The organism is Sphingopyxis sp. OPL5 (genome assembly GCF_003797775.2).
GTDB lineage: Bacteria > Pseudomonadota > Alphaproteobacteria > Sphingomonadales > Sphingomonadaceae > Sphingopyxis.
Genome location: NZ_CP060725.1, coordinates 2520861 through 2968116, shown reverse-complemented (window position 1 = coordinate 2968116; position 447256 = coordinate 2520861). Strand labels below are relative to the sequence as shown.

Genomic DNA, 447256 nt, shown 5'->3' with positions numbered 1-447256 from the left:
AGCGGTACGAAACGAATTGCCGTTCGGAGGGCAAGACCCCCGGCAACTGCTGACGCGCCTTAGCCGACGAACGCGCGTTCGATCACGAAATCGCCCGGCGCGGCGTTCGAGCCTTCCCTGAAGCCCAGCGCTTCGAAGCGCGCCTGTAGGTCGCGGATCATCGCCATGCTGCCGCACATCATGATGCGGTCGCTGGACGGGTCGAACGCCGCCGGTCCGGTCAGCGGATGGCTGAACAGCGCGCCATCGTCGATCAGCGCGTCGATGCGCCCCGTGGTACGGAACGGCTCGCGCGTCACCGTCGGCAGATAATGGAATTGCAGCAACGCCTGATCCTGCACCAGCGGATCGCCGGCGAGCTGGCTTTCGAGGTCGTCGCGGAACGCGAGGTCGCCGACCTGACGCACGCAATGGACCAACACGATCTCGTTGAACCGCTCATAAATGTCGGGATCGCGCGCGAGGCTGAGGAAGGGGGCGAGGCCGGTGCCGGTCGACAGCAGGAACAGGCGGCGACCGGGGGTCAGCGCGTCGGCGACCAGCGTGCCCGTCGGCTTGCGCCCGAGATAGACGGGGTCGCCGGGCCGGATCGACTGGAGGCGCGAGGTCAGCGGGCCGTCCGGCACCTTGATCGACAGGAATTCCAGTTCGTCGGCCCAGGCGGGACTGGCGATCGAGTAAGCGCGCAGCAGCGGCCGCCCCTCGCCACCCGGCAGGCCGATCATCACGAACTCGCCCGAACGGAAACGAAAGCTCGACGGGCGGGTGATCGTGAAGCTGAACAGGTGGTCGTTCCAATGGCGGACGCTGCGCACCGCTTCGACGGTCAGCGAGGCGGAGGGGGCCAGCTTGGCCGCGGCGGCGATACGGTCGCTCATCACTTGGATTCCTGATGTGTCTTGGGGGGTGGGGCGGAAAGCGGCGACAGGTCGAAACCCGCCGCACCGAGCGCGGCGACCGCGCTGGTCATGGCCCTGGCGATCGGCGCGGCAACATCGGGCGCGACCAGCAACGTCAAAGTGACGCGCAGCCGCACCGCGTCACCACGCGCGGCGTCGCGCCACAGCCCGATGAGAATGGCCTCATCCTCAGCAATCCGGCCGCAGGCCATCGGCGCGAGCGTCAGGCCTGCGCGTCCGTCGCTCGCCAGCATAGCCATCGCGACGTGGAAATCGGGCAGCGCCATTCTGGCATTCATCCCCGAAAAACCGCGGTGCAGTGCGCGTGGCGGGCATTTGCCCCGCTCCGCCGCCCCGACCCAGCCGCGCATCGCCCACAACAGGAAGCGGCCGCCGTTGCACAGGCTGTCCACGGGGCGGTCGACAAAGGCGTACATAAACTCTCCGGCGCTGGCGATGCACCGGCTCTATATGGTATTGCGAGTCATTTGCAATAAACTTCTTCTACGCGGCACCTTCGCCAACATCCGCCCGCCATCAACACCCCCTTTGCCTTGTGGCGCCAGCCTTGCTATCGCGCCGCGACCATGGCGAATTCGACCGACGATCCCGATAGCAACGCACCCGTTCCCGGAATGACTGACACGCCCTTCGACAGCGCGCTGTCGGAGCGCTACCTCGTCTATGCGTTGTCGACGATCACCGCGCGCTCGCTGCCCGACCTGCGCGACGGGCTGAAGCCCGTCCACCGCCGGCTGCTGTGGGCGATGCGCGCGATGCGGCTCGACCCGTCGCAGGGCTACAAGAAATCGGCGCGCGTCGTCGGCGACGTCATCGGCAAATTCCATCCGCACGGCGACACCGCGGTCTATGACGCGATGGTCCGCCTCGCGCAGGATTTCTCGCTGCGCTATCCGCTCGTCGACGGCCAGGGCAATTTCGGCAATATCGACGGCGATAATGCCGCGGCCTATCGTTACACCGAAGCGCGGCTGACCCGCGTCGCCGTCGACCTGATGCAGGGCCTCGACGAGGGCACCGTCGATTTCAAGCCGACCTATAATGGCGAAGATGAAGAGCCCGAGATCATGCCGGGGCTGTTCCCGAACCTGCTCGCCAATGGCGCGAGCGGGATCGCGGTCGGCATGGCGACGAACATCCCGCCGCACAACGCAGCCGAGGTGATCGACGCGGCGCTGGTGCTGATCGAGAACCCGCGCGCCGAGCTGACCGAACTGCTCGACCATGTGAAGGGCCCCGACTTCCCGACCGGCGGCATCGTCGTCGACAGCCCCGAAACGATCGCGCAGGCCTATGCCACCGGCCGCGGCGGTTTTCGCGTCCGCGCCCGCTTTTCGACCGGTAAGGCCGAGAGCGGCTGGGAACACACGGGGATCGAGAAACAGGCGGGCGGCACCTGGCAGCTCGTCATCAGCGAAATTCCCTATGGCGTCGCCAAGGGCAAGCTGATCGAGCAGATCGCGCAGCTGATCGCCGACAAGAAGCTGCCGATCCTCGAGGACGTCCGCGACGAAAGTGCCGAGGACCTGCGCATCGTCCTCGTCCCCAAGAGCCGCAACGTCGACCCCGATGTGCTGAAGGAAAGCCTGTACCGGCTGACCGATCTCGAAAGCCGCTTCGCGCTCAACCTCAACGTGCTCGACGCGACGCGCACGCCCAAGGTGATGGGGCTGCACCAACTGCTCACCGAATGGCTGCAGCACCAGATCGTCGTGCTCGTCCGCCGCGCGCAGCATCGCATCGCGAAGATCGACGACCGGCTCGAACTGGTCGCGGGCTACATCATCGCCTTTTTGAACCTCGACCGGATCATCGAGATCATCCGCACCGAGGACGAGCCCAAGCCGGTGATGATCGCCGAATTCATCCTGACCGACCGGCAGGCCGAGGCGATCCTCAACATGCGGCTGCGTTCGCTGCGCCGCCTTGAGGAAATGGAGCTGAAACGCGAACAGGCGGATTTGACCGCCGAGCGCGAGGAGCTGACGAAGCTGGTCGAGAGTCCGGCGCGGCAGAAGACGCGGCTGCGCAAGGACCTGGAGAAATTGCGCGCCGTCTATGGCCTCGACACCCTGCTCGGCGCGCGGCGCACGACGATCGCCGAGGCGGCGCCGGCGCGCGATATCCCGCTCGACGCGATGATCGAGAAGGAACCGGTGACAGTCATCCTGTCGAAGCGCGGCTGGATCCGCGCCCAGCGCGCGCATGTCGCGGCCGACCAGTGGGGCGAGTTCAAGTTCAAGGAAGGCGACGAACTCGCCTTTGCGGTCCATGCGCAGACCACCGACAAATTGCTGATCGCGGCGAGCGACGGGCGTTTCTATACCATCGGCGCCGACAAATTGCCCGGCGGGCGCGGCTTCGGCGAGCCGCTGCGGCTGATGGTCGATATCGATCCCGACGCGCGCATCGTCGCGCTGATCCCGGCGAGCGCCGACGGCCGGCTGCTGCTCGCCTCGACCAGCGGGCACGGTTTCGTCGCGCAAATGGGCGAGATCATCGCCGAGACGCGCAAGGGCCGAAACGTCGTCAACCTCAAACCCAAGGCGCAACTCGGCGTCGTGCGGCCGATCGGCGCGGGTGACGACAGCGTCGCGGTGGTCGGCGAGAACCGCAAGCTCGTCGTCTTCCCGCTCGCCGAAGTGCCGGTGATGGCGCGCGGCCAGGGCGTGATGCTGCAACGCTATCGCGACGGCGGGCTGTCCGACGCGGTCGCCTTTGCCTTTGCCGACGGTTTGAGCTGGGCGATGGGCGGCGATACGGGGCGCACGCGCACCGAAACCGACCTGGCGCCGTGGCGGGTAGCGCGCGGCGCGGCGGGGCGGATGCCGCCCACCGGCTTCCCACGGAACAATCGTTTCGGCTGATCGCTTTTCGATGTAGCCGTAAATAGCTTCTTTACCCCCCGCCCCATAGTGTTTGAGCAATGGGGAAAGGTCGCACAAAACCCTCTTTTATGCCTATCGATCGAACCGGCGAGGACCGGCCCCTTCTGTTCGTCGGCTGGATCGACGCATTACCGGTGCCGGCGGCGCTGATCCGGCCGCTCGCGCGCGGCAATTTTCGCCTGCACGCGAGCAACGCCGCCTTCGACCGACTCGCCCTCTCACCCGCCGGTGCGAACGCGCCGATCGAGTTGCGCCGCGCGATCGAACGCGCCGAACAGGCCCCTGATGATACGCAGGAATTTTCCTGCCAGCTGGGCGAGGGCCCGGCGGCGCGCGACCTGCGTGGATCGATCGGGCCGCTGTCGGAAGAATGCGGCGACGACAATCTGTTCCTGCTGACGCTGATCGACCGCACCCAGGAAATGATGACCGAGCGCAATCTGCGCCGCGAGCTGGTGTCGGACAGCCTGACCGGCCTGCCCAACCGCGCCGGATTCGAGGAACTGGTCGAACAGCGAATCGCCGCCGATGGCGAATCGGACCATGCCATCCTGCTGCTGGACCTGGCGCGGTTCAGCCGCATCAACGAACATATCGGGCCGCTGGCGGGCGACGAACTGATCATCACCGTCGCACGTCGGCTGAAGTCGAGCCTGCGCAGCGGCGACATATTGGCGCGCACCGGCGGCGACGAATTCGCCATCTCGTCGCGCATCGCGGGCGGCCGCGCCGATGTGCGCGAGATCGCGCGCCGCATTCGCGGCTGTTTCGATCACCCGTTTCGCATCGGCGAGCTGAAGGTCAGCGTCGACTGCGCGCTCGGCTGCACGATTCAGCCCGCGGCGGACACCGATGTCGCCGACCAGATCCGCCACGCCCAGATCGCCCTGAAGCGCGCCAAGCAGACCGACCGCATCGAGATTTACGAGCCCGAGGCGGCGATGCTGTCCGACAATCGGTTCGGCCTGGAAACCGCCTTGCGCAGTGCGATCGAGGAGGATCGGCTCCACCTCGCCTTCCAGCCGCTGATCGAGCTGGCAACGGGCAAGGTTTCGGGGTTCGAGGCGCTCGCGCGCTGGGACAATGCCGGCAGCCGTTCGATATCGCCGACCGAATTCATCCCCATCGCCGAGGATTCGGGGCTGATCGTCCCGCTCGGCCAATGGGCGATCGCCAAGGCGGCAAGCACCATCGCCGAATGGGATGCCAAGAATGGCGGCGCGCCGGTCGATTGCTATTTTTCCGTCAATGTCTCGGCGATCCAGCTGGTGCGCGACGATGTCGCCGCGGCGGTGCGCCAGGCCCTGGCGTCCAACGGGATCGGCGGCGAGCGGCTGATGATCGAGCTGACCGAAAGCGCGATCATCGGCGATCCCGACCTCGCGCTGTCGGTCCTGAGCGAACTCAAGGCGCTGTCGACGCGCGTCGCGATGGACGATTTCGGCACCGGCTATTCGAACCTCGCTTATCTCCAGCGATTGCCGCTCGACGTGCTCAAGATCGACCGCAGCTTCGTCGAGCATATGGTCGAGGACCGCGACAAAGTCGCCATCGTCCGCACGATCCAGAGCCTGGCCGAAGCGCTGGGCATGAAGACGACCGCCGAAGGAGTCGAGACCGCCGACCAGGCGCGGCTGCTGTCGGCGCTCGGTTGCGATTTCGGGCAGGGCTTCCTGTTCGCGCACCCGATGGTCGCCGACACCGCCTTCGATTATTGGCGTCAGTCGCTAACGCGCCCGATCTTCTGATCGAGCAACGCGGCGACGCGCGCCGCATCGGGGAAATCCTCGGCGACCCATGCCGCTTCGACCGCTTTCAACAGCGCCGCGACTTCGGGTCCGACGGTGACACCCCGCGCGACGATCTCGCCGCCCTTGAGCGGGAGGGTCGGAACGGTCCAGCCCGCCAGCGATTGTGCGGCATCCGCCGCCTCGTCGGATCCCGCGGCAAGCAGATAAGCGTCGGTCGCAGCTTCGATGCCGATCTTGTGCGCAAGCTGGCGCGGGGGCGGCAGCGCGGCAGCGCGATGCGCGGCGAGCGCGGAGAGATGTTTCCGCTGGCGCGACGAGAGGCGGAGTCGGCTCGCGACATCCTCGGCGGTCGGTGCGTCCGGCGGGAGCAAGGCGGAAAGGCGGCGGAATGCCGAAGGGGCCGCGCCGGCAGTGGCTTCATTGGCGAGCAGGCGGTCGAGCGTCGCGGCGAAATCGGGAGCGAGTTCGGGCAGGATCACCCCGAACATGCCGTCGGCCGCCATCTGGCCGACGATGGCGCGCGGATCGGGGAGGCCCAATATCTTGGTGAGTTCGTCGGCGACGCGTTCGCGCGACAGGCTTTTCAGCGACTGGCGCGCGGCGATCACCGCCGCATGGCTGTCGGGGTCGAGTTCGCCCTGTCCGAAGCGCGCCGCGAAGCGGTAGAAGCGCAATATCCGCAAATGATCCTCGGCGATGCGCGTGGCGGCGTCGCCGATGAAGCGGATGCGTCCCGCGTCGAGGTCGGCCAGACCGCCGAAATAATCGTCGACCGCACCGGTCAGCGGGTCGGCATAGAGCGCATTGATCGTGAAATCGCGCCGCGCCGCATCGTCCCGCCAGTCGTCGGCGAAGGCGACCGTCGCGCGGCGGCCGTCGGTCGCGACGTCGCGGCGCAGCGTCGTGATCTCGTGCCGTTCGTGGCTGGCGATCGCGGTGACGGTGCCGTGCGCAATGCCAGTGGGCACGACCTTGATCCCCGCCTTTTCGAGCCGCTGCATGACCTGGTCGGGCATCAGCGGGGTCGCAAGGTCGATGTCGGCGACGGGCAGGCCGAGCAGCGTGTCGCGCACCGCGCCGCCGACGAGCTTCACCGCGCCGCCGCGCGCGACCAGCGCGGTCACGATGCGCCGCAGCCCCTCGCCATGGCGCCATTCGGCGTCGGGCAGCACGGTCATCGGTGCCAGTCCGCCGGCATCCGCCGCGCGAGGTTGATGATGATGCCCGCCGTCACGCCCCAGATCCGCCGTCCCTGCCACATCATGTCATAATAATGCCGATCATGGCCCTGCCAATGCGCATGGTGGAGCGCGTAATTTTCGGGGTCGAACAGGATATCGATCGGCACCTCGAACCAGTCCTCGACCTCGTCGGGATTGGGATCGAGCGGCAGGTCGGGCGGGATTACGCCGAGCACCGGGGTGATATGATAACCGCTGCCCGACCGATAGGCGTCGCAGGTGCCAGCGATCGTCACGTCGCGTCGGTTGAGTCCGATTTCCTCCTCTGCTTCGCGCAGCGCAGCGTCGACCGCGTCGACGTCGCCGGGATCGATCTTGCCGCCCGGAAAGGCGACCTGCCCCGCGTGGCTGCGCAGCCATTGCGGGCGCTGGGTCAGGATGATGCCGGGTTCGGGGCGGTCGGTGAAGGCAATGAGCACCGCGGCATCGCGCAGCGTCGGCGTACCGAGATAGGTTTCGTCCTCATCCTCGCCGGGGAGCAGATTGTCGAGCGCGGCGCGCAGCTTGTCGGAGAGCATCAGGCGGCCACCAGCGCGAAGCGCGCGCCATTCGACCAGATCGCGGGTGGATCGTCGCCCTCGACGAGCGCGAGGTCGGCGATCTCATAATAAAGCGCGCGATCGACGCGTGCTTCGAGGCCATTGCCGAGGGCGCCGCGAACGTGGAGGCGCGGGTCGGGATTGTCGGGGTCGGTGCCGAAGCTCAAGGGATGGTCGGGACCCGCCATCACCAGGTCGTCGGTGTCGAGGCGGAAGACCAGCTTGCGGTCCTTGCCAGCGCCTTCGCTCTTCATCTCGACCGCGCGGAAGGGCATGTCCTCGACCGCGATGACGAGCTTTTCGGCGGGCGTGACGAGGACGTGGCTGCCGTCGGGTTCGCGGCGCAGGATCGTCGAGAAAAGCCTGATCATCGCGGGGCGGTTGATGCGTCCGCCCTCATGATACCAGCTGCCGTCGGTGCGGATTTCCATCGCGCTGTCGCCGCTGCGCTCGGGGTGCCATTGCTCGACCGGCGGCAATTTGCGCGCCGCGAGCAGTTCGGCCGCCTCGGTCAGCGACAGCTGCGCGAAATCCTTGGGGAGCGATGGCGCGGGGGTTACCATGGCGCCCCAACCTTCGCGGGAAAAAGCGGCGAAAAACCGCGCAACTTCATTCGCGATGCGCGTTCGGGATAGCGAAGGGCCGACAGGAGCACCGGCACGAAAACCCCGGAAAACTGCGCAACTTCATTCACGATGCGCGTTCCGGGGCGATCTCCCGCAAAAGACGTCAGGGGCCGACCGCGTTTCACCGCCATGGTCCCCGGCTTTCGCCGGCGAGCCGCGCGAAGCCGATTCAGAGAAATGGCGGAAAACTGCGCAACTTCATTCGCAAATCGCGGTCGAGAGGGGAGGCAGGGAATCATCGAAAAAACGCTAAGCGAGCGGGATAATGTAGGACAGCGTTTTTTGCGCCTAGCGCGGGCCGATCATCCCTGCGCCGGTCGGCAGGCCGTGCCCGTTCACCGCGCGCGCGAGCAGGCGACGCTTTTCATAGGGGCCTGGCAAATCCCACGCCCCGGTCGCATCGGCGGTGAAGCCGAAGAAGCGGCCGTAATATTCGGGGTCGCCGATCATCATCAGTCCGCTGTCGGCTTCGGTCTCCGCCGCCTCCAGCATATGGGCCATCAGCGTACGGCCATGACCGGTGCGCTGGAGGTCGGGGCGCACCGCGACGGGGCCGACCATGACGAGCGGGGTCGCGGCGCCAACGGCGTCGACATGCGCGACGGGCCAGCACTGGATCGTGCCGACCAGCGCGCCATCCTCGACCGCCGCGAAGCTCAAAGCCGGCACCGCATCCATGCCCTGACGGATGCGATAGGCGGTTCGTCCAAAGCGGTCCGCCCCGAATGCGGCGTCGAGGATATCCTCGACCGCCGACGGTGCAATATCCGACAATGGAAGTAACTCGACCAACGTGCGCCCTTTCGCTAATGCGGCGGCGCTTTAGGGTCCGGGGTCGGCGATGGAAAGCCGAATGTCGCCCCGGCCGAACAGGAATTTCTTGTGACCGATACATTGTGGCTGGAGGTGGACGGGCTGACCGTCCAGGTGCTGACCGGCATTTATTCCGAAGAAACCCATTTGCCGCAGCCGCTGCGTATTTCGGTGCGCGCCAAGCTGGCGATGGCCGATCATTATGATCCGACGACGCCGCTCAGCCGGTCGAAGAACTATATGCACCTGAAATTCGCGGCGACCGAGGGGCTGCCCAAGGATGTGCATTTCGTGCTGATCGAAAGCGTCGCCGACCATATCATCGACACCCTGTTCCTGCAGGACGACAAGGTCGAGGCGGTCGAGGTCAAGATCGTCAAGCTGGCGATCGCCGAGGAAGGCGAACAGATCGGCATCACGATGCGGCGAACCCGGCCGGGTTTGGGCAAATGACGCAAAAGCTGGCGCTGGTGACGGGTGGCATCCACCGCGTCGGCGCCGCGATTTCGGCGCGGCTGGCGCGTGAAGGCTATGCGCTGGCGCTGCACAAGCGCACCGCTGCGGAGGCCGACCCGGTGCTGGCCGAGGCGCTGACCGAGACGGGAGCGGTGAGCCACCGCTTCGCCGCCGACCTGTCCGATCCGGCTGCGGTCGATGCGCTGGTGCCGGCGGTGATCGAGAAATTCGGCCGCGCGCCCGACCTGCTGGTCAACAATGCGGCGCATTTCGCCGAGGGCGAATGGACCGACCTGTCGGCGGCGGCGCTCGCCGCGATGATGCAGGTCAATCTGTCCGCGCCGGTGATGCTCGCCAAGGCGCTCGTCGCCGCGAGCGAAGGGCGGCGCCCCGCGATCGTCAACATCGTCGACCAGCGCGTCGTCCACCCGGTGCCCGACCAGATCGCGTACAGCCTGTCGAAATCGGCCTTGTGGCAGGCGACGGCGACGCTGGCGGTCGCGTTCGGCGGCCGCGCACGCGTCAACGCGGTGGCGCCGGGACTGACGATGGCGACCGGCGATTATTCGGCGCCGCAGGTCGAGCGGCTCGGCAAACGCATGCCGCTCGGCGCGCTGCCGACGCCGGGGCAGATTGCCGATGCGGTGATGTATCTTGCGCGCGCCGAGGCGGTGACGGGGCAGACGATCTTCGTCGACGGCGGCGCGCATCTGGCGCCGATGGCGCGCGATTTTGTCGCACTGGAGCGGGATTGATATCCCCTATGTCGTCATCCCGGACTTGATCCGGGATCCCGCTTTTTGACGGCATCGACCGGTTTCGATCTCAAGCGGGACCCCGGATCAAGTCCGGGGTGACGATGAAGAGGAACGCTGCCAATCCCGCTCAATAAATATGCACCGCCTTGGTGACCAGATAGCCATCAAGCCCTTCGGGGCCGCTCTCGCTGCCGAAGCCCGATTGCTTGATGCCGCCGAACGGCATGTCGAGGGTCGAGATGACGAAGCTGTTCACCCCGACCATGCCGCTTTCGATGCTGTCGACGATGCGGTTGATGCGGCGGCCATTTTCAGTGAAGGCGAAGGCGGCAAGGCCGAAGGGCAGCCGGTTCGCCTGCTCCAGCGCCTCTTCCTCGGTTCCGAACGGGCGGATCAATGCCATCGGGCCAAAAGGTTCGATGTTCATTGCATCGGCCTCGACCGGGACGTCGGCGATCGCGGTCGGCTGGAAGAAATAGCCGTTGCCGGTCGCCTCGCCGCCGGCGATGACGCGCGCGCCCTTCGCCCTGGCGTCGGCGACCAAAGCCTCCAGCGCGGGCACGCGGCGCGCGTTGGCGAGCGGGCCCATTTGCGTATCGGCGTCGAGACCGCTGCCGATCTTCACCTTCGCGGTGCGCTCGGCGAAACCCTTGACGAAGGCGTCGTAAATGCCCTGCTGGACATAGAAGCGCGTCGGCGAAATGCACACCTGTCCGGCGTTGCGGAATTTCTGCCACACGACCTTGTCGAGCGTCGCCTCGAGATCGCAATCGTCGAAGATCAGCACCGGCGCGTGGCCGCCGAGTTCCATGGTGATACGCTGAACATTGTCCGCGGCAAGCTTCATCAGATGTTTTCCGACCGCGGTCGAACCGGTGAAGCTGACCTTGCGGATCACGGGGCTGGCCAGCAGGTGCCGGCTGATCATGTCGGGATCGCCATAAACGAGCTGGACGGCATCGCCGGGGATGCCGGCATCGATCAGGCAGCGCATGATCGCGCTGGTGCAGCCCGGGGTTTCCTCGGGCGCCTTGGCGATCACGACGCAACCCGCGGCGAGCGCGGGGGCGATCTTCTTGACCATCAGATTGACCGGGAAATTCCACGGGCTGAAACCCGCGACGGGGCCGATCGGATGCCTGGTAACCATCGCGCGCTGTCCGGCCGGACGCTGCAGCACGCGGCCTTCGATGCGCTTGCCCTGTTCGGCGAAATAGGCGAGCAGCCCCGCCGCCGACAGCACTTCGCCCCGCGCCTCGGCGATCGGCTTGCCCTGTTCGAGCGTCAGCAGTGTGGCGATATGGTCGACGCGTTCGCGGATGATCCCGGCCGCCTTGTGCATCAGCGCGGCGCGCTCGTCGGGGGTCTTGGCGCGCCAGCTCGGCCAGCCGCGGTCGGCGGCGGCGAGCGCTTCGTCGAGGTCGGCGGCGGTCGCCACCGGCAGCTCGGCGATCGTGCCCGCGGTCGCGGGGTTATAGACCGGCCGCGCTTCGCGCCCCTCGCCGCTTCGCCAGGCACCGGCAATGAAAAGCTGAAGGTCGGCGTCGTAGGTGGCGGTGTCGGTCATGGGGGACTTTCTAACTATTCCGTTCGCATCGAGCGAAGTCGAGATGCCTCTCGCGCTGCGCCGGCGTGTCTCGACTTCGCTCGACACGAACGGGATGGGGGTTGGTCAGATGCGCCCCATATAGGCCGCCTCAGCGATAGTTAAAGCTGATGCTGATGCGTTCGCCCTTGCCCGTGTGCGGCATGACCTCGTGGCGCAGCCAGCTTTCCCACAGGAAGACGCGCCCCGCCGCCGGTTCGGCGTAGACGAAGGGCAACAGATGCTCGGGCGCATCGTCGGTGCGGCCGGGGGCGGCCATCAGCATCGCGAGACGCGGATCCTCGAGCTTGAGCGCGCCCGATCCCGGCGGGACCGCGACGTAAAAGGTCCCCGACACGATGCTGTGCGGGTGGATATGGCCGCTGTGGGTGCCGCCGGGTTTCAGGATATTGACCCACAGGCTGTCGAGTTTGAGCGGCTTGGCGAGGTCGAAATGCGCCGCTTTGGCGAAGGCTTTGACCTCCTTGTCGAGCAGTTTTTTCAGGTCATGAAAAGCCGGATCGCGCTCGGGCAGGTCGCCGAGGCTCGCGTAGCTGGTGTAGCCCCTATAGCCATGGTCGCGGCTCCAGCGCCGCCCCGCGCCGTCCTCTTCGGCGAACAGCCGGCTGCTTCCCTCCAGCTCTTCGAGCAGGTCCGCCGAACCGATGTCGGCTTCGTAGAAAATACTGGCGAAGAGCGAACGAACGGGCATGATGCGCGCAAAGCACAGCAGCAAAGCACACGCAAGGGAGACGAGGATGGCCGAGTTTGAATTGATCGCGAGCGGATTGCGCTTTCCCGAGGCGCCGGTCGTGATGGACGACGGCAGCGTCATCGTCGTCGAGATCGAGCGCGGATGCATCACGCGCTGCTGGCCCGGCGACAGGAAGGAAGTGATCGCAACCCCCGGCGGCGGTCCCAACGGCCTCGCGATCGGTCCCGATGGCAAGCTATATTGCTGCAACAACGGCGGCTTCAACTATGTCGAATCGAACGGCTATCTGGCGCCGCACGGCATCGCGAGCGACTATTCGGGCGGCCGGATCGAACGCATCGACATCGACACCGGCGCGGTCGAGATATTGTACAAATCGGGCGACAACGGGGTCGTGCTGCGCGGCCCCAACGACATCATGTTCGATGCGCATGGCGGCTTCTGGTTCACCGACCATGGCAAGATCGATTACAGCAAGCGGAGCCACGACATCGTCGGCATCTTTTACGCCAAGGCCGACGGCAGCTTTATCGAAGAGGTCATCTTCCCGTCGAACAACCCCAATGGCGTCGGCCTGTCGCCCGACGGCAGCATACTCTATGCTGCCGAAACCTACACCTGCCGCCTGATGAAGTTCAACATCGTCGCGCCGGGCAAGGTCGCCGCCGACGCGGGGCCGGGCGGCCCCGGCATCCCGCTCTATCGCCCCGCCGGCTATAAATTCTTCGACAGCCTCGCGATGGAGGCGTCGGGCAACATCTGCGTAGCGACGATCGGCGAATGCGGGATTTCGGTGGTGTCGCCGGCGGGCGAGCTGGTCGAATTCGTCGCGACCGACGACATTTTCACCACCAATATTGCGTTCGGCGGACCCGACCGGCAGGATGCCTATCTGACGCTGTCGGGCAGCGGACGGCTGGTGAAGACCCGCTGGGCGCGGCCGGGGCTGCAGCTGCAATATTAGGGCCAGAAGCGGGAAACGCATGCACGAGGAAACCCACGCGGTCACGCGGATCGGCTGGCTGCGCGCCGCGATCCTCGGTGCCAATGACGGGATAGTGTCGACCGCCAGCCTGATCGCCGGGGTCGCGGCGGCGGGCGCCTCGGCCTCGTCGATCCTCGTCACCGGCACCGCGGGGCTCGTCGCGGGCGCGATGTCGATGGCGGCGGGCGAATATGTGTCGGTGAGTTCGCAGGGCGATGCCGAGAAAGCCGACGTCGAGCTCGAAAAGCGCCACCTTGCCGCCGATCCCGAGTTCGAGCTGGAGGAGTTGACGCAAATCTACGAGCAGCGCGGTCTCGACCGCGCGCTCGCGCAACAGGTCGCGGCGCAACTGACCGCGCACGACGCGCTCGACACGCATCTGCGCGACGAACTCGGCATGTCGCGCGAGATGGCGGCGCGGCCGATCCAGGCGGCGGCCGCCTCCGCCGCGAGCTTTACCGTCGGCGCCGCGCTGCCGCTGGCGACCGTATTTTTCGACCGCGGCGCATCGCTTCCGTGGACTGTCTCGGCGGCGTCACTGCTCTTCCTCGCGCTGCTCGGCGCATTGGGCGCCCGGGCGGGCAATGCGCCGATGCTGCGCCCGGTGGTCCGCGTCACCTTCTGGGGCGCGATGGCGATGGCGGCGACGATCGCGATCGGGTCGCTGTTCGGCGCGGTGGCGGCCTAACGCGCGAGCAGCCACTCGCGCAGCGCGACCGCATTGTTCCGCTCCTCGCTCTTCGCGGCATAGAGCAATGTCACGGGACCCGCCTTCGCGGCGGCATCGAGGGTGAACAGCGCCGCTTTCACCGCCTCGTCGTCGCCGTCGAGCTCGGCAAAATAGCCATGGCGGAACGCATCCCACGCCTCATCCGAATCGGCGGTCGCATGATGAAAGCGTTCGCGCAGATCGTCGCTGGGCGACAGCGGCTTCAGCCAGGCGGCGAGCGCGGCCTTCTCCTTCGACACCCCGCGCGGCCACAGCCGATCGACGAGGAAGCGGAGGCCGTCGCCCGGCCCGACCGGTTCGTAAATGCGTTTCACCGCGATTGTCAGGGGCGCTGTCATCTGTATGACTATCGACCATCCCGCGTTCGCGGGCAAGCAGCCGGAGGGGTCCGCACATGAATGAAACCGGATGGGCGATCGACATCGATCGCGACGATATTGCGCGTGCCGCGCTTGTGGCCGATCCGACCGCACCGCTGGCGCCGGGACAGGTCCGCGTGCGCGTCGACAGCTATGCGATGACCGCGAACAACATCACCTATGCGGTGTTCGGCAAGCCCGCCGGGCTGTTCGGCAACGACCAGGGCTATTGGGATTTCTTTGCCGAGCGAGACACGCCGGGCCGCCTGCCGGTGTGGGGATTCGCGACCGTCACCGAGAGCGCCGCCGACGGCATCGCGGTCGGCGAGACTTTCTATGGCTATTATCCGATGGCGAGCCATGCCGTGCTCAATGTCGGCAACGCCGGTCCCGGCGGCTTCACCGACGTGACGCCGCGCCGCACCACCCTGCCCCCGATCTATAACCAGTATCAGCGGATCGGCGCGCTGCCAGACTATCGCGCCGCGGACCATGATTATTGGCCGGTGTTCCGCCCGCTGTTCCTGACCGGCTGGTTGATCGCCGACCAGTTCGAGGATGAGGGCGACTATGGCGTGCAGCAGATCCTGATCGCGAGCGCGTCGAGCAAGACCGCGATCGGCCTCGGCTTTTCGCTCGCGCAGCGCGGCGGGCATCGCCCCGAAACGATCGGGCTGACCAGCGCCGCCAATGTCGACGCTCTCGCCGCGCAAGGCATCTACGACCGCGTGATCAGCTATGACCAGATCATGACGCTCAACGCCGCGACGCCCGCCGCGCTCGTCGACATGGCGGGCAATGGCGCGGTGACGCGCGTCGTGCACAGCCATTTCGGCGGCCAGTTGCAGGCGTCGATCATCGTCGGCAAGTCGCACTGGGACGCGCAGGCCGATGTCGAGGGGCTGCCCGGCCCCGAACGCCAGGGATTCTTCGCCCCCGGCCGCAGCCAGAAACGCATCGCCGACTGGGGCGGTCCGGCGTTCGGGCGGAAGATCGCCGAAGCCTGGCTGGCGTTCATGGACGTCGCACCGCGACTCGCGACGATCGACAAGCGCCACGGCGGCGAAGCGGCGCTTGCCGCCTATCGCGAAATGCTGTCGGGCGACGCCGACCCGAAGGCGGGCATCCTGGTCTTGCCCGCCTGATCCGATCCGCGGCTCCGCCCGTCGATTGGCGGTGCGGGGCCGCCGCTTTTCGTGTATGAAAAGGCCCCCGCCGTCGCGGGGCCAGAACAGAAACGCCGGTCGCTGCAACGGGCGTCTTTCGAAATTCGTCGCTCGCCAAGTCCGAACAATCCCGATCATGGGGGATGGAGGGCGACATGGGTAGTTTTCTCGAAGATCTGGCGCTGAAGGCGATCACCGCGGTGGCCGGCCGCAGCGGAGTCAATGAATTCCTGATCGACAAGCTGGTCGACGGCGCGCGCAACCGCCCGCATCCGTGGAGCACGCGCTATGATTATATCTGCTGGGACGGGCTGACCGACCGCAGTTACAATGCGCGGCTGCTGCCGGCGAACCGTTATCCCGATGCCGAAGCGATGCGCAGCCGGCGACCGCCCGAAAACAGCGTCGCGGCGCTGTTCGCTCCCGGCCCGCAAGGCCAGCGCCCCTGCGCCAAATCGACCTGCCTGTTTCCGGCCTTTGCCCAATATCTGACCGACGGCTTTATCCGCACCCAGTTGTCGAACGACGACGCGCTGACCAACCGGCGGCGCACGACGAGCAATCACGAGATCGACCTGAGCGCGCTCTATGGCCGTACCCGGCGCCAGACCGATGTGTTGCGGCTGCGCAGCGAAACCGCGGGGCACAAGGGCCGGCTCAAGACCCAGACGGTCGGCGGCGAGGAGTGGCCGCCCTTCCTCTATCGCGACGACGGCAGCATCGACCCGCATTTCCTGGCCGACGACGGCAGCCAGATTCTCGACCCGCCGCTCGGACTCGATCATGCCACGCCCGAAGGGAAAAAATCGCTGTTCGCGGTGGGCGGCGACCGCGCCAATGCCTCGCCGCAGGTGACGATGGTCAACACGCTGTTCCTGCGCGAACATAACCGGCTGGCGGCGATGCTCGACGCACAGAACCCCGGCTGGGACGACGAGCGCGTGTTCCAGATCGCGCGCAACATCCTGATCTTCATGTTCATCAAGATCGTGGTCGAGGAATATATCAACCACATCAACACATCGGCCTTCCGCTTTCGCGCCGATCCGGAGGTCGCGTGGGAAGCCGACTGGAATCGCCCCAATTGGATGACCGCCGAGTTCAGCCTGCTCTATCGCTGGCATTCGCTGGTGCCCGAAAACCTCGTCTGGGACGGCGCGACGCTGCCGGGTGCCGGCCTGTTGCTCGACAACCGGCTGGTGCTGCGCGACGGGCTGGCGACCTCGTTCGCCGAGATTTCGGCGAACAACGCCATGCAGATCGGGCTCCACAATTCGGCGAGCTTCCTGATCCGGGCCGAGACCAAGGCGGTCGAACAGGCACGCGTAAACCATATCGACGGCTATAACGCCTATCGCGCCGCGATGGGGCTCGACCGGGCCGAAAGCTTTCGCGACATCGTCGGCAAGAGCAAGAATGCCGCCGAGGATGCGCGCCGCAAGGCCCTCGCGAGCGAGCTGGAGGCGCTTTACGGGACGCCCGACAATGTCGAATTCTATGTCGGCCTGTTCGCCGAGCCGGTGGGTCACAATGGCCCGCTGCCCGACCTGATCCTGGCGATGGTGGCGATGGACGCCTTTTCGCAGGCGCTGACCAACCCGCTGCTCAGCCGCCATGTCTATGGCGATCCGGCGAACCGCGAACTGGCCTTTACCGCCAAGGGACTCGAAGCGATCGAGGCGACCCGCACGCTGCGCGACATATTGACGCGCAACGCCCGCGGGCTCGGCGAGCGCTTCGTCGGAATGACGCGGCGCGACTGGCGGCGCGACTGAGGCGAGCGATCGGCGAATGGCGGTTTGACGCGGCGGGCAAATTTCGCTCTAGCCGCGCCATGTCCATCACCACCGTCATCTTCGACTTCGGCGGCGTCATCACCGCGTCCCCCTTTGAGGCTTTCAACCGGCTCGAGGCCGAGCGCGGGCTGCCGCACGATTTCGTGCGGCGGGTCAATGCGGCCAACCCCGACGACAATGCCTGGGCGAAGTTCGAGCGCGCCGAAATCGACGCCGCGACCTTCGACACGATGTTCGCGGACGAGGCCCGCGCGCTGGGGCATGAATTGGAAGGCAGCGCGGTGCTAGCGGTCATCGCGGGGGCGGTGCGGCCCGACATGGTGACGGCGCTCGACACGCTGAAGGCGAAGGGCTTTCGCATCGGGTGCATCACCAACAACGTCCCCGGCGGCAAGATGGGGATCAAGGGCGCCGGCATGACGCGCAGCGAGCAAGCCGCGCAGGAAGTCGCGCGCATCATGGCGCGCTTCGAGCATGTCATCGAATCGAGCAAGGCCGGCGTGCGCAAACCCGACCCCGCCATCTATCTGATGATGTGCGAAACGCTGGGCGTCGAACCCGGCGAATGCGTCTATCTCGACGACCTCGGCATCAACTGCAAACCGGCGGCGGCGCTCGGCATGCACGCGATCAAGGTGACGAGCGGCGAACAGGCGCTCGCCGACCTGTCAGCGGTGCTGGGGATCGCGCTGCCCTGACGCGTCAGTGGGCGAGCAGCAGCGCGATGCGCCCGCTCGTCACCAGATAGCGCGTCACCCCGCCGAACAGCGTCTCGCGCAGCCGGCTGCGGCCGAAGGCGCCCATGACGATCAGCCCCGCCCCCATGTCGAGCGCGGCACCCTCGAGCCTCTCTTCGACCGACAGCGTCCCGCGCGGGATGACCCGCGCCCCGGCATGGATGTCGTGGCGCGAGAGATAGGCGAGCGCATCGGTCGCGGGCAGCCTTCCGTCATCTTCGCCGACGCCAACCAGTTCGACCCGCCGTCCGGCGAGCAGCGGGAGCGCGGCGCGCAGCGCGTGCGCCGCCTCGGGACTGCCGTTCCAGGCGACCATCGCGGGCGCATCGAGATCGAGCGTCGCCGCGTCGCGCGGCAGCGCCAGCACCGGCGCGCTGATCGCCAGCGCAAGGTCGCCGGCGAGCAGGCCAGGTTCCTTCCAGCGATCGTGCCCGGCGCCCGGCAGGCTGACGATCGCGAGGTCGGCGAAGGTCGCCGCCGCCGCGAGCGACGCCGCGATATCGCCGTCGGCGGCGGCGATGTCCCACGGCACATCTTCCTTCGCCAGCCGCGCCGACAGCGCCGCGTCGAGCGCGGCATCGTCGAGCTGCGCCTTCGCCATCGCCTCGGTGGCGAGATAGGTACCGCCGAACGGATCGACCGCGATGAATTGCTGGAACGGCGTCGCGATCATCAGCGTGACATGCGCGCGCTGTCGCCGCGCGATGGCGAGTGCGGTCTGCAACCGCCCTTCATTCGCGCTATCATGATCGGCGTGGACGAGAATCGAACGCATCGGGACCTCCTGTGCTGATGGGGTCCCTCTTGGCGTCAGCCGGATGCCCCATCATTGACCGGGGTCAAATTTGCGCCGGCGATGCGCAATTGCGCCGCTTCGTCGAAAATGCGAGTCAGCACCGGCTCGGTATCGGCGACGCGCATCGCGACCTGGAATTCGACCGGCGCGAGCGCGGGCAGCCCCGCGAGTTCGACCAGCGCCCCCTCGGCCATCGCGCCGCGCACCATCGGTTCGGGAAAGATGCCAACGCCGCCGCCCGCCCGCGCGATGTCGATCATCATCCGCGCATTGTTGCAGAGGTTGAGCGATTTCTGTGCGATGCGCGACGACCGGATCGCCTCGCGCATCCGGCCGTGGATCGGCGAATGGCTGGCAAGCGACCAGACGGGCACCAAGGCGCCTTCACGCCCTTCGGCAAAGGCCGCGGCGGTGGCGGGACTCGCCAGCCAGACCAGCGCGACCTCGCCGATCGGCCGCGTCTTGAGCGCCGGATGCGCGACCGGCCCGGCGGCGAAGGCGATGTCGGTGCGCCCGGTGAGCAATTGCTGGATCAGGTTCGCGGTGAGGTCGATCTCGATCTCCAGCCCGACCCCCGGCATCTGGTCCTTGAGTGCCGCGACGAAGGGCGGCAGGCAGCTTGCCGCCGCGATCTCGCCCGCGCCGATCCGCACCACCCCGCTCGCCTCGGCAAAACCGCCCGAGCCGAGCAACGCGCGCTGCATGTCGCGCAGCAGCGGATCGCAATCGCGCACCAGCTTGCGCCCCGCCGCGGTCAGCGACATGCCGCGCCCGTCGCGCCGGAACAGGGTGGCCCCCATCCGCTGCTCCAGCTCGCGCATGCGCGCCGACACCGCCGGCTGGGTCGTGTTCAGACGCTCGGCCGCCGCCGAAAAGGTTCCCAGCCGGTCGATCCACAGCAGGGTTTCGAGATGGTAGAGCGAGATGCGACTGATAGACATCATTTATGCATAGCGGAAAATTAGAATAATTAGAATTGATGGATCAAATGCGCCAATGTCGGCGCCGATCACCCATCAAGGAGGCTGTTTCATGGGGAACAAGCGCTATTCCGACGCCGCCGCCGCACTCGAAGGACTGCTCTTCGACGGCATGCAGATTTGTGCGGGCGGCTTCGGCCTTTGCGGCATTCCCGAACGGCTGATCGACGCGATCCGCGACGCGGGCACCAAAGACCTGACGATCGCCAGCAACAACGCCGGCATCGACGGCGAAGGGCTCGGCAAGCTGCTGCGCACCAGGCAGGTCCGGAAGATGATCAGCAGCTATGTCGGCGAGAACAAGGAGTTCGAGCGGCAATATCTGGCCGGCGAACTCGAAGTCGAATTCTGTCCGCAGGGCACGCTCGCCGAACGCTGCCGCGCGGGCGGCGCGGGCATCCCCGGCTTCTACACCAAGACCGGCGTCGGCACGCTCGTCGCCGAGGGCAAGGAAGTGAAGAATTTCGACGGTCAGGACTATATCCTCGAACGCGGTATCTTTGCCGACCTCGCGATCATCAAGGGATGGAAGGCCGACGAGAGCGGCAACCTCATCTTCCGCAAGACCGCGCGCAACTTCAACCAGCCAATGGCGACCGCGGCGAAAATCTGCGTCGCCGAGGTCGAAGAGATCGTGCCGACCGGCAGCCTCGACCCCGACGCGATCCACCTGCCCGGCATCTATGTGAAGCGGATGATCGTCGGCGCGCCGTACGACAAGAAGATCGAGTTCCGCACCGTTCGTCCGCGCGAGACGGCGTGATGTTTGGCAAACGAAATGATCAACCCGCTGGCGCGATAGATTTGGCGGGTGCGGATCTCAAAGACGCAATCGAAGTCATTCGAGCATTCCTGCCGGGGCAGGAACAGATTGTTGGCGGGATTTACATTGACCCTCCCGCGTCATTGCAACCCTTTGGTTTCGGAATTTTGTTGGCGGATTTGGTCCATCACGCTGCCAATGCCTATGCCTACAAATTTGATTTGGACGCCGACCAAGTCCGGTATGCAATCTCCAGCGGTCTGCACGCCGAGTTGGCTTCGCCGACGGAAAACGTGAAGCAAGTGACTCCGGAGACGGACCAGTGAAAATGGGTGCGATCCTTTGCTCGCTGCTCCTTGCTGGCTGTGCGAGCGCTCCGGCAGGGGTGACGACGGCTCCGGCGCCCCCGGCGCCAGCCGAAGCGGCCAAGCCGCCGGTCGCGCTGCAATATCTTTATGGCTCGCCCGAGGCAGCGGTTGCGGTGCGTGCGACCAATGCGCGGATCGCCGACTATGGCGTGGAACGGATCAAGCAGCGGCCGAAGGACAGCGTCGTCCTTGCGCCCGGCGCGGGCGTCGATGCCCCGGCGTTCGAGCCGTGCGGCGACAAACCCTTTGCCGCGGTGTTCGACGCCGACGAGACGTTGATCTGGAACCTGGGGCCGATGCGCCATTTCGCCGAGACGGGCACCAGCTTCGACCCGAAGGTCTGGGACCAGTGGGAAAAGAGCGGCGCGGGCAAGGCGGTGGCGATGCCGGGCACGGTCGAGATGGTGAACGCCCTGCGCGCCGCGGGAATCACCGTGATCGCCAACACAAACCGCAGCGCCGCCAATGCCAAGGGCAGCGCGGATACGCTGCGTGCCGCCGGGCTTGGCGCGTTCAAGCATGGCGAGACCTTGTTCCTGATGGGCGACGACGCCGGCGGATCGAGCAAGGATGGCCGCCGCGCGGCGATCGCGGCGAAATATTGCGTCATCATCCTCGGCGGCGACCAGCTCGGCGACTTCAGCCAGCAGTTCAACGCCAAGGACCTGCCCGCCGGGCAGCGCATGGCGCTCGCGACCAGCGCGGGCGCCACCGCACTCTGGGACAAGGGCTGGTTCCTTTTTCCCAACCCCGTCTATGGCCCCTGGGAAAAACTGGGCTGGGACGACGCCTTCCCCTCCGACAAGAAATGGGAGCCGAAATAATGGCCTGGACGCGTGATGATATGGCGGCGCGCGCCGCGAAGGAACTGCAGGACGGCTATTACGTCAACCTGGGGATCGGCATCCCGACTTTGGTTGCGAACCATATCCCAGCGGGGATGACGGTGACGCTGCAGTCGGAGAATGGCATGCTCGGCATCGGGCCCTTCCCGCTGGAAGGCGACGAGGACGCCGACCTGATCAACGCGGGCAAGCAGACGATCAGCGAGCTGCCGCAAACGGCCTATTTCAGTTCGGCCGACAGTTTCGCGATGATCCGCGGCGGGCATATCGACCTGACCGTGCTCGGCGCGATGGAAATCGCCGAAAATGGCGACATCGCCAACTGGATGATCCCGGGCAAGATGATCAAGGGCATGGGCGGCGCGATGGACCTCGTCGCCGGGGTCAAGAAGATCATCGTCGTGATGGAACACAATGCCAAGGACGGCAGCCCCAAGTTCATCCCGGCCTGTACCCTGCCGCTGACCGGACAGAATGTCGTCGACATGATCATCACCGACCTCGCGGTGTTCAAACGCGACGACCATGACAGCCCGTTCCGGCTGATCGAACTCGCGCCGGGGGTGACGGCCGAGGACGTCGCCGAAAAGACGACGGCGCATTATATTGCATGATGTCGCGGCGGGTCCCGGCTCTGCCTGGCTGATCGTCGGCGGGTGGCTGTCGGTTCTGGCCGCGCTGCTGCACATCACCTGCATCTTCGGCGGCCCCGACTGGTATCGGTTCTTCGGCGCCGGCGAGGGCATGGCGCGCGCCGCCGCGCGCGGCGACTGGACGCCGACGCTGATCACGCTGGGGATTGCCGCCGTGCTGATGGTCTGGGCCGCCTATGCTTTTTCGGGCGCCGGGTCGCTTCCGCGCCTGCCGCTGCTGCGGACGGGGCTGATCGTCATCACCGGCATCTACCTGCTGCGCGGGCTGGTCTTTGTGCCCCTCCACCTGTGGCGGCCGCAGCATAGCGACAGTTTCGCGATCTGGTCTTCGCTGATCGTGATGGTCTATGGCGCGGTTTACGCGGTCGGGACGTTCAAGGCCTGGCGCCATCTGGCACCGTGAGCCGCTGCGGGGGTGACGGCGGGGGAAGTCGCCGCTAAGACGACAGCCAAATATAAGGTCGCCATTCAGTCACGAGTCCATGAAGCGCTTTTTCCTTGTTCTGATAGCCCTCGCCGTGCTCGGCTCGGCGGGCTGGTTTGGCCTTGGTGCCTCTGGTGGCAGCCACACGCTTGCCAGCATCCCGATCCCGATGGCAGCCCCTGAGAACCTGCCCGACACGCCGGCGGAATGGCGCGGGCGGATCGACTATCGCGCGCTCGACAAGCAATTGACCGAGCTGGCGCAGCGGCCCGAAATGGCCGGGCTGGCGGTGGCGGTGGTCGAAGACGGCAAGCTGAGCTTCGTGCGCGCCTATGGCGTCGCCGACCGCTCGACCGGCGCGCCGGCCACGCTGCAGACCCTGTTCCGCTGGGCCTCGGTTTCCAAGACCGCGACGGGCGCGATGGCCGCCGCGATGGCCCGCGACGGCCGGATCGATCTGGACCGTCCGGTCGGCGCTTCGCACGCATCGCTGCGCCTGCCCGGCGGCGCCGAAGCGCGGATCACGCTCGCCGATGTGCTGGCGCAGCGCACCGGCCTCACCAAAAACGCCTATGACGAGAAACTGGAAGAAGGGCAGGACCCGGCATTGCTGCGCGCCAGCCTTGCCACAGCGCCGCTGCAATGCGAACCCGGCACCTGCCACACCTATCAGAACATCGCCTTCGATACCGCGAGCGAGATATTGGGGCGCGCTGCGGACAAGCCGTTCGGCAAGGCGGTCGAGGACCGGTTTTTCCTGCCCCTCGGCATGGTCAGCGCGGGTTACGGGATGGCGCGGCTGACCGGCGCGAAGGATTGGGCGAGGCCGCATGGCAACGGCCATGTCCGGCCGGTCAAGGAGGCCTATTGGCGCGTTCCCGCCGCCGCGGGGGTCGAGAGCGATATCGTCGATTTCGCCACATGGATGCAGGCGATGATGGGTGCCCGCCCCGAGGTGCTGCCGGCCGCAACGTTGCAGATCGCCCACCGCCCGCGCGTCGGCACCGCGCGGCTCTATGGCGGCGCCCTGCGTCAGGCCACGAATGAGGCATCCTATGGCCTCGGCTGGCGGAACTTCACCTATGAGGGCCACCGGCTCGAAGGCCATTCGGGGGCGGTCTCGGGTTATCGCGCGACGATGATCTTCGAACCGGCGACGCGGACGGGCGTCGTGGCGCTGTGGAACAGCGATTTCGGTTTCCCCTTCCGCATCCCCTTCGCAGCGATCGACAGCTATCACAAGCGCGCGGGCGCCAACTGGCTCGACCTCAGCGAACTGCCCCAACAGGGCGGCGCCGCGGCCAAGGCACGCCCGATTGCCGAGGAAACAAAGGGATAATCGTCCCGAACCGGCAGGGCAATCGAGGGCTGGCGGCGCCTCTGGCACCGCGCTAGGACTATGGTCTTGGGCGCCGAATCATCCTTGACCGCGCAACGCCACACCGCCGTCGGCACCGATGCCAGGCGGCCCCCCTTTCACATCTGGCTGGTCAAGCCGACGCGCTACGACGACGACGGCTATCCGCTGCAATGGTGGCGGTCGATCATCCCATCGAACTCGCTCGCCTGCCTGACCGGGATCATCGAGGATGCGCTGGCACGCGGCGTGCTCGCGGACCGCGAGGTGCGCATCGAGGTGGTCGACGAGATCCACAGCAAGGTCGACGCCGCGAAGATCGCCCGCTCGATCCGCCGCGCCGGGGGCGGGTTTGTCGGGCTGGTCGGGGTGCAGTCGAACCAGTTCCCCCGCGCGCTCGACCTCGCGCGCGACTTCCGGTCGGGCGGGGTGCAGGTCGCGATCGGCGGCTTCCATGTCTCAGGCTGCCTGTCGATGCTGAAGGCGATGCCGCCCGAACTGGTCGAGGCGCAGGACCTCGGCGTCTCCTTCTTCGCCGGCGAGGCCGAGGAGGGCCGGATCGACGAGGTGCTGGTCGATGCCGCAAACGGTGCGATGAAGCCCGTCTATAACTGGCTCGGCAAGACCCCGCATCTCGAGGGCGCGCCGCTGCCGCTCCTCCCCAAGGCGCAGGTCGACCGCAACATCAATCGTTACGCCAGCTTCGACCTCGGCCGCGGCTGCCCGTTCGAATGCAGTTTCTGCACCATCATCAACGTGCAGGGGCGCAAGAGCCGGTTCCGCACCCCCGACGACCTTGAGGCGATCGTCCGCGCCAACGCCGCGCAGGGCGTGTCGCGCTTCTTTCTGACCGACGATAATTTCGCGCGCAATCGTCACTGGGAGCCTTTGCTCGATCGGCTGATCGCCTTGCAGGACGAAGGACTGGGCGTCCGCATGGCGATCCAGGTCGACACCCTCGCGCACCGCATCGACGGCTTCATCGACAAATGCGTCGCCGCGGGCGCCGACCAGATTTTCATCGGGCTGGAAAATATCAATCCCGACAATCTGGAGGCCGCGAAGAAGCGCCAGAACCGCGTCGAGGAATATCGCGAGATGTTCCTCGCGTGGAAACGCCACCCGGTGGTGATCACCTGCGGCTATATCATCGGTTTCCCGAACGACAGCTATGCGTCGGTGATGCACGATATCGAGATGCTCAAGGAAGAGCTTCCCGTCGACACGCTCTATCTGAATTACCTGACCCCGCTGCCGGGCAGCGAGGACCATCGCCGTCTGGTCGACACCGGCGCATGGATGGACCCCGATCTCAACAAATATGACCTCAACCACCGCGTCACCCACCATCCGACGATGAGCGACGAGGAATGGGAGCGCGCCTATCGCGACGCGCACCGCAGCTTTTACAGCTGGGATCATATGGAGCGCATATTGCGCCGCATGGCCGCGCTCGGTTCGAACAAGAAAAAGACGACGGTCAACCGCCTGCTTGCCTATCGCGAGGCGGTGCGGCTGGAGGGCGTCGCCAAGCTTGAGTCGGGCTATGTGCGGATCAAGCGGCGGACCCAGCGGCGTCCCGGCCTGCCGCGCGAAAATGTCTTTGCCTTCTGGACCGGCTATGGCGCGCACCTGGTCCACGCGCTCGGCGGCAGCCTGGTCACCTATGCGAGGCTTTACCGGATGATGCGGCGGATCGTCACCGATCCCGACCGCTTCGCCTATCGCGACCGCGCGATCAGCGCCGATACCGGCGACGGTGCCTCGCCGCTAATCGCCGACACCCGCGCCACCGATCATTCGCAACGCCGCACCGCGCGCGCCAAAGCCGCCTGACATGCGCGTCCTGCTCACCGGATCGACCGGCTGGCTTGGCCGCTATCTGGCGCCGATGCTGCGCGGCGCGGGGCATCAAGTCGTCGGCCTCGACATCGTCCCCGGCGACGACACCCAGATCGTCGGCACCGTCGCCGACCGCGCGCTGGTCGACCGGATCTTCGCGGACCACGGCATCGAGGCGGTCATTCACGCCGGGGCGCTGCACAAGCCCGATATCGTGCGATACCCGCGCCAGGCGTTTGTCGATGTCAACGTCAGCGGCACACTGAACCTGATCGAGGCCGCGGTTGCGGCAGGCAACGACCGGTTCCTCTTCACGTCGACCACTTCGCTGATGGTGCGCGCCGATGTGCGCGACGGCGCCGGCGCGGCGGGCGCGTGGTGGATGGACGAGGATTTCGCACCGGTCGAACCGCGCAACATCTATGGCATCACCAAGCTTGCCGCCGAACAGGCGTGCCGGCTGGTCCACCGCGAGCACGGTATCGCCGCCCTGATCCTGCGCACCGGGCGCTTCTTTCCCGAGGATGACGACACGCTCGCGGTGCCGGGCGGCCTCAACCTCAAGGCGAACGAGTTGCTCAACCGCCGCCTGACCGTCGAGGATGCCGCCGCCGCGCATCTTGTCGCGCTCGAACGTGCGCCCGCTATCGGCTGCGACACCTTCATCCTGTCAGCGCCGCCGCCCTTCGCCCGCGACGAGGCCGCGGACCTCGCCCGCGATGCACGCGCGGTGATCGCGCGCCACCATCCACAGGCCGAAGCGCTCTATGCCGCGCGCGGCTGGGTGCTGCCCGAGCGGATCGACCGCGTCTACGACCCGTCGCGCGCCGAGCGGCGGCTGGGCTGGCGGGCGAGCACCGATTTCGGCAGCGTGCTGGCGGCGCTCGCCGACGGGGCGCCGCTGCCCTTTGCCCACGACCCCCATTACACCTCGCCGATCGTCGCGCAGCGCCGCCACCGGCGCGCGGACGATCTTTGCACCAACTGACGTGTGGGGTCCCAAATCCGCACGACCGAAAAGCGCAGCGCGGCTGTTCGCAATTCGATGGTGCTGCGGCGATTCCTTCGCTAGCAACGCGGTCCATTGTGCCATGCAGAAACGGCGGGAGTTAGGGCGGGATGACAGCGTCGCAGGCCGATGAACGCAAAGCCGTCAACTATTACCATGGTCTCGACACGATCCGCCTCATCTGTGCGGCGGTCGTTGCGATCGGCCACCATTATTCCAATTTCCAGATCTTTGAATCCGAGCGTTATAATCGCCTGATTTCATCGGGATGGGACATATTGTGGAACGGGCCCGCCGCGGTCATCGTGTTCTTCATCATCTCGGGCTTCGTCATCCACGCCCCCTATCACCAGGGGAAGAGCTTCAGCACCGGCGAGTTCTACGTCAAACGGTCGATCCGCATCGTGCTGCCGTCGATCGCCTTCATGATCGCCTTCGTGTTTCCCGATATCGGCCAGATCACCGAGGTGAGCTGGAAGGCGACGGTGCTGTGGAGCCTGATCTGCGAGCTGATCTATTATTTCCTCTATCCGTTGCTCGTCCGCTTCAACGGCCGGATGCATATCCCGCTCGCCATCTCGTGCGTCGTCACCATCCTGATCTATTATGTCTACGCCGATGTCTTCGTCGACAACCGCAATTATCGCGCGCTCGGCTATGGCACCTTCCTCGTGGGCTTTCCCTGCTGGCTCGCGGGTTGCTGGCTGGCGGAGAATCTGCATCGCTTCGGCCGGCTTTCGGCGCTGTGGATCAACGCGACGCGCGTCGGCATCTTCGCGATGGCGGTCGTCTTCAAGCTCGCGAAGACGCAGTTGGTCGGTTTCGGCCTCTTCACCTCCTCGGCCTTCATCCTCAACATCTTCGCGATCTTCGCGACCTTCTGGCTCGGCTTCGAACTGGTGCGGATGCTCGACCGGTCGGGCCCCGCCCCATTCGACCGCATGGGCCGCGCCACCTTCAGCCTCTACCTTGTCCATCCGGTCGCGATGCGACTGTTCGAGGGCGGCGACCATGGCGTCGTGTCGCTGCTGCTCTATCTGGTGGTGACCGGCGTCATGACCTATGTCTTTTTCCTGCTGTGCGAACGCCCGAGCCACCGGCTCGCGCATAAGCTCGGCAACCGGCTGGTCGGCCGCGCGCCGACCGAACGGCAGACCGCGGGCACCGCGGCCGCCGGCGACTGAACGACGGAACCCGACATGAGCGACTATTGCCTGATCACCGCCAACCGCAACTATTCGAGCTGGTCGCTGCGGCCGTGGATGCTGATGCGGGGGCTCGGCATCGTCTTCGAGGACCGGATCGAGCCTTTCGCGCAGCCGGTCAATTACGACGCCTTTCGCAGCTTTTCGCCGACCGGACAGGTTCCGGCGCTGCTCCACGAGGGGCGGACGATCTACGACTCGCTGGGCATCGCGCTCTATCTCGCCGACCGGCACGACGCGGTGTGGCCGGCGGATCCCGATGCACGCGCCTGGGCGCAGTGCGCGGCGGCCGAAATGCACAGCGGCTTTGCGGCGCTGCGTAACGATTGCACGATGAACGTCGGCGTGCGCGTGACCCCGAAGCCGATGTCGGACGCGCTGAAAGCCAATGTCACGCGCATCCGCGAAGTGTTCGAACAGGGGCTCGCCCGCTTCGGCGGACCATGGCTCGCGGGGTCGCAATTTTCGGCGGTCGATGCCTTTTTCGCGCCGGTCGCCTTTCGAATCCGCACCTATGGCCTCGACGTCGGCGCCGGACAGGCGTGGGTGGACCATATCCTCGCCCATCCTGCGATGCGCGACTGGGAAGAACAGGCGCTCGCCGAAAGCTGGCGCGAGGAAAGCCATGAGGAGGAACTGGCGGCGGCGGGGTCGATCATCGCCGATTATCGCACCGCCTAGTCGGCCAGCGCCTCGCGGACGACCGCGATCCCGGCCTCACGCTGCACCTTGAGTTCTGCCTTGAGCTTCGCCGGGTCGCGCGCGAAGACGAAGCCGAAGCTGACCCCGCCTTCCTTGCCGATCGTCGCGTGGTGGAGCTTGTGCGCCTGCACCAAGCGCTTGGCATAGCCACGGCGCGGAACCCAGCGGAAAGTGCGCTGGTGGACAAGCCCGTCGTGAACGAGCGTGTAGATGATGCCATAGAAAAGCACGCCGAGGCCGATCCACGTCCCCGGCTCCCACGCCGAGCCGCCCATGATCATCGGGCTGCCCGCCGCGAACATCGATATGCTGAGCGCGGCGCCGAAGAGCGCGAACAGGTCATTCTTTTCGAGCAATTTATCATGCGGTTCGTGATGGTCGCGGTGCCAGGCCCAGCCGAAACCGTGCATGATATATTTGTGGCTGGCCCAGGCGACGCCCTCCATCGCCACGACGGTGGCAAGGACGAGCATGAGGATGGCGAGCGGCGACATGGCGCGATCATAGGCCGATTATGCCAGCCACACCATCATCTCCTCGTCACCCCGGACTTGATCCGGGGTCCCGCTTGTCCACGTCGCAAAGCGGGATGCCGGATCAAGTCCGGCATGACGAAGGGAGAATCAGAGCGCACGACCGAAAATTGCGTTTTGGATCGCCACTCGCTTGCATTGTTGTCCGGGGGGCTTAAGTGAACCGCATGACTCGGCCCCGCACCCTCTATGAGAAAATCTGGGACGCGCATGTCGTCGAACAGCGCCCCGATGGTACCGCCCTGATCTTCATCGACCGTCACCTCGTCCATGAAGTCACCAGCCCGCAGGCCTTCGCGGGGCTACGCGCGAGCGGCCGCGCGGTGCGTCGCCCCGACCTGACGCTGGCGGTGCCCGATCACAACCTGCCTACCACGGCACGGCTCGACGCAGCGGGCCACAGGCTGCCGATCGCCGACGCCGAAAGCGCCGCGCAGCTCGCGGCGCTCGAAAAGAACGCGCCCGAATATGGCATCCGCTATATCGACGCGACCGCACCCGAGCAGGGCATCGTCCATGTCGTAGGGCCCGAACAGGGATTCTCGCTGCCCGGCACGACGATCGTCTGCGGCGACAGCCACACCGCCTGCCACGGCGGCATCGGCGCGCTGGCATTCGGCATCGGGACGAGCGAGGTCGAGCATGTGCTCGCGACGCAGACGCTGCTGCTGCAACCGGCGAAAACGATGGAAGTGCGCGTCGAGGGTGAGGTCGGCCCTGGCATCAGCGCCAAGGACATCATCCTCCACATCACCGGCACCATCGGCGCCGCGGGCGGCACCGGCCATGTCATCGAATATACCGGCAGCGCGATCCGCGCGCTGAGCATCGAGGGGCGGCTGACGGTCAGCAATATGGCGATCGAGGGCGGCGCGCGCGCCGGGCTGATCGCGCCCGACGAGGTTACCTTCGAATATCTGAAGGGCCGCCCCTATGCACCCAAGGGCGCCGACTGGGACGCGGCGGTCGAATATTGGAAGAGCCTCGCGACCGATGCGGGAGCGACCTACGACAAGGTCGTGGTGATCGACGCCGCCGACATCGCGCCGAGCGTGACCTGGGGCACCAGCCCCGAGGATGTCGTGCCGATCACCGGGGTCGTCCCCGACCCCGCGAGCTTCGCCGATCCGTCGAAGCAGGCGGCAGCGGCGAAATCGCTCGCCTATATGGGCCTCACCCCCGGCACGCGGATGCAGGATGTGCCGGTCGAAAATATCTTCATCGGCAGCTGCACCAACAGCCGCATCGAGGACATGCGCGCCGCCGCGGCGGTGATCAAGGGCCGCAAGAAGGCCGACAATGTCAAATGGGCGATCGTCGTCCCCGGTTCGGGGCTGGTGAAGGCGCAGGCCGAGGCCGAGGGACTCGACCGCATCTTCACCGACGCGGGGCTCGAGTGGCGCGAACCCGGCTGTTCGGCGTGCCTCGCGATGAACCCCGACAAGGTGCCCGCGGGCGAGCGCTGCGCCAGCACGAGCAACCGCAATTTCGTCGGCCGCCAGGGTCCGGGCAGCCGCACCCACCTCGTCAGCCCCGCGATGGCGGCGGCGGCGGCGGTGACCGGCAAGCTCACCGATGTGCGGGAACTGATGGCATGACCCCGCTGAACGAGGTCGATGGCCGCGCGATTCCGTTCGGGCTGAAGAATGTCGATACCGACGTCATCATCCCCGCGCACTGGCTGAAGGGCACGACGCGCGAGGGCATGGGCCGCGGCGCGTTCGAGGCGATCCGCAAGGACCCCGACAACCTTTTCGACAGCGCCGAATATAAAGGCGCGCCGATCCTGATCGCGGGCGACAATTTCGGCTGCGGGTCGAGCCGCGAACATGCGGCATGGGCATTGGGCGACCTTGGCATTCGCGTCGTGATCGCGCCGTCCTACTCGGACATCTTCTCGGGCAATGCGGTGAAGAATGGCATCCTCCCCGTCGTGCTGCCGCAGGCGGCGATCGACCGGTTGATGGAGGTCGCGCTGACCGATCCGGTGCATGTCGACCTCGAAAACCAGACGGTGACGACCCAGTTTCAGGACCGCTTCGCCTTCGAGATCGACCCGTTCCGCAAGATGTGCCTGCTCGAAGGGCTCGACGAGATTTCGATCACCGAAAAGAGCGACGCCGCGATCGGCGACTATGAGAAAAAACTGGCGCAGGACCGGCCCTGGCTGCAACCTTCGCTGTAACACCCCTGTGAGGAGAAGATGATGAAGGCTCTCTTGTCGACCGCCACCGGCGGCCCCGAAACGCTGGCCATCGGCGAACTGCCGCGCCCGAGTGCCGGTGCCGGCCAGATCGTGATCGACGTGAAGGCCTGTGCGGTCAACTTCCCCGACGTATTGATCATCGAGGACAAATATCAGTTCAAGCCCGAACGCCCCTTTGCGCCAGGCGGCGAGGTCGCAGGACTCGTGGCCGAGGTCGGCGAGGGCGTGACCGACTTCAAGGTCGGCGACCGCGTGATCGCGGGCTGCGGTAACGGCGGCATGGCCGAGGCGATCGCGGTTTCGGTGCATAATGTCTATCATTTGCCCGACGGGCATGACTTCGCCGAAGGGGCCTCGCTGCTGATGACCTATGGCACCAGCATCCATGCGCTGGTCGATCGCGGGCATATCAAGGAAGGCGACACCTTGCTCGTCCTCGGCGCCTCGGGCGGGGTCGGCATCGCGGCGGTGGAACTGGGCAAGGCGTTCGGCGCGCGCGTCGTCGCGGGGGTGTCGAGCGAGGACAAGGCCGAGATCGCACGGGCCGCCGGCGCCGACGAAGTCGTCGTCTATGGCCGCCAGCCGTTCGACAAGGACCAGTCGAAGGACCTCGCGAACAAGTTCAAGGAGGCCGTGGGGCCGAACGGTGCGAACCTCGTCTATGACGCGGTCGGCGGCGACTATGCCGAACCCGCGCTGCGCTCGATCGCGTGGGAAGGCCGCTATCTCGTCGTCGGTTTCCCTGCGGGTATCCCGCGCCTGCCGCTCAACCTCACGCTGCTCAAGAGCTGCGACGTCGCCGGCGTCTTCTGGGGCGCCTTCGTCGCACGCGAACCCGTGCGCAACCGCGGCAATATCGCGCGGCTGTTCGCGCTATGGGCGCAGGGCAAGATCAAGCCGCGGGTCACCGGCACCTATGCCCTTGCCGACGGCGGCAAGGCGATCGCCAAGCTTGGCGACCGCAGCGCGGTCGGCAAGCTGGTCGTGACCATCTGAAATATCGCCCCGAGCCGGCGCTGACCGAAGCGCTGCGTGCGCTGGCGGCGAGCGGACGGCTTGCGGTGCGCGTCACCCCCGGCGCGAGCCGCGACACGGTGACGATCGCGGACGACACCGTGCACCTGCGCGTCACCGCGCCGCCCGCCGATGGCGCCGCGAACGCAGCGGTGCTGCGACTGCTCGCCGCCGCGCTCGACGTCGCGCCGCGCAACCTGTCACTGCTGCGCGGCGCGAGCGCCCGGATCAAGCTGATCGGGATCGCGCCGGACTGATCGCGATCGATTTTTTGCGGGTTAACGCTTTGTCAGTGGCTCCCGGCTATTGAGCAGGGTGTGACACTAGCGCTTCGAGCGCGTTAGACAGGGCAGGGAAGATGGCGACTCGCCGTTCGATCGGGGAAGATACCGCTGCGGGCATCGCGAATATTTCGCGCACCCGCCGCGCGCAGCTTGTTGCCGAGTTCGAAGGCGATCTGGGCATCGATTACAAAGCCCGCGCCAAAGCGATCGCCGACGCGCACCGCTGGCAGGTGATCAAGACGATCATCGTGTGGACGATCGCGCTGATGTTCTTCCTGATCGCGTGCCAGAAACTCTGGATCATGGGCCAGGCGGTCGACGAACCCTTCTCCGACCTTAATTTCTTCCATGGGTGGTTTGGGGGATAGCCTCGGCGCGCGAAAATGGCGCCGCTGGACGCTGTTACCAAAATTTGGTACCATCGCCGCATGGCAGCGAAAAACACCTCGGTCGCCTTGGGCGAACCTTTCATCGAATTCGCCCGCAACAAGGTCGAATCGGGCGAGTTCGCGACGACCAGCGAGGTCGTGCGCGAGGCGATGCGGCGTTATATCGCTTATGACGACGGGGTCGCGGCGTTGCGGCGCGAGATACAGAAGGGCATCGATAGCGGACCGGCCCGCCCCTTCGATTGGGACGCCTTCATGGAGCGGAAGTTCGGCCCCGCAAGCGATGCGTAGCATCGTCGTCCGCCCCGAGGCGGAAGTCGACATCGAAGACATCGCGGATCACACCATCGCACAATGGGGCGCCGACCAAGCCCGCCACTATCTCGGCGATCTCCGCCGAACCATCGAGCGCCTTGCGGTGGATGGATTACGACGCCCGGAAGAAGCGGACGTCTTTCCGGGCCTGAGACGAGCGCGGAGCGGGCACCATTTCATATTCTATCTGATCGACGACGAGCGGGTCGATGTGATCAGGGTGTTGCATGAGCGGCGGGATGTGATGCGGCAATTGCAAGGTTGAGCGCGAGGCAGACCATCAAGCGAAGGGGTCCGAAACATCCTCCTTTCGGGCCTCCACCTGCGGATTGTCTCCATAAGAAATATGCCGCGATCGATGCTCATGAACTCGCGCAGCCGCGATGCCTTCAGGCGACGCGACCATTTCCAAAGGTCGCCGCATGAGTCGGACCAGGCAGCATGAGTATAAAGCGTTTCCAGATGCTCGGCGACGTGCTCGATCGACGAAACATCATAACGATCTTGTCACCATCAACGGCGGGGTTGCTGCCCTTCCAACGAACGACCCACCGCTTCTGGCACTTGCTCAATAAACCCGCGCCTTCGGCTTGATATATTCGGCGTCGTCGGTGAGCGTATATTCGTGGACCGGGCGGTAGTCGAGGCGGACGCCGCCGCCCTTGCCGCCCCAGCCGTCGAACCAGCTGATGCTGTGCTTCATCCAGTTCGGATCGTCGCGGTTCGGGAAATCCTCGTGCGCGTGGGCGCCGCGGCTTTCCTTGCGGTTGAACGCCGAATGCATCGTCACCGTCGCCTGGCTGATCAGATTGTCGAGCTCGAGCGTTTCGATGAGGTCGGTGTTCCAGATCAGGCTGCGGTCGGTGACGCCGATGTCGTTCATCCGCTGATAGGTCTTGGCGAGCTTGTCCTTGCCCTCGGCCATCAGTTCGTCGGTGCGGAACACCGCGGCGTGCATCGACATCGCGCGCTGCATTTCGTCGCGGACGACCGCGGTCGGCGAGCCGCCATTGGCGTTGCGGAAATGATCGAGACGGCCGAGCGCGAGGTCGGCGCTGTCCTTGGGCAGCGCGGCCTGCGCGGCGCCGGGCTTGATGATGTCGCGCAGCCGGTGGCCGGTGGCGCGGCCGAACACGACAAGGTCGATCAGGCTGTTCGAGCCGAGGCGGTTCGCGCCGTGGACCGACACGCACGCCGCTTCGCCGACCGCGAACAGGCCGGGGACCACGGTATCGGGATTGCCGTCCTTCAGCGTCACGACTTCGCCATGATAGTTACAGGGAATGCCGCCCATATTGTAATGGACCGTCGGCACGACCGGCAGCGGCTGGCGGGTCAGGTCGACGCCGGCGAAAATCTTGCCGCTCTCGGTAATCCCGGGCAGGCGCTCGGCGAGCACCGCGGGATCGATATGGTCGAGGTGCAGGTAGATATGGTCCTTGTGCGGACCGACGCCGCGGCCTTCGCGGATTTCGAGCGCCATCGAACGCGACACGACGTCGCGCGACGCGAGGTCCTTCGCGGAAGGGGCATAGCGTTCCATGAAACGCTCGCCTTCGCTGTTGGTGAGGTACCCGCCCTCGCCGCGTGCGCCTTCGGTGATCAGCACGCCGGCGCCATAGATGCCGGTCGGGTGGAACTGGACAAATTCCATGTCCTGCAATGGCAGGCCGGCGCGCAGCACCATGCCGCCACCGTCGCCGGTGCAGGTGTGCGCCGAGGTCGCGGTGAAATAGGCGCGGCCATAGCCGCCGGTCGCGAGCACGACGGCCTGCGAGCGGAAGCGGTGGATGCTGCCATCCTCCATGCACAGCGCGATCACGCCGCGGCACACGCCGTCTTCCATGATCAGGTCGAGCGCGAAATATTCGACGAAGAAGTCAGCGTCATATTTCAGCGACTGCTGATAGAGCGCGTGGAGCATTGCATGGCCGGTGCGGTCGGCCGCGGCGCAGGTGCGTTGCACCGGCGGGCCTTCGCCCATATTCTGCATATGGCCGCCGAACGGGCGCTGGTAGATGGTGCCGTCCTGGTTGCGCGAGAAGGGCACGCCGGCGTGCTCGAGTTCGTAGACCGCCTGCGGCGCTTCGCGAACCATATATTCGATCGCGTCCTGGTCACCCAGCCAGTCGGACCCCTTGACGGTGTCGTACATGTGCCAGGTCCAGTGGTCGGGCGAATTGTTGCCGAGGCTGGCGGCGATGCCGCCCTGCGCCGCGACGGTGTGGCTGCGCGTCGGGAACACCTTGGTGATGCAGGCGGTCTTGAGTCCCGCCTCGGCGCTGCCCATCGTGGCGCGCAGGCCCGACCCGCCGGCGCCGACGACGACGGTGTCATAGATATGGTCGATGATCTTGTAAGCTTCGGTCATGTCACATGCCCCCCGGGCCGAGCGCCATGGGCGCCAGTGCGATGCGGGCGATCGTGAAGATCCCGAATGCGGCGCCGCCGATGGCGTAGAAATTGAGCGCGACGAGCGCGAGCAGACGCGTCGCTTCGCCGTGGACATAGTCCTCGATCAGCACCTGCAGCCCGAGGCGCAGATGGACGAAGATGCTGACCACGAGCAGGATGAGCGCGAGCGCGACCATCGGCTGTGACGCCCAGCGATGCACCGCGGCGAAATCGCCGAGGTTCAGGCGCAGGAGCGAGACGACGAGGAAGCCGACGAGCAGCAGATTGCCGAGCGCGGTCAACCGCGCCTGCAGCCAGTGGTGCGAACCATGCTGGGCCGAGCCGAGGCCGCGAACCTTGCCGAGATGCGTGCCGTTGCCCATCAGAGTGCGCTCCCCAATATATAGAGCCAGGTCGCGGCGGTCGCGAAGACGCCCGCAGCGATCACCACGGTCGACCACAGCTTGTTGGTCTTGAGTTCATAACCCGCACCGGCGTCGAGGACGAAGTGGCGGAGGCCCGAAAACATATGCTGGAAAAAGGCCCAGGTCAGCCCGACCAGCACGACCTTGCCCAGGATGTTGGTGATCGTGTGGAAGATGCCGGCATCGGGGTTGGGGTCGTGCCAGACGCAGGCGACGAACGCCGCATAGGCCTCGGGCCCCGCCGCGATGGCGTAGAGCCACCAGAGGAACATGCTCGCGCCGACGATCGCCAACCCGTCCCCGCTCGCGCGGTGGAGGATCGAGACCGTCATCGCGGGTCCCCATTTATAAACCTGCAAATGCGGCGAGAGCGGCCTGCCGCTCGGTTCGTTGCCAGCCATATCAGCCCCGTTTCTGACTCTAATCGGTCGATGGGCGCCGGTTTAGCGCCATGGCCGCGATATGCAATTGCTTAGGAGCCTTTGTTGCACGGCGCGGGAATATTTGCGACCCGGCCGCCGTTAGAGCCGGAGAAACGGTGATCGGCAAGGGCAAAAAGGGGCCGATGTTCATCCAATCGCCAGCCCGCTCCGACGATTGACCGGAATCGAGCCATGTCAGGCAAAACCCGTCTGAGCACCCTTTGTGTCGAGCAAAGTCGGGACATCCATCTGCAGCGCACGACCTCGGGGTGTCTCGACTTCGCTCGACACGAACGGGAATGGGAGATGGCCCTCTCCCAACCCGGCAGCAGAAGTCATATCTGAAGCTTGTTCAGCCCCGCCTAAAGGAGGGCGCCTTACTTGATCTTCCCGCGGTTGGCGTAGAGCAGCGCGGCGAGCACCGCCGCCGAGCCGATGCCGATGCCGGCCGCGGCTGCGGCGGTTTTCCAGCCGGCCTTCTTGCCGGTTCCTGTCGCTTCCTTGTCGGCGGCCTCGGTCGCCTCGGCGGCTTCCTTTTGCGCCTGAAGTTCGCGGGCGGCGCGCAGGACTTCGTTTTCGCTTTCTTCGCCGGTGCCGGTTTCGGGGAGGTCTTCGCTGGGGGTCATTTTAGTCTCAAGTCCTTGTTGTCACAGCAGTGCCTGCTCCACAGGCACATAGTCCGTCCCGACCGCTTCGGCTACGGCTTCGAACGTCACCTTACCATTCCAGACGTTGAGTCCCTGCGCAAGATGCACGTCGCGTTTCAGCGCCTCTTTCCAGCCCAGGTCGGCGATGCGCAGCGCGTGCGGCAAGGTGACGTTGTTGAGCGCATAGGTGCTGGTGCGCGCGACCGCGCCGGGCATGTTGGCGACCGCATAATGGACGATGCCGTCGACGACATAGGTCGGGTCGGCGTGGGTCGTCGCATGGCTGGTTTCGAAGCAGCCGCCCTGGTCGATCGCGACGTCGACGAGCACCGAACCCGGGCGCATCGTGCCGAGCATGTCGCGGGTGACCAACTTAGGAGCCTCGGCGCCGGGGATCAGCACCGCGCCGATGACAAGGTCGGCCTCGGCGACGCATTCGGCGAGGTTGGCGCGATTCGAGAAGCGCGTCTTGGCACGCGCCTCGAAAAAGGTGCCGACGCGTTCGAGTACTTCGGGATCGCGATCGAGGATGGTGACGTCGGCGCCGAGCCCCGCCGCCATCTGCGCCGCGTTGAAGCCGACGACGCCGCCGCCGATGATGCAGACCTTGCCCGGCGCCACACCCGGCACGCCGCCGAGCAGCACGCCGCGGCCGCCGTGCGCCTTTTCGAGCGCGGTCGCGCCGGCCTGGATCGACATCCGGCCCGCGACCTGGCTCATCGGTTTCAGCAGCGGCAGGCCGCCGTGCGGGCTGGTGACGGTTTCGTAGGCGATGCACACCGCGCCCGACGCCATCAGGTCGCGCGTCTGGTCGGGGTCGGGGGCGAGATGGAGATAGGTGTAAAGGATCTGCCCGGGGCGGAGCATCGCGCGCTCGACGGGCTGGGGCTCCTTGACCTTCACGACCATGTCGCAGGTCGCGAAGATTTCCTCGGCGGTCTGGACGATCTCGGCACCCGCCTCGACATAATAGCGGTCGTGCGCGCCGATGCCTTCGCCGGCGCCGGTCTGCACGAGCACGCGGTGACCGTGGACGTGGAGCTCGCGCGCGCTTTCTGGGGTCAGGCCGACGCGATATTCGTGATTCTTGATTTCCTTGGGGGTGCCGATGATCATGCGTCGCTCTCCAATGCCGGGTGGCCGCCGATCGCCCCTCGCGTTGCCGACGACTCTCTGCCGCCGATATAGCAGCTTCGCCGCGCGAGGTGCTTGCATATCATGGTCCATTCCCCGACAAGCGCGCACAAATTGTGCGCGAAATCGCCTTGGAGCGCTTTATGTTGGATCGGATCGACCGCAAGCTTCTCGACCTGCTGCAGCGACAGGGGCCGCGTCCCGCGGTCGAGCTCGGCGAAAGCGTCGGCCTGTCGGCGTCGGCGTGCCACCGCCGCATCCGCGCGCTCGAGAGCGACGGGATCATCGCCGGCTATGCCGCGCGGCTCGACCCCGACAAGATCGGCCTCGGGCTCGACGTCTTCGTCGACATCAGCCTGACCTCGCAGAGCGAGGAAGCGCTGACCGCGTTCGAGAGCGCGGTGAAGAGCTTCGACGAGATCCTGGAGTGCCAATTGCTGTCGGGTGCATCGGATTACCGGCTGCGCGTCGCGGCGCGCAATGTCGCCGACTTCGACCGGCTGCACCGCCATTGCCTATCGCGGCTGCCCGGCGTCGCCGCGATGCACAGTGCCTTCGCGCTGCGCACGATCAAGGCGTTCGAGGGCTATCCGGTGCGCGGCGAGGGCTGACGCGCATTTTTTTCGCAGCGCTGGTTAACGCCGAATTTACCCCTTCCCCACATAGATCGGTCATGATTTTCGCCGGTGACAGCGGACGGCAGCGCCGCGCGCCACGAACGATGTGAGGGAAGCAGGATCATGGTGAAGGAAAATCCGATTCATAAGCAGCAGATTGATCCGATCCTGATGTCGGATCGCTTCCCCTTCTATGATCTCGATGGCCAACTGGCGACCGATGGCGCCGAAATCGCGGCGATCGTCACCGGGCACGAGCCCGAGATGGCGCGCGCTTACTGGGATGCCTTCAACGGCCTGTCGCTCGTCGAACGCAAGGTCGAGGGCGACCTGCTGACCAGCTATATCGCCGGCAGCGCGAAACATATGCGCGAGAAATATGCCCATGCCGACGGCCAGGCCGCGGCGACAATCGCGTGCCAGAACACCCATATGGCGCTGCGCGTCGGGGTGCCGCTGGCATCGGTCCTGTCGTGCATCGGCGAGAGCCAGCGGCTGGCCTATCATTATGTGGTCGAGGCCTGCGCCGGCGATGCCGCGCGGCTGACCCGGCTGTGCGCGGCGATCAACCGGCTCGCGCTGCTCGAATTCGACATCATGGAAACCTATGCCGAGAAGCTGAACCGCGCGGTCATTTCGGGCGAGCGATTGGCGCTGGCCGGCGATTTCGACCAGTCGATCGCCTCGCTGGTCCAGGAAACCGACGGCGTGCGCCGCGAACTCGCCAGGCAGGCAGCCTCGGCCGACCATGCCGCCAAGGGCATGATCGCCAAGACGAGCGAAGTCGCCGCGGCATCCGAACAATCGGCGATCGCGATGCGCGAAGCCGCCTCGACCGCCGCGGGGCTGATCCGCGCGATCGAGGATGCGCGCAGCGAGGTCGAAGCCAGCTCGCACGTCGCGATCCGCGCCTCCGAACAGGCGGGCGAAGCCGTCGCCATGTCCGAAGCGCTGTCGCACCACGCCGAATCGATCGAATCGATCCTCGGCCTGATCCGCGAGATCGCGGGCCAGACCAATTTGCTCGCGCTCAACGCCACGATCGAGGCGGCGCGCGCGGGCGAATCGGGTCGCGGCTTTGCCGTCGTCGCGCAGGAGGTGAAAAGCCTCGCCAACGAAACCGCGCGCGCGACCGACGATATCGCCGGCAAGATCACGGCGATCCAGCAGGCGACCAGGGGTTCGGTCGCCGCCAACCAGTCGATCCAGGCGACGATCGTCGAGGTCCAGCATTCGGCGCAGCGTATCCGCGACGCGATGGACGCGCAGGCGCAGACGGTCACCTCGATCACCGCCGCGGTCGACGAAACCGCGCTCGCCGCCGATTCGATGTCGTCGACGATCGCCAGCATCCGCAACGATTCGGGCATGGTCGCGGGCGAAATCAGCGTGCTGAGCGACGAATTCGCCAAGATGGGCGAGCGGCTGCAGTCGCTCGAACAGGCCGCGAGCGAGTTCAGCCGCCGCGTTGCCTGACCGGCATACCGACCCCATGCTTGGCAAGGTGACGGGGTCCGCTTAAGGGCGGGCCATGCAAACCCATATCCTGATCAGCGGCGCGAGCCGCGGCATCGGCGCCGCGATCGCCGAAGCGCTGGTTTCCGACACGGCCAAGGTCGTCGCGCTGTCGAGCGCCGACGGCGATCTTGCCGACCCCGACGTGCCGGGGCACATCTGGACCCGCGCGCTTGCAGAGCTCGATGGCCGCATCGACGTGCTGATCAACAACGCCGGCGTGTTCGAGGCGAACCCCATCGACGCCGACGAAACCGACTGGCTCGCCAACTGGAACCGCACGCAGCAGATCAACCTGACCGCGAGCGCCTTATTCTGCCGTTTGGCGGTGCTGCACTGGAAGCAGCGGAAGTCCGAGGGCCGCATCGTCAATATCGCGAGCCGCGCCGCGCATCGTGGCGACAGCCCTGCGCATTGGCATTATGCCGCGTCGAAGGCGGGCATGATCGCGATGACAAAAACGATCGCGCGCGCTTATGCGAAGGAGAATATCCTCGCCTTCGCCATCTGTCCCGGCTTCACGATGACCGGCATGGCCGAGGAGTATCTGGAGAGCCGCGGCGGCGACAAATTGCTTGCCGACATTCCGCTCGGCCGCGTCGCGATGCCCGAGGAAGTCGGCGAAATGGCGCGCTGGTGCGCGATCGACGCGCCCGCATCGATGACCGGCGCGGTGCTCGACGTGAACGGAGCCAGCTATGTCCGCTAGAATCGCCATCCTCGCCGCGCTGGCGCTCGCCGGCTGCACGCCGCAGCGAACCCCTGCCCCCGCCGCGCCCGCTCCGACCGGCAAGGCGCTCGCGACCGCGTGCGAAGGACGCGACGGGTGGAGCGACGCCGCCCCCCCCGCGAAGATTTTCGGCAACACCTATTATGTCGGCACCTGCGGCATCACTGCGCTGCTGATCGCGACCCCCGACGGGCTGGTGCTGATCGACGGTGCGACCGCGGAGGCCGCACCGGGCATCCTCGCCAATATCCGCGCGCTCGGCTTCGACCCCAAGAACGTCCGCACTCTGCTCGCGAGCCACGAGCATCTCGACCATGTCGGCGGGTTGAAGGCGCTGCAGGATGCGACCGGCGCCGCGGTGCTGGCGCGGCACGAGGCGGTGGCGACGCTGACCAGCGGCGAGCCCGAGGCGATCGATCCGCAGCGTGGTGCGATCCCGCCCTTCGCCGGGGTCAAGGTATCGCGCGAGCTCAAGGATGGCGAGCGCCTGCCGATCGGCGACATCAGCCTGACGATCCACGCGACGCCGGGGCATACGCCGGGCAGCACAAGCTGGACCTGGCGCGCGTGCGAGGCGGGCGATTGCCGGACGATCGCCTATGTCGATAGCCTGAGCGCGGTGTCCGCCGACGATTATCGCTTTTCGGACCACCCCGACTATGTTGCGATGCTGCGCGCGACCTTTGCCAAGGTGCCGACTTTGCCGTGCGACCTGCTGATCACTCCGCATCCGTCGGCGAGCAACCTCTTCGATCGACTCGCGGGCGAGGCCCCGCTGGTCGACGCGAGTGCGTGCAAGACCTATGCCGAGGGCGCCGCAAAGCGGCTCGACGACCGGCTGGCGAAGGAAGCCGCGGCGAAATGAGCTGGATCGTCTCGCTCCCCTGCACCCGCGCCGAGGCCGAGGCGCTGTCGGGCGACATTCCCGAACTCGACACGCGGCCCGATGCCCCCGTCGTGGTGACGCGCGAGATCGACGAGGATGCCGGGCAGTGGCAACTCGACGCCTATATGGACGAACGGCCGGACGCAGCGCTGGTCGAATTGCTGCAGTTGCTGGCGCCGAGCGCCAAAGGCGCGAAGCCGGTGATCGAGGAACTGCCCGACGAGGACTGGGTCACCCTCTCGCAACAAGGACTCGAGCCCGTGCAGGCGGGACGATTCTTCGTCCACACCAGCAGCTTTGCCGACCGCGTGCCACCGGGCAGTACATCCTTCCTGATCGACGCGAGCCAGGCGTTCGGCACCGGCGGGCACGACACCACCGCGGGTTGCCTCGCGATGCTCGACCTTATGGCGCGGGAGGGTGTCGTGCCGCGCAACATCGCCGATATCGGCACCGGCACCGGCCTGCTCGCCTTTGCCGCCATGGCGCTGTGGCCGCGCGCACGGACGATCGCATCGGACATCGATCCGGCGAGCATCTTCGTCACCAAAGACAATGCCGGCATCAACGGCGTGCCGCTCGGCCGCGGCGGCGGGCGGCTGGCGGTCGCGGTCGCGCCGGGGACCGACCATCCCGCGATCAGGCATCGCGCGCCCTATGACCTCGTCATCGCGAACATCCTCGCGGGGCCGCTGATCACCCTCGCCCCCGATATCGCGAGCGTCACCGCGCCGGGCGGCCATGCGATCCTTGCCGGGCTGATCGCGCGGCAGATGGAGCCGGTGCTGACCGCCTATCGCGCGCAAGGATTTCGCCTCGCCGCGCGCGGCGGCAGCGCCGAATGGCCGTGCCTGCTGCTGGTCAAGCGCCGCCGTTACGGCTGGCGGCGCAAGGAGCGCGCCTTTCACCGCGCGAGCCCGTCGGACGCGAGTTTCGGGAGCTGGTAAGTCAGGTGCTGGAAATTCTCCGGTAATTTGCTAGGCTTGGCACCGCGTCACCGGGAGACCTGCCATGAGCCTGATCGCCGCCCTCGCCCTGCTTGCCGCCGCCGGCAGCGATCCCGACCCTATCGTCGTGACGGGAACCCCGATCACCGCAGCCGAGGAACGGAAACGCGCCGCCGAATTTGTGCGCCGCGCCGGTGTGGCCCGGCTCGAGCCGGTCGCGCGGTGGATCATGCCGATATGTCCGCGCACGGTCGGCGTCGATGACGCGGTCGCGGCGATCGTCGACAAGCGGATCCGTGCGGTCGCGGCATCGGCGGGCGCGCCCGTCGCATCCGGTGCGTGCGTCCCCAACATCGCCGTCATTTTCACCGACGACGGCGAGGGCCTGACCCGCGCGATCTTCGCCAAATCACCGCGACAGGCCGCGGCGCTGTCGCCCGTCGTCCGCGAACGGCTGGTCGAGGGCGATGGCGCGATCCGCTGGTGGTACAGCACCCGCGACGAGAGCCGCGACGGAATGCCCGCGGCGTCCGGGGTGGTGCGGCAATATAACAGCAGCATCGTCAGCACTCAGGTCGTGCGTGCGCTGCGGTCGGCGACGGTAATCATCGATGCCGAAAAGGCCGACGGGACCCTGCTCGACTCGGTCGCGTCCTATGCGGCGATGGTCGCGCTCGCCGAATTGAGCAGCAGGCCGCCGCCGCCCGAGGATTCGATCATGGCGCTGTTCGACGGCGAGGCGGGGCGCCGCGAATTATCGGACAACGACGCCGCGCTGCTGCGCGGCATTTACAGCCTGCCGCCCGACCGCGAAGCCTTTCAGCATCGCCGCCGGCTGGTATCGGAGGTCCGCAAGGACCGGGATTGAGGTCAGCCGCTCTTGGCGAGCGCATAGTCCTGCGTGCCGCGCGTGATCACTTCGTCGCCGGGCAGGATGTCGGCGATCGCGATCGGCGGCAGCGCGTCGTTCGCGGCATAGAGCGGCGCGAAGTCGGTGTTCACCGTCGTATCGAGCAGCTGGTCGAGGCTGTCGATGACGAAATAATTCTGCTGGAAATCGTCGATCCGGTAATCGGTGCGCATGACGCGGGCGAGGTCGAAGCCGATGCGGTTCGGGCTGTCCGAGTCGAGCGCGAAGACGCTTTCGGCGTAGCTCGACACGATGCCGGCGCCATAGATGCGCAGGCCCCCCGCTTCGCGGATCAACCCGAATTCGACGGTATACCAGTAAAGCCGCGCAAGCTGTTTGAGCGCGTCGAATTTCAGGCTGCGCAGCCCGCCCTCGCCATAAGCGACCATATAGTCGGCGAATATCGGGTCGGCGAGCATCGGGACATGGCCGAACACGTCGTGGAAGACGTCGGGTTCCTCCAGATAGTCGAGCTGCTGCGGGGTGCGGATGAAATTGCCCGCGGGGAAGCGGCGGTTCGCGAGGTGGTCGAAAAACACCTCGTCGGGGACGAGCCCCGGCACCGCGACGACCCGCCACCCCGTCGCCGCCATCAGCCGCGCGTTGAGTTCGCGATAGTCGGGGATGCCCGGTTTTTCGAGCCGCAGCACGTCGATGCCGCGCAGGAAGGCTTCGGACGCGCGGCCGGGCAGCATCGCCGACTGGCGCGCAAAAAGCCGGTCCCACATCGCATGTTCGTCGGCGGTGAAGGCGTCCCAGTTCTGAGCAATCGTCCAGTCGGCCGCAGCGCCGGGCGGCGGGGTTTCATGGACGTGGGTGAAGCCGTCTTTCATGGGACACGCCTAGCAGGAAAAGGTTTCAAATGAAACCGTCTCCGTCGAGCCGCAGCAGGCGGATATGGCCATAGCCGCGTTCGACCTGCCCGGCGCTCGCCAATATACGCAGCGCCGCGCCCAACGTCACGCGCGACACGCCGAGCAGGTCGGCGAGCTGCTGCTGGGTCGCGGTGATCCGATCGCCGCCGGCGCTGTCGGCCGCCATCGCACGCAGCATCGCGAGCAACCGATCGGGGGTCGACAGCCGCCGTTCGGAATCGATGATGTCGAGCGTCGACGCTAGCTGCCGCGACAGACTGCGCAGCAGCAGCTCGGCCCAGCCGACGTCGGCGGCCATCAATTGCCGCAGCAACGGCCGGTCGACCGCGACGAGCCGCGCGCTGCCGCTGGCGAGCGCGTCGACCTGTCGCGGCACACCGGTAAAAAAGGCCAGTTCGCCGAACATGTCGCCGCGCCCCATCACCCCGAAATGGGTGAAACCACCGTCCTCGGCAAAGCGGCCGATCGTCACATGTCCGTCGACGACCGCCCAAAAGGCGTCGCCCGGATCGCCTTGATGCTGGACGAACTGGCCGTCGGCAAAATCGCGCACGCGCGCACTTGCGATCAGCTGAACCAGCTCGTGCGGCGACAGGGTCGATCGCTCGGCCATCGCAAAATGATAAGTTCTTTGCATTCCGGGTCGCGACACTGTGGCAAGGTCGGCGCCATGGCAAGCAACGACTTGCCGATGGCCATGGGAGTGCCGCGACATGCAGCTGACAAGCGCCCAATCGAGTCTGGTCGTGATGGCGATCTATCTGAGCTTCGCGCTGCTCGAACTCGCCTGCACCCGATTGTTCGCCAAGGACGAACAGACGCGCCACGACGGCATCCTCGAAGTCGTCAGCACCCTGATGCTGCTGGTGGTGACGCAGCCGCTGATCCTGTTCACGGTCGGTGCGATCGGCCAGGCGCTGGTCCCACAGTACGCCAATGCGCTGGCGGGCATTCCCTTCCTCGCCGCGCTCGCGCTGTTCCTCGTCTTCGAGGATATGATGCAATATTGGTGGCACCGTGCGAGCCACAGCTTTTCCTGGCTCTACAACCTCCATCGCGCCCACCATAATGCGCGCTATATGAGCGTCCGGCTCGTCTATCGGAACAACATCCTCTATTATGCGATGATGCCGAGTATCTGGTTCGCGGGGATTCTGGTCTATCTTGGACTCGGCTGGTTCTATGCCGGCTATCTGGTCGTCAAGATGGCCGTGATCATCGGCGCGCACAGCGATTTCGCGTGGGACAGGCCGCTGTACCGGATCAAGGCGCTGTCGCCGCTGATGTGGGTCGTCGAGCGCGTCATCAGCACTCCGGCGACGCATCACGCCCACCACGGCCGCCACCTCAGCGACGGCGCGGTCCATTATAAGGGAAATTTCGGCAATTTGCTGTTCTTCTGGGACGTGCTGTTCGGCACCGCCAAGATCACCCGCAGCTATCCCGTCAGCTATGGCGTCGAAAACCTGCCCCCGGCGACGCTGGGCCAGCAACTGCTGTGGCCGATCTTTCCCGAGAACAAGGATATGGACGCCGATATCCCGGGCGCAGTGCCCCGGTCAGCCATTCCGCAGGTCGCGGCGGGCTGACCGGAGGTACCAAGCGGCGTGTCAGAAGCGCGCGCGGATGCCCGCCGACACGGCGCGCCGTTCGACGGGATAATAGATCGCCGACGTCGGCGTCACGACAATCGCCGCGCTGATGTCGCCGATCGCCTTTTTGCCGGTGACATTGCGGACATCGACAAAGGCATCGATGCCCTCGGCCACCCGCGCGCCGCCGGTGAAGCCGAGCAGCGCATAGCCGGGCGTGCGCACCAGGTTGCGGTAATCGGCGAAGGGGCCGTCGGGAACCCATTCGAGGTTCGGCGCGATATGCAGCGCGTCGGTGCCAACCCGCAGTTCGGCGCGATAGACATGGTTCGGGACCACCGGCAGGCGATTGTTCGCGAACTGGCTGTCGCCCCGAAAACGAAAGTCGCTGTAATTATAGATTTGCCGCAGCCGCAGCCATGGTGCGGGGTTGAGGTCGAGCGACGCCTCAATCCCCTGATGCAGCGTGCGGCCGGCGTTGAAGGTCGCGGCGGGGATGTCGCTGCCGGTCGCGAACTGCAGCATTTCGCCCGTCAGCGTCGCGCGGTAGGCGGCGATGTCCCACGCCGCGAAACCGATCGTGCCGCGCGTGCCGACTTCCGCGGTCCAGGCGCGTTGCGGGCGGATGTCGGACACGACGGCGCTTGTCGGCGGGGATCCGACCGTCTGGAAAACCTCGCCGAAGCCCGGGAATTCGGCCGAGCGGCTGTAGTTGGCGAAGACCTGGATGTGATCGGCGGGTTCGAAGAGCAGACCGAGTTTCGGCGAGAAGGCGTCGAAGTCGATCCGCCCGGCGGTCGCGGCGGTCGCCGAAAAATCGACCCGCCGCGCACGCCAGCCGTCGGCATAGACGCCGCCCGCAACAATCGTCAGCGTCTCCACCGGCCGCACGCGCAGCTCGCCATAGAGGGTTGCGGTCTGTGCCTTCTGGTCGGCGTCGAAGGTCAGCGCACCGCGCCGGCCGCCATTGTTGACGAACTGGCGGGCATCGGTGCGGCCACGCCGGATTTCGCCGCCGAGGGTGACCTCGACCGGCCCCGTCGCATAGTCGAGCCGCGCAAAGCCGCCGATATCGGTCGATTTCTGGTCGATGAGCTGGAAGATCGGGTGATGCAGCGACTTGGCGTTGACGAAGCCGCCGACGTCGAGCTTCACCGCGCCGAAATCTAGGCTGGTGCGGTTCTGGAGCCGCAGCGAGTCGATATCGCGGCCCTGATCGCCCGCGACGGCGCCCGCATTCGCCTTGCCCGGGGTGGTCAGCGCCTCGGCCTTCGTCAGCGCGCCGGGGAGTTGCTGGTTGATATTGTTGATGCTGGCATAGAAGCGCGTGCTCACGACGCGGCTCAGTTTCAACCCGACATTGCCCTGAAAGCGCAGACTGCGCCGCTTTGCATGGTCGCGGTCGCCATCCGAGGTGTCGGCGCTGATCGCGCCCCATGCGTCAACGCGCTCGCTGGCGACGCCCGCCGAGACGAGCCCGCGCACGCTGTCGAAGCTGCCGACATCGCCGCGCAGGTAAATCCCTTCGGCGGTGCGCCCGGTCGGGGTCACGCCATTGACCGCGCCGCCGAGCGTGCCCGAGCCGAAGCGCAGCGCGTTGGCGCCGCGATAGACCTCGAGATGGTCGAAGAAGATCGGTTCGAGTTCCTGGAAATCGCCATTGTCGTCGGCGAGGTTGATCGGCACCCCGTCCTGCAGCAGCGTCAGCCCGCGCATGTGGAAGCCGCGCGACAGCCCCGAGCCGCGGATCGAAATCCGTACCTCCTGCCCGTAACGCGGCTGGAGATAGACGCCCGGCGAGAAGGCGAGCGTGTCGCGCAGCGACATGATCGATTTGTCCGCATAGTCCCGATGCGTGACGACGTCGACGCCGCCGGGGGTGCGCGCGGCGCGTGCTTCGGCATCGTCGGTCAGTTCGGGTGCTGTGACGATGATCGTCTGGTCTTCGCCCGCCTCTTCGGCATGGCTGGCGGCGGGGACGAGCGAGAGGACGAGCGCCAGCAACGGCGCCGCCCGATGGGTACGGCTGTTCATGAAATTTCCTTCGCTTGGGATACAGGCACGCGCCGCGCCGCGCGGGATGCGCGGACGGCAATTCAGGCTGGATCAGACGAAGGCGGGTGGTCCGGTGCTCGGCGGCAGCGGCGAGGCGATGCCGGGGGCAAAGCCGAGCGACGGGATCGCGACGGGCGACGGCTCGAGCGCGACCGGCGCGGTCGGCAGCGCGGGTTCGGCGGGGACGATCGGTGCCACCGCGAGCGCGCCCCATGGGCAATGCTGCTGCGGCTCGCCGTCATGGCCGGCGATTTTCTCGATCGGGATCGTCATCGTCGCGCCCGGATTGGCCGGGTCCGAACAGACGCGCACGGTGATCGTCCCCGACGCGTCGGTCTCGATCATCCAGCCCGGCGCGACGATGATGCGCGCGGCGAGCGCGAGCAGCAGCGGCAGCAGGAGAAGGATGCCCGGACGGCGAAAGGCGGCGAGGAGGCCCATGCGGCGGGCCTTATGGCGACCGCTGTGCAGTGACAAGTGGCCTCGCATTATCAAGCGCGTCATTGCGAGCGGAGCGAGGCAATCCAGAGCAGTTGCCGCTCACTCGGGATTGCTTCGCTTCGCTCGCAATGACGAAGATTTATTCGGCCGGCGTCTCGTCGGTCTTCTTGCCCGTGCGCGTCCACGGGTAGAGCAGTTGGCCCCAATAGTTTTTCGGCACATCCTCGGGGATGCCGTAGTTTTCGGGCCAGCGGTCCTTGGGCAGATGAAAGGTGCCGAACAGCTTGTCGATCCACGGGAAATGGATCGCGAAATTGACGTCGAACGCTTCGCGTTCGAGCCCATGGTGCCAGTGGTGGAAGCGCGGGGTCGCGATCCAGTGTCCAACCCGGTTGAAATTGCCGCCGACATTGGCGTGGAGCAGCGAGGACCAGACATAGACGAAGCCGATATAGGCCTGCATCACCGACGGCGAGAAACCGAGGGTGAACAAAGGCAGCGAGGTGATCGCGCGGAGCAGGATGATCTCGATGAAATGCATCCGCGATCCCGCGAGCCAGTCCATCGACTTCGCGCTGTGGTGGACGGCGTGGAAGCCCCAGAGGAAGGGGTAGCGGTGGAAGGTGCGGTGGAAGAAATATTGCACCACATCCGACGCGATCAGCACGATGACGAATTGCACGATCCACGGCAGCGACGCGACCCCGGCGCGGAAGGCGTCCCAGCTGTTCGTATGCTCGTTGACGAACTGCTGCGGCGCGAGCGCGAGGAAGCCGAGCACCTGCACGAACATCGTGCTGACCAGATAGTAGAAGAGGTCCTCGCGCCATTCGGTGCGGAACAGGCGCTGCGCGCGGCGATGCGGGAAGGCGCGTTCGAGCGGCGCGAACATGAAGCCGGTGATCAGCAGGTTGACGACGAAGAAGTCGAGCCCGAAGAAAATCCCCCAGTCGCGCGTCTCGGCGGGCTGGACATTGGCGCCGCCGATCAGCGCGGCGGCGAGCGCGATCATCAACGCGGTGGCGCCGAGCACCTTGCGCGGGCGGAGCAACAGGCTGAGCAGCGCGAGGCCGTAGCTCGCAAGCAGGATCAGGTGGACGACCCCGCGAAACCCGCCCCAATTTTTGACGATCGCCAGTTCGGGGGTGGCGAACCAGTCGGGAAAACGCAGCGCGATCACCAAGCCGAATCCGACGACCGCGAACAGCAGCGCGAAAAAGCCCGACAGCCACCCGCTGCCGAACCGTCGCACTTCGGTATGCGATTCGAGATCGCGCATCAGGGCGTTCAGATAATCACGTTTGGCCATGTTTCCCCCTCACGGCATTTGGGCCGCGCCGTCTGTGATGCCGCGCACCGGTTGATATCGCCCTAATCTTCGTCATCCCGGGCTTGACCCGGGACCCGCCTTTTTCTTCAAGACAGGCAGGCCCCGGATCAAGTCCGGGGTGACGAGGGTGGAAATGTCGCTCAACCCGCCGCCGCGACGATCGTCGCCCAGTCGGCCTCGTCGATCACGCGGATGCCGAGCGCCGCCGCCTGCTTGAGTTTCGATCCCGCGCCGGGGCCCGCGACGACGAGGTCGGTCTTGGCGCTGACGCTGCCTGCCGCCTTGGCGCCGAGCGCTTCGGCCTGCGCCTTCGCTTCGTCGCGGCTCATCGTCTCCAGCTTGCCCGTGAAGACGATTGTCATGCCCGACACCTCGCTCTCGCGCGTCTCGACGATGTAGGGCGGGGGCGACACTTCGCCGAGCAGGTCGTCCCACAGGTCGCGGTTGTGCGATTCGTGGAAAAAATCGCCCAGCGCTTCGGCGACCGCGGGACCGATGCCGTCGGCGCGGACTTCAAGGATCGCCTTGATCGCCTCGAGCTTGCGGGTGCCATATTTGCCGTCGGATTCACCCTCGCCCTGCGGGTTCGCGTCGAGCCAGCCGTGCAATTCGGCGGCCTTTTCGGGCAGGCGCGCGATGTCGCCGAGCCCCTTGAGCAGGTCGCGCGCGGTCACCGCGCCGACGTGACGGATGCCGAGGCCGAAGAGCAATCGCGCCGCGTCGGGCTGCCGCTTCGCCTCGATCGCGGCGAAAAGATTGTCGACCGACTTTTCCTTCCACCCCTCGCGGGTGAGCAGTTCGTCGCGGTGGGCCTTCAACCGAAAAATATCCGCCGGCCCCTTGTCGAGCCAGCCGAGGTCGAGAAATTCCTGGATGCTTTTTTCTCCCAGCCCCTCGATATCGAGCGCGCCGCGGCTGACGAAATGGCGCAGGCGCTCGAACTTCTGCGCGTTGCAGATGAGGCCGCCGGTGCAGCGCACATCGACCTCGCCCTCCTCGGCGACCGCTTCGCTGCCGCAGACCGGGCAATGGTCTGGGAAGATATACGCGGCGCGCTCTTCGGCGCGGGTGAGGTTCTCGACGACCTGCGGGATCACGTCGCCGGCGCGCTGGATGACGACGCGGTCGCCGGGGCGCACGCCCAATCGGCCGATCTCGTCGCGGTTGTGGAGCGTGACGTTCGACACGACGACACCGCCGACGGTGACCGGCACCAGCCGCCCGACCGGGGTCAGCTTGCCGGTGCGCCCGACCTGGATGTCGATGGCTTCAAGCGTCGTCTGCGCGCGTTCGGCGGGGAATTTATGCGCGATCGCCCAGCGCGGCGCCTTCGCGACGAACCCGAGGCGGCCCTGCCAGTCGAGCCGGTCGACCTTGTAGACGACGCCGTCGATATCATAGGGCAGTTCGGCGCGCTGGCGTTCGATATCGCGATAGTGGGCAAGCACGCCCTCGACGCCGTCGAAGCGTTTCAACAAGGGCGACACCGGGACACCCCAGCTTTCGATGAGCCGCATCATGTCGAATTGCGTGGCGGCGGGCACGGCACTGACCTCGCCCCAGCCGTGCGCGAGGAAGCGCAGCGGGCGCGAGGCGGTAACGCTCGCATCCTTCTGGCGCAGCGACCCCGCGGCGGCGTTGCGCGGGTTGGCGAATTGGCGGACGGTGGCGGGGTCGAACGCGACCTCGCGCTGCGCGGCGAGCGCCTGGCCTTCTTCCATCAGCCGCGCGTTGAGCGCGGCAAAGTCGGTCTTGGCCATATAGACCTCGCCGCGAATCTCGAAGACGTCGGGGACGTCGCCGTTCAGTTGCTGCGGGATATCTCCGATCGTGGCCACATTGGGCGTAACATCCTCGCCGACGCGGCCATCGCCGCGCGTTGCCGCCTGCACCAGCTGGCCCTGTTCGTAGCGCAGCGAACAGGACAGGCCGTCGATCTTGTCCTCAGCGGTCAGCGCGATCGTCTCGCCTTCGCCGAGGTTGAGGAAGCGCCGCACCCGCGCCGCGAACTCGGCGACATCCTCGCCGCTGAACGCATTGTCGAGGCTCATCATGCGCTGGGCATGGGTGACCTTGGCGAGCGGCGACGCCTCGACCGCGGCGCCGACCTGGTTGTTCGGGCTGTCGGCGCGGACCAGATGCGGGAAGGCGGCTTCGAGTTCGGTGTTGCGGCGGACCAGCGCATCATACTCGGCGTCCGAAATCTCGGGCGCATCCTCGGCATGATAGCGTTTGCCATGATAGGCGATCGTCTTTGCCAACCGCATCAGTTCGTTGGCGGCATCGGCTTCGGTCAGCGATTCCATCTCGGTCATGCGCGGCTATTTGCCACCGGCTTGAACTCGGCGCGAGTGCCAAATCCCGCGATCAGCGGGCGGCCCTTTTTGATCGCTTCCTGCACCGCGGGCAGCGCGAGCGACGCGGCATGCGCATCCTTGTCGGTCCAGAGTTCGACGATCCAGATCGCGTCGGGGTTGGCGCTGTCCTCGCCGATCAGATAGGCGATGTTGCCCGGCATGGCACCGGTCCCCTCGGACAGGATCGCGGCGAGCGCCGCGCGCTGGCCGGGCTGCGCGATCATCTGGCCGATCAGGCCATATTGCGGGTCGGCTTCTTCCATCATGGCCTCCAGGGCGCGCAGCTTCGTGATCGGCAACAGCGCCGCCGCCGTGGCGGCGAGCGCGATGAGATGCTGGCGCCGGTTCACCGCGAGATCGCCAGCACATGGATTTTGCGGCGAATGCGGAAACCCAGCGATTCATAGAGCCCGATCGCGCCCGCATTGTCCGCATAGCTGTGGAGGAAGGGCGTCTCGCCCCGCGCGACCATCGCGCGCATGACATGGCCGATCAGCGCGCGCGCCAGCCCGCGCCCGCGGCAATCCTCCCACGTCGACACGCCGCTGACCTCCGCCATGCCAGGCAAGAGGATGCGCTGGCCCGCCATCGCGAGCAGGCGGCCATTCTCGCGCACTCCGAAGAAGGGGCCATAGAGATGCGTCTTCGGCCCCCATGGCCCGGGTTTGGCATGGTCGGCGAGCGCGGCCATTTCAGGAGCGTCGTCGTCACCGAGCGCGATGATCGACGGTTCGTTTTCGCGCCGGGCGGGCGGCGGGCCTTCGGCGACCATCTGCGTCAGGACGGCGCGCTTCACTTCGCGCGTGCCGGGGGGCAGCGGCCAGGGCTCACCCTCGACGATCCACAATTCCTCGCCGACGGGACAGTGCGCGGCGAGCGCCGCCTGCGCTTCGGCCCCGGTGTCGGCGGCGATGCCGAACACGCCATAGCCGCGGTCGATTCGTACCGCCGAACCGGGATCGCCCTCGGCCAGATGCGCCTGGCGGCCGGTGAGCATGCTCCAGACGGGGCGGTCGAGGGGGTGGGCGACGGTCATTCGGCGTCGTCGGGCCAATATTCGCGCGTCACGACAATCTCGCCGACGATGGCGGCGTTGAAATTGTCCAGATCCTCGGCAGGAATCCAATATTCCTGATGCGCGCGGCCACCGGCTTCCTCGACTCGATATTGGTCGAGATAGGATTTGCGCACCTCGAACCGCGTCACATAACCGCTGCCGCTCGCGCGGACATTCCAGTCGCGCGCGATCTTGATCGCATAATCCTCGGTGGTCACCGGATAGAAGATCGGCTGTTCGGGCAGTCGCGGCGGAAAGGCGCGCATGCCGCTGTCGCGGATCAGCGCGAGTTCCTTGGGGCCAACGGGACGCCAGAGGGTGGTGGTGGGTTCGGTCATCGATCGATTCCATATTCTTCGCTCAGGTCGAGCAGGAAATGACCAAAAAGAGCGGAGCGGGAAACGTCTATCAATAATACCAGATAGCGCTCATTCCGTTCGGTCTCGATCAACACTTGGTCCACGCGACCCGAGGCGTCGCGATAAATCGAATGGATGTTACCAACGCGTTCGAGCGACGTTTCGGCGGCAACCACTTCGTCGATGTAGTGGTCGATTTCCGGCAAATGGGTAGCATCGTCGAGCAGGCGCATCGGCGCTTTAAAACAGGCGTCGAACTGCGCGCGTGTCAGTGCTCGCACAGCCATTACACCACCTCCAGCAACCGCTCAGCCTGCGCCCGCGCTTCGTCGGTGACCTCGGCCCCTGACAGCATCCGTGCGATTTCTTCACGGCGTTCGGCTTCGTCGAGCGCGCGGACGCCGGTGCGCGTCACCGTGCCCTCGCTCGATTTCGCGATCAGGAAATGCGCCGCGCCCTTTGCCGCGACCTGCGGCGAGTGCGTGACCGCGAGCAGTTGCTTGCCGGCACCCGCTAGCCTTGCCAGCCGCTCGCCGATCGCGCTTGCCACCGCGCCGCCGACGCCGCGGTCGATTTCGTCGAAGATGATCGTGTCGGCGCCGCCTTCCTCCGCCAGCGCGACCTTGAGCGCGAGGATGAAGCGCGAGAGTTCGCCGCCGCTCGCGATCTTGATCAAGGGCGCGAAGGGTGCGCCGGGGTTGGTCGAGATCAGGAACTCCACGCGGTCCATGCCCTCCGCGCCCCAGCGTTCGGCGGGCAGGCGCTCGACCAGCGTCTGGAAGCGCGCGGCATCGAGCTTGAGCGGCACCAGTTCGCCCGCGACCGCCTTGTCGAGCCGCGCCGCCGCCTTGCTGCGCGCGTCGGACAGCGCGGTCGCGGCATGGGTGTAGGCCGCGGCTTTCGCCGCAACCTCGGCCTCGAGCCTCGCGAGGCCCTCGCTGCCGCCCTCGATCGCGTCGAGCCGTGCTGCGAGGTCGCCCGCGAGGGTGGCCAGTTCGTCGGGCTGGACATGATGTTTGCGCGCCATCGCGCGCAGTTCGAACAATCGCGTTTCGGTCTCTTCGAGCCGGGCCGGGTCATATTCGAGCGCGCGTGCCGCCTCGATCAGCCGCTGCTCGGCCTCGTCGGCCTCGATGATCGCGCGGTCGAGCCCGGCGAGCGCCTCGGCGAGCAGCGGATGGTCACCCGCGAGCCGGTCGAGCCGACGCGCCGCGGCGCGCAATTGCGCGGGGCCGCTATCGCTGCCCTCGAACGCCGCCATGATCGCGCCCATATCGCCAGCGATCCGCTCGCCCTTCTGCATCGCGCTGCGCGCTTCGGCGAGTTCGGCTTCCTCGCCCGGTTGCGGCGCCAAGGTCGCGAGTTCGGCGACGCAGTGGGTCAGCCAGTCGCGATCGCGCTCGGCCTCGTCGAGCGACGCGCGGGCGGCTGCGAGACGCATTTCGGCGCTGCGCCATTCGCCATGCGCCGCAGCGACCGCCGCGCTGTCGCAGCGACCATAGGTATCGAGCAGCGCGCGGTGCCCCGCCGGCGCCAGCAGGCCGCGATCGTCGTGCTGGCCGTGGATTTCGACCAGATGCGCCCCGACTTCGCGCAGCAGCGCCGCCGAGCAGGGCTGGTCGTTGAGAAAGGCGCGGCTGCCGCCATCGGCGCGCAGCGTGCGGCGGACGAGCAAGGGTTCGCCGGGTTCGATCCCGATATCGTTTGCGGCGAGCAGCGCGGCAAGCGGGGTGCCGGGTGCCGGCGCGGCAAAGCTCGCGGTTACCTGGGCCTTGTCGCTGCCCTGGCGGACCAGCGCGCTGTCGGCGCGCGCGCCGAGCGCGAGCCCGAGCGCATCGAGCAGGATCGACTTGCCCGCCCCGGTCTCGCCGGTGAGCACGCCGAGCCCGGCCGCGAAATCGAGGTCGAGCCGTTCGATCAGGACGATATTCGCGATGGACAGGGCCGTCAGCATGACCCGCCCTTACATCAGAACAAAAAGCGAATCCACGCCCCGCGCGTTACGCGGAAGGCGCATTCTTCTGCATCAGCTGATACGCGCGCTCATACCATTTGCTGCCCGGGTAGTTGGCGCCGAGCACCGCGGCCGACTTCTTCGCCTCCGACGGCACGCCCAAGGCGAGATAGCATTCGGTCAGGCGATAGAGCGCCTCGGGGGTGTGACTCGTCGACTGGAACTTTTCGGTCACTTCGCGGAAGCGGATCGACGCGGCGAGCCAGTTCGAGCTGCGCTGATAGAAACGGCCGATTTCCATTTCCTTGCCCGCAAGGTGGTCCTGCACCAGATCGACCTTGAGCCGCGCGTCGGCGGCGTAGCGGCTGTCAGGATAGCGCCGGATCACTTCGCCCAAGGCGGCGAGCGCCTGCTGGGTGATCTTCTGGTCGCGGGTGACGTCGCTGATCTGCTCATAGTAGCTGAGCCCGATCAGATAATAGGCATAGGGCGCGTCCTTGTTGCCCGGATGGATCGACAGGAATCGTTGCGAAGCCTCGATCGCCGGCGCATATTCGCGGTCCATATAATAGCTGAACGAGCTCATCAGCTGTGCGCGGCGCGCCCAAGGCGAATAGGGATGCTGGCGCTCGACCTCGTCGAACAGCGCGGCGGCGAGGCCATATTGGTTCCGGTCGAGCCGGTCCTGCGCCGCGCGGTACAGCGTGTTGACGTCGCGCGCGACATAACGCGTGTCCTTTTTGACGCCGCTGCCCCCGGCACAAGCGGCCAGCAGGGGGGTGATCACAAGGGCGGCGGCGAGCAGGCGCGTCGAGGCGCGCAGGGTGGGACGCTGAGTCATGGGCGCGGTATAGCCACAGCGCGGATGAACGCAAAATAAATGATGGGGGTGTCGGCGCGGAATTACGGCGCTTTGACCACGCAACCCGCCGGCGCGTTCGCGGGCGCCGGAACGCGGCGTGCGGTCTTGATCGTCACCATCGGGTCGAGCATCTGGCCCTGCATCACCCCCTCGCCCGCGGTCGGCGAGACCGGCGCGGCGAAAATCTTCTCCGCGACATCGGCGCCAGCAACGACTTCGCCGAACACCGCGAAGCCCGCGCCGTCGCCGCCAGGCGCATCGGCGTCGAAACCCTTGATGTCGCCGAGCAGCAGGAAGAAGTCGCTGGTCGCGTCGCCGGGGTAGAGCCGCGCCATCGACAGCGCGCCCTTGCAATTGGTGAGTCCGGTCGTCGTCGTCGGCTCGTGCGCGATCGGCGCGAAGTTGGTGCGCGGGTCCCCGCGGTTGCCCGCCTGGACCAGTTGGTTCGCCGGACCCCAGTTGCGCGTTGCACGATAGAATTTGAAACCGTCCATGCGCTTGCCGTCGACATAGCGCAGGAAATTGCCCGAGGTGATCGGCGCGCGCTTGTCCTCGAGCCGCACGACGATCGTGCCGAGGTCGGTGGTAAGTGCGACAAAGGGGCGCGTATCGACCTCGACCAGCGGCGCGGCCGGGCCGGCGATGGGCGGAATCGGCGGCGGCAATTGCGTCGTCTGGGGCGGGACCGGGGCGGCCTGGGCCGCAAGCGCGAGCGCCGGAAGGATCATCGTCAGCATCGCGCCAGCATAAGCGAAAAACCATCACGCTGGCGACCCCCTTCGCAACGGCGGGTGGTGCGCGGATCAACATATAAAGAAATCTTTATATGCGTATTGACAGCTCGCCGGTCGGAGCTATTCTAGGCTGGTCGAGGTTCCCCGCGTCCGGCAGGACATGGGGCTAAGACGGGAAGCCGGTGCGCCTTTCGGGGCAAGGCCGGCGCTGCCCCCGCAACTGTAAGCGGTGAGCGGTGGTCGATACGTGTCACTGGTTCGGCAAGGAACCGGGAAGGCCAGACCCCCGCGTCGATCCGTGAGCCAGGAGACCTGCCTCGTCAGATAACGTCCTCCGGCGGGGTGTCCGGTCTGGTCGCATGCATGGCTGCGCCCGGGCTTGTCCTGCCGGACGCATCGGCCGTTGCTTGTGGTCCGGCCCGTCCCTTGCCCAACGCAAGGTTTGAAGACATGGCCATCACCGTCGCCACGCTCGGTTTCCCCCGCATCGGCCCGCGCCGCGAACTGAAATTCCTGCTCGAAGGCTATTGGGCGGGCAAGAAGGATGAAGAGGAATTGCGCGAAGGCGCCGCCGCGCTGCGCGCCGCGACCTGGGCGCGCCAGCGCGCGCTCGGCGCCGATGTCCTGCCCTCGGGCGATTTCTCGCTCTACGACCATGTGCTCGACACCTCGGCGATGGTCGGCGCGATTCCGGCGCGATACCGATGGGACGGCGCCGCGGTCGGCCTCGACACCTATTTCGCGATGGCGCGCGGCACGCAGGGCGGCGCCGGCCATCAAGGCTGCACCCACAGCCTCGACGCGACCGCGCAGGAAATGACCAAATGGTTCGACACCAACTATCATTATATGGTGCCCGAACTCGAAGCGGGGCAGGTCTTTCGACTGTCGTCGACACGGCTGGTCGATGAGTTTCTCGAGGCCAAGGCGCTCGGCTATCACACCCGCCCGGTGCTGCTGGGTCCGGTCAGTTACCTGATGCTGGCGAAGGGGCGCGGGGTCGAGCCGCTGTCGCTGCTCCCCGCCCTGCTCCCCGTCTATGCGGAAATCCTGACCGCGCTTGCCGATGCCGGCGCCGACTGGGTCCAGATCGACGAACCCTGCCTCGTCCTCGACCTCGATCATGCGCAACATGCCGCCTTCGCCGACGCCTATGCGCGGCTGGCGGGCGCCGGGGTCAAGCTGATGCTCACCACCTATTTCGGCGGCCTCGGCGAGAATCTCGGGCTCGTCGCGGGACTGCCGGTCGACGGCGTGCACATCGACCTCGTCCGCGCGCCCGAACAGCTTGGCGCGATCTGCGCCCGCGTGCCGAAGGCGATGCTGCTGTCGCTGGGGGTGATCGACGGACGCAATATCTGGCGCGCCGATCTCGATACGATCCTGGCGCGCATCGCGCCGATCGCCGCGACGCGCGATATCATCGTCGCGCCGTCCTGCTCGCTGCTCCACACGCCCGTGGACCTCGCGCTCGAAAAGCGGCTCGATCCCGAAATCGCGCAATGGCTGGCCTTTGCGGTGCAGAAGATCGGCGAGCTGGCGACGATCGCCAGGGCGCTCAACGAAGGCGAGGACACAGTGGCCGACGCGCTTGCCGCTGCGCGTGCCGCCGCCGGGAGGCGCCGCAGTTCGCCGCGCATCCACGACCCGGCGGTACAGGAACGCATGGCGGCGATCGACGCGGCGATGGTCGAGCGTCGCTCGCCCTTCGCCGACCGCCGCGCGTTGCAGCGCGACCGGCTCGCCCTGCCCGCCTTTCCGACGACGACGATCGGCTCCTTCCCGCAGACCCCCGAGGTTCGCAAGGCGCGATCGGCGCATAGCAAGGGCGAGATCGACGATGCCGCCTATGCCCAATATCTGCGCCTCGAAACGCGCGCCGCGATCAAGTGGCAGGAGGAAATCGGGATCGACGTGCTGGTCCATGGCGAATTCGAGCGCAACGACATGGTGCAATATTTCGGCGAGCAGCTGGCGGGATTCGCCTTCACCCAGAGTGGCTGGGTGCAAAGCTATGGCTCGCGCTGCGTGCGGCCGCCGATCCTCTATGGCGATGTGTCGCGCCCGGCGCCGATGACGGTCGAATGGTGGCGCTATGCGCAGGACCAGACCGACCGGCCGATGAAGGGCATGCTGACCGGTCCGGTGACGATCCTGAACTGGTCGTTCGTGCGCGACGACCAGCCGCGCGCGGTGAGCTGCCGCCAGATCGCGCTCGCGATCCGCGACGAGGTGCTCGACCTCGAGCGCGCAGGCGCGGCAGTGATCCAGATCGACGAAGCAGCCCTTCGCGAAGGGCTGCCGCTGCGCCGCGGCGAATGGCAAGCCTATCTCGACTGGGCGGTCGAGGCGTTCCGCCTGTCGGCGTCGGGGGTCGCCGACGACACCCAGATCCACACCCATATGTGCTATTCGGAGTTCAACGACATCATCGCGTCGATCGGCGCGATGGACGCCGACGTCATCTCGATCGAGACCGCGCGCTCGCAGATGGAGCTGCTCGACGTCTTCGCCGACTATGCCTATCCAAACGAGATCGGCCCGGGTGTCTATGACATTCATTCGCCGCGCACCCCCGCCGAGGGCGAGATGACGCAATTGCTGAAACTCGCGAGCCAGCGTCTGCCCGCCGAGCAGATCTGGGTGAACCCCGATTGCGGGCTCAAGACGCGCAAATGGGACGAGGTGCGCCCCGCCCTCATCGCGATGGTCGCCGCGGCGCAGCGGCTGCGCGTCAAGGGGGCCTATGATGCAGCCTGATGGTTCCCCTGCGGTGCGCGTCACCGCGATGCCCGCCAACGCCAATGTCTATGGCGATATCTTCGGCGGCTGGTTGATGGCGCAGATGGATCTCGCCGCCTCCTCGGTCGCGTCGCACCATGCGCGCGGCCGGGCGGTGACGATCGCGGTGGAGGGCATGACCTTCCACCGCCCCGTCTTCGTCGGCGACGAGGTGTCGGTCTATGCCCGGCTGCTGAAGGTCGGGCGCACGTCGATGCAGGTCGCGGTCGAAGCCTGGGCACGCGACCGGCATTCGGACGAGGCGAACAAGGTCACCGAGGCCAATTTCGCCTTTGTCGCCATGGGTCCCGACCGGCGGCCGCGCGCCGTGGCACCGCTCGGCTGAAGGCCGTGCCATTCTATATTCAACCAATGGGTTGACAATTGGGATCTGCGAATCATATTTAACCACATGGTTGAACATGATTCGCAGACTCTCGACACGATCTTTCACGCGCTCGGCGACGCGACGCGGCGCGCGATGCTGGGCGAACTCGCCACGGGCGAGCGCTCGGTCGGCGAACTCGCCGAACCCTTCGCCATGTCGCTCGCCGCGGCGTCGAAGCATATCAAGGTGCTCGAAGCCGCGGGGCTGATCTGCCGCGAGGTGCGCGGGCGGACGCATATGTGCAGCCTCGATCCGGCGCCGCTGATGAGTGCCGACCAGTGGCTCGGCATCTATCGCCGCTTCTGGACCAGCCAGCTCGATACTTTGGAAGCGCTGCTGCGCGCCGAAGATGCCGCCTCGCCCCCGCCGAAGAAACCCCTCCCCGGGAAAGAAGGAGACTGACGATGACCGACATGCTTGCCGACGCCCCCTATGGCGTGCTCACCGAACCCGCGACGCTGACGGTCGTGCGCGTCCTGCCCGGTCCGATCGAGCGCGTCTGGTCCTACATCATCGATGGCGCGCTGCGCCGCCAATGGCTTGCGGCGGGCGCTATGGAGGAAAAGGTCGGCGCGCCGGTGACGCTGACCTGGCGCAACGACGAGCTGACCGATCCGCCGGGCGAGCGGCCCGAGGGCATGGGCGCCGAGCACAGCATGACGTGCGAGGTGATCGAGATCGACCCGCCGCGCAAGCTGGTCATCAGCTGGGGCAGCACCGGCGGGGTGACCTTCACCCTCTCCGAAAAGGGCGACGAGGTGCTGCTGACTTTGGTCCACAAGCGCGTCGAGGACCCGGCGGTGCTGCTCAACGTCAGCGCCGGCTGGCACGCGCATGTCGACGTGCTGGAGGCAAAGCTGCGCGGCACGGCGGCGAAACCGCATTGGGACAATTGGGCCCAGTTGCGCACCGCTTATGCCGAGCGCTTCGCGCGCTGATCCCCACGTTCGCGAGATCGGAACGGGGCCGCCGCGTGCGGCCCCTTTTCTTCTGGCTATCCGTGCCGCCGATCCATATCGACGATGGAGCAACGGATAAGGGTCGATGATGAAGCGCAAATGGAAGATCATTTCGGCCGTCGTCGGCGCCCTGGTCGTGGTCGGCGGCGGCGGTTTTGCCTATATGCTCACCCGCGCACCGTCGCCCGCCAAGATCGCCGACGCCGGCCCGACCGGGCAGCGGATCAATGCGAACGGCATCTTCGCCAACTATTATCCCGCCGCCGGGGCGGTTCCGCACCCCGCGATCCTGTTGCTCGGTGGGTCCGAGGGCGGGCTGGGCAAGGACATGCAGGCGGCGGCGTTGCTGCTTCAGGCGCAAGGCTTCAGCACGCTCCAGCTTGCCTATCACAACGCGCCGGGCAAGCCCGCGAAGCTCAAGAATATCCCGCTCGAGGATTTCACGCGCGGTCTCGACTGGCTCAAGAAACAGCCCGGGGTCGATGCGTCGCGGCTGGGCATTATCGGCTATTCGAAGGGTGCCGAGGCGGGACTGCTCGTCGCGGCGCGCACCCCGGGCATCCGCGCCGCGGTGCTCGGCATGCCGTCGAGCGTCGTGTGGGACGGGATGTCGGGGGAAAATTACCTGCTCGGCTCATTCAGTTCGTCGTGGAGCGCCAACGGCAAACCCCTCCCCCACCTTGCCTATAAGGGCCAGCCCGATGCGCGCGGGCTGATGCCGGTGTTCGAGAACGGCCTGAAGGAGCTGGACAAGAATCCCGCCGCGATCATCCCGGTCGAGAATTTCAAGGGCAAGCTGATGCTGGTCTGCGGCGAGGCCGAGAAATTATGGCCGAGCTGCCCGATGACCGACCAGATCGTCGCGCGCGCGGCGAAGGCGGGCGGACCGCAGACCGTCGTGCTGCGCTACAAGGATGCCGGGCACGGCGTGATGGGGGCGCCCTTCACGGACGACGCCGCACGTGCGAACTGGAGCCAGATGGGCGGGTCCAAGGAGGGCAATGCCGCGGCGCGCGCGGACAGCTGGCCGAAGATCGTCGCGTTCCTGAAAACCGAACTCGGGGTGGCCGCGCCGGCGCAATAAGCGCATCAGGCAGCCCATTCGGCCGGGTCGGTCTCGTCACCGATCAGCGCGAGGCCGTGCGCGATGGAAGTCAGTTCGCCGCCGGTCGCGATGCGCTCGGCGCCGAAGCGGCGGTCGAAGATCGCGCGGATCGCGGGGATCAGCGACGAGCCCCCGGTGAGAAAGATGCGATCGACGGCGGCGGGTTCGACGCCCGCCTTGGCAAGCGCGCTATCCATCGCGGCTTCGATGCTGCGGAGGTCGCCCGCGATCCAGCTTTCGAAATCGGCGCGGCGGATCGCGGCGGTGATATCGACGCCGCCGCCCGCGAAATGAAACTCGGCCTCGTCCGCGCTCGACAGCGCGCGCTTGACCCGGCCCACCGCGTCGTAGAGCGGAAAGCCCTGCTCATGCTCGATCAGCGCGATCATCCGTTCGATCCGGTCGGGTTCGAGCGCGTCGCGCTGCAGGCGGCGCAGTTCGTCGATCGTGCGGCGGTTGCGCATCAGCGCGAGGCGCGACCAGTCGGCAAAGTCGGAGAAATAACCGCCGGGGATGTCGAGGATCTTGTCGAACGAACGATAATGGCTGCCCTTGCCGAGCAAAGGCAGCACCAGCCGGTCGACGATATGGCGGTCGAACCGGTCGCCGGCGATCGCGACCCCCGACGAGGCGAGCGGCACACAGCGCCGCGGCGCGCCCGGCTCCGCGATGCGGACGATCGAAAAGTCGGTGGTGCCGCCGCCGAAGTCGGCGACGAGGATCGTCGCGGGTTCGGTCAGCCGCGACGCATAGCTGTGCGCGGCGCCGAGCGGTTCGTGGACGTAGAAAAGCTCGACGCCGAACTCGGCGAGCATCGCGTCGTAGCGCTGGCGCGCGAGCGCCGGGTCGGCCCGGGCACCGGCATATTCGACCGGGCGGCCGACGATGACGCGGCGTGGTCGGTCGGCGAGCGCGCCTCCGGCATGGGCGACGAGCCGCTGGAGGAACAGCCGCCCCATATCCTCGAAGCGAAAGGGCTTGCCCCAGATCAGCGCGCGTTCGAACAAAGGACTTGCCGCGACGCTCTTGAACGACTGAACGAAGCGGCTGTCGAGCGGCGACTGGAGATATTCGGCGATCGCCCACGGCCCCGCCTCGGATGCGACCCCCTGCCAGGCGCGCTCTTCCTCCCAGAAACAGAGCGCCGAGCGGAACACGGGGCCGGTCGCTTCCTCGCCCGCAAAATCGACGAGCCGCGAACCACCCTGTCCGTCGGCGAGCGCGACGACGGTGTTGGTCGTCCCGAAATCGAGGCCGAGCGCGGTCGCGGCCATATTGCTGTCCATGATCTATCCTGTGCAGGGTCGGGGATGTCGCAAGGGGCGGCGCCTATTGCACAGGCGGCCGGGTGGGGCAAGCTGCCGGCGTTCGCCGCTTCGGCGATTGAAAGGCCAAGCGCACCAGCATCGCGCGAGCGCGCGCCAGCTGTCGGGAACCTACAATTCTGCCAAGCGGAACAATGACAAGCGGGCGCCATCTTTTGAGGGAGTTTGTGCAATGATGCTTGGGGTTCTGCGTTCGATGATGCGAATGGCCGCGATACTGGTCCTGGCGGGATCGCCCGTGCTGGCCTCCGCCGCCGACAAGGCGGCGGGGTGGCGCAATTGGGCCGACCGCGGCGAACGCATCGTCGCGGCGATCGGCGCGGTAAACCCCGGGCAGCTCGATGGCGCTTGCGACGGGGTGACGGGGACGGTGATCGGCCAGGGATTCCAATTCCCCTATTGGGGCCAGCAGCTGATCGGTGTGTGCCGCGTTTATCGCAGCCTGTTCAGCCACCTGAAGGACAATAGCACGACCCGCAGCGCCAAGAAGAGCGAGTGCAAGGAGCTGAAACAGGTGCGCGGCAATCTGGCCAAGGCCACCGATGTCGCCGAGGAGCCCCGCGCCCTGCCCGTCGCGCAGGAACTCGTCGTGCTGATCGAAGCGATGCAGGATGTATATTGCACCTGACGATCGGCGCTGCGAACCGACGCGACCGGCAAGAAAAAGGGGCCGCTCTCGCGGCCCCTTTCCTTGTTCCTGTTCCGAAGAGCTTAGTCCTTCAGGAAGTCGGGCACATGACCCTGATCTTCCGGACCTTCGCTGCGTTCGCGGCGCGGGCCCCGATCGCTGCGACCTTCGCCGCCGCCGTCGCGGCGCGGGCCGCGGTCGCGACCGCCGCCACCGTCGCGGCGCGGGCCGCGATCGCCACGGTCGCCGCCGTCACGGCGCGGACCACGATCGCCGCGGGGCTCGCGGGGTTCGCGCGCCGGGCGGGTATCTTCGAGCTCGGCGCCGGTTTCCTGGTCGACAACGCGCATCGACAGGCGAACCTTGCCGCGCTGGTCGATCTCGAGGACCTTGACCTTGACTTCCTGGCCTTCGCTGAGGACGTCCGAGACCTTCTCGACGCGCTCGTTGGCGATTTCGCTGACGTGGACGAGACCGTCCTTGCCGCCCATGAAATTCACGAACGCCCCGAAATCGACGAGGTTGACGACCTTGCCGTCATAGATCTTGCCGACTTCGGCTTCCTCGACGATGCCGCTGATCCACTTGCGGGCCGCCTCGATCTGGTCGAGGTCGCTCGACGAGATCTTGATCAGGCCTTCGTCGTCGATGTCGACCTTGGCCCCGGTGGTCGCGACGATCTCGCGGATCACCTTGCCGCCGGTGCCGATGATGTCGCGGATCTTCGACTTGTCGATCTGCATCGTTTCGATGCGCGGGGCGTGCGCCGACAGTTCGCTGCGGGTTTCGCCGAGCGCCTTGGCCATTTCACCGAGGATGTGTGCGCGGCCTTCCTTGGCCTGGTTCAGCGCGGCTTCGAAGATGTCGCGGGTGATGCCCGCGATCTTGATGTCCATCTGCATCGTGGTGATGCCTTCGGACGTGCCCGCGACCTTGAAGTCCATGTCGCCGAGGTGATCTTCGTCGCCGAGGATGTCCGACAGGATCGCATAGTCCTTGCCTTCGAGGATCAGGCCCATCGCGATGCCCGAGACGGGGCGCTTGATCGGCACGCCGGCGTCCATCATCGCGAGCGAACCACCACACACCGATGCCATCGACGACGAGCCGTTCGACTCGGTGATGTCGCTGGTGATGCGGATCGTGTACGGGAACTCGTCCTTCGTCGGCAACACCGCGTGCAGCGCACGCCAGGCGAGCTTGCCATGGCCGATGTCGCGGCGGCTGGGCGCCCCGAAACGACCGACTTCGCCGACCGAATAGGGCGGGAAGTTATAGTGCAGCATGAAGTTCGAGTAGGACAGGCCGTTGAGCCCGTCGATCATCTGCTCGCTTTCCTTGGTGCCCAGGGTGCAGGTCGCGATCGTCTGCGTCTCGCCGCGGGTGAACAGCGCCGAACCATGTGCGCGGGGCAGGAAGTGCGTTTCGGCGAGGATGGGACGAATCTGCGTCGTCGTGCGGCCGTCGATGCGCTTGCCGTCCTTGAGAATGGCGCCGCGAACGATCTCGGCTTCGAGCTTCTTCATCAGCTTGCCGGCAGCCATCTGGTCCTGCGGCGCGGCGTCGGCGAAGGCGGCCTTGGCGGCGGCGCGGGCTTCGTTCAGCGCGTTCGAGCGGGCCGATTTGTCGGTCAGCTTGTACGCAGCGGCGATGTCCTTGCCGATCAGCTTCTTCAGCTTGTCCTTGGCGGCCGACAGGTCGGCCTGCTCGGCCATGTCCCAGGGATCCTTGGCAGCCTGTTCGGCGAGCTTGACGATCGCCTTGACGACTTCCTTGCACGCGTCGTGCGCGAACAGGACGGCACCGAGCATGACCTCTTCCGACAGCTCATTCGCTTCGGATTCGACCATCATCACCGCGTCGTAGGTGGCGGCGACGACGAGATCGAGATCGCCGGCGGCAACCTGTTCGTCAGTCGGGTTCAGAATATATTCGCCATCGACATAACCGACGCGCGCGGCGCCGATTGGGCCCATGAAGGGCACGCCCGAAATGGTGAGGGCGGCCGACGCGGCGACCATCGCTAGGATATCGGGCTCGTTGTGGCCGTCATAGCTCAGAACCTGCGCAATGACGTTGATCTCGTTATAGAAACCTTCGGGGAACAGCGGACGGATCGGACGATCGGTCAAACGCGAAACCAGGGTTTCCTTTTCGGTCGCACCGCGTTCGCGCTTGAAGAAGCCGCCGGGAATGCGGCCCGCGCCCGAATATTTTTCCTGATAATGGACGGTGAGCGGGAAGAAATCCTGCCCTTCCTTGACCGTCTTGGCAGCGGTGACCGCGCACAGGACGACGGTTTCGCCGAGCGTCGCGACAACCGCGCCGTCGGCCTGACGGGCAACCTTGCCCGTTTCGAGGGTCAGCGTTTCACCGCCCCACTCGATCGATACTTTTTTCACGTCAAACATGTGATTTCCTTTGCCCGCCGGGCCCTATGCCGGGCGGGGCCTCTGTTCCGGGCAATCCGGCCCGGGGCGGTGCGGGGCGCTTTTATGCCCCAATGGCGGTCCCGCCGGATGCGGGAGCGGCCCAGTGGCGTCGCGCATTTTTGCGGACAGCCAATATGACAGCGGCCCCGGAAATCCGGGGCCGCCAGAAACTCTTATTTACGCAAGCCGAGCTTGGCGATGATCGCCTGATAGCGGGCCTCGTCCTTCTTCTTCAGATAGTCGAGGAGGCTGCGGCGCTTGTTGACCATCATCAGCAGCCCGCGGCGGCTGTGATTGTCCTTGTGGTTCGCCTTGAAGTGACCGGTCAGGTTGTTGATGCGGTCGGTCAGGATCGCGACCTGGACTTCCGGCGACCCGGTATCGCCCTTGGTGCGGGCATTGTCGTTGATGACTTCGGTTTTACGCTCGGCGGTAATCGACATATATCTGTTCCTCGAACATCATGGCTTAAAGATTGAAGCCGCGCACGACCTTCAGCGTTCCCGCCAAAGCCTCGATCAGGGCGATCGGACGATTGTCGTCGTCGCGTCCCCAATAGAGCCCGTCGTCCGTAGCTACCCCGGTCCAGACACGACCCTGACGGATCGCCCCTGCCGCTTCCGGGGAAAGGTTCAGAGCCGGGATGTCGACCAGCCCTGCCTCGAGCGGCAGAATGACTTCTGATTGCGCGGCGCCTTGGCCGAACGCGTTCAATTTGTCCAGCGAAATCGCCTGTTCCAGATCGAACGGTCCGGCCTTGGTGCGGCGGAGCATCGTAACGTGGCCGACGGTGCCGACCGCATGTGCGATATCGCGCGCCAGGCTGCGGATATAGGTGCCCTTGGAGACATGCGCGGTGAGGGTGATTTCTTTAAGCCGCGCTCCCCCGTCATCGTCACCCCGGACTTGATCCGGGGTCCATGCTTCCGTCGCCGCAATGGATGCCGGATCATGTCCGGCATGACGAAGGGAATAGATCGTAACGCCCCGCGCCTTCATCTCGACCGCTTCGCCCTTGCGCGCCAGGTCATACGACCGCTGGCCGTCGATCTTGATCGCGCTGTACGCTGGCGGCACCTGTTCGATCGGGCCGGTGAAGCGCGGCAGCACCGCTTCCACTTCGACCAAAGTCGGCCGCACGTCGCTCGTCGCGACGACTTCGCCCTCGGCATCGAGGCCATCGGTCTGAACGCCGAAGCGGATCGTAAAGTCGTAAATCTTGCTCGCGTCGAGCATCCGCCCGCACAGCTTGGTCGCCTCGCCGAGCGCGATCGGAAGCACGCCGGTCGCGAGCGGGTCGAGCGTCCCGCCATGGCCGACCTTGACCTTGCCCAGCCCCGCCTCGCGGCACACGCGCTTGACCGCGCCGACCGCCTGCGTCGAGCCGAGCCCCAGGGGTTTGTCGAGGATGATCCAGCCGTTCATCGCCGCGCTCTATGGCGCGGCGCCGCCAGCGTCAATTTGACTCGGCGGCTTTCGCGGCGGCCTTCGCTTCCTTGGCCAGCTTCAACCGCTGCTTGCGCGGCAGCGGCTTTTCGGCGGTGACGAAGGAGGTGAAAGCGCAGCGCTGGCCGTTGACGATGATCGCGCCGAACTTGTCGAGCCGTGCGGTGCCGCGCGTGTCGATCGCGATCGCCTGAACGAAATCCAAATCGGGGCAATAACCGGTGAGCTTGGCATAATACCAGTCGCGGCGCTGGTCCTCGATCCAGATGCCGTCGTCGCCGTCGGCCTCGAAATTGCGGACGGTGCCATAAGCGGGAAAGGCGATGCTGGCCTCGACGCCGATTTCGCGCGGCGCCTCCGGCTCGGCGGCCGCCGCTGCCGAAAGGGGGAGCAGCAAGGCGGCCAGGGAGAGTGCGAGTTTCTGTTTCATGATGGCATCCCCCTACCAGGCCGAGTCTGAACCGGTGCTGACCCTAGCGCACCACCCACTCATCCGCGAGCAGCGACCAGAGCGCGGTGTCGCGCACATATCCGGTCCAGGTGATGCGTTCCGAGCGCAGCGTGCCCTCCTTGGTGCAGCCCAGTTTCGCCACGGCGGCCTGGCTGCGCGTGTTGCGCTCGTCGATGCGGAACTCGATGCGGCGGATGCCGACCGCGAAGGCATGGTCGAGCATCAACTGCTTCACCCGCCCGTTGAAGCCGGTGCCGCGCGCATCCGGATGGATATAGGAGTTGCCGACCTCGACCGTCTGCGCGGACATATCGGGGCGCAGCCAGGCGGTCATGCCGATGAGCCTGTCGCCGTCGAAGATCGCATAGGGCATGCGGCCGCCCTTGCCGATCAGCGTATCGAAGCTCGCATCGAAATGACCGGGGCCGAAGCTCGACGAATAGATCGGCCAGATATCGGCATCGGCGGCGCAGGCTATGCGCAGCGCGTCTCGATGCGCCTCGGCCAGCTTGACGAGTTTGAGGTCGCCATCGGCGAGTTCGACATAGAGGCGGTCAAGCATCGGCCAGCGCCGCCGCGGCCTCGCGCCGTTTCGCCATGAAATGGCGCCGGCACATCGCGACATAGCGGTCGTTGCCGCCGATCTCGGTCTGCGCGCCCGCGACCACCGCGCGGCCCGCCTCATCGACGCGCAGGTTCATCGTCGCCTTACGCCCGCATTCGCACACCGCCTTCAGCTCGACGAGCGCGTCGGCAATGCCGAGCAGGGCGGCAGACCCGGGGAAGAGCTCGGCCGAAAAATCGGTGCGCAGGCCGTAGCAGAGGATCGGGATATTGGCCTCGTCGGCGAGCGTCGCGAGCTGGAACACCTGCGCCTTGGTCAGGAATTGCGCCTCGTCGACGAGAACGCAGGCGAGCGGGCGCTGGCGGTTCTCGGACAGCACCGCGGCGGCGATGTCGCTGTCGGGGTCGAATTTATGCGCCTCGGCCATCAAGCCGATGCGGCTCGTCACCTGCCCCGCGCCGTACCGGTCGTCGAGCGCCGCGGTCCACAGCATCGTTTCCATGCCGCGCTCGCGATAGTTGAAATCCGCCTGCAACAGCGTCGTCGATTTGCCGGCGTTCATGCTTGCATAGTAGAAATAGAGCTTGGCCATGGCGCCCAATAGCGCGGGCGCCGGCCTTGTACCAGTTGTCAGGGTCTAAAGCGCGAGCCGCCAATGCTCGCTCTGTTCGGGCTTGCCGAATTCGTCGTGGGTCTCGACCTTTTCGATGACGAAACCAAGATCCGTATAGATGGCGCGCGCCGGAGCGAGGACCGTGTGCGTCCAGAGCACCAGTTCGGCATAGCCCGCGCCGCGCGCGAAAGCGATGCAGCGCCCGACGAGATCGCGGCCGAGACCATGGCCGCGCGCCGCGGCGTCGACATAGAGCAGGCGCAGCCGCGCCACGCTGTCCGACTCGGCGACGAGGAAGACGCTGCCGAGCAGTTCGCCATGCCGTTCGGCGACCCAGCATTGTTCGCGGCCGGCCTGAAAATCGCGAACGAAGCGGCTCGTGATCTCACCGACCAGCACCTCCATCGCATCGCCCCATCCATAGGCGTGGCGATAATAGACCGCCTGTTGCGCGGTGATCAGGCCCATGTCGCCCGGTCGCCACAGGCGGACGGTCGGCGGCGGCAGCGGCGTACCCGCCAGCCGTGCCTCGATCCATGCCAGTCGCTCGGCAAGCCCGGCCTGCTCGTCGCGCGACAGATGCGCGAGCGTTGCCGATGTCGACGCGGCGGTGGTGCGATCGAGGTCCGAAAACAGCACCTCGCCCGCGGCGGTCAGCCGGATCGGATGCTCACGCGCGTCGACACCGCGCGTCCGCGCGATCCAGCCCTGCTGGGCAAATCGGCGCAGGATGCGGCTGAGATAGCCGGGGTCGACCGACAGCGTCTCGACGATCCGCTTCGAGACGATCGGCTGCCCCGTCGCGATTTCATAGAGGATGCGCGCCTCGATCAGCGACAGCTCGCTGCCCATATAGCCGGGGCCAAGCACCCCGGCGAAGCGCGTGTAGAAGCGGTTGAAACGGCGCAGCGCGGCTGTGGCGGCGTCGGGTGCCGGCGCCTGATCGTCCGGCTGGGGAAGGTTGACCGATGGCATGGCGATTCGATGCGCCAGTTATTTGACGATGTCAACTAAATGGCGCGGACCACCCGCTTGACTCCCCCCGCCCCCCTGCCATGCTGCGCACAATTAACGCAGCACAATCAGTGGGGAGAGCTGCCGATGCGCCTGATGCCGATCAGCGATGCGATGTTTCTGGTGGGGGAAAGCCGGGAGATGCCGATGCACATCGGCGGCATCAACCTTTACACCCTGCCCGACGATGTCGACGAGACCGACTGGCTGAACGAACAGCTTGCGCTGCTCCGCCAGTCCGAAGGTCTGCGGCGGCCGTTCAGCGAAGTCTTGAAGCTGACCGCGCTCGGCCAATATGGGCCGATCCGGCTCGAACCCGACCGCGACATCGACATGCATTACCATGTCCGCGCCTCGGCGCTGCCCAAGCCCGGCCGCTATCGCGAGATGTTCGAGCTCGCCTCGCGGCTCCATTCGGGGCTGCTCGACCGCACGCGGCCGCTGTGGGAAATTACGCTGATCTCGGGCCTGCCCAACCGGCAGATCGCGACCTTCAAGAAAATCCACCACGCGCTGATGGACGGCGCGGCGAGCATCCATTTCTATAATTCGATGCTGTCGCCCGACCCCAAGGAACGGCGCACCGCCTCGCCGCTCTCGGTCGAGGCCTATGAAGCCTATAAGCGCAAATTCCCGCAGCCAAAAAAGGCGCAGCGCCCCAGCCTGACCGACATCGCGGCGATCGGCGATTTCCTGAAGGAGCAATGGGGCAACAGCGTCGGGGTGACCAAGGCGCTCAACCAATATGTCGCGGCGATGGTGGGGCTCGGCGGCGAAGGACTCGTCACGCCCTTCGCCGGGGTGCCCCGCACCAGCTTCAACCGCAACATCACCGGTGCGCGCCGCTTCGTCGCGCAGAGCTGGTCGCTCGAACGCGTACGGCGGGTCGGCAAGGCCTATGACGGCACGATCAACGACGCGGTGCTCGGCATGTGCGCGGGCGCGATGCGCAAATATCTCCAGTCGCTGAACGAGCTGCCCGACAAGCCGCTGAAAGCCATGGCGCCGGTGTCGATCCGGCCCAAGGACGATATCGATTCGGGCAATTCGGTGGCGTCGGTAACCGCCAACCTCGCGACGCATATCGACGACCCGGCGACGCGCATGGCGGCGATCCAGGAATCGATGAATTCGGCGAAGGCGCAGCTGCGCGCGATGACCGCGTCGCAGATCCAGCTCTATACCGCGATCACCAGCTTTCCGATGATGCTCACCGCGCTGACCCGCACCGCCGACAAATTCCCGGCCTATTCGGTGACGATCTCCAACGTCCCCGGCCCGCGCGAGCAGATGTACTGGAACGGCGCGCGCCTCGACGGCATGTACCCCGCGAGCATCCCCGTCGACGGCATGGCGATGAACATCACCCAGGTGTCGAATTTCGAGAATATCGACTTCGGCATCACCGCGTGCCGGCGCAGCGTGCCGCACGCGCAGCGGATGATCGATTATCTGGAGGAAGCGCTGGTCGAGCTGGAGGCGGCGGCGGGGATCAAGAAGGGGAAATAGTCCTTAATCGCGTCGATAGCTCTGCATCGGCTACCAGCGCTCCGCCACAATGATCGCGGAAAAAACGAGCGACGACCGTGGTCAGTTCGGTGCTGGTGGAATTTATCGAAAAGGTCAGCGGGACCTCACCGATCGCTTCGACAATGAAACGCTGGTCAGACTCGGGACGTGTGGCATGATACCAATATCGCCACTCGGACATCGGCTCGACCTCATCCCAATCGCCATCGGAATCGGTGCCTTGCGACTGCGCCCATAGACCCCGATTGAGAATCTCCAGCAACTTGTCGGTCTCTTGAGTAGGACGGGGGCCGGGTCCGACCAGCAGCAATTCCCACAAAGTCTCGCCACCAATTTCGTTGGATTGGGGCGTAGGGATTGTGGTCATTCGGCGCCCCTGTCCTCCAAATCCCGTGCCACCTTCGGATCGCGCAGCAATTTTTCGATATGACTCGCCTCGTCGAAGCTTTCGTCGCTCAGGAATTTCAGCTTCGCGGCATATTTCATGCGCATCTTTTCGGCGACGCTCTTTTGCAGCCAGGCGGTGTTGGTGCGCAGCGCCTTGAGCACCGCCTCCTCTTCCTTGCCGAGCAAAGATTTGATGAACACCGTCGCGTGGCGCAGGTCGGGCGACATGCGGACTTCGGTGACGCTCACCGGATGCCGGGTGAGCACATCGTCATGGACGTCGCCGCGCGCGAGGATTTCGCTGAGCAGGTGGCGCACCTGTTCGCCGACGCGCAGCGCGCGGACCGAGGGGCCTTTGTCCTTTTCGGTCTTCATCGCCTAACCCTTTGCCTCTTCGTCCAGTTTCGCGACGATCCGTGCGATCGAGCGCATGTTACGCGCGGTGCCTTTGCATCCCAAGCGCCTTTCGATGAAAACCCCGGTCAGCTTGCTGTCGGCGACGCCGTCGCCATAATCGAGGAACAGCATGCGCTTGCCGAGCGCCAGTTTCTCGCCCCCGCGGCCAAGATGATCGCCGACCAGCTGCTCGAACTGCGCCGTGGTCGGCTGGTCGGTCAGGAACATCGTATGGACGAACTTGTCCTCGTTCGTGCCCGCGAACGGATTGTCCGAAATCGCCGACGCCAGCTCGTCCCGGTCGCGCACGAGCACCGCGCTCGTCATGTCGAAGCGGTCGTCGACCATCAGGCCAAGCTTTTCCTCAAGCCCGCGCGTCGGCCGCGCATCATGGTCGAACAGCACATTGCCGCTCGCCACGACGGTCTCGACATTGCTGAAGCCCTCGGCCTCGAACGCCGAGCGCAGGTCGACCATCTTCAGCCGGTTGCCGCCGACGTTGATGCTGCCGAACAAGGCGACGTAACGAGCGATATCGAGAGCCTCACACAAGGAAATAGGGATGCACGGCCTGCCAAAGACCGTGCCCCGCCGCCACAAACACCACGCTCAGCGCCGCGCCGAGAGGAAGGCACCCGAACAAGCAGCCGTCGCCGAGGCATCCGAGAGCCTCGCGCTCCCACCCCGCCTCGTCGCCGTCCTGCTGGTCCGCGCCTTCCCCGGCCATGCCACCTCGCCGTTACAGCGTCCGTTCGCGCATCTCGACTTCGAACACTTCGAGGTTGTCGCCGGCCTTGATGTCGTTGGTATCCGACAGCACGACACCGCATTCCAGACCGGCGCGCACTTCGGCGACGTCGTCCTTGAAGCGGCGGAGCGACGCGATGGTCGTTGCCGAGACGATGACGTCGGCGCGCGTGAGGCGTGCGTGCAGCCCCTTGCGGATGACACCTTCGAGCACGAGCAGACCCGCAGCCTTGTCGCGCTTGCCGGCCGGGAAGACGTCTTTGACCTCGGCACGCCCGACGACGGTTTCGATCCGCTCCGGACCCAGCTCGCCCGCCATTTCCTTCCGGATCTCGTCGGTCAGGTGATAGATGACGTCGTGATAGAGGAAGCGCACTTTTTCGCGCTTCGCGATCTCGCGCGCCTTGGCGTTCGGACGGACGTTGAAGCCGATGATCGGCGCCTTGGTCGCCGCCGCCAGCGTCACGTCGCTTTCGGTGATGGCGCCAGCACCCGAATGGAGCACGCGGACGCGGATCTCGTCGGTCGACAGCTTGTTGAGCGCATTGACGATCGCCTCGACGCTGCCCTGCACATCGCCTTTGATGACCACCGGATACTGGATGACATTGGTCTTGTCGGCCAGCGCCTCGAACATGCCCTCGAGGCTGACCGGTGCCTGAACGGTACGCTTGCGGGTCGCCTGTTCCTGGCGATAGGCCGCGACTTCGCGCGCGCGCGCCTCGTTCTCGACGACGGTGAGGATGTCGCCCGCCATCGGCACACCGCCGAGGCCGAGCACCTCGACCGGCATCGACGGACCGGCGGTCTTGATCTGCTGCCCCTTGTCGTCGATCAGCGCGCGAACGCGGCCGCTTTCGGCACCGCAGACGAAGATGTCGCCGACCTTGAGCGTGCCGCGGCGAACGAGGATCGTCGCCACCGGACCGCGGCCCTTGTCGAGCTTGGCCTCGATCACCGTGCCTTCGGCGGCGCGGTCGGGATTGGCCTTGAGCTCCATGATCTCGGCCTGCACCGCGATCGCTTCGAGCAATTTGTCGAGGCCGGTCTTCTTGAGCGCCGACACTTCGACATTCTGCACGTCGCCGCCCATTTCCTCGACCACCAGCTCATGTTCGAGCAGGCGTTCGCGGACGCGTTGCGGGTTGGCGCCTTCCTTGTCGACCTTGTTGATCGCGACGATGATCGGCACGCCGGCCGCCTTCGCATGCTTGATCGCCTCGATCGACTGGGGCTTGAGCCCGTCGTCGGCGGCGACCACCAGGATGACGATATCGGTGACGTTCGCGCCGCGCTGGCGCATTTCGGTGAACGCCTCGTGACCCGGTGTGTCGAGGAAGGTCACCAGGCTGCCGTCGGGGGTCTTCACCTGATAGGCGCCGATATGCTGGGTGATGCCGCCGGCTTCGCCGGCCTGCACATTGGCGCCGCGCAGCGCGTCGAGCAGCGAGGTCTTGCCGTGATCGACATGGCCCATGATCGTGACGACCGGTGCGCGCGGCTTCAGATGATCGGCATCGTCGACATCCTCGTCGTGGCGGATGTCGATATCGCCTTCGCTGACGCGCGTGATCTCGTGCCCGAATTCGGTGACGAGCAGTTCGGCGGTGTCCTGGTCGATCGTGTCGGTACTGGCCGACGGGACGCCCATCTTGAACAGCGCCTTGATCAGGTCGCTGGTCTTTTCGGCCATGCGGTTGGCCAGTTCGGCGACCGTGATGCTTTCGGGCACGACGACTTCGCGGACCTGCTTCTCGCGCGGACCCGACGAGGTGGTGTGCGAGCGCTTTTCCTTTTCGCGGGCGCGCTTCAGCGCCGCGAGGCTGCGCGCGCGGGCGCCCTCGTCGTCGTTCAGCGCGCGGGTGACGGTCAGCTTGCCCGACTGGCGGCGGTTGTCGGCGCCGCGGTTCGCCTTGGGTTCGGGGCGCTTGGGTTCGGGACGCTTCGGCGCCTCGACCGGGGTGAAGCGGCGCGGCGCGGGGGCCGCGCTCGGCGCGGCGCGGGGGGCCGGCGCAGATGCCGGTGCCGGTGCCGGTGCCGCGTCGGCTTCCTCGGCCTTGGCGACGGGCGCTTCCACGGCGGGTGCCGCTTCGACCGCAGGCGCGGCGACGGGTTCGGCCACCGGCGCTTCGGCGCGGGCCTTTTGTTCCTCGGCGGCGCGGACGCGCGCGGCCTCTTCGCGGCGGCGCGTTTCTTCCTGCGAATTCATGCGCGCCTCTTCGGCCTCGCGCAGCAGCTGCGCCTGGCGCTCCTGGCGCGACATCAGGCTGTCATTCTCGCTCGCACGCTTCGGCGCGGGGGGAACTGGCGCAGGGGCCGGCGCAGGGGCGGGCGCAGGCGCCGGAGCGGCCTGAACCTCTTCGACCACCGGCTCGGGCGCGGCTTCGCCGGGACGACCGAGCACGCGGCGACGCTTCACCTCGACCACCACCGTATTGCGGCGGCCGTGGCTGAATTGCTGCTGCACCTGTCCGGCCTCGACCGTCCGCTTCAGCCCCAGGGGCTTGCGGGTAAGGGTCGGTTTGTCCTGTTCGTCACTCATCGAAAACCATCATTCCTTCAAAACGCGTCCGAAGCGGCAGTGCCATCTGGCCCCGCCCCAATTTCTGCCCCATCGTCGGACGACGGGTTGTGCGGGTCGGAATCGCGGTTGGCCGCGTCCCTACTCCATCCTGTGAAAAACTGCCAGCGGCTCAAATGCGCAAGCACACGCGCCGCGGCGCGGGCATCGGTTATCGCCAGATGCACCGCATTCTCGCGCCCCAATGCCATAGATAGGGTGCCGCGGTCCACCGGCAAGACCCGTCCCTCGCGGCCCGAGCCCTCATCGTCCTCGCCGACCCGCCACGCCTGCGCCAGTTTCTTGCGCCCGTCCTCGCCCGCATCGCTGGCATGGAGGAGCAGGCGAACCTGGCCCTTGCGTGCCGCGGTTTCGATCTTTTCATTGCCGCTCAGCAAGGTGCCCGAGCGCGATTCGAGCCCCAGCCGGTCGAGCGTCGCGCGTTCGAGCTGCGCCGCGATGCGTGCGCCGAGGTCGTCGGGGATGGTGAACTGGCCCTCGTGCAACGCACGCGCGAGCCCGCTTTTCAGCTTGCCCTTCGCCTGCGCCGCTTCGAGCTCGGCACGGGTGACGCCGATCCACGCGCCGCGGCCCGGCGCCTTGCCATGGACGTCGGGCGCGATGCTGCCGTCGGGACCGAGCGCGAGGCGCACGAGTTTCTCCGCCGGCGAAACCTCGCCGGTGATGACGCAGCGCCGCTCGGGCACATGCTGGCCGCGCCGACCAGCGCGGTCTGGTTCGCTCAGTTGATCATTGTGCGGGGTCCGCATCAGCGGCCTCCCCGGTTGCGGGTTCGTCTTCGAACCAGTGCGCGCGCGCCGCCATGATGATCTCGTTGCCCTGCTCTTCGGACAGGCCATATTCGCCGAGCACGCCGCCCTTGTCCTCGGTGCGCTCGCGCGCCGGACCGCGGCGATTGTCCTGACGCTTCTTGGCGATCAGTTCGTCGGTGGCGAGGTCGGCGAGGTCGTCGAGCGTCTTGATCCCGGCCTTGCCGAGCACGACGAGCATCGCTTCGGTCAGGTGCGGGATTTCGGCGAGATCGTCCTCGACACCCAAGCCGCGGCGTTCCTGGCGCGCGGCCTCTTCGCGGCGCTCAAGCGCTTCGGTGGCGCGGCTCTGCAGTTCCTGGCCGAGTTCGTCGTCGAAACCTTCGATGCTCGCCAGCTCGTCGAGCGACACATAGGCCACTTCCTCGAGCTCGCCGAAGCCTTCGGCGACGAGCAGCTGCGCGAGCGTTTCGTCGACGTCGAGCTCTTCCTGGAACATCGTCGAGCGTTCGACGAATTCGCGCTGGCGCTTTTCGCTCGCGTCGGCCTCGGTCATGATGTCGATCTGGCTGCCGGTCAGCTGGCTGGCGAGACGGACGTTCTGGCCGCGGCGGCCGATGGCGAGCGACAGCTGGTCGTCGGGAACGACGACTTCGATGCGGCCGTCGTCCTCGTCGATCACGACGCGCTGCACCGTCGCGGGCTGGAGCGCGTTGACGACGAAGGTCGCGGTGTCTTCGGACCAGGGGATGATGTCGATCTTTTCGCCCTGCATTTCCTGGACGACCGCCTGGACGCGGCTGCCCTTCATACCGACGCAGGCGCCGACGGGATCGATCGAGCCGTCATAGCTGATCACACCGATCTTGGCGCGCGAGCCCGGGTCACGGGCAGCGGCCTTGATCTCGATGATGCCATCGTAGATTTCGGGAACTTCCTGCGCGAACAGCTTTTTCATGAAGTCGGGGTGTGCGCGGCTGAGGAAAATCTGCGGGCCGCGGTTTTCGCGGCGCACCGACAGGATCAGCGCCCGAACGCGATCGCCGACGCGCATCAGTTCGCGCGGGATCTGCTGGTCGCGGCGGATGACACCTTCGGCGCGGCCGAGGTTGACGACGATGTGGCCGAATTCGACCGACTTGACGACGCCGGTGATCAGCTCGCTGGCGCGGTCCTTGAACTCTTCATACTGGCGTTCGCGGTCGGCTTCGCGGACCTTCTGGAAGATCACCTGCTTCGCCGACTGGGCGTCGATGCGGCCCAGATCGACTGCGGGCAGCGGGTCGACGATGAAGTCGCCGAGCTGGGCGTCCTTCTGCAGCTTCTGCCCGGCGGTGAGATCGACCTGCTTGAAATAATCCTCGACGGTCTCGACGACCTCGACGACGCGCCACAAACGAAGATCGCCGGTCTGGACGTCGAGCTTGGCGCGGATGTCGTTCTCGGCGCCGTAGCGGGCGCGCGCAGCGCGCTGGATCGCTTCCTCGATCGCCTCGATGACGATGCCCTTGTCGATCATCTTCTCGCTGGCCACCGAATTGGCAATGGCGAGCAGCTCGGCGCGGTTGGCGGAAATGGCAGTGGCCATCAGTCCTGTCCTTCTTCTTCCAGTTCGTCCGCGCCGTCGAGCGACAGCGGGATGGTTGCGGCAATCAATTTGTCGGTGAGGACGAGCTTCGCCGTGTCGATCGCGTCGAACGGCAGCTTGTGCTCGACCTCTTCCTTGTCGACGATGGTGACGAGGTCATCGCCATCGATCCCGGCGAGCAGCCCGTTGAAACGCTGACGCCCGTTCAATTTTTCCTTGAGCGTGACCTTCGCCTCATGCCCCGCCCAGTCGGCGAAGTCGCTGTGGCGGGTCAGCGGCCGGTCGATGCCGGGCGACGACACTTCGAGGCGGTACGCCACCTCGATCGGGTCCTTGCCCGCTTCCTCGAGCGCGTCGAGCTGGGCCGAGATGCGGCGCGACAATTCGGCGCAATCCTCGATCGTCAGCTGGCGCGTCTCCGGCCGTTCGGCCATCACCTGCAGCGTCGGATCGCTCTCGCCGCCAAAAAAGGCGACGCGCACCAGCGCAAGGCCGAGCGCTTCGGCTTCGGGGGCGATGATCGCATTGAGAACGTCGAGATCGGCCAAGCGGGTCTTTCAAAACGGTTGGGCGGAAAACCATGCGGGAATAGCCGCCGCGGCCCGCGGCCCCGACGTCCCAACTGGCTAACCATGTCAAGAAGTAGGGCGCATATAGGCGGTGCGGGGGATTCGGGCAAGGGGGAATGCCGCCGGCTGTGGAGGCCCGGAGCCAACCCCGCATCGCCATACCAAATGGCGGCGCCCATCAACGCCTTCCCCCCTTGCCTTTTCGTAATTCCACCCAGCGACCGCGGCCCTTTTGGTACCGCCATTTTCATACCATTTTTCCGCGACTTCCTATGTCGCAAGCTGTTATGCTAACGACATGCAAGCCCAAAACGCCAGCTCGCCCGCGCCCCGGCCCTTTGCCGACCTGATCGATGGAGCCAGCGATTTCGGGCCGCTTCCGCCCAAAGCCAACCCGATGTCGGGGGTCTATATGGGGCGGGAAATCGTGATGACCCAATTGTGGACCGGGCATAGCTTTCTCGCGTCGACCCGCGACATGATCGTCACGCCCAACATCCTCCACTTCGGGATGGTCGAACCGCACAACAGCCGACTGCTCGTTTCCTTGATCCAGCCCGGCGACGTCGTCGTCGACGTCGGGGCGAACACCGGTTTTTATTCGGTACTCGGCGCGTGGCGCGCGCAGCCGGGTGGCCAGCTCTGGGCGTTCGAGCCAAATCCGACCGCCTATGCGCTGATGTCCGACAATCTGCACAACAATGGTTTTGGCGGTATCGCCCGCCGCCATCGCATCGCGCTATCGAATCGTCAGGGGGAGGCGATGCTGCGTGTCTTTCCGGGCTATGAGGCGACCTCGACGATCCGCGACATCTCCTCGGCCTTTGTCGAACATACCGAACGCGAAACGGGACGCGCCTCGCACGAAGTCGCGGTGCCGGTCGACACGCTCGACGCGGTCATGCACGGCTGCCCCGGGATCGATTTCATGAAAATGGACGCCGAGGGTCATGAACCCGAAATCATCGACGGCGCGCGCGAGATATTGGCGCGGTCGAAAAATCTGAAGATGCTGATGGAGTTCGTGCCCCCGATCCTGGACGCGGAAAAGGCGCGGGCAATGCTGAGAACGCTTCGCGAATTGGGGCTGATCATCTACCGGCTCGACACCGATGCGAATCTGACGCGATACGACGATGACGACGCGTTGATGGCAATCGATTTTTCGGATCTGGTCGTCGTCAGGCCCTGATCACGTCCGGTCAGCCCTCTGTTTCCACCACGATATGCGGCCACTGCCCCGCGAGCCGTTCGGCCCAGCGCTCATAAGGCCAGGGAATGACCTCAGCATCGAACCAGAACAACCGTTCGCCCTCGAGATCATAAAGCGACACCGCGTCATCGCTCTCGTCCTGCCGCACGATGCGGATCTTGCCGATGCGCGAGGGGTGGATGCGCCCTTCGTCGCCACCCGACGCGCCAACCCGTCCCTGCCACCAAACAAGATCGCCGGTCGCGGGATCGACGAAGCTGCCACGGCTCGGGTTGGCGAGCATGTTGAGCGCGGCGCCGAGTCCGACCAGCGCCCCGAAACCCTGCGCCAGCGGCACCAGCCAGGGCGCGCACTCGCGGCCGTCCGCGCTGCAGTTATCCGCCTGATCGATCGCCGACCCCGCCCAGAAAAAGGCGAGGCCGAAGGCGAGCAGCAGCCACATGCGGTAGTCGGTTCGCGCGCTGCGCCGATAGCTGGGAATGGCGGTGCCGGTCATGGCGATGCCATAGCCCGCCGGCGTCAACGACCGCCTAACGGCCGGCAGCATTTCCCTTTTGGATGACGCTTGCTAAAAAACCGCGAGCGCGGCGAACGGAGGCTCCTATGACGGCGGCAAACAAACTCGAAGGCCAGTGCCTGTGCGGCGCGGTGACGGTGCGGATGACGCCGCCCGAACCGCATGTCGATGCCTGTCACTGCGGCATGTGCCGGCGCTGGGGCGGCAGCGCCCTGCTGTCGTTGCGCATGGTCACCGACCCCGAGATCGAGGGGGCCGAGCATATCGGCCGCTATGCCTCCTCCGAATGGGCCGAGCGCGGCTTTTGTCGCCAATGCGGGACGCACCTGTTCTTTTTCTATAAGCCGAAAGCGAGCTATTCCTTCACCGCGGGGTTGTTCGGCGGCGCCGATGGCTTTGCCATGGTCGAAGAAATCTTCATCGACGAAAAACCCGCCTATTATGCGTTCACCGGGACGCGCGAACGGCTGACCGGAGCCGAGGTTATGGCGAAATTCGGGGTCGGCGAAAGCTGACCGGCGGCACGGCACCGCACCGCCCGGGGCATAAGCATGCGATACAATCCTGTCCCCGTGCGGGACACCCTCGGCGCCGCGCAACATTTTGTTCGCACCTCGCGGCATAAGACAGGCTGCCGGACCCCGCGCGAATCGGTCGCGAAGGGGGGCACGAGACGCATTTGACGCATGAAGCCCGAATTCAACCTCTCGGCGCGATCGCCCTGGCTCGACCCGGCGCGCGACGCCGCGCCGCGTGGACCCCGGCGACGCTGGTGGATCGGCCTCGCCTTTGCCAGCCTGCTCGCCTGCTTCGCGCTCGTCGCGACGACGGGGCAGCTGCGCGCCTATGTCCCCGGCCCCTATAGCGTCAGCGTCCCGCTGACTTTCAAAGTCTACGACCCCACTCGCTGGGCGATCATGAACGCCGGGGACTATGAGGACGCGCTAAAACTCGACCCGACGCTTCCCGATCCGGGCAGCGTCGGATGGGCCGACGCGACCGCAACCCCCGGGGTCGATCCCGCGACGCTGCGCCAGGAGGCCTTCGTCGGACCGCCCGCCAAACCCTATGTGTTTCGCGGCGTCACCGCGCTCGACCGCGAACGCGCCCATTATTGCCTGACCTCGGCGATCTATTACGAAGCCGCGTCCGAAAGCGACGACGGTATGCGCGGGGTCGCGCAGGTCATCGTCAACCGCGCCCGCCATCCGAGCTTTCCCAACACGATCTGCGGCGTCGTGTTCCAGGGATCGCAGCGCGCCGGGGTGTGTCAGTTCACCTTCAGTTGCGACGGCGCGATGGCGCGCGCGCCGAGCCGCGACAACTGGCTGCGCGCCAGCCGCATCGCGGCGGCGGCGCTCGGCGGCTATGTCTTTCCCGGCGTCGGCCTCGCAACCCATTATCACACCCAGGCGATCTGGCCGCGCTGGGGCAAGAGCCTGGTGATGACCAACATTGTCGGCGCGCATATCTTCCACCGCTGGCGCGGCCGCTGGGGCATGCCCGACGCCTTTCGCGCGCCGTATCTCGGCCGCGAGCCGGTGCCCGGCCCCTATCTGCCGGTCGCCCAGCAGCTCGCGATCCTGAAGGGCCAGGGCGCCGCGCCGACGGGCCTGCTTCCCGAAGGCAGCGGCACGCTCGCGCCGTTGCCCAACGTCGCCCCCGCGCCGACGCCGCAGGCGATGGCGCAAGGCGAACGCGCGATCGGTACCCCGGTGGCGACACCTGCCGCGCCCGCGAAAACCTATGCAGACCCGCGGCTCAACCAGTCGGGACAGGTCCGCGAGGAATATAACAAGAGCGGAGAGTGGATTCGCTGACCCGTTCGGCCTAGCCTGCCCCCATCACCGACAGGGAGGTTTGTCATGGGACATGTGAAGGGCATCGGCGGGCTGTTTTTCCGGTCGAACGACCCGGTCGCGCTCAAGACCTGGTATCGCGAGCGTCTGGGCATCGGCGGCGGTTGCAGCGCCGACGAGAGCGTCGCGCCCAACGAATGGGTGTGGAACGTCGCGGCAGGGCCGCTCGTCTTCGAACCCTTCAAGGCCGACAGCGACTATTTCCCAGCCGACCGGCAGCATATGATCAACCTGCGCGTCGACAACCTCGACGCCGTGCTCGCCCCGTTTCGCGCCGCGGGCGACGAGGTGATCACCAAACCCGAATGGGATGACCCGAGCCTCGGCCGCTTTGCGCGCGTTTTCGATCCCGAAGGCAATCCGATCGAATTGTGGGAACCCGCGGTGGCGTAAGCGGCATCGACCAACAAAGCCTCGTCATTGCGAGGAGCCGAAGGCGACGCGGCAATCCAGAGTCGCGTAACCCGCCCTGGATTGCTTCGCTTCGCTCGCAATGACGATGCTTGGAAGCTTATCGTCCCTGGCTGCGCCAGCGCTTGACGACGCGCTCGAGAATCTCGGCCTCGCCGCCGGTCTCGCGCCATAGTTTCGAGAAGAGCGGATCGCTCGACGCCGGGCGCTTGTCCTCTTCGAGCGTGTCGAGATAGACGCGGATCGGGATCGAGACGCCTTCGCCGCAGATGATGCATTCGCGGTTGCGCAGCGCGGGGATCGAATCGATGAAGCCGCGCGCGCCTTCGGGCATTGCCGCCTTGACGAAATGCTGGTCGCGTTCGTTGTTGAGGCGCATCGAGATGATCGTGCCGCACTGCGACAGCACGCCTTCGGCCAGATCCGACGGGCGCTGGGTGATCAGGCCCAGCGAGACGCCATATTTGCGGCCTTCCTTGGCGATGCGTTCGAGGATCTTGCGCACCGCCTGGCCCTGGCCGACGTCCTTGGCGGGAATATAACGATGCGCCTCTTCGCAGACGAGCAGGATCGGGCGTTGCGGCTCGCCGCGCGACCAGATCGCATAGTCGAAGGTCAGGCGCGACAGCACCGCGACGACGACGGCGGTGATGTCCGAGGGGACCCCCGACACGTCGATGATCGAAATCGGCCGGCCGTCCGACGGCAGGCGAAAAATCTTGCCGATGAAATTGGCCATCGTGTCGGCGACGAGCATGCCCGAGAACATGAAATTATAACGCGGGTCGGCACGCATTTCCTCGATCTTGCCCTTGATCCGCATGAAGGGCGCGCTCGACGACGCCTTGTCGAGCCGGCCCATCTCGTTCTGCAATATGTTGAGCAGGTCGGACAACAGATAGGGGATCGGCGAATCGACGGTGAGCTTGGTCATGCCCTCGGCCAGCCGGTTCTTCTGCCGCGCCATCAGCAGGCACTTGGCGAGCACATCGCAGTCGCCCTGGCGATCGCGGCCCTCGCTGGTGACGAACACCTCGCAATGTTCTTCGAAGTTCATCAGCCAATAGGGCATGGCGAGATTGTCGACGTCGAACAGCGCGCCGGTGTTCTTGAACGCCGCCGAATATTCGCCGTGCGGGTCGATCATCACGATATGGCCCTGCGGCGATTGTTCGCAAATCTTGTGGAGGATCAGCGCGGCGCTGGTCGATTTGCCGGTGCCGGTCGATCCCAGCAGCGCGAAATGCTTGCCCAGCATCGCGTCGACATAGAGCGACCCGCGAATATCCTTGGTCGGATAGACGGTTCCGATCTCGACATGCGCGCGGTCGTCGGCGGCGTAGATCTGCTTGAGGTCGGCGCTGGTCGCCGCATAGGCTTGGCTGCCGGGAATCGGATAGCGGGTGACGCCGCGGCGGAAATTGTGGATGCGGCCGGTCAGCTTTTCTTCGTCGCCTTCCCCCAGAAAGTCGATCGAGGCAAGGATCAGCCCTTCGCTGCGCTCGTGCAATTGCTGGTCGCGGATGCTGGCGAGCAGCCAGACATTGCCGACGCGAACCTTGATCTGCGCGCCGACCTGGCCCGCCATGGCGACCGCCGGATCGCCCGAATCCGACAGACGCTGCAGCGCCCCTACGTCGAGCAGGATGCGCGAAGCGGAGCCCGAAATATCGATGACTTCGCCGACCAACAGGTCGTCGCGATGGTGTACTGCCGCCGGGTTGACCGGCGCTGCGGTCGCAACGCCACCGGCGAGCCGGACGTGCTGCGCCGGCGCAGCCTCCCCGGCCTTGTACCCGCCACCTTGCATATCCATCAAAACTGCCCCGCCTGTGTCGTTTCGTGACCCCGGACACCGGTATCGCAGCTGATGGTAAAGAAAGCGCTTATGATCGGCGAAATCGAGGGGCTAGCGCCGCTTGAAGGCTGCCGACGCCGCATAGCCGAGAAGCAGCGACAGCGCGACCGCGGCCAGCCCATAGAGAAAGCCATGGCGCTGCGCCGCAAGCGCGACGAAGCGTTCGAAACCCGCCTTGCGGATCTCGACGTTGCGCGACGCGACCGCGAGTACGCGCCCCTTGCTGATCAGGAAGGTTTCGGCGCGATAGGTTCCGACCGGCACCCGCGCCGGCACCGGAATGCGCGCGCGGTACAACACGCCTTCGCTGATTTCGACCGCCGCCGGATTCTCGTAAAAAAGCCCGAGACGGCGATAAAGGTCGATCAGCCCGTTTTCGAAACGCTCGAGCTTGGCAGCCTCCGAAAAGCCCGTCGGCGACATCGACAGGTTGGTAAGGCCGAGCTCGAAGATTGCCGCAGTGCGCTCGTCGACCAGCTGATCGATCGGCCGCGACGAGCCGATCGCGTAGAAGCCGGGCGAGGTACGCAGGCGGATGCTGTTCGCATTGACCCAGATGCCCGCGACGCGTTTCTTTTCGCGCAGGACGATCGGGCGCACCGGCCCCTTCAGCACGACCACGATGTCGGCGCGGTCGTCGGGCAGGCGCTGGCCGGGATAGAGGATCGCGCCGAACAGCAGCAATTCCTCGCCGGTGAAGCTGTACTGGATGTCGATCGCGCGGCTCGACACGTCGGGGACAAGACGCGGATCGTCGGCGCGCGCCGGGCCGGTCGCGAAGAAGGTCGCAGCCAGCAACAGCAGGAAGGCGCAGACGCGGGTCACTGGACCGTGTAGATTTCTTCGGGGCGGATGAAGAGGTCGACCGCCATGCGCAGCGCGACGAGCAGCACGATCACCGCGAGCGCCATGCGCAGATATTCGGGCTTCACCTTTTGCGCGAAACGCGCGCCGACCTGCGCCCCGGTGACGCTGCCGATCAGCAGCAGCCCGGCGAGCACGATGTCGACCGCGCCGGTGGTCATCGCATGGACCATCGTCGTCGCGATCGTCACGAACAATATCTGGAACAGCGAGGTGCCGACGACGACCTGCGTCCCCATGCCGAGCAGAAAAATCATCGCCGGGACCATGATGAAGCCGCCGCCGACCCCGAGCAGCATCGTCAGCACGCCGACCGCCATCCCGAGCAGCAGCGGCGCGAGCGGCGAAATATAAAGACCCGAGCGATAGAAGCGCCAGCGCAGCGGCAGGTTGGCGACCATCGGATGGTGGCGCCGCTTGCGCGCCGGGGCCGGCACCCCCGCCTTCATCGCCCGCAGCGCCCCCCACGCCTCGCGCGCCATGAACGACCCGACCGAGCCGAGCAGCGCCACGTAAAGAATGTTGATCGTCGTATCGATCTGCCCCCACGCGGTCAGCAGTTCGAACAGCGCCGCACCGATCAGCGAGCCGATCAGCCCGCCCGCGACGAGCACCGCGCCCATGCGCAGGTCGACCCCGTCGCGCTCGAGATGCGCGAGCGCACCCGACACGCTGGCGCCGGTCACCTGCGTCGCCGCCGATGCCGCCGCGACCGTCGGCGGAATGCCATAGAAGATCAGCAGCGGCGTGGTCAGGAAACCGCCGCCGACGCCGAACATGCCCGACAGGAAACCCACCCCGCCGCCGAGCAGAATGATGACCAGCGCATTGACCGACAAATTGGCGACAGGAAGGTAGAGATCCATGGGCCCCGAATGCGAAAATGCGCCCCGGACGGAGCGGCTGCGCCGACCCTAGACCAGTTTCATGCCGTGGGGAATCGCCGCGGCGCGGAAAATCGGGAAAAATCAGAAGTCGGCGGCGAGCGTCAGCGCAAGGCCGCTGTCGGGCTTTGCATCGCCCGCGACGCGCTGTCGCCAGTCGAGCGCGAGGCGGCTGCCCTCGCCGACTTCGGGCAGGCGCAGCGTCAGCCGCGGGCCGACATCGACCCGCCCCGCGCCCGGCTGTACCGACCCCGCCGCGAGCGCGCCGAGATGCAGGCTGGCCTGCGGGTTCCGGGCGATTTCGCGGTCGACGACGACCGCCGCATCGGCAAAACCGTCGCGCCGCCGTGCCCCGACGATTCCGGCCTGCCCATAGGCTTCGAGCCGGAAACGCCGCGGCAAGGCGACATCGCCGACCCCGCCGCTGACCATCGCCGCGAGCGCGGTGCGCCCGCCGCTTCCCGCCGCGACACGCTGCTCGATCGCGACATCGAGCGGCAGGTGCCGGGCCGGAGCGAAAGCGAGGCCGAAGGCGAGTTCGCGCTGGCGCGTTTCGGCGAGCGCGAGCGTCGCGCGGCCATAGGCGCGCACGCGCCCGCTGTCGCCGAAACCAAAAGCGAGCCGCGCGCCGGCTTGGCTGCCGCCGAGCTGGCTCGCCGCGGCGATGCCGCCGGGCGGCGCATCGCCCGACCCGCTGCGCATATAGGCCCAGCTGCCGAGCGACCAGCCGGCAAGCTGACGCTGCATCCAGAAGGGCTGGCCGCGGCCGGGCGGCGCGGCACGCGCCGGCAGCGGCGCGGTCACCCACGCCGATGCACCCACCGGAAAGGCGGCGGCCGAGGCGCCGCCGACTTGCGGCGGCAGCAATCGCGCCATCAGCGCGAGCCGCAGATTGTGCCGATCGCCGCCACTCCATTCGCCGCTGGCCGCGTCGGCATCCGCGACCGGGGTTTGCGGCAGCGGGCGCGACATCCGCTCTTTCTCCCGTCCGCCCGCAGCGATCATCGAAGCCGGCACGGCGCGGGGCGTCGCTTCGGCGGTCGCCCATGGTGCAGGCACGGCCTCGCCCGCCCATGGCGGAGGCGGCATCCCGGGTGGCGGCGACGGGATCGCTGGGTTCCAGTGCGCCATCACCCGCACCAGCGTCCAGCCGCCGAGCAGGAGCAACAGGAAACGCAGCGACCGCGCGTCGCGGCGCGTGTGGCGGGCGATGATGACGCCCGTCACCCGCTGCGCCCCGGTGGCAGCGCCGGAACCGGCAGCGCGTCGCGCTCGCCATGCGGTGTCTTGTCCCATACCAACCGCCCCGACCGGAGCATGCGCCAATAGACCGCGACCGCGCGCCGCGCCGCGAGCATCGCGACGATGTTGGCGACAAAGGCGCGCGGGATCGACCGCAGCCCCTGCCGCCAGCCATAGGCGCGCGCCGCGAAATGGCCGCGCATGCCCAACCGCCAGAGCAGCAATGTCGCCGACAGGCCCATCAGATATTGCAGCATCGCCCCCGGCGGACGCGCCTGCCAGCCGAACAGCGCATGGCCGATCCAGCCCGCCGCGCCGACGACCAGCGCGGCATAGGAGGCGAGCAGGACAAGCGCCGCGAGCGGAGCGCGGCGATCGCGCCACAGCATCCAGCGGGCACGCCAGCCGCCGTCCTGCGGCCCCGCCCAGCCGAGATGGTCCCATCCCGCGAGCGCGATCCCCGCGATCCAGCGCGATTTCTGGCGCACCGCGGTCTCGATCGTTTCGGGGAAAGCGCCGCGCGACACGATCCAGTCGCCCGCGTCGTCGATGGCCGCGACGAACGCGGTGCCAAGGCCATAGGTGCCCACGAGGATCCCGACCTCATAATCCTCGGTCAGGCTGTCGGCGCGAAAGGGCTGACCGCCGCGGGTGATCGACAACAGGGTCAGCGCGTGGCGCGTCAGCGCGCAACCAACCCCGGCCGAGGGCAGCGGCGCACCGATCCGCGTGCGCAGCGCCAGATCCTTGCCGTGCGCCTCGGCGAATTCGTCGGCATAGTGGCCCGCGACCCATTGCTGCCCGAGTCCGAGCAGGGGCAGCACCGGAATCTGCACCATCGCATGGCGCGTCAGTTCGGCGCGGTAGAGCGCGAGCTCGCCGCGGTGGACGATATCCTCGGCGTCGTGGAGCACGATGCCCGCGAACCATATGCCCTCGACCCGCTCGTCGCTGCCCATCGCCGCCCACAACCGGTTCAGGTTGTCGCCCTTGGTCGTCGGCCCTTCGGCATCGCCGATCACCAGCCGGAGGCGCGGGTCGCCCGCGACCAGCGGCGACACCGCGAACAGCGTCGCCGCATCGTTGGGATAACAGCCGAGATAGATGCGGAAATCCTCGCCCTGCCAAGCGGCGAGCGTCCGCCGGATCATCGCGGGCAGCACCTTCGCCTCGTCCCAGGCCGGAACGAAGATCGCGAGCGGCCCCGCGAGTGGCGCCTGCGGCCGATGATCGCGCAGATAGCGCGGCGCGGCATCGCGGTCGCGGGTGACGAACCACAATATGTCGAAGAACAGATCGTCGAAACCGATGACCAATATGCCGACCGACGCGAACAGCATCAGTTCGTGGCTGGCCAGCGCGACCAGCATTTCCAGCCCTGCGGTCGACAGCCCCATATGCCCCGCCCCCCTGTGGCGTCAGGCGCCACAAGCATCTGGAACTAGTCAAAAACACGCGGCGGGTAAAGGGTGACGCGACCGCCATCGCACGCTAGGAGAGGCCCCTCCAATCCACCGAAGAAGCCGCTCTCACCCTATGACCCGCCGCTCGACACGTACCTCCGCCCTGCGCGATTTCCTCGAAAGCGAGAGCGCGGGCGGGATGTTGCTGATCTTCGCGGCGGCGCTGGCGATGCTGATCGCCAATTCGGCCTTCGGCGAGACATATTCCCACGCGATCCATGCGGTGACCGGCCCCGTGCTGTCCGACAAGCTCGGCCCGATGACGGTCCATCTGTGGATCAACGACGGGCTGATGGCGATCTTCTTCCTGCTCGTCGGGCTCGAGATCAAGCGCGAGTTCGTCGACGGCCGGCTCGCCAGCTGGGACCGGCGGCGGTTGCCCTTCATCGCCGCGGCGGCGGGCATGGCGGTGCCGGCGCTGCTCTACATGGCCTTTGCCGGCGGCACGCCGGGCCTCGCGCAAGGCTGGGCGATCCCGGCGGCGACCGACATCGCCTTCGCGATCGGCGTGCTCGCGCTGCTCGGCAAGCGCGCGCCGACCTCGCTCAAGCTGTTCCTCGTCACCGTCGCGATCGTCGACGACATGGGCGCGGTCGCGATCATCGCGCTTTTCTATACCGCCAAGATCAACCTCGTCGCACTCGCGGCGGCGGGAGCGGTCTTCGCCCTGATGTTCGTCTGCAACCGGATGGGGATCAAAAGCCTGCTCGTCTATCTGCTGCTGTTCGTGCTGCTCTGGTACGCGATGCTGCTCTCGGGCGTGCATGCGACGATCGCCGGCGTCCTAGCCGCGATGGCGATCCCGTTCGAGCGGACGCCCGGGGCCCCCGACAGCGCGACCTCGCCGCTCCATCGCCTCGAACATGCGTTGCACCCGTGGGTCGCCTTCGCGATCGTGCCCTTTTTCGGCTTCGCCAATGCCGGGGTAGATATCTCGGGCCTCACCGCCGAACAGATTTTCGCTCCGCTCCCACTTGGGATCGCCGCAGGGCTGTTTTTGGGCAAACAGATCGGCATCTTCGGCAGCGTCTGGCTGGCCGTGAAATTCGGCATCGCCGGCAAGCTGCGCGGCGCGACCTGGCTGCAAATCTATGGCGTGTCCTTGCTGTGCGGTATCGGCTTCACGATGAGCCTGTTCATCGGCGGCCTCGCCTTCCCCGGCGATGCGCTGCTCATCGAGGAAGCCAAGATCGGCATATTGATGGGTTCGCTGGTTGCCGCGCTCGCCGGTTATGCGGTACTGCGCTTCGCGCCGCTGCACCCGCAGCATGGCGCGGTCGAAGCCAGCTGCGATGACGAAATCGTCGGCGACGGCGACGTCCGCGATACCTCGGAGCCGATTTCCGCATGATGCACCGCCTGCGCTTACCTCTGGCCGTCATGCTGACCGCCTCGACGCTGTCGGGCTGCTATGCGCTCGACCCCGAGATGAAGCGCACGGTCGAGGCACGCAAGACGCAGGACAGCCCCGCCGGCCCGGAGCGCAACCCCGCGCTGCCCGACACTGCTGCGAAAGCCCCGGTGCCGGAAGCAGCGGTGCCCGAAGTCGACGTGCGCCGGGTCGAGGTCGTGCGCGGCATGACCGCGCTGCCGCCGCCTTCGGGCGCGCCGGCCGCCCGGCCCGACGCCAATGGCGAAGAACGGGCGACGATCATTCCGGGCCTCACCGCCCTGCCGCCGCCGTCGGGATCGGCACCCGGGCTGCCCGCATCACCCGACCTGCCCCCGCCGCCCGCGCCCGCCGCCGATTGGCCGGTGCGCTCGGCCGCCACGGTCGACCCCGCCGCCGCGACGCTCGCGGGTCAGACGGTCGACGCCATCGCCACCGCCTATGTCTCGCTCAGCCTCGAAATCGGCACGCACGAGAAAGGCTATATCGACGCCTATTATGGCCCGCAGAGCCTGCTCGACGCATCGACCGCGGCGCCCCGCGACCAGAAGGCGCTGCTCGTCTCGACCCGCCAGCTGATCGCCAAGCTCGAAGAGATCGCACCCGACCTGTCCGACCCGATCGAGCGCCAGCGCCGCGCCTTCCTCGCGGCGCAGCTCCGCGCCGCCGAGACGCGGCTGATGATGATGGGCGGCGCACGTTTCTCCTTTGCCGAAGAGGCCGAGCGCCTGTTCGGGGTGCGCCCGGTTCTGAAGCCGCTCAAAAGCTATGACGCGGCGCTCGCCACGGTCGATGCGCTGGTTCCCGGCGAAGGCGCGCTGGCGACGCGGGTCGAGGCCTATCTCGACCGCTTCACCATCCCCAAGGACAGGTTGCAGGGGGTGTTCGAGGCCGCCATCGCGCGCTGCCGCGGTCGCACCGTCGCGCATGTCGCGCTGGCGCCGGGCGACAGTTTCGAATTGCAGTTCGTCACCGGCAAAAGCTGGAGCGGCTATAATTATTACCAGGGCGGCTATCACAGCATCATCCAGGTCAACACCGACCTGCCGATCCGCCTGTCGCGCGCGCTCGACCTCGGTTGCCACGAGGGTTACCCCGGCCATCACCTCCTCAACATGAAGCTCGAGGAGCAGATGGTGAAAGGGCGCGGCTGGATCGAGTATAGCGTGTATCCGCTGTACAGCCCGCAGAGCCTGATCGCCGAGGGCACCGCGAACTACGGCATCGATCTCGCCTTCCCCGGCCAGACGCGCCCCGACACCGAGCGTGACGTTCTGATGCCGCTCGCGGGCATCGAGCCGCCGTCGGACGACCGCTATTGGCAATTGCTCGACGCGATGAAGGCGCTGACCGGGGCGCGGCTGACGATCGCCCAGCAATATCTCGACGGCGTCATCGACCGCGCCACGGCGGTCCAGCTCACCGAAAAATATCTGCTCGTCTCGCCGGCGCGCGCCGAACAGTCGGTCAGCTTCACCGACCAATATCGCAGCTATGTGATCAACTATGGCCTCGGCGAGGAAATCGTCCGCGCCTATATCGAGCGCGGCGACCCCGACCGCGACGAAATCTGGCGCCGCTTCGCGCTGATCATCGGCGAGCCGACCCTGCCCTCGGACCTGCTGGCACGATGAAGCGCGCGGCGCCCTTGCTGTGGCTCGGCCAGTCGGGTTCGCCGCGACGTCCCCCGGCGGGGGTCGCGCCGCGCGGCTGAACACCTTCGGCGCGCCACGACGCGCGCCGTCCGTTCCTCCGTGCCATTTTCGCAAGGGATCAGCCCATGCTCGACAAGACCGAAACCCACCGCCGCATCGAAACCCCCGACATGAAAGATTATGGGGTCTATCTCGCGGTCGACCGCCTGCTGCTCTGCCAGAAACCGCTCGCCCAACTTTGCACCCCCGACGAATTGCAGTTCCAGATCGTCCACCAGGTCGAGGAATTGTGGATGAAGCTGATGGCCTTCACCCTCACCGAGATCGACGGCCATATGGCCGCAGGCGAGACGATGCGCGTGCTCAGCCTGTTCGACCGGGTCAATCGCATCATGCGGATGATGACCGACCAGCTGTCGCTGCTCGAGACGATGAGTCCCTTCGACTATCAGTCGATCCGCCTCCAGCTCGGCAACGGGTCAGGGCAGGAAAGCCCGGGTTTCCAGCTGCTCCTCACGTTGCCACAGCCGTTATGGGCGCGCTACAAGGCCGCCTATCTCGACCCGACGGGCCGCAGCATCGCCGACGTCTACGACACCGGCTACAAGCACGACGAAGCCTATATGGTCGCCGAGGCGCTGGTCGAGTTCGACGAATTGTTCCAGCTGTTCCGCGCCCATCACATCACCCTGATCCACCGTTCGATCGGCATGGGGTCGAAGTCGCTGAAAGGCCGTCCGGTCGAACTGCTCAACGCCGGCGCGCGCCACCGTTTCTTCCCCGAGCTCTGGGACATCCGCGCCGAGATGACCGACCGCTGGGGCGCCGAATATGGCGTCAAGCGCGACAGCATCAGCGGCGGCGCGGCGGGGCACGGGAGCGGGCTGTGACGCCCGCGCTGCTTCAGCCCGCGGTCGCGGCGCGCTTCCACCTGCCGTCCGGCAGCGTCTATCTCAAAAGCCATAGCGTCGGTTGCCAGCCGCGCGCCGCAGCCGACGCGCTGCAGGCGCGGCTGCTCCATCCGTGGCGCGAGACCGGCGAGGCCTGGCCCGACTGGCTCGCCGCGATCGACGACTGGCGCGCCGCGCTTGGCGGCCTGATCGGCGTCGAGGCACGCGACCTGTGCCCGGCGACCAACGTCAGCGCCGCGCTGTCGCGTTACCTGTCGGCGCTTGGACAGGCCACCGACCGCCGCACGATCCTGCTCGCACCGAGCGCCTTTCCGACGATCGGCTATGTCGCGAGCGGGCTGGCGGCGGCGGGCTGGACGACGCGCTACCTGCCCGTCGATACCGATGTGCGCGACCCGGCGAGCTGGACCGCAGCGCTCGACGACAGCGTCGCGCTCGTCGTCGCGATGCATGTCAGTTCGAACAGCGGCGCGCTGACCGATATCGCGGCGGTGGCGCGCGCCGCCAAGGCCGCCGGCGCGCGCTGCGTCGCCGACTGCGCGCAGTCGGTCGGCATCGTCCCTGTGAACCCCGCTGCATGGGGCGCCGATGCCGTGATCGGCACCAGCGTCAAATGGTTGTGCGGCGGTCCCGGCGCGGCTTGGCTGTGGGTTGCCCCGCACGACCGGACGGCGCTCGACCCGATGGAGCGCGGCTGGTGGAGCCACGAAAATCCCTTCGAGATGGACATCGCCGACTTTCGCTACGCCCCCGACGCCCGGCGCTGGTGGGGCGGCACCCCCGATGTCGCGCCGTTCATCCTGTCGACGGCGGGGATCGGCGAGATCGCGGCGATCGGCGTCGATGCGATCGGCGCGCACAATCGCACGCTGCAAGCAATGCTGCGCGACGCGCTGGAACCGAAGACCCCCGGGTGGAGCTGGCCCGAAGGCGCTGTCGGCGGGACGCTCTGCATCGATACCGGCACCGACCAGCCGCGCGTTGCCGAGGCGCTCGACCGGCACGATCTTCGCGCCGATTTCCGCGGCACGATCCTGCGTCTGTCGTTCCATGCCTATAATGGCGTCGCCGATGTGGAGCGGACGCTCGCCGCGCTCGGCTAGATATCGACGACAATCTTGCCGAAATGCGCGTTGGCGATCTGGTGGCGGAAGGCGTCGCCGAGCCGTTCCAGCGGGAAATGATCGCTGATCACCGGCCGGATGCCATTCGCCTCGACGCCGTCGATCATCGCGAGTTGCTGCGCGCGGCTGCCGACGGTCAGCCCTTGCACCCGCAAATTCTTGCCCATCAGCAGCGCGGTCTGCACCGGTCCGGCGATGCCGGCCAGCACGCCGATCAGCGCGACATGGCCGCCGACGCGCGCCGCGACCATCGACTGGTCGAGCGTACCCGCGCCGCCGATTTCGACCACCGTGTCGACCCCGCGCCCACCGGTCAGCTCGAGCGCCTTCGCGCCCCATTTCGGCTCTTCCTTGTAGTTGATCAGTTCGTCGGCGCCGAGCACTTTCAACTTGTCGAGCTTCGCATCGGACGAGCTGGTCGCGATCACCTTCGCGCCCGCCGCCTTGGCGAATTGCAGCGCGAACACCGACACCCCGCCGCTGCCCTGGATCAGCACGGTCGAGCCCGGCCGGGTCGCCCCGTCGACGAACAGCGCGCGCCATGCGGTGAGGCCCGCGCAGGTCAGCGTCGCCGCCTCGGCCGCCGACCAGCCCTGCGGCACGCGGGTGAACCAGTGCTGCGGGGTCACCACCACCTCGCGCGCATAACCGTCGATGCCGTCGCCCGGCACTTTGGTAAAGGCACCCGCAGGCGGTGCGCCGTCGGTCCATTCGGGGAAGAAGAGCGATACGACCGGGTCGCCGACCCGATAGTCGGTCACGCCCTCACCCACCGCCTCGACCGTCCCTGCGCCATCGGACATCGGGATGCGCCCGGCGGCGGTCGGGATCATCCCGGCGACGACGGCAAAGTCGTGGAAGTTCAGCGACGATGCCGCCAGCCGGACGCGGATCTCGCCCGGACCCGGATCGCCCGGATCGGGGAGGGTGGCGACCGCCAGACTGTCGAGCGACGCGGGCGCGCCGAGGCGCATGGCCTTCACCATGAAGTATCTCCTGAAAAGCGGCTCCGCCGCGCTATTTCTGAAAGCAGCCGTAGCTCGCCGTACCGCTGCCGAGCGCGTCGGCGATCCGCACCGAGCAATCCCATTCCTCCGGCGCCGCGCCCTCGGCCTGGATCGTCGCCTTGCCTTCGAAGCTGCCATCGGCCTGCGCGCTGAGGTCGGCCTTGAGCACCTTTTCGCCGACGGCCGCCTTGCGCTTGGTCAGATAGGCCTCGGCATCCTTGGCGGTCGGCGCCTTGTTGGCGGGCGCGGCATCACCGCCGCACGCGGAGAGCAGCAGCGCGGCGGCGAGCGCCGCGCCTGCCCCGATCGACGCGCGCCTCATTCGGCGGCCATCGCCAGTTCGACGCGCTGCGGTCCGCGGATCACGCCGCCAGGGGTCGGCCCCTGCATCGCGCCGTCGCGGAAGGTCACTTCGCCCGACTTGATCGTCGCGACATAGCCGTCGGCCTTTTGCAGCAGGCGCTTGCCGCCCGCGGGCAGGTCGAAAGCAAGCCAGGGCTTGCCCAGCTTGATCGCGTCCATGTCGATGATGTTGAGGTCGGCGAGATAGCCCGGCGCGAGCACCCCGCGATCCTCCAGCCCGTACAGCACCGCGGTGTCGCGGCACTGACGCTTGATCGCATGTTCCAGCCCGATGCGGTTGCCGTTGCGGTCGCGCACCCAATGCTGGAGCATGAAGGTCGGCGACGCCGCGTCGCAGATCGTCCCGCAATGCGCGCCGCCATCGGACAGGCTGTTCACCGTGTCGCCGGCCGCCTGCAGGTCCTCGAGAAAATTGAGGTTGCCGTCACGGTAGTTCAAAATCGGGAAATAGATGAAGCCCTTGCCATCGTCCTTCATCAGCAGGTCATAGGCATATTCGGACGGCGTCACGCCCGCCGCAGCAGCGCGATGCGCGATGCTTTCGTCCATCCGCGGCTCATAGTTGAAATCGGGGTCCATCTCGAAATGGACCGGCCAGCCCTCGGCGACGACCTTCAGAAAGTCGAGGATATCGCTTTCGGGCCAGATATTGGCTTCCTGCGTCATGCGGGTGCGGAACGCGGGGTCCTTCAGATGCGCGAGCTGCTGCTCCCACGGCAGGTCGATGATTTCGTTCCACGCCGGCTTGAAGCGGAACGGATGCACGGTACCCTGCCACGCCATGATGACGCCATTGCCGCGCAGCGCGATCTGCGCGACGATGTTCGCGCCGGTCGCGTTCTGCTTGCGCATCTCCTCGATCTGCTCCTCGAGCGGCAGTTCCTTGGCGATCGACTGGAGCGCGGCGAAGGTCACCGGCAACCCGGTTTCGCGGCTGAGGTCGCCCATCCACTGAAACTCGTTCCACTCGCGCTTCATGTCGCTCGCCATCTCGAACACGCCATACCCGACGCGCCCCATCGCGCGGCCGATCGCGACCAGTTCCTCGGCCGTCGCGGTGGTGCCAGGGACGAGTTCGCCGTCGATCGACTTGTGGAGCACGGTGCGGCTGGTCGAAAAGCCGAGCGCGCCGGCGCGCACGCCTTCCTCGACGATCCGCGACATTTCGGCGATGTCCGCCTCGGTCGGGATCGCGCCGGGCTTTTCGCGGTCGCCGAGCACATAGGCGCGCACCGCGCCGTGCGGAACGTGGCACGCGACGTCGACGGTGCGCGGCAGCTTTTCGAGCGCGTCCATATATTCGGGGAAGGTCTCCCAATCCCACGACATGCCTTCGGCGAGCGCGGTGCCCGGAATATCCTCGACGCCTTCCATCAGCGAGATCAGCCATTCGTGGCGGTCGGGCTTGGCGGGGGCGAAGCCGACGCCGCAATTGCCCATCACGACCGTGGTGACGCCGTGCCAGCTCGACGGCGCCATTTCGGCGTCCCAGGTCGCCTGCCCGTCATAATGGGTGTGAACATCGACGAAGCCCGGGGTGACGACCTTGCCGGCGGCGTCGATTTCCTCGCGCCCCTTGCCCAGATTCTCGCCCACCGCGACGATCCGGTCGCCGTCGATCGCGATGTCCGCGACAAAGGCGTCGCCGCCCGTTCCATCGACGACGGTGCCGCCGCGAATCACCAGATCATGCATGTCCACTCTCCCGATTTTTTCGTTTCAGGGAGAAACCTATCACGGATATTCGATATGCCAAGGCCTCGCGACCGGAGGACAATCAGCCGGGCGGCACATCGCGAAGGAAGGGTGAAAGCAGCTGCCGGTCCCAGCGGTCGGCATCGCGATCATGCGTGGGTCCCAGTCCCAGCGTCTCGACGCGTTCGACATGGGGATCGCGCCAGGTGCCGAAGAGGCGATCCCAGACGGTAAAGAGCGAGCCATAATTGCTGTCGGTCTGCACTTGCCGACTGCTGTGATGGATCAGGTGGACAGCGGGGGTCGCGAACAGCCAGGTGGCGGCGCGCCAGACACGCCCCTCGGCACGAATATTGGCGTGCTCGGCGATACCCGCGACGAGAAGCACGAGTTCAGCGATCGCGACCGCCGTCGGCGGCAGCGCGAACAGCCAGATCGCCGGCAGCGCGCACAGGAACGACACGAACTGCTCGACCGGATGATGGCGGAACCCCGTCGTCGCATCGACCCCGGTGTCGCTGTGATGGACGCGATGCAGCCGCCACAGCCAGCCGATGCGGTGCGAGGCGCGGTGCGCCCAATAGGCCGACAGGCTGCGCAGCAACACCGTCACAAGCAGCGCGAGCGCGAGCGGCGCGGACGGTAGCGGCAGGGGCGCCGTCCCTTCCCGTCCGGCCCATGCGGCAAAGGCGATCAGGCTGACCGGCACGAGCGCGGCGAGCAACAGGCCGAGGATACCGAGCAGCAAATTGGTCGCCGGGCGCCGCAACCCCGCCCCCGCATCGTCGCGCGTGCCGAACAGCGCCTCGGCGCAGGCATCCGCAACGAAAGCGCCGGCCATCGAAAAGGGCGCCCACGCCATCACCTCCCGTGCGAATATCTGCTCCATCGTGCCAAGCGGTAAAGCCGCTTGCCGCCGTGGCAAGCGCTCGCTACGATTCCGGCACGACGTTATTTTTCCGAGGGGCTTCGATCATGCGCGCATTGGCCGTCACCATTCTTCTTGCAATCCCGACCGCCGCCTTTGCCGGCGTTGCCCCGACCCCCGGCCCCGAAGCCGGCGTCGGTGCCGCAGCGATGGCGGCCGTCGCCGCAGGCTATCTGTTCCTGAAGCGCCGTCGCAGCCGCTAAACCGGCGATGACCGCAGCGGCAGCGGTTTCGCCGCGACGGATCGAGCGCAGTGTCGTTTTCGCCGCCGCGCTGCTGATCGTCATCGCATCGGCGCTGAGCACGCGCATCGGCGCGGCGGTCGCGCATCGCGGCCTCGTCCCGTCGCTTTTCGAATTGTTCGGCGTCAGCGCGATCGTCTGGTTCGCCGCCTTCGCGATATGCGCGATCGCGCGCGACGATGATGGCCGATCGGCCTGGCGGCGCGGCGACGCGCCGGTCCTCGCCGCGATGGTCGGCGCGGCGCTGCTGCCGCTCCCTGCGCTCGGCGCGGCGGCGGTCTTTGGCGCAGGCGCATGGCTGGCGCTGCGCTCCGAACCGGCATCGGGCGCGCGGCGGATCGGACTGGTTGCACTGGCTCTCAGCGCCCATCTGCTCTGGGGTCCGCTGATCCTGAAGCTGCTCGGCAGCGAGTTGCTCGCCTTCGATGCGCAAATCGCCGCGCTGTTCGCGGGCGGCAATGCCGACGGCAACATCTTCGGCCAGGCGGGATCTCAGGCTTTCACGGTCGGCCAGAACTGCTCGTCGCTGACCAATCTCTCGCTCGCCGGGGTGCTCGCGGTGACGCTGGCGCAATTGTTCGAACTGCGCTTCGATCGCCGTCTCGTCATCGCCACGCTGATCGCGATGCTCGGCACGATCGTCGTCAACGGCATCCGCCTCGCGACGATCGCACGCCATCCCAACCTCTACGATTATCTGCACGGCGGCGCGGGGATGATGTTGTTCGGCTGGGCCTCGCTGCTCGTCACCGCCGCGATCGTCGGCACCGCCGTCGCGCGTCACCCCGATTTTGCGGCGCGCTGATCGCATCCTGATCGGCGCGGCGCTGCTCGCCGTGGCGCTTGTCACGGCGAAATTGCTGTGGCTGCCGCGCAACGTCTATCCCGACCGCGAACGGCTGGCGGCGGCGATCGAGACGCGGCTCGCCACGGCGGGCCTGACGAGCAGCCGGCCGTGGGAAGCGGCACCCTTTCGTATTCGTGCCGCCGGCGGCGCCTGTACGATGATCGTCCAGCAACTCGACGTCGAGGCGGCGGAAAAGAGCATTTTCGCCGAACGCGCACGCACCATCGGTCCGGTGCGCTATCTATATGGCGATGGCGTGCGGACCGACTTCCCGCGCACCGGCACGGTGCTGCGCGACCAATATCAGCGGCAGGCGGCGCGGCTCGGCCTGTCGGTCGCGATCGACCCGATCATCGGCGTCGCCGCGTCGCCCGGCTGTCCAGATCCGGCGGCGCTGCTCGCGGGCCTCAAGCTCCAGCCGCGCGCCGGACCGCCCGCGCTGCCCTGACCGATTTCGCGCGCCAGCACCCCGGCGAGCCGTTAGAGTCGCGCGATACCAGCAAGGAGTCGATGCCATGAACCGCAAGCTCGCCGCCCCCTTCGCCCTCGCCCTGCTGCTCGCGGGATGCACCGCCGACGGCGCCGCGCCGCCGCCCACCGCCAATTATGCCGCGGCGCTTGCCGACCCCGCCCGCCCCGCGACCGATCGCGAGCGCGACGCGGCGCGCAAACCCGCCGAACTGCTTGCCTTCGCCCAGATCGCGCCGGGCGAGGCGGTCGGCGACTATGTGATGGGCGGCGGGTATGTCACGCGACTGCTCGCCGCCGCGGTCGGCCCCGAGGGCAAGGTCTATGCCTTCCAGCCCGCCGAATTCATCGCCTTCAAGAAACAGTATGGCGACGATCAGGCGGCGGTCGACGCCGCCTATGCCAATGTCGACGCGGTCGGCGGGGCGTTCGCCGCGCCCGCCTTTCCGGTGCCGCTCGACACGATCATCACGGTGCAGAATTTCCACGACCTCTACCTCAAACCCTTCCCCGAAGGGACCGGTGCCAGGGCGAGCGCGGCGCTGTTCGCGGCGCTCAAGCCGGGCGGGACGCTCGTCGTCGTCGATCACAGCGCCGCCGACGGCAGCGGCACGACCTTGTCCGACAGCCTGCACCGGATCGACCAGGCCGCGGTGGTCGAAGCATTGACCCGGGCGGGTTTCAGGCTTGATGCGACGAGCGACATCTATAAACGCCCCGAGGATCCGCGCACCACGAACGTCTTCGACCCCGCCATTCGCGGCAAGACCGACCAGTTCGCGCTACGCTTCCGCAAACCGAAATAGGGACCAACATGGCCGACGATGATTATGTCTATGACGAAGCGAGCGGCGAATGGATGTCCGCAAGCGATATCGCGGCGCGCGATGCTGCCGCATCGGCAGGTCCCGAGGTGCGCGACGCGGTCGGCAATCTGCTCACCGACGGTGACAGCGTGGCGCTGATCAAGGATTTGACGGTCAAAGGCGCGGGCCAGACGCTCAAGGTCGGCACGGTGATCAAGTCGATCCGCCTGACCGGCGACGCGCAGGAAATCGACTGCCGCCACGACGGCATCAAGGGGCTGGTGCTGCGCGCGGAGTTCGTTCGCAAGCGCTGACGCGTCAGTGCTGCGACGGCGGCTTTTCGGCGCTCCAGTTCGGCCGCGCCGCATCCATGCCCGCGACGACCTTGTCCCAATAGGCCTCGGTCCGCCCCTGGAATTTCATGTCGAACGCATCGACGGTGCGGAACTCGAGCACCTCGACCCCCTCGGGTCCGGGCTTGTAGGTATAGGGGACGTCGCGCCCGACGAAGAAGCCGTCGCCCGCGCCCAGCTCCTCGGTCCCGAGTTTGAGCGATCCGGCGATGATATAATAGAGGCAGTCGGCGTCGTGGCTGTGCAGCGGCAGCGCGAAGCCGCTTTTGAACCAGGCATAGGTCAGGCTCATGTGCGGCAGCGCGAACAGCACCTTGGTGACATTGCCCTCGCCCACCCCGGCCGCGACCCAGCGGCCGATGCCCGCCTCGACGATCGGGGTCAGCCCCGCGAGCGTCATCTTTTCGGTCTCATTGAGGTCGGGGGCATCGATGCCCCGATATACGCGGAACGGCGCTGCTTCCGGCTTGCGATCGGCCTCGGCCATGGCTCTCTCCTCTTCCCGTTTCGATTTGCGACGTATCATGCCGCAACGGGAGGAGGAGAGTCCATAGCCCGGTCAGATTTTGCCCAGCGTTTCCCGGCGCGGTCCGAGATAGCCGAACAGATAGGCGCCGACCTTGCGCATCTGGATTTCCTCGGCGCCCTCGGTGATCCGGTAGCGGCGGTGGTGGCGATAGATATGCTCGAACGGTTTGTGGCGCGAATAGCCGATGCCGCCATGCACCTGCATCGCGCGGTCGGCGGCTTCGCAGCACAGGCGGTTCGCCCAGTAATTGCACATGCTGACTTTGTCGGACAGGTTCCGCTCGATTTCCTTGTGCGGCATATTGTCCATGTCCCACGCGGTCTTGCGGATCAGCAGGCGCAGCATTTCGGCCTGCGTCGCCAGTTCGACGAGCGGGAACTGGATCGCCTGGTTCTTCGCCAGCGCCTCGCCGAACGGCTTGCGCTCGCGCGCGTAGCGCACGCTTTCCTCGATGCAGAAGACCGCCGCACCCAGCGACGATGCTGCCTGCCGGATACGGTTCTGGTGGACGAAGCTCTGCGCGATCGACAGCCCGCCGCCGACGGGGCCGAGCCGCGCGCTGTCGGGGACCCACACATCGGTGAAGGTCATGCGCGGGTGGTCGGTCGGCATGTTGAAGGTCCACATATATTCATCGACCGTCATCCCCGGGGTGCCGGTGGGCACCAGCAGGCAGGAGATGCCTTTCGCGTCGCCGTCCTCACCGTCGGTGCGGCAGAAGGTCGCGCAGTGGGTTGCGACATGCATGCCGGTGATCCACATCTTGCGCCCGTTGATCAGCCAGCCCTCGACCCCGTCGCGGGTCTCGCGCACCGCGCGGGTTTCCATATGCGTCGCGTCCGACCCGTGATCGGGTTCGGTCAGGCCGAAGGCAGTGCGGCGCTTGCCTTCGAACCCGCCGAGGATGAACTCCTGCTTCTGCTCCTCGCTCGTCGCGAATTGCTCGAACATCTGGACGAAGGGGAAATTGCCGACGATGCTGTGCTCGTTCTGCAGGTCGTTGTGGAGACCGAGGCCCTTCGCGGCGAAATGCTCGCGGATCACCGCCATCCACAGGTTCGACCCGTCCTTGCCGCCGTACTTCTTCGGCGCCGAAAAGCGCCAGTGGCCCGCGGCATCGGCCTTGCGCGTGGCCGCCTTCAGCAATTGTTCCCAGTCGTGGCGCGGCAGGCCCTGATTGTCCCAGTCGGTGCGCGCATGTTCACGGCGATGGTCGAAGAAACGGATATTGTCGTCGGCGAGTTCGAGCGGCTTGATCTCGGCCTCGATGAAGGCGTCGAGTTCGTCCAGATAGGCCTGCAAATCGGCCGGTACGGCAAAATCCATCTTGTTTCTCCCATGGCTGTCACCTCCGCCTTGCCAGCGTTCGGCGCGCGGCAAAAGGGCAATATGCTTCGTTAGCTAATCTTTTGGTCGCGCGACGGCGCGTCAATCTCCACCTCCGCCGCAACCGCTGCCGCATCCACTGTCGCCGCCGCAGCTGCTGCCGCAGCTGCCGCTCGAATTGGAGCCCTCGGGCGAGTTGTGCGGGTTGCGCAGCGCGTAGAAGGCGGCAAGTTCCGATCCGGCGAGGACACCGGTGCCGAACAGCGCGACGGCGAGGTCGCTTTCGCGCCGCGTCGGTGCGCGCCGCAGCCGTTGATGCTCGCGGCGCGCGTCCTTGACCGCCGCGCGGCCGGCGCGCGTCTGGTCGCTGACGAAGCGCCAGCGGATCGCCAGCGGGATCAGCGTCAGCAGCATCAGCAGCGACAGCACGAAAAGCGGGCCGCCCCGCGCGATGTCGGCGAGCAGTCGGATCGCGCCGAACAGCAACAGCACCGCATAGGGCGCGATCGCCAGCAGCCGCAGGCGACGGTGCTCGTCGGGATCGAGCAGCAGGCCTGCGGATTCGAGCCGGCGACGCAGGGCGACCGCTTCGGGCTGCAACGCCGCAACGATATGGTCCCAGCCGAACGGCGAGCGCAGCGCGAGGATCGCGCGCTCGGCGCCCGAGGACGCCGCCCCGTCCGCCGTGCGGAAAATCTTGCCCTCGACCGCGATCGCACCCGACGCGACGGCGCGCGTCGCGACGGTGTCGGCAAAGCGCGCCTCGCGGCCGGCAAGATAGGCGAGGCTGTCGGGGTAGCGCAGTCGCTGCACCCGGCCCGCAGGACGAAGCAGCCGCGGCAGCAGCCAGGCGACCGGTCCGACGATCATCAACAACAGGAAATATATGCCGATAAAGGCCAGCGGGTCCCAATCGAGCGGATTCATCTCCGGCGCATCCTCATCCCCATGCCCACAGCGCGACCCCGGCCAGCGCTATCACAGCCGCGGCGGTGGCGCCAAGGCGAAGGGTGCGGCGCGGCACGATCCACACATCGGCGAGCGCGACGCGACGCGCGTGCGGGTCGACATGAAAGCGCCGCCACGCCGAGGGCCAGATTTTTTCGGGCGGAAGGGTGCCGAACAGCCGCTCATAGCTCGCCAGTGTTTCGGCGTAATAATGGGCATAACGCCCGCCTTCCTCGGCGCCGCCGCTGGTCGGGCCATGGTGGAGCGGCGCCGCCAACACCTGACCGCACAAGCGATCCCAATAGTCGCGGCTATAGGTAAGGTGCAGGTGCCACGCCTGGTCGACCGCGTCGGACGGCACGACCATATGGCCCGCGGTCATGGCGAGGAACAGGAAGCGGCGATATTCGTCCATCACCGTTTCGGAAAAAGCGGCGGACCAGCCATTTTCCCGGGCCAGCCGAGCCTCGAAGGTCAGGGCGGCGTCGGCGGGACCGACGCGATACTCGCGAAGGGCAATCCAGAGCGGATGCTCTGTGGCGATCATCCGCCCCAGAGGTTGCGCGCCGCGCCGAGCGCGGCATATTTGGGGCTGTCGACCGCGCATTTGTCGATCGCTGCGCGTCGCAACTTCGCAAGCAGGCCGGGTTCGGCGAGCGTCGTCGTCCCCGCCATCAAGGCGGCGGACAAGGCCGCATCCTCGGCGCGCGTCCCGGCATCGAGGTCGCGCATCACGATGCCCAGCGCGTTCATCGCGACGACCGCTTCAAACTTGGCATGGCCCTCGGCGCGCGGCTTGATCGCACCCTCGATCCAGTCGCGCACCGCCTGCACGATTTCGCGGTTGGTCGGCTCGCCCGCCGGTGCGGCGGCGGCGGGCGGCGATGCCGGCAGCGCGCGCGCGCGTTCGGCCTCGGGCGCTTCCTCTTCGAGCAGGAGCACGAGGTCGAGTTCCTGTTCGGCGGTGCGCCGCCCGACGACGACGCGCTCGACCGTGGTGTCGGCACCGCTGCGCCAGGCCTGCCCCATCTGCAGGCAGCCGAGTGCCCACCACAACGTCCGATAGACCAGCCAGAAGCGAAAGCGGGTGCGGTCGACGGGGGTGCCGCCCGCGGCTTCATAGGCCGCGAAATATTCCTCGAGGCTGCCGACCCCGAAGGCGGGGTTTTCGAGCCCGCCGAAACGCCACACGGTCATGCAGCCGAAAGCGAGGTCCTCGTGCGCGTCGCCGCGATGCGCGAGTTCCCAGTCGAGTACGACCGCCAGCCCGTCGGCATCGACCATGATATTGCCCATGCGATAGTCGGCATGGACGAGCACCGGCGGCGCCGGTTCGGGCAGATGATCCTCGCACCATTTGATCGCGAGCGCGATTCCCGGGCGGTCGCCGCCATAGGTCAGGAAGCGCGCCTTCAATTCGGCGAGCGCCGCGGCGGTGTCCATATGCGGGATCGCGTCGGGAATGGTTTCGGCGGGGATCGCATGGATGCGCGCGAGTTCGCGCCCCAGGTCGGCGACGAGCGATGGCGGCGGGCTCGCGAGAATCTTCGCCGGGTTCACCTCGGCGATCACGCGCTTCATCACATAGCCGGTGCCCATGCCGTCGCCGTCCGCCAGCACGCCGACGACTTCGGGCGCCTTCACCCCGGCGGCATGCGCGGCCATCACCAGCGCCGCTTCGGTGACATGGCCATAGGGCCGGTCGGCCATATATTCGGCCGATGGCGCGCGGCGCAGCACATAGGGTTCGCCCGCGAAATCGAACGCCCAGCTTTCCATATTCGCGCCCCCCGACAGGCGGCCGAGGCCCGAGAGCGTTCCGGGGCCGACGGCGCGGGTCATGAAAGCGGCGAGCAGGGTGTCGAGATCGGTCATTACTTTCCGATGCTAAGCTTTTCGGATCATCGCAAGCCGTTTTCGGCTTTCAACGAACGAAGTGCGCCTACACGGGCGGTCAGAACTGGAACTGGACCGCGTTGACATAATAGGACGCCAGCGGCTGCCCGTCCTTGTCGAGCGCTGGCTCAAAGCGCGCACGGCGCATCACGCCCTTGCACACCGCATCGTCGAATGGCTTGCCGTTGGTCGAGCGCTGGATATGGCAAGCGGTGGGAACCCCATCGGCACCGACCGACAGCCGGAAACGCACAAGACCCGGTTGGCCCTTCGCGAGCATGGCGGGTGGATAGTCGTTGCTGTTCAACCATTTTCCCGGCGATCCGACCGGCATCGCCGACCGCGACCGTTCGCGGTGCCGCGCCGCGTCGATTCCCCAATGCTCGAGCAGCTCGTCGGTGCAGCTGTTCATCGCGGTAAAGGCGGCTTTCATCGGCCCCGTCTTCAACCGCACCGGCTGGCGCAGCGGCCGTCCGATCAGCAGGCTGGCCGCCGCGGCCTTGTCGGCCTCGCTGATGGGTCCCGCCGAATCGGGATAATAACCATGCTTGGCGGCAAAACGGCCGTCGTCGGTCGAATAGGGGCGGATCCGGATGTTGCCGCTGAAAATCCAGGCCGGCATATCGTCGCCAACCGTCCCCGGGAAAAACTGGAGCTTCTGCTCGCCCAGCTCGCCGAATGCGATCGACGCTTCGTCCTTGCCGCCTGGCCCGTCGAGAATCGCCCCCGCCAGCGTCAACCGAAAGCCGTCGCCCGGCTCGCCCTGTTCCATCGACAGGATGACCCGCTGCTTGCCCTCGCCGAAAAAACGCGCCAGCCGACAATAGTCATCGGCATAGTGAACATTCCACGGGGTCGTCGGCGCGAGTTCGACCGGCGCCTTCTCGGCGGCCATCGACGGCGCCGCCACGATCAGCGAGGCAAGGCCCGCCATTCCCATCCTGCTTCCCATGGCGCGATGCTACACCGCTGTTTTGGCGCGCGCAATCCGGCGGCGGACCTTAACGCCGCAAGCGGCCCTTCGTCCGCCGGTCGTGCCATTTCGCCGCGAAGTGCAGCCCCCACGCCAGCGGCACCGCGGCGAGGAACCAGCCCCATTGGATGCTCTCGATCATCGTGTCGCCGCCTAGATGCCCGAACATCGCGAGCAGGATCACCGGCGCGATGACGACATAGACCCCGATCTGATACCAGTTATGGCCGCTCGCGATATTCTGCGGATCGATCGGCAGCGGCGCCCGCGCCGCGACCGCCGCCTCGATGGCGTCGCGCCGCTCGCGCCAGCCGCCGATATAATCCCACGCCTCGATCCCGATCGTGCCGGCCTCGACGATGAAGATCGCGAGGCCGATCGCGGGGCCATGAAAGCGCGGCTCGATCGCGAGCAGATCGAGCAGCCAGCCGCCAAGGAAGACCACCGTCAGCAACCCACCGACCGCCCATAGCGCCTGGAACGGCAGCCCCGCGATCATCGCATCGATATGCGTCTCGAGATCGGCGCGCCAGCGCGCGACCTCTTCGGCCTTCACCCCGCGCACCCGCCCGTCGCGCCCGCGATAGGCAGGACCCATCGCGGTCTCGACGAACCAGCGGTCGAAGCGGCGCAGTTCGCCGTCGCGGATCTGCCGCTGCTGATAGTCGCTCGTGAATGCCATGCATCGCCCTCCGCATGCCGCCTTAGCCAAATGCGGTTACCACCCCGATAACAGGCGCTTGACCTTTGCCCGGCGATGGCGAACATCGGGCCATGCGATCTATGCTCCTCACAATATTCGCCGCATCCGCTCTGACCGTCACGGGCACCGCCACCGCGGCGCCAGCGATGTGGCAGCCAGCCGGACCGGCGCGGCTCGACCAGCAGCCGACGCAATGCACGCTGTCGCGCGAATTCACGGTCGGCGAGGAACGGTTGCTCGTCCAGTTCCAGACGACCTTCTCGCTCGCGACCTATCGGGTCACGCTCGCCAGCGCGACGGCGCTGCGCGACACCCGCCCCGGAAAGGTCGAGCTGGCGCTGGCGGGATCGGACGCCGCACGCGAATTCGATGCGCAAACCGGCACCGTACCGAACCGGAAAGAACGCTTGCTACAATGGTACGCGCATGACTTTTACCTGCCGCCGCTTGTAAAGGATGACCAGAATTTCCGGTTTTCAAGCGGCAGGTTCGACGCCGAACTGAGTTGGTCGGGGGCGGGTGAGGCCTTTCGCCAACTCGGCGGCTGCCATGACGCAATCCTCGCGCAGGCGGGCGTCGATACGTCGACCGTGCGCGCAGCGCCCGTGTCGGCAAAGCCCGCAAACGTACCGGGCTACTGGGCAACAAACGCAGACTATCCTTCATCGGCCATGCGCGCGCGGGAGGAAGGCGAGGTCGGCTTCCTCGTCACGATCGGAACCGACGGGAATGTCAGCGAGTGCCGCGTGGCGAGCAGCAGCGGTTTTGCCAATCTCGACGACGGCACTTGCCCGCTCATCCGGCGACGCGCCAAATTCGAGCCCGCGCGCGACGCAGCGGGCGCGCCGGTGACCGGCTATTACCTCGGCCGCATCATGTGGAAAATTCCGCAGTAGAGGGCGTCACCCCGCGCGTTCGCGCCCGCGCTCCATCACCGCGATCCGCCGCGCCTCGACTTCGTCGGCGCTGACGCTGCGGTTCGCCGCCGACGAGCGCTCCTGCTCGAGCGCCATCGCCGCGCCGAAGGGCAGCGCATAGCCGTCGTCGATCAACGCCTTATAGGCGCGCACCATCGCCGGGTCTGCGCTCGCGATATCGCGCGCCAATGCCTGCGCGGCGGGCAGCAGGTCGTCGGGCGCGACCACCCGATTGACGAGGCCCCAAGCGCAGGCTGTCTCGGCATCGAGGAAATTGCCGGTCAGCGACAATTCCTTCGCGCGGCCAATGCCGATCAGCCGCGACAATTTCTGCGACAGCCCCCAGCCGGGCATCACCCCGACCCGCGCATGGGTGTCCGCGAAGCGCGCGTTGGTCGATGCAATGCGGATGTCGCACGCCAGCGCGACTTCGAACCCGCCGGTGATCGCGACCCCGTTGATCGCGCCGATCACCGGCTGCGGGCACAGCTCGATCGCCTTGACCGGATTCTCGTCGGCACCCGTCGCGTTGGCGGCGCCGAGGTTGCTCGTGTCGGCGCCCAATTCCTTGAGATCGAGCCCCGCAGTGAACGCGCGTGTCCCCGCCCCGGTCAACACGATCGCGCGGATGCTGTCGTCGCCGGCAACCTCGCGCATCGCGGCGGCGAGGTCGGCGCGCAGCGCCTTCGACAGCGCGTTCATCGCTTCGGGGCGGTTGAGGGTGACGGTGGCGACACCGTCGTCGCGAGTGATGAGGACGAGGGACATCAGGCTATTTCTCCATAGGATGCGTAATCCTCTACATGGACATTCGGCCGACGAAAGCTGGTAAAACTCATGCTCGCCGACAAATCGAGCGCCTCGACCTGATGCCACCAGCCGACGGGCAGGAAGATCGATTCGCCGGGTCCGATGATCGTTTCCAGCACCGGCGGCGTATCGGCATCGCCCGCCCCGGCGGGCAACGGCTCGTTGGCCCAGTCGGAGAAGCAGTGGCGGCTGTTCTTCATCCGCGCAAAGGCCCAGGGCGGCGCCATCCGCACGCGCTTGCGGCCCAGCACCTGCACCAGCAGATTGTTGGTGAGGTCGTGGTGCCAGGGGGTGAGCGTGCCCCGGGGGCCGAGCCAGAAAAACCCGTCGCGGGTCCGACCGGTATCGAGCAGTTCGATCGGCGCCAAATCGTCCCACAACGGCCCGAGCGCCGCGGCGTTGGTGCCGCTGTTGTAGGCGGTCAGATAGATGTCGTTGCTCGCCTCGTCCTTGCGCAGCCAGTCGACGAATTCGCCGAAGCGTAGGAGGCGCCGATGGTCGTCCTTGGCGAGTTCGTAATCGGGGTCACGCTCGCGCTCGACCTGCGCCTCGACCACCGCATCGCCCGCGAGCGCCGCAAAATGGTCGAGCGACCAGCGCGTCAACGCCGGCCAATGGTTGATCAGTCCGGTCAGCTTCGCGGGACGCCCTGCCTCATAATGGTAGCGATAGAAGAAATCGGGGTCGGGCGCGGCGAGCGTATCGAGGACGAAACCGCCCTCCCCCTCGCGCGCCAGCCGTTCCTGGTTCGCGAACAGCCAGCCCTGCTTCGCCATCCGCGCGGCTTGCCGCCGCAGCATCGCCGCCATCGGATCCTTGCCGAGCCGGTCGATTTCATATTTCGCCGATGCCGCCGACACCCCTGCGCCGACGAGCCGCGCCTGCAGCGCAGCATCATCGTCGCCGGCGGCGAGACCTTCGGCGAGCAACGCGCGCTTGTCGGATTGGGGCATGGCAGAATCTCCTTGGGTCCGCTCAACGTCATCTCGATGACAAAAGGATGACGATAACGCCGATCCTCCCTGTGGCGCAGCCATGGGGAGGTGGCAGCGCGAAGCGCTGACGGAGGGGCTATGGCGCGACGTTGCTGGCCCCTCCACCATTCGCTTCGCGAACGGTCCCCCTCCCCATCGCTACGCGACTGGGAGGATCGCTCTCAGTCGCCCATGGGCCCCTTGTAAGCCGGCCCATAGACCGCCGCGCGGAAATCGCGATGCAGCGTTCCGTCATAGGGCAAAGTCTGGACGAAGAAGACCGCGGTCAGCTTGTTCGCCGGATCGACCCAGAACAAGGTCGAGGCCATGCCGTCCCAGAAAAATTCTCCCGCCGCGCCGCGGCTTTCCTCGGCGGTCAGTGGCTGGCCCTTGCGGACGGCAAAGTCGAAGCCGAACCCGACATTGCCTTTGCTCGGCAACCACGAGCGCTCCTTGATCGCCGGGTCGAGTTGGTCGCTCGCCATCAGCCTGACGGTCGAAGGTTTGAGGATGCGCACGCCATCCAGTTCGCCGCCATTGAGCAGCATGCGCGCGAAACGCTGGTAATCGTCGAGCGTCGAGGCGAGGCCGAAGCCGCCGGGGGTCAGTTTGTGATCGCGAAAGTTCAGCACCTGCGCGGTCGCCGCATCTTGCTGCACCATCTTGCCGTCGCGCTTCTCGTACATGGCGGCAAAGCGCGGCAGTCGCGTGTCGGGCTGGCGCCAGGCGGTCTCGGTCATCTTCAGCGGTTCGAAGATATGGGTGCGGACATAGTCGGCGAAACGCTGGCCCGAGAGCTTCTCGACCAGCGCCGCCTGCACATCGACCGCGATACTATACTCCCACTGGCTGCCCGGCTGGTACAGCAAAGGCACGGTCGCAAGGCGGCGGTTCGCCTCGGAGAGGTCGATGTCGAGCGCGAGCGGCGCGGCGGCGACATAGGCGTCGTGCGCAGGAGTCGGTCCCGCGCCATAGGCGAAGCCCGCAGTGTGGCGGAGGACGTCGCGCACCGTGATCGGCCGTTCGGTGGCAACATAGCGCGGCTGCCCCGCATCGTCCTTGCCCGCATAGACGCGCATGCTCGCATATTCGGGCAGATATTTGGACAGCGGGTCATCGAGGCGGACCTTGCCCGCCTCCCATAGCTGCATCAACGCGACGCCCGTCACCGGCTTGGTCATCGAATAGATTTGCGCGATCGTGTCGCGACGCATCGGGCGGTTCGCGGCGCGGTCGGCCATGCCGGCGGTGCCGAAATAGACCTCGCGCCCGTCCTGCCAGATCAGCGCCGAGACGCCGCCCGCACGGTCGCTGGCGATCATCCGCTGGAGCGCCGCGTCGATCCGCGCCTTGTCGATGCTTAGCGATGGGGTCGCGGTCCGCGCCTGTGCGGGCAATATGGCGGGCGGCAGCGCGACCGCTGCCGCAGCCAGAGCCAGTGCTATTCGCGCGGTCCGCATGAAGCCATCTCCCACGGCCCTTCCTGGCGGGCCTTAGGCTCCGTCTATCGGATTGAACCGCGTTCGTCAGCACGCGCCGCGGTTGAATAGGTCTGCAAGCCGATCAGGGCGCCGCCGCCGGCTCTTCGGGCGTTTCGGCCTCGGTCAGCGCACCATTCTGGATCAGCCATTGCGGGTGTCCCGCCTGCACCGACGCCATGATGCGGTCGATCGCGGCGGCGACCTGTTCGCCTTCGGCCTCGCGGTCGCGCGCGACGACGACGCGGCGCGCCTGTGCGTCGATCAGCACCCGGTCGCGCGGCACCAGCTCGCCGACGGTCAGCCCGGCCAGAATGTTGCGGCTGTCATCCTCGCGCTGCTCGAGTGCCGAAAGGCGGCGGTTGAGCTGTTCCTCGACCTGCGCCGCGGCATTGCTCTGCTGCCGGATCTGGACGATGCTGACGCGCACGTCACGTTTCAGCTTGGCGCGCACCTTCCGTGCGAGGTCGCTGTCGAGCTGCGACGCATAGCGGTCGACAAGGACCACACCGTCGACGGCGACCGCGTCATCCTCGATCCGCACGTTCAGGCTGTCGACCCGGTCGTCCTTTGCCAGCAGGCCGCCAAGCTCGCTCTGCACGGCATTGCGCGCGCCGATCTCGCGGACGATCGAGTTGAGCGACAGCGCCAGCGGGATCGACAAAACCCCGAGCGCCCCGACGATACCGACGACCTGCATCGCCGTATGCTGCCGCGTCAGCGACGGACCGAAATGGTTGAGGCGGGCGACGATCGTCGCGGCGAAGGCGATGGCCAGCGTGTTGGTCAGGAAAAGCAGCGACGCGCCGAGCGCGAAATCCATTCGTCCGGTGACCAGTCCGAACGCGACCGTCGACAGCGGCGGCACCAGCGCAGTCGCGATCGCGACGCCCACCATCACCCCCGACAGCTTGCGCATGATCGCATAGACGCCGGCGATACCGCCAACGACCGCGACGCCGAGGTCGAGCAGCGTCGGCTGGGTCCGCGCCCGCAGTTCGGGCGTAACGTCGGCGATCGGCGAGACCCAGATGATCAGCGCCGCGACAAGGATCGCCACCGCCATGCCCGCCGCGAGCGTGACCAGCGAGCGTTTGATCAAATGGCTTTCGATCGTCGCCAGGCCAAAGCCGAGGCCCATGATCGGCCCCATCAGCGGCGACACGAGCATCGCGCCGATGACCACGGCGGTCGAACTTTGCAGCAGGCCAAGCGTCGCGATCGCGGCAGCGAGGATGATCAGGAGCAGGAATTTCTTGTCGAGCCGTGCGTCGCGCGCGACGCTCGCCAGAATCAACGAGCGGTCGAGGGCGTCGTCGCCCCCGACCGCTTCGTCATTCGCGTCATTCCGCGTTGCCCGTCGGCCGCCCGCGTTGAAGGGGGCATCGCCGAGACCGGGCACGCCGGGATGATCGCCGGTCATCGTCAGATCTTGCCGGTCAGCTCCGGAACGGCGCTGAACAGGTCGGCGACGAGGCCGAAGTCGGCGACCTGGAAGATCGGGGCGTCTTCGTCCTTGTTGATCGCGACGATCGTCTTCGAATCCTTCATGCCGGCGAGATGCTGGATCGCGCCCGAGATGCCGATCGCGAAATAGACCTGCGGCGCGACGATCTTGCCGGTCTGGCCGACCTGATAGTCGTTGGGGACATAGCCCGCATCGACCGCGGCGCGGCTGGCGCCGAGCGCGGCGCCGAGCTTGTCGGCGAGCGGCACGATGACTTCCTGATATTTCTCGCTCGAACCGAGCGCGCGGCCGCCCGACACGATGATCTTCGCCGAGGTCAGTTCGGGACGATCCTGCTTGGCAATCTCGGCGCCCACGAAGCTCGAGAGGCCGGCGTCGCCGCCGCTACCCACGGCTTCGATGGTGCCCGAGCCGCCCGAGGTCGCGGCCTTTTCGAACGCGGTGCCGCGAACGGTGAGGACCAGCTTGGCGTCCGAGCTTTCGACGGTCGCGATCGCGTTGCCGGCGTAGATCGGGCGGGTGAAGGTGTTCTCGCCCTCGACCGACAGGATTTCGCTGATCTGCATCACGTCGAGCAGCGCAGCGACGCGCGGTGCGACATTCTTGCCGGTCGTCGTTGCGGGCGCGAGGAACGCGTCATGGCTTGCCATCAGTTCGGCAACCAGCGGTGCGATATTTTCGGGCAGATTGTGTCCGAAGGCGGCGTTGTCGGCGACATGCACCTTGCCAACGCCGGCGATCTGCGCGGCTTCCTTGGCGACGCCATCGACGCCGCTACCGGCGACCAGCAGATGGACTTCGCCAAGCTTCGATGCGGCAGTGATCACCGCGAGCGTGGCGTCCTTTACCGACGAACCGTCATGTTCGACCCAAACGAGCGTTTTCATGAGTGCACTCCCATGGCTTTCAACTTGGCAACCAGTTCATCGACATCGGCGACCTTGACGCCGGCCGAGCGAACCGGCGGCTCCGAAACCTTGACGACCTTGACGCGCGGCGTCGTGTCGACGCCGTAATCGGCCGGGGTCTTGGTATCGAGCGGCTTCGACTTCGCCTTCATGATGTTCGGCAGCGAGGCATAACGCGGCTCGTTGAGGCGAAGATCGGTGGTGACGATGGCGGGAAGCTTGAGCTTCACCGTCTCGAGGCCGCCGTCGACTTCGCGGGTCACGTTGACGCTGTCGCCGTCGACATTGACCGCGCTGGCGAACGTGCCCTGCGCCCAGCCGGTGAGCGCTGCGAGCATCTGGCCGGTCTGGTTGTTGTCGTCGTCGATTGCCTGCTTGCCAAGGATGACAAGGCCGGGCTGCTCCGCGTCGGCGATGCCCTTCAGGATCTTGGCGATCGCGAGCGGCTCGACCGCATCGTCGGTCTGCACCAGGATCGCGCGATCGGCGCCCATCGCCAGCGCGGTGCGCAGCGTTTCCTGCGCCTTCTGCGGGCCGACGGAAACCGCGACGATCTCGGTCGCGACGCCCTTTTCCTTCAGGCGGATCGCTTCTTCGACCCCGATCTCGTCGAACGGGTTCATCGACATTTTGACATTCGCCAGGTCAACGCCGGTGCCGTCGGACTTGACCCGCGGCTTGACGTTATAATCGAGCACCCGCTTCACGGGGACGAGGATTTTCATGGCTTTTAAAGCTCCTCTCAAAAATTGTGCACTGCGCCATAATTGGCGTTTACGTAAACGTCAACCGGCAGTCCCGCACCCCCTCTTCGTGGAGGGGGTGCGGGTTCTCACGCGACCCGCCGAACCTCGGCGACGATCTTCTGTGCCGCATCGCCCAGATCGTTGGCCGCGACGATCGGCAGCCCCGAGTTGGCCAGGATGTCCTTGCCTTCCTGGACGTTCGTGCCTTCGAGGCGGACGACCAGCGGCACCGACAGATTCACTTCCTTCGCCGCCGCGACGATGCCGTCGGCGATGATGTCGCACTTCATGATGCCGCCGAAGATGTTGACGAGGATGCCCTTCACGGCGGGGTCCTTGAGGATGATCTTGAACGCCGCGGTGACCTTTTCCTTGCTCGCGCCGCCGCCGACGTCGAGGAAGTTGGCGGGGAATTCGCCGTTGAGCTTGATGATGTCCATCGTCGACATCGCGAGGCCGGCGCCATTGACCATGCAGCCGATGTTGCCGTCGAGCTTGATGTAGGCGAGGTCATATTCCGACGCCTCGACCTCGGCCGGGTCTTCCTCGGTCAGGTCGCGCAGCTCGGCGAGGTCCTTGTGGCGGAACATCGCATTGCCGTCGAACGCGACCTTGGCATCGAGGACGAGCAGTTCGTCGCCATTCGCGCCTTCGCACACCGCGAGCGGGTTGATTTCGATCTGCTCGGCGTCGGTCGCGAGGAAGGCGTCATAAAGCCCGGCGAGCACTTTCGCGGCCTGCTTGGCGAGGTCGCCCGACAGCCCAAGCGCCGCGGCGACGCTGCGGCCGTGGTGCGGCTGCAGGCCCGTGGCGGGGTCGATGGTGATGGTGTGGATCTTTTCCGGCGTGTCGTGCGCGACGGTTTCGATGTCCATGCCGCCCTCAGTCGAGGCAACGACCGCGACGCGGCTCGAGCCACGATCGACGAGCAAAGCGAGGTAGAATTCCTGCTTAATGTCGGCGCCGTCAGTGATGTAGAGGCGGTTGACCTGCTTGCCGGCTTCACCGGTCTGGATCGTCACCAGCGTGTTGCCGAGCATGTCTTTCGCATGCGCTTCGACCTCTTCGATCGTCTTGGCGAGACGGACGCCGCCCTTCGCGTCGGGGCCGAGTTCCTTGAACTTGCCCTTGCCGCGGCCGCCCGCGTGGATCTGCGATTTCACGACATAGAGCGGCCCGGGAAGCTGCTTCGCAGCGGCGACGGCTTCTTCAACACTCATCGCGGCGATGCCCTTGGGGATGGCGACGCCAAATTTTGCGAGCAGTTCTTTCGCCTGATATTCGTGGATGTTCATGAGGTCTGCCGGGCCTTTCGAGTCTGGGGCGGGGAGAATTGGCGCCGCCTAAGCACAAGTTCGCAGGCAAGGCTACCCCCGGGGCGACAAGAGATTCTTTCCGCTGGGCCGAGCAAACCTACCCTTCGTCATCCTGGCGCAGGCCGGGATGGCGATCGCGGTTCAGCCAAAAGCGCACACCGCCGCCGAACTCGTCGTCACCGCCAATATCTCGGCATCCTTGAGCGCGCGGACCTTGTGCAGGAATTGATTGAGCGACAGGTCGCTGGCATTCTTGTCCTTGAGGCTGGCGAGCGAGCCGATCCGTCGCAGTTGCACCAGCGACAGCCGGTCGACCATGCGTTCGGCCATGCATCCGGCGACGCGCTGCGACAGGCCGGCATCGACGAGTCCCGTGCGCAGCCGGGTCTCGGGGGTCGCGCAACCCGTCAGCGTCAGCGCCACCAGCACCGGACCCAGCAACAGCTTTTTCATCGCTCTATCTTCCATGAAATTCAGCGACCGCGCGCGACACCGCCTGCATCGTCGCCATTCGCGCCGGGATCGGCGACGTCGCCTCGCCCATCATCACCACGATCGCATAACGGGTGCCGTCGGGGGCAGTCGCGATGCCGATGTCGTTATACCCCACGGTCATGCCCTTGTAATCCTGGCCGGTACCGGTCTTGTGGAGGAAGGTCCAGCCAGCGGGCAGTCCGGCCTTCAAGCGCTGCGGCCCGCTCTTGGTGCGGCTCATCACGCCCAGCATATATTGGGTCGATTCGGGCGACAGCAAAGTGCCGCGCGCCAGCCGGGTGAGCGCGCCTGCAATCGCAACGGGGCTCGCCCCGTCGGGCGGATTGGCGCGATAGGCGTCCATCGCCGCCTTGCGCGTCGCCTCGGGCAAGGCCGCGCGTGCGGTCTGGAAATTGCGCGCGTTCGAATAGCTTTGCTGCCATTTGAGGCCCGCAGTGCCGGCCTGCAGCAGTCGCTCGCCGGGACCGAAGCGGATCGCGCCGAGATCCTTCTTGTCGATGAAGCGCCGGATCGCGTCGGGACCACCGACGGTGCGCAGCAGGCTGTCGTTCGCGGTGTTGTCGCTGTGGGTGATCGCGGTTTCGATGAGGTCGCGGACGGTCATCGTCACCGCCCCCTGCGACTGGACGCGCGCCGCGATCGGCTGGTGAAAGACGGTGAGATCCTCGGGGCCGATACGAACCTTCTGGTCGAGGCTGAGCCGGCCGTTGTCGACCGCGTCGAGGACGGTCAGCGTGACCCAGAATTTCGATACGCTCTGCTGTGGAAACAGTTCGGCGCCGCGCTGGGCGAGCGTCCATTCACCGTCGATCCGCTGCACCGCGATTCCGGTCTTGCCGGGAAAGGCTTTCCAGATCTGGAAGATTCGGTCGTCGAGACCCGCCGGTGCACGGCGGAAGCCCGGGTCAGCGGGAAGCTGCGGCGTCGGCGTCGAACTGCGCACCGGCGGCCCGATCGGCACGCTGACCGCGCCCGGGGGATTTTTGGTCGGCGGCACCGCGCGCGGCGTTGGCACCACGGCAGCACTGCTGACGCAACCCGCGAGCACCATGGCTCCCATCAGAACCGCGAACGCCGCCTTGCCCGAAAAATCGACTTTCATTCAAACCCCGAAGCGACTGCGACCGTCATTCTATCCCGGCCTTTTTGGCCGGTTTCACCCGTCCCGCACCGGGTGTGCGGCGACCAGCGGTTTGCGACGAACGATTCCTTGCGCACGATGAGCGGCGGAACCTTTCGCCGGATCAGGGGGCCGGGGTGGCCCGCACGAGATTGGGATAGAGTCGCTTGAACGCCGCGAGCTTCGGGGCGTCCCAGCGGACGATGTAGCCGTTCGACGGATTCCGCTTCATGAAATCCTGATGACCGGCCTCGGCGCGATAGAAGGTCTTGTAGGTCTCGACCGGCACGACGATCGGCTTGGCGAAAAATTTGCCCTTGCCGATCTGCGACAGATAGGCGGTCGCGACCTGGCGCTGGGTCGCGTCCATCGGCACGATCGCGGCGCGATATTGGGTCCCCGTGTCGGGACCCTGGCGATTCTTGAGCGTCGGGTCGGCGACGACCGAAAACAGCACGCGCAGCAGGGTGCCATAGCTCACCTGCGTGGGGTCATAGACGATCCGTACCGCCTCGGCATGGCCCGACTTGCCGTCGTGGGTCAGCTCATATTTCGCGGTCGCGGCGCTGCCGCCATGATAGCCCGATTCGACCGAGACGACGCCCTTGACGTTCGAAAACACGCCCTCGACGCCCCAGAAGCAGCCGCCGGCGAGCACCGCGGTCGCGCGCTTCGCCTTGACCGCCGGATCGACCGCCGCCGCGGGCAGCTTGACCACCGTCTCCGCCTGCGCCGGCCAGACATGGGTGAAGATGACGACCCCCGCCAGCGCTACGATGACATGGCGGGCGAAATTCATCCGGATCGGTTTCACAGCGTCATCGCGAGCGCCGGCTGCTGCATCATCACGAGCAGCCCGCCGATGGCGAAGCCTGCGAGCATGGTCGGAAACCAGTCGGAGCGAATCATGGAGAGCATCGGTTTGTCCTGTCATATCTATCGTTCGTGGCCGAAGCCTTGTTGGTTACACCGAACGATATGACGCGCCCCGAGCCGTCGTGCAGTGACGTGGGTCACCTTTAGGCGGCAGGCCTTACTTTCCGGTGAACCGGCTGGTTGTCCGGGGTTCAGAAACAGCTGCCCCTCCCGCCTGCGGGAGGGGAGCAAAATCAGCTCAGCGCCGCGCACGCCTGCTGGATGCGCACGCAGGCCTCCTTCAGCACCGCTTCCGACGTCGCATAGGACACGCGGAACGCCGGCGACAGACCAAACGCGCCGCCGTGCACCGCCGCGACCTTGGCGCTGTCGAGGAAATAGTCGATCAGCGCCTCGTCGGTGTCGATCAGCTTGCCGTCGGGGGTCTTCTTTCCGATGCAGCCGCTCGCGTCGGGATAGACGTAAAAGGCGCCGTCGGGCGTCGGGCAGTTGAGGCCGGGCGCGTCGTTGAGCATCGCGACCACCATGTCGCGGCGCTTGCGGAACGCGGCGTTGCGGTCGTCGAGGAACTGCTGCGGCCCGCCGAGCGCGGCGGCGGCGGCGGCCTGCGCGATCGAGCAGGGATTCGACGTCGATTGCGACTGCAGCTTGGCCATCGCCTTGATGATCCACGCCGGACCGGCGGCATAGCCGATGCGCCAGCCGGTCATCGCATAGGCCTTGGAACAGCCGTTCACGGTCAGGATGCGGTCGGCGAGATCGGGGCAACGCTGCGCGAAGGTGGTGAAGGCGAAGTCGGCGTACCAGACATGCTCGTACATATCGTCGGTCATCACCATGACATGCGGGTGGCGACGGATCACCTCGCCGAGCGCGTCGAGTTCCTCGCCCGAATAGGCGGCGCCCGACGGGTTCGACGGCGAGTTGAACATCACCCAGCGCGTCTTTTTGGTGATCGCCTTGTCGAGCTGCTGCGGGGTGATCTTATAGTTTTGTGCCGCCGTTCCTTCGACGATTACCGGCGTGCCGCCGCAGAAGGCGACGATGTCGGGATAGCTGACCCAATAGGGCGCGGGGATGATCACCTCGTCGCCCGGATCGACCGTCGCGACGAGCGCGTTGAACAGGGTGTGCTTGCCGCCGACGTTGACCGAAATCTGGTCGAGTCCGAAATCGAGGCCGTTGTCGCGGCGGAACTTGCCGCGGATCGCGTCCTTCAGCGCGACGGTGCCGTCGACGAGCGTATATTTGGTCTGGCCGCCCCGGATCGCCTCGATCGCGGCTTCCTTGACGAAATCGGGCGTGTCGAAATCGGGTTCGCCGGCGCTGAGGCCGATGACGTCGACGCCCTCCGCTTTCAGCTTGGTCACCCGCGCGGTCATCGCGAGCGTCGCCGAAGGCTGGATACGGCCGAGCGCGGCCGAGACATGGGGCGGAAAGGTCGACATGGAAAGCGTCCCCTGATTGGCACTGGAAGCGAGCGATTTGGCAGAAAATTGCGCGGGGCCGCGCCTAAAGCTTCCGCCCGCAAATCGCAAGGCGATGCGGGGATAATTTACCTATGCAGGCCTAAACTGCGCCCGTCATCCCGGCGACTGGGTTTGAGTCCCGTCGGCGAGCCGCGCCGGGATCAGCCCGCGCAAGCTGTTGCCGATGAAGAAACCATCGGCGAGGTCGGCGAGGCGCAGATGCGATTCGACCGCGCGCCCTTTCTCGATCAGCTCAGCGCGCAGCACCCCGGGCAACAGCCCGAGCGACAGTGGCGGGGTGAGCAGTTGGCCGGCACGCTCGACGAAGATGCTGCTCCAGCTGCCCTCGGTGACGAAGCCAGGTTCGTCGACGAATACCACTTCCGCCGTTCCGGCCTCGCTGCGCGCGGCGTCGAAGGCGGCGCGCAGGCTGGTCTTGTGGACGAGGCGGAAATCGTCGGCAGCCATCGGCGCCGGCCGCACCGCGACGGGGACTGGCAGTTCGGCGAGGCGCGGCAGCGGCGACACCTCGACCGCGAGCGCGCCCGACGGCGCCAGCCGCATCCGCACTCGCGCCGCGCTGCGCAGGCGGAAAGTCGCCGATTGCAGGACGTTGCGCGCGCCGTGCCGGTCGAAGGTAAAACCGAGCATGGCGGCGCTCGCTTTCATCCGCGCCAGATGCCCCTCAAGCCGCTGCACCCCCTCGACAGGATCGAAAAGCATCGTTTCGATCAGGTCGAAACTTTCGCGCGCTGCCCCCACAAATTCCCCCTTGGCCAGACACTCCCGCCATTCCTCCGACGGCAGGCTGTCGGCGACGATGCCCGATCCCAGTCCCAGCGTGGCGCGAATCGGCCCATCCTGCAAGCCGGATAGCGGCAGACAGGGGGCCGGAAACACAAGCGTGCGGATCGCGACGTTGAACGCCGCGTCACCGCCGGGCTCGATGAAGCCGATCGAGCCGGTATAAAGCCCGCGCGGGCTCGCCTCCAGTTCGTCGATGACCTCCATCGCGCGCACCTTCGGCGCGCCCGTGATCGATCCGCACGGGAAGGCGGCGCGCAGCACGTCGACCGCGCCCTTGTCGGCGGGCAAGGTCGCGGTGACGTCGGACACCAATTGGTGGATCGTCGGAAAGCTTTCGACGCGAAACAGGTCGGGCACCGCGACCGACCCCGGCCGCGCGACGCGCGACAGGTCGTTGCGGATCAGGTCGACGATCATCAGGTTTTCGGCGCGCTGCTTGGGATCGGTGGCAAGCAGTCGCGCCGCCGCCCCGTCGGCCTCGGCATCGGCCAGCCGCGCCGCCGTCCCCTTCATCGGCCGCGCGATCGCCTCGCGTCCGCGCAAGCCGAAGAACAGCTCGGGCGACAGCGACGCGATCGCCTGTTCGCCGGTCCAGATGAAGCCGCCATAGCCCGCCCGTGCCGTCCGCCGCAGCCGCGCATAGACCGCGAGCGGATTGCCGATGACCGGCACCGCGGCCCGAAAGGTCAGGTTCGCCTGATAGATGTCGCCGGCGCGGATATAGGCCAGCACCGCTTCGACCGCGGCCTCGTAACCGGCGCGCGCGATTCCCGGTTCGACCGCGCCGATCCAGCTCGCCGCCGGATCGGGCAACCGCGCCGACACGGCATCGGCGTCGATCCGCTCGACCCGCTCGAACAGGCCGAACCAGCCGAGCGGCGTGCCGTCGCCTGCGGGCGCACCGCCGCGCCACGCCGGCGCCAGCCCCTTGCCGCCTTCATAGGCGAGATAGCCCGCGACATGCAGACCGCGCGCCGCCGCCGCCTCGACCGCGTCGAGCAGCGCGGGGATTTCGGCGGCGCCGTCGGCGTGCAAAATCTCGACCGGATCGGCGAACAGCCGCGCCGCCACGGCATCCTCGACGCGCGCATCGTCGAGCAGGACGAAGGGCGCGCATCCCGGGCCGGGGAGCGGCAAGGCGGCGGCGTCGGTCATCTCCGACCCGGCGGGTCGCCCCCGCCGTCCGCCACGATCAGCGGTCGCGCTTCATGCGGATGGTGCGGCCGCCATCGATCGTCGCGAAATAGCTGCCCATCGTCGCGGTCTTGATCTTGACCTTCTGCCCCGGCTTCGGCTGGCGCGGCAGCTTGGTGGTGTCGATCTGCACCCACACCGCATCGTCCTCCATCACCAGCGTATATTTGCCCGACCGGTCGATGCTCGCCGAACGGATCGTCGTTTCGACTTCCCTGATCTCGTCCTCGTCGCCGCCGAAAATCCCGCCGAGCTTGGGGAAGGAGAAGCCGAACAGCCCGCGCCGCGTCTTCTTGGCGGTCTCGCGGTCGGTGAAGGTGATTTCTTTCGCCTGGTCGGCCGCCGACAGTTCGCCGACCTCGCGGTCGAAACAGGCAAGGCGCGCGGCGGCGTCGCCGATGTCGCGGCACGCGTAAAGTTCCTGAATCTGCGTCGGAAGCGGCGGCGGCGCCTTGTCCTTGGCGACGGCCGGAACCGCCATGACGGTCGCGATAATGGCGAGCGGCGCGATCAGCCGGAAAGACGGATGCAGCATCGAAACCCCCTGAAATATGGCGTGCGGACGATATCGCCCCTGCCTAGCCGCCGCGCCGCCGCGCCGCAAGCTGGCCCTGTTGCGACACTGGCTTGCTTACCCTAGTGTCAGGAAGCTTCCCCCCGAGCAAAAGGATCTGGCATAGAGATGGATAGCGGTTTTTCCTGGTCGACGAATTACAACCACCCCACGCCCTGGGACCAGGATTTCCCGCCGCTCTCGCTCCCCGACATGCTCGCCGCAAGCATCGCGAAGCGCCGCGATGCGCCGATGCTCGATTTCATGGGACGCCATTTCAGCTACAACGAGGTCGCGCACGGGGTCGCCCGCGTCGCCAGGGGCCTGCAGGAACGCGGCATCGGCAAGGGCACGCGCATCGGCCTCTTCCTCCCCAACGTCCCGCATTATGTCGCGGCCTATTATGGCGCACTCGCCGCCGGGGCGACGGTGGTCAATTTCTCGCCGCTCTACACCGCGACTGAACTCGAGGCGCAGGTCGAGGATTCGGGTACCGAAATCCTCTTTACGATGAGCGCGACCGCGCTGCTGCCGACCGCCTTGAAGGTGCTCGACGGATCGAGCCTGAAACAGTTGATCGTCGGGTCGGTCGCTGGCGGATTGCCCGGCGCCAAGTCGCTGCTCTACCGGATGCTGCGCCGCAAGGAGGTCTCGGCGCTGCCCGACGACAGCCGCGTCACCCGCTTCTCGGCGCTGGTCGCCAATGACGGCCATTACGAACCCGCAACGATCGATCCCGAAACCGACGTCGCGCTGATCCAGTACACCGGCGGCACCACCGGCACGCCGAAGGGCGCGATGCTGACCCACCAGAATCTCACCGCCAACGCGCGGCAGGTCAACAGCATCGACCCCGATCACGACGCCGACGACCGCATCCTCGGCGTCCTCCCCTTCTTCCATGTCTTCGCCAACACCTGCGTCCTCAACCGCACGGTGCTCAACGGCGGCATGATCGCGATGCTGCCGCGTTTCGATGCCAAACAGGCGCTGGAGGCGATCACCCGCACAAAAACGACCGCGCTGCCCGGCGTGCCGACGATGTATCAGGCGCTGCTCGACCATCCCGACCTCGCGAAGACCGACTTCTCCAGCCTGCGCGTCTGCATTTCGGGGGGGGCGCCGATGCCCGCCGAGCTCCGCGAGAAATTCGTCGCCGCCACGGGCGCTTCGCTGGTCGAGGGCTATGGCCTCACCGAAAGTTCGGGCGTCGTCTCGACCAACCCCTATGCCGGCCCGGTCAAGGCGGGGACGATCGGCCAGCCGCTGCCCGCGACGCACATCCGTCTCGTCGACAAGGAAGACCCTATGAAGGACGCCCCGGCGGGCGAACCGGGGGAACTGGTCGTCAAGGGCCCGCAGATCATGCGCGGCTATTGGAACCGCGCCGACGCCGATGGCGACAGCTTCACCGAAGACGGCTGGCTGCGCACCGGCGACGTCGCGGTGATCGACGAAGACGGCTATGTCCGGATCGTCGACCGACTGAAGGACATGATCGCGGTCGGCGGCTTCAAGGTCTACCCCAGCGTCATCGAGGCGCATCTCTATGAACATCCCGCGGTCAAGGAAGCGATCGTCCTCGGCGTCCCCGACGCCTATCGCGGCGAGGCGCCCAAGGCGTTCGTGACGCTCGAGGACGGCTTCGACGTCTCGGGCGAAGCGCTCGCCGCCTGGCTCAACCCGCAGCTCGGCAAGCATGAGCGGGTGAACGCGGTCGAGGTGCGGCTGAATTTGCCCAAGACGATGATCGGGAAGCTCGATCGCAAGGCCTTGCGGGCGGAAGAGGGAGGCTGATCTCGCTCTCCCTCTTCTTCGTCACCCCCGCGAAGGCGGGGGTCCAGCTTCTTCAGGGAGCCCGCGAATGGCCAAAGGTGGTTACGTCTACATCATGGCCAATCGCTACCGCGGTACGACCTATATCGGTGTCACTGCTTACCTTCCCCATCGCGTTATGCAGCATCGCGACGACAAAGGTGCCGAACATTGTCGTCTCTATGGCGTGAAACGGCTCGTCTATATGGAAAGGCACGAAGACATCCGTGATGCCATCCGGCGCGAGAAGGCGATGAAGAAATGGAATCGCGACTGGAAGTTTCGCCTCATCGAGGAAAGCAATCCAGATTGGCTCGACCTGTTCGACACCCTCAACGGCTGAAAAAGCTGGACCCCCGCCTTCGCGGGGGTGACGAAGTTGAGGCGAGCGGCGACTTGTGACAATGAGACATTGTAACCTTTGTCATGATATGCCATATCCACCATCGCAATTGCCCCAACGGAGAATCGGGTGACCCACGTCGCCAGCCACGACCATGCCACGACGCGCCTCGGCGCGCTGGTTCGGGCTGCGCGCGATTCGAAGCCGCTGACCTCGCTGTCGGGCGACCAGCTGGCGATGGGCCTGTCGGGGCTGTGCCTCGTCCACTGCCTCGCGACGACGGTCTTTTTCGCCTCGATCGCCTCGGTCGGCGGGGTGATGTTCGACAATCACCTGTTCCACGAAGTCGGCCTCGTCGTCGCGATCGGCTTCGCGCTGATCACGCTCGTCTCGGGTGTGCTCAGCCATGGCTATATGATGCCCTTCGCGGTCGGCAGTTTCGGGCTGGGCATGATGGGCGGCGCGCTGTCGCGGCCGCATGACGGCAGCGAAGTGCTGGCGACGATGATCGGCGTCGCGATCGTCGCGCTCGGCCACGACCTCAACCGGCGGGCGCGGCACTAGCGCGCCGAAACGGACCGGTCCGCCGCTTGCGGCACCCCTGCAAAGAGCCTACATTGTGCCCAGTTAGGCAGATTGGCGCGCGCCATTTCGGCCACGCGCATAAGGAAACGCCGATGGGCAAGCATGATCATCCGCACGTCGAGGCCAGTGGCGCCTCGCTCGCCAGTGCCGCGCAGACCGCGCTCGAGGCTGCGGGCGAAGCCTGGACCGACATGCGCGCGCAGATTTTTGACGCCGTCGCCGAGATCGGCAAGCCCGCCAGCGCCTATGAAATCGCCGACATCGTGTCGAAGAACCGCGGCAAGCGCGTCGCGCCGAACAGCGTCTATCGCATCCTCGACCTGTTCGTGGCGAACAACCTCGTCCGCCGGGTCGAAAGCGCCAATGCCTTTGTCGCCAACAGCCATCCCGGTTGCCTCCACGACTGCATCTTCCTGATCTGCGACAGCTGCGGGTCCGCCGTTCATATCGACAACGACAAATTGTCCGACGGCGTCCGCGCCGCCGCCGACGCGACCGGCTTTGCCGCCGAACGCCCGGTGATCGAAGTGCGCGGCAAATGCGCCGAGTGCCAATAGGGCGCCCCGATCGCACCCCGCCGGACCCGTAAATGGCTGGCGGGGGGCTCCATCGCTGGATCGAGGCGCAGCGCACGCGCCCGCCCGCCCCGACCCGCTGGTGGGTGCTGACCGTCGCGATGGGGGCCGCCATGCTCCTGTTCGGCCTTCACCTCGGGCGGGTCTTCCCGGCCGATGCCGCGGCGATCCACCCCGGCTATGGCGCGCCGGTCATCGCCTTCGAATTCGCACGCGGCGAGGCCGATCTGTTCGCGGTCTTCGGCACCAGCGCTGATCCGTTGCAGGTCGCCCGCCTCGCCGCGATGCGCGCGGGCAACGAGCAGGACTATCTGTTCATGCTGCTCTACGCCGCCTTCCTCGGTTGCGGCTGCTTCGCCTTGTGGCGCGAACTCAGGCTGCGCTGGCTGCTCGCCGCGACCCTACTCCCGATCGTCGCCGCGCTCTGCGACGCTTACGAGAATTGGCTGCTGTTCGACATCCAGGCGGCCTTCACGCTGGGCGATTATTCGCCCGCCATGGCCAGCCTGCCCTGGCCGGTCGCGGCCAAATTCCTCGCGCTCACCCTGACCAATGTCGCGATCGGCTATGCCATGGTGCAGATGGGGCGATGGTGGCAGTTCGCCGGCACGCTTGTCCTGATCCCCTGCCTCGCCACGATCATGGCGCTGATCGCCCCCGCCGGCTTTGGCTGGACGCTGACCGCGGTGATCGGCGCCGGCTGGTTCGCGCTGCTCGTCATGGCGGCGATCGGCGCGTGGTATGCGCTGGTTCGCCGCGAGCCGCTGGTCAATTTCGATCCCGAAACCCCGCACCGCCGCGCCGCCGATCGCGACGAACCCGAAATTTCGCTGGCGCCCGGCAAGCGCCGCCATTTCGGGCGCCGAAAGGAAGATATTTAGGGTCCGTACTCCCTTACAGCACCGTCGAGGTTTGAGGCAAAATGGCCCACTGCGAGGAGAGAAGGCGAAGACATATGTCAATATTTCGAGACTTCTCGACGAAGCAATGGGCCATTTTGGTCAAATCCCTTCGGGACGTCCAAATGGCTTCCATCTCGAACCGAAAGCCGCTTGGAAAGGCAACCAGCCTTCCCGGCGCACCTTTCGGTCCGACCTGTTCGCCATTTGGGCGCCTCGACGGTGCTGTAAGGGAGTACGGACCCTTAGCCTCTTTTCGTCGCGGCGCGGCGGGTCTAGGGACACGGGCGAATCCTGACACAGGGCAAAGGGGACTGCACCCATGAACACCGTCATCATCCGCGAGGACGACCTCGTCGAAACCATCGCCGACGCGCTCCAGTACATCAGCTATTTCCACCCGATGGACTATATCCGCGCATTGGGCGCCGCCTATGAGCGCGAGGTCTCGCCCGCCGCGAAGGACGCGATGGCGCAGATCCTGTCGAACAGCCGCATGTGCGCCGAAGGGCATCGGCCGATCTGCCAGGACACCGGCATCGTCACCGTGTTCATCAAATGGGGCATGGACTGCCGCCTCGACTCGCCCCGCAGCCTGCAGCAGGTCGTCGATGAGGGCGTGCGCCGCGCCTATCTCCACCCCGAAAACAAGCTGCGCGCCTCGATCCTCGCCGACCCGGCGTTCAGCCGCGTCAACACCAAGGACAACACGCCCTCGGTGCTCAATGTCGAAATGGTCCCCGGCGCCAAGGTCGTGATCGACGTCGCCGCGAAGGGCGGCGGCAGCGAGAACAAGTCCAAGTTCAAGATGCTGAACCCGTCCGACAGCATCGTCGACTGGGTGCTCGAAATGGTGCCCCAGATGGGCGCCGGCTGGTGCCCGCCGGGCATGCTCGGCATCGGCATCGGCGGCACCGCCGAAAAGGCGATGCTGCTCGCCAAGCAGTCGCTGATGGACCCGATCGATATGACCGAGCTGCTCGCGCGCGGTCCGTCGAACCCGACCGAGGAACTGCGCATCGAGCTGTATGAAAAGGTCAATGCGCTCGGCATCGGCGCGCAGGGCCTCGGCGGCCTCGCCACCGTGCTCGACGTCAAGATCGCCGACTGGCCGACCCACGCCGCGTCGAAGCCGGTGGCGATGATCCCCAACTGCGCCGCGACGCGCCACGCGCACGTCACCCTCGACGGCAGCGGCCCCGCCTATCTCGAAAAGCCGGTGCTCGCCGATTATCCACAGATCGACTGGAAACCCGACCAGGCGGCGATCCGCGTCGACCTTGACAATCTCACGCCCGAAGTCGTCGCGAGCTGGAAGCAGGGCGACCGCCTGCTCCTCAACGGCAAGATGCTCACCGGCCGCGACGCCGCGCACAAGCGCATCGCCGAGATGCTCGCCAAGGGCGAAGAGCTGCCCGTCGCGTTCAAGGACCGCGTCATCTATTATGTCGGCCCGGTCGATCCGGTCGGCGAGGAAATCGTCGGCCCCGCAGGTCCCACCACCGCGACGCGCATGGACAAGTTCATGGACATGATGCTCGATCAGGGCCTGCTCGCCTGCGTCGGCAAGGCCGAACGCGGCCCCGCCGCGACGCAGGCGATCGCGAAGCACAAGAGCGCCTATCTGATGGCGGTCGGCGGCGCCGCCTATCTCGTCGCGCGCGCGATCAAGGGCAGCAAGGTCGTCGGCTTCGCCGACCTCGGCATGGAGGCGATCTACGAATTCGAGGTGCAGGACTTCCCGGTCACCGTCGCGGTCGACAGCGAGGGCCAGAACGTCCACGTCAACGCCCCGGCGCTGTGGCAAAGGCGAATCAAGGACGAAGGGTTGCTGGAGAAGGCATAAGGTCCAGCGGCCATGAGCCGCTTCCCGATCTGGTTCACCGTCGCCATCGGCGGCGCGGCGCTGTTCTTCCTCGCCGTACCCTTCGGCCCCGGCACCAGCACCGGCGCGCGAGCGTTTTTCTCGATTCTGATGGGCGGCCTCATCACCGGCGGCGCGGCGGTGATCCTGTCATTCCTCCGCGACCTCGCCGGCCTGGCCCGTCGCCGCGCTGCACCGCAGCCGCCGATCGTGCCGCGCGCGCCGCCGCCCGACCTCTCGCCCGCGCGCAAGGTGGCGGTGCGCAAGACCGTGGTGGTCCTGGCCGAACATGGCGTCTTTGCTCCGGAGGTGCCCGATCCCGCGCTCTTCTTTCCCGGCGTCGCCGACATGGACGAGAGCGTGAAGCCCGACACCATCCTCGCTGCGCTGGGTGAGCTCGGCCATTATCATCCCGGCACCGACCCCGCGCGCTTCATGGCCAATCTCGCGATGCTCGATTCGAAGACCGAGCAGGATTCAGCCTATCTGCGCGGACAGATCGCCGACCTCGACCGGCTCGCGGGCGGCGCGTTGCAAATCGCCGATGTCGCCATCGACGCCGTCTGGCCGCCGGCCGAGAGGATCATGCCCGTCCGCATCGCCCTGACCGTGAACGGCGCGCCGCTTACCATCGCTTATGACGGCGACGTCAAATATGCGAGCAGCCACATCCAGCACGCCCTCGCGCTGCACCTCGATGCCGCCAAGGTCGGCCGCCGCTTCGCCTGGTTGTGGACCGATCAGGGCGCATGGATCGCGGCCCTGCCCGATGGCGCGGTCGACAAGCTCAATGCCGCGCTCAAGCTGAAACCGCAGAGCCGCTGCGTCTGGGAATGGGTGAGCGACGCCAAACCCTTTGCGGCGGGCACCGCGCCCTAGTCGCGGCGCTTCACTGCCGCGCCGCTTTCGATCACCATTTGCACGTCCATCGCTTCGTCGCCTTCCTCGCGCGGCGCATAATCGGCGAACGCCGCATAGGCCTCGGCCCAGCGCTCCTCCATCCGCACGACATTATAGGGGTGGCTAACGAGATAGAATTGCCCCGCCTCCATCTGCGGCACGATCCGCGCCGCAAAGGCATCGGCCTCCATCGCGGGCTCGGCATGGCGCGTCATGTCGGACTTGACCCAGCCGGGGATGATCACGCCGACCTCGATCGCGGACGACACCTCGTTCCGCAGCATATCCATCAGCCCCAGCACCGCATGCTTGCTCGCGACATAGGCCCCGCCCTTCACGCGCACCGCGTTGAACAGCGCATTTTCTGACGCGGTGGCATAAATCCCGGCCGGAAGCCCGTCGGCCTGAAAACGGCGCCCGAAGCTGCGGATACAGTTCCACGCCCCCCAGAAATTGACCTCGAACAAGGCGCGCGCCGCCGCCGGATCGCAATCGATCACCGATGCACGCGGCCCGCCGACCCCGGCGTTGGCGATGATCGCATCGGCGCGGCCATGCGCCGCCCAGGCGAAGTCGGCGAGCGCCTCGACCGAAGCTGCATCGGTCACGTCGCCGACGAAGGCACGCGCATCGATGCCGAGCGCCGCCAGCGCCGCCACGGCCTCGGCCAGCTTCGCCTCGCGCGGTTCGCACAATATCAGCTTCGCCCCCGTGACCCCGAGCCGCTTCGCCAGTGCAAAACCGATCCCCGTCGCGCCGCCGGTGATCACGACGCATTTGCCAGCAAAATCCATCGCTCGGCCCTCCCTTGCGGATCAGGCTAGGCTCGCCCCGCGCCGATCGTCAATCGCCAGCTTGCCTTCCACGCCAGTTCGTCCAGACTTGCCCGGGGCCAAACCGCATAGGGGACGCAGCATGGATTTCCGCACCTTCGACCGCTTGAACCGCCGCGACGTGATTCGCGGCACCGCGATGCTCGGCGCCGGCGCCATGCTGATGCGCCCGCTGCCGTCGCTCGCCGCGACCGGCCCGATGGCCGAGATCCGTAAGGCGGCGGAGGCGGGCAAGGAAGCCTCGATCAAGCGGCTGCGCGACTGGATCGCGCTGCCCTCGATCGCCGCCGAGAACCGCAACATGCCCGAGGGCGCGGCCTATATGGCCGAGCTCGCGCGCGACGCGGGCTTCACCAATGTCGAGATCGTGCCCACCGACGGCCATCCCGGGGTCTTCGGCACGATCGACGTCGGCGCCAAACGCACCCTCGGCATCTATTTCATGTATGACGTCAAACAGTTCGATCCCGCCGAATGGTCGTCGCCGCCGCTCGAGGGCAAGTTCGTCGCCAAGGAAGGCCTCGGAACCGCGATCGTCGGGCGCGGCGCGACCAACCAGAAGGGCCCGGAATCGGCCTTCCTCGCCGCGCTCCACGCGATCCGCGCCGCCAAGGCGACGCTGCCGGTCAACATCGTGCTGATCTGCGAGGGCGAGGAAGAGATCGGCTCGCCGCATTTCCGCCAGGTCGCGACCAAGCCCAATGTCCTTGCCGCGCTCAAGAAATGCGACGGCATCTTCATCCCCTTCCCGTCGCAGGACAAGACCGGCGCGGTCGACGTCAACCTGGGATCGAAGGGGATCATCGAACTCGAACTGGTCGCGAGCGGCGAGAAATGGGGCCGCGGCCCGAAGGGCGACGTGCATAGCAGCCTCAAGGCGATGATCGACTCGCCCGCCTGGCGGCTGGTGCAGGCGCTGCAAACGCTGGTCACTCCCGACGGCAACACCCCCGCGATCGAAGGCTGGTTCGAAAATGTCCGCCCGCTCACCGACCGCGAAAAGACGCTGATCCGCGAAGCCGCGAAGACCGCCGACGAAGCCGCCGACAAAAAGGCGCTGGGGGTCAATGTCTGGATCGACAACCTCAAATATGACGACGCGCTGATCCGCCTAGCGCAGGAACCGACGGTCAATATCGAGGGGCTGGTCGCGGGTTACACCGGCCCCGGCGGCAAGACCGTGCTGCCCGGCCGCGCGGTCGCCAAGCTCGACCTGCGCCTCGTCCCCAACCAGACGCGCGCCGAGGCCGAAAAGAAGCTGCGCGCGCATCTCGACAAACATGGCTTCACCGACGTCGAGATGAACGTGTCGGGCGGTTACGACCCCACCGAGGTCGCCGAGGACAGCCGCCTCATCCGCACCGAGCTCGCGACCTACAAAAAACTCGGCATCGCGACCAACATCAACGCGCGGCTCGCGGGCAGCTGGCCCGGCGCGACCTTCACCGCGCCGCCGGTGTCGATCCCGGCGGGCCATTTCGGCACCGGCCACGGTGGCGGCGCGCACGCGCCGAACGAATATTATCTGATCGATTCGACCAACCCCAAGGTCGCGGGGCTGGTCGATGCGACGATGGGCTTCGCCGAGTTCCTCTACACCCTCGCCGCCATCAAATAGGGAGGGGCAAATGACCGACCTCAACGGCGTCGCGCACGTCATCCTGACCGCAGGCGACTTCGCCCGCTCGACGGCTTTCTGGCGCGACGTCATCACCTATCTCGATCTCAAGATCGTACTCGACAGCGACGCGATGCTCTATGGCGTCGGCGGGCGCACCGCGATCGGCATCCGCACCGGCAGCCCCGAGAACGCCGGCAAGCGCTTCGACCAGGGCGCACCGGGGCTGCACCACGCCTGCTTCCGCCTGCGCGACCGCGCCGCGGTCGATGCGATCCATGAATTCCTCAAGAATCGCAGCGACATCGTCTTGGTCCACGGCCCGCAGGAGGAACCCTGGGCGCCCGGCTATTATTCGATCCTGTTCGAGGATCCCGACGGCATCCGCATCGAGTTCAACCATGTGCCGGGGGTCGGGTTGCTGGCGGAGGGCGAGACGATCGGCGGGGCGGAGGTGTTCGACTAGCTGGCCGTTCTCGCTCTTCGTCATTGCGAGGAGCAAAGCGACGCGGCAATCCAGCGTGGGCGGAATCCGCCCTGGATTGCTTCGCTTCGCTCGCAATGACGCTGATCTAAAACCCGTACACCAACGTGAATCGCGTCTGCGTATCGACGCTCTCCACCCCCGGCGGCGGGCTCGAATCGATCTGTGCCGAATAGGCGATCCGTGCCGACAATTTTCCGCTCAGCTTGGCGTTGAGCGAGGTCAGCGAACTGGTCGAGCTGTTTGCCTCGCCGACGACGGTCGAGGCGACCTGCGTCAGCCGCAGCGTCGGTGACAATTGCCAGCCGAAGTCGAGTCCGGCGAGCGCGGTCAGTTCATTGTCGATGTCGCCGCGCACGAAATCGGTGCGTCGCCATGCCGGCCCGCCCTTCAGGCTGAGTGCCACCGACTTGCTGTCGATCAGCTTGTAACCGAGCCCGCCCGACAGGTTCCAGCGGCTGTCATAGCCGAGGATGCGATCCTTCTCCCAGCGCCCCAGCCCATAGACGAAACCGCGGTCGCTCAGGCGATATTGCGGCTCGACCTCGCCGAGATAACGTTCGATCGAGGTTCGGCCGTTGGTGCGCTGATAATCGGCCTGCAACCGCAATTTGTGCGTCCAGTCGATCCCCTTGCGCGCCAGCGCCAGCCCCGCGCTCAGCCCCGCCGATTTGGTGTTGCCAGTGCTCAGCGATCCGCCGATCTGCCCCTCGCCCTTCCAGTTTTCCCAGAATTTCGCCGCCGCCAATTTGGCGCGCACCGCCGCCGCCGCTTCGTCCTTCAGCCGTTGCCGCTCGGCGCGATAGGCGACGACCCGCGCGTCGATTTCCGCCGCGTCGTCGGGATTGGCCGCTTTCGCCAGCTTGGCGACGGCTTCGACATCGGCGTCCTTGCCGCTCGCGATGGCCGCGGTCAGCATGTCGCTCACCGGATCGGGCGGCACCACCGCGGGGTTCGCGCTCCGGTAATAGGCGATCAGCGCGTCGATCTCGCCCCGGCTGCCCGGATTGGTCCTGCGGGCGAGCCTGACCACCGCTTCGACATCGCTGTCCTCGCCGCTCGCGAAGGCGGCGTCGATCATCGCGCGCACCGCATCGGGCAAGGGCGGGTCGGGGTCCATGAGCATCAGCGGGAGCGGTTCGACCAGCAACGGGTCGGCGAGCGCCGGGTCGGGCTGGAGCGGCATCGCGGGATCCTGTGCCGCATGCGCGGGCGGAATCGCAAGGGCGAGCGGCAGGCAAAGCGCGGCCAGTCGGGGGAGAGAGGTCACCGAAGACGTCCTTCGCTTGGGGGCAGAAGCCGGGTTCGTTCGACCGATCGCGCGGGCCTGCGCACGTTCGATGGCGCCCTATAACCCGAAAGTCGCTGGCATTTCCACCCCGGCTGTCCCATTTGCAAACCTATGTGGATCGCGATCATCGCCATTTTCGGCGCCGGCATCGGCAATTTCGCGATGCACCGCGCGTTCATGGAAAGCGACGACCCGCTGGTGCAGGAGATGCTCCGGCCGTTCACCGACAAGGTCGGCCCGAATATCACCTATGTCTTCGAGTTCCTGCTGCTCGTCGGCGCGATGGCGATCGCGACGCGCAACTGGTTCACCGGGCTTCTGCTCTACGGCCTCTACACCATCTTCAACGCGATGGCGTTCAGCTGGGTGATGCACCGGCCGAAATAGGCGCGGTCCACGCCGGCCCGACGATCGGCAGGCCCTGCGCCCGCAGCCGGTCGAGCACCCCGTCGGGTTCGGCGAGCACCAGCAACGGCACCACCGCCAGCGTCACGCCGGGCTTCGCCGCCGCATCATTGATCGCGCCGACCCACTGCTGGCGCAGCGCCGGGCCGAAGCCGTCGTTGGTCCATGGCCAGCAGCGCCCGAGCGCCCTTTCGAGCGGGTTGGCCATCACCGCCGGCACGTCGAACTCGGTCCACGCCTGCCCGCGCGCGGCGACGATATCGCCGCCGGCCTCGGTCGCCGTCATCGCCGCGTCGAGGCAGGGGATATGCGTTTCGGGAGCCGCCGCGAACAGATTGTCGAGCATGTCCTCGCCGCGCATCTCGCCCACCGGCTGCGCCGGAATGTCGGCGCGGTTCGCCGCCTTGCGGACGATATCGGACGCGTCGTCGGCCGTGTCGCGGTTGAAGGCGAGCCGCTTCGCGAGCAGATCGAACGCGGTCATCAGGAAATTCTTCTGCGCATAATCCTGATCGAACCGCGCCTCGAGCGCCCGCAGCCGCGCGATCTGATGCACGTCGAGATAGTCTGCGGCGACGCGATCCTTGGGCAATTTGGTCAGTCCGCCACCCTTGAAGATCAGCCGCAATATGTCGCCCGGCGACACCTTCGCCTTGGTCCCCAGGATGACCCGCTGCGCGCGCTCGGTCGCGCCCTCCAGTCGCTCGGGACGCCATGGCGTCGCTTTCGGCACGTTGCGGATTTCGCCGACCAGGATCACCGCGCCCGTCGGCGTCTTGATCGTCCACATCGGGGCGCCCGACCGGCGCGCGGTGACGACGATCTCGTCGGTGGTTTCGCCTGTCGCGGTTGGGGCGGCGGCGGGCTCGGTCGCCATTACATGCGGCGTCGTCGCCGCCAGCAGCGCGGCGATCAGAACGCCGCGCGCGGTCACGCGACGCCGTGGTACCACCACACCCCGTCGCGATCCTCACGCCGGACGCGCCCTTCGACCTCGAGCCGCTTCAGATGCGCGAGCGCCTCGCCGGTCGCCATGCCCAGCTGATCCGGGCCGATCGGGCGGTTGAACAGCAGCGGGAAGGACTCCACCGCGCGCATCGGCGCCTTCGCGATCGCCTCGGCCAGATTATAGAGCCGCATGCGATGCTCGTCGCGCAGCGCCATCAGCCGGACGTGCAATCCCTTGAACGGTTCGCCATGCGCGGGGCAGGTCAGGACGTCGCCGGGCACCGTCGCGATCAGCTTGTCGATCGAATCGAGCCATTCGCCCAGCGGATCGGCACCGGGTTCGGTGATATTGATCGACACGTTCGAACTGATCCGCGGCAGCACCTGGTCGCCCGACACCAGCACGCCCTCGCGCTCGTTCCACAGGCACGCATGTTCGGGGCTATGCCCCGACCCGACAACGACGCGCCACTGGTGTGCGCCCATGTCGAGGACATCGCCGTCCTTGATCCGCTGGTAGCTGCGCGGCAGCGGATAGACCATCAGGCCGAAGCGGCCCCAGCCCTCGCTCTTCTGCCGCTCGATCGCCGCCTCGTCCCAACCGGCGGCGCGCGACTGCGCCAGCGCCTCGTCGGGCGCCGTGTCGCTGGTGTCGCCAACGATCATTCGCGCGGTCAGCATTTCGCCGCGCGTCATCCACAGCTGGACGCCCTTCTTCTTCGCGATCCAGCCGGCAAGGCCGATATGGTCGGGGTGCAGGTGGGTGCCGATAACGCGGGTGATCCGCGTGTCGGCAAGCGCGCCAGCATAAAGCGCCTTCCACGCGTCCGAACAGATGGTCAAGCAGACGCCGGTGTCGACCACCGCGACGCCATCCTCCCCGTCACTGGCAGCATCGTCGAGCAGCCAGCTGTTGATATGGCCGAGCGAGCCGGGCATCGGGATGCGTGCCCAGCGGATTCCCGGCGCGATGCGGATCGTCTCGCCCACCCCCGGTGCGGCGTCGCCCCAGGGATAGGTCAACCCGGCGCGGCTCGTCGCGGTGAAACTGTCGTCCTGGGTCAGCGAGGCATCCGGCGAACCGCTGGCCGCCGGAATACCCTCTTCGTCACTGACCGACGCCACGCCTTATGCCGCCGTTTCGTCGTTCGCGGCGGCAAGCGCGGCTTCGCTGGCTTCCTCGGCGGCGCGCAGTTCGTTCGCGGCGATGCGCTCGGCGCGCAGTTCCTCGAGCAGCGCCTCGCGGTCGCCCTCGAAACGATTGTCGGTCGGCGCGGCGATACCGGCCTTCTTCGCAGCCTTGGCGACCAGCGCGTCGAGTTCACGCTGCGAACAGAGGCCGAGCGTCACCGGGTCCTTGGCGACGATGTTCGCGCTGTTCCAGTGGCTGCGGTCGCGGATCGCGCCGATCGTGTTGCGGGTGGTGCCGATCAGCTTGCCGATCGCGCCGTCCGAAACCTCGGGATGGTTCTTCAGGATCCACGCGATGCCGTCGGGCTTGTCCTGGCGCTTGCTGACCGGGGTGTAGCGCGGGCCGCGGGTGCGGCGGATCGTGTCCTGCGCCTGCTTGCTCATCTTGAGCTTGTAGTTCGGGTCGTTCTGACCCTTTTCGATCTCGTCCATCGACAGTTCGTGCGCGCGAACCGGATCGCGACCGGTATATTTGGTCGCCGCGGTCTCGTCGGCGATCGCCTGCACTTCGAGGATGTGGATGCCGCAATAATCGGCGATCTGGACGAAGGTGAGGCCGGTGTTGTCGACCAGCCAGGCGGCGGTCGCATGCGGCATCAACGGGGTGGCGTCGGGGTTGACCATGACTGCTCTCCAAAAGCGCAAATAATAAGGGCCGCCCCTCGCGGGGCGGCCGGACATTGGCAGCGGCTATATGCCGGTTTCGAAAAAGGGGCAAGTGCGGGGATTGGCGGGGCAGATGTCGGACTTGGAGCGGTTTCCAGACCACTCTCCATTTCCGTTCGTGTCGAACGGGATTTATCCGCAACCGTCCGATACGGCCTTCCCACTAATCCCCCATCGCCACGAAACCCGGCTCGCCCTCGACCCGCGCGATCCACGCCTGCACCCCCGGATAGTCCGCCAGTGCGAAAAACCCGCTGTCCTCTGCGACATGGGTGTAGGCATAAAGCGCGATATCGGCGAGCGTCAGTCCCGCGCCAACCAGCCAGTCGCGCCCCGCCAGATACTCGTCCATCAACGCCAACGCCGCCGCCCCCGCTTCCTGCTTCACCGGCACCAATGCCCGCTGCACATCGCTCAAATTCGCTTCGCCGATCCATTTCATCCAGAAGCGCAGCGTCGCGACATTGGGCTCGTGATTATATTGCTCCCAGAACATCCAGTGCAGCATGTCGGCGCGCGCGAAGCGATCGTGCGGCACCAGATGTGTGCCGTCGGCGAGCCAGAAACAGGCGGCATTGCTTTCGGGCAGGAATTTGTCGCCGATCTGCAGCACCGGGATGCGCCCGTTCGGGTTGACCTTCGCGAGAAACGCAGGCGTCCGCGTCTCGCCGGCGATGATGTCATATTCGCGCCGTTCGATCGGATAGGCGAGCAGCGCCGCGGTCAGCCGGATCTTGTAGCAATTGCCGCTCGCCGCATATTCGTGAAGGATCGGTCTCTCGCTCATAATGCCCCCAAGGCTCTTTCCGCGCGGCTAACTGGCCTGGCGCGCCGGTATCTGGATCAGGTTGACAAAGGACATCGCCACCGCGCCGTGCTGGTTGGTCACGGTCATCAACATGGTCAGGACCCCTCGATCGGGTTTGCTGTCGGACCGGCGAACATCGATGATTTCGCGCCGGATCGACAGCAGATCGCCCGGCCGCACCGCGCTCCGCCACTGCAGGTCGTCGACCTTGAGGCCGAGCAGCGGCGTGTCGCCGAAGGGCGCCGAATCGACGAATTCGCGCATCACGACCGCAGCGACATGCCAGCCGCTGGCGATCAGGCCGCCAAAGCGTCCCCTGGCCGCTGCCTCGGCATCGACATGCATCGGCTGCGGGTCATATTCGCGGGCGAAGCGGATGATGTCCGCCTCGGTCATCTCGATCGGACCGCCAGTCCAGACCTGCCCGATTTCAAGGTCTTCGAGAAAGAGCGAATGCGCAGCCAAAATCACCTCCGGAACCGATGCCCCCGCACCCGGAACGCCCGGTGATGGCTCTCGTCGCCTATGTCAACCACAGGCGCGGCGGCCTCATTCGACCGTCAGCACGATCTTCCCGACATGCGCGCCCGCCTGCATCCGCGCGTGCGCCGCGGCGGCTTCGGTGAGCGGGAAGGTGTGGTCCATCGCGGGCTTCCACGCGCCCTCCGCCAGGCGCGGCCACAATGTGCGGTGGATTTCGTCGGCCAGCGCCGCCTTGAAGTCGGCGCTGCGCGCGCGCAGCGTCGATCCGGTCATCGTCAGGCGGCGGCGCATCATCTGGCTGATGTCGATCTCGACCTTCGCCCCGCGCTGGAAAGCGATGGTGACATGGCGCCCGTCGTCGGCGAGGCATTCGAGATTACGCGGCACATAGTCGCCGCCGACCATGTCGAGCACGGCGTTGACGCCCTTGCCGTCGGTGAATGCCTTGACCGCCGCGACATAGTCGTCGTTCGAATAATCGACCGCGAGGGTCGCGCCGAGCGCGGTCGCCGCGGCGCATTTGTCGGCGCTGCCGCAGGTCACGATCACCTTGATGCCGAACAATTTACACAGCCCGATCGCGGTGGTGCCGATGCCGCTGGTGCCGCCATGGACCAGCACCGTCTCGCCCTCCATCACCCAGGCGCGTTCGAACAGATTGTGCCACACGGTGAACACCGTTTCGGGCAGCGCCGCGGCCTCGGCCATCGAAAAGCCGTTCGGCACCGGCAAACAGCTGCCCGCCGGCGCGGTGCAATATTCGGCATAGCCGCCGCCCGCGATCAGCGCGCACACCGCCTGCCCCAGCTGTTCAGGGTCGCCCCCCGGCCCAACCGCGACGATCGTCCCCGCGACCTCCAGCCCCGGCAGGTCCGATGCCCCCGGCGGCGGCGGATAAAAGCCCATGCGCTGCAGCACGTCGGGGCGGTTGACCCCCGCTGCGGCGACGCGGATCAGCACCTCGCCCGGTCCCGGTCGCGGCACGGGGCGCGTTTCGGGCACCAAAACTTCGGGGCCGCCCGGCGCGCTTATCGCGATGGCGGTCATGCTTTCCGGCACGCTGGTCACGTCTTGGTCCCCCTGCTTCCCACAGGCGCGCCTTATTGACAGCGCGGGGCGGCGGGTCAACAACTTCGCCGCCGATCAACAGCATGAGGACAAAAGGATCCGGGCGATGGACGACGACAACGAACCCCGCCGCCGCGACGATGTGCTGGCGGCGCTGACCAAGCAGCCGCTCGACCCCTTGTCGGTCGACGAACTGAACGACCGCATCGTCGTCTTGCAGGAAGAGATCGAACGGACGCGCGCGCGGATCAGCTTTGCGACGAGCCACAAGCTGAGCGCCGACGCCTTGTTCAAGAAAAGCTAGCCGCGCGGCCCGGACTCCCTCCATAAGGCGCCATGGATTTCAACGACCAGCTGACCCGCTATTTCGGCACCGCCGACCTTGCGGCGATCCACCCCGAGGCGCTCGCCGCGGGCACCGAACGCATGCGCGTCGATTTCGGCCTCGAAACCAACCCCGGCCGCCGCTTTGCCTTGTGGGCGTTGATGCACATGCTCGGCGTCGCGCCCGACCTCGATATCGCGTTCAAGGACGCGGCCGAGCGCGATCTGGCCCGCGATTTCATGGATATGGTCGACCGGGCGGGTGAGGATGACGGCTGACGACCGGTTGCGGGCATAAATCCTCCCTGCGGCGAAGCCGTGGGGAGGGGGACCGCCGCGAATTGGTGGTGGAGGGGCCGCGGCCGCGCGCCAGTCTTTGACGGCGTCGGCCCCTCCGTCAGCCCTTCGGGCTGCCACCTCCCCATCGCTGCGCGACAGGGAGGATCGGCAAGGTCCGCTTCCCACCCCAATCCCCAACGCGTTAACCATATTCCAACCCCGATCTGCGCAAATTCATGCCACCGACCGCTTTTCCCTTGCAGGCTGGCGGCGGCGTCGCCACCTTGTGCCTATCGGGCGGGCCTCTCCCCGGCTTGTCCCCAAGGAGATAAGCCTATGCCGTCCTTTTCGGAGAGCCTCGAAAAGACCCTGCACAATGCGCTGAAGGCGGCTTCCGAGCGCCATCACGAATATGCGACGCTCGAGCATCTGCTCTACGCGCTGATCGACGACGATCATGCCGCCGAAGTGATGCGCGCCTGCGGCGTCGCGCTCGACGACCTGCAATCGGCGGTCGTCCATTATCTCGACACCGAACTCGACAGCCTGAAGGTCGAAGGACACAGCGACCCGTCGCCGACGAGCGGATTCCAGCGCGTCGTCCAGCGCGCGATCCTGCACGTCCAGTCGTCGGGCAAGGATGAGGTGACCGGCGCCAACGTCCTCGTCGCGCTCTTCTCCGAACGCGAAAGCTATGCCGTCTATTTCCTGCAGCAGCAGGACCTGACGCGCCTCGACGCGGTCTCCTACCTCAGCCACGGCGTCGGCAAGGGCGGCAAGCCCTCGCCGCAGGCCGAGCCCGAGGAAAAGGAAGAGACGAAGGACAAGGCCGACGCCAAGAACAAAAAAGAGACCGCGCTCGACCAGTTCACCGTCAACCTCAACGAAAAGGCCAAGGTCGGCAAGGTCGATCCGCTGATCGGCCGCACCGCCGAGGTCGATCGCACGATCCAGATCCTCTGCCGCCGCAGCAAGAACAACCCGCTTTATGTGGGTGACCCCGGCGTCGGCAAGACCGCGATCGCCGAAGGTCTCGCGCGCAAGATCATCGAAGGCGACGTGCCCGAGGTGCTGCTGCCCGCGGTCATCTATTCGCTCGACATGGGCGCCTTGCTCGCGGGCACGCGTTATCGCGGCGATTTCGAGGAACGGCTGAAACAGGTCGTGACCGAACTCGAAGGGCTGCCGCACGCGATCCTGTTCATCGACGAGATCCACACGGTGATCGGCGCCGGCGCGACCAGCGGTGGCGCGATGGATGCGTCGAACCTCTTGAAACCCGCACTGTCGGGTGGCGTCATCCGCTGCATCGGCTCGACGACCTACAAGGAATTCCGCAATCATTTCGAAAAGGATCGCGCGCTGCTGCGCCGCTTCCAGAAGATCGACGTGATCGAGCCGAGCCTCGAGGACACCAAGAAAATCCTCGCCGGTCTGCGCAGCGCGTTCGAGACGCATCATCAGGTGCGCTATACGCAGGATGCGATCAACGCCGCGGTCGACCTGTCGGCGCGCTACATCAATGATCGCAAATTGCCCGACAAGGCGATCGACGTGATCGACGAGGTGGGCGCGATGCAGATGCTCGTCGCCCCGTCGAAGCGCAAGAAAACGATCACCGCCAAGGAGATCGAGGCCGTGATCGCGACGATGGCGCGCATCCCGCCCAAGTCGGTGTCGACCGACGACAAGGCGACGCTCGCCAGCCTCGAAACCGACCTGAAGCGCGTCGTGTTCGGCCAGAACACCGCGATCGAAGTGCTGTCGTCGGCGATCAAGCTCAGCCGTGCGGGGCTGCGCGATCCCGAGAAGCCGATCGGCAACTATCTCTTCTCGGGGCCGACCGGCGTCGGCAAGACCGAGGTCGCGAAGCAGCTTGCGTCGATCATGGGCATCCCGCTCCAGCGTTTCGACATGTCCGAATATATGGAACGCCATTCGGTCAGCCGCCTGATCGGTGCGCCTCCGGGCTATGTCGGTTATGATCAGGGCGGGCTGCTCACCGATGCGATCGACCAGAATCCGCATTGCGTGCTGCTGCTCGACGAGATCGAAAAGGCGCACCCCGACCTGTTCAACATCTTGCTGCAGGTGATGGACCATGGCCGCCTGACCGACCACCACGGCAAGACGGTCGACTTCCGCAACGTCATCCTGATCATGACGACCAATGCGGGGGCCAGCGACATGGCGCGCGAGGGCATCGGTTTCGGCGCGTTCACGCGTGAGGATGTGCAGGAGGAAGCGGTGAAGAATCTCTTCACCCCCGAATTCCGCAACCGCCTCGATGCGATCGTGCCGTTCGGCTATCTGCCGCCCGAAGTGGTCGCGCGCGTCGTCGACAAGTTCATCCTCCAGCTCGAAATGCAGCTCGCCGACCGCAACGTCCATATCCAGCTCGACGAGGCCGCGCGCGAATGGCTGACCGGCAAGGGCTATGACAAGCTGTACGGCGCCCGCCCGATGGGCCGCCTGATCCAGGAAAAGATCAAGCAGCCGCTGGCCGAGGAATTGCTGTTCGGCAAGCTCGTCCATGGCGGCGAGGTCAAGGTGAAGATGAAGACCGGCGACGATGCCAAGGTCGGCAACCCGCTGACCTTCGAAATCGTCTCGGCGCCCCCCAAGGCGGGCAAGGGCAAGGCGAAGGCTCCCAAGGCCGACGCTGCGAAAAAGACGGCTGAATGATAGCAGCGGGGCGCGTGCGGCAGCGCAGGCGCCCCGTTCTGCTTGCAGGACTGCTATTGTCGACAATATGGGCCGCGTGGTGGCTGTGGCCGCGCGAGCCAGGCGTCGATTTCCGTTTCGAAACAGAAGCTTTGACGTCGATGGAATTCGATTTCAATGGCACGCTCACCGGCGAACCAACGGAAATTCCGGTCTATAAGGACGGTCGTTTCTATTCGGCAAAGGGCACGGCGATTACCGCGCGAGACGTCGTCCGTTATGAACCGGGAATTCGCGGCGCGATTGGTCCCAGCTATTTCGCGCCGTTTCGCATGGCTTCCGGTACTACCCGGGCCGATTTCACACGTGCAGTTCGCGCCATCTGGTCGGTTTGTGGAGCCGCTATTTCAGCTGTCCCCTCTGGCGAAGACGAAACTTTCCTGATCCGTCGAAATGAGCACGCGAAGGACTGCGCCCAGATAATCGGCTCCCCTTCGCCCGCGCGATAGCGACGCGCGTTAAACGGATCGCAACCCCCTGCTGCTATGCCCGCCGCTCCTGACAATGGGGGACCGGGGCAGACGATGACGACACAATTGCAGCAATGGCTGGGCGAAGCGAATATGCTCCGCGAATTCGACCGCTGGTTCGACAGCGTGATGCGCAGCGGCAATTTCGACGAGCTCGACGCCTTCCTGACCGAAGAACTGCTCGCGCATGTCCATCCGATCACCTCGCTCTGCCTCGCGCGGCCGCTGTCGGCGGTGCGGGTCACCGGCTGGGACGAACTCGCCGCCGATGTGCTGCGCGACGAGGAACGCCACGCCGCCGCCGGCCCCGTCACCGCGATCGGTGTCGACCTGTCGGCGCACTGCGAACCCGACGACGACGCCTGGCCGCTCGAAGTCAATTTCTACGACGATGAGGCCTTTCCGTTCGGCGACGGCGACCTTACTGACATCAACGCCGCCGCCGCCGACACCAGCACGCCCTGGCAGGGCGAGTTTCGCGACATCGTCAACAGCCTGACCGTCGTCGGGCTCGGCCGCATCTATCGCGCGATCTCGGCCAATGCCCCCGGCCGCATCCCCTTCGGCGAACCCGCGCCGGTCGATGTCGTCGCCGACCGACTCGGCCGCTATTTCATCACCCTGCGCTTCCATCAGGCGCTCGTCCGCGACGCGACGAACGAGGGCCTGCCCCGCCCGATGGTGCTGCTCGGCGGCGCGCACGACGTCGATCCCTGGTATGAAGCCGGCTATTGGTGCGAAACCGCGCACGCCGGCAACGACAAGATCGCCTCGATCCTCGACGCGCGCGACGAGGCGAACCGGGCGCGCTTCCAGGCCGAAACCGAAATGAAAATCGCCGAATGGCGCGACCGTCGCAACGTGATCACGCGCCGCCAGCTGCGCGCCGACAAGCAGCAGGCGTTCATCGACCTCAGCATCGCGCAGGACGCGGTGTTCCACAGCATCACCGGCCTCGGCGACGGCCGCCCGTCGCACGAACTGTCGGACCATGAATATGAGATGCTGCTCTATGCCTGGCAGCGCCAGCGCGCCGAAAAGATCGGCGACGACCCCGACGCGATCGCAATTCCGGAAGCACCGCGCGGCGGACTGTTCGGGCTGTTCAGCCGGGCGTCCTGAGGCCTTCCGTGCAAGGACCTTGAAATCGCAGCGCCGCGTTGTTATAACGACCGTATGAACACGCCGCTCAAAATTACCAAGGTCGGCAACAGCGCCGCAGTCATCCTGCCGAAGGAGCTACTCGCTCGACTGGGCGCAGCGCAGGGCGACATGCTGTCGGTGCGTGATACCGAACGCGGTATCGAACTCGCACCCTTCGACGTCGATTTCGAGGAAGAGATGGCGGTGGCACGTGAAGTCATGGCGCGCCGCAAGCGTGCACTACGCGAACTGGCAAAGTAGGCGAGATCCATGAACTGGAAGTGGGTGTCGCTGGAGGCTGCTCTGGCGGCGCACCAGGAACAGATCGCCGAACATGGCGGCGGCATCGGGGTCCGCGATGCGACGCTGCTGGAAAGCGCCATGGCAAGGCCGCAAAATCTTGCCGTCTATGAGACACCGGATTTGGCGGCCCTTGCCGCGGCCTATGCCTTCGGAATTGCGCGAAACCATCCTTTTGTCGATGGCAACAAGCGAACGGCCGCAGTCGTCAGCGAAACCTTTGTGATACGCAACGGCGGTTGGCTCGATGTCACCGACGCCGAGCTGGTTGTGACGTTTCTCGCGCTCGCTGCGGGCGAGCTTGCCGAGGACGAGCTGGTCGGCTGGTTTCGTGACCATCTCGTCAAAGCCTGAGCCGTCCACCCTCTCGCTTTTTCTGCCCTCCGCGCTTATATCACCCTCATGTACGACTATGTCTCCGTGACCACCCGCGAGCCCGGCGCGCCCACCCCGGTGCGCGACGGCACGATCAAGCTGCACGACGCGGCGGGCTTCGACGGGATGCGCAAGGCGGGGCGGCTGTCGGCTGAAATCCTCGACGCGCTCGTCCCCTTCGTCCAGCCGGGTGTGACCACGGCCGAGATCGACGACCTCGTTCGCACGATGATGCTCGACGGTGGCGGTATTCCGGCGACGCTCGGATACCGCGGCTTCACCCACAGCTGCTGCACCAGCATCAACCATGTCGTGTGTCACGGCATCCCCGACGACAAGCCGGTGCGCGATGGCGACATCGTCAACATCGACGTCACCAGCATCATCGACGGCTGGCACGGCGACACCAGCCGCATGTATCTGGTCGGCGATGTCCCGATCAAGGCCAAGCGCCTCGTCGAGGTCACCTATGAATGCCTTATGCTCGGCATCGAGCAGGCGAAGCCCGGCAACCGCATGGGCGACGTCGCGCATGCGATCCAGACCCACGCCGAGAAACACCGCTATTCGGTCGTCCGCGACTTCTGCGGCCATGGCCTCGGCCAGATGTTCCACGACGCGCCCGAAGTCGTCCACGCCGGCCGCCCCGGCACCGGGCCGGAACTGCGCCCCGGCATGTTCTTCACCATCGAACCGATGATCAACACCGGCAAATTTGCGGTCAAGATGCTCGCCGACGGCTGGACCGCGGTGACCCGCGACCGCTCGCTTTCGGCGCAGTTCGAACATAGCATCGGCATCACCGAGACGGGGTGCGAGATTTTCACCGCGAGTCCGACGGGCCTCAACGCCCCGCCTTGGCAGTAAACCGCTAAGCTGTTCCCCGGCGAAGGCCGGGGTCCAGAGCGTTACAAGGCAACGCCGGCCCCATTTCGCTCTGGACCCCGGCCTTCGCCGGGGAACACCCTCCCGACCGGCTCAGTTGCCCCACCCCCTCCGCCCCCATTTTCCCGCTTGCACGCTACGCCCTTCGGGCGCAGTCTTGACGTTAACGTCAAGCATAGGCGTCGAACGGGAGAGCATGGGATGGCAAAACGGGTCTTTTCGGTCGCGCTGCTGGGCGGCGCGCTGCTGGCATTGGCGGCATGCAACGCATCAAAGAATGAGAGCGCAAGCGGCGGCGGATCACTCGACGCGGCGGAACAGGCCAGCGAGACCCTGCTCAAGACCGGCGGCAATGGCGACGACTGGGGCGCGATCGGTTTCAGCTACGACGAACAGCGCTTCAGCCCGCTCACCGACATCAACGACAAGAATGTCGGCCAGCTCGGCGTCGCCTGGACCGCCGATCTCGACGATGCGCGCGGGCAGGAGGCGACCCCGGTCGTCGTCGACGGCACCCTCTATGTCAGCCACGCCTGGTCGAAGGTCAGCGCATGGGACGCCGCGACCGGCAAGCTGCTGTGGAAATTCGACCCCAAGGTTCCCGGCGAACGCGCGGTTTCGGCCTGCTGCGACGTCGTCAACCGCGGCGTCGCCGTCTGGGGCGACAAGCTGTTCGTCGGCGCGCTCGACGGCCGCCTGATCGCGCTCGACCGCAAGACCGGCAAGGAACTATGGTCGACGCAGACCTTCGACACGTCAAAGCCTTACACCATCACCGGCGCCCCTCGCGTCGTGAAGGACATGGTACTGATCGGCAACGGCGGCGCCGAATTCGGGGTGCGCGGCTATGTCACCGCCTATGACGCCGACACCGGCAAGGAACGCTGGCGCTTCTACACCGCACCGAACCCCGAGAAGAAGGCGGACGGCGCGGTCAGCGACGACATTTTCGCGAGCAAGGCCAACGCGACCTGGTCCGACAAGGGCGAGTGGAAGGTGTCGGGCGGCGGCGGCACCGTGTGGGACGCGATCGTCTACGACAAGGATCTCGACCAGATCTACCTCGGCGTCGGCAACGGCAATCCATGGAACCACGGCGAGCGTTCGAACGGCGAAGGCGACAACTGGTTCCTGTCCTCGGTCGTCGCGCTCGACGCGTCGACCGGCAAATATAAATGGCATTATCAGGAAACCCCGGCCGAGACGTGGGATTATACCGCGACCCAGCCGATCATCCTCGCCGAGCAGGCGGTGGGCGGCAAGCCGACCAAGGTGTTGTACCATGCGCCGAAGAACGGCTTTTTCTTCACCATCGACCGCACGAGCGGCAAACTGATCGATGCCAAGCCTTTCGTCGACGGGATCAACTGGGCGACCGGCTACGACATGGCGACGGGCCGCCCGATCGAGAATCCCGAGGCGCGCTTCTACAAGACCGGCAAGCCCTTCATCGCGATCCCCGGGGCGCTCGGCGCGCACAACTGGCACCCGATGAGCTACAACCCGGCGACGGGTCTCGTCTACATCCCGGCGCAGCAGATTCCGCAGGGCTATCTCCAGGACATGGACGAGCTCGACAAGCGCAAGGTGCTCGGCTTCAACGTCGGCACCTCGCTCAACAAGACGATGCTGCCCGACGACAAGGCCGCCTTCCGCGCCGCCATCGCCGCGACCACCGGCCGCCTCGTCGCCTTCGACCCGCGCACCGGCAAGGTCGCCTGGGCGGTCGATTATCCGGCGGCGTGGAACGGCGGCACGATGACCACCGCGGGCAACCTCGTCTTCCAGGGCACCAGCACCGGCCGCTTCCGCGCCTACACCGCCGACACCGGCAAGCAGTTGCTCGACCTCGACATGCAGTCGGGGATCGTCAGCGCGCCTTCGACCTTCCGCGTCGGCGGCGTCCAATATGTGGCGTTCATGACCAGCAAGGGCGGCGCCTTCCCGCTCGTCGCCGGGGTTGCCGGGGGCGTCACGCGCAAGGTGCCGAACATCCCGCGCCTCGTCGTCATGAAAATCGGCGGCACCGCAAAGCTCCCCGCCCTGCCCGCAACGGCGGCGCTCGCCTGGAACCCGCCGGCGCAGTTCGGCACCGCGGCGCAGGTCGCGGCGGGCAAGGCGCATTTCGGGCGCTATTGCATGGTCTGCCACGGCGACAGCGCGATCGGCAACGGCTTCACCCCCGACCTGCGCGTCTCGGGCCTGCTGGGCAATGCCGATGCCTGGAAGGGCGTGATCATCGACGGGGCGCTCAAGGACAACGGCATGGTCAGCTTCGCCAAGGTGCTCACGCCGCAAGATGCCGAGGCGATCCGCGCCTATGTCGTCGACCGCTCGATCTGGACCAAGGCCAACATCGCCGACACCGCGGCGCCGATGGGACGCTGATAGACCATTCCTCCCTGTGGCGCAGCCATGGGGAGGGGGACCGCCGCGAAGCGGTGGTGGAGGGGCGGCGCGGGTGCGTCATTGCCCCTCCGTCAGCGGCTGCGCCACTGCCACCTCCCCATCGCTACGCGACGGGGAGGATCAAAATGCAGATCTGCCGCTTTTTTAGGCAGCAAGATTGCGCCGCTGCCCACCCCTTGGGCAGCGGCGCAATATGCTTTCAAAATTCTTGGTGAAACCCTGCGATTCGCCAATTGGCACGGCTTTTGATTGGTGCAAGATGGCGGGACACCGCACCGACTCGACGGCGAACCGGACAGGCCGACCTGATCCGGCTCGATGCGCAAGGGGCGGCGGCCAGCCCAAAGGGGGACGAGAAGCGTGAAGAAGATTGAGGCGATCATCAAGCCGTTCAAGCTCGACGAAGTGAAGGAAGCGCTGCACGAAGTCGGTGTCAGCGGCATCACCGTCACCGAGGCCAAGGGCTTCGGTCGGCAAAAGGGTCACACCGAGTTGTATCGCGGTGCCGAATATGTCGTCGACTTTCTGCCCAAGGTGAAGCTCGAAGTCATCGTCGAGGACTCGATGGCCGAACGCGTGGTGGAGGCGATCGCAGCCGCCGCGCAGACCGGCCGCATCGGCGATGGCAAGATCTTCGTCATCCCGGTCGAAACCGCGCTGCGGATCCGCACCGGCGAACGCAACGAGGACGCGCTCTAAATTCTCCGCACTTTTCGAAAACCCGAAAACCCCCGGCACGCCGGACCATTTCGCAAGAAGGAAGCATAGACGATGGCTACGAAGCCCAAGGATATCATCGCGCGGATCAAGGAAAACGACATCGAGTGGGTCGACCTGCGCTTCACCGACCCCAAGGGCAAGTGGCAGCACCTCACCATGGTCGCCTCGGTCCTCGGCGAGGACGAACTCGAAGACGGGCTGATGTTCGACGGCTCGTCGATCGAAGGCTGGAAGGCGATCAACGAATCCGACATGATCCTGATGCCCGACCTCGACGCGGTCTATGACGATCCCTTTTCGGCGACCCCGATGCTCGTGATCTTCTGCGACATCGTCGAGCCGTCGACCGGCGAAGGCTATGCCCGCGACCCGCGCACCACCGCGAAGCGCGCCGAGGCCTATGTCGCCTCGACCGGCATCGGCGACACCGTCTATGTCGGCCCCGAAGCCGAATTCTTCATGTTCGACGACGTCCGTTTCGAAACCGGCTACAACAAGTCGGGCTTCGAGATCGACGACATCGAACTGCCGACCAACACCGGCCGCAGCTATGAAGGCGGCAACCTCGGCCACCGTCCGCGCGCCAAGGGCGGCTATTTCCCCGTCGCGCCGGTCGACAGCGCCGTCGACATCCGCGCCGAGATGGTCTCGACCATGCTCGAACTCGGCCTGCCGTGCGACAAGCACCACCATGAGGTCGCCGCGGCGCAGCACGAACTCGGCCTGACCTTCGGCACGCTGACCGAAACCGCCGACCGCATGCAGATTTACAAATATGTCGTCCACCAGGTCGCCCATGCCTATGGCAAGACCGCGACCTTCATGCCCAAGCCGATCAAGGACGACAACGGCAGCGGCATGCACACCCACATCTCGATCTGGGAAAAGGGCAAGCCGCTCTTCGCCGGCAACGGCTATGCGGGCCTCAGCGACATGTGCCTCTATTTCATCGGCGGCGTCGTCAAGCATGCCAAGGCCTTGAACGCCTTCACCAACCCGACGACGAACAGCTACAAGCGCCTCGTCCCCGGCTTCGAAGCCCCGGTGCTGCTCGCTTATTCGAGCCGCAACCGTTCGGCCTCGTGCCGCATCCCCTATGGTGCCGGCGCCAAGTCGAAGCGCGTCGAATTCCGCTTCCCCGACGCGATGGCGAACCCCTATCTCTGCTATTCGGCGCTGCTGATGGCGGGCCTCGACGGCATCCAGAACAAGATCCACCCGGGCGACCCGATGGACAAGAACCTGTACGACCTGCCGCCCGAGGAACTGGCCGAAGTCCCGACCGTCTGCGGAAGCTTGCGCGAAGCGCTCGACGCGCTGCTCGCCGACCATGACTTCCTGCTCAAGGGCGACGTCTTCACCAAGGACCAGATCGAAGCCTATGTCGAACTGAAGTGGGACGAGGTCTATCGCGTCGAACAGACCCCGAGCCCGGTCGAGTTCGACATGTACTACAGCGCCTGATCCACGCGATCAGCGTTGCCAAGGGGGGCGCCCGGTTCGGGGGGACCGGGCGCCCTTATTGTTCGTGGTGCGAGCGGCGCAACGGAGAATGTCGGCGTTGGGGTGGGAAGCGGACATTGCAGCTTTCTTACTTTGTCATCCCCGCGAAAGCGGGGACCCAGAGCGTCCGTTAGCTGGCCCATCCCTGGCTTCCCGCTTTGGCGGGAATGACAATGTGCGAGATGAGGCAGCAATCGATCGCTCGCTACCGTTCCAAAAGGGCCAAGCCGACAGCCCCGACCTTATTTGGTTCACCTAAAGGCGCAAAGGCACGAAGAGGCTGGCCCGCGGCCGCCCGCTCCCCGAAATCCTATTTCGTCACGCAACCCGCCCTACCCCCTTTCCTAATTTACCCCGCCATGCTTCAAACTGGCAGATGACCGACCCGACTCGCCCAACCACCATTCTCGAGGGCACTATCCTCGCCTTCGCCCCCGTGCCGCAGCAGCGGCGCCGCGCCGATGGCTGGACCCCGCTGACGCAGGAACGCTTCATCCGCGCGCTCGAGGCGATGGGGTCCATCGGCGCCGCCGCGAAAGCCGTCGGGATGAGCCGCCGTTCGGCCTATAAATTGCGTGATCGCGACGGTGCCGACGGCTTCGCGCACGCCTGGGACCAGGCGCTCGATCTCGGGCGCGGGCGGATGTTCGACTATGCGATGGACCGCGCGCTGAACGGCATCACCACGGTACGCATCCTACGCGGCGGCGCCGTCGATGTGACCGGCGGCCCCGACATGGCGCTCGTCCACGCCGCGCTGCGCGAACCCGCCGCGCCCGTTAAGGGCACAAAGGGCACAGAATGAAGCCGCCGACCGGGGGCCTTTGTGACCTTAAGGAGGCGCAGAGTTCATCCCGCCGTTTCTTTTCCCGCCGCCCGTCATTGCAAAGACATTGGTAACCGCCATGATCCAAGCTAGATGAACGCGATCAGGGGGAGTATTGTTCGTGCGTTCGATTGCCGTTTTTCTTGCTGGGACCTGTCTGGCGCTCGCCGCGCCCGCTTTCGCGGCGGACGCGCCGCTCTATTCGGCGCCCGCCGAATGGGTGGTGCAAAACGGCGGACCGTTGCCCGCGGGCGATGCCGCGACGCCCTGGCTGCTCAGCGACCAACAGATATTGATCGAGGCCGACAAGCGCTCGACCTTCAGCGACCATGCCTTTCGCATCCAGTCGGCCGACGCGCTGCGCAACTGGAATGACCTGCAGTTCGTCTGGCACCCCGACCGCGACGACCTGATCGTCCACAGGCTCCAGATCGTGCGTGGCGGCGCGACGATCGACCTGCTCGCGCAGGGCCTCAAGCTCACTGTGCTGCGCCGCGAAAAGGATTTCGAGCAGAAGACGATCGACGGGCTGCTCACCGGCACCGCGGCGATCGAGGATCTGCGCGTCGGCGACATCGTCCGGTTTTCGGCGACGATCGTCGAGCGCAGCGACGTGCTGGCCGGCAACAGCGAGGCGATGGTCGACGTCGAGGCGAAGCCGGCGTCGATCGCGCAAGGGTCGGTGCGCGTACTGTGGCCGCAGGGCCTGCCGATCAAATGGAAGGCGTTCGGCAAGGGCATCGCCCCGGTCGAACAGGACCAGGGCGGCTATCATAGCCTCACCCAGACGCAGCCGGTGATCAAGCAGGACGAGATGCCCGAGGATGCACCGCTGCGCTTCAAGCGGCCGCCGGGCCTCGAATTTTCGACCTTCGCAACGTGGAACGACCTGTCGCGTACCACCGCGCCGCTCTATGCGACAAAGGGCACGATCAAGGAGGGCGGCACGCTCGCCGCCGAGATCGACAAGATCGCCCGGGCGAACCGCGACCCGAAGGCGCGCACCGCCGCCGCGCTCGCTTTCGTCCAGAACGAAATCCGCTATCTCTACAACGGCCTCGCCAACGGCAATTATGTGCCGCAGACACCCGAGCAGACCTGGACGCTGCGATACGGCGACTGCAAGGCCAAGACGCTGCTCCTGCTCGCGGTTCTCGACCGGCTCGGCATCGACGCGCAGCCCGCGTTCGTCAGTTCGCAGCACGGCAACCTCCTGCCCACCCGCCTGCCCGCGCTCGGCGTCTTCGACCATGTCGTCGTGCAGGCGCGGATCGACGGCACCGACTATTGGCTCGACGGCACGACCGCGGGCATCCATATCGACGACCTCGCCGACGTGCCGCCCTTCGGCTACGTCCTGCCGGTCGCGGCGGCGGGGCACGACCTGCTGCCCTTGCCTGTGCGGAAACCGGCGCGGCCCGATTTTTCGTTGAGCCTGACCTATGACCAGTCGGCGGGCCTCGCCTTTCCGCCGCTTTTCGACCTCTCCTTCACGATGCGCGGCGAACTCGCGGCGCGGATCGGCGGCATGAAGGATCAGACGACGCCGGAACAACTGCGCGGCCTCACCCGGCGGGCGCTCGGCAGCTTCATCGAGGGCGGTACGATCCATACCCGGTCGATCGAATTCGACGAGGCACGGGGGATCGCGACCATCCGCGCGTCGGGCATCGGCAGCCAGCCATGGTCGCGCGACGAGCCGCGCGCCTATGTCAATCTCGACGGGCTGATCGCCGATTTCGAGATCAAGGCCGACCGCACCCGCGCCGCGTGGCGCGACATTCCGCTCGCCGGGGCCGCGCCGAGCCTCATCGTGCAGAAACTCACGCTAAAGCTGCCGCCGCGCCCCGGCTATACGATCGAAGGCGATACCGCCGCCGACCTGACGATCGCCGGCATCGGCATGCGGCGCGAGGCGAAGCTGGCCGGCAACCGGCTCGATCAGACCGAGACGATCTGGAACAGCGGTGCCGAGATCGCGGCGAACCAATTGCCCGCCGCACGCGCGCAGGTCGCCGCCGCCAAGCAGCGCGAATTCATCCTCCGCGCCCCCGCAGGCTTCCCTTCGCCCGCCGAGGAAATCGCCGCCGCCAAGAAGGACAAGCGCCTCGGGCCGCTGCTCGCCGCCTATCAAAAGGCGATCGACGACGATCCCGACGCGGTCGCCGGCTATCTGAATCGCGCCACCTTCAACATCGACATTTTCGAACCGCGCGCCGCGCTGGCCGACCTTGACGAGGCGATCCGGCGCGAGGGCGACGCGAGTGCCTATCTCAGCCGCTCGAGCGTTCATTTCCAGCTCGGCGAATTCGAAAAGGCGCTCGTCGACGTCGACGAGGCGCTGGCACTCGACCCGGCGTCCGAAGACGCGCTGGGGTGGAAGGTGGCGACTTTGGGGGAGATGGAGCGCTTTGACGAAGCGATCGCGCTCGCCGATGATCAGATGTCGCTCGCCAAGGACAAGCGCGGCTGGACGACGACCAAGGCCGACCTGCTCGGCAAGGCGGGCCGCGCCGAAGAGGGGATATCGCTGCTCACCGCCGCGCTCGCCGACCGGCCCGGCGATTCGAGCCTGCTCAACCAGATGTGCTGGCTCAAGGGCACGCGGTCGATCCAGCTCGACACCGCGCTCAAGGATTGCACACGTGCGATCGAACTCACCGACACGCCGGCATCGGTGCTCGATAGCCGTGCGATGGTCTTCTATCGCCTCGGGCGGATGGAGGAGGCGCGCGCCGACCTCGATGCCGCGCTCAAGATCAGCCCCGACCTGCCCGCCTCGCTGTTCATGCGCGCGATTGTCCGGCTGCGGGATAACGACCGCGAAGGCGCGCAGGCCGACCTCGCGCTGGCCCGGCTACAGCATGGGCGGATCGATGCCGAATATGCGGGCTACGGGATCAAGCCCTGACCGGCCTATCGGACCATCATCCCCCGCCGCCCGATCGCGACGAACGATCCGAGCAACAGCGCGGCGGCGGGTATGGTCACCACGTCGACCGACGTCAGCCGCACGCCGAGACCCAGGAAATCGGCGGCGCCCCACAGCGACAGGACGATCCAGCTCAGATAAAAGGCCCAGGATGCACCCTCGAGCCCGAGTTGACGGCCGAGTTCGTCGAACCGGTCGCGCCACAGCCAGCTGACCAGCGCGCCGCCCGCCAGCATCAGCGCCAGCACCGCGAAGGCGACGCCGGCGGGGACGAGGCCGGCCGCGAAATCGGGGCCGCGGGCGACCGCGAGCAGCACCAGCGTCGCGCCGAGCAGCGCCATGACGATGGTCGAAAAGAGCAGGTTGGTGCGATCGTCGCGCAGCTCGTCGGCATCGGCGACATTGAGCACTTTGGCCCCGGCGCGCGGCGCCGCGACGCCGAACCCCACCATCGCCGCCATCAGCAAATAGACGAGCCCGACCCCGGCGAGCGCGATTCGCGACGGCCCCATCGCGTCGAGCAGGTCGGTGCCAGCCAGCGCCAGCGCGCCCGACATCGCCGCCGCGCCGACCAGCGCGCCCATCGCCGTGCTCATGGCCGTCTTGCGCCACTTGCCGCGTCCATCCTTTGCCAGGGCCATCGTCATCATTCCTTCTCCGGCGTCCAGTGATCGATAAACAACACCCGCACCTCGACCCCGAACAGGGTCGCCATGCGCAGCGCGAGCGGCAGGCTGGGGTCATATTTGTCGGTCTCGACCGCGTTGATCGTCTGCCGCGAAACCTGCAGCCGGCGTGCCAGCTCGCCCTGGCTCCACCCCGCCGCTTCGCGATGATCGCGCACCCGATTTTCCAACGACCATCCTCTCGCCTGTCAAGAGCTCTTTACAGTCGCAGACCTCCACCTGTCAAATACTCTTTACAGGCTCCGCTTACGCTTTCCTAACCCGCGGCTGCTACAGCGGGCGCACGAGGGGCAGGGGCACAGTCCATGATGCGGAATTTCACGGTGATCGCGGCGATGCTGCTGCTTGCGGGCTGCGGCAAGGCGCTCGAGCTGGTCAATCAGACGCGAGTCGTCGCGGCGCCGCGCGAAGAAGTGTTCAAGAAGATGTTCGGCGACGGCACCAACACCGGGCTGCCGCTGGTCACCAATGGCGGTTCGACCAAGCTCTACGAGCTGGTGGTCGAAAAGGGCGATCCCGAATGGTCGGCGGTCGTCCCCAAGCAGCGCCCCGACGCCTATAAGATCAAATATGCGGTCGCGATGGAAATCCCACGCGAAATGCACATCATCTACAGCATCGACGACGGTGCCGTGACCACCGGCCTCAAATTCACCCTCGAGGAACTGGCGCCCGACAAGACGCGCGTCGTCTTCCACGTCGACGATCTCGCCGGCCACGATACCGAGGGCCTCGCGGTCAACACCGCAAAGCTGCACGCGATCGCCTATGAAGCGCTGAAAAAGCTCAAGGATTTCGACGAGGTCAAGGAGCCCGCCTGACGCGGACTTGCGGCGCGGGACATCGCACGCCACTATGCGGCTCCCCCCTCAGGAGCCTCCTTCATGAAATCCTTGCCGCTTGCCGCCTTCCTCGCCGCGTCGCTCGTGCTCGCCCCTGCGGCACAGGCGAAATTGTCGAAGGCCGAAGCGGCCATGGCGAAGACGGTCACCGCCGAGCAGGAACGCTCGATCACGTTGCTCGAAAAGCTCGTCAACCAGAACAGCGGCTCGTTGAACCTCGAGGGGGTCGAGAAGGTCGCGGTGATGATGCGCGCCGAGCTCGAACCCTTGGGCTTCACCGTCGTCTGGAAACCGACCCCGGAAACCAAACGCGCCGGCCACCTTATCGCGGTGCACAAGGGCAAGCCCGACGCCAAGCGCCTGCTGCTCATCGCGCATCTCGACACCGTGTTCGAACCCGATTCGCCCTTCCAGAAATTCACCCACAAGGGCGATATGGGCGAGGGCCCCGGCGCGGGCGACGACAAGGGCGGCATGGTCGTCATCGTCGCGGCGTTGCGCGCGATGAAGGCGGCGGGGACACTCAAGGACGCCAATATCGAAATCCATATGACCGGCGACGAGGAAGACGCCGGCGACCCGATCGAGAAAGCGCGCGCCGACCTGATCGAGGCGGGCAAGCGCAGCGACGTCGCGCTCGATTTCGAAGGCCTCGTCCGCGACAATGGCGCCGACATGGGCTCGGTCGCGCGGCGCTCTTCCGAAAGCTGGACCGTCACCGCGACCGGCAAGTCGGCGCACAGCTCGGGCATTTTCAGCGCCGCGGCGGGCGACGGCGCCATCTACGAACTCACGCGCATCATCGCACGCTTCCGCACCGAGCTTCCCGAACCGAACCTCACTTTCAACGTCGGCTTGATCGCGGGCGGGCAGGACGCGACCCTCGACGCGGGCGGCATTCGCGCCGCCGTCAGCGGCAAGACCAATATCATCGCGCCGATCGCCATCGCGCGCGGCGACCTGCGCACCCTGTCGGGCGAACAGGCGGCGCGGGTGAAAGCGAAGATGGCGGCGATCGTCGCGCAGCATGCCCCCGGCACCGGCGCAACGCTCGCCTTCGACCCCGGCGGCTATCCGCCGATGGCGCCGACCGACGGCAACCGCGCGCTGCTGACCAAACTCAACGGGGTGAACCGCGACCTCGGCCTCGCCGAAATGGCGGCGCTCGATCCGCTGAAGCGCGGCGCCGGCGACATCAGCTTCGTCGCCGCCGATGTCGATGGGCTCGCGGGCCTCGGCCCCTATTCGACCGGCGACCATGCCCCCGGCGAAGCGGTCGACCTGCCGAGCATCGAGCGGCAGGCGACCCGCGCCGCGATCCTGATGTCGCGCCTCGCCGCCGAAAAGCGCTGACCGCGCCAAATTTAGCGCCAGACCGCGCTTGATTCATTCGCCGCCGTCATTAGGTAGCAATCCGATACGTATCCGGAACCGCCGATGGGAGAGAGAAAATGAGCAACTTCGAAACGCACCTGAAACAAAATTACATCGGCGGCCAGTGGGTCGATAGCCAGGGCGGCAAGGAACATCAGGTCATCAGCCCTTCGACCGAGGAAGCCACGACGACGATCGTGCTCGGCACCGCCGCCGACGTCGACGCCGCGGTCGAAGCTGCGAAAAAGGCCTTCGTAAGCTTCTCGCAGACCAGCCGCGAGGAACGGCTCGAGCTGCTGAACCGCATCGTCGAGGAATATAAGAAGCGCATCCCCGATCTCGCCAAGTCGATGGCCGCCGAAATGGGCGCGCCGGTCAGCTTCGCCGCCGCCGCACAGGCGCCCGCCGGGCTCGGCGGCTTCCTCGGCACCATCGCGGCGCTCAAGGACTTCCAGTTCAAGGAACAGCATGGCGCCAACACCGTCGTCTATGAACCGATGGGCGTCGTCGGCATGATCACGCCGTGGAACTGGCCGCTCAACCAGATCGCGCTGAAGGTCGCGCCCGCGCTCGCCGGCGGCAATTGCATGGTGCTCAAGCCCTCGGAAGAATGCCCGGGCAACGCGACCATCTTCGCCGAAATCCTCGACGCTGCGGGCGTGCCCCCGGGCGTGTTCAACCTCGTGCAGGGTGACGGCCCGACCGTCGGCAACGCGATCTCGTCGCACCCCGGCATCGAAATGGTCAGCTTCACCGGCTCGACCCGCGCCGGCATCCTCGTGGCGAAGGCAGCCGCCGACACGGTCAAGCGCGTCCATCAGGAACTCGGCGGCAAGTCGCCGAACCTCGTCCTGCCCGACGCCGACCTCGCCGCCGTGCTGCCCCCGACGGTGCAGGGCGTGCTGATCAACACCGGCCAGAGCTGCATCGCCCCGACTCGCATCCTCGTCCAGAAGGAGCGCGAGGCCGAAGCGATCGGGGTCATCAAGGCGATGTTCGACGGCACCTCGGTCGGCGATCCGATGACCGAAGGCGGTCACATCGGCCCCGTCGTCAACAAGGCGCAATTCGACAAGATCCAGGGCCTGATCCAGTCGGCGATCGACGAGGGCGCGACGCTCGAAACCGGTGGCACCGGCCTGCCCGCCAACGTCAACCGCGGCTATTATATCAAGCCCACCGTCTTCTCGGGCGTCACCCCGAACATGCGCATCGCCAACGAGGAAGTGTTCGGCCCCGTCGCCACCGTCATGGCCTATGACACGCTCGACGAAGCGATCGCGGTCGCCAACGACACCGAATATGGCCTGTCCGCGGTGATCTCGGGCGACCCGGCGCAGGCCGCCGACGTCGCCCCGAAACTGCGCGCCGGCATGGTCGCGGTGAACAATTGGGGCCCCGCGCCGGGCGCGCCGTTCGGCGGTTACAAGGCGTCGGGCAACGGCCGCGAAGGCGGGCTGTTCGGCCTCAAGGATTTCATGGAAATCAAGGCGATCAGCGGCATTCCGGCGTAAGTCGAAAAAATCCTCCCTGCGGCGAAGCCGTGGGGAGGGGGGACCGCCGCGAAGCGGTGGTGGAGGGGCCAGCGACGCCCGCGCCAAGGCCCCTCCGTCAGCCGCTACGCGACTGCCACCTCCCCATCGCTTCGCGACAGGGAGGATTGAAGACCCCTCCCTGTCAGGGAGGGGTTTTTCTTTGCCTCCCGGAAAGCTACACGCACCCCCATCATGACCAGCCGCTCTCCGCTCGCCCCCGCCGCCTTTCCCGCGCTCCCCGACATCGCCGGCGTCACCCTTCGCGTCGCGCGCGCGCAGTACAAGAATTGGGACCGCTGCGACCTCACTTATGTCGAACTCACGCCGGGCACGACCGTCGCGGGCGTCTTCACGCGCAATGTCTGCTGCTCGTCCGAAGTCGAACTCGGCCGCGAACAGGTCAAGGATGGTTCGGCCCGCGCCCTTATCGTCAACGCCGGCAACAGCAACGCCTTCACCGGCTATCGCGGGCGCGAGGCGGTTGAACAGATCATGGGCCAAGTCGCCGACCATCTCGGCTGCGCACCGACCGACGTCTTCGTCAGCTCGACCGGCGTCATCGGCGTCCCGCTCCCCAAGGACAAGGCGCGCACCGGGGTCGCGGCCGCGCTCACCGCCGAACCCTGTTCGTGGGAAGACGCCGCCGAGACCATCGGCACAACCGACACCTTCGCCAAGGGATCGGCCGCGAGCGCGGTGATCGGCGAGCGCACCGTGCAGGTCGCGGGTATCGTCAAGGGATCAGGCATGATCGCCCCCGACATGGCGACGATGCTCGGTTACATCTTCACCGACGCCGCGGTCGCGCCGTCGCTGCTGCAGGCGATGCTGAGCGAGGCGACCGGCCCCAGCTTCAACAGCATCACCGTCGACAGCGACACCTCGACCAGCGACACCGTGCTGCTCTTCGCCACCGGCCAGGCGGGCAACGCCCCGCTCGAATCGTGGGACGACACCGGCGCCGACGCGCTCTACGCGGCGATCCGACAGGTTTCACTCGACCTCGCGCACCAGGTCGTGCGCGACGGCGAGGGCGCATCGAAATTCATCGAGATCGAGGTCAGCGGCGCGGTCGACGATCACAGCGCCAAGCGCGTCGCGCTCGCCATCGCCAACTCACCGCTCGTGAAGACCGCGATCGCGGGCGAGGACGCCAACTGGGGCCGCGTCGTGATGGCGGTGGGCAAGGCCGGTGAACCCGCCGACCGCGACCGGCTCGCGATCCGCTTCGGCGACCATTGGGTTGCGAAACAGGGCCTGCCCGTCGACGGCTATGACGAAGCGCCCGTCGCGGCACATCTCAAAGGCCTCGAAGTCCGCATCGGCGCCGACCTCGGCCTCGGCGACGGCCGCGCGACCGTATGGACCTGCGACCTGACGCACGGCTATATCAGCATCAACGCCGACTACCGGAGCTGAGCCGATGCTGACGATCTGGGGCCGCCTCAGCTCCCACAATGTAAAGAAGGTCGCCTGGTTCGCGGTCGAGCTCGGCATCGACTTTATCCGCCATGATGTTGGCGGGCAGTTCGGCATGGATGCCGCCTATCGCGCCAAAAACCCCAATGCCCTGATCCCGACGATCGAAGACGGCGACGTCACCCTGTGGGAATCGAACGCGATCCTGCGCTACCTCGCGGCAAAGTATGGCGGGACGCGCTTCTGGCCGGCCGATCCTGCCGCCCGCGCGGTGGGCGACAAATGGATGGACTGGCAGATCGGCTATGCCGACGCCCAGCGCGACGCCTTCTTCAATCTTGTCCGCCGCACGCCTGTCGAGCGTGACGCCGCAGCCATTGCCGCAAGCGCCGCTCGCTGCGCGAAACAGATGGCGATATTGGAGGATGCGCTGGCGCGGTCGCCTTGGCTGTCAGGCGACGACTTCGGCGTCGGCGACATTCCGATGGGCGTCTACACCCACACCTGGTTTTCGCTCGCCATCGAGCGGCCCTCGCTACCGCATGTCGAGGACTGGTACGCGCGCATCAGGGAACGCCCGGGCTATGCCGAACAGGTGATGATTCCGCTGACCTGAATATCAATAAACCCGTTCGCATCGAGCGAAGTCGAGACGTCGGGAGGACGTGTGCCCCCGATGGGCATCTCGACTTCGCTCGATGCGAACGGGTTGAAAGATTGCGCTCTTACAGCGCGCTTTCGAGCCAGCCCTTGAGGGCGCTCTTCGGCGCCGCGCCGACCTTCGTGTCGGCGATCTCGCCATTCTTGAACAGGATCATCGTCGGGATGCCGCGCACGCCATATTTGCCCGGCGCATCGGGATGATCGTCGATGTTGAGCTTGGCGATCACCACCTTGCCCGCGAGTTCGTCCGAAATTTCTTCGAGCGAAGGGCCGATCATCTTGCACGGGCCGCACCATTCGGCCCAGAAATCGACGAGCACGGGGGTGTCGCTGTCGAGGACGTCGGCCTGGAAGCTCGCGTCGGTAATCGCTTTGGTACCCATCTAAGGTCTCCTGAAAATCTGCTTGGTCCCAAGCTAGGCAGTCGGCGCGTCCGGCTCAAGTCCTCAACCCGGCAAATTCGCCTTGGTTGCCAGCAAGCCCGGCTTGTGTGGCGCCAGCACCGCATCGTCGAGCGAGATCAGCGTCGGCCCCGCGGTGTAGAGCAAGGCCGCCGCAACCCGCCGCCCAGGGAAGATCACCGCGAGCGCATCGCGATAGGCCGCCATCTGCCGAAGGTACGCCGGCGCGACCTCGCCCGCCGACGCCGGCACATGCCGCCCGGTCTTGTAATCGACCACCGTCACCAGATCGCCCGTCACCAGCAGCCGGTCGACGATCCCCGCCACCACCGCTCCGTCGACCACCGCCGACAGCGGCACTTCGGCGAGCGACCCGGGGCCGAAGGTCGCGGCATGCGCCGGATCCTCGATCACCGCCAGCACCTCGTCGATCAGCGCCTCATGCGCCGCCGCATCGAGGTCGGGCGCTTGCACCCCCAGCCAGTGCAGCGCCGCCGCGCGCCGCCGCGCCGGGGCGACCGGCGGCAATCGCTCGAACAGCGAATGGAGCAATAGCCCGCGCGACACAGCATCGGCGCGCGCCGTCCCCTGCGGCGGCACCGCGACATCGTCGTCGCCCAGCGCCGACGGCGCCAGCGGTCGCGGCGGCCGCGCCTCATCGGGGGCGGGTCGCTGCGCCCAGTCGGGAACGACCACCGGCGCGACGACCGGCCCCTTCGCCTTCGCCGGGCGCGCCCATTTCTTCGCCTGCACCGCATGGACGCGCTTCTGCCCCCAGCGCGGCCCGGCATCCTCCCAGCCGAGCCCCATGCCCTCCATCACCGCATCGACCGCGCCGTGCCAATTGTTATCGGGCAGCGTCCGATCGGCGGTCTTGGTGATGCCCGTGACGACCAGCAATTCTTCAGCGCGCGTCATCGCGACATAGAGCAGCCGCCAATGCTCCTGCAGCTCGGCACGCGCCTTCGCATCATGCGCCTCGGCGACCTTGCCGTAACGCTCCTCCTTGCCGAGCGCGAAGGCCGGCAATTTGTCCCAGCCGTTCAGCGACAGGTCGAAGCTCAGCCGTTTCGACGCCGGATCGTCGGTCGCATCGGCAAGGATGACGATCGGCGCCTGCAACCCCTTCGACCCGTGGACGGTCATCACGCGCACGACGTCGCTGCGCGCCTCGGTCTGCCGCTTGATGTCGGCGGTGCTCGCGTCGATCCGCGTCAGGAAGCCGAGCAGCGACGGCACCTCGAGCCGCTCAAAGGCCAGCGCCTGCGCGAGCAGTTCGTCGATCGGGTCGCGCGCCTCGCGCCCCAGCCGCGCATAGAGTTTGCGCCGCCCGTCGATCGGCCCCGACAGGACGCGATCGAGGAAGCGGAAGGGCGTGGTGAAATCGGCCATGCCGAGCAGCTCGCCAAGCGCCGTCATCGTTTCTGCCGGAACCTCGTCGCGGCGGTCCCGCAAGGCCGCCCATACAGACGACGTCCGCCCATGGGCAAAACCGAACAAGGCCTCCTGCGACCAGCCGAACAAAGGCGAGACGAGCAAAGCCGAAAGGTTGAGGTCGTCGAGCGGCTGTACCGCAAAGCGCATCGCCGCGAGCAGGTCCTGCACGGCGAGCGGCTGGGTCAGCGCGAAGCGGTCGACGCCCGCGACCGGCACATGGCGCGACTGGAGCCGCGCGACGATCCGCGCCGCAAGGTCGCGGCGCCGCCGCACGAGGATCAGCACATCGCCCGGCGCGACGCTGCGCCCGTCCTTGCCGTTGGCGATCCAGTCCTGCACCTCGTCGGCGATCGCGCGCGACAGCCGCAGGCTCGCGGGATCGCTCGCTGCGGCGAGGCTGTCGGCGCTCGGCGCGCCTTCGCCGTCCTCACTCTCGGCCTCGACCGCCTCCTCCTCGTCGGCGATATCGAGCGCCTTGCCCACCGGCAGCGGCTGCCACAGCTCGACCCGCCCCGGATGCGCACTCTTGAAAGGCAGCGGCTGTTTTTCACCGCTGTCGAGCCCCATCAATTCGGTCGCGCCTGCTGCGATCCATTGGTCCACCACGTCGAGCACGGCGGGACTCGATCGGTAATTGGTGACCAGATCAACACCTTTGAAGGGCCGCTCGCCCTCAGCCGCGCGCTGACTGAAGCGCAGCCGCGCCGCCTCGAACGCCGCGGGCTCGGTGCCCTGGAAACCAAAAATCGCCTGCTTGCGGTCGCCGACGGTGAACATCGTGCGGACTCGTTCGTCCTTCGCGCCCTGCCCGGCAAAAAATTCCTCGGCCAATGACAGGATGATCGCCCACTGCCGCGCATTGGTGTCCTGCGCCTCGTCGACCAAAATATGGTCGGTACGCTGGTCGAGCTTGAACCGCACCCAGTCGCCGAAATCGCCGCGCCCGAGCAGGTGCAGCGCGATGCCGATCAGATCGTCGAAATCGGCGAGCCCCGCTGCGCGCTTGGCGAGCGCATAGGCCTCGGCAAAGCGGCTCCCCAAATCCCACGCCGCGGTGAGGTCGTCGGCGACCGCCATCGCCGCCGCAGTCGCGACCAGCGCATCGACCGCCCCGACGATCCGCGTCGCGGCGCCGAGGCAATCGTGCATCTTGCCCGTTTCCTTGGCGAAGTCGGCGCGCAGGTCGCCGGTGCCGGTGACAAAGCAGCCGCGCAGCGCGACAAGCATCGCGCCGCGCGTCGCCACATCGACGCGCGACCAGTCGCCCATCAGTTCGGCGCGCGCCTCGCCGGTCTTGGTGCCCCATCCCCGCCCGCTTGCGGCGACCGCCGCGATATCGGCATCGGCAACCAGCCCGTGCTCGAGCGCCGCAATCTGAAAGGCCGCCGGATCGCCCTGCGGCAGCCCCAGCGCGTCGCGCACATCGCCCGCCTTCGGGGACAGGCGCGGCTGGTTGGCGGCACCGAAACTGCCCGCGCAGCGCACCAGAAAAGCGATCGCGGCATCCTGGCCCATCCGCCGCGCCAGCATCGCCGCTACGCCGCGCATCGCATCGCCATCGCCATCCTTCTGCCCGAGCAATTTGCCCAGCACCTCGCGCTGCAACGCGCTCGCCTCGCTATCCTCCAGCGGACGGAACCCCGGCAGGACTTTCGCTTCCAATGGAAAGTTCGCAAGCAGGGTCTGGCAGAAACTGTGGATCGTCTGGACCCGGATCGCGCCGCCGGGGCTGTCGATCACCGTTGCGAACAAGGAGCGCGCGCGATCGATGATCCCCGCCGCGTCCCAATCGGCGCCCAATGCGCGCAGGTCGAGCCGCAAATCGCCGTCGTCCATGCGCACCCACAGGGCCAGCCGCTCGTGGATGCGGTGCGCCATTTCGGCGGCCCCCGCCTTGGTGAAGGTGATGCACAGGATCGCCTCGGGCGACACGCCGCCAAGCATCAGCCGCAGCACCCGCGCCGACAGCACCTGCGTCTTGCCCGTGCCCGCCGAGGCGCCGAGCCAGACATGATCGTCGGGGTTCGCGGCGGCGCTCTGGCCGGGATCGAGATCGAACAGCCGCGTCATGCCGCGCCCCCGTCGTCGCGCCCGAACCACTCGTCGCGCCGCATCAGCTGATCGAAATCGCTGTACCGCTTCGCGGCATCGCCGGGAACGAAGGGTTCGGCGCCGAGCAGGAAGCGTGTCGTCAGGTCGGCGAGCGCTTCGGCCGCGCGTTCGACAGCTTCTTCGGCACTCTTCAGCTCGCGCCGCGAACCATGCGTCGCCGACACCTTGCCCTCTTCGCCCTTCGCGCGGTCGCGCTTCAGGCTCCAATATTCAAGGGCTCCGACCGGCGCCGCGTCGAGTCCGTCGGCCTGCCCCGCCTCGGCGATCAGCCCGAGCAGGCCGAGCTGGTTGTCGAGCCCCGCCGCCGCCGCGGTGCCCGACGGCGCCGAACCGCTCTTATAATCGACAATCGCGAGGCTGCCGTCGGCGAGCTGGTCGATGCGGTCGGCCTTGCCGTGCAGCCGGATGCCATCGACGACCATCGCGCCCTTGACCTCGCTCGCGACCGGCCAGCGCGCCTCTCGCTCGGCCCACACCCGCTCCGCCGCCCAGCGCAGCGACGGCAGGATGCGCGGCAACCAGAAGGCGCGCGCCAGCGCATCGAGCGCCGGGTCGGCAGCGAGCGCCGCGAGCTCCGCCTCCAGCGCGGCCTCGGTCATCCCGGCGCGCTGCCAATCCTCGAGCAGCTTGTGCACCCGTGTCCCGAACCATTTGGCGTCGGGGCCCTGGCTCAGCGGATCGAGCGCGCTCAGCCGCAGGATCTTCGCCGCGTAAAAGGCGAAGGGATCGTGCGCGAGCTGGTCGACCCCGGTGACGCTGATCTTGTCGGGCCGCGCCTCGGGCGGCGGCACGACCGCGGGGCGCGGCGCGGGGTGCGGATCGCCCGGCGGGACATCGAGCAGCGCGGTCAGCGCCGTCACCACTTGCCCGCCGATTTGCGCGGCGGGCAATTCGCCCGCGAGCGCGCTCAGCCGCAGCCAGAAGCGCGAGGCGACCGCCGGGTCGCCGCCGCTGCGCTGCGCCCGCGTCACCACCACCTTGCGCGCTGCCAGCGCCCCGGCGAAATCGTGCGCCGCCATGCCCTGCTGCCGCTCGGGCGCCGCGAGGCCGAGCAGGCGGCGGATGCCCGGCGCGAGCCAGGGATCGGGGCTCAGCGCCTGTGGCCAGCGCCCTTCGTCGAGGCCGCCGAGGATCATCACATCGGCGCGCTGCAACCGCGCCTCAAGCAGCCCCCAGATGAACAGCCGCGGATGCCCGCCATAAGGCGGCCTTACGCTTTCGCCGCCGAGCAGGTCGGCCAGCATCGCGGGAAAATCGCCCGGCATGACGAGCGCCGGCCCGGCGCCCTTTGCCAGTGCCCAACGGTCGAACAGGTCGGCAAGCTGCCGCCCCGCCGGACCCGCCCACACCGCGTCGCCGGTCAGCCAGCCGAGCGCCGCCTGCAGCGCCGCGAGCAGGGTCGTCGGCGGTACCGCGGTTCCGGCGCTGAGCGGCGCAAGATGCGTGCCCAGCCCCGCGACCAGCTCGCCCCACCAGTCGTGCAACGCCGCCGCCGCGCCATGGGCGCGCGCCTTGCTGTCGGCGGTGAGCAGCGCGAGGCGTAGCGACACGCCGTCCCAGCCCGGGGTCAGCCCCGGCTCGCGCAGCAGCAGGTCGAGTCGCCGGACCTGGTCGAGCCACGCCAGCCGCGCCTCGCCCTTGCGCACCAGCGGGTGGCCGAGCACCGTGAGCAGCCGCACGGGGTCGAAGCGCGCCGCCAGCTCGGCGAGCCCGAGCAGCAAGGTTCCCGGCGGCAGCTTCGCCAGCGGCCGCCCCGCGCTGTCGTCGACCGCAATGTCCCAGCGCGCCAGCGCGCTCGCGACGCGTTCGGCCAGCGCGCGGTCGGGGGTGACCAGCGCCGCGGTGCGCCCCGGCGTCTCGACCGCGGCGCGCATCATCAGCGCGATGCCCTGTGCCTCCTGCCCGTCGTCGGCGAACACCGCGCCCGACAGCCCAGCGATCTCGGCGCCAAGGTCGGTCTTGTCCTGCCAGCGCGCGGTGTAGGCGGCGGGCGCGAAGAGCAAGGACACGAAACCGGCGCGCGCCTCGGGTCCGTCGAACGCCGACACGCCCTCCCACGTCCGCACCTCGCCGCGCGCAACGCCCATGCGCCCGAGCAGCAGTTTCAGATGATATTGCGGATGCGTCTCCAGCGGCCGCGCCGGATTGTCGGGGTCGGCGGCGACCGGCCCCAGCGCTTCCCATTCTTCCTCCGCCATGCCGAGGTCGAGCCCCGGCAGCACGACCATGCCGCGCTCCATGTCGGCGACGGTGCGGAGCAGCCGGACGATCGCCGGCGCGGCGGTGGTGATCCCCGCCGCGACGACGAAGCGCGCCGGCAGCGCGACGCGCCAGCCGTGGCTGACCCGGTCGAGCAGGCGGTTGCGCCGCTCGGCGCGGTCGATCATCCCCGCGCGCTTGAGTTCGGCGGGCCAATGCTCGACGAGCAGCCGCAGCCGCGCCCACGACGCCTGCCAATGCTGCGCGAGGTCGCCGAGCACCGCCGCGATCTCGCCCAGCCGCGCAGGCGCGACCTCCTCATAATGAAGCTGGTCGATCACCCGCCCCAGCCCTTCGGCGAGCTGGAACGCCGCCGCGCCGGTGATCGCCTCCTCGCCCGCCGGCTGGTGCTTCTCGATCAGCGCCGCGAGCATCAGTCGCCGTCGCAGCGGGTCGATCGCGGGCGGCAGGATCCCGCTCTCGTCGATCGGGTCGAGCGCCAGCGCAACCTCTTCGTCGAGGTCGGCATCGCCGATCACGACAAGCCGCGGCATCAGCAGGCCTTGCCCGCCCGCGCGCACGAACGCCGCCTGCACCGCGCTGCGCGCGCGATTGCTCGGCAGCAGGACCAACCCCTCGGCGAGACCCAGCGCTCCATCGGCGAAACGCGCGATCAGCCCGGCGGCGAGCGCATCGGCGAACGCCCGGTGGACCGGGATCGAGAAGATGGTGGGCTTGGCATCAGCCATCAGAGTCAAAACCCGTCATTGCGCGCGCAGCGAAGCAATCCAGAGCGGTTTATGCAACTCTGGATTGCTTCGCCGTGCGCGCTATGACGAAAGCGGGAACGGACGGTGGTCAAACCTCCGTCAGCGCGGCTTCGGTCGGCGCGATGCTCGCCGGAGTGCCGACGTCGAACCATCGGCCCATGTGCGACAGCCCGAACAGCCGCCCCGCCGCGATCGCGCGGTCCCAGAAGATGTTGGTCGAAAACGGCCCCGCGGGCGCATCGACGAGCAGCCGCCGCGACACCAGTTGGATGCCGGTATAGACGAAGGGCGCAATCCGCGCCGGCCTGCGCCGCGACAGCATGCCATTGGGGTCCATATGGAAATCACCGCGCCCGCCATGCCCGGTCGCGCTCGCCTGCGGGATCACCAGCAACAGCGCGTCCATCCGCGCCTCGTCCCAGTGGCGCGCGAGCTGCGCGATGCTGTCCTGCGGCCCGTCGGTCCAGATATTGTCGCTGTTGACGATCAGGATCGGGTCGCCGGTCAGTTGCGGCAGCGCCTTCATCATGCCGCCGCCGGTTTCGAGCAGCCGGTCGCGCTCGTTCGAAATCGCGATGGTGAAGGGACGCTTCTGCGCCGCGAGATGCGCTTCGAGGGCGTCGGCTAGATAATGGACGTTGACCACTACGTGGGGAATCCCGGCGGCCTCGATCCGGTCGAGGCTATGGTCGATCAGCGGCTTGCCGGCGACACGGACCAGCGGCTTGGGCCGGGTGGCGGTGAGCGGACGCATGCGTTTGCCCAGCCCCGCCGCCATCACCATCGCGCTCTCGATTTTCGTGGTCATGCCTCGAATTCTTCCCACGCCGCCGCGCGCTTGTCGGCGGGGATATTCTCGTCGAACCATGCCCGCACCGGGGCGAGCGCCGGGTGCGCGAGGTCGCGTTCGAGCAGACCCCACATGCGCGGCTGGAACTGGCGATACCCCGGCTTGCCGTCGCGTTTCCACAGCCGCACGAACACCCCCAGGATGCGCGTGTTGCGCTGCGCGGCGAGCGCCCAATAACCATGCTCGATGTCGGTCCCGGTCGCCCCTTGATAGCGCGCGAGCATCGCCGCCTCGACCGCCGGGGTCACGTCGCGCCGCGCATCCTCGAGCACCGAGGCCAGATCATAGGCCGGATGGCCGATCAGCGCGTCCTGGAAATCGAGCAGGCCGTAATGCGCGACGCCCGTCTGTCCGGCGACGAGCATGATATTCTCGGCATGGAAATCGCGCAGCACGGTAACGCGCGGCAGCCCGTCCTTCTCGACCGGCAGCAGCGCGGCTTCCCACGCCGCGCGAAACGCGTCGCGATCGACGTCGATGTCCAGCGCCGGACAATACCAGTCGGCGAACAGCATGACCTCGTCGATCCATTGATCGAGCCCATGCACCGGCAGGCCCGCCATCGGCGGTTGCGCGTGCAAATGGACGAGCAAATCGGTCACCCCGGCATAATGCGCCATCTCGTCCTGCGGCGCTGCGTCGATCGTCTCGCGCAGCCGGACGTCGCCGAAATCCTCGATCAGCAGCAATCCCTGCTCCAGATCGCGCGCGATGATCGTCGGCGCATTCAACCCCTGCTCACACAGATATTCGGCGATCGCGATGAACGGGCGCGAGTCTTCCTGTTGTGGCGGCGCGTCCATCAGCACCGCCTGACGGCCTTCGCCGACGACGCGGAAATAGCGCCGGAACGACGCATCGCCAGCAAGCGGCAATATCTGCGCGTCGCCCCAGCCATGCGCGGCGAGGAAGGCGGGCGCATGGGGGGGCGGAATCATCGGAGCGGCCATCGGCTCCCCCAAGACGTCGGCACCGCGGCTGTCAAGACGCGCGCGTCGCCGCTTCCGGAAATCGTCAGTGCCAGCGCACCGGCCCAGCCCGTTTGGCCCAGCCGGTCGGGCCATTCGATCAGCAACGCGCCGTCATGAACATAGTCGTCGAGGCCGAGTTCGATCAGCTCGTCCTCGTCCTCGATCCGGTAGAGATCGACATGCGCGATCGGCAAGTCGACCTCGGGCGGCGCATAGGGCTGGACGATCGCAAAGGTCGGGCTCGGCGCCTCGCCAGCCAGCCCGCGCGCCTTGAGCATCGCGCGCGCCAGCGTCGTCTTGCCCGCGCCGAGATCGCCCGACAACAGCACGACGTCGCCGGGGATCAGCGCCAATCCGATCGCCGCACCGATCCGCTCGGCTTCGGCGAGGCTGTAGTCGGTACGGAAGCTCATGCGCCGCGCGGCAGACTTACGCGGACCAGCGTCCCCTGGCCCTTTTCGCTCACCACCTCCATCGTGCCGCCGTGCGCGGCGACGAGTTGGCGGGCGAGCGCGAGGCCGATGCCGCCGCTCTGGGTCCCCGCCTGCTGGCCCTTGGTCACCGCGGCGACCGCATCGGGCATGCCGGGGCCATTGTCGGACACGATGATATCGACGCCCCTGGCATCGCCGTCGGCGTGGAGCAGCACGCGTCCGCCCTTCTTGCGGCTCGGCGCGGTATAGCGGACCGCGTTGTCGAGCAGCCCTGCGACGAGCCGCGACAGCCGCGCGGCGTCGCCTTCGATGCTGCCGAGCGCCGCCGAGATATTGCCGACCAGTTCGACCCCTTCGGCCGCGGCAAAGGGTTTGGCCTCCGCCAGCGCCCCACCGAGCAGCGCCGCGACGTCGACCGGCGCGCGCTCGACCGCGAGCGTGCCCGCCTCGCCCTGCGCAAGGTCGAGCACATTGTCGATCTGGCGCCCGAGAACGCCAACCGATTCCATGATCGCATCGACATAGGCCTGCTGCCCTTCGGCGAGCTTGCCGGCATAACCCGCCTGCAACATCTCGCCAAAGCCGCCGATCGAGGTCAGCGGCGTGCGCAGCTCGTAACTCATCCGCGACAGGAAGGCGGTCTTGACCTTGTCGGCGGCCTCGAGCGCTTCATTGCGTTCGCGCAGCGCCGATTCCATCTTCCGGTTGTCGCTGACGTCGAGCATGATCAGCAAGGCATTGCCGTCGGGCAGCGGGATCGCGGCGAAGTCGAAATGGCGCCCGTCCTTGAACCGGATCTCACCGACGCGCTGCGTCCGCTCCAGCGTCGCGGCACGGATCACCTCCTGCACGATGCTGATCTGGTTCGGCTTGGCCAGCCGGTCGGCGAGCCCGCCCATCAGCGTATCGACGCGCGGATGCGCCGCCAGCGTCGGCTCGTCGACCCCCCACAGGCGGCGGAATCGTTGGTTCCACAGGTGCAGCCGCCCGTCGGGGGCGAACACCGCCACCGCCTCGAACAGATTGTCGAAGGTCGCGGTGCGCACGCGCAGCAAGGTGTCACGCGCCCCGGCGAGCTGGACCTGCTCGGTGCGGTCCTCGGCGATCAGCAACAACCCGCCGTCGGGGGTCGGCTGGGCGACGACGCGCAGATGCGTCCCGTCGCGCAGCAGCCACTCCTCCTCACTCGCCTCCGCCTGCGCGAACCAGTCGACATGCGCCTGCCGCCATTCGGGATAATCGCGCACCTCGGGGGTCCGCCCGGCGTCGCGCCAGGCGTCGAGCAGCCGCGCGAGGGCCGGCGTTTCGGCGATCGCGTCGGCGTCGAGGTCGAACATGCGGCGGAACGGCTGGTTCGCGAAGATCAGGCCCTGGTCGGGGCCGAACTGCGCGACCGCCGCCGACAACCGGTCGAGCAATTCGCGCTGCGTCTCGGCAAAGCGGCGGTGCGCGCCGCGCTCGCTCTCCAGTTCCTGTACGTCGATCGCATAGCCCGCGACCCCGATCGGCTTGCCGCCCGCCGGGGTCAGCGGCACGTCGACGACGCGCATGATCCGCCGCTCGCCCGCGATCGTCACCGGCACGGTGCGCATTTGCGCCGCCCCGGCGGTACGCGCCGCCTGCGCCGCTTCGCCCGCGCTTACCCCGGCGACGGGTTCGAGCAGTTCGATCCCCTGGTCGATCACGACATCGGCGCTCTTCGCCTCGACCGCATTCACATAGGCCTGGTTGACCAGCGCCAGTTCGAGCCGCGGGTCGCGGAACCACATCGGAAAGGGCGCGACCTCGATCAGCCCCGACAGCGCCTCGAAGGCCGCCATCGCCTCGTCGCGTTCGGACTTGAGCGCGATCTGCGACGACAGGCTTTCGGTCGCATCATCGAGCCACAGCAGCACGCTGCCCGACCCGCCGATCGCCGCCGGAGCCGGACCGCCATGGACCAGAATCGTGCGCGAGCCGCCTTGCGGGCGCAGGCTCATCGTGAAGGGTTTGGCGCCGCGCTGCGCGCCGAGGATCGCCTGCCGCAGCGCGTCATGGTCGGGGGTTTCGAGGCCCGCGCCCAGCCCGCACAATTCGTCGAAATTGCGGGGGCCGCGTTCGAGCCCCAGCCAGCGGCCGAGCCGCTCGCTCGCCTCGATGCGCCAGTCGCCGCGCACGACGACGGGCAGATAGGGTGAAGCTTCGATCAGGCTCGCCAGCCGCTCGGTCTGCGCCGCGGCAAAGGCCGATCGCCGCTGCATCGCCAGCCCGCGCCCCGCCGCCCAGATGCCGAGCAGCAGCCACAGCGCCGCGAAGCCGCCGAGCGCGAACGTCAGGGTCGGGGACAGCGCGCCGCTCATCCTCCGTCACGCTCCCGCTTTTCCGCCACCGACGCCCTTGCCATGATAGCCAGCCCTAAAGGCGATGGGTGCATGTTTCAATCGCATGTCACAGCGGAACGGCGCGTCCCACCTTCCGATGGGCGCGCCGTCCACAGTTTTCGTCTCATCACGTCGTCATTGCGAGCGGAGCGAAGCGATCCAGGGCGGTTACCGCCCACTCTGGATTGCCGCGTCGCCCCCGGCTCCTCGCAATGACGAGGATTGCCCGAACGGCAGGGCGCATGCCCCGTCTTCGATCAATAGCGATAATGATCGGGCTTGAACGGACCTTCGACCGGCACGCCGATATAGTCGGCCTGCTTCTGGCTCAGCTGGCTGAGCTTCACGCCCAGCTTTTCGAGGTGCAGCGCCGCGACCTTTTCGTCGAGATGCTTGGGCAGGACATAGACGTCGTTCTTATACTGCTCGCTGCGCGTCCACAGTTCGATCTGCGCCAGCGTCTGGTTGGTGAAGCTCGCCGACATCACGAACGACGGGTGGCCGGTCGCATTGCCGAGGTTCACGAGGCGCCCCTTCGACAGGATGATGATCTGCTTGCCGTCGGGGAATTCGACGAGGTCGACCTGCGGCTTGACTTCGGTCCACTTGTAGTTGGCGAGCGCCGCGATCTGGATCTCGCTGTCGAAGTGGCCGATGTTGCAGACGATCGCCATATTCTTCATGCCCGCCATATGCTCGGCGGTGATGACGTCGGCGTTGCCGGTCGCGGTGACGAAGATGTCCGAACGCTTGACGGCTTCGTCCATCGTCACGACCTCGAAACCTTCCATCGCCGCCTGCAGCGCGCAGATCGGGTCGATTTCGGTGACGAGGACGCGCGCGCCGCCGTTGCGGAGCGACTGCGCCGAGCCCTTGCCGACGTCGCCGAAGCCGGCGACGGTGGCGACCTTGCCCGCGAGCATCACGTCGGTGCCGCGACGGATCGCGTCGACCAGCGATTCCTTGCAGCCATAGAGGTTGTCGAACTTCGACTTGGTGACGCTGTCGTTGACGTTGATCGCGGGGAAGGGCAGCTCGCCCTTCTTGGCGATGTGGTACAGGCGGTGGACGCCGGTCGTCGTTTCTTCCGACACGCCCTTGATCGCCTTGACCGTCTTCGTCAGGTAGCCCGGGTTGGCGGCAACGAACGCCTTCAGCGCGCGCTGCATTTCAATCTCTTCTTCATTCTCCGGCGCCGGCATCGCCTGCCCGGCTTCGAGCTTCGCGCCCCACAGCGCGAACATCGTGGCGTCGCCGCCATCGTCGAGGATCAGATTGCAGGTCGTGCCGTCTTCCACGCCCCAGTCGAAGATGCGGCCGACATAGTCCCAATAGTCGGCGAGGCTTTCGCCTTTCACCGCGAACACCGGCACGCCCGACGCGGCGATCGCGGCGGCGGCATGGTCCTGGGTCGAGAAGATGTTGCACGTCGCCCAGCGGACCTCGGCGCCGAGCGCGGTCAGCGTCTCGATCAGCACTGCGGTCTGGATCGTCATGTGCAGCGACCCGACGATTTTCGCACCCTTCAGCGGCTGCGACGCACCGAATTCGCTGCGCAGCGCCATCAGGCCCGGCATTTCGGTTTCGGCGATGTTGATTTCCTTGCGCCCGAAATCGGCAAGTTCGATGTCGGCGACCACATAGTCACGGGTGTCGGCGGCGAGAGTGGCCATGGGTATTTCTCCTGTCAGATGGGGTGCGCCCGCTCGCAAACGACCGCGTAATTATGTTGCGCGCCCTAGCCCAAAGCGCCGCCCGGATCAAATATAAACTTTTCTTTATATCGCAAGTCCGGGGCCATCCACCGGCGACGTGCGGACGCGAATCAGGACGCGCGGAATCGCACAGCCTCGCGAAAAAAATTTCGACCGGCGCAATTGTGACAATCGGCCTGCCGTTCGTGTGACAGCGAGTCGCAACACCCAAGATTCTGAAAATCCTGACTTATAATGCGCCTCGCGATAAGCTTAATCTGCTTTTGTGACAGCTATGTTACAAATGGCTGAAAATATTGACTTTTGTGCGAAGCAGGCAGAAAATCACCCCAAGTTACGGGGAGATATAAAGATGAAAAAAATTCTGCTGCCGCTCGTCGCTCTTGCTTTCGCGACCCCTGCCACCGCCCAGTCGATCATCGTCGTCACCGGCCCGCAGGCCGATTCGCAAATCCTGCCGGTGGCCTATGCCGAACTCAAGGCCGGCGACAATCGCGCCGCGGTCGCCAAGCTGACCGGCGAAACGACGCTCGATGCGCGCGACCCATCGCGGCTGATCAATCTTGGCACCGCTTATGCTCGTCTGGGTCGCACCGCAGACGCCGCGACCGCCTATAGCGCGGCGATCGACAGCCCGATCCGTTACGATCTGGAACTCGCCAACGGCCGCTATGTCGATTCGCGCTGGGCCGCCCGCACCGCGCTCGCCAATCTCAACGAAGGGCGCCCGCTGCTCGCGCTGGCACGCTGAAACAAATCCGTCGCCCCCGCGAAGGCGGGGGCCGCTGGCAGCCTTGTGCAATGCCGATAGCGGCCCCCGCCTTCGCGGGGGCGACGCGTTTTGGGAACGTCTCGCTTACGCCTCGCCGCCCTCGGTCGTCAGCAGGCGCGCATCGATCCCGGCCTCCGCAAAGGCCGCCTGCCAGCGCTTTTCGGGCGGCGTGTCGAACAGCAAGGCGTCGCTGCCCGGCGTCACATGCCAGCCGTGGCGCACCATCTCGTCCTCGAGCTGGCCGCCCGCCCATCCGGCATAGCCCAGCGCGACCAGCCAGCGCGACGGGCCGCGGCCTTCGCCGATCGCGCGCAAAATGTCGTGCGAGCTCGATATCGTCCAGCGCCCCGCGACCTCGATGGCGCCCTCGCCGCCCCAGTCCTTGCTGTGCAGAACGAAACCGCGCGACTGTTCCACCGGGCCGCCGAGGAACACCGGCTGGTCGAGCGGGTCGCCATCGTGCGCGATCTCGAGCTGGTCGAGCACCGCGCCCACCGTCATGCCCGCGATCGGGTCCGATATGCCGATACCCATCGCGCCCTCTTCGTCATGGCTGATCATCGCGATCACCATATGCTCGAAGCGGGGGTCGCCGATGCCGGGCAGCGCGAGGAGCAGCTGGCCGGTGAACCAGGGGGGAGCCGTTTCCATGACCGCACCATGCCCGCCCGCGTCGGCCCGGTCCAGCGCGCGCGTGAATTTATCCGCCGCGCTTGACTCGGGCCGGTCGCCACCCAATGTCTGCGCTCCCGATTCCCCCCGCTGAGAGGACGAAAACATGACGATCCAGACCGGAGACAAGCTGCCCGAAACGACGCTGGTCAAGGTGACCGAAGGCGGACCCGAACGGGTCAGCACCGCCGATTATTTCAAGGGCCGCAAGGTCGCGCTCTTCTCGGTACCCGGCGCCTTCACCCCGACCTGTTCGGCCAAGCACCTGCCGGGCTTCGTCGAAAAGGCCGAGGAACTGAAGGCCAAGGGCATCGACGAGATCGTCTGCACCGCGGTCAACGACGCCTTCGTCATGGGCGCCTGGGGCAAGAATGGCGACGCCGGCGGCTCGGTCACCATGCTCGCCGACGGCAATGGCGATTTCGCCGAAGCGGTCGGCCTCACCATGGACGGCCAGGCCTTTGGCATGGGCAAGCGCGGCCAGCGCTTCTCGATGATCGTCAACGACGGCGTCGTCGAACAGCTCAACGTCGAAGCCCCCGGCGAATTCAAGGTGTCGAGCGCCGACCATATGCTCGAGCAGCTCTGAGAAAATACGGGAGGGCGGCCTGTTCGCGGGCCGCCCCTTCCCTTTTGTCACATTTTCGTGCAACAGCGTCGCGATGACATCCTCATCGCAAAACCAGAACATCGCCGATCCCGCCGCCCTCGTCGAAGGGATCATCGCCGAGCTCCAGGACAAGTTCCGCACCTCGGTCTCCAATCTCAAATCGGCGATCGCCGCCTATGTCCGCGACGGCACGCTGCCGCCGGCCGATGCCGCCGCGACCGGGCTGTTCGACTATCCGGCGCTCCGCCTCGTCACGACCGGCGAACAGCGCGAGGGGCAGACCGCGCATAATCTGGCCTTCGGCCAGTTCGAGCGCGCGGGCGAGTTCGTCACCACGGTCACCCGCCCCGACCTGTTCGCCGATTATCTGCGCGACCAGCTCAACCTGCTCGTCCGCCATTATGACGTAGAGTTGTCGGTGACGCGCACCGGGCAGCAAATCCCCTTTCCCTATGTGCTCGACGCCAGCGACGGGTCGGACATGGGGCGCGTCACCCCGCTCGAACTCGCACGTCACTTCCCGACCACCGAGCTCGCCGACATCGGCGACGAGCTTGCCGACGGGCTGTTCGGCAGCGACCCCGCGGCGCCGCAGGCGCTCGCGCTGTTCGACGCGCTGCGCACCGACTTCTCCCTCGCGCGCCTCCGCCATTACACCGGCACCGCGCCCGAGCATTTCCAGCGCTACATCCTGTTCACCAACTACCACCGCTATGTCGACGAGTTCGTCTCCTGGGCGGGGGCGCAGGTCGGCCAGGGCCGCTACACCGCGCTCGCCGGCGCCGCGGGCCTCTATGTCGACCAGCCCGGGGTCAACGCGAGCGCGCTCGTCGCCGACAGCGCCTGGCGCCGGCACCAGATGCCCGCCTATCATCTCATCGCCCCGGACGGCGGCGGCATCACCCTCGTCAACATCGGCGTCGGCCCGTCGAACGCCAAGACGATCTGCGACCATCTCGCGGTGCTGCGCCCCGAGGCCTGGCTGATGATCGGCCATTGCGGCGGGCTGCGCCCCAGCCAGCGCATCGGCGACTATGTCCTCGCCCACGCCTATCTGCGCGACGATCATATCCTCGACGCGGTCCTGCCCCCCGAAATCCCGATTCCGCCGATCGCCGAAGTGCAACAGGCGCTCGCCAGCGCCGCCGAAGCCGTATCCGGCACCAGCGGCGCCGACCTGAAAAAACGCATGCGCACCGGCACTGTCGTCACCACCGACGACCGCAACTGGGAGCTGCGCTACACCGACAGCGCGCTGCGCTTCTCGCAGTCGCGCGCGATTGGTATCGACATGGAAAGCGCGACGATCGCGGCGCAGGGCTACCGCTTCCGCGTCCCCTATGGCACCCTGCTCTGCGTCAGCGACAAGCCGCTCCACGGCGAGCTCAAGCTGCCCGGCCAGGCGAACCGCTTCTATGAAGAAGCGATCGCCGCGCATCTCCAGATCGGTATCCGCGCCTGCGAGACGATGCGCGACGAGGGCGCCAAGCTCCACAGCCGCAAACTCCGCGCCTTCAACGAACCGCCCTTCCGGTGAGCGCGGCGCCGAACCGCTCACGCTCGGTCGCCGGCCGCGTCGCGATCGTCACCGGCGCCGCGAGCGGTATGGGCCGCGCCACCGCGCTGCTGCTCGCGAGCGAAGGCGCCAAGGTCGCGGTCACCGACCTCGATCTCGCCGCGTGCGAGGCGGTGGCGGCCGAGGCGGGCGGGAACGCCAAAGCCTTCGCGCTCGACGTGTCCAATGGCGACGCGATCAGGACCGTCGTCGCCGACATCGCCGCGCATTTCGGCGGCATCGACATTCTCATCAACAATGCCGGCATCTCGGCCTTCTGCCCGCTCGATGCCGACGATTATGACGGTATCTGGCACCGCGCCGTGGCGATCCTGCTCACCGCGCACCAGCGCATGGTTCGCGCCGCACTGCCCTTCCTCCGCCAAAGCGACGCCGCGCGTATCGTCAACATCGCCTCGACCGAGGGCCTGGGCGCGACACCCGGCGATACGCCCTATGTCGCCGCCAAGACGGGTGTCACCGGGCTGACGCGCGGCCTCGCGGTCGATCTTGGCAAGGAGGGCATCACGGTCAACTGCATCTGCCCGGGCCCGATCCACACCGGCATGACCGACACGGTGGCCGAAGCCGACAAGCTGGTCTTCGCCAAACGCCGCACCGCGCTGCGTCGGTACGGCGACCCCGAGGAAGTCGCGCATATGACGCTCAGCCTCGTCCTCCCCGCCGCCAGCTACATCACCGGCGCGGTGATCCCGGTCGACGGCGGGCTGATGGCACGCAATGCGTGACAGTCGGCTTTGGAGCAGAAAGCGGACCTTGCCCTCGGCCTTTCAGAGGAAAGGATGGCGCAGCTTGCTCCACAAGGCAGGTTAGCGGAAGAAGCAGTTCATCCCCGCGAACAGCGCGTCGATCTTCGCCGCTTCGCCGGGCGCGGCGAACATACCGCCAATGCTGTCCTGACCCTCGCCAAGGGTGAACTCCTCGCCAAGCGTGCTGTCCTCGATCGCGACGAGCTTGACCGACTCTGCGGCCTTGGCGCGGGTGGTGCCGATGGCGATGCCGCTCATCGTCGAATATAGGTCGGCGCCGGGTTCGTTACCGAGGAACCAGCCGACGAACTTGCCGTCCTGGAAATTGAGGGTCATCGCGTCGTAGCGGGTGAACTCCATCGTGCCGGCGCCGCATTCCTCGTTGGTGCTGCGGTCGTCGAGGGTACCCGCGACGCGCGCCAGTGCTTCTTCGGCCTGCGCGCGTGGCGCACCGAAGGCGAGCAGGCTGGTCTTGCCATTATTCTTGTCGATGAAGCGCAGGCCCTCTCCATCGAGACTGATCGCGGTGGTCGCAGCGTTCGGCCCATCGGCCTTTGCCTCGGGGACCGCAGGCGCGACGGGGTCGGCATCCACCGGCGCCTTGTCGGCGGCGGGCTTGCACGCGGCGAGCATGCCGATCATGACGAGGGTGCTGACGTTGCGCATCGCTCAATTCCTGCCGCGGGAGGGGGTGACGAGAACCAGTATCGCACCGAGGGTGGCGAGCGCCATATCCTTTTGCGCGTCCCAGATGTCGCCCTGTTGCCCGTTGTATCGATCAGCGGTCGCGCCCGCCGCGACGATGGTGAGCAGCCATTCGAACATTTCGTAGAGGCACGAGATGGCGAGCACCCAGCCAAGCACGGCGAGGATGGCACCGCGCGGGGTCAGTCCGCCCCAGCGGCGGGCGATCTCGGCGACGGGGACGACCGACAGCGCGCCGAAGGCGAAATGGACGAGGCGGTCATAATGGTTGCGAGTCCAGCCGAAGGCGTCCGACAGGGTGGTGCCGGTGAGCGCGCGCGCCCAATCGTCATAGGGGACGTTGCTGTAGGCATAGCGGCCGCCGAGGGTGTGGAGCGCGAGGAAGGCGATGATGCAGGCGAACGCCGCGGTCGACAGTGGCCAGCGGCGGAGCAGCGAGGGCGAGGCGAGCAGGAAGACCAGCGTCGGGATATGCTGGAGCAGCGCGACCTCGGGATAGGGCTGCGCGATCTGGGCAAGGAGGAGCAGCGCGGCGAGAAGGGCCAGGAGCTGTTTCTGGGCGCGCGGGAGGGTAGTGATCATCCCCTTATCCGTTCGCATCGAGCGAAGTCGAGATGCCCATCGTTCGTGCGCGCCTGCGGCGTGTCTCGACTTCGCTCGACACGAACGGAAACTGGTGGGTGGGCCTGGGCCCCATCACCAGCGCAGCGACATGCAGCTGAGGCCCGCGTCGATGCGTGCGATCTGGGTCGTCGGAAGCGGACGGATCGCGTGACCGCGCGCGGCGAGCAGCGCGTGGGTGGCGGTCCAGCGATCGCCGACGAGAATGGTGTCGTTGATGCGGAGAAGGTTCGCCGCCGCCTCCTCGCCCGGCGGGGTCACGACGACCTCCAGTCCCGCGAATTGCGGGCAGTCGGCGAGCGCGGGGACGGCGAGGATGGTACCCGCGTCGATCAGCGAGCAGCCGGTCTTGAAATGCAGGACGCCGGGCGGGGTGTCGGCGATTTCGGCGCTGTAGCCGAGGTCGGCGAGAAGCGTCGCCAGTTCCTCGGCGCCCGCGCGGTTGGTGCGCGCCGAGAGGCCGATGACGACGCGGTCGGCGAGGCGGAGCACGTCGCCGCCATCGACATGACCGGCGGTCATGGAGAGGCGTCGGGGATGATGCGCGGCGAGCGCGTCGCCAATAAACGCGACCTCGCCCGCGCGGGTGGCCGCACCGGGGCGGAGCAGGATCGCGCCCTCGGGGAAGGTCAGCGCGACATCCTCGACGAACAGGGCATCGGGGAAGGCGTCGAGCGCGGGCAGGATGGTGACGGCGAGGCCGAGATCCCGGAGCGTCGCGACATAGGCTTCATGTTCCGCAGCAAGCGCCGGAAAGTCCGGGTCGGGCCCGCCGTCGGCACGGATGCCGTGGATCGCCGAGGGGGCGGGGGTGCGGACAATGGCGTGGGTGAAGCGATAAGGGGTGGTCATGGCAGCGGCATAGCCCGAACGCTTTGCGGTCGGCAATGCGATCCTCCCTGTGGCGAAGCGATGGGGAGGTGGCAGCGCGAAGCGCTGACGGAGGGGCCGACGCCGTCAGGCGTCGTGCAAGGTTTCGGCCCCTCCACCACCGCTTCGCGGCGGTCCCCCTCCCCATCGCTTCGCGACAGGGAGGATTAGGCTCAGCCCTTTTTCAGGTGACGGCGCCCGAGCAGTTCGGCGATCTGCACCGCGTTCAGCGCGGCGCCCTTGCGCAAATTATCGCTGACGCACCAGAGATTCAGGCCGTTATCCAACGTCGGATCATCGCGGACGCGGCTGACGAAGGTCGCGAAGTCGCCGACGCATTCGACGGGGGTGATATAGCCGCCGTCCTCGCGCTTGTCGTGAAGGACGACGCCGGGGGCTTCGCGCAGGATGCGCTGGGCATCCTCGGCCGACAGCTCATTCTCCATCTCGATGTTGATCGCCTCGCTGTGGCCGACGAACACCGGCACGCGGACGCAGGTCGCCGTCACCTTGATCTTGGGATCGAGAATCTTCTTGGTCTCGACGACCATCTTCCACTCTTCCTTGGTCTGGCCGTCGTCGAGGAAGCTGTCGATGTGCGGGATGACGTTGAAGGCGATCTGCTTGGTGAACTTCTGGATGTCCTTTTCGTCGCCGACGAAGATCTGGCGCGTCTGGTTCCACAGTTCGTCCATGCCCGCCTTGCCTGCGCCCGATACCGATTGATAGGTCGAGACGACGACGCGCTTGATGGTGGCGGCATCGTGGAGCGGCTTGAGCGCGACGACCATCTGCGCAGTCGAGCAGTTCGGGTTCGCGATGATGTTGCGCTTGGTATAGCCGTCGATCGCGTCCGGATTCACCTCGGGCACGATCAGCGGCACGTCGGGGTCCATGCGATAGAGCGACGAGTTGTCGATCACGACGCAGCCCGCCGCCGCCGCCTTCGGCGCGTGGACCTTGGTCGCGTCGCTGCCGATCGCGAAGATCGCCATGTCCCAGCCGGCCCAGTCGAAATTGTCGATATTCTGGCATTTGGCGGTCTTGCCGGTATCGCCAAGTTCGATGTCGAGGCCCTGACTGCGCGACGAGGCAACCAGCGCCAGTTCGTCGATCGGGAATTCGCGTTCGAACAGGATGGCGAGCACCTCACGCCCGACATTGCCCGTCGCGCCCGCGACAACGATACGATAACCCATGAAAACACTCCTCAGCGTAAAACTCGAAATATGGTCAGACCTTCCAGCGGAAATGGCCGGTCAGCGGGTGGTCGAACAAGGCATCCTCTTCGCGGGCGCCGCGTCCGATATTGTGGATGATCAGCGGGCGGCCCGCTGCGTTAGTTCGGTCGGAAACGACGCCGGTGTGCGGAAAGCGCCCGCCAGTCATCGCGGTAAAGATATCGCCCGGCCGCCAGCCGGCGGGATCGGTCGAGACGGGCAGCCGCGCGCGCTGGCGCGTCCAAAAGGTCGCGAGGTTCGGCACGCGGCGGTGGTCGATGTTGCGGTCGGGACGGCGCAGCCCCCAGTTTTTCGGATAGGCCCCGAAGTCGGCCTTCATGTCGGCGTTTACAAGGGCCTGCAGATCGACCCCCAGCGCGTCGCGATAGGCGCGGATCAGGACGTCGGTGCACACGCCCTTGGCGCGCGCCACGTCGCCGTTCGGGAAGGGCAGCACGGTGTAAGCGGGGTCATAGGCGAGCGTCACGCCAACCTGCTTGCGGGCGGCAGCAACCAGCCGCTCGGCGGTGGTCGCCGCCAGCGCCCCGCCCGACAGTCCGAAAGCGCCAAAGCACAGCCCCGCGCCGATAAGAGCGCGCCGTGAAGGCTGAAAGGACGCGGACTGCTGCATGAATTTGCGTTGCCCAAATGAAAAACGACCGGCTCTGCGCTTTGGCGGAACCGGTCGTTTTGGAAAGCTGTTTTCGCTTGGGGTTGGGAAAGTCTCCCTTAGCCCTCGCTGGCTTCCGGCCGGTAATCGCGGCGCTCCGCAATACGCGCCGATTTGCCGGTGCGGCCACGAAGATAGTAAAGCTTCGCACGACGCACGGCACCCTTGCGGATGACGGTAATGCTGTCGATGTTGGGCGAATAGAGCGGGAACACGCGCTCGACACCCTCGCCGAACGACATTTTGCGCACGGTGAAGTTGGAGCCCATGCCCTTGTTCGAGCGTGCGATGCACACGCCTTCGAAATTCTGGACGCGGGTGCGTTCGCCTTCGACCACCTTGACGCCGACTTTCAGCGTGTCGCCGGGACGGAAGGTCGGAATGGTCTTTGCCGCCTTGGCAATTTCTTCGGCTTCGATCGTCTGGATGAGGTTCATGCCTCTATTCCTTCTTCTTCTGCCGCGCGCCAGAGGCAGGTCGGTCCCGAGCATCGACATGACGCTCCCAAAGGTCCGGCCTGCGTAACCGTGTGTGATCCTCCGCCTGTTGTTTCCGCCAGGCGGCGATCTTCGCATGATCCCCCGATCGCAGCACTTCGGGGATCGTGCGCCCTTCCCATTCGACAGGTCGGGTATAGTGGGGGTATTCGAGCAAACCGTTCTCGAACGATTCGTCGTCCCCACTGGAAGTCGCGCCCATTACGCCGGGAATCAGGCGAATGCAAGCGTCGAGCAAAAGCAGCGCCCCCATCTCGCCGCCCGACAATATGATGTCCCCCATCGACACCTGTTCGATCGGGCGCGCGTCGAAGATGCGCTCGTCGAATCCCTCGAACCGCCCGCACAGGATGATCGCGCCGGGACCCGCCGCGAGGCTGCGCACCCGCGCCTGGGTGACCGGTGCGCCGCGCGGGGTCATCGCAAGGATCGGCAGGCCCGGGTTCGCCGCCACCGCATGGTCGAGCGCGGCGGCCAATATGTCGGCCTTCAGCACCATGCCGGCGCCGCCACCCGACGGCGTATCGTCGACGGTGCGGTGCCTGTCGGTCGCGAAGTCGCGGATCTGGACGGGCGCACACGACCACACCCCGGCCTCAAGCGCGCGACCCGCCATGCTGTGCCCGAGCGGGCCGGGGAACATGTCGGGATAGAGGGTCAGGGGGACGGCGGCGAAGGTCATGGCAACGGCTGCCATAGCGCCTCGGGCAGCAGGTGGCGATCCATCTCCATCTCTTCGTGCAGCCATTCGCGGAAGCGTTCGATCTTGCGCACCCCGACGCGGTTGTCGCGGTGGACGAGAAAGTTGGCGCCGCCGGGCTGGTAGAGCGTGTCGAACGGCGCGACCATGCGGCCGCTGGCGAGTTCGAGTTGCCACAGCAGCGGGGTCATCAGCGCGATGCCATAGCCGCCCTGCACCGCGCTCGCCTCCTGCAACTGGCTGTCGAGTTCGATACCGCGGCGTTCCTGCGGCGGGGTGCCGACCCCGGCGGCGGCGAGCCAGCCCGCCCACCACGGATCGTTGGGGGCGAGGCGATCGACGCGGAGCAGGTCTTCGGGCGCCGCGATCGCGTTGGCGTCGCGAAACGCCGGCGAGCAGATCGGCGTCACATGGCTTCGGAACAGAAAGTCGGCGCGTAGCCCCGGCCAGGCGCCGCCGCCGACGCGGATCGCGACATCGACGTTCGAAGCGTCGAAATCGACCATTTCGTTGGTCATCGACATACGGACCGCGAGATCGGGGTGGCGAAGCTGGAAGCGGCCGATGCGCGCGCTGAGCCAGGTGCCGCCGAAGGTCGTCGCGGCGCTGATCGTCAGCACCTCGGCCTCGTCGTCATCCAAAGCGGCGAAGGCGTCGCCCATCGCGGCGAAGGCGCCCGAGACAGCGGGGAGCAGCCGCTGCCCTGTTTCGGACAGCCGCACCCGCCCCTTTTCACGCACGAACAGCGCGCGGCCGAGACGGTCCTCCAATTGGCGGACCTGATAGCTGACCGCGGCCTGCGTCATTCCCAGTTCCTCTGCTGCGCGCGAGAAGTTCTGCAGACGACCGGCGGCTTCGAAGGTGCGGACGGCGGCGAGGGGCGGCAGCTTGGGCATCGCGCTACATAAGGTGCCCTTATGAGATGATGCAAAGCTTTTGTTGGCGACGGAGCGGCCAAAGGCGCATCTGGAGAACATCGAAACACAGGAGACGAACGATGCAGGACGAACTCTGGATGCGGAACTGGAACGACGCGCAGCCGCGTTTCAGCGCCGATATCGATCGCGGCTTTGCTTCGCTGGCAGGCGCGATCGCGCGGCTGCGCCGGCGCCGCGACGACCGCACCGCGAGCCTTCGCGCCCGGATCGGGATCGGCTGACGATCCTGTTCACCAGGCCATGCCCATGAACGCGCCCGGTGGTCCCTCGCCGGGCGCGTTCATGGGCATGGATGGTAGCGGGCGGCTGCCGTCGTAGCGCTCGCAACCCCGTCCCCTCCCTCCGCAAACCACCAAAATCCAACCCTCCGTTAACCAAAAATCAGCGGCTTGACGCCTAATTTCCTCCCACTCGGACCAGGGGGACAAGATGGCGCGATGGGCGCGGGCGTTGACGATGGGCGCGGTGCTGTTGGGCGCCGCGGTGCCCGCGCACGCGCAGTCCTCGTTCGCCGACGCGACGGTGATGACTTGGGACGGGGTGTTGACCGGCATCTTCCTCGGGCTGCTGCTCTTCTCACTCGCCTATAATGCCGCTTTCTATGCGCTGCTGCGCGAGCGGTTTCTGATCTGGCAGAGCGTTCGCGCCTTTGCCTATTTCGCGCTAGCGATCGGGCTGTCACCGCTGGCGATGGGAGGCTTTTTCACCCCCGACAGCTTTGCGCGGCAGGTGTGGATCACTTTGTTCTTCGATCTGGGCGTCGCGGTATCGGGGCCGTTCCTGCGCGCCTATCTGGAGCCGGGGACGATCCCGAAGCGGCTCTATCGGCTGCTGGGATGGCCGCCCTTCCTGATCCTGCTGACGACCCCGGTGACGGTGATGGCCGATCCGCCGGGGCTGTACTTCACGCTGCGCAGCCTGTTTCTGGTGACGATGCTGACGATCGGCGTCACGACGGTGGCGATCGCGCTGCTGCGCGGCAGCCGCACGGCGCGGTATCAAGCGGCGGCGTGGAGCGGCATCGGCGGCGTTTACGGCGTCAGCCTGTTCCACGATATCGTGCTGCAGACACCGTTCGAATCCTTCCTGTTCCTGCTGTTTCCCGCTTTGGGGTTGGAAGTGATGCTCACCGCGCTCGGCATTCTCGACCGGCTGATCCGTCTGCGCCGCGAACGAACGGAAGCGCAGGCCCAGGCCGAAGCGATGCGCGTCATCGCGCACACCGACCCGCTGACCGGTCTGCCCAACCGCCGCGCGATCGAGGAAAGTTACGGACAGGAGACGCCGGTCGCGATCGCGATCGTCGACCTCGACCATTTCAAGGCGATCAACGACCGCCACGGCCATGACGTCGGCGACCGGGTGATCTTTGCCGCCGGGGTCGCACTGGGATCGGGTAGCGCGATGGCGGCGCGGATCGGCGGCGAGGAATTCGCGCTGCTATTCCGCTGCGAGGCGAGCGCGGTCGCGGGCGAGGCCGAGCGGCTGCGCCAGCGCGTCGGCGCCTATATCGCGCAGATGGTGCCGACGCTGAAACGGCCGGTGACCGCATCGATGGGCCTTGTCCATATCGCGCGCGAGACGAGTTTCGGCGCGGCGATGAAGTCGGCCGACATCAACCTGTACGCCGCCAAGGAAAGCGGGCGCGACCGGGTCGTGTTCATCGAGGCGGCCTAACCGGACGTCATTCCGAACGCCGGGCCGCGAATTGGAGCGCCGCGAGAGTCAGCAAGACGACCAGCGCCGCCGCGCCAATCGCGATCTTCTGGAACAGCAACGGATCGGGATCGTCGTTTGCGCCCGCGCTGCCAAGGAGAGCATTTGTGAAGAAGATGGCAGGGGCAACGCCCGTCAGCATGCCGGCCAGCCAGACCAGCGGCGGCGACAACCGGCGCAGCAGCCACCAACTCACGACCGCCCCGGCGATCGGGACCAACACGACAAAGGTCAGGATGAAGATCATGGGTGGTCGCCGGGCACGACCCGCAGACGCCACGCCTGGATCATGACCGGGCTGGTCGGGGCGAGGAGCAGGGTGCCGTCGAGTTTGCCCTTTTCGCAATTGAGGCGGAAAGCGGTCGACATCGCGCCCAGCGGCGCGAGCGGTTCGGCGGTCGGACAAGCGCCGACCTGATCCTTCAACTTCGCCAGTTCGGCGGTCCAGTTGTCGGCCGAGCGGTCGAGCAGGAAATTCATCGCGAGCTTGCCGTCCAGCGGTTTCAAACTGCCCGCGTCATAGGCAGCGCGCGTCGCGGCGAACATGTCGGCGACCGCGGGCGACACCGGTGTGTCGCGGCGGACGAGCAGTCCCGCCTTGTCCATCGCCACGGCCGTGTCCCACGCCGGACCCGACGGGCCAGCATAGGTGCGGTTGGCGAGCGCGAAAACCCCCGTGCCGGTGTCAGGCATCAGCATCACATGGCTGCCATAGCCGGGATAGCCACCGCCGTGCGCGAGCGTGAGGCCAAGGTCGCAGTCCTGCGCGACGCGCCAGCCCATGCCATAGGCGAGGCTTTGCTTGCACGCGTCGGCGCCGCTCGCGCCGATGCGATTGACGACCGAAGTGAAGTTCGATCCCTGCGCGATTTCGCGCACCGTCGACCGCCTGACTGGGCCGGTGTCGGGATCGTCGCGCGCGGGCCAGGCCGAGAGCAGGAAGGCGACCCATTTGGCATAATCATTGGCGCTGACCTGCAAGCCGCCCATGGCGTTGAAGGCACCATCGACCATTTCGGGTTCGGGCGCCCATGCGTCATTCTCCCAGCGATAGCCGAGCGCATATTTGTCCTTCGGCGCATGGGGCGCGTCGAAACCGCTCGCGGTCATGCCGAGCGGGGTCAGGATCGTTTTGCGGACATAGTCGGTATAGGCCATGCCCGAGGCCTTGGCCACGATGCGGCCGAGCAGCGCATAGCCGAAGTTCGAATATTCATGTTGGCTCTGCGGCGCACGGCTGAACGGCACGCCCGCGGCGATCATCTTGGTGAATTCGGCTTGCGGCAGCACCTGCTGGCGGTCACCCCAGGGATCGTCGGTGACGAAACCACCGACATGCTGGAGCAGGTCGCGGATCCGGATGCGCGGGCTGTCCTTCGTCGGATAGGTCCAGCCCTTCATCTGGGGCACATAGGTTTCGGCGAGGTCGTCGAGGCGGAGTTTGCCATCGTCGCGCAATTTCAGGATCGACAGCGCGGTGAACGCCTTGGTCATCGAGGCGATGCGAAACAGGCTGTCGGGGGTGACCGGGCGCCGCGCGTCGAGATCCTGCACGCCGAGGCCCTTCACATAGACGAGCTTGCCGTTCTGGACGACGCCATAGACGAGCCCGGGAATGTGGGCGTCGGTCTGAAACGTCGCAAAGCGCGCGTCGATGTCGGGAGCGAGTTGCTCGAGGGTCTTTGGGGCGGGGTCCTGTGCGGCGGCGGGCGACGCCACCGCGAACAGGGCGGCAAGGGCGATTCGCGATCTCGAACGCATGGCAGTCTCCCCCGTTTGTCGCGCCAAGCTTGCTTCAATCTCGCTTAAAGTCACAAAAGCCCCGCATGCAGCGCATGATTTTGTGCCCTTTGTGCCCTTAAGCGGGCGGTGCCGAAGGTTGCCGCGAACCGCGTTCCGACACGGCAAAAGCACCGAAAACGACGCTCGCACAGCGCGATAATGTAGGAAAGCGCAAAATGCGCCGCCGGGCCTATTCGACGAAGGCGGCGTCGACGGTCACGTTATCGGCATCCCATGCGGGCACCGCCCGCGCGTTCATCGGGACCATGAAGCGCTGCGGCTTCTTGCCTGCCTCAGCGGGCTTCTCGATCTCGAGAATGTCGCCGGCACCGAAATTATCGACCGCGACGACGGTGCCGATCGCGGCGCCGTCGGTCGAGACGCACGGCAGGCCGATGAGGTCATGATGGTAATATTCGCCCTCACCCAGCGGCGGCAGCGCCGAACGCGCGACCGTCAGCAACGTGCCACGCAGCGCTTCGGCGCCGCTGCGGTCGGTGACCTCGGCAAACATCGCGACCGCGCCCTGATTGGCAGGACGGATCGATTTCAGGGTCAGGATGCGCTCGCCTGCGCTGAAGGCGGAAAAGGCGCGGAGGGTCTCCGCGCCTTCGCCGAACAGTTTGAGCCGCACCTCGCCCCGCACCCCATGCGCGCCGGCAATGGCGGCGAGGGTGACGGGGCGGTTCGCGTCAGCCAAGATCAGGCCTTGGCTTCTTCTTCGCCGGCTTCTTCTGCGGGCGCTTCCTCAGCGACCGGAGCAGCCGGAGCTTCTTCGGCCGGTCCGCCTTCGGCGGCCTGTTCGGCCATCGCGGCGGCATCGTCGGCGGTCGCGTCGGCGGGGACATCTTCGGCCACCGCGTCGGCGACGGCTTCGGCGGTCGCTTCGCTCTTCACCGAACCGGTCGCGTCCGATTCAGCAGCCTCGGGAGCGGCGGCTTCTTCAGCGGCGGGCGCTTCTTCAGCAACCGGGGCGGCTTCTTCGACGACTTCGGGCTCGGGAGCCGGAGCAGCAGCAGCGGCGGCGGCTGCTTCCTCGGCGTCAGCGATCTTCTGAGCCTTTTCCTCGGCGCGTTCCTTGGCCTTTTCGCCCGGGACCGCCTTGTTCGGATTGTTGCGCGCGGCGCGTTCCTGGACACCCGCGGCGTCGAGGAAGCGGGCGACGCGGTCGCTCGGCTGGGCGCCGACGCTCAGCCAATGCTTGGCGCGCTCGGCGTCAAGCTTGACGCGCTCGGGATTGTCCTTGGCGAGCAGCGGGTTGTAGCTGCCGATGCGCTCGATGAAGCGGCCGTCGCGCGGCGCGCGCGAATCGGCGACGACGATCTTGTAATAGGGGCGCTTCTTGGAGCCGCCGCGCGACAGGCGAATGGAGGTAGCCATGATGTAATTCCTTCTTTCTGATTCAAATTCGGTTGTCGGTTAAAATCACTTCTTCTTGTTCATGAGATTGGCGAGTTCGGGCGGGATCGCCCCGCCGCCGAGGCCGGGCAGGCCGCCGAGGCCACCGCCTCCACCCCCCATGCCGCCACCGCCCATGCCCGGGATGCCGCCCTTGCCGAACAGCGCGCCGAGGCCTTTCAGCCCGCCCATCTTGCGGATCTTCTTCATCGCGGTCGCCATTTCCTGGTGCATCTTGAGCACCTTGTTGACCATCTGGACATTGGTGCCCGAGCCGTTGGCGATGCGGATCTTGCGCTTCGCGGTCAGGATTTCCGGCTTCGCGCGCTCCTTGGGGGTCATCGAGCCCATGATCGCGTCGAAGTGGATGAGCATCTTGTCGTCGGCGCCGCCCTGCGCCATCGCGACCTGCGCCTTCTTGATCCCCGGGATCATCCCGGCGAGCGCGCCGAGGCCGCCCATGCGGCGCATCTGATTGAGCTGGGTCCGTAGGTCGTTGAGGTCGAAGACGCCCTTGGCCATCTTCGCCGCCATCGCCTCGGCCTCTTCGGCCTGGATCGTTTCGGCGGCGCGCTCGACGAGGCTGACGACGTCGCCCATGCCGAGGATGCGGCCGGCGATGCGCGAGGGCTGGAAGAGTTCGAGCCCGTCGAGTTTCTCACCCGTACCCGCGAATTTGATCGGCTTGCCGGTGACCGCGCGCATAGAGAGCGCGGCACCGCCGCGCGCGTCGCCGTCCATACGGGTCAAGACGACGCCGGTAAGCGGCACCTGATCGGTGAAGCGCTGCGCGACCTGCACCGCATCCTGCCCGGTCAGGCTGTCGACGACGAGCAGGGTTTCAGCTGGATTGGCGGTGCGCGACACCGCCTGCATCTCGTCCATCAGCTGCTGATCGACATGGAGGCGGCCCGCCGTATCGAGCATCAGCACGTCGAAACCCTGAAGCTTCGCGGCCTGCAGCGCGCGTTGCGCGATCTCGACCGGCTGCTGCCCCGCGACGATCGGCAGCGTTGCGACGTCGATCTGGGCGCCGAGGACGGCGAGCTGTTCCTGCGCGGCAGGGCGATTGACGTCGAGCGACGCCATCAACACCTTCTTGCGCTCTTTTTCCTTGAGGCGCTTCGCGATCTTCGCGGTCGTCGTCGTCTTACCCGAACCCTGGAGGCCGACCATCATGATGACCGCGGGCGGCGTGACCGCAAGGTCGAGCTCGGCGGTTTCGGAGCCGAGCATTTCGGTCAGCGCGTCGCTGACGATCTTGACCACCTGCTGGCCCGGGGTGACCGAACGCAGGACATTGTGACCGATCGCGAGGTCGGTGACCTGGTCGACGAAGCTGCGCACGACGGGCAGCGCGACGTCGGCCTCGAGCAGGGCGATTCGCACTTCGCGCATCGCGGCGCGCACGTCGGCCTCGGTCAGCGCACCGCGACCGCGGAGCTTTCCGAAAACATCGCCAAGCCGGTTGCTCAGACTATCGAACACAGCCAAAATCCTTGCTACGACGCCCGCAACGCAAAACACGCCGGTGAGCGAAACCTCGCCAACCAGCGGTATCCGTGGACAGGTTTTCCGTCGCGGATGTCGTGTATGCCCCGCCGCAAAATGCGGTGGAACGGGGCGCCCTTACGGGAAAGGGCGGGGAAAGGCAAGTCAGCTCCTCCCTGTGGCGAAGCCATGCCGAGGATTGGAATGACCCACACTTAACGCAAATTTCACCGCTTGGGGCGCAAAAGACCGGCTGTCTGTGGGGAAATGCGAATATGGCGACGGCCGCTGCGCCCAAACAACCCGACCGCGCCGACGGCGCGAAGCGCGACGTCGTCGCGGGCGGCATCGTCGTCGCCGCGATCATCCTGTTCGTCGGCACCGGCAGCAGCGTCATGCAATCGGTCGTTCGCGCTCTGTCGGGCATCGGCGGCGGCGCCGACCAGGTGCTCGCCGCGACCTTGATCCTCAACATCGCGCTGATCCTGTTCGGCTGGCGCCGCTACAACGACCTGCACCGCGAGATCCGCGAACGCACCGAGGCCGAGCAGCGCGCCCGCTATCTGGCCGACACCGATCCGCTGACCAATTTCCTCAACCGCCGCGCGATGCTCGAACAGGGGCAGGCGCTGGTCGTCGAGGCCGCGGGCGAGCAGCGCCATGTCGCGCTGTTCCTGCTCGACCTCGACCATTTCAAGACGGTCAACGACATCCATGGCCACGCCGCGGGCGACCGCCTGTTGCAGGTCGCCGCCGAACGCATCGCCAGCGTGCTGCCGCCGAGCGCGCTGATGGCGCGGCTGGGCGGTGACGAGTTCGTCGCGATGCTGATGTTCGATCCGGCGGGCAAGGCGCATATCGAGGCGCTGGCGGCGCAGCTCGTCACCGTGCTCGAAGAACCGGTGATCCACGATGCGCAGCAGATCCGCATCGGCGCGTCGATCGGGCTCGCGCTCGCGACCGAGGCGAGCGCGACGATGGATACGCTGGTCCGTCAGGCCGACATCGCCATGTATCATTGCAAGGACGAGGGACGGAACCGCTTCTGCTGGTTCGAGGCCGGCATGGAAATGGCGGTACAGGTCCGCAACCAGATCGAGACCGGCATCCGCAGCGGCATGCCGCGCGACGAATTCGTGCCCTTTTTCGAGCCGCAGGTCGACATCGCGACGGGCCGCCTGGTCGGATTCGAGATGCTGATGCGCTGGGATTCACCCGAACATGGCATGATCGAGCCCGACCGCTTCATCCCGGTCGCCGAGGACAGCGGGCTGATCGGCGAGCTGTCGTTGCGGGTCGTGCGCCACGCGATGGAGATCGCCAAGGGGTGGGACCCGTCGATCACGCTGGCGGTCAATATCTCGCCGCAGCAATTGAAGGACCCCTGGTTCAGCCAGAAGCTGACCAAGCTGCTGGTCGAGACGGGATTCCCCGCGAGCCAGCTCGAGGTCGAGATCACCGAAAGCTCGTTGTTCGAGAATCTGCCGCTGGTGCGCTCGATCGTCACCAGCCTCAAGAACCAGGGCGTGTCGCTGAGCCTCGACGATTTCGGGACCGGCTACAGCTCGCTGTCGCACCTGCGCGCGCTGCCGTTCGACCGGATCAAGATCGACCGCAGCTTCATCGCCGCGATGCAGGGCAGCCCCGATGCGCAGGCGATCGTCGTCGCGATCGTCCGGCTGGGCGAAAGCCTGGCGATGCCGATCACCGCCGAGGGGGTCGAGGACGAGGCGACCGCGATCGAACTGACCCGGCTCGGCTGCGCCAAGGCGCAGGGCTGGCATTATGGCAAGCCGGTGTCGGCAGCGGAAACGGCGAAGCTGCTCGCCGACCGCGGCCTGCTGCGTTCGCCGCTGGTGCCCGAACAGGATGGCGCGAGCGAAGACGAGCGGCGGAAGTCGGCGTAACGCCTCCATCACTCCAATCGTCATTGCGAGGAGCCGACGGCGACGCGGCAATCCAGAGTTGCGCAAGGGCGCCGTGGATTGCTTCGCTCCGCTCGCAATGACAAGGCTTTGGAATAGTCCCGCCTCGCTAGACTTCACGCCCCTGCCGCCTTACATGCGCGGGATATGGCGGATCGCTTCACCAAGATGCACGGACTGGGCAACGACTTTGTCGTGATCGACGCGCGCGCGGCGCCCGTCGCGATGACCCCGGCGCGCGCGCATGCGATCGCCGACCGGCGCCACGGCATCGGGTGCGACCAGCTGATCCTGCTCGAACCGTCGACCCATGCCGACGTGAGGATGCGCATCTTCAATGCCGACGGCGGCGAGGTCGAGGCATGCGGCAATGCGACGCGCTGTGTCGCGACGCTGATCGGCCAACCCGCGGTGATCGAGACCCTGGGTGGCATGCTGCGCGTGACGCCGGCTGACGGCGGCGCCGAGGTGGTGCTGGGCGAACCCGAATTCGACTGGGAGCATATCCCGCTGGCGATGCCGATGGACACGCGCGACATGCCGGTGGCGTGGGACGAGCTGGAGCATGGCGCGGCGGTCAATGTCGGCAACCCGCACATCGTCTTTTTCGTGCCCGAGGCCGATGCGGTGGACCTGGGCGAGCTGGGGCCGCGGATCGAGACCGATCCGCTGTTCCCCGAGCGCGTCAACGTCAATGTCGCGAGCCTCGACGGTCCCGACCGGCTGCAACTGCGCGTGTGGGAGCGCGGCGTCGGGCTGACGCAGGCGTGCGGCACCGGCGCGTGCGCGACCGCGGTCGCGGCGATCCGTGCGGGCAAGGTGAAATCGCCGGTGACGGTGTCGCTGCCCGGCGGCGACCTGATCATCCGCTGGGCGCCGGGCGAGCCGATCGTGATGAGCGGCGCCGCGACGCGGGTGTTCGAGGGCGAGACCGACTGGGCGCAGTTCGGATGAGCGTTGCGGTGTTGGGCGGCGGGCTTGACGTCGTCAATTTCGGGTGCCGGCTGAACATCGCCGAAGGCGAGGCGGTGCGCGCGGCGGCGACGGCGGCCGGCGCGCGCGATACGATCATCTTCAACAGCTGCGCGGTCACCGACGAAGCGGTGCGGCAGGCGCGCCAGGCGGTGCGGCGCGCGCTGCGCGAGCGGCCCGAGGCGAATGTGGTGGTGACCGGTTGCGCGGCGGAGCTGGAAGGCGAACGCTTTGCGGCACTGGGTGCGCGGGTGGTGCGCAACGACGCCAAGGGGTTGACCGAGAGCTATGGCGCCGGGGCGCCGGTCGCGCGCAGCAAGAGCTATTCCCCTGCCCTGTCGGGTGCCGACCATGCCCGCGCCTTTCTGGGCGTGCAGACGGGCTGTTCGCACAGCTGCACCTTTTGCGCGACGGTGATCGCGCGCGGAACCGCGCGGTCGGCGAACGTCGATGCCGTGGTCGAAAGCGCGAGCCTCGCGCTGGCGCGCGGGCAACGCGAGATCGTGCTGACCGGTGTCGATCTGGCGAGCTATGGCGACGACAGCGGCACCACGCTCGCCGCGCTGATCAAGGCGTTGCTGGCGCTGCCGATCGAACGGCTGCGGCTGTCGTCGCTCGACCCGAACCGGATCGACGATGCGCTGTTCGCGCTGCTGGCCGGCGAAACGCGGCTGATGCCGCACGTCCATCTGTCGCTGCAGGCAGGCGACGACATGGTGCTGACGCGGATGAAGCGGCGGCATCGGCGGGCCGAGGTCGTCGACCTCGTCGCGCGGCTCAAGGCGGCGCGACCGGAGATTGCGATCGGCGCCGACCTGATCGCGGGCTTCCCGACCGAGGATGACGCGATGTTCGCGAACAGCCTGGCGCTGATCGACGAATGCGACATCGTCTTTGGCCATATCTTTCCCTATAGCGCGCGCGCCGGGACCCCCGCCGCGCGGATGCCGCAGGTTGGACGGACCGTGGCACGCGAACGGGCGGCGATACTGCGCGAAGCCAATGCGCGGCGGCGGCATGACTGGATGGACGGACTGACAGGAATGAGGACGAATATGCTGGTCGAACGCGACGGGCGGAGCGGCCATGGCGAGAATTTTGCGGGGCTGATGCTGGACGCTGACGCGATGCCGGGGAGCATCGTGCCGGTGCGGATCGGCGCGCGCGACGGCGACCGGCTGACGGCGGAGCTGGCAGCATGAGCGGCGCGAGCTGGAGCGAGCGGCTGTTCGGCGGGCTCAAGCGCACGTCGGAGAAGCTGGGCGAAAATCTGGCGGGGCTGACCGGCAAGGCGCGGCTCGACGAGGACGATCTCGACCGCATAGAAGAGGCGCTGATCACCGCCGACCTGGGGCCCGCGATGGCGGGGCGGATCCGCGAGCGGCTGGCGGCGCGACGCGATGCGGTGGCGAGCGGGACCGAGGAGTTGCGCCGTATCGTCGCCGAGGAAATCGCCGCAGTGCTGCGCCCGGTCGCCGAACCGCTGGAGATCGACGCCTTTCCGCGCCCGCAGGTCATATTGGTGATCGGGGTCAACGGGTCGGGCAAGACCACCACCATCGCCAAGCTGGCGCATCTGTTCCAGGAACAGGATTATGGCGTGATGCTGGTCGCCGGCGACACCTTCCGCGCCGCCGCGATCGGCCAATTGAAGGTCTGGGCCGAACGCTTGGGCGTGCCGATCATGGCGGGTTCCGAGGGCGGCGACGCCGCGGGGATCGTGTTCGACGCGGTGAAGCAGGCGACCGCGACGGGTATCGACGTTTTGATCGTCGACACCGCCGGGCGATTACAGAACAAGCGCGAGCTGATGGACGAACTCGAGAAGATCAAGCGCGTGCTCGGCCGGCTGAACCCCGCGGCGCCGCACGATGTCGTGCTGGTACTCGATGCGACGACGGGGCAGAATGCGCTGGCGCAGATCGATGTGTTCCGCGAGGTCGCGGGGGTCACCGGCCTCGTCATGACCAAGCTCGACGGCACCGCGCGCGGCGGCGTGCTCGTCGCCGCGGCCGAGCGCCACGGGCTTCCCATTCACGCGATCGGCATCGGCGAAACCATCGACGATCTTCGTCCGTTCGATGCCGACGAGATCGCGGGCATCATTGCAGGAAATATCAGATGAGCGACACGCTCGAGCAACTGCCGACCGGCCCCGCGGCCATTCCCGCGCCGCCACCCGCCAAGCATGGCTGGCTCAATTTCGTGATCGACTTTGCCCCGCTGCTGATCTTCTTCGCGGTCTACAAGCTGAGTTCGGGCGGCACCGGCGCCTTTGCCGCGACCACGGCGGCGATCAAGGGCACCGTCGCCTTCATGATCGCGATCGTCGCCGCGATGATCATATCGAAGTGGAAGCTGGGCAAGATTTCGCCGATGCTGTGGCTGTCGAGCATCCTCGTCATCGGTTTCGGCGCACTGACCGTCTATTTCCACGACGAAAGCTTCATCGTGATGAAGCCGACGATCATCTATGGCGCCTTCGCCGCGCTGCTGCTCGGCGGTTATTTCGCGGGCAAGCCGATGCTCAAATATCTGCTCCAGTCGGCGCTCGACGGGATCACCGAGCGCGGCTGGATGCTGCTGTCGCGAAACTGGGGGCTGTTCTTCCTCGCCCTCGGCGTCGCCAATCACATCATGTATGTGCTGATCCAGCGGGGCCAGTTCAGCTTCGACACATGGCTGACGATCAAGGTGTGGGGGATCACCGCCCTCTCCTTCCTGTTCACGCTGACCCAGTTGCCAGTGATGATCAAGAACGGCCTCGCGCTGCCCGAGGAAGCGGCGACGGATAAGGACTGACCAGCCAATCCTCCCTGTGGCGCAGCCATGGGGAGGTGGCAGCGGCGTAGCCGCTGACGGAGGGGCTATGGCGCAAGGTTGCCCGCCCCTCCACCCCTCGCTTCGCGAGCGGCCCCCTCCCCATCGCTTCGCGACAGGGAGGATCCTATGCAGCAAGCTTGAGCCTTGCCCCCGTCGCTGGCATAGCCTTGCCCGGGCACCGGGTCGCGCCGCGCCTCATAACAAGCGAGGGGGACTTTCATGGACAAATTTTTCGCTAATCTGCACGCCGTGCTGGGCGCGGGCCTGGTGCTCGCGATCATCCTGATGCTCGGCCTCAACGGCCAGAATTTCGAGGACGGCATCGCCGCGGGCAATGCGATCATGCGCTGGCTGCATACCTTCTTCGGCGTGCTGTGGATCGGGCTGCTCTATTATTTCAACTTCGTCCAGATCCCGACGATGCCCAAGATTCCGGCCGAACTGAAGCCCGGCGTGTCGAAGCATATCGCGCCGGCCGCACTGTTCTGGTTCCGCTGGGCAGCCGCCGCGACGGTGGTGCTGGGCCTCGCGATCGCGGGTCACGCCAAATATCTCGTTCCCGCGCTGACGCTGCAGGATCCGTACAAGCTGATCGGCGTCGGCATGTGGCTCGGCCTGATCATGGCGTTCAACGTCTGGTTCCTGATCTGGCCGAACCAGAAGAAGGCGCTGGGCATCGTCGCGGCCGACGATGCGACCAAGGCGGCCTCGGCGAAGACCGCGATGATCTTTTCGCGGACCAACACCCTGCTGTCGATCCCGATGCTCTATGCGATGGTGAACTTCAGCTGATCTTGATCCCCCTCCCGTTTGCGGGAGGGGAGTTTCAGGTTGATCAGCCCCCGGCTGATCAAGGATGTGCCGGGGGCACATCCGACCTGATACTGGGAGGGCATGTCGAGGGCCGTGGGCTTGTGCGAAACAGGCCCTCCCCCGACCCCTCCCGCAAGCGGGAGGGGAGATTATTCGCCCTCGACCGCCGCCTTGTGCATGCGGCCGTTGAGCACATAATGCGCGACGCCGGCCTGCATGCCCGCGGCCTGTTCGTCGCCGATCTCGCGCACGCGGCGCGCGGGCGAACCCGCCCACAGTTCGCGGCCGGGGATTTCCTTATTCTCGGTGAGTAGCGCCCCCGCGGCAAGCATCGCATCGCTGCCGATCCGGCAACCATTCATCACCGTCGCTTTCAGCCCGACGAAAGCCCGGTCTGCCAGCACGCAGCCATGGACCATCGCGAGATGGCCGATCAGAACATCCTCGCCGATGATCGTCGGATAGCCTTCCGGGCGGTGCGGCATCGGGCCATCGCAATGGACGACGGTCCCGTCCTGGATGTTCGAGCGCGCGCCGACGACGATATGGCTGACATCGGCGCGCAGCACGCAATTATACCAGATGCTGACGTCGGGGCCGATCGTCACGTCGCCGATGATCCGGCAACCGGGCGCGATGAAGGCGCTGGGGTCGATCCGCGGCGTCTTGCCGTTGACCGTGATGATGCTGATGTCGGTTCGAGTCATTCGCTGCGGCCTCCGATGATATTCTTCCAGATCAGGATCGGCAGAGTCGAGGCATAATCATCGGTCCATCGCGCAAATCCCTCGCGTGCCTCGAGCGGTACCCAGACGCCGTTGTCGAACGCTTTTTCGCGCGGACGGATGCCCCCGGTCAACTGCACCATCCGCTGCGGCGTCGCGGTAAAGGCGACCCAGTTCGACCCCGTGAGCGCGCTCGTCGGATCGTCCTGCCCGGCGGTATCCATGCGAATCGCGGCGGTCCACCCGCGCGCCTTGGCTTCAGCCGCGAGCACGGGTTCCAGATCGAAGAACCGGTTCGAGATATGGATGAGCAGCACCCCGTCGGGCTTGAGCGCGCGGGCATAAATGCCGATCGCTTCCTCGGTCAGCAGATGGAGGGGGATCGCATCCGACGAGAAGGCGTCGATCACAAGGATATCGAACTGCGCCGGGGGCCGTTTTTCGATCTGCAGTCGCGCGTCGCCGATGACGATCGGCGTGTCGCCCGCGCATTTCGAAAGGAAGGTGAATTTCGACGGGTCGCGCGCGATGTCGACCATCACCGGGTCGATCTCGAAGATCGTCCATTGCTGGCCGGGCTTGCGATAGCAGGACAGCGTGCCCGCCCCCAGCCCGACGATGCCGACCGCGGCATCGGGGCCGGCAAGTTCGCTGGCCTTGTCGAGCGTCAGCCCGACCCCCGACTGATGGCCATAGTAAGTGGTGGGTTCGATCTCGCGTCCGGGCTGTGTGTTCTGAAGCCCGTGCAGCGTGGTGCCGTGCGCAAGGCGCCGCTGATGATTTTGCGGGTCGTCGGTGACCGTATAGACGCCGAAATAACTGCGCGTCCGCATGCCATGCTCGCCCTTTTCGAGCGTATCGACCCCGCCGACCCCCAACATCAACAGCGCGAGCGCGGTGACATAGGCCCAGCGCCAGCCGATGACGAGCAGGCCGATGAGCAGGATCAGCCCCGCCCAAAGGCCATTGCTGCCCTGGAAGGTGCCATCCCAGCCCTGCGCCAGATTCCAGCAGGCGAAGGCGGCGACGAGCAGCATGGCGATGACGAAGGGCAAAGGCCTCCGGACCTTCAGCCACTCGTTCCACGGCAGGAAGGCGGGCAGCGGCAGCAAGGCGGCCGCCGCGAGCACCAGCAAGGGATGTTCATAGACCCAGTCGAACAGCAACGGCGCAAACAGCGCCGCAAAGAGGCCGCCGACCACGCCGCCCGCCGACATGACGAGATAGAAGAGCGTCAGATGCTGCGGCGCGGGACGCAGATGGTGGAGATAGTCATGGAGCGCGGTGGCGACGACGAACAGCATGACGAGGCTCATCAGCGCGACGAGCATCGACCCGCCGCCGGTGCTGAGCAGCGCCTGTCCGCCCGCGATCAGCAGCACCGCGGGCGCGAGCACGCGGAAGGTCTGCTTGAGGGGATCGGCGTTGGAAAAGGCGACCACGAAGCTGAGCAGATAGAGGCCGAGCGGCAGCACCCACAGCAAGGGCATGGCGACGATGTCGGTGGTGAGGTGCGTCGTCGTCGACAGCATCAACCCCGACGGTACGGCGGCAATGAGCAGCCAGTGGAGCTGGCGCCGCAGCGTCGGGCGCGGTTCGTCGGCGACGGGCGCGGTATCGGCGGCCGCGACCGCATGGCTGCGCCAGCGCGCCGCCCCAGCGGCAGCGACGAGCCCGACAAGCAGTGCATAGCCGGCGGTCCAGCCCCAGCTTTGCGCCGCGAGCGGCAGATTGGGTTCGACGAGCGCGGGATAGGAGATCAGCCCCGCAAAGCTGCCGAGGTTCGAGGCGGCGTAGAGATAATAGGGATCGCCCGCACGGGTGTCCGCGGCGAACCACCGCTGGATCAGCGGTGCCTGCGCCGAGACCGCGAAAAACACCGGGCCGATCGAGGCGAGCAGCAAGAGCGGCACCCACAGCGCCTCTTGCCCCGGCGCCGGCGGCGCGATGGCGGCGATGCCGATCGGCAGCCACAGCGCGGCGAGCAGCAGCAGCGCGACATGGATCATCGCCTGGCGCCGCACCTGGAAGCGACCGAGCCAATGCGCATAGGCATAGCCGCCGAGCAGCAGCGCCTGATAGACCAGCATCGCGCTGTTCCACACCGCCGGGGCACCGCCCAATTTGGGCAGCACCATGCGCGCGACCATCGGCTGAACCTGGAAGAGAAGGAAGCTGCCGACCAGGATGGTCAGCACAAAAAGCCAGCGCCGCGGTGTTGCCGTCATTATCGGGTCGGTCCCTTGTTCAAACGGAAAGGCTCAGTCGGAAAGGCCCAGGCGGAGCGGATCATGCGCCAAGCAGTCTCGCCGCGTGGAGCGCATGATAGGTCAGGATGCCCGAGGCGCCGGCGCGGCGAAAGGCGAGCAGGGTTTCGAGGACGAGCGCGTCGCGGTCGCCCGCGCCCGCCGCCGCCGCCGCCTCGATCATCGCATATTCGCCCGACACCTGATAGGCGAAGACGGGCACTTCGAAGCGCTGCTTCACCGCGCGGACGATATCGAGATAGGGCAGGCCGGGCTTGACCATGACGCTGTCGGCGCCCTCGGCAAGGTCCATTTCGACCTCACGCAGCGCCTCTTCGGCGTTGGCGGGATCCATCTGATAGCCCTTTTTGTCGCCCTTCAAGAGGCCGCGCGAGCCGACCGCGTCGCGGAAGGGGCCATAGAAGGCCGAGGCATATTTGGCGGCATAGCTCATGATCTGGACATGGCCGAAACCCTCGCCCTCGAGGGCGGCGCGGATCGCGCCGATGCGGCCGTCCATCATGTCGCTGGGCGCGATGATGTCGGCACCGGCGCGTGCCTGGTTCAGCGCCTGGCCGACGAGCACGTTAACCGTCTCGTCGTTGAGGACGCGGCCGTCATCGTCGACCAGCCCGTCCTGCCCATGGCTGGTGTAAGGATCGAGCGCGACGTCGGTCAGCACGCCGATGGCGTCGCCATGCGCCGCCTTGATCGCGCGCACCGCGCGGCACATGAGATTGTCGGGATTGAGCGCCTCGGCGCCATCCTCGCTGCGCCGATCGGCCTCGGTATAGGGAAAGAGCGCGAGGCACGGGATGCCGGCGGCGATCGCCTCGCCCGCGCGTTCGACGATCAGGTCGACCGACCAGCGCGACACGCCGGGCAGGCTGGCGATCGGTTCCTCGACGTCCTCGCCGGCGCAAACGAACAGCGGCCAGATGAGGTTGGCGGGGGTGAGGTGATTTTCGCGCACCATGGCGCGGCTCCATGCGGTGCGGCGGGTCCGGCGCAGGCGGAGGTCGGGAAAGGCGGCGCGAGTCATGGCGCGTGCATAGCGGGGTGATGGCACAGGGCCAATGGATATTGGCTATTTAGGCCCCTCCCCTTCGGGGGGAGGGGTAAGCTGGTCAGATGCCGCCGCCGACGCGTTTCGATGCAACGTCGGACAGGCTCCCGAGCTTCGGCGCTTCGGCCTGCTTCGCTGCCACCGGGGTCAGCGCGGCGCCCGGAGTCACCGCGGTGAGCTGGCGGATACGGGCGCGGAAGTCGGCGAGCGCCTTGCCCTCGAGCTGCGCGCGGGTGACGAAGCTGGCGGTCGCGGGGTTCACCGCGACGCCGTTGCGATAGACTTCGAAATGGAGGTGCGGGCCGGTCGAGAGGCCGGTCGAACCGATATAGCCGATCACCTGGCCGCGATTGACGCGCTGGCCGGGGCGGACCGCGATGCGGCTCATATGGCCGTAACCGGTCCCGACGCCGCCGCCATGGCTGAGCTTGACGAAATTGCCGAAGCCGCCATGGCGTCCGGCGATCGAGACCACGCCGTCGCTGACCGCATAGATGGGGGCGCCATAGCCGCCGCCGAAATCGACACCGCTGTGCATACGCTTGTAACCGAGGATCGGGTGGCGGCGCATGCCGAAGCCCGAGGTCTGGCGGCCGTTGGTCGGGCGGACCATACCGCCGCGCGTCTCGCCGGCGCCCGATGCCTCGAACCATTGCACCCGGCCGTCGACATTCCATTCGATCATCGACAGCTTCTGCTTTCCGCCGCGCACGAGTCCGGCATAGAGCAATTTGCCGACTTCGCTCTCGCCGGTTTCGGCGCGGCGATAGTCGACGATGATGTCATATTCGTCGCCGGCACGGACATCGCTGGCGACCGAAATCTGTTTGCCGATGACGCGGAGATAGGCCTGGATCGCCTCGGGCGGGGCGCCGGCGGCGCGCGCCGAGCGATAGAGGCTGTCACCGACGCGGCCGCGGATGCGCAGCGGCGTCGCGTCGACCGCGATCGGAATGCGGCGCATGACGAGGCGGCCATCGACGCGCTCCATCTCGATACGCAGGTCGAAGCGTGCACGCATCGCGAGCGCGTCGACCGGGCGCGGCATGGTGCGCGCGGCGCGGCGGCCGAGGATCAGGTCGATGCGCGTGCCCGGTGCGATGTCGGCGAGCGGCACCGCGCCCGACACCTGGCTCGCGAGCGCCTGCGCATCGGCGCTGCCAACGCCCGAGCGTTCGAGCAGGCGCGCGAAGCTGTCGCCGCTGCCCAGCGTGGCGGTGAGTTCGATTTGCGGCCGTTCGGGGGTCTGGGTGAGCGGGCGGACGGCGTCGGTCGCCGCCATGTGCCGCCCGGTGTCGCCGCCGAGCGCGAGCGGTACGATCATCTGCGCCCGGGCTTCGTTGAAATCGGCGGCGGCGAGCGCCGGGGCGCCGCCGGCCTGCAGCGGCTGGATGCCGGGAAAGGTCGAAATGGCGGCGGCGCACAGCGCGGTCAGCGTCGCGAGCCCGCGCCACCATGTCCGCGACCCGATATCGTCGCCGAGGTCGGGCGCGAGGTCGAGATTGGCGAGCCGGTCGCGCCAGCCTTCATGCCATTTGAGGTCGGGGGCGGGGTCGACGACGCCGTTGCGTCCGAAGGATATCGCCTGCGTCATCGACAGCGCGGCGGCATTGCCGGTCATGCCCGCGATGGGTTCGTGACGCTGGAACAAGACTGCAACCCCCACTCGGATCGCCGCTCCCGCCTCCCGCGCGAACGCCGCCGATGTTGTTTCCGACTGCTCGTCTGTAAAGAAAGGTCGTTAAAGTCAATTTAATGGGCCGGGGCACGAAAGCGCTTGCGGCGAGCCGTGGCCGAGGTGGGATATGACGTGAAACAAAAGAAAATGACCTTTCACGGCGCCATCCGTCGATCCGCTGTTGCACCGCAACGCGGGCCATGCCAGCTTGGCCATTAAGAAAATGTCGTCTCCCGCATCCAGCCCGGTCAAGGCCGTCCTTGGCCCCACCAACACCGGCAAAACCCATTTGGCGGTCGAGCGCCTGACCGCCCATTCGAGCGGCATGATCGGCTTTCCGCTTCGCCTGCTGGCGCGCGAGGTTTACGATCGCGTCGTCCACATCAAGGGGCCGAAGCAGGTCGCGCTGGTCACCGGCGAAGAGCGGATCATGCCGCCCGACGCGCGCTACCTGCTCGGCACGATGGAAGCGCTGCCCATCGAGCGCGACGTCGCCTTCGTCGGGATCGACGAGGCGCAACTTGGCGCCGACCCCGAACGCGGCCACGTCTTCACCGACCGGATGCTCCGCGCCCGCGGCCGCGAGGAGACGATGATCCTGGGGTCGGCGAGCATCCATGGCCTCGTCCGCGACCTGGTGCCCGAGGCCGAGATCATCACCCGGCCGCGTTTTTCGACCTTGAGCTATGCCGGGACGTGCAAGCTGTCGCGGCTGCCCAAACGCTCGGCGGTCGTCGCCTTCTCGGCCGAGGAGGTTTATGCGATCGCCGAAATGCTGCGCCGTTTTTCGGGCGGCGCCGCAGTGGTGATGGGGGCGCTGTCCCCGCGCACCCGCAACGCGCAGGTCGAGATGTTCCAGGCCGGCGAGGTCGATTACCTCGTCGCGACCGACGCGATCGGCATGGGGCTGAACCTCGACGTCCAGCATGTCGCCTTTGCGAGCCTGCAGAAATTCGACGGGCGGCGGCTGCGGCGGCTGACGGTGTCGGAAATGGCGCAGATCGCCGGACGCGCCGGGCGGCACCAGCAGGACGGGACATTCGGGACCGTCGGCCTGCCGCAGGGCGGCTTCACCCCCGAGGAGATCCACGCGATCGAGGGGCATCATTTCCCGCCGCTGCAGAGCGTCTACTGGCGCGAGCCCAACCCGGGCTATGCGACGCTCGACCAGTTGCTCGCCGACCTCGCGCAGCCGCCGTCGCACCCCCGCCTGCGCGCGGCGCCCGAGGCGGTCGACCTGGCGGTGCTCAAACATCTGGCGGGAGACATGGAGGTCCGCGCGCGCGGCGGCGACTTCGATGTGGTGGCGCGATTGTGGGATGCGTGCGGACTGCCCGATTTCGAGCAGCTCGGCGCCGAGCATCATAGCCGCACCGTGTTCAAGCTGTGGCAGTGGCGGACCAACGGCGACGGGATGATCGACCCCGACTGGTTCGCGAAGAAGCTGGCACGGCTCGACATCGTCGAGGGCGACATCGACCAGCTCGCGAGCCGGATCGCGGCGGTGCGCACGCTCTGTTTCATCGCCCAGCGCGGCGACTGGATCGCCGATGCGGCGGGCTGGACCGCGCAGACGCAAGTGCTCGAGACGCGGCTGTCCGACGCGCTGCACGCCGCCCTAGCGCAGCGCTTCGTCGACCGGCGGCTCGCGCTGCTGATCCGCGATGCAGGGCAGCGCCACGCCGCGCTGCCGGTCGCGGTCGGCGCCGACGGCACCGTTGCGGTCGACGGCGAGGCGATCGGGACACTGAAAGGGTTTCAGTTCAAGGTCGATGCGCAGGCGCGTGCGAGCGACCATCGGCTGCTGCTCGCGGCGGCGGAAAAGCATCTGCGCGCCGAGATGGCGCGGCGGGCGACCGCGCTCGCCGAGGGCGAGGATGCGGCGCTGGCGCTGGTCAGCGTGGCGGGCGAGACGCCGCAAATCGCCTGGCACGGCGATGTCGTCGCGACGCTCGCCAAGGGGCCGACTTTGGTCCAGCCGGCGATCCTGATCGAACCGGCGTTGCGCCGGCTCGAAGTGCCGCAGGTGCAGGCGATCGTCGAGCGATTGCAGCGCTTCGTCGCGGCGCAGCTCGCACGCCACGCCGGCCCGCTTGCGGCGATGGGCGAAGCCGCCGGCGACCTGTTCACCCCGCCGCGCACGCGCGCGCTGTTGGCGGCGCTTGTGGATGGTGGCGGCTTTGTTGCGCGCACGGGCGTCGACGAGCAACTCGCCGCGATGAGCACCGAGGAACGCCCGTTGCTGCGCAAGATCGGGCTGACGATCGGCTCGCTCGATCTGTTCCACCCCTTGCTGCTGAAACCCGAGGCGGTGCGCTGGCGCGCCGCCTTGCTCGCCGCGCAGCAGGGTGGGCGCCTGCCCGTGCTGCCGCCGCATGGCGCGGTGTGGCAGAAGGACGGCCCCGTCGTCGGGCTCGGCATCGCGGGGTTCCGCCGCTGCGGCGAAGGCTGGCTGCGCATCGACATGGCCGAGCGGCTGGCGCGCCAGGCGCACGCGGCGCGATTGCAGGCCGAGGCCAAGCCGCCGGCACCGATCGCCGGTGGCGACGAGCATGACGAGAATCATGGCGGACACGAGGTCGCGTCGGCCCCGCCGCCCGCCGGCTTCGCGATCGACCCGGCGCTGGCGACCTCGCTGGGACTCGACACCGGCGCGCGGCGCGGGCTGCTCCAGGCCTTCGGCTTTCGCAGTGTCGGCGAGCCCGAACTCGACCGCTGGCGCTGGTCGGGACATCGCGGCCGCGACAAGAAGCCGCGCCGCAAGCAAGGCCGGCGCCCGCACCCGGCGCGGCCCGACGCGGCGGCGAAGACCGGCCAGCCCGTCGTGGCGCCCGCCAAGCCGCGCAAGGACAAGCGGCACAAGACGGGCAAACCGGGCGGCGCGCCGCCGCCCCCGCCGCCACGGCCGGATCGCCCCGACCGCCCGGCACGACGCGGACCGTCACCGCACAGCCCCTTCGCGGGCCTCGCCGCGATGCTGGCGGATGCGCGGAAGGATTGAATGACCCACCCGAGCGCCACGGGGAGCATCCGGCTCGACAAGCTGCTCTGGTATCTGCGCCTGGCGCGTTCACGCAGTCTGGCGCAAGCGATCGTCGCGGCGGGGCATATACGGCTCGACGGGCGGCGCGTGACGCGCGCCTCGTGCCCGGTCCACGCGGGGCAGGTCCTGGTGCTGCCGGTCGGCGAGCGGATCGAGGTGGTCCGCCTGCTCGCCCTCCCCGACCGCCGCGGCCCCGCATCCGAGGCGCAAGCCTGCTATGTGCGGCTGGGCAGCGACACGTCGGCCATCGGCAACTAATCTATCGACGCGACCAGAAAAGCTGTGCCGTCAAACGGCGGCGGCGCGCCTATCGAGTGAGAGTGATTCGCAACTACCCGAAAGCGTTGACGCGTCGCCGCCGCGCGGCATAGGAGGCGGGGAATCGCAACAAACAGGCGGCGCGATGCCGCCGACCGAGGGAGCCAACCCATGACCTATGTCGTCACCGACGCCTGCATCCGGTGCAAATATATGGACTGCGTCGAGGTGTGCCCCGTCGACTGCTTCTACGAAGGCGAGAATATGCTCGTCATCAACCCGAACGAGTGCATCGACTGCGGCGTGTGCGAACCCGAATGTCCCGCCGAAGCGATCCTGCCCGACACCGAGAGCGGGCTGGAAAAATGGCTGGAAATCAACACCAAGTTCAGCGCCGAATGGCCGAACATCACGGTCAAGAAGGACAGCCCCGCCGACGCCGACGAGTATAAGGGCGTCGAAGGCAAGTTCGAGAAGCTCTTCTCCGCCGAACCCGGCGAAGGCGACTGATTGCGATCCGGGGCGGCACGATGTCCGCCCCTTTTGCCCCCTTGAAACCGTCCTGCTTGGCGCCGATGTAAGGCAGCGGAGGGGCCAGCCCGTCGATTCCTGACGCGGCATCCCGAATAACGAAGGACGAATTTTCCATGATCGACCCGCTCGCCGCCCTGGTTCCCGTCGTCGTCGAGCAGACGAGCCGCGGCGAACGCAGCTTCGACATTTTCTCGCGCCTGCTGCGCGAACGGATCATCTTCGTCACCGGCGAGGTCGAGGATCAGATGGCCTCGCTGATCACCGCCCAGCTGTTGTTCCTCGAATCGGAAAATCCGAAGAAGGACATCTATATGTACATCAACTCGCCGGGCGGTGTGGTCACGGCGGGCATGGCGATTCACGACACGATGCAATATATCCGGCCGCGCGTCGGCACCGTGTGCGTCGGTCAGGCCGCATCGATGGGGAGCTTTCTGCTCGCTGCGGGCGAACCCGGCATGCGCGTCGCGCTGACCAACGCCCGCGTCATGATCCACCAGCCTTCGGGCGGGGCCCGCGGCATGGCGTCGGACATCGAGATCCAGGCCCGCGAGATCCTGCGCATCCGCAAGCGGATGAACGACCTGTATGTGAAGTACACCGGCAAGTCTTTGAAAGACATTGAAAAGGCGATGGACCGCGACACGTTCCTCGAGGCCGAAGAGGCCAAGGAATTCGGCCTCGTCGACCAGGTGTTCGACCGCCGTCCCGGCGCCCCGGGCGACGACGCGCCCAAGGAAGTGAGCGAAGGGCCGACGCCCTGAAATGACACAGGCGAACGGGCGGCAAGGACGTGGTAACCGCGTTTCTTGACGCCCCGTTCGCCGCCAGTCGCTAGCCGGGACATTGTGCCAATGTCACCCAATTGCCATATTGTAATTGGGTTGGCGGGGGCTAGGATGATCGGCGGCGCCTCCAGCGGGGGCGGCGCCAGCATGGGTTTTGCGGCGTTTCGCACGACCCCAAAAGGAATTTTATGACCAAGCTCTCTGGCTCCGACAGCAAGAGCACCCTCTATTGCTCCTTCTGCGGCAAATCGCAGCATGAAGTGCGCAAGCTGATCGCCGGGCCGACCGTCTTCATCTGCGACGAATGCGTCGAGCTGTGCAACGACATCATCCGCGAGGAGATCAAGGGCGGTGTCGCCGCGCGCAAGGACGGCGCGGTGCCGACCCCGCTCGAAATCTGTCAGCATCTCGACAATTATGTCATCGGCCAGAACACCGCCAAGCGCGTGCTGTCGGTCGCGGTGCACAATCACTACAAGCGCCTCGCCAACTCGGGCCGCGGCGACGAGGTCGAACTGGCGAAGTCGAATATCCTGCTCGTCGGTCCGACCGGCAGCGGCAAGACCCTGCTCGCACAGACGCTCGCGCGCTTCCTCGACGTGCCCTTCACCATGGCCGACGCGACGACGCTGACCGAGGCCGGCTACGTCGGCGAGGATGTCGAGAATATCATTCTCAAGCTGCTCCAGTCGTCCGACTATAATGTCGAAAAGGCGCAGCGCGGCATCGTCTATATCGACGAGATCGACAAGATCAGCCGCAAGGCCGAGAATCCCTCGATCACCCGCGACGTGTCGGGCGAAGGCGTGCAGCAGGCGCTGCTCAAGCTGATGGAAGGCACGACCGCGTCGGTGCCGCCGCAGGGCGGACGCAAGCATCCGCAGCAGGAATTCTTGCAGGTCGACACGACGAACATATTGTTCATCGCGGGCGGCGCGTTCAGCGGGCTTGAAAAGATCATCGGCGACCGCCTGCAGGGCAAGTCGATCGGTTTCGGCGCGCATGTCGCCGGCCCCGACGAGCGCCGCATGGGCGAAGTGCTGAAGAATATCGAACCCGAGGATCTGCTGAAATTCGGCCTGATCCCTGAATTTGTTGGCCGCCTGCCCGTCATCGCGACGCTCGAGGATCTCGACATCGACGCGCTGGTCAAGATTTTGGGCGAGCCCAAGAATGCGCTGGTGAAGCAGTATCGCAAGCTGTTCGACCTCGAAGAGGTCGTGCTGACCTTCACCGACGACGCGCTGGTCGCGGTCGCCAAAAAGGCGATCGAACGCAAGACCGGCGCGCGCGGGCTGCGCTCGATCGTCGAGGCGATCCTGCTCGACACGATGTTCGACCTGCCCGACCTGACCGACGTGGTCGAGATCGTCGTCGACAAGGATGTCGTCGAGGGCCGCAAAGACCCCGTGCGCGTCTATGCCGACAAGGCGAAAGAGGCCGGCGACGCCGCCTGAGTCGCGGCGCGCGCCGGATCGGCGCGCGCCGACGATGTTGCATTGCAGCAACAGTCATCCGGAAAAACGCACCGCGGCTTGTGGATAAGTCGGCGGGCGCAACGCAAATTCGCGCTTTTTCGTTGCCACGCCCCGCGGCCCGCCGCGCGCGGCTTGCACTGTCACATTTGCTGTCACAATCGTGCCACATGCGGGCTTCAGGGGCGCTCGCAGGTTGAGGCGCGCCCCAAGATCGTGCGCCTGCCGAATGCACACCAAAGGGGACTTTCATGAAACTTCGTTATTCGATCGCCGCTAGCCTGATGGCTATGAGCGTGGCGACCGTCGTCGCCGCGCCTGCGCAGGCGCAGCAGATCACGACCGGCATCCAGGGCCAGGTCAGCGACGACAACGGCGCGCCGGTCAGCGGCGCGACGGTCGTCATCACCGACACCCGCACCGGCGCCGCGCGCACCATCGTCGCCGGTTCGGACGGCCGCTTCACCGCAAGCGGCCTCGTCACCGGCGGACCTTACTCGGTTTCGGCCAATGCCGATGGCTTTGAAGGCCAGTCGCTGAGCGAAATCTATACCACCCTGCAGGGCAACACCGACCTTCGGTTCCAGCTGGCATCGGGCGGCGGCGAGATCGTCGTCACCGGCACCCGCGTCCGCGTGACCCAACTCGCGGTCGGCCCGGGCACCAGCTTCACCACCGAAGTCCTGCAAAGCGCGCCGTCGTTCAACCGCGACATCCGCGACATCATCCGCCTCGATCCGCGCGTCAGCCTCGACCGCGATGACGGCGGCTCGGGCCAGGATCGCGTCTCGTGCCTCGGTGGCAACGACCGCGGCAACGCCTTCACCGTCGACGGCATCAGCCAGGGCGACATCTACGGCCTGAACGACACCGGCTTCTCGTCGCGTTCGTCGACCCCGATCCCCTATGACGCGGTTCGCGAAACGCAGGTCCAGTTCGCCCCGTTCGACGTCGATTACGGCCAGTTCACCGGCTGCGCGATCAACGTCGTCACCAAGTCGGGTACCAACGACTATAAATTCGGCGGCTTCTTCGAATATTCCGACAACGGCATGCGTGGCGATTCACTGCCCGGCATCCCCAAGGTTGCACCGGTCAAGCCCGAGAAGCGCTGGGGCGCCTGGCTCGGCGGCCCGATCATCAAGGATCGCCTGTTCTTCTTCGGCGCCTATGAGCATCAGGAAGCCGGCCAGTCGCAGGACGATGGTCCGACCGGCGCGGGCTACGCCAATCCGCAGACCGGCATCTCGCTCGATCAGTTCAACGCCATCTCGGATGTCCTCAGCGACGTCTATGGCATCGAGACCGGCCCGCTGGTCACCAACCGCCCGTACAAGAACGATCGCTATTTCGGTCGCCTCGACTGGCAGATCAACGACAACCATCGTCTCGAGCTGACCTATCAGCGCCTCGAGGAAGGCTCGACCCGCCCCGACGACCTGTTCACCGGCTCGTCGCCGCAGGCGATCGGCCTGAACACCTTCTATACCAGCGGTACCAAGTCGAACTATTATTCGGGACGCCTCTATTCGCAGTGGACCGACGAATTCTCGACCGAACTGCGCTATTCGCGCTCGGAAGTCCGTGATCGCCAGGATCCGGTCGGCGGCGGCGAAGCCCAATCGGGCAGCCCGATCCCGCGCATCATCGTCGGCATCGACAATGCCACCGGCACCGATGGCACCATTCTTGCCGGACCCGGCAACTCGCGTTCGGCGAACGACCTGCGCACCAACATCGACCAGTATCGCGCCGTTGCGAAGCTGGTGACCGGCGCGCACACGCTGAAGGTCGGGGCCGAACTCAACCGCGCCGACCTGTTCAACCTGTTCGTCCAGAATGCGACGGGCACGCTGGTGTTCCGCAACATCGACGACCTGCGTGCAGGCCTGCTCTCGCCGGGCGTCCGCCCTGCCGGCGCAAACCCGCTCTGCACGACCGCAACGACCTCGACCACCCCGGTCAACGTGGTCAACGGCTGTACCTTCGGGGCGTTCGGCAACTTCTCGGCCACCGGCGACGTCAACGACGCCGCCGCCCAGTTCACGCGCAGCAACTATTCGATCTTCGCGCAGGACGAATGGGAGATCAGCAGCCAGCTCAACGCCGTGCTCGGCGTGCGCATGGACTGGTACGACGGCGGCCGCCCGGCGCTGAACCCCGTGTTCCAGCAGCGGTACGGCATCCCCAACAACACCAGCTTCAGCAACCTGCCGCCGGTAATCATGCCGCGCCTCGCGCTGACCTATGACTTCGACGATTTCGCGGTGTTCGGCCGGCCGAAGCTGACCGGCGGCGTCGGCATCTTCTCGGGCGGCGACCCGGTCGTTTGGTTCGGCAACGCCTTCCAGAACGATGGCCGCGGCTTCGCGACCGGCACGACGGCCGATACGGCGTGCGGCCTCGCGCCGGGCCAGCAGCTCGACGTGGTCGTCAACGGCCAGTTCACCGGCGTCCCGACCTGCTTCCAGTCGTCGGCCTCGGCAAGCGCCGCGCGCGGTCTGGGCGACACCCAGTCGATCAACCCGAACATCAAGATGCCGACGGTGCTGCGCGCCAACATCGGCTTCACGTCGGAACTGAACCTTGCCCCCTCGGGCTTCTTCAGCGGCTGGAACCTGACGCTCGACTATATCTACAGCAAGTATCGCAATCCGTTCACCATCGTCGACCTGTCGCAGACGGTTAACCCGGCGCTCGGTATCAACGGCTACACGATCGACGGTCGCCCGCTCTATCGCGCGATTGACCCGAACGTCGCGGGCTGTACCGCGAAGCTCGTTGGCCTGAACCCGGGCCCCGTATATCAGAACGTCAACGCAGTCTGCTTCAACACCAGCCGCGACGACGAACTGATGCTGACCAACGCGGGCAGTTTCCGCAGCCATATCGCGTCGTTCATCCTGCAGAAGACCTTCGACGGCGGGCTGTTCACCGAGAACGGCAGTGTCGATTTCAACTTCGGCTACAGCTACACCGACTCGCAGGATCGGCGGAACATGTACAACTCGACGGCCGGGTCGAACTATGACCTGACCGCCGCGTTCGACCGCCAGAACCCCGCCGCATCGCGTGGCTTTTTCAACAGCAAGCACAATATCTCGACGCGCCTCGCGTTCCGCGAAGAATTCTTCGACGATCTGTCGACGCGCTTCGCGATCAGCTTCGTTGCGCGTTCGGGCCGTCCGTACAGCCTGACCTTCGGCGGCAGCGGTCTGTTCAACGACGCGGACTCGGGTTCTAACAACTCGCTGATCTATCTGCCGACGGGGATCAACGATCCGAACATCGCGCCGCAGGTCAGCAGCCCGACCGGAGCCTATGTCAGCGGATCGCGCAACTCGGCGGTTCAGGAACTGGTCGACCTTGCGAGCGGGCTCGGCTGCGCGAAGAAGTATCTCGGCAAGACGATCTCGCGGAACACTTGTTCGAACGACTGGTATTTCGACATGGACCTGTCCTTCTCGCAGGAAATCCCCGGTCCGGGTCGCCTGTTCGGCAAGAACGACAAGCTGAAGCTCTACGCCACGATGGACAACTTCCTGAACTTCCTCGACAACGGCTGGAACGTCCAGCATCGCCGGAACTTCTCGGGTCTGCAGGACATCGCCACGGTCAGCAGCATCGACTCGCAGGGCCGTTACGTTATCACCGGCGCCAACGGGGCGGCGGATTTCGCGGCCGACAACGGCATCAACGTGTCGTCGTCGGTGTGGCGCCTGAAGGTTGGCGTGTCGTACGAATTCTAATCGTACGACAAAAGGGGAAAAGATCGGGGCGCGGGAGGAAACTCCCGCGCCCTTTTCTTTGGGTGCTTTGCGGTGGGGAGAGGCCGATCGGCCATTTCCGTTCCCCGGCGAAGGCCGGGGCCCAGAGCGGTGGAAAGGCGGCGTTGCATTATCACGCCCTGGACCCCGGCCTTCGCCGGGGAACGGGTCGGATAGGTCCGCCCTCGCCCGCTACGGCTCGCTCAGGCGCCGGCGAGGCGGCGGGCGGTGTCCTGGACGAGCGCGATCATGTTGGGGACGCCCTGGGTGCGGTTCGACGACAGCTGGCGCGTCAGGTCGAAGGGGGCGAGCGCGGCGGTGACGTCCATCGCGGCGACCTCGCTCGCCGGCCGGTCCTGCACCGCGGCAAGGACAAGCGCGACGATACCCTTGGTGATCGCGGCATTGCTGTCGGCAAGGAAGTGGAGGCGGCCGTCGTCAGAGGGCACGGGGTAGACCCAGACGCTTGCCGAGCAGCCGCGCACCAGCGTGGCGTCGGTCTTGAGCGCATCGGGCATCGCCTCGAGGGTGCGGCCGAGGTCGATCAGCAGGCGATAGCGATCGTCGCCGTCGAGAAAGTCATATTCTTCGAAAATATCGTCGAGGCTGCGCATGGCGGCGGCCCTGACAGATTTGGGGAGGTCTGGGAAGGGTGCTTCCCGTCGCCCCCGCGAAGGCGGGGGCCGCAATCGGGCTTGCGCTACCTCTCCACCGGCCGTGTCGGGAGGCACGTGACTCCCGGCACCCTTCGCGGGGGCGACGGATCGTTAGAGATCCACGCCCGCGGCGATCGCTTCCAATTTGCGCAGCCGTTCCTTGAGGTCGGCGATCTCGATCCGCGATCCGGCGTGCGGGACATGCGCGTCCTGCGCCATCGGAGCGTGGCCGGCGGCGAGTTCCTCGCGCTTGAGCTGGATCCAGTCGCGCCAGCCGCGCAGCGCCACGATGCTGACGATGGTCAGGGCGGTGAGCGCAACCGCCGCAGCGGTGAGGTCGGGGGTGATGAAGGCCATGAGCTTGGCTCCTTTATCGGCGATCGGTGTTCTGGCGATCAGATTTGCGAGCGGTCGCGCAGCCGTTCGATTTCCTCGTCGAGGGTGGCGGCGCGATTGTTGTCGGTGGCGATGCGTTCGAGCACCTGGATGCGGTCCTTGAGGGTGCGAATCTCGGCCTGCAGCGCCTTGGTCTCGGCATCGTCCTTGGCGGGCGCGCCGACGAAATATTCATTGCCCCGGTTGTCGCGGCGGATGCCGTGCTTGGCGCGAATGATGCTGCCGATCGTCACGATGAGGACGATGCCGATAACCATTTCAAAGGGGTTCATGGGGGGATCCTTTCGAATATTTTTTAGTTGAGCGGCGCGTCGCGCAGCTTTTCGATTTCGTCCGAGACATCGACGCCCTTGTCGGTGACGATGCGCTCGAGGACGCGAACCCGCTGTTCCAGCCGTTCGGTGTGCGCGGCATATTGCGCCGCCTTTTCAGCCGTCTCGCTGGTGATCGCCTGGAGCTGGCGTTCCTTGAACTTCAGGTGGCGCTCATAGGCGGCAAAACCGATCCCGAAGATCACCGGCAGCCCGACGACGATGAAGAAGAAACCCAGGACAAATCCGCCGCTCATCGTTCAACTCCTCAATTCGCGGGGCGCCGCAGCGCCTCGATCTCGCTCGCCAGCCGGCCGCTCTCGTCGGTGACGATGCGCTCGATCACCGCGAGCCGGTCCTTGACCGAACCCAGTTCGGCGCGGAGTTGGGCATTTTCCTGGCTGACCAGTTTGATGCGTTCCATCGCCTCGTCGCCGGTCTTGGGATAGACCGCCTTGCCCCAGCTATTCTCGAGCGGATACCCGTTCTTGACGCGGAGCCAGGTGGTGAAGACCCAGCCGCCGACCGTCGTGATGCCGATGATGGCGGCGACGGGGGCGATGGCGTTGAGTACATCGAGATTCATGATTTTTCCCCTCAGCGCAGCCGGTCGATCTGATCGGCGAGTTGCGCCGACTGACCATTGGTTTCGGTTGCGATCCGTTCGAGGACCGAGATCCGGTCTTCGAGCCGGACGATCTTCTCGGCGAGCTTGGCATTGTCGCCTTCGAGCAGCGCGATTTTTCGATCAGCGTCGGGGTCGGTTCGATGAACCGTGCCACCCCATTCATTTTCAACCGGATAGCCGTGCTTGGCGCGGGTCCAGGTGGTGAACATCCAGCCGCCGATCGACAAGGCGATGATGGCGAGGACGAAACCGGTACCACCGAAATTCATCTGTCTTCTCCCTGTTGCCGACAATCGCGCTCAGCGCAGGCTGTCGATCTCGTCGGCGAGCCGACGGTTGTGGCTGGTGTAGTAGAGTTCGATGTCGGCGAGCCGGCGATCGATGTCGCGGAAGCGCGAGCGGATGTCGCGGGTCGACGCGGTCGGGTTCGAGCGCACGCCCTGCCAGAACTTCGCTTCCTCGTTCGAGCCATAGAGCGCGAAGGGTTTCGGCGTGCCCATCCAGGCGACCATCCAGTAGGCGATCAGCGTCCAGGGGAAGCCGCCCATCAGGGTGAGGAGGACGGCACCGACGCGGACCCAGAGCACATCGACCCCGCTGTAGTCGGCGATCCCCGAACACACACCGCTCCATTTGGCGTTCTGCTTGTCGAGGTAGAATTTGGTGCGGCTGGCAGACATCTCAGTTCCTCCTGGTCGGGTTTTCGAGTTGCGCCAGATCTTCATCGCTGCGAACCGCGGGGCGGAAATCGGGATGGTCGGCGCTGATGATGCGTTCGACGGTGTGGAGCCGGTTTTCGAGCCGGCGGGCGGTGTCGTAGAGTTCGTCGAGCAGCTGCTCATCTTCTCCGGTCAGCGTCTTGGCCTGTTTCCACTTGGTCACATAGTGGAGGATGAGCCAGGGCAGACCGAGGAAGAGAGTGCCGATGACGATCGGGACGATAATCACTTCTTCCATCGGTCCGGCTCCTTAGTTCTTGCTGGCCTGGGCCGCCTTGAGCGCGGCGAGCTCGTCGGCGACCTTGTCGGCGGCCTGGAGTTCGGCGATCTCTTCGTCGAGCGACTTCTTGTAACCCAGACCCAGCGCATCGGCACGGCCTTCGGCCTCGTCGACGCGGCGTTCGAGGATTTCGAAGCGCGAGAAGGCGTCTTCGACCCGGTCGCCGTTGGTCATCTCGCGCAGCTTGTAGCGATTCTCGGCGCTTTCGAGGCGGGTCGAGACGTTCGACTGGCGCGCACGCGCTTCGCTGAGCTTCTTCTGCAGCTTGGCGATGTCGTTCTCATAACCCTTGAGCGCGTCGTCGAGCACCGAAATTTCGCTCTTCAGCCGCTCGGCCATGTCGCCGGCCTTCTGCTTTTCGACGAGCGCGGCGGTGGCGAGGTCTTCGCGGTCCTTCGACAGCGCGAGTTCGGCCTTTTCCTTCCAGCTGTCCTGCAGGCTTTCGAGCTTGGTGATGTGGCGGCGCATTTCCTTTTGGTCCGCGATGGTGCGGGCGGCGGAGGCGCGGACTTCGACGAGCGTCTCGTTCATCTCGAAGATGATCTGGCGGATCATCTTTTCGGGATCCTCCGCGCGGTCGAGCAGGTCGGTGACGTTGGCGGCGATGATGTCGCGGGTGCGTGAAAAAATACCCATGTGACTAAACTCCTGATCGAAACGTCTTGCGTGTTTAAAAATGCTGGTGCCGGGGCGGGGCAAGGGGGGAGAGTGCCCCGGCACCAGTGCCGGTCAAGCCATCTGGCTGACCGCCGGGGTTGCTGCAGCGGCCGCGATCGCCATCCCGCCCGGGGAAGCGGCGATGCCGAAGGCGACTTGGGGCTGGTCGATCACGCCGACGAGGATCGCCAGAGCGCCGAGCGCGCTGAGCGCGAAGGTGGCGGTTTGGGCAAAAATCGGCTTCATGATCGTCAGTCCCTTTTTCGCTGCACCGGTGCGAGTTGCGCCGGTTCGTATGATGTAATGCAGAGAGCGTGCCAATTGCGGCGAAGGGCGCAAAACAGCCCAACTTCACACTGAAATGCCCTTTCGCGCCGATTTGACTTGCCAATCAGCGGGAAATTTTGCCAATCATTGGGAATGGAACGCGAAAGCCAATTCATCGGCCAGTCGGCGGCCTTTCAGGACTCGGTCGAGCGCGCCAGCCTCGCCGCGTCGCTCGACCGCCCGGTGCTGGTGATCGGCGAGCGCGGTACCGGCAAGGAACTGATCGCCGAACGCCTCCACCGCCTGTCGACGCGGTGGGACAAGCCCTATGTCATCATGAACTGCGCCGCGATGCCCGAGACGCTGATCGAATCGGAGTTGTTCGGGCACGAGGCGGGCGCCTTCACCGGTGCGACGCGCACCCGCGCCGGACGCTTCGAGGAAGCCGACGGCGGCACGCTGTTTCTCGACGAACTCGCCACCCTGTCGATGGGGGCGCAGGAACGGTTGCTGCGCGCGGTCGAATATGGCGAGGTGACGCGTGTCGGATCGTCGCGCCCGCTGCGTGTCGATGTGCGCATCGTCGCGGCGACCAACGAACATCTGCCGGCACTGGTCGACGACAATCGGTTCCGCGCCGATTTGCTCGACCGGCTGTCGTTCGAGGTGATCACCCTGCCCCCGCTACGCGCGCGCGAAGGCGATATCGAGGTGCTCGCGACCTATTTCGGCCAGCGCATGGCGGCGGTACTCGGCTGGGACGAATGGCCGGGCTTCGGTCCGCGCGCGCTCGCGGCGATGGAGGGGCACGACTGGCCGGGCAATGTCCGCGAGCTGCGCAACGTGATCGAGCGCGCCATCTATCGCTGGGCGGACCCCGAAAAGCCGGTCGACGCCTTGAGCTTCGATCCCTTCGCGAGCCCCTGGCAGCCGGCGGTGCGCAAGGTCGCGGCGAAAGCCGAATCATCGACGGCGCTATCGGACACGGCGCCCGCGCCCGTCGCGCCGCCGTCGGGCACGGTCAGCGATTTGCGCGCGGCGGTCGACGCCTATGAAAAGCAGATATTGTCCGACACGATGGCGCGCTGCCGCTTCAACCAGAAGATCGCCGCCGAGGCGCTGGGGCTGAGTTACGACCAGATCCGCCATGCGCTGAAGAAGCATGGGTTGAATTGAGGACCGATCCTCCTTGTCGCGCAGCGATGGGGAGGATTGTTCGCCTATTCCCCCGGCAGCTGTGCGTTCAGCGCCTCGATCACCGCATCCTGCGCCGACACCTGCTCCGACAACCGGTCGCGCAGGGCATAGATGTCGGGCAGGCCGTCGATCGCCTCGTCGACGCTGCGCTCGATATAAAGGCGTTCGATGTCGGCGAGCGCGCCGGTGATCGGCGCGCGCGCAGCGGTGAGGCGCGAGATCGCCTGTTCGGCAACGACCCAGCGCTCGCTCGCCACCTCGGCCCCCGCGGCGGCATTGACCAGCCGAGCCGTGGCATCGCGTTCGGCGGCGAAGGCCTGCTGTCCGGCGGCGCCATCCGATTCCCAGCGCGCGAGGCGGCCGGCGAGATCGGCGGGCAAGGGACCCGGCGGCGGCACCACGACAGGGGTCGGCGCGACGTTGAGCCGTCCCTCGACCGCGCGCTTGGCGAGCGACGGGGCGGCGGGCGCCTGCGCCGCCGCGCAGGCCGACAAGGCCAGCGGCGCCGCGGCGATCGAGAGCAAAAGAAGGAAGCGCTTCATCGCCGCCCCTGATATGGGGGCGGGCGCCGGGCGGCAAGGGGCGAATCGGGGCTGAGCGCCGCAACCCTGCCCCGCCTTGCCAAAAACCGCAAAAACGACGGTAATATGCGGTTGACAGCTCGGGCTTGGCTCGTTAGTGGGCCTGACTTTCCCGCATGCCGGAAAAATCGCCTGCCTTGGCAGGGGACTGGTGCGCGGGTGATTTAGTTTTTTGATTGGATGGAAGACCATGTTCGCAATCGTGCGCACGGGCGGCAAGCAGTATCGCGTCGCCGCCGGAGACAAAATCGCCGTCGAGAAGATCGCCGGTGAAGCTGGCGACACCGTGTCGCTCGGCGACATCCTGCTGGCCGGTGACGGCGGCGAAGTGAAGAGCGCCGACGGCCTCGTCGTTTCGGCCGAGATCATCGCCCAGACGCGCGGCGAAAAGGTCATCGTCTTCAAGAAGCGCCGCCGGCACAACTACCGTCGCCGCAACGGCCACCGTCAGTCGCTGACGCTGCTGCGCATCCTCGCCGTCGGCGAAGCCAAGAAGGCCGCGCCGAAGAAGGAAGCCGCTCCGAAGGAAGAGGCTGCTCCCGCGAAGGACGCCGCGCCCAAGAAGGCTGCTGCCCCGAAGGCCGAAGCCGCTGCCGAAGCGCCCGCCAAGAAGCCCGCTGCCAAGAAGGCAGCCCCCAAGAAGGACGCCTGAGCGCGGCAACGCGGCTCGGCCTCTCGAACGAACTAAGGAGCATCAGTCATGGCACATAAAAAAGCAGGCGGTTCATCGCGCAACGGTCGCGACTCAGCCGGCCGCCGCCTTGGCGTGAAGAAGTTCGGCGGTCAGGAAGTGATCGGCGGCAACATCATCGTGCGTCAGCGCGGTACCCGCGTCTATCCGGGCGTCAACGTCGGCATGGGCAAGGATCACACCCTGTTCGCGACCGCCGAAGGCCATGTCCGATTCCATGATGGCAAGCTTGGCCGCAAATATGTGTCGGTCGACGCCATGGCGGAAGCTGCCGAATAAGGACGATCTTCCAGGGTCGTCCACCAAGGGATGACCCGGAACGGTCCTTTCCGCGCCAGCGGAAACAAAGTTCGAAAAGAGGGAGACGGGTCGCCCCCGGTCTCCCTTTTTTCTTGCCCGTTTTCCGGCGCATGGCGCCACCATCGGCGAACGGGCGCGAAAATCGGGCCGATCATCTCCCTCTTCATCGCCTGTCGTCAAAGCGTCACCATCTGGCGCCAGGGCGACAGGCAAATGGGAGTGAAGACGATGTTCGCAAGAACCGAAAGATTATTGCTGCGGCCCGGCTGGCAGGAAGATGCCCCGGCGCTCGCCAAGGCGATCGGCGAGGAAGGCGTGGTCCGCAACCTCGCCACCGCGCCCTGGCCGTACCGCGAGGAACAGGCGATGGAATTCCTCGCCAAGCCGATCAACCCTGCCGAGCCGCGTTTCCTGATCTTCAACCGCACGGGCGGGTCGCCGCGCCTCGTCGGCGGCTGCGGCATTTCGCCCGCGCCAGACGGCACGCTGGAAATGGGTTACTGGATCGCCCGCCCCTATTGGGGGCTGGGTTTCGCAACCGAGGCGGGGCGCCAGTTGATCCGCATCGCGCGCGCGATGAACCTGCCCCGGCTGACCGCCGGCCACTTCACCGACAATCCGGCGTCGGGCGCGGTGCTGCGCAAGCTCGGCTTCCGGCCGACCGGCCAGATCGCCCAGCGCTATAGCCTCGCGCGCGGCGGCGAAGCCGCGTGTGCGCTGTTCGAGGAAGGGGACGGCGACAGCGATGGCGCCGTCACCCCGATGCGAAGCCGCATCGGGGTGGACGAGGACTTTCGTCAGGAACTGCGCCTGATGGCGGCGTGAGCCTTGAGCCCCTCCCCTGAAGGGGAGAGGGCTTGAGCTTTAGCCCCTGAGCTTGCCGGCCATGCCGATGATGTCGTCGAGCGGGTTGCCGTCGCCATCGAGGTCGAGCAGGCTGCCAAGCCCGCCCAACGCGCCGCCGCTGCTACCCGAGGCAGGCGCCGCGCCACCACCCAATGCGCCACCCAGCACATTGCCGAGCATGCCGCCCAAACCGCCCGTCAGCCCGCCGCCGCCTTCGTTGCCGCCCTGCTTCGCCATATAACCCGCAACGAGCATCGCGAGGATCGGCAGCATCTTTTTGAGCGTGCCGGCGTCGATTCCGGTCTTCGCCGCCGCGTCGCCCGCGACCGAGCGGCTGACATCCTTCGACCCGAAGATCTGGCCGAGCACGTCATTGCCCTGTTCGACCGGGGTCGCCTGCGGCGCGAGTACCGCGTCGAGCAGGCCTCCGCCGCCGAGACCGGCGAGCAGCCCGCCGAGGCCTTCGATCCCGCCGCCGCCCTGCGCCTGTTTCTTGAAACCGCCGAGGATCGCCGGGAGCAGCGCCTCCGCGCCCTGTTTCGCGAGTCCGGGCGGGACGCCCAATTCCTTCGCCATCGATTCGATGCCGCCGGCCTGGGCGAGGATATCGGTCAGATTCATGGTTTTATGCTCCCATAGCGGCGCGGGATCGAACTGCCCGCCCGCGCATTATCATAGCAGCGCGCGGGCGGAGGACGAGCCGTTCATTCGGCTGTCATTTCGCTGTGGCCAAGCTTAACCTGCGGCCGTGCGACTCCGCCCCCGGGGTCCGCATCGCCGCCACAAGTGGGAGCATCATCATGGGTATTTTCAGTTCGATCAAAGACGCGATTTTCGGCAAGAAGGCGGAGGCCGCCGTGCCTGCTCCCCCCGTCGCCGCAACCACCAGCGCCCCCGCCGCGCCGCAGCCCGTCCCAGCCGCCCCCGTGGCGATCAGCGACGTCGATGTCGTCGCGATCCTGACCGCACAGGCCGCCAACGCCGGACAGGATCTCAACTGGCGCACCTCGATCGTCGATTTGATGAAGCTGCTCGACCTCGACCCGAGCCTGGCCAACCGCAAGGAACTGGCGACCGAGCTTGGCTATACCGGCGCGCTCGACGGCAGCGCCGAAATGAACATCTGGCTGATCAAGGCGGTCATGCGCGAACTCGCCGCGAACGGCGGCACCGTGCCCGCCGACCTCACCGACTGACAAACGCACCATAGTTTTCGACGGGGGTCGGGCGAGCCAACGGCTTTCCCGACCCCTTTTCGTTGACCCCCGCGCGGCGCCGCCTAGACAGGTTTCAGAAGAAACAAAGTCGCAGGGAGCCGCCAAGTGCACGACAGTCTTTCCACCCCCGTCAGCCGCCGCCACACGCTCGCCGCGCTCGGTGCCGGCACCGCGAGCTTCGCCGTTGCCGGTTCCGCCGTCGCTGAAACGATCATCACCGGCCCGCGCCCGAGCGCGGCGGACGCGCTGCTGACCTCGATCGCGGACAATCTGCTCGCGCAGTCGCCCGAGAGCGCGACCTCGCTCGGCATCGACACCGGCGCGCGCGCCGCCGAACGCGGCAAGCTCGGCGATCGCTCGCCGACGGGGGTGAAGGCGCTCACCGAGACACTGAAGGCCGACCTCGCGCGTGTCCGCGCTTTCGACAAGGCGGGCCTCGACCATAAGACACGCACCAGCCTGGCGGTTGTCGACAGCGCGTACAGCGTCGCGCTCGACGGCTTTGCCCTGCCCTATGGCGACGTCGCGGTCGGCGGCTGGCGCAACACCCCCTATGTCGTGATCCAGAATGTCGGTGCCTATCTCGACGTTCCCAAATTCCTCGACAGCGATCATCCGGTGAAGAGCGCTGGCGACGCCGAAGCCTATCTGTCACGGCTCAATGCTTTTCCCGGCGTGCTCGATGGCGAGACCGAGCGGCTGAAATCGGCTGGCGGCCAGGGCATGATTGCCCCCGCCTTCCTGATCGACAAGGCGGTCAAGCAGATGGAAGCGAGCCTTGCCGATGCCAAGGCGGGCGGCGGCATGGTCGACAGCCTCGCCACGCGGACGAAGGCGGCGGGGATCGCCGGCGACTGGGGCCAGCGCGCGGGGGCGATCGTCACGGGGCCAGTCGCCGCGGCGCTCGAACGCCAGCTGGCCGAGATGAAGGCGCAGCGCCCGAAAGCGACGATGGATGCCGGTATGTGGGCGCGGCCGGGCGGCGACGAATGGTATGCCTGGGGCCTGCGCGCCAGCACCACGACGCGGATGACCCCCGACGAGGTTCACGCGATGGGCCGCGACGAGCTCGCCACGCTGCACGGTCAGATGGACCCGATCCTGCGCAAGATCGGCTATACGCAAGGCTCGGTCGGCGACCGCATGAACGCGCTCGCCAAGGACCCCAAATATAAATTCCCCGACAATGACGCGGGCCGCGCCGAGATCGTCGCCTATATCCAGACCTGGCTCGGCAAGATCCGCGCCGAGCTGCCGCGCGCCTTCCGCACGCTGGTGAAGGGCAATGTCGAGGTCAAGCGCCTGCCGCTCGCCGAGGAGCCGGGGGCACCGGCAGCCTATGGCGGCGCGGGATCGATCGACGGCACGATCCCGGGGAAATTCTGGATCAACCTGCGCACCACCGAGTTGCACAGCAAATATTCGCTGCCCGACCTCGCGATGCACGAAGCGATCCCCGGCCACGCCTGGCAGGGCGAATATGCCAACCAGATGCCGCTGATCCGCACGATGCTGGCGTTCAACGCCTATAGCGAAGGCTGGGCGCTCTACGCCGAACAGCTCGCCGACGAACTCGGCCTCTACTACGATTTCGAGGTCGGGCGGCTCGGCTATCTCCAGTCGCTCGCCTTCCGCGCCTGCCGCCTCGTCGTCGATACCGGGCTGCACGCCAAGCGCTGGACACGCGAGCAGGGGGTCGAGTTTTTCGTCAAGGAGAATGGCTCGAACCCGCTCGAAGTATCGAGCGAGGTCGATCGCTATTGCAGCTGGGCCGGGCAGGCTTGCGGCTACAAGGTCGGGCATAGCGAGATCGTGCGCCAGCGCGGGCTGGCGCAAAAGGCGCTCGGTGCGAAATACGATCTGCGCGATTTCGACGATGTCGTGGTCAAAGGCGGCAATGTGCCGCTCGACGTGCTGGCGCAGAATGTCGCGGAATATGTGGCGGGGGCGAAAGGCTGATGCGCCGGACGGCCGCCGCCCTGGCGGCGCTACTGCTGGCGGGCGCGGCACAGGCCGCCGATGCCCCGCCGCCGCGGGTCGCGATTATCACATCGGACGTCGAGCGCTTTTTCGCGCTTTACGACGATCCCGCGATCGCCGGGCAGCCCGATCTGCTTGCGGCCCGCTACCTTGCCGAGCCGACGCCGGGGTTCGCCGAGTTTATGACGCTGCGCCGGATCACCCCCGAGCGGCTGGCGACGGCGTTGCGCGACAAGCGACAGGTCTTTGACGACGCGCGCGGCTGCGCGGCGAAGCTCGGCGGCGTCCGCCCGCGCCTCATCGCCGCAACCGACAGGCTCGCCGCGCTTTATCCGCAAGCGAAGTTTCCGCCGATCACCATCGCGATCGGCCGCGCATCGACCGCCGGGACCGCGAACGCCAACGGCCTCTACATCGGGCTGGAAGCCCTGTGTGCCGCAACATTCATCGAAGCCGACGACGAAGACCGCTTTGTCCACGTCATTGCGCATGAATATGTCCATGCGCAGCAACCTCTTGCGCAAGTCGAGGACCCCGAAGAAAAGGTGTTGCGGGCAGCGCTGGGCGAAGGGGTCGCCGAATTCGTCGGCGAGCTGATGTCCGGTTCGGTCGGCTATCCGCTGCTTCACCAATGGGCCAAGGGGCGCGAGAAGGCATTGGAGACCGCCTTCCTTGCCGAGAAGGACGAGAAAGCCATCGGGTCGCGCTGGCTCTATAACAAGCAAGGCAGCGATGGCTGGCCCGGCGACCTTGGCTATTGGGTCGGTTATCGAATCGTCAAAAGCTATTACAACCGCGCGCCCGACAAAGCGGCGGCGCTGCGCGAGATCATCGAGATGAAGGACCCGGCCGCCTTTCTCGCGGCGAGCGGCTGGACGCCGGGGATAGCCCTCTAACCCCGGCGCGCACCCTTATTTCTTCCCGAACAGCGATCCCGCGATGCCGCCGAGGTCGTTGAGCGGGTTACCGTCGCCATCGCGGTCGAGCGCGCCGAGGATGCCCGAAGCGCCGTCCTGCTGGAGCATCGTCGCGAAACGGCCGAGCGAACCTTCACCGCCGATATGGCCGACGATTTCCTGCAGTTTTTCGAGCGGCAAGCCGGTTGCTGCAGCGGCACCTTCGGCGGTGTCGCCCTGCATCGGGTGCTGCTTGGCGAGCGCCGCGATCGCCGATTCGACATGCTCAGGGGACAGGCCGACCTTTGCCGCAAGGTTGATCACCGTGTCGTTGCCCGAAATCTGGCCGAGAATATTGTCCAAGATGCTCATGTCTTACGCTCCTTTGGCGAGAAACCGGCGCGATGCTATCACGCCGCAGGCAGCGGCGCGAGGTCCGGTGGCACAAATCCCCGCCGCGCGGCCACCGAAAAGAGCAGGTCGCGGCTGTAGAAGCGCAGCGGCCAGTCGCGCGCGCCCATCGGCGAAAGCAGCAGCGCGTTGACGCGCGCCGTCAGTCCCGTCTCCGCCGTCTCCGACAGGAACAGCCGTGCCCCCGCGACATAGGCGCGGGTGATGCTGTCGTGATAGCCCTGCGTGTCGTCGTTGACGCCGCCGACGCTGGTGTTGAAGCGGCGGATGATGCCGGCGATCTCGGCGTCGATGTCGATGTCGGGGCGTTCGGTCAGCAGCCACAGGCAGGCGCCCAGATGCGCCTCGTGCGTCCAGGCGGTGCGCGGCAGCGCGCAGGCGAGCAGCCCCTCGCCGAGCGCGTGTATGTCTTCGTCGCGCACGAAAAGGCGCGGCTTATAGTCGGTGGTCATCGGTCCGGTCCTTCCGGGTGAATGAGCACCCGGAAGTTTCCGGGTCAATTATGCTGCGACAGCCGCCTGCGGTGCGGCCTGACGGACGCCTTCGTCGACATGCTCGGCAAATTGGGCGAAATTGTCGATGAACTGGCCGACGAGCGTTTGCGCCGTGCGGTCATAGGCCGCCTTGTCGCTCCACGCCTCGCGCGGATCGAGCAGACCCGAATCGACGCCCGGAACCGCAACCGGAACCATGAAGCCGAAATTGGGGTCCTTGCGGAATTCGACATCGTTCAGGCTGCCGTCGAGCGCGGCGTTGAGCAGCGCGCGGGTCGCCTTGATCGGCATGCGCTTGATGCCGTCCATCGTCGCCATGCCACCGGTCCAGCCGGTGTTGACGAGCCAGCACTGAACGCCGCCCTTGGCGATGCGTTCCTTGAGCAGATTGCCGTAAACCGACGGGTGGCGTGGCATGAAGGGCGCGCCGAAGCAGGTCGAGAAGGTCGCCTCGGGCTCGGTCACGCCGATTTCGGTGCCGGCGACGCGCGCGGTGTAGCCCGAGAGGAAGTGATACATCGCCTGGTCGGGGGTCAGTTTCGCGATCGGGGGCAACACGCCATAAGCGTCGGCGGTCAGCATGATGACCGTCTGCGGCACCGGACCCATGTTCTTTTCCGAGGTGTTCGGAATGAAATCGATCGGGTAGCTGCCGCGGCTGTTTTCGGCGAGGGTCGCATCGTCGAAGTCGAGTTCACGCGTCGCGGGGTCCATCACGACATTTTCGAGCACCGTGCCGAAGCGCTTGGTGGTCGCGAAAATCTCGGGCTCGGCCTCGGGCGAGAGGCGGATCATCTTGGCGTAGCAGCCGCCCTCGAAGTTGAAGACCGCCGTGTCCGACCAGCCATGCTCGTCGTCGCCGATCAGCGTGCGCGAAGCGTCGGCCGACAGCGTCGTCTTGCCGGTACCGCTGAGGCCGAAGAAGACCGCGGTGTCGCCGTTCGGACCGATGTTCGCCGAACAATGCATCGGCATCACGCCCTTCACCGGGAGCAGATAGTTGAGGATGCCGAACACCGACTTCTTCATCTCGCCGGCGTACGCCGTGCCGCCGATCAGCACGAGCTTTTCGGAGAAATTGACCGCGACGACGGTTTCGGTGCGCGTGCCATGCTTCGCCGGATCGGCGCGGAAGCTCGGCAGGTCGATGATCGTATATTCGCTCGCGAAGGCCGCCAGTTCGTCGGCGGTCGGGCGGACGAGCAGGGTGCGGATGAACTGGCTGTGCCAGGCGAATTCGGTGACGACCTGGACCGCGACGCGATGTTCGGGCTGCGAACCGCCGAACAGCTGCTGGCGGAACAGGCGGGGACGATCGGCAAGATGCGCGAAGAAATCGGCCTTGAGCGCCGCGAAATGATCGGGGGTCATCGGCACATTGGTCTTGCCCCACCAGATGGTGTCGCGCGTTTCGTCGTCCTGGACGATGAACTTGTCCTTGGCGCTGCGCCCGGTGTGCTTGCCGGTGGCGACGACCAGCGGGCCGTCCTTGGCGAGCAGGCCTTCGCCATGACGGATGGCATCCTCGATCAGCGCCGACGTGCCCCAGTTTTCGGCAACCGCGGCCTGCGTTTCAACGGCGCCATTGCCGATGATGATCTTCGTCATGTTCTTGCCTTTCCCAACCGCGCCGCAGCCCCACTGCATAGGTATGCAAGGCCTGCCGAGCATAAGGGGAGGCCCGCATTTTCATGGGTGCCGACGTGACGCCGATTCCGTAAATTCCCGGCCGCGTTAGCGAGGATGAAGGATGAGGTCAAAAGATTAAAGCTGGGTATCGGCGGCGGCGCCATGCCGGTGCCGTTACGGAACCCGAGCGCCGCCGCCGCGGTTGTGGCGAGGCCACGGATCGGCTAGTTGCCGGGACGCCCGCCCATATGGAAAGAGCATGACGGCAACCATCGCGCTGGTCGACGACGACCGCAACATCCTGCAATCCCTGTCGATCGCGCTGCAGGCCGAGGGTTTTGTCACGCGCGTCTATTCGGACGGCGAGGCGGCGCTGAAGCCGCTGATCGACAATCCACCCGACCTCGCCGTCTTCGACGTCAAGATGCCGCGCATGGACGGACTCGAACTGCTGCGCCGGCTGCGCGAAAAGAGCCAGCTGCCCGTCATCTTCCTGACCAGCAAGGACGACGAGATCGACGAGGCGCTCGGCCTCGCGATGGGCGCCGACGACTATATCGCCAAGCCCTTCTCGCAGCGGCTGGTGATTGCGCGCATCCGCGCCATCCTGCGCCGCGTCGAGCTCAACAAGAACGCGCCGGGCGACGAGGACGAGCCCGTCGCCGACCCGATCACCCGCGGCCGCCTGCGCATGGACCCGGCGCGCCACAAGGTCGAATGGGACGGCAAGGACGTGACGCTGACCGTCACCGAATTTTTGATCCTCGAAACGCTGGCGGCCCGCCCCGGCATCGTGCGCAGCCGCAACCAGTTGATGGACGCCGCCTATCAGGACGATGTCTATATCGATGACCGCACGATCGACAGCCACATCAAAAGGCTGCGGCGCAAGTTCCGCGAGGTCGACCCCGAGTTCGACGCGATCGCGACGCTTTACGGCGCGGGATACCGGTTTGCCGACGAAAGCTGATCCCGCGCGCGACGCCGAGGACCAGCCGCTCGTCTGGTCGGCGCGCTGGTCGCTGACGACGCGCATCCTGGCGGTCAATATCGTCGCGATCGCGCTACTCGCGGGCGGCTTCTTCTATCTCGACACCTATCGCAGCCGGCTGGTCGATACGCGAATCGAGGTGATGAAGGAGCAGCTCGCGATGCTCGACGAGGCGCTGGAGGCGGCACGCCCCGACCAGCGCCGGCACCTGATCGACGAATTCACGCGTGCGACCGAATCGCGGCTGCGCTTCTATGCGCGCGGCGGCGACCGGCTCGACGACAGTTTTGATCATGGTCCGCCGACCTATACGCTGCGCGATCCCGACCTGCAGCCGTGGAAACGCGACGCCGCGCGCGCGATGGACCGCGGCATCGACTGGATCGTCGGTGCACCCAATTATCCCGATTTCGAAGAACCCGCGACCGACCGTGGCCCATCCTGGCCCGAGGTCACGGAGACGATGCGGAGCGGCCAGGCCACCACCCGCTTCCGCTACGCCCCCGAACGCACGCCCTTGCTCAGCGCGACGCGGATCGTCGACCTCGACACCCCGCAGGTCATGCTGATGACATTGAACGCGCGCGACATCACGCGCACCGTGCGCGCCGAACGTTTCCGGCTCGCGGTCGTGGTCGCGCTGGTGCTGATGACCTCGATCCTGCTCTCGCTCTTCCTCGCGCGCACGATCGTCCGTCCGCTGCGCAAGCTCGCGCGCGCCGCCGTGCGCGTTCGCCTGGGCCGCGCGCGCGAGGTCGTGGTGCCGCGCCTGCCGAGCCGCCGCGACGAGATCGGGACGCTGGCGCGCGCGCTGAGCGACATGACGCAGGCGCTGCGCGAACGCATCGACGCCGGCGAGCATTTCGCCGCCGATGTGACGCACGAGCTGAAGAACCCGATCGCCTCGGTACGCTCGGCAGTCGAGGGGCTGCGGCGCGTCCAGACCGACGAGCAACGCGCCCAGCTTCTGGCAATCGCCGACGAGGATGTCCGGCGGCTCGACCGGCTGGTCACCGACATCAGCGACGCGAGCCGCATCGACGCGCAATTGTCGCGCACCAATTTCGAGCCGATCGACCTGGGGCTGATGATCGAATCGATGCTCGTGTCGCGGGCGGCCAGGGCGGAGGGAACCGACCTGCCGCATCCGCGCATCGCCTTCGCCCGCCCGCGCAAGGGTGCGACGCTGGTGATGGGCGACGGCCATCGGCTCGAGCGCGTGATCGACAATGTCATCGACAATGCGATCAGCTTTTCGCCCCCCGGCGGCCTCGTCTGCGTGCGCGCGACGCGGCTGGGCAACGACGTCCATATCGGGGTCGACGACGACGGCCCGGGCATCGAACCGTCGCAGCGCGAGGCCATTTTCCGCCGGTTCCACAGCGAGCGCCCCGACGGCGAGGCGTTCGGGCGGCACAGCGGGCTGGGGCTCGCGATCGCACGAACGATCGTCGAGGGGCATAGCGGGCATATCGCCGCGCGCGACCGCGACGACGGCCAGCCGGGCGCGAGCCTGCTGATCACCCTTCCCGCCGCCGAGGGCAATGACGACGCGGCGTAAGCCCCGACCCAATCGCCTTGCCCCGCCGCTGACACGCCGGTAAGCCTGCGCCCCATGTTGCCGCGCCGGACCGCTCCCCAGATCGTCAATATCCACGCGAGTTGCGTCGCGGCGGGGAGTCGCGGCATTTTGATCCTCGGCCATTCGGGACAGGGCAAGTCCGACCTCGCGCTGCGGCTGATCGATCGCGGCGCGCGGCTGGTCGCCGACGACCGCTGCGACATCTGGTTCGACCGCGGCCGCCTGTGGTGCCGCCCGCCCGCGATCCTCGCCGGCAAGCTGGAGGTGCGCGGCATCGGCATCGTCGAGCAGCCCTTCACCGGCCCGGTTCCGCTCGCGATCGCGGTGCGCCTGTCCGAACGGCCCGAGCGGATGCCGCCCGCGAACCAGGTCGAGGTCGTCGCGGGGGTCGAATTGCCCGCAGTGCTGATTTCGGGATTCGAGGCATCGGCACCGATCAAGATCCTGATGGCGCTCGACCGGTTGGGGGTCGGGGCATGAAGGAGACGCGCGACCCGCGCCTGTTGCTCGTCACCGGCCTGTCGGGGGCGGGCAAGTCGACGGTGCTGAAAGTGCTCGAGGACCTCGGCTGGGAGGTCGTCGACAACCTGCCAGTCGCGCTGCTCGACGCGCTGCTCGACGCCCCTGCCGGGCAAGGCCGTGAAGGCCGTCCGCTCGCGGTCGGCATCGACAGCCGCAGCCGCGGGTTCAAACCCGCGCCGCTGGTCAAACGGATGAAGCAACTCCGCGAAGCGGGCGGGCGCGACATCGACACTTTGTTCCTCGATTGCGCCGGGGCCGAACTCGAACGCCGTTTTTCGGAGACGCGCCGCCGCCACCCGATGGCCGAGGACCGCCCCGCCGCCGACGGCATCGCGCGCGAACGCGAGATGATGGAGCCGCTGCGCCGCTGGGCGGAGCATGTCGTCGACACCACCAATTACAGCAGCAACGACCTGCAACAGGAAATCCGCCAGCGTTTCGGCGACAGCGGCGAGGATGAGCCGGTGCTGAGCGTGCTGAGCTTCGGCTTCGCGCGCGGATTGCCGCGCAACGCCGACCTGGTGTTCGACATGCGCTATCTGCGCAACCCGCATTGGGACCCGAAACTGAAACCCGGTACCGGACTCGACGGCGATGTCGCCGCTTATGTCATGGCCGATCCCGCCTATGAGGCGACCGTCGGCCAGATCGAGGCACTGTTGCTGGCGCTGCTGCCGCGCTACCGCGCCGAGGGCAAAAGCTATGTCACCATCGCGTTCGGTTGCACCGGAGGGCGCCACCGATCGGTCCATGTCGCCGAACGTGTTGCCCAGACGCTACGGTCGGCGGGTCATGCGCCGACGGTCACCCACCGCAACCTTGACTCCGCCCCGCAAGATGGGCTTGAGGGCAAGCCCCCGTCCGCATCTCCCGCGTCCGGCGGCAAACAAGCATAAGGGTCTCGCACTTCATGCCCACTGACAAAGCATTGCCGCTGCTCGGGATGGTCCTCGTGACCCATGGCCGGCTCGCCGAGGAAATGGTGACCGCGATGGAGCATGTCGTCGGCCCGCAACGCGCGATCGCCACCGTGTGCATCGGTCCCAACGACAATATGGAGATGCGGCGCAAGGAAATCGCCGACGCGATCCGCAAGGTCGACGAAGGCCGCGGCGTCATCATGCTGACCGACCTGTTCGGCGGCACCCCGTCGAACCTCGCGATCAGCCTGCTCGAGCCCGGGCGCACCGAAGTGATCGCCGGGGTCAACCTGCCGATGCTGATCCGGCTGGAAAGCGCGCGCAAGACCATGGACATCCGCCCGGCGGTGATCGCCGCAAAAGAGGCGGGCCAGAAATATATCTCCGTCGCATCCGAAATGCTGGGGGTTGGTTCATGAACGAAAACAGCGAGACGGTCGAAATCACCAACCAGCGCGGTCTGCACGCGCGCGCCAGCGCCAAGTTCGTCACCTTCGTCAGCCGCCTGCCCGAGACCGTGTCGGTCGAGGTCGAAAAAGGCGGCAGCCGCGTCAACGGCACCTCGATCATGGGGCTGATGATGCTGGGCGCCGCCAAGGGCGATTCGATCACCATCCACACCAGCGGCGACGGCGCCGACGCGGCGCTGCTCAAGCTCGTCGGGCTGGTCAAGGACAGCTTCGGCGAGGATTGACGGCATGACCCAAGCGGGCCGCCGTTCCACCATCGAAAGCCTGTCGAATCCGCTGGTCAAGCGGATGCGGCTGCTGCGCGAGAAGCGCCATCGCCGCGCCGAGGGGCTGTTCCTTGCCGAAGGGCTGCGTATCGCGACCGAGGCGCGCGAGGCAGGCGTGCTGCCTTTATGGCTGTTCTTAGGCCCCGAGGGTGCGGCGCATCCGCTGGCGCAGGCGCTGATCGACGCGACGCTGGCGGGCGGCGGCGAAGTGGTCGACACCACGCCGGCGATCCTGTCGAAACTATCGGGCAAGGACAATCCGCAGGCGATCGTCGCGATTTACGCTGAGCCGAAGACGTCGCTGGCCGATATCGACCGCGGCGCGTCGCCGATCTGGCTCGTCGCCGAACGGCTGCGCGATCCGGGCAACCTCGGCACCATGCTGCGCACCGGCGACGCGGTCGGCGCGGGCGGGTTGATCCTGCTCGACGAGAGCACCGATCCCTATGCGGTCGAGGCGGTGCGCGCGAGCATGGGGGCGATCTTTACCCAGCAACTGGTGCAGGCACGATGGGAAGACTTCCTGCCCTGGCTGCGTGGCGGCCCCGGGCAGCTGGTCGCGACCTGGCTCGACGGAGCGGAGGATTATCAGGCGGTGCGCTATGCGGCGCCGACCTTCATCCTGATCGGCAATGAATCGCAGGGGATGCCGGCGGACTATGCCGCGGCGGCCGACGTGCGGGTGAAAATGCCGATGCTCGGCAAGGCCGACAGTTTGAACGCCGCGGTCGCGGCGGCGGTCATGGCCTATGAGGTATTGAACCAGCGGCGGAACCGATAGCGGGCGGTTCTCGTTCATCGGTCGATCAGCCCGATCGGTCCAGGAGGTCCGCATGACCAAGATCACCCTGCCCGCCCTCGCCCCGCTTTTACTTCTCACCGCCTGCGTTCCCCCCGCCGATGCACCGCAGGGACCCGGCGCTCCGCCGGCCGCCGCCTATTTCGCGCTTGGTACCGAGCCCGGCTGGACGCTCGAGATTACGCCGGGGATGCTCAACTACGACGGCGATTACGGCGACACCAAGATCGTCGTCGCCAACCCCGGCGCGCGGCCGAGCTTCAACGGCGAGCGCTATGTGACGCCGCGGCTGACCGTCGATATCACCCATGGCGAATGCAGCGACGGGATGAGCGACCGGCGCTATCGCGACACGGTGACGCTGACCGCCGAGGGCAAGACGGTGAAGGGCTGCGGCGGCGGGGTGCTGCCGCCGGCCGTGCTGGCGGGGACAAGCTGGACCTTCGTCTCGATCGGCGGCGTCGCGGTCGCGGGCGACCGGCCGACGTCGCTCGCCTTCGAAGGCGCAAGGCTGAGCGGCAGCGCGGGCTGCAACCGCTTTTCGGGCGGTTATAAACGCGACGGACAGACACTGACCGCCGGTCCGCTGATGGCGACCGAAATGGCGTGTCCGGGTGCGGGCATGACGCAGGAGAACGCCTTCTTCGCGCTCATGCGCGGGCCGGTAAGCCTGAGCTTCCCGAGCGACGGCACGCTGATTTTAACGGGCGCCGAGGGGCGGACGGCGGTGCTAAAGCGGGTGATCTGACGCACCAGCCGGGGTCATTTGACAGCAAGCGGAGAGCATTGCAGACGCAAGGCATGCAACAATCGTGGGCCGATATCGCAGCGTTTTACCGCCAACATAGGTTTGACGACGAGGCCTTCCAGAGCGCTTTCGCCGGCGTGGCGCAGGTGGCGGCACTGATATCGGACGGACCGCTTGGCACCATGTTGTTCGGTTGGACCTCGATGCATGATTTGTGCATCCAGCAATCCGACGCCCACCCTCAAACAGCGCCCTATCTTCGCATTTCGCCGCTGCGGTCCGGGCTGGTGGATTTCCGCTACATCGATACGCCGATCGCAGAGCGTCAGTGGCAAAGGCTCGTCGCACCAGGTGCGGCGTGCGAGCGACTGACCGCTTTCCTCGCACGGCTTCGCTGGACGGCGTGACCCCTCCAAGTGTCAGGGATCAGCGCTATTCACCCGCGTCGTTGACCGCCGCCGGCGCGCTGGCCAGTTTCGCGAGCGGGCGCGCCGATTGTTCGGCGACCGGCAAAGCCGGAATTTCCTTGTCGCCGGTCTCGATATCGAGCGCCTCGAAACGCCGCGCCTGCGTCAGCACCTGGCTTTCGAAGCTGCCGACGAAGCTGTTGTAGGCGCCCGTTGCCTGATCAAGATTCCGCCCGACCTTGGCGATGTGCGACCCCATCACCGACATGCGCGCGTAAAGCTCCTTGCCGAGCGCAGCGATCTCGCGCGCCTGGTTGGCGAGCTTTTCCTGCCGCCACACCGCCGCGACGGTGCGCGCGATCGCGATCAGGTTCGTCGGGGTCGCGAGCAGCACCTTGCGCTCGAACGCATAGTCCCACAGCGCCGGATCCTGATCGAGCGCCGCCGCAAGGAAATGTTCGCCGGGGACGAACATCACGACGAAATCGGGGGTGTCGTCGAACTGGTTCCAATAGGATTTGGCGCCGAGGGTGTTGACATGCGCCTTCATCGCGGCGGCGTGCGCGGCAAGATGCAGCGCCTTCTCACCCTCGTCGACCGCGCCGAAGGCGTCCTGATAGGCGTTGAGCGAGACCTTTGCATCGATGACGAGATTCTGGCCGCCGGGCACGCGCACGACGACGTCGGGGCGCAACCTTCCGCCGTCGCCATCGGTGACGCTGACCTCGGTCTGAAAATCGGCGTGTTCGCTGAGGCCGCAGCTCTCCAGTACGTTGCGCAGTTGCTGTTCGCCCCAGCGGCCGCGCGCCTTGGGGGCGTTGCGCAGCGCGTTGACCAGTTTTGCGGCCTCGCTCGACACGCGTTCGGTGCCCGCGCGCATCGATTCGATCTGGCCGTGGAGCAGGCCGAAGGCGTTCTGGCGCTCCGCCTCGACCTTGGCGACCGCCTGCTCATATTTTTCGAGCCGTTCGTGGACCGGGTGGAGCAGCCCTTGCAGCCGCTGCCCCGTGGTCGCCTCGCTCTCCTTGAAGCGCGCGTCGGCGCGTTCGAGGAATGTCTTTTGCGCGCCATCGAGCATCGCCTGCCCGACCTCGCGGAACTGCGCGGTGAGCGCGACCTGCGCGTCCTTCAATTGCGCGATCTGCGCATCATGCGCCACATCGCGCGCGCGCTGTTCGCTGACCAGCCCGGCGAGTTGCAGGTCGGCGGCCTTGCGCGCCTCGGCCTCGGCCGCGAGATCGGTCACCGCAATCCTGAAGCGCTCCGAAAGTCCGTCGCGCTCGGCCTTCAGCGCTCCCGCCTGCCGCCCGGCGAACAGCCAGCCGATCAGCCCCCCGAGGATGAGGGCGACAAGGGCAACGAGCAACGAAACGATATCCATATGCGGAACATAGGACGAACAGCGCGCGCTTGGCTAGAGGCTTCTACCTTCGGGCCCCGGTTTCTTTTCGAAAGGATTGGTCACCGACGTCAGGATCCGGTCGATCATTTTCGACAGGGCGATCGTCCGCTCCCTCGTTGGCGTATCGGGCAGATCATTGGCGGGGGTCACGCAATGGGTCCGGACCAGCGTCTCGTCGCGGCCCGCATCGCCCGGCGTCATCTGGGTAAAGCAGTTATATTCCCATTTTCCATCGAAGTGGATGCGCCAGACGATCATCCGGGCATCGAGGAGGCTCGTTTCGACCTGCCAGCCCGGCATGCCTTCGATACTGCCGGGGACATAGTTGCGGTTGAGCAGATGGTCGCGCAGCTCGCCGATCGGCAGCGGATAGCGCTTCTCCTCGCTGTATCCGTCCGGGGCGCAGGCCGCCAAAGCGGCGACGAGCAGCAGCGGGACGGCGCGCAGGATCGTCGGGAGAGAAGGCAAGGTCAGAGCAGGTCGCTCGCGACGTCGAGTTCGCGGACGCGGCGCTTCTGGCGCGCGGCGTCGACCAGACGGCGCAGTTCCTCGCGCCGCTCGGCGGCGCGTTCGATGTGCGGGATCACCAGCGGGCCGTCGCGCGTCGTCTCGTCGCTCGAATCGAGGCCGATGGTGCCGATCCCGGCCCATTGGTTGACGAGGGTGAAGTCCATGCGGACATTCTTGACGCGGTAGAGTTCGATCTCGTCGATGCTCTTCACGAAAATGCCCTTGCGCAGGATCAGCCGGTCCTCGGTCAGTTCGTAGGTGACCGCGAGGTTGTGAACCCAGATCGCGGCGATGATGATGAAGCCGACCCCGACGAGGCAGAGCAACAGGGTCAGCCAGCCGAGCAGGGTGCCGCGCAGCCAGCCCCAGGTCGAGGAACGGAAGCGGTCGAGGACTTCGGGCATCGGCGGCTCTCCTTACAACAGATAGACGATGACATAGCGCGCGACGAGCAGCGACAGAATCGCGATACTGGCGCGGACGCCCTTCACCCACATCGCCGCGACCATCAGCCCGGCGAGGATGAAGGTCAGCCCCCACACCAGCGGGTGTTTGAACGCGGCGACGAGCACCGGATGCGACAGATAGAAGGCAAGCTGCGCGCCGAGCAGCACGAGCAGCAGCACGAGGACGATGCGGCGGACGCGGAAATAATGGGTGTCGAGATTGGCGAACCCCTCGGGCTGCGAGGGAAAGACGAGCCGCGCGGCGAGGAAATAGAGGCTGGCAAAGGCGGCGACCGCCATCAGCGTGCGGCCCGACACCGCGATACTCTCGCGCACCGTCCATGCGGCCTGCCAGAAAGAGAGCAGGTCGAGCATGACGAAGATCGCGAGCAACGGGGTCAGCCAGCCGATCGCGAATTTTTCGCGGCTTTCCTCGGCCGCAAAACGCGTTTCCAGCGCGCGTCCGAGGCCGCTCAGCAGTTCGACCATCGAAAGGCCGAGGAGCAGGCTGTAGAGCGCAAAGACGAATTCGAAATCGCTCACACGATCGCCTTCCATTCGGCGGGCAATATCGCGCGATAGGCCTCGACCCCCGGCGCGCCGCCGATCGTCATGCCCTCGCTCAGCATCCAGTAATGGCGCACGATCTCCGCCTGTTGTTCGAGCCCGTAGCGATGCAGCGGCCAGCCGGGTTTGAGGCTGTAGTCATAGGTCGCGAAGGGGTGGCGCATGAAGACGAGGTACCAGCGGCCGCGCTGCTGCGCCTGCCAGACATGCGTCATTTCGTGGATGAACAGCCCCTTGGCACGCGTCGCATCGCTGACCGGACAGGAAAAATCGTCGCAATAGACGTCGCCGCGCGGGTGGAAATGCAGATGCCCCATCGGCGCCATCACGATCTGGCGCGGCTGGAAGAAGATCCATTTGCGGTGCCGGATGCGCACCGCGTCATAATCGATCGCGTCGCCGAACACGCTGCGCGCGAGCGCGACCTCTCCGTCGGTCAGGCGGCGCCCGGCGCGCTCCATTCCCGCTTATTTCTTTGCCGCGTCCGCCGCCTTGCCGGCAGCCTCGCCGCCATGACCCATCGCGCCATGGTCCATCGGCGCCCCGCCGCTGGCCGCGGTCGAGGCGTTCTTGATCGGCAGGTCGACGATGATCCGGTCGTTGTTGGTGAACATGAAGACGAGCGACAATTTGCCCGCGCGTACCGCCGCCGGGTTGACGTTCCAGATCATCAGATGCTTGCCGCCCTGCTTGAATTCCAGCGTGCCGCGCGCCGGGACCGGGGCGCGGTCGATCGACTTCATCGTCATCATGCCGTTTTCGCGGACGCTCTCGTGCATCTCGATGCGCTGCGCGAGGTCGGCCGACACCGCGACCAGTTCGACCGGCGCATCGCCGCCCTTCACCGTGAAATAACCGACCGCCGGCCGGTCGGGCGTCGCCCCCATTTCGATAGAACCGCCCGAAATGTGGAGCACCGGCCCCTTGCCCATATTCTCCTCGCACGCGGCCAGCGTGAGCGCGGTGGCGGCGAGCGTGGCGCCGAGGAAGAGACGGCGGGCAAAGAACTTCATCGGGGGTCTCCGTAAACAGGGGCAATTTCCTGTCCCCGATAAGGCCAATGAGTCCTTGTGCCAAGGATTAGCGCACCTATATCGCGGCCAGAAACCTATCCAGGCGTGCCTGTTCAGGGCGCCAATGAGACAATGAAGGACGTGTAAAACTATGGCCAAAGTGATCGGGATCGACCTCGGCACCACCAACAGCTGCGTGGCGGTGATGGAGGGTGGCAAACCCAAGGTTATCGAAAATGTGGAAGGCACGCGCACGACGCCGTCGATCGTCGCCTTCGCCAAGGACGGCGAGCGGCTGATCGGCCAGCCCGCGAAGCGCCAGGCGGTCACCAATCCCGAAAACACCATTTACGCGGTGAAGCGCCTGATCGGCCGCCGCTTCGACGATCCGATGACCAAGAAGGACATGGAACTCGTCCCCTATTCCATCGTCAAGGGTCCGACCGGCGATGCGTGGGTCAAGGCCGGCGGCGAGGATTATTCGCCGTCGCAGATCAGCGCGTTCATCCTGCAGAAGATGAAGGAAACCGCCGAAGCCTATCTGGGTGAAAAGGTCGAGCAAGCGGTCATCACCGTTCCCGCTTACTTCAACGACGCCCAGCGCCAGGCGACCAAGGACGCCGGCAAGATCGCCGGCCTCGAAGTGCTGCGCATCATCAACGAGCCGACCGCGGCGGCGCTCGCCTATGGCCTCGACAAGACCGAGAACAAGACGATCGCGGTCTATGACCTTGGCGGCGGCACTTTCGACATCTCGATCCTGGAGGTCGGCGACGGCGTGTTCGAGGTGAAGTCGACCAACGGCGACACCTTCCTCGGCGGTGAAGATTTCGACTCGAAGGTCGTCGAATTCCTCGCCGACACCTTCAAGAAGGACGAAGGCATCGACCTGCGCGGCGACAAGCTGGCGCTGCAGCGGCTGAAGGAAGCCGCCGAAAAGGCGAAGATCGAACTGTCGTCGGCCGCGACGACCGAAGTCAACCTGCCCTTCATCACCGCCGACGCGAGCGGTCCGAAGCATCTGGTCAAGACGATCACCCGCGCCGACCTGGAGAAACTGGTCGAAGACCTGGTCAAGCGTACCCTCGAGCCGTGCAAGAAGGCGATCAAGGATGCCGGCGTGTCGGCGAGCGAGATCGACGAGGTCGTGCTCGTCGGCGGCATGACGCGCATGCCGCGCGTGCGTGAGGTCGTGAAGGATTTCTTTGGCAAGGAACCGCACACCGGCGTTAACCCCGATGAAGTCGTCGCGATCGGCGCCGCGATCCAGGCGGGCGTGCTGCAGGGCGACGTCAAGGACGTGCTGCTGCTCGACGTCACCCCGCTGAGCCTCGGCATCGAGACGCTGGGCGGCGTGTTCACGCGCATGATCGACCGCAACACCACGATCCCGACCAAGAAGTCGCAGGTCTATTCGACCGCCGACGACAACCAGTCGGCGGTGACGATCCGCGTGTTCCAGGGCGAGCGCGAAATGGCCGCCGACAACAAGGCGCTGGGCCAGTTCGACCTGGTCGGCATCCCGCCGGCGCCGCGCGGCGTGCCGCAGATCGAGGTGACCTTCGACATCGACGCCAACGGCATCGTGTCGGTCCACGCCAAGGACAAGGGCACCGGCAAGGAACAGCAGATCAAGATCCAGGCGTCGGGTGGCCTGTCGGACGCCGACATCGACCAGATGGTCAAGGATGCCGAGCAGTTCGCCGAGGAAGACAAGGTGCGCCGCGAGGCCGCCGAGGCGAAGAACAACGCCGAAAGCCTGATCCACTCGACCGAAAGCCAGCTGCGCGAGCATGGTGACAAGGTCGACGCGAGCCTGAAGGCCGAGATCGAGGCGGCGGTTGCCGAAGCCAAGACCGCGGTCGAAGGCGGCGACGCCACCGCGATGACCGAAAAGTCGGCGGCGCTCGCGCAGGTCGCGATGAAGCTCGGGCAGGCGATCTATGAGCAGGAGCAGCAGGCCGCGGCGTCCCCCAGCGCCGATGGCGAGGCTCCGAAAGCCGACGAAGATGTCGTCGACGCCGAATTCTCGGAAGTCGAAGACGACAAGAAGTAAGAAGAAACTCTCCCCGCCGCGCGCCAGACGCGCGGCGGGGCTGAGGGGGCATTTGGGTTATGTCGCTCGACATCGATTATTACGAACTGCTCGAATGCGAGCGCACCGCCGACGACGCGACGCTGAAGGCGAGTTATCGCAAGCTCGCGATGAAATATCACCCCGACAAGAATCCGGGGTGCGGCGACAGCGAGGCCCGCTTCAAAGCGATCAGCGAGGCCTATGACTGCCTGCGCGATCCGCAGAAGCGCGCCGCCTATGACCGGTTCGGCAAGAGCATGCCGCATGGCGCGGGCGGCAATGCCGATTTCGGCGATATCGGCGATATCTTCGAATCGATCTTTGGCTCGGCCTTCGGCGGCGGGCGCCAGCAACGCGGCCCCGCGCGCGGCGCCGACCTGCGTTACGACATGGAAATCCGGCTCGAGGACGCCTTCACCGGCGTCACCCGCGAGATCCAGGTCGATGTCGCGGCGCGCTGCGACAGCTGCGACGGATCGGGCGCCAAGCCCGGCACCCAGACCAACCGCTGCACCACCTGCGCCGGCCACGGCAAGGTCCGCGCGCAGCAAGGCTTTTTCATGGTCGAGCGCACCTGCCCCAATTGCCAGGGCGCGGGCGAAGTCATCGCCGATCCCTGCAACACCTGCCATGGCGAAGGCCGTGTCGATCGGCGCAAGACGCTGACCGTCAACGTCCCCGCCGGGGTCGACGAAGGCACGCGCATCCGCCTGTCGGGCGAAGGTGAGAGCGGCGCGCGCGGCGCGGCGCCGGGCGACCTCTACATCTTCCTCCACATGGCGCGGCACAAGGTCTTCGAACGCGAGGGCACGACGCTGTTCACGCGCGCGCCAATCAGCTTCACCACTGCGGCGCTCGGCGGCGAGATCAGCATCCCGGGGCTCGACGGCGCCAAGCACGACATCCGCATCCCGGCGGGCATCCAGTCGGGCAAGCAATTGCGCCAGCGCGGCGCCGGCATGCCGGTGCTGAACGGCCGCGGCCATGGCGACCTGGTCGTCCAGATCGACGTCGAGACGCCGACCAAGCTGACCGCGCGGCAGAAGGAATTGCTCGCCGAATTCCGCGAAACCGAGACCGGCGACGAATGCCCCGCGAGTCAGGGCTTTTTCGGACGGATCAAGGAAATGTGGGACGATCTGACGGATTGATCGCGCCGCGGTCGCCGCGAATGTCATAACATCGTCATTCCCGCGAAAGCGGGAACCTAGGGGTGAAGAAAGCCGAATCACGCACTGGATCCCCGCTTTCGCGGGGATGACATTTGTGGTCAGCCGATTTCTTTCCGCAATTCCGCGATCAGCGCCGCGACCTTGGGCAGCCGCTCCTCCTCCTCGTCGAGAATCGCGTGGAACGCGCGGTGTTTGATCGCTTTCAGTTCGTCGGCGGGCAGCGCTGCATCGCCTGTTACGCTCGACGCGACGATGTCGATCAGCCGGTCGGCGCCGTGGAGGCGGCCCCAGAGATAGTCGTTCTCGCGATAGGCGCGGCTGAAGAAGGCGCCGAAGCTGTTGAACTCGATCCCTTTGAGCATCGCCGCCGCGCCGCCGCTACGGATCGCGGTGGCGTCCGACGGCGAGATGCGGTCGATCTTGATCGGATCGAACTCGTCGAACCCCTCGCCCTGGAGCAGCGGCAGCGTCGCGATGTCGTAGAAGGGGTAACCGAGATAGGCGAGCAGCAGTGCGCGCCGGTCGTCCTTGGGCAGGGCGCCGAGGCCCTCGGCGATCAGCGCGTCGGCGGCGGCGTCGGCGCCGATCAGGTCGCGGCGCGCGGCGATGGCGTCGATCCACTGGCCGGCATCGGCGTCGGCCGAGATATCGAGATCGGCGAACCAGCTGTCGCCCTCGCGCTCCAGATAGACGCCGAGTGCGTCGTAGATGGTGTCGCGCATCGCGTCGCACGCGGGGTCGCGCGAATCGCGCTGCGCCTCGACCACCCGGTCGAGCTCGCGCGCGAGGAAGCGCAGGCGGCGCACGCGGAAACCGAGATCGTGGGTGCGGAAGAAGGTGACGGCGTCATTGCTCGCCCCCGCGCCGCGCCTGCCCGAAATACGGTCGAGCCCGCGTGCGCGCACCTCGTCCCAGAGCTGCTGGCGGCGATTGCGGCGATGGATGTCGCCTTCGGGCGGGGCGAGGCGATCGACGATGCCGACCAGGTCCTCGACCATCGCCGACAGCTTGAGGTGGCCATAGGGCGAGAAGGCGAAGCCCGCGCGTTCGGCCGCCTGTTCCTGCGCCTTGGCGCGCCATTTGGCGAGCCGGGCGGTGGTCGGGGTGTCGAGGAAGAAGGTGGTGCCGAAAAGCGCGGCCACTTGCTCTTCGACCTCTACCTTCATCGCGTCGAGGATATGTTGCATCCGGCGGATGCGGCGCGACATGCCCTCGATCGCCTCGACATTGTCGCGGATCGGCTGTTCGCGGGGGATTTCAGACATCGCGCCGAGGATCGTCGGCAGGAAACCGGGCAGGCGCGGGGCATCGCCCTCCGCGGTTTCGCCGGGCTTGCCGAAGCTGATCGAGCGATAATCGGGTTTCGGGTCGATATAGATGAAGCGGCGATCGATCTCGCGCCGCGCCGGGCGCTGTTTAAGCGCGGCGATCGCGGGGCGGAAAGGCGCGTTGGCGAGCACTGAGCCGTCGATCAGCACGCGGTCGGCGGGATCGGCCTCGCCGCCTGCGGGCAGCTGCGCGCGGATGAAGCCGTCGCGGCCGGGCCAGGCGATCCCGCGCTTGTCGAGTACGCGGTCGAGTTCGCGCAGGGTGAAGGGCGGGAATGCGCCCGGAAAGCTCGCGGTTGCGCGCGCCGCGGCAGCGAGGCCGGGGACGTCGTCGAGCGCCTTGCCGGCACGGCTGTCCTGACGGAAATGGAGAATCAGGCGATGCTCGTCCTCGGTCACGCGCGGCGGGCTGTTGAGCGACAGCGAGACGCGGTGGCCGGCAAAATCGGTGACCGAAACGAACAGGTCGACGGGCTGCCCCGCCGGCACCAGCGCGGGTCCGCGCGGCCCTTGGTCCATCGCGTCGAAGGCATCGAGGAGCAGGTTCGAAAAGGTCTCGCCACCGAAGGGCGGTTCGAACCAGCGCGCCCGCACGAAGCGCGACAGCTTCGCGCGCACCTCGTCCTGCGCGCCTTCGCCCACCGTGCGGTCGATGACATTGCCGCGCTTCTTCATCATCCAGCCGGCGATCGGCACCGCCCAGAATTTGGTCGCCGCCGACAAAGGCCGCGCGTCGGGGTCGATCAGATGATCGACGTCGGCATCGTCGAGCCACAGGTCGGTGAGCGGGTCGAGCGACTGGCCGGTGGCGAGTGCGCGTGCGAGGAAGATACCGTTGATCCCGCCCGCGCTGGCGCCCGCGACGATGTCGGCGAGCACGCGCAGGCGGATGGTGCTGCGTTCGGCGATGGACGCGAGCAGGTCGCGATAGACAGTCCCGACGCCGCTGAGCGGACCGCCGTCGTGGAAGGCGCGCGACGCCGCGGCGAGCCGCCACACCTCCTTGGTGATGCCGTGCATATAGACGGCGAGGCTGATGCCGCCGTAGCAAATCAAGGCGAAACGCAGTTCCTTCTCGCGCATGGTCAGGCTGATAGCGCGCTTTCCCTGGTGTGGCCAATTTTCCACGGCCCGGCGACAAAGCCGCCTGCCAAGCGATTCTTCGGGCTTTTCTCTTGCCTATGCAAATCATTCGCATTAGCGGCTCTTGCAAACAGGAGCTGAGAATGAATCGCAAATTTGCCGCCGCCATGCTGGCTTGCACCATGCTGTCCTTCCCCGCCGTCGCGCAGGACGACACCGCGACCGACAAGGGGACAGGTGAAGACACGATCGTCGTCACAGCGGCGCGCACCATCTTGCCGCCGAACGCCCTGCCGCTGACCATCGACATCATCGGCAAGGACACGCTCGACCAGCAGATCGCGATATCGGGATCGATCACCGACGCGGTATCGAGCCTGACCCCCAGTTTCTCACCGACGCGCCAGAAGCTCTCGGGCGCGGGCGAGACGCTGCGCGGCCGCTCGCCGCTCTATGCGATCAACGGCATCCCGCAGTCGACCCCGATGCGCGACGGCAGTCGCGATGGCTTCACCATCGACGGCTTCTTCATCGACCGCGTCGAGCTGATCTATGGGTCGAACGCGCTGCAAGGGGTCGGCGGCACCGGCGGCATCGTCAACCAGGTCACCGTCGGCGCGCCGAGAACCGAGGGTCTCGGTGGTCGCTTCCTGCTGCAGGGCACAGCCGACGATGGCTTCAGCAAGGACGGGCTGGGCGGCAAGGTCGCGGGCCTCGTCCAGTATAAGGCCGGCCGCTTCGATGCGACCGTCGGCGCCGCATTCGAAAGGCGCGGCGCGTTTTACGACGGCGACGGCCGCCGTATCGGTATCAACCTGACGCAAGGCGAGACGCAGGATTCGCAAACGCTCTCGCTGTTCGCGCGCCTCGGCTACGAACTTTCGTCCACGGCGCGTCTCGACCTGACCGCCAGCCGTTTCGAGCTCAAGGGCGACGGCGACTATGTCGCGCTCGCCGGCAACCGCCTGACCGGCGTGCCGACCAGCGCGGTGCGCGGCACCCCGCCGGGCGAAGCGGCGCAGAACCGTACCGAAAGCGTCGCGCTGTCGCTAACCGACACCGACGTGGGCGGCGGCAATTTCGTCAGCCAGATCTTCTTCAACCGCAGCCGCGACACCTTTGGCGGCGAGGTGAATACACAGGCGACCTTTCAGGATCCCGCGCTCGCTCCCGTCGGCACGCTGTTCGACCAGTCGCAGAACCGCAGCCGCAAGCTGGGTGCCAAGCTCAGCTATGAACGTGCGGTCCCCGGCTTCGAGGACCTGACCGTCACGGTCGGTTTCGACGCGCTCGTCGACAAGACCGAGCAGGCGCTGATCGCGACCGGGCGCGTCTGGGTACCGCCGAGCGATTTCCGCAGCCTCGCGCCCTTCGGCCAGGCGAACCTCAAATTGTTCGACGGTCTCGTCCGCCTCGCGGGCGGGGTGCGCTGGGAAAATGTGAAGATCAAAATCGATGATTATCACACGCTCGCCTCGACCACCTTCGTCGCCTGCTCGGCGACCGTCACCACCAACTGCGGCGCCGCAACCTATGGCGGCGTCGACGTCGCGGGCGGCAAGCCCAAGTTCCAGGACCTGCTGATCAACGGGGGCGTGATCGTCGAGCCATGGGCGGGCATCCGCGCCTATGCGAGCTACGCCGAAGGCTTCACCGTGCCCGACATCGGTCGCATCACCCGCGCGGTGAACCGCACCGGGGTCGACCTCGACAGCTTCCTCGACATCTCGCCGATCGTATCGAACAACCGCGAGATCGGCGTCGAGTTGAAGCGCGGCCCGCTCGATGCCAGCGCGACCTATTTCTGGTCGTCGAGCGACAAGGGCCAGCTGCTCATCGCGCGGCCCGACCGCATCTTCGACGTCCAGCGCCAACGCGTCGAAATCGAGGGGCTCGAACTCAACCTGCGCGTCGCGATGCCGATCGACGGGCTGAAGCTTGGCGTCGGCTATGCGCATCTGCAGGGCCGGTATGACAGCGACAGCGCGAACCCCGATGGGATCGTCGACACCGACCTCGATGGCACCAACATCTCGCCCGACCGCCTGAACCTCAACGCGAGCTACAACAAGGGGCCTCTCTCGGCGCTGGTGCAGACGCAATTCTTCCTGTCGAAGAGCTTCCACGGCAAGGTGAACCCCGACCAGCGCAACAATTTCGGCGGCTACAACCTCACCGATGCCAGCATCCGGTACCAGACCGGCTTTGGCGGACTCAGCCTGAGCGTCCAGAACCTGTTCGACAAATTCTACATCGACTATTCGAGCGACACGCGGCTGCCGACCGACAATCTTGCCTTCTTTGCGGGACGCGGGCGAACCTTCACGCTTGGCTGGGACTATCGCTTCTAACATGATGACGCTGCTCGACACCCTCCATCGCTGGACCGGGGGCCTGCTCGGCCTCGTCCTCGCGCTGCTCGGGCTGTCGGGCACGATCCTGCTCTATGAGCATCTGTGGATCGGGCTGCCGGGCACCGGCGACGCACTACGCGGCGACCTGCCCACGGTCGCCGCGACGACCGAGCGACTGATGGCGATGCCCGGCGCACAGGGCATCATCTATGCCGACGAGCGTTTCGGGCTCCACCAGCTCCGCTTCGGCAAGGAGGCGGGCGCCTATGCCAGCCAGTCGGGCGAGGTCGTCACACGCTGGGCGAGCCAGTGGGAGCGGCCCGAGCTGTGGATCTTTGATTTCCATCATCATCTGTTCGCGGGCGACAGCGGCGAATGGGTGATCGGCATCGCCGGGCTGGCCGGCCTGTTCTTCGTGATTTCAGGCGTCGTCCTGTGGTGGCGGACGCGAAAGACCTTCAGGCTGCGGCTGTGGCCGAAGCGGATGAGCCGCCCCGCGATCGTGATGCAGCATCGCGACCTGGGCGTGGTCATGGCACCGCTGTTGCTGATCTCGGTCGTCACCGGCACGATGATGATCTTCCGTCCCTTTGCGATGGTGATGATCGCCCCCTTCGGATCGCCGGTCGAGGCCGCCAGGGCGATCGAGCCGCCGAAATACAGCGGCGGCCCGCTCGCCGCGAAACCCGATTATGCCATGATGCTGACCGAAGCGCGACGGCGCTTTCCCGATGCCGAGTTCCGCATCCTGTCGCTGCCGCGCAAGCCCGGCGACGCGATCATGCTGCGGATGCGCCAGCAGGCCGAATGGTTGCCCAACGGCCGTTCGACATTGTGGTTCGACGCCGCGACGGGCGAAGTGCTCGGCGCGCGCGATGCGCTGGCGATGCCCGGCGGCGCGCAGGCGTTCAACATGGCCTTCCCGATCCATGCATCGAAGGTCGGCGGCTGGAGCTGGCGGATATTGATGACGCTCTCCGGCCTCGCGATGACTATGCTCGGCAGCTTCGCGGTGTGGAGCTTCTGGTTCAGGCGTCCGAAGCCCGCGAAGCGCCCAGCGAAGAAGGCGGCGCTGGTGACCGGCTAAGCCGACTTTTTGCGTAACGCTGCAATAGCCTCCTCAATCGTATCCCAACATTGCTCGTAGCGTGCGCAGTGCCCGTCAGGAAAAATCACGAAATTGTTATCTTGGCTTGTTCCACCCCAGACGCCATCCATTGATATCGGCTCAGGTGAGCCATTTGATAATACAGCCCATAGTACGACGGGTACGCGATGTAGCGTTCCATCGTCCAACGCATATCCAATGTAGGTGTCCGGTAAGGCGGGATGGGTGGCATAAATCGTGTCAAAATCGTCCGGATTCGCATCCTTCATCACATAACTGGTCATCCGAACCTCCCCACTCAGCTTGAGAAAATCTAGCTCCCGAACGTAGGTGCTCCCGGTGATTCGGGGAAGAATTGATAAATCTATCCCTTGGCAAGGCAGACGCCATCGACTGTCACCCTCCACACCGCTTTCCTATTTTACCGGCAGCCCTATATCCTGCCCGACCCCATGACCCGTGCCCGCACCCTGCTCCTCACCGCCGCGCTCGGCCCGCTCGATTACCGGGTGCCTTATGGCATGGAGGCCGCGCTCGGCAGCGTCGTCGTCGCGCCGCTCGGGCCTCGCCGACTCGGCGGGGTGATCTGGGAGGACCAAAGCTTCGGTGCCCCCGATCCGGTCGGCGACAACCGGCTGCGCAATTTATTCGAGGTGGTGCCGGTACCGCCGGTGCAGGCACCCTTGCGCAAGCTGGTCGAATGGACGAGCGACTATTATCTCGCGCCGCCGGGGTCGGTGCTGCGCATGGTGCTGCCCGGGGTCGCCTTCGCCGATGCGCGGCGCCCGATCATCGAATATCGCGCGACGGGTGAGCTGCCCAAGCGGATGACCCCGCAGCGGACGGTCGCGCTCGACATGATCGGCCGCTCGCAGGGCACGGTGCGCGAACTCGCGGCGCTCGCCGAGGTCAGCGAGGCGGTGGTGCGCGGGCTGGTGAACAGCGGCGCGCTCGAGGCGGTCGCGGTTTCGGCCGACGCGCCTTATCCCGCTCCCGATTCGGCCTTCGCGCCGCCCGACCTGTCGGACGAACAGACAGCGGCGGCGGCGCGGCTGATCGCGGCGGTGGCAGCCGAAAAATTCGAGACGCTGCTGCTCGACGGGGTCACCGGGTCGGGCAAGACCGAAGTCTATATGGAGGCGATCGCCGCCGCGATCGACGCGGGCAAGCAGGCGCTGGTGCTACTCCCCGAAATCGCGCTGACCGAGCCGATGTTGACCCGCTTTGCGGCGCGCTTCGGCTGCGAGCCGGTTGGGTGGCATTCAGGCCTCCGCTCGGCCGAGCGCCGCCGCGCCTGGCATGCCATCGCGAACGGTGACGCGCGCATCGTCATCGGCGCGCGCTCGGCACTGTTCCTGCCCTACGCCAAGCTCGGCGTGATCGTCGTCGACGAAGCGCATGAAACAAGCTTCAAGCAGGAGGATGGCGTCCATTATCACGCGCGCGACGTCGCGGTGATGCGCGGGCATTTCGAAGGGCTGCCGGTGGTCCTCGCGAGTGCGACCCCGGCGCTCGAAAGCCTCGCGATGGTCGAGGCGGGGCGCTATCGCCATATCCAGCTGCCCGCGCGCTTCGGCGGCGCGACGCTGCCCGATCTCGCCGCGATCGACATGCGGCAGGACCCGCCCGATCGCGGCACCTGGCTCGCGCCGCCGCTCGTCGACGCGCTTGCGGACCGGCTTGCCAAGGGCGAGCAGAGCCTGCTGTTCCTCAATCGCCGCGGCTTCGCGCCGCTGACCTTGTGCCGCACCTGCGGCCACCGCATCCAGTGCCCGAACTGCACCGCGTGGATGGTCGAGCACCGGCTCGTCCACCGCCTTGCCTGCCATCATTGCGGCCATGTCATGCCGCCGCCGCGACTGTGCCCCGAATGCGAGGATGAGGACAGCCTCGTCGCCTGCGGACCCGGGGTCGAACGCGTCGCTGACGAGGTGCGCCTGCGTTTCCCTGAGGCACGCGTCGCGATCGTCACCAGCGATACGCTCTGGTCGCCCGCCAAAGCCGCAGAATTCGTCGACAATGTCGAGGGCGGGCTGGTCGACATCATCATCGGCACCCAGCTCGTCACCAAGGGCTATCATTTCCCGAACCTCACCCTCGTCGGGGTGGTCGACGCCGACCTCGGGCTCGACGGCGGCGACCTGCGCGCGTCGGAGCGCACCTTCCAGCAGATCGCGCAGGTCGCGGGGCGCGCCGGGCGCGGGGTGAAGCCCGGCGAGGTACTGATCCAGACGCGTGTGCCCGACGCGCCGGTGATGGCGGCGCTGGTCGCGAACGACCGCGACGGTTTCTATGCCGCCGAGGCCGCGGCGCGAAAGCACGCCGGCGCCCCGCCCTATGGCCGCTTCGCCGCGCTGGTGATTTCGTCGGAGGATATCGAAGTCGCGCGCGGCGTCGCGCAGCGGCTGGGGCAGAAAGCCCCGGTCGCCGAGGGTCTTGCCGTCTATGGCCCCGCCCCCGCCCCGCTCGCGATGCTGCGCGGCCGCCACCGTTTCCGCCTGTTGCTCCACGCGCCGCGCAGCTTCGACCTGCAAGGCACGATCCGCGAGTGGGTCGGCCAGATCGACTGGCCGTCGAAGGCGCGGCTGGCGATCGACATCGACCCCTATAGTTTCGTTTGACGGGTCAGGGCTTTACAGCCCGCCGCCTGCTTGGCAGCATGGCCGGGCAGAGGGGTGTGCCGGGGGATGAGACATGCATAAGGGGGCAATGGCGGCGCTGGCGCTGATCGCGGCGCTGGCGGCGACGGGCGCACAGGCCAAATGGCTGCGCGCCGACACCGACAATTTCATCATCTACAGCGAGGGCAATGAGCGGTCGCTGCGCGATTTCGCGGAGAATCTGCAACGCTTCGATGCGACGCTGCGCTTTCGCTTCAAGGTGCCGGGGGGCAAGGAGCCGAACCGGCTGACCATCTACCTCCTGCCCCGTGCCGAGGATGCCGGGCGACTGATGTCGGGCAAGCGCGGTTCGTCGATCGCCGGTTTTTACAGCCCCGACCCCGAAGGCAGCTTTGCCGTGTCGCATCGCGAGGATCTGGGCGGCGGCCTGGGCACCCCGCAATCGCAGCAGACCCTGTTTCACGAATATGGCCATCATTTCATGAAACGCTATGTCCATGCGGCCTTCCCCGCATGGTTCATCGAGGGCTTCGCCGAATATTATTCGACCGTCGATTTCAACCGCGAGGGCAAGGCCGAAATCGGCCGGCCAGCCTATGGCCGCGCCTATGGCCTGCTCGAAATGCCGAAGATACCGGCCGAGAAACTGCTGTTCGTCCAGCCCGGCGCGATGCGCAATTCGGGCCAGGTCGACGTCTATTACGGACGCTCGTGGATCCTGACGCACATGCTCTACAACGACGCCTCGCGCGCCGGGCAGCTCACCAAATATATCGAAGCGATCAATCGCGGCGAGGAGGCGAAGAAGGCGGCGGTCGAGGCGTTCGGCGATCTCGCGCAGCTCGACAAGGATCTTAATCGCTACACCCTGCGCCCGCTCACCTATCGCACCTCGCTCGAACCGATCGCTATCCCCGGCAATATCGCGATCACGCCGCTGGTGGCGGCCGAAGATGCGCTGATCGATCTGCGGCTCGAACGGATGAGCGCGAGCCGCGACAAGGAACGCCTTGTCAGGGTGCGCGACCAGTTGCGGGGGCTGACCGCACTGCACCCCGGCCATGCCAATGCCTGGTTCGAGCTGGCGATGGCCGAATGGGAGATCGACGAGGAAGAGCGCGATCTGGCCGCCGTGCGGGCGGCGACCGACAAGGCGCTGGCGCTCGACGCCGATCATGTCCGCGCCAATGTCCTGCTCGGCCGGCTGCTGGCGCTCGACATGGACAAGAAGAATGATTTCACCGCCGCCGCCTGGCGCGAGGTGCGCAAGCCGATCGCGCATGCCAATCGCACCAATCCCGACGACCCGGTACCGCTCTACGCCTATTTCCGAAGCTTCGTCGATCAGGGCGTAATGCCGCCCGACATCGCCATCCAGGGGCTTGCGCAGGCCTTTTCGCTGGCGCCCGAGGATATCCAGCTGCGCATGGAATATGCCTTTTCTCTCGCCAACAAGGGCGATTTCGAACCGGCCATCAAGCTGGCAAAGTCGGTCGCCTTCGACCCACACGGCGGCGGCGGCGAGGACTTACTGAACCAGCTCGAAGCGATGCGCGATCGGAGCAAGGCCAAGAGCGACGCGGCGGCGGCCGAATGAGGGCCCTGCTCGCGGCGCTTTTGCTGCTGGCCTTCGCGCCGCCCGCACACGCCGAATGGCAGCGCATCGAAACCGCCGAATTCGCGCTGCAGGCCGACATGGAACCCGAAGCGCTGCGCGCGCTCGGCGTCCAGCTGCTCGACCATGACCGGCTGCTGCGCCAGATACTCGGGGTGACCGGGCCGGGGCGCGGGCGCCGGATCGAAATGATCATCTATGGCGACCATGCGCAGCTCGTCGCGGAGTCGGGTATGCCCGCGCTGGCGGCCGGCTTTTTCAATGCCAATCCGATGGAGAATTTCGCGCTGCTGCCGGCGCGCGATACCGCCGAATATTCGCCCTATGACGCGACACGAACACTGCGGCACGAATATACCCACTATTTCATGGTCCGGCATCTGGGCCGGCAATATCCGGGCTGGTTCATCGAGGGGCTGGCGAGCTTCTTCGAGACCGCCCATCGCGGGTCCGATGGCATCATGCGCTATGGCGCGCCGCATGAGGAAGCGTCGATCATTCTCCTCAAGCTCGGCGGACTGCCCTTTTCAAGGATGGGCGTCATGCCCGACTTTCGTCAGGGCGACGAGCAGATCGGGCGCTTTTATGCGCAAGGCTGGCTGATCACGAGCCACTATTTCATGGGCGGTCCGCAGGCGCCGGGAATCAAGGCCTATCTGGAAACGGCACGACGGAATGGAAAGCCCGACCCGAGCCTGTTCGCGGGCGGGCCGGCGCAGCTCGATCGCGATGTAGCGGCGTGGTTCGCCGACGGACTTCCGCCGGAAAAGCAGGTGACCGTCGCGCCCGCCGACGCATCGACGATTCAGCTCCGCCCGCTCAGCCCCGGCGAGGTCGGATTGATCGGCCTGCGGCTCGAGATGTATCGGCGCGGATCGCAGATCAGCCAGCATCGCGACGCGACCGAAGCGACGGCCGCGCTGAGCCGCCAGGCCCTCGATCTCGCCAAAGGCAATCCCGACGATCGCGTGGTCGGCCGATATGTCGCGAAACTCTTCCTGCTGATGGACAGCGACGAAGTCGGCAGCGACGACATCGCGGCGCTGCTTGACCCCGCCGGCACGACGGCCGAAGACCGGATCCTGCAGGCGCGACTGATGACGCGCCGCGCCGACGAAGGGCCGCCGGCCAAGTTTCAGCAGACGGTCGCCGCGTCGCGCGCGACACTGCAGGGCGTGTTGAAGGCTGAACCCGACAATGTCGATGCGCTCGTCGCGATGTTCGAGAATGTCCGCGAGGCGGAGGGCGCATCATCGCAAGCCGCACAATATCTGGCCAGGGCGCTGGCGATCGAGCCGGCCAACAGCGCGTGGCGCATGGCCCTCCTCGAACTTTATCTTCGCGACAACCGCAAAGCCGATGTCGTGGCCCTGCTGCAACCGATCGCGAACATGCCGCACGGAGGCGCCGATACCGCCATGGCGTCCGATATGATCAAGCGTTTTGCGGGTGTCGGCCCCGCTCAATAATCGGGTTCGGCGCCGCCCAGCACTTGGCTCGCCTGCGCCGTGAGCCACGCCATCGCCGCCGCCCATGGCTGGTGGCCGTGGCTGATTCGCGCGACGCCGAGCGCGGCAAGCTCCTTGTGCGTCGGGCCGCCCTTGCCGCGCAGGATGTTCACCGGCAGCGGGGAGGCGTCGCAGATCGCGCCGATGCATTTCGGATCGAGCAGGAAGGGCACGAACAGCGATCCCGCGCCGGCGTCGGCATAAGCGCGCGCGCGTTCGAGCGTCGCGGCGACGAGTGTGTCGCCATCCTGCGCGACATCGGCGCCGCGGAAGGTGTCGCAGCGCGCGTTGACGAAAATGCCGGTGTCGGCGGCGGCGCGGTAGCGCGCGGCGGCCTCCGCTATCGGCAGCAGGGCGGTCTCGCCGGGCAACCGGTCCTCCATGTTGATCCCCGCCGCGCCGGCTTCGCGCGCGCGAGCGACCGAGACGCCGACTGCCGCGGGGTCGGCGCCATAACCCGATTCCATGTCGATCGTGACCGGCAGGTCGGTAACCGACAGGATGCGCGCCAGATTTTCGAACACATCTTCGAGCGGGAAATCCTCGCCATCGGCGCGGCCCTGCGCCCCCGCGACGCCGTAACTGCCGGTGGCGATCGCCCTGGCGCCCGCCGCGGCGACCGCCTTCGCGCTCCCCGCGTCCCAGATGTTGACGAGGATCAGCGGATCGCCGGGGATATGGAGCGCCTTGAAAGCCGCAATCTTGTCAGACATCAGAAACTCTCCCGCTTGAGCAATTCTTCCTTGATCGGCAGGCCATAGGCATAGCCGCCGAGCGTTCCGTCGCTGCGTAGCACACGGTGGCATGGAATGAGCACCGCGACATTGTTCGCACCATTGGCGCTGCCCGCCGCGCGCACCGCCTTCGGCTTGCCGACCGCCGCGGCGATGTTGGCATAGCTGCGCGTCTCGCCCGCCGGAATCTTCCTGAGCTCGCGCCACACCGCTTCCTGGAACGCGGTGCCCTTCACGTCGATCGGGATATGATCGAAGCCGTTCACCGGCGCCTCGACCGCGTCGACGACCTCTTTCAGGAGCGCGGCGAAATCGCTGCCGCCTTCGATCAGCTCGGCGGCGGGGAAGCGTTTCTCGAGCGCCTCGCGCCCCTCGGCGAAACTCAGCCGGCACACGCCTTTTGTCGTCGCCGCGACGAGCATCTCGCCGAGGCTGGTCGGCACCACCGCCCAGTGGATCGTCGAGCCCTTGCCGCCGTTGACCCAAGCCGACGCCGTCATGCCCATGCGTCCCTCCATATTGTCATAGAAACGCGACGGCCCCGAAAAGCCCGCATCGTAGATCGCGTCGGTCACCCGGGCGCCCTCGCTGAGCGCCTGCCGCGCGCGTTCCTCGCGCAGCGCGCGCGCGTAAGCGGCGGGCGACAGGCCGGTGTGGCGGGTGAAGACGCGCTGGAAATGAGTCGGCGAATAGCCGGTGCGCGCGGCGAGATCGGCGAGTGCGAGCGGCTCCTCGCTGCCCTTGATCGCGGCGATCGCCTTGATCACCGCACCCTCGTCACGCGCGACGTCGTCGGGCAGGCAGCGCTTGCACGGGCGCAGGCCGGTCGCCCTCGCCGCGGCGCCATCGGCGAAGAAGCACACGTTCTGGCGCAGGGGATGGCGCGCGGCGCAGCTCGGGCGGCAATAGATGCCGGTGGTGAGCACCCCGGTGATGAAGCGGCCGTCATAGGCCTTGTCGCGCGCCTGCACCGCGTCCCAGCGCTCGTCATCGGTCATGGTGGAGAAGGCCATGGTCACTTCCTCTCGATCCGCGCGGCGAAGCAGCCGTGCGCGGCATTATGCGCGTCGATATAGGCGATGGCATCGCCCGCCAACAGGTCGCGGATCGCCGCGTCGGCCTCGCCCGGTCCCGCGAGCCGCGCGTCCTGCAGCATGCCGCCCGCGTCAAAGGCGCGGAGCGCGAGCGGGCGGCCTTCGAATGCCGGCGGCGTGGCATCGACATAGGTCGCCGCTTCGACGCCCGGCCGCACATAGATGGCATAAGCGCTGCGGTACGGCGTCGCGACGTCATGGCTGACATGGTGGAGCAGGATCAGCTCCTCGCCGGCGCGCGCATCCTGCAGGCTGATGCGGCACGGGAAGCCGCGGTCGGCGCCCGCGGTGACGCGGCGGGCGCCGTGCACCGCCAGTTCGGCATCGTCCATCGCGAAATAGGGCGCGAAGGGATCGGGGCTGAGCCCGGTGATCTGATAGGTCATGGGGGTCCTTTCACTGCGTTGAAACCCCTATGCCCGCGTGCCGCGAAGCCTGCGTCCCGATGCTTGCGTTCAAACATCGCAGCGGGCGTCGGATGAGTGGAGGGGGTAGTTTTGGGGCGGATTTCTGCCGCCGTTGCCCCCTCCTCCGTCATCCCGGACTTGATCCGGGACCCGCCTTTTCTTCAAGATCAGGCAGGCCCCGGGTCAAGCCCGGGGTGACGGTTGTGGAACAGCCGAACATCGCCTTTCCACCAAAACCCACCATTCTCGCCCATGGGCCGTATTGCTGTATTATAACATTGACACACTGACATCGATCCACCACTCTCCTGCCGAAACAGGGGAGTCGGCAGCATGGCGACCATCGACGCATCCTTCGCATCCACCAGGCCGGCGCGCGGCGCCGACTGGCTCGGCCGCGCCGCGACCTTCTGCTACCTGACGATCGCGGCGGGACAGATGCTGTTCGTTGCCTTCATCCTGCTCTTCTATTATCCGGCGACGCTGTCCGGCGATTTCGCGGCCTGGAACAGCAAGCCGCTGATCATGGGGTTCGTCGCGGGCGACACCGCGGGCAACCTCTTCTTCGCGGTCCATGTGCTGATGGCGGCGCTGATCACCTTCGGCGGGCTGGTCCAGCTGGTGCCCGCGATCCGCAGCCGCTGGCCGGTCCTTCATCGCTGGAACGGGCGCCTCTATCTGGTGAGCGCGCTGACGCTCGCGCTCGGCGGGCTGTGGATGACATGGGGGCGCGGCACCTGGCTGACGCTGACCGGCGGCATCGGCATCACGCTCGACGCGCTGCTCATCCTCGGCTTTGCCGCGATGGCATGGCGCAGCGCCCGCGCCCGCCGCTTCGTCGACCATCGGCGCTGGGCGATCCGGCTGTTCGTCGTCGCGAGCGCGGTGTGGTTCATGCGCGTCGGCTATATGGTGTGGGGCATCGCGACCGGCGGCGCGGGGATCGGCAAGGCGATGGACGGCCCGTTCGACATCTTCCTCGCCTTCGCCAATTCACTGCTGCCGCTCGCCGTCGCCGAACTCTATCTGCGTGCCGGGGCGCATGGGACTACGACCGCGAGAAACGGCGTTGCCGCGCTGCTGACCGTCAGCGGCGTCATTATCCTTGCCGGCAGCGCCGGCGCGTGGATGGCGATGTGGCGGCCATATATCTAGCCCCGCTTGCCTTCCCGCCCCACCCGATTAGGTTGCGCGGCATGACCCGCCTCTTTGCGCTGCTGCTCGCCCTTCTGTCCCTCACCCTGCCCGCGCGCGCCGACGATATCAGCGCCACGTCGCGGAGCGTCGTGCGCGTCGTCACCGTCGCGATGGTCGACGGCGAGGTCGTCGGCTTCGGCCATGGCAGCGGCATTGCCATCTCTCCCACCCGCATCGTCACCAACGCGCATGTCGTCGAATCGGCGGCGCGCTACCCCGACAATGTCGCCCTGGGCGTCGTCCCGTCGGAAGGACAAAAAAGCTATGCGGCGAAGCTGATCGCGATCGACACCAAGCGCGACCTCGCGCTGATCGAGATCACCGAGGGGCGCGTCCCCGCCGCCGCCATCTATTCGGGGCCGTTCGAATCGGGCGCCGATGTCGTCGCCTTGGGATATCCGGGCAATGTCGACGCGGCAACGGCGCAGGGCGCCGGCGATTATATCACCCCGCGCACCCCGGTGCGCAGCGAGGGCAATCTGTCGAACACCCAGGGCGTCGACGGGGTCGCGATGCTTGTCCACACCGCCAAGATCGCGCGCGGCAATTCGGGCGGGCCGCTGCTCGACCAGTGCGGCCGCATCGTCGGCATCAACAATGCAATGACACGCGCCGACGACGGCGATTCGCCTTTTTCCTTCGCGATCGCCAACCGCGAACTGACGCGATTCCTGACCGACGCGAGCCAGAGCTTCGGCAGCATCGGCACCCCGTGCCTGTCGCTCGCCGAGGCCGATGCGCGCGACCGCGCCGCGCTTGATGCAGACGCGCGCGCCAAGGCCGAGGCGAATGCGGCGAAGAATGAAGCGGCGGCGCTCGACCGCCAGCTGCGCGAAACGCGCGCCGACGAGGAGGCCCAGGCATCGCGCGAGAATCGCATGGCGCTCGCCGGCGTTCTCTTCGTGATCGGCGCGCTGTCGGCGGGGGCGGCGCTGATGTTCCACGGCCAGAAGAATGTCCGCAACGCCAGGATCGCCGGCGCCGCGGGCGGGGTGCTGGTGCTCGCCGCCGCGATCCTGTTCGCGACGCGCCCCGACGCGCATGGCGAGCTGCCGTCCGATCCGAAGGCGGCCGACGGCGCGGCTGCCCCCGCCGCGCTCGCCGAGGGCAACCTGCTCTGCACGATCCGCCCCGACCGCAGCCGCATCACCATGTCCGAAACCCCCGACGTTCCCGTCGCGATCGGCACCTCGGGCTGCGTCAACGGCCGCACCCAATATGCGCAGGGCAGCGACGGCCGCTGGCAGCGCATCCTGGTCCCCAATGAGGAGGCGACGGTGACGATCGCGTCGATCGACGGCGCCGGGACCGACTATCGCGTCGACCGCTATTTTCTTGATGCCGAGACGATGGCGAAGGCCCGCGAGGTGCGTGCGGGGGTCGAGATCAAGGGCTGCAGCGTCGCGCCCGACCAGCTCGCGGCGCTCGCCACGCAGCAGGATGCGATCCGTTCGGTGCTGCCCGCGAGCCCGAACGAGCGACTGGTCTATTCGTGCCAGAAGCTGGCGAAGGGCGCAGTGGTCAACCCGGCGCCTTGAGCCGCCAGCCAGCGCCGGGGTCGATCCACAGATATTGGCTCATCAACTCGCCGGCGAACTCGCCGTCGACGGTGCCGACTTCCTGCTGCATCGGGTCGTCGGCGCGGGCATATTCATAAGCGCAGGTCTTGCGCTTCCACAGGGTCGCGACGAGCGCATCGCGATACAGGAGGATGAGCCGTTTGTCGTTCACCGGCGCATGCGGCGCCCGGCTGCTGACGATGCGGAAGCCCGCCATATAAGCGTCGTCGACCACGCCGCAGAGCGCATCGCCCTCGCGGGTCAGCCGGAAGCGCGCCTCGACCGCGAGCGTCGGCGCATTGGCGAGCGCGGTCAGTTGCCGCACCGCGACGCCGCCGTCGGCGCGCGTGTCGAACCAGGTCATCAAGCGGCAGGTGCGCGCGGCCGGATCGGGATCGTGGCACTGAATCTTTCCGGCGCGCGCCGGGGCGAGCGGATCGGCAACCGGCTTCCACGCCGGATCGAGTCCGAAATCGGCACCCGCGAGCAGCATCAAGGCAAAAGCGAACGACATCGTCACCTCCCGAAAGGCGATCATCGCGCGAACTGGTAACGATCGGGTTAGCCGCGGGTCAGCGCAGCGTATCGACCCAGTCGGTCAGGATCGCCTGGGCCGGTGCGCCATAGGCAAGTTCGTGCCCCGCGCCGGCAACGAGTGCGACGGTCGCATCGCGCCGCGCCGCGCGCAGCCGGGCAAGATTGTCGGGCTTCACCAACGTGTCGGCGTCGCCATGCATCAGAAAGACCGGCGCCTTTACGCGCGGCAGCTTCGCGGCATTGTCGAAGCGGTCGCGCACCAGCCAGCCGGGGATGAAGGCGAACTGGCTGCGCACCACGGCGGGCAGGTCCGAAAATCCCGATACGAGCATCAGCGCCGCGACATCGTGGCGCAGCGCCATCTCGGTCGCCGGCCCGGACCCGATCGAATTGCCGACGATGACAATATCGTGCGGCGCCACGCCCGCTTCGACGAGCCAGCGCACCGCCGCCTCGCCGTCGCGATACAGCCCGTCCTCGCCCGGCGACCCCGGATTGCCGCCATAGCCGCGATATTCGGCGAGCAGCAGTCCCGCCCCCTTCGCCGCCGGCCCGCGCGTCGCCTGAATCGCGCCGGACAGAGTGTCGCCATTGCCGTGGAAAAAGAGGATCGTGCGCTGCCCCGGCGCGGCGGGACGATAAAAAGCCGACAGGCGCAGGCCATCGTCGGTTCGCGTGTGGACGAGGCGAAAGCCCTGCGGCGGATCGAGGGGATAGTGGGCGGGCGCGGGAAAGAGCAGACGACGTTGCTGCGTATAAAGGATCGCCGTCACCGCGAGCGCGAAAACGAGAAGGAAGAGCAGCAGGTTGATCGCGATCCTCACGCCGACGCGATGTCGAGCGCCAGCGCGGTGCGGATTCGCGCCGCAGCCTCGCCCGGTGCGACCGCGCCGGTGTCGATCGCGATCGCGGGCGCGGGCAGCGGCGGATAATCGAACGCGCCCGCCGCCTCGAGTTCGCGCAGCAGCGCCAGCGACGACAATTTGCCGCACGCCTGCCGCGCCGGCGCCTCCACCCGCGCCGCGATCACCGCGGGCGCACAGTCGAGCGCGACGAAATCGACCTGCCCGCCCGCGGCTTCGACCAGCGCGACCGCCCGCTGGGGAAAATCGGGTGCGACGCTCGCCTCGGGATGGAAGGTGAAGATGAGCGAGCGATCCTCGGCCGCAGCCGCGGCGAAGACGTCGAGCCACATCCGCTCGCGCAGTTCGACAAAGCCGGGACTGCCGAACGGAAACACCGCGAGCAGCGCATCGACGACGAGGTGGTTGTGGAACAGCGGCAGCCCGGTCAGAGCGGCAAGCTCGCGCGCCACGGTCAGCTTGCCGCTCGCTGCGGGGCCGTGGAGGAAGACGAGCCTCACCCCCCGCATGCCTTGAACAGCATCAGCGTGCGTTCGCGCGCCTGCTCGCTGCTCGGTTCGTGATAATCCTTGCGGCGGTCGCTGTTGAAGCCGTGGTTGGCGTCATAGACGAAGATCTGCGCGGTCGGATGGTTCTTGGCGATCAGCGTCTCGACCCCTTCCATCGGAATGCCCGCGTCGAAGCGGCCGAAATGGGCGATGGTGGCACAAGCGGGCGCCTGGTCGGCGAACTGGGTCGGGACGAGGCTGCCGTAATAGGCCGATGCGGCGGCGAGGTCGGGGCTGATCTGCGCCATCCGCCAGGCGACCGAGCCGCCGTAGCAAAAACCGGTGATGAAGACGGGACCCTTGCCCTTCAACGCGTCGATGCAGGTTTGCGCGTCCTTCAGGCTCTGCTCGAAGGGGTGAAGCTCGCGCGCCAGCTGCACCGCGCGTTCGAACTGCGCGCCCGAATAGTCGCTCTCGAACCCCGGATGCTCGCGGTCGAACAGCGCTGGGGCGAGCACCTCGTACCCGTCGGCGGCATATTCGTCGCACAGTTCGCGGATATGGTCGGTGACCCCGAAAATTTCCTGGATCAGCACCAGCCCGCCGCGCCGCTCGCCTTCGGGCGAGGCGTGATAGACTGCAATCTCGGCGCCATCGTCCATCGTCATCCGGATCATCTCGCCCATCATTGTCTCCCATGTTAGTCGTGCGGCGGGTTTATGGGAGGGGAATCAGAATGCAAGCGAACCCTGGCGTCGTCGCTATCCTGCTGACGCCCCTCCTTTTGCTCGCCGCGTGCGACGGCACAGATTCGCGTCAAACCAGCGCCGAAGAACGCCCCACCGATGAATTCGCCCGGATCGAGAAGCTCGCGTTTCAATCCTGCATGTGCAAGCTGGCAGGACACGACAGCAGCGGAGCAGATCGGGCACTCGGGTCAGCAACTGATTCGCTTGAAACCGCCGGAGGCCCTGAAACCCCTGCCCTGCCAGTCCATGTCTCTCGAACATGCTATCCGAAATTTGGTCCTGACGCCTGCCTTGCGGATTTCTGGGTGCATGAACCTTATGGCGACGGTGCGGTCTGTTCCTATGGGCAAACCGACGACTTGATTGCCGCCGCCAAAGACGCACACCGCGCCTCCCCCCGCGACGACAAGCGGGCAGATGCAGCCGTAAGAAAAAGGTTCGAAGCTATGCGCGCCGAAGCCGCAGCGAAGATTCCGCGATCGGCCTGCAACTAGCCCCCACCCCCGCCTTGCATTGCAGCAAAATCGTTGCTAGGCGCGCCGCGACTTCGCTGCGGGGGTATTCTTCGAATATCCGCCAAAAGCCGCGCGACCCATCCCCCCACGGGATAGCAACAAAGGACTTTCACGCGTGGAGAATTCCGGCGGCATTCAGGGCAACATCACGGCGGGCCTCGCGGGCCGTTATGCGGTCGCTTTGTTCGATCTGGCCCGCGAATCGAACGCGATCGACGCGGTCGCGGGCAGCCTTGCGACGCTGCGCGCGGGCCTTGCCGAATCGGCCGACCTGTCGGACCTGATCGCCAGCCCGGTCGTCGGCCGCACCGATGCCGCCAATGCGATATCGGCGGTCGCCAAGGCGATGAAGCTCGATTCGCTGACGACAAAATTCCTCGGCGTGCTCGCCGACAATCGCCGTCTCGCCGATCTGCCCAAGATGATCGACGCCTATGACGCGATCGTCGCCGATCACCGCGGCGAAGTGACCGCCAAGGTCACCAGCGCGCATCCGCTTTCCGCCGATCAGCTCAAAGAGCTGACCGCGAACCTCAAAACCCGTGTCGGCCGCGATGTCGCCGTCGTCACGACCGTCGATCCCGCCATCCTTGGCGGCCTCGTCGTCCAGCTGGGCAGCCAGCTGATCGACGGCAGCATCCGTACCCGTCTCAATAGCTTCGCACAGGCGATGAAAGGCTAAACAATGGAAATCCGCGCCGCTGAAATCAGCAAGGTCATCAAGGACCAGATCGCCAATTTCGGCACCGACGCCACGGTCAGCGAAATCGGTCAGGTTCTGTCGGTCGGCGACGGCATCGCCCGCGTCCACGGCCTCGACAACGTCCAGGCCGGTGAAATGGTCGAATTCGCCAACGGCGTGCAGGGCATGGCGCTCAACCTCGAAGCCGATAACGTCGGCATCGTGATCTTCGGCAGCGACGCCGAGATCAAGGAAGGCGACACCGTCAAGCGCACCGGCACGATCGTCGACGTTCCCGTCGGCAAGGGCCTGCTCGGCCGCGTCGTCGATGGCCTCGGCAACCCGATCGACGGCAAGGGCCCGATCAAGGCCGAGAAGCGCATGCGCGTCGAAGTCAAGGCGCCGGGCATCATCCCGCGCACCTCGGTTCACGAACCCGTGCAGACCGGCCTCAAGGCGCTCGACGCGCTCGTCCCCGTCGGCCGCGGCCAGCGCGAACTGATCATCGGCGACCGCCAGACCGGCAAGACCGCCGTCGCGATCGACACCTTCATCAACCAGAAGGAAGCCAACGCGGGCGATGACGAGAGCAAGAAGCTCTATTGCATCTATGTCGCGATCGGCCAGAAGCGCTCGACCGTCGCGCAGATCGTCCGCCAGCTCGAAGAAAATGGCGCGATGGAATATTCGATCGTCGTCGCCGCGACCGCGTCGGAACCCGCTCCGCTGCAGTTCCTTGCGCCGTACACCGGCTGCACGATGGGCGAATATTTCCGCGACAACGGCATGCACGCCGTGATCGTGTATGACGATCTGTCGAAGCAGGCCGTCGCTTACCGTCAGATGTCGCTGCTGCTGCGCCGTCCGCCGGGCCGCGAAGCTTACCCCGGCGACGTGTTCTACCTGCACAGCCGCCTGCTCGAGCGTTCGGCAAAGATGAACGCCGACAATGGTTCGGGTTCGCTAACCGCGCTGCCGATCATCGAAACGCAGGCGGGCGACGTTTCGGCGTACATCCCGACCAACGTGATTTCGATCACCGACGGCCAGATCTTCCTCGAAACCAACCTGTTCAACGCCGGCATCCGCCCGGCGATCAACGTCGGCCTGTCGGTGAGCCGCGTCGGCTCGGCCGCGCAGACCAAGGCGATGAAGAAGGTGTCGGGCTCGATCAAGCTCGAGCTGGCGCAATATCGCGAAATGGAAGCCTTCGCGCAGTTCGGGTCTGACCTCGATGCGTCGACGCAGAAGCTGCTCAACCGCGGCGCGCGCCTGACGCAGCTTTTGAAGCAGCCGCAGTTCCAGCCGATGCCGTTCGAAGAGCAGACCGCGTCGATCTTCGCCGGCACCAACGGCTATCTCGACAATGTCGCGACCACCGACGTCTCGCGTTACGAAGCGGCGATGATCGCCAATCTGCGCAGCGACCATGCCGGCGTGCTCAAGACGATCCGCGACACCAAGGACCTTGGCGACGACGCCAAGAAGGGTCTGGTTGCCGCGCTCGAAGCGTTCGCCAAGATTTTCGCTTAAAAGGTTTCCGTCCTCCCGGCTTTGGCCGGGGTGACGAAATATAGGGGCCTTCATGGCAAACCTGAAAGAACTCAAAGGGCGGATCAACTCGGTCAAATCGACCCAGAAGATCACCAAGGCCAAGAAAATGGTCGCGGCGGCCAAGCTGCGCAAGGCGCAGGCGGCCGCCGAAGCCGCGCGTCCCTATGCGACGCGCCTCGAAGGCGTCGTCGCCAGCCTGGCGTCGAAGGTTGGCGTGTCGGACAGCGCGCCCAAACTTCTCGCCGGCACGGGCAAGAGCGACACCCACCTGCTCGTCGTACTCAACAGCGACCGCGGCCTCGCCGGCGCGTTCAACTCGAACATCGTCAAGGCGGCGCGCGACAAGGCGCTAGACCTGCAGGCACAGGGCAAGAAGGTCCTCTTCTACCTGATCGGCCGCAAGGGCCGTCCGGTGCTTAACCGCCTGTTCCCCGGCCAGGTCATCGAGAATTACGAAACCACCGGCATCCGCGACATCGGCTTCGATCAGGCGCACGAGATTTCGGCGAAGGTGATGGAACTTTATGAAGCGGGCGCGTTCGATGTCGCGCATGTCTTCTATTCGAAGTTCCGCTCGGCCCTGCTTCAGGAAGCGACCGGCCAGCAGCTGATCCCCGTTCCCGCCCCGGTCGACGTTCCGGCATCGAGCGGCGCGGCGGTCGAATATGAACCCGACGAGGAAGCGATCCTCGCCGACCTGCTGCCGCGCAACATCACGATCCAGATCTTCAAGGGTCTGCTTGAAAACGCCGCGTCCGAACAGGGCGCGTCGATGACCGCGATGGACAATGCGACGCGCAACGCGGGCGACCTGATCAACAAGCTGACGATCATCTACAACCGCACGCGTCAGGCGGCGATCACCACCGAACTTATCGAAATCATCGCGGGCGCCGAAGCGCTCTAATCGATCAACCCAAGGAAGAAGACCATGGCTACCGCACCCGCTGAAAAGAAGGCTCCCGCCAAAAAGGCCGCCGCGCCCAAGGCTGCTGCGCCGAAGAAGGCGGCCGCTCCCAAGGCCGCGAGCACCGGCACCGCGACGGGCCGCATCGCCCAGGTCATCGGCGCCGTCGTCGACGTCCAGTTCACCGGTACCCTGCCCGCGATTCTGAACGCGCTCGAAACCGAGAACAACGGCAACCGCCTCGTCCTCGAAGTCGCGCAGCACCTCGGCGAAAACACCGTCCGCACCATCGCGATGGACGCAACCGACGGCCTGACCCGCGGCCAGCCCGTGACCGACACCGGCGCGCAGATCACCGTTCCCGTCGGCCCGCAGACGCTCGGCCGCATCCTCAACGTCATCGGCGAGCCGATCGACGAACGCGGCCCGGTCAACGCAGCCACGCGCGCGCCGATCCACGCCAAGGCCCCGGAATTCGTCGATCAGTCGACCGAAAGCAGCATCCTCGTCACCGGCATCAAGGTCATCGACCTGATCGCGCCTTATGCAAAGGGCGGCAAGATCGGCCTGTTCGGCGGCGCGGGCGTCGGCAAGACCGTGCTCATCCAGGAACTGATCAACAACATCGCCAAGGGCCATGGTGGTACGTCGGTGTTCGCGGGCGTCGGTGAACGCACGCGCGAAGGCAACGATCTGTACCACGAATTCCTCGACGCCGGCGTTATCGCCAAGGACGCCGACGGCAACCCGACCCCCGAGGGATCGAAGGTTGCGCTGGTGTTCGGCCAGATGAACGAACCCCCGGGCGCCCGCGCTCGCGTCGCGCTCTCGGGCCTGACGATCGCCGAATATTTCCGCGACCAGGAAGGCCAGGACGTGCTGTTCTTCGTCGACAACATCTTCCGCTTTACCCAGGCGGGTTCGGAAGTGTCGGCGCTGCTCGGCCGTATTCCGTCGGCCGTGGGTTACCAGCCGACGCTGTCGACCGACATGGGCGCGCTGCAGGAACGCATCACCTCGACCAACAAGGGCTCGATCACCTCGGTGCAGGCCATCTACGTTCCCGCGGATGACTTGACCGACCCTGCCCCGGCAACCTCGTTCGCTCACTTGGACGCGACGACGACGCTCAATCGCGCGATTTCGGAACTCGGCATCTATCCGGCGGTCGATCCGCTCGATTCGACCAGCCGCGTGCTGACCGCCGCGATCGTCGGCCAGGAGCATTACGAAACCGCTCGCCGCGTTCAGGAAACGCTGCAGAAGTATAAGTCGCTTCAGGACATCATCGCGATTCTCGGCATGGACGAGCTTTCGGAAGAAGATAAGCTGGTCGTCGCCCGCGCGCGCAAGATCCAGCGCTTCCTGTCGCAGCCGTTCCACGTCGCCGAAGTCTTCACCAACATCCCCGGCAAGTTCGTGGCGATCGAAGACACGGTGAAGTCGTTCAAGGCGGTGGTCGACGGCGAATATGACCATCTGCCCGAAGCGGCCTTCTACATGGTCGGCGGCATCGACGAAGCGGTCGCCAAGGCCGCGAAGCTCGCCGAAGACGCGTAAGGAACCTATGCCCCTCCCCAAGCGGGAGGGGTCTAAGGAAGTAAAATGGCTCTGAAGTTCGAACTCGTAACCCCCGCCCGCCTCGAGCGGACCGCCGATGTCTATATGGTCACCGTACCGGGCAGCGAAGGCGACTTTTCGGTGCTCGAAGGCCATGCGCCCTTCATGGCGACGCTGCGCAACGGCCCGCTGACCATCTACACGACACAGGGCGCTGCGCCCGAGACGATCGAAGTCGAAGGCGGTTTTGCCGAGGTCAATGAAGCCGGGCTGACCGTCCTCGCCGAGCACGTCACCGCCGGCTGACCCGCCGCAGACATTTTCGGAATCATCGACGCCCGCATCCCCCCGGATGCGGGCGTCGTTGCGTCAGGGGTAGCCCATGCCTTCCCGGCATTAGGAGAATGTCAAAGTTTCCGATCTATTCACCGTGTCGATTGGGGGTTCGCATGCTTCGGCCGCGACACACCGCATGGACATGATTCGGAAGCAGGACAGAGCAATGAGTGCATTCGGACGCCGACCCGGTACCGCAGGACGCCCCGCCTTTGGCGTGGCGAAGCCGATGCAGGGCGGGCCCGGTTCCTCGGGCGGCGGCCAGTTTCCCGCGCTCGACGCCGTTCCCCTGCCCGAATCGGCACCGTCTTCGCTCAGCCCCGAAATGGAGGCGATGGACCGGCTGAACCAGCGATCGAGCGCCGAGGCGATGGAGCCGGAAAAGGCGCAGGGTTTCGAAGCGAGCGTCCACAAGATCAAGGAACAGGTGCTGCCGCGCCTGCTCGAACGCGTCGATCCCGAGGCCGCGGCGACGTTGTCGAAGGACGAGCTGACCGAGGAATTCCGTCCGATCATCCTCGAGGTGCTCGCCGAACTGCGGATCACGCTCAACCGCCGCGAACAGTTCGCGCTTGAAAAGGTTCTCGTCGACGAATTGCTCGGTTTCGGGCCGCTCGAGGAATTGCTGTCCGACCCCGACATTTCGGACATCATGGTCAACGGCCCGTACCAGACCTATATCGAAAAAAAGGGGCAACTGATGATCGCCCCGATCCAGTTTCGCGACGAACAGCATCTGTTCCAGATCGCGCAGCGCATCTGCAACATGGTCGGCCGCCGCGTCGACCAGACCACGCCGCTCGCCGACGCCCGCCTGAAGGACGGCAGCCGCGTCAACGTGATCGTCCCCCCGCTCAGTCTGCGCGGCACCGCGATCTCGATTCGTAAATTCTCGGCCAAGCCAATCACGCTCGACATGCTGTGCCAGTGGGGCGCGATGAGCCAGAAGATGTGCACCGCGCTGAAGATCGCGGGCGCGAGCCGGTTTAACATCGTCATCTCGGGCGGCACGGGTTCGGGCAAGACGACGATGCTCAACGCCTTGTCCAAGATGATCGACCCCGGCGAGCGGGTTTTGACCATCGAGGATGCCGCAGAACTTCGCCTGCAACAGCCGCATTGGCTGCCGCTCGAAACGCGTCCCGCCAACCTCGAGGGCAATGGCGCGATCCACATGGGCGACCTCGTCAAGAACGCGCTGCGTATGCGCCCCGACCGCATCATCATGGGTGAGGTCCGCGGCGCCGAATGTTTCGACCTTCTCGCCGCGATGAACACCGGTCACGACGGGTCGATGTGTACGCTCCACAGCAACAGCCCGCGCGAGTGCCTGGGCCGTATGGAGAATATGGTGCTGATGGGCGACGTGAAGATCCCGAAGGAAGCGATTTCCAAGCAGATCGCCGATTCGGTCGACATGGTGATCCAGATCAAGCGCCTGCGCGACGGGTCGCGCCGCGTCACCAACGTCACCGAGGTGATCGGCATGGAAGGCGACGTCATCGTCACCCAGGAATTGTTCAAGTTCGAATATCTCGACGAGGACAAGGACGGCAAGATCATCGGCGAATATCGCGCGATGGGCCTGCGCCCCTACACGCTGGAAAAGGCGCGCCAGTATGGCTTCGACCAGCCCTATCTGGAAGCCTGCCTCTAGGGCAGTTCGCGGAGCTGCTTCCCGGCGAGTGCGGGAAACACCTTGCCGACCTTGCCGATCAGATAGTTGCCATAGCTGCCGCCCGCCGCATGGACATCGGCGCCGTCCCAGCGCGGCAACAGCCGCGTTGTCGCGGGAACCGGCAGCGGGTCGACCGAAGCTGCGAAATCAGGGTCGTAGAAAAGCGGCCACGACAGCCGTTCCCGCCCCGATGCTTTTATCACCCGATGCGGCGCGGAGCGAAAGCGCCCGCGCGTCAGCCGTTCGAACATATCGCCGATATTGACGACAAGGGCATGGCCGCGCGGCGGCACTGCGATCCACGACCCGTCCGCCGCACGCACCTCCAGTCCGCCATGCGCGTCCTGCCCGAGCAGGGTCAGCAAGCCGTAATCGCTATGTTCGCCGACGCCCAGATCGTCAGCTTCGCCGCCTGGCGGATAGTGAAAGATGCGGAAGAGCAAGGTTGGCCGGCGCGTCAGTTCGTTTGCGAAATGATCGGCGGAAAGCCCCAGCGCGAGCGCCATGCCGCGCATCAGCGCCTCGGCTGCGGCGACCGATGCCGCCAGATACTCCTCCACCGCAGGGCGCAATTCGGGCAGGCGTGTCGGCCACAGATTGGCGCCGTGCAGCGGCCAGCCAGCCGCAACGCGCGGATCGCCTTCGCCAAGTTCCTCGCCCAGATACAGCCCCTCCTTGCGGTCGGGCCGTCCCGAGGTCAGTTCGCCGCCGAGCGGGAACCAGCCGCGCCATGCGGTGCCGCCATGCGCCATCGCGATTTCGGCCTTCTCGGCCTCGGACAGCGCGAAAAAACGGTGGCTTACGGCCTCCAGCCGGTCGAACAGCGCATCGGAGATGCCATGGCCCTCGGCATAGAAAAAACCATAGTCGGCGCTCGCCGCGCCGATCGCGGCGGCGGTGCGTTCGACCGCGGCGGCATCGTCCATCGCGAGCAGCGGGGCGATGTCGATCGCGGGCAGCGCGGTCATCGCTGGATCAGCCAGAAGGCAAAGGCGAACAGCGCGACGCACGCCGATACGAGCGCGATGCCGCGCCAGGGCATGAAGCCGACCTTGTCGACGTCGCGGCGGTTGTTGCGCCGCCACCCCGCGAATTCGGCGACGCCGAACAGCAGCGCCGCGCCGATGCTCACCGACAGCATGGACACTTGCATCTGACGCCTTCCCTTCGCACTATGACCATCCCCCCCAACAGGGTCGGCAGAACCGGCCCGTCCCCGAGAGAGGTGTCCGATATGCGTGATTTCCGTGCCGTTGCAAGTGCAGCGCTGATCGTCGTGGCCGCGTGCAGCGCCCCCGCGCACAACGCCGCCGCGAGCGAAGCCGCGGCCAGGCCCGGCGATGCGATCGCGACCGCTGTCGCCGCGCCGACGCGCACCCCGGCCAATGTCGCGCGCGACCCCTATCGCCACCCGACCGAAACGCTCGCCTTCTTTGGCGTGAAGCCCGGCGATACGGTCGTCGAACTTTGGCCCGGCGGCGGCTGGTACACCGAAATCCTCGCGCCGCTGGCCAAGGCGGGTGGCGGCACCCTCTATGTCGCCGCGCCGTGGGAAAAGGGTCTCAACCGGGTCAAGGCGAAGCAGGAAAGCGATGCGGGCACCTATGGCGCGGTCAAGCTCGCCGAATTCCCGAATGGCGGCACCAATCCCAAGGTCGCCGACGGCAGCGCCGATGTCGTGCTGACCTTTCGCAACGTCCACAACTGGCGCTTCGACGGCGCCGATAACACGGCGAACGCGTTCAAGCAGATTTTCGCGATGCTGAAGCCCGGCGGCGTGCTCGGCGTCGAAGAACATCGCCTGCCCGAAGCGATGGATTCGGCGCTCGAGGAAAAAAGCGGCTATATGAAGCGCTCGTCGGTCATCGCCTTTGCCGAGGCGGCGGGGTTCAAGCTTGTCGGCGAAAGCGACATCAACGCCAATCCCAAGGATACGCATGACTATCCCGGCGGGGTGTGGACGCTGCCCCCCAGCTTGCGCGAGGGCGACAAGGACCGGGAAAAATTTCTGGCGATCGGCGAATCGGACCGCATGACGCTGAAATTCGTGAAGCCCGCAAGCTGAAGCCGATCGAGACCATAGACCCTGCGCTGCTGCTCAGCGCCTATGCGCAGGGACTCTTTCCGATGGCCGACGGGGCGGACGACCCGTCGGTCCATTGGGTCGAGCCGCGGCTGCGCGCGATCCTGCCGCTCGACGGCTTCCGCCTCTCGCGTAGCCTGAAGAAGACGATCACAGGCGAACGTTTCCACGTCACCACCGATCGCGCCTTCGCCGACATAGTCGCGCTATGCGCCCAGCCCGCCGACGACCGGCCGACGACGTGGATCAACCCGGTGATCAAGGCGAGCTACGACCGGCTGTTCCGCCTAGGCCATGCGCACAGCGTCGAATGCTGGCAAATGGGCGAACTGGTCGGCGGCCTGTACGGCGTCACGCTGGGCCGCGCCTTTTTCGGCGAATCGATGGTCAGCCGCGTCCGCGACGCGTCGAAGGTCGCGCTCGCGCATCTCGTCGCACGGCTTCGCGCCGGCGGCTGGCAATTGCTCGACTGCCAGTTCATCACCCCGCATCTCGAATCGCTCGGCGCGATCGAAATCCCGCAGCGCGACTATCTGGCGCGGCTCTATTCGGTGTTGGCGGGCGGGGCGGGCACCGACGGCGGCGCGGCCTTGGCGGCGGGCGCCGGGGCTGCCGCTTCCGGCGTACCCTCGCCGCCGTTCGTCGCGGGGGACTGGGGCGCGCTCGACGCCTTGGGGGCGGCCTTGGCCGAGGGACGCGCGACGGGTTCGCCGCCGGGATATGTCATCGCACAGCTTTTGACGAACACGTCGTAGATCGGGTGCTGGATGATGTTGCGGTCGGGCCGCTCGCGGAAAATCCAGCCCGAAAAGACGCGATACCATTTGTCGTCGCGCTGATCCTGCACCGTCAGCTGGACGAAAGCCCCGGTTTCGGGTGGATCTTCCCACGGTGCGGTCTGTTCGCACGCGCGCAGCCGCACGATCGCGCGCCCGACGCGCGCCGATTCGCCGGGCTTCATCTCGAGATCGCGGACGAGGCCGTTACGCTTGTTGAGCAGGCCGACCACCGCGACGCGGCTCGCCATCGGGGTCGCGCCCTCGATCCCGCCGACTTCGGCCGGCACGCGTTCGGACTTGGCGATCGTCGGGACGGTGGCGCTGCCCCCGGCCTTGGACGGCTTGCCGTCGCAGGCGGTCAGCGCGGTCGCGGCCAGAAGCGCGATCAGCGCGGTCGGAAGCTGGCGCGCCATCGCGTCGGTCACTCGGCGCCGGGGCGCCAGGCCTCATAATCGCCGGTCGCGGCAGCGCGCTTGCCGCCGCGTTCGAGCGCGCCCGCCGGGCGATAGGCGGTGCCGGTACCGGTCAGGTTCGGCGTCGCTTGCTGTTCCCAAGCGCGCGGCGCGGGCAGCATGTCGGCGGGCAGGTCGTCGAACGTGCCGTGCAGCCAGCCATGCCATTCGGGCGGCACCCGGCTCGCGTCATTCGAACCATTATAGAGGACCCAGCGGCGGTCGCCCTTGCGCGCGCGGAAATAGCGGTTGCCAAGGCCGTCCTCGCCGACCTGTTCGCCGGTTTTCCAGCTGTTCAGCAGCGTGCCGACGGTCGCGCCGTCCCACCAGGTGAAAATCTTGCCTAACATGCCCATGGCCGCGCGTTTACAGGCAAGCAGCGCCGTTTCGCAAGCGCCAATGGCGACAAGCGCGCCGGATCATTTATCATTCCAGGTGACGACGGCACTCTCGTCGATACCCAGCTTCGCCGCGGTGCCGCCCGCGAGTTCGAGCACCGCGCTCACTTCGCCGCCGCTGACTACCGGCTCGAGATTTTCGGGGATGGTGTTTTCGGCGATGCGGTCGATGCTGCCGTCGGCGCGGATGAAGAGCATATCGAGCGGAATCAGCGTGTTCTTCATCCAGAAGCTCGCGAAGCGTGGCTTTTCGAAGGGGAACAGCATGCCGCCACCCTCGGGCAGGCTAGTGCGGAACATCAACCCCTTGGCCTGTTCCTCCGGGGTGCGCGCCACCTCGACGGTGAAGACATGCGTCTTGTCGGGGGCCTTGATCGTGAGCGGGATCGAGCCGGCCTGCGCGCTGTCCGATTCGCCGCCGCAGCCTGCTACCGGCAGGGCCATGACAAGAGCAACAGCGGTCATCCACGCACGCATCGGCCTATCCTTTCGCCGTCCCGGTAAGGGTCCGCTCCTAATCGAGCCCCGCTTCGTCGTCCAGCGCGGCCTCGTCGCCGGGCGCGGTAGCGAGGATGCGCCGCGCGAGCGCCAGCGAATGGCCCGCGCGGGCAAAGGCCGCCACGTGCCGCTCGCGCTGCGCCGGATCGGCAATCGCCTCTCTGGCATAGGGACCCAGGCGGCGACGGCGCGCGAAACCGAGCGCTGCGGACAGCGCCGCGCCCTCGGCGGTCGCGATCGCCGCGACCGAATCCGCGGAATCGATGCCGTCGACCCACAATTGCGCTTTCACCCGCCGCACACCCAGCCCGCGCCGCGTCATCGCGCCCGCCCGCATGCCGGCATATTGCTTGTCGTCGACGAACCCGAGCCGGTCCATTTTCGCGACCGCCGCCGCGCAGGCCGCCGGTCCGTCGATGGTGTCGACCCAATCCGATTCGCATATCTTTCTCGACAGATAGCGCGCCAATTTGGCGCGGCTGGTGGCAAATCGCGCGACATAGGCGAGCGCCAGCTCGTCGAGCCGCGCCGCGTCGAGGGGTCTCTTCGCCCGGTCGGAGGAAGCGCGGCGGTTGGCCATATGCCATGTTTATGCCACAGTCGGGCCTGATTGAGAACGACCAGCGCCGCCATATCGGGCATCATAGCCTGAAAATAGGCGATTTGTTCCAACGATAAAGGGATCGCGCAGCACGTATGACACAGAAAGATGACATGCTTGTTGCCGCGCGCCCCGCTTCGCGGGATGCCGGAGCTTCTATGACCGACACCATCACCGATTCGGCGGACGCGCTCGTGCCGACGCCGACCGAATGTTTCCAGCCGCGCCGTTTTTCGGACTTCGCCACCATCGGCGAAGCGCTCGATTATGCCGCGACCGGCACCCGCGGCCTCAATTTCCACGATCCGCGCGGGCGTCTGGTGCGCCCCTATCCGTACAGCGAACTGAAGCATGATTCGCTTCAGACCGCGTACCGTCTGATCGCCGCGGGCGTGAAGCCCGGCGATCGCGTCGCGCTGATCGCCGAGACCGGTGCCGAATTCGCCGCGCTGTTCTTCGGCACCATCTATGCCGGCGCCTGGCCGGTGCCGCTGCCGCTGCCGACCAGCTTCGGCGGGCGCGACAGCTATGTCGGCCAGCTCGTCGTTCAGTTGACCAGCTGCGACCCGACGATGCTCTTCTTCCCACCCGAGATCGCCGCGATGGCGGTCGAGGCCGCCGAGAAGCAGGGCGTCGCACCGATGGACTGGAGCGAATTCGCCGCCCGTCCCGCGCCGCAGACCACCCTGCCCGCGCAGAACAGCAACGAGACCTGCTACCTCCAATATAGCAGCGGCTCGACGCGCTTCCCGCATGGCGTCGCGGTCACCCACGCCGCTTTGCTCAACAATCTCGCCGCGCATTCGCACGGCATGGAAGTGCGCGACAGCGACCGCTGCGTCTCGTGGCTGCCCTGGTATCACGACATGGGCCTCGTCGGCTGCCTGCTTTCGCCGGTCGCCAACCAGGTGTCGGTCGATTATCTGAAGACCGAGGATTTCGCACGCCGACCGCTCGCCTGGCTCGACCTGATCAGCCGCAATAGCGGCACGACATTGAGCTATTCGCCGACCTTCGGTTACGATATCTGCGCGCGCCGCGTGTCGAGCCAGACGCATGTCGCCGACCGTTTTGACCTGTCGCGCTGGCGCGTTGCGGGCAACGGTGCCGACATGATCCGCCCCGACGTGATGCAGAGCTTCGTCGATGCCTTTGCCGACGCGGGTTTCAAGGCAAGCGCCTTCCTGCCGAGCTATGGCCTCGCCGAAGCGACGCTCGCGGTCAGCATCATGCCGCCGGGCGAGGGCATCGTCGTCGAACTAGTCGAGGAGACCGAGCTGTCGGGCGCCGCTAACGACGCCGGCCGCCCGACCCGTTACCGTGCGATCGTCAATTGCGGCCGCGCCGCACGCGACATGGTGATCGAGGTCCGTGACGAGGCGGGCAACAGCCTGCCCGACCAGACCGTCGGCAAGGTGTGGTGCAGCGGCCCGTCGCTGATGACCGGTTATTATCGCGACCCCGAAGCGACCGCCGCCTGCCTTGTCGATGGCTGGCTCGACACCGGCGATATGGGATATTTATCCCATGGTTACATATACATCGTTGGCCGTGCCAAGGACATGATCATCATCAACGGCAAGAATCACTGGCCGCAGGATATCGAATGGGCGGTCGAGCAATTGCCCGGCTTCAAATCGGGTGACATCGCCGCTTTCGCGATCACCGCGCCGGGCGGCGAGGAAACCCCCGCCGTGCTCGTCCAGTGCCGCACCAGCGACGACGCCGAGCGCGCGCTGCTGCGCGAGACGATCCGCGACCGCGTCCGCGCGATCACCGGGATGAACTGCCTGATCGAGCTGATCCCGCCGCGCACGCTGCCGCGTACCAGTTCGGGCAAACTCAGCCGGTCGAAGGCGCGGGCGCAATATCTGGCCGGGGAAATCCAGCCCTTCGCGATCGCCGCCTGATTTTCGTCCCTGACGGGGACCAAAAAAGCGATCAGCCGTTCGCGCATGGTTACGTTCGGGTAACCCGCTTTCGCTAGAACGGTCCCGTGACCAGGGTGGCGAATGATCCGATTCCGACCGACGATATTCCTGCGCGTGCGCTGCTCGGGCTGAACCGGCGCGACGAGGATATCGGCGATTTGCGGCGCCTGCAGCTCGCGCCGTTGCGCGGCCAGGGAAAATTGCGCCTCGTCATGGGGCTCGGCATGACGATCGTCGCCGTATTGACGATGGTGAGCGCGGTCCCAATGGCGGTCGTCGGCGGCTGGGCGATCGCGACGATCCTGTTCAGCCTCTGGTCCTGGCAGGTCGTCTCCCGCCTGCCGCTGGGCGAAATCCACCACACGGGCGCCGCCGAGTTCAACCTTTGCAACCGGCACGCCATCTATTCGGCCGTCGTCTGGTCGGCGCCCTTCTGGCTCCAGGGCCTCCACCCCTCGCTCGATCACCTGCTGTCGATGTGGACCGTAGCGCTGCTGATGATGCTGACGCTGGCGATCGTCGCGCACACGCTGCCGATGGCATGCCTGCTCTTCATCATGCCGGTCAGCCTGTCGGCGGCCGGGGCGCTGGTCTTCGCCGGCGCGCCCGCGCACGCAGGGGTCGCGATCGCCGCCGGCGCGATGCTCACCGGCTTCTGCATTCGGTTCGGGCAAAGCCACATCCGCTTTCGCCGAGCCGAAGCGGTACTGCACGAAAAAACCGAGACGGTCAGCCTGCTGCTGCGCGAATTCGAGGAAACCTCCGCCGACTGGCTGTGGCAGACCGACAACAGTCGCCGCCTCGTCCATGTCTCGCCGCGCCTCGCCTTCGCGATCGGAGCGCCCGCCGACCAGCTCGAAGGCCTGCCGCTGCTTCAGGCGCTGTCGGGCGATGCGTGGGAGACCGGGAACTTCCCCAAGAGCCTGCACGACATGGCCGAGCGGATGAAGCGGCGCGAGAGTTTTTCGAACCTGATCGTCCCTGTCACCATCGACGGCGCGCCGCGCTGGTGGGAATTGTCGGCGTCACCGCGCCTCGACGAAGCGGGCAAGTTCCTAGGCTTTCGCGGGGTCGGATCGGACGTCACCGAACAGCGCGCCTCGGCCGAACAGATCGCCAAGATGGCGCGCTTCGACAACCTCACCGGCTTGCCGAACCGGCTCAGCCTCAACGAGGATCTCGAGCGCGCGCTGAACCATGCGATCGATGCCAAGACGCGCTGCGCGATGCTGATGCTCGACCTCGACCGCTTCAAAGCGGTCAACGATACGCTCGGCCACCCCGTCGGCGACAAATTGCTGGCGCAGGTCGCGGCGCGGCTGAAGGGTATGATGGACCGCGGCATGACCTGCGGCCGGCTGGGCGGCGACGAATTCGCCATCATCCTCCACCATGTGCCGACCGCGAGCGATGCCGAAGCACTGGGCCAGCGCATCATCGCGGCGCTCAGCCGCCCCTATGTGGTCGACAATCACCAGTTGTTCGTCGGTGCCAGCATCGGCTTCGCGGTCGGGCCGCAGGACGGCGCTACGGTCGAGACGCTGACCCGCAACGCCGACCTGGCGCTCTACAAGTCCAAGGACAAGGGCGGCAACGTCGTCGCCGCCTATGTCGCCTCGCTCCATGCCCAGGCCGAGGAACGGCGCGTGATGGAACAGGAATTGCGCGGCGCGCTCGAACGGCGCGAGTTCGAACTTTATTACCAGCCGGTCGTCACCGCCGAGGACGGAATGCTGAACGGCTTCGAAGCGCTGATTCGCTGGAACAACCAGAAGCTCGGCAATGTTTCGCCCGGCCGCTTCATTCCGCTCGCCGAGGACAGCCGCCTGATCTCACCGATCGGCGAATGGGTGCTGCGTACCGCGTGTCACGAAGCGATGCGCTGGCCGTCGAACCTCAAGGTTGCGGTCAACGTGTCGGCCGAACAGCTGACCGACCCCGCCTTCGCTTCGGTCGTCGTCTCGGCACTCGCGCAAAGCGGCCTGCCGCCGCAACGGCTCGAGATCGAGGTCACCGAAAGCGTGTTCCTGCGCGACGGCGGCGGCGCCGCGCAATTGCTCGACCAGCTGATCGGACTCGGCATCCGCCTCAGCCTCGACGATTTCGGTACCGGCTATTCGTCGCTCGGCTATCTGCGCAAGACCCAATTTTCGACGATCAAAGTCGATCGCAGCTTCGTCGTTGGCGCCGCCAAGGGCATCACCGAATCGATCGCGATCATCCGCGCCGTCGTCGCGCTCGCTGACAGCCTCGGCATGTCGACGACGGCGGAGGGCGCGGAGACTGAACTAGAGGTTGAAACGATTCGCGCGCTCGGCTGCCGCAACATCCAGGGCTATTATTACGGCCGCCCGATGCCGGCGACCGATGTGCTGACGCTGTTCCGTCCGACCGCCAGCCAGGCCAGCGCCGCCGCCTGACGCGGCGAGGCGAGCGAGTCCGGCGACGAATCGAACCGCCTTTCAAAAGGTTCCCCGGTTCACCCCGCGTCCGATGCAGTTCGTCGCGCGGCGGGTGGTTTGCGGCGAAAGCCGTGGCAGAGACGCTCCAACGCTTGAACACAAGCCAAACGGGGGTCGCTTTCCATGTCAGCCAGCCGCTTTTCAGCAGCCATTGTCGCATGCCTGATGATGCTTGCCGCCGCCCTGACCAGCACCCCCGCCGCCGCCGCCAACTACCTCCAGTGCGTTCCGTTCGCCCGCGCCGAATCGGGCGTCGATATCCGCGGCAACGCCGGCACCTGGTGGGCGCAGGCTGCGGGCCAGTATGACCGCGGCGACGAACCGCGCGAAGGCGCGGTCATGGCGTTCGCCGGCACGCGCGGCATGCCGATCGGCCATGTCGCCGTCGTGAAGAAGATCGTCGGCGACCGCGAAATCCTGATCGACCATGCCAATTGGTCGCCGATCAACGGCCGCCGCGGCCAGATCGAACGCAACGTGCGCGTCGTCGACGTGAGCAGCGCCGGCGACTGGAGCATGGTCCGCGTGTGGTACGCCCCGATCGGCGACCTCGGCCTGCGCGCCAACCCGGTGCAGGGCTTCATCTATCCCGGCCAGGGCGCCGCGCCGCGCAAGGCGCCGAGCTTCGACGCTCCGGTGTGGGCCAGCAACGACTGGACCCCGGGCAACGGCCTCGCAATGGTCGCCGCGTCGCTCGGCCAGTAAAGGCACCGGCACCGCTACAAACGAAAAAGCCCCGGCGCGAGCCGGGGCTTTTTCGTTTGTAGCGGGCGCCAGGTGGGCCGGCGCGTCTCAGTCCTCGGACGGGGCGTCGTCCGCCTTGTCGGCGACGACATCCTCGAACCAGGCTTCGACCTCGCCAGACAGCTTGATCGTCATCGGCTGGCCGAAACGGTCCTTCGACTTGCCCGCGGCGACGCGGATCCAGCCTTCGGAGATCGAATATTCCTCGACGTCGGTGCGCTCCTTGCCCTTGAAGCGGATGCCGATGCCGCGTTGCAGCACCTCCATGTCGAAATGGGGCGAGCGCGGGTTGGTCGACATATGGTCGGGCGGCGTATCGGTCATAAAGCAATTCCCATAAAAAGATTGGCGCGGCCCTAGCGGGGCCGCGCCATCATCGTCAATCGGGAAGGCGTTTCAGCCCGCGTCAGAAGTCGCCCTTCAGCGTCACGAAGAACTGCTGCGGCGCTCCCGCGAGCAGGGTCTGGCTGTCGCCGCGGTTGGCGAAGCCGTTGGTGCCGATCGTCGAGACATAAGCCTTGTCGAACAGGTTGGTGGCATTGGCCTGGATCGTCAGGCCGCCGAGCATTCCATCGGTGAAGCGATAGCCGATGCTGGCGTCGACGATCACGAACCCGCCCACAGCGGCGTCATTCTCGAACGAATAATAGCGCTTCGACGTATAGTTGGCGCCGACCCGGGCGAAGATATTGCCATTGTCCCACGTGATCTCGCCCTTGGCGAGATGGCGGGGCGAATTGACCACCGTCTTGCCCGCGGTCGCCGCGATCACGACGTTCGCGGCGTTGACGACATCGTCCTGATATTCGGAGTCATTATAGGCGTAGGAACCGAAGAGCGAGAGGTCGGGGGTGACCCGGAAGGTCCCCGCCGCCTCGATGCCCCATGACCGCACGTCGCCGACATTCTGCAGGATCGCAGGATTGCCCTGGATGCCCGAACCGTTGGCGAAAGCGATGATGCGATCCTTGAAGTCGACATAATAGCCCACGACGACGCCCTGGAAGACGGGCGACTTGGTGCGGAAGCCGAGTTCATAGGTGGTCGAGGTTTCGGGTTTCAGGTCGAGCGCGTCGAAGCCCGCCTGCGTCGTCGCGAAAGGCCCGCCCGTCGCCGAGCTTTCGAAGGCGCGCATATTCTGCGTGTAGCTCGCGAACAGCTCGTTATCGTCGTTCAGGCGGAACAGCACACCCGCCTGCGGCAGGAACCAGTCCTTCGCCACCGTGCGCCCCGAGGCGAGCCCGCCGCTCACCACCGGGCTAGCCTCGTTGGTGACCTTGAGTCCCTTCCAGCCCGCATTGATCTGGACCTGCCCGAGGTCGAGGGTGTCCTGGACGTGATATTGCAGCGTTTCGGTCTTGAAATCGAATTCCCACTGGGTCGCGAGCGGATCCTTGGGGAATTTCAGGCTGCCGCGGCTCGGCGCCCCGGTGGTGTTGGCGAGGCCATAGAAGCGCCGCGCCTGGTTGAAATCATTGTCCTCGTACCACAGGCCGAGATCGAGCGTATTGGCACCGATCTTGAACTCGCTCGACGCGACGACACCATAGCGCTCGATCGCATATTCGGTGGTACGGATCGTCATCGGCGCGCCGCCCGGCGTGGTCACATAGGGGGTGAACCACAGGCCGCGGCCGCGATTGCTGTGATAATAGCCGGTCGCCTTCAGCGTCCAGTTGTCGGTGACCGGCACGTCGCCGCCGATCCCCGCGAGCCAGTCCTTGCGCAGCCCCGATGCGTCATAATAGGCATCGTCGACGGTCAGGATCGGCGCCGGGAAGGCCTCGCCAGCGCCCGGATAGGGCGCGGTATAGGTCGCACCCAGCGGCAGGCTGCCGTTGGCGACACCAGCGTTGAACGCTGCGCGCGTGACCTGGTTCTGATAGACTTGCGCGACGCGGACCGCGAGGTCCCAGTCCTTGGCATAATTGTCCCAGTCATAGCCGAGACGGCCGATCATTTCGGCGCTGAGGTCCTGATAGTCGTTTTCGGCGCGGTCCGAATAATTGACGAAGCCGAACAGCTTGCCGTCGCCGACCGGCTGGACGAGGCGCGCATTGACCTGATGCTGGCGCTGGACGCCGTCGCCCTTCCACTTGTCGGCATCCTGCCAGGCATAGCTGACCGCGAGCATCGGGCCGCCGGACATGATTTCGCCGCTGTCGAGGCGGACGAAGCCGCGCTTCGTATCCTCGCTGCCATAGGTGCCCGAAAATTCGACCCCCATGTCGGCCTTGGGATCGCGCGAGAAGAATTCGATCGTGCCCCCGAGGTTGCTCGAAGAAGCGGCGGCGAGCGCGCCCGCGCCCTGCGCGACCTCGACCCGGCCGACATTCTCGCTGATCAGCGCGCGGCTGATATGCAGACCGTTATGGTTGCCATAGCTCATGTCGCCGAGCGGAATGCCGTCGAGCGTGAAGCCGAGCTGGTTCTGGCTGAAACCGCGGATCGAGATGCGCGACGACCATTCATAGGCGCCGAAGGCATCGGCCGACTGGAAATTCACGCCCGGCAGCTTGTCGATCGCCTTCAGCGGACTGATCCCCGCGACATCGAGCGCGATGTCCGCGGCACCCAGTTCCTGCACCTGGCGCGCCTGGCCGGTGCCGAGTACGACGATCTCTTCGGCCGGACCGGCATCGACGGCAGCGCCGTCCGCCGCGTCGGCGGCATAGGCCGGCGTCGCCGCGAGCATGGCGATCAGCGCGGCGCCCGCGCGCAAGCGGCGGCTCATAATCTGGTTCATCGATAGTCCCCTCTGCCCGCGCCGAAATGGCGCCGGGATGCGCCGCGGCTTTAGGGAGGCGATATTGCGGCGCAGCGGCACAGGCATGACCCGGCGATGACAGGATGACGACGAGGACTGTCATCTTCGCACCTTCGCTTGCGAGCGGCGGCAAAGCTTGGCATGAGCACGTCCGGGTCGCGTATCGGGGAATGAACCATGACGATACGCCGGGCGGGTTTCGCCCTTAGCGCCGCGATGCTCGCGGCATCGACCCTGCCGGCCTTCGCGGTCGAACCGCCCCCCTGCCCCGCCGACAACGGCGGCCCGTGCGACGAGGCGGCGAACACGCTGGTTGCCGACGTGATCGCCCGGTTCGAAAAGGCAAATGGCGAGGAGCAGGTTCAGGCCGCGCTGGCGCTCGTCGACCTTGTCGCCCAATATCGCACCCGCTTGTCGGAGCGGAACGCGTTCAGCGCCGATACGGGGCTGTGGATCTATTTTCGCGACGACCGCGACCCCGGCGACGCCGATTACCAGCGGGTGACGAACAAGATGCGCGGCTATGCCACCCGCGCCGCCGCCGCCAAGGACGTCGAGAGCGAGCTATTCTTCCTCGACTGGATGAGCCTCGGCCTGTCTTATGAGGAGCGGCTGGCGCACGCGCGGTTGATCCATCGCCGTGCCGCCGAGCATGGCCTGCTGACCACATCCCCGGCCCGCAGCGCCCGCGTCAGCCTCGAAATCTATGGCCGCGAACTGCTCGAACAGGGCCGCTATGCCGAGGTCACGCGTGCGCTCGACGACACCTATGCCGAGCTCGAGGCGGCGGGGATGACGGTCGACAATTGGGAACTGCAACTGCGCTATGCCGAGGCCCTGAATTTGGTGCGCCGCGACGAGGAGTCCGATCGCGCTTTCGACGCACTGCTCGTCATGCTGGCGGGTCCCGCATATAACGACTATCAGCGCCAGTTCGCGAACAACCAGATCAGCTATTACCGCAATATCGCCGGTCGCTTCGCCGCCGCCGAGGGTCCGGGGCGCATCGCCGCGACCGAGGGCGAACGGCTGCAGGGCCGCGAAGACATCGGCACCCAGAAATCGCGCTATAATTTCGCGCTCGCGCTGCTCGGGCAGGGCAAGGCTGAAGAATCGCTGCCCTATTTCGAGGAGGCGCTGCCGCTCCAGCTCGCGGCCGAACGCGGCGGCGGCTGGTACGACGCCAAGACCGATACGATCATCCTGCTCACCACCCTCGCCCGTGCCCGCGCGCAGGTGAAGGGGCGCGAGGCCGACGGGCTGACGGCGGCGATCGACGCCGCCGACCGGCTTCGTCAGCGGCGCGAGGCCGGGCTGGCCACCGACGACGCCAATCCCGCCGTCGCGGCGCTGGCGAAAGCGGTCGCGCGCGGAACCCGCCGCAACCCGCAATCGGGCGCCTTCGACATGGTGATGTTCGCCGGCTGGGCCGCGCGCAATCAGGATAGCGCCATGGATCAGGCCTTTCTCGCGGCGCAGGACCTGACGCTCACCGATGCCGGCGACGCGATCAACCAGGCCGCCGCGCGCAATCTGGCCGGCACCGGCTCCCTCGGCGAACTGGTTCGCCAGCGACAGGACACCGCGCAGGCGGTGGTGTCGCTGAACCAGCGCTATCGCGACATGGCGCTCGGCAAGGACGAGGCCAAGGCAGGAGCGCTCCGCTCCGAACTCGATGCGGCGGCAGCGCGGCTCGCGCCGCTCGACGCGCGCATCGCCGCCGAGTTTCCCGACTATGCGACGCTGGTCACCCCCAAGGCAATCGACGTTGCGGCGGTGCAGGCATTGCTTGAGCCCGACGAGGCGGTGCTGATGCTGCTGCCGTCGGAGGGGCATCATTATGCTTTCGCCATTTCGAAGCAGGGCGCGCGGTGGCACCGCTTCGACGACGGCGCGGCGCCCGTTGCCGCCGACGTCGCGCGGCTCAAATGCCGGATCGACGAGAATACCTGCTCGCTGCCCGACTATGACGCGCTGGTCGCCGCCGAGGACAAGGGCGGCCCCAGCCCGATCGACAAACGCTATCCGCGCTACGACCGTGCGGCGGCCTGGCGCCTCTACCAGCGCCTGATCGCGCCGGTCGCGGCCGCGCTGCCCGAAGGCGGACGCATCTACACCGTCGCGAGCGGGCCGGTGGCGGGGCTGCCGCTCGCTGCGCTGGTCGCGAGCGAGCCGGAGGGCGAGGCCGAAAGCGGCGCCGAGGCCGACCTTGCCGCGACCGACTGGCTCGCCAAACATTATCGCTTCGTCACCCTGCCCTCGGTCAGCGCGCTCGCGCTCGCCTCGCGCGAAAGCGGCGCGCTGCCCGCTTCGCGCCGTCCCGACCTGGTCGCCTATGGCGCGCCGACCCTCGTCGGCAACGGCAAGGCCGGCGCGCGGGGCGCCGACGGGACGCTGCGCAAGCGTGGCGGCGTCGGGGTACGCGGCGGCGGGCTGACGCTGGCGAGCGGCGACAAGACGATGGCGTCGGTCGACAAGCTCCGCAAACTCGACCCGCTGCCCGGCACCGTCACCGAACTGACCAGGCTGTCGGCGGCGATCGCACGCGGTGGCGGCGTCCGCCTCGGCCGCGACGCGACCGAGACGGCGGTCAAGGCCGACCGCGAACTGCCCCGCGCGATCGCTGTCGTGTTCGCGACGCACGGGCTGCTCCCCGGCGAAATGGGCACCGGGTCCGAGCCCGGTCTCGTCCTCACCCCGCCGGGCAAGGCGAGCGCGACCGACGACGGCCTGCTCACCGCCAGCGAGGCGGCGGCGCTGTCGCTGTCGGCGCGCTGGGTCGTGCTGTCGGCGTGCAACACCGCGACCCCCGGGGTCGAGGCGGGCGCCAGCGGCGAATCGCTGTCGAGCCTTGCGCGCAGCTTCCTCTATGCGGGGGCGGGCAATCTGCTGGCGAGCCACTGGCGCGTCGCGGACGACGCCACCGCGGCACTGACCGTCGAAGCGCTCGCGAACAAGGACGCGACCCCGGCGACCGCGCTCGCGCTGGCGATGGAGGCGGTGCGCACCGGCAAGCGCGCCGACGGGTCGGTGGTCGAGGGATGGCAGCCGCACTGGGCGCATCCGGCGAGCTGGGCGCCCTTTACGCTGGTGACCAACCGCGATCGCTAGGCCGCGGAATGGCCGTCAGGCGCGCGCGGTGCGACGCTGCACTGTGTCGAGCCGCTCGGCGGCGGGATAAAGATCGGCCTCCTCGCGCTCGATCCGCATTCCGATCGCGTCGAGTATCGCCTCGGTTTCGCGGCAGAAACCCGGCCAGTCGCCTGCGACATTCTCCGCCGTCCAGCGCGCGTCATAGGCCATGAACTCTTCGGCCAGATGCCCCGTCTCGTGGACGAATTCGCCCGCCAGCCGTTTCAGGGCGGCATCGCCGCTCGCCAGAAGCCGCGGATAGAGGACCCAGTCCTCGCATTTCAGGTGACGCACCAGCGTGTCGCGAAACATGCCGCGCACCGCGGCGAGTTCGGTCGGGCGCGGCGGCTGCGGCGCGGCGGCGATATCCATCAGGAAGCGCGAAAGGGTGGCGAGGGCCGCATGTTCGGCGCGCAGTCGCCGCATTTCATGGACCATATGCATAGGGCCGCCCAGTTTCGAGTGGTCCCTCGCAGCCCGTCCTAGGTCTTGCCCGTGAAAAGAGGGTTAAGCCGCATTTGCCATTAGGGCCGGCATGGGTGTTTGCCGACCGGTTTTGCGTCGAAAATCATTGCCAAACTGGCAGCGCCTGCCTGATCGACGGCGAGATTACCGGACGATCAGTTGTTGTTGCACTCGCCGCCGGTGCAGTTATCGGGGTCGCCGCTGGCCGAAAGCGCGAGCGCCCCGCCCACCACGACGAGCACGCCGACCACGACCAGCGCCGTCGTCGTGCCGCCCGACAGATTGTTGCGGTTTTTGTCCGCCGGCCGCCCGCCGGGGGTATAGCGCGCCGGGGTCAGCCGCAGCCCCGCGAGCGAAAGCTGCGGTGCGGCATCACCGCCGCGAAAGCCGAACTCCAGCCCCTCGCCGATCCGCCAATTGGGACTGCGAAGGTCGCTGCCGCCGCTATGCTGCATCGGCGCGATGGTCAGGCCGGCGCGGATCATCGGCTTCTCGCGTCCACTTCCGCCCAGCGAGATGCGGATGCGCGCGCCCGCAAAGCCACCCATTTCAACCGGGCCGATTCCATTCATGTGCGGCGCGGGGCCAACCGTCTGGGCGTGCAGCGGAGCGGCGCAGCTTGCCGCGAGCGCGATGATCCATATCGATGTTTTCATGGCGGCTCCTCCCGCGCGCAGTCTGCTGACCGTTTGTGGCGGAAAGATGGACCGTCAGCCGCCGCGGCTCTTCATCAACGGCTGGATTCGCGTCCCGAACGCCTCGACCCCCTCCAGAAAATCGTCGAAGGTCAGCAGCACCCCGCCGGTGTTCGGCACCTCGGCCATCTCGTCGAGCATAAGCGCGACGCTGGCATAGCTGCCGACGAGCGTCCCCATATTGATGTTCACCGCGCCTTCGGGCGCCGCGAGCTGGCGGACGTTGGTGGTGCTGTTGTGCTTGTCGGCGGCGCCCTGATCGATCAGCCACGAGATCGCCGCGACATCGACGCCGTCGTTGTATGACTTCCACTTCGCCATCGCCTCTTCGTCGGTCTCGGCAGCGATGATCATCACCAGCACGAACACCGACACGTCGCGCCCGGTCTTCGCGGTCGCGACCGCGAGCCGCTCGTTGTTCGATGCGAAGGCGGTCGGGGTGTTCACCCCCTTGCCGAGGCAGAAGGCGTAATCCGCCCATTGCGCCGAGAAGGCGAGGCCCTCGTCCGACGAGCCGGCGCAGATGATCTTCATGTCGCCTTCGGGCGTGGGGCGCACCAGGCAATCGTCCATCTGGTAATAGTCGCCCTTGAAATCGCTCCGCCCCGTTTCCCACAATTCGCGCAGGATGCGGGCATATTCGTCGAGCATCTGATAGCGGTTGCGAAAATGCTCGTCGCCCGGCCACAGCCCCATCTGGCTATATTCGGGGCGCTGCCAGCCGGTGATCAGATTGAGCCCGAAGCGGCCATGGCTGATGCTGTCGATCGTGTTGCACATCCGCGCCGCGAAGGCGGGCGGGATGACGAGCGTCGGGCAGGTCGCATAGATCTTGATCTTCTCGGTCACCGCGGCGAGCCCCGCCATCAGCGTGAAGCTTTCCAGCCCATATTCCCAGAACTCGGTCTTGCCGCCGAAGCCGCGCAGCTTGATCATCGACAGCAGGAAATCGAGCCCGTGCCGCTCGGCCGCCTGGGCGATTTGTTTGTTGAGGTCGAAGCTCGGCATATATTGCGGCGCGTTTTCGCTGATCAGCCAGCCATTGTTGTTGATGGGAACAAAGACGCCGACTTGCATGGCTTATCTCCTGAGGAAATCGAGGACGACGCGGTTGAAAGTCTCGGGATCGGTGACGTTGCAGGCGTGGCCGCCCCAATCGAAGATGTGCGTTTCGGCCCAGCCGACCGGCGCCGCGACATCGAGCGCGCTGGCGAGCGGCACGAGCATATCGTCGCGCGTCGCGATAACGAGCCATGCCGGCGTCGCGGTCATGTCGATCAGGGCGGGCGAATAGGCGCGCACCGCCGCGATGCGTTTTTCGACCGTCGCGGCGCCGGGAAAATGCGCGAGCTGCTGTTCGGCCTCGGCGACCAGTTCGGCATCATGCGCCGAAATCCAGTCGGGCGGATAGAGGAACAGCGGCTGGGCATGGAGGAAGGCGGCGGGGCCGCTACCCCAAAGCAGGTTGAGCCGGACGTCGAAGCAGCGCGCGGTATGCGGGTCGAGCGTGCGCCAGCCGTTGACGACAACGAGCCGGTCGATCCGCGTCGTCATGATCGCCAGTTCGATCCCGATCATGCCACCAAGCGCGTGGCCGACGAAGCTCGCCTCCCCGATATCCAGCGCGTCCATCAACGCGATCACATCGGCCGCCATGTCTTCGACCGACGTCGTGGGTGGCAAATCGCGACGGCTGCGCCCCGTCCCGCGATGGTCGTAGAGCAGGACGCGGTAATCCGCTGCAAGTGCGGCGAGGTTGGGCGCCCAATAGCTGGCCGATCCGCCCAGCCCCGGCGACAGGATCAGCGGCGGCGCATCCTCCGCCCCGTGAAGTTCATAATAGAGGCCCGCCGCCTCAGCCAATGTGCGCGACGCTCGCGATCTCGACGAGGCAGTCGGCCTTCACCAGCTCGGCCTTGATGCAGTAGCGCGCGGGCTTGGCGCCCGGGAAATAGTCGGCGTAGACCGCATTGAACGCCGCATAATCGGCAAAGTCCTTGAGGAAGATATGGTTCATCGCGACATCCTCGAGCGTCGCGCCTGCGGCCTCGAGGGTAATCCGGATGACATCGAGGATATGCCGCGTCTGCGCCGCCGCGTCGCCGATATGCAGCACCACCCCGCCCTCGCCGAGCGCCAGCACGCCCGACACATAGACGGTGTTCCCGGCCTTCGCGCCGGCCGAATAGGGCGCGATCGGGGTCGGGAATTGCGGCGGGTTGATCGGTTCGAACGGCACTATTCTTCTCCCCGGGGTTGTTGGCCGATGCTGCCGCAGAAATCGGCGACATTGCTCACCCAGCCAAAGAATTTTTCGACATTATAGACGGTCGCGTCGCGCACATAGTCCGGACCCAGATGATGCGTCGCGTCCTCCAGCATCACCGCAAAATATTCGAGGTGGAACGCATCGCGCAGCGTCGATTCGACGCAGACATTGCTCGCGATGCCGACGAAGACGATCGTGCGGATGCCGCGCGACCGCAGGGTGCTGTCGAGCTGTGAGTTGAAGAAGGCCGAATAGCGCGTCTTGTGTAGCCGGATGTCGCCCGGCTGCGGCGCAAGCGCCTCCACCAGTTCATAATCCCACCCGCCGCGCGCCAGAAGCTGCCCCTGCAATTCGGGCCGCGCGCGCATCGTCTTCAGCGCATTCGACTTGTGCCAGTTCGGCGACCCCGGCCCGCCCGCCTCGGCATAGTCGGCGTCCCAGCCGTTCTGCAGATAGACCACCGGCATGCCCGCGCCGCGCGCGACGGTGAGCACCTGCGCGACCCGCCCGATCACCCCGGCAGAACCTGAAATGTCGAACCCCGCAAGGTCGACATAACCGCCCTTCGACGCATAGGCATTCTGCATGTCGATCACGACGACGGCGGTCGCCCGCGGGTCGACGATCAGCGGTTCGGGCCGCGCGGGCAGGGTCAGCTTCGTCCCGTCGCCGGGTGTGGTATCGACCGCAATCGCCATGGGCTCCCCTTCAAGCCAGGGCGGTAGCTTCCCCGAAAGCGGCAGGCGATGCAAGCCGCCGCCGCCCAAAAGAAAACCGGCGGCCTTTTGAGGGGCCGCCGGTTCGAATTTTATGCCATTTCCTTCTTGCGCGAGGCCTTTTTGCGCTCGTGCGGGTCAAGCAGCGCCTTGCGGATTCGGATGTTCTTCGGGGTCACTTCGACCATTTCGTCGTCGTCGATATAGGCGATCGCCTGTTCGAGCGTCATGCGTTTCGGCGGGGTCAGGCGGATCGCGTCGTCCTTGCCCGTCGAGCGGAAGTTCGTGAGCTGCTTCGACTTCATCGGGTTGACCTCGAGATCGTCGGGCTTGGCATTTTCGCCGATGATCATGCCCTCATAGAGCGCCTCGCCGGGCGAGACGAAGAGGATGCCGCGCTCTTCGAGCGGGCCAAGCGCATAAGCGACAGCGTCGCCGTTGCCGTTCGAGATCAGCACGCCGTTCTGGCGGCCGGCGATATTGCCCTTGTACGGGCCATATTTCTCGAACAGGCGGTTCATGATGCCGGTGCCGCGGGTATCGGACAGGAATTCGCCATGATAGCCGATCAGGCCGCGTGACGGGCCCGAGAAGGTGATGCGCGTCTTACCGCCGCCCGAGGGGCGCATGTCGGTGAGGTCGGCCTTGCGGACCTGCATCTTCTCGACGACCGTGCCCGAATGCTCGTCGTCGACGTCGATGACGACGGTTTCATAGGGTTCGGTGCGTTTGCCGGCCTCGTCCTCGCCGTACAGCACGCGCGGGCGGCTGATGCCGAGTTCGAAGCCTTCACGGCGCATCGTTTCGATGAGCACGCCGAGCTGGAGCTCGCCGCGGCCCGCGACTTCGAAGCTGTCCTTGTCGGCGCTTTCGGTGATGCGGATCGCAACATTGGTTTCGGCTTCGCGGAACAGGCGGTCGCGGATCATGCGGCTCGTGACCTTGCTGCCCTCGCGGCCCGCCATCGGCGAATCGTTCACCGCAAAGCGCATCGACAGCGTCGGCGGATCGATCGGCTGCGCGGCGATCGGTTCGCTGACGCTGGTGTCGGCGATAGTGTTGGCGACGGTCGCCTGCGAAAGCCCGGCGATCGCGACAATGTCGCCCGCGCGCGCTTCCTCGACGGGAACGCGCTCCAGACCGCGGAAGGCGAGCAGCTTCGACGCGCGGCCGGTTTCGATCACCTTGCCGTCCATGTCGATCGCGTGGATCGGCTGGTTGACCTTGACGGTGCCCGACTGGACGCGGCCGGTCAGGATGCGGCCGATGAAGTTATCGCGGTCGAGCAGCGTGGCGAGGAAGGTGAAGGGACCGTCTTCGGGCAGGCCCGGGGTCGGGACATGGCTGACGATCGTCTTGAACAAAGGCTCGAGCGTGCCTTCGCGCGCGTCGGGGCTGTCCGACGCGAAACCGCCGCGGCCCGAGGCGTAGAGGATCGGGAAGTCGAGCTGTTCGTCATTGGCTTCGAGCGTCAGGAACAGTTCGAACACCTCGTCGAGCACTTCGGCGGCGCGCGCGTCGCTGCGGTCGATCTTGTTGACGACGACGATCGGCTTGAGGCCGAGCGCGAGCGCCTTGCCGGTGACGAACTTGGTCTGCGGCATCGGGCCTTCGGCGGCGTCAACAAGCAGGATGACGCCGTCGACCATCGAGAGGATACGCTCGACCTCGCCGCCGAAGTCGGCGTGGCCGGGGGTGTCGACGATGTTGATGCGCGTCAGGTCGGCGCCTTCGCCCCATTCGACGCTGGTGCACTTCGCGAGAATGGTGATCCCGCGTTCCTTTTCGAGATCGTTCGAGTCCATCGCGCGCTCTTCGACGCGCTGGTTGTCGCGGAAGGTGCCCGACTGACGGAAGAGCTGGTCGACGAGGGTGGTTTTGCCGTGATCGACGTGCGCGATGATGGCGATGTTGCGCAAAGACATGCGGAAAGGCCTTGATTGTGAGGGAGCGGCAGTGGCTGCCGCGATCGGCGCGCGCCTAGCAGAAGCCTTGTTGCAGCGCAACGAAATTGCCGAAGTTGGCGAAGGTGTTGCGGAGCGTGGCGCGCGCCGAAGAAGTTTCAATAATTATTGAAACTTCAGAAATTCACGCTATAACGAGTCGCGTGGATCCCTCCTCCGCCCCCGACTCTCCATCGCCGCCGTTTCGGCTCTCCCCGCTAGCGCAGGCTTTTGTCCTGCATTTCGGCGAGATGGGGAGCCGCTGGGGGATCAACCGCACCGTCGGACAGATTTATGCGATGCTGTTCCTCGCCGACGGTCCGCGCCATGCCGAGGAGATCAGCGAGGCGCTGGGGCTGTCGCGCGGCAGCGTCTCGATGGGGCTGAAAGAACTCGCAAGCTGGCGGCTGGTGCAATTGAAGCACCTGCCCGGCGACCGGCGCGACTATTATGCGACCCCGCGCGACGTGTGGGCGATCTTCCGCACCCTCGTCGAGGAGCGCAAGAAGCGCGAGATCGACCCGACGCTGACGACGCTGCGCGCGCTGCTGATGGAGCCCGCGACCGACCCCGCCGACCGCTTCGCGCAGGAACGCATCGCGGCGATGCACGAACAGATCGAGCTGCTCACCGACTGGTATGCCGAGATGGAGCGGCTCGATACCGAACGGCTGCTCCAGCTTTTGCGGCTCGGCGAGCGTGTGGTAAAAGCGCTCGAGTTCAAGGACCGCATGCTTGGCCGCGGGAAGGGTGTCTCGACCGCCTCGACAGGCTCGGGACAGGCTTCGCTCGACACAAACGGGGGGTAGCAGACGACGATGGACGCACTTGACCCGCTGATCCTCGCGCGCATCCAGTTCGCGGCGAACATCAGTTTCCATATCCTGTTCCCGACGATCACGATCGCATTGGGCTGGGCGCTGCTCGGCTTCAAACTCGCGTACAACCGCACCGGCAACGCGGCGTGGATGGACGCGTACCGCCTGTGGGTGAAGGTCTTCGCGCTGAGTTTCGCGATGGGGGTCGTCTCGGGCATCACGATGAGTTTCCAATTCGGCACCAACTGGCCGGGCTATATGGAAAAGGTCGGCAATGTCGCGGGGCCGTTGCTCGCTTATGAGGTGCTGACCGCCTTTTTCCTCGAGGCGGTGTTCCTGGGGATCATGCTGTTCGGGTTCAGCCGCGTGCCGAACTGGGTGCACACGCTCGCCACATGCCTGGTCGCGGGCGGCACGACGCTGTCGGCCTTCTGGATCATCGCGCTCAACAGCTGGATGCAGACCCCGGTCGGCTATGAGATCCGCGATGGCGTCGTCCATGCGACCGACTGGTGGGCGATCGTCTTCAACCCGTCGATGCCGTACCGCCTGATGCACATGCTGCTCGCCTCGGCACTCACCGTATCCTTCCTGATCGCGGGTATGTCGGCGTGGCGCTGGCTGCGCGACGGCGGCGGCGAAGGGGTGCGGCGCACGCTGAAAGCCTCCCTCTATGCCGCCGCACTGCTGATCCCGGTGCAGATTTTCGTCGGCGACATGCACGGGCTCAACACGCTCGAACATCAGCCGCAAAAGATCGCGGCGATGGAGGCCAATTGGGAGACGCGCAGCCATGTCCCGCTCGTGCTGTTCGCGATCCCCGACGAGAAAGCGCGCACCAACCATCTGGAAGTCGCCGTGCCGTCGGGCGCGAGCCTCATCCTGAAGCATGAAGCCGCTGGCGTCGTTCCCGGGCTCAACGATTATGAAGGCAACCATCCCCCGGTCGCGCCCTTGTTCTGGGGATTCCGGATCATGGTCGGGCTGGGGGTGCTGATGCTGGCGATATCGTGGTTCGGCGCGTGGAATGTCTGGCGGCGCGGGGTCGATGGCCTGCCGCGCTGGTATGCGCGCGCGCTCGTCGCGATGACCTTCGCCGGCTGGGTCGCGACGCTCGCGGGTTGGTATGTCACCGAGATCGGACGCCAGCCCTGGCTGGTCACCGGGGTGCTCAGGACCGCCGACGCGGTGGGACCGGTCGGCAGCGCGATGGTCGCGAGTTCGCTGACGCTGTATCTTACGGTCTATGTGGTGCTGCTCGCCGCCTATATCGCGGTGCTCTACCGCCTCGCGCGGCTCGGCAAGGCGGCGCCCGACGCGAAGGCGATGTTCCCGATCCCCGGCGCCGCGCCCGGTCCCGCCGAACCGCTCGAAGAGGGAGTGACGCCATGACGCCGTTCGTCGATCCCTGGTGGCTGCCGGTGATCTTTGCGGGCCTCATGGGCCTGTCGATCCTGCTCTATGTCATCCTCGACGGTTATGACCTCGGCGTCGGCATGCTGACGCGGCTGGAGAAGGACGCGAACCGCGACCTGATGGTGGCGTCGATCGGGCCGTTCTGGGACGCGAACGAGACCTGGCTGGTGCTCGGTATCGGGTTGCTGCTCGTCGCCTTTCCGGTCGCGCATGGGTTGATCCTGACCCAGCTGTACCTGCCCGTCGTGCTGATGCTGGTCGCGCTGATCCTGCGCGGGGTGTCGTTCGAATTCCGCGCCAAGGCACCGCCCGAACAGAAGCATCGCTGGGACGCCGCCTTCTTTTATGGCTCGCTGCTCACCGCGCTCTGCCAGGGCTATATGCTCGGCGCCTATGTGCTGGGGTTCGACCAGAGCCTGTCGTCGGTATTGTTCTGCCTGCTCGCAGCGCTCGGGCTGGTCGCGGGCTATCTGTTCGTCGGCGCCTGCTGGCTGGTCTACAAGGTCGAGGGCGATTTGCAGAAGCGCGCGGTGCGCTGGGCCGAGGTGACTTTGTGGCTGACCGCGCTGGCGATGGCGATCATCTCGATCGCGACGCCCCTGCTGTCGGAGCGCATCTTCGCGCGCTGGTTCCGCCTGCCCGAGATCATCGCGCTGCTGCCGATCCCGATCGCCGCCGCGACGCTGTTCGCCGGGCTCGCGATCTTCCTGCGCCGCCCCTTGCGCGAGAAAGACGAATTGTCATGGGTGCCGCTGGCGACCGCGGGCATTTTGTTCGCACTGGGGTTCGTCGGCATCGCGTACAGCTTCTACCCCTATCTGATCGCCGACCGGCTCGACATCTGGCAGGCGGCGGCGTCGCCCGAATCGCTGAGCATCATCCTGATCGGCGCGCTGTTCGTGCTGCCAGTGATTTTGGGATATTCGATCCTGTCGCACTGGATCTTTCGCGGGAAAGCGACGCATTTGAGTTATGAGTGAGGGGTGGGCGGGCTGTCCGCTTTCATCCGGCACAGGCTGCGTTCGGGGTTCCGGCGCCGCACTCAGACGTCCAGATTGCTGACGCGCTTCAATTCCGACCGCAGGCGTTGCTCGTCGAAGGCATGCTGCTCGAACGGGCCGCCGCGCTCCACCCAGAACAGGAACAGATGCGCCGACCATTGGTTGGGATTGGGCGTCATGCGACCGTGGCGCAGGTCGATGCCGCGATAGAGGACGGCGTCGCCGGGCTGCATCTCGACCGCGGTAAAGGGTTCGTCGCCGAAATCGTCGACGCACGGCCCCTCGCCCTTCACCGGCACCGACCCGACCTCCAGCGACCAGGGTACAGCGTCGCTGTAAACGAGCGTGAGCGACACGCTGTGCTCGCACGAGGGGCGATCCGAATGGACCCGGCAGATGTCGTCCTTTCCATAGATGCGGAAATAGTCGTAGCTGGGCAGCAGGTCCGCCCCGGTCAGTTCGCTGACGATCGGCGTCAGGCCCCACAAAAAGGTCGTCAGCGGCCGGTAGAAATGGCCGGAGATGTCGATCGTCTGCTTCTTGGAGAGCGGGTGCGGCTTGGCAAAGGTGTCGAAACTCTTGCCCGCGGCCGACAGGTCGAGCTCAATCTGCCGGAACAGGTTCGCGGCGACCTCCGGCGGGATCAGGCCCCGGATCGTCGCATAGCCATCGTCTTTATAATTGCCTTCGATTCGCATGCGCCGACTTACCGCGCCTTGGCCGCCTGCCGAAGCGCGATTTTCGCGGCGCGCGATTTACTCGCTTGCCGCCGTTCGTCATCCCGGGCTTGACCCGGGACCCGCCTTTTTCTTCAGACAGGCAGGCCCCGGATCAAGTCCGGGGTGACGGATGGGGTGGAACGGTCAGTTCAGGCACGGCGATGACGCGGCGTGATAGTCGGCGCCCCAGCGGCGGTAGCCCGCGGTGTCGATGTGGAAGCGCTTACCCACGTAGATGCCGAGCCCGACATCGAACCGCGCGCCGGTGCGGGTGTGGAGCGGGCAGAGGCGCGCGATCAGATCGTCGCGTGACAGCGGCGCGACCGGTTCGAGGTCGAGCGCCGCGAAGCGGAGGTGGCGGCTCGCTTTCGCGCCCTTGAAACAGCTGTTGGCGACGGGATCGCGATAACCCGACACGATACGCACCGGCCCGGTGACGGGGACCAGTTCATCGCGGATATAGCGCAAGGTCGGCACCATCGCGGGCCAGAGCGCGCGCGGCGGGACGGCGAAGGGTTGGGGCGCCTTGCAGCGGCGCCAGCGCGCGTCGCTGCGCAAGATGTCGGCGAGCGGCAGGACGTCGGCGACGCCCCGGCTTTTCAGATAGGCCTCGATTCCCACGACATCGTTCTTCGCGGCGCCGAGGCGCCAGGCGGCGAAGAGATCGGCGTCCTTTTGCGGCGCGACGCCGATGATCGGGGCGACCGAGCGGGTGAGCAGCGCCCAGCCGGCGGCCGCGGCGACGATCAACAGCAGCGCGGCGACCAGCGCGCGCCTCACAGCATCGCGACCAGTCGCTCGACCTCCTGCCCCGCAGCCCGCGCGGCGCGGACGAGGTTCGCCTGGAAATCGCCGCCGCTTGTGTCATTGGCATCGTCGGTGACCGCCTTGATCGCGGCCCAGGGCTTGCCGAGGCGCGCCGCGACCTGTGCGACCGCGCCGACCTCCATATCGACGAGGGTCGCGCCGAGGCTGGCTTTCAGATCGGCGGCGGCATCGGGGCAGGCGACGAAGCTGTCGCCGCTGGCGATGCGCGCATGCGGCAGGCCGAGGCCGGGGTCGGCCATCGCGGCGAAATGCGCTTCGCCCGCTTCGCCCATCGGCCAGTCGCCGGCGCGATAGCGGCGGAAAAGACCGGGCTCGTTCGCGCCATAATCATGCTGCACCGCCTCGGCGAGCCAATAGGCGCGGCCGGGTTCGGCGCCGAGCGCGCCGCAGGTGCCCGACATCAGGAGGATGTCGGCGTCGGCCGCGAACAGCCCGGCGGCGAGCGCGGCGTTGACCTTGCCGAGGCCGCAGGTGGCGACGGTGATGCGGTGGCCGTGGGTTGTGAGGCGGCGGACGGGGAAGGCCCCGTGGATCGGGGTGCCGGTGCCGGGGAAGAGGGCGTCGGCCTCTTCGGCGAGGGCGGCGAGGATGAGGAGATTGGGCATGGGGCGTGTCTAACCCCGTTTCGGTTCGTGTCGAGCGAAGTCGGGACAGCTTTGCGCCGCGCCAATGTCCCTCGACGACGCTCGGGACGAACGGCGGGATCCGAGTGTTCGGTTGGCATAGCGCTGTAACCTCTTGCGGCGCGGCCGCGAACAAGGGGACTCAAACCCCCGCACCATCCAAGGACCCCGCCATGACCCGCAACATCATCCTCGCCGCCCTGATCGCCGCCGCGCCGCTGGGCGCGGGCATCGCGCATGTCGCGCCGGCCTTTGCCGCCGACAAGAGCGAGGTGGCGTTCGTGAAATTCACCCAGCCGGCATTCGACGTGGCGCGCGCCAGGGGGCAGCGCATCCTGATCGACGTCCATGCGCCCTGGTGCCCGGTGTGCGCACGCCAGCAGCCGGGGATCGCCGCCGCGCAAAAGCTGCCCGCGAACCGGAATGTCGTGGTGTTCCGGATCGATTTCGACAGCCAGAAGGATGTCCAGCGCCCGCTCGGCGTCACCCGCCAATCGACGCTGATCGCCTATAAGGGCAAGACCGAGACCGGCCGCCTGCTCGGTGAAACCGACCCCTCGAAGATCGCGCGGCTCGTCGCCTCGACGCGCTGAGCGGCGCGCCGGACCGCGATCATGAACCTGCCGACATGCTGCTGACGCTGGGCGCCGCCTTTCTCGCCGGGGTGCTGACGATCTTGTCGCCGTGCATCTTGCCGATCCTGCCGATCGTGCTGGGCGCGGCGAGCAGCGAGCATCGCTGGGGACCGGCGGCGCTGGCGATCGGACTCGCCACCGGTTTTGCCGCGCTGGGCCTGCTCATCGCGACCGTCGGCGTGTCGATCGGCATCGACCCGGCGGCATTCCGCCGTGTGTCGGCGTGGTTGCTCATCGGTTTCGGCCTGATCCTGATCGTCCCGTCGGCGCAGCGCGCGATGACGCGGCTGCTGGCGCCGATCGGCGATTGGGCGAACCGTCGCAGCCAGGGCCGGCCGCGCCGCGGCATCGGCGGCCAATTCGGGCTCGGGCTGTTGCTCGGTGCGGTGTGGAGCCCGTGCGTCGGGCCGACGCTCGGCGCCGCGCTGCTCCTCGCCAGCCAGGGGCAGGACCTGGCGCAGGCCGGCGCAGTGATGCTGTTGTTCGGCATCGGCATCGCCATCCCGCTGCTGTTGATCGGCCTGCTCGGACGGCAAGCGCTGCTGCGCGGGCGCGACCGGCTGGGCAAGGCATCGAACCGGGGCAAGCAATGGCTCGGTTTCGGCCTGCTGCTCGCGGGGGTGCTGGTACTCTCCGGCTGGGACAAGGCGATCGAAACCTGGTTCCTGATCCACGGACCGGCGTGGGCGAGCGACTGGTCGACGCGCTTCTGATCGGACCTTGCCAAGCCGCTGCGGCGTCGTCATCACGCGCCGATGCTCGCGCGCATCTTCCCCGACCGCTTCGTTCCGTTGCTCCTCGCGACGATCCTGCTCGCCAGCCTGCTGCCGGTGCGAGGAAGCATGGTGCCGGTGGCGCAGTGGGTTTCGACCGCGGCGATCATATTCCTGTTCTTTCTCAACGGCGTCCGCCTGCCGCGTGACGAGGTGCTGCACGGCATCCGCAACTGGAAATTGCAGGGGGGCGCGCTGACCTTCTGTTTCGGGATCATGGCGCTGTTCGGGCTGGGGGCGCAGGCGGCGACCGCATCTTTCCTGCCCGCGACGCTGGCACTCGGCTTTCTGTTCCTCGGCATTCTCCCTTCGACCGTCCAGTCGGCAACCGCGGCGAGTTCGATGGCGGGCGGCAATGTCGCGGCGAGCGTCGTCGCGGCAGCCTTGCTCAACCTGATCGGGGTCGCGGCCTCGCCCCTGCTGTTCGCGGGCCTCGCCGGGAGCGCGGGGGAGATTCACGGCGAGGCGGTGCTGCGGATCGTCGCGATATTGCTGTTGCCCTTCGTGGCGGGGCAATTGGTGCAGCGCTGGCTGCGGCCATGGGTGATGGCGCACAAGGGGCTGGCGACGGTCATGGACCGCACCGCGATCGCGATCGCGGTCTATGTCGCCTTTTCGGCCGCGGTGGTCGCGGGCATCTGGCAATTGCTCGACGGGCGCGAGATCGCGATCGTGTTCGGCGTGGTCGGGGTGTTGCTGGCGCTGGCGTTCGGCGGGGCCTGGGCGGTCGGCGCGCTGTTGAAGCTCGCGCGGCCCGACCGGATCACCCTGCTGTTTTCGGGGGCGCAGAAGAGCATCGCGGTCGGCGCGCCGCTCGCCGCGACGCTGTTTCCGCCCGCCATCGCGGGCATGGTGCTGGTGCCGATCCTTGTCTATCATATGGCGCAGCTGATCCTGTCGGCCTGGCTGGCGCCGGTGCTCAACAGGGTCGATCAAGTGTGATGCTTGAATAACACAGTGCCGCGTGCCATATAGGAAAGCGGTACGGGGGCCCGAAAGGAAGACGAATGAGCGAGCAGACCGCAACCGCGACGGCAACCGACGAACTGAAGCTGACCCCGCCCGATCCGGTGCCCGTGGTGTCGCCCGAAAAGGCCGCGGGCCTCGTCTCGCTGTCGACCGAGCAGAAATCGAAGCTGGAAGAGCGCGTCGACGGCTTTATCGACGACCTGGTCGCGCAGGACGAAAACAGCCCCGAATTCGGCCAGCGGATCGACCAGATCACCAATATGGGCCGCAAGGAAATGCTGGAGGCGGCAAACCAGTCGAACCGCTTCCTCGACCGGCCGATCAAGGCGATGGACCGCGACAGCGACATCGGCATGAACCTCATTGAACTGCGCAACACCGTCGAGCGGCTCGACCCGTCGGCGAACGGCAAATTGCTGTCGAAGCGCGGCTTTCTCGACAAGATTTTCGGGAGCAGCGTCACCAATTATTTCGCGCAATATCGCAGCGCCCAGTCGCATATCTCGGGCGTGCTGACCGCCTTGTCGAACGGCAAGGACGAGCTGTTGATGGACAATGCCGCGATCGACGTCGAGCGCCGCAAGCTGTGGGAGGCGATGGGCAAGCTCGAGCAGATGATCCACATCGCCCAGACGCTCGACGAACGGCTCGAATCGAAGGCGATCGAGCTCGACGTCAGCAATCCCGCGAAAGCCAAGGTGCTGCGCGAAAACGCGCTCTTCTATGCGCGGCAGCGGACGCAGGATTTGCTGACCCAGATGGCGGTGACGGTGCAGGGCTATCTCGCGCTCGACCTGGTCAAGAAGAATAATATCGAGCTGGTGAAGGGGGTCGACCGCGCGAGCACGACCACCGTCGGCGCGCTCAAGACCGCGATCACCGTCGCGCAGGCGATGACCAACCAGAAGCTGGTGCTCGAACAGATCACCGCGCTGAACACGACGACCGCGAACATCATCGACGGCACATCGAAGATGCTGAAGGACAACACCGCGCGCATCCACGAACAGGCCGCGTCGAGCACGATCCCGATGGAGACGCTGAGCCGCGCGTTCCAGAACATCTATGACACGATGGACGCGATCGACACCTTCAAGCTCAAGGCGCTCGACAGCATGAAGACCACCGTCCAGTCGCTCGAGGGCGAGGTCGCCAAGTCGAAGGGCTATATCGCGCGCGCCGAGGGCGCGAGCCAGGCGCAGGCGAGCGTCGGCGGCGCCGACAGCCCGCTCGCCTCGCTCGAAGCGTGAGCGGAGCCGCGATGACGATGAGCGAGGTCGACAAGATCAGCGCGCTGGGCAATGCCGCGATCGAACGGTCGCGCGAGCGGCGGCGGCCGATCGGGACCAAGAGCGTCGCGCTGCGCCGCCAGCATCTGTACAAGAAGCTGGGACGGATACTGGTCGCTGCGGGGGTCGTGTTGCTCGGCGCCGCGGTGTTCGGGTTGCTGATCCAGCCGCTCGGCTTCGTCGGACTGCTCGCGCTGCTCGTGCTGCTGATCGGGGTCGCGGTGCTGTTCGGCCGCTCGCCCTTCCCCGAACCACGCCAAGCCGACCTGCCCAAGACCGATTTGAAGCAGCTCGCGGGGCGTACCGAAATCTGGCTCGAAGCGCAGCGTCCGGCACTGCCCGCCCCGGCGCGCACGCTGGTCGACGGCATCGGGGTGCAGCTCGACCTGCTCGCGCCGCAGCTCCAGACGCTCGATGCATCGAGCCCCGCCGCGTCGAACATCCGCAAACTCGTCGGCGAGGATCTGCCCGAGTTGGTCGCGGGGTATCAGCGGATTCCCGCCGGGTTGCGCGGCGAGGCGCATGCGGGGCGGACACCCGACGAGACTTTGGTCGGCGGATTGAAGACGCTGGAAAGCGAGATCGGTCATGCCGCACGCAGCCTGGCGGCGGGCGAACTCGACAAGCTGGCGACGCGCGAACGCTATCTGCAGCTCAAATATCAGGGTGTCGGCGACGAGGACGGACCCGCGACCCTCTGAAATTCCACGCGGCTTACTGGCGGTTAACGCCATGACCCTATAGCATCGGCTTTCCGGAACCGGGTTTCGGGAGGCATAGTTGGACGAAATCACAGACGGACCGCGAACGCGCGATGATGCGGGGACAAGGGGCAGCCGGGGCCGTGCCGCGCTGATCCTGTTCGCGCTGGTCTTCGCCGCAAGCCTGTTCGGCATCTACACGCGCCCGATCGGCTTCCTTGCCAATTTGTGGCCGGCCAATGCAATAATGCTCGCCTTCCTGCTCCGCGTCCCGGCGGGCCGGACATGGCAGGGCTGGCTTGCGGGCGCCGCCGCCTATCTTGCGGCCGACCTGCTGACCGGGGCCAGCCTGCCCAAGGCGCTGCTGCTCAACAGCGCGAACCTCGCGGGCATCGCGACCGCCGCCGCCATTTATGCGCGCCGGCCCGCCGACATGATCCGGCTGCGGCAGCCCGCGTCGATGCTGTTCCTCGTCCTGACGGTCGCCGCGGGGGCGGCCGTGGCCGGCGTGATCGGAGCGGTCGCCAATCCGTGGCTGTTCGGGCGGCAGCTGTTGTCGGGATGGTCCTTCTGGTTCGCGACCGAGTTCGTCAACTATGTGACGATCCTGCCGCTGCTGCTGGCCGCGCCGCCTTTCGGCGCGCTGCCCGGCGCCATGCGCGACGGACTGCGCGCGCTGCCGACGGCGCGCATCCTTCCGATCGCCGCGCTGGCGCTGTCCTGCCTGCTCGCGGCGATCGTCGGCGGCCCGGGCGCGATCGCCTTTCCGGTTCCGGCGCTGCTGTGGTGCGGTTTGACCTATCGCGTCTTCACCGTCGCCATCCTGACCCTCTTGTACGGCAATTGGGCGCTGATCGTGCTCGCCTCGCGGACCGGCGTCGATGCGGAAATGATGATGATCTCGATCCGGCTCGGCGCCGCGCTGGTCGCGATCGCGCCGGTCACCGTCGCCTGCATCGCCGAAAACCGCAACGAGCTGCTCGGCCGGCTGCGCCATATCGCCGCGCATGACCATCTGACCGGGACCCGCGCGCGCGGCGCCTTTCTGGACGATGTGCAGGCTTCGCTGGCCAATGCCCGCGAGCCCGCCGCGATCCTGATGATCGACATCGATCATTTCAAGGCGATCAACGACAATCACGGCCATGCCGCCGGCGACCGGTTGCTGCAGTCCTTTGCCGGGCGCGTCCGGTCGTGCCTGCGCGCCGGCGACCATTTCGGCCGGATGGGGGGCGAGGAGTTCGCCGTCTTCCTGCCCGCGACGAACCGGGCCATGGCGAGCCGGATCGCCGCCGGCATCCTCGGCGCGCTGCGTGACGATCCGTTCGAGGTGGACGACGATCGCGCGATCACCCTGACCGCCAGCATCGGGATCGCCCTGATCGACGGATCGTCGCCCCCGGCGACAGAGTCGTTGTTCGCCGCCGCCGATGCGGCCCTTTACCGGGCGAAAGGTGCCGGGCGAGACCGGATCGAAGTCGCGCGGCACGACCCCGTCGCGCTGGCCGGCTGACCCGCGCCCGCACGCGCGCATCGCTTGCCAAGCGCGAGTGCCGGCGCCACAAGGTCCCGGATGTTCGACCAGTTTTTCGCTTCCGAAAATGTGATCTTCAGCGCCGCGCTGTTATTGATGTTGCTGATCGGCGCGGTGCAGGCGCTGGGCGTCGTCGGCGATGTCGATGGCGCGCATGTCGGCGACCATGACGGCGACGCCGGCGCGGCCGAGGCGCTACTCGCCTGGGCGGGGATCGGGCGCGTGCCCTTTCTGATGTGGCTGGTCGTCTTCCTCGCGCTGTTCGGGACACTGGGGCTGGGGTTCCAGCAACTGCTGACGGCGCTGACCGGCGGCCCCGCGACCAGCCTGTTGGCGGCGCCGGTGGCCGCGGTCGCCGCGCTCCCGCCGACGGGCGCCGCGGCGCGGGTGATCGCGCGCGTCTTCCCGGGCATCGAGACCACCGCGATCGATCGCGACGAATTGATCGGCACGCGCGCGACGATCACCGTCGGAACCGCATCGCCGGGAAATCCGGCGCCCGCCAAATGCACCGACCGTCACGGCCAGCCGCACCAGATCATGGTCGAGCCCGACAGCGCAGACCAGCGATTCCAGACCGGCGAGACGATCTTGCTGGTCAAGCGCGACGGCGAAATATTCAAAGGCTTTTCAAACGGCGATTTCTATTTACCCCGCCTCGACTGACCTTAAGATTGCCCCATGGCGCCCCCGATTCTGGGGGCCGAAAACAAGCTTTGGGGGCAGTAAAATTCCATGATGATTGAAATTGCGATCTACGCCGGCGTCGGGCTTGCGGTCCTGCTGATCCTGGGACTGATCATCACCCGGCTTTATCGCCGCGCGACGAAAGAAATAGCTTTTGTCCGCACCGGATTTCGTGGCGAACGCGTGATCATGAACGGCGGCGCGCTGGTGCTGCCGGTGCTCCACGAAACGATGCCGGTGAACATGAACACCGTGCGGCTGGCGGTCGAGCGCAAGAATGTCGATGCGCTGATCACGCTCGACCGGCTGCGCATCGACGTGAAGGCCGAATTTTACGTCCGCGTCCGGCCCGATGCCGGCGCGATCGGGATGGCGGCGCAGACCTTGGGCCTGCGCACGATGAACCCCGAGGCGCTCAAAGACCTGGTCGAGGGCAAGTTCGTCGACGCGCTGCGCTCGGTCGCGGCGGGCATGACGATGAACCAGCTGCACGAACAGCGCGCCGATTTTGTGCAGAAGGTGCAACAGGTCAGCTCGAACGATTTGTCGATGAACGGGCTCGAGCTGGAATCGGTGTCGCTGACCGGACTCGACCAGACCTCGATCGAGCATTTCAACGCCAATAACGCCTTCGACGCCGAGGGCCTGACCAAGCTGACCGAGCAGATCGAGCTGCGCAAGAAAGCGCGCAACGACATCGAACAGGATACGCGCGTCCAGATCGAGACCAAGAACCTCGAGGCCGACAAGCGCAGCTTCGAGATCAGCCGCGACAATGAATTCGCGCGGCTGGAGCAGGAGCGCGAGGTCGAGATGCGCCGCGCCGTCCAGGCGGCCGAGATCGCCCGCGAACAGGCGCAGCGCAACCAGGAGGCCGAGGGCGCCCGCATCCAGGCCAAACAGCTGGTCGATGCCAAGCAAATCGAGGCCGATCGCGCGATCGAGGAAGCGCGCATCGCGCAGGAGCAGGCGGTCGAGCTGGCGCGGCAGGAGCAGCAGATCCTGATCCAGAACAAGAGCCGCGAGGAAAGCCAGGCGCGCGGCGAGGCGGACGAGGCGCGCGCCGTCGCGGTTGCCGCCGAGGAACAGGTGGCAACCGCGCGCGAGACCGAGATCGCCGAGCGGTCCAAACGGATCGAGCTGATCGAGGCGGCGAAGGAAGCCGAGCGCCAGGCGATTTCGGTGAAGGTGCAGGCCGAGGCGGAGAAAGAAGCGGCGTCGAACCGCGCGGCGGCGCTGCGTTTCGAAGCCGAGGGCGAAGCCGACGCCGAGAGATTGCGTGCCGAGGCGGCGCGCGTCCGGTTCGAGGTCGAAGCCGCGGGCCAGCGCGCGATCAACGAGGCGGCGAACATCTTGTCGTCGAACCAGATTTCGCTGCAGACCAAGATGGCGCTGCTGAAAGTGCTGCCCGAGGTGGTGCGCGAAGCCGCCAAGCCGATGGAGGCGATCGATTCGATCAAGATCGTCCAGGTCGACGGGATCACGCAGAATGGCGGCGGGAGCGGCGGATCGGGCGGCGGCACCGGCGACCATGGCGGTGGCGGCGGCGGCAACCTCGCCAGCAATGCGGTGTCGGCGGCGCTCGCCTATCGCGCGCAGGCGCCGGTGATCGACGGGCTGATGAAGGAACTGGGCTTTGCCGGCGGCTCGCTCGACGCGCTGATCGGCGGCGCCACGGCCGAAGCGGGACTGGGCGACGCGGCGCCGGCCCCGCGCGCAGGCCGCAAGCCGCGCGCCGCCGCGCCCGAGCCGGTCGAGGACGACGACGAAGCCTGATTTTCTGGTCTTTCCAGCCCCCGCCGGCTGAAGGCTTGCAGGGGTTGGGGTGGTTGGCGGACCGAAAGACCCTCCCTGTCGCGAAGCGATGGGGAGGAATTTCAGCCCGAAGCCTTCCCTAAGTCCCGCGCAGCCTTTGCGTCCCGCCGAACCACAATAGCAGGATCAGCAGCAGCGGCGGCGCAAGCCCCCATTGCGCCGGGCCGGCGAGCGGGGCGAGCAGCGGCGTGCCCGAGAGCAGCCAGAGGCCGGCGAGCAGCGCCATCACCGCCAGCGCCTCATAGGCGAAGCTCGTCCAGAAGCGCGCGCGGGCGCGGGCATAGGCGGCCTGCGCGTCGATCGCGCGGTCGACCTGCACCGCAAAGGCGCGGTCGCCGGGGCGCGTCGGGGGCGCGAGCATCGCGGCCAGAAACGCATCGGGCATCGCGTCCATCGCACTGTCGTCCGACCCGGTCATGCCGTGCCTCCTTCGCCGATCAGTTTCTGCGCCTTGGCGCGGCCGCGCAAGACCAAAGATTTGAGCGTGCCGAGCGGCACGCCCATGATCTCGGCGGCCTCGCCGTGCGACCAGCCATGGCCGAAGCAGAGGGTGAGCGCGGCGCGTTCGGGCGCCGAGAGAGTGGCGAGCAGCCGGTCGGCGTCGATTGCGGCGTCGGTCGCGGGATGCGGATTGCTGCTGGTCGGGGCGTCATCGCGCAAGGCGAGGCTTTCGCGGCGTTTCGCGGTGCGGCGCTGGTCGAGGAACAGGCGCCAGCCGATCCCCATGACCCAGGCGGCGTAACTCCCCTGCCCGCGATAATCGCCCGCCCGGCGCCAGGCGCGGACAAACGCCTCCTGCGCGAGGTCGTCGCCGTCGGCGTCGCTGCCCGCAGCGCGCGACAGGAAGGCGCGCAATCGCCCCTCGTGCCGCAGCACGAGGAGCTGGAAAGCGGCACGGTCTCCCCCGGCAACGCGCTGGTTGAGGGCCCAATCTTCATCGCGAGCGTCCTCATCCTTGTGCAGCGGCCCGTTCCTCGGCAGCCGCGGCGCGCGCGAGGCGGCGGCGGACGAGCAGGGCGATACCGACGAAGGCGGGGAAGAGCGCGGCGCCGGCCGAGATACGGATCAATTCCTCATGCCCCTGGATCAGCCCGAAGCCCGCCATGGCGAGGCCGATCGCGAGCAGCACGAGCGCGTTGCGATCGTCGCCGCCATTCGGCGTGGCGGCGGCGCCGTTCGGTGCGCCGAGATGTTCATAGGGCTTGTTGAGCTTGTCGATCAGCGGCGCGACCGCGTCCGATTTCGCCTCGAGCGCGCGGCGGATCGAGCGATGGAGCATCCACGCATGGATGAGCCGCGCGAGCAGGAAAAAGCCGATGACGAACAGCGCGACCATCGTGATATTTTCCATCAGGCGGAAAAAGCTGTCGCTGACCGCGACGAACTCGGTGGTCGGCGGCGGCGGCGGCATGAACGATGCGATATCGCGCGGGTCGATATAGGCCGCGACGTCGGCGGGGCTGATCGATTGCGCGGGCATCGCGACGGGTGCGGCGACGGCGGCGGGCGGAACGGCCGGCGGGGCTGCGACAGCAGCGGCCTGGGTCGCGGCCAAAAGATGGAACATCGTCTTTCTCCCTGCATGCCCGAAGGCATGGTGAAACCACAGGCGGCGACCGCGAGCAAGGCCGCTGAGCCGGACCGCCCCGGGGAGAGCGGAAGGCCGGCCGCGAACCGCGTCGCGGTCGCCGCAAGGACCGGCTGTTGGGGCCGGTCAACTGGTAGACGGCACGAGGGTGCGCCGTGGATGCAGGGATTGGAGAAAAATTGCTCGTCATTGCGAGGAGCCGGAGGCGACGAAGCAATCCAGTGTAGGCGTAAACCGCTCTGGATTGCCTCCCCCGGCTTTCGCCGGGGTCGCAATGACGGCGTTTTTGGGCGTTAGGTCAGCCTTTCGTCCACCGCCCGCCGAGCGCGCGGAACAGATCGACCTGGGCGTCGGCGATCCTTGCATCCGCCAGCGCCAGCGCGCCTTCGGCCTCGGCGAAGGTGCGTTCGGCGTCGAGCGCTTCGAGCCCGTCGATCGCGCCTTCGCGTTGCTGGGCGCGGGTGATCTTGACCGCGATCCCGGCCTCGTCGCGCGCCGATTGCAGCGCGGTGCGGCGGTCGAGCATATGCGCGTAACCCGACAGCGCGGTCTCGGTTTCCTCGAGCGCGCGCAGGACGGTGCCGTCGAAGGTGGCGAGCGAGGCCTGGGTATCAGCCTCGGCTCCCGCGATGCGGCCGCGGATCGCTTCCTGGTTGCCGAAGCTCCAGTTGATCAACGGCCCGAGCAGCCAACGCAGCGGGCCGCCGCCGAACAGATCGCCGAGGCCGCCGCTGGTCTGGCCGATCGAACCGCCGAGGGTGACCTTCGGATACAGATCGGCGGTCGCGACCCCGATCCGCGCGGTGGCGGCGGCGAGGCGGCGTTCGGCGGCGGCCACATCGGGGCGGCGCGCGAGCAGCGCGGCGCCGTCGCCGACCGGGATCGGCTGGTCGAGGCGGAGCGTCGTGGTGCGCGCGGCGGCGATCGGCGGCAGGTCGGCGGGGGTGCGGCCGGTGAGGGTAGCGAGGCGGAACAAGGCGGCGTCGCGCTCGGCGGCGATCGCGGAGATGTCGGCTCGGCGCTGGTCGCGCAAGGCGGCGACGCGCGCGGTGTCGAGGCGGGTCGTGAGGCCGACCTCGGCGCGGCGCGCGGTGAGCTTTACCGACTGGTCGAGCAAGGCGACGATCCGCTCGGCGACCCCGAGGCGTTCGGCGGAGGAGGCCGCATCGGCATAGGCGCGCGCGGTTTCGGCGACGACGGTGACGCGCACCGCGTCGGCATCGGCCTCGGCGGCGGCGACGTCGCCGCGTGCGGCCTCGACCCCGCGGCTGACGCGGCCGAAGAGGTCGACCTCATAACCGACGGTGAGGCCGGCATCGACCTGCCAGCCCTCGCGGTCGGCGCCCGCCGGGACCTGGCCGGCGCTGGCGCGGCCATAGGTGGCGCCGGCGCCGAGGTTGGTGCTCGGCAGGCGGTCGCCGTGGACTTCGCGCAGGCTGGCGCGCGCCTTGGCGATGCGCGCCACCGCGACGCGGACGTCGGTGTTGGCGGCGAGCGCGTCGGCGACGAGGGTGTCAAGCACCGGGTCGTTGTAGAGCCGCCACCAGTCGGCGTCGGCGGGGGCGGTGCTGGTGACGCCGACTTTCGTCGAGAGGAAGGGGCCGGACGCCGTCACGGGGGACGGGGGCGTGGCGAAGTCCGGCCCGACCGCGCAGGCTGCAAGGGTCAGCGCGGAGAGGGTGGAGAGCAAAAGGGTGCGCATGGGCTTTCTCCTTATTCGGCGGTCTGGAGCACGGGATCGGACTGGCCGCCGCGGCCCCGGCGGGCGGCGAGGCGGTCGCCGAGCGTGCGGCAGACGACATAGAAGGCGGGCGTGTAGATCAGCCCGAAGAAGGTGACCCCGATCATCCCATAGAAGACCGCAGTGCCGAGCGCCTGGCGCAGCTCGTAGCCGGGACCCGAAGCCCAGACGAGCGGCGCCACGCCGAGGATGAAGGCGAAGCTGGTCATCAGGATCGGGCGGAGGCGCGCGCGCGCCGCCGCGACCGCCGCCTCGACGATGCTCGCCCCGCGTTCCTCGGCCTGTTTGGCGAATTCGACGATCAGGATCGCATTTTTCGCCGCGAGCGCGATCAGCACGATGAGTCCGATCTGGGTCAGGATATTGTTGTCGAGACCGCGCAGGTTCACCCCCGCCATCGCGGCGAGCAGGGTCATCGGCACGATCAGGATGATCGCCAGTGGCAGGGTCAGGCTTTCGAACTGCGCGGCGAGCACGAGGAAGACGAACACCACCGACAGCGCGAAGATCAGCGCCGCGACATTGCCCGCCGCCTTTTGCTGGAACGCCAGATCGGTCCATTCGGCCGAGAAGCCCGCGGGCAATTTCTCGGCGACCTTTTCCATCACCGAAATCGCCTGGCCGGTCGAGTAACCGGCTGCGGTCTCGCCGTCGACCTCGACCGCGGGGAAGAGGTTGTAGCGGGTGACGCGATAGGGGCCGTTCCGGTCGCTGAAGGTCGCGACCGCGCCGAGCGGCACCATCTGACCGCTGTTCGAGCGCGTCTTGAGCTGCGCGATGTCCGACGGATCGTCGCGCGCCGCCGCCTCGGCCTGCGCGGTGACGCGGAAGGTGCGCCCGAGCAGGTTGAAGTCGTTGACGTACGCCGAACCGAGATAGACCTGCAGCGCCTCGAACACCCGCGCCGGCGGCACCCCGAGCATGTCGGACTTGGCGCGGTCGATATCGGCGTACACGCGCGGTGTCGCGGTGTTGTAGAGGGTGAAGACGTTGGCGAGTTCGCCTTGCTTATGCGCTTCGCCGATCAGCTGGCCGCCCGCCTGTTCGAGCGCCTGATAGCCGGCGTCGCTGCGGTCCTGCACGATCATGCGGTAGCCGCCGCCATTGCCGATGCCCTGGATGACGGGCGGCGGGATGACGAAGACGAAGGCGTCGTTCACGTCGGCGAGCGCGGCGCGCATGTCATTCTCGATATTCGCCTCGGTGCGGTCGGTGCCGGCACGCTCCGAAAAGGGCTTGAAGGTGACATAGGCGGCGCCGGCGTTCGACGCCTGGGTGCCCGAGGCGCCGTCGAAGCCCGCGAACATCACAGCCGCCTCGGTGCCGGGTACCTCGAGCAGTTTCTTCACCACCTTCTTGAGCACGGCGTCGGTCTGCTGGATCGAGCTGCCCGGCGGGAGCTGGATCGCGGCGAGCGCATAGCCCTGGTCCTGCGCGGGGACGAAGCCGGCAGGCGTGGCCCAGAAGATCGCGGCGGTCGCGGCGATCAGCCCGCCATAGGTGATGAAAGCCTTGCGCGGGGCAGCCACAATGCGGCGCGCGGTCGTCGCGTACCAGTCGCTGAGCCGGTCGAAGCTGCGGTTGAACTTGTCGCCCGCAAGCCAGGCGTAGCGCCGCCAGCCCGAGGCGGGGGCTTCAGTCGCGCGCGGGCGGAGCAGCATCGCCGCGAGCGCGGGCGACAGGGTGAGCGACAGGATCAGCGAGATGACGGTGGCGGTGGCGATCGTCACCGCGAACTGGCGATAGAATTCGCCGGTGATGCCGGTGAGGAAGGTCGTCGGCACGAACACCGCGCAGAGCACGAGCACGATCGCGACGAGCGCGCCCGACACCTCGTCCATCGAGGTGTGCGCGGCTTCGCGTGGGGACAGGCCATGCTCCATATTGCGCTCGACATTCTCGACGACGACGATCGCGTCGTCGACGACGATGCCGATCGCGAGCACCAGCCCGAACATCGACAGCGTGTTGAGCGAATAACCGAGCGCGGCGAGCACCGCGAAGGTGCCGATCAGCGACACGGGGATGGCGATGACCGGGATGATCGCCGCGCGCCAGCTCTGCAGGAAGATCAGGATGACGAGGACGACGAGGATCATCGCCTCGAGCAGCGTCTTTTGCACCGCGTGCATCGATTCGCTGATGAACTCGGTCGGGTTCCAGATAATCTTATATTCGAGCCCCTTGGGGAAGCTTTTCGCGGCGGCGGCGAGCTGCGCCTTCACGCCCTCGGCGGCGGCGAGCGCGTTGGTGCCCGGGCGCTGGGTGACGCCCATGATGATCGAATCCTGGCCCGACAGATAGGCGTTGACGCCATAATCCTCGGCCCCCAGTTCGACGCGCGCGACGTCGCTGAGCCGCGTGATCGCGCCGTCGGGCGCGGTGCGGACGATGATGTTCGCGAATTCGCCGGCGGTCTTGAAACGGCCCTGCGTCTCGACACTGAGCTGGTGCGCGGCGCCGGTGTCGAAGGGCGGCTGGCCGACGGTGCCGGCGGCGACCTGGACATTCTGTTCGCGCAGCGCCGTGACGATGTCGCCTGCGGTGAGGTTCAGCGCAGCGGCGCGGCCGGGGTCGATCCACACGCGCATCGCATAGTCGCGCGCGCCGAAGACCTGGACGTCGCCGATGCCGTCGACGCGGGTCAGCCGGTCCTTGAGCTGGGTCAGCGCATAGTTGGAGACATAGCTGCGGTCGAGCGAACCGTCGGGCGAGAGGACGTTGACCGCCATCAACCACGAAGGCGAGGTCTTGCGCACGACGACGCCCTGTCGCCGCACTTCCTCAGGCAGGCTGGGATCGGCGAGCCCGACGCGGTTCTGGACGAGCACCTGCGCGGTGTCGAGGTCGGTGCCGAGCTTGAAGGTGACGGTGATCGTCAGGCGGCCGTCGCCGGTCGATTGCGACGATTGATAGAGCATGTTGTCGACGCCGTTGATCTGTTGCTCGATCGGCGCCGCGACGGTGTCGGCGACGGTCTCGGCCGAGGCGCCCGGATAATTGGCGCTGACCGTCACCGTCGGCGGCACGACCGCGGGGAATTGCGACACCGGCAGCCCGAAATAGGCGAAGGCGCCAACGATCGTGATGATGATCGCGATCACGCCCGCGAAGATCGGGCGGCGGATGAAGAAATGGCTGAGACGCATGGCGAGCCTCCTCGGCCCGAAGGGGGCCGGCAAAATGGTCAATCGGGTTTGGCGGTGCCGCGCCGGACGAAGCCGACGCGGCGGGCCGGATTACGGCGCCAGCGTGGCCTGCGACGCGGCGGGCGACTGCCCCGCGCCGGCGGGCGCGACGGGGGCGGCCCTGGGCCGGATCACCGTCGGCTTCGCGGTCACCTTGGCGCCCGGCTGGGCGAACTGGATGCCTTGGACGACCACCCGGTCGCCGGGCTTGAGCCCCGAGCGGATGACGCGCAGCCCGGCGACGAGCGGGCCGGTCTCGACCGGCCGCGCGGCGACGGTTCCGTCCTTGCCGACGACGAACAGCTGTTTGCGCGCCTGGTCGGTGCGCACCGCGGCGTCGGGAACGAGCAAGGCCGACACCGTGCCGCCCTGCGCGAGGCGCATATTGCCGAACATGCCGGGGGTCAGAAAATAGTCGGGATTGTCGATCACCGCGCGGACGCGCAGCGTGCCCGAATTGGCATTGATCGCATTGTCGGCGAAATCGACGCGGCCCGTCCAGCGATAGTCGCTTTCATCCTGCAGGCGGATCTCGACCTGCTGCGCCGCGGCGCCGCCGGCCTGGCGCTCGCGCTGCGCTTTCAGGAAAAGCGCCTCCGAACTGTCGAAGTTGAAGTAGATCGGGTCGAGCGCGTTGATCGTCGTCAGCAGGCTACCGCTGGGGCCTTCGCCCGCCGCGACGAGGTTGCCGGCGTCGACGCGGCGATCCGAAATCCGGCCGCCGATCGGCGCCCGGACCTGGGTGAATTCGACGTCGAGCGCGCGCGAGCGCACCCGGGCATCGGCCGCCGCGAGCGCCGCCGAAGCGGCGCGCACCTTGGCATTCAGCTGGTCGAGATCGCTCTGCGACACCGCCTCGTCGGCGATCAGGCGGTTGGCGCGGGCGAGGTTGACGCGCGCGAGTTCGAGGTCGCTGCGCGCGCTCGCGGCGTCGGCCCGCGCCTCGGCGAGCGCGGCGGCATAGGGCCGCGGGTCGATGGTGAAGAGCAGCTGGCCCTTGCGGACGATCGCGCCGTCGGTGAAATGCACCGCGGTAACCTGGCCCGAGATACGCGGGCGCACCTCGACCGAGCGGCTCGCCTCGAACCGGCCGACATAATCGTCCCATTCGGTGATGTCGCGCACTAGCGGCGCGGCGACGGTGACGATCGGGAGCGGCGCCGCCGCGACTGCGGCGTTATCGCGGCTGGCGAGCGTGTAACCGCCCGCGACGAGGAGCGCGAGCGGCAGGCCAACCGCCAGGCCGCGACGCCAGCGGCCGGGGGTCTTTGCGGGGGCGCCCGCAGTACCGGGGACGAGTTCGACCTCCCGCGCTTTCGCGCGGTCGAAGGGGGAGAGCATGTTCATGGGTCTTACTTTCGGAAGAGGCGCGTGCTGAGCACGTCGGCAACGCGGCGGCCGAGCAGGTCATAATGGTCGGGGGTGAATCCGGCAGCGAGGAAGGCGTCGATCTGCACCGTCGTCACCGCATAGCCATGGTGCCAGGTGAGCACCGCCATGCGGCGCAGCGCCTCGAGCTTCGGATCGGCGAGCCGGCGGTTGTAGCTGTCGCCGAACAGCGCGCCGAGCAGGCGGCCGATGCGGCCGGGCTCACGGAGCGATGATGGTCGGTCGTGACGCGCAAGCATCACGACCGACCATTCGAGCGCCGAAAAGCCTGCGGGACGGGCTTTCGGCGCCGCGGAGGCCGCCACGGGGGCAAGGGCGGCGACACGAGCGGGGGCAAGGGCGAAGTCGAGCGCTTCGTTGACGGCAAGATAGGCCATGGCGGTTCCTCCTTGGATGGGGGTGCCGGGCGCAAGGGGGCTCAGGCCCCGGGACGCTTGCGCCCGGCGAGGGGAGATTGTGGATGCGCGAAAGGGTTCGTCCGCCGCGTCAAAATCGGGGTCCGTCGCCTGTTCGCGAAAATGCTGTTTGTTTTGCCCGGGTGGTCCCTAGGCGGTTCTACATGTCCTGGTGCGCATCGGCGTTCCCTTCGCGTCTTCGCAGCCGGCCGAACCGCCAAGCCACCTTCTGTACTGTCCGGTATATAACCTGAATCAGGACCGCGTCAAGAGTTTTATACCGCCCGGTACGAAATAATTTAATCTGGCGTTCAGGCGCGCACTTGTCAGGAACTGGGCCAGAGCGTCATGCTGGTATCGACCAGCCGTTCGAGCTCGGCGCGGGTCGCGCCGGCACCGGCCTGGACGGTGATGCCCTGGAGCAGCGCATAAAGGACGCTGGTCAGCCCCTCGGCATCGACATGCGCGGGGATATCACCCTCGGCCTTGGCGCGTTCGAAGCGCTCGACGAGCAGCCGCTGCGACGAGGCGCGGCGGCGGACGACGTCGGCCTTGATCGACTCGGCCTCGGGGCTGCAGGCGAGCGACGAGATCAGCCCCATGCAGCCCTTGGGATCGCTGGCGCCGCCATGGATTTCGATCGCGCCGCGCAGATAATATTCGGCGACCTTGCGCGCGGTCGGCTGTTCGAGCGCGGTGCGGCCATATTCGAGCTTTTCCTGCTCGTAGAGATCCAACGCCTTGTGAAACAAAGCTTCCTTGTTACCGAAAGCGGCGTAGAGGCTGGGCTTGGTGATGCCCATCGCCTCGGTCAGGTCGGTCATCGACGCGCCGTCATAGCCCTTGGCCCAGAAGACGTGGAGCGCCGAGGCGAGCGCCTGGTCGACGCAGAATTCGCGCGGGCGGCCCTTGGGTGCGGAGATGACATCCTGTTCCATAACGGTCGGTATATAATATGCCCCCCGCGAAAGTCCAGAGGCGCCCCTAAAGCCCCTCGCCGCCGGTCCAATGCGCGTTGACCAGTCGCCGCGCGAGCGCGCTGACCTGGTTGCGGATGTCGGGCACCGCGACGACCTCCCACAAATCGCCGCGCGTCATCGGCCCGATCGCGAGGATATGCTCGGCGGGCCGCCCGTCGCGGCTGATGACATGGCCGTCGCGGTCGATGTCGAGCCCGAGGCGCAGCGCATCGGGGCGGATGAGGCCCTGTTTGAGCAGGCGGCGGACGAGCGGATCGGTGGCGCGGAGCAGGTCGCCCTGCGGTCCGGTGCAGTTGACGATCCGCGCGACATCGAGCCGCTGGGGGCGATCCTCGCCGCGCGGGCGCCAGTGCACCGCGACCCCGTCGAGCCCGGCGGCGACCTCCTCGATCTTGCCGGCGCGAAAGACGAGGCGGCGCTCGGCGATCAGCGCGTCGATGCGGTCGGCGACCGCGGGGGCGAGGCGGTGGCGGTGGACGTCCCAGAAGGGGCGCAGGTGGCGCAGGAAGCGCGCGCGCTTGTCGGCATCGGCCGACGCCCACATCATCTGGGTGATCGGGCGGATCGAATCGACCGTCAGGCGCCAGTCGCCCTGCTGCGCCGCGGTCCGCGCCCAGCGCACCAGGTCGGACAGTTCGGGGGCGGGTTTGGCGAGCACCGGCCGCACCGGCGCGAGGCCATCGACATGGCGATGCGGGCGCAGGCCGCGGCGCGACATCGCGACGATCCGGCCTTCGAACCCGCTGGAGACGAGCCGCAGCACCACATCGACCGCGGTCAGCCCGGTGCCGACGACCAGCACAGTCTGGTCGGGTTTCAGCCCCTCGCCGAGCGGCCCCGTCCACGGGTCGCCGACATAATACAGCGGTGTCAGCCCGCCGCGCGCGATCGCCGGATGGTCGTGCGGCGGCAAATTGCCGATCGCCAGCGCGACCTTGTCGGCCTCGATCAACCCGCCGTTGACGAGGCCGAGGGTGACCTTGCCGCCATGTTCGGCGATGTCGAGCACCTCGTCGTCGATCAGTTGGAGCCGGCGCCCATATTTCTCCATCGCCAGCCCGAGCGTTTCGCGCAGATATTGGCCGTAGGTCGCGCGGCTGACGAACGCCTTATCGCAGCCGAGCCCGCGCGCGGCGAGCCAGTCGCAGAAATGGCCGGGGCGATCGGCGAAGGCGCTCATGTTGCCGGCGCGGACGTTGAGCAGATGGTCGGCATCGGGGCTGCTGTACGCGACCCCGGCGCCCATGCGCCGGCGGTCGCGCTCGATCAGCAGAACCTCGACATCATCCTGTTCGAGCAGGTTGATCGCGAGCAAGGTGCCCGAAAAGCCGGCGCCGACGATCGCGACGCGGGTCGCGGTGCGAAAGCGTGGACGTGGCCCCAGGAGCATCGTGCCGTCGAACTTCACCGCGTCACCACGTCGCCCGACACCGTCACCCGTTCGAGCGCGCGATATTCGGGCCAATAGTCGCCGACCGCATAATGCTGGGTCGAGCGATTGTCCCAGATCCCGATGGCGTTCGGGGTCCAGCGGAAGCGGACCTGATATTCGGGCACCTTGATCCGGTCGAACAGCAATTTGAGCAGCGTGTCGCTCTCCTCCTCGGACACATCGACGATGCGGCTGGTGAAGGTGTAGTTGACGTAGAGGATCTTCTCGCCGGTTTCGGGGTGGGTGCGCACCACCGGATGGCGCACCGGCGGGAAGTCGCGCGCGAGCTGGGCGCGCTTTTCCTCCGACACGCGGCCGCCGAAGCTGCGCACGATGTCATGCTCGGCCTCGAGCCCCTCGATGCGGTCCTTCACCGGTTGCGGCAGCCCCGCATAAGCCGCGGCGGTGTCGGCCCACATCGTGTCGCCGCCGAGCGGCGGCAGCACCCGCGCGCGCAGGATCGAGGCGATCGATGGTTGCTGGCGGAAGGTCACGTCGGTGTGCCATTTGTTATAGGCCTGAAACGGCGCGAGCGTTTCGGCGGTGAGCTGCACCCCCTCGACGCCCTCGATGCGCAGGATTTCGGGATAGCCCTCGACATGCGGGATCACCGGATGGCCTTCGAGTTCGCCGAACATGGTGCCGAGCCGGACATGGCTTTCGTGGCTGATGTCCTGATCGCGGAAAAACACGACCTTGAAGCGTAGCCAGGCGGCATGGAGCAGCTCGGCCTCAGCATCGGTCAGCGGCCGGTCGAGGTCGAGCCCGGCGATTTCGGCGCCGAGCGTCGTCGTCGCGGGCGAGATCGCGATGCCCAGCGAGCGGGCCTGTTCGAAAATATCGGGGGTCTGCGGCAGCGTGGCCATGCACGATCCTCTCTTGTCTCAAAGGGCGGGATCGGTCGACTCGGCTTACGTCCCGACATCCGCCCAACATAATTCAACTGAATTAATTGACAAGAGCGCCGCGACAGCCCGCGCGAAAGCCACGACTGGCCGCAGAAAGCACGGCGAGGCTTTTGCACGGTGCTTGGCCGGTTCGGGCGGGAGTGGCATCAAAGCTTCCCTGTGGCCGCGAGCCATAGGGAGGGGGACCGCCGCCGCAGGCGGTGGTGGAGGAGCCGAAAGCTTGCACGACGCCTGACGGCGTCGGCCCCTCCGTCAGCGGCTTCGCCGCCGCCACCTCCCCATCGCTACGCGACAGGGAGGATCTTACGTAGCCGCCCGAACGGCAGGAATCAGGCGATCGGCAGCGCGCTGGTCGACTTGATCTCCGACAAGGCCACCGTCGAATTGATTTCCTGCACCCCCGGCAGCTTGCTCAGCCGGTCGAAGAAGAATTTCTCGTACGCGTCGATGTCCTTCGCGACGATGCGCAGCATGAAGTCGGTGCTGCCCATGAGCACAAAACAGTCGAGCACCTCGGGGAAATCGCGGATCGCGGCGCCAAATTCGTCGAGATTGGCGCGGCCATGCGCGTTGAGCTTCACCTGCGCGAAGATATGCGCGTTGAGCCCGACCTTGCGCCGGTCGACCAGCGCGACGCGGGCGCGGATATAGCCCTCCTGTTCGAGCCGGTTGATCCGCCGCCAGCACGGCGTCGCCGACAGCCCGACGCGCTCGGCGAGTTCGGCGGTGGTGAGGCTCGCGTCCTGCTGCAATTCGCGGAGGATTTTTTTCTCGAAGGGATCAAGATCAGTCATATCTACTCACATATTGACAATTTCGAGATAATCCATCCGGTAATAGCGGCATTCGTACGCTATTGAGGCAAGTTTCTCCCCGCCAGCCGCGCGATAAGCGGCGCGCAAGGAGGAGTATCCCATGGTCGTACAGGTTTCCCGCATGACACCCGCCGCCGAGTTCGTCCGGCTCGAGGATCCCGCATCGGGGCTCGACGGGGTCATCGTCATCCATTCGACCGTGCGGGGTCCGGGCGCGGGCGGCTGCCGTTTCTGGCCTTATCCCGACCTTGCCGCCGCGGGCGCCGACGCCTTCCGCCTGGCCGAGGGGATGAGTTACAAGAATGCGATGGCCGGCCTGCCCTTCGGCGGCGCCAAGGCGGTGCTGCGACGCCCGGCGGGCGATTTCGACCGCGAGGCGCTGTTCCGCGCCTTCGGCCGCGCGGTCGCGGAGCTTGGCGGCTCCTATGTGACCGCCGAGGATGTCGGCACGACCGTTTCCGACATGCACAGCATCGCCGCGGAGACGCGCCACGTCGCGGGGCTGGCCGCCGAGGGTGGACGCGCGGGCGGCGATCCCTCGCCCTGGACCGCGCAGGGCGTGTTCGACGCGATGGAAGCCGGTGCGGCGCACGCTTTCGGATCGAGCCTGCGCGGGCTGACCGTCGCGGTGCAGGGCACCGGTAACGTCGGCGGCGAACTGTGCCGCCGCCTTGCCGATGCCGGCGCAGACCTGGTGATCGCCGACGTCAATCCCGAGCGGCGCGATCGGCTGGAAAAGATCCTCGGCGCGCACGTCGTCGATGTCGCCGACATTCATCGGGTCGAGGCCGACATCTTCGCCCCCTGCGCGCTCGGCGGCGCACTGACGCCCGAAAGCGTCGCGGCGATGAAGGCGAAGCTCGTCTGCGGCGGCGCCAACAACCAGCTGGCGTCGCCCGAGGTCGCCGACCTGATGCTGGCGCGCGGCATCGCCTATGTCCCCGACTATGTCGCCAATGCCGGCGGCATCATCAGCGTGTCGGCCGAATATCTGGGCGAAAATCGCGCCCATGTCGTCGCCCGCGTCGCACAGATCGGCCCGCGGGTGGCGGCGCTGCTCGAGGCGGCGGCGCGCGACCGCCGGTCGCCCGCGCTGGTCGCCGACCGCCTGGCCGAACGATTGATCGGCGGCGTCGACCGGATCGCGGCTTGAGCCAGCGATTCGAGATATGGGTGCAGGACGACCCGCAAGCCCTCCTGCGCGTTGTCGGGCTGTTCGCACAGCGATCGCTGATCCCCGAGACGATGACCGTCAGGCGCGCCGACGACACCCTCCATGTCGCGCTTGTCGCCGAACTCGACGCGGCGCGCGCCGACATATTGGTCGCCAGGCTGCGCGAAGGGGTGATGGTCATCGCCGCATCGCGGCACGACGCGGGCGCGGCGCTCGACGGGGCGCCGCCAGCCCGGATGGACTCCGGTACGGGAATGCCGTCCCCGGCTCGCGGGTACGATCGAGCAAGTGCATCCGAGCCACAGCAGATTGCATGCCCGCCTCACCAAATCCGGCTGTGATGTCTCCGCGCCGCGAGCGGCTTAGCAGCCCCGAAATTCGGGTCGCCGTTTCTGCATGAAGGCGCGCGGCCCCTCGCGTGCATCCTGGGTCGCCGAAACAACTGCCGTAAGCCTGGTTTCGATTTCGAACGCCTCCAGCAGCGGGAGTCCCGTCGTCAGCAACTGTTAGCCGATCGATCCTCAACAGTACCAGCAAGTGGCCGCGCACGCTTTGCGGGGGGCCGGTGCCAACTCTTCGATGTTGGCGAAAACGTCTTCCAACGACCAGCGGAGATCGGTGATACCAGCAGCAAGGCAAGCGCCCGAATCGCGCTGGTATGCCGGCAAAGAAGTTCGTGCTTGCAGAAAACCAACACGACGAATCGCAGATGCCGGAAGATTTGGGAAGCACACTCTCCAAACTCTTTGATTTTGATAGCACGTTATACAAATCAATTGACTCACCTTGCGCGCCCGACCTAGCTTTGGCAGCGAACAGACGCTGGCGACCCCGTCGATCGGCGCAGCAATCCGGGAGCATATGATGACCGATCAGGCGATGAACTTCCGAGGCGACCGGCATCCGGCCGACTCCTATGAAGACGTGCTCGCACGCGAGGACCGCCCGATCCCCGCCTATATGCGCGAAGGCCGCCAGCTTGGCGACGGCGCGATGACCGTTGCGACCGAACGCTATTGCAGCCCCGCCTTCGCCGCCAAGGAGGTTCGCCACGTCTGGCTGAAAACCTGGCAGTTCGCGTGCCGCGAAGAAGACATCCCCAAGCCTGGCGATTTCCACGTCTATGAAGTCGTCGGCAAGTCGCTGATCGTGATCCGCCAGGACGACGGGTCGATCAAGGCACTGCACAATGTCTGCCTGCACCGCGGGCGCAAGCTGGTGTCGGGCAAGGGATGCCGCAGCGAGATCAAATGCCCCTACCACGCCTTCACCTGGGCGATCGACGGCGCGTACAAGAGCAATCCGATCCCGTGGGATTTCCCGCACATCGAGCCCGCCGAATTCAGCCTTCCCGAAGCGCGCGTCGACACCTGGGGCGGCTTCGTCTTCGTCAATTTCGATCCCGGCGCCAAGCCGCTGCTCGACGTCATCGCGCCGCTGGCGACCGACTTCGAACGCTTCGACTTCGCCAACCGCTATCGCGCGATCTGGGTTCAGAAAAAGTGCCGCTGCAACTGGAAGGCGCTGTCGGAGGCCTTCGCCGAATCCTTCCACAGCATCACCACCCATCCGCAGATCCTGCCCGGGATCGGAGACGCCAACAGCCAGTTCGACTGTCCGAACGATTATGTGTCGCGGCAATTCTCGGCCACAGGGATCGCCAGCCCCTTTATCGCGCCGCTGAGCGAGCAGGAGATTTTCAGCCATCTGACCGGCGCACGTACGCGCATTGCGGTCGACGGCGGCGCGCAATTGCCCGAAGGCGCGACGGCGCGCTCGGCACTCGCGGCGATGGCGCGCGAGAATCTCGCCGCCGAAACGGGCAAGGACTATAGCGACGCGACCGACGGCGAGATGCTCGATTCAATCCTCTACGACGTCTTTCCGAACATGGCCTTCTGGGCCGGCCATGTCTCGAACATCGTCTATCGCTGGCGGCCCAACGGGCTGTCGCCGAACGAGGCGATCATGGACATCATGATCCTGAAGCCCGTTCCGGCGAGCGGCGAGCGTCCGCGCCCCGCCCCCGCCTTCGAAATCGGGCTCGATGAATCGATGACGCTAGCGAACGACATTCTGGGGCCCGGGCTTGCCGCGGTCTTCGAGCAGGACATGCTCAACCTGCCGCAGGTCCAGGCAGGACTCGAGGCGTCGGAGACCGGGCGCGTCTATCTTGGTCGCTATGCCGAGCAGAAGATTCGCGCGCTCCACCTGATGATCGACCGCTACATCGCCGAGGGCGAAGCCGCAGGGGCGTGACGCGGACGGCCTGAGCGCGCGGCCGGAAAGTCGCGCGCTCAGGCCGGCGCGCGTTCGCTTTCGCCGACACGCGTCAGCAGCTCGCCGATCGCATCCTCGACATTCGCGGACGAAAATTCGTTGAGCATGACGGTCAGGATATGCTGCTGCGCGCGCGCGAGGAAGACATTCTGCAGCCGCGGGTCGAAGCGGTCGCGCACCGTGGGATAATCGGGGAGGTGCGTCGCGACGATCGTGGGCGCGTCGATCATCCAGTGGAAAGCATCGACGCTGATCGCGAGGCGGTACATGAAGCGGAATTCGTCGAGACTGATCTGCGGTCCACCGGCGGCGCGATACTGGTCGACGAACGCCGCCATCAGCGCCTCGCGGTGCGCGTCCATCAGGTCGAGTTCGGCGGCGCAGGCCATGCCCCAGAAGGCCCGCGCGATGTTCATCTGCCCTGCGCTGCCCCAGTCGAGGAAGCCGACGCCGAGGCGGTCCTGTTCGTCGCGCCAGAACCAGGCATTGTCGATGTTGATGTTCCAGTGGCACAGCGCGATGAAATCGGACGCGGCGTTCAGATAGCCATAGATCTTGTCCTGATGTTCGATCACGAGGCGCGTCTCGCGCGTGAAGCGATCGAGAAATTCATCGGTCGCGAAATTCTTGGGCAGCAGGTGCGGCGCCTTTTCCGCATAGGCGCGCAGCCGTTCGATACGCAGGTCGACATTGGCCTGATCGTGCGGGAAGCGTTCGCCGCCGATCTGCCGCGGCCCCGGGAAGCGGAACTTCTCGGCGATCGTCGATCCCAGCTTGCCCGCGCGATGCTCGCCCGCGAGCGCCGCATTCGCACGGCTGACGACGAGATAGCGGTCGAACTGGTCGTCGAGCCGGAAATCCTGGCATTTCTCGAGCGCGGGTTCGATAGCGCCCTCGCCATAGCCAATCCGCTCGGTGATCAGGATGCCGCACAGCGCCTCGCTGTTGAAATCGGCAAAGAAGGCGGTCGGGATCGGCACCGGCAGCGGGGTCTGGATCGACAGCAGATAAAAGCGCACCTCGGCCTGCATGGGCCAGGTGAATATCTCGCGCTGCGGATGCCCCTCGTCGAGCGGAAATTTGACGAACAGCTGCCGCGCGAGCCCGTCGCCGCGCGCATATTCGACATCGAGCAGCAATTTGCGCCCCATGCCGCCGCCGATGAATTCGTCGGCGCGCGTGATCGCGGTCACCCGGTCGTCTGCCGGCAGCGTGCCCACCGCATGAAAGGCGCGCGTCAGAAAGTCGGCGCCAACCTTGCGAAAGGATTCGATCGTTGTCGGAAACGCGGTGCCGGTTTCCTCGCCTGTGACCACTTCAGGAAGCACGATATTTCCTCCATTCGGACCCGCGGGTCCGGATATCCGGCGCAGCCCGGATCAATGTTCGATGATGGCGACAACCTCGCCGACGGGATAGACCTCGCCGACGACGCCGATGCGCCGGACCTTGCCCGACACGGGGGCTTCGACGTCCTGCGCGGTCTTCTCGCTTTCGAGCGTATAGAGGATCGCGCCCTCGACGATGTCGGCGCTATCGTCGACATGCCATTCGACCAGCGTGCCTTCGGACATGCCGGCGCCGAGGCCGGGAATGCAGATTTCGGTTTTCATAGTCGCTCCCAATGATGATGTCATGAAAGGCCCGGTGCGGCCGCCCCGACAGGGGCTGCCACCGGTTCGGAACGCGCTGCGGCCGGCCGCAGCGCGGTGCAGCCGTTGCGGATGACCGCGACGTCGCGCTCGACCGCCACCGCCCTGAAATCGACGATATCGTCATCGACCCACAGGTCGACGCGCAGCGTTTCGCCGGGAAACAGTGGCGCCGTGAAACGCGCGCCGTGGCTGAAGATGCGGCTGCTATCGCCGCCCACGACATGCTGCAAAATCGCGCGGCAGGTCATGCCGAAGGTGCAGAGCCCGTGCATGATCGGCCCCGGGAACCCGACGCGCATCGCGACTGCCGGGTCGGCGTGGAGCGGGTTGCCGTCGCCGTTCAGCCGATAGAGCAGCGCCTGGTCGCGCCGCGTCGGCATCGACACGCTGATGTCGGGCGCGCGCGCCGGCTCGTCGGCCTGCTGCACACGTTCGGCGCGTGGTCCGCCGAACCCCCCGTCGCCGCGCGCGAAGATCGTGTTGACCAGCGCCGCGACATCGACGCCGCCCTCATCGGTCCAGCGTGTCTCGGTCACGACGACCGCGCCACGCCCTTCGCCCTTGTCTTCGACGCTGATCGTGCGCGTGCTGGTGAACAGCGTGTCGGCGGGCCGCAGCGGGCGATAGATAAGAATCTCCTGCTCGCCGTGGACGACCTTCGGAAAATCGAAGCTGCTCTTCCGCAGCCCCGGCCCGGCGGCCAGCGGCGGCATGATGCTGCCGCCGAGCACCGTCACCGCCGTGGGCACGAGTTGCAGCCCCGGTTCGTACACGAAGGGCAATCCGCCCGCGTCCTCGCCCATTCCGATGCTCAGCGCGTAGAGGATCGCGTCCTTCGTCGTGTAGGAGAAGGAGCGCCGTTCGCTCGCTTCGCTCAATATGTCGGGGTAGTGGATCGGCACCTATTTTCCTTTGAAGCGGATGCGCCACCCGGCAGCCCGCTCCCCGCCAAAGGCCGGGGAAGCAGGTCCACCGGGCCGCGCGCTTACCCCATGATCCGCTTGATCGCGGTGGTGACCTCGTCCTCGCTGTAGAGGAACGCCTGCTCGAGCGGCGGGCTGAACGGCACCGGGGAATATTTCGACCCGATCCGCTGCACCGGCGCCTTCAGGTCGCTGAACAGCTCTTCGTGGATGCGCGAGGAGATTTCGGCCCCGGTCCCGAAGGACTTGATCGCTTCGTGGACGATCACCGCGCGCCCGGTCTTGGCGACCGAGTTGAGCACGGTTTCCTCGTCGAACGGCGCGATCGTGCGCAGGTCGATGACCTCGACGTTGATGCCTTCGCTCGCCAGCCTCTCGGCCATTTCGTCCATCAGCCGCACCGGGCGGCCATAGGTGATGACCGAGACGTCGGAGCCTTCGCGGCGGACGCGCGCCTTGCCGAGCGGAACCTTGAAACCGGGCGCGGGCGCCTCGCCCTGCTGCGAGTACATCATGATGTCCTCGATGAACAAGGTCGGGTCATCGTCTTCGATCGCCGACAGCAACAGCCCCTTGGCCTCGGCGGGATTGGACGCCGACACCACTTTCATGCCCGGAACATGCGCGAACCAGGCTTCGAGCATGTCGCTGTGCTGGCCGCCAAACCCGACCCCGGCGCCGGTGGTGCAGCGCACCGTCAGCGGAACCCAGGTCTTGCCGCCCGACATGAAGCGGAGCTTCGCCGCATGGTTGACGAGCTGGTCCATGCACACGGTCAGGAAGTTCATGAACATGATCTCGGCGACGGGACGATAGCCGGCGATCGCGGCGCCGACCGCCGCGCCCATGATCGCCTGTTCGGCGATCGGCGTCGTGCGGACGCGTCCGGTGCCATATTTGGTCGACAGCCCCTTGGTCGCCTTGAAGACGCCGCCGCCCTGTGCGTCGGCAATGTCCTCACCGAGGATCATGACCTTGGGATCGGCCGCCATCGCCTCGTCGAGTGCCTGGTTGATCGCCTGCGCGAAGCTGATCTTGTCGGTGTTGCTCACGCGCGGATCTCCTCTTTCAGCACGTCGATCCTCAATTCCTCGAGGCCCGGATATTCGCTGGACAGCGCATGTTCGACCGCCGCGTCGAGCTCGGCATCGATCGCCGCCTCGATCGCCGCGATCTCTTCCTCGCTCACCCCGCGATCGAGCAGCAGCGTGCGAAACGCCGGGATCGGGTCATTGGCCTTCGCTTCATCCTGCAGCTCCTTCGGAACATAGGAAAAATCGGCGCCGAAGGTGTGCCCGAGCATGCGATAGGTCATCGCCTCGATCAGCGTCGGCCCCTCGCCGGCGCGGGCGCGGTCGACTGCGGCCTTGGCGGCGTTATACATTTCAATGGGGTTGTTCCCGTCGACCTTCACCGCCTCCATGCTGTAGCCCGGCGCGCGGTCGATGATCTGTTTCGCCGACGTGCTGGCGGCAAAAGCGGTATGTTCGCCGTAACGATTGTTCTGGCACAGGAAGATCACCGGCAGCTTCCACAGCGAGGCGAGGTTCAGCGCCTCGTGGAACGCGCCGATGTTGGTCGCACCATCGCCGAAGCAGACCACCGTCACGCGGCCATCGCCCGATTCCTGCGAAGCGAGTGCCAGTCCGTTCGCGATCGGCAGGCCGGCGCCGACGATGCCCGTCGTGACCATCACACCCGTGGCGGGATCGGTGATGTGCATCGGGCCGCCCTTGCCCTTGCAGGTACCGGTCACCTTGCCGGTGAATTCGGCCCACAAATCCTTGAGCGGAATGCCCTTGGCGACCTGATCGTGCACGCCGCGGTACGTCGTCACCAGATAATCGTCGATGTTGAGCGCGCTCATCATCGACGCCGAGAGCACTTCCTGGCCGCGCACCGGATAATAGACGAGCCGCAGCTTGCCGCTCATCAGCATCTGCCGAAACCGTTCGTCGGTCTTGTAGACCCGCATCGACCGGCGGAAAATCTCGATCAGAGTCGCGCCGTCGATATCATTGGCCTGGTCCAGTTGCTGGGCCATCCGTTCACCCTCCCTCGTCTTTCGGGTCCCCGCGCACGGCGGCGATACCCGGAATCATCTTTTTGACAATCTATCATGCGTTATAGAAATGGCGAAGGCAAGAGACCATCCGGCGCTTGATCGCGACCGTCATCCGATCGTCCTGTCCGACGGCCAATAGGGCGCGCGAAGCTGGCGCTTGTTGACCTTGCCCGCCGGATTGCGCCCGACGTCGTTCACGAAATCGATCGTCCGCGGACATTTATAGGCGGCGAGCTGGCCGCGCAGCCACGCAAGCAGCGCCTCGGCTTGGGGGGGCGTCACCGGGTCGCGCGGAATGACCAGCGCCTTCGCCTCTTCGCCGAGGTCGGCGTTGGGCACCCCGATGACGACCGCGTCGACGATATCGGGATGCGCGACCAGCAGATGCTCGATCTCGGCGGGATAGATGTTCACCCCGCCGCTGACGATCATGTCCGACACGCGGTCGGTGATGTAGAGGAAACCCTCCTCGTCATAATAGCCGACGTCGCCGAGCGTGAAGACCCCGGGTTCGCGGTGCGCCGCACGGGTCTTTTCGGGATCGCCGCGATAGACGATCCCGCGCCCGCGCGTGTCGCGAAAGAAGATCTGACCCGGCACATTGGGACCGAGCCGCTCGCCCTCCTCGCTGTAGATCTCGAGCTCGAAGGGTGCGATCGTCTTGCCGACCGATCCCGGATGCGCCAGCCACTCGTCCGAATAGATAAGGTTGGTCGTCCCGCTTTCGGTGCCGCCATAGGCCTCGACGAGGACGGGGCCGAACCAGTCGATCATCGCGCGCTTGACCTCGGGCGGGCACGCCGCGCCGGTGTGCGTCACCACCTTGAGCGAGCCGACATCGAAGCGCGCGCGCACCGAATCGGGCAGCGAAAGCAGGCGCTTGAAATGCGTCGGCACCATCAGCGTCGTGACGATGCGATATCGCTCGATGAGTTCGAGCGCCCGCTCGGCGTCGAATTTGGTCATCACGACGAGCGGGTGGCCGGCGCCGAGGATGCGGACCGAGGTTAACGAGGCGTTGAAGTAGAGTGGACCGAGGCACAGGTGCGTCCCTTCGGGGCGTTCGGCGGTCCACTCGCGCAGCATCGCGAAGAAGCCCGCGACCGTGTCGGCCTGCGGCAGCGTCGTGTCGACCGCATCGATCGCCTTGGGGAAGCCCGTCGTCCCCGAGGTGAACTGCAGATAACGGCGCGGCGGCATGTCGTCGGGCGCCGGCGCGTCGGACTGGGCCGCGAGCCACGCCTCCCACGCGGTCGCCCCGGCCTTCGCATCGCACCGCCAGCCGATCAGTTCGACGCCGCCGACAGCGCACGCCACCTCACCGCCGAGGTCCACCGTCTCGGGACCGACGAACAGGATTTCGGCCGCCGATTCGCGGAGGACATAGGCCAGTTCGTCGGCCTTGAGGTTCGGGTTGACCGGCACCGCCGAAACGCCGGCGTGCAGGCAGGCCAGATAGGCGACCACCGCTTCGCTCGAATTGGCCGCGAAGACCGCGACGCGGCGCTCGGGTCCCAGCGGGTGCGCAAGCAGGCCGTTCACCACCCGGTTCAGCATCGCGTCGAGCTCGGTCCAGCTCAGCGAAATCCGGTCGTCGGCGAGTGCCAGACCGTCTCCAGCGATTGCGACCATCCGATGCGACGCGAGCGCCATAGTCTCTCCTCTCCTTCGCGGTCCGCCGCCACGGCCGACCGCCGCCCGGTTTCGTTGAACCGGGAATCACATGGCCGGTCGCTATCATCGCGCCGGGCCAAAGTGAATAGTATTATATGTTATAAAATTATTGCGGCGCGCCTTTGGCTCAGGGCAAGACGTAGCCACCGTCGACCAGCAGCTCGGCGCCGGTCGCGAACCCAGCCTCGTCGCTCGCAAGGAAAAGCACCGCATTCGCGATTTCCCGCGGCAGGCCCAGCCGCCCGATCGGATGCCGTGCAATCGCAGCGGCGCGCATCGCATCGGCGTCGGGCGCCTGCCGGATCAGTTCGGCGACGAGGGGCGTTTCGACATAGCCCGGGTGGACCGAATTGACGCGAACGCCGAGCGGTGCCCATTCGAGCGCCGCGACCTTGGTGAGCTGCGCAACCCCCGCCTTGGACGCGCAATAGGCTGCACCGCGCATCACCGCCGCCTTGCTGGCGACCGAGCTGATGTTGACGATGGCGCCGCCGCCGTTGGCGACGATCGCCGCGCCGCCATAGCGCAGCCCGAGAAATACCCCGTCGAGGTTGATCGCGAGGATGCGCCGCCAGTTCGCAAAATCATGCTGCAACAGCTCCTGGCCACCAACCGCGACCCCGGCGCAATTGACCAGGATGTCGAGCCCGCCAAAGCCGCCGAGCGTGTCGTGGACGACGCGCTGCCAATCGGCCTCGCTGGTCACGTCGAGCCGTTCGAAGACCGCTTGCACCCCGCCTTCGCCCAGCTTCGCCGCCAGCGCTTCGCCCGCCTCGACATCGATGTCGGCGACGACGACGCGCGCGCCCTCTTCGCCCAGCCGTTCGGCGATCGCCGCCCCGATGCCCGACGCCGCGCCGGTGACGATCGCAACCTTGCCCGCAACCCTGCCATTGCTGCCCATATCTCTCTCCCTCGATGCCGCGCCCTCTTCGCCGCTGGCGCGCTCCGCCGGAGCGCGCCAACCGGGACGCGTGCGATTTTGCCCCGACCATCGGGACCGGTTCGAGAAATATTAGCGCACGCTATATTATTATGCCAGAGGCTTGTTCACCGTTCGGCGACTCCGGACGATCGCAAGGCTCAACGCTCGCTGGCCGCCTTTTTCGCAGGGGACCGGCGGGTGGCGGTCGCGGTTTTCGCCGCACCGCGCTTCCCGGCTTTCGTCGCAGCCGTGTCGCCGCCAGCCGCCTTATCGGCCGTCGCGCCCGACGCCTCGGCGACACCCTGCCCCTGCTGCTTGGCCTTGTGGGTCTGGAGGAAAGCGGCGCGCAATTCGCCAGGCTCGACCTCGGCCATCTTGCGGAAGGTCATCCAGCTCGGCCGGCTGTTCCGGAGGTCGTGCAGCCACTGCTCGGCCTCGGCCTTGTGCCTGCCGCGCGTCGAGGCCGCGACGATCATCAAAAAGCCCTCGCAAACCCGTTCGACGAGCAGTTGATCCTCGATATCGCCGATGCACCAGTCGGTCAGCGTCGCATAGGTGTTCGTCGTCAGATAGGCGGTGATATGTTCGGGCGTGACCTTGGCCTGGAGCCCCTTTTCCTCGTCGAGCATCTCGACGAAGGGCTTGTACGCATTGGTCGACATCAGCCGTACCGCGTTGCGCAGCGCGCGGTCGGATTGCGCCGAATTATAGACCGACATGATCGCGGTCGTATAGGATCGCAGCTGCGTGTTGCGCGAATGGACCTTGATCATCCGCTCGATCTGCCCCTCGAGCGTCTTGCGCGGGAATTTGTAATAGACGGAATTGTTGAATTCCTGGGTATATTGCGTGACCGCCAGCGTGATCACATGATCCTTGCTGCCAAAGGCATTATACAGCGTCTTCTGTGCGATACCCGCGCGCGCGCACAGTTCGCGAACGCTGAGTTCCGCGACGCCGGACTGGGCGATCATCTTGCGCGCGACGCGCAGGATCCGCTCGCGCCGCTCCATGATGCTGTCGCTCTTATATTTGGTCGGGCGCCCGGCGACGGATTCTTCCATAATCTCTCTCCTGCCGGGACCGTCCCGCCAATCTTACACATCGTGCGGCCACGGCCCGTTGCTGCCGATCGCCCCCGACATTTCGCACGGTTCGCCAGTGCGTTTCAATCATGTTTCGCGCGCGCCATCTTGCCATGCCGCGCAACATTATATAGCGCATTGCAATATTATATATGGACGGGAGACCGAGATGCTGGACCACAAGCCCTGGAGCCAATCGATCGAAGCCGATCCGCTGCTGCTCGAAGAGGTCCGGAAACAGGGCATCCTGGATGACAGCTATATCGTCCAGCCGCTCGACGTCATCCGCCGCACCATGGCGCGAAGGATGACCGAGTCCTTTGGCGAAGTGCCCCATTTCTCCCTGAAATCGAAGATCGAGGTCGACCGGCTGCAGGCGGTGCGCGCGGCGATCAACGCCGGCCGCTCCGACGACCGGATCTCGTTCAACGACCTGATCATCAAGGCCGCGGCGATCGCCATCGCCCGCTACCCCGCGATCAACGCCAGCTATCATCCGAAGGGCATATTGCTCCACGCAAACGCCGACATCGCGGTTGCAGTCGCGATCGAAGGCGGGCTGATCACCCCGATCATCCGGGCCGCGGAGGAGAAGCCGGTCGCCGCCATCTCGGCCGAAATGAAGGACATGGCGGCCCGCGCCCGCCGCAAGCGATTGTTGCCCGAGGAATATTCGGGCGGCACGATGACCATTTCCAACCTCGGCATGTTCGGCGTCACCGAATTCACCTCGATCATCAATCCGCCGCAGGCGTGCATCCTGTCGGTCGGCGCCGCCTTCGAGGAGTATCGCGTGGTGGACGGCGCGCCCTATGTCGCGACGGTGATCGCGCCCACGCTCACCTGCGATCATCGCGTCGTCGACGGCGCGACCGGCGCGCGCTGGCTCCAGCAACTGCGCGAGGTGATCGAAGCGCCCGAGGAATGGACGACGGCCTAGCTCTTCGCTTCCAGATAGCGGAGCAGCGCATCGCGCATCAACGCATAGGGGTCGGTCAGCACTTCGGCCGGGCGGGCGACGAACGCGTCGCGCAGATATTGCGAATGGAGGTCGGGGAACAGCGCGGTTTCGCCGCTCGCCCAGCCGTCGAGGATGTTCGCCGCGATCTCCTGCGGCGAGGTTTTCGCGAAGTCGGTACTGCGCATCATGTCGGTGTCCATCAGCCCCGGATAGGCGAGCGAGACCGCGACATTGGGCATCGCCCCGCGCACCGCATGGCCGAGCATCGTGCCGGCGGCCTTGCTGGCGCTGTACAGTTCGGCGCCATGCGCGGGCACGAGCGCGGCGAGCGACAGTATCGAAATGAAGCCGCCGCCGCGCGCTTCGAGTTGCGGACCGAAGGCATAGACCAGCCGCAGCGGCCCGAAGAAGTTGGTCTCCATCGTCGCACGCGCGCCCGCGAGCGTCGTTTCGAGCAGCGGCACCATATGCGTCACGCCCGCATTGCTGACGACGATGTCGATATCGCCGAGCTTCGCAGCGGCGGCGACCTGCGCGTCGTCCGTCACGTCGAGCGCGACCGGAACCGCACGTGCGCCGAAACGAGCGAGCGCCGATCCGAAGCGCGCGACGTCGCGCGCGCCGCAATAGATTTTGGCCGCCCCCCGCGCGCAGGCGGCCTCGACCAGCGCCGCCCCCAACCCGCGGTTGGCGCCGGTGATCAGCAGCGTCTTGCCCTCGAAACTCCGGTCATCGCTCATCTGGCATCCCTTTCTTCTGTGGCTGGACAGGGCGGCCCCAGCGCCGCCCAGGCGAGTTGTTCGGCAAGCGCCCTGCTCTCGCCGCCGCGATCGCGGTCGTGCCACCCGGGAACGGCGGCGGCGGGGACCTGATAGGTCAGGCAGGTTCCGACCACGTCGTCGGCCTTGTGCGTGTCGAGGATGACCGTCGCGAGCCGGTTGATCTCCGCGTCGGACCAGGCGCACTCGGGCGCGACATCGCGATAGGCCGAACGGTTGAGGAAGGTGGCGCAGAAATTGCGCCAGCTTTCGCGCGTCGCGGTATGGACGAGCAGCCAGCCGTCGCGCGCGCGCCAGAGCGACAGCGGCGGACACAGCGGCAGGTCGTCGGGCGCGTGGTCCGCATGGTCGCGGACCCGCCGCACGGACGGCAACGGCGCGGCCTCGGCCCCCGACAGCAGCGCGAGCAGGTCCGCAGCGGTATCGCCCGGCGTCAAGGCCGCCGGCAGCTCGACCACCCAGTCGAAGGCCGCGCCGCCCGCCGCGATGGCGCCCGCAGGCAAGGCGGGCACCGCGGCGCCGGGCCAGAATTTCATCATGGCGCGCAGCGGCGGACCGCCCGGAGCGTCGCTCGCCAAGGCCGTTGCCCCGCCCTAGGCCTCGGGCGCCAGCGCGCGCGACCAAGCGCCTGCGAAATCGCCCGACAGCACCCCCTCCGCAGCCCCGCGCCCCGGCGCAAACGCCGCCAGCACCTCGTCGAGCCGCTGATCGAGCGCGTCGGACGACGGCTCGGCGGCATCGGGCGCGGCGCACAGGACCAGTTCGACCTCGGTCGTCTGCTCGTCGCGAGGCCAGGCCGCCATCATGGACAGTTCGCCGCCGGCTTCGACGAAGCAGATATTCGGGAAATGCGACTGCGCGCCGACGACGCGCGCGCCCAGATGCGCAACGACGCGTTTCCAGTTGGCATCGACCACGCGCGTCCGGCGTCCGGCCAGCCGGTAGTGCGTGCGCGCTTCGAGCCACGGGTGCAGGGCTCCGAGCGCGCCTTCTAGGTCGGGCGCCTCGCCGCTCTGGTCGATCCATAGCCAGCCGCCGAGCTCCGCGAGCCGCAGCGGCACCAGCGAATGCGCGCAGCGATCGATATTGCCGAAGTCGCGTTCGTCGGGGATCGCCATCAGCTTGCCGAACGTGTCGTAGGTCCAGCTGTGATACTGACAGCGAAACGCGCGCGCGCGCCCGGTCGGGGTCCGCACCACGGGCGCGCCGCGGTGTCGGCAACTGTTGTAATAGCCCCTGATCTTTTGATCGACCGACCGGACCATGACCGTCGGGATGCGCGTGCGGTCCCAGGTGAAATAGCCGCCGACCTCAACCAGTTCCTCGGCGCGGCCGACGGGCATCCAGAATCGGGCAAAAATCTGCTTGAGCTCGCGTTCGTAAAGCTCGGCCCCGCCTCCGAAATTCCCGGAAAGAGCTGCGTCTTCCAGGGGCGCGGCAGGCAGCGTCAACGACAATGATCATCTCCCGAACGACAGCGACGGCTGTTCTTTTCGCACCAGCCGTATCGCATTCTCCGAACAAACTCTAGCACGCATTCCCCTTTTCATATAGTGATCGCGAAAACATGGCGCACCGGACGCGATTTCGGCGGCGCAGAACAGCAGGGCGAGGAGCAGAGACGATGGATCAGGCGCTCATGGACCGGATCAAGGGCAAGATCCTGGCCGAGTTCGACCGCGAAGGACTGCCCGAAGGCTTCCCCGAGCTGCCCGTGATTCCGGCGGGGCGCTACACCGAACAGCTCTTCTTCGACCTCGAGCAGGAGCATATGTGGGCGCGAACCTGGCTCTACGCGGGCCGCGCCGAGCAACTGCCGCGCGCCGCAAGCTATCAGGTCTGGGACTATAGCGGGCCGTCGATCGTCCTCGTCCGCGACACCGCGGGGCGAATCCGCGCCTTCCTCAACCAGAGTCCCAACGACGCGCCGCTGGTGCCGCTGACCGACCCGGGCGCGCACCAGCATGAAATGCCCTTCGACGCGCCGGGGCGGATGTTCATGCAGGTCGAGTTCCCCGACTTCGACCTGCCCGGCGGCGTCCTGCAATGCCAACGCAAGGGCTGGACCTACGACCTCGACGGACGGCTCGTCGCGGTACCCACCGGCCAGACGCTCGAAAGCGTGCCGCACGCCCAGCGCCAGCTCACCGAATATCGCTGCGACGTCTGGGACGGCTTCGTCTTCGTCAATCGCGATCCCGGCGCGATCCCGCTGCCCGAATGGCTGGGTCCGGTCGTGCCGCAGATGGCGCAATATGAGGGCGCGAAACTCCGGATGTTCTCGCGCGCCACCGTGCTGCTGCGCACCAACTGGAAAGTCGCGACCGAAGCCTTTCAGGAAGTCTATCACTTCAAGCATATCCACCATCATGACGGCGTCGTCTCTCTTGACCAGCGCGGCGTGACCCATGCGATGTTCCCGCACGGCCATTCGCGGATGGTGACCCCCTTTGCCAAGCGGCAGCAGGAAATGATGGGCATGGCGGGCCCGACCGACTGGGAAACCGCGGCGGACAGCGCGCGCGAATCGCTGATCGGTACCGGCACGCCGCTGATCGGGACGGTGCAGCCGATCGTCAACGGCGCGGTGCTGACCTACAGCCTCTTTCCCAATCTCACGACGCCGACCTCGGCGCGCGGCCTGCCGATCCTCGCCGCCTGGCCGGTCGACCCCGCGCATACATTCTTCGAATGGACCTCCTTCGTGCCCGACTGGGGCGAGGACACCCCCGCGATCGACCAGATGCGGCAGGCGACGCTGCAGACGCCGATGACGATCATGGAAGAGGATGTCCGCAACATGGAGCCGATGTTCCTGTCGCTCTCCTCGCCCGGGCTGCCGGGGCTGCGCATCGGCTATAACGAGCGCCGCCTCTACAATTCGGCCGAGGTGCTCGACCGGATCATCGGCATCGACCGCATCCCCGAACGCCTGCGCGTACGCCAGCTTCTCGACGGCTTCGTGGAGCAGGACTGATGACCCTCGGGCGCATGGCGGTACTGCAACCCTTCGGGTTTCTGGCGATCGAGGAGGCCGAAATCCCGGCACCGACGGGGTCTCAGGTCGCGGTGGAGATGTTCGCTGCGACAATCGCGCCCGCCGACGTCGCGCTGCTCGCGCGGTCCGACGAGCCCGGCTGGCAGCCGCTGGTGCCGGGGCTCGAGGGCGCCGGAATCGTCACCGCGATCGGCGAGGCGGTGACGCGGGTGAAAGTCGGCGATCAGGTCGTCATCGGGACAGCATCCGATGACAGCCAGGCAGAGGCCGGACGCCCGGTCTCGACCTGGACGACCAACGCGCTGGTCGACGAAAAATATGTCGCGGCCTTTCCGCGCGACATCGGCGCCGACCGCGACAGCCTTGGCCTGCTCGGCGCGACGGCGCTCGTCGCCGCCACGCTCGCGGCGCAGGCCGTCAAATCCGGAGCCGGTGAACCCATCGTCGTCGCCGGAGGCGGCGGGCTGGCGCTCGCGACGATCGCCGCGCTGCGCGCCGCCGGCGTCACGACCGTGATCGCGCTGGCTCCCGGCCACGCCCATGCCGCCGCCGCCGCCGCGGGCGCGGATCCATGCCTCGCCGCAGGCGCCGACCTCGGCGCGGCCGGCGCGCGGCGCGGCCTCGACTGCCGCGAAGAGATTTCGCCTGACCCCGGCGCGCTCGACCCCGCGATCACCTGGACCGATGCACACGCCCAACCGCTCGATCGCGACCGCGCGATCGCCGCGCTGACCGAGTGGATGGCGTCCGGGCGCTTCACCCCCGGAGTGGCGATCGGCAAGCGCTACACCATCGAGCAGATCAACGAGGCGGTGATGGAGATGGAGGGCGGGCGCATCGCGGGCGCCGGGCTGGTGGTAGTGGAGCCGCTGAAATAACCGCGCCGGGGTGCATGTGTTTCCACTTGCCTCGACGGATCAAATGATATTAGCACGCGATATAGAAATATCCGAAGTGGAAGACCGGGCCGCAACTCACGGACCGCATTCTTCCTGACAACAACGGCGCGTTCGGGAGAGATACATGGACATTCGGGGAAAGCGCGCATTGGTCACCGGGGCGAGCGGCGGCATCGGGCGCGCCTGCGCGCTGATGCTCGCGCGCCATGGCGCGCGCACGATCGTCCTCGCCGATATCGATGCGGAGGGCCTTGCCGCCGTTGCCGCCGAGGTCGCGGGCCTTGGCGCCGAAGCGCTGACCGAGACGGTCGACCTGTCGGACTCCGCCGCGGCGATCGCGATGTATGCGCGCGCCGAGGAGCGGTCGGGCGGCCTCGACATCATCCACAACAATGCCGGCATCATGGGCGGCCCGCCCGATTTTCCCGACGATAATATCGACCGCATGATCGCGGCGATGCAGATCAACCTGATCGCGATGATGATCGGCACGAAGATGGGCGTCGGCTTCCTGCGCGCCCGCGGCGTGCCGGGGGTGATCATCAACACCGCCTCGACCGCGGCGCTCGGCCCGCTGCCCAAGGACCCCGCCTATGCCGCGTCCAAGCGGGGTATTCTCGCCTATTCGGAATCGTGCAAGCCGCTGCACGCCGAGTTCGGGATTCGCGTGATCCCGCTCTGCCCCGCCGTCACCGACACGCCGATCGTCGCCAAGGATGCCGACTGGCTCCAGCCGATCCTCGAATCAATCCGCCTGCTGCAGCCCGAGGAAATCGCCGAAGAAGTGCGGCGGATCATCGAGGACGACAGCGTTTCGGGCGAGGCCGTCGTGGTCCACAACGAGCCGCTGGCGCAATGAAGCGACCGCGGGCGCGGGCGGACCTGACCGCCACCCGGCCCGCACAGTCACGAAGCAGAAACAACGGATCATACATGGCCACAATCACCTATATCGAACCCGACGGCTCCGAACGTATCGTCGACGTCAAAGCCGGCCTTTCGCTGATGGAGGGCGCGATCAACAATGGCGTCAACGGCATCGAGGCCGATTGCGGCGGCGTGTGCGCCTGCGCCACCTGCCACATCTATGTGGACGCCGACTGGATAGAGGCGGCGGGGCCCCGCACCGACATTGAGGAAGCGATGCTCGACCTCGCGAACGAGGTTCGCGAGAACAGCCGCTTGTCATGCCAGGTCAAGGTGACCGACGGCATGGATGGCCTGATCCTGTCGATCCCCGAAGAGCAGCGCTAGCCGGCTGTGGAGAGGGTTGGCCACCCGCCCAAGCCCTCCCTCCGCCTCCCTCGCCCGCACGGCCTTCGCGACCGCAGGTTTCGCGCGAAATACATATCGTTATAATTTCTCAATAATCCCAGTTTTCGTGGATTTATTGCAGAATTTCCCGAGATTCCGCTCTTGACAATCGATCCAACCATCTATTTGTATAACACGTCCTCCATTTAGGAGGCGATGCACGCAAGATGCACTGGGAGAGGGAGGATCAATTCATGACGAATCCGTCAAATCTGTCTGGCGCCATGGACAGGGCGTCGAAATGGAAGCTTGGCTGGGGCGCTTCGCTGCTCGCCATCGCAACGCTCTGTCCCGTCGCCGCGCAGGCGCAGGATAGCGAGCCGAAGCCCGCGCCCGCCCAGCGCAGTGCCGCAGGCGACGACGAGATCATCGTCACCGCGCGCCGGACGCAGGAACGGCTAATCGACGTCCCCGTCGCGGCCGCCACGCTGTCGAGCGAGGCGCTACAGCGCTATGCGACCAGCGACCTTTCCGAAATCGCCAATCAGGTGGTCGGCGTCCAGCTGACCCGCACCCCCTCGTCATCGAGCGGCGGCAGCTTTTCGATCCGCGGCGTCGGCAACCTCGCCAACGACCTCGGCAACGAACAGCCCGTCGCAATGAACTTCGACGGCGTCCAGCTCACGCGCGGCCGCGTCGTCACCATGGCGCAGTTCGACCTCGAACAGATCGAAGTGCTGAAGGGGCCGCAAGCGCTGTTCTTCGGCCGCAACAGCCCGGCGGGGGTCGTGTCGATTCTCAGTACGACGCCCAAGCTGGGCGGCGAGATCGAGGGTTATGCAACCGCGCAATATCAGTTCAAGACCAATACGCCGTCGATCGAAGGCGCGCTCACGCTGCCCGTCGGCGACAATTTCGCGGTGCGCGTCGCAGGGCGCGTCAGCCGGATGCAGGACGGCTATCTGCGCTATGTCGGCGAACCGATCGCCGATCCGTTCCCCGCCGAAGCAGGCCTGATCCTGCCGGGGTCGGGATATGAATGGGGACCCGGCACCAAGTCGAGCGCGGTGCGCGGAACCGCGCTGTGGAAGCCCTCCGATAATTTCACCGTCACGCTGCGGTCGCTCTATTCGACCGAACGCAACCGTGGCGGATCGGGCACGCGCGAGGTCGTCCACTGCGGCGGCACGCGACCGACCTCCTATGGCATTCCCGACCCGTTCGGCGATTGCGTCGCCAACAATATAACGTCGAACGGACTGCCGCCGCTTCAGGTGACGCGCAACCTCTACAACGGCCCCGAGGACGGAAAGCCGTTCAGCAAGACGCGCGTGTCGCTGTCGTCGCTGACGCTCGACCTCGCGGTCGGCGCGATCGACCTCACCTCGGTGACCGGCTATTATGATTACAAGAACAGCGCGTTCGACAATTTCGATTATACGGTCTTTGGCCAGGCGACGAACACGCAGCGCGACAAGGGCTGGCAGTTCTCGCAGGAATTCCGTGCGGTCTCCAACTATGACGGACCGATCAACTTCTCGGCGGGTCTCTTTTACCAGAACGAACGGAGGCAATATGTCGCAGGCACCAAGATCGCGGCGCTGGGCCCGTTCACCGGCCCCGGCGAGTTCAACGGCATCTACGACACGCTGATCTCGACCGGCCAGAGCCGCGGCAAGACCTATTCGGCCTTTGCCCAGCTTCGCTGGTCGATCCTCGACAATCTCGAGCTTGCCGGCGGCGCCCGCTGGACGCGCGAAGAAAAGTCGACGAATATCGGCAACATCTTCAACCGCCTGCCGTCCTTCTCGCCCGTCGGCTTCCGCTACAAGCCCGAGTTCGAGGGCGAGAATGTGTCGCCCGAAGCGACGCTGACCTGGAAGGTGACCCCCGACGTCACCATCTATGGCGCCTACAAGACCGGCTATCTGTCAGGCGGCGCATCGAACCCGTCGACCGTCGCCAATTATTCGACGCTCCCCGACCCGAACCGTCCGTTCCTGTTCGACGAGGAAACCGTCGAGGGCGGCGAAGTCGGGATCAAGGCGTCGCTGCTCGGCGGAAAGCTGACCGGCGACCTCACGGCCTATCGCTATAATTATGACGGGCTGCAGGTGCAGACCTTCGATGCGACAACGACGTCCTTCTTCACCCAGAATGCCGGCGGGTCGCGCAACCAGGGAATCGAGGGCCAGATCCGCTTCCGCGCGTCGCAGGACCTGACGCTGCGTCTCGCGGCCTCCTATGCCGACCTCAAGTTCACCGATTTCGACGGCGCGCAATGCTATGCCGGACAGACGGTGCTTCCGGTCGCGGCGCCCGGAACGACGAAGACCCCCGGCGCCTGCTATTCGACCGGGGTCGGCACCGGCAAGGCGCGCTACATGACGGGCCTGCGCTATGGCCCCGCGCCGTTCCAGGCGATCGTCGGGGTCAGCTATGAAACCCCGATCAGCAGCGACTGGGCGGTCGGCTTCACCGTAGACGGCTATATCTACAACAAGACCCCCGCCTGGCAGATTCCCTATTCGCCGGGTCAGGAATCGCACGAGATCGTCAATGCGTCGCTGCGCCTCAGCCGCCTCGACGACAGCTGGCAGTTCGCGCTGATCGCGACCAACCTGTTCGACAGCAATTGGCATCCGCCGGCGACGACCGACAAGCCGCTCGGCACGGCGGGCGACATCATGGCGGACTCGCCGGTCCCGCGGCTGGTGACGCTGCAGGCGACCTTCCGCTTCTGACAGAAACCCCGGGCAACTCTCTAGGGCAAACTCGGCGCCTCCTTCGGGAGGCGCCTTTTTCTTTACCCGGCGCGGCGGCGAGGCGCCGGTCGGCGCGGCCCGCGTATCGGCGCACGCTTACCCACGCCCGGGCAAGGCTCCGGCCATTGTCGAAAGCTTCAGTGACTATTGCCCGAGCGACGGCGACACAGCCTGCGCCGGCACCCCCTTCTTCAGCATCAGCCGCGTTTCGCCGATCGCCCCGCTGGCGAGCAGATCGAGCACCTCGATCGCCACGTCCTGCGGCGTGAGGCTGTCGGGCGCGTGCAGTTGCGGCGGGAACAGATCGCTCGTAAAGCCGCCGGGGCAGATGGCGTTGATGCGCACGGGCCCCGACGGATGCGCCGCGCCCAGGCTGCGCACCAGCCCGACCAACGCATGTTTGGTCAGCGAATAGATCGGGTCGAAGGGGATCGGCGCCAGACCGCCCATCGAACTGGTGATCGTGATCGCCCCGCCGCCGCGCCGCGCCATGCCGGGCAGCAGCGCCTGCAACCCGAACACCACGCCGTCGATATTAACGCGGCGCAGCGCCTCGTAGCGCCCGAGCGCGAAATCCTCGATCGGCGGCACCGACAGCGCCACATCGAGCGGGCGGGTCATGATGCCGGCGTTCAGATGCGCAAAGCCGATCGGCCCCAGCTCGGCGGTCACCGCCGCGACCGCCGCCGTCCATTCGTCCGCGGAACCCACATCGACGTGCCAGAAGCGTCCACCCGTCGCGCGCGCGACGGCCAGGCCGTCGGCTTCGTTGACGTCGAAGATCGCGACGCGCGCACCGGCCTCGGCCGCGAGGGTCGCCGTCGCCGCGCCCAGCCCGGTCGCACCGCCGGAAACCAGCACGACCTGCCCCTCAAAAGCCGCCATTGCCGTTCCTCCCGTCCGCGATGACTCTCAGGCAGCCGCGATCAACCCCAACCGCTGCGCCAGCCCGCGCGCCGCAGCGTCGGGGAAAAGTTCGTCGACCCCGCCCTTCGCCAACGCGTCGAGCACCGCCCCGGTCAGCACGCTTGGCGGATTGAGCTGCGTCTTGTCGGTGGTTTCGAGATGCATCCCGGTGTCGTAGCCGCCGGCATAGACCGCCATGACCGCGACCCCCTCTCCGACGAAATCGACGCGCAGCCCTTGCGTCATCGAACGCGCCGCCGCCTTCGACGCATTATAGCTACCGACAAGCGGCATATAGGTGAGCGCGGCGATCGACAGGATGTTGACGATCGTGCCCTTCGACCGGATCAGCGCGGGTGCGAACGCGCGCGCCATCGCGAGCGGGCCGAAATAATTGACCTCCATCTCGTGCCGCGCCTGGTCGAGGTCGGGCGCGCTCAGGAAGCCGGCATAATGGAGAACGCCCGCGTTGTTCACCAACACGTTGACGTCGCCGGCCTGGCGCGCCGCCTGCTCGACCTGCTCGGGCCGGGTCGTATCGACGACCACGGGGTGGACGCGCGGGTCGATCACGGCGACGGCCGCCGCCGCTTCCGCGTTCCGGACGCCGGCGTAAAGTTTCGGCACGCCCGCATCGAGAAATGCATCGACAAAGGCGCGTCCGATACCGCGCGACGAGCCGGTGACCAGTGGCCGGCATTGCTCGAAATTCATGCGTCTCTCCCGACATGCTCGGCTGCCGCGGACAGCGCGGCGACCGCGTGCCCCGCCAGCCCGGCCCGCATATTTGCGATGCCTTCCGACAAAAGTAGTGTATGATATATTTTTTTCGGGCGTGCAAGCCGTCCGCTGCGCAAAGCGGAAGCGGCAAGGTGCCGACCGGCGGCGCGTTTACCCGCGGATTGTACGTTCAATCTGCGATTTTTCCTGCATTTTTCCGAAAGCTGCTTCCGCGCCGCGGGTCGGGAAAGCGCCATGCGCCGCCTTGACAAGAATGAAGCGCGTGATAGTTTTGGTGGGCGCAAAGACGCGATGTGCGAAGGCGGAAACCTTCGACAAAGGGAGAGCGAGCATAATGAGCGAGGCGAGAACCTGTCCGGTCGACGGCGTCGTCGAAGTCGACATGAATTCGGAGGCGTTCGCCGAGAATTTCAAGGACATCTATACCCAGATGCACGCGAGCGGATGCCCCTATGCGCATTCCTCGGCCGGCGATTTCTACGCGATCGGCAAGCATCAGGACATCGTCAAAGCCTGCACCAACACCAAGCTGTGGAGCAGCAAGCTCGGCCCCGCGCTGCAATATCAGTCGCCCGAGACCCCCGGGGTCCTCGTCAGCGTCGACCCGCCCGAACATACGTTCGAGGCGCGGCTGGTCGGCAAGGCCTTTTCCAAGGTCTATTTCGAATCCTTTATCCCCGGCATCAAGGCGTTCCTCAACGAGCGCATCGACAGCTTCATCGCCAACGGCCGCTGCGACATTCACAAGGAAATTTCGGAGCCACTGCCGCTTTGGGTGATTTTCGCCATGTTCGGCAAGGCGATCGACGATGAGGGGATCGACGCCTATCGCGAGGGCTTCGTCGGCTCGATCGGCCAGATGCTGGCGCCCAATCCGGTGCGCCCGCCGTCGCGCAACGCCTTTGCCGACAGCTTCCTGTCGGACCATCTGGCCGATGTGAAGCGCAAGCTGGCGTCGGGCGAAGCGCAGGCGGACGACAATCTGCTCACCCGCTTCATCACCACCGAAATCGAAGGCCGCCGGCTCACCGACGACAAGATTCTCGCTTTCTGCAACTTCCTGCTCGCCGCGGGCAGCGGCACGACGACGATCCTGCTGTCGGGCCTGCTCTATCAGCTGCTGAGCTCGCCTGAGCAGTTCGCGAAGCTGAAGGCGAATCCCGATCTCGTCCCGCTCGCGATCGAGGAGTCGCTGCGCGTCGAATCGCCGCTCCATGGGCTGTTCCGTACCAATAACGAGGAAGTCACCGTCGGACCGCTGACCATCCAGCCCGACACCAAGGTGATGATGATGTGGGCGGCCGCCAACCTCGACCCGACAGTGTTCCCCAACCCCGAAAAATTCGACCTCGACCGCGATCTCGCCGACGTCCGCAAGCATCTCGCCTTCGGCTATGGCATCCACATCTGCCGCGGCGCGCCGCTGTCGCGGATCGAGGCGCGGCTGTTCCTCGAAACCATCCTCGAACGGCTTCCAAATTTGCGCTTCGACGGCGCGATGAAGAAGGATCACCGCATCCCGATCTTCAACGGCATCGGCGAGCTGCCGGTCGCCTGGGACGTCTGACGCCGCACGAGGCAATCGGCGCTGCGCCCCCTGGCGCGGGCCATCCAATATCGATCGGGATGATATGATGAACGAAAAGGCGCGGATGGTTGTTCTGGCCCGGCGGCCGGGAGCGGATATTTCGGTCGACGATTTCGCGGTCGAGGAACGCCCGCTGCCCGAACCGGGCGAAGGCCAGGTACAGGTTCGCAATCGCTATATCAGTGTCGACCCCTATATGCGCCTCGCGCTCAGCGACCGGAACGGCGTCAGCGCCGCCAAGCCGGTCGGCGACGCGATGACCGGCGGCGCCGTCGGCATCGTCGAGGCCTCACGCGCTCCCGCGCTGGCCGTCGGGACGATGGTGACCAGCCAGTTCGGCTGGCGCGACCGCTTCGTCGCCGATGCCGCTGCGGTCCAGCCGGTCGCGGCGGACGTCGGGCGCCCGAGCTGGTATCTCGGCCTGTTGGGGCTGACAGGGCTCACCGCCTATGCGGGGATCGAATATATATTGGAGCCCAAGGCCGGCGAGACCGTCTTCGTTTCTGGCGCCGCGGGCGCGGTCGGCTCGGTCGCGGCGCAGCTTGCCAAACGGCGCGGCTGCCGCGTAATCGCCACCGCCGGCACCGACGAAAAGGTTGCCTGGCTCAAGGACGTGCTGCACCTTGATGCGGTGGCCAATTATGCCACCACCGACCTTACGGCGTTTCTGGCGAAGCAATGTCCCGCCGGAATCGACCATTATTTCGACAATGTCGGCGGCCCGACGCTCGATGCTGCGATCACCGCGATGAAGCCCAAGGGGCGCATCGTCGTGTGCGGCGCCATCTCGCAATACAACACCCCCAATTATTGCGCGGGTCCAGGCGAGTTCTTCAAAATCTCCGAAAAGGGGATCACGATCGTCGGGCTCAACGTCGGCATGTGGTTCGACCGCGGCAAGGAGGCCTTTGGCGATCTCGCGCGGCGCCTCGCGGCGGGCGAGCTAGTGTGGGAGGAAACGGTGGTCGACGGACTCGACAATGCCCCGCACGCCTTCGTGTCGCTCTTCGCGGGCCAGAACAGAGGGAAGATGATCGTCGCCATCGACCCGGCATCCTGATCGAACGGAGCGGAAAAGCCATGGCCTTCACGCATATCATGACGCCGATCCGCATCGGCACGGTCGAGATCAAGAACCGCGTCTTTCGCTCGGCGCACACCACCGCCATCGGCGGCGGCACGCTGAGCGACGACCTGGTCGCCTATCACGAGGCGCGCGCGCGCGGCGGGGTCGGCTTGAGCGTGATCGAGGCGATGTCGGTACACCCCTCGTCGCTCGCGGCGCTCAACATGATCGACCCGTCGCTCGCCGAAAAATATCCGCGCATGATGGACCGGCTGCGCCCGCACGGCATGCGCGTATTCCAGCAGTTGTTCCACGCCGGCCAGCATGGCCGCACGCTCGACGGATCGCCGCCCTGGGCGCCGTGCGACCAGCCGGGCGTGACCAGCGGCGTTGCCCCCGTGCCGATGACCAAGACGATGATCGACTCTATGGTCGGCGCCTATGCGGCGGCATCGGCGAAGCTCGAACAATGGGGCTGCGAGGGGGTCGAATTCCATTGCGGCCACGGTTTCCTGCCGCAGCAATTCCTGTCGACCTATGCCAATGACCGCACCGACGATTATGGCGGATCGCTCGAAAATCGCGCGCGCTTCACGATGGAAGCGCTCGCCGCGATCCGCGCGAGCGTCGGCGCCGGCTTCGCCGTTGGCATCCGCTTGTCGCCCGACATGCTGGAGGGCGGGGTTGGCGTCGAGGATAATCTGGCGGTCGCGCAAATGGCCGAGGCGGCGGGCCTCGTCGATTATGTCAGCATCTCGTCGGGCACCTTCCAGACGATGGACAAGACGATCGGCGGGATGCACGAACCCATGGGGTTCGAGATGCCCGTCACCACCCCGATCACCTCGCAGCTCAATGTGCCGACGATGGTCGTCGGGCGATACCGCACGCTCGAGGAGGCCGATCAGGCGATCCGCGCCGGCGACGGCGACATGGTCGCGATGGTCCGCGCGACGATCGCCGACCCGGATCTCGTCGAAAAGACGCTCGCCGGCCATCCCGAGCAGGTCCGCCCGTGCATTGGGTGCAACCAGGGCTGCATCGGCCAGTTGCAGGCGCCCCCGAACCGCATGGGCTGTGTCGTCAATCCGGCGGTGGGCTATGAGCTCAAGATGGGCGACGACCGGCTAGCGCCGGCCGACCAGCCGGCGAAGATCCTGATCATCGGCGGCGGCCCCGCCGGGATGGAGGCCGCCCGCGTTGCGGCGCTGCGCGGACATCAGGTCGTTCTCGCCGAAGCCGAGTCCGACCTCGGCGGTAGCGCCAAGCTCGCCGCCATCGCCCGGACGCGCGCCGGCATCCGCGACATCCTCGTCTGGCTGCAGGACGAGGTCTATCGCCTTGGCGTCGACGTCCGCACCAGCAGCTATCTCGATATCGACGACATTCTCGCCGAGGCGCCCGACAAGGTCATCCTCGCCACGGGTTCGATGCCGCGCATGGACGGCATCCAGCTGTCCAATCCGGGCGAGCCGATTACGGGCTTCGCGCAGCCGCATGTGCTGTCGTCGAACGACCTGTTCCTGTCGCCCAACCGCGCCCCCGGAAAGTCGGCGGTCGTGATCGACGACAGCGGCCATTATGAAGCGATCGCCTGCGCCGAATATCTCGCCGAACGCGGCGCCGAGGTCACCTTTATCACGCGGCATATTTCCTTCGCCCCGCTGGTCGAAAGCGCCTTGATGACCGAGCCCGCGCTGCGCCGGCTGCACGAAGGCAAGTTCACGCTCCACACGCGGATGCGCGCGCTGTCGATCGGCCCCGATCATGTCGTGATCGCGCCGACCTTCCTGCCCGCGAACAGCAACGCGACGCTCAGCGTGCCCGCCGACACGGTCGTCTTCGTCTCGCGCAACCGGCCGAGCCGTGACCTGGCCGAGGCGCTGCAGGAGAGCGGCGTCGCGGTATCGCTGGTGGGTGATGCCAACGCGCCGCGCTTTCTGCTCGCCGCCATCCGCGAAGGCAATCTCGCGGGCGCCGCAGCCTGAATCAACGCCCGTCGGGCATCGCATCCATTTTGTTGCAAATATATTGCGCGTTATATAAATGATTCGTCCGCACAGGTAATCAGGCCCGGCGCAACGAGAATGGGTGGGGATATGGACAACGCGCAGGGGCTTTCCCCGATCGCCGCAGGATTGTGGGACGAAGGCCCGCCACCGCGCCTGATCGGCGGCCGGAAGGCCAATGGCGAAATCGTCTTTCCCTTGCCCGACGAGCCGCTGGAGCCGCTCGAACGCGTCGCGCTTGCGACCAGCGGAACCCTCTGGTCGTGGACCAGCCAGGAGTTTCAGCCCAAGTCGCCCTTTGCCGGTCCCGAGCCGTTCGAGCCCTTTCTGCTCGGTTATATAGAATTGTCGAATGAAGTGATCGTCGAGAGCCGAATCGTCGGCACGTCGATCGACCGGCTCGAACTCGGAATGCCGATGCAGCTCGTGATCGTCCCCTTCGACGACCGGCGGAGCACCTATGCCTTTCGTCCGGAGCAGCGCGCATGAGCGACAAGGTCTATATCATCGGCGCGGGCATCCATGCCTTTGGCCGCACGCCGGACCGGTCGGGCCGCGCGCAGGGCGTGTTCGCTCTGCGCCAGGCGCTCGCCGACGCGGGGATCGAATGGGCCGACATCGGTTTCGCCAGCGGCGGATCGGTCGCCGCCGGGTCGGCCGACATCATGGTCAACGACCTCGGGCTGACCAGCCTGCCCTTCATCAACGTCCACAATGGCTGCGCGACCGGCGGCAGCGCGCTGACGTCCGCGCATAATGCCATCGCGTCGGGCATGTGCGACGTTGCGGTCGCGGTCGGCTTCGACAAGCATGAGCGCGGTGCCTTCAACGCCAAGCCGTCGAACTATGGTCTTCCCGCCTGGTATGGCGAGACCGGGATGATGCTGACGACGCAGTTTTTCGCGCTCAAGATCCAGCGCTACATGCAGTTGCATGGCATCAGCCGCGAGACGCTGGGCCGGGTCGCCGAAAAGGCGTTCCGCAACGGCGCGCTGTGCGACCATGCGTGGCGCCGCTCGCCGGTCGATCTCGAGACGATCCTGAACGCACCGATGGTCAACGACCCGCTGACCAAATATATGTTCTGCTCGCCCGCCGAGGGCGGGGTCGCGCTCGTCCTCGCGAGCGAGAAGAAGCTGCGCGAGCTCGGAAGCGACGGCGTCCGGATCGACAGCATCGCCTTTCGCACCCGCCCCGAAGGCTCGTTCGAGGTATTCGCGCCCTCGATCCGCACGCCGCCCGGCGGTAAGCCCACCGTGCTCGCCAGCCAGGCCGCGTTCGAACAGGCGGGCATCGGTCCCGGTGACGTCGATGTCGCGCAGTTGCAGGACACCGAAAGCGGCGCCGAGATCATGCACATGGCCGAGAACGGCTTCTGCGCCGACGGCGAGCAGGAGGAGTGGTTCGCCAACGGCTGGAGCGAGATCGGCGGCAAGCTGCCGATCAACACCGACGGCGGCTGCCTTGCCTGCGGCGAGCCGGTCGGCGCGTCGGGGCTCCGCCAGGTCTATGAGAATGTCCAGCAGCTGCGTGGCCGCGCGGGCGCGCGTCAGGTGCCGCGCGATCCGAAGGTCGGGTACAGCCATGTCTATGGCGCGCCGGGCCTGTCGGCGGTCGCGATCGTCACCCGCTAACGCCCAAACCGCCTTTGCGGGCTGAAGGAGCCAGAATTGCAGCATCAGGACCAGAGGGCCACCGCGCCCGGGACGCCGAACCTGCGCTACAGCTATTATGTCGTGCTGCTGCTGATGCTGACCTATATCCTGTCCTTCCTCGACCGGGTGCTCATCAGTCTGCTTGCCGAACCGATCCGCGCGGAATTCGATCTTGGCGATACCGAAATCGGCCTGCTCGTCGGCTTTGGCTTCGTGCTCTTCTATACCGTGCTGGGCCTGCCCTTCGGTGCGGCCGCCGACCGCTTCAACCGGCGCAACCTGATCGTCCTCGGCCTTATCGGCTGGAGCTTGGCCACCGCTGGGAGCGGACTGATCGGCGGCTTCGGGGGCCTGCTGGTCATGCGCGCGCTCGTCGGGGTCGGCGAGGCGACGCTGTCGCCCGCCGCGCTCTCGACGATCGCCGACCGCTTCCCGCCCGAGCGGCTCGCCTTCGCTATCGCGCTCTATTCGTCGGGGGTCGTGCTCGGCGGCGGGCTGGCGATGGGTTTCGGCGGCATGCTCGCCGATTGGGCCGCAGAGACGAGCGTCTCGCTCGGCGCGCTGGGAACGGTCAGCGACTGGCGGCTCGCGATGCTCGCCGTCGGGCTGCTTGGCCTGCCGCTCGCGCTGCTACTGCTCACGACGATGCGCGAAGCGCCGCGGACGGCGGCGCGGGCCGAGGTTCCGGGCTTCGGCGTGCTGCTCGCGACGATCCGGACGAACGCCCGGGCCTTTGCGACGGTCTTCCTCGGCTTCGGCTCGATCGTCATCGCCGGCTATATCCCGATGCTGTGGGGACCGGCGCTGCTCGCGCGCGAACATGGCATGGCGGCGCCCGACATCGGCCTCTCGCTCGGGGTGATCGTCGGGCTATGCGGCTTTGTCGGCGTCCTCAGCGGCGGGCTCCTGTCCGACCGGATGACGCGGCGCGGAATCGTCCACGCACCAGTCCTGCTGGTTCTGGCGACCTTGCCGTTGCAAGCGCTGGCGTTCGGGGCGGCCTATTTGCTGACCCACACGCCGACGGTGCTCGTCCTGCTCGGGATCGGCGTCTTTTTGTCCTCGATGCTTGGCGGACTCCAGGCGACGACGGTGCAGCTGCTGGCGCCGGCGACGATGCGCGGACGCGCGATGGCGCTGTATCTGCTCGTCGTGACGGTGCTGGGCATGGGGTTGGGGCCACTCGTCATCGGGCTACTTAGCGATCATGTCTTCGCGTCGCTATCGGCGTCACTGGCCACGGTATCCACGGCGGCGCTCGCCGCCGCCTCGGCCATCCTGCTGGCAGGGCGGAACGCCGTTCGCGACGCATTGCTGACGACGAACAATATAGACCGATAGCGACGTCCGAATGCCAGGCGGGATCAAAACCGCGTGCCGTTTAGCCCTATTCTATAGCATGCATTTCCCAGAGATCCGCGCGGAAGTTCGGCACCTGTGCGCCGCGGCTCCCTGGAAACAATAGACGAACGACGGCTTTGCAGATTAGCTGTGGAACTGCCGAACGCCCGACATCGAGGCGCAAAGCAGACCCTCTGGTACAAGGGTGCGCCGAATCATTTTGCAGCCAACGCAGCGGTCCAAGTTGATTTTGCGATCCACTTGTTTGGCGCATGTATCGCAGATGTGGAAGGAGACGCACGGAGGAAGGATCTCCCCCAGCATTTCAATAGTTTATTGAAGCTCTGGATGCCCCGCGAGGATTATAACTTTTCGTCTCAACTAGTCCAAACTGGTGCCAAATCCTAAGAAAAACCATAGGTTTTCTGCCATTTTCTGCTACCATGCAATCCCACCGAAACCCGTCCTAACCAGCCCAAAATGAGGGAGGAAATGAGGGAGGAGATTCGGGGTCATTAGTAGAGAATGTATGGCCGGTCTCACTGCTAAGTTTGTTCAGAAGGCAAAAGAAGGTCGTCACTGCGACGGCAAGGGCCTCTACTTGCTCGTTGGAAGAACGGGCTGCCGCTCCTGGATCTTGCGCGTGCAAGTGAGGGGCAAGCGACGCGATATCGGTCTTGGCGGCGTCATCTTCACGGTGTTTGGAAGACCTTCGGAAGTCGGCGACGACGTTCCGCTCGAGGGCCGGACCCATTTGACGCTCGCGGAAGCTCGCGAGCTTTCGATCAGATTGCGGAACGCCGCAAAGGCCGGCAAGGACCCCGCCGCGGAACTCAAGCGCGATCGCAAGCTCGCTCCGACGTTCAAGGAAGCGGTGGACGCAACTCATGCAGCCCAATCTCATGGATGGAACGACAAGGAAGCGAAGGCCTTCCTCTCGTCCCTCAAGAATCACGCCTATGAGCTGCTCGGTAACAAGCGGGTCGATGCAATAACCGCAGACGACATTGCGACCGCCCTCGCGCCAATTTGGAAGGCCAAGCCAGCAATGGCGAAAAAGGTCCGTCGCCGCGTGGGCGTGGTGCTGGATTACGCGTCTGCGAAGGGATGGCGCGCCAACGCGGCACCTCGCGAGCAAGTCCGCGCGCTTACCGGCAAAGCCAAGAAGGGAGGCAATTTCCCGGCCATGCCCTACGATGATGTTCCAGGCTATTGGACGCATCTGCTCGGTGAGCGCGAGACGGTCGGCCGGCTTGCACTTCGGTTCCTCATAGCGACGGGAGCTCGCTCGATCGAAGTGCGCGAAGCCAAATGGCGCCATGTCGACACCGAGCGCGCTGAATGGGGTCGCCCCGCCGAGCTCATGCGAAAGTCCGACCAAGCTCATGTCGTCACGCTCAATGAGCCCGCTTTGGCAATCCTGCGAAAGATTGCGTTGCTCCTGCCGAACCGCGGTCCCGATGATTTTATTTTCGCTAACCGTAAGGGAGGCATGATCAGCGACATGACGATCTCCAAGGTCATGCGCGATGACGACCAGCCATATGTCCCGCACGGCTTCCGCACGAGCCTCCGGACATGGGCTGCGGAAAAGCAGCCCTTCATTCCGGAGCCGGTGGCGGAGGCGGCACTGTCCCACGTCATCCCCGACGCTGTCATCAAAGCCTACAACCGGGCAGCCTTCCTGGACATGCGCCGTAAGCTCCTTGCCCAATGGGGTGCGTATCTGAGTGGGGCAAAATGGAGTGCGATCCTTCCAGGGGATCTTGTGGCGTAGGCCGCCTAGACGGCTTCCCGCGTGCGGTAGCCGAGCGGATCGGTAATCCACTGCTCAACCTCTGACTGATACCAGCCGGTCGCCTGTATACCGATCCGCTGCTGGCGCGGGAACGTACCGCTCGCAATCATGCGGTAAAGTGTCGAACGCGAGAGGCCCGTCCGCGCGAGTACCGTCCTCAGCCGAATGATCTTCTCATCATGCTCCATCGCATTTCCTCCGCCGCAGCTTTCTGAACTCACGGTCATCCCCCATGAAGCTGATCTCGGGACTGGCGAGCCATTTGGCTATCGCAGCGAGCGTCGTGCTCAGCATGCGCTCGCTGCGATGGCGAGCTTCAACCCGGATCGATTCTGCGTCCATCGGGGATCCCGTTTCTCGGAGCAGGGCACAGCGCCCGGCTCGACGGGAATGAGTAAGAGACGCACTAAGCGGCCAAATTCAACAAGCTTTTGGTGTCGTCGTCCAATGGCGTAGAAAGACAGGAAGTGGCGTAGGCGCCGAGCGCGAGCGGGTTCCAATCAACTGTGAATCGCGACGCGTGTTTGTGAAGGTGGCTCCTTGTTCCTACGCCGATCCGCTCTCGGAGCTCTGGTTCGATTGACCTTATGTCACCGAAAGGCCGGTCGCCGCGCGCTAGAGCATCGACCAGATCTGTTGTGCGCAAAGAACCACGAACAGAATCGATGCCAGCGCGAGAAGGAGATTTGAGAGCCAGCCCGACCGCCATTCGCGCGGGACCGCGCGCCCATTGAGCAGCCAGATCAGCGTCAGGGCGAGAAACGGCATGAAGAAGGCGCCGAACGCGCCGTAGGCGATGATGAGCGCGAAGGGCTGGCCGAGCGTGAGCAGGATCATCGGCGGAACGGTCAACCACAGCACATAGAAGCGGAAAGCCGGGCTGGTCTCGAGGTCTGTCCGGTCGCCCGCCGCATGCGTGCCGCGCATATTGCGCACAAAGTCGGCGAACAGCAGCGACACGCCCTGCCAGACGCCGAGGATCGACGAGAAGGTGGTGGCAAGAAAGCCGATCAGGAAAATCGTCGCCACTCGCGGTCCGAACCGGTCGGCGAGTACCGCCTCGAGATCGAGCAGCCCGCGGTCGCCGCCGGCGAGGCTGATCTGCGCGGCATGGAGAAGTTCGGCACCGACGATGAGCATCGCCGCGACGAAGATGCCGGTGACGATATAGGCAACGCGGTTATCGAACCGCATCATCCCCATCCATGCGGGCGAATGCCAACCCTTGGCGTTGACCCAATAGCCGTAGGCGGCGAGCGTGATCGTGCCGCCGACGCCGCCGATCAGACCAAGGGTGTAGATGACCGATCCGTCTGGAAGGCGCGGAACGAGTCCGCCCAGTGCTTCCCCGAAGTTTGGCGCGACGAGGATGGCGAGCCCGACCACCACGACGAACATGATGCCGATGAACAGCTTCATCGCCGCTTCGAAGATCGCATAGCGATTGAGCAGCACAAACGCGGCCCCCAACAGGCCCGAGAGTCCGCCCCAGGCCCAGAAGGGCAGCACGTCGGGAAAGAGCGCCGACAGCGGCAGCGCGGTCGCGCTCATCGCGGTGCCGCCATACACAAAGCCCCAGAGAATGATGTAGATGCCGAAATACCAGCTCGTCCAGCGGCCGAGCGAGCGCCAGCCCTCGAGGATCGTCGACCCGGTTGCGAGATGATAGCGGCCCGTCGCCTCGGCGAGCGCAATCTTGACGATGCACCCGATTACCGCCGCCCAGAGCAATGCATAGCCGAAGCGCGCACCCGCTATGAGCGTCGCGACGAGATCACCCGCGCCTACTCCAGTCGCGGCGACGACGATACCGGGTCCGACGAGCTTCCAACGGGCGAGCCCGGTCGGTGGCGCGTCGCCACCGCCTGGCTCCTGCTGGAGAGCGAAGCCTTGGGGCGGCGCGGTCATGACAAAGCGTCTCCGTGGTCGAGGGAACAAGGGGGCGTGGGATCGGCACGCAGGCGAAATGGCAGAATGGCGGCGGGCTGCACGAACATCAACCGCCGGTCCCGGCAAAGAGGGCGCCTGCGCTCCGGACAAGCATATAGGCCGCGACGGCGAAAATCAGCCCAGCGAAGATGACGGTCAGTCCGCCCCTGCTCGACATCGCCCGCGCTGCGCGGGTCCCGGCTATGCCCCCGACCAGGCCGCCTGCGATGAAGATCGCGGCGAGCTTCCAGTCGATCAGCCCCGATGCGGCGTAGCTCAGCGCGGTGGTCAGCCCGAAGGCGGTGACCGCTACGAGGCTCGTGCCGACCGCGTTGAGGATGGGCATTTTCGTGGACGCGATTAACCCGGGCACGATCAGGAAACCGCCGCCGATGCCGAAAAAGCCCGAGAATCCACCGGTTCCGAGCCCATAGCCAAGCACCTTGGGCGCATTTTGGCGATTGCAGGCTGCGCCCTCGATCCCCGGATCGCCTCGCCTGCGCAGCATCAGCGTGCCCACGGCGAGCATCAGCAACGCGAAGAGGAAGAGCAGTTTCTGCCCGTCGATCGCCTTGCCGATGGTCGATCCGCCAAGCGCGCCGACGACGCCGCTCGCCGCGTAGAGGAAACCGCAGCGCCATTGGACCGTGCCCGCGCGGGCGTGCTGCGCGAGCCCCGAAGCGGCATTGGCGGCGACCGCGAGCGCGCTCGTCCCGATCGCGACGTGCGGGCTCGCGACCCCGACGAGATAGACCATAAGCGGAACCGCGAGGATCGACCCGCCGCCTCCGACAAGACCGAGGGTAAAGCCGACGATCCCGCCCGACAACGCGCCGAGCAGATATTGGAGCGTATCGAGCGTCACCCCCCTTCGCCGGGCCGTTCGGGCGCCGCGAGCCATTCGCGTCCCTTGAGCATGCCATGCCAGTAGAGCGGCGGAAGAATCTTCTCCTTGAGCAGCCACGACAAGCGCGAAGGCCGCGTCCCGTCGATCAGCCATTTGGGAAAGGTCGGCAGCAGTTTGCCGCCATAACCGAATTCGGCGAGCACGATCTTGCCCGCCTCGACGGTGAGCGGGCAGCTACCATAGCCGTCATAAACGGCGACCGGGGGCGCGCCGTCGAGCGCCGCGAGCACGTTGAGCGCGACGACCGGCGCCTGCTTGCGCGCTGCCGCCGCGGTCTTGGCATTGGTCGTCGCGGCGACGTCGCCGAGCGCGAAGATATTGGCATGATCGGGGTGGCGCAGCGTCGCCTCGTCGACCGCGACGAAACCCGAAGGCGCGGCGAGCGGGCTAGTCGCGATGAAAGCCGGTGCGACTTGCGGTGGCACGACATGGATCATGTCGAAACGCTTTTCGACACGGCGCACCGTATCGCCGCGGCGCTGCTCGAACATCGCGACCTTCGCCGCGCCATCGATCGACACGAGGCGCGATTCGAGCTGCAGATCGATGCCGTAACGCGCGATATAGGCATCGAGCGCCGGGACATAGGCGGCGACCCCGAACAGCGATGGCGTCGCGGTATGAAATTGCACATTCATGTGTCCGAGCAGCCCGGCGCGCTCCCAGCGGTGACACGAGAGATACATCGCCTTTTGCGGAGCGCCCGCGCATTTGATCGGCATCGGCGGCTGGGTGAAGAGCGCCCGGCCGCCGCGTAACCGGCGCACCAGCCGATCGGTGTAGGGCGCCAGATCATAGCGATAATTGGAGGTCACGCCGTCCGAACCGAGCGCCCCGGCAAGACCCGGAATTGCGTCCCAGTCGAGTTTCAGCCCCGGACAGACGACGAGCGCGCGGTAGCCGATCACCCGCCCGTCGGCGAGCGTGACACGGTTGTTCACGGGGTTGAAGGTTGCGGCCGTGCTGCAGATCCATTCGGCGCCTTCGGGGATCAGCCCCGCCTCGCCTCGCCGCGTCGCCTCGGCCGCGAATATGCCGCCGCCGACCATCGTGAATCCCGGCTGGTAATAATGGTCTTCGCTCGGCTCGACGATCGCGACCGACACGCCCTTGCGGCGGCGCAGGATACTCGCGGCGGTCGCAAGCCCCGCGCTGCCGCCGCCGATCACGACGACATCGTAGCGCGCGACGCCGCCATCGGCGCCCCATGCCGTCGCCATGCCGGCGAGTTGCTCGGACCGTGCGCCCGACCGGCAATAGGCGAGCACCGGCGCCGGGAGGTCGGCAAGCGCCCGCGCCATCGCGGCGGCATCGCTCTCGTCGATCGTTCCCGGCACGACGGGGATGTGGACGAAGCGAAGGCCGTGCGCCTCGGCCGCGGCAGCGACGGCGGCGGCGGGGGGCTGGCCTGCTTCCTCGCCATCGGGGCGATTGCAGACGATCGCGCGGATCCCCGACGCGGCGAGCCCGGCGACATCGGCGGGGTCGATCTGCGGCGACACGCTAAGCGTCGGGGTCAGGGTCCTGATGGTCATAATCTCTCCGTTCGCCGGGGGTCAGTGGGGCCGCCGGCGCTTACAGCCGGTCGACAGGTATCTTGAGATAGGCGACGCCATTGCCCTCGGCGGGGGGCAGGCGTCCGGCCCGCATGTTTACCTGCACAGCGGGCAGCAGCAGCGCGGGCATCGACAGCCCGGCGTCGCGTGCGCGGCGCCGCGCGACGAACTCCGCCTCCGTAACGCCGTCGCGCGCGTGGACATTTTCTGCACGCTGGTCGGAAACCGTGGTTTGCCAGCAATGTGCCTGCCGATCGGCGGTCAGATAATCGTGACACAGAAAGAGCGGCGTATCGCCGGGGAGCTCGAGGATGCGGCGCAGTGAACGGAAGAGCTGCGCCGCATCGCCTCCTGGGAAGTCGGCGCGCGCCGAGCCGTAGTCGGGCATGAACATCGTATCGCCGACGAAGACAACGTCGCCGATCGCATAGGCGACGCAAGCCGGCGTATGGCCCGGGACGTGAAGCACCGCGACCGGGAGGCTCCCGATTGCGAAGCGTTCGCCATCCGCCCAGAGCCTGCCGAAGTCCGAACCGTCGCGGCGGAATTCGGGGCCGGCGTTGAAAATGTCGCCGAACACCGCCTGAACGTCGCGGATATGCTCGCCGATCGCGATCGTGCCGCCGAGGATCTTCGCAAGCCAGGGCGCCGCCGACAGATGGTCGGCATGCGCATGAGTCTCGAGCAACCAGTCGATCGCAATGCCGACTTCGCGCACATGCGCGACGATCGCTTCGGCCGACGCGGTCGATGTCCGCCCCGAGGCCGCATCATAGTCGAGGACGCTGTCGATGACCGCGCCGCGCATCGTCGCCGGGTCGTGTACGACATAGGAAATGGTCGAGGTCACGGGATCAAAGAAGGCCCGCACCGCGGCCGCGCCCTTCGCTGCACCAAGAAGCTGCTCGCGCGCCGCTGCCAGCGCCGGGTCTGCGCCCGGATCGCTCATGATGGTTGTGGCCCGAGGTGCGGACGCGCCGGGTCGCAGCGCCGGAAATGCGCAATGAAGTCGGCGACCGCGCCGACGATCCAGTCGGTGAAGCGCGCGCCGGCCTCGGCCGAAGCGAGCGTCGGATCACCCGCGCCGACACCATTTGCCGCCACTTCGGTGACATCGAGCGGCAGCGCGACCTCGAAGCCGTCGAAGGTCACGCCAGCGAACTGGCTCGTCGACGGCAGGCCGAAGACGTTCGAGCGCATCGCCGGTCGCGCCGCGTCCATGCGCATGAGTTCGGGGGTCAGATGCAGCCCGACCGAGGTCACGGGATCGGCGCCATGCCCGCGCGCCCGCGCGCTTCCCGTGCCATGCACCTCGTCCCAGAGACTGTCCGGGATCATCCGCCAGAGGTTGAGCGAGGCGATCATGATGCCGCGCTCGCGCCGCACCTTCTGCGCGACCTGCGCGATCAGCGGCGCGTTGGTAGAGTGCCCGTTGCAAATGATGATATGGCTGAGACCATGATCGAGGAAAGCGGTGACCATATCCTCGAGCAGCATGGTGAAGGTTGCCGCGCGAAGCTGGACGCCGCCCGCCGCGCCGCGGAAGAAATCGGCATGACCGAAAGGCAGCACCGGCGCGCAGATCGCGTCCGCGCGTTTGGCAGCCGCCAGCGCGAGCCGCTCGGCAAGCACATAATCGCCCATCGGCGCATGCGGCCCCTGCTGTTCCTGGCTCCCGAGCGGAAGCAGGATCGGCGGGTTGCCGGCGACCCGCGCGCGAAACTCGGGCCAGCTCAAATCCTGGAGTGCGTGCGCGCGCTTCGCGGGCGCCTCAACAGCCCGCGCGGACGCTGCAGCAATTTCGCTGCGTCCCCCTGCGCGCGCCTTTGTTTTCGCCTCAGCGTGCGCCATGGCCCGCGCCCAGATAGATAGCGTTGAACAACAGCTTGAACGCACCGTGAGTTTGCGCGCGGAGCGCCACCTCGGGCCCGATCAGGACGATCCGGCCCTTGCCGCGATCGACCTCGACGATCGCGGCTGCGCCATCGAGCCGGTCGAGACCGTGCGCCCAGCCGCTCTTGAGTTTCGGCACACCGGCAAAACGCACCGGGACCTGGACGCCGGTCGCACCCGGCTTGAGCTTCCACACCGGGCTGTCGTCGAAGAAAAGATCGACCTTGTCGGGCATGCCGTAAGCGAAGGGCGAAGCGCGTTCGACCGACGCTTCGACGAGCGCCCCCGGCACATAGAATTTACTGCGCGGTGGGCGCGCGGTCTTGCCGTCGACCGTTTCGGCGACCGCATCCTCGACCGGCAGGTCCATCGCCTGCGCGAGCGCCTGCGCCGACCCGCCCATCGCGATCAGCGAGCCGCCGTCTTCGACGAAGGCCTTCAGCGCCGGGATGGTCTTGCCGGGGGTTACCGTGCCCAGCCAGGCGCGATATTCGGCGGGGATTTCCTCGGGCTTCGGCTGCTTGTCGTCGCCGCGCCCGCGGAACATGCCATCGCCGCTCGCGCGCGCCGCCTGCAGCTGGAAAGCCGCGTGCGGCATGATGATGACGTCGAAATTCTTGCGAAGCTTTCCGGCGTCGAGCTGCTGCGGATAGACGATCGTGAAGGGAAATTCATGCTGGTCGAAAATCCAGCGCATCCATCCCGTGGGCATCAGCCCCCCATAAATATCGACGAGCGCGACGCGTGGCTTGCGCATCGCAGTCCGGGCACCCGCCGGGACCGCCACGGCGCGTTCGACATCGAGCCCGAGCTCGGCGGCGCCCGCCTCGACGATGCGTTTTGCTGCCGGGCTCGCCGGAACCCAAAGCGCGCCGGGTTCAGCCGGGCCGCCGGCAACGCCTAGCGGCGCGGTCAGCCAGGAGACCGGCTGCCCGGCTTTCAGGAGGCGGTTCGACAAGATGAAGCTGTTGTTGGCGCCGTGGCCGACGAGATAACCGGCCTTGCCCTCGCCGACGATGCGGCCCGGGCGGTTTGGAAGAATGGCGCCGACGCGCGTCGACGGCACCTCGAGCGCATCAAGCACGCGCTCGAAGCCAACGCCCATCTGGAAGGCGGGCGTGTAGCCTGTCGCATCGGCGGGCGGGATCGGCGGTCCGCCGGGATATTCGAAATTCTCAGGATAATCCTGCGGCTCGAACATATCGAGGATATGCGGGCGATACGCCTGTGCGGTGCGTACGAAATATGTGCCGGCCGGATAATCTTTTCCGTTCGCCGTGAACGGCGCGCTCGACCGGTCGACATCGACGCCGAGCTTGATGAGCGCGTTCAGGAAACGGATCGCGGTCGGATAGTCGCGCTGCGCAGGATCGATCACATAGGCGCGCGCGTCGCGATTGGCCGGATTGGTCATGACCTCGCGGTAGAAGCGCGGGTCGATCGAGCTGCTGCCGCGCGTGCGCGTCGCGACGGGCTTCGCACCGGTCGCCGCCGACGCGGCGTGCATTTCGGCGATGCGCGTGGGGGTCATCGTCCAGCTGTCCTTGCTGCCACTTGCGATGCTGTTCGCGCCCATGCGGTAGATGTTGAAGAGCAGCTTTTCGCGGTTGGCGGCGGCGTAGCTCAGCACCGCACGGTTGATCGTCATGCTATATTCGAGCGACTGGCCGATATGCCATTTCTGCGGCGCGATCGGCGCGGGCTGGTTGTTGCCCGGGAGCTGACGCTCGGGGACGAGCTCGATATCGATCGGCACCGGCTTGCCGATCGTCTCGGTGAGGATGCCAACCGCATTGTGGAAATAGGAGATCGAGCGAAGATTGCCATTGTACCAGGTGTCGTAATGAGCCCCGTCGCGCGAGGTGCCGCCGCGCTTGCCTTCGGCGAGGAGACGCGACTGCATCGCCGCGCCAACTTCTTCGAGGCTCGTTATCACGAGCGGATCGAAGTTGAAGTTGAACGGGTCGCGGAAGGGCGGGATGAAGACGACGGTGCCCGCGGGACCGGTCTGGTGCTGGTTGAGGACGACCTGCGGGCGCCAGTCGCGAAACAGTACGCGGGTAATATTCTGCGTCTCGGGCATCTCGGCCATGTAGAAGTCGCGGTTGTTATCGTGGCCGACATAGGGGTGGTAGAGCTTGGGCAGGCTCTCAAAGCCCGCCTCGCGCTTCGCGGGATCCTTGATCCGCATATACCAGTTGGCGACCAGTTCCTGACCGTCGGGGTTGTTGGCGACGAACAGTATGATGACATTGTCGCGAATGCGCTTCGCTTCGGCGTCGTCGCTGTTCACCAGATCATAGACCTGCTGGATGATCGCCGAGTGGGTGAGCGTCTCGCTGGCGTGGATGCCGCCGTCGACCCAGATTACCGCCTTGCCTTCGGCGGCGAGCGTTTGCGCCTGCTCATCGGTCAGCCCCTCGGCGCGGCCGAGCCGCTCCGAAATATCCTTATATTTGCCCAGCATCGCGAGATTTTCGGGCGACGAGACGATCGCCATGAGCTGGCGCCTTTTCTCGACCGTCGGTCCGATGTCGACGAGCTTGATCCGGTCGCTGAGTTCGGCGAGCCGTTTCCAGTAGGTCGCGGTCTCGCTGTAGCTTGCGACATAGCGGTCCTCACCCATGTCGTGCCCGAGCACCTCCTTCGGCGTCGGGACGGGGCCGGCGATCGCGGCGCTCGTCGTCATCAGCCACGCGAAGGCGGCGGCGGCAGCCAGTCGTTTCATAAGTCGGGACCCTCTTGGTTGGTAGTTGGCGGCTAGCGATCGAGCGCGGTGGCCTGATCGGGCGCTTTCAGTCGAAGCAGGAAGATGAGCGTCAGCGCGGCGGCCGACATGACGTAGAAGGCGGGCGCCGCGAGCGCGCCCGTCTGCTGGATGAGCAAGGTCGCGATGAAGGGCGCGAAGCCGCCGAAGAGCATCACCGCGCCATTGTAGCCGACCGACAGCGCCGAATAGCGCACTCGCGTCGGCAGGAGTTCGCACAGGAAAGTCGGCGCGCAGCCGCTGTAGAGGCCGCTCAATATGCCCGCAGCGATCGCCGTCGCGTAGATGGTCCAGGGCGCCTGGTAGGTCGCCATCGCGTGGAAGAGCGGAAAGACGAAGAGGAGGAAGCCCGCCGCGCTCGCGACGAGAAAGGGCTTGCGGCCGAAGCGGTCCGAGAGATGCCCGGCGAGCGGGATCACGGCGAGATTGACGAGCGTGCCGGCGGTTATCGCGAGAAGGACCGTGCCGCGCTCGATGTGGAGAAGCTCGGTCGCATAGCTTATAAGAAAGGCACCAAAAGTGTACCCCGCGACGCACCAGATGATCGCGACGCCGAAGACATTGGCGACCGCGCCACGGTGATGCGCGATCACCTCGCGGATCGGGCTTGCCGAACGGTCCTCGCTCGCCGCGCGGTAGCGCGGCGTCTCGCGGACGCTTCGGCGCAGGTAGAAGCCGACCGGCGCGACGAGGAAGCCAAGCAGGAAGGGAATGCGCCAGCCCCAATCAATCATCTGCTGTTCGGTGAGGAGCGCATTGAGCAGGAGCGAAGTGCCGAGCGCCGAGAGGATCGCGACGCTTGTGCTGAGCTGCTGGAGGGCGCCGTAGAAGCCGCGCCGGTGCGCCGGCGCATATTCGACGAGGAAGGTTGTCGCGCCGCCCCATTCGCCGCCGGCGGCAAAGCCTTGCAGGAGCCGGCAGACGACGAGCAGGATCGGCGCCGCGATCCCGATGGTCGCATAGGACGGGATGAGGCCGGTGGCACCGGTCGCGCCCGCCATCAGCAACATGGTGAAGACGAGCGCGCTCTTGCGACCGTGGAGGTCGCCGAAATGGCCGAGCACCACGCCGCCGACGGGCCGCATGATGAAGCCGACGCCATAGGTCGCAAAGCTCGACAGGATGATCGTCACCGGGTCGGCCTCGGGGAACATCGCATGCCCGATCTGCGCCGCGAAATAGCCGTAGATGATGAAATCGAAGAGCTCGAACCAGTTACCGATCATCGCCGAGCCGAGCGCGCGCGCGGTTTCGCGGCGCGTCGGTTCGATGCGTCCGGCGGCAGCTTCGGTCACGTCCATCGCGCGCCTTCCCCTAAACTGCCGGAAACGACGCGGGGCGCGTCACTTCACGTCCGCCGGGGGCGAGGGCTTGACGAGCGGGGTCGAGACATGACGCGGGGTGACGAGTTCGCCGTCCCTGATCAGCCACTGGCCATCCTTGATGACCTGCTCGACTTTCGCGAGATCGTCGAGATTCTCGTCGGGACGGCCATCGACGATGATGATGTCGGCAAGCTTGCCCGGCTCGATGCTGCCCAGTTCGTCGCCCATGTCGAGAAGGCGGGCGTTGACGATCGTTCCCGCTTTCAACGCGTCGGTCACCGAATAGCCACCGCGCACGAACCATTTGAGCTCGGCGATATAGCTGTTCGGAACCATCAGGCTCGCATCGCCGATCGTATCGGTGCCGACGCCCATGACGATGCCCGCCGCCTTCATCTTCTTGAACTCGTCGAAATTGCCCTGGCTGGTCATGGTGAAGCGGCGCGAAGTTGAACCATAGAAGCCGCCGGCGCGATCGAGCAGATTCTGGTAGACCTGCAGCGTCGGCACCGCGGCGATCTTCTTTTTCGCCATCTTGGCGATCGCGGCGTCCGAGCGCGGCAACGGATGCTCGATCATGTCGATGCCCGCGTCGACAGCCATCTCGGTATAGATGGTCTCGCAGTCGCAGGTGACCTTGAGCCCGAGCAGATGCGCTTCCTCGATTCCAGCGCGCACTTCGTCGGGTGCGAAATGGCTCGCGATCTTGATAACGCTCGCGCCTTCCTTGAACGCCTTGCGCACCATGCCGCGCCAGGCGTCGGGACCATCGACCTCCTTCGCATAATCAGGGCCATGGCTTGGAGTTACAGGCCGCTCGGTCGCGTGGCCGCCGGTCCCCGTGATGATCCAGCCCGCCGCGAACACACGCGGTGCCGGGATCATGTCGGCCGCGCTCCACTGGCTGAGCAGGAACGGCGCATTGCTGACGCCATTGAGGTCGCGCACCGAAGTGAAGCCGGATTCCAGGAAATACCGGAGATTACGCTGCCCGCGCAGCGTCCCTGCCCCTTCGCTGCCCTGCTCGTCGAACGGCGAGGCGCGGTCGGGATAGGTGACATGGGTGTGCATGTCGATGAGGCCCGGCAGAACGGTTTTGCCCGCGGCATCGATGATCTTCGCGTCGGCGCCCCAGCCGGTCGCATCGGGCGAGAGCACCGCCTTGATGCGATTGCCCTGGATGACGACCGTCGCGGGGCGCACGCTGCCGCTCACCGCGTCGAACAGCCGCCCGCCGCGAATGACGAGCTCGGGGCCGGTCTCGGCGACGGGCTTCATCGGGATCCGGACGGGATCTTCGCTCGTCCGCGCATCGGGTCCGAGGAAAGGGCGGCGGTCATTGAGCTTGGGGACGGGCTCGCCGGCGGGCGCCTGCGCGGCGGAGGCCGCCGACAGGGCAAGAAGAGCCGCTGCGGCCGTGGCCCCGAGACAGGTCCTCGCAAGGGACGACTGGAAGGACAGTTTCGCTTTCATGGCGGACAGCGGCTCCTTTGAAGTGAGGGCGGGCGCTTGATTCGGCCTGAAAGGCCCGCCCTCGTTGGTTAAGACGCAGCCTCGCGGGTTGACCCCACCAGACATTTACAGGTTCATGCTTCTTCCTCGCCCGATCCCGGGCTCGCCGCGGCGGCGCGCGCATGGGCGACGACGTCGCGGTGGGTGGCGAACCAGGCCCCGCGCGCGGCTGCGTGGCCAAGAAGTTCGTCGAGGATCCAGATACGCGAGCGCGCGGCGATGATGTGCGGATGGAGGGTGAGCTGGAACAGGCCGCCCGCCTCGCACGCAGCATCGAGCTCGCGGCGGAAAATGTCGAACACGTCGCCGGGTGCAAGATGCGGACGCGCCGATCCGAAGCGATCCATCAGGAAATAGGGCGCATCGTCGCGGATCCATTCGACCGGAAGCTCGGCGACCCCGCATTCCTCGCCGTCGAGCAACAGTTCGTAGCAATCCTCGTCGGCCATGAGGGAACTGTCATAGGCAAGCCCCATGTCGCGGATCGTCCGGAGCGTGCCCGGCCCGAAATCCCATGATGGTGTGCGGATGCCGACCGCTCGCTCTCCGCAGACCGCCTCGATTGTATCGGCCGAGCGCAGCATCAGGTCGCGTTCGGCGGCCTCGGGGAGCACCGAATTGCGCTCGTGGATCCAGCCGTGGAGACCGATCTCATGGCCCTCGGCGACGACGCGGCGCTGTTCCTCGGGATGCAGCAGCGCGGCGACCGCGGGCACGTAGAAGCTCGCCGGCACGCCGCGGCGCGCCAAAAGCTCCAATATCCGCGGCACGCCGACACGCGCGCCATATTCGCCCCAGCTCAGCCGCGAGATCGAGTTGCCGCCATCGCGCAGCTCGTTGGTCTCATGATCGCTATCGAACGAGATGGCGACCGCGAAGCCCCTGCCGTCCGGCCAGGCCGCCGGGGCAAGCCGGCGCCCTGCGCGCACGCGGTTCACGCGGGCGCGCCATTCGGCTTCCTCCCATTGCCAGGGCTCGCGCGCCGTCCCGTCGGTCATGACGATCGCTCCTTCACCGAATACCGCCGTCGATGCTCAATATCTGTCCGGTCACGAACCCAGCCCAGTCCGAGGCGAGGAACAGCGCCGCGCGCGCGATGTCCTCCGCGCTGCCAAGCCGTCGCATCGCGATGCCGCCGAGAATATCCGCCTGGCGTTCGGGGCCATAGGCCTCCCACTGGCGGCGCGTGGCCTCGCCGGTGAGCACGAGGCCCGGTGCGATGGCATTGACCCGGATGCCCTGCGGTCCGAGTTCGTACGCGAGCTGCCGCGTCAGCCCGAGAAGCGCGTGCTTCGCGGCGCAATAGGCCTGGATGCCGGTGAGCGATGCACGCAGCGACGCGCCCGAGCAAATGTTGACGATCGCGCCCGATCGCGCCGCTGCCATATGCCGGATGGCGGCACGCGACAGCGCCATCGCCGCGTTGAGATTGATGTCGAGGACAATATCCCAGTCGGCGTCGGACAGCGTCTCGAAGGGCTGGTGCTGCTGGCCGGCAACGCCGCCGGCATTGTTCACGAGGATATCGACGCCGCCCGCCTCGTCGGCGACTGCCTCGATCCAGCCTGCCGCTGCCGCGCGGTCGCGAAGATCGACCGCCGCGCAGCCGATACCCATGGCGACGAGCGCCTCAAAACCTGTGGGATCGAGGTCGCATCCATACACCCGCGCGCCCTGCTCACGAAACGCCTCGGCGATCGCGACGCCGAAGGCCGAGCCGACGCCGCTAACGGCGACGGTGCGGCCCACAAGATCAGGCAGCGAGGGCATCGGCGAGCTCCGCGAGATGGACGTCGTCCTGGACCGCCGCGCCGCCCTCGATCCGGTGGATGAGCGCGATCAGCGCCGACAATGCGGGCGTCGGGATACCGCGCGCGGCCGCGATGTCCGCGACCATGCCGAGCTGTGCATCAACTTCGGTCTTGCGGCGGTGAACCGCGAGATCGCGCCACACGCCTGAATGCGGCTTGGCGCCGCGACGATAGAAATCGGCGATGGCGCGAATGCTCGCAGCGCTCTCGGCAGCGCGCGATCGCGGTCCGAACGCAGCTGGGTCGAACCCGTTGAAGCCGGCGGGCTCGACGCCTTCGGCGCGCGCGGTCCGGATCGCCTCACCGGCAAGGGCGCGCCAGAGCGGCAGCAGTTCAGGTCGGTCGAGCGTCGCGGCGATGCCCGCGGTCGCGGTCGCCTCGGCGAAGAGCAGCGCGGCATAGGCGAGCTTGCCCCAGATGAAGGCCCAGATGTCGGGTGTCGCGACCACATCGGGTTCGAAGTCTCCGAGCAGCCGAAAGAGCTCACCGAGGCGCACGGTCGTTGTCCCGTCCCATTCGCCGAGCGCTACCGCGCCGCGGTTGCCGAGCATGATCCTTCCGTCGCCGATCCGGTCGGCCCCGAAATTGACGAAGCCGACGACGACGCGGTCGCGCCCGAGCACATCGGCGGCGATGCACGCCGCCAGCCCATTCTGCAAAGTGAGCACGCAGCCGCTGTCGGCGAGGTGCGGGGCAATCATCGCGGCGGCGGCGGCGGTGTGGTGCGCCTTCACGCAGAGCATGACCTTGTCCCATCGCCCTGCGAGCTCGCCGGGCAGCCAGGCGCGGACCGGGCCCGCCCGCGAGCGAACGGGACCTTCGATGACGAGACCGCGATCAGAGTCGCGAAGCGCCGCGACATGATCCTCGTCCATGTCCACGAAGTCGACACTATGGCCCGCGTCGACGAGCGCGGCGCCAACCGCGCCGCCGACCGCGCCCGCGCCGCAGACAAGGACGCGCCCGCTCATGCGGCGCCGCGATTGTCGAGGCGGGCCGCGATGGCCGAAGCCGCGGCGCGCAGCGCGTCTGCTATCGTCTCTTCCTTGCCGACGAAGCGCGGCGAGATGCAGCCCGCGTTGACCGCACCGACGACGCGGCCATCGGCAAGCCGGATCGGCACCGCCGCGCCCGTCCCGCCAAGCGCATATTCCTCGGCAACGACCGAAATGCCCTCGCGCGCGGCCTCGTCGATCCGTGCCTCAATTGCGGCGCGGTCGGTCAAGCTGTGCGGGGTGACCCGCACCGGATCGACACGGTCGAGGAAGGGTGCCCGGGCCTCGCGCGGCATCTGCGCAAGGAGGACGCGGCCGATCGCGGTGCAATAGGCCGGCAGCTCCTGGCCAAGGTCGATGTCGTAGCGGATATTTTCGTGCGTCACCGCCTTGGCAAGCAGGCGCACCATGCCCTTGTCGGTGAGCGTGGCCAGGATCGCGGTCTCGCCGATCGTGTCGGCGAGCTCGCGCAGCACCGGCTCGGCGACCGCGACGAGTCGCGCCGCCTGCCCGCCCCAGCCGAAACCGCCACTGCGAAAATTCTCGTTGAGCCGGTAGCGCTCGCCCTCGCCGCGCACCGCATAGCCGCGTCCGGCGAGCGTGCGCAGCAGCATCAAGGTGCTGCTCTTGGGCGCGCCGAGCCGCTCGCAAGCCTCGGCGAGCGAAAGCCCGTCCTCGGCGCCAGCGAGCAATTCTAGAAGATCGAGCACACGCGACGCCGAGCGAACGCTATCGTTCATATATGTGAACCTGATTTGTCATGTTGAACGAGATGACAGCAACGCCTATGAGTCGTCAAGCCCTTCGGCCGGGCATCGACTCAGCAACAAGAAGGCCCATCATGACATCAGACGAACAGGCGGTCGCGACGCTCAGCCAATGGCTCGCGCTCGAAAGCCCCACCCACGACTCCACCGCGATCAACGCGATGCAGGACATGATTCTCGAGGAAGTCGCCAACGAGCCGATCAGAATCGAACGTATCCCGGGCCGCGACGGACTTGGCGATTGCGCCGTGCTTCACGCCGGTGCGGACAGTGACCGGCCCGGGATCCTCGTCATTACCCATGTCGACACCGTCCACCCGGTCGGCACGCTCGCGGGCGCGCTCCCGGTGCGCCTTGACGGCGACCGGCTCTACGGACCTGGCGTCTATGACATGAAAGGCGGCATCTATCTGGCGCTGGTGGCGTTTCGCAACGCCGCGCGCCTCGGCGCCGCGATCGGACGGCCGATCCGCTTTCTCCTCTCGCCCGACGAGGAGATCGGCAGCCCGACCACGCGCGCGCTCGTCGAGGACCTCGGCCGCCGGTCGAGCCATGTGCTCGTGATGGAACCCGCCCGGCCCGGCGGCGCGGCGGTCACCGCGCGCAAGGGCGTCGGCTGGTTCGACGTCGAAGTCGAAGGCCGCCCCGCGCACGCGGGATCGCGCCACCAGGACGGACGCAGCGCGATCCGCGAGGCCGCGCGCCAGATTCTGAAGGTCGAGGATATGACCGACTATGACCGCGGCACCACCGCAACAGTGAGCAAGGTCAGCGGCGGCACGGCGATCAACGTCGTGCCGCATCAGTGCCGCTTCGCGGTCGATGTGCGGATCACCAACGCCGCCGAGGGCGAGCGGATGGAACGCGCGATCCTCGGGCTTGAGCCGGTCGGTCCCGATGTCGCGCTCAAGATCGGCGGCGGGATCAACCGGCCCGCCTATGAACGCAGCGATGGCGTCGGCAAGCTCTTCGAGACGGCGCGGGCCGAAGCCGCGGCGCTGGGCTTCGAGCTCGCCGAAGTCCCGATGGTCGGCGGCGGCTCCGACGGCAATTTCACCGCCGCGCTCGGCATTCCGACGCTTGATGGCCTTGGCGTCGATGGCGACGGCGCGCATACGCTCGACGAATATTGCCTGATCTCGTCGATCGAGCCCCGGCGCCGGCTCGTCGAGCGCCTGCTCCAGACGCTCTGACCGAAAAACCCGCACCGGCACCGCGGCGGACCGCGATGCCGGTGCGGTGCCAGTGCGGCGCGCCGCCGACGGGAGAGCTAGCCAAAACCGAAGCGGCGAGCGCCGCGTCAGTAGAAGCCGAGATTGTCGATTTCGCCCCAGGCGCTCGCTCCGGCATCGCGCTGGACGACGACCCCGACCTGGACGAGATCGTCGCCGCGCCAGGACGGCGCATCGCCGCGGCCGGGCTTGGTCGCCACGAGCGCGGTAAACGGCACGCGCAGCTCGGACCAGCCTTCCTTCGCGTCGATCGGCGCGGTGAACTCGCCGGCGAGCGTGTTGACGACAAGGAGATAGCGGCCGGCGCCGCGCATTTCGAGCCGGACGCCCGCAAATTTGCGGGCATCGACCGGGCGCACCGAACCGCGGCTCAAGGGCACGAGAACGCCGCCCTCGGGCTTGTCCTTGAGCGACATCTGGACTGCGAAGGCGAGCGCCGAGCCGTCGCCGCCCGCATGGGTGACGCGGTTGGAAACCACCGACGAGCGCTCGACGCCACCATCCATGTCGGTGAGGCGGAGCGTGTCGAGTGAGCTGCGCCCATCGGCGCGCTCGAAATCGTCGATCAGAGCCGCGGCGGGCACAGCAGGCAGCGTGGTGGCAAGGTTGCCCGCGGGCAGTTTGACGCCGCCGCCATGGACGAGCTTGCCATCGACATAGACCCGGTCGATCTTCTCGACGTCGCCGATCGTCTCCCAGGGCTTGCCGTCGATCAGGACGAGATCGGCGCGCTTGCCCTTCTCGATCGTGCCGCGGTCACCTTCGAGTCCAAGTGCGAGCGCGCTGTTCGACGTGCCCGCGAGCAGCGCGGCCTTCGGCGTCAGTCCGGCCGCGACAAGCAGCTCCATTTCCTGGAGCGTCGAGATGCCGTGCTTTGCGCTGCCGATGCCGGCGTCGGTCCCGACCGCGATCGTGACACCTGCGGCGTGGAGATTGCGGACATTCTCCTCGGCATAGCCATATTTGCGGATGCGCAGGCGCGTCGCGTCATCGTCCTTGCGTCCGGGACCCATTTCGTCAGGCTTCAGCTGGTAGATGGCGAGCGTCGGGGCATAGAAGGTGCCTGCCTTCTTGATCCGGGCGATCGCGTCGGCGTCGAGCACCCCGTCCTGGATGCTGTGCGCGATCACGTCGATGCCGGCCACGGCCGCGAGCTTGCCGCGCTCGACGGTCACCGTGTGGGTGAGGACGCGCTGGCCATGCTTGTGCGCCTCGTCGGCGAGCGCGGCGAGCGTCTCGACATTCATCGAGGTTTCCTCAGGCAGCTGACCGTAGCGCCAGCCATCGGCGAACGCCTTGATATAGTCGGGGCGGTAGGGTTGCAGCGCCTGCACCTCGCGGCGCGCGCTCTCGGCGGTCGCGACCCATTTGGTGGTGTTGGTGTCGCCCCAGTCGGCCCCGTGCCCGCCCGGCGTGCTCATGCGCGCGACGAAATTGACGTGCGGCGCATAAATGTCGGCGAGCCAGGCGCGGCGCGGCGCAAAGGCTTCGGGCTGCTGATGGAAGTCGTTCACCGTCGTCACGCCGCTCGCAAGATAGGCATTCGCGATCTGCGGCAGCGTGCCGGGCGAGCCCGATGGCGACCAGTGGGTGTGAACGTCGATGAAGCCCGGCAGCAGCGCCTTGCCGTCAGCGCGGACGACCTTGGCACCCCTCGGAACCTTGACGTCGGGGCCAACGGCCTCGATCCGGCCATCGCGCAGGACGACGGTGCCGCGATAGGGATCCTTGCCCGTCGCATCGAAGATTGTCGCGCCGGTGACAGCGACAACCTCGCCGCCGGGCTCGGCAAGCACCGACTGGCTCGCCCAGCCAAGACCGGCGGCGATCGCCGTCCCCGCTACGAGCATCTTCCGAAAACTGGCCACGCGCGTCTCCTCGATTGTCTGAATGTCACCCTGCTCTGCATTGACGCAGTGGCAGCCCATATCCCCACCATGTGGTTCGGTCCGCGCCCGCCATGTCGCAACAAAATGAGCTTGTCGACCGCGTTGCCGCTGCGGAACCTCGCCGCGCGTGCGTCTCTGCTTCCTGTACGCCCCGCCCGGGGCGAAGCCGGAACGGGACAGACATGAACAGAGTTTTCGCCTTCATCCTCATCTTTGCCATGGTCGCCGGCATCGCGGCGGGCTGGTTTGTCAATTCGCATTACCCGGCCGCTCGGGCGGCCGAAATCGCCGAAAATCTCTCGATCCTCACCGACCTCTTCCTGCGCCTGATCAAGATGATCATCGCACCGCTTGTCTTCGCGACGCTCGTCGCGGGGATCGCGCACATGGAAGACGCCGCCGCGATCGGCCGGGTCGGCGCGAAAACGATGGGCTGGTTTATCGGCGCCTCGATCGTCTCGCTCTCGATCGGGCTCGTCATGGTTCATCTGCTCCAGCCAGGCTCGAGCCTCGCGCTCGACCTGCCGACAGGCGATGCTGCGGGGGTCGTCGCGACGGGCGATTTCTCGCTCAAGCAGTTCGTGACCCACCTCATTCCGCAGTCGATCGTCCAGGCGATGGCCGAAAACGAGATCCTGCAGATCGTCGTCTTCTCGGTGCTCGTCGGCTCGGCGGTGGCGGCGATCGACGACAGGGCGCCCGCCGTGCTCGCGCTCGTCGAGCAGGTCGCCGCGATCATGCTCAAGGTGACGGGCTTCGTGATGAAGACCGCGCCGGTCGCGATCTTCGCCGCTCTCGCTTCGACCGTCGCTACACAGGGTCCCGGCGTACTCGTCACCTATGCCGGTTTCGTCAGCGGCTTTTACCTGTCGCTTGGCGTCCTCTGGCTTGTCCTCTTCCTCGCTACGCTCACGATCATCGGACCGCGCGCGCTAAGCCTCTTCCGCGGCATTCGCACGCCCGTCCTCCTCGCCTTTTCGACCGCGAGCTCGGAGGCCGCCTATCCGAAGACGATGGAGGAGCTCGAGAAGCAGGGGGTCAACCGCCGCATCGTCTCTTTCGTGCTGCCGCTCGGCTACAGCTTCAACCTCGACGGGTCGATGATGTATTGCACCTTCGCGGTGCTCTTCATCGCGCAGGCCTATGGCATCGACATGACCATCGGCCAGCAGATCACGATGCTGCTTCTGCTCATGATCACGTCGAAGGGCATGGCGGGCGTCCCGCGCGCCTCGCTCGTGGTGATCTCGGCGACACTCGCCTATTTCAAGCTGCCCGAAGCCGGGCTGCTCCTGATCCTCGCGGTCGACCATCTGCTCGACATGGGCCGCTCGGCGACCAACGTCGTCGGCAATTCGGTCGCCGCCGCGGTCATCGACCGCTGGGAAGGCCGGCGCATGGCGCGCGAAGCCGCTGCCGGTGACCCGGCCCCCGCCGAACAACACCCCTCTCTCGCTACCAAGGAGTAATCATGTCCAAGATCGAATCCCGCCTTTCCAGCCTCGGCATCGAGCTGCCCGACGTCTGCCCCCCCGTCGCCAACTATGTCTCATCGACCCGCTCGGGAAATATCGTGCAGATCTCGGGCCAGCTGTCGACCCATGCCAATGGCGGGATCAAGGGCACGGTCGGCGACAACTGCAGCCTTGCAGACGGCATCATCGCTGCGCGGCTCTGCGCGATCAACCTCATCGCCCAGTTCAAGGCGGCGGCTGGCGGCGACCTCGATCGCGTCGCACGCGTCCTGAGGCTCGGCGGCTATGTCCAGGCCGGCTCCGAGTTCTACGACATACCGACCGTTATGAACGGCTGCTCGGACCTCATCGTCGATGTGTTCGGCGAGGCGGGCAAGCATGCGCGCTCGGCGATCGGCGTTTACCGCCTGCCGTTCAACTTTGCGGTCGAGGTCGACGCCGTCATTGAGATTGTCGATTAAAACAATAGACAATCTTGCTTCGGCTGCTAAGGGCTCTCCCCGAAGAAAATTGCCGTCCAAAGCAACCGGTTGAAACTATCTGCCACAAATCGGTGGGGAATTCGACCGGCGTTGCGTCAACGCAGGATGAGATGGGCGCTTAACGATCCATCCGCCTGCATGGAGGACGACTTCGGGTCGACAATAAGGGGACAGTTGCATGCTTTCGATTCACACGCCGCTCCGCCGGGCCTTGCTCCTGGCATCATCGACATTGTGCCTCGCGATGGCGGGCACCGCCTTCGCCCAGGAGACCGCCGACGGCAGCGAGGAAGCGCAGGCGCCTGACTCGGCCGCCTCCGATATCGTCGTCACCGGGAGCCGCATCGCCGGCTCGAAAATCACCGAGGCGCTGCCTGTCACCGTCGTCGGCGAAGAGCAGATCGCGGCAACCGCTGCGGTATCGGGCGACGAGCTCTTCCGCTCGATTCCGCAGATGGGCGATGTGTCCTTCAACAGCAGCAACGGCCAGACGAGCAGCAACTTTGCCCGCGGCGACATCGGCTCGGTCGACCTGCGCGGCCTCGGGGTCGGCAACACGCTCGTCCTTCTCAACGGCCGCCGCGTGGTCCAACACCCCGGCAGCCAGGCGAGCGCATCGCTCGCGCCCGTCATTACCTACAACACCAACGCCATTCCGGTTTACGGCATCCAGCGCGTCGAAGTGCTGCGCGACGGCGCCGCGGCGATTTACGGCACCGACGCCGTCGCGGGCGTCGTCAACACCGTGCTGCGCGACAATATCAACGGCGGCAGCCTGTCGCTTCAATATGGCGGCGGCGAAGGTACGGGGCTGCGCGAGTTCAACGCCTCGGGCTATCTCGGCAAGGATCTCGCAGAGAACCGCGGCAATATCTCGATCCTGTTCAACTATACGCGGCGTACCGCGCTGACCTCGCAGGATCAGGATTTCACCGCTACCGCCGACCACCGCGACTTCCCCGGATTCGCAGACACGGTCTTCGCCGGTAACAACGCGCTCGACGACCGCAGCACGCTATCGCCCTGGGGCGATTTCACGACGGGCGTGAGAGTCCGCCGCGCGGGCACGAACATCACGACCAATGCCGGGGTCTTCTCGCTCCAGCCAACCGCTAACGGCGGCTGCTCGGCGACGCTCGCGGGCGATATCTGCATCGACGATGGCACCCGCGCGACGACGGCCGCCGACCGCAACACGCGCTGGGACGCGCAGGCCAATTATCCGATCTCGATCTCGCCGCGGCTCAACCGCATCAACCTGTTCGCGGCGGGTCATTACGACCTCAGCGACACGGTGACGCTCTTCGGCGAGGCAGGCTTCTACCAGGGCAAGACGCGCAGCATCCAGGACAGCGTCTTCACCATCGGTTCGATCCGGATGTCGATCCCGTCCTCCAACTACTGGAACCCGTTCGGCCCGGTCGCCTTCGCCAATGGCGCGGTCAATCCGAACCGCCTCGCGGGCATCGATGCCCCCGCCGCCGGACTGCCCGTAACGATGACCAACTACCGCTTCACCGACATGGGGCCGACCGTGGTCGACGTCACCAACCGCCAGTTCCGCGCGGTGCTTGGCCTGCGCGGCGAAGCGCTGGGCTTCAACTGGGAGACCGCGGGCGTCTATTCGGAAGCGACGGTGCGCGACGTGCAGGACGGGATCAGCGCGACGCTGCTCCAGCAGAATCTCGCGCTCTCGACCCCCGACGCTTATAACCCCTTCAATGGCGGCAATCCCGCCGATCCCACCGGCATCGACACAAGCCCGAGCAACCAGGCGGCGCTCGACGCGATCCGCATCAAGAGCACGCGCCGCGGCAAGGCGACGCTCGCGATGTGGGACTTCAAGGCGTCGAAGGCCGACCTGTTCGCGCTGCCCGCAGGCAATGTCGGGATGGCGATCGGCGGCGAAGTGCGGCGCGATTCGCAGCTCGACGACCGCGACGAGCGCGTCGACGGCACAATCAAATGGACCGATACAGTCACCGGCGTCGTCCAGGACAGCGACCTGTTCGGCGTCAGCCCGACCCCCGACACCAAGGGTTCGCGCACGGTCTTCGCCGCCTATGCCGAGCTCGCGGTGCCCCTCATCGCCCCCGAAATGAACATTCCGCTGGTACGCAGCCTCGAACTACAGCTCGCGGGCCGCTACGAACATTATTCGGACTTTGGCAGCATCGCCAAGCCGAAGATCGCCGCCGCCTGGGACCTGTTCGAGGGCTGGCGCGTCCGCGGATCTTGGGCGCAGGGCTTCCGCGCCCCCAATCTCGAGCAGACCAATGCGACGGTCGTGACCCGCGGCAACAGCCGCACCGACTATATCCGCTGCGAGGCGGACCTGCGCGCCGGCCGCATCGCCACCTTTGGCAATTGCGCGCAAAGCTTCGTGACCACCGGCCGCCGTGCGGGCAATCCAGATCTCAAGCCCGAAAGTTCGTCGACCTGGACCGTCGGCACCGTGCTCCAGCCACCGATCTTCAACACCGGGCAGGTCCGCACCACCTTCACCGTCGACTATTGGCAGGTGAAGCAGAAAGGCATCGTCGGCGTCTATGGCGAGGGCAACGCGCTGATCAACGACTATCTCCAGCGCCTGCAAGGCTCGACCGACCCCAATGTCGTCCGCCTTGCGCCGACGGCCGACGACATCGCGCTGTTCGCCGGTACGGGCATCGCGCCGGTCGGACAGGTTCAATATGTCGACGACATCTACCGCAATCTCGAGCCGCAGACGGTGCGCGGCATCGACTTCGGGTTCAACCTGTCGCTGCGCGATACCGGGATCGGCACCTTCGATTTCAGCGCCAACGCGGCCTATCTGCTCAAATATTCGCGCGACGCCTCGCCGGATATCCAGACGCTGCTCGACGCGCGCGCCGCCGGCCTGATCAACATCGACACGATCATTCCCGAGGGTGGCAACCTCGTCCGCCAGGACGGCCTGCCCAAATGGCGCGCCTCGTCGTCGCTGACGTGGAAGGTCGGCCAGTTCACCGCCGGGGGCTTCGTGAGCTACACCGGAAGCGTTCTCGACAATGATATTTCGGTGAACGGCGAGAATCTTCTGCTCAAGGCCTATACGACCGGAAGCCTCTATTTGCAGTATGACCTCAAGGGCGGCTTCACCGACGGGACGCAGCTACGCGTCGGCGTGCGCAACATCACCAATGCCCAGCCGCCGCTCGATTCGAGCGCCTTTGGCTATATGGGCTCGCTCTATTCGCCGAACCCGCGCTACTGGTATGCGAGTGTGAAGAAGAATTTCTGACGCATCCCCTATCGGCCGCCCCGCCCCGCGCGGGGCGGCCGATTACCGTCCTTCCCTGCTTTCCGGACAAGGTGACCCAGGCGTGACATATCTGCCCTCGGACAATAATCCTTCACCGCGCGGGCCCCGCCTTGCGCGGGCCTTCCTTCTCGGCACGGGCCTTGCCCTGCTCGCCGGCTGTTCGGCCGCCGCATCGAGCGCCCGGCCCGCCGACGCGCCGCCGCCGCCCGCCGCCCCGGCAGCCGCAGTGCCCGAGCCCTTCGCCAGCACCTATGCGCCGCGCCCCGCGGCCGACACCGCGATCGTCGGCGCGTCGATCCTCACCGGCACCGGGACACGGATCGACAATGGCACCGTGCTGATGGCAGCGGGCAAGATCGTCGCGGTCGGCGCCGACGTCGCCGTCCCCGCGGGCGCGCGCGTCATCGATGGGCGTGGCAAATGGGTCACGCCCGGGATCATCGACGCCCATTCGCACCTCGGCGTCTTCCCGGCGCCCGGCGTCCAGGGCCACGCCGACGGTAATGAGAATATCGATCCTTATACCGCGCATGTCTGGGCCGAGCATTCGATCTGGCCGCAGGACCCGGTGTTCACCAAGGCGCGCGCCGGCGGCGTCACAAGTCTCCTCATCCTCCCCGGTTCGGCCAATCTCTTCGGCGGTCGCGGCGTCAGCGTGAAAAATGTCCCCGCCGTCACGGTCCAGCAGATGAAGTTCCCCGGCGCGCCCTACACCCTCAAGATGGCATGCGGCGAGAATCCGAAGGGCCGCTACGGCAGTCGCGGACGCGCGCCCGCCACCCGGATGGGCGAAGTCGCCGGCTTCCGCCGCGCGTGGATTGACGCCGCCGAATATGGCCGCAAGGTCGACGTCTATGAAAAGAAGCGCGCCCGCGGCGAGGCGGCCGAGGCGCCCAAGCGGGACCTTGGCCTCGAGACGCTCGCAGGTGTGCTCAAGGGCGACATTCTCGTCCAGAATCATTGCTACCGCGCCGACGAAATGGCGGTGATGCTCGATGTCGGTCACGAATTCGGCTACAAGACGCGCGCCTTCCACCATGCGGTGGAAGCCTATAAGATCGCGGACCTGCTCGTCGCCGACGACGTCTGCGTCGCAACCTGGGCGACGCGCTGGGGCTTCAAGATGGAAGCCTATGACGCGATCGAGGAAAATGCCGCGATCCTGAGCAAGGCGGGCGTCTGCGTCGCGATCCATTCCGACGAGCAGCGGCTGATCCAGCGCCTCAACGTCGAAAGCGCGGTGGCGATCGCCGCCGGACGGCGGGCGGGGATCGATATATCGCAGGAAGAGGCGATCAAGTGGATCACGCTCAACCCGGCGAAGATCATGGGCATTGCCGACCGCACTGGCTCGCTCGAGCCCGGAAAGATGGCCGATGTGGTGTTGTGGAGCAAGAATCCGTTCAGCGTCTATGCGATCGCCGAGAAGGTCTTCATCGACGGCGCGCTCATCCTCGACACGAGCGATCCGGCAACGCGCTACAGAAGCGATTTTGAAATCGGCCAACCGGTCGGGGAGGAATGAGATGCAACGACGGCTCCCAGTTTTCACAGGCCTCGCCCTGGCCCTCGCTGCGGCCGCCCCCACGGCCGCAGCGCAGACTTTCGCCATCACCAACGCCCATATCGTAACCCCCGGTCCGGTGGGCGAAGTCGAGAATGGCACGGTCGTCGTCCGCGACGGGCGAATTGCCGCGGCCGGCTCCGGGGTCGCAGTGCCCACGGGCATGCGCACCATCGACGCACGCGGCGCGATCGTCACGCCCGGTCTCATCGCGGTGAACACCGCGCTCGGGCTGCTCGAGGTGAGCTCGGTCGACGGTTCGGTCGACAACAAGACGCGCAATTCGGGGATCAGCGCCTCGTTCGACGTCCAATATGGACTCAATCCGGCCTCGACGCTGATCCCGATCGCGCGGCTCGGCGGCGTCACGCACGCCGTCGTGATGCCCGACTATGACGACAGCGACAAGGAACGCGAACTGCCCTTCGCGGGCAAGGCGGCGCTGATCTCGCTCGGCGAGGGCGCCAATATCCTGCACCGGCCGGGCGTGGGCATGATGCTCGAACTCGGCGAGGATGGCGCCGCGCGCGTCGGGGGCTCGCGCGCCGCCGAATTCGTGCAGCTTCGCCAGATTTTCGACCTCGCGCGCCAGGCGCCGCGCGACGAATATCCCTTCGAACTCTCGCAGGCCGATGTCGCGGCGCTGAGGCCCGTGCTCGCGGGCACGATGCCGCTGATCATCGTCGTCCACCGCGCCGCCGATATCCAACAGGTGCTGAAGCTCGCGCGCGACTACAGGCTCAAGATCATCCTGAGCGGCGCCGAGGAAGCCTGGCGCGTCGCGGACGAGATTGCCGCGGCAAGGGTCCCCGTTCTCATCAACCCGACGTCGAACATCCCGTCGAACTTCGACATGCTCGGGGCGTCGCTACAGAATGCCTCGATCCTGAAGGCTGCAGGCGTCGAAATCGCGATCGGCGGCAACGACGCCGGTCATCGCGTCCGCGAGATGCGATACAATGCCGGCCTCGCGGTGTCGCGCGGCCTGCCCTACGCCGCCGGCATCGAAGCACTCACGCTCGCGCCCGCGCGCATCTTCGGCGTCGCCGACCAGATGGGCTCGATTGCGGCAGGCAAGGCCGCCGACATCGTGATCTGGGACGGCGATCCGCTCGAACCGCTCACCCAGCCAACCGCGATCTTCATCGCCGGCAAAGAACAACCGATGACGTCGCGCGCCACCGAGCTCGGCAAGCGCTACACGCGCTAACGGCCCGCGCCGCGCCCGTCTTGCTGGATCAGGACGGGCGCGCCGTGAGCGGCAGCGCGGTGGTGAACTTGATTTCTTCCATGGAAAAGGCCGAGCTCACGTCGGTGAGCCGGATCGAACGGATGATGCGCCGGTAGACCGCATCATAAGCAGCCATATTCTCGACGCGCAGCTTGAGAAGATAGTCGACGTCGCCGGTCATACGGTAGAATTCGACAACTTCGGGAATGTCGCGGATCGCCGAATTCAGCGTGTCGAGCCATGCTTCGCTATGCTCGGACGCACGCAGGCTCACGAAAACGGTGAGATCGAGGCCGAGCGCGCTCGCGTCGAGGATCGTAACGCGCCGTGCGATCACCCCGCTTTCCTCGAGCCGCTTGATCCGCCGCCAGCAGGCATTCTGCGACATGTTCGCTTTGGCGGCGACCGCTGCGATCGAAAGTGTCGCATCCTCCTGGAGTATACCCAGTATCCGGACATCGGCATCGTCGAGCGAAACGCGGGTCATGGCTTTTCTCCTTCTAAATCCGGGACACCGGCGGCACCCGTCGCAAAAACGGGCCGCGGGGGGCCCTCCCCCTCGCCTTTCGCTAACTCGCCGTCCCGGGCAGGCCCCATGCGGGCGATCGCCGTCGTCGCGGCAACATCCATCGTCACATTACCGACTGTCCGCACGAGGTCGGGGATCATCTCGACCGCGATGAGCAGGGCGAGCGGCTCGATCGGGATGCCCATCGCAACGCAGATTGGCGCGATGGAGGTCAGGAAGCTGACCTGTCCGGGCAGGCTAACCGAACCGATCGTCGTGATCGCCGCGACGGCCGCGCCCGCCGCGATCGCCGATGGCGCGAGCGAAATGCCGAGCCAATGTGCGACGTAGATGGCAACCGCGAGGTTCATCGCCGGACTCGTCACCCGGAAGATCGCGACGGCGACGGGCAGCGAGACGCGCGCGATCGACCGCTCGACGCCGAGCTCGGCCGACGCTTTCAGCATCGGCGGCAGCGAGGCGAGCGAAGACTGGGTGCTGAGCGCCACCGCCTGTGCGGGCGCGACTGCCTTTGCGAAGGCGAGAAGACGAACGCGACCGCCGAAGACGGCCACCGGATAAGCGAGCGCCCAGGCAGCGAGACCCGCGCTCGATACGATCACGACATAATGGGCCAGCGCGCCGATCGCCGAGGTGCCGGCACGCGCGCCGACGCCAAAAGCCAGCGCGAGGACGCCGACCGGCGCGAGCGCAAGCACCCAGCCGACGATGAGCAACACCGCGCTAGCGATCGTATCGAAGAAGGCCGTCACCGGCTCGCGTTGGGCGGCCGGCAACCGGGCCAGCGCGACCGCGAAGATCGCGGTAAAAAGAATGAGCGGAAGCAGCGCGTCATTCGCCGCTGCCGCGACCGGATTGGTGGGGACGATCGAGCGCAGGAACGCCGCGATCCCCACCGTCGGTGCGTCAACCGGGGCAGTGCTCGAGAGGCTCGCCGCGAGCGACCGGGCCGCGTCGGCGGGCATCGGAAAGGCGTCAAGCAGTGCGGGCACGAGAACGGCCGCCATGGCGGTCGAAATCCACAGGAGGGCGATAAATATGACGACCGAGCGCATCGCCACGCGATCGCCGCGCGCGCTGTTGACCGTCTTCGCGATCCCGGTGATGAGGAGCGACACGACAAGGGGCACGATCGTCATCCTGAGCCCGTCGAGCCAGATCCCGCCGACGCTGTCGGCTATGGCCATGGCGTCGGCAAGCCCGCCGAGCCCGAGCCGCGTCCACCCCACACCCAGCGCCAGCCCGGCGACCAGCGCCGACAATATGAGCCAGGTTCTCGCCATGCGACCACTCCTCCTGCCTCCTCGACGCGGGAAGCCCCTTGGCTTTGACGCGGTGCAAACCGAATACCCCATCGCCCAAAGAGCAAAACTGCGAGGAAGTTTCGCGCCCCAGCCGCCATTGTTGCAAATTCAAGGCGAATCCGGGACAGTTGATTCGACCGAACCAGCGTCGTTCATGCGGGAGTTAGATTATTTGATCGGATAAATCACCATTTTGTGGTTTATACATCCCAAGATTTGCCGATTTGCCGTCAAAGTCGGTGATGAATTCACCCCAGCTCTCATGTCATAAAATGTCGCCATAAGGGGACGCACGATGACATTCAGCGCCTATGGGGCAGATTATGAGAATGAAAACGTCGCGACGGACGATGTCTGGCAGGCATTTGATTTCGTCTCCCCGCCAGCGGAGAGACCGCCGGTCGACACCGCTGCACCTACAACAGCCACCGACGCTCGCCCCAACTTCGTAGAAGCCTTCTGGCCGCATCTCCCCCTGCTCAAAAAATACCTCCGCCGCCGCGTTCCCGCCTCCGACCTCGACGACGTCCTACAGGATGTTCTGCTCAGCATCATCCGCCGCGCCGACGCCGCCGCGGTCGCGCACCCCAAATGCTATCTCTTCCAGGCCGCGCAGGCCGCCCTCATCGATCGCCATCGCCGCCGGACGACGCGACGCATCGACTGCCACTGCCAGCTCGACGAACCCGACCATCCCGTCGATGATATGTCGCCGCTGCGTATTCTCCTGGCGAAGGACGATGTTCGCGCGGTCGAGGACATGCTCAGCCAGCTTCCCGAACGCACCCAGGAGATCCTTGTCGCGATCCGCGTCGAGGGGTCGAGCCTCAAGACCCTCGCGACCCGCTATAACATTTCGACCAGCGCGATCGAAAAGCATGTGACCAAGGCCGCCAAGGCTCTCTCGGTCGTCCGCCGCAGCGACCTCGTCGCGGCGAACCGCAACGGCATGTCGCCGCAGCGGCAGAAACTCCTCTCCAATTCCATCTGAGAAAGAAAAGATACATGACGCTTTGCAGCACGGTTCACGAGCAGACGCGGCTGATCCACGGCGACAGTCCGTGCGACGCGCTCCAGCGGACGCCGGGCCCAGTCATCCAGCGCGGATCGACCGTGCTCCTGCCAAGCTGCGAAGCGCTCTACGATGGCGGCAAGGTGACCTATGGTCGTGTCGGCCTCTCGACCCAGCGGACATTGCGCGATGCGCTTCGCGACCTCGAAAGTGCCGACGAGGCATTCATCTATCCCTCGGGCCTCACCGCGATCACCGGCACCTTGCTCGCGTTGCTGTCCGCGGGCGACGAAGTGCTGGCGTGCGACACCGTGTATAATCCGACCCGGCGCTTCCTCGCCGGTACGCTCGCGCGGTACGGCGTCACCGCGCGCTATTTCGATCCCGCCGACAGTGCCGAGACGATCCGCGCGATGATCACGCCCGCAACTCGCGTGATATTCCTCGAATCGCCGGGTTCGCTGACGTTCGAGATGCAGGACATTCCCGCCATCGCCGCGATGGCGAGGGAGGCCGGGATCATGACGGTGATCGACAACACCTGGTCGGCGGGCGTTTTGTTCAAGCCGCTCGACCATGGCGTCGATGTCAGCATCCAGTCGCTCACCAAATATGTCTGCGGCCATTCGGACGTGTTCATGGGGCTCGCCGCGGCCAAGGGGCCCGCCGCCGATCTGCTTGCGGCGTCGAGCTATGAGACCGGCTGGGCGGTGTCGCCCGACGATGCCTATATGGCGATCCGCGGCCTGCGCACGCTCCATACACGCCTCGCCCATCATGGCGCCGCGGCGCTCCAGGTCGCCCAATGGCTCGAGCACCAACCCGAAGTTCACTCGGTCATGTGCCCGGCGCTGCCGAGCGATCCCGGCCACGCGGTCTGGAAGCGCGACTTCACCGGCATATGCGGCCTGATCGGCGCGGTTCTCCACCCCGCATCCGAATTGGCGGTCGCAGCGATGGTCGAGCGGCTCGAACTTTTCGGCCTCGGCTTCAGCTGGGGCGGGTACGAGAGCCTCGCCATTCCGGTCGACCCGCAGCTCAAGGCCCGGACTCACAAGCTCAACTATCCCGGGCCCTTGCTAAGATTGCACATCGGGCTCGAAAGGGTGGATGACCTCATCGCAGATTTGCGGCAAGGGCTCGACACCCTTTCGCAGGACACCGCCGCGCCGCAGCGCAAGTTGAGGGCCGCAGGATAAGCGCCGAAACCGGCGAAAAACGAAAAAACAGCAGGTTCAATCGGGGGAACATTTTACCGTGTTTAGGAGCAAGACCATGAAAACATATACGAGACTGCTGGTGGGGGCGTCCTGTGTCGCCGCCGCCATGTCCATGCCCGCTTTCGCGCAGGATACCGCCGCCGACGACGCTGGCGAAACGGCGTCCCAGTCCGAGATCATCGTCACCGGCACCCGCGGCCCAGGCCGCACCGTGATTTCGAGTCCGACCCCGATCGACGTGATCGGCGGCGAAGACCTCGAGAAGCTCGGCGGCGGTATGCAGCTGCGCGATGCGCTAACCCAGCTCGTGCCGTCCTTCCAGTCTACGACGGTCGGCAGCTCGTCGTTCAACAGCCTGACACGCCCCGCCGGGCTGCGCGGCCTCTCGGGCGTTCATGTGCTCGTGCTCGTAAACGGCAAGCGCCGCCACAACAGCTCGATCATCGACTTCAACTCGGGCGCGACGTCGCAAGGCGGCAACCCGGTCGATCTCGATCTCATCCCGTCGAGCGCTATCGAGCGCATCGAAGTGCTGCGCGACGGCGCTTCGGCGCAATATGGTTCAGACGCGATCGCGGGCGTGATCAACGTCATCCTGAAGACCAACGATTCGGGCGGCAAGGCGTCGATCGAGGCCGGCCAGCGCTATGGTCGCGATGGCAGCGGCAGCGACGGCGAGACGATCTCGGGCAGCGTCTCGCACGGCTTTGCGATCGGCGACGGCGGCTCGTTCACCCTCTCGGTCGAAGGCAAGAAGGCGAAGGCGGCCGTCCGCAACACCGACGTCACGGGCGCGCTCTACTTCCCGCTGCCCGGCGGCGCGGCCGATCCGCGCGAACTCACCGCCAACCGCCGCACCTATCTCGGCGGCCTCCCCGACGTGAAGGACGTCAAGGTCGCGCAGACGCTCGTGCTGCCGCTCGGTAATGTCACATTTTATTCAGACGGAACGTTCGGTTATCGCGACGCGAGCGTCGGCCAGGCCGGCCGCCGACCGAACAGCAACCAGAATATCATAGAGATCTATCCTGACGGTTTCTCACCCTTCTACACGCTGAAGGAAACCGACTTCCAGTTCACCGGCGGCCTGCGCGGCGAAACTGCGGGCTGGAACATCGATCTCAGCAGCACCTACGGGCGCAACTATGCCGAGAATGGCGCAGACAATACGCTCAACGCCTCTATCGGCCCGTCGAGCCCGACCGAATTCAAGACCTTCAGTTCGGCGTTCGACCAGTGGACGAACAATCTCGACCTCACCCGGCGGGTCGAATTCGGCGGCGACACGGCGCTGCAGGTCTCGCTTGGTGCGGAATACCGCTACGAATCCTACGTGACCAAGCCGCTCGACGTGGACAGCTACCGCAACGGCGGATATTTCTATCCGACCGGACCGCTCGCCGGGCGCCCGGCCCAGGTCGGCGCGCAGGGCGCGATCGTAGTAACCCCCGAAGATGCGGCCAATATCAATCGCAACATCTGGGCGGGCTATGTCGATCTCGCGCTCGACGTCAGCCCGCGCTTCCTCGTCACCGCGGCAGGGCGCTTTGAGCATTTCGACGACAGTTCGGGCAGCGTCTTTAGCGGCAAGGTGAGCGCGCGCTATGAATTGACCGACTGGCTCGCGCTTCGCGGCGCGTTCAGCAACGGCTTCCGAGCGCCCTCGCTCGCGCAGCAGGACTTCGCGCAGACCTCGACGTCGATCAACCTCGTCGGCGGAGTCTATATCCCGGTCCTTACCAAGATCGTGAAGACGAACTCGGCGGTGGCGCAGGCGCTCGGGGCGCAGCCGCTCAAACCCGAAAAGTCGAAGAACTTCAGCCTCGGCTTCACGCTGACGCCGGCGGCGGGTCTCTCGCTCTCGGTCGATGCCTATCAGATCGATCTCGACGACCGCATCACCCTCACCGGCCTGTTGTCGGGAACGGGTATCCGGAATATCCTGATCGCCAACGGCTTTTCGGGCGACCAGTCGGTGCGCTTCTTCACCAACGCCGTCGACACCCGCACGCGGGGCGTCGATGTCGTCGGCACCTATGCGTTCGACGTCGGCAGCGCCGGACGCCTGCGCACGAGCGTCGGGTTCAACTATAATGATACCGACATCAAGAAGATCGCCGCCAACCCGAGCCAACTCGCGGGCCTCGGCCTGACCCTGTTCGACCGGCGTACCCAGGGCTGGTTCACCTCGACCCCCAAGACCAAGCTCATCCTCGGCGCCAACTTCGAGTCCGGGCCTTTCACCATCAACGTGAAGGAAACCCGCTACGACAAGTTCAAGTCGCTCGACAATCTCGTCGGTGGCCTTCCCGTCAACGACCAGAGCTTCGGCGCCAAGTGGATCACCGATCTCGAAGTGTCCTATGGCGTGACCGAGAAGTTGCGGGTCGCAGCGGGCGCCTATAACATCTTCGACGTCTATCCCGACCGCACGACCATCGCCAACACCATCGGGCTCGCGCCCTATGGCGCCGGACCGTTCGGGCAATATGGCGGCTACTATTATGGCCGGATCTCGCTCGATTTCTGACCTGAACCAACCACTGGAGTCCGCATCATGCGCGATGAACTGATGCGGATCCTGTCCTGGGCCGTCCTGTCGACCGGCATTGCCGGCGGCGGGGCGGCCGGGACGACCGAACCCGCCTTTACGCCGGTGCAGCCGGCGGACTTCAGCGTTCCCGGCTCGCTGTCGAACAGTTGGGCCGATTTCGACCGTGATGGCGATCTCGACCTCGCGGTGTCGATCAAGAGCGGGGAGATTCGACTCTACCGCAATGATCGCGGCAACTTCGCCAACATCGGACCCGCCGTGGGCCTTCCTGTCTCCGGCGCCGAAATGCGCGGGCTGTCATGGGGCGACTATGACGGCGATGGCTGGTTCGATCTCTACGCCGGCGCCACCAAGGCGACCGAAGCCAATCTCCTGTTTCGCAATGAGACTGGCCGCCGCTTCGTCGCCCAGGATCTCGATCCCGTCGCGCCCGGCCGTTCGGCGCGGCAATCAAGCTGGGTCGATTACGACAACGATGGCGACCTCGATCTTTTTGCTTCCGACCGCGCCGGCCCCAATGGTCTGTTCCGCCAGGACGCGGGCCGCTTCGTGCGCGTCGGCGCCGCGCAGGCGGGCGACGACCCGCGGCCAACCGTCGGTGCCTGCTGGCTCGATTACGACCGCGATGGCGATCTCGACCTCTTCCTCGCCAACCAGGCCGGCGCGACCGACGCGCTGTGGCGCAATGATGGCGACCGCTTCGTCGATGTCGCTCCCGCGCTCGGCATGGACCGCCCGGGCCGTCCGACCGAAGACGGCAGCGTCGGCTGCGCGGTCGGTGACTATGACAATGATGGCGAACTCGATCTGTTCGTCACGAGCTACGGCGTCAACATCCTCTACCGCAACAAAGGCGACGGACGCTTCGAGGACGTCGCGCCGCGCCTCGGCCTCGCTGAGGACAATCATGCCGTCGGTGCGGCATGGGGTGATTTCGACAATGACGGCTGGCTCGATCTTTTCGTTACCGCCTACACCGGCAAGTCGGGTCAGCAGCAGCCGGCGAACCGGCTCTACCGAAATCTCGGCGGCGAGGGCTTTGCCAATATCCTGACCCCGGACTCCATGCTCAACGTCGCCGATCACGGTGTCCAGTGGATCGACTATGATCGTGACGGTGCGCTCGATCTGTCGGTGACCCGCGGTTACACCGACACCGGCGGCCACTTCCTGTTCCACAATGATCTCGGCAAGGCGGCGGCTCGCCGCGGCCTCGCCGTCCGCGTCCTCGACAAGGCCGGGCGCTTCACGAGGATGGGCGCAGAAGTGCGGCTCTACGACGCCGCGGGCAAGATTCTCGCGACGCGCCAGGTCTCGACCGGTGGGGGCTATAACGCGCAAGGGACACAGCCGCTTCACTTCGGCCTTGCATCGACCGCGCCCATAACAGTCGAGGTTACGTTCATGAGCGCCGCTGGTCGCAAGACCAGCAGGAACATCGCGATACGTCCACAACATTACGCCGGGACTGAGCTCAAAGTGCGGGAGCGATGATATTGGTGGCGCCAGGTCGGGCGCAGTAGCGGCGATGTCGGCGACATCGGCTTACTCTCAGCCGCCGATTTTTCGGTACGACCGACGGCCCGCCGTCGCTAACGTCATACGCAGCGCCCCGCAGCCGGATGATCGATCGACCATAACCATCGACAATTCTCGATGCAATTTGACGCCATCGAAAGCATCGGATAATACCGATCCATGTTGTCCGATTCTGCCCTGCCCATTCTCGCCGCGTTGGCCCATCCCACTCGGCTTGAGGCCTTTCGGTTGCTGGTTCAGAGCGAACCCGAGGGGCTTTCGACTGGTCAACTCGTCGAAGCGTCAGGGCTGTCTCAAAGCACCTTCTCCACACATCTCGCAGTCTTGGCAAAAGCCGGCTTGGTGAAGTCGGAAAAGCGCGGCCGGCATATTATCCAGCGGGCCGAAATCGATGCGCTTCGGGGCTTGATGCTCTTTCTCGCCAAGGATTGCTGCCAGGGGAGAGCCGAGCTCTGCGAGCCGCTGCTCGCCGAACTAGCGTGCAGTTGAGGCATGCTTTGGCAGCGCACGTCTAACGCCAACAATTATCTGAACGACTTTCAAAACGCGCATTTCGGCGCATTGCAGCGATTAAGGAGATGCCGATGACCGACAAGACTTACAAAGTGCTGTTTCTTTGCACGGGCAACAGCGCACGCTCGATTCTAGCAGAAGCCCTGATGAACCGGCTAGGAGAGGGGCGCTTCCATGCTTACAGCGCGGGGAGCTTTCCCAAGGGAGATGTCCACCCACAGGCGCTGTCGCTTCTCGACGAGCTTGGTTTCGAGACGAAAGATCTGCGCTCGAAGAGCTGGGACGAATTCTCCGGTCCTGGAAGCCCCGCTTTCGACTTCATCTTCACCGTCTGCGACAATGCGGCTGGCGAAACCTGCCCGATCTGGCCGGGCAACCCGATGAGCGCGCATTGGGGCATCGAAGACCCTGCCGCGGTTGACGGTCCCGGTCAGCGTGTAGCATTCGAACATGCGCTGCATTATCTACAGAACCGTATCTCGCTGTTTCTCGCGCTGCCGCACGGCAGCATCGACGAGATGGCGATGGAGCGAAAGCTCAAAGAAATCGGCCGCGCCGCCGGTGCCAGCAACCAGGCGGAGTCGGCGGAATGACCACCGACATCGTCATCTATCATAATCCCGAATGCGGCACGTCGCGCAACACCCTCGCGATGATCCGCAATGCCGGGATCGAACCGCATGTCGTCGAATATCTGAAGACGCCGCCCGCAAGGGCGCTGCTCGAACAGCTGATCGACCGGGTCGGTATCACGCCGCGTTCCCTTCTTCGCGAGAAGGGAACGCCGTTCGCCGAACTGGGCTTGGACAATCCGGCACTGAGCGATGTCGAACTCGTCGATGCCATGATGGCGCACCCCGTGCTCATCAACCGGCCGCTCGTCGTGTCGCCGCTCGGCGTCAAGCTCTGCCGCCCCTCCGAAGTCGTGCTCGACCTCCTTCCGGCGGCCCAGCTCGGCGCCTTCGCCAAGGAAGACGGCGAACAGGTCGTCGACGCCGACGGCAACCTTATCCAGCGCTGAGAGGATCGCCATGTCAGCCCCCGCCAAGCGCGAACGCCTGTCGTTCCTTGATCGCTACCTCACCCTTTGGATCTTCCTCGCCATGGCGTTGGGTGTCCTGCTTGGATCGACGTTCGCAGGCCTGCCCGCCGCGATCGACGCGATGTCGGTCGGATCGACCAATATTCCGATCGCCATTGGTCTTATTCTGATGATGTATCCGCCGCTGGCGCGCGTGCGTTATGACGAGCTGCCGCGTGTGTTCGAGGACAAGCGCGTGCTTGCGATCTCGCTGGTGCAGAACTGGATCATCGGTCCGGTGCTGATGTTTGGGCTCGCAGTCCTCTTTCTCTCGGACAAGCCCGAATATATGACCGGGCTGATCCTGATCGGTCTCGCGCGCTGCATCGCGATGGTGATCGTCTGGAACCAGCTCGCCAAGGGCGACAATCAATATGTTGCGGCGCTCGTCGCCTTCAACTCGATCTTCCAGATCCTTTTCTTCAGCGTCTATGCCTGGTTCTTCCTGACCATCCTGCCGCCGCTGTTCGGGCTCGAAGGCAGCGTGATCGACGTCAGCTTCTGGACGATCGCCGAGGCGGTCCTCATCTATCTCGGCATCCCGTTCCTTGCGGGCTATCTCACGCGCAAGACGCTGGCGCGCGCCAAGGGGAATGAGTGGTACGAGACGCGCTTCCTGCCGAAAATCGCACCGATCACGCTCATGGCCCTGCTGTTCACGATCGTCGCGATGTTCAGTCTCAAGGGCAATGAGATCGTCACGATCCCCGGCGATGTCGTGCGGATCGCGATCCCGCTGACCATCTATTTCGTCGTGCAGTTTCTCATCAGCTTCTGGATGGGCAAGCTCATCGCGGCCGATTATCCGCGCACGACCGCGGTCGCCTTCACCGCTGCGGGCAATAATTTCGAGCTGGCGATCGCGGTTGCGATCGCCGCCTTCGGGCTCGCGTCGCCGGTGGCTTTCGCCGCGGTCATCGGACCGCTGGTCGAGGTCCCCGTCCTTATCCTGCTCGTCAGCGTCGCCTTCTGGCTCGGCCGCCGCTGGTTTCCCGCGAGCACGCCCGCACAGGAATAACCATGATACCCGCTGTCTCCACACGCCTCCGCACGCTCGCCGATCCCGATCACCTTCCGGCGCTCAGCGCAGAATATATCCGGTCGCAGCCCGCGCTCGGCCTCGGCCCACTCGATCCCGCGCCGCGCATCCTCCTGCTCTACGGGAGCCTGCGCGAACGCTCCTATTCGCGGCTCGTCGTCGAGGAGACCGCGCGCCTGCTCCAGCTGTTCGGCTGCGAGACGCGCATCTTCGATCCGTCGGACCTGCCGCTGCCCGACCTGATCGCCGACGACGATCATCCGGCGGTCGAGGAGCTCAGGCAGCATTCGCTCTGGTCCGAAGGCCAGGTCTGGTGCAGCCCCGAGCGGCACGGGCAGATCACCGGCATCATGAAGGCACAGGTCGATCACCTCCCGCTCGCCTATAAGGGGCTTCGCCCAACGCAGGGCCGCACGCTCGCGGTGATGCAAGTGTCGGCGGGATCGCAATCGTTCAATAGTGTCAACACGCTGCGCATCCTCGGCCGCTGGATGCGGATGATCACCATTCCCAACCAGTCGAGCGTCGCCAAGGCCTATGCCGAGTTCGACGAGGCGGGCCGCATGCTGCCGTCGAGCTATTATGACCGGATTGTCGATGTCGCCGAGGAGCTGGTGCGCTTCACCGTGCTCACGCGCGGCCATGCCGATCAGCTCGTCGACCGCTATTCGGAGCGCAAGGAGCACATGGAGCCTGTCGTGACTCCCGCCGAATTGGCGCAGTTGCCCGGGACCAAAGCAGATTAGACATTTGTCATTGGGATGGTTGGATTCTGTTTGCCCGAAGCTGTATAGACGGGTGATGAATTCCAATTTGCGCTCGCCGGCTGGCGGATCAAAATCTGCAAATGGCTTGACGCCCTCAGGCCATGGCAGCTCCGATAGTAACAACGGCCCAGCGCCCCCGCTCTATGCCGCGATCAAGCAGAGCATTTGCGACGCCGTTCGCGATGGTCATTTGAAACCCGGCGACCGCGTGCCGTCCGAATCCGAGCTCGTCGAGCAATTCGACGTATCGCGGATGACCGCGAACCGGGCGCTCCGTGAACTTCAGGCCGCGGGTGTGGTTGTTCGCCGGGCCGGTAGCGGCTCATTCATCGCCGAACCGAAACCGATCGGCCAGATGATCGAGATCCGCAATATTGCCGAAGAAATCCGGGAACGCGGCCATGTGTATCGGGCGCGCGTCGTCCAGAATGACGAGATTCGGGCCAATGCCGAAATGGCGGCGCTTCTCGAGGTTCCGGTCGGAACAAAGCTGTTCCATTCGATCATAGTGCATCACGAGGCCGAATTCCCGATCCAGCTCGAGGAGCGCTTCGTGCTCGCGTCGGCGGCTCCCGATTATGGCAGTATGGACTTCACGCAGACGACGCCGAACGAATATCTGACGCGCACCGCGCCGCTCGAACGCGTCGAGCACCGCGTCCGGGCCGAGATGCCCGATGCGCAGACCCACAGCATGCTTGGGCTGTCGGACGGCGAACCGGTGCTTCGCATGACCCGCCGCACCTGGAGCCATTCGCGTCTCGTTAGCCACGCGTGGCTAACGCATCCGGGATCGCGCTTCGAGCTGTCGGCCGCCTTCTCGATCGACGACTGACGCGTCAGGCGGCGCTTCGAGTGACCACCACGGGCTTGCGGCGGCGGCGCAGCCAGCGGAAATCGGCGCGGCTGAAGCTTTTGAACAGCAGGTAGAAGCCGGTCCCCGACAGCCAAAGGGCGCCGAAGGCAACGAAGATGATCAGCGGATGGTTGAAGCTCTTCCGGTTCACATAATCCATATTGTGGAGCATCCAGAAGAAATCCCACGTTCGCCATGTGTCGCCGCGCATCACAAGGAAGCGAGCGGTGTCGAGCGAAACATAGGCGCTGCTATTCTCGGCATCGGCAAAATCGACCCGCCACATCGCGCCTTCATGATCGCGGGCTTCGAGATTCGGCTTCGCCAGCACGCTGACCTTGCGGATCGGCGCTTCGTTCATCATCGAGGCGACGCTGCGGGCCATTTCCTCGTCGACCCGAACGACCTCGCCGCTCGTCGCATCGACGAGCCGGAAGCCTTTCCGCGTGCGGAGTTCATAGATGGGTTGAGCACCAAGGTCGCGCATCACCACGCCGGTTATGGGCTCGCCCTGCGGTAAGGCGGCGATGTTATAATATTCGCCCGCGGGCAACGGATGGGCATGCGACATTCCGCTGCCGTGGCCGCCGACCTTGTCCTTGTCGAGCAGCGCCATGACCGAGCCGCTGAGCGCCCAGAGCAGGAACTGGAGCCCGAGGATCAGCCCGACCCATTTGTGGATGCGCCGGAAGAAAAGCGGGGTGAGACGAATCTTCTTCATGCCTTCTTCCCTTTGCGGCGCTTGAACGACCAGATCAGCAGCCATGCCCCGGTCAGGGCCATGGCAAAGGCGCTCCATGTGGCGACACGAAGCAGCGGATTGTTGACGTCCGTTCGCTCGTCATAATCCATGATGTGGAGCATCCAGGCGAAATCAAAGACGCGCCAGAGGGCATGGCGGCGCGAAATCAGTTCGCCGGTCTGCGGAGAGAGATAGAGGGTCGGGCGATTCCAGCCCTCGAACTCGACTTGCCAATAAGGCGGCTTGCGCGACTGCATCTCCTGCGGCGCCTTGGTCAGCAGCCGCACCGATACAATCTTGCCGTCACCGGTATAGATGCGCCGCGCCTGCGCGCGGACCTGGGACTCGGTCAGGGCAGGCAGCGGCGCGCCCGAGCGGGCATCGTAGAGCCGGGGGCCTTCGGGCGTCTCGGCGCGCCACACGGGCGACCCGAAAAAGCGCTGGAGCCGAAGCTCGGACACGCCGTGCGCAGCCGCGACGACCTGCGACGGCGCTGCCAGGCCGTCGAGGTCGAAGGGCTGGGACGCCGGGGAGCGCACCAGATGATCGCCATGAATGGTGTCGATATGGACGACCACCATGTAAAACCCGGTCAGTGTCCAGAGCAAAGCCTGGACGCCGACCACCAGCGCCAGCCATTTATGCGTTCGCCGAACAAGCAGCGGCCAACGGATCGCCATACCGCTACCCTCAGAACGCGGTGCGGAAGCCGACGTAGAAGCGCCGTCCGAGCAGGTCGTAGGTCATCGTGTCGGTGTTCGCATCGGTGAAGCTCTGGATATAGGGCGCCTTGCGATCGAAAAGATTGTCGACGCCGACCTGGAAGCGTGTCTTCTCGTCGATCTCGAACGCGACCTGGAGATTGTGGTAGAAGACATTCGGCGTGCTGTAGCCGATTTCGCCGGGTGCCGCATTGAAGTCGGTCGCCTTGCCGATCCACTGGGTCGACCAGGTCGCGCTGACGCCGTCTTTCTCGGCGGTCAGCACGCCATAGCCACGCCATTTCGGGTAGCCGCCGTTGCCGCCGCCGATGAAGCCGTCGAAATCGATCGGCGCGCCGCCCGGGAAGGGCAGGACGACATATTTGTTGAGATAGGTGAGGTTGACGTCGAGCGAGATGTTCACGCTGCCGATGCCCCCCGCATAGACGAGCCCTAGATCGAGGCCGTTCATCTCCTCGCGACCGGTGTTGATCGGCTGAGCGGAGAGGAAGGTCACCTCGCCCGTCAGCGGGCTGCGTGTGAAATCATCGCAGAAGGGATGCGACAGGTTCGCGCTGGCATAACAAATGGCAAGCTTCGTCGAGCCCGGAATCGCGCGGATCGCGTCCTTGATCTTGATGTCGAACCAATCGGCAGTGAGCGATAGGCCCGGGATCAGGCCCTTGGGCGTTACGACCGTGCCGACGGTCCAGGTCGTCGAGCTTTCGGGCTTCAGATCCTCATTGCCACCAACGGTGGTGAGAATGGTCGTGCCGAGCTGGACATAATTTGCGGGGACGCCCGACGCCTGACAATTGGCGATCAGCCCCGCATTGCCGCTCGTCGAGTAGCGCGAGCAGGGATCGGTGGTCGTCAAATTGCCTTCGGACACGCCGCCGAACAGTTCGGGCACGTTCGGGATGCGGAAACCCGTGCCATAGGTGCCGCGGAGGCGGAAGCTGTCGCTGATCATCCAGTCGAGGCTCGCCTTGTAATTCCAGTCGCTGCCGAACAGGTCATAGTCGGAATAGCGCACCGCCCCGTCGAGCGTCAGCGCCTCGAAGAAAGGCTTGTCGGCGAGGATCGGCACCGACAGTTCGAGATAGGCTTCCTTGGCGACGCTCGTCCCCGAAATCGGGCTTTGCTGATTGGTGTTGGCGATACCGAGCACGGTCAGCGGATCGGGATCGCGCCAGCCTTTCTCCTTGCGATAGACCACGCCCGCCGCGAACGAGACGGGCCCCGCGGGCAGCTTGAACAGGTCGCCGTTCAGGTCTGCCGTCACCGTCGCCAGCTCGTTGCCGCCGCGGTCGCGCGAGGTGAACAGGATATAGTCGAGAACCTCGGGCGTCAGGTCGCCAAAGCCGAGATAATCGGCGCACGGGATCGTCGCCCCCGCGGCGAGGCTGCACTTGCTGGTATCGAGCGTATTGGCGACGCGCTCGAGATTGGCGATGTTGGTCGAGCCGTCGACCGCTGTGTTGCGGCCGAACGCGCCGGCGACTTCCCAGCCCCAATTGTTCGACAGCTTGCCCCTTACGCCGAACGTGCCCTGCCAGGTGTCGGTTTCCTGGAAGAACTGGCGCGGACCCGGCTCGGCGAGGCGGCGCTGGATGAGGACGATATTCTGCCCCGTCGGGTTGGTCGGATTGCTCGCCGCAATCGAGAGATTGCGCAGCGTTCCCGGCGTCGCGATCTGGTTCGACTTGCGGAAGGTGTACAGGAACTCGCCGAACGCCTCGATATCGTCGGTGAGGTCATAGTCGGCGAAGAAGGCCGTGCTGACGCGTTCGACCGGGCTCACCGCATTGAGGAACGGGTTCGAATTGAAATTATGCTTCGCGGCGCTGTACGGCTCGAAGAAGTTGCCGTTGCCGCCCAGCACCTGGTTGAAATTGATCTGCTGACCGTTCGGTAGCACCGCGCGGCCGCCGATCGTCGAGGCGCTGTTGACGCAGCCAAGCGTACCCGGCGTGGTTTCGGCAAGCGAGCAGGGTGCGCGCGAGGCCATATTGACCGCCTTGGTCTTCTGATAGGTCACCGCCGCCATGAAGCCGCCGCGATCGTTGCGAATGCCCCAGAGCAGGTCGGCGGTGAAATCCGAGCCGTCGCCCTTTTCGGTAATGCCCTGGCGGACGCTCAGGCCGAGACCTTCATAGTCGGTGCGGGTCACGAGGTTGACGACGCCCGCCATCGCGTCGGCGCCGTAGATCGCCGAGGCGCCGTCCTTGAGGACATCGGTGCGTGCGAGCGCTGCGACCGGGATCATGTTGAGGTCGGGCGACGAGTTGGCGCCGGTGCCGCCCGCGACCAGACGGCGACCATTGAGCAGCACGAGCGTGCGCTTGATACCGAGGCCGCGGAGATTGACCTGCGCGGTGCCATAGCCATTGTTCGCCCAATAGGCCGAGGTCTGGTTGCCCGCGAAGCCCGCATTGGCGGGAAGACGCTGGAGCACGGTCTCGATGTTGACGACGCCGGTGTTTTCGATCTGCTCGGCGGAGACGACCGTGGCCGGGCCGACGCCCGCGAGATCCTGGCGGCGGATGCGCGATCCGGTGACGACGATGTCGTTGCCGCTGCTGGCGCTATCCGCGCCTGCCTGAGGCGCCGACTCGGTCTGCGCGAGCGCCGGTGCCGAAATGCCTGCACAAACTGCTGCGCCGGCAAGCAAAACTGTCCTGATCTTCATCGCGAAACCCCCTTTTGGTTGCGTTACCCACCGCAGAGAGCATCAAATGTATATACAGGTCAATAGAAAATTACGTTGAAGATCAATATGTTAACTCGGAATCTCGGGCGCATAGTCGGTCTCTATAATACGCACGCCAAGCGACCACCCCTCACCTTCGAGCAATTTTTTTTCGAGAATCGCAAACCGCAGGATCGACGACGCATCCTCTACGCGGGAAATACTGAAATCTCGCCAGCGCGGTCGAAGGCGAGCACGTCGAATGCGTCCTTGCTCCCGTCAGGCATTTCCATCCCTGGCGAGCCGCGCGGCATGCCCGGTACGGCGATGCCGACGATGCCGCACGGCTTGTCGCGGAGGAGCCGCGCGATCTGGGCTATCGGCACATGGCCTTCGATGGCATAGCCTGCAACGATGGCGGTGTGGCACGAGGCCAGGTCCTGCGGCACCCCGAAGCGGGCCTTGACCGCGGACATGTCGGAGCGGTTCTCGACCGTGACGGCATAGCCTGCCCCGCGCGCGATGTCCGCCCATGCCTCGCAGCAACCGCACTCGGGATCGCGGTAGACGAGAAGCGCCTTGTCATCGGGTGCGGCCGGCGCTTTTGACCGATCGGTCGTTGCGCGTCCGGCCGGTGCCTTTCTATCGCAGCCTGCCAGAACCGCGCCGCCTCCCAGGATCAGCCCGAACAGGCTTCGGCGGCTGCAACACGAACCGATGGTCATTTCCGCTCCAAAATCCGCTTCATCTGGTCGATTTCCTGTTTTTGCCCGGCGATGATGCCGCGGCACAGGGCCCGCACTTCCGGGTCAGAGAGGCTTGCCTGCTCGCACATGAGGATGGCGCCCGAGTGATGCGGGATCATCGATCGCAGGAAAGCCGTGTCGTCGATGGTGGTCTGGTTGCGGATAAAAGCGAAGCTGCCGACGAAAGCCAGCGCGGCGCCGCCGAGAAGGAGAGCGTTGCGGCGCTTGTCGGGAAACATGTCGGGCATGGCGATGACCATCAGGACGACCATCGGCGCCACCATCATCAGCGTCATGTAGAGCATGTTGAGATTGTTGTAGAAGCTCGACAGACGGTCGATCATCACGAACATCACCAGATACATGATGACGCCGCCGGCGAGCGTTTGCCACGCGAGACTGCGATAAGCCGGTTTCATCCCGTTTCTCCTGCCATTTCGCCGCCCCGCAGCTAGAACCAGACGCGCACCCCCGCGACGAAGCTGACACTGTTCGGATCGTCGCCCGCGGCCCGCGCAAAGCGAGCGGTATCGCCAACTTTGCGGGCCCACTCGACCCCGATATAGGGTGCGAATTCTTTGACGACTTCATACCGCAGACGAAGCCCGAGTTCGACGTCGGACAGGCCGGAGCCGATGCCGCTCTCGGGAATGTCCTGCGCGGCCAGATTGAATTCGGCCATCGGCTGGAGAATCAGCTTCTGGGTAAGGCGCTGGTCGTAATAGCCCTCGAAACGGCCGAGCAGATCGCCCTTGGTCGAAAGGAAGAGAGCCCCCTCGACTTCGAACCAATAGGGGGCCAATCCCTCGAAGCCGATCGTCGCATAGGTGCGATCGGGACCCGGTCCGAAGTCCTGCCGGACACCGGCCTGGGCATTGAAATAGGGGCCGATGGCGCGGCTGTAGAGCGCCTGCACTTCGCCGCCTTCGATGCCCTCGCCGAAGACGCCCTCGCCTTCGCTCTTGATGGTCAGCCGGTTGATATCTCCGCCGTACCAGGCTTCGCCATCCCAGCGGAAACCATCGCGGCCCTTGCGCGCCTGATATTCGGCGAGATTGAAGCTGATGAAGGCGATGGTCTGCGCCCCATTCTCCTTCATCATCTCGTGGCGCGAGTGGTCCATTGCGGCCTTGGGGTAGATACGATCGGCATACCAGTCGCCGGGCGGCGCGGGTGCGGCGGCATCGCCCGGCGGCAGGTCGGTGCCGCTGGCGCTGCTCGCCGCCTGCATGCCTTCCATACCGGCCATGGGCTCCGATGCTGCGCCCTTCGGGGTGCAATGCCCCATTTGGGCATGTTCGGGCGGACAATCGGGATCGGACGCCGGCTGCACAGCATGATCCATCGCGCCCATGTCGGACGCCGCCGGCTCGGGCGTACAATGCCCCATCGCCGCATGTTCGGGTGCGCAGGTGGAAGCCTCGGGCGCCATGTCCATGCGTTCCATCGCGCCATGGTCCATCGGCTCCGCCGACCCTTCAGCGGGTGCTTCGGGCGCGGGCTGCGTCGCCGGGGCAGGCGTGGGCGAGGGCGCGGGCGCGGACCCGTGCATCGAATGGTCCATCGGCTGCGCCATGGCGGGGGCTGCGAGCATCAGCGGCGCGATGCCCGACAGGAGATAGGCGATACGGATCACGCTGCGTCTCCCTTCGGGCGGACGCTCACGACACGCATCATCCCGGCGTGCATATGGTAGAGAAGGTGGCAGTGGAACGCCCAGTCGCCGAGCGCATCGGCGGTGAAATCGAAACTCGCGGTGCCGCCCGGCTGGACGAGCACGGTGTGCTTGCGCGGCGAGCGATCGCCCTTGCCCGTGACCAGTTCGAAAAAATGCCCGTGCAGGTGAATCGGGTGACTCATCATCGAATCGTTGATCAGGTTGATCCGCACCCGCTCGCCTTCGATGAACGGGATCGGCTCGTGATGGTCGGACATTTTCACGCCGTCGAACGACCACATGAAGCGTTCCATATTGCCGGTCAGATGGATGTCGAGCGAGCGCGAGGCGGCGCGCACATCGGGATTGCGCTCAAGCGCGACGAGGTCGTGATAGGTCAGCACCTTGTGCGCGACATTGTCGAGGCCCTGCCCCGGTTCGCCCATACGGTCGGTCGGCATCGGCGAGATCGTCTGGACGCTGGGATCGCGCTTGACCTGCGGCGCGACGCTGAAGTCGCGCATGCTGTGCTGCATGCCGCCCGATCCATGATCCATGCCCGCCATTGCACCGCCTTCGCCTGCGGGGGTGCAATGACCCATCTTGGCATGTTCGGGGGCGCAGGCGGGATCGCCCGCGGGCATCGGCATCGCGCCCATGTCGCCGCCGCCCGAATGGGCCATCCCTGCCATCGCGCCGCCCGAATGGGCCATCCCTGCCATCGCGCCGCCCGACATGTCGCCCATGCCCATGTCCTTCATCGTCGCGAGCGGTCGCTCGCGCAGCGGCGGGACCTCGGCGGCCATGCCGGCGCGCGGCGCCAGCGTGGCGCGGCCCATGCCCGATCGATCGTTCGCCTCGGCGACAAATGTATAGGCGCGGTCCTCGACCGGCGTCACGATGACATCATAGGTTTCGGCGACGGCGATCTGGAATTCGTCGATCTCGGTCGGCACGACGTTGAGGCCATCGGCCTGCACGACGGTCATCCTGAGTCCCGGGATGCGGACATTGAAGATCGTCATCGCCGATGCGTTGACGATCCGCAGGCGCACCCGCTCGCCGGGATTGAAGAGCGCGGTCCAATTGTCGCGCGGGCCATGGCCATTGACGAGGAAGCTGTAGGTCGATCCGTTGACGTCGGCAACATCGGTCGGATCCATGCGCATCTTGCCCCAGTCGATGCGTTCCGCGAGCGGCTGGTCCTTGCCGGCGAGCAGGCCCGAGAGCGTCTGGCGCTGCATGTTGAAATGGCCGGGATTGACCTTCAGCTTGCGGAAGATCGCCTCAGGCGACAATTGGCTGTGATCGGAGAGGACGACGACATGCTCGCGGTCATAGCCGATCGGATCGGCGCCCGCGGGATCGATCACGATCGGTCCATAATGGCCGAGCTGTTCCTGCAGGCCCGAATGGCTGTGATACCAATAGGTCCCCGACTGGACGACCGGAAACTCGTAAACGAACTGCGAGCGCGGCTTAATGCCGGGGAAGCTGACGCCGGGAACGCCGTCCATCTGGAAGGGCAGGATCAGTCCATGCCAGTGAATCGAGCTGTCCTCGTCAAGATCGTTGACGACGGTCAGGCGCGCGGTCTGACCCTCCTTGAGGCGGACGAGCGGCGCAGGCACCGTTCCGTTGATCCCGATCGCGCGGCTGACCTTGCCGTCGATCCGCATCGTCTGGCGCGCGATGCGAAGGGTGATGTCATTGCCCGATACCGTAGGGAGCGGGGCGACGATGCCGGGCGACACCGATTGCGCCCAGGCCGGAAACCAGGGTGCGAGCGCGGCCGCGGTCCCTCCGCCCAATGCACCAGCCACGAAACGACGCCTGTCTATCTGCATAAAATTCCCGGTTCTTGCCTTGTCTCAATAGTTATACGCGGCACGCTCGCTCGCCCCTCAACCATTGGAGCGAAAAACCCGGCACGCCGTGCGTCATTCAGTCGGCGCCGCGCGCCGATGTTTCGCCAAGCAGCGTTTTCAACTTCATGCGCGCGCGGTAGAGCCGGGTCTCGACCGTCTTTTCGCTGATCTGCAGCAATTCGGCGGTTTCCGCCTGGCTGAGATCCTCGACCCCGCGAAGAACGATTACCTCGCGCAGATTCGGCGCGAGGCGCAACATCGCGGCGCGAACGCGCGCGAGCTCGGTGCGATCGGCGGCTTCGGCATCGGGAGCGGGCCCTTCGCTGGCGACGTCGTGGGCGCTTTCGAGCGGGAGGGCGCGCGCAAAGAAGGACCGGACGGCGCGCCGCCGGGCCCAGTCGCGGCACTTGTTGAGCGCGATACGGGCTATCCAGGTCTGAAAGGGCCGGTCGGCGTCATAACGACCAAGCGCCGCAAAGCCCGCGACAAAGGCTTCCTGGGTCAGATCCATCGCCTCGTCGGGATCGCCGATATTGCTCCGGATCAGGCGGAAGATCGGCTCCTTGTAGCGCCGGAGAAATTCCCGATAGGCGTGCTGTTGTCCTGCTCGCGCAAGCGCGACGAGCTCGCGGTCGCTACAAAACGAGAGGTCGAGGCTCACCGCGCATCGGCGGTCAGCGCCTTGACCACGGTCTTGTCGAACATCGCCGCCTGGTCGCGATCGAGGACGACGCGCATCGCGAACAGATGCTGCAGCGTTTCCTTCTGCAGTTCGCCCATCACGCGGTGAGTCTCGTCGATGGCCTCGGTGACGCGGGGACCATAGCCATGCTCGGCCTCGATCGCCTGCGCGAGCCGGATATTGGCGGCGCGCATGTCGAGTTCGAGCGCGTCGCGCCGCAGCGCGAATTTCGCCTCGATCCGGTCGAGCTTCACTTTTTGCGCGGGCGAGAGCTTGAGCTGGCTGTGGAGCAGCGAATGCAATTCGGTTTCGCTTGCGCGCGGGGTCTCGACAATGAGCCGTCCAGCGAGCACGCCGGCAAGGGCGGCGATGAAGGCCACCAGCCCGAAGAGCAACAAACGGCGCGAGGTCATCAACGCGAATCCAGGAGCGTCGAGGGGGCCAGCGGACTCGCCGGGATCAGCGGCGTGATCGGGCTCGCGGCGACGGCGGGCGGGATGACGGCGCTACCGGCGACAAATCCGCCTCCCAGCGAAACAAAGGCTGCGAGCGCCATCATGCGCCGCGTTGCCGATGCTTCGCGCTGCCGCCCGGCAAGCGCGGACAGGACGCGATCGTCGAGCGTGTCGAGCCCTGCCGGCAACGGCGCTTCATTCAAAATCCGGAGTTCGTCCATCGGCCTTTCTCGCCATCCTTACCCAAGAACATACGCGCACGATCGCAACATCCCTCAGAAATATTCCAACAAAGTGGTGCCAAATTTCTGAGGGCCGCGGCGTTGATCTGCGTATTAGCAGGACAGACCCGCAATTGGAGGTTTTTATGTTCAAGTCGTTTCTCCCCTCTGTCACGGCCGCCGCCGCGCTGCTTCTCATGCCGAATGCCGCGAGCGCCCACACCAAGCTCGTCGGTTCCACCCCGGCTGCCAATTCGACCGTCTCGAAGGTGACGTCGGTCAATCTGCAGTTCAACGAAAAGGTCGTCGCATCCACGGTGAAGACCGAACTGGTGATGACCGGCATGCCCGGCATGGCCAATCACGCGCCGATGAAGATCCCGACCACCTCGATGATGGGCAAGGACGGCAAATCGACGATGCTGATGGTCAAACGCGCGCTCGTCCCGGGAAGCTACAAGGTCAAATGGTCGGCCGCCGGCGCGGATACGCACCGCATGGGCGGTGAATTCAGCTTCACGGTGAAATAAGCCGGTGAGCGACGCCTTGATGATGGGTGTCAGGTTCGCGCTGTTCGCGAACCTGATGCTTATCGTGGGGCTGGCGGCTTTCCCGCTTTATGCGTCGCGATCCGGCGAAGGACAGGAGCGGGATTTTACAGCACCGCTCCGCTGGCTCTGTACCTTGGGATTGCTTGTCTCGGTTGCCGGGATGGCGATCCTGACTGCCAGCATGCAGGGCGTCGGTCTCTTCGCGATCGACGCGGACATGGTCTTTTCGATTGTGAGAGACAGCGACGCGGGAACGGCATGGCTTGTGCGCATCGCCGCGCTGGCCGGCGCGCTGGCAGCGACCTGGTGGCTCCAGCGAAAACCGGGTGCGGCCGGATGGTTGATCGCAGGCACGGGCTCGATTGCCCTCGCCACTTTGGTCTGGTCGGGCCATGCCGGGGCAACCGAGGGCCTCGCCGGCACGATCCACCGCGCGAGCGACGCGCTGCACATGATCGCTGCCGCTGTCTGGCTCGGCGCTATCGCCGCCTTCCTTTTGCTGCTCAGGCCCGGTGGGCAGCCCGACCAGCGCGACGTTGACGCCACGGCGCAGAGCCTCGATCGGTTTGCCCGCGTCGGGACGATTTGCGTGATCGTGATCGCCGCGACGGGTCTGGTGAACGGGCAGATGATCGTCGGGGTCCAGAATATAGGATCGTCCCTGGCTTCGCCTTATGGCCAGATGCTTCTCGCAAAGCTTGTCCTTTTCGCCCTAATGCTCGGTCTCGCGGCAGCGAACCGCTGGCGCCTTACTCCGGCCCTACGTTCGGCCGTCGACAATCCGGACAAGATCGACGAGACCGGACCAGCCAGCGCCTTGGCGGCGATGCGCCGCAGCCTCGCGATCGAAGCTTTGGCCGGGCTTGCCATCCTCGCTCTCGTTGCGTGGTTCGGGATGCTCGAACCCTATGTCGCCCGTTGATCCGGCGCATCCTTTGGGGGCGCAAGCCCTTCGGCTGATCGCCGTCGGACATGAATCTGAGGGCTCGAGCCGTTTCTTGCGTATCCACAGGAGTGGCCTCATTCTGCGGCCGCGAAAAAGGGCGGCGCGCCTGTCCCGGCGGCGCCGGGACAACGACGGGAGCGGCGGCAGTGGACGACCATCAGGATGCAGCTAATGCCAGCGGGGCCGCTACCGATCCGGTCTGCGGCATGGCCGTTGACCCGGCAACGACGGCGCATGCCACCACGCACGGCGGTGTTCACCACTATTTCTGCAGCGCCGGCTGCCTTGCGAAGTTCGAGGCCGACCCGGATCGCTACGCGCAGAAGGCGGAGCCGGTAGCAGCCCAAGCCTCCGAGGGCGCGATCTGGACCTGCCCGATGCATCCCGAAATTCAGCGACCTGGTCCGGGAAGCTGCCCGATCTGCGGCATGGCGCTCGAACCCGTCATGCCAGCCGCGTCGGATGGTCCCAGCGAAGACTATCGCGACATGCGGCGGCGCTTCTGGATCGGACTCTTGCTCGCACTGCCCGTCCTCGCGCTCGAAATGGGCGGCCACATGACCGGCCTTCATCAATTTGTCGGTCGCCAGACGAACAATTGGGTTCAGATGCTGCTCGCGACCCCGGTGGTCTTGTGGGCGGGCTGGCCCTTCTTCGAGCGCGCCTGGCTCTCGATCCGCAACAAGAGCCTCAACATGTTCACCCTCATCGCAATGGGAACGGGGGTGGCCTGGAGCTACAGCATGATCGCGGCGCTCGTGCCGCAGATTTTCCCTGCCGCCTTTCGTGCGGCCGATGGCTCGGTCGCCGTCTATTTCGAGGCGGCAGCGGTCATCACCGTGCTCGTCCTGCTCGGCCAGGTGCTCGAGCTGCGAGCACGGGAGACAACGAGCGGCGCGATCCGCGCGCTCCTCGACCTCACGCCGAAGCTGGCCCGCCGTGTCCGCGGCGACGGCAGCGACGAAGAAGTCGCACTCGAGCTAGTTGCAGTTGGAGACGTGCTGCGTATCCGTCCGGGGGAAAAGGTTCCCGTCGACGGAATTGTCCTCGAGGGCCGCGGTACGGTGGACGAGTCGCTCGTCACGGGCGAGTCGATGCCCGTCACCAAGACCGTCGGCGACGCGCTCATCGGCGGGACGATCAACCAGACCGGCGGTCTGCTGATGCGAAGCGAGAAGGTTGGCCGCGACACGATGCTGGCCCGCATCGTGCAGATGGTTGCGGACGCGCAGCGCAGCCGGGCGCCAATCCAGCGCCTTGCCGACACCGTTTCGGGGTGGTTCGTGCCTGGTGTGATCGCGGTTGCCATCGCTGCGTTCGTCATATGGTCGCTGGTTGGTCCGACGCCGGCGATGGCCTACGGTCTGATCGCGGCGGTCTCGGTGCTGATTATTGCCTGTCCCTGCGCGCTCGGCCTCGCAACGCCGATGTCGATCATGGTGGGCGTGGGACGCGGCGCCGAAGCCGGCGTCCTGATCAAGAATGCCGAAGCGCTCGAGCGGATGGAAAAGGTTGATACGCTCGTCGTCGACAAGACAGGGACCCTTACCGAAGGCAAGCCCTCTGTCGTCGCCATCGAAATCACCGACGGGTTTGACGAAAGCGAACTGCTTCGTATCGCAGCGAGCCTTGAGCGTAGTAGCGAGCATCCACTGGCGGCCGCGATCGTCAAGGCTGCCGAAGATCGCGGGTTGGTGCTTGTCGAGCCTTCGGGGGTTGATCAGCCGGTGGGCAAGGGCATCGTCGGCGCCGTCGAAGAGAGGGCGGTCGTGCTTGGCAACGCCGCCTTTCTCCAGGAATATGACGTTGACCTCGCCGCGGTGGCTGAAGCCGCCGATCGTCTCCGTGCAGACGGCGCGACCGCGATCTATGTCGCCGTCAACGGCAAGGCAGCTGGTGTCATCGCCATCGCCGACCCGGTTAAGGCGACGACGAGCGAGGCGCTGTCGGCGCTCCGCGAGGCGGGAATCAGGGTCATCATGCTGACCGGCGACAATCGCGTCACGGCCGAAGCGATCGCGCGGCGCCTCGGCATTGCCGATGTCGAGGCGGATGTCCTGCCCGACCAGAAGAGCGCCGTCGTCCAGCGGCTCCGCGACGAGGGGCGGATCGTCGCGATGGCGGGGGACGGGGTCAATGACGCACCCGCTCTCGCTGCCGCCGATGTCGGCATCGCGATGGGATCGGGAACCGACGTCGCCATCGAAAGCGCCGGCGTGACGCTGCTGCGCGGGGACCTCCTCGGCATCGTTCGGGCGCGGCATCTCAGCCATGCGACGATGGCGAACATCCGGCAGAATCTCTTCTTCGCCTTCGCCTATAATGTCGCGGGCATACCCATTGCGGCGGGCGCGCTTTATCCGCTGTTCGGGCTGCTGCTCTCGCCGATCATCGCGGCGGCCGCGATGGCGCTCTCCTCGGTCAGCGTGATCGCCAATTCTCTCCGGCTGCGGTTCGTGAAAATCTGACCAAGGGACGTCGCCGGCAAAGATTTGGGTCTGAATGGCGATGGGATGTGGCTGAAGCGCGGGTCGGATGTAACGAGGGCAGAACGGCCTGCGAATAGACGGGAAGCCTCTCGCCCAGAATCGAATTGACGCCCGATTGGACAAGGATCATGCATAACCTGTGAAACGCTGGCTTTCCTTGCTGCTCCTCTTGGGAGCCGTGCTGGGCCTTTTGGCCCAGGAAGCTGCGTTTGCGGCGGCGCCGGCGATACCTGTGGCGTCCGACACACATGTTGCCGCGCCCGCAATGAGCGACGAGTGTGCGGAAATGATGGGGATCGACAAGTCGCAGGACAGCGCGCCCTGCAAGGGCCTGACGCTCGACTGCATCGCCAAGATGGGCTGCGCGCTCCCGCTCGCGGTGTCCACGCCCGCCGTCTTGGCAGCGGCGGCGGACCATTGCGCAGCACCCGCCGACCGCCTCCCCGTCGCGCGGCTGGTTGGCCGCAAGCTCGGTCCGGAGCCCGACCCGCCGCTATTCCTCGGCTGAAACGCGCGATGCGCGGCGACCTTCGTCGCTGCGTGTCCTTCGGCATTTCACCTGAGGAAATTCAACATGAAGATGATTTTTGCGACGGCCGCAGCGCTTGCGGCCCTCACCACGACCCCGTCCTTCGCCCAAGAGGCGGCCGGCGGCCATTATGAATGGTAGTCTCGTTATATCCCCGGCCCGAACAAGTCGGGCATCGCGCCGCGCGAACGCGTCTGGGTCAAGGACAAGACCGCGCAGATGGCCAGTTGCGACTGCGACATGATGAAGACCGACGCGTCCGACTGCATGAAAGCCATGCACGGACAGCCCGTCAAAGGCTGACGGTCCCCGTCCCCCGGCGCGCGCGCCGGGGGACATTAGCTCATCATCTCTCAAGGGGGACATATGCGCATATTCCTAGCGGCAGCGATGCTGATCCCGATATCGTCCGCGCTTCATGCCGAACCGATGACGCTCGACGCTGCTCTCAGGCTGGCGGAGACGCAGGCCCCCGAGCTGCGCGGACGCGAAGCCGGGATCGATGCGGCCGAGTCTTCGGCGATCGCCGCCGACCGGCTGCCCGACCCGAAACTCAACGTCACCTTGCAGGATTTCCCGGTGACCGGGCCCGATGCAGGCCGGCTCAATCGCGACGATTTTACGATGCAGGTGATCGGCATCAGCCAGGATTTCCCCAATCCCGCGAAACGAAGGGCGCGCGCCACGCGCGCGCAAGCCGACATCGGGATCGCGCGCGCCGACGAAGCGGTCACCGCGCAAGACGTCCGGCTGGCAACGGCGCTCGCCTGGGTCGATCTCTTCTATGCGAAGAAAAGGCTGAAGGAACTCGATCTGCTCGACGCCGACCTTGATGGGCTGCAGGCGACGGTCACGGCGCGGCTGGCCAGCGGCGCGGCCCGCCCGGCGCAGGCGCTCGAGCCTGAACAGCTTCGCGCCCAAGTCCAGGACCGCCGTAGCGCCCTGACTTCCGAGATCGCGCGTGCCCGCGCCCAGCTCGCGCGCTTTACCGGCGATCCCGCGGCTGACACGGCGGGCGACCCGCCGTCCCCGATGATCGACGAAGTGGCGCTGCGCGCCGGCATCGACGCGCTGCCGCGGCTGCGCGCGCTCGATGCGCGCGCGCTTGCGGCCGATGCCGACACCGGCCTCGCGCGTGCCGACAAGCGCCCCGACTGGACCGTCAATGCCGCCTATGGCCGGCGCGAGCCCAATTATGGCGACCTCGTCACGCTAGGGGTCACGATCGACCTGCCCTTCTTCGCGAAGAAAAGGCAGGACCCGAAGATCGCCGCGCGCGCCAGCGAAGCGACGCGCGCGCGGCTCGACCGCGAAGCGGCGAAGCGCGATATCGCCGCCGCGCTCGACGCCGATCTCGCCGACCATCTTATGCACCATGAGCAGCTCGGCAATGCGCGGTCGCGGCTGGTGCCGCTCGCGAAGAAGCGCGCCGAACTCGACCTTGCGAGTTACGCCGCCGGCAAACTCGATCTCGGCGCCGCGCTGCTGTCAACGCTCGCGCTGGCCGAAGCCGAGGTCGATGCGCTGGCGCGCGAGGCCGAGGTCGCGCGCGACGCGATCCGGATCAATTATATCTATGGGGAGACTGCGCGATGACCGATGCAACGACAGCGGTGCGGTGGCGCGCCGGGATTTTGGCTGCCGTGCTGATCGCAGGCGGCGGCGGCTATTGGCTCGGACAGCGCGGCCAGAGCGACGCTCCGTCCGGCGCCACGAGCGATGGGCGCAAGATCCTCTATTATTACGACCCGATGTTCCCGAACCAGAAGTTCGACAAGCCCGGCAAGTCGCCCTTCATGGATATGCAGCTCGAGCCCAAATATGCCGATGAGGGCGGCGCGAACGGCGCCCCCGGCATATCGGTCGATCCCGCCGCGCGGCAAAGCCTCGGCATGCGCGTCGTCGCCGCCGAATTGGGCAGCCTCGCGGCGACCTTCGACGTCAACGGAACGGTGGACTTCAACCAGCGCGACGTCGCGATCGTGCAAGCGCGCTCGGGCGGCTTCCTCGAGCGCGTCTACCGCCTCGCACCCGGCGACGTCATCGGCGCCGGCACGCCGATCGCCGACCTGCAACTGCCCGAATGGGGCAGCGCGCAAGCCGAATATCTGAGCGTCAAGAAACTCGGCCGCCCCGAACTCACCGCCGCGGCTAAGCAGCGGCTGCGGCTGATAGGCATGCCCGAAGGCGTGATTGCCGAGGTCGACCGGAGCGGACGGACCGGCGGCCGGATGACCGTCCGCGCCCCGATCGGCGGGGTGATCCAGGCGCTCAATGCCCGCGCCGGGGTGACGCTCGCTGCCGGACAGACGCTCGCCGAAATCTCGGGCCTCGGCACAGTCTGGCTCAACGCCGCGCTTCCCGAAGCGCAGGCCGGCTCGGTGCAGGTCGGCCAGCGTGCGAGCGCCAAGCTCACCGCCTTTCCCGGCGAGGCCTTCGCCGGCCGGGTCGTCGCGATCCTGCCGACCGCCGCGGCGGACAGCCGGACGCTGACGGTGCGCATCGAGCTTGCCAACCGCGGCGGTCGCCTGCGTCCCGGCATGTTCGCGGTCGTGGCGCTCGGGGGCGATGCCAAGCCGGCGCTGCTGGTGCCGAGCGAAGCGGTGATCCGCACCGGCACGCGCAGCATCGTGATGCTCGATAGGGGCGATGGCCGCTATCATCCCGCCGAGGTGGTCGCTGGCCGCGAGGGCGGCGGCAAGACCGAGATATTGCGCGGCCTCGCCCCCGGCGAGAAGGTCGTCGCCTCCGGCCAGTTCCTGCTCGACTCCGAAGCGAGCCTGACCGGCCTTGCGGTCCGGCCGCTGGACCCGGCGCAATGATCGCGCGCATCATCCGCGCCTCGGTCGCGGCGCGCGGCCTCGTCGCCGCCGCCGCGCTGATCCTGACGCTGCTCGGCATTGCCGCGGTGCGCACGACGCCGGTCGACGCCTTGCCCGATCTCTCCGACGTCCAGGTCATCATCCGCACCACTTATGCCGGCCAGGCGCCGCGGATCGTCGAGGACCAGGTCACCTATCCGATCACGACGACGATGCTCTCGGTGCCCGGCGCGCGCGTCGTGCGCGGCTACAGCTTCGTCGGCGACAGCTTCGTCTATGTGCTGTTCGACGATGGCACCGATCCCTATTGGGCGCGCAGCCGCGTGCTCGAATATCTGAGCCAGGTGCAAAGCCGGCTTCCCGAAGGGGCGCGCGCGAGTCTCGGACCCGATGCGACCGGGGTCGGCTGGATCTATGAATATGCGCTCGTCGACAAGAGCGGCCGCCACGACCTCGCCGAACTGCGCAGCCTCCAGGACTGGTTCCTGCGTTTCGAGCTTAAGTCGGTCCCCGGGGTCGCCGAGGTCGCGAGCATCGGCGGCATGGTGCGCCAATATCAGATCATCGTCGATCCGCAGAAACTTGCCGCTTATGGCGTGACCGCGACCGACGTCTCCGACGCGCTGAAACGCGCCAATCAGGAAAGCGGCGGCGGCACGCTCGAGCTGGCCGAGGCCGAATATATCGTTCGCGCGAGCGGCTATCTGAAGTCGCTGGACGATTTTCGCAGCGTCCCGATTCGTACCGCGGGCGGCGGAATCCCGGTGACCGTGGGCGACGTCGCCACGGTCCAGATAGGCCCCGACACCAGGCGCGGCATCGCCGAACTCAATGGCGAGGGCGAGGTCGCCGGCGGCGTGATCGTGATGCGCGAGGGCAAGAATGCCCGCGAGGTGATCGACGGCGTGCGCGCCAAGCTCGCCGAGCTCAAGCGCAGCCTGCCGCCGGGGGTCGAAATCGCCACCACCTATGACCGTTCGGGCCTTATCGACCGCGCGGTCGATAATCTTTCCTCGAAGCTCGTCGAGGAATTCATCATTGTCGCGATCATCTGCGCGCTCTTCCTCTGGCACGCACGCTCTGCGCTGGTGGCGATCCTGACGCTGCCGCTCGGCATCCTGATCGCCTTCATCGTCATGCGGCTGCAGGGCCTCAACGCCAATATATTGTCGCTGGGCGGCATCGCGATCGCGGTCGGCGCGATGGTCGATGCGGCGGTGGTGATGATCGAAAATGCCCACAAGCATCTCGAGCATTGGGAGCAGGATCATCCGGGCGAAGAATTGAGGGGCGCCGAGCGCTGGCGGGTGATTACCGACGCCGCCGCCGAAGTCGGTCCGGCGCTGTTCCTCAGCCTGCTGATCATCACCTTCTCCTTCCTCCCGATCTTCACGCTCGAAGGCCAGGAGGGACGGCTCTTCGCGCCGCTCGCTTTCACCAAAACCTATGCCATGGGCGCGGCCGCGATCCTGTCGATCACGCTCATCCCGGTGCTGATGGGCTGGCTGATTCGCGGCCGCATCCCTGCCGAACAGTCCAATCCGGTCAATCGCTGGCTGACCCACGCCTATCGGCCGGCGCTCGACTGGGTGCTCGAGCGGCCGAAAAAAGCGCTTATGATCGCTGGCCTCGTCTTCGCCACCAGCCTGTGGCCGATGATCCAGCTCGGCGGCGAGTTCATGCCGCAGCTGCACGAAGGCGATTTGCTCTATATGCCCTCGGCGCTTCCGGGCATTTCGGCGGCGCGGGCATCGAGCCTGCTCCAGCAAACCGACCGGCTGATCAAGACGGTGCCCGAGGTCGAGAGCGTGTTCGGCAAGGCCGGGCGCGCCGACAGCGCGACCGATCCCGCGCCGCTCGAAATGTTCGAGACGACGATCCGCTTCAAGCCAAAGGACCAATGGCGTCCCGGCATGACCGAGGAGAAATTGATTGCGGAACTCGATGCGCGGGTTCGCGTTCCAGGGCTCGCCAATTTCTGGATTCCGCCGATCCGCAACCGGATCGACATGCTCGCGACGGGGATCAAGAGCCCGGTCGGGATCAAGGTCGCGGGATCGGACCTCGCCGAGATCGACCGCACCGCCAAACGGATCGAGACGGTCGTCAAAGGCGTCCCCGGCGTCGCCTCGGCGCTTGCCGAGCGGCTGACCGGCGGCCGCTATATCGATGTCGATATCGATCGCGCGGCCGCGGCGCGCTACGGTCTCAATGTCGCCGACGTGCAGGCGATCATCGCGGGCGCGATCGGCGGCGAGACGATCGGCCAGACGGTCGAGGGGCTCGCGCGCTATCCGATCAGCGTGCGCTATCCGCGCGAGCTGCGCGACAGTCTCGGCGAGCTTTCGAGCCTGCCGGTCCTTACCCCCTCGCGTCAGCAGATCACGCTCGGCACCGTGGCGAGTGTGAAGGTCAGCGACGGCCCGCCGATGCTGCGCAGCGAGAATGGGCGCCCGGTGACCTTCATCTATGTCGACAGCCGCGACGGCGATCTGCAGGGGCTGGTGAAGGATATGCAACAGGCGATCGCGCGCGAGGTCGAGCTGCCGCCGGGGATCAGCATTTCCTATACCGGGCAGTTCGAATTTCTCGTTCGTGCCGCCGAACGGATGAAGATCGTCGTGCCGATCACGCTCGCGATCATCCTGGTCCTGCTCTACTTCACCTTCCGCCGCTGGGACGAGGCTTTGCTCATTATGGCGACCATGCCTTTCGCGCTCACCGGCGGTCTCTGGCTGCTCTATCTGCTCGGCTATAATCAGTCGGTCGCGAGCGCGGTCGGGTTCATTGCGCTCGCCGGCGTCGCCGCCGAGTTCGGGGTGGTCATGCTCATCTATCTCAAGCAGGCGCTCGCCCAGCGCGGCGACGATGACGTGATTGCCGCGGTCCGCGACGGCGCGCTGCTGCGCGTCCGGCCCAAGGCGATGACGGTCGCGGTTATCCTCGCCGGCCTGTTTCCGATCCTCGTCGGGACCGGCACGGGCTCCGAGGTGATGAGCCGGATTGCCGCGCCGATGGTCGGCGGCATGCTGACCGCGCCCCTGCTCTCGATGTTCATCATTCCCGCCGCCTATCTGCTGATGCGCAGGCCGCGGCCAACAGCGATCAACCCGAAGGAGAAATGACATGAAGAAATCGATCACCATCGCGCTGGGGCTTGCCCTCAGCGCCGGACTTGCCGGTTGCGGCAAGCCCAGCGAAGCGCCGAAAGCCGAAGAAGCGACCGCGGCTCCGGCCGAGGGCGCCAAGGACATGGCGATGCCGGTAGAAGCCAAGCATGGCAAAGGCGAAGGGACCGTGACCGCAATCGACACCGCGAAGGGCCAGGTCACCCTCGATCATGGTGCGATCGCCGAACTCGAATGGCCGCCGATGGCGATGGGCTTTGCCGCGAAGCCCGAACTGCTCAAGGATATCAAGGTCGGCGACAAGGTGTCGTTCGAACTCGACTGGGACGGCAAGGCCGGGACGATCACGCAGATCAGCAAGGCGCCATAAGCGAGCGAAAACTGAAACGCCTTGGGCGGGCGAGATGGCTTCGGTTCATTGCCGAAGGCCGTGCGTCCGCCCAATCAGGGGGATTTTCCGGCCCGCGCCCCCGAATTTAGACCGGCTGCGGCGAAGACCGGACAAGGCCATATGGCGCTTGACCTTGTAGCCACTTCAACCTTTATGGCGCCACCGGCGGGCCGCCCAAAGCGCGGCCGAATAATCTAAGTTGCCGGAGACGCTAACGTGAAATCCTCGAAAATCCTTCTCGTTGCCGCGACAGCGATGACCCAGAGCCTTCTGCTCTGGACGCCCGCCGCCCATGCGCAGGAGCATCGTGACGAGGCGGACGAAGAGGAAGAAGAGATCCTCGTGCAAGCGACGCGCTCGGGCCGGCGCGTGCAAGACGAAGCGATCCGCGTGGAGGTGATCGGCCGCGAGGAGATCGAGGAAAAGCTGCTGATGACACCGGGCAATGTCTCGATGCTCGTCGCCGAAACGCCGGGCGTGCGCGTGCAGGTCACCTCGCCGTCACTCGGATCGTCGAACATCCGCATGCAGGGTATGTCGGGGCGCTACACGCAGCTCCTCGCCGACGGCTTGCCGCTCTACGGCGGCCAGCCGTCATCGATCGGTCTGCTCCAGATTCCGCCGACCGATCTCGGGCAGGTCGAGGTCATCAAGGGGTCGGCATCGGCGCTGTACGGCCCCTCCGCCCTCGGTGGCGTGATCAACCTTGTCTCGCGCCGCCCGCGTGCCGAGGCCGAGGCCGAACTGCTCGCCAATGCCACGACCCGCGACGGGCAGGACGTCACCGGCTATACGGCGGGACCGTTGGCTGCGAACTGGAGCTATTCGCTCACCGGCGGCTATCATCGCCAGACTCGCAAGGATCTCGACGATGACGGCTGGATCGACATGCCGGGCTTCGACCGCTGGACGGTCCGCCCGCGCCTCTTTTGGGAAGGTGACGATGGCGCGACCGCACTGATCACCGTCGGCGCGACGCAGGAAGACCGGACCGGCGGCACGCTCGCGGGCCGCACCGCCCCCGACGGCCAGCCCTTCCCGCTGACGCAGGACAGCCGCCGCCTCGACGCCGGGCTCGTCGCCGAATTCCCGGTCGAAAATCTTGGCAAGATCGGTGTGCGGGCTTCGGCGATGACGCAGCGCCACCGGCAGCTGTTCGGCACCAGCGCCGAAACCGACAATCAACATACATTCTTCGCCGAGACCTCGCTCGCCGGGGAAAGCGGGCCGACGAACTGGCTCGCGGGTGCGGCATTCCAGGCCGACCTCTACCGCTCGCGCGCCTTTCCTACCTTCGACTACAGCTACACCGTCCCTGGCCTGTTCGGACAGATCGAGCAGGAACTGACCGACGAGCTGCTGCTCGCGGGCAGCGCGCGCGTCGATTTCCACAGCGACTATGGCACGCGGTTCAGCCCGCGCCTCTCGGCGCTCTATCGCCCCGGCCCGTGGACGATCCGCGCCTCGCTCGGCCAGGGCTTCTACGCGCCGACGCCTTTCGTCGACGAGATCGAGGCGGCGGGCCTGTCGCGCCTCGAACCGCTTGGCCCGCTCAAGGCCGAAACCGCGAAGACCGCCTCGCTCGACTTCGGCTATGCCAAGGGGCCGATCGAAGCGAGCTTCACCCTTTTCGCCTCCGACATCGACAATGCCGTCCAGCTCGTCGATGTCGATGCCGACAGCGTGCGCCTCGTCAATGCCGCCGGCACGACGCGCACGCGCGGCGGCGAGTTGATGCTGCGCTATCGCTGGCAAGGCTTCTCGGTCACCGGCAGTTATGTCTTCGTCGACGCCAGCGAACCCGACCCGTCGGGCACCGGCCGCCGCACCACGCCGCGTACCCCGCGTCACAGCGCCGGCCTCGTCGGGATGTGGGAGGAGCATGGCAAGGGGCGCATCGGGATCGAAGCCTATTACACCGGCCGCCAGCAACTCGACGACAATCCCTATCGCGCGCGCAGCCGCCCCTATTTCGAACTCGGCGCGCTCGGCGAAATCACGCTCGGCAAGGTCAGCCTGTTCGTAAATGCCGAGAATATCCTCAACATCCGCCAGACCAAATATGATCCGCTGCTGCTTCCGCAGCGCGCACCGGACGGAAGCTGGACCGTCGATGCCTGGGGACCGACCGATGGGTTCGTCGTCAATGGCGGCGTCCGGTTCAAATTCGGCGGGCATTGAGCATCCGGTCAAGCGCCGCTAAACCAACCTTGCAGAAACTATAAGGTTGAGGTCATGCGCATCGGCGAGCTTGCCCGGATCACGAAAACGAAAACGGAGACGATCCGCTTCTACGAGAAGGAGGGTCTCCTGCCGCGGGCAGCGCGAACGTCCGCCAATTATCGCAGCTACGGCAATGAACATGGACAACGGCTGTCCTTCATTCGGCGCGCACGCGATCTGGGGTTTCGCCTCGACGATGTCCGCGAACTTCTGGCCCTCGCCGACGATCGGTCCCGCTCTTGCGGCGCGGTTGATGAAATCACCACGCGCCATCTTGAGGAGATTGACGCCAAGATAGCCGATCTGGCCAAGATGCGCGCCGAGTTGAGCCGCATATTGACGACATGCGAGCAAGGCACGATCGACGATTGCCGGATCATTGAAACGCTCGGGCCGTGTCATTCAGCGTGAGACCGGTGATAGGAGCCGGCTAACGCATCAGGTTATCCGATTGGTCCTTGACCTTCGTCGGCGCCTAGCTCTCCGGCGTCGATCACAACAGGCGCTGCCACCAACCGACATCGTGCCAAGCATCAAATTTTCGTCCGACCTCGCGATAGATTCCAACTGGCTCGAAACCCATCGCTTCGTGCAGACGGACGCTCGCCTCGTTCGGCAGCGCAATGCCGGCAAAGGCGGCGTGATAGCCCAAGCCCGCTGCGGCAGGCAGCAAGCGAGAATATAAACACCGCGCGACGCCGCTCCGTTGGGCGCCCTGCGCCACATAGACCGCGACGTCGACTGATGTCCGGTATGCCGCGCGCGTCCTGTGTTCGGAGGCATAGGCATAACCGACAACCCGCCCATCCACTTCGGCTACCAGATAGGGATAGCGCGGCAGAATGGCAGCCATGCGCCTTTCGATTTCGGCAATGTCGGGCGCCACCTCCTCGAACGAGATGGTGGTGGCAGTCACATAGGGCGCGTAAATCGCCTGAACGGCTGGTGCGTCCCCCATGACGATTTGCCGCACATGCATATTTGCCCACCTCGGAATCAGCGAACGGACAGACTGGCCTGCCACATCCCGGCAATCAAGGCTGCAAGTCCGCGTTCACCTTCCGGGCGCGAGAGAATCGCTCCGCTCCGCCATATCCGTGCGCGGTCATGCCGACCAGTTCGTCAAACCTCAAACGAACGCGTCCAAATCCTCGGCCCGTTTGTTACAGGCACAAAGAAGCCGGGCGGCGCCTTCGCGCCACCCGGCCAGTGTCCGGTGCCCCCCGGAAGCTCGTCAGTAGCGCCAGGTTCCGGTGATGCCGAAGGTCCGCGGCTGGGAATAGTTGACGAGGAAGCTCGACGTCGTCGCATTTGCCGAGGTCGGCGACAGATAGAAGAAGGCTGTCACGTCGTTCGCTGTCACGATGTAGCGCTCGTTGGTGATATTCCGCGCCCAGAGCCGGAGCTCGACGCTGCCCTTCTCATAGGCGAGCGACGCGTCATAGGTCGTCACCGGCGCGACCGTCACCTCGGGCGAGTTGACCGAATTGTTCGGACGCTTGCTCCGGTAGGTGAGACCGCCCGACAAGGTCAGCTCTCCGCCACCGACGTCCCACGCATAATCGGCGCGAAGGTTGATGACGTGCCGCGACACCCCGGGGAATTTATTCCCGCTGAGATCGCGTCCCGAGCCGTCGATATAGTCGCGATATTTGGCGTCGGTGTAGGCGTAGGACAAAGCCGTGGTCAGCCCGTCGACCGGGATGAACTCGGTCTCGACCTCGAGCCCCCGGATGCGCGCATTCGCGGCATTGTCGGTGACCCGCGAAGTGCCGATGATCGTCGTGACCTGCAGATTGCTGTAATCCATCTGGTACAGCGTCGCATTGACCTGCGCCCGGTTGTCGAGGAAGCGCGAGCGCAGACCGAGCTCGTAGTTCCAGGCAAATTCAGGATTGAAGGTCCGGCTGATCGTCGCGAGCGAGCCGTTCTGGCCAGTGAAGCCGCCGCCCTTGAAGCCGCGCGACGCCGAGGCATAGAACATGATGTCCTCGACCGGCGAATAGTCGATCGCGACGCGCGGGGTCCATGCTTTCCAGGTGCGATCGATATTGCCTTCGATCCGCCCGGTGAGCGGCCCGCCGGCAACCGGCGGGAGCAACTCGGGAAGCCCCGGGAAGAGCGAGACGTCGCGGTCGCCGAAGGTCGCCGACATGCCCTTCTTCTTCTCGATCGTGTAGCGAATGCCCGCGGTCAGGTTAAGCTGGTCGGTGACCGCCAGCGTCGCCTGCCCGAAAGCCGCATAGTTGATCGTCAGCACATCCTGCGAGTTGGGCGTGACATGCGGTCCGGGTCCGAAGCCGAGCTGGTTGTTGAGGACATTCACGAACGTCCCGTCGGGCGGCCGGATGATATTCTCGGTCAGCTGGTCGGTCGTTGCTCGGAAATAATAGAGTCCGGCGACCCAGCGCAGCGCCTTGGCATCCTCGGGCGACGAGAGCTGCAATTCCTGGCTGAACTGCCGGTAGCGATCGAACTGCTCCTGACTGGTGATCGGCAGCGGAGTGCCGTCGACGTCATAGAAGGTGTGGTTGCTCGATCCGCGATAGGCCGTGATCGATTTGAAGCCGATCGCCTCGCCCCGGTAATTCTGTGTCGCGATGAAGCTGAAGGCGTTGCGATTGCGGAACCCGTCGATATTCTGAGCCGCATCGCGCGGCTGGTCGAGATCGACGGGATAATAGGCCGCCGGCAGCGCCGGCTTCGCGACTTCATAGGAAGCGAGACCGCCATCGCGGACGCGCTCGTAATTGGCCGAGAAGGAGCTGGTGAACTCGGGTGTCACCTCGAAGTCGATCCGCCCGCGGATCGCGTTCCGGCTCGTCCCCATCAGGTCGTTGCCGGTGATCACATTGTGGGCATAGCCATCCGATGATTGCGACTGGACCGAAATCCCGGCCGCGATCGTGTCGGTGAGCGGTCCCGAGACGGCGGCCTGGCCTTCGATGCGATTGTAATTGCCATAGGTGCCGGTGACGATGGCCTCGAGCTTCTGAGAGGGAGCCTTGGTCGTCACGTTGATCGCGCCGCCGACGACATTCTTCCCGAATAATGTGCCCTGCGGACCGCGCAGCACTTCGATGCGTTCGACGTCGAACAGCAATGCGTCACCATCTTCGGGGCGCCCGAAATAGACGCCATCGACGAAGAGGCCGTTTGGCGGATCGGCACCCGCCGAGCGATCATTTCCGCGAATGCCGCGGATGGTGAGACCGCCGCCCGAAACCGCGGGCAGACCGGCATCGGTGATCGTCGGCACGAGCCGGCCGAGATCGGACGTCGACTGGATCCGTTCGCTTTCGATGTCGGATGACGAAATGGCGGTGATCGACAGCGGCACATCCTGAACATTTTCGGTCCGGCGGTTGGCCGTCACGACGATATCCTCGATGCCCGCGCGCTGCGTCTCCGCGTCCTGCGGCCCGGTCTCTTGCGCCGACACGGCCGGCGCACAGGCCAGCATCATGCCGAGGCAGCTGGTCCCCACCAGATGACGCGCCTTGATGGTCAATCGCATTTGAAGCTCCTCAATCCTCTCCGGGCAAAGGTCATGAAGACCCCGCCATTTTCATTGAGGGAACATCCGGGACGCGCCGTGCGATCTGATCGCACCCGGCTCGCCAAAACCTCCCCCGCGGGGCCTCTTCACGGGCCACGTCGCTTTATGAGAAGACAGGCTGGGCGCCCCGCTGTCCAATCTCGAATATACATAGGGCAATGCGCGCGCTGCACGGCGCGCGCCCGGCCTTTTTCCACGCCAAGGCGCCGCCCGCGGCGAAGGACCGCAGGCCGCGATACCGTGCCCGGCCGCGCGCGCTATCGCGCCGACGCCGCTTGATACTCGGCGATCATGCGGGCGATGATCGATGCCGTGCTTTCCTCGCTTGCGATGTCGGTTGCGCCATGGCCGAGCGAATAGACGCCAGGCGTTTCCTTGACCGCGCTCCAGTCATATTTTTCGCGCTTTTCCTGCAGCCAGCGCGTCTCGGGGGTGAGCCCGAGCCGCTCGAGCGAACTGCGCAGCATGCTCGCCGGAATTCCGCTCATCGCGTCGCTATCCCAGACATCGTCGATCTCGGCGTCGATGATCGCCGACTTATGCTCGTCGGGCGCCCCGCTTTCGGGCGTTACGATGAAGCGCGTGCCGCAATAAGCGAGGTCGGCGCCCATCAGTTCGAGCGCGCGAAGCTGGTAACCGCGCGTGATACCGCCCGCGACGATAAGGATCCCGTCGTAAAATTGCCGGACCGCCTCGACGAACGCCATCGGGTTGAGGCGTCCGGTCTGGCCGCCGGCGCCGGCGCAGAGCAGGACCATGCCGTCGACCCCGCAGCGCGCCGCGCGGCGCGCATGGTGAAGCGACACCACGTCGGCGAAGACGAGGCCGCCATAGCCATGCACCGCGTCGATCACGACCTCGGGCCGCCCGACGCTCGTGATCACCACCGGGGGCTCCCATTTTCTTACGATCTCGAAATCGGGCTCGAAGCGCGGATTGCTGTCGTGGGTCAGGAGGTTCACCGCCATCGGGGCGGGGGTCTCGCCGGCGGCGCGGGTTGCTTCGAGCTCGCCCGCGATGCGCGTCATCCAGTCATCGAATAACGCCGGCGTGCGGGCATTGATCGATGGAAAGGACCCGATTGCACCGGCGCGGCACGAAGCGACGACCAGTTCGGGGGTCGACACCTTAAACATCGGCGCGACGACAAGCGGAAGCTTCAGCCGGTCTGTCAGACCGCGAGCGGTCTGACGTTCGAGCGAAGGCGAAATCAAATCGGCCATGAATACGGGGTCCCCGGAAAATCGGTCAAAGGCAGTCGGCGCACGGGTCAGCTGACCCGCCGCTCATGGCCCTGCCAGTGCGGTTCGCGCAGCTTGGTCTTGAGGACCTTGCCGACGGCGGAAAGCGGAAGCGGCTCGCGGCGGAGCTCAACGCTGCGCGGGATCTTGTAGCCCGCGATCAGTGTGCGGCAGTGGTCCTGGATCGCGGAAAGGTCGGGCTCGCGCTCGGGCACAGGAACAATCACCGCATGCACGCGCTCGCCCCAGCGAGCGTCAGGGACGCCGATGACCGCGACCTGCGCGACGTCGGGATGCGAAGCGATGGCGTTTTCGACCTCGGCCGAGAAGACATTCTCGCCGCCCGAGATCACCATGTCTTTCACCCTGTCACAGACGAAGAGATAGCCGTCCGCGTCGAGATAGCCCGCGTCACCGGTATGGACCCAGCCGTCGGTCAGCGCTGCGGCGCTTTCCACGGGCTTGTTCCAATAGCCGAGCATCGCACTCGCCCCGCGTATCCAGATTTCGCCGGTCGCGCCAGCCGCAACGGGCTGGCCGCAATCGTCGAAGATACCAAGCTGGATCCCATAGGCGGCGCGCCCCGCCGACTGGCGGCGCGGGTCGGCGACGTCGAGCGCCGCGCCGTCATCGGGTAGCATCGACCCCGTTGCCATCGTCTCGGTCTGGCCGAACCCCTGGATCAGCCGCGTGTGCGGCAGCGCCGCCCGCATCCGCCCGAGCACGGTCTCGGAGATCGGCGATCCACCGAACAGCAGCACTTCGAGCGAGGCCAGATCGGCAGGATCGAAAGAGGGGTGATCGAGCAGCATGCCGATCATAGTGGGCACGAGCAACGTGACTTCGACCCCGTGCTCGCGGATCGCCTTGGCCACGCCGTCGGCGGTGAATCCCGGAACGAAGACATGGCAGCCCGCCTTCGCGGTGGTGGCATAAGCCTGCGCGAGATCGCCGAGGTGGAACATCGGCGCGGCGTGGAGATAGCGATGGTGCCGCGGGCCCTGCATCTCCATCGCGATGCAGGTCGCCCCGGCCCAGAGCGACAAAGCGCTGTGCATGACGCCCTTGGGATGGCCTGTCGTGCCGCCGGTATAGTAGATGCCGGTGACCGCTTCGTTCGGTTGCGGCGCGGGCGGCAGCGGCGCCGCTTCGGCGATCAACGCCTCCATTGCGATCATGTTCGCTGGCGGGGCGTCCTCGCCCATATAGATAAATGGCCCGAGCGCCGGCTCGGCGCGCGCAAGCTCGGCGGCGCACGCCTTGTTCGCCTCGTCGACGAAAATGATCAAAAAGCCCGCGTCGCGGGCGCTGTAGAGATGCTCGGCGATCGCCCAGCGCGTGTTCATCGGCACGGTTATCGCGCCAAGCCACCATGTCGCGTGCATTGCCTCGAGATAATGATCGCTGTTCAGACCCAGGATAGCGATCCGGTCACCGGCGCGCGCGCCAAGGCCGACCAGGGCGGTGGCGAGCCGTGCGGTGCGATCGGCCGATTCAGACCAGCTTCGCGTGCGGCCATCGCAGATCGTCGCGGCCTCGTCGCCCCGGAGCTGGGCTGCGCGCAAGATCGCCTGAACAAACATTCCAATCCCCTGTCCCATTTGTCTTCTTGTATTGCGCCGCGTTCGCCGTGCTAATGCGCGCGTAGAGCCAGCCCATTTTGGGTCCACCTGTCCAATGTCTTTTATCGATGGGCTTGTGCGTGGCCGAGATAGGCGGAGAGCGAAATGCTGGATTTGCGCAAGGTGAACCATGTCATTGAGATCGCGAGACAGGGCGGATTCGCCAAGGCTGCGGCGACGCTCAACATCACCCAGTCGGCGCTGACGCGCAGCGTCCAGATTCTCGAAGACAATCTCGGCATCCAGGTTTTCGAGCGCGGACCGCGCGGCATTCGCCTGACCCGCGAAGGGGAGCAGTTCATCGAAGGCGGCACAAAACTGCTCGAAGAGGCGGCGACACTCGAACGGTTCGCGCGCAGCGCACGGACCACCGACCGCGGCCGCGTGCGGATGGGCGCCGCCCCCGCCTCGTTCCGTCTGTTCTGGTTCGAAGTGCTGCCGATCTTCGCCGCGCGCTACCCCGGGATCGAGGTCGCGACGTCGGCCGAATCGGTCGAAGAGATATCGTCGCTGCTCCAGTCGGGCGATCTCGATTTCGCGATCGGATCGCTCGAGGCGCTGCGCGGCAATGGCTCGCTGCAAATCGAGGATATCGCGAGCCTCGCGGTGTCCCCGTTTGTGCGGCGCGGGCACCCGCTCGATCGGCCCGAGCCACCGAGCTTCGAGGAGCTCCTGGCTTATCCAATGGTCGGGCCGTCGCACGCCGATCCGCACACGACGTTCATCAACAACATCGCGAGCGCGAGCAATTCGCCCTACCGGATACCGCATCTCACCGTCGACAGTTTCGCGCTGTCGCTGCGCATCGTCGAGCGCACCGACAGCTTCTCCTTCGCCTTCTCGCGCTATGCCGCGGCGCCCGAATTCGATGAGACCTTTCGCGTGTGGCACGACTGGTCGCCGGTGCCACCGATGCTCTTCCACGTCGCGACGCGCGTGGGTTGGAACGAAACCACCGCCGCCAAACCGCTCATCGAGATGCTGCGGCTGCGCATCCGCCGCCTTTCGGACGACGCGCCCGTCTAGTCGCGCATCCCGCGCTCCCAGGCCTCGATCCGCGCTAGGGCGAGCCGCGCGAGCGGTTCGGTCATTCCGACGAGCTTTTCGGCGCGCGGGTTCGAATTTGTCCCGTCGCGGACCCGGCCTTCGATCCCCTGGAAGATCGCCGCGAGGCGAAACAGGATATAGATGCGGTAGAGCGGCCAGTCGGGACCGATGGCCCGGCCCGACGCGGCCTCGTAACAGGCGAGCTGGTCAGCCTCCGACGGCAGTCCGAGTTCGCCCTCAATTCCTGAAATTCCGTTGAGTATCTCTGGCGGTAGCCAATAGGCGAAGAGCTGGAAGGCAAGGTCAGCGAGTGGATCGCCAAGCGTCGAGATTTCCCAGTCGAGGATCGCCGCGATGCGCGGCTCGCGCGCATCGAAGATCAGATTGTCGAGCCGGAAGTCGCCGTGGATGAGGACGCCCGCCTCGCCTTGGGGCGCGTGCCCGCCAATCCATGCGATAACGTCTTCCATCGGCGCGATGCGCGTGCGCGCGGACGCACGATATTGCTTTGTCCAGCGCTCGACCTGCCGGCTTACATAGCCATCGGGTCGGCCGAGGTCCGCAAGGCCCACAGCCGCCGGGTCGACGCGATGGAGCTGCGCGAGCGTCGACACCATCGCGGCGTAGATCGCTTTCTTCTCGAAAGCTTCGAGTCCGGGAAGACGCTGATCCCAGAAGGACCGCCCGGACACATAATTCATGACGTAGAAGTCCGAACCGATGACGTCGGCATCTTCGCAGAGACCGATCATGCGCGGAACGGGCAGACCTGTCGGTGCGAGCGCCGACATGACCCGATATTCGCGTTCGACCTGGTGCGCCGACCCGAGCAGCGCGCCGGGCGGCTTGCGCCGCAGGACATATTGGGCGCCTGCGGCATCGGTCACGAGATAGGTCGGATTCGACTGGCCGCCCTTGAACTGGCTGATCGTGAGTGGGGGCGCGACCGGCACACGCCCCGCGAGCCAGCTTGCCACGCGCACCGTGTCGATTGCCTGCCCCTCGCGAACAGGGCCGGTCCCGTCCATGTCGTCTTCGGCCGTGAACATCGCGTCCTCCTGCTTGACTCTGATCTTTAATTAACTAACGCGACGGGTAATTAAATCAAGCGGCGCTGATATGCCGGGAGGAGAGCGAGATGTCCCAAGCTGTCGAAAGCCTTGTCGAGCGCACCGCTGCGTTCGTCCGCGACGAGCTCATCCCGCTCGAACAGGATGGGCGCTGGGGCAGCCACGGCCCATCGTCCGAACTCGTCGATGATATGCGCAGCGCTGCGCGCGCCGCCGGCCTCATCGCGCCGCATCTCGCCCGGGCCGGCCGTCCGGCGCTCTCGATGCGCGACACCGCTCGGCTCTTCCGGGCGGCGGGCTATTCGCCGCTTGGCCCGGTCGCCCTCAACATCGCGGCGCCAGACGAGGGCAATATGCACCTGCTCGAACGCGTTGCATCCGAGGCACAGAAGGCCGATATCCTCGAACCGCTCGCGAGCGGCTTCGCGCGCTCGGTCTTCCTCATGACCGAACCCGACAATGGCGCCGGGTCCGATCCGTCACTCATGAAGACCCGTGCCGAACGCATCGACGGCGGGTGGCGCATCAGCGGCCGCAAATGGCTAATCACCGGCGCGACGGGTGCCCGGTTCGCAATCATCATGGCGATGACCGAGGCGGGCCCGACAATGTTCCTCAGCGATATGGAACGCGACGAGATCGTTATCGAACGCGTGCTTGATACGCTCGACAGCGCGCTGCCCGGCGGGCATGCGGTCATTTCGCTGAACGGTCTCGTCGTCGCCGACGCCGATGTCCTCGGCGAAGTTGGCCAAGGGCTGCGCTATGCGCAGGTGCGGCTGGCGCCGGCGCGGCTCACGCATTGCATGCGCTGGACCGGGGCCGCGCAACGCGCGCATGATGTCGCTGCGCGCTATGCCTGCGAGCGCATGGCCTTCGGCAAGCCGCTGATCGACCATGAAGGCGTGGGCTTCATGCTCGCCGACAATCTGATCGATCTCAAATCGGCTGAACTTCTCACCGACTGGTGCGCCGACATCCTCGACGCCGGCGGGCGCGGCAGCCAGGAATCGAGCATGGCCAAGGTCGCGGTGTCCGAAGCGCTCTATCGCGTTGCCGATCGCTGTGTGCAGATTCTCGGTGGGCTCGGGGTGACCCGCGACACGATCGTCGAGCGCGTGTTTCGCGAGCTGCGCGCCTTCCGCATCTACGACGGGCCTTCCGAAGTGCATCGTTGGTCGATCGCCAACAAGATCAAACAGGACATCGCGGCGCAAGGCTGAGCTTCGACGCGGGCCGCGCTTCGGCCGCGCTTGACTCCGCCTCGCTTTGATATAATTGACTGTCGCGCAAGTTAAAGGATTCGACATGAAGCGTTCACCATGGATGGACGACGAGCTCGCGATGCTCGCCGACGAAGCGGCCAAGTTCGTCGCGCGCGAACTGGTGCCACACGCCGAACGCTGGGAATCCGAGCGCGTCGTCGATCGCGACGCCTGGCGGCGCGCCGGGACGGCGGGGTTGCTCTGCGCGAGCATCCCCGCCGAATATGGCGGCGGCGGTGGAACGCTCGCCCACGAAGCGGTCATCGCGCAGGAGGTGGTGCGGGCCGGCCTGTGGGGCGGCTTCGGCACCGGCAACAATGTCAGCTCGGGAATCGTCGCCCATTATATCCTCGCTTATGGCACCGAGGCGCAGCGTCACCGCTGGCTGCCGCGCATGGCGACCGGCGAGCTGATCGGCGCGGTCGCTATGACCGAGCCCGGCACCGGGTCGGACCTCCAGGCGGTGCGCACGACGGCACGGCGCAGCGACGACGGGTATGTGATCAACGGCCAGAAGACCTTCATCAGCAACGGGCAGAATGCCGGTGTCGTGGTGGTGGTCGCCAAGACCGACACCGCGGCGGCGGGCGCGAAGGGCATCTCACTGCTTATCGTCGAAACGGGCGAAGCAGAGGGCTTCCGGCGCGGCCGCAATCTCCACAAGGTCGGGATGCACGCGCAGGACACTTCCGAGCTTTTCTTCGATGAAGTTTTTGTGCCGCACGACAATCTTCTCGGCGGCGAGGAAGGCCGCGGATTCTACCAGCTCATGGAGCAGCTTGCGTGGGAGCGGACATCGGTCGCGCTCAACTGCGTCGTCGAGATGGAAGAAGCGGTGCGCGTCACGACCGACTATGTCCGGCAGCGCAGCGCCTTCGGCAAGCCGATCGCCGAATTCCAGAACACCCAGTTCAAGCTCGCCGAGTGCAAGACGCAGGCCGTCGTCGCGCGCGTCTTCATCGACGAGATGATGGTGCGCCTGCTCGCCGGCGAGCTCGACGCCGCGACCGCCGCGATGGCCAAATATTGGACCAGCGAAGCGCTCGGCCGGGTGACCGACGAGTGCCTCCAGCTCCACGGCGGTTACGGCTATATGGCCGAATATCCGATCGCGCGGATGTGGACCAACGCGCGCGTCGCCCGGATTTACGCCGGCACCAACGAAATCATGAAAACCCTGATCGCCCGCGCTCTGTAGCGGCGACATTGAGGAGACGAGAGATGACGATCAAAGCGCGCGTAGCGGGAGTCGGCATGGTGCCGTTCCAGAAACCGAGCCAGGCCGGCGACTGGGACAGCATGGCCGAAGAGGCTATCAATCTGGCGCTCGCCGACGCCGGGCTGAACTACAGCCATGTCCAGCAGGCCTATGCCGGTTATGTCTATGGCGATTCGACCGCGGGTCAGTCGGCGATCTACCGCGTCGGCTGCACCGGCATTCCGATCGTCAACGTCAACAATAATTGCTCGACCGGATCGACCGCGCTCTTCCTTGCGCGCCAGCTGATCGCGCTCGGCGGCGCCGATTGCGTGCTCGCGGTCGGGTTCGAACAAATGCTCCCCGGCGCGCTAGGCAATGTCTTTCACGACCGCAAGGCGCCGATGGAGCGGCACACCAACGTGACCCATGCGATCCAGGGCGCGGACGAGAAAGCCCCGTGGGCGGCGCAGCTCTTCGGCGGCGGCGGACGCGACTATCAGGAGCGTTATGGCGCCAAGGACGAAACGTTTGCCAAAATCTCGGTGAAGGCGCGCCGCCATGCCGCGAACAACCCGCTCGCCCTCTTCCGCGACCCGATCAGCTTGGAGGAAGTGATGGCTTCGCCGAAGCTTTACGGCCCGCTCACGCGGCTTCAGGCCTGCCCGCCGACCTGCGGCGCCGCCGCGTCAATCCTCGTCTCGCCCGCCTTTGCCGCGAAGCATGGCCTCGATGCGCGAGTCGAGATCGTCGCCCAGTCGATGACGACCGATACCGAGACGAGCTTCGAGCCGTCGATGATGAAGGTCATCGGCTATGACATGGCGAAGGAGGCCGCGCGGCAGGTCTATGAGGAAGCCGGGATCGGCCCCGACGATGTCGCGGTCGTCGAGCTGCACGACTGTTTCACCGCCAACGAACTCGTCACCTATGAGGCGCTCGGCCTCTGCCCCGAGGGCGGCGCCGAGAAATTCATCGACGATGGCGACAACAGCTATGGCGGCAAGGTGGTCACCAACCCTTCGGGCGGCCTGCTTTCCAAGGGTCATCCGCTCGGCGCGACGGGACTCGCGCAGTGCTTCGAACTTACGCACCAGCTGCGCGGCAGCGCCGACCGGCGCCAGGTCGAAGGCGCCCGCCATGCGCTCCAGCATAATCTCGGCCTTGGCGGCGCCTGCGTCGTCACCCTTTTCGGCCAGGCATAGGAGGCGGACATGATCGACCAGAGCTTCAAGGGCTTCACGTCCGAGCCTCGCCAGATCGATGTCGAAAAGGGCCAACTCAAATTCTTCGCCCATGCGACCGGCGAGACCAACCCCATCTATTTCGACGAGGATAAGGCGCGCGCCGCAGGGCATCCCGCCCTGCCGGCGCCGCCGACCTTCGCCTTCAGCCTCGCGCTCGGCGCGCCGCCGACGAAAGGCAATCTGCTCGGCGACATGGGGGTCGATATGCACCGCATCCTGCATGGCGAGCAGAGCTTTACCTATCATCGGCCGATCTATGCCGGCGAGACGATCACGCTGACGACGACGACCAGCGATATCTACGAGAAGAAGGGCGGCGCGCTCGAGTTCATCGTCCAGGACACGAAGGCCACAAACGCCGCGGGCGACCTGTGCGTCGATATGCGCGTCGTCACCGTCGTGCGGAACGGATGAGAGGGACACCAGCGATGACCAACATGACCAATCTCGCCGCGCTTCGCGTCGGCGACACCCTCCCCGCGCATGTGCAGGGACCGATCAACCGCGCGACGCTCGCGCTTTTCGCCGGCGCGTCGAACGATTATGTGCCGCTCCATATCGACAGCGACTTCGCCAAGGCGGCCGGCATGCCCGACGTCTTCGGTCATGGCATGTTGTCGATGGCCTATCTTGCCCAGCTGGTCACCCATTGGGTGCCGCAGGAACGGCTGCTGAACTGGACCGTGCGCTTCACCGCGATCACGCCGCTCTATGCGACCGTGACCTCGAGCGGGGAGATCACCGAAATATTCGACGACGGCGATAAGCGCTGCGCGCGCCTCGCGCTGCGCACCCAGACCGACGCCGGTACGACGACGATCGACGGCGAAGCCGTCATCCAGATCAACTGACAGGGAGAAGAATATGACCAGATTGGCGGGCAAAGTTGCCCTTATTTCGGGTTCGGGCCGCGGCATCGGCCGCGCGCTCGCGCTCAAGCTCGCGCGCGATGGCGCGCGTATCGTCGTCAACGATCTCGACGAAGAACCTGCGGCCGAAGTGGTAAAGGCGATCAAGGATCTCGGCGGCGACGCCATTGCCTGCGTCGGCAATGTCACCGACGCCGATTTCGGCGACCGCTTCGTCGACACCGCGATCAAGACCTTCAACGGGCTCGACATCATCGTCTCGAACGCGGGCTACACGCTCGACGGCGTCGTCCAGAAGATGGGCGACGACCAGTTTCAGAAGATGCTCGACGTCCATGTTGTCGCGCCTTTTCGTATCCTGCGCGCGGCGGCCGAGCCGATCCGCCTGTTCGCCAAGCAGGAAGCCGCCGCTGGGGAGGAGAATTTCCGCAAGGTGGTGCTGATCTCGTCGATGGCGGGCACGCACGGCAATGCCGGGCAGATCAACTATTCGTCGGCCAAGTCGGCGCTCGTCGGGATGACCAAGACGATGAGCAAGGAATGGGGCCGCTACAAGGTGTGCGTGAACTGCGTCGCCTTCGGCTTCATCGAAACACGCCTCACCAAGCCGCTCGACGATCCCGCATCGAAGATCGTGATCGAGGGCAAGGAAGTGCAGGCGGGCGTGCCGCAGTCGGCGCTGTCGGCGCTGCCTGCCATGGTGCCGCTCGGACGCGCGGGCACGGCCGAGGAAGCCGCCGGGGGCGTCTATCTCTTCTGCATTCCCGAAAGCAATTATGTGAGCGGCCAGACGCTGATCGTTGGGGGCGGCGTCAGCATCTGACGGAAGAGGCCATGGGCGGCACGTCCGTCCATGGCCTTGACCCGCGGGTTCGCAGGCCACAAGTCATCGCAACGGAGACTCCATGGCGACACGAACGATCAGCAAGCCGCGCGGCCGGCCCAATAACCGCTTCGGCGACCGCCGCATCGAGGTGCTGCGCGCCGCGGCGAATGTGTTCAGCGACCTCGGCTTTCGCCAGGCGACGCTCGAGGATGTCGCGCGCGAGCTCGGCATGACGCGCGCGGCGCTCTACCATTATGCGCGGAGCAAGGACGCGCTGCTCACTGCTTGCGGCGACATCGCACGCCAGCAGCTGATCGAAGCGCTCGGCCTCTCGCGCGGCGAGCCCGACGGCCGTGCCCGCCTTGCCGCCTTTTTCCGCCGCTATGCCGAGATCGTCAGCGAGGATTTCGGCCGCTGCTTCGTCCTGACCGATTTCAGCGAAATGGCCGAGGATGAGCGCGAGACGACGCGCAAGGCGCAGCTTGCGCTCGGAAAAGCGGTCGCCACGATGATCGAGGAAGGCATCGCCGACGGGTCGGTGCGTCGGTGCAAACCCGTCGTCACCAGCCGGCTGCTCTATGCCGCTTTCAACGGTATCGCGCGTTTGCCGGCCGGTCCCGACCGCCCGCCCGCGCTCGAAATGGCGGACGATTTTCTCGAAGTCCTGTTCGAGGGTTTGGTTCCCCGCAGTTAGGCCTCGTCCGCGCGCGTCCGCCCCGCGGCGGGCAGCGACCAGAAGGCGAGTGCGCCTACGCTCGCCGCACCGGCAAGGCCGGCGAGCACCAGCGCATAGCCCCCACCCGTCCAGAGCAGCCCCGCCGCATAGGGCGCGAGCGCGAGCGCGAAGCCGTTGATTGCGCTGATCATCCCGCTTTTGCGCCCGAACCCAGCCACGCCCAGATAATGGGCGACCGCGATCCCGCGCAGGATCGTCACCATGCCATTGGCGATACCATAGAGCGCCACGCCCGCCGCGATCATCCAGATGTTCGCCCCCGCCACATAGAGAAGGAGGATCGCCGCGACGAGCGCGGCGGTCAGCGACCGACCGAGAAGACGCGCCGGCATGGTGCCGCGATAGAGCATCAGCCCGATCCGCCCGGCGATCTGCAGCGGGCCAACCGATGCGAGCAGCGCGATGCCCATCGTATCGGAAATACCGCGCTCGGCGAGCAACGGCAGCAGATGGAAGGTCAACGACCCGAAGGCGAGCGACCAGGAGCAGAAAGTGACGACAAGCATCCAGAAGGCGCGCTCACGCAGCGCGGCCGACCAGGCCGGGGCCGGTGCCGCATGGTCCGAGGCGTCCTGCGCATCGACCGTATCGCCGGCGAGCGCCGCCCAGTGGAGCGGCGCCGCGACCAGGATATTGATCGCGGCGAGGATCATCAGTGCATCGCGCCATCCCCATGTATCGACGAGCCAGCCGGTCAGCGGGATGAAGACCGTGCCCGCGAAGCCGCCGAGCAAGGTCATGCGCATGATCGCGCGCGGTGCGCCGCCACCAAGCCGGCGGGTGAGCGCCGCGAAGCCCGCGTCGTAAAAGGTCATCGCCTGTGCGACGCCAAGCCCGGCCCAGGCGGCGTAGAGCGCAGGCTTTGCGCTGCTTGCCGACCAGAGGAGCAGCATCGCAGCGCCGAGCAGGCTGCCGAAGGTCATGACCCACCGGCCGTGGCCGCGGTCGATCGCGCTGCCGACGACGGGCGCCGACAAGCCCGCGACGACAAGCGCGAGCGACATCGCCATCATGATCGCAGGCCGCGACCAGCCCAGTTCGATCTCCATCGGCAGCGCGAGCACCGAGAAGGCGTAGAAGAACGACCCCCAGGAGATGAGTTGGAGCAGCGCGAGCGTCCATTGCGCGCGCGGCGTCAGACCAGCTGAAGGCCCCGCCAGGCTCAAGCCGCGAGGCGGCGCTTGATCCGGCGCACGGCAGCTGCCGCATCATGTCCGACCCCGCGCAGCACGCCGGAAGCGAAACGGGTCAGGCCCGGCTGACCGACAAAATAGAGACGGTCGATCGCCGTCGAGGCGCCGCCGCGCTGTTTCAACTTTCCATCCGGCGAGAAGGCCGCGGCGGGAAGGAAGGGCAGGTCGGGACGAAAGCCGGTCGCGAACAGAATCGCATCGACCGGTTCCTCCCGGCCGTCGGCCCAGATCACGCCTTCTGTCGTCATCGCCTTGAACATCTGCCTCCGCTCGGGCCTGCCTTCGGCGATCGCGAGCCGGTAGCGGCCGTCGTCGAGGACCGGCGTACCCTGATCCGAGAAGATATTGGTGGCATCGATCCCGAGCCATTTGAAGAAGAAATGCACGTCGCGGCCGAGAAGGCGCTGCGGCGCGTAACGGATTGCCTCGCGCGTCGCGAGCGTCACGCGCGCAAGCGCCGCCAGTTCGGCGGCGATCTGCACCGCCGAATTGGCGGCGCCAACGACGATCACGCGCTGCCCGGCGAAATCGGTCGGCCGGCGGTAGGCGGCCGAATGCAGGACAGTCCCGCCAAATCCGGCCGCCCCCTCGATCGCGGGCATATGAGGAGAGCCGAAGGTGCCCGTCGCCGCGACAACGGCCGAAGCGGCGATCGCCTCGCCGCTTTCGAGGCGCACGACAAAATCGCTCTCGTTGTCGGGATCGGCCGAAGCGACCCGCGCGGCAAAACGGATCGGCAGAGCGAAATGCGCGGCATAATCTTCAAGATAATCGGCGACCGCATCGCGGCACGGATAGGCATTTGGATCGCCCGGCATCGCGCGATCGGGCAAGGCTGAATAGGCGGTCGGCGAAAAGAGCGTCAGCGAGTCATAATAGGCGCGCCACGACCCCGATGCACGGTCCCCCGCCTCCAATATGAGAAAATCGAGCCCCGCCTTCTGGAGCATCCGCCCTGCCGCCAGCCCGGCCTGGCCCGCACCGATCACGACGACCGGCGCACGCACCTTCGTTGCCATGTTCAACCCGCCCGGAAATAGGGGCTGATTGCGGCGGCGACGAGATCGGGCGCCGATACCTGCGCGCTATGCCCTTGCCCCGCCAGCGTGACGGTGCGGCTGTTCGCGATCACCTTGGCGAGCGCCGCGCTGCTGTCGAGCAGCGGGTGCGCGGCACTTTTTTCGCCGACAAGAAAGAGCGTCTCGAGCCTGATCCCGGACCAGTCGGCCGGGTCGGTGTCGAGCGTGGTCAGCGCTTCGAGATCGGCCGATGCGCCCGGAAGCAAGGCATAGACGTCGGGACCGCGCGAACCGATCGACGCGCGCACCACATTTTCGGGAAGGCCGACGAAATGGCCGTAGATCAAGATCAGCGCCTCATCCTTGCGCCCCGCGGCGATAAAGGCATCGAACTTGGCCTTGACCGCGACGACGCCCGGCCCGCCTCCGAGCAGCGGCGGTTCGTAGAGCGCGAGCTTGTCGATGAGTTCGGGGCGGCGCCGCGCGACATGCAGCGCGACGAGCGCGCCCGCCGAATGGCCGAAGAGATGGCAGCGCCCGCCGACCGCCGCAATCACCGCTCCGACGTCGCCGACTTCCTGTTCCCAGGTGATCGGCGAGGCCCGCGTGCCGCTCACCGAATAGTTGCGCCGCTCGACCCGCACGACCCGGAAATGGGGGGTGAGCATGTCGCCAAGCTTGCGATAGGGTTCGGCATTGCTGCCGCCGCCATGAACGATGACCAGCGGCTTGCCGCGCCCTGCTTCGTGATAAACGATGTTGAGATCGTCGGTCTGCGAGCGCACCGATTTGGTGCGCCACGCCGGCGCCGACTCTGCGGCGCGCGGCACCGACGCGCAGCCGACCAGCGGCAGCGCCGCGGCCAGCGAGAAGAGCCCGAGCATCGAGCGGCGCGATACTTCGCTCGTCATCATGTCCATTGATCCATCCCTCTCGCCGTTTCGATTATCGGTCTGCGCGCCATTAAGGCGGTCCGGATGGACGGCGTCCAATCGAATTGAGCCATAGGTCTATGCATGGCGGGCAACGCCCGCCATGCCGTCCATGGCCGCAAGAGCCTGTATCAGGCAGCGGTTGCCGAGGGTCCGCAGCATTTGGAGGTCGCCGCCGGCGCCGCCACCAGATTTGCGAGCGCCGGGCTGTCGCCATAGGTCGTCGCCTCGCCGTCGGTATAGAAGGCCTCCCAGACAACGCCGTCGGGATCAGATATCCAGCTTTTTTCCGACTTGGCGTAGCAACAGGTGGTGTGCCCCTCTTCGAGCACTGGCCGTTCGGCCGCCTGAATCCGGCCATAGACCTCGCCAAGTTCGGCGGGGCTTTCGACCTGGACACCGAGATGCTGGATGCCGGGTCGGTCATGATTGCCCATCGAGATGGCGAAGTTCACGCGCGGATCGTCGAGCAACCATTTGGCATAATCAGGCTTCGTGACCGTCGGCTCGGCGCCGAACATCGTGCTGTAGAATTGGATCGAAGTCGAAAGATTCTCGACCGAGACATGGACATGCAGTCTTTTCATGCTGTTTCCCTTTCATCTGCCGTGGTTTCGCAGCCGTCGTCCTCGCATCCCGAGGCGGCGCAGCAATTCTCCATGAGGTAAGCGACGAGCGCATTCATCGCCGGATAATTGGCGCGGTAAATGATCGTCCGGTGCTGGCGCTCCTGCTCGATCAGCCCCGCCGCGCGCAATTGAGCGAGGTGGAACGAAAGCGAGCTGTTGGGGACGCCGAGCGCCTCGGCGATCGCGCCCGCCGCCATTCCCCGACCGCCCGCCTGCACGAGCAGTCGGAACAGCGCGAGCCGATGCTCCTGTGCAAGCGCGCCCAGCGCGTCGATGGCCGATGTCGAATCCATGGTCTCTTCCTCATTTCGATATTGATTGAAATGAAGGATGCCGCTTACCGTGTCAAGATCAATTCGACTTTTATGGAAACGATACCATAGGTCCTGGTTCGGTGCGGGTTCGCGGCATGAAGCCGGAAAATCGATCAGTGGCGTCCGTTGACGGACGGGGGTCGATCGCATCCCGGGCATTATGGAACGGTAGCAAGCCGCGGCCGAGCGTGGTCACTTGCCGCCCATCGACCTTTTATGGAGCCGCCCAATGATCGATTTTCTCAGCGAAGGCCCTCGCCGAGACCGCTGGCGGGAAAACAAGATCCTGGAATCGGGACACATGATCCTGAACGCCCGATCGTCCATAATCGCGGCATGAGACGCAAAATCAAACCGCACCCAAGCGGTGGCGGACAGATGTGTCCGTTTCACCCGTCTATTCGGGCAGACGTGTCCGCCCGCGTGATGCTAGCGACCGCATGCGAAGACGATAAAGCGGAAAATCGGGGCGGAAAGCCGCGGATCAGCGGTGTGCGGAAGCGGCATAGGGTCAAAACCGGTCGAAACCGCACCGGCTCGATCTCTTTTGCGGAACTGGAGGCTTGATGACGCTTTTGTGGGTTCCCGACAATTGGGCGATCGGTGGCGGTTCGAGCCGACCGTCCATCCGTTCCGCGCGGCAGCGGTTTCGGATGGAATCGTGTCCATACCGCCGGCTGGCGGACAAGATTCTGTCTGGGCTTTTGCTCTATCGGACGGCGGTAACGCACCGAGAGCGGACATAGGATGATGCAAATGGATAGGGAGAGGAGCTGCCCATGACCGAATTGCTACTGATATTGGGCTGCCTCGCCATTCGCGAGCTGATGCGTTCGCTGCCCGCCATCATCTGGGCGGTGCGTTGCAAGCCCGACAGCCCCACTTATAAATTGCCTGCACCGGCGCGTCCGGGACGGCGCGCATGATCGCCAAATGTCATCGCCGGCGGCGCGCGGTCGCAAAGCCCCGGTCGCTCGCGATGAACCGCTCGATCATCGGCACGGCAATCTTCTCCGGCGGCATGGGTTCGGCGAGACCGGTGGCCTTCGCATGAACCTCGGCATAGGCGATCAGTTCGCGGTGCAGCGCACCGGGCAATTCGATGGCAAGCTTCACCGGCTTGTCGTCGGCGATTGGCCCGAGTCTGAGCTTGCTCATCGCGCTGCTTCCTCGGGCTCGAGGATCAAATCGCGCGTCACCAGGACGCGCAGCGCGAAGCCGGGACGGATCGTCAGGGTCGGCGGGATGTTCATCTGGCGCTCGACGAGCCGCCGTCCCGACTGGTTGACCGTATCCTGCGACCCGTCGCGAATCGCCCTGACGATCGCGTCATCGCCGTCCGAGCCAAGCTCGGCACCGGCCCCGAGCAAGGTCGAGACAAGCGCCGCACGCAGCATCGATCCCCAATGATGGTCGGTGCGATCGGCAAGCCCCGCCATGCCGCGTGCATCGGTGCCGGGCTGGCGATCGAGCCGGATCGACCGGCCGCCGGGCAGAATCAACCGGTCCCAGGCAAGCAGCACGCGTTCCTGCCCTGCGGCGATTTCGCTGTCATAGTCGCCGACGAGCCGCGCCCCCTGCGGAATGAGCAGGATCCGGCCGGTCGGACTGTCATAGACATTTTGCGTCACCTGCGCGGTGACCTGCCCGGGCAAGTCGGAGCGGATGCCGGTGATCAGCGCCGCCGGGATGACGCTCCCGCTCTGGAGGATGTAGGGCGAGCTGGGTCCGCCAATGCGTTCGGGACTTTCGTTCGGTTTGCCGGCGCCGCCTTCGAGAAAGGCACGGCGCGCCGCGACCGGGCTCCGCTCACCGGCTACCGGCGCCGGTGCGGCCACGGCAGGCTCGATCGATCCGCGCAGCGCCTCGGCCATGCCTGCAGCCGCGGACCCTCCGCCGAGAAAGAGACGACTGGTGGTGGCGGCTTCACGCTCCTGCCGCGCCCGGTCGCGCGCCTCGTCGGCCGGTGAGCGTGTGCCAGTCGACGGACTGCCCATCGGCGGCGCCGGGACGGTTTCGCCATCGCGCTGCGCCGCGACGATCGGTCGGCCGAGGTCGCCGGGAAGCGGCGGTCCCAGTTTCGGCACCTTGCCATAATCCGCGGGCGCGCCCGTCACGACCTCGGCGCGGTTCGCCGTGTCGGCCGAATAGAGATTCTTGGACGACTTGGGTGCCGAAGGTTGCAGCGCCCAGAGCAGGGCGCCGCCGATCGCGATCCCCCCGGCAGCACCGATGGTCGCCAGCGTCTTGCGCGACAGGCGCATGACCCGCGGAGGGTCGCCGCGCAGACGGAAGGCGTCGGCGTCGAGTGGCTGCGCGGCGCGATCGTCCACACCCGGCGCCTCGGCGAGCGGCATGGCCTGGTCCTCGCGCTCGGTCATGACCGGCCCCGGCGGCGCGGCGTCTCGCGCTCGATCCGGACGGTCCGCGCCTGTTTCCCGGCGCCCAGGCGAAGCTCGCCGCGCTCGAAGAGGCGATCGACGATCATATAGCGCCCCTGCACCCGGTAGTTGACGAGTTCAGCCTCGCCGCTGCCGCCGAGGACGAACAGCGGCGGCATGTCGCCCGTGGCGATATCCGCGCCGAACTCGATGAAGAGCTGGCGCGTGTCGTCGAAGGCGCGCACCGGGCGCCAATCGACCTTATCGCCCGCAATCCGGTAGCGGAAATTGAGCGCCGCGAGATCGATCGCCCCGGCGACGGGCGCGGCGCGCGCTGCCTCGGCTTCGGCGACTTGCAAGGCGATGAGCTCGTCGGCAGGATAGGTCCAGGAGACCGATGCCATATAGGATGCGGCGGTCGCGCGCAGTTCGACATGATAGGTGCGACGGTCGGTGTTGATGATCATGTTGGTCATGATGTCCGAACGGGTTGGCTTCACCAGGATATGGACGCGGCGCCGCGCGCCCGCACCGCTCACCGTGTCGCCGATAATCCAGCGCACCGTGTCGCCCGAGGCGACCGGACCGGGACCGACTAGTTGTTCGCCTTCCTGCAGCACGATATCGGTGACCTGCCCGGGCGCGGCATAGACTTGGAAGAGCGCGCCTTCTGACCATGCATATTGCTGGATGGCATTTCGATAGCCTTGGCGATCGGGCTGGACCCGCGCCTCGGCGTTGGCGCGACCGACGCGCTGGCGGGGATCGGCCGGATCGCTTGCCGCCGCGGGTGCTGCGAGCAGGGCAAGGGTAACCCCGAGCATGATCGGGAGGGAATGAGGCGTCGTCATTGGTTGAGTTCCTTCGACCAGTTGTCGTCCGACACCGTGAAGGCCATTAGTTGGTCGAGAGTCATGTCGTCCGCGGCATAGAGGTCGTGCAGTGCGGGCGACACCGAGGCGAGCTTAAGGCGCTGGCGCACCACCGCGGGCGTGGTCATGAAATGCGCCGCGATCGCTTCGACCTCATTGCCTTTGTCGACCATCGCCTGCATGGCGCGGAACTGGTCGAGCGGGTGCAGATTTTCGCGCACGGCATTTTCGGCGTAGCTGTCCTCTTCGGCGAGGATGCCGGTCGCCGACTGGATGATGCAAGGCACCGGCGCGTCCTTCGCGAGGCGCTTCTGCTTCACGAGCAGTTCGAGCGCGCGGTAGCGCCGACCGCCGGCAGGAATTTCGAACTTGCCGGTTGCCTCGCCATCGTCGCCGATGTGCGGCCGCACATTGAGGCTCTGCAGCAGGGTGCGGCGGGCGATGTCGTCGGCAAGCTCGCCGATCGACACGCCGGCTTTCACGCGCCGGACATTGGACTGGGACAGGATCAGTTGGTCGAACGGAATGTCGCGCGACGGGCTGAGGACGATCTTCTGCTTTGCTCTGGCCATGGCCATTCTCCATGACGGGCCGCCGCGAGACACTCTCCCGGCTCTTGAAACCCGTCATGGCCGAGGCGCGGCCCTCTTCCTCGATGCGGAGATAGCCGCGCCTCGCCGGTTAGCGGAGCCTGGGTGATTCAAGCCGCGATCGCGAAAGGATCGACGGCCGCATGAATGGGCTGCGCCCGGCCCATCCACGGTTCAGGCCGGATGCACCGGACCCAATCGGCAAAGCTCGGAATGAAGCCGAGATCCTCGCGCACATGCTGTTCGCCAATCAGCCGAACCGGCACGGCGCGCCCGGTTGAAATCATGATGGCAGGACCGAAGAAGCGCTCGAGCATGAAGATGCCCTCGGCATGATGGCGAAGCGCGCGGTGCCGGAAATCGGCGGTGATCAGCTTGGAAGGCTCGTCGAACCATTGGTGCAACGGCTGAAAATCTTCCGGGCAGCCGCCCCATTTCTTCACGCTGGACAGCGCGTGGTGATAACAATGTCCCATCAGATCCTCCGTCAATATACATGGCTGAAGAGTTCGCTCGTCTCGTATCGCTCATTATATTCGAGCGTGATGAGACCGGCCGCGACGTCGAAGGTGAAGTCGCCATAGGCGCCCTCATTATTCTCCCAGCCGCCATGGCTGGACTGCAGCAGCGCATAGGCAAGGTTGTCGATCGCCTCGTCCAGCGTCTCCGCGACGGTCTGGGGCGCATCGTCACCGAAGGCGATTTTCTGCAACGCGACGGCGGCGTCCGGGATCGGGCGTTCGGTGCCATCGTCGCCAAAGGCTATGACCTCCTCGATCTGACCGCTATCGCCAGCCCCGTCGAAGCGAACCAGCACTTTGGCGATGCCCTGCTCGCCGAGCGCCTTCAGCACCGCGGCCTTGTTGGCGGGAAACAGTTCGGCGACGCGCGCTTCATGGGCGCTGTGCCGGCGCAAGATATCGGCGAAATCCGGCGCGATCGCGGGTGTTGCAGCAGGTGTCTCTTCGTCCATCATCCTTCTCCATGACGGACCGCCGCGAGACATTCTCCCGGCTCACCAGCCCGTCCTGAAGCCCCGGCGTCCCTCTTCCTCTTATGGGGCCGCCACCGGCGGCCCCGGACAAGGCGCGCGCCATCAGCCGCGCCCGGAAAGCCGGCGCGCCGCCGCGCGGAGGCGCCGCTCGCCGACGATGATCGAACCCGCGGTGCGGGCGGCTTCGGCATAGACCGAGAGCGGATGCGTCGCTTCGAAATGGAGATCGCGCTCGATGCCGAGACCATATGGGAGCCGCACCGCCTCGAGTTCGGCAGCTGAGAAGCTGCCCGATTCCGGACAGCCGAACCCCAGATCGGCGAGGCCGAACAATATGCCGTCCGTGTCGATCTCGGTCGCGAGCCAGGTTGCGGCGCCGACCGGATTGAAGAAACGCACCACGGGTTTTGGATCGGGCTCGCGCGTGCCGCACTCAAGCGCATCAAGCCGCGCACGGGCGTTGGCCGCGAGGCGAGCGGCGATTTCGGGGGTGAGCAGTTTCATGCCGCGATCCCCCCGATGTGCGCGTCGTCATTGGCGCTTCGCCGTGTGCGCGACGCGACGGCATCAGCCGCCGCCTCGGACCGGAAGGCGAGAAGATAGTCGGCCGCCTTCGAGGCGGCACTGGCAGCGCGCAGGATCGCGCGATGATCCTCGCGGATGATCTCGAGCCAGGAGCCGATATAATCTGCATGGCGCACGCTCGGCGCGATGCCGAGCGCCGCGCAGACGAAGGCGCCGGCCATTTCCGCGATGAGTTCTTCATGGCCATAGAGCTTCGAGCCGAAGCTGCCGGTCTGGTCGCGATCCAGACGGCTGTCATGGCCCGTCCAGTGGCCAAGTTCGTGGAACGCGGTCCGGTGCCAGTTGATCGGTTCGTAAAAATCGTCCGGGCGCGGCACTGCGACGAAATCGTGGCGCGGGCTGTAATAGGCCGACGCCCCGCCGATCCGGAAGTCCGCGCCGGTGGCTGCGATCAGCGCCTCTGCCTGCGGCTGGATCAGGCCCTCGGGGATCGGCGGCGCGGAGGCATGATATGTGTCGGGCAGCCCGTCGCATTGTTCGACCGAGAAGACGGTGAACTGCTTCAGGAAGGAAAAGCCACCCTTCGGCTCGCCCTTTCCGTCTTTGCGCGGCTCCGAAGCGTCGGTTCCTGCTCGCCGTGTGTAAACGACGCCGATACCGCGCTCGCCGCGCCGGACCGCACCGCCAAGCGCCGCGGCCTGCCGAAAGGTCAGGAAGCCATGTCCGCGAAAGCCGCGAGTGAGCACCGCATGCCAGAGGGTGAGGATGTTGATACCGCTGTAGCGCCGGTCGCTCACGACATTGTAAGGAAGGCCGACCGCGGCCTGGCCCGCATCCCATGGCTGCACCCAGGGAAGGCGCCCGGCTTCGAGCTCCGCGATGATCCGGCTGGTGATGTCTTCATAAAGCGACGCGCGCGCGCCGCCTTGGTGGTGGGGTGCTGCATGTTGGGGCATTTCAGGTCTCCACGGCGGACCGGCGGCGAGCCTCTCTCGCCGCGCCCAGTCCGTCCCGGTTTCCCGGCTCTCCTCGACCTCTCGTGCGGCGGCACCGCCGCCGCACGGCCGACGTGCGCTGGCGCTGTCCGATCCTAAAACGCCCCCAGACTTGTCAAATTGTTCTTCCTATGTTCTCATAGGGCATGGACACTATCGATACCGCCCGAGTCGCCGAGACCATCCTTGCCGCTCCTGGCTGGGCCCGCGTCGGCATCACTGCGCCGACCAGCCATATCCGCGTCGAGGCGGCGTTCGAGCTCGCGCGCGCGATCGGCGAGAGCGTGAAGGCCGGCCCAGAGCCGGCCAGCCCCGATCAGCTCGGACTATCCTTGTGACGTGGGCGGCTGGACAAAGGACGGACAGCCCCGCGCGACGCACATCTTCGAGGCGGCCGCGTGGTTCCGCGCGATCAAGCCGGTCTGCCGCTGCGGCCATAGTGCGACCTTCAATCCTTATGGGATCTGGTGGCGCTTCCAGTGCAAGATGTGGGACGACGATCTTTTCAAGGCGCGGCAGAAATTCTGGTGCGTCCGCTGCGGCGCCCGGACCGGCAAGCGTATTCGCCCGGTGCGGATCGAGCTTGTCGATCCCGGCCCCGAAGACATTGCCCTGCCCATGCCGGACGAGCGCGAATGGAAGCGTGCGCTCAGCCGCTTTCGCGCCTGAGGACTGAGTTCATGGATACCGAGACGGACGACGCGCTTGTCGGCATCGGCAAGCTCCACCGCGTGATGGTGTGGGATGGCCAACGCGAGCGCGAGAAGGAGATGCTCTGGGGTCTGCCTTCGCGCGATCCCGAAGTGTTCCAGATTCCGCTGTTGAAATCCGAGACCGCCATCATCGATCGGCCCTGCCTGTTGCTCGCCAATGAGTTCGGCCTCGTGAAGCGCGGCAGGACAGTTTATGCTGCAAGCCTCATCACCGACGAGCCCTTCTTCTGCATCGCGGCGGTCTGGCGTCCGGCGCATCGCTTGTGGCCAGAGAGTTTCGCAGCGCTCACCGTCCCGGCCTATGACGATCTGGCGCCGCACAAGGATCGCCATGTCGCTGTCGTGCGCCCCGAAGACTGGTTCGACTGGCTGATGGGCGCGCGGCCACCACTGGACATGTTGCGACCTTTCCCCAAGAATAGCTTCAGCATCATGCCGCCGATCCAGCAGAATTTCGACGAAATGCTCGGCGCGGCCTGACCGACACCGCCCAAGGGGACCGCCGCCATGTGCAATCTCGTGACCCTCAAGGCTTCGGTCGCCGAAGTGGCCTCGGCATTCGGCGCGCGGCGGCCGCTCACCAATGCGCAGCCCGGAGAAGTCTATCCCGGCGGACAGGGCTTCGTGGTCCGCGAGGATGCGGGCACGCGCGCCCTCCAATCGATGACCTGGGGCTTCCCGGTCCGGCTCAAGCATATGAAGCCGACAAGCAAGCCCAAGCCCGTCAACAATGCCCGCGACGACAAGCTGATGACCTTCTGGCGAAGCTGGTTCACCAATCCCGCGCAACGTTGTCTCATCCCGATCACGGCCTTCGCCGAGGCCGAAGGCGAGAAGGGCAAAATGACGCGCACCTGGCTCCGCGTCGCCGACCAGCCGCTCGCCGCCTGTGCGGGATTGTGGCGCCCCACCGACGAATGGGGCGACTGTTATACGATGGTGATGGTCGACGCGACCGAGGAGCTTTTCGACATTCACGACCGGATGCCGGTCATCCTTCATGCCGCCGATCATGATAGCTGGCTGCAAGCATCGGCTGAGGAGGCGATGAAGCTCGTTACCCAATATCCGGCAAGCCGGCTGGAGGTCGAGCGGTCCGACGTGCCCTGGTTCAGCCGCAAGGCCCAGAGCGTGGATACCGCCACTCTCCTTTGAGAATCCGGATCGTGCGGCAATGCGTCACCCGCCGAACAGCGACCGGATCGCGCCGACGAGTCCGGCAAGGAAGGAGCCGCCGACCAGCGCGGTGGCGAACCAGAATTCGATCGCCAGCGCACGCGACTTCCCTTTCGGTTCCCGATCCATTGGACCCTCAATGCCATGGCCAGACAATGTAGGACAGACCCCGTTGCTCCGTTCGCGATGTGACAAAACCTCTGACTCATCGCAATTCAGTTAGAGCGTTTGTCACATGCAACCGTCCGCGATTCATGGGCAAGGCTGCCGGTTTGATGATCGCGAAATCAAAGCAAGATCCTTGTCGTCGGTAAAAGGCCAAGGGACGATCATCAACCATGTGCGTCGGCCCGTTTCGAGGCCTGTCGCGGTCCGGTCCAGAATGTGGCCCATTGGTGTCAATCTGGGTCCAATTGGTACACCAAGCCGCTTTATCGTCTCATTTCCTGTTGTTACACCGAAGATGCGATCGGCATTGCAGGAATGGCTGTGACAACAGCGGCCCACCGCAATGCGAGGACCATCGCGCAGCTTGTCCATCTTCATTGTTTCCCGGAGAGGAACCGGGAGCGATGAGCCATGGAGCGGATCGCGGGCGGACGGGTCGGGACCGTGCCGGCGGCCGATGAATCGACGTGAAGCATTTTGATCTGACGGAGGAACTCGCACACGATATATCAGGCGCCGACAAGGAGGAGCGGCTCTTTGCCGCCTTGTCGAACGCCGCCAGGCGCATGGGGTTTGATCTTTTCGCGCTCGCCTTCGATCGCCGCGGCGCCGACGAAGCCGCATCGATGCTCGTGCATAATTATCCCGACGCCTGGGCGAATGTCTATGTCGGCTTTGACCTCAGCGGCACCGATCCGATCCGGCGCGCCGGCGAACGCTCCATGACGGGTTTCCAATGGCGCGATGTCGATCAATATATCCCGCTCTCCCTCGGCGACCGCCAGTTGCTAAAGGTCGCCCGCGAGAGCGGTATCGGCGACGGATTCACGGTGCCGCGGCACTTGCCGGGCGAAGCCACGGGCAGCTGCTCCTTTGCGGTTGCTCCCAATGGCAATATCCCTGTCGAGATGCTCCATGCCGCCGAGATCGTCGGCGCGGTCGCGCTCGCCTCGGCGCGGCAGCTTATCGGTACAGGCTCCTACACCCGGAGAGCGGTGCTGACCGAGCGACAGCGCGAATGTGTGCTCTGGTCGGCCCGCGGCAAGACCGCCGGAGAGACCGCCGGCATCCTCGGCATCAGCGAAGAGACCGTGGTCCGTCATCTCAAGATCGCGCGCGAGCGCTATTCGGTGCCTTGTCGACAAATGCTGATCCTCTGCGCCCTGTTCGACGGGGTCATCGGCTTTTCGGACGTTTACGACTGGTGGCGGCCGCTCTGACGAGGAGCAGAAAAGCGCACAAAGATTGCCCAGAAATGGGCATAGTCGTCCCGCGGGATTGATGGTCTGATTCCGGCACCACAGCCAAGGAATCATCATGATCACTCAATCCACGCGGGCGCATGACGCGCCCGGGAATGCATCCCTTCGCGCCATGTTCGCGGCCCGAAAGCAGGTCTTCATCGACAAGTTGCAATGGGATTTGCCCGCCCTCGATGGCCGCTTCGAGCTCGACCAGTTCGATACGCCGGACGCGCGTTACCTCATCCTGCTCGATCCCGATGATCTGCGCCACCGGGCTTCGGTGCGACTGCTGCCGACAACGGCGCCGCACCTTCTCGGCGATGTCTATCCGCAGCTTTGCGCCGACGGCCCCCCGTCCGGCGAAGGCGTGTGGGAGATCAGCCGCTTCTGCCTCGACCCCGCGCAAACGCCGGCCGAGCACCGCGACGCGCGGAACCAGTTGGTCACCGCGCTCGCAGACTACGCGCTGCATCATGGCATAAGCGAATATGTCGGCGTCGCCGAAGCTGGCTGGTATCACACGATCAGCAAATTCGGCTGGACATGCCGCACGCTGGGTCCAGTCCACCGGGATGGCGCGTGCCGGATACTCGCCCTCAGCATAGCTGTCGACGAGGACACGCTCCCCGGGTTGCAGCGCACCGGCACCTACGCGCCGCTTGTCCTCAAGTTCGAGGAAAGCGGGGAGCCGGGGCTATGAAAAAGGATCTGACCGAAGCCGATCTTCCTGGCCTGCTCGTCGATGAGCTGCGCCACAAAGGCTACTGCATCATGCGCAACGAGGCGATCGGGCGCGTCCATGCGCTCGCGAGGGATCTCGAACCCATCTTTGCTGCGACGCCCTTTTGTGAAGGCAATTTCTATGGTCGCCGCACGAAACGGTTCGGCAGCCTGCTCAAAAGGTCGCCGCATATGGCCGATCTGGTGCTTAACCCGATCATCCTTTCCGCTGTCGAAACGATCCTCGGGACCGGCTGCGACCGGATCCAGCTGAATCTCACCCAAGCGATCGAAATCCATCCCGGCGAGGTACGGCAGTTTCCGCACCGCGACCACGATATGTGGCGCGGCGCGGACGGCACCCAGGAATATCTGGTCAATGTGCTGTGGCCGCTCACTCCGTTCACGAAAGACAATGGCGCCACACGTATCTTTCCGGAGAGCCACGGCGTAAAAGGGATGGCGAAATCCTGTTCCTCGCCATTGCCGAACGCTCATCGAACAGCGAGATCGTCGCGAGCATCGCCGCGATCGGTGACCGGCTTCAGCTATCGCGGCAATTCGACGCGACGATCCTCGCCGATGTGGAAGCGGAGGTCGAAGCGATCGCAATCGCCGTCGCCGATGCCGAGCCGCAGGCGCAGGTTCGCAATCTCATGCTCCGCTATCACGAGCGGCGCGCGCATGAAGCGGCGAACTACGCCCGGACGCTTGCCGGGCATCCAGGCCGCCAGCCCTGAGCATCAGCAGCCATCGGGTGACGCTTTAGCTTGTCACAGACGTCCAGAATTGACATGACTCCACCGCGCAGGAGCATCGCTGGCAGCTCCTGCGCGGAATATTTCGCCAGGCATTATATGCGCCAGTCCCCATACGGACCGGCGGCCCAACCGGACCATGGATCGCGCGAGCGACCGAACGGCGGCACAGCACTGGGAGCGAGATATCCGGCCGCGGCTGGAAGGTCCTGCTCGTGCCTCCGGGATTATGTGTCGTGTCTTCCTGTACCTGCGGCGACCGCGCCCCGCCGCGCCACCCTTTTTCGGTGTCTTCAGCGTGCCACGCGCATCCGGACGATCGCCCACTCTCAGTCGAAGAGCGGTCTGGAGGCGCGCATGATCTCGACGCGGCGTATCGAGCGCATCGGACGTCGCTTTTTCATTTTCTGCGCCGCAAAGCGGGACCGGAGGAAGCCCCCGATCTCGTTCAGGAAGTCTTCGCGCGCGCAGCGGGCAGCGAACAGCGCCACCAGCTCGTCAACCCGGGTGGGTTTCTTCGCCGCATCGCCCAAAATCTCCTGATTGATCGCGCGCGGCGCCAGAAGTCCGCGCGGGCGACCTTCTTTCCGCTTCGCGAGGAGTGCGACGGGGCAACGCCTGCGGCGCAGGAATGGAACCTTGAAGCGGCGGACTTGCTGCGATTGTACGAAGCCGCCGTTGACGCCATGCCGCCAAAAACGCAGCGCATTTTCCTGATGCACCGGGTGGACGAACTCAGTTATCGCGAGATACACGAGCTGCTTGGCATCAGCATCGCGACGGTAGAATATCATATGATGAAAGCGCTCGGTCGAATTTCAAAGGTGGTGGACGGCGGCCGATGACCAGCACAAGCGGCGGCGACTATCCCGTCGATGAGGTGGCCCAGGCGTGGCTGATCAAGATGCGCGGCGAGGAAGCCGGCGCGCTGCGCGGCGAGTTTGAAGCATGGCTCCTCGCATCGGCCGATCATGGCGAAGCCTATCGCCGCGCCGAACGCCGCATGGCGGCCTTGGCGGTTCTCAAAACATCACAGCGCCACGGAACAGGCCATACCGAAGCGCGGCGGGGCCGGGTTCGCAGCTGGCTGCCGTGGGGCGCTGCCGCGACCGCAATCGCACTCCTGATTGTAGCAATCGGGGCTGGAGGCGCCTCCCTTCCCGGCCAGCCCGGCAGCGCCTCGATCGCGCGCGCCGCCGAACCCCTGATTACGCAGCGCGGCGAGATCCGCACGTTCCGGCTTGCCGACGGCTCGAGCGCGACGCTCGATACCGACAGCCGCCTGGACGTCGCATTCGGGGACGGAGACCGCACCGTCCGCCTGATCAAGGGCCGGGTCCGTCTTTCCGCCGCCAGACAGGATATCCCGCTTCATATTGACGCGGGGCGAGGCACGACAATCGCGAACAATGCCGAGATCGATCTGAGCCTCGACGAGGCAGGAACGGTCAGCGCGGTCCTCCGGCGCGGCGAAGCCGCACTGCGCGCAGACGCGAAAGTCGGCCCGGCGACGGCGCTGTCACAGGGAAAGACGCTGACCTATCGGCGTGATGGCAAGTTGCAGCTCGAAGTTGCGCAGGCGTCTAGCATTCCCGCAAGCTGGCCCGAAGGCTGGGCGGAATATCGTTCGATAAGGCTCGACCGACTGGTTGCCGAGGCCAATCGCTATGCCGTCATCCCGATCGTGATCGACGATGGGACAAGCGCAGCGCTTGAGGTTTCCGGCCGTTTTCATCTTAGCGAGACCGATGCCTTCGTTGAACGGATCGCAAATCTGTTCGGTCTCAGAGTCGAACGCTCGCCGGACGCCATCCATCTGCGCCGCCGATAATTTTTCACCGCAAGACTAAGGGGCTCCCTTTCGCCCCGTCAACGCACCCCCACTGGCCGCCTGCCTGAAGCACGGCCGAGAATATGGGGGAGTGATAATGTTGAAAAAGTCCCGTTCGCTGGTAGCGCTACTGATCGGAAGTGCCGCCTGTCTCTCGCCGGCGGTGGCACTGGCAATGCAACAGCAGCGCCAGTCCTACGATATACCCTCCCAGGATCTCGGTGACGCGCTGCGCAGCGCCGCCAAGACCGCCAATGTCGAACTATATGCTTCGTCGCGCGATCTTGAAGGAAAGACAGCGCCGCCCCTTAAAGGCGAGCTGACGACGCGCGAAGCGATCGACGCGCTGCTGAAGGACAGCGGGCTCACAGCGAGGTTCGAAGCCGGCTCGGTCATCATTTCGCGGAGTGCAGTGGCGCCCTTGGCTGCTTCGAACGACGAACCCATCATCGTGACGGGTTCCCGAATTGCCGGCGTTGCTCCCGCCGCGCCGGTCATTCGGATAACCTCCGAAGATATTCGCAAAGCCGGCCAGAACGATCTCGGCGAAGTCGCGCGCAGCCTGCCGCAGAACTTCGGGGGCGGTCAGAATCCCGGCATCGGAAATGGACAGGGCGCGGGCAATGAAAATGCCAACGTCAACGGCGCCTCGACTTTCAACCTGCGTGGGATTGGTCCCAACGCGACGCTGACGTTGCTCAACGGCAATCGCTTCGCCTACACCGGCGTGTCATCGGTAATCGACGTCAGCGCAATCCCGGTGTCGGCGGTTGAACGTGTCGAAATCGTCGCCGACGGAGCATCGGCAATCTATGGCGCGGACGCGGTAGCAGGCGTCGTCAATATCATCCTGAAACGCGACTATGACGGTGCGTCTGCGATGGCGCGTGTCGGTGCCTCGACCGACGGCGGGAACGTCCAGCAACAATATGGTCTGCTCGGTGGCACGCGCTGGAGGTCGGGCGGCGTGATTGCCGCGTATGACTATAGCCGGTCGACCGCGATCTTTGCCGGGGACCGTTCCTATACCGGCGCCGCGAACCCGGCGAGCACCCTCTTTCCCACGCAACGGCGTCATTCCGTACTGATCAGCGGGCACCAGGCGCTCGGCACCAATGTAACGCTGTCGGCAGACATGCTGTACAAGAATAGCCGCAACCACGCGATAACGGGATTCACCCTCACTGCCGATCCGCGCACATCGGGGATTGACGCGGCGACTCGCTCGGAGATTTTCGGTGTTGCGCCGACGCTCAAAGTGGAAATGGGGGACGACTGGACTTTCAAGACCAGCGGCTTCTACGGCACGGATCGAACTGCCGGGGTGACCAAGCTATTCGCGGGCGGCGCCGAGATCGCGAGTTTCGACCGGCGCTTCTTCAACCGCAATCTCGCGGTCGAGGGAGGGTTTCAGGGGCCGCTGTTCGCGCTTCCAGCAGGCGATATTCGGCTTGCGATCGGCGCCGGAGCTCGGCGCAATCAACTAAAGACAGGCGGCGCGGTGGGCGATCTTGTGAAGCGGCGCGACGCGATCTTCGCTTATAGTGAAATTCATCTGCCGATCGCGGCCCCGGCCCAGGAATTGGCGGGGTTGCATCGAATTTCGCTCACTGGCGCGCTGCGCTTCGAGGATTATTCGGACTCCAAGGGTATCCTCACGCCCAAGCTCGGACTGGTGTGGGAACCGGTCGGCATGCTTCGGCTCGGGGTCTCGTGGGGCCGCTCCTTCAAGATGCCCACACTATTGCAGCAATATAGCGGCTACTCGGCCGTTCTCGCGCCCGCAGCACGGTACGGGGCCGGCCTCCCCGCCGGCGCGACGGTACTCTATGCCGCCGGGTCCGACAGCCGGATCGGTCCCGAGCGGTCGGAGAACTGGACACTGAGCGCGCAGATTACGCCTGCGGACGGTCTGGAAATTACCGCGGCCTGGTTCGACATCGATTATCGCGACCGCGTGGCAACGCCGTTCGCATCGTCGCTTGGCGCCCTCGACAATCCGATCTTCGCGGACTCAATCATCCGCGCGCCGACCGCGGCGTTTCAGGGCGAGATCATCAACGACGCCTTGCCTCCATTCCAGAATGCGAGCGGAGCGGCCTATGACCCGGCGAACGTTGTCGCCTTTCTCGATCTGCGCGATCGCAACATCGCTCGCCAGCGCTATCGCGGTGCCGACCTGTCGTTGCGCTACCGGATTTCCCTCGGCGGCGGCGACCTGACGCTCACCGCGGCGGGCACCCTGCTGCGCAGTCGCCAGCAACTCCGTCCCGACGCGCTAGTGACTCGGCTCGCTGGAACTCTCTTCCACCCAGCGCGCTTCCGCGCACGCGGCGGTGCGAGCTGGTCGACCGACCGCCTGTCGCTCTCGGCTTTCGTCAGCCATTCGGCAGCGATCACCGACGCGCGCCGGTCGCCTGCGGTGGCGGTGCGCGGCCTTACCACCGTCGATCTTAACGGCGAGGTCAAAGTCGGGCGTGGGACGCGCGTATCGCTCGCGGGGCTGAACCTCTTGAATGCGAAACCGGCGCCGATCGTGACGACTTCAGCCGCCGATACGCCCTACGATACGACGAGCTATTCTCCAGCCGGACGCTTCCTCGGCTTCACCGTGCGTCAGGAGTGGTGAGCATGGCTGCGAACCTCACGCTCGGCTATACGTCAGCGCTCACTTTTCTGCTTTCCGCGCCTGCCATCGCCATGGTCGGAAAGGCCGATGGAACGCCCGCCCTGAGGGCCGCGGTTCATGGAGAGGCAGCGCGACGCTGGACGCTCGCCGACCAGCTCACTGTGCCCCGGCTGTGGTCGATCGCGATCGCCGCCGACGGCAAAAGTGCCGCTTATGTGACGCGCGTCGCTGATGCCGTCAGCGACACGACGCTCGCACGGCTGACGCTGGTCGATCTCGAAAGCGGCGCAAGTCGCGAGTTGCTTCGCGCCCCCTGGATCGACCAGCTGCGCCGCATTCCGGGGAGCGCTGCGTGGAGCGCGTTGATCGACCGAGGCGATGGCGTGCAGCTCTACCGGATCGAGCCCGGAGGTCCAATCGAGCCGATCGTCACCCATCCGGCCACCGCGCGTTTCGGCGAAGTCGAAGACCGGATACTGCCAGGTTATGCTCATGGGCCACTGACGGTCGGGGTGCGCGCCTACAACTGGTCGCCTGACGGGCGCCGGCTCTTCTTCATCACGCTCGACTCCGCAAGCGACGAGCGCCAGATCCTGATCGATGAGAAGGTGAGCGAACAACGCGGATTGCGGCGACGACTGGGTCAGGCGACCGCGTCGCTTTATCTCCGTGCTCCCGACGGGAAGGTCACGTTGATCGCGCGCCGTCCGCGCAGCGACCGGTCGACTATCGCGTCGAAGGGCGATGTCATCTGGACGGGGGAAGAAGTTCAATATCCCGTCATGGAAGTTGACCGAGAAGGCATCGAACGACGCGTGACGATGGCCTGGTCGTTTGTCGAAGGCCGCGCTCGCGCGATCGCATCGACCCGTGACTATGTCTATTGGCAGATGAAGGGGCCGCGCGGTGGGCAATTGGCGTCCGATGGCCTTGGCGACACGCGCGAAATCGTCGAGATCGGCGAAGACGGACGACGGCACAGCTATGGCAGGTTCCCGTTCTCGATCGGCCACGGCGCTGCCTTCGGCGGCCTGTGGGCGCCCGACGGAAACCAGACAGTCGTTAACATTCGCGCACTTGACGATCCGCGCTTCGGAATCGGGGTGATCGACCGGCGGGGGGTGCGGCCCATATGGGGCGACGGCAGTCTCACGAAATGCGACTTCAACCCGACGCTCGCAATCGCGGCGTGCCTCGCCGAAGGGCAGACGCTGCCGCCGTCGCTCGTCACCGTCGATATCGCGTCGGGGCGGGTACGGACCGTCGCCTCGGTATCGCCTGAGCATGACAAGATTGCCCCCTTGCAGGTCACGCCGCGCAGCTGGACCAATCGCTACGGCCACAAGGTTACTGGCTATGTCGTCTGGCCGCGTGATTATGTGA

440 protein-coding genes, 3 pseudogenes and 1 riboswitch (2 of these 444 only partly in view) are annotated in these 447256 nt (G+C 66.2%); of the genes and pseudogenes, 212 read left to right on the top strand and 231 right to left on the bottom strand.

Translation table 11 applies throughout. The features are described 5' to 3' along the window. Positions 1-53, top strand: the end of a protein-coding gene (locus EEB18_RS14275; protein ID WP_187669005.1) for a hypothetical protein. It extends 1030 nt beyond the left edge of the window; only the last 53 of its 1083 coding nucleotides appear in the window; its start codon lies beyond the left edge, outside the window; its stop codon occupies positions 51-53. A gap of 6 nt (positions 54-59) precedes the next feature. Here EEB18_RS14275 and EEB18_RS14270 read toward each other — a convergent pair whose 3' ends face one another. Next, positions 60-878 carry a ferredoxin--NADP reductase gene (locus EEB18_RS14270; protein ID WP_187141209.1) on the bottom strand — a complete coding sequence of 273 codons (819 nt, stop codon included), beginning with the start codon at positions 876-878 and terminating at the stop codon, positions 60-62. After that, a complete protein-coding gene (locus EEB18_RS14265; RefSeq protein ID WP_187141208.1) occupies positions 878-1336 on the bottom strand; it encodes a hypothetical protein in 459 nt (152 codons plus the stop codon). Before EEB18_RS14265 ends, EEB18_RS14270 begins: the two co-directional genes overlap by 1 nt. Before the next feature lie 150 nt (positions 1337-1486). On the opposite strand from EEB18_RS14265, the gene parC reads away from it, so the two are divergent. Beyond that, positions 1487-3787 carry a DNA topoisomerase IV subunit A gene (parC, locus tag EEB18_RS14260; protein WP_187141207.1) on the top strand — a complete coding sequence of 767 codons (2301 nt, stop codon included), beginning with the start codon at positions 1487-1489 and terminating at the stop codon, positions 3785-3787. An 89-nt stretch (positions 3788-3876) separates the two neighbouring features. After that, positions 3877-5556, top strand: a complete 1680-nt coding sequence (locus tag EEB18_RS14255; protein WP_235535608.1) for a putative bifunctional diguanylate cyclase/phosphodiesterase — start codon at positions 3877-3879, stop codon at positions 5554-5556. Here the strand turns inward: EEB18_RS14255 and EEB18_RS14250 are convergent. The 4 genes from EEB18_RS14250 to EEB18_RS14235 all read right to left on the bottom strand — a co-directional run bounded on the left by EEB18_RS14250 (position 5529) and on the right by EEB18_RS14235 (position 8757). After that, the gene (locus tag EEB18_RS14250; protein ID WP_187141206.1) at positions 5529-6737 is read right to left on the bottom strand and encodes a CCA tRNA nucleotidyltransferase; all 1209 of its coding nucleotides are present in this window, start codon (positions 6735-6737) and stop codon (positions 5529-5531) included. The two genes, EEB18_RS14255 and EEB18_RS14250, sit on opposite strands and share 28 nt — an antisense overlap. Next, entirely contained in the window at positions 6734-7318 is a 585-nt protein-coding gene (locus tag EEB18_RS14245; protein WP_187141205.1) for a CoA pyrophosphatase, read from the bottom strand. The genes EEB18_RS14250 and EEB18_RS14245 overlap by 4 nt, the downstream gene beginning before the upstream one ends. Then, positions 7318-7902, bottom strand: coding sequence for a DUF1285 domain-containing protein (locus tag EEB18_RS14240; RefSeq protein WP_187141204.1), 585 nt, complete (start codon positions 7900-7902; stop codon positions 7318-7320). The genes EEB18_RS14245 and EEB18_RS14240 overlap by 1 nt, the downstream gene beginning before the upstream one ends. A 351-nt stretch (positions 7903-8253) precedes the next feature. Further along, on the bottom strand, positions 8254-8757 hold the full coding sequence (locus EEB18_RS14235; RefSeq protein ID WP_187141203.1) for a GNAT family N-acetyltransferase: 504 nt from the start codon (positions 8755-8757) through the stop codon (positions 8254-8256). Positions 8758-8847: 90 nt separating this feature from the next. On the opposite strand from EEB18_RS14235, the gene EEB18_RS14230 reads away from it, so the two are divergent. Then, positions 8848-9231 (top strand): dihydroneopterin aldolase, encoded by a 384-nt coding sequence (locus EEB18_RS14230; RefSeq protein WP_056345871.1) that lies wholly within the window; start codon positions 8848-8850, stop codon positions 9229-9231. Next, positions 9228-9989, top strand: a complete 762-nt coding sequence (locus EEB18_RS14225; RefSeq protein ID WP_187141202.1) for an SDR family oxidoreductase — start codon at positions 9228-9230, stop codon at positions 9987-9989. The genes EEB18_RS14230 and EEB18_RS14225 overlap by 4 nt, the downstream gene beginning before the upstream one ends. Positions 9990-10119: 130 nt before the next feature. On the opposite strand, the gene EEB18_RS14220 is transcribed toward EEB18_RS14225, so the two are convergent. Further along, complete coding sequence (locus tag EEB18_RS14220) at positions 10120-11559, bottom strand: NAD-dependent succinate-semialdehyde dehydrogenase (protein WP_187141201.1); 1440 nt, start codon at positions 11557-11559, stop codon at positions 10120-10122. A gap of 130 nt (positions 11560-11689) precedes the next feature. After that, positions 11690-12289 carry a TIGR02466 family protein gene (locus tag EEB18_RS14215; protein WP_187141200.1) on the bottom strand — a complete coding sequence of 200 codons (600 nt, stop codon included), beginning with the start codon at positions 12287-12289 and terminating at the stop codon, positions 11690-11692. Between the two features lie 46 nt (positions 12290-12335). On the opposite strand from EEB18_RS14215, the gene EEB18_RS14210 reads away from it, so the two are divergent. Together EEB18_RS14210 and EEB18_RS14205 are read left to right on the top strand one after the other, a co-directional pair. Further along, positions 12336-13256, top strand: coding sequence for an SMP-30/gluconolactonase/LRE family protein (locus tag EEB18_RS14210; protein ID WP_187141199.1), 921 nt, complete (start codon positions 12336-12338; stop codon positions 13254-13256). Positions 13257-13275: 19 nt separating this feature from the next. Continuing rightward, a complete protein-coding gene (locus tag EEB18_RS14205; RefSeq protein ID WP_187141198.1) occupies positions 13276-13965 on the top strand; it encodes a VIT family protein in 690 nt (229 codons plus the stop codon). Here the strand turns inward: EEB18_RS14205 and EEB18_RS14200 are convergent. Then, a complete protein-coding gene (locus EEB18_RS14200; protein WP_187141197.1) occupies positions 13962-14345 on the bottom strand; it encodes a DUF488 domain-containing protein in 384 nt (127 codons plus the stop codon). The genes EEB18_RS14205 and EEB18_RS14200 overlap by 4 nt on opposite strands. A gap of 56 nt (positions 14346-14401) precedes the next feature. Here EEB18_RS14200 and EEB18_RS14195 point away from each other — a divergent pair, with 56 nt between their 5' ends. The 3 genes from EEB18_RS14195 to EEB18_RS14185 all read left to right on the top strand — a co-directional run bounded on the left by EEB18_RS14195 (position 14402) and on the right by EEB18_RS14185 (position 18026). Beyond that, on the top strand, positions 14402-15511 hold the full coding sequence (locus EEB18_RS14195) for a DUF2855 family protein (protein WP_187141196.1): 1110 nt from the start codon (positions 14402-14404) through the stop codon (positions 15509-15511). A 176-nt stretch (positions 15512-15687) separates the two neighbouring features. Then, positions 15688-17307: a peroxidase family protein gene (locus EEB18_RS14190; RefSeq protein WP_222943102.1), complete on the top strand. Its 1620-nt coding sequence runs from the start codon at positions 15688-15690 to the stop codon at positions 17305-17307. A gap of 59 nt (positions 17308-17366) precedes the next feature. Further along, positions 17367-18026 (top strand): HAD-IA family hydrolase, encoded by a 660-nt coding sequence (locus tag EEB18_RS14185; protein ID WP_187141194.1) that lies wholly within the window; start codon positions 17367-17369, stop codon positions 18024-18026. 4 nt (positions 18027-18030) lie between these two features. Here the strand turns inward: EEB18_RS14185 and EEB18_RS14180 are convergent, their stop codons facing one another. Together EEB18_RS14180 and EEB18_RS14175 are read right to left on the bottom strand one after the other, a co-directional pair. After that, positions 18031-18840, bottom strand: a complete 810-nt coding sequence (locus EEB18_RS14180) for a universal stress protein (protein ID WP_187141193.1) — start codon at positions 18838-18840, stop codon at positions 18031-18033. 35 nt (positions 18841-18875) lie between these two features. Then, positions 18876-19802 (bottom strand): LysR family transcriptional regulator, encoded by a 927-nt coding sequence (locus EEB18_RS14175; RefSeq protein WP_187141192.1) that lies wholly within the window; start codon positions 19800-19802, stop codon positions 18876-18878. A gap of 91 nt (positions 19803-19893) precedes the next feature. Between EEB18_RS14175 and EEB18_RS14170 the strand changes: the two genes are divergently transcribed. The 10 genes from EEB18_RS14170 (at position 19894) to EEB18_RS14125 (ending at position 28988) form a co-directional block, all read left to right on the top strand. Beyond that, on the top strand, positions 19894-20604 hold the full coding sequence (locus tag EEB18_RS14170; RefSeq protein ID WP_187141191.1) for a CoA transferase subunit A: 711 nt from the start codon (positions 19894-19896) through the stop codon (positions 20602-20604). Further along, a complete protein-coding gene (locus EEB18_RS14165; protein WP_262408242.1) occupies positions 20604-20930 on the top strand; it encodes a DUF5076 domain-containing protein in 327 nt (108 codons plus the stop codon). The genes EEB18_RS14170 and EEB18_RS14165 overlap by 1 nt, the downstream gene beginning before the upstream one ends. A gap of 2 nt (positions 20931-20932) precedes the next feature. Beyond that, positions 20933-21796 (top strand): HAD family acid phosphatase, encoded by an 864-nt coding sequence (locus EEB18_RS14160; protein ID WP_187141189.1) that lies wholly within the window; start codon positions 20933-20935, stop codon positions 21794-21796. Then, positions 21796-22431 (top strand): CoA transferase subunit B, encoded by a 636-nt coding sequence (locus EEB18_RS14155; RefSeq protein WP_056345845.1) that lies wholly within the window; start codon positions 21796-21798, stop codon positions 22429-22431. Before EEB18_RS14160 ends, EEB18_RS14155 begins: the two co-directional genes overlap by 1 nt. Beyond that, entirely contained in the window at positions 22424-22873 is a 450-nt protein-coding gene (locus EEB18_RS14150; RefSeq protein ID WP_187141188.1) for a hypothetical protein, read from the top strand. The genes EEB18_RS14155 and EEB18_RS14150 overlap by 8 nt, the downstream gene beginning before the upstream one ends. A gap of 79 nt (positions 22874-22952) precedes the next feature. Continuing rightward, positions 22953-24233, top strand: coding sequence for a serine hydrolase domain-containing protein (locus EEB18_RS14145; protein ID WP_056345841.1), 1281 nt, complete (start codon positions 22953-22955; stop codon positions 24231-24233). 84 nt (positions 24234-24317) lie between these two features. Further along, positions 24318-26087, top strand: coding sequence for a B12-binding domain-containing radical SAM protein (locus EEB18_RS14140; RefSeq protein WP_222943101.1), 1770 nt, complete (start codon positions 24318-24320; stop codon positions 26085-26087). A 1-nt stretch (position 26088) separates the two neighbouring features. Beyond that, on the top strand, positions 26089-27081 hold the full coding sequence (locus EEB18_RS14135; RefSeq protein WP_187141186.1) for an NAD-dependent epimerase/dehydratase family protein: 993 nt from the start codon (positions 26089-26091) through the stop codon (positions 27079-27081). 131 nt (positions 27082-27212) lie between these two features. After that, entirely contained in the window at positions 27213-28286 is a 1074-nt protein-coding gene (locus tag EEB18_RS14130; RefSeq protein ID WP_187141185.1) for an acyltransferase family protein, read from the top strand. Positions 28287-28301: 15 nt separating this feature from the next. After that, on the top strand, positions 28302-28988 hold the full coding sequence (locus EEB18_RS14125; RefSeq protein ID WP_187141184.1) for a glutathione S-transferase family protein: 687 nt from the start codon (positions 28302-28304) through the stop codon (positions 28986-28988). Here EEB18_RS14125 and EEB18_RS14120 read toward each other — a convergent pair. Continuing rightward, entirely contained in the window at positions 28985-29503 is a 519-nt protein-coding gene (locus EEB18_RS14120; protein ID WP_187141183.1) for a sterol desaturase family protein, read from the bottom strand. The two genes, EEB18_RS14125 and EEB18_RS14120, sit on opposite strands and share 4 nt — an antisense overlap. 206 nt (positions 29504-29709) lie before the next feature. Between EEB18_RS14120 and leuC the strand changes: the two genes are divergently transcribed. The 7 genes from leuC (at position 29710) to EEB18_RS14085 (ending at position 34015) form a co-directional block, all read left to right on the top strand. After that, positions 29710-31140, top strand: a complete 1431-nt coding sequence (gene leuC, locus EEB18_RS14115; RefSeq protein ID WP_187141182.1) for a 3-isopropylmalate dehydratase large subunit — start codon at positions 29710-29712, stop codon at positions 31138-31140. Then, on the top strand, positions 31137-31727 hold the full coding sequence (gene leuD, locus EEB18_RS14110; RefSeq protein WP_187141181.1) for a 3-isopropylmalate dehydratase small subunit: 591 nt from the start codon (positions 31137-31139) through the stop codon (positions 31725-31727). Before leuC ends, leuD begins: the two co-directional genes overlap by 4 nt. A 21-nt stretch (positions 31728-31748) precedes the next feature. Then, entirely contained in the window at positions 31749-32744 is a 996-nt protein-coding gene (locus tag EEB18_RS14105) for an NADPH:quinone oxidoreductase family protein (RefSeq protein ID WP_187141180.1), read from the top strand. A gap of 65 nt (positions 32745-32809) precedes the next feature. Then, positions 32810-33019 (top strand): DUF167 family protein, encoded by a 210-nt coding sequence (locus EEB18_RS14100; RefSeq protein ID WP_187141227.1) that lies wholly within the window; start codon positions 32810-32812, stop codon positions 33017-33019. A 101-nt stretch (positions 33020-33120) separates the two neighbouring features. Beyond that, entirely contained in the window at positions 33121-33414 is a 294-nt protein-coding gene (locus tag EEB18_RS14095) for a hypothetical protein (RefSeq protein ID WP_056345822.1), read from the top strand. Positions 33415-33474: 60 nt separating this feature from the next. Continuing rightward, positions 33475-33726 carry a type II toxin-antitoxin system ParD family antitoxin gene (locus EEB18_RS14090; RefSeq protein ID WP_187141179.1) on the top strand — a complete coding sequence of 84 codons (252 nt, stop codon included), beginning with the start codon at positions 33475-33477 and terminating at the stop codon, positions 33724-33726. Next, entirely contained in the window at positions 33719-34015 is a 297-nt protein-coding gene (locus EEB18_RS14085) for a type II toxin-antitoxin system RelE/ParE family toxin (RefSeq protein WP_187141178.1), read from the top strand. The genes EEB18_RS14090 and EEB18_RS14085 overlap by 8 nt, the downstream gene beginning before the upstream one ends. Before the next feature lie 303 nt (positions 34016-34318). Here the strand turns inward: EEB18_RS14085 and sdhA are convergent, their stop codons facing one another. The 5 genes from sdhA to ald form a co-directional block, all read right to left on the bottom strand. Further along, positions 34319-36121, bottom strand: coding sequence for a succinate dehydrogenase flavoprotein subunit (gene sdhA, locus EEB18_RS14080; RefSeq protein WP_056345816.1), 1803 nt, complete (start codon positions 36119-36121; stop codon positions 34319-34321). A 1-nt stretch (position 36122) separates the two neighbouring features. Then, on the bottom strand, positions 36123-36527 hold the full coding sequence (gene sdhD / locus EEB18_RS14075) for a succinate dehydrogenase, hydrophobic membrane anchor protein (RefSeq protein WP_056345814.1): 405 nt from the start codon (positions 36525-36527) through the stop codon (positions 36123-36125). Then, on the bottom strand, positions 36527-36970 hold the full coding sequence (sdhC, locus tag EEB18_RS14070) for a succinate dehydrogenase, cytochrome b556 subunit (RefSeq protein WP_187141177.1): 444 nt from the start codon (positions 36968-36970) through the stop codon (positions 36527-36529). Before sdhC ends, sdhD begins: the two co-directional genes overlap by 1 nt. A 398-nt stretch (positions 36971-37368) precedes the next feature. Then, positions 37369-37617, bottom strand: coding sequence for a hypothetical protein (locus EEB18_RS14065; RefSeq protein ID WP_187141176.1), 249 nt, complete (start codon positions 37615-37617; stop codon positions 37369-37371). Between the two features lie 21 nt (positions 37618-37638). Further along, positions 37639-38754, bottom strand: a complete 1116-nt coding sequence (gene ald / locus EEB18_RS14060) for an alanine dehydrogenase (protein WP_056345804.1) — start codon at positions 38752-38754, stop codon at positions 37639-37641. A gap of 161 nt (positions 38755-38915) precedes the next feature. Between ald and EEB18_RS14055 the strand changes: the two genes are divergently transcribed. The 6 genes from EEB18_RS14055 to EEB18_RS14030 all read left to right on the top strand — a co-directional run bounded on the left by EEB18_RS14055 (position 38916) and on the right by EEB18_RS14030 (position 44335). Further along, complete coding sequence (locus tag EEB18_RS14055) at positions 38916-39383, top strand: Lrp/AsnC family transcriptional regulator (protein ID WP_187141175.1); 468 nt, start codon at positions 38916-38918, stop codon at positions 39381-39383. A gap of 129 nt (positions 39384-39512) precedes the next feature. Further along, positions 39513-40865 (top strand): methyl-accepting chemotaxis protein, encoded by a 1353-nt coding sequence (locus EEB18_RS14050; protein WP_187141174.1) that lies wholly within the window; start codon positions 39513-39515, stop codon positions 40863-40865. 55 nt (positions 40866-40920) lie between these two features. After that, a complete protein-coding gene (locus EEB18_RS14045; protein ID WP_187141173.1) occupies positions 40921-41613 on the top strand; it encodes an SDR family NAD(P)-dependent oxidoreductase in 693 nt (230 codons plus the stop codon). Continuing rightward, positions 41603-42499 carry a subclass B3 metallo-beta-lactamase gene (bla, locus tag EEB18_RS14040; protein ID WP_187141172.1) on the top strand — a complete coding sequence of 299 codons (897 nt, stop codon included), beginning with the start codon at positions 41603-41605 and terminating at the stop codon, positions 42497-42499. Before EEB18_RS14045 ends, bla begins: the two co-directional genes overlap by 11 nt. Further along, positions 42496-43467 carry a 50S ribosomal protein L11 methyltransferase gene (locus tag EEB18_RS14035; RefSeq protein WP_187141171.1) on the top strand — a complete coding sequence of 324 codons (972 nt, stop codon included), beginning with the start codon at positions 42496-42498 and terminating at the stop codon, positions 43465-43467. Before bla ends, EEB18_RS14035 begins: the two co-directional genes overlap by 4 nt. A 64-nt stretch (positions 43468-43531) precedes the next feature. Continuing rightward, positions 43532-44335, top strand: coding sequence for a hypothetical protein (locus tag EEB18_RS14030; protein WP_056345794.1), 804 nt, complete (start codon positions 43532-43534; stop codon positions 44333-44335). Positions 44336-44337: 2 nt separating this feature from the next. Here the strand turns inward: EEB18_RS14030 and phhA are convergent, their stop codons facing one another. Together phhA and EEB18_RS14020 are read right to left on the bottom strand one after the other, a co-directional pair. Further along, positions 44338-45210, bottom strand: coding sequence for a phenylalanine 4-monooxygenase (gene phhA / locus EEB18_RS14025; RefSeq protein WP_187141170.1), 873 nt, complete (start codon positions 45208-45210; stop codon positions 44338-44340). Positions 45211-45235: 25 nt separating this feature from the next. Next, positions 45236-45865, bottom strand: coding sequence for a Crp/Fnr family transcriptional regulator (locus tag EEB18_RS14020; protein ID WP_187141169.1), 630 nt, complete (start codon positions 45863-45865; stop codon positions 45236-45238). Between the two features lie 100 nt (positions 45866-45965). Here EEB18_RS14020 and EEB18_RS14015 point away from each other — a divergent pair, with 100 nt between their 5' ends. After that, complete coding sequence (locus EEB18_RS14015; RefSeq protein ID WP_187141168.1) at positions 45966-46841, top strand: sterol desaturase family protein; 876 nt, start codon at positions 45966-45968, stop codon at positions 46839-46841. Positions 46842-46862: 21 nt separating this feature from the next. Here EEB18_RS14015 and EEB18_RS14010 read toward each other — a convergent pair whose 3' ends face one another. The 11 genes from EEB18_RS14010 to EEB18_RS13960 all read right to left on the bottom strand — a co-directional run bounded on the left by EEB18_RS14010 (position 46863) and on the right by EEB18_RS13960 (position 57996). Further along, positions 46863-48878 (bottom strand): TonB-dependent receptor family protein, encoded by a 2016-nt coding sequence (locus tag EEB18_RS14010; protein WP_187141167.1) that lies wholly within the window; start codon positions 48876-48878, stop codon positions 46863-46865. 72 nt (positions 48879-48950) lie between these two features. After that, positions 48951-49340 carry a hypothetical protein gene (locus EEB18_RS14005; RefSeq protein ID WP_187141166.1) on the bottom strand — a complete coding sequence of 130 codons (390 nt, stop codon included), beginning with the start codon at positions 49338-49340 and terminating at the stop codon, positions 48951-48953. Positions 49341-49479: 139 nt separating this feature from the next. Continuing rightward, the gene (locus EEB18_RS14000; RefSeq protein ID WP_187141165.1) at positions 49480-50649 is read right to left on the bottom strand and encodes a sterol desaturase family protein; all 1170 of its coding nucleotides are present in this window, start codon (positions 50647-50649) and stop codon (positions 49480-49482) included. A gap of 161 nt (positions 50650-50810) precedes the next feature. Continuing rightward, positions 50811-52985: an NAD-dependent DNA ligase LigA gene (gene ligA, locus EEB18_RS13995; RefSeq protein ID WP_187141164.1), complete on the bottom strand. Its 2175-nt coding sequence runs from the start codon at positions 52983-52985 to the stop codon at positions 50811-50813. Continuing rightward, positions 52982-53377: a putative quinol monooxygenase gene (locus EEB18_RS13990; RefSeq protein ID WP_262407932.1), complete on the bottom strand. Its 396-nt coding sequence runs from the start codon at positions 53375-53377 to the stop codon at positions 52982-52984. The genes ligA and EEB18_RS13990 overlap by 4 nt, the downstream gene beginning before the upstream one ends. Then, a complete protein-coding gene (locus EEB18_RS13985; protein ID WP_187141163.1) occupies positions 53374-54063 on the bottom strand; it encodes a GNAT family N-acetyltransferase in 690 nt (229 codons plus the stop codon). The genes EEB18_RS13990 and EEB18_RS13985 overlap by 4 nt, the downstream gene beginning before the upstream one ends. Continuing rightward, on the bottom strand, positions 54060-54422 hold the full coding sequence (locus EEB18_RS13980) for an ADP-ribosylation/crystallin J1 (protein ID WP_187141162.1): 363 nt from the start codon (positions 54420-54422) through the stop codon (positions 54060-54062). Before EEB18_RS13980 ends, EEB18_RS13985 begins: the two co-directional genes overlap by 4 nt. Then, positions 54419-54730 (bottom strand): hypothetical protein, encoded by a 312-nt coding sequence (locus tag EEB18_RS13975; RefSeq protein WP_187141161.1) that lies wholly within the window; start codon positions 54728-54730, stop codon positions 54419-54421. Before EEB18_RS13975 ends, EEB18_RS13980 begins: the two co-directional genes overlap by 4 nt. Next, positions 54730-56397: a DNA repair protein RecN gene (recN, locus tag EEB18_RS13970; protein ID WP_187141160.1), complete on the bottom strand. Its 1668-nt coding sequence runs from the start codon at positions 56395-56397 to the stop codon at positions 54730-54732. The genes EEB18_RS13975 and recN overlap by 1 nt, the downstream gene beginning before the upstream one ends. A gap of 46 nt (positions 56398-56443) precedes the next feature. Then, a complete protein-coding gene (locus tag EEB18_RS13965; RefSeq protein WP_056345771.1) occupies positions 56444-57238 on the bottom strand; it encodes an outer membrane protein assembly factor BamD in 795 nt (264 codons plus the stop codon). A 62-nt stretch (positions 57239-57300) separates the two neighbouring features. Beyond that, positions 57301-57996 (bottom strand): peptidylprolyl isomerase, encoded by a 696-nt coding sequence (locus EEB18_RS13960; RefSeq protein WP_056345769.1) that lies wholly within the window; start codon positions 57994-57996, stop codon positions 57301-57303. Positions 57997-58113: 117 nt separating this feature from the next. After that, positions 58114-58328, top strand: a riboswitch (cobalamin riboswitch). A 115-nt stretch (positions 58329-58443) separates the two neighbouring features. On the opposite strand from EEB18_RS13960, the gene metE reads away from it, so the two are divergent. From metE to EEB18_RS13935, 5 genes are all read left to right on the top strand, one after another. Further along, a complete protein-coding gene (gene metE, locus EEB18_RS13955; RefSeq protein WP_187141159.1) occupies positions 58444-60753 on the top strand; it encodes a 5-methyltetrahydropteroyltriglutamate--homocysteine S-methyltransferase in 2310 nt (769 codons plus the stop codon). Further along, entirely contained in the window at positions 60743-61120 is a 378-nt protein-coding gene (locus EEB18_RS13950; RefSeq protein ID WP_056345765.1) for an acyl-CoA thioesterase, read from the top strand. Before metE ends, EEB18_RS13950 begins: the two co-directional genes overlap by 11 nt. A gap of 66 nt (positions 61121-61186) precedes the next feature. Then, positions 61187-61564: an ArsR/SmtB family transcription factor gene (locus EEB18_RS13945; protein WP_187141158.1), complete on the top strand. Its 378-nt coding sequence runs from the start codon at positions 61187-61189 to the stop codon at positions 61562-61564. A gap of 2 nt (positions 61565-61566) precedes the next feature. Beyond that, positions 61567-62100 carry an SRPBCC family protein gene (locus tag EEB18_RS13940; RefSeq protein WP_187141157.1) on the top strand — a complete coding sequence of 178 codons (534 nt, stop codon included), beginning with the start codon at positions 61567-61569 and terminating at the stop codon, positions 62098-62100. Positions 62101-62206: 106 nt separating this feature from the next. Continuing rightward, positions 62207-63205, top strand: a complete 999-nt coding sequence (locus EEB18_RS13935) for an acyl-CoA thioester hydrolase/BAAT C-terminal domain-containing protein (RefSeq protein ID WP_187141156.1) — start codon at positions 62207-62209, stop codon at positions 63203-63205. Between the two features lie 5 nt (positions 63206-63210). Here the strand turns inward: EEB18_RS13935 and EEB18_RS13930 are convergent, their stop codons facing one another. Then, positions 63211-64512: an Hsp70 family protein gene (locus EEB18_RS13930; RefSeq protein ID WP_262407931.1), complete on the bottom strand. Its 1302-nt coding sequence runs from the start codon at positions 64510-64512 to the stop codon at positions 63211-63213. 211 nt (positions 64513-64723) lie between these two features. On the opposite strand from EEB18_RS13930, the gene EEB18_RS13925 reads away from it, so the two are divergent. Further along, entirely contained in the window at positions 64724-65179 is a 456-nt protein-coding gene (locus tag EEB18_RS13925; RefSeq protein WP_187141155.1) for a hypothetical protein, read from the top strand. Between the two features lie 83 nt (positions 65180-65262). On the opposite strand, the gene pnp is transcribed toward EEB18_RS13925, so the two are convergent. From pnp to EEB18_RS13890, 7 genes are all read right to left on the bottom strand, one after another. Continuing rightward, complete coding sequence (gene pnp / locus EEB18_RS13920; protein WP_187141154.1) at positions 65263-67590, bottom strand: polyribonucleotide nucleotidyltransferase; 2328 nt, start codon at positions 67588-67590, stop codon at positions 65263-65265. Positions 67591-67784: 194 nt separating this feature from the next. Further along, positions 67785-68054, bottom strand: coding sequence for a 30S ribosomal protein S15 (gene rpsO / locus EEB18_RS13915; protein ID WP_056345752.1), 270 nt, complete (start codon positions 68052-68054; stop codon positions 67785-67787). 25 nt (positions 68055-68079) lie between these two features. Next, positions 68080-69036, bottom strand: coding sequence for a tRNA pseudouridine(55) synthase TruB (truB, locus tag EEB18_RS13910; protein WP_187141153.1), 957 nt, complete (start codon positions 69034-69036; stop codon positions 68080-68082). Between the two features lie 31 nt (positions 69037-69067). Next, positions 69068-69487: a DUF6491 family protein gene (locus EEB18_RS13905; RefSeq protein ID WP_222943100.1), complete on the bottom strand. Its 420-nt coding sequence runs from the start codon at positions 69485-69487 to the stop codon at positions 69068-69070. A gap of 43 nt (positions 69488-69530) precedes the next feature. Beyond that, positions 69531-70070 carry a GNAT family N-acetyltransferase gene (locus EEB18_RS13900; RefSeq protein ID WP_187141152.1) on the bottom strand — a complete coding sequence of 180 codons (540 nt, stop codon included), beginning with the start codon at positions 70068-70070 and terminating at the stop codon, positions 69531-69533. Further along, positions 70063-70665, bottom strand: coding sequence for a thymidine kinase (locus tag EEB18_RS13895; protein ID WP_187141151.1), 603 nt, complete (start codon positions 70663-70665; stop codon positions 70063-70065). Before EEB18_RS13895 ends, EEB18_RS13900 begins: the two co-directional genes overlap by 8 nt. Before the next feature lie 45 nt (positions 70666-70710). Then, positions 70711-71661, bottom strand: a complete 951-nt coding sequence (locus EEB18_RS13890; RefSeq protein ID WP_187141150.1) for a helix-turn-helix domain-containing GNAT family N-acetyltransferase — start codon at positions 71659-71661, stop codon at positions 70711-70713. 126 nt (positions 71662-71787) lie between these two features. Between EEB18_RS13890 and EEB18_RS13885 the strand changes: the two genes are divergently transcribed. Next, on the top strand, positions 71788-73209 hold the full coding sequence (locus tag EEB18_RS13885; RefSeq protein ID WP_187141149.1) for a WS/DGAT/MGAT family O-acyltransferase: 1422 nt from the start codon (positions 71788-71790) through the stop codon (positions 73207-73209). Here the strand turns inward: EEB18_RS13885 and EEB18_RS13880 are convergent. The 8 genes from EEB18_RS13880 to rimP are packed head-to-tail and all read right to left on the bottom strand — an operon-like array spanning position 73193 to position 80226. Further along, positions 73193-73597 (bottom strand): hypothetical protein, encoded by a 405-nt coding sequence (locus EEB18_RS13880; protein WP_187141148.1) that lies wholly within the window; start codon positions 73595-73597, stop codon positions 73193-73195. The two genes, EEB18_RS13885 and EEB18_RS13880, sit on opposite strands and share 17 nt — an antisense overlap. Continuing rightward, on the bottom strand, positions 73594-73992 hold the full coding sequence (gene rbfA, locus EEB18_RS13875) for a 30S ribosome-binding factor RbfA (RefSeq protein WP_187141147.1): 399 nt from the start codon (positions 73990-73992) through the stop codon (positions 73594-73596). The genes EEB18_RS13880 and rbfA overlap by 4 nt, the downstream gene beginning before the upstream one ends. A gap of 3 nt (positions 73993-73995) precedes the next feature. Continuing rightward, on the bottom strand, positions 73996-74565 hold the full coding sequence (locus EEB18_RS13870) for a DUF1697 domain-containing protein (RefSeq protein ID WP_316248972.1): 570 nt from the start codon (positions 74563-74565) through the stop codon (positions 73996-73998). Beyond that, complete coding sequence (locus tag EEB18_RS13865; RefSeq protein WP_187141146.1) at positions 74558-74740, bottom strand: hypothetical protein; 183 nt, start codon at positions 74738-74740, stop codon at positions 74558-74560. The genes EEB18_RS13870 and EEB18_RS13865 overlap by 8 nt, the downstream gene beginning before the upstream one ends. Positions 74741-74752: 12 nt before the next feature. Then, positions 74753-77302 carry a translation initiation factor IF-2 gene (gene infB, locus EEB18_RS13860; protein ID WP_187141145.1) on the bottom strand — a complete coding sequence of 850 codons (2550 nt, stop codon included), beginning with the start codon at positions 77300-77302 and terminating at the stop codon, positions 74753-74755. Positions 77303-77319: 17 nt separating this feature from the next. Next, positions 77320-78090, bottom strand: a complete 771-nt coding sequence (locus tag EEB18_RS13855; protein WP_187141144.1) for a DUF448 domain-containing protein — start codon at positions 78088-78090, stop codon at positions 77320-77322. Then, positions 78071-79678 (bottom strand): transcription termination factor NusA, encoded by a 1608-nt coding sequence (nusA, locus tag EEB18_RS13850; RefSeq protein WP_056345723.1) that lies wholly within the window; start codon positions 79676-79678, stop codon positions 78071-78073. The genes EEB18_RS13855 and nusA overlap by 20 nt, the downstream gene beginning before the upstream one ends. Next, positions 79678-80226: a ribosome maturation protein RimP gene (rimP, locus tag EEB18_RS13845; RefSeq protein WP_187141143.1), complete on the bottom strand. Its 549-nt coding sequence runs from the start codon at positions 80224-80226 to the stop codon at positions 79678-79680. The genes nusA and rimP overlap by 1 nt, the downstream gene beginning before the upstream one ends. Positions 80227-80545: 319 nt before the next feature. Between rimP and EEB18_RS13840 the strand changes: the two genes are divergently transcribed. After that, the gene (locus EEB18_RS13840) at positions 80546-81439 is read left to right on the top strand and encodes an FkbM family methyltransferase (RefSeq protein ID WP_187141142.1); all 894 of its coding nucleotides are present in this window, start codon (positions 80546-80548) and stop codon (positions 81437-81439) included. A 10-nt stretch (positions 81440-81449) separates the two neighbouring features. Here EEB18_RS13840 and EEB18_RS13835 read toward each other — a convergent pair whose 3' ends face one another. After that, positions 81450-81956 (bottom strand): hypothetical protein, encoded by a 507-nt coding sequence (locus EEB18_RS13835; protein ID WP_187141141.1) that lies wholly within the window; start codon positions 81954-81956, stop codon positions 81450-81452. Between the two features lie 107 nt (positions 81957-82063). On the opposite strand from EEB18_RS13835, the gene EEB18_RS13830 reads away from it, so the two are divergent. From EEB18_RS13830 to EEB18_RS13820, 3 genes are all read left to right on the top strand, one after another. Further along, positions 82064-82492, top strand: a complete 429-nt coding sequence (locus EEB18_RS13830) for a GFA family protein (protein WP_187141140.1) — start codon at positions 82064-82066, stop codon at positions 82490-82492. Positions 82493-82663: 171 nt separating this feature from the next. Beyond that, positions 82664-83797, top strand: a complete 1134-nt coding sequence (locus tag EEB18_RS13825) for a cell wall hydrolase (protein WP_187141139.1) — start codon at positions 82664-82666, stop codon at positions 83795-83797. A 45-nt stretch (positions 83798-83842) separates the two neighbouring features. Next, positions 83843-84229 carry a VOC family protein gene (locus EEB18_RS13820; RefSeq protein ID WP_187141138.1) on the top strand — a complete coding sequence of 129 codons (387 nt, stop codon included), beginning with the start codon at positions 83843-83845 and terminating at the stop codon, positions 84227-84229. 118 nt (positions 84230-84347) lie between these two features. On the opposite strand, the gene EEB18_RS13815 is transcribed toward EEB18_RS13820, so the two are convergent. The 5 genes from EEB18_RS13815 to EEB18_RS13795 all read right to left on the bottom strand — a co-directional run bounded on the left by EEB18_RS13815 (position 84348) and on the right by EEB18_RS13795 (position 90492). Next, on the bottom strand, positions 84348-86063 hold the full coding sequence (locus EEB18_RS13815) for an ATP-binding protein (RefSeq protein ID WP_187141137.1): 1716 nt from the start codon (positions 86061-86063) through the stop codon (positions 84348-84350). Positions 86064-86156: 93 nt separating this feature from the next. After that, a complete protein-coding gene (locus tag EEB18_RS13810; protein ID WP_410468106.1) occupies positions 86157-86930 on the bottom strand; it encodes a TIGR02186 family protein in 774 nt (257 codons plus the stop codon). Then, positions 86927-87835 carry a sulfite exporter TauE/SafE family protein gene (locus EEB18_RS13805; RefSeq protein ID WP_187141136.1) on the bottom strand — a complete coding sequence of 303 codons (909 nt, stop codon included), beginning with the start codon at positions 87833-87835 and terminating at the stop codon, positions 86927-86929. Before EEB18_RS13805 ends, EEB18_RS13810 begins: the two co-directional genes overlap by 4 nt. A 102-nt stretch (positions 87836-87937) precedes the next feature. After that, positions 87938-89080, bottom strand: coding sequence for a hypothetical protein (locus EEB18_RS13800; protein WP_187141135.1), 1143 nt, complete (start codon positions 89078-89080; stop codon positions 87938-87940). Next, positions 89077-90492, bottom strand: coding sequence for a glycosyl transferase family protein (locus EEB18_RS13795; RefSeq protein WP_187141134.1), 1416 nt, complete (start codon positions 90490-90492; stop codon positions 89077-89079). The genes EEB18_RS13800 and EEB18_RS13795 overlap by 4 nt, the downstream gene beginning before the upstream one ends. 139 nt (positions 90493-90631) lie before the next feature. Between EEB18_RS13795 and nhaA the strand changes: the two genes are divergently transcribed. From nhaA to EEB18_RS13775, 4 genes are all read left to right on the top strand, one after another. Beyond that, positions 90632-91909, top strand: a complete 1278-nt coding sequence (gene nhaA, locus EEB18_RS13790; RefSeq protein WP_187141133.1) for a Na+/H+ antiporter NhaA — start codon at positions 90632-90634, stop codon at positions 91907-91909. Beyond that, on the top strand, positions 91906-93582 hold the full coding sequence (locus tag EEB18_RS13785; RefSeq protein ID WP_187669004.1) for a hypothetical protein: 1677 nt from the start codon (positions 91906-91908) through the stop codon (positions 93580-93582). The genes nhaA and EEB18_RS13785 overlap by 4 nt, the downstream gene beginning before the upstream one ends. Positions 93583-93728: 146 nt before the next feature. Continuing rightward, the gene (locus tag EEB18_RS13780) at positions 93729-94493 is read left to right on the top strand and encodes a tryptophan 2,3-dioxygenase family protein (protein ID WP_187141036.1); all 765 of its coding nucleotides are present in this window, start codon (positions 93729-93731) and stop codon (positions 94491-94493) included. Next, complete coding sequence (locus EEB18_RS13775; RefSeq protein WP_187141035.1) at positions 94490-95617, top strand: aminotransferase class V-fold PLP-dependent enzyme; 1128 nt, start codon at positions 94490-94492, stop codon at positions 95615-95617. Before EEB18_RS13780 ends, EEB18_RS13775 begins: the two co-directional genes overlap by 4 nt. Here the strand turns inward: EEB18_RS13775 and EEB18_RS13770 are convergent. The 4 genes from EEB18_RS13770 to EEB18_RS13755 all read right to left on the bottom strand — a co-directional run bounded on the left by EEB18_RS13770 (position 95614) and on the right by EEB18_RS13755 (position 99592). Beyond that, positions 95614-96621 carry a zinc-dependent alcohol dehydrogenase family protein gene (locus EEB18_RS13770; RefSeq protein WP_187141043.1) on the bottom strand — a complete coding sequence of 336 codons (1008 nt, stop codon included), beginning with the start codon at positions 96619-96621 and terminating at the stop codon, positions 95614-95616. The genes EEB18_RS13775 and EEB18_RS13770 overlap by 4 nt on opposite strands. A gap of 34 nt (positions 96622-96655) precedes the next feature. After that, a complete protein-coding gene (locus tag EEB18_RS13765) occupies positions 96656-96967 on the bottom strand; it encodes a hypothetical protein (protein ID WP_056345685.1) in 312 nt (103 codons plus the stop codon). Continuing rightward, positions 96964-98703: an N-acyl-D-amino-acid deacylase family protein gene (locus EEB18_RS13760; protein WP_187141034.1), complete on the bottom strand. Its 1740-nt coding sequence runs from the start codon at positions 98701-98703 to the stop codon at positions 96964-96966. Before EEB18_RS13760 ends, EEB18_RS13765 begins: the two co-directional genes overlap by 4 nt. 82 nt (positions 98704-98785) lie before the next feature. Then, positions 98786-99592: a sterol desaturase family protein gene (locus tag EEB18_RS13755; RefSeq protein ID WP_187141033.1), complete on the bottom strand. Its 807-nt coding sequence runs from the start codon at positions 99590-99592 to the stop codon at positions 98786-98788. Between the two features lie 86 nt (positions 99593-99678). On the opposite strand from EEB18_RS13755, the gene EEB18_RS13750 reads away from it, so the two are divergent. The 5 genes from EEB18_RS13750 (at position 99679) to EEB18_RS13730 (ending at position 102308) form a co-directional block, all read left to right on the top strand. Further along, a complete protein-coding gene (locus EEB18_RS13750) occupies positions 99679-99834 on the top strand; it encodes a hypothetical protein (RefSeq protein WP_156377610.1) in 156 nt (51 codons plus the stop codon). A gap of 7 nt (positions 99835-99841) precedes the next feature. Then, the gene (locus EEB18_RS13745; RefSeq protein WP_187141032.1) at positions 99842-100678 is read left to right on the top strand and encodes a hypothetical protein; all 837 of its coding nucleotides are present in this window, start codon (positions 99842-99844) and stop codon (positions 100676-100678) included. Beyond that, complete coding sequence (locus tag EEB18_RS13740) at positions 100665-101168, top strand: hypothetical protein (RefSeq protein ID WP_187141031.1); 504 nt, start codon at positions 100665-100667, stop codon at positions 101166-101168. Before EEB18_RS13745 ends, EEB18_RS13740 begins: the two co-directional genes overlap by 14 nt. A 67-nt stretch (positions 101169-101235) precedes the next feature. Further along, positions 101236-101994 carry a class I SAM-dependent methyltransferase gene (locus EEB18_RS13735; RefSeq protein WP_187141030.1) on the top strand — a complete coding sequence of 253 codons (759 nt, stop codon included), beginning with the start codon at positions 101236-101238 and terminating at the stop codon, positions 101992-101994. Between the two features lie 8 nt (positions 101995-102002). Further along, positions 102003-102308 (top strand): alkylphosphonate utilization protein, encoded by a 306-nt coding sequence (locus EEB18_RS13730; RefSeq protein ID WP_187141029.1) that lies wholly within the window; start codon positions 102003-102005, stop codon positions 102306-102308. Between the two features lie 4 nt (positions 102309-102312). On the opposite strand, the gene EEB18_RS13725 is transcribed toward EEB18_RS13730, so the two are convergent. The 7 genes from EEB18_RS13725 to EEB18_RS13695 form a co-directional block, all read right to left on the bottom strand. Then, positions 102313-102834 (bottom strand): cupin domain-containing protein, encoded by a 522-nt coding sequence (locus EEB18_RS13725; protein ID WP_187141028.1) that lies wholly within the window; start codon positions 102832-102834, stop codon positions 102313-102315. 72 nt (positions 102835-102906) lie between these two features. After that, positions 102907-104202, bottom strand: a complete 1296-nt coding sequence (locus tag EEB18_RS13720; RefSeq protein ID WP_187141027.1) for an acyl-CoA dehydrogenase family protein — start codon at positions 104200-104202, stop codon at positions 102907-102909. 102 nt (positions 104203-104304) lie between these two features. Then, entirely contained in the window at positions 104305-105129 is an 825-nt protein-coding gene (locus tag EEB18_RS13715) for a TIGR04222 domain-containing membrane protein (RefSeq protein ID WP_187141026.1), read from the bottom strand. Between the two features lie 13 nt (positions 105130-105142). After that, a complete protein-coding gene (locus EEB18_RS13710) occupies positions 105143-105697 on the bottom strand; it encodes a glycine-rich domain-containing protein (RefSeq protein WP_187141025.1) in 555 nt (184 codons plus the stop codon). Continuing rightward, positions 105694-107025 carry a phosphotransferase family protein gene (locus tag EEB18_RS13705; protein ID WP_187141024.1) on the bottom strand — a complete coding sequence of 444 codons (1332 nt, stop codon included), beginning with the start codon at positions 107023-107025 and terminating at the stop codon, positions 105694-105696. The genes EEB18_RS13710 and EEB18_RS13705 overlap by 4 nt, the downstream gene beginning before the upstream one ends. A 79-nt stretch (positions 107026-107104) precedes the next feature. Beyond that, a complete protein-coding gene (locus EEB18_RS13700; protein ID WP_187141023.1) occupies positions 107105-107980 on the bottom strand; it encodes an energy transducer TonB in 876 nt (291 codons plus the stop codon). A 67-nt stretch (positions 107981-108047) separates the two neighbouring features. Then, the gene (locus EEB18_RS13695) at positions 108048-108701 is read right to left on the bottom strand and encodes a hypothetical protein (protein WP_187141022.1); all 654 of its coding nucleotides are present in this window, start codon (positions 108699-108701) and stop codon (positions 108048-108050) included. A 101-nt stretch (positions 108702-108802) separates the two neighbouring features. On the opposite strand from EEB18_RS13695, the gene EEB18_RS13690 reads away from it, so the two are divergent. After that, on the top strand, positions 108803-109618 hold the full coding sequence (locus EEB18_RS13690) for an energy transducer TonB (RefSeq protein ID WP_187141021.1): 816 nt from the start codon (positions 108803-108805) through the stop codon (positions 109616-109618). A gap of 6 nt (positions 109619-109624) precedes the next feature. Here the strand turns inward: EEB18_RS13690 and EEB18_RS13685 are convergent, their stop codons facing one another. The 13 genes from EEB18_RS13685 to EEB18_RS13625 form a co-directional block, all read right to left on the bottom strand. Further along, complete coding sequence (locus tag EEB18_RS13685; RefSeq protein ID WP_187141020.1) at positions 109625-110407, bottom strand: enoyl-CoA hydratase; 783 nt, start codon at positions 110405-110407, stop codon at positions 109625-109627. Beyond that, positions 110407-111402, bottom strand: coding sequence for a cupin-like domain-containing protein (locus EEB18_RS13680; protein ID WP_187141019.1), 996 nt, complete (start codon positions 111400-111402; stop codon positions 110407-110409). The genes EEB18_RS13685 and EEB18_RS13680 overlap by 1 nt, the downstream gene beginning before the upstream one ends. A 203-nt stretch (positions 111403-111605) precedes the next feature. Beyond that, complete coding sequence (locus tag EEB18_RS13675; protein WP_187141018.1) at positions 111606-112883, bottom strand: serine hydrolase domain-containing protein; 1278 nt, start codon at positions 112881-112883, stop codon at positions 111606-111608. Between the two features lie 103 nt (positions 112884-112986). Continuing rightward, the gene (locus tag EEB18_RS13670) at positions 112987-114324 is read right to left on the bottom strand and encodes a DUF389 domain-containing protein (RefSeq protein WP_187141017.1); all 1338 of its coding nucleotides are present in this window, start codon (positions 114322-114324) and stop codon (positions 112987-112989) included. 2 nt (positions 114325-114326) lie between these two features. After that, positions 114327-115256: an electron transfer flavoprotein subunit alpha/FixB family protein gene (locus tag EEB18_RS13665; protein ID WP_187141016.1), complete on the bottom strand. Its 930-nt coding sequence runs from the start codon at positions 115254-115256 to the stop codon at positions 114327-114329. Continuing rightward, positions 115253-116002, bottom strand: coding sequence for an electron transfer flavoprotein subunit beta/FixA family protein (locus EEB18_RS13660; RefSeq protein WP_056345625.1), 750 nt, complete (start codon positions 116000-116002; stop codon positions 115253-115255). The genes EEB18_RS13665 and EEB18_RS13660 overlap by 4 nt, the downstream gene beginning before the upstream one ends. Positions 116003-116109: 107 nt before the next feature. Beyond that, positions 116110-117318, bottom strand: a complete 1209-nt coding sequence (gene sucC, locus EEB18_RS13655) for an ADP-forming succinate--CoA ligase subunit beta (protein WP_187141015.1) — start codon at positions 117316-117318, stop codon at positions 116110-116112. Positions 117319-117480: 162 nt separating this feature from the next. Continuing rightward, positions 117481-117792, bottom strand: a complete 312-nt coding sequence (locus EEB18_RS13650; RefSeq protein ID WP_187141014.1) for a hypothetical protein — start codon at positions 117790-117792, stop codon at positions 117481-117483. 4 nt (positions 117793-117796) lie between these two features. Further along, positions 117797-118936, bottom strand: coding sequence for a serine hydrolase (locus EEB18_RS13645; RefSeq protein ID WP_187141013.1), 1140 nt, complete (start codon positions 118934-118936; stop codon positions 117797-117799). Between the two features lie 142 nt (positions 118937-119078). Further along, positions 119079-119753 (bottom strand): peptide-methionine (S)-S-oxide reductase MsrA, encoded by a 675-nt coding sequence (msrA, locus tag EEB18_RS13640; RefSeq protein ID WP_187141012.1) that lies wholly within the window; start codon positions 119751-119753, stop codon positions 119079-119081. 310 nt (positions 119754-120063) lie between these two features. Then, entirely contained in the window at positions 120064-121278 is a 1215-nt protein-coding gene (locus EEB18_RS13635; RefSeq protein WP_187141011.1) for a pyridoxal phosphate-dependent aminotransferase, read from the bottom strand. Between the two features lie 135 nt (positions 121279-121413). Continuing rightward, entirely contained in the window at positions 121414-123261 is a 1848-nt protein-coding gene (pabB, locus tag EEB18_RS13630) for an aminodeoxychorismate synthase component I (protein WP_187141010.1), read from the bottom strand. 37 nt (positions 123262-123298) lie between these two features. Then, a complete protein-coding gene (locus EEB18_RS13625) occupies positions 123299-123835 on the bottom strand; it encodes a hypothetical protein (protein WP_056345610.1) in 537 nt (178 codons plus the stop codon). Between the two features lie 147 nt (positions 123836-123982). Between EEB18_RS13625 and EEB18_RS13620 the strand changes: the two genes are divergently transcribed. The 7 genes from EEB18_RS13620 to EEB18_RS13590 all read left to right on the top strand — a co-directional run bounded on the left by EEB18_RS13620 (position 123983) and on the right by EEB18_RS13590 (position 130813). Next, positions 123983-125650, top strand: coding sequence for an AMP-binding protein (locus EEB18_RS13620; protein ID WP_187141009.1), 1668 nt, complete (start codon positions 123983-123985; stop codon positions 125648-125650). Positions 125651-125717: 67 nt separating this feature from the next. Then, positions 125718-126011 (top strand): GIY-YIG nuclease family protein, encoded by a 294-nt coding sequence (locus tag EEB18_RS13615; protein ID WP_187141008.1) that lies wholly within the window; start codon positions 125718-125720, stop codon positions 126009-126011. A gap of 129 nt (positions 126012-126140) precedes the next feature. Next, positions 126141-126575 (top strand): MerC domain-containing protein, encoded by a 435-nt coding sequence (locus EEB18_RS13610; protein WP_082544899.1) that lies wholly within the window; start codon positions 126141-126143, stop codon positions 126573-126575. Between the two features lie 113 nt (positions 126576-126688). Then, positions 126689-127153 (top strand): Fur family transcriptional regulator, encoded by a 465-nt coding sequence (locus tag EEB18_RS13605; protein ID WP_056345603.1) that lies wholly within the window; start codon positions 126689-126691, stop codon positions 127151-127153. Positions 127154-127185: 32 nt separating this feature from the next. Then, the gene (locus EEB18_RS13600) at positions 127186-128052 is read left to right on the top strand and encodes a hypothetical protein (protein ID WP_187141007.1); all 867 of its coding nucleotides are present in this window, start codon (positions 127186-127188) and stop codon (positions 128050-128052) included. Between the two features lie 340 nt (positions 128053-128392). After that, the gene (locus EEB18_RS13595) at positions 128393-129916 is read left to right on the top strand and encodes a fumarate hydratase (protein WP_187141006.1); all 1524 of its coding nucleotides are present in this window, start codon (positions 128393-128395) and stop codon (positions 129914-129916) included. A 12-nt stretch (positions 129917-129928) separates the two neighbouring features. Beyond that, the gene (locus EEB18_RS13590; RefSeq protein ID WP_187141005.1) at positions 129929-130813 is read left to right on the top strand and encodes a hypothetical protein; all 885 of its coding nucleotides are present in this window, start codon (positions 129929-129931) and stop codon (positions 130811-130813) included. Here EEB18_RS13590 and EEB18_RS13585 read toward each other — a convergent pair. Further along, complete coding sequence (locus tag EEB18_RS13585; RefSeq protein ID WP_187141004.1) at positions 130810-131628, bottom strand: SDR family NAD(P)-dependent oxidoreductase; 819 nt, start codon at positions 131626-131628, stop codon at positions 130810-130812. The two genes, EEB18_RS13590 and EEB18_RS13585, sit on opposite strands and share 4 nt — an antisense overlap. A 121-nt stretch (positions 131629-131749) precedes the next feature. Between EEB18_RS13585 and EEB18_RS13580 the strand changes: the two genes are divergently transcribed. Together EEB18_RS13580 and EEB18_RS13575 are read left to right on the top strand one after the other, a co-directional pair. Next, positions 131750-133285 (top strand): M20/M25/M40 family metallo-hydrolase, encoded by a 1536-nt coding sequence (locus EEB18_RS13580; RefSeq protein WP_187141003.1) that lies wholly within the window; start codon positions 131750-131752, stop codon positions 133283-133285. A gap of 10 nt (positions 133286-133295) precedes the next feature. After that, positions 133296-133751, top strand: a complete 456-nt coding sequence (locus EEB18_RS13575; RefSeq protein ID WP_187141002.1) for a VOC family protein — start codon at positions 133296-133298, stop codon at positions 133749-133751. Between the two features lie 106 nt (positions 133752-133857). Here EEB18_RS13575 and EEB18_RS13570 read toward each other — a convergent pair whose 3' ends face one another. After that, a complete protein-coding gene (locus EEB18_RS13570) occupies positions 133858-135039 on the bottom strand; it encodes a YdiY family protein (protein WP_262407929.1) in 1182 nt (393 codons plus the stop codon). Positions 135040-135171: 132 nt separating this feature from the next. Between EEB18_RS13570 and EEB18_RS13565 the strand changes: the two genes are divergently transcribed. Next, positions 135172-135447, top strand: a complete 276-nt coding sequence (locus EEB18_RS13565; RefSeq protein WP_056345586.1) for a hypothetical protein — start codon at positions 135172-135174, stop codon at positions 135445-135447. On the opposite strand, the gene EEB18_RS13560 is transcribed toward EEB18_RS13565, so the two are convergent. The 6 genes from EEB18_RS13560 to EEB18_RS13535 all read right to left on the bottom strand — a co-directional run bounded on the left by EEB18_RS13560 (position 135419) and on the right by EEB18_RS13535 (position 140629). Next, the gene (locus tag EEB18_RS13560) at positions 135419-136399 is read right to left on the bottom strand and encodes a TraB/GumN family protein (protein WP_262407928.1); all 981 of its coding nucleotides are present in this window, start codon (positions 136397-136399) and stop codon (positions 135419-135421) included. The two genes, EEB18_RS13565 and EEB18_RS13560, sit on opposite strands and share 29 nt — an antisense overlap. Then, positions 136396-137538 (bottom strand): MBL fold metallo-hydrolase, encoded by a 1143-nt coding sequence (locus EEB18_RS13555; RefSeq protein ID WP_187141001.1) that lies wholly within the window; start codon positions 137536-137538, stop codon positions 136396-136398. The genes EEB18_RS13560 and EEB18_RS13555 overlap by 4 nt, the downstream gene beginning before the upstream one ends. Before the next feature lie 3 nt (positions 137539-137541). Next, positions 137542-138201 carry a DUF1013 domain-containing protein gene (locus EEB18_RS13550; RefSeq protein WP_056347151.1) on the bottom strand — a complete coding sequence of 220 codons (660 nt, stop codon included), beginning with the start codon at positions 138199-138201 and terminating at the stop codon, positions 137542-137544. Between the two features lie 232 nt (positions 138202-138433). Next, positions 138434-139057, bottom strand: coding sequence for a glutathione S-transferase family protein (locus EEB18_RS13545; RefSeq protein ID WP_187141000.1), 624 nt, complete (start codon positions 139055-139057; stop codon positions 138434-138436). A 27-nt stretch (positions 139058-139084) separates the two neighbouring features. Continuing rightward, entirely contained in the window at positions 139085-139543 is a 459-nt protein-coding gene (locus EEB18_RS13540; RefSeq protein WP_222943099.1) for a MaoC family dehydratase, read from the bottom strand. An 84-nt stretch (positions 139544-139627) separates the two neighbouring features. Continuing rightward, positions 139628-140629: an NAD(P)H-quinone oxidoreductase gene (locus EEB18_RS13535; RefSeq protein ID WP_262407927.1), complete on the bottom strand. Its 1002-nt coding sequence runs from the start codon at positions 140627-140629 to the stop codon at positions 139628-139630. A gap of 106 nt (positions 140630-140735) precedes the next feature. Here EEB18_RS13535 and EEB18_RS13530 point away from each other — a divergent pair, with 106 nt between their 5' ends. The 13 genes from EEB18_RS13530 to EEB18_RS13470 all read left to right on the top strand — a co-directional run bounded on the left by EEB18_RS13530 (position 140736) and on the right by EEB18_RS13470 (position 155498). Further along, positions 140736-140933, top strand: coding sequence for a DUF1192 domain-containing protein (locus EEB18_RS13530; RefSeq protein ID WP_187140999.1), 198 nt, complete (start codon positions 140736-140738; stop codon positions 140931-140933). A gap of 32 nt (positions 140934-140965) precedes the next feature. Next, positions 140966-141232 (top strand): hypothetical protein, encoded by a 267-nt coding sequence (locus tag EEB18_RS13525; RefSeq protein WP_187140998.1) that lies wholly within the window; start codon positions 140966-140968, stop codon positions 141230-141232. A gap of 336 nt (positions 141233-141568) precedes the next feature. Continuing rightward, complete coding sequence (gene clpA / locus EEB18_RS13520) at positions 141569-143917, top strand: ATP-dependent Clp protease ATP-binding subunit ClpA (RefSeq protein ID WP_187140997.1); 2349 nt, start codon at positions 141569-141571, stop codon at positions 143915-143917. 140 nt (positions 143918-144057) lie between these two features. Next, on the top strand, positions 144058-144405 hold the full coding sequence (locus EEB18_RS13515; RefSeq protein WP_187669003.1) for a hypothetical protein: 348 nt from the start codon (positions 144058-144060) through the stop codon (positions 144403-144405). Between the two features lie 75 nt (positions 144406-144480). Further along, on the top strand, positions 144481-145548 hold the full coding sequence (locus EEB18_RS13510; protein WP_187140995.1) for a hypothetical protein: 1068 nt from the start codon (positions 144481-144483) through the stop codon (positions 145546-145548). 54 nt (positions 145549-145602) lie between these two features. Then, positions 145603-145830, top strand: coding sequence for an AbrB/MazE/SpoVT family DNA-binding domain-containing protein (locus tag EEB18_RS13505; protein ID WP_187140994.1), 228 nt, complete (start codon positions 145603-145605; stop codon positions 145828-145830). A 9-nt stretch (positions 145831-145839) separates the two neighbouring features. Then, entirely contained in the window at positions 145840-146223 is a 384-nt protein-coding gene (locus EEB18_RS13500) for a type II toxin-antitoxin system death-on-curing family toxin (RefSeq protein WP_187140993.1), read from the top strand. Positions 146224-146271: 48 nt separating this feature from the next. Beyond that, positions 146272-147111 carry a type I methionyl aminopeptidase gene (gene map, locus EEB18_RS13495; protein WP_187140992.1) on the top strand — a complete coding sequence of 280 codons (840 nt, stop codon included), beginning with the start codon at positions 146272-146274 and terminating at the stop codon, positions 147109-147111. 219 nt (positions 147112-147330) lie between these two features. Then, positions 147331-149517, top strand: coding sequence for a PQQ-dependent dehydrogenase, methanol/ethanol family (locus EEB18_RS13490; RefSeq protein WP_187140991.1), 2187 nt, complete (start codon positions 147331-147333; stop codon positions 149515-149517). 381 nt (positions 149518-149898) lie between these two features. Further along, a complete protein-coding gene (locus EEB18_RS13485) occupies positions 149899-150237 on the top strand; it encodes a P-II family nitrogen regulator (protein ID WP_037518110.1) in 339 nt (112 codons plus the stop codon). Positions 150238-150309: 72 nt separating this feature from the next. After that, the gene (gene glnA / locus EEB18_RS13480; RefSeq protein WP_187140990.1) at positions 150310-151722 is read left to right on the top strand and encodes a type I glutamate--ammonia ligase; all 1413 of its coding nucleotides are present in this window, start codon (positions 150310-150312) and stop codon (positions 151720-151722) included. A 415-nt stretch (positions 151723-152137) separates the two neighbouring features. Continuing rightward, positions 152138-152566, top strand: a complete 429-nt coding sequence (locus EEB18_RS13475; protein WP_187140989.1) for a hypothetical protein — start codon at positions 152138-152140, stop codon at positions 152564-152566. Positions 152567-152708: 142 nt separating this feature from the next. Next, positions 152709-155498, top strand: coding sequence for a DUF3857 domain-containing protein (locus EEB18_RS13470; protein WP_187140988.1), 2790 nt, complete (start codon positions 152709-152711; stop codon positions 155496-155498). 5 nt (positions 155499-155503) lie between these two features. Here EEB18_RS13470 and EEB18_RS13465 read toward each other — a convergent pair whose 3' ends face one another. Both EEB18_RS13465 and EEB18_RS13460 read right to left on the bottom strand, forming a co-directional pair. After that, positions 155504-156160 (bottom strand): hypothetical protein, encoded by a 657-nt coding sequence (locus tag EEB18_RS13465; protein ID WP_187140987.1) that lies wholly within the window; start codon positions 156158-156160, stop codon positions 155504-155506. Positions 156161-156165: 5 nt separating this feature from the next. After that, positions 156166-156375 carry a helix-turn-helix transcriptional regulator gene (locus tag EEB18_RS13460; RefSeq protein WP_056345548.1) on the bottom strand — a complete coding sequence of 70 codons (210 nt, stop codon included), beginning with the start codon at positions 156373-156375 and terminating at the stop codon, positions 156166-156168. 135 nt (positions 156376-156510) lie between these two features. Between EEB18_RS13460 and EEB18_RS13455 the strand changes: the two genes are divergently transcribed. The 5 genes from EEB18_RS13455 to EEB18_RS13435 all read left to right on the top strand — a co-directional run bounded on the left by EEB18_RS13455 (position 156511) and on the right by EEB18_RS13435 (position 161991). Next, on the top strand, positions 156511-157026 hold the full coding sequence (locus tag EEB18_RS13455) for a hypothetical protein (RefSeq protein WP_187140986.1): 516 nt from the start codon (positions 156511-156513) through the stop codon (positions 157024-157026). A 63-nt stretch (positions 157027-157089) separates the two neighbouring features. Beyond that, positions 157090-158400, top strand: a complete 1311-nt coding sequence (locus tag EEB18_RS13450) for a M20/M25/M40 family metallo-hydrolase (RefSeq protein WP_187140985.1) — start codon at positions 157090-157092, stop codon at positions 158398-158400. Between the two features lie 98 nt (positions 158401-158498). Continuing rightward, positions 158499-159935: an aldehyde dehydrogenase family protein gene (locus EEB18_RS13445; RefSeq protein WP_187140984.1), complete on the top strand. Its 1437-nt coding sequence runs from the start codon at positions 158499-158501 to the stop codon at positions 159933-159935. A 213-nt stretch (positions 159936-160148) separates the two neighbouring features. Next, the gene (argJ, locus tag EEB18_RS13440; RefSeq protein WP_187140983.1) at positions 160149-161375 is read left to right on the top strand and encodes a bifunctional glutamate N-acetyltransferase/amino-acid acetyltransferase ArgJ; all 1227 of its coding nucleotides are present in this window, start codon (positions 160149-160151) and stop codon (positions 161373-161375) included. Positions 161376-161379: 4 nt separating this feature from the next. After that, positions 161380-161991, top strand: coding sequence for a glutathione S-transferase family protein (locus EEB18_RS13435; RefSeq protein WP_187140982.1), 612 nt, complete (start codon positions 161380-161382; stop codon positions 161989-161991). Positions 161992-162100: 109 nt separating this feature from the next. Here EEB18_RS13435 and trxA read toward each other — a convergent pair whose 3' ends face one another. The 8 genes from trxA to ahcY all read right to left on the bottom strand — a co-directional run bounded on the left by trxA (position 162101) and on the right by ahcY (position 175245). Further along, positions 162101-162421, bottom strand: a complete 321-nt coding sequence (gene trxA, locus EEB18_RS13430; RefSeq protein ID WP_056345532.1) for a thioredoxin TrxA — start codon at positions 162419-162421, stop codon at positions 162101-162103. Positions 162422-162484: 63 nt separating this feature from the next. Next, positions 162485-165946: a double-strand break repair helicase AddA gene (gene addA, locus EEB18_RS13425; protein ID WP_187140981.1), complete on the bottom strand. Its 3462-nt coding sequence runs from the start codon at positions 165944-165946 to the stop codon at positions 162485-162487. Further along, positions 165943-168936, bottom strand: a complete 2994-nt coding sequence (gene addB / locus EEB18_RS13420) for a double-strand break repair protein AddB (RefSeq protein ID WP_187140980.1) — start codon at positions 168934-168936, stop codon at positions 165943-165945. Before addB ends, addA begins: the two co-directional genes overlap by 4 nt. 109 nt (positions 168937-169045) lie before the next feature. Next, complete coding sequence (locus EEB18_RS13415) at positions 169046-169765, bottom strand: nucleotidyltransferase family protein (protein ID WP_187140979.1); 720 nt, start codon at positions 169763-169765, stop codon at positions 169046-169048. Further along, complete coding sequence (locus EEB18_RS13410) at positions 169762-170745, bottom strand: aminoglycoside phosphotransferase family protein (RefSeq protein WP_187140978.1); 984 nt, start codon at positions 170743-170745, stop codon at positions 169762-169764. The genes EEB18_RS13415 and EEB18_RS13410 overlap by 4 nt, the downstream gene beginning before the upstream one ends. Further along, positions 170742-171191, bottom strand: a complete 450-nt coding sequence (gene tsaE / locus EEB18_RS13405; protein ID WP_056345519.1) for a tRNA (adenosine(37)-N6)-threonylcarbamoyltransferase complex ATPase subunit type 1 TsaE — start codon at positions 171189-171191, stop codon at positions 170742-170744. Before tsaE ends, EEB18_RS13410 begins: the two co-directional genes overlap by 4 nt. Continuing rightward, on the bottom strand, positions 171188-173551 hold the full coding sequence (locus EEB18_RS13400) for a PAS-domain containing protein (RefSeq protein WP_056345515.1): 2364 nt from the start codon (positions 173549-173551) through the stop codon (positions 171188-171190). The genes tsaE and EEB18_RS13400 overlap by 4 nt, the downstream gene beginning before the upstream one ends. Positions 173552-173829: 278 nt before the next feature. Then, a complete protein-coding gene (ahcY, locus tag EEB18_RS13395) occupies positions 173830-175245 on the bottom strand; it encodes an adenosylhomocysteinase (RefSeq protein ID WP_187140977.1) in 1416 nt (471 codons plus the stop codon). A gap of 394 nt (positions 175246-175639) precedes the next feature. On the opposite strand from ahcY, the gene EEB18_RS13390 reads away from it, so the two are divergent. After that, positions 175640-176038 (top strand): hypothetical protein, encoded by a 399-nt coding sequence (locus tag EEB18_RS13390; RefSeq protein WP_187140976.1) that lies wholly within the window; start codon positions 175640-175642, stop codon positions 176036-176038. A 105-nt stretch (positions 176039-176143) separates the two neighbouring features. Here EEB18_RS13390 and EEB18_RS13385 read toward each other — a convergent pair whose 3' ends face one another. Beyond that, positions 176144-176710 carry a YqgE/AlgH family protein gene (locus tag EEB18_RS13385; protein ID WP_056347145.1) on the bottom strand — a complete coding sequence of 189 codons (567 nt, stop codon included), beginning with the start codon at positions 176708-176710 and terminating at the stop codon, positions 176144-176146. Between the two features lie 127 nt (positions 176711-176837). On the opposite strand from EEB18_RS13385, the gene EEB18_RS13380 reads away from it, so the two are divergent. The 3 genes from EEB18_RS13380 to EEB18_RS13370 all read left to right on the top strand — a co-directional run bounded on the left by EEB18_RS13380 (position 176838) and on the right by EEB18_RS13370 (position 179645). After that, positions 176838-177320, top strand: coding sequence for a peroxiredoxin (locus EEB18_RS13380; RefSeq protein WP_056345507.1), 483 nt, complete (start codon positions 176838-176840; stop codon positions 177318-177320). A gap of 73 nt (positions 177321-177393) precedes the next feature. Then, complete coding sequence (locus EEB18_RS13375; protein WP_056345504.1) at positions 177394-178878, top strand: AMP nucleosidase; 1485 nt, start codon at positions 177394-177396, stop codon at positions 178876-178878. Further along, complete coding sequence (locus EEB18_RS13370; protein ID WP_056345500.1) at positions 178875-179645, top strand: SDR family NAD(P)-dependent oxidoreductase; 771 nt, start codon at positions 178875-178877, stop codon at positions 179643-179645. Before EEB18_RS13375 ends, EEB18_RS13370 begins: the two co-directional genes overlap by 4 nt. 81 nt (positions 179646-179726) lie before the next feature. Here the strand turns inward: EEB18_RS13370 and EEB18_RS13365 are convergent, their stop codons facing one another. From EEB18_RS13365 to EEB18_RS13330, 8 genes are all read right to left on the bottom strand, one after another. Continuing rightward, entirely contained in the window at positions 179727-180332 is a 606-nt protein-coding gene (locus tag EEB18_RS13365; protein WP_187140975.1) for a hypothetical protein, read from the bottom strand. 3 nt (positions 180333-180335) lie between these two features. Further along, positions 180336-180953, bottom strand: a complete 618-nt coding sequence (locus EEB18_RS13360) for a DUF2238 domain-containing protein (protein ID WP_262407926.1) — start codon at positions 180951-180953, stop codon at positions 180336-180338. 114 nt (positions 180954-181067) lie between these two features. Beyond that, on the bottom strand, positions 181068-181844 hold the full coding sequence (locus tag EEB18_RS13355) for an arginine deiminase family protein (RefSeq protein WP_187141038.1): 777 nt from the start codon (positions 181842-181844) through the stop codon (positions 181068-181070). 191 nt (positions 181845-182035) lie between these two features. Then, a complete protein-coding gene (locus tag EEB18_RS13350) occupies positions 182036-183061 on the bottom strand; it encodes an aspartate-semialdehyde dehydrogenase (protein WP_187140973.1) in 1026 nt (341 codons plus the stop codon). A 34-nt stretch (positions 183062-183095) separates the two neighbouring features. Continuing rightward, a complete protein-coding gene (locus EEB18_RS13345; RefSeq protein ID WP_187140972.1) occupies positions 183096-183713 on the bottom strand; it encodes a DUF1287 domain-containing protein in 618 nt (205 codons plus the stop codon). 98 nt (positions 183714-183811) lie between these two features. Next, complete coding sequence (gene rplS, locus EEB18_RS13340) at positions 183812-184189, bottom strand: 50S ribosomal protein L19 (RefSeq protein WP_056345487.1); 378 nt, start codon at positions 184187-184189, stop codon at positions 183812-183814. 4 nt (positions 184190-184193) lie between these two features. Further along, positions 184194-184931 carry a tRNA (guanosine(37)-N1)-methyltransferase TrmD gene (gene trmD, locus EEB18_RS13335; RefSeq protein ID WP_187140971.1) on the bottom strand — a complete coding sequence of 246 codons (738 nt, stop codon included), beginning with the start codon at positions 184929-184931 and terminating at the stop codon, positions 184194-184196. Then, complete coding sequence (locus tag EEB18_RS13330) at positions 184928-185845, bottom strand: LysR substrate-binding domain-containing protein (RefSeq protein WP_187140970.1); 918 nt, start codon at positions 185843-185845, stop codon at positions 184928-184930. The genes trmD and EEB18_RS13330 overlap by 4 nt, the downstream gene beginning before the upstream one ends. Positions 185846-185946: 101 nt before the next feature. Between EEB18_RS13330 and EEB18_RS13325 the strand changes: the two genes are divergently transcribed. Next, positions 185947-186108, top strand: a complete 162-nt coding sequence (locus EEB18_RS13325) for a hypothetical protein (protein WP_187140969.1) — start codon at positions 185947-185949, stop codon at positions 186106-186108. Positions 186109-186316: 208 nt separating this feature from the next. Next, the gene (locus EEB18_RS13320) at positions 186317-187564 is read left to right on the top strand and encodes a diguanylate cyclase (RefSeq protein WP_187140968.1); all 1248 of its coding nucleotides are present in this window, start codon (positions 186317-186319) and stop codon (positions 187562-187564) included. 7 nt (positions 187565-187571) lie between these two features. Here the strand turns inward: EEB18_RS13320 and EEB18_RS13315 are convergent, their stop codons facing one another. The 5 genes and pseudogenes from EEB18_RS13315 to ffh all read right to left on the bottom strand — a co-directional run bounded on the left by EEB18_RS13315 (position 187572) and on the right by ffh (position 192271). Then, the gene (locus EEB18_RS13315) at positions 187572-187850 is read right to left on the bottom strand and encodes a hypothetical protein (protein ID WP_056345477.1); all 279 of its coding nucleotides are present in this window, start codon (positions 187848-187850) and stop codon (positions 187572-187574) included. Next, positions 187847-189364: a serine hydrolase domain-containing protein gene (locus EEB18_RS13310; RefSeq protein ID WP_187140967.1), complete on the bottom strand. Its 1518-nt coding sequence runs from the start codon at positions 189362-189364 to the stop codon at positions 187847-187849. Before EEB18_RS13310 ends, EEB18_RS13315 begins: the two co-directional genes overlap by 4 nt. A 211-nt stretch (positions 189365-189575) precedes the next feature. Further along, positions 189576-190085, bottom strand: a complete 510-nt coding sequence (gene rimM, locus EEB18_RS13305; protein ID WP_056345471.1) for a ribosome maturation factor RimM — start codon at positions 190083-190085, stop codon at positions 189576-189578. A gap of 212 nt (positions 190086-190297) precedes the next feature. Then, positions 190298-190765: pseudogene (gene rpsP, locus EEB18_RS13300) on the bottom strand (30S ribosomal protein S16); the annotation flags it as partial. Positions 190766-190810: 45 nt separating this feature from the next. Beyond that, positions 190811-192271 carry a signal recognition particle protein gene (gene ffh / locus EEB18_RS13295; protein WP_187140966.1) on the bottom strand — a complete coding sequence of 487 codons (1461 nt, stop codon included), beginning with the start codon at positions 192269-192271 and terminating at the stop codon, positions 190811-190813. Positions 192272-192549: 278 nt separating this feature from the next. Between ffh and EEB18_RS13290 the strand changes: the two genes are divergently transcribed. From EEB18_RS13290 to EEB18_RS13265, 6 genes are all read left to right on the top strand, one after another. Then, positions 192550-194181, top strand: a complete 1632-nt coding sequence (locus tag EEB18_RS13290) for a putative bifunctional diguanylate cyclase/phosphodiesterase (protein ID WP_056345462.1) — start codon at positions 192550-192552, stop codon at positions 194179-194181. Positions 194182-194346: 165 nt separating this feature from the next. Continuing rightward, positions 194347-195153, top strand: a complete 807-nt coding sequence (gene dapF / locus EEB18_RS13285) for a diaminopimelate epimerase (protein WP_187140965.1) — start codon at positions 194347-194349, stop codon at positions 195151-195153. Continuing rightward, complete coding sequence (locus tag EEB18_RS13280) at positions 195150-196373, top strand: MiaB/RimO family radical SAM methylthiotransferase (protein WP_187140964.1); 1224 nt, start codon at positions 195150-195152, stop codon at positions 196371-196373. The genes dapF and EEB18_RS13280 overlap by 4 nt, the downstream gene beginning before the upstream one ends. Next, positions 196370-197296 (top strand): signal recognition particle-docking protein FtsY, encoded by a 927-nt coding sequence (gene ftsY, locus EEB18_RS13275; RefSeq protein ID WP_187140963.1) that lies wholly within the window; start codon positions 196370-196372, stop codon positions 197294-197296. The genes EEB18_RS13280 and ftsY overlap by 4 nt, the downstream gene beginning before the upstream one ends. Next, on the top strand, positions 197293-197973 hold the full coding sequence (locus EEB18_RS13270) for an inner membrane-spanning protein YciB (RefSeq protein ID WP_187140962.1): 681 nt from the start codon (positions 197293-197295) through the stop codon (positions 197971-197973). Before ftsY ends, EEB18_RS13270 begins: the two co-directional genes overlap by 4 nt. A 240-nt stretch (positions 197974-198213) precedes the next feature. Next, positions 198214-198786, top strand: a complete 573-nt coding sequence (locus EEB18_RS13265; RefSeq protein ID WP_187142192.1) for a urate hydroxylase PuuD — start codon at positions 198214-198216, stop codon at positions 198784-198786. Positions 198787-198956: 170 nt separating this feature from the next. Here the strand turns inward: EEB18_RS13265 and EEB18_RS13260 are convergent, their stop codons facing one another. The 4 genes from EEB18_RS13260 to EEB18_RS13245 form a co-directional block, all read right to left on the bottom strand. Continuing rightward, on the bottom strand, positions 198957-199514 hold the full coding sequence (locus EEB18_RS13260) for a gamma carbonic anhydrase family protein (RefSeq protein WP_187142193.1): 558 nt from the start codon (positions 199512-199514) through the stop codon (positions 198957-198959). Continuing rightward, complete coding sequence (locus EEB18_RS13255) at positions 199511-201760, bottom strand: spermidine synthase (RefSeq protein WP_187142194.1); 2250 nt, start codon at positions 201758-201760, stop codon at positions 199511-199513. The genes EEB18_RS13260 and EEB18_RS13255 overlap by 4 nt, the downstream gene beginning before the upstream one ends. Positions 201761-201821: 61 nt before the next feature. Continuing rightward, the gene (gene hemB / locus EEB18_RS13250; RefSeq protein ID WP_187142195.1) at positions 201822-202820 is read right to left on the bottom strand and encodes a porphobilinogen synthase; all 999 of its coding nucleotides are present in this window, start codon (positions 202818-202820) and stop codon (positions 201822-201824) included. 85 nt (positions 202821-202905) lie between these two features. Then, the gene (locus EEB18_RS13245; protein WP_187142204.1) at positions 202906-204465 is read right to left on the bottom strand and encodes a M23 family metallopeptidase; all 1560 of its coding nucleotides are present in this window, start codon (positions 204463-204465) and stop codon (positions 202906-202908) included. Between the two features lie 280 nt (positions 204466-204745). Between EEB18_RS13245 and EEB18_RS13240 the strand changes: the two genes are divergently transcribed. The 6 genes from EEB18_RS13240 to EEB18_RS13215 all read left to right on the top strand — a co-directional run bounded on the left by EEB18_RS13240 (position 204746) and on the right by EEB18_RS13215 (position 214369). After that, positions 204746-207523, top strand: coding sequence for a helicase-related protein (locus tag EEB18_RS13240; protein ID WP_187142196.1), 2778 nt, complete (start codon positions 204746-204748; stop codon positions 207521-207523). Further along, a complete protein-coding gene (locus EEB18_RS13235) occupies positions 207524-207823 on the top strand; it encodes an RNA-binding S4 domain-containing protein (protein WP_056345436.1) in 300 nt (99 codons plus the stop codon). Between the two features lie 171 nt (positions 207824-207994). Further along, positions 207995-208333, top strand: a complete 339-nt coding sequence (fdxA, locus tag EEB18_RS13230; RefSeq protein WP_056345433.1) for a ferredoxin FdxA — start codon at positions 207995-207997, stop codon at positions 208331-208333. A gap of 137 nt (positions 208334-208470) precedes the next feature. Further along, positions 208471-209121 (top strand): ATP-dependent Clp endopeptidase proteolytic subunit ClpP, encoded by a 651-nt coding sequence (gene clpP / locus EEB18_RS13225; protein ID WP_056345431.1) that lies wholly within the window; start codon positions 208471-208473, stop codon positions 209119-209121. A gap of 212 nt (positions 209122-209333) precedes the next feature. Beyond that, positions 209334-210602 carry an ATP-dependent Clp protease ATP-binding subunit ClpX gene (gene clpX, locus EEB18_RS13220; RefSeq protein WP_056345428.1) on the top strand — a complete coding sequence of 423 codons (1269 nt, stop codon included), beginning with the start codon at positions 209334-209336 and terminating at the stop codon, positions 210600-210602. 269 nt (positions 210603-210871) lie between these two features. Next, positions 210872-214369 carry a TonB-dependent receptor gene (locus EEB18_RS13215; protein WP_187142197.1) on the top strand — a complete coding sequence of 1166 codons (3498 nt, stop codon included), beginning with the start codon at positions 210872-210874 and terminating at the stop codon, positions 214367-214369. A 221-nt stretch (positions 214370-214590) separates the two neighbouring features. Here the strand turns inward: EEB18_RS13215 and EEB18_RS13210 are convergent, their stop codons facing one another. The 10 genes from EEB18_RS13210 to EEB18_RS13165 form a co-directional block, all read right to left on the bottom strand. Beyond that, complete coding sequence (locus EEB18_RS13210) at positions 214591-215001, bottom strand: SufE family protein (protein WP_187142198.1); 411 nt, start codon at positions 214999-215001, stop codon at positions 214591-214593. Positions 215002-215154: 153 nt separating this feature from the next. Continuing rightward, positions 215155-215400: a hypothetical protein gene (locus tag EEB18_RS13205; protein ID WP_056345417.1), complete on the bottom strand. Its 246-nt coding sequence runs from the start codon at positions 215398-215400 to the stop codon at positions 215155-215157. A 38-nt stretch (positions 215401-215438) separates the two neighbouring features. Further along, entirely contained in the window at positions 215439-215711 is a 273-nt protein-coding gene (locus EEB18_RS13200) for a hypothetical protein (RefSeq protein ID WP_056345414.1), read from the bottom strand. A 23-nt stretch (positions 215712-215734) separates the two neighbouring features. Then, positions 215735-216007: a hypothetical protein gene (locus tag EEB18_RS13195; protein WP_056345411.1), complete on the bottom strand. Its 273-nt coding sequence runs from the start codon at positions 216005-216007 to the stop codon at positions 215735-215737. An 11-nt stretch (positions 216008-216018) separates the two neighbouring features. After that, entirely contained in the window at positions 216019-216336 is a 318-nt protein-coding gene (locus EEB18_RS13190; protein WP_187142199.1) for a hypothetical protein, read from the bottom strand. 11 nt (positions 216337-216347) lie between these two features. Then, positions 216348-216647 carry a hypothetical protein gene (locus EEB18_RS13185; RefSeq protein ID WP_056345406.1) on the bottom strand — a complete coding sequence of 100 codons (300 nt, stop codon included), beginning with the start codon at positions 216645-216647 and terminating at the stop codon, positions 216348-216350. Positions 216648-216677: 30 nt separating this feature from the next. After that, positions 216678-217058 carry an envelope stress response membrane protein PspC gene (gene pspC, locus EEB18_RS13180; RefSeq protein WP_056345403.1) on the bottom strand — a complete coding sequence of 127 codons (381 nt, stop codon included), beginning with the start codon at positions 217056-217058 and terminating at the stop codon, positions 216678-216680. A gap of 1 nt (position 217059) precedes the next feature. Next, positions 217060-217335: an envelope stress response membrane protein PspB gene (pspB, locus tag EEB18_RS13175; RefSeq protein ID WP_056345400.1), complete on the bottom strand. Its 276-nt coding sequence runs from the start codon at positions 217333-217335 to the stop codon at positions 217060-217062. Between the two features lie 12 nt (positions 217336-217347). Further along, complete coding sequence (gene pspA, locus EEB18_RS13170; RefSeq protein WP_056345397.1) at positions 217348-218013, bottom strand: phage shock protein PspA; 666 nt, start codon at positions 218011-218013, stop codon at positions 217348-217350. Between the two features lie 93 nt (positions 218014-218106). Further along, a complete protein-coding gene (locus tag EEB18_RS13165; RefSeq protein ID WP_156377605.1) occupies positions 218107-218280 on the bottom strand; it encodes a hypothetical protein in 174 nt (57 codons plus the stop codon). Between the two features lie 174 nt (positions 218281-218454). Here EEB18_RS13165 and pspF point away from each other — a divergent pair, with 174 nt between their 5' ends. Beyond that, entirely contained in the window at positions 218455-219477 is a 1023-nt protein-coding gene (pspF, locus tag EEB18_RS13160) for a phage shock protein operon transcriptional activator (protein ID WP_187142200.1), read from the top strand. 44 nt (positions 219478-219521) lie between these two features. On the opposite strand, the gene EEB18_RS13155 is transcribed toward pspF, so the two are convergent. Continuing rightward, positions 219522-220040: a hypothetical protein gene (locus tag EEB18_RS13155; RefSeq protein ID WP_187142201.1), complete on the bottom strand. Its 519-nt coding sequence runs from the start codon at positions 220038-220040 to the stop codon at positions 219522-219524. Positions 220041-220269: 229 nt separating this feature from the next. Between EEB18_RS13155 and rplU the strand changes: the two genes are divergently transcribed. The 3 genes from rplU to EEB18_RS13140 all read left to right on the top strand — a co-directional run bounded on the left by rplU (position 220270) and on the right by EEB18_RS13140 (position 221895). Beyond that, entirely contained in the window at positions 220270-220731 is a 462-nt protein-coding gene (gene rplU, locus EEB18_RS13150; protein ID WP_056345388.1) for a 50S ribosomal protein L21, read from the top strand. Between the two features lie 48 nt (positions 220732-220779). Then, positions 220780-221049 carry a 50S ribosomal protein L27 gene (gene rpmA, locus EEB18_RS13145; RefSeq protein WP_056345384.1) on the top strand — a complete coding sequence of 90 codons (270 nt, stop codon included), beginning with the start codon at positions 220780-220782 and terminating at the stop codon, positions 221047-221049. A gap of 249 nt (positions 221050-221298) precedes the next feature. After that, positions 221299-221895, top strand: a complete 597-nt coding sequence (locus EEB18_RS13140; RefSeq protein WP_187142202.1) for a GNAT family N-acetyltransferase — start codon at positions 221299-221301, stop codon at positions 221893-221895. Between the two features lie 39 nt (positions 221896-221934). On the opposite strand, the gene EEB18_RS13135 is transcribed toward EEB18_RS13140, so the two are convergent. Continuing rightward, a complete protein-coding gene (locus EEB18_RS13135) occupies positions 221935-222537 on the bottom strand; it encodes a DUF937 domain-containing protein (protein ID WP_187142203.1) in 603 nt (200 codons plus the stop codon). A 179-nt stretch (positions 222538-222716) separates the two neighbouring features. Between EEB18_RS13135 and EEB18_RS13130 the strand changes: the two genes are divergently transcribed. The 3 genes from EEB18_RS13130 (at position 222717) to EEB18_RS13120 (ending at position 226009) form a co-directional block, all read left to right on the top strand. Further along, entirely contained in the window at positions 222717-223112 is a 396-nt protein-coding gene (locus EEB18_RS13130; protein WP_056345370.1) for a DUF3597 domain-containing protein, read from the top strand. Positions 223113-223238: 126 nt separating this feature from the next. Continuing rightward, positions 223239-225092 (top strand): DUF885 domain-containing protein, encoded by a 1854-nt coding sequence (locus EEB18_RS13125; RefSeq protein WP_187142377.1) that lies wholly within the window; start codon positions 223239-223241, stop codon positions 225090-225092. Beyond that, positions 225092-226009, top strand: a complete 918-nt coding sequence (locus tag EEB18_RS13120; protein WP_187142376.1) for a DUF2268 domain-containing putative Zn-dependent protease — start codon at positions 225092-225094, stop codon at positions 226007-226009. Before EEB18_RS13125 ends, EEB18_RS13120 begins: the two co-directional genes overlap by 1 nt. 15 nt (positions 226010-226024) lie before the next feature. Here EEB18_RS13120 and EEB18_RS13115 read toward each other — a convergent pair whose 3' ends face one another. From EEB18_RS13115 to EEB18_RS13105, 3 genes are read right to left on the bottom strand one after another with little or no spacing between them, the layout of a single operon-like run. Continuing rightward, positions 226025-226381, bottom strand: coding sequence for a hypothetical protein (locus EEB18_RS13115; protein ID WP_187142375.1), 357 nt, complete (start codon positions 226379-226381; stop codon positions 226025-226027). 38 nt (positions 226382-226419) lie between these two features. Beyond that, positions 226420-226872 (bottom strand): hypothetical protein, encoded by a 453-nt coding sequence (locus EEB18_RS13110; protein WP_187142374.1) that lies wholly within the window; start codon positions 226870-226872, stop codon positions 226420-226422. A gap of 48 nt (positions 226873-226920) precedes the next feature. Next, positions 226921-228522, bottom strand: coding sequence for a phosphoenolpyruvate carboxykinase (locus tag EEB18_RS13105; protein ID WP_187142373.1), 1602 nt, complete (start codon positions 228520-228522; stop codon positions 226921-226923). Between the two features lie 280 nt (positions 228523-228802). Between EEB18_RS13105 and EEB18_RS13100 the strand changes: the two genes are divergently transcribed. The 9 genes from EEB18_RS13100 to EEB18_RS13060 are packed head-to-tail and all read left to right on the top strand — an operon-like array spanning position 228803 to position 235248. Continuing rightward, a complete protein-coding gene (locus EEB18_RS13100; RefSeq protein WP_056345351.1) occupies positions 228803-229513 on the top strand; it encodes a response regulator transcription factor in 711 nt (236 codons plus the stop codon). Continuing rightward, entirely contained in the window at positions 229497-231095 is a 1599-nt protein-coding gene (locus tag EEB18_RS13095) for a sensor histidine kinase (protein WP_187669124.1), read from the top strand. The genes EEB18_RS13100 and EEB18_RS13095 overlap by 17 nt, the downstream gene beginning before the upstream one ends. 54 nt (positions 231096-231149) lie before the next feature. Beyond that, a complete protein-coding gene (locus EEB18_RS13090) occupies positions 231150-231596 on the top strand; it encodes an HPr kinase/phosphorylase (protein WP_056345343.1) in 447 nt (148 codons plus the stop codon). Then, complete coding sequence (gene rapZ, locus EEB18_RS13085) at positions 231593-232534, top strand: RNase adapter RapZ (protein WP_187142372.1); 942 nt, start codon at positions 231593-231595, stop codon at positions 232532-232534. Before EEB18_RS13090 ends, rapZ begins: the two co-directional genes overlap by 4 nt. 38 nt (positions 232535-232572) lie before the next feature. Further along, a complete protein-coding gene (locus tag EEB18_RS13080; protein ID WP_056347134.1) occupies positions 232573-232977 on the top strand; it encodes a PTS sugar transporter subunit IIA in 405 nt (134 codons plus the stop codon). Then, the gene (locus tag EEB18_RS13075; RefSeq protein ID WP_056345338.1) at positions 232974-233252 is read left to right on the top strand and encodes an HPr family phosphocarrier protein; all 279 of its coding nucleotides are present in this window, start codon (positions 232974-232976) and stop codon (positions 233250-233252) included. The genes EEB18_RS13080 and EEB18_RS13075 overlap by 4 nt, the downstream gene beginning before the upstream one ends. A gap of 4 nt (positions 233253-233256) precedes the next feature. Continuing rightward, complete coding sequence (locus tag EEB18_RS13070; RefSeq protein ID WP_187142371.1) at positions 233257-234075, top strand: TrmH family RNA methyltransferase; 819 nt, start codon at positions 233257-233259, stop codon at positions 234073-234075. Positions 234076-234127: 52 nt separating this feature from the next. Then, entirely contained in the window at positions 234128-234841 is a 714-nt protein-coding gene (locus EEB18_RS13065; RefSeq protein WP_187669002.1) for an META domain-containing protein, read from the top strand. 53 nt (positions 234842-234894) lie between these two features. Next, positions 234895-235248 (top strand): hypothetical protein, encoded by a 354-nt coding sequence (locus tag EEB18_RS13060; protein WP_187669001.1) that lies wholly within the window; start codon positions 234895-234897, stop codon positions 235246-235248. Between the two features lie 25 nt (positions 235249-235273). Here EEB18_RS13060 and EEB18_RS13055 read toward each other — a convergent pair whose 3' ends face one another. From EEB18_RS13055 to EEB18_RS13030, 6 genes are read right to left on the bottom strand one after another with little or no spacing between them, the layout of a single operon-like run. Then, entirely contained in the window at positions 235274-236629 is a 1356-nt protein-coding gene (locus EEB18_RS13055) for a DNA recombination protein RmuC (RefSeq protein WP_187141304.1), read from the bottom strand. A gap of 33 nt (positions 236630-236662) precedes the next feature. Beyond that, positions 236663-237118 (bottom strand): hypothetical protein, encoded by a 456-nt coding sequence (locus tag EEB18_RS13050; protein WP_187141303.1) that lies wholly within the window; start codon positions 237116-237118, stop codon positions 236663-236665. Between the two features lie 2 nt (positions 237119-237120). Then, entirely contained in the window at positions 237121-237564 is a 444-nt protein-coding gene (locus EEB18_RS13045) for a PH domain-containing protein (protein WP_187141302.1), read from the bottom strand. A 12-nt stretch (positions 237565-237576) separates the two neighbouring features. Then, positions 237577-238164, bottom strand: coding sequence for a hypothetical protein (locus tag EEB18_RS13040; RefSeq protein ID WP_262407924.1), 588 nt, complete (start codon positions 238162-238164; stop codon positions 237577-237579). Continuing rightward, positions 238146-238634, bottom strand: a complete 489-nt coding sequence (locus EEB18_RS13035) for a vgr related protein (protein WP_187141300.1) — start codon at positions 238632-238634, stop codon at positions 238146-238148. The genes EEB18_RS13040 and EEB18_RS13035 overlap by 19 nt, the downstream gene beginning before the upstream one ends. Positions 238635-238640: 6 nt before the next feature. Next, on the bottom strand, positions 238641-239186 hold the full coding sequence (locus EEB18_RS13030) for a copper chaperone PCu(A)C (protein WP_187141299.1): 546 nt from the start codon (positions 239184-239186) through the stop codon (positions 238641-238643). A 151-nt stretch (positions 239187-239337) separates the two neighbouring features. Between EEB18_RS13030 and dnaK the strand changes: the two genes are divergently transcribed. After that, positions 239338-241242, top strand: coding sequence for a molecular chaperone DnaK (gene dnaK, locus EEB18_RS13025; RefSeq protein WP_187141298.1), 1905 nt, complete (start codon positions 239338-239340; stop codon positions 241240-241242). 59 nt (positions 241243-241301) lie between these two features. Next, the gene (gene dnaJ / locus EEB18_RS13020; RefSeq protein ID WP_056345313.1) at positions 241302-242414 is read left to right on the top strand and encodes a molecular chaperone DnaJ; all 1113 of its coding nucleotides are present in this window, start codon (positions 241302-241304) and stop codon (positions 242412-242414) included. Between the two features lie 119 nt (positions 242415-242533). On the opposite strand, the gene EEB18_RS13015 is transcribed toward dnaJ, so the two are convergent. Next, complete coding sequence (locus EEB18_RS13015) at positions 242534-244846, bottom strand: patatin-like protein (RefSeq protein WP_187141297.1); 2313 nt, start codon at positions 244844-244846, stop codon at positions 242534-242536. Positions 244847-244989: 143 nt separating this feature from the next. Between EEB18_RS13015 and EEB18_RS13010 the strand changes: the two genes are divergently transcribed. Both EEB18_RS13010 and EEB18_RS13005 read left to right on the top strand, forming a co-directional pair. Beyond that, entirely contained in the window at positions 244990-247197 is a 2208-nt protein-coding gene (locus tag EEB18_RS13010; protein WP_187141296.1) for a TonB-dependent receptor, read from the top strand. A 4-nt stretch (positions 247198-247201) separates the two neighbouring features. Continuing rightward, complete coding sequence (locus EEB18_RS13005; protein WP_187141312.1) at positions 247202-248287, top strand: PepSY-associated TM helix domain-containing protein; 1086 nt, start codon at positions 247202-247204, stop codon at positions 248285-248287. On the opposite strand, the gene EEB18_RS13000 is transcribed toward EEB18_RS13005, so the two are convergent. Next, entirely contained in the window at positions 248284-248592 is a 309-nt protein-coding gene (locus EEB18_RS13000; RefSeq protein ID WP_187141295.1) for a hypothetical protein, read from the bottom strand. The two genes, EEB18_RS13005 and EEB18_RS13000, sit on opposite strands and share 4 nt — an antisense overlap. A 168-nt stretch (positions 248593-248760) precedes the next feature. Between EEB18_RS13000 and EEB18_RS12995 the strand changes: the two genes are divergently transcribed. From EEB18_RS12995 to EEB18_RS12985, 3 genes are all read left to right on the top strand, one after another. After that, entirely contained in the window at positions 248761-250929 is a 2169-nt protein-coding gene (locus EEB18_RS12995) for a primosomal protein N' (protein ID WP_187141294.1), read from the top strand. A gap of 73 nt (positions 250930-251002) precedes the next feature. Then, complete coding sequence (locus tag EEB18_RS12990; RefSeq protein ID WP_187141293.1) at positions 251003-252526, top strand: hypothetical protein; 1524 nt, start codon at positions 251003-251005, stop codon at positions 252524-252526. Further along, positions 252523-254013: a tetratricopeptide repeat protein gene (locus tag EEB18_RS12985; protein ID WP_187141292.1), complete on the top strand. Its 1491-nt coding sequence runs from the start codon at positions 252523-252525 to the stop codon at positions 254011-254013. Before EEB18_RS12990 ends, EEB18_RS12985 begins: the two co-directional genes overlap by 4 nt. Here EEB18_RS12985 and EEB18_RS12980 read toward each other — a convergent pair. From EEB18_RS12980 to EEB18_RS12970, 3 genes are read right to left on the bottom strand one after another with little or no spacing between them, the layout of a single operon-like run. Beyond that, the gene (locus EEB18_RS12980) at positions 254007-254765 is read right to left on the bottom strand and encodes an isocitrate lyase/phosphoenolpyruvate mutase family protein (protein WP_187141291.1); all 759 of its coding nucleotides are present in this window, start codon (positions 254763-254765) and stop codon (positions 254007-254009) included. The genes EEB18_RS12985 and EEB18_RS12980 overlap by 7 nt on opposite strands. Then, positions 254765-255799, bottom strand: a complete 1035-nt coding sequence (gene ada / locus EEB18_RS12975) for a bifunctional DNA-binding transcriptional regulator/O6-methylguanine-DNA methyltransferase Ada (protein ID WP_187141290.1) — start codon at positions 255797-255799, stop codon at positions 254765-254767. Before ada ends, EEB18_RS12980 begins: the two co-directional genes overlap by 1 nt. 2 nt (positions 255800-255801) lie before the next feature. Beyond that, entirely contained in the window at positions 255802-256266 is a 465-nt protein-coding gene (locus EEB18_RS12970; protein WP_187141289.1) for a DUF1203 domain-containing protein, read from the bottom strand. Between the two features lie 354 nt (positions 256267-256620). On the opposite strand from EEB18_RS12970, the gene EEB18_RS12965 reads away from it, so the two are divergent. Beyond that, positions 256621-257442, top strand: a complete 822-nt coding sequence (locus EEB18_RS12965) for a DUF2306 domain-containing protein (RefSeq protein ID WP_187141288.1) — start codon at positions 256621-256623, stop codon at positions 257440-257442. Positions 257443-257483: 41 nt separating this feature from the next. Then, positions 257484-259022: a S1C family serine protease gene (locus EEB18_RS12960; protein ID WP_187141287.1), complete on the top strand. Its 1539-nt coding sequence runs from the start codon at positions 257484-257486 to the stop codon at positions 259020-259022. Here the strand turns inward: EEB18_RS12960 and EEB18_RS12955 are convergent. From EEB18_RS12955 to EEB18_RS12940, 4 genes are read right to left on the bottom strand one after another with little or no spacing between them, the layout of a single operon-like run. Then, a complete protein-coding gene (locus EEB18_RS12955; RefSeq protein WP_187141286.1) occupies positions 259006-259557 on the bottom strand; it encodes a hypothetical protein in 552 nt (183 codons plus the stop codon). The genes EEB18_RS12960 and EEB18_RS12955 overlap by 17 nt on opposite strands. Before the next feature lie 58 nt (positions 259558-259615). Next, on the bottom strand, positions 259616-260404 hold the full coding sequence (locus tag EEB18_RS12950; RefSeq protein WP_187141285.1) for an alpha/beta hydrolase: 789 nt from the start codon (positions 260402-260404) through the stop codon (positions 259616-259618). Further along, entirely contained in the window at positions 260401-260952 is a 552-nt protein-coding gene (locus tag EEB18_RS12945) for an AAA family ATPase (RefSeq protein ID WP_262407923.1), read from the bottom strand. Before EEB18_RS12945 ends, EEB18_RS12950 begins: the two co-directional genes overlap by 4 nt. Further along, positions 260940-261617 (bottom strand): dienelactone hydrolase family protein, encoded by a 678-nt coding sequence (locus EEB18_RS12940; RefSeq protein WP_187141283.1) that lies wholly within the window; start codon positions 261615-261617, stop codon positions 260940-260942. The genes EEB18_RS12945 and EEB18_RS12940 overlap by 13 nt, the downstream gene beginning before the upstream one ends. A 50-nt stretch (positions 261618-261667) precedes the next feature. Between EEB18_RS12940 and EEB18_RS12935 the strand changes: the two genes are divergently transcribed. From EEB18_RS12935 to EEB18_RS12905, 7 genes are all read left to right on the top strand, one after another. Next, entirely contained in the window at positions 261668-262174 is a 507-nt protein-coding gene (locus tag EEB18_RS12935; RefSeq protein WP_187141282.1) for a hypothetical protein, read from the top strand. A gap of 136 nt (positions 262175-262310) precedes the next feature. Further along, positions 262311-262877: a F0F1 ATP synthase subunit delta gene (locus tag EEB18_RS12930; RefSeq protein WP_187141281.1), complete on the top strand. Its 567-nt coding sequence runs from the start codon at positions 262311-262313 to the stop codon at positions 262875-262877. A gap of 3 nt (positions 262878-262880) precedes the next feature. Further along, positions 262881-264410: a F0F1 ATP synthase subunit alpha gene (gene atpA / locus EEB18_RS12925; RefSeq protein ID WP_187141280.1), complete on the top strand. Its 1530-nt coding sequence runs from the start codon at positions 262881-262883 to the stop codon at positions 264408-264410. A gap of 52 nt (positions 264411-264462) precedes the next feature. Next, positions 264463-265338, top strand: coding sequence for a F0F1 ATP synthase subunit gamma (locus EEB18_RS12920; RefSeq protein WP_056345273.1), 876 nt, complete (start codon positions 264463-264465; stop codon positions 265336-265338). A 24-nt stretch (positions 265339-265362) separates the two neighbouring features. After that, on the top strand, positions 265363-266898 hold the full coding sequence (atpD, locus tag EEB18_RS12915) for a F0F1 ATP synthase subunit beta (RefSeq protein ID WP_235535600.1): 1536 nt from the start codon (positions 265363-265365) through the stop codon (positions 266896-266898). 45 nt (positions 266899-266943) lie between these two features. Beyond that, positions 266944-267204, top strand: a complete 261-nt coding sequence (locus EEB18_RS12910) for an ATP synthase F1 subunit epsilon (RefSeq protein WP_056345270.1) — start codon at positions 266944-266946, stop codon at positions 267202-267204. Between the two features lie 196 nt (positions 267205-267400). Then, a complete protein-coding gene (locus EEB18_RS12905; RefSeq protein WP_056345267.1) occupies positions 267401-268891 on the top strand; it encodes a CpaF family protein in 1491 nt (496 codons plus the stop codon). Here the strand turns inward: EEB18_RS12905 and EEB18_RS12900 are convergent. Together EEB18_RS12900 and EEB18_RS12895 are read right to left on the bottom strand one after the other, a co-directional pair. Continuing rightward, a complete protein-coding gene (locus EEB18_RS12900) occupies positions 268888-269880 on the bottom strand; it encodes an isopenicillin N synthase family dioxygenase (RefSeq protein ID WP_187141279.1) in 993 nt (330 codons plus the stop codon). The two genes, EEB18_RS12905 and EEB18_RS12900, sit on opposite strands and share 4 nt — an antisense overlap. After that, positions 269877-270065 (bottom strand): hypothetical protein, encoded by a 189-nt coding sequence (locus EEB18_RS12895; protein WP_056345261.1) that lies wholly within the window; start codon positions 270063-270065, stop codon positions 269877-269879. The genes EEB18_RS12900 and EEB18_RS12895 overlap by 4 nt, the downstream gene beginning before the upstream one ends. 81 nt (positions 270066-270146) lie before the next feature. Here EEB18_RS12895 and EEB18_RS12890 point away from each other — a divergent pair, with 81 nt between their 5' ends. Beyond that, positions 270147-270977, top strand: a complete 831-nt coding sequence (locus EEB18_RS12890; protein WP_187141278.1) for a class I SAM-dependent methyltransferase — start codon at positions 270147-270149, stop codon at positions 270975-270977. 5 nt (positions 270978-270982) lie between these two features. Then, complete coding sequence (gene aat / locus EEB18_RS12885; protein WP_187141311.1) at positions 270983-271750, top strand: leucyl/phenylalanyl-tRNA--protein transferase; 768 nt, start codon at positions 270983-270985, stop codon at positions 271748-271750. A 35-nt stretch (positions 271751-271785) separates the two neighbouring features. On the opposite strand, the pseudogene EEB18_RS22835 reads toward aat, so the two are convergent. The 4 genes and pseudogenes from EEB18_RS22835 to EEB18_RS12865 form a co-directional block, all read right to left on the bottom strand. Beyond that, positions 271786-271956: pseudogene (locus EEB18_RS22835) on the bottom strand (DUF2155 domain-containing protein); the annotation flags it as partial. Positions 271957-272195: 239 nt separating this feature from the next. Continuing rightward, positions 272196-272582, bottom strand: a complete 387-nt coding sequence (locus EEB18_RS12875; protein WP_056345252.1) for an NADH:ubiquinone oxidoreductase subunit NDUFA12 — start codon at positions 272580-272582, stop codon at positions 272196-272198. A gap of 63 nt (positions 272583-272645) precedes the next feature. After that, positions 272646-273101 (bottom strand): DUF192 domain-containing protein, encoded by a 456-nt coding sequence (locus EEB18_RS12870; protein WP_187141277.1) that lies wholly within the window; start codon positions 273099-273101, stop codon positions 272646-272648. A 37-nt stretch (positions 273102-273138) separates the two neighbouring features. Continuing rightward, positions 273139-273702: a RecX family transcriptional regulator gene (locus EEB18_RS12865; protein ID WP_187141276.1), complete on the bottom strand. Its 564-nt coding sequence runs from the start codon at positions 273700-273702 to the stop codon at positions 273139-273141. Positions 273703-273881: 179 nt separating this feature from the next. Here EEB18_RS12865 and EEB18_RS12860 point away from each other — a divergent pair, with 179 nt between their 5' ends. The 3 genes from EEB18_RS12860 (at position 273882) to EEB18_RS12850 (ending at position 278821) form a co-directional block, all read left to right on the top strand. Beyond that, on the top strand, positions 273882-275633 hold the full coding sequence (locus tag EEB18_RS12860) for a fatty acyl-AMP ligase (RefSeq protein WP_056345243.1): 1752 nt from the start codon (positions 273882-273884) through the stop codon (positions 275631-275633). A gap of 86 nt (positions 275634-275719) precedes the next feature. Continuing rightward, the gene (locus EEB18_RS12855) at positions 275720-278074 is read left to right on the top strand and encodes a putative bifunctional diguanylate cyclase/phosphodiesterase (protein WP_187141275.1); all 2355 of its coding nucleotides are present in this window, start codon (positions 275720-275722) and stop codon (positions 278072-278074) included. Between the two features lie 210 nt (positions 278075-278284). After that, on the top strand, positions 278285-278821 hold the full coding sequence (locus EEB18_RS12850) for a CHAP domain-containing protein (protein ID WP_082544993.1): 537 nt from the start codon (positions 278285-278287) through the stop codon (positions 278819-278821). Between the two features lie 87 nt (positions 278822-278908). Here the strand turns inward: EEB18_RS12850 and EEB18_RS12845 are convergent, their stop codons facing one another. After that, the gene (locus EEB18_RS12845; RefSeq protein WP_187141274.1) at positions 278909-279184 is read right to left on the bottom strand and encodes a DUF3297 family protein; all 276 of its coding nucleotides are present in this window, start codon (positions 279182-279184) and stop codon (positions 278909-278911) included. 82 nt (positions 279185-279266) lie between these two features. Continuing rightward, on the bottom strand, positions 279267-281606 hold the full coding sequence (locus tag EEB18_RS12840) for a TonB-dependent receptor (protein WP_262407922.1): 2340 nt from the start codon (positions 281604-281606) through the stop codon (positions 279267-279269). A 198-nt stretch (positions 281607-281804) separates the two neighbouring features. On the opposite strand from EEB18_RS12840, the gene EEB18_RS12835 reads away from it, so the two are divergent. Beyond that, a complete protein-coding gene (locus EEB18_RS12835) occupies positions 281805-284738 on the top strand; it encodes a CHAT domain-containing protein (RefSeq protein ID WP_187141273.1) in 2934 nt (977 codons plus the stop codon). A 15-nt stretch (positions 284739-284753) separates the two neighbouring features. Here the strand turns inward: EEB18_RS12835 and EEB18_RS12830 are convergent, their stop codons facing one another. The 7 genes from EEB18_RS12830 to typA all read right to left on the bottom strand — a co-directional run bounded on the left by EEB18_RS12830 (position 284754) and on the right by typA (position 290829). Next, positions 284754-285185 (bottom strand): hemerythrin domain-containing protein, encoded by a 432-nt coding sequence (locus EEB18_RS12830; protein WP_162248552.1) that lies wholly within the window; start codon positions 285183-285185, stop codon positions 284754-284756. Between the two features lie 194 nt (positions 285186-285379). Beyond that, positions 285380-285880: a hypothetical protein gene (locus EEB18_RS12825; protein WP_187141272.1), complete on the bottom strand. Its 501-nt coding sequence runs from the start codon at positions 285878-285880 to the stop codon at positions 285380-285382. A gap of 54 nt (positions 285881-285934) precedes the next feature. Beyond that, the gene (rutA, locus tag EEB18_RS12820) at positions 285935-286996 is read right to left on the bottom strand and encodes a pyrimidine utilization protein A (RefSeq protein ID WP_187141271.1); all 1062 of its coding nucleotides are present in this window, start codon (positions 286994-286996) and stop codon (positions 285935-285937) included. A gap of 3 nt (positions 286997-286999) precedes the next feature. Beyond that, positions 287000-287782, bottom strand: coding sequence for a pyrimidine utilization protein D (gene rutD / locus EEB18_RS12815; protein WP_187141270.1), 783 nt, complete (start codon positions 287780-287782; stop codon positions 287000-287002). Continuing rightward, a complete protein-coding gene (locus EEB18_RS12810) occupies positions 287775-288158 on the bottom strand; it encodes a Rid family hydrolase (RefSeq protein ID WP_056345218.1) in 384 nt (127 codons plus the stop codon). The genes rutD and EEB18_RS12810 overlap by 8 nt, the downstream gene beginning before the upstream one ends. Next, the gene (gene rutB, locus EEB18_RS12805) at positions 288158-288886 is read right to left on the bottom strand and encodes a pyrimidine utilization protein B (RefSeq protein ID WP_187141269.1); all 729 of its coding nucleotides are present in this window, start codon (positions 288884-288886) and stop codon (positions 288158-288160) included. Before rutB ends, EEB18_RS12810 begins: the two co-directional genes overlap by 1 nt. A gap of 110 nt (positions 288887-288996) precedes the next feature. Further along, on the bottom strand, positions 288997-290829 hold the full coding sequence (typA, locus tag EEB18_RS12800) for a translational GTPase TypA (protein WP_187141268.1): 1833 nt from the start codon (positions 290827-290829) through the stop codon (positions 288997-288999). Between the two features lie 269 nt (positions 290830-291098). Between typA and EEB18_RS12795 the strand changes: the two genes are divergently transcribed. From EEB18_RS12795 to EEB18_RS12785, 3 genes are read left to right on the top strand one after another with little or no spacing between them, the layout of a single operon-like run. Beyond that, positions 291099-291656 (top strand): GbsR/MarR family transcriptional regulator, encoded by a 558-nt coding sequence (locus tag EEB18_RS12795; RefSeq protein WP_187141267.1) that lies wholly within the window; start codon positions 291099-291101, stop codon positions 291654-291656. A gap of 9 nt (positions 291657-291665) precedes the next feature. Next, complete coding sequence (locus EEB18_RS12790; RefSeq protein WP_187141266.1) at positions 291666-293057, top strand: cytochrome ubiquinol oxidase subunit I; 1392 nt, start codon at positions 291666-291668, stop codon at positions 293055-293057. Beyond that, positions 293054-294061, top strand: a complete 1008-nt coding sequence (locus EEB18_RS12785) for a cytochrome d ubiquinol oxidase subunit II (RefSeq protein WP_187141265.1) — start codon at positions 293054-293056, stop codon at positions 294059-294061. Before EEB18_RS12790 ends, EEB18_RS12785 begins: the two co-directional genes overlap by 4 nt. A 62-nt stretch (positions 294062-294123) precedes the next feature. On the opposite strand, the gene EEB18_RS12780 is transcribed toward EEB18_RS12785, so the two are convergent. The 3 genes from EEB18_RS12780 to EEB18_RS12770 all read right to left on the bottom strand — a co-directional run bounded on the left by EEB18_RS12780 (position 294124) and on the right by EEB18_RS12770 (position 296234). Then, positions 294124-294780 (bottom strand): hypothetical protein, encoded by a 657-nt coding sequence (locus EEB18_RS12780; protein ID WP_187141264.1) that lies wholly within the window; start codon positions 294778-294780, stop codon positions 294124-294126. A 165-nt stretch (positions 294781-294945) separates the two neighbouring features. After that, positions 294946-295581 (bottom strand): D-Ala-D-Ala carboxypeptidase family metallohydrolase, encoded by a 636-nt coding sequence (locus EEB18_RS12775; RefSeq protein ID WP_187141263.1) that lies wholly within the window; start codon positions 295579-295581, stop codon positions 294946-294948. Continuing rightward, complete coding sequence (locus tag EEB18_RS12770) at positions 295578-296234, bottom strand: purine phosphorylase (protein WP_187141262.1); 657 nt, start codon at positions 296232-296234, stop codon at positions 295578-295580. Before EEB18_RS12770 ends, EEB18_RS12775 begins: the two co-directional genes overlap by 4 nt. Positions 296235-296425: 191 nt before the next feature. On the opposite strand from EEB18_RS12770, the gene EEB18_RS12765 reads away from it, so the two are divergent. From EEB18_RS12765 to EEB18_RS12730, 8 genes are all read left to right on the top strand, one after another. After that, entirely contained in the window at positions 296426-296845 is a 420-nt protein-coding gene (locus tag EEB18_RS12765; protein ID WP_187141261.1) for a thioredoxin family protein, read from the top strand. Positions 296846-296880: 35 nt separating this feature from the next. Beyond that, positions 296881-297600 carry a cytochrome c biogenesis CcdA family protein gene (locus EEB18_RS12760; RefSeq protein ID WP_187141260.1) on the top strand — a complete coding sequence of 240 codons (720 nt, stop codon included), beginning with the start codon at positions 296881-296883 and terminating at the stop codon, positions 297598-297600. Positions 297601-297642: 42 nt separating this feature from the next. Then, a complete protein-coding gene (locus EEB18_RS12755) occupies positions 297643-298602 on the top strand; it encodes a bile acid:sodium symporter family protein (RefSeq protein ID WP_187141259.1) in 960 nt (319 codons plus the stop codon). 65 nt (positions 298603-298667) lie between these two features. Continuing rightward, positions 298668-299879, top strand: a complete 1212-nt coding sequence (locus EEB18_RS12750) for a toxic anion resistance protein (RefSeq protein WP_187141258.1) — start codon at positions 298668-298670, stop codon at positions 299877-299879. Positions 299880-299890: 11 nt separating this feature from the next. After that, positions 299891-300619, top strand: coding sequence for a hypothetical protein (locus EEB18_RS12745; RefSeq protein WP_187141257.1), 729 nt, complete (start codon positions 299891-299893; stop codon positions 300617-300619). Positions 300620-300698: 79 nt separating this feature from the next. Continuing rightward, positions 300699-302132, top strand: coding sequence for a GGDEF domain-containing protein (locus EEB18_RS12740; RefSeq protein ID WP_187141256.1), 1434 nt, complete (start codon positions 300699-300701; stop codon positions 302130-302132). Positions 302133-302192: 60 nt separating this feature from the next. Then, positions 302193-302819: an OB-fold-containig protein gene (locus tag EEB18_RS12735; RefSeq protein WP_187141255.1), complete on the top strand. Its 627-nt coding sequence runs from the start codon at positions 302193-302195 to the stop codon at positions 302817-302819. Positions 302820-302891: 72 nt separating this feature from the next. Further along, positions 302892-304616 carry a flotillin family protein gene (locus EEB18_RS12730; protein ID WP_410468134.1) on the top strand — a complete coding sequence of 575 codons (1725 nt, stop codon included), beginning with the start codon at positions 302892-302894 and terminating at the stop codon, positions 304614-304616. Between the two features lie 118 nt (positions 304617-304734). Here EEB18_RS12730 and EEB18_RS12725 read toward each other — a convergent pair whose 3' ends face one another. The 11 genes from EEB18_RS12725 to EEB18_RS12675 all read right to left on the bottom strand — a co-directional run bounded on the left by EEB18_RS12725 (position 304735) and on the right by EEB18_RS12675 (position 317070). Further along, positions 304735-305073, bottom strand: coding sequence for a hypothetical protein (locus EEB18_RS12725; protein WP_187141253.1), 339 nt, complete (start codon positions 305071-305073; stop codon positions 304735-304737). Beyond that, positions 305070-305618, bottom strand: coding sequence for an RNA polymerase sigma factor (locus EEB18_RS12720; RefSeq protein WP_262408241.1), 549 nt, complete (start codon positions 305616-305618; stop codon positions 305070-305072). Before EEB18_RS12720 ends, EEB18_RS12725 begins: the two co-directional genes overlap by 4 nt. After that, the gene (locus EEB18_RS12715) at positions 305605-306222 is read right to left on the bottom strand and encodes a hypothetical protein (protein ID WP_187141251.1); all 618 of its coding nucleotides are present in this window, start codon (positions 306220-306222) and stop codon (positions 305605-305607) included. The genes EEB18_RS12720 and EEB18_RS12715 overlap by 14 nt, the downstream gene beginning before the upstream one ends. Positions 306223-306541: 319 nt before the next feature. Further along, on the bottom strand, positions 306542-307945 hold the full coding sequence (locus EEB18_RS12710) for an efflux transporter outer membrane subunit (protein ID WP_187141250.1): 1404 nt from the start codon (positions 307943-307945) through the stop codon (positions 306542-306544). Positions 307946-307956: 11 nt separating this feature from the next. Continuing rightward, positions 307957-311133 carry an efflux RND transporter permease subunit gene (locus EEB18_RS12705; RefSeq protein ID WP_187141249.1) on the bottom strand — a complete coding sequence of 1059 codons (3177 nt, stop codon included), beginning with the start codon at positions 311131-311133 and terminating at the stop codon, positions 307957-307959. Positions 311134-311223: 90 nt separating this feature from the next. Beyond that, complete coding sequence (locus EEB18_RS12700) at positions 311224-312519, bottom strand: efflux RND transporter periplasmic adaptor subunit (protein ID WP_187141248.1); 1296 nt, start codon at positions 312517-312519, stop codon at positions 311224-311226. A 5-nt stretch (positions 312520-312524) separates the two neighbouring features. Continuing rightward, positions 312525-312938 carry a hypothetical protein gene (locus EEB18_RS12695; protein ID WP_187141247.1) on the bottom strand — a complete coding sequence of 138 codons (414 nt, stop codon included), beginning with the start codon at positions 312936-312938 and terminating at the stop codon, positions 312525-312527. Between the two features lie 344 nt (positions 312939-313282). After that, a complete protein-coding gene (locus EEB18_RS12690) occupies positions 313283-313894 on the bottom strand; it encodes a TetR/AcrR family transcriptional regulator (RefSeq protein ID WP_056345161.1) in 612 nt (203 codons plus the stop codon). A 46-nt stretch (positions 313895-313940) separates the two neighbouring features. Beyond that, the gene (locus EEB18_RS12685; RefSeq protein WP_187141309.1) at positions 313941-315326 is read right to left on the bottom strand and encodes an FAD/NAD(P)-binding protein; all 1386 of its coding nucleotides are present in this window, start codon (positions 315324-315326) and stop codon (positions 313941-313943) included. Between the two features lie 14 nt (positions 315327-315340). Continuing rightward, positions 315341-316234: a TauD/TfdA dioxygenase family protein gene (locus EEB18_RS12680; RefSeq protein ID WP_187141246.1), complete on the bottom strand. Its 894-nt coding sequence runs from the start codon at positions 316232-316234 to the stop codon at positions 315341-315343. Between the two features lie 371 nt (positions 316235-316605). Continuing rightward, positions 316606-317070 (bottom strand): Lrp/AsnC family transcriptional regulator, encoded by a 465-nt coding sequence (locus tag EEB18_RS12675; protein ID WP_187141245.1) that lies wholly within the window; start codon positions 317068-317070, stop codon positions 316606-316608. A gap of 121 nt (positions 317071-317191) precedes the next feature. On the opposite strand from EEB18_RS12675, the gene EEB18_RS12670 reads away from it, so the two are divergent. The 3 genes from EEB18_RS12670 to EEB18_RS12660 all read left to right on the top strand — a co-directional run bounded on the left by EEB18_RS12670 (position 317192) and on the right by EEB18_RS12660 (position 320524). After that, complete coding sequence (locus EEB18_RS12670) at positions 317192-318244, top strand: Leu/Phe/Val dehydrogenase (RefSeq protein ID WP_187141244.1); 1053 nt, start codon at positions 317192-317194, stop codon at positions 318242-318244. Beyond that, positions 318241-318606: a hypothetical protein gene (locus EEB18_RS12665; protein WP_187141243.1), complete on the top strand. Its 366-nt coding sequence runs from the start codon at positions 318241-318243 to the stop codon at positions 318604-318606. Before EEB18_RS12670 ends, EEB18_RS12665 begins: the two co-directional genes overlap by 4 nt. Positions 318607-319051: 445 nt before the next feature. After that, positions 319052-320524 carry an aromatic ring-hydroxylating oxygenase subunit alpha gene (locus EEB18_RS12660; protein ID WP_187668999.1) on the top strand — a complete coding sequence of 491 codons (1473 nt, stop codon included), beginning with the start codon at positions 319052-319054 and terminating at the stop codon, positions 320522-320524. Positions 320525-320562: 38 nt separating this feature from the next. Here the strand turns inward: EEB18_RS12660 and EEB18_RS12655 are convergent, their stop codons facing one another. The 8 genes from EEB18_RS12655 to EEB18_RS12620 all read right to left on the bottom strand — a co-directional run bounded on the left by EEB18_RS12655 (position 320563) and on the right by EEB18_RS12620 (position 328851). Beyond that, complete coding sequence (locus EEB18_RS12655) at positions 320563-321873, bottom strand: hypothetical protein (RefSeq protein ID WP_187141241.1); 1311 nt, start codon at positions 321871-321873, stop codon at positions 320563-320565. Between the two features lie 51 nt (positions 321874-321924). Continuing rightward, positions 321925-322158: a biotin/lipoyl-containing protein gene (locus tag EEB18_RS12650; protein ID WP_187141240.1), complete on the bottom strand. Its 234-nt coding sequence runs from the start codon at positions 322156-322158 to the stop codon at positions 321925-321927. A gap of 20 nt (positions 322159-322178) precedes the next feature. Continuing rightward, positions 322179-323102, bottom strand: a complete 924-nt coding sequence (locus EEB18_RS12645) for a MaoC family dehydratase (RefSeq protein ID WP_187141239.1) — start codon at positions 323100-323102, stop codon at positions 322179-322181. A gap of 83 nt (positions 323103-323185) precedes the next feature. After that, positions 323186-324175: an alpha-ketoacid dehydrogenase subunit beta gene (locus EEB18_RS12640; protein WP_222943098.1), complete on the bottom strand. Its 990-nt coding sequence runs from the start codon at positions 324173-324175 to the stop codon at positions 323186-323188. Beyond that, positions 324172-325167, bottom strand: coding sequence for a thiamine pyrophosphate-dependent dehydrogenase E1 component subunit alpha (locus tag EEB18_RS12635; protein WP_222943097.1), 996 nt, complete (start codon positions 325165-325167; stop codon positions 324172-324174). Before EEB18_RS12635 ends, EEB18_RS12640 begins: the two co-directional genes overlap by 4 nt. Before the next feature lie 129 nt (positions 325168-325296). Then, on the bottom strand, positions 325297-326841 hold the full coding sequence (locus tag EEB18_RS12630; protein WP_187141238.1) for an AMP-binding protein: 1545 nt from the start codon (positions 326839-326841) through the stop codon (positions 325297-325299). Positions 326842-326989: 148 nt separating this feature from the next. After that, entirely contained in the window at positions 326990-327766 is a 777-nt protein-coding gene (locus tag EEB18_RS12625; protein WP_187141237.1) for a glucose 1-dehydrogenase, read from the bottom strand. Between the two features lie 179 nt (positions 327767-327945). Further along, the gene (locus tag EEB18_RS12620) at positions 327946-328851 is read right to left on the bottom strand and encodes a TetR/AcrR family transcriptional regulator (protein WP_187141236.1); all 906 of its coding nucleotides are present in this window, start codon (positions 328849-328851) and stop codon (positions 327946-327948) included. A 190-nt stretch (positions 328852-329041) separates the two neighbouring features. Between EEB18_RS12620 and EEB18_RS12615 the strand changes: the two genes are divergently transcribed. Beyond that, positions 329042-329812: a 2-oxo acid dehydrogenase subunit E2 gene (locus EEB18_RS12615; protein ID WP_187141235.1), complete on the top strand. Its 771-nt coding sequence runs from the start codon at positions 329042-329044 to the stop codon at positions 329810-329812. Here the strand turns inward: EEB18_RS12615 and EEB18_RS12610 are convergent. The 3 genes from EEB18_RS12610 to EEB18_RS12600 are packed head-to-tail and all read right to left on the bottom strand — an operon-like array spanning position 329809 to position 331955. After that, entirely contained in the window at positions 329809-330573 is a 765-nt protein-coding gene (locus EEB18_RS12610) for an SDR family NAD(P)-dependent oxidoreductase (protein ID WP_187141234.1), read from the bottom strand. The genes EEB18_RS12615 and EEB18_RS12610 overlap by 4 nt on opposite strands. Then, on the bottom strand, positions 330570-331190 hold the full coding sequence (locus tag EEB18_RS12605; protein ID WP_187141233.1) for a CoA transferase: 621 nt from the start codon (positions 331188-331190) through the stop codon (positions 330570-330572). The genes EEB18_RS12610 and EEB18_RS12605 overlap by 4 nt, the downstream gene beginning before the upstream one ends. Before the next feature lie 15 nt (positions 331191-331205). Next, positions 331206-331955: an aromatic ring-hydroxylating oxygenase subunit alpha gene (locus tag EEB18_RS12600; RefSeq protein WP_187668998.1), complete on the bottom strand. Its 750-nt coding sequence runs from the start codon at positions 331953-331955 to the stop codon at positions 331206-331208. Positions 331956-332236: 281 nt separating this feature from the next. Here EEB18_RS12600 and EEB18_RS12595 point away from each other — a divergent pair, with 281 nt between their 5' ends. From EEB18_RS12595 to EEB18_RS12575, 5 genes are all read left to right on the top strand, one after another. Beyond that, positions 332237-333589, top strand: coding sequence for an aromatic ring-hydroxylating oxygenase subunit alpha (locus tag EEB18_RS12595; RefSeq protein WP_187141231.1), 1353 nt, complete (start codon positions 332237-332239; stop codon positions 333587-333589). Then, positions 333589-334488: an alcohol dehydrogenase catalytic domain-containing protein gene (locus EEB18_RS12590; protein ID WP_187141230.1), complete on the top strand. Its 900-nt coding sequence runs from the start codon at positions 333589-333591 to the stop codon at positions 334486-334488. Before EEB18_RS12595 ends, EEB18_RS12590 begins: the two co-directional genes overlap by 1 nt. A 145-nt stretch (positions 334489-334633) precedes the next feature. Then, a complete protein-coding gene (locus tag EEB18_RS12585; protein ID WP_187141229.1) occupies positions 334634-335368 on the top strand; it encodes an SDR family NAD(P)-dependent oxidoreductase in 735 nt (244 codons plus the stop codon). A gap of 74 nt (positions 335369-335442) precedes the next feature. Beyond that, complete coding sequence (locus EEB18_RS12580; protein WP_187141228.1) at positions 335443-335763, top strand: 2Fe-2S iron-sulfur cluster-binding protein; 321 nt, start codon at positions 335443-335445, stop codon at positions 335761-335763. Between the two features lie 254 nt (positions 335764-336017). Further along, positions 336018-338507 carry a TonB-dependent receptor gene (locus tag EEB18_RS12575; protein ID WP_187139491.1) on the top strand — a complete coding sequence of 830 codons (2490 nt, stop codon included), beginning with the start codon at positions 336018-336020 and terminating at the stop codon, positions 338505-338507. Positions 338508-338672: 165 nt separating this feature from the next. Here EEB18_RS12575 and EEB18_RS12570 read toward each other — a convergent pair whose 3' ends face one another. Together EEB18_RS12570 and EEB18_RS12565 are read right to left on the bottom strand one after the other, a co-directional pair. Then, entirely contained in the window at positions 338673-339413 is a 741-nt protein-coding gene (locus EEB18_RS12570; RefSeq protein ID WP_187139492.1) for an SDR family NAD(P)-dependent oxidoreductase, read from the bottom strand. Between the two features lie 27 nt (positions 339414-339440). Beyond that, complete coding sequence (locus EEB18_RS12565; RefSeq protein WP_187139493.1) at positions 339441-340148, bottom strand: SDR family NAD(P)-dependent oxidoreductase; 708 nt, start codon at positions 340146-340148, stop codon at positions 339441-339443. A 361-nt stretch (positions 340149-340509) separates the two neighbouring features. Between EEB18_RS12565 and EEB18_RS12560 the strand changes: the two genes are divergently transcribed. The 7 genes from EEB18_RS12560 to EEB18_RS12530 all read left to right on the top strand — a co-directional run bounded on the left by EEB18_RS12560 (position 340510) and on the right by EEB18_RS12530 (position 349611). Continuing rightward, positions 340510-341742 carry a cytochrome P450 gene (locus tag EEB18_RS12560; protein WP_187139494.1) on the top strand — a complete coding sequence of 411 codons (1233 nt, stop codon included), beginning with the start codon at positions 340510-340512 and terminating at the stop codon, positions 341740-341742. 64 nt (positions 341743-341806) lie between these two features. Further along, positions 341807-342823, top strand: coding sequence for an MDR family NADP-dependent oxidoreductase (locus EEB18_RS12555; RefSeq protein ID WP_187668997.1), 1017 nt, complete (start codon positions 341807-341809; stop codon positions 342821-342823). Between the two features lie 20 nt (positions 342824-342843). Then, positions 342844-344817 carry an FAD-dependent oxidoreductase gene (locus EEB18_RS12550; RefSeq protein WP_187139496.1) on the top strand — a complete coding sequence of 658 codons (1974 nt, stop codon included), beginning with the start codon at positions 342844-342846 and terminating at the stop codon, positions 344815-344817. A gap of 111 nt (positions 344818-344928) precedes the next feature. Next, positions 344929-345327, top strand: coding sequence for a Zn-ribbon domain-containing OB-fold protein (locus tag EEB18_RS12545; protein WP_187139497.1), 399 nt, complete (start codon positions 344929-344931; stop codon positions 345325-345327). Continuing rightward, complete coding sequence (locus tag EEB18_RS12540; protein ID WP_187139498.1) at positions 345324-346472, top strand: thiolase family protein; 1149 nt, start codon at positions 345324-345326, stop codon at positions 346470-346472. The genes EEB18_RS12545 and EEB18_RS12540 overlap by 4 nt, the downstream gene beginning before the upstream one ends. A 36-nt stretch (positions 346473-346508) precedes the next feature. Continuing rightward, positions 346509-347834: an MFS transporter gene (locus EEB18_RS12535; protein WP_187139499.1), complete on the top strand. Its 1326-nt coding sequence runs from the start codon at positions 346509-346511 to the stop codon at positions 347832-347834. Positions 347835-348363: 529 nt separating this feature from the next. Further along, positions 348364-349611: a tyrosine-type recombinase/integrase gene (locus tag EEB18_RS12530; RefSeq protein ID WP_187139500.1), complete on the top strand. Its 1248-nt coding sequence runs from the start codon at positions 348364-348366 to the stop codon at positions 349609-349611. A gap of 5 nt (positions 349612-349616) precedes the next feature. Here the strand turns inward: EEB18_RS12530 and EEB18_RS12525 are convergent, their stop codons facing one another. The 13 genes from EEB18_RS12525 to EEB18_RS12465 all read right to left on the bottom strand — a co-directional run bounded on the left by EEB18_RS12525 (position 349617) and on the right by EEB18_RS12465 (position 365067). Further along, positions 349617-349820: a helix-turn-helix transcriptional regulator gene (locus EEB18_RS12525; protein ID WP_187139674.1), complete on the bottom strand. Its 204-nt coding sequence runs from the start codon at positions 349818-349820 to the stop codon at positions 349617-349619. 427 nt (positions 349821-350247) lie between these two features. Then, entirely contained in the window at positions 350248-351540 is a 1293-nt protein-coding gene (locus EEB18_RS12520) for an Nramp family divalent metal transporter (RefSeq protein WP_187139501.1), read from the bottom strand. A gap of 88 nt (positions 351541-351628) precedes the next feature. Further along, the gene (locus EEB18_RS12515) at positions 351629-352426 is read right to left on the bottom strand and encodes a sulfite exporter TauE/SafE family protein (protein ID WP_187139502.1); all 798 of its coding nucleotides are present in this window, start codon (positions 352424-352426) and stop codon (positions 351629-351631) included. Further along, on the bottom strand, positions 352423-354003 hold the full coding sequence (locus EEB18_RS12510) for a bifunctional protein tyrosine phosphatase family protein/NAD(P)/FAD-dependent oxidoreductase (protein WP_187139503.1): 1581 nt from the start codon (positions 354001-354003) through the stop codon (positions 352423-352425). The genes EEB18_RS12515 and EEB18_RS12510 overlap by 4 nt, the downstream gene beginning before the upstream one ends. A gap of 40 nt (positions 354004-354043) precedes the next feature. Continuing rightward, positions 354044-354973 (bottom strand): MBL fold metallo-hydrolase, encoded by a 930-nt coding sequence (locus EEB18_RS12505; RefSeq protein WP_187139504.1) that lies wholly within the window; start codon positions 354971-354973, stop codon positions 354044-354046. Continuing rightward, positions 354970-355761 carry a creatininase family protein gene (locus EEB18_RS12500; protein WP_262407921.1) on the bottom strand — a complete coding sequence of 264 codons (792 nt, stop codon included), beginning with the start codon at positions 355759-355761 and terminating at the stop codon, positions 354970-354972. The genes EEB18_RS12505 and EEB18_RS12500 overlap by 4 nt, the downstream gene beginning before the upstream one ends. Positions 355762-355861: 100 nt before the next feature. Further along, entirely contained in the window at positions 355862-358645 is a 2784-nt protein-coding gene (locus tag EEB18_RS12495) for a M14 metallopeptidase family protein (protein ID WP_187139506.1), read from the bottom strand. A 32-nt stretch (positions 358646-358677) separates the two neighbouring features. After that, positions 358678-359985, bottom strand: a complete 1308-nt coding sequence (locus EEB18_RS12490; RefSeq protein ID WP_187139507.1) for an MFS transporter — start codon at positions 359983-359985, stop codon at positions 358678-358680. A 42-nt stretch (positions 359986-360027) separates the two neighbouring features. Then, positions 360028-361482: an amidohydrolase family protein gene (locus EEB18_RS12485; protein WP_187139508.1), complete on the bottom strand. Its 1455-nt coding sequence runs from the start codon at positions 361480-361482 to the stop codon at positions 360028-360030. 113 nt (positions 361483-361595) lie between these two features. Further along, complete coding sequence (locus EEB18_RS12480; RefSeq protein ID WP_187139509.1) at positions 361596-362519, bottom strand: polysaccharide deacetylase family protein; 924 nt, start codon at positions 362517-362519, stop codon at positions 361596-361598. Positions 362520-362532: 13 nt separating this feature from the next. Continuing rightward, complete coding sequence (locus EEB18_RS12475; protein WP_187139510.1) at positions 362533-363291, bottom strand: SDR family NAD(P)-dependent oxidoreductase; 759 nt, start codon at positions 363289-363291, stop codon at positions 362533-362535. Further along, positions 363275-364303, bottom strand: coding sequence for a ketopantoate reductase family protein (locus EEB18_RS12470; RefSeq protein WP_187139511.1), 1029 nt, complete (start codon positions 364301-364303; stop codon positions 363275-363277). The genes EEB18_RS12475 and EEB18_RS12470 overlap by 17 nt, the downstream gene beginning before the upstream one ends. Then, on the bottom strand, positions 364300-365067 hold the full coding sequence (locus EEB18_RS12465) for an IclR family transcriptional regulator (RefSeq protein WP_187139512.1): 768 nt from the start codon (positions 365065-365067) through the stop codon (positions 364300-364302). Before EEB18_RS12465 ends, EEB18_RS12470 begins: the two co-directional genes overlap by 4 nt. Positions 365068-365168: 101 nt before the next feature. Here EEB18_RS12465 and EEB18_RS12460 point away from each other — a divergent pair, with 101 nt between their 5' ends. Beyond that, a complete protein-coding gene (locus tag EEB18_RS12460) occupies positions 365169-366287 on the top strand; it encodes a M20 family metallopeptidase (protein WP_187139513.1) in 1119 nt (372 codons plus the stop codon). Between the two features lie 107 nt (positions 366288-366394). Here EEB18_RS12460 and EEB18_RS12455 read toward each other — a convergent pair whose 3' ends face one another. Further along, positions 366395-368194, bottom strand: coding sequence for an amidohydrolase family protein (locus tag EEB18_RS12455; RefSeq protein ID WP_222943096.1), 1800 nt, complete (start codon positions 368192-368194; stop codon positions 366395-366397). A 203-nt stretch (positions 368195-368397) separates the two neighbouring features. Between EEB18_RS12455 and EEB18_RS12450 the strand changes: the two genes are divergently transcribed. The 5 genes from EEB18_RS12450 (at position 368398) to EEB18_RS12430 (ending at position 376232) form a co-directional block, all read left to right on the top strand. After that, positions 368398-369684 (top strand): dicarboxylate/amino acid:cation symporter, encoded by a 1287-nt coding sequence (locus EEB18_RS12450; protein ID WP_187139514.1) that lies wholly within the window; start codon positions 368398-368400, stop codon positions 369682-369684. Between the two features lie 2 nt (positions 369685-369686). Continuing rightward, positions 369687-370151 (top strand): RidA family protein, encoded by a 465-nt coding sequence (locus tag EEB18_RS12445; protein WP_187139515.1) that lies wholly within the window; start codon positions 369687-369689, stop codon positions 370149-370151. A 199-nt stretch (positions 370152-370350) separates the two neighbouring features. Beyond that, positions 370351-373437 carry a TonB-dependent receptor domain-containing protein gene (locus EEB18_RS12440; protein WP_187139516.1) on the top strand — a complete coding sequence of 1029 codons (3087 nt, stop codon included), beginning with the start codon at positions 370351-370353 and terminating at the stop codon, positions 373435-373437. Between the two features lie 82 nt (positions 373438-373519). Next, positions 373520-374983 (top strand): amidohydrolase, encoded by a 1464-nt coding sequence (locus EEB18_RS12435; RefSeq protein ID WP_262407920.1) that lies wholly within the window; start codon positions 373520-373522, stop codon positions 374981-374983. A 118-nt stretch (positions 374984-375101) separates the two neighbouring features. Then, positions 375102-376232 carry an amidohydrolase family protein gene (locus EEB18_RS12430; RefSeq protein ID WP_222943095.1) on the top strand — a complete coding sequence of 377 codons (1131 nt, stop codon included), beginning with the start codon at positions 375102-375104 and terminating at the stop codon, positions 376230-376232. A gap of 28 nt (positions 376233-376260) precedes the next feature. Here the strand turns inward: EEB18_RS12430 and EEB18_RS12425 are convergent, their stop codons facing one another. Then, positions 376261-376740: an Lrp/AsnC family transcriptional regulator gene (locus tag EEB18_RS12425; RefSeq protein WP_187139518.1), complete on the bottom strand. Its 480-nt coding sequence runs from the start codon at positions 376738-376740 to the stop codon at positions 376261-376263. Then, positions 376737-378065 (bottom strand): dicarboxylate/amino acid:cation symporter, encoded by a 1329-nt coding sequence (locus EEB18_RS12420; RefSeq protein WP_187139519.1) that lies wholly within the window; start codon positions 378063-378065, stop codon positions 376737-376739. Before EEB18_RS12420 ends, EEB18_RS12425 begins: the two co-directional genes overlap by 4 nt. Positions 378066-378381: 316 nt before the next feature. Between EEB18_RS12420 and EEB18_RS12415 the strand changes: the two genes are divergently transcribed. From EEB18_RS12415 to hutC, 10 genes are all read left to right on the top strand, one after another. After that, on the top strand, positions 378382-379077 hold the full coding sequence (locus EEB18_RS12415) for an RNA polymerase sigma factor (protein WP_187139520.1): 696 nt from the start codon (positions 378382-378384) through the stop codon (positions 379075-379077). A gap of 14 nt (positions 379078-379091) precedes the next feature. Then, positions 379092-380297 (top strand): cystathionine beta-lyase, encoded by a 1206-nt coding sequence (gene metC / locus EEB18_RS12410; protein ID WP_187139521.1) that lies wholly within the window; start codon positions 379092-379094, stop codon positions 380295-380297. A 76-nt stretch (positions 380298-380373) separates the two neighbouring features. Further along, positions 380374-382848 (top strand): TonB-dependent receptor plug domain-containing protein, encoded by a 2475-nt coding sequence (locus tag EEB18_RS12405; protein WP_187139522.1) that lies wholly within the window; start codon positions 380374-380376, stop codon positions 382846-382848. A 27-nt stretch (positions 382849-382875) separates the two neighbouring features. Beyond that, on the top strand, positions 382876-384366 hold the full coding sequence (locus EEB18_RS12400) for a CRTAC1 family protein (RefSeq protein WP_187139523.1): 1491 nt from the start codon (positions 382876-382878) through the stop codon (positions 384364-384366). A 204-nt stretch (positions 384367-384570) separates the two neighbouring features. Next, positions 384571-384900 (top strand): ArsR/SmtB family transcription factor, encoded by a 330-nt coding sequence (locus tag EEB18_RS12395; RefSeq protein ID WP_187139524.1) that lies wholly within the window; start codon positions 384571-384573, stop codon positions 384898-384900. Positions 384901-384995: 95 nt separating this feature from the next. Next, complete coding sequence (locus EEB18_RS12390; protein WP_187139525.1) at positions 384996-385517, top strand: arsenate reductase ArsC; 522 nt, start codon at positions 384996-384998, stop codon at positions 385515-385517. After that, a complete protein-coding gene (gene arsC, locus EEB18_RS12385) occupies positions 385514-385945 on the top strand; it encodes an arsenate reductase (glutaredoxin) (RefSeq protein ID WP_187139526.1) in 432 nt (143 codons plus the stop codon). Before EEB18_RS12390 ends, arsC begins: the two co-directional genes overlap by 4 nt. A gap of 10 nt (positions 385946-385955) precedes the next feature. After that, positions 385956-387023, top strand: a complete 1068-nt coding sequence (gene arsB, locus EEB18_RS12380) for an ACR3 family arsenite efflux transporter (protein ID WP_187139527.1) — start codon at positions 385956-385958, stop codon at positions 387021-387023. 2 nt (positions 387024-387025) lie between these two features. Next, positions 387026-387790 (top strand): arsenical resistance protein ArsH, encoded by a 765-nt coding sequence (arsH, locus tag EEB18_RS12375; RefSeq protein WP_187139528.1) that lies wholly within the window; start codon positions 387026-387028, stop codon positions 387788-387790. Between the two features lie 10 nt (positions 387791-387800). Continuing rightward, on the top strand, positions 387801-388646 hold the full coding sequence (hutC, locus tag EEB18_RS12370; protein ID WP_262407919.1) for a histidine utilization repressor: 846 nt from the start codon (positions 387801-387803) through the stop codon (positions 388644-388646). Positions 388647-388650: 4 nt separating this feature from the next. On the opposite strand, the gene EEB18_RS12365 is transcribed toward hutC, so the two are convergent. The 10 genes from EEB18_RS12365 to EEB18_RS12320 all read right to left on the bottom strand — a co-directional run bounded on the left by EEB18_RS12365 (position 388651) and on the right by EEB18_RS12320 (position 398431). Beyond that, positions 388651-389388 carry a PepSY domain-containing protein gene (locus EEB18_RS12365; protein ID WP_187139529.1) on the bottom strand — a complete coding sequence of 246 codons (738 nt, stop codon included), beginning with the start codon at positions 389386-389388 and terminating at the stop codon, positions 388651-388653. Continuing rightward, on the bottom strand, positions 389385-390089 hold the full coding sequence (locus tag EEB18_RS12360; protein WP_187139530.1) for a PepSY domain-containing protein: 705 nt from the start codon (positions 390087-390089) through the stop codon (positions 389385-389387). Before EEB18_RS12360 ends, EEB18_RS12365 begins: the two co-directional genes overlap by 4 nt. 10 nt (positions 390090-390099) lie before the next feature. Further along, entirely contained in the window at positions 390100-392802 is a 2703-nt protein-coding gene (locus tag EEB18_RS12355) for a TonB-dependent receptor domain-containing protein (RefSeq protein ID WP_187139531.1), read from the bottom strand. 209 nt (positions 392803-393011) lie between these two features. Further along, entirely contained in the window at positions 393012-393527 is a 516-nt protein-coding gene (locus EEB18_RS12350) for a DUF411 domain-containing protein (protein ID WP_187139532.1), read from the bottom strand. Beyond that, complete coding sequence (locus EEB18_RS12345; RefSeq protein ID WP_187139533.1) at positions 393524-393967, bottom strand: DUF305 domain-containing protein; 444 nt, start codon at positions 393965-393967, stop codon at positions 393524-393526. The genes EEB18_RS12350 and EEB18_RS12345 overlap by 4 nt, the downstream gene beginning before the upstream one ends. Before the next feature lie 32 nt (positions 393968-393999). Further along, positions 394000-395184: a copper resistance protein B gene (locus EEB18_RS12340; RefSeq protein WP_410468105.1), complete on the bottom strand. Its 1185-nt coding sequence runs from the start codon at positions 395182-395184 to the stop codon at positions 394000-394002. After that, a complete protein-coding gene (locus tag EEB18_RS12335) occupies positions 395181-397052 on the bottom strand; it encodes a copper resistance system multicopper oxidase (RefSeq protein WP_187139534.1) in 1872 nt (623 codons plus the stop codon). Before EEB18_RS12335 ends, EEB18_RS12340 begins: the two co-directional genes overlap by 4 nt. Before the next feature lie 97 nt (positions 397053-397149). Next, a complete protein-coding gene (locus tag EEB18_RS12330) occupies positions 397150-397734 on the bottom strand; it encodes an RNA polymerase sigma factor (RefSeq protein WP_187139535.1) in 585 nt (194 codons plus the stop codon). Further along, a complete protein-coding gene (locus tag EEB18_RS12325) occupies positions 397731-398168 on the bottom strand; it encodes a periplasmic heavy metal sensor (protein ID WP_187139536.1) in 438 nt (145 codons plus the stop codon). Before EEB18_RS12325 ends, EEB18_RS12330 begins: the two co-directional genes overlap by 4 nt. Then, on the bottom strand, positions 398168-398431 hold the full coding sequence (locus EEB18_RS12320; protein WP_187139537.1) for a hypothetical protein: 264 nt from the start codon (positions 398429-398431) through the stop codon (positions 398168-398170). Before EEB18_RS12320 ends, EEB18_RS12325 begins: the two co-directional genes overlap by 1 nt. Before the next feature lie 146 nt (positions 398432-398577). Here EEB18_RS12320 and copC point away from each other — a divergent pair, with 146 nt between their 5' ends. From copC to EEB18_RS12300, 4 genes are all read left to right on the top strand, one after another. Continuing rightward, entirely contained in the window at positions 398578-398961 is a 384-nt protein-coding gene (gene copC / locus EEB18_RS12315) for a copper homeostasis periplasmic binding protein CopC (RefSeq protein WP_187139538.1), read from the top strand. Positions 398962-398965: 4 nt separating this feature from the next. Next, complete coding sequence (gene copD / locus EEB18_RS12310) at positions 398966-399904, top strand: copper homeostasis membrane protein CopD (RefSeq protein ID WP_187139539.1); 939 nt, start codon at positions 398966-398968, stop codon at positions 399902-399904. Positions 399905-400074: 170 nt separating this feature from the next. After that, positions 400075-402396 carry a heavy metal translocating P-type ATPase gene (locus EEB18_RS12305; RefSeq protein WP_187139540.1) on the top strand — a complete coding sequence of 774 codons (2322 nt, stop codon included), beginning with the start codon at positions 400075-400077 and terminating at the stop codon, positions 402394-402396. Positions 402397-402682: 286 nt separating this feature from the next. Continuing rightward, positions 402683-402925 carry a hypothetical protein gene (locus tag EEB18_RS12300; protein WP_262407918.1) on the top strand — a complete coding sequence of 81 codons (243 nt, stop codon included), beginning with the start codon at positions 402683-402685 and terminating at the stop codon, positions 402923-402925. 167 nt (positions 402926-403092) lie between these two features. Here the strand turns inward: EEB18_RS12300 and EEB18_RS22745 are convergent, their stop codons facing one another. Beyond that, positions 403093-403224 carry a hypothetical protein gene (locus tag EEB18_RS22745; RefSeq protein WP_262407917.1) on the bottom strand — a complete coding sequence of 44 codons (132 nt, stop codon included), beginning with the start codon at positions 403222-403224 and terminating at the stop codon, positions 403093-403095. 88 nt (positions 403225-403312) lie between these two features. On the opposite strand from EEB18_RS22745, the gene EEB18_RS12290 reads away from it, so the two are divergent. From EEB18_RS12290 to EEB18_RS12265, 6 genes are all read left to right on the top strand, one after another. Then, positions 403313-404542 (top strand): TolC family protein, encoded by a 1230-nt coding sequence (locus tag EEB18_RS12290; protein ID WP_187139542.1) that lies wholly within the window; start codon positions 403313-403315, stop codon positions 404540-404542. Beyond that, entirely contained in the window at positions 404539-405768 is a 1230-nt protein-coding gene (locus tag EEB18_RS12285) for an efflux RND transporter periplasmic adaptor subunit (protein WP_187139543.1), read from the top strand. Before EEB18_RS12290 ends, EEB18_RS12285 begins: the two co-directional genes overlap by 4 nt. After that, positions 405765-408893, top strand: a complete 3129-nt coding sequence (locus tag EEB18_RS12280; RefSeq protein WP_187139544.1) for an efflux RND transporter permease subunit — start codon at positions 405765-405767, stop codon at positions 408891-408893. The genes EEB18_RS12285 and EEB18_RS12280 overlap by 4 nt, the downstream gene beginning before the upstream one ends. Position 408894: 1 nt before the next feature. Continuing rightward, complete coding sequence (locus EEB18_RS12275; protein WP_187139545.1) at positions 408895-409266, top strand: copper-binding protein; 372 nt, start codon at positions 408895-408897, stop codon at positions 409264-409266. A gap of 276 nt (positions 409267-409542) precedes the next feature. After that, positions 409543-411468: a TonB-dependent receptor plug domain-containing protein gene (locus EEB18_RS12270; protein WP_187139546.1), complete on the top strand. Its 1926-nt coding sequence runs from the start codon at positions 409543-409545 to the stop codon at positions 411466-411468. A 54-nt stretch (positions 411469-411522) separates the two neighbouring features. Next, positions 411523-411921 carry a MerR family transcriptional regulator gene (locus EEB18_RS12265; RefSeq protein ID WP_187139547.1) on the top strand — a complete coding sequence of 133 codons (399 nt, stop codon included), beginning with the start codon at positions 411523-411525 and terminating at the stop codon, positions 411919-411921. 82 nt (positions 411922-412003) lie between these two features. Here EEB18_RS12265 and EEB18_RS12260 read toward each other — a convergent pair whose 3' ends face one another. From EEB18_RS12260 to EEB18_RS12245, 4 genes are all read right to left on the bottom strand, one after another. Further along, on the bottom strand, positions 412004-412534 hold the full coding sequence (locus EEB18_RS12260; RefSeq protein WP_262407916.1) for an arsinothricin resistance N-acetyltransferase ArsN1 family B: 531 nt from the start codon (positions 412532-412534) through the stop codon (positions 412004-412006). A 210-nt stretch (positions 412535-412744) separates the two neighbouring features. Continuing rightward, entirely contained in the window at positions 412745-415027 is a 2283-nt protein-coding gene (locus tag EEB18_RS12255; protein WP_187139549.1) for a TonB-dependent receptor, read from the bottom strand. 299 nt (positions 415028-415326) lie between these two features. Further along, positions 415327-416292, bottom strand: coding sequence for an NAD(P)H-dependent flavin oxidoreductase (locus EEB18_RS12250; protein WP_262407915.1), 966 nt, complete (start codon positions 416290-416292; stop codon positions 415327-415329). A gap of 47 nt (positions 416293-416339) precedes the next feature. Beyond that, on the bottom strand, positions 416340-417875 hold the full coding sequence (locus EEB18_RS12245) for a class I adenylate-forming enzyme family protein (protein ID WP_187668996.1): 1536 nt from the start codon (positions 417873-417875) through the stop codon (positions 416340-416342). Positions 417876-418037: 162 nt separating this feature from the next. On the opposite strand from EEB18_RS12245, the gene EEB18_RS12240 reads away from it, so the two are divergent. Next, positions 418038-418958 carry a LysR family transcriptional regulator gene (locus tag EEB18_RS12240; RefSeq protein WP_187139551.1) on the top strand — a complete coding sequence of 307 codons (921 nt, stop codon included), beginning with the start codon at positions 418038-418040 and terminating at the stop codon, positions 418956-418958. On the opposite strand, the gene EEB18_RS12235 is transcribed toward EEB18_RS12240, so the two are convergent. Continuing rightward, positions 418955-420028, bottom strand: a complete 1074-nt coding sequence (locus EEB18_RS12235; RefSeq protein ID WP_187139552.1) for a phosphotransferase family protein — start codon at positions 420026-420028, stop codon at positions 418955-418957. The two genes, EEB18_RS12240 and EEB18_RS12235, sit on opposite strands and share 4 nt — an antisense overlap. An 89-nt stretch (positions 420029-420117) precedes the next feature. Here EEB18_RS12235 and EEB18_RS12230 point away from each other — a divergent pair, with 89 nt between their 5' ends. The 7 genes from EEB18_RS12230 to EEB18_RS12200 all read left to right on the top strand — a co-directional run bounded on the left by EEB18_RS12230 (position 420118) and on the right by EEB18_RS12200 (position 426148). After that, positions 420118-421272, top strand: coding sequence for an acyl-CoA dehydrogenase family protein (locus tag EEB18_RS12230; protein ID WP_187139553.1), 1155 nt, complete (start codon positions 420118-420120; stop codon positions 421270-421272). A gap of 85 nt (positions 421273-421357) precedes the next feature. Further along, positions 421358-422512, top strand: a complete 1155-nt coding sequence (locus tag EEB18_RS12225; protein ID WP_187139554.1) for an acyl-CoA dehydrogenase family protein — start codon at positions 421358-421360, stop codon at positions 422510-422512. A 23-nt stretch (positions 422513-422535) separates the two neighbouring features. After that, on the top strand, positions 422536-423717 hold the full coding sequence (locus EEB18_RS12220) for a lipid-transfer protein (protein ID WP_187139555.1): 1182 nt from the start codon (positions 422536-422538) through the stop codon (positions 423715-423717). 9 nt (positions 423718-423726) lie between these two features. Continuing rightward, complete coding sequence (locus tag EEB18_RS12215; protein WP_187139556.1) at positions 423727-424173, top strand: MaoC family dehydratase N-terminal domain-containing protein; 447 nt, start codon at positions 423727-423729, stop codon at positions 424171-424173. Between the two features lie 14 nt (positions 424174-424187). After that, positions 424188-424610: a MaoC/PaaZ C-terminal domain-containing protein gene (locus EEB18_RS12210; protein WP_187139557.1), complete on the top strand. Its 423-nt coding sequence runs from the start codon at positions 424188-424190 to the stop codon at positions 424608-424610. A gap of 13 nt (positions 424611-424623) precedes the next feature. Continuing rightward, positions 424624-425451 carry an SDR family NAD(P)-dependent oxidoreductase gene (locus EEB18_RS12205; RefSeq protein WP_187139558.1) on the top strand — a complete coding sequence of 276 codons (828 nt, stop codon included), beginning with the start codon at positions 424624-424626 and terminating at the stop codon, positions 425449-425451. 82 nt (positions 425452-425533) lie between these two features. Next, on the top strand, positions 425534-426148 hold the full coding sequence (locus tag EEB18_RS12200) for a TetR/AcrR family transcriptional regulator (RefSeq protein ID WP_187139559.1): 615 nt from the start codon (positions 425534-425536) through the stop codon (positions 426146-426148). Here EEB18_RS12200 and EEB18_RS12195 read toward each other — a convergent pair. The 5 genes from EEB18_RS12195 to EEB18_RS12175 form a co-directional block, all read right to left on the bottom strand. Continuing rightward, entirely contained in the window at positions 426145-427356 is a 1212-nt protein-coding gene (locus EEB18_RS12195; RefSeq protein ID WP_187139560.1) for an MFS transporter, read from the bottom strand. The two genes, EEB18_RS12200 and EEB18_RS12195, sit on opposite strands and share 4 nt — an antisense overlap. Further along, on the bottom strand, positions 427353-428402 hold the full coding sequence (locus EEB18_RS12190; RefSeq protein WP_222943094.1) for a flavin-containing monooxygenase: 1050 nt from the start codon (positions 428400-428402) through the stop codon (positions 427353-427355). The genes EEB18_RS12195 and EEB18_RS12190 overlap by 4 nt, the downstream gene beginning before the upstream one ends. A gap of 2 nt (positions 428403-428404) precedes the next feature. Then, on the bottom strand, positions 428405-429322 hold the full coding sequence (locus EEB18_RS12185; protein ID WP_187139562.1) for an alpha/beta fold hydrolase: 918 nt from the start codon (positions 429320-429322) through the stop codon (positions 428405-428407). Between the two features lie 143 nt (positions 429323-429465). Next, on the bottom strand, positions 429466-429921 hold the full coding sequence (locus EEB18_RS12180; protein ID WP_187139563.1) for an ArsI/CadI family heavy metal resistance metalloenzyme: 456 nt from the start codon (positions 429919-429921) through the stop codon (positions 429466-429468). After that, a complete protein-coding gene (locus EEB18_RS12175; protein WP_187139680.1) occupies positions 429918-430256 on the bottom strand; it encodes an ArsR/SmtB family transcription factor in 339 nt (112 codons plus the stop codon). The genes EEB18_RS12180 and EEB18_RS12175 overlap by 4 nt, the downstream gene beginning before the upstream one ends. 800 nt (positions 430257-431056) lie before the next feature. Between EEB18_RS12175 and EEB18_RS12170 the strand changes: the two genes are divergently transcribed. Further along, the gene (locus EEB18_RS12170; RefSeq protein ID WP_187139564.1) at positions 431057-431203 is read left to right on the top strand and encodes a hypothetical protein; all 147 of its coding nucleotides are present in this window, start codon (positions 431057-431059) and stop codon (positions 431201-431203) included. A 10-nt stretch (positions 431204-431213) separates the two neighbouring features. Here the strand turns inward: EEB18_RS12170 and EEB18_RS12165 are convergent, their stop codons facing one another. The 8 genes and pseudogenes from EEB18_RS12165 to EEB18_RS12130 all read right to left on the bottom strand — a co-directional run bounded on the left by EEB18_RS12165 (position 431214) and on the right by EEB18_RS12130 (position 436595). Further along, on the bottom strand, positions 431214-431435 hold the full coding sequence (locus EEB18_RS12165; protein ID WP_187139565.1) for a DUF2274 domain-containing protein: 222 nt from the start codon (positions 431433-431435) through the stop codon (positions 431214-431216). Continuing rightward, positions 431432-432658, bottom strand: a complete 1227-nt coding sequence (locus EEB18_RS12160; RefSeq protein ID WP_187139566.1) for a TrbI/VirB10 family protein — start codon at positions 432656-432658, stop codon at positions 431432-431434. The genes EEB18_RS12165 and EEB18_RS12160 overlap by 4 nt, the downstream gene beginning before the upstream one ends. Continuing rightward, positions 432655-433482 (bottom strand): P-type conjugative transfer protein TrbG, encoded by an 828-nt coding sequence (gene trbG, locus EEB18_RS12155; protein WP_262408240.1) that lies wholly within the window; start codon positions 433480-433482, stop codon positions 432655-432657. Before trbG ends, EEB18_RS12160 begins: the two co-directional genes overlap by 4 nt. Positions 433483-433517: 35 nt before the next feature. Beyond that, positions 433518-434102, bottom strand: a pseudogene (locus tag EEB18_RS12150) (ParB/RepB/Spo0J family partition protein); the annotation flags it as partial. 128 nt (positions 434103-434230) lie between these two features. Further along, a complete protein-coding gene (locus tag EEB18_RS12145; protein WP_187139569.1) occupies positions 434231-434596 on the bottom strand; it encodes a DUF6915 family protein in 366 nt (121 codons plus the stop codon). Positions 434597-434607: 11 nt separating this feature from the next. Continuing rightward, the gene (locus tag EEB18_RS12140; RefSeq protein WP_187139570.1) at positions 434608-435093 is read right to left on the bottom strand and encodes a DUF6878 family protein; all 486 of its coding nucleotides are present in this window, start codon (positions 435091-435093) and stop codon (positions 434608-434610) included. 123 nt (positions 435094-435216) lie between these two features. Beyond that, complete coding sequence (locus tag EEB18_RS12135) at positions 435217-435618, bottom strand: DUF2958 domain-containing protein (RefSeq protein ID WP_187139571.1); 402 nt, start codon at positions 435616-435618, stop codon at positions 435217-435219. Then, positions 435615-436595 (bottom strand): ArdC family protein, encoded by a 981-nt coding sequence (locus tag EEB18_RS12130; RefSeq protein WP_187139572.1) that lies wholly within the window; start codon positions 436593-436595, stop codon positions 435615-435617. Before EEB18_RS12130 ends, EEB18_RS12135 begins: the two co-directional genes overlap by 4 nt. A gap of 185 nt (positions 436596-436780) precedes the next feature. Here EEB18_RS12130 and EEB18_RS12125 point away from each other — a divergent pair, with 185 nt between their 5' ends. From EEB18_RS12125 to EEB18_RS12110, 4 genes are read left to right on the top strand one after another with little or no spacing between them, the layout of a single operon-like run. Next, complete coding sequence (locus EEB18_RS12125) at positions 436781-436972, top strand: DUF6771 family protein (protein WP_187139573.1); 192 nt, start codon at positions 436781-436783, stop codon at positions 436970-436972. Between the two features lies 1 nt (position 436973). Then, a complete protein-coding gene (locus tag EEB18_RS12120; protein ID WP_187139574.1) occupies positions 436974-437303 on the top strand; it encodes a hypothetical protein in 330 nt (109 codons plus the stop codon). An 11-nt stretch (positions 437304-437314) separates the two neighbouring features. Next, complete coding sequence (locus EEB18_RS12115) at positions 437315-437827, top strand: hypothetical protein (RefSeq protein ID WP_187139575.1); 513 nt, start codon at positions 437315-437317, stop codon at positions 437825-437827. Positions 437828-437854: 27 nt separating this feature from the next. Continuing rightward, the gene (locus EEB18_RS12110) at positions 437855-438502 is read left to right on the top strand and encodes an SOS response-associated peptidase (protein ID WP_187139576.1); all 648 of its coding nucleotides are present in this window, start codon (positions 437855-437857) and stop codon (positions 438500-438502) included. Positions 438503-438526: 24 nt separating this feature from the next. On the opposite strand, the gene EEB18_RS22740 is transcribed toward EEB18_RS12110, so the two are convergent. Further along, on the bottom strand, positions 438527-438652 hold the full coding sequence (locus EEB18_RS22740; protein WP_262407914.1) for a hypothetical protein: 126 nt from the start codon (positions 438650-438652) through the stop codon (positions 438527-438529). A 506-nt stretch (positions 438653-439158) separates the two neighbouring features. On the opposite strand from EEB18_RS22740, the gene EEB18_RS12105 reads away from it, so the two are divergent. The 6 genes from EEB18_RS12105 (at position 439159) to EEB18_RS12080 (ending at position 445873) form a co-directional block, all read left to right on the top strand. Continuing rightward, on the top strand, positions 439159-439911 hold the full coding sequence (locus tag EEB18_RS12105; protein ID WP_262407913.1) for a LuxR family transcriptional regulator: 753 nt from the start codon (positions 439159-439161) through the stop codon (positions 439909-439911). A 97-nt stretch (positions 439912-440008) separates the two neighbouring features. Next, entirely contained in the window at positions 440009-440635 is a 627-nt protein-coding gene (locus tag EEB18_RS12100) for an acyl-homoserine-lactone synthase (RefSeq protein WP_187139577.1), read from the top strand. After that, positions 440632-441453, top strand: coding sequence for a phytanoyl-CoA dioxygenase family protein (locus EEB18_RS22735; protein ID WP_262407912.1), 822 nt, complete (start codon positions 440632-440634; stop codon positions 441451-441453). The genes EEB18_RS12100 and EEB18_RS22735 overlap by 4 nt, the downstream gene beginning before the upstream one ends. Before the next feature lie 175 nt (positions 441454-441628). Next, positions 441629-442258, top strand: coding sequence for an RNA polymerase sigma factor (locus EEB18_RS12090; RefSeq protein ID WP_316248971.1), 630 nt, complete (start codon positions 441629-441631; stop codon positions 442256-442258). Then, positions 442255-443244: a FecR family protein gene (locus tag EEB18_RS12085; RefSeq protein ID WP_187139578.1), complete on the top strand. Its 990-nt coding sequence runs from the start codon at positions 442255-442257 to the stop codon at positions 443242-443244. Before EEB18_RS12090 ends, EEB18_RS12085 begins: the two co-directional genes overlap by 4 nt. Positions 443245-443341: 97 nt before the next feature. Beyond that, positions 443342-445873 (top strand): TonB-dependent receptor, encoded by a 2532-nt coding sequence (locus tag EEB18_RS12080; protein WP_187139579.1) that lies wholly within the window; start codon positions 443342-443344, stop codon positions 445871-445873. Between the two features lie 32 nt (positions 445874-445905). Here EEB18_RS12080 and EEB18_RS12075 read toward each other — a convergent pair whose 3' ends face one another. Then, complete coding sequence (locus tag EEB18_RS12075; protein WP_187668995.1) at positions 445906-446367, bottom strand: hypothetical protein; 462 nt, start codon at positions 446365-446367, stop codon at positions 445906-445908. A gap of 18 nt (positions 446368-446385) precedes the next feature. Here EEB18_RS12075 and EEB18_RS12070 point away from each other — a divergent pair, with 18 nt between their 5' ends. Then, on the top strand, positions 446386-447256 hold the 5' portion of the coding sequence (locus tag EEB18_RS12070; protein WP_187668994.1) for a prolyl oligopeptidase family serine peptidase. 827 nt of this gene lie beyond the right edge of the window; the window shows 871 of its 1698 coding nt (coding positions 1-871); the start codon lies at positions 446386-446388; its stop codon lies off the right edge, out of view.

What these genes read in the sequence shown, in the direction of transcription:
- EEB18_RS12790 (WP_187141266.1), top strand. Translation starts at nt 291,666, where the DNA reads ATGGACGCACTTGACCCGCTGATCCTCGCGCGCATCCAGTTCGCGGCG.
- EEB18_RS12335 (WP_187139534.1), bottom strand. Translation starts at nt 397,052, where the DNA reads ATGCAGATAGACAGGCGTCGTTTCGTGGCTGGTGCATTGGGCGGAGGG.
- EEB18_RS14175 (WP_187141192.1), bottom strand. Translation starts at nt 19,802, where the DNA reads ATGTCTATCAGTCGCATCTCGCTCTACCATCTCGAAACCCTGCTGTGG.
- EEB18_RS12420 (WP_187139519.1), bottom strand. Translation starts at nt 378,065, where the DNA reads ATGGCGAGAACCTGGCTCATATTGTCGGCGCTGGTCGCCGGGCTGGCG.
- EEB18_RS13980 (WP_187141162.1), bottom strand. Translation starts at nt 54,422, where the DNA reads ATGACCGAACCCACCACCACCCTCTGGCGTCCCGTTGGCCCCAAGGAA.
- EEB18_RS12140 (WP_187139570.1), bottom strand. Translation starts at nt 435,093, where the DNA reads ATGGACGAAGAGACACCTGCTGCAACACCCGCGATCGCGCCGGATTTC.
- EEB18_RS13070 (WP_187142371.1), top strand. Translation starts at nt 233,257, where the DNA reads ATGACCCAAGCGGGCCGCCGTTCCACCATCGAAAGCCTGTCGAATCCG.
- EEB18_RS13000 (WP_187141295.1), bottom strand. Translation starts at nt 248,592, where the DNA reads ATGACCAGTTATGTGATGAAGGATGCGAATCCGGACGATTTTGACACG.
- fdxA (WP_056345433.1), top strand. Translation starts at nt 207,995, where the DNA reads ATGACCTATGTCGTCACCGACGCCTGCATCCGGTGCAAATATATGGAC.
- recN (WP_187141160.1), bottom strand. Translation starts at nt 56,397, where the DNA reads ATGCTGACGGCCCTGTCCATCGCGAATATCGTCCTGATCGAACGGCTC.
- pspB (WP_056345400.1), bottom strand. Translation starts at nt 217,335, where the DNA reads ATGGAAGAAGTGATTATCGTCCCGATCGTCATCGGCACTCTCTTCCTC.
- EEB18_RS13710 (WP_187141025.1), bottom strand. Translation starts at nt 105,697, where the DNA reads ATGATCGCCACAGAGCATCCGCTCTGGATTGCCCTTCGCGAGTATCGC.
- EEB18_RS14185 (WP_187141194.1), top strand. Translation starts at nt 17,367, where the DNA reads ATGTCCATCACCACCGTCATCTTCGACTTCGGCGGCGTCATCACCGCG.
- EEB18_RS12575 (WP_187139491.1), top strand. Translation starts at nt 336,018, where the DNA reads ATGACGAATCCGTCAAATCTGTCTGGCGCCATGGACAGGGCGTCGAAA.
- EEB18_RS12860 (WP_056345243.1), top strand. Translation starts at nt 273,882, where the DNA reads ATGACCGACACCATCACCGATTCGGCGGACGCGCTCGTGCCGACGCCG.
- EEB18_RS12490 (WP_187139507.1), bottom strand. Translation starts at nt 359,985, where the DNA reads ATGGACGTGACCGAAGCTGCCGCCGGACGCATCGAACCGACGCGCCGC.
- rbfA (WP_187141147.1), bottom strand. Translation starts at nt 73,992, where the DNA reads ATGAAGACCGAAAAGGACAAAGGCCCCTCGGTCCGCGCGCTGCGCGTC.
- ald (WP_056345804.1), bottom strand. Translation starts at nt 38,754, where the DNA reads ATGATCATCGGCACCCCCAAGGAAATCAAGAATCACGAATATCGCGTC.
- EEB18_RS12890 (WP_187141278.1), top strand. Translation starts at nt 270,147, where the DNA reads ATGCGTGATTTCCGTGCCGTTGCAAGTGCAGCGCTGATCGTCGTGGCC.
- EEB18_RS13135 (WP_187142203.1), bottom strand. Translation starts at nt 222,537, where the DNA reads ATGAATCTGACCGATATCCTCGCCCAGGCCGGCGGCATCGAATCGATG.
- typA (WP_187141268.1), bottom strand. Translation starts at nt 290,829, where the DNA reads ATGTCTTTGCGCAACATCGCCATCATCGCGCACGTCGATCACGGCAAA.
- EEB18_RS12220 (WP_187139555.1), top strand. Translation starts at nt 422,536, where the DNA reads ATGACGATCAAAGCGCGCGTAGCGGGAGTCGGCATGGTGCCGTTCCAG.
- EEB18_RS13330 (WP_187140970.1), bottom strand. Translation starts at nt 185,845, where the DNA reads ATGCCCAAGCTGCCGCCCCTCGCCGCCGTCCGCACCTTCGAAGCCGCC.
- arsH (WP_187139528.1), top strand. Translation starts at nt 387,026, where the DNA reads ATGATACCCGCTGTCTCCACACGCCTCCGCACGCTCGCCGATCCCGAT.
- EEB18_RS12450 (WP_187139514.1), top strand. Translation starts at nt 368,398, where the DNA reads ATGAACAGAGTTTTCGCCTTCATCCTCATCTTTGCCATGGTCGCCGGC.
- EEB18_RS13645 (WP_187141013.1), bottom strand. Translation starts at nt 118,936, where the DNA reads ATGAAAGTCGATTTTTCGGGCAAGGCGGCGTTCGCGGTTCTGATGGGA.
- EEB18_RS13825 (WP_187141139.1), top strand. Translation starts at nt 82,664, where the DNA reads ATGAAGCCCGAATTCAACCTCTCGGCGCGATCGCCCTGGCTCGACCCG.
- EEB18_RS12185 (WP_187139562.1), bottom strand. Translation starts at nt 429,322, where the DNA reads ATGGACATGATGACGAGCGAAGTATCGCGCCGCTCGATGCTCGGGCTC.
- EEB18_RS13115 (WP_187142375.1), bottom strand. Translation starts at nt 226,381, where the DNA reads ATGAGCATCTTGGACAATATTCTCGGCCAGATTTCGGGCAACGACACG.
- EEB18_RS12550 (WP_187139496.1), top strand. Translation starts at nt 342,844, where the DNA reads ATGGCCTTCACGCATATCATGACGCCGATCCGCATCGGCACGGTCGAG.
- metE (WP_187141159.1), top strand. Translation starts at nt 58,444, where the DNA reads ATGGCCATCACCGTCGCCACGCTCGGTTTCCCCCGCATCGGCCCGCGC.
- EEB18_RS14170 (WP_187141191.1), top strand. Translation starts at nt 19,894, where the DNA reads ATGGGGAACAAGCGCTATTCCGACGCCGCCGCCGCACTCGAAGGACTG.
- EEB18_RS13615 (WP_187141008.1), top strand. Translation starts at nt 125,718, where the DNA reads ATGGCCAAAGGTGGTTACGTCTACATCATGGCCAATCGCTACCGCGGT.
- EEB18_RS13350 (WP_187140973.1), bottom strand. Translation starts at nt 183,061, where the DNA reads ATGGGTTATCGTATCGTTGTCGCGGGCGCGACGGGCAATGTCGGGCGT.
- EEB18_RS12675 (WP_187141245.1), bottom strand. Translation starts at nt 317,070, where the DNA reads ATGACTGATCTTGATCCCTTCGAGAAAAAAATCCTCCGCGAATTGCAG.
- EEB18_RS12700 (WP_187141248.1), bottom strand. Translation starts at nt 312,519, where the DNA reads ATGAACATGCTCTCCCCCTTCGACCGCGCGAAAGCGCGGGAGGTCGAA.
- EEB18_RS13510 (WP_187140995.1), top strand. Translation starts at nt 144,481, where the DNA reads ATGACGACACAATTGCAGCAATGGCTGGGCGAAGCGAATATGCTCCGC.
- EEB18_RS12170 (WP_187139564.1), top strand. Translation starts at nt 431,057, where the DNA reads ATGACCGAATTGCTACTGATATTGGGCTGCCTCGCCATTCGCGAGCTG.
- EEB18_RS14085 (WP_187141178.1), top strand. Translation starts at nt 33,719, where the DNA reads ATGCGTAGCATCGTCGTCCGCCCCGAGGCGGAAGTCGACATCGAAGAC.
- EEB18_RS12415 (WP_187139520.1), top strand. Translation starts at nt 378,382, where the DNA reads ATGACATTCAGCGCCTATGGGGCAGATTATGAGAATGAAAACGTCGCG.
- EEB18_RS12160 (WP_187139566.1), bottom strand. Translation starts at nt 432,658, where the DNA reads ATGACCGAGCGCGAGGACCAGGCCATGCCGCTCGCCGAGGCGCCGGGT.
- argJ (WP_187140983.1), top strand. Translation starts at nt 160,149, where the DNA reads ATGACCAGCCGCTCTCCGCTCGCCCCCGCCGCCTTTCCCGCGCTCCCC.
- EEB18_RS12235 (WP_187139552.1), bottom strand. Translation starts at nt 420,028, where the DNA reads ATGTTCACGGCCGAAGACGACATGGACGGGACCGGCCCTGTTCGCGAG.
- nusA (WP_056345723.1), bottom strand. Translation starts at nt 79,678, where the DNA reads ATGGCCACTGCCATTTCCGCCAACCGCGCCGAGCTGCTCGCCATTGCC.
- EEB18_RS13240 (WP_187142196.1), top strand. Translation starts at nt 204,746, where the DNA reads ATGTCGTCTCCCGCATCCAGCCCGGTCAAGGCCGTCCTTGGCCCCACC.
- EEB18_RS13415 (WP_187140979.1), bottom strand. Translation starts at nt 169,765, where the DNA reads ATGACCACGAAAATCGAGAGCGCGATGGTGATGGCGGCGGGGCTGGGC.
- EEB18_RS14050 (WP_187141174.1), top strand. Translation starts at nt 39,513, where the DNA reads ATGGTGAAGGAAAATCCGATTCATAAGCAGCAGATTGATCCGATCCTG.
- EEB18_RS12270 (WP_187139546.1), top strand. Translation starts at nt 409,543, where the DNA reads ATGACCCAGAGCCTTCTGCTCTGGACGCCCGCCGCCCATGCGCAGGAG.
- EEB18_RS13550 (WP_056347151.1), bottom strand. Translation starts at nt 138,201, where the DNA reads ATGCCGCATGCGACCGCCGCCTGGCTGGTCGACAACACCGGCCTCACC.
- EEB18_RS12290 (WP_187139542.1), top strand. Translation starts at nt 403,313, where the DNA reads ATGCGCATATTCCTAGCGGCAGCGATGCTGATCCCGATATCGTCCGCG.
- EEB18_RS12590 (WP_187141230.1), top strand. Translation starts at nt 333,589, where the DNA reads ATGACCCTCGGGCGCATGGCGGTACTGCAACCCTTCGGGTTTCTGGCG.
- EEB18_RS12960 (WP_187141287.1), top strand. Translation starts at nt 257,484, where the DNA reads ATGACCCGCCTCTTTGCGCTGCTGCTCGCCCTTCTGTCCCTCACCCTG.
- EEB18_RS12760 (WP_187141260.1), top strand. Translation starts at nt 296,881, where the DNA reads ATGCTGCTGACGCTGGGCGCCGCCTTTCTCGCCGGGGTGCTGACGATC.
- ligA (WP_187141164.1), bottom strand. Translation starts at nt 52,985, where the DNA reads ATGACCGAGATGGAATCGCTGACCGAAGCCGATGCCGCCAACGAACTG.
- EEB18_RS12630 (WP_187141238.1), bottom strand. Translation starts at nt 326,841, where the DNA reads ATGGCGCTCGCGTCGCATCGGATGGTCGCAATCGCTGGAGACGGTCTG.
- EEB18_RS13525 (WP_187140998.1), top strand. Translation starts at nt 140,966, where the DNA reads ATGGATTTCAACGACCAGCTGACCCGCTATTTCGGCACCGCCGACCTT.
- EEB18_RS13675 (WP_187141018.1), bottom strand. Translation starts at nt 112,883, where the DNA reads ATGCGGACCGCGCGAATAGCACTGGCTCTGGCTGCGGCAGCGGTCGCG.
- EEB18_RS13360 (WP_262407926.1), bottom strand. Translation starts at nt 180,953, where the DNA reads ATGATCACTACCCTCCCGCGCGCCCAGAAACAGCTCCTGGCCCTTCTC.
- tsaE (WP_056345519.1), bottom strand. Translation starts at nt 171,191, where the DNA reads ATGAGCTTCCGTACCGACTACAGCCTCGCCGAAGCCGAGCGGATCGGT.
- EEB18_RS13290 (WP_056345462.1), top strand. Translation starts at nt 192,550, where the DNA reads ATGGCGACGGCCGCTGCGCCCAAACAACCCGACCGCGCCGACGGCGCG.
- nhaA (WP_187141133.1), top strand. Translation starts at nt 90,632, where the DNA reads ATGACCCGCCGCTCGACACGTACCTCCGCCCTGCGCGATTTCCTCGAA.
- rutB (WP_187141269.1), bottom strand. Translation starts at nt 288,886, where the DNA reads ATGGCGATTGCGGTCGATACCACACCCGGCGACGGGACGAAGCTGACC.
- EEB18_RS13760 (WP_187141034.1), bottom strand. Translation starts at nt 98,703, where the DNA reads ATGCATGATCTGGTGATTCGCGGCGGCACCGTCGTCGATGGAACGGGC.
- EEB18_RS13605 (WP_056345603.1), top strand. Translation starts at nt 126,689, where the DNA reads ATGGGCAAGCATGATCATCCGCACGTCGAGGCCAGTGGCGCCTCGCTC.
- EEB18_RS12075 (WP_187668995.1), bottom strand. Translation starts at nt 446,367, where the DNA reads ATGAGCATAACCTGGCAGTATCCGGTCTTCGACTTCGCCGAAACGCGC.
- bla (WP_187141172.1), top strand. Translation starts at nt 41,603, where the DNA reads ATGTCCGCTAGAATCGCCATCCTCGCCGCGCTGGCGCTCGCCGGCTGC.
- EEB18_RS13210 (WP_187142198.1), bottom strand. Translation starts at nt 215,001, where the DNA reads ATGCGCAGCCTCGACGATATTTTCGAAGAATATGACTTTCTCGACGGC.
- EEB18_RS12275 (WP_187139545.1), top strand. Translation starts at nt 408,895, where the DNA reads ATGAAGAAATCGATCACCATCGCGCTGGGGCTTGCCCTCAGCGCCGGA.
- EEB18_RS13265 (WP_187142192.1), top strand. Translation starts at nt 198,214, where the DNA reads ATGGACAAATTTTTCGCTAATCTGCACGCCGTGCTGGGCGCGGGCCTG.
- EEB18_RS12395 (WP_187139524.1), top strand. Translation starts at nt 384,571, where the DNA reads ATGTTGTCCGATTCTGCCCTGCCCATTCTCGCCGCGTTGGCCCATCCC.
- EEB18_RS14120 (WP_187141183.1), bottom strand. Translation starts at nt 29,503, where the DNA reads ATGTCGCCGCTCGCCATCCTCATGCTCGTCCTTGCCACCGTCGTGGCG.
- EEB18_RS14035 (WP_187141171.1), top strand. Translation starts at nt 42,496, where the DNA reads ATGAGCTGGATCGTCTCGCTCCCCTGCACCCGCGCCGAGGCCGAGGCG.
- EEB18_RS12215 (WP_187139556.1), top strand. Translation starts at nt 423,727, where the DNA reads ATGATCGACCAGAGCTTCAAGGGCTTCACGTCCGAGCCTCGCCAGATC.
- EEB18_RS13975 (WP_187141161.1), bottom strand. Translation starts at nt 54,730, where the DNA reads ATGGCTGTGCGAGCACTGACACGCGCGCAGTTCGACGCCTGTTTTAAA.
- EEB18_RS12520 (WP_187139501.1), bottom strand. Translation starts at nt 351,540, where the DNA reads ATGACCGCGCCGCCCCAAGGCTTCGCTCTCCAGCAGGAGCCAGGCGGT.
- EEB18_RS13715 (WP_187141026.1), bottom strand. Translation starts at nt 105,129, where the DNA reads ATGAATCCGCTCGATTGGGACCCGCTGGCCTTTATCGGCATATATTTC.
- EEB18_RS13245 (WP_187142204.1), bottom strand. Translation starts at nt 204,465, where the DNA reads ATGACCGGCAATGCCGCCGCGCTGTCGATGACGCAGGCGATATCCTTC.
- EEB18_RS14160 (WP_187141189.1), top strand. Translation starts at nt 20,933, where the DNA reads ATGGGTGCGATCCTTTGCTCGCTGCTCCTTGCTGGCTGTGCGAGCGCT.
- EEB18_RS12940 (WP_187141283.1), bottom strand. Translation starts at nt 261,617, where the DNA reads ATGGGCGAGATGATCCGGATGACGATGGACGATGGCGCCGAGATTGCA.
- EEB18_RS12505 (WP_187139504.1), bottom strand. Translation starts at nt 354,973, where the DNA reads ATGAGCGATCCGGGCGCAGACCCGGCGCTGGCAGCGGCGCGCGAGCAG.
- EEB18_RS13785 (WP_187669004.1), top strand. Translation starts at nt 91,906, where the DNA reads ATGATGCACCGCCTGCGCTTACCTCTGGCCGTCATGCTGACCGCCTCG.
- EEB18_RS13445 (WP_187140984.1), top strand. Translation starts at nt 158,499, where the DNA reads ATGAGCAACTTCGAAACGCACCTGAAACAAAATTACATCGGCGGCCAG.
- EEB18_RS13685 (WP_187141020.1), bottom strand. Translation starts at nt 110,407, where the DNA reads ATGTCCCTCGTCCTCATCACTCGCGACGACGGTGTCGCCACCGTCACC.
- EEB18_RS12735 (WP_187141255.1), top strand. Translation starts at nt 302,193, where the DNA reads ATGTTCGACCAGTTTTTCGCTTCCGAAAATGTGATCTTCAGCGCCGCG.
- EEB18_RS12895 (WP_056345261.1), bottom strand. Translation starts at nt 270,065, where the DNA reads ATGCAAGTGTCCATGCTGTCGGTGAGCATCGGCGCGGCGCTGCTGTTC.
- EEB18_RS13855 (WP_187141144.1), bottom strand. Translation starts at nt 78,090, where the DNA reads ATGCGGACCCCGCACAATGATCAACTGAGCGAACCAGACCGCGCTGGT.
- EEB18_RS13105 (WP_187142373.1), bottom strand. Translation starts at nt 228,522, where the DNA reads ATGACGAAGATCATCATCGGCAATGGCGCCGTTGAAACGCAGGCCGCG.
- EEB18_RS13665 (WP_187141016.1), bottom strand. Translation starts at nt 115,256, where the DNA reads ATGAAAACGCTCGTTTGGGTCGAACATGACGGTTCGTCGGTAAAGGAC.
- EEB18_RS14165 (WP_262408242.1), top strand. Translation starts at nt 20,604, where the DNA reads ATGTTTGGCAAACGAAATGATCAACCCGCTGGCGCGATAGATTTGGCG.
- EEB18_RS12945 (WP_262407923.1), bottom strand. Translation starts at nt 260,952, where the DNA reads ATGCGGGGGGTGAGGCTCGTCTTCCTCCACGGCCCCGCAGCGAGCGGC.
- EEB18_RS12910 (WP_056345270.1), top strand. Translation starts at nt 266,944, where the DNA reads ATGGCTCTGAAGTTCGAACTCGTAACCCCCGCCCGCCTCGAGCGGACC.
- EEB18_RS13355 (WP_187141038.1), bottom strand. Translation starts at nt 181,844, where the DNA reads ATGACCACCCCTTATCGCTTCACCCACGCCATTGTCCGCACCCCCGCC.
- EEB18_RS13140 (WP_187142202.1), top strand. Translation starts at nt 221,299, where the DNA reads ATGTTCGCAAGAACCGAAAGATTATTGCTGCGGCCCGGCTGGCAGGAA.
- EEB18_RS13925 (WP_187141155.1), top strand. Translation starts at nt 64,724, where the DNA reads ATGATGCTTGGGGTTCTGCGTTCGATGATGCGAATGGCCGCGATACTG.
- EEB18_RS14015 (WP_187141168.1), top strand. Translation starts at nt 45,966, where the DNA reads ATGCAGCTGACAAGCGCCCAATCGAGTCTGGTCGTGATGGCGATCTAT.
- EEB18_RS13820 (WP_187141138.1), top strand. Translation starts at nt 83,843, where the DNA reads ATGGGACATGTGAAGGGCATCGGCGGGCTGTTTTTCCGGTCGAACGAC.
- glnA (WP_187140990.1), top strand. Translation starts at nt 150,310, where the DNA reads ATGGCTACGAAGCCCAAGGATATCATCGCGCGGATCAAGGAAAACGAC.
- EEB18_RS12580 (WP_187141228.1), top strand. Translation starts at nt 335,443, where the DNA reads ATGGCCACAATCACCTATATCGAACCCGACGGCTCCGAACGTATCGTC.
- EEB18_RS13280 (WP_187140964.1), top strand. Translation starts at nt 195,150, where the DNA reads ATGAGCGTTGCGGTGTTGGGCGGCGGGCTTGACGTCGTCAATTTCGGG.
- EEB18_RS13090 (WP_056345343.1), top strand. Translation starts at nt 231,150, where the DNA reads ATGTTGCCGCGCCGGACCGCTCCCCAGATCGTCAATATCCACGCGAGT.
- EEB18_RS12175 (WP_187139680.1), bottom strand. Translation starts at nt 430,256, where the DNA reads ATGGATTCGACATCGGCCATCGACGCGCTGGGCGCGCTTGCACAGGAG.
- EEB18_RS12525 (WP_187139674.1), bottom strand. Translation starts at nt 349,820, where the DNA reads ATGGAGCATGATGAGAAGATCATTCGGCTGAGGACGGTACTCGCGCGG.
- EEB18_RS13865 (WP_187141146.1), bottom strand. Translation starts at nt 74,740, where the DNA reads ATGGCCGGGGAAGGCGCGGACCAGCAGGACGGCGACGAGGCGGGGTGG.
- EEB18_RS13190 (WP_187142199.1), bottom strand. Translation starts at nt 216,336, where the DNA reads ATGAATCTCGATGTACTCAACGCCATCGCCCCCGTCGCCGCCATCATC.
- EEB18_RS12830 (WP_162248552.1), bottom strand. Translation starts at nt 285,185, where the DNA reads ATGCGGCGACTGCGCGCCGAACATGCGGCCCTCGCCACCCTTTCGCGC.
- EEB18_RS13195 (WP_056345411.1), bottom strand. Translation starts at nt 216,007, where the DNA reads ATGAGCGGCGGATTTGTCCTGGGTTTCTTCTTCATCGTCGTCGGGCTG.
- rapZ (WP_187142372.1), top strand. Translation starts at nt 231,593, where the DNA reads ATGAAGGAGACGCGCGACCCGCGCCTGTTGCTCGTCACCGGCCTGTCG.
- EEB18_RS13500 (WP_187140993.1), top strand. Translation starts at nt 145,840, where the DNA reads ATGAACTGGAAGTGGGTGTCGCTGGAGGCTGCTCTGGCGGCGCACCAG.
- EEB18_RS13435 (WP_187140982.1), top strand. Translation starts at nt 161,380, where the DNA reads ATGCTGACGATCTGGGGCCGCCTCAGCTCCCACAATGTAAAGAAGGTC.
- EEB18_RS12785 (WP_187141265.1), top strand. Translation starts at nt 293,054, where the DNA reads ATGACGCCGTTCGTCGATCCCTGGTGGCTGCCGGTGATCTTTGCGGGC.
- EEB18_RS13235 (WP_056345436.1), top strand. Translation starts at nt 207,524, where the DNA reads ATGACCCACCCGAGCGCCACGGGGAGCATCCGGCTCGACAAGCTGCTC.
- EEB18_RS14215 (WP_187141200.1), bottom strand. Translation starts at nt 12,289, where the DNA reads ATGCCCGTTCGTTCGCTCTTCGCCAGTATTTTCTACGAAGCCGACATC.
- EEB18_RS12145 (WP_187139569.1), bottom strand. Translation starts at nt 434,596, where the DNA reads ATGGGACATTGTTATCACCACGCGCTGTCCAGCGTGAAGAAATGGGGC.
- EEB18_RS12770 (WP_187141262.1), bottom strand. Translation starts at nt 296,234, where the DNA reads ATGCCCAATCTCCTCATCCTCGCCGCCCTCGCCGAAGAGGCCGACGCC.
- EEB18_RS12400 (WP_187139523.1), top strand. Translation starts at nt 382,876, where the DNA reads ATGCGCGATGAACTGATGCGGATCCTGTCCTGGGCCGTCCTGTCGACC.
- EEB18_RS12680 (WP_187141246.1), bottom strand. Translation starts at nt 316,234, where the DNA reads ATGGCCACGCTGCCGCAGACCCCCGATATTTTCGAACAGGCCCGCTCG.
- EEB18_RS12990 (WP_187141293.1), top strand. Translation starts at nt 251,003, where the DNA reads ATGCATAAGGGGGCAATGGCGGCGCTGGCGCTGATCGCGGCGCTGGCG.
- EEB18_RS12725 (WP_187141253.1), bottom strand. Translation starts at nt 305,073, where the DNA reads ATGACCGGGTCGGACGACAGTGCGATGGACGCGATGCCCGATGCGTTT.
- EEB18_RS12750 (WP_187141258.1), top strand. Translation starts at nt 298,668, where the DNA reads ATGAGCGAGCAGACCGCAACCGCGACGGCAACCGACGAACTGAAGCTG.
- atpD (WP_235535600.1), top strand. Translation starts at nt 265,363, where the DNA reads ATGGCTACCGCACCCGCTGAAAAGAAGGCTCCCGCCAAAAAGGCCGCC.
- EEB18_RS13515 (WP_187669003.1), top strand. Translation starts at nt 144,058, where the DNA reads ATGGAATTCGATTTCAATGGCACGCTCACCGGCGAACCAACGGAAATT.
- EEB18_RS12130 (WP_187139572.1), bottom strand. Translation starts at nt 436,595, where the DNA reads ATGCCCCAACATGCAGCACCCCACCACCAAGGCGGCGCGCGCGCGTCG.
- clpA (WP_187140997.1), top strand. Translation starts at nt 141,569, where the DNA reads ATGCCGTCCTTTTCGGAGAGCCTCGAAAAGACCCTGCACAATGCGCTG.
- EEB18_RS13075 (WP_056345338.1), top strand. Translation starts at nt 232,974, where the DNA reads ATGAACGAAAACAGCGAGACGGTCGAAATCACCAACCAGCGCGGTCTG.
- EEB18_RS13320 (WP_187140968.1), top strand. Translation starts at nt 186,317, where the DNA reads ATGGCGCGATGGGCGCGGGCGTTGACGATGGGCGCGGTGCTGTTGGGC.
- EEB18_RS12560 (WP_187139494.1), top strand. Translation starts at nt 340,510, where the DNA reads ATGAGCGAGGCGAGAACCTGTCCGGTCGACGGCGTCGTCGAAGTCGAC.
- EEB18_RS12840 (WP_262407922.1), bottom strand. Translation starts at nt 281,606, where the DNA reads ATGAACCAGATTATGAGCCGCCGCTTGCGCGCGGGCGCCGCGCTGATC.
- EEB18_RS12440 (WP_187139516.1), top strand. Translation starts at nt 370,351, where the DNA reads ATGCTTTCGATTCACACGCCGCTCCGCCGGGCCTTGCTCCTGGCATCA.
- EEB18_RS13735 (WP_187141030.1), top strand. Translation starts at nt 101,236, where the DNA reads ATGAACCGCAAGCTCGCCGCCCCCTTCGCCCTCGCCCTGCTGCTCGCG.
- EEB18_RS13205 (WP_056345417.1), bottom strand. Translation starts at nt 215,400, where the DNA reads ATGGCCTTCATCACCCCCGACCTCACCGCTGCGGCGGTTGCGCTCACC.
- EEB18_RS12935 (WP_187141282.1), top strand. Translation starts at nt 261,668, where the DNA reads ATGCAAGCGAACCCTGGCGTCGTCGCTATCCTGCTGACGCCCCTCCTT.
- EEB18_RS14190 (WP_222943102.1), top strand. Translation starts at nt 15,688, where the DNA reads ATGGGTAGTTTTCTCGAAGATCTGGCGCTGAAGGCGATCACCGCGGTG.
- EEB18_RS12695 (WP_187141247.1), bottom strand. Translation starts at nt 312,938, where the DNA reads ATGGCCTATCTTGCCGTCAACGAAGCGCTCGACTTCGCCCTTGCCCCC.
- EEB18_RS12865 (WP_187141276.1), bottom strand. Translation starts at nt 273,702, where the DNA reads ATGGCCAACCGCCGCGCTTCCTCCGACCGGGCGAAGAGACCCCTCGAC.
- EEB18_RS12905 (WP_056345267.1), top strand. Translation starts at nt 267,401, where the DNA reads ATGAGTGCATTCGGACGCCGACCCGGTACCGCAGGACGCCCCGCCTTT.
- EEB18_RS14010 (WP_187141167.1), bottom strand. Translation starts at nt 48,878, where the DNA reads ATGAACAGCCGTACCCATCGGGCGGCGCCGTTGCTGGCGCTCGTCCTC.
- EEB18_RS12345 (WP_187139533.1), bottom strand. Translation starts at nt 393,967, where the DNA reads ATGAAACCGGCTTATCGCAGTCTCGCGTGGCAAACGCTCGCCGGCGGC.
- EEB18_RS12225 (WP_187139554.1), top strand. Translation starts at nt 421,358, where the DNA reads ATGAAGCGTTCACCATGGATGGACGACGAGCTCGCGATGCTCGCCGAC.
- EEB18_RS13565 (WP_056345586.1), top strand. Translation starts at nt 135,172, where the DNA reads ATGTGGATCGCGATCATCGCCATTTTCGGCGCCGGCATCGGCAATTTC.
- EEB18_RS13455 (WP_187140986.1), top strand. Translation starts at nt 156,511, where the DNA reads ATGATGCGGAATTTCACGGTGATCGCGGCGATGCTGCTGCTTGCGGGC.
- EEB18_RS13475 (WP_187140989.1), top strand. Translation starts at nt 152,138, where the DNA reads ATGACCGACCCGACTCGCCCAACCACCATTCTCGAGGGCACTATCCTC.
- EEB18_RS13015 (WP_187141297.1), bottom strand. Translation starts at nt 244,846, where the DNA reads ATGCGCGAGAAGGAACTGCGTTTCGCCTTGATTTGCTACGGCGGCATC.
- EEB18_RS13580 (WP_187141003.1), top strand. Translation starts at nt 131,750, where the DNA reads ATGGATTTCCGCACCTTCGACCGCTTGAACCGCCGCGACGTGATTCGC.
- EEB18_RS13185 (WP_056345406.1), bottom strand. Translation starts at nt 216,647, where the DNA reads ATGAATTTCGGTGGTACCGGTTTCGTCCTCGCCATCATCGCCTTGTCG.
- EEB18_RS13660 (WP_056345625.1), bottom strand. Translation starts at nt 116,002, where the DNA reads ATGAAAATCCTCGTCCCCGTGAAGCGGGTGCTCGATTATAACGTCAAG.
- EEB18_RS12485 (WP_187139508.1), bottom strand. Translation starts at nt 361,482, where the DNA reads ATGAAAGCGAAACTGTCCTTCCAGTCGTCCCTTGCGAGGACCTGTCTC.
- EEB18_RS14240 (WP_187141204.1), bottom strand. Translation starts at nt 7,902, where the DNA reads ATGGTAACCCCCGCGCCATCGCTCCCCAAGGATTTCGCGCAGCTGTCG.
- EEB18_RS12570 (WP_187139492.1), bottom strand. Translation starts at nt 339,413, where the DNA reads ATGGCGGCTTTTGAGGGGCAGGTCGTGCTGGTTTCCGGCGGTGCGACC.
- EEB18_RS13215 (WP_187142197.1), top strand. Translation starts at nt 210,872, where the DNA reads ATGAAACTTCGTTATTCGATCGCCGCTAGCCTGATGGCTATGAGCGTG.
- EEB18_RS13400 (WP_056345515.1), bottom strand. Translation starts at nt 173,551, where the DNA reads ATGAGCGGCGCGCTGTCCCCGACCCTGACGTTCGCGCTCGGCGGCTTC.
- EEB18_RS13905 (WP_222943100.1), bottom strand. Translation starts at nt 69,487, where the DNA reads ATGAAACAGAAACTCGCACTCTCCCTGGCCGCCTTGCTGCTCCCCCTT.
- EEB18_RS14020 (WP_187141169.1), bottom strand. Translation starts at nt 45,865, where the DNA reads ATGGCCGAGCGATCGACCCTGTCGCCGCACGAGCTGGTTCAGCTGATC.
- EEB18_RS14125 (WP_187141184.1), top strand. Translation starts at nt 28,302, where the DNA reads ATGAGCGACTATTGCCTGATCACCGCCAACCGCAACTATTCGAGCTGG.
- EEB18_RS12850 (WP_082544993.1), top strand. Translation starts at nt 278,285, where the DNA reads ATGCTTGCCGCCGCCCTGACCAGCACCCCCGCCGCCGCCGCCAACTAC.
- EEB18_RS13830 (WP_187141140.1), top strand. Translation starts at nt 82,064, where the DNA reads ATGACGGCGGCAAACAAACTCGAAGGCCAGTGCCTGTGCGGCGCGGTG.
- EEB18_RS12670 (WP_187141244.1), top strand. Translation starts at nt 317,192, where the DNA reads ATGGTCGTACAGGTTTCCCGCATGACACCCGCCGCCGAGTTCGTCCGG.
- EEB18_RS12495 (WP_187139506.1), bottom strand. Translation starts at nt 358,645, where the DNA reads ATGAAACGACTGGCTGCCGCCGCCGCCTTCGCGTGGCTGATGACGACG.
- EEB18_RS13650 (WP_187141014.1), bottom strand. Translation starts at nt 117,792, where the DNA reads ATGAAAAAGCTGTTGCTGGGTCCGGTGCTGGTGGCGCTGACGCTGACG.
- EEB18_RS13450 (WP_187140985.1), top strand. Translation starts at nt 157,090, where the DNA reads ATGAAATCCTTGCCGCTTGCCGCCTTCCTCGCCGCGTCGCTCGTGCTC.
- EEB18_RS13940 (WP_187141157.1), top strand. Translation starts at nt 61,567, where the DNA reads ATGACCGACATGCTTGCCGACGCCCCCTATGGCGTGCTCACCGAACCC.
- EEB18_RS13040 (WP_262407924.1), bottom strand. Translation starts at nt 238,164, where the DNA reads ATGGAAGGCGATCGTGTGAGCGATTTCGAATTCGTCTTTGCGCTCTAC.
- EEB18_RS12540 (WP_187139498.1), top strand. Translation starts at nt 345,324, where the DNA reads ATGAGCGACAAGGTCTATATCATCGGCGCGGGCATCCATGCCTTTGGC.
- EEB18_RS13885 (WP_187141149.1), top strand. Translation starts at nt 71,788, where the DNA reads ATGCGCCTGATGCCGATCAGCGATGCGATGTTTCTGGTGGGGGAAAGC.
- EEB18_RS13725 (WP_187141028.1), bottom strand. Translation starts at nt 102,834, where the DNA reads ATGGCCGAGGCCGATCGCAAGCCGGAAGCAGCGCCGTTCCGCGTATAT.
- EEB18_RS13155 (WP_187142201.1), bottom strand. Translation starts at nt 220,040, where the DNA reads ATGAAGCGCTTCCTTCTTTTGCTCTCGATCGCCGCGGCGCCGCTGGCC.
- EEB18_RS12970 (WP_187141289.1), bottom strand. Translation starts at nt 256,266, where the DNA reads ATGACCTATCAGATCACCGGGCTCAGCCCCGATCCCTTCGCGCCCTAT.
- EEB18_RS12210 (WP_187139557.1), top strand. Translation starts at nt 424,188, where the DNA reads ATGACCAACATGACCAATCTCGCCGCGCTTCGCGTCGGCGACACCCTC.
- rpsO (WP_056345752.1), bottom strand. Translation starts at nt 68,054, where the DNA reads ATGTCGATTACCGCCGAGCGTAAAACCGAAGTCATCAACGACAATGCC.
- EEB18_RS14210 (WP_187141199.1), top strand. Translation starts at nt 12,336, where the DNA reads ATGGCCGAGTTTGAATTGATCGCGAGCGGATTGCGCTTTCCCGAGGCG.
- EEB18_RS12780 (WP_187141264.1), bottom strand. Translation starts at nt 294,780, where the DNA reads ATGCGAATCGAAGGCAATTATAAAGACGATGGCTATGCGACGATCCGG.
- EEB18_RS13325 (WP_187140969.1), top strand. Translation starts at nt 185,947, where the DNA reads ATGCAGGACGAACTCTGGATGCGGAACTGGAACGACGCGCAGCCGCGT.
- EEB18_RS12180 (WP_187139563.1), bottom strand. Translation starts at nt 429,921, where the DNA reads ATGAAAAGACTGCATGTCCATGTCTCGGTCGAGAATCTTTCGACTTCG.
- EEB18_RS12835 (WP_187141273.1), top strand. Translation starts at nt 281,805, where the DNA reads ATGACGATACGCCGGGCGGGTTTCGCCCTTAGCGCCGCGATGCTCGCG.
- sdhD (WP_056345814.1), bottom strand. Translation starts at nt 36,527, where the DNA reads ATGGGCAACGGCACGCATCTCGGCAAGGTTCGCGGCCTCGGCTCGGCC.
- EEB18_RS12325 (WP_187139536.1), bottom strand. Translation starts at nt 398,168, where the DNA reads ATGACCTCGCGCCGTTTGTTGCTCTTCGGGCTGGTGGCCTTCATCGCC.
- EEB18_RS13110 (WP_187142374.1), bottom strand. Translation starts at nt 226,872, where the DNA reads ATGACCACCGACTATAAGCCGCGCCTTTTCGTGCGCGACGAAGACATA.
- clpP (WP_056345431.1), top strand. Translation starts at nt 208,471, where the DNA reads ATGATCGACCCGCTCGCCGCCCTGGTTCCCGTCGTCGTCGAGCAGACG.
- EEB18_RS12795 (WP_187141267.1), top strand. Translation starts at nt 291,099, where the DNA reads ATGGGGAGCCGCTGGGGGATCAACCGCACCGTCGGACAGATTTATGCG.
- EEB18_RS12635 (WP_222943097.1), bottom strand. Translation starts at nt 325,167, where the DNA reads ATGGCCCAGCAACTGGACCAGGCCAATGATATCGACGGCGCGACTCTG.
- rpmA (WP_056345384.1), top strand. Translation starts at nt 220,780, where the DNA reads ATGGCACATAAAAAAGCAGGCGGTTCATCGCGCAACGGTCGCGACTCA.
- leuC (WP_187141182.1), top strand. Translation starts at nt 29,710, where the DNA reads ATGACTCGGCCCCGCACCCTCTATGAGAAAATCTGGGACGCGCATGTC.
- EEB18_RS12080 (WP_187139579.1), top strand. Translation starts at nt 443,342, where the DNA reads ATGTTGAAAAAGTCCCGTTCGCTGGTAGCGCTACTGATCGGAAGTGCC.
- EEB18_RS14090 (WP_187141179.1), top strand. Translation starts at nt 33,475, where the DNA reads ATGGCAGCGAAAAACACCTCGGTCGCCTTGGGCGAACCTTTCATCGAA.
- EEB18_RS14200 (WP_187141197.1), bottom strand. Translation starts at nt 14,345, where the DNA reads ATGACAGCGCCCCTGACAATCGCGGTGAAACGCATTTACGAACCGGTC.
- EEB18_RS13895 (WP_187141151.1), bottom strand. Translation starts at nt 70,665, where the DNA reads ATGGCCAAGCTCTATTTCTACTATGCAAGCATGAACGCCGGCAAATCG.
- EEB18_RS13575 (WP_187141002.1), top strand. Translation starts at nt 133,296, where the DNA reads ATGACCGACCTCAACGGCGTCGCGCACGTCATCCTGACCGCAGGCGAC.
- EEB18_RS13985 (WP_187141163.1), bottom strand. Translation starts at nt 54,063, where the DNA reads ATGACCGTCGCCCACCCCCTCGACCGCCCCGTCTGGAGCATGCTCACC.
- EEB18_RS12360 (WP_187139530.1), bottom strand. Translation starts at nt 390,089, where the DNA reads ATGGCGATCCGTTGGCCGCTGCTTGTTCGGCGAACGCATAAATGGCTG.
- EEB18_RS12755 (WP_187141259.1), top strand. Translation starts at nt 297,643, where the DNA reads ATGCTCGCGCGCATCTTCCCCGACCGCTTCGTTCCGTTGCTCCTCGCG.
- EEB18_RS13345 (WP_187140972.1), bottom strand. Translation starts at nt 183,713, where the DNA reads ATGCAGCAGTCCGCGTCCTTTCAGCCTTCACGGCGCGCTCTTATCGGC.
- EEB18_RS13720 (WP_187141027.1), bottom strand. Translation starts at nt 104,202, where the DNA reads ATGGATTTTGCCGTACCGGCCGATTTGCAGGCCTATCTGGACGAACTC.
- pspC (WP_056345403.1), bottom strand. Translation starts at nt 217,058, where the DNA reads ATGTCTGCCAGCCGCACCAAATTCTACCTCGACAAGCAGAACGCCAAA.
- EEB18_RS12350 (WP_187139532.1), bottom strand. Translation starts at nt 393,527, where the DNA reads ATGACCATCGGTTCGTGTTGCAGCCGCCGAAGCCTGTTCGGGCTGATC.
- EEB18_RS13880 (WP_187141148.1), bottom strand. Translation starts at nt 73,597, where the DNA reads ATGACCACAATCCCTACGCCCCAATCCAACGAAATTGGTGGCGAGACT.
- EEB18_RS22740 (WP_262407914.1), bottom strand. Translation starts at nt 438,652, where the DNA reads ATGGATCGGGAACCGAAAGGGAAGTCGCGTGCGCTGGCGATCGAATTC.
- EEB18_RS13490 (WP_187140991.1), top strand. Translation starts at nt 147,331, where the DNA reads ATGGCAAAACGGGTCTTTTCGGTCGCGCTGCTGGGCGGCGCGCTGCTG.
- parC (WP_187141207.1), top strand. Translation starts at nt 1,487, where the DNA reads ATGGCGAATTCGACCGACGATCCCGATAGCAACGCACCCGTTCCCGGA.
- pspF (WP_187142200.1), top strand. Translation starts at nt 218,455, where the DNA reads ATGGAACGCGAAAGCCAATTCATCGGCCAGTCGGCGGCCTTTCAGGAC.
- EEB18_RS12825 (WP_187141272.1), bottom strand. Translation starts at nt 285,880, where the DNA reads ATGAAAACATCGATATGGATCATCGCGCTCGCGGCAAGCTGCGCCGCT.
- EEB18_RS13065 (WP_187669002.1), top strand. Translation starts at nt 234,128, where the DNA reads ATGACCAAGATCACCCTGCCCGCCCTCGCCCCGCTTTTACTTCTCACC.
- EEB18_RS12615 (WP_187141235.1), top strand. Translation starts at nt 329,042, where the DNA reads ATGCTGGACCACAAGCCCTGGAGCCAATCGATCGAAGCCGATCCGCTG.
- EEB18_RS13385 (WP_056347145.1), bottom strand. Translation starts at nt 176,710, where the DNA reads ATGGAAACGGCTCCCCCCTGGTTCACCGGCCAGCTGCTCCTCGCGCTG.
- EEB18_RS14225 (WP_187141202.1), top strand. Translation starts at nt 9,228, where the DNA reads ATGACGCAAAAGCTGGCGCTGGTGACGGGTGGCATCCACCGCGTCGGC.
- EEB18_RS13835 (WP_187141141.1), bottom strand. Translation starts at nt 81,956, where the DNA reads ATGACCGGCACCGCCATTCCCAGCTATCGGCGCAGCGCGCGAACCGAC.
- EEB18_RS13945 (WP_187141158.1), top strand. Translation starts at nt 61,187, where the DNA reads ATGGTTGAACATGATTCGCAGACTCTCGACACGATCTTTCACGCGCTC.
- EEB18_RS13670 (WP_187141017.1), bottom strand. Translation starts at nt 114,324, where the DNA reads ATGACCGGCGATCATCCCGGCGTGCCCGGTCTCGGCGATGCCCCCTTC.
- EEB18_RS13620 (WP_187141009.1), top strand. Translation starts at nt 123,983, where the DNA reads ATGGATAGCGGTTTTTCCTGGTCGACGAATTACAACCACCCCACGCCC.
- EEB18_RS12845 (WP_187141274.1), bottom strand. Translation starts at nt 279,184, where the DNA reads ATGACCGATACGCCGCCCGACCATATGTCGACCAACCCGCGCTCGCCC.
- EEB18_RS12255 (WP_187139549.1), bottom strand. Translation starts at nt 415,027, where the DNA reads ATGCGATTGACCATCAAGGCGCGTCATCTGGTGGGGACCAGCTGCCTC.
- EEB18_RS12685 (WP_187141309.1), bottom strand. Translation starts at nt 315,326, where the DNA reads ATGCTCCTGGGGCCACGTCCACGCTTTCGCACCGCGACCCGCGTCGCG.
- sdhA (WP_056345816.1), bottom strand. Translation starts at nt 36,121, where the DNA reads ATGACCGAAGCTTACAAGATCATCGACCATATCTATGACACCGTCGTC.
- EEB18_RS12870 (WP_187141277.1), bottom strand. Translation starts at nt 273,101, where the DNA reads ATGCGTGCGTGGATGACCGCTGTTGCTCTTGTCATGGCCCTGCCGGTA.
- EEB18_RS12995 (WP_187141294.1), top strand. Translation starts at nt 248,761, where the DNA reads ATGACCCGTGCCCGCACCCTGCTCCTCACCGCCGCGCTCGGCCCGCTC.
- EEB18_RS12730 (WP_410468134.1), top strand. Translation starts at nt 302,892, where the DNA reads ATGATTGAAATTGCGATCTACGCCGGCGTCGGGCTTGCGGTCCTGCTG.
- EEB18_RS12100 (WP_187139577.1), top strand. Translation starts at nt 440,009, where the DNA reads ATGATCACTCAATCCACGCGGGCGCATGACGCGCCCGGGAATGCATCC.
- EEB18_RS12425 (WP_187139518.1), bottom strand. Translation starts at nt 376,740, where the DNA reads ATGACCCGCGTTTCGCTCGACGATGCCGATGTCCGGATACTGGGTATA.
- dapF (WP_187140965.1), top strand. Translation starts at nt 194,347, where the DNA reads ATGGCGGATCGCTTCACCAAGATGCACGGACTGGGCAACGACTTTGTC.
- EEB18_RS12085 (WP_187139578.1), top strand. Translation starts at nt 442,255, where the DNA reads ATGACCAGCACAAGCGGCGGCGACTATCCCGTCGATGAGGTGGCCCAG.
- EEB18_RS12595 (WP_187141231.1), top strand. Translation starts at nt 332,237, where the DNA reads ATGGATCAGGCGCTCATGGACCGGATCAAGGGCAAGATCCTGGCCGAG.
- rplU (WP_056345388.1), top strand. Translation starts at nt 220,270, where the DNA reads ATGTTCGCAATCGTGCGCACGGGCGGCAAGCAGTATCGCGTCGCCGCC.
- trxA (WP_056345532.1), bottom strand. Translation starts at nt 162,421, where the DNA reads ATGGGTACCAAAGCGATTACCGACGCGAGCTTCCAGGCCGACGTCCTC.
- phhA (WP_187141170.1), bottom strand. Translation starts at nt 45,210, where the DNA reads ATGAAAGACGGCTTCACCCACGTCCATGAAACCCCGCCGCCCGGCGCT.
- EEB18_RS12475 (WP_187139510.1), bottom strand. Translation starts at nt 363,291, where the DNA reads ATGCCCTCGCTGCCTGATCTTGTGGGCCGCACCGTCGCCGTTAGCGGC.
- rutA (WP_187141271.1), bottom strand. Translation starts at nt 286,996, where the DNA reads ATGCAAGTCGGCGTCTTTGTTCCCATCAACAACAATGGCTGGCTGATC.
- EEB18_RS12875 (WP_056345252.1), bottom strand. Translation starts at nt 272,582, where the DNA reads ATGGGCATGTTAGGCAAGATTTTCACCTGGTGGGACGGCGCGACCGTC.
- metC (WP_187139521.1), top strand. Translation starts at nt 379,092, where the DNA reads ATGACGCTTTGCAGCACGGTTCACGAGCAGACGCGGCTGATCCACGGC.
- EEB18_RS13600 (WP_187141007.1), top strand. Translation starts at nt 127,186, where the DNA reads ATGGCTGGCGGGGGGCTCCATCGCTGGATCGAGGCGCAGCGCACGCGC.
- EEB18_RS13390 (WP_187140976.1), top strand. Translation starts at nt 175,640, where the DNA reads ATGAAAAAAATTCTGCTGCCGCTCGTCGCTCTTGCTTTCGCGACCCCT.
- EEB18_RS14030 (WP_056345794.1), top strand. Translation starts at nt 43,532, where the DNA reads ATGAGCCTGATCGCCGCCCTCGCCCTGCTTGCCGCCGCCGGCAGCGAT.
- EEB18_RS13805 (WP_187141136.1), bottom strand. Translation starts at nt 87,835, where the DNA reads ATGGATCTCTACCTTCCTGTCGCCAATTTGTCGGTCAATGCGCTGGTC.
- EEB18_RS13100 (WP_056345351.1), top strand. Translation starts at nt 228,803, where the DNA reads ATGACGGCAACCATCGCGCTGGTCGACGACGACCGCAACATCCTGCAA.
- EEB18_RS13745 (WP_187141032.1), top strand. Translation starts at nt 99,842, where the DNA reads ATGACCGCAGCGGCAGCGGTTTCGCCGCGACGGATCGAGCGCAGTGTC.
- pspA (WP_056345397.1), bottom strand. Translation starts at nt 218,013, where the DNA reads ATGGGTATTTTTTCACGCACCCGCGACATCATCGCCGCCAACGTCACC.
- EEB18_RS13545 (WP_187141000.1), bottom strand. Translation starts at nt 139,057, where the DNA reads ATGAGCGAGAGACCGATCCTTCACGAATATGCGGCGAGCGGCAATTGC.
- EEB18_RS13380 (WP_056345507.1), top strand. Translation starts at nt 176,838, where the DNA reads ATGACGATCCAGACCGGAGACAAGCTGCCCGAAACGACGCTGGTCAAG.
- EEB18_RS13005 (WP_187141312.1), top strand. Translation starts at nt 247,202, where the DNA reads ATGACGCTGCTCGACACCCTCCATCGCTGGACCGGGGGCCTGCTCGGC.
- EEB18_RS12470 (WP_187139511.1), bottom strand. Translation starts at nt 364,303, where the DNA reads ATGAGCGGGCGCGTCCTTGTCTGCGGCGCGGGCGCGGTCGGCGGCGCG.
- EEB18_RS13680 (WP_187141019.1), bottom strand. Translation starts at nt 111,402, where the DNA reads ATGCCCCAATCCGACAAGCGCGCGTTGCTCGCCGAAGGTCTCGCCGCC.
- EEB18_RS14000 (WP_187141165.1), bottom strand. Translation starts at nt 50,649, where the DNA reads ATGGCCAAACGTGATTATCTGAACGCCCTGATGCGCGATCTCGAATCG.
- EEB18_RS12405 (WP_187139522.1), top strand. Translation starts at nt 380,374, where the DNA reads ATGAAAACATATACGAGACTGCTGGTGGGGGCGTCCTGTGTCGCCGCC.
- EEB18_RS12650 (WP_187141240.1), bottom strand. Translation starts at nt 322,158, where the DNA reads ATGAAAACCGAAATCTGCATTCCCGGCCTCGGCGCCGGCATGTCCGAA.
- EEB18_RS14180 (WP_187141193.1), bottom strand. Translation starts at nt 18,840, where the DNA reads ATGCGTTCGATTCTCGTCCACGCCGATCATGATAGCGCGAATGAAGGG.
- EEB18_RS12530 (WP_187139500.1), top strand. Translation starts at nt 348,364, where the DNA reads ATGGCCGGTCTCACTGCTAAGTTTGTTCAGAAGGCAAAAGAAGGTCGT.
- EEB18_RS14095 (WP_056345822.1), top strand. Translation starts at nt 33,121, where the DNA reads ATGGCGACTCGCCGTTCGATCGGGGAAGATACCGCTGCGGGCATCGCG.
- clpX (WP_056345428.1), top strand. Translation starts at nt 209,334, where the DNA reads ATGACCAAGCTCTCTGGCTCCGACAGCAAGAGCACCCTCTATTGCTCC.
- EEB18_RS12985 (WP_187141292.1), top strand. Translation starts at nt 252,523, where the DNA reads ATGAGGGCCCTGCTCGCGGCGCTTTTGCTGCTGGCCTTCGCGCCGCCC.
- EEB18_RS13035 (WP_187141300.1), bottom strand. Translation starts at nt 238,634, where the DNA reads ATGGAGCGCGCCGGGCGCCGCCTGACCGACGGAGAGGTCGCGCTCGCG.
- EEB18_RS13255 (WP_187142194.1), bottom strand. Translation starts at nt 201,760, where the DNA reads ATGACGGCAACACCGCGGCGCTGGCTTTTTGTGCTGACCATCCTGGTC.
- EEB18_RS13815 (WP_187141137.1), bottom strand. Translation starts at nt 86,063, where the DNA reads ATGGATATGCAAGGTGGCGGGTACAAGGCCGGGGAGGCTGCGCCGGCG.
- arsC (WP_187139526.1), top strand. Translation starts at nt 385,514, where the DNA reads ATGACCACCGACATCGTCATCTATCATAATCCCGAATGCGGCACGTCG.
- EEB18_RS22735 (WP_262407912.1), top strand. Translation starts at nt 440,632, where the DNA reads ATGAAAAAGGATCTGACCGAAGCCGATCTTCCTGGCCTGCTCGTCGAT.
- EEB18_RS12300 (WP_262407918.1), top strand. Translation starts at nt 402,683, where the DNA reads ATGAGCGACGAGTGTGCGGAAATGATGGGGATCGACAAGTCGCAGGAC.
- EEB18_RS13965 (WP_056345771.1), bottom strand. Translation starts at nt 57,238, where the DNA reads ATGACTCAGCGTCCCACCCTGCGCGCCTCGACGCGCCTGCTCGCCGCC.
- EEB18_RS12625 (WP_187141237.1), bottom strand. Translation starts at nt 327,766, where the DNA reads ATGGGCAGCAATGGCAGGGTTGCGGGCAAGGTTGCGATCGTCACCGGC.
- EEB18_RS14205 (WP_187141198.1), top strand. Translation starts at nt 13,276, where the DNA reads ATGCACGAGGAAACCCACGCGGTCACGCGGATCGGCTGGCTGCGCGCC.
- EEB18_RS14250 (WP_187141206.1), bottom strand. Translation starts at nt 6,737, where the DNA reads ATGACCGTGCTGCCCGACGCCGAATGGCGCCATGGCGAGGGGCTGCGG.
- ftsY (WP_187140963.1), top strand. Translation starts at nt 196,370, where the DNA reads ATGAGCGGCGCGAGCTGGAGCGAGCGGCTGTTCGGCGGGCTCAAGCGC.
- EEB18_RS13505 (WP_187140994.1), top strand. Translation starts at nt 145,603, where the DNA reads ATGAACACGCCGCTCAAAATTACCAAGGTCGGCAACAGCGCCGCAGTC.
- EEB18_RS12365 (WP_187139529.1), bottom strand. Translation starts at nt 389,388, where the DNA reads ATGAAGAAGATTCGTCTCACCCCGCTTTTCTTCCGGCGCATCCACAAA.
- EEB18_RS13935 (WP_187141156.1), top strand. Translation starts at nt 62,207, where the DNA reads ATGATGAAGCGCAAATGGAAGATCATTTCGGCCGTCGTCGGCGCCCTG.
- map (WP_187140992.1), top strand. Translation starts at nt 146,272, where the DNA reads ATGTACGACTATGTCTCCGTGACCACCCGCGAGCCCGGCGCGCCCACC.
- EEB18_RS12610 (WP_187141234.1), bottom strand. Translation starts at nt 330,573, where the DNA reads ATGAGCGATGACCGGAGTTTCGAGGGCAAGACGCTGCTGATCACCGGC.
- EEB18_RS13465 (WP_187140987.1), bottom strand. Translation starts at nt 156,160, where the DNA reads ATGGCCCTGGCAAAGGATGGACGCGGCAAGTGGCGCAAGACGGCCATG.
- EEB18_RS13060 (WP_187669001.1), top strand. Translation starts at nt 234,895, where the DNA reads ATGCAACAATCGTGGGCCGATATCGCAGCGTTTTACCGCCAACATAGG.
- EEB18_RS12465 (WP_187139512.1), bottom strand. Translation starts at nt 365,067, where the DNA reads ATGAACGATAGCGTTCGCTCGGCGTCGCGTGTGCTCGATCTTCTAGAA.
- addA (WP_187140981.1), bottom strand. Translation starts at nt 165,946, where the DNA reads ATGACGCGGCTGTTCGATCTCGATCCCGGCCAGAGCGCCGCCGCGAAC.
- ahcY (WP_187140977.1), bottom strand. Translation starts at nt 175,245, where the DNA reads ATGGCCACTCTCGCCGCCGACACCCGTGACTATGTGGTCGCCGACATC.
- EEB18_RS12900 (WP_187141279.1), bottom strand. Translation starts at nt 269,880, where the DNA reads ATGACCGCGCTGCCCGCGATCGACATCGCCCCGCTGCTCGCGATGGAC.
- EEB18_RS12565 (WP_187139493.1), bottom strand. Translation starts at nt 340,148, where the DNA reads ATGAATTTCGAGCAATGCCGGCCACTGGTCACCGGCTCGTCGCGCGGT.
- EEB18_RS13840 (WP_187141142.1), top strand. Translation starts at nt 80,546, where the DNA reads ATGCAAGCCCAAAACGCCAGCTCGCCCGCGCCCCGGCCCTTTGCCGAC.
- EEB18_RS12445 (WP_187139515.1), top strand. Translation starts at nt 369,687, where the DNA reads ATGTCCAAGATCGAATCCCGCCTTTCCAGCCTCGGCATCGAGCTGCCC.
- EEB18_RS13530 (WP_187140999.1), top strand. Translation starts at nt 140,736, where the DNA reads ATGGACGACGACAACGAACCCCGCCGCCGCGACGATGTGCTGGCGGCG.
- EEB18_RS12965 (WP_187141288.1), top strand. Translation starts at nt 256,621, where the DNA reads ATGGCGACCATCGACGCATCCTTCGCATCCACCAGGCCGGCGCGCGGC.
- EEB18_RS12980 (WP_187141291.1), bottom strand. Translation starts at nt 254,765, where the DNA reads ATGTCTGACAAGATTGCGGCTTTCAAGGCGCTCCATATCCCCGGCGAT.
- EEB18_RS13310 (WP_187140967.1), bottom strand. Translation starts at nt 189,364, where the DNA reads ATGCGTTCGAGATCGCGAATCGCCCTTGCCGCCCTGTTCGCGGTGGCG.
- EEB18_RS12355 (WP_187139531.1), bottom strand. Translation starts at nt 392,802, where the DNA reads ATGAAGATCAGGACAGTTTTGCTTGCCGGCGCAGCAGTTTGTGCAGGC.
- pnp (WP_187141154.1), bottom strand. Translation starts at nt 67,590, where the DNA reads ATGTTTGACGTGAAAAAAGTATCGATCGAGTGGGGCGGTGAAACGCTG.
- EEB18_RS13595 (WP_187141006.1), top strand. Translation starts at nt 128,393, where the DNA reads ATGAACACCGTCATCATCCGCGAGGACGACCTCGTCGAAACCATCGCC.
- EEB18_RS13045 (WP_187141302.1), bottom strand. Translation starts at nt 237,564, where the DNA reads ATGCCCGAAGTCCTCGACCGCTTCCGTTCCTCGACCTGGGGCTGGCTG.
- atpA (WP_187141280.1), top strand. Translation starts at nt 262,881, where the DNA reads ATGGAAATCCGCGCCGCTGAAATCAGCAAGGTCATCAAGGACCAGATC.
- EEB18_RS12600 (WP_187668998.1), bottom strand. Translation starts at nt 331,955, where the DNA reads ATGCCCGTCGGCCGCGCCGAGGAACTGGTTGAGGTCGGCGGCTATTTC.
- EEB18_RS13750 (WP_156377610.1), top strand. Translation starts at nt 99,679, where the DNA reads ATGCGCGCATTGGCCGTCACCATTCTTCTTGCAATCCCGACCGCCGCC.
- EEB18_RS12240 (WP_187139551.1), top strand. Translation starts at nt 418,038, where the DNA reads ATGCTGGATTTGCGCAAGGTGAACCATGTCATTGAGATCGCGAGACAG.
- EEB18_RS13690 (WP_187141021.1), top strand. Translation starts at nt 108,803, where the DNA reads ATGCTCCTCACAATATTCGCCGCATCCGCTCTGACCGTCACGGGCACC.
- EEB18_RS12205 (WP_187139558.1), top strand. Translation starts at nt 424,624, where the DNA reads ATGACCAGATTGGCGGGCAAAGTTGCCCTTATTTCGGGTTCGGGCCGC.
- EEB18_RS12705 (WP_187141249.1), bottom strand. Translation starts at nt 311,133, where the DNA reads ATGCGTCTCAGCCATTTCTTCATCCGCCGCCCGATCTTCGCGGGCGTG.
- sdhC (WP_187141177.1), bottom strand. Translation starts at nt 36,970, where the DNA reads ATGGCTGGCAACGAACCGAGCGGCAGGCCGCTCTCGCCGCATTTGCAG.
- arsB (WP_187139527.1), top strand. Translation starts at nt 385,956, where the DNA reads ATGTCAGCCCCCGCCAAGCGCGAACGCCTGTCGTTCCTTGATCGCTAC.
- EEB18_RS14270 (WP_187141209.1), bottom strand. Translation starts at nt 878, where the DNA reads ATGAGCGACCGTATCGCCGCCGCGGCCAAGCTGGCCCCCTCCGCCTCG.
- EEB18_RS13165 (WP_156377605.1), bottom strand. Translation starts at nt 218,280, where the DNA reads ATGAAGCCGATTTTTGCCCAAACCGCCACCTTCGCGCTCAGCGCGCTC.
- EEB18_RS12115 (WP_187139575.1), top strand. Translation starts at nt 437,315, where the DNA reads ATGGATACCGAGACGGACGACGCGCTTGTCGGCATCGGCAAGCTCCAC.
- EEB18_RS13635 (WP_187141011.1), bottom strand. Translation starts at nt 121,278, where the DNA reads ATGTCGACCTTTCCGCCCCATGTCTCGGCCGCGCTCGGCCGTATCCAG.
- EEB18_RS12165 (WP_187139565.1), bottom strand. Translation starts at nt 431,435, where the DNA reads ATGAGCAAGCTCAGACTCGGGCCAATCGCCGACGACAAGCCGGTGAAG.
- sucC (WP_187141015.1), bottom strand. Translation starts at nt 117,318, where the DNA reads ATGAACATCCACGAATATCAGGCGAAAGAACTGCTCGCAAAATTTGGC.
- EEB18_RS12285 (WP_187139543.1), top strand. Translation starts at nt 404,539, where the DNA reads ATGACCGATGCAACGACAGCGGTGCGGTGGCGCGCCGGGATTTTGGCT.
- trbG (WP_262408240.1), bottom strand. Translation starts at nt 433,482, where the DNA reads ATGCTCGGGGTTACCCTTGCCCTGCTCGCAGCACCCGCGGCGGCAAGC.
- EEB18_RS13930 (WP_262407931.1), bottom strand. Translation starts at nt 64,512, where the DNA reads ATGGACAGCAATATGGCCGCGACCGCGCTCGGCCTCGATTTCGGGACG.
- msrA (WP_187141012.1), bottom strand. Translation starts at nt 119,753, where the DNA reads ATGAATTTCGCCCGCCATGTCATCGTAGCGCTGGCGGGGGTCGTCATC.
- EEB18_RS12125 (WP_187139573.1), top strand. Translation starts at nt 436,781, where the DNA reads ATGGACACTATCGATACCGCCCGAGTCGCCGAGACCATCCTTGCCGCT.
- EEB18_RS12920 (WP_056345273.1), top strand. Translation starts at nt 264,463, where the DNA reads ATGGCAAACCTGAAAGAACTCAAAGGGCGGATCAACTCGGTCAAATCG.
- dnaJ (WP_056345313.1), top strand. Translation starts at nt 241,302, where the DNA reads ATGTCGCTCGACATCGATTATTACGAACTGCTCGAATGCGAGCGCACC.
- EEB18_RS14220 (WP_187141201.1), bottom strand. Translation starts at nt 11,559, where the DNA reads ATGACCGACACCGCCACCTACGACGCCGACCTTCAGCTTTTCATTGCC.
- EEB18_RS13055 (WP_187141304.1), bottom strand. Translation starts at nt 236,629, where the DNA reads ATGGATATCGTTTCGTTGCTCGTTGCCCTTGTCGCCCTCATCCTCGGG.
- EEB18_RS13695 (WP_187141022.1), bottom strand. Translation starts at nt 108,701, where the DNA reads ATGGCATTCACGAGCGACTATCAGCAGCGGCAGATCCGCGACGGCGAA.
- EEB18_RS12135 (WP_187139571.1), bottom strand. Translation starts at nt 435,618, where the DNA reads ATGAAACTGCTCACCCCCGAAATCGCCGCTCGCCTCGCGGCCAACGCC.
- EEB18_RS12250 (WP_262407915.1), bottom strand. Translation starts at nt 416,292, where the DNA reads ATGGCCGATTTGATTTCGCCTTCGCTCGAACGTCAGACCGCTCGCGGT.
- EEB18_RS13410 (WP_187140978.1), bottom strand. Translation starts at nt 170,745, where the DNA reads ATGATTCCGCCCCCCCATGCGCCCGCCTTCCTCGCCGCGCATGGCTGG.
- addB (WP_187140980.1), bottom strand. Translation starts at nt 168,936, where the DNA reads ATGGCTGATGCCAAGCCCACCATCTTCTCGATCCCGGTCCACCGGGCG.
- EEB18_RS13900 (WP_187141152.1), bottom strand. Translation starts at nt 70,070, where the DNA reads ATGCTTGACCGCCTCTATGTCGAACTCGCCGATGGCGACCTCAAACTC.
- EEB18_RS12480 (WP_187139509.1), bottom strand. Translation starts at nt 362,519, where the DNA reads ATGACCGACGGGACGGCGCGCGAGCCCTGGCAATGGGAGGAAGCCGAA.
- EEB18_RS13365 (WP_187140975.1), bottom strand. Translation starts at nt 180,332, where the DNA reads ATGCGCAACGTCAGCACCCTCGTCATGATCGGCATGCTCGCCGCGTGC.
- EEB18_RS14245 (WP_187141205.1), bottom strand. Translation starts at nt 7,318, where the DNA reads ATGCTCTCCGACAAGCTGCGCGCCGCGCTCGACAATCTGCTCCCCGGC.
- EEB18_RS12690 (WP_056345161.1), bottom strand. Translation starts at nt 313,894, where the DNA reads ATGGAACAGGATGTCATCTCCGCACCCAAGGGCCGCCCGCGCGAATTC.
- EEB18_RS13755 (WP_187141033.1), bottom strand. Translation starts at nt 99,592, where the DNA reads ATGGAGCAGATATTCGCACGGGAGGTGATGGCGTGGGCGCCCTTTTCG.
- EEB18_RS13700 (WP_187141023.1), bottom strand. Translation starts at nt 107,980, where the DNA reads ATGGCGGGCCTTGCCTCGCTGATCGTGGCGGCGCCGTCGATGGCCGCC.
- EEB18_RS12545 (WP_187139497.1), top strand. Translation starts at nt 344,929, where the DNA reads ATGGACAACGCGCAGGGGCTTTCCCCGATCGCCGCAGGATTGTGGGAC.
- EEB18_RS14130 (WP_187141185.1), top strand. Translation starts at nt 27,213, where the DNA reads ATGACAGCGTCGCAGGCCGATGAACGCAAAGCCGTCAACTATTACCAT.
- truB (WP_187141153.1), bottom strand. Translation starts at nt 69,036, where the DNA reads ATGAACGGCTGGATCATCCTCGACAAACCCCTGGGGCTCGGCTCGACG.
- EEB18_RS13795 (WP_187141134.1), bottom strand. Translation starts at nt 90,492, where the DNA reads ATGGGGCTGTCGACCGCAGGGCTGGAAATGCTGGTCGCGCTGGCCAGC.
- EEB18_RS13120 (WP_187142376.1), top strand. Translation starts at nt 225,092, where the DNA reads ATGCGCCGGACGGCCGCCGCCCTGGCGGCGCTACTGCTGGCGGGCGCG.
- EEB18_RS14135 (WP_187141186.1), top strand. Translation starts at nt 26,089, where the DNA reads ATGCGCGTCCTGCTCACCGGATCGACCGGCTGGCTTGGCCGCTATCTG.
- EEB18_RS14155 (WP_056345845.1), top strand. Translation starts at nt 21,796, where the DNA reads ATGGCCTGGACGCGTGATGATATGGCGGCGCGCGCCGCGAAGGAACTG.
- EEB18_RS14265 (WP_187141208.1), bottom strand. Translation starts at nt 1,336, where the DNA reads ATGTACGCCTTTGTCGACCGCCCCGTGGACAGCCTGTGCAACGGCGGC.
- EEB18_RS14045 (WP_187141173.1), top strand. Translation starts at nt 40,921, where the DNA reads ATGCAAACCCATATCCTGATCAGCGGCGCGAGCCGCGGCATCGGCGCC.
- EEB18_RS12955 (WP_187141286.1), bottom strand. Translation starts at nt 259,557, where the DNA reads ATGTCGTTCGCTTTTGCCTTGATGCTGCTCGCGGGTGCCGATTTCGGA.
- EEB18_RS13780 (WP_187141036.1), top strand. Translation starts at nt 93,729, where the DNA reads ATGCTCGACAAGACCGAAACCCACCGCCGCATCGAAACCCCCGACATG.
- EEB18_RS12200 (WP_187139559.1), top strand. Translation starts at nt 425,534, where the DNA reads ATGGCGACACGAACGATCAGCAAGCCGCGCGGCCGGCCCAATAACCGC.
- EEB18_RS13950 (WP_056345765.1), top strand. Translation starts at nt 60,743, where the DNA reads ATGCAGCCTGATGGTTCCCCTGCGGTGCGCGTCACCGCGATGCCCGCC.
- EEB18_RS13030 (WP_187141299.1), bottom strand. Translation starts at nt 239,186, where the DNA reads ATGAAGTTCTTTGCCCGCCGTCTCTTCCTCGGCGCCACGCTCGCCGCC.
- EEB18_RS13730 (WP_187141029.1), top strand. Translation starts at nt 102,003, where the DNA reads ATGGCCGACGATGATTATGTCTATGACGAAGCGAGCGGCGAATGGATG.
- EEB18_RS13585 (WP_187141004.1), bottom strand. Translation starts at nt 131,628, where the DNA reads ATGGATTTTGCTGGCAAATGCGTCGTGATCACCGGCGGCGCGACGGGG.
- EEB18_RS12320 (WP_187139537.1), bottom strand. Translation starts at nt 398,431, where the DNA reads ATGGACGAACTCCGGATTTTGAATGAAGCGCCGTTGCCGGCAGGGCTC.
- EEB18_RS14055 (WP_187141175.1), top strand. Translation starts at nt 38,916, where the DNA reads ATGTTGGATCGGATCGACCGCAAGCTTCTCGACCTGCTGCAGCGACAG.
- EEB18_RS12555 (WP_187668997.1), top strand. Translation starts at nt 341,807, where the DNA reads ATGATGAACGAAAAGGCGCGGATGGTTGTTCTGGCCCGGCGGCCGGGA.
- EEB18_RS14005 (WP_187141166.1), bottom strand. Translation starts at nt 49,340, where the DNA reads ATGGGCCTCCTCGCCGCCTTTCGCCGTCCGGGCATCCTTCTCCTGCTG.
- EEB18_RS12280 (WP_187139544.1), top strand. Translation starts at nt 405,765, where the DNA reads ATGATCGCGCGCATCATCCGCGCCTCGGTCGCGGCGCGCGGCCTCGTC.
- ada (WP_187141290.1), bottom strand. Translation starts at nt 255,799, where the DNA reads ATGGCCTTCTCCACCATGACCGATGACGAGCGCTGGGACGCGGTGCAG.
- EEB18_RS13375 (WP_056345504.1), top strand. Translation starts at nt 177,394, where the DNA reads ATGACATCCTCATCGCAAAACCAGAACATCGCCGATCCCGCCGCCCTC.
- infB (WP_187141145.1), bottom strand. Translation starts at nt 77,302, where the DNA reads ATGAGTGACGAACAGGACAAACCGACCCTTACCCGCAAGCCCCTGGGG.
- EEB18_RS13890 (WP_187141150.1), bottom strand. Translation starts at nt 71,661, where the DNA reads ATGCCATCGGTCAACCTTCCCCAGCCGGACGATCAGGCGCCGGCACCC.
- EEB18_RS13315 (WP_056345477.1), bottom strand. Translation starts at nt 187,850, where the DNA reads ATGATCTTCATCCTGACCTTTGTCGTGTTGGTCCCGATCGCCGGGGCG.
- EEB18_RS13960 (WP_056345769.1), bottom strand. Translation starts at nt 57,996, where the DNA reads ATGCTGACGATGATCCTTCCGGCGCTCGCGCTTGCGGCCCAGGCCGCC.
- EEB18_RS12585 (WP_187141229.1), top strand. Translation starts at nt 334,634, where the DNA reads ATGGACATTCGGGGAAAGCGCGCATTGGTCACCGGGGCGAGCGGCGGC.
- EEB18_RS12745 (WP_187141257.1), top strand. Translation starts at nt 299,891, where the DNA reads ATGACGATGAGCGAGGTCGACAAGATCAGCGCGCTGGGCAATGCCGCG.
- EEB18_RS22745 (WP_262407917.1), bottom strand. Translation starts at nt 403,224, where the DNA reads ATGGCTTTCATGCAGTCGGACGCGTCGGTCTTCATCATGTCGCAGTCG.
- EEB18_RS12715 (WP_187141251.1), bottom strand. Translation starts at nt 306,222, where the DNA reads ATGTTCCATCTTTTGGCCGCGACCCAGGCCGCTGCTGTCGCAGCCCCG.
- pabB (WP_187141010.1), bottom strand. Translation starts at nt 123,261, where the DNA reads ATGACCGACGCCGCCGCCTTGCCGCTCCCCGGCCCGGGATGCGCGCCC.
- EEB18_RS12230 (WP_187139553.1), top strand. Translation starts at nt 420,118, where the DNA reads ATGTCCCAAGCTGTCGAAAGCCTTGTCGAGCGCACCGCTGCGTTCGTC.
- EEB18_RS14195 (WP_187141196.1), top strand. Translation starts at nt 14,402, where the DNA reads ATGAATGAAACCGGATGGGCGATCGACATCGATCGCGACGATATTGCG.
- EEB18_RS14065 (WP_187141176.1), bottom strand. Translation starts at nt 37,617, where the DNA reads ATGACCCCCAGCGAAGACCTCCCCGAAACCGGCACCGGCGAAGAAAGC.
- EEB18_RS12620 (WP_187141236.1), bottom strand. Translation starts at nt 328,851, where the DNA reads ATGGAAGAATCCGTCGCCGGGCGCCCGACCAAATATAAGAGCGACAGC.
- EEB18_RS13270 (WP_187140962.1), top strand. Translation starts at nt 197,293, where the DNA reads ATGAGCGACACGCTCGAGCAACTGCCGACCGGCCCCGCGGCCATTCCC.
- trmD (WP_187140971.1), bottom strand. Translation starts at nt 184,931, where the DNA reads ATGACCTTCGCCGCCGTCCCCCTGACCCTCTATCCCGACATGTTCCCC.
- EEB18_RS13590 (WP_187141005.1), top strand. Translation starts at nt 129,929, where the DNA reads ATGAGCCGCTTCCCGATCTGGTTCACCGTCGCCATCGGCGGCGCGGCG.
- EEB18_RS12710 (WP_187141250.1), bottom strand. Translation starts at nt 307,945, where the DNA reads ATGCGCACCCTTTTGCTCTCCACCCTCTCCGCGCTGACCCTTGCAGCC.
- EEB18_RS12460 (WP_187139513.1), top strand. Translation starts at nt 365,169, where the DNA reads ATGACATCAGACGAACAGGCGGTCGCGACGCTCAGCCAATGGCTCGCG.
- EEB18_RS13705 (WP_187141024.1), bottom strand. Translation starts at nt 107,025, where the DNA reads ATGACCGATCTCGACACCCTGCTCGCCGCTTTCATGACCCGCGCCGTC.
- EEB18_RS13765 (WP_056345685.1), bottom strand. Translation starts at nt 96,967, where the DNA reads ATGAGGCGCGCGTCGATCGGGGCAGGCGCGGCGCTCGCCGCCGCGCTG.
- dnaK (WP_187141298.1), top strand. Translation starts at nt 239,338, where the DNA reads ATGGCCAAAGTGATCGGGATCGACCTCGGCACCACCAACAGCTGCGTG.
- EEB18_RS12510 (WP_187139503.1), bottom strand. Translation starts at nt 354,003, where the DNA reads ATGACCATCAGGACCCTGACCCCGACGCTTAGCGTGTCGCCGCAGATC.
- EEB18_RS13625 (WP_056345610.1), bottom strand. Translation starts at nt 123,835, where the DNA reads ATGCTGCATCCGTCTTTCCGGCTGATCGCGCCGCTCGCCATTATCGCG.
- EEB18_RS13130 (WP_056345370.1), top strand. Translation starts at nt 222,717, where the DNA reads ATGGGTATTTTCAGTTCGATCAAAGACGCGATTTTCGGCAAGAAGGCG.
- EEB18_RS14105 (WP_187141180.1), top strand. Translation starts at nt 31,749, where the DNA reads ATGAAGGCTCTCTTGTCGACCGCCACCGGCGGCCCCGAAACGCTGGCC.
- EEB18_RS14255 (WP_235535608.1), top strand. Translation starts at nt 3,877, where the DNA reads ATGCCTATCGATCGAACCGGCGAGGACCGGCCCCTTCTGTTCGTCGGC.
- hemB (WP_187142195.1), bottom strand. Translation starts at nt 202,820, where the DNA reads ATGACTCGCGCCGCCTTTCCCGACCTCCGCCTGCGCCGGACCCGCCGC.
- EEB18_RS13010 (WP_187141296.1), top strand. Translation starts at nt 244,990, where the DNA reads ATGAATCGCAAATTTGCCGCCGCCATGCTGGCTTGCACCATGCTGTCC.
- rplS (WP_056345487.1), bottom strand. Translation starts at nt 184,189, where the DNA reads ATGAACCTCATCCAGACGATCGAAGCCGAAGAAATTGCCAAGGCGGCA.
- EEB18_RS14145 (WP_056345841.1), top strand. Translation starts at nt 22,953, where the DNA reads ATGAAGCGCTTTTTCCTTGTTCTGATAGCCCTCGCCGTGCTCGGCTCG.
- EEB18_RS12765 (WP_187141261.1), top strand. Translation starts at nt 296,426, where the DNA reads ATGACCCGCAACATCATCCTCGCCGCCCTGATCGCCGCCGCGCCGCTG.
- EEB18_RS12190 (WP_222943094.1), bottom strand. Translation starts at nt 428,402, where the DNA reads ATGGCAACGAAGGTGCGTGCGCCGGTCGTCGTGATCGGTGCGGGCCAG.
- EEB18_RS12110 (WP_187139576.1), top strand. Translation starts at nt 437,855, where the DNA reads ATGTGCAATCTCGTGACCCTCAAGGCTTCGGTCGCCGAAGTGGCCTCG.
- EEB18_RS12390 (WP_187139525.1), top strand. Translation starts at nt 384,996, where the DNA reads ATGACCGACAAGACTTACAAAGTGCTGTTTCTTTGCACGGGCAACAGC.
- leuD (WP_187141181.1), top strand. Translation starts at nt 31,137, where the DNA reads ATGACCCCGCTGAACGAGGTCGATGGCCGCGCGATTCCGTTCGGGCTG.
- EEB18_RS13200 (WP_056345414.1), bottom strand. Translation starts at nt 215,711, where the DNA reads ATGAACCCCTTTGAAATGGTTATCGGCATCGTCCTCATCGTGACGATC.
- copC (WP_187139538.1), top strand. Translation starts at nt 398,578, where the DNA reads ATGTTCAAGTCGTTTCTCCCCTCTGTCACGGCCGCCGCCGCGCTGCTT.
- EEB18_RS12265 (WP_187139547.1), top strand. Translation starts at nt 411,523, where the DNA reads ATGCGCATCGGCGAGCTTGCCCGGATCACGAAAACGAAAACGGAGACG.
- EEB18_RS13260 (WP_187142193.1), bottom strand. Translation starts at nt 199,514, where the DNA reads ATGACTCGAACCGACATCAGCATCATCACGGTCAACGGCAAGACGCCG.